The sequence below is a fragment of the Limnothrix sp. HT2024 genome (assembly GCF_059138625.1).
The window spans coordinates 4,038,012-4,499,384 of record NZ_CM181121.1 but is presented as its reverse complement, the minus strand read 5'-3'; the positions used below and the strand labels follow the sequence as shown (position 1 = coordinate 4,499,384).

Here is a 461,373-nt window from a genome sequence, read left to right as displayed (position 1 = left end):
GTGATTGCGGTTTTGAACCAGGGGCGATTGCGCACATCATAGAGCTGGCTGTCCTTTAGGATGCGCCGCCCTTGGCGATCGACCTCAAAGGTGCGCCGCAAGCCCGATCCCAATCGATCGCTCCGTTTAATTAGGGTGCTGCTGGGCAATTCCCGCACTTCCAAGGAGCCGCCGACTGCTGTTCCAAACTCCGTGGTGGTGACCAGGGGAAACAGTTGCAACTTTTCGTGGAAATAGGTTTCCAGCGCCGAAAAATCCGCCAACTTCACCTGATCAGCCGCAAAAGCCTGCACATGGAGCTGATTGAGGCGCAACGGCTCGCTCAGGTATTGATGCACATAGGCTTGAATTTGCCGATCGACCTCGGAGCCAAGGCGATTCATCAGCGCATCCACGGCCCGTTGTCCCTGAACGAGCACCACTTGCCCCGTTAGCCCCACGGCCACCAGCGCTTGCAAGGTTGTGACCAGGACGATCAATTTGCTCAGGGGCCAACGGGGCGATCGGGCAAATTCAGGTGCAGAACCAGATTCAGTCACAGTGAAGATACCGAGTCAGGGGGCAGCGGGCCAACGGCGGGCCCATTCCCATCATCGCCGTCCCCTCCCCCCAACTGCCACCAACCGGCCCGATCGCCAAGCCCCTCATCAGGGCGCTACAGCGGAATCGTGGCCGATCGAAACTGGTAACCCGCTGTTTTGAGTTTTTGATTGGAAACCCGCGCATTGTAAGGACGCTGGGCCGATTTCGCTGGATTCCAAGTCACCCCCGGCCATCCCCGACGGCGAAAGGCCCGATCGAGCAATTCCGCCTGGGTTAAGGGTTCGTCATGCACCAGGTTATATAGCCCCGACAACCGTGTTGCTTGGGCAAAGGCGATCGCCCCCACAATGTCATCCAAATGGATCCAATTACTCCAGTCTTGACCACTACCGGGCCGCACTTGGCCACTGGCCGATCGAAAAATATCCGCCACCTCGCGGCCGGGCCCGCAAATGCCCCCCAACCGAAACACACAAACGGCCAAACCGTCCCGCGCCGCCCCCAACAACACCTGCTCCGTTTCCAGCAAGATTTGGCCATTGTCCGTGGTGGGCTGGGGCAGCGTGGTTTCATCCACCCAAGCCCCGCCCCGATCGCCATAAACCCCGTAGCTGCTGGTGTAGATCACCTGACGCAGTTGGGGCAATTCGGGCAACAGTTGCGCCAGGGTTTGGGCACTGTGCAAATAGGTTTCCCGATAGATGCCCGATCTCCGGGGCCCCAAACAAACCAACAGCGTAGTTTGCCCAGCCAGGGCCGACCGCAACCCCGCTTCATCATCCCCCCGCAAGCAAAGGGCCCGATCGCAACAATCCGCCAGCTCCGCCAGTCGATCGGGTGTGGTGGTTGTGCCGGTGACGGTCAATCCCTGCGATCGCCAATATTGCGCCATCGGCCGGCCCACATAGCCACAGCCCAAGATCATCACCTGCTCTGACCCTGAGCGATTGATTGCAGCGTCCATCATGGAAAACACGGGAGATCAACAAAAAAATCCACAACGGAAAATCCACAATGGGAAATGAATCCCAAGCTCGAAACAGCAATTACCCAAAAAGTAATCACCCAAAAAGTAATTACCCAAAAGGCGGTGAGCCTTTAACCGCGTCGTTCCTGAAGCTTGCGATAAACCGCTTTTAAATCCACCTGATGATGGGCGATCGCCACGAGGGTGTGATAAAGCAAATCCGCCACTTCCGAGGCGATCGACTCCGGATCATCATCCTTACAAGCCATCACCACTTCGGCCGCTTCCTCACCGATTTTTTTGAGGATTTTGTTATCCCCACCGGCCAGCAATTTGCAGGTATAGGACTCAGGATTTGGGTTAGCCTTGCGCGATTCAATTACCTGAAAAACCTGCGACAACGTGTCAGCAGGCGGCGGAACCACTTGACCATCCACTTGGTGGAAACAACTGCGGGCCCCCGTGTGGCAAGCCACATCCCCAATCTGTTCAATGGTCATTAACAGGGCATCGCTATCGCAGTCATAGCGAATGCTTTTAAGCTTTTGAATATGTCCAGAAGTTGCGCCCTTGTGCCACAGTTCTTGGCGCGATCGGCTCCAGTACCAAGCCTCGCCAGTTTCCAGGGTTTTTTGCAAGGATTCTGCATTCATCCAAGCCATCATCAACACTGTGCCATCCAGATAGTCTTGGGCGATCGCCGCGACTAATCCTTGTTCGTTGTAGGCGATGCGATCGACTGGAACGGCACGGCGCAAAGCTTCAAGATCGGTGGCCATAGAATCGCTGCTGTGGGGGGTGAGGATTGGGCAAACCATTGGCCCTGGGGCGCAATGTTTCAGCGCCAACCGGCCGCCAAATGGCAGGACAAATCATAGCAACTTTCCATCGCTTCCCCGCTTCGGGGCCGATCGAGTTCCGCCCGCTCGCCCAACCACTTGTTATAAGGGCAAGGGGCTTAAGCCCCTTGTCTGGGTCGGTTCAAACATCCTGTTAGGGTTGAATCGGCAGCCGATTGTTATAGGGGCGAGGGGCTTAAGCCCCTTGTCTGGGTCGGTTCAAACATCCTGTTAGGGTTGAATCGGCAGCCGATCGCCCGGTTGCGCCGGAGCCGGTGACTGGTTGGGTAACAGATACGGCTGATTCAAGCCATTGCCGCCCAAGCCGGGGTTATTCGGGCTGCTGGGATTGGAGTTACTGGGATTGGAATTATTGAAGCCAGGACTGTTGAAACCCGGATTCCCAAAATCGCCGCCCTGACTCGGATCATTGGGCACGAGGGGCTGATTGCCGAATGGGTCGAAGTTGTCGGCCGATCGCTGGGCTGGGTTTTGGCCGCTGGGCAAGGTGGCCAGAGCCACCCGATCGCCCCCAACCGATCGCAGCAAGTCCAACACCGCCACCACGTCGCTATAGAAAGCCGACTGGGAGGCATAGAGGACGATCGTCCCGTCCGGTTGGGCTTGCTTAAAGGCTTGCAGTTGGGTCAGCAGCGCTTCTTTGGTCACCGGGGCTTGCTGAAAATACAACTGGCCGGCGGGGCTGAGGGCCACCATCGCCAACTTGCGCATCTGGGGCTGGCCCGTGCTGGCTTGGGGCAGGTCTACCCCAATGCCCTGTTGGCGCGTCAGCCCGATCGCCGCCAGGATAAAAAAGGTCAGAATGCAGAAAATCACATCGATCAGCGGCACGATCTCAATGCGAATTTCTTGATCGGACGAGTCGAGGTTGATTTTCATAAATTCATTCAGAAATTGATCCAGAAATTCATTCAATTATGCGAATTAATGGCACGATCGGCGCTGCGACTCTGGGCATCGAAATTGATACGGCCTTGACCTAAGAGGATGTCTGAAAAGCCAAAATTAATACAATGCTTGCTCCAGCGAATGCTTGCTCCAGCGATCGACGGAAACAAGGGGCTTAAGCCCCTTGCTGCCACGACTATTGGTGCTTAGTTCGGGCCGAAAGATACTTTTCAGACATCCTCTTACAGGCTACACCGCAAATGACTGCTCAGACATCCTTTAAAACTGATAGCGATCCTGCTCAATCCAAAGGCTGTGGGCCACGGCCTGCCCATCAGCACCCACGCGAATTTCCACCACAAACGGTAAGGGGCGATTGGTGCGGGGCCGCGCCCAGTTCATGCGGTTCACGCCATTGATTTGGTCATTAATTTGCTCCCGTTTGGATTCGTCCATGTAATAGGTTTCCAGGTTGTAGCGGGGCATGGCGGCTATGACTTCACCCCGCAGGGCCACTTGGTTGACGGGCAGTTGGGCCGGGCGATCGGGACGAATGGCCACCGGTTGCCAGGGCTTGGGCCGATCGGGCGGTTGATTGGGGTCTTCGGTGGCGCTGTTGGTCGGCTGTTGCAGGATCAGGTAAAACTCCCGCCGTTCATAGGGCAATCGCGGTTTTTGTTTTTGATCCCGATCGGTGGCGATGGTTTTCCAGCCCGGCAGCTTTTCCAAAACGCTCACCTGGTTGATGTCGTAGCTGAGGGTTTGGGAATAGCCCCGCATCCAGTCGTAGGGATCCACCGGGCGGGTTTGCAACACCACAGCCCGCCCCCAGTAGTAGGTCATGGCCGCTTGGGCCGGAATTCCGATCGCCAGGCCCAGTTGCAACAACATCGGAATCCAAAATCGCCAACCGGCGGCCCTCGATGGGGAACTCTCTGGGTCGATCGGGGAAATCAAGTCTTGGGTCATGGTTCAGGCTTCCAAAATAAATGACAGGGAATTGCAGGGAATTAACGGGAACGGGGTTGTGATGAGCGCGGATCCGGCGGGTCGATCGGGATGAATCACCAGCGATCGCGCGTCCCGATCGCTCACGATCGCACTGTGGGGGAAGAATTCGACCCATTCAGCGTTTGCACCGATCGCTCAAACCACAGACCCGCCGCAATTACCCCAACACCACAGAGCACAAACACCAGCGCCTTCAGCAGCAAATCCGTGTTGTACTCCAGCATCCGCGTCCAGATATCCAGCACCAACAGCAACAGCCCGCTCCAAAAGGCCAAGCGCCGGCCATCCGATAACCCCTCGCGCACCAGACCTATGCCCAACAGGAACAGGCACACATTGGCCAGCAAGGTTCCCCAACTGGGCAAAGCCGCCACGTTGTAGTGCCAACCCAAGGTCAACCCCAACGACAACACCAGGGCCCAAAGCACCGCATCGGTGAGCCATTGATCGGCCCCCATGGCCCCACCGCGACCCCGCCGCGACCACATCAGCACCGCCGCCACCGCCGCCACGGCCACATCCACCGCCAGCCAAGGAACAAATTGCGCTGGATCATAGAGATTGCCATCGGTGCTGGAACCGCTTTGGCGACCGGAACCGTCCCAGAAAAACCAGAAGCTGGTGAAGTAAAACGTGCCCATCAGCCACAGAATGGTCAAATTTTGGGTGATGTTTTGAAAGTTCAGTGGCCTGGGGTCGATCGCCCCGCCGGGCACCAGCCAGTGGCGCAAAGTCCGAGGCAGCGGCAACCGCAGCCACCAGCGTTGCACGGCCGGCCAAAGCTGATCGCGATATCCCCAACCCAGGGCAAAGGGCAGCGCCAAAGATAACAGGCTGGCAACCCAAGGGTGCATCAGGCTCCACCAGAAGTTGGTTTGCAAGCTTCCCAGCGTGAGCAACCAAGCCAAACCAAACAAAAAGCGCGATCGCGTCACATGGGCCAGGGGCAAAAAAGCCAGGGCACTCACCAAGGGCATATGCTCCGCCAACGCTCGCTGCCAACTGGGTTCCGGCTCCCACCAGTCATAGAGACCTGACCAATAGCCCACGATCGTCAAAATCAGCGCCAACAACCCCAGGGGCATCAGCCGCAGCCCGATCGCCATGGTCAACACACCGCCGCCCCAAATGAAGTAGAGGCTAGACAAGGGGCCGCCCTGGTGAAACATCTGGGCCGTTAGGGCCAAATTCGCCCCCAACAGCAATCCACCCAACAACAACAGGGCCTGGCCCAAGCGGCGTTGCCCAACCAAACGGGGCGTGGGCGATCGCCACAAATAAAAGCCCAAAGCTTGAACACCAACCAGGGCACTCAACAACACCCCCACCCGAAACGCCCGGGGCCATTGCTGCCAGTTGGCGGCCACGAAGGTGATCACCCCCAACCCCAACAACACCCCTCCCAAGCACAGCAGGATGGTTACGAAGCGGTTGCGGGCCCCCTGATCGAGGGTTCGGAACTGATAGCGATCGGCTAGGCGATCAAACTGTTCCGGTTGCAGCAGGCCATCGGTCACCCACTGGCGAGCCTCCTGGCGCAACTGATAACGAAAGCGCTCGGTAATCACGCGGTCAATCCTCCCCTAATTGCGGGCCAACGCGATCGACAGTCTCCCGACCTGTCCGAAGGGCATGATTCAACAACCATGACCGGGGACAGTGGGACAATTCTTAGCAACAAACGGTTCAGGAAACTTAGGGTTTAAGGGCTGGCAATCCCCGATGGGTCAATGTTCCCAGCCCGATCGCCCCGATGGCATCCAATCTGGCATTTCTCGGGCCGATCGATCCATCCCCTGTGCCACCTGCCCCACGGGCCGACTTCAGTTCCAGTCCCAAATCCGTTGAGGGGCGATCGGGAAGCTGCATTGATCAAGTTCGGCAAACACGAAACATTTTTAAAGTCAATTGATTGTAAATATTTTTTACGAAGTGTTATAGTTGTTAACAACAAAGCCACCAAGCCTTAACCGCTTGTTGCTTCGTCCCCCTCCCTCCACCTTAAGGACTGTTTGTTATGAAGACCGATCTAGACTTCTCCAATCCTTACCTGCTTGACTCCGTAGTCTTCCGCCCCGACTTCAACTCAACGGGCGAAGCCATCAACCTCAATCAAGCCTGGTCTCTGTTTTTTACAGCGGGGCGCGAAGATAAGGCCCTGGGTTTCAATGCCGAAACCGGACGCTTTTTCACCAATATTCTCTTCGCCCTGGCGGCCGCAGGGGCCCTGTGGGGTCTACTCTTTAGCAGCACCCTCTAAGAGGATGTCTGAAAAGCCAAAATCGATACTCTGCACGCCTCATCGATCGACGAAGACAAGGGGCTTAAGCCCCTTGCCCCGCGACTATTGGTGCTCTTCAAGTGCCTCAAGATACTTTTCAGACAGCCTCTAAGTGATGGCTGCTGAGCTTTTCCCGCCTCGAATCCCCAGCAGTTAACCTGCAATGAGAATCGTTAAAACCGACAAGAGCCGGGCCACAGTGTGGCCCGGCTCTAAATCTATGGAGAGCATCCTGCTGAGAGCGTGATTTGGCTCAGGAGTTGCCCCCTAGGGTTCCAGGGCGATCGCCGGAGCTGCCAACGGTTTTGCGCCCGGCATCAGCCCGATCGGCCGTGACTCTCGGCTCACCAGAGTCGGAACCGCATCCCGCAGCCGCGCCGTGAGTTGCACCGTCGTTGAGTCATAGATCTGAGTCAACAGCTTGGGATAGAAGCCAATGCCAATGATCGGAATTAGCAGGCAGGCGATGATGAATACCTCACGCGGTTCCGCATCGATCAGCACCTCGTGGGACACCAATTCCTGGTTTTCCGGGCCGTAGAAGATTTCCCGCAGCATCGACAGCAGGTAAACCGGCGTGAGAATTACCCCCACCGCCGCCAGGAAGACCACGATCACCTTAAAGGGCAGCGAATAGGCATCACTGTTGGCAAAACCCAGGAACACCGTTAGTTCTGCCACAAAGCCGCTCATCCCCGGCAAAGCCAGCGAGGCCAGCGAACAAGCCGTGAACATCGAGAAGATCTTGGGCATCTTTTGGCCCACGCCGCCCATTTCGTCCAGCATCAGGGTGTGGGTGCGATCGTACGTGGCCCCCACCAGGAAAAACAGGCTCGCCCCAATCAGCCCGTGGGACACCATCTGCATCATCGCGCCGCTGATGCCCAAGTCCGTAAAGGAACCCAGCCCAATCAGCACAAAGCCCATGTGGGAAATCGAGGAATAGGCGATTTTGCGCTTCAGGTTCCGTTGGGCAAAGGAGGTGAGCGCCGCATAGACAATATTCACCACCCCCAAAATCACCAATACGGGCGCAAAGGTAGCATGGGCTTCCGGCAACATTCCAGCATTCATCCGCACCAGGGCATAGCCACCCATTTTCAGCAGGATGCCCGCCAGCAGCATGTGAACTGGAGCCGTGGCCTCCCCGTGGGCATCGGGCAACCAGGTATGGAGGGGGAAAATCGGCAGTTTGACAGCGTAGGCAATCAAAAATCCGCCGTAGAGCAACAGTTGCAGTGTGTGGCCGTAGGGTTTGAGGGCCAACTCCCGCATATCAAAGGTGACCGTATCGCCGTAGAAGGCCATGGCCAGGGCGGCAACCAAGATAAATAGGGAGCCACCGGCGGTGTAAAGGATGAATTTGGTGGCGGCGTAGAGGCGTTTTTTGCCACCCCAAATCGATAGCAGCAGGTACACCGGAATCAGTTCCAGTTCCCACACCAGGAAGAACAGGAGCAAGTCCTGAACGGCAAAGACGGCGATTTGACCGCCATACATGGCCAGCAGCAGGAAGTAGAACAGTTTGGGCTTGAGGGTGACGGGCCAGGAGGCCAAAACGGCCAGGGTGGTGATGAAACCCGTCAACAGGATCAGGGGCATGGAGAGGCCGTCTGCGCCCACTGACCATTTCAGGCCGAGTTCGGGAACCCAGGTGTAGCTTTCCACCAGTTGCAGTTCGGGGTTGCCGAAGTCGTACTGGGTACAAAAGGCATACACCAACAGGATGAAGTCAATGAGTCCTACTCCCAACGAAAACCAGCGTACGGTTTTGCCGTCTTTGTCGGGCAACAGGGGCACGATCAGGGCGGCGACGATGGGGAGGAGAATGGAGGTCGTCAGCCAGGGAAAGTTCATAGGAAGTCTTGCGTCGCTAGGCGCGATCGCGACTTAGCAAAGCGTTAGTGGGTGCGTTACTCAAAGCGTTGAGTGGTGATGGTTTTAGCCATCTCTGCTGACAGTGTAAGCAATGGGATCGATCCCGTGGCGATCGCTTAATACTTTGGTTACAAAGCACTTTGAACTCTTTAAAGTTCCGTTGCAGTTTGTGGCTATTTCCTAATTTTTTGCTATGCAGCTTTTGGCAGGAATTCCCCTTGCGGGCGCGATCGCCTTTGGAACTCATTAATTCTTAAGAATTGATCAAGATTAACGTTTGTCGATTAAGACCTGTTGTCATTTCCTGGGATCCAGTGGAAACAGTTGATCTTCCATGCCCTAACCACCCTAGACAAGGGGCTTAAGCCCCTTGTCCCCTACGATCCGCTAACGGCAGATCTAGGGTTTTGGGCTAAATGACGACACCCCCTACCCCCTGTCACTTAACCCTTGGTTGCTTCCTTCCCCTAGGCATTGTCGTAATCTGGAATTCTTGATCTTTAGATTGTTGAGATCTGAAGAATCGTGGGAATTGATGGGGATCCTGAAAAACGCCGAACTGGCGAGCATCTGTGACCGATCGCCCCCCATGCCCTAGCGATCGGGGCGGGTGGGGGGCCGGCAGTTGGGATTGGGCAGCAGAGCATCCCAGGTTTCGGCGGTCACTTCGCCGCTGGGATCCAGTTTTTGGGTTTCCTGAAAAAGACGAACAGCGTTGGCCAAGGCGGTGTCGTAGGTTCCGTCCGTGGGGCCTTGATAAAACCCCAGGAGCGCCAAAATGCCCTGAAGTCGGCGCACATCACTGCCACTGTCACCGGGGCCCAAGTTGGGCAAGGGTTCCCGACGCGGCGGGCAGTTGGCCCAAGCGGGCCCCATGCCCAGGCTGAGACTGATACCTAGGCCGATCGCGCCCAGGCTCAAGAGCATTCCCAGCCGGGTTAAGGCAATCACTTTTCGGGCCGATGCAGGATTTGGAGCCATGGCCAGCCTAGGGCAGTTGAAATGTTCGAGAATGGAAAGGAGGCGGTTCCAAGCCATAGGGCTAATTAACGGTTAGGCAATGGTTCAAGAACGAATTCTCAGCCGCACAGCGGAGAATCAAGGGTCAAGCTTGGACGGTTTTTTGCCATCCATCTTGAATTGGAGATCCCTTAGATTAGAGATTCGCTTGTCGCGCGATCGCGCTGGATTTGGCAAATCATGAGTTGTGGCGATTGGCCCGTCAGTTTACACAGTCGATTTGAAGGGGCCCTCGTGGGAGGGTTGGTGGCTCTGCACCAGCTCGATCGAACCTGGGAGCGCGATCGGCGCAATTTGGATGCGGCTTTGCAAGGAACCCTCCAATTGTCAGAGATCGTTGGCGCACAGGCGGGCCCGGATCCGGGGCTGTTGGCTTTGGCCTCGCTGGAGCCGCTGATGGCGGGGCCGGGCGATCAGTTGGGTTTGGCCCTGTTGCCGTTGCTGTTGCGCTGGTTCGATCGCCCCTTGGTGTTGCGCCAACTGTGGACTCAGGCGATGGATCAGCCTTTGCCCGAAGCGGTGATTTTGGGGGCGGAGGTGTTGGCTTGGGTGTTGGTGCATCCCAATGCTGCCACCCTGGAATTCTCCCAGGGTAATCGGGACGCAACCGGGTTCCATCCTGCCGCCCATGCAGTCTCTCTTTCCCATCCCCTCTGGCCGTCGGTGGCCAACATTCTCAGCGATTGGCAGACGTTGGATCGATCGACCCTGGATTGGCCCCAGCGGTTGCGGGCGGCCACGCCGGAAACCTTGCCCATTTTGGTGGCGCTCCATAGCCTGCGATCGAGCGGTGGCCGCTGGGCCAGCAGCTTGGCCCGCAGCCAACAGCAGTCGGCCAGCGCAGTTCTGTGGGCAGGGGTGTTGGTGGGTGCGGTGGGGGGCTGTGCGGCCATTCCGGCCGATGTGGGAGCGATTGTGCCCGATCGGCTGCTGACCCGCGCGATTCAGGGAGCGCAAATGTTGATCGATCGCTGGTCGGGTCGCTTGCCCCAATATCCCCTAACCGATTCGATCGCGGAGGGCGATCGCCTGATTACCCATTTCAGGGTTGGCCGCTGAGCAATTGCGCCCCGCAAAATCCGCCACTGGGGACGATTCAGCCAAAATTATCGATAAAATGCCCTACGCTTCAATCAACTGAGATACTGCCAAGATGCTACCCAGGTCCAGCCATGGGGCGATCGGGTGGTGGCTGGCCCCATTGCAGAATGGGGCCGGTGTTAACCCATTGCGCAATCTTTGCGAGAGCGCTACGACTGTGAAAATTGTCCAGCAACGGGTTGGCCAGAGTGATGAATGAATCCCATGGGATCATGGCCAGTTCAGCCAACCGGTTGAAGTACCGACAGAGTCCCTGCAAGATGAACATGGAGACGAGGCCCTTTTGGGATGACCTCCGATGGTTCTTCAGAATGGCATTGTTCAGCCCATTCTTTGGGTCAAATCAATTGGGTGGAACTGATTATGGTGACTTGGATTGCAATGGCTACTGGCGCAATCGGCGCAGGGTGTTAGGGGCAAAATGAGAGCCTCCCAGATGTTGACCCCCGCCAATCCGATGGGGCGTGATGGGCAACAGGCTGCCCCATCCCACACCGACTCCGAAGCCAGTGCGCAGGAACCGCCACCTCGCCAGGGTTCCCAAGAAAATGCGGAGGATACGGTGGAGCCAGTAGGCGGCCGATCGCCTGAGCCATTTCGCGACCCGTCCCCCGGCCGATCGCCCTTGGGGCCCAATTCTCGCAGCGTTTCCCCGCCTGGTTCAGTACCGCCATTGCCGCCATTGCCCCCCAGCCCATCGGCCCGGCGTGGATTTGGGCAGCTTTGGCCCGAGCGACTTTGCTGGCTGAACCGTCGGCTGAGTCCGCTGGTTCAACGAGTGACGATCAACGGAGGAGTTGGGGTGATTCGCGGCGCTTGCCATAGTCTCTGTTGTCAAACCATGGGCCAACCCTATGTCCGGCGGGCCCGATCGATTCGCCAGCGGGTGCAAACCATCCTGCTAGGCATTTTAGGGGCGGTTATCCTGACGGCCACCATGAGCCAGCCCTGGTTAAATCAACCGCGCTATGGCATTGGATCGATCGCCCCGCAAGATATCGTTGCGCCCTACGATGCCCAAGTGGTGGATCAAGTCACCACGCGCAGTCGTCGAGAGGCGGCCCGCAATGGCATTGTGCCCGCCCTGAAAATAGACTCCGATGCCACCCAACAATTAGCGGCGGAATTGCAACGTCGGCTGGAACGCAGTGATGAATTGCGCCAGGTGGCTGGCCAGTTCCCCTATTGGTCATCAGCGGATCTGGCGAGCGACCTGCAACAGATTGCGCGATCGCTCAATGAAGCGGACTGGCAACAGGTGCTCCAGGCCTTGGGGAAATCATCCCCTCGCCCAACCCCGCTCCCCACGGGGCGATCGGATGGGTTTGACCCCCTCAAACCCTCCCTGGCCTCCAGCAAAGTTCTGCCTATTTCGGCGGAACACCCCCTGGTAGTTGCCCTCAAAACCTACCGAATTCAGGCCAGTGAAGCGGCGCTGCGAAAAGTGATCAGCGCCATTGAAAAGGCCCGCGAACGCTATGCCATGGCCCAGACCGTGATGCAAGACTTTGGGCAGCAGGACTACACAGTGGATCTGTTTATCCTGACTGATACCCAATGGCAGGCCACCCGGGCCAAAACCTTGGTGGCCCTGGAAAACTTGCTGGTGCAGGGTCTCGCGCCCGGTTTGCCGCCGGAACTCGTTGAACGGGCGGTGCAACTCCATGTGGCGTTGGTGGTTCCCCTGGAAGGTCGGGCCCTGGCTCAGCAGCTCCTGCTGGGTACGATCGACCGCCCCACCCTCACGGAAGACCCAGACCGCACCCGCCGTTTGGCCGAACAGGCGGCGGAGGATGTGCCCCTTTCGATCGTGTCGCGGCGGATGGGTGAAACCATTGTGCGTCAGGGTGAGCGCATTGATGCGGGCCAATTTGCCTTGCTCGATCGCTATGGTCTCAGCTCTCGGAATGTGAACTGGGGCGCGATTCTGCGGTTGTTCCTGTTGGTCTCGGGGGCGATCGTCGCCTTTTGGCAAATTGAGCGCCGAGTCTATCACCGACTGCGCCAGCGAGACTGCTTCCTGTTGCTACTGCTCGCCATCAGCACCCCCCTGTTGATCAGCATGGGAGCCGCCTGGCCTTGGGCCAGCCCCACCATCCTGGCTAATCTGTCTGCCATTGGCCTGCTTAGCGGCAGTTTCTACGGTTCCCTGGTGGGGATGTCCCTGGTGGGGCTGTTGGCGCTGCTGTTGCCGCCCGGTTTGGAGGTGAGTTGGGTTGATGCCTTGATCGTGGCGGCGGGGGGATTGGTGGCCGCTGCCTGGGCGGGGCGGGCCCGATCGCGCGAAGACTTGGCTCTGTTGGGCGGTGGCGTGGCGATCGCCCAAGGGGGGCTATACCTGGTCATGAACCTGATCAACAGCGCCGCCGCTGAGTTTGTCTGGCTGACGGTGCTTGGTTCAGCGGCCCTGTGCGGGTTTGCGGGGCTGATTTGGGTGATCATCGCCATTGGCCTCAGTCCCTACCTGGAACATCTGTTTGATTTGGTCACCCCCATTCGCCTGGCGGAGTTGGCGAATCCCAATCGCCCCTTGCTGAAGCAACTGGCGGCGGAAGCGCCGGGCACGTTTCAGCACACCCTGTTTGTGGCGAGTTTGGCGGAAGCGGCTGCCCGATCGCTCGGTTGCAATGTGGAACTGGTGCGGGCCGGCACGCTCTATCACGACATCGGCAAGCTCCATAAGCCTCAGGCCTTCATCGAAAACCAGATGGGCGGCCCCAACCTCCACGATGAGCTGGCCGACCCTTGGTTGAGCGCGGAAATTGTCCGCAAGCATGTGAGCGAAGGCTTGGTGATGGCGCGACGGGCCCGGCTGCCCAAAGCCATCCAAGCTTTTATTCCGGAACACCAAGGCACGATGCTAATCGCCTATTTCTATTACCAAGCCAAGCAGCAACAGGAACAGCGAGAGCAGCGGGCCAAGGTGGCCAATTTCGGGTTAGAGCAAACTCCTGTGGAGCGATTGAATCGATGCGATCGTCTAGATCAAGCAGGTCGAGCCAATCAAGCCCATCAACCCGATCGCGCCACAACCGCCATCGAAACAACCCAACAGGACAAGGCCCCCCAAGGGCGATCGATTTACCAAGCTTGCGCTTTAGATCAGCGTCCGGTGCTGGAAAGCCATTTCCGGTATCCGGGCCCGATTCCCCAATCGCGGGAAACAGGAATTGTCATGCTGGCGGATTCCTGCGAAGCGGCCCTGCGATCGCTGGAAAATGCCACCTATGAGGAGGCCTTGGCGTTGGTCAATCGGATGCTGCGGGCCCGCTGGCAAGACAATCAGCTCGTTTGCTCGGGTCTGAGCCGGGAAGACCTGCGGGTGATTGCGGAAGTGTTCGTTACGGTTTGGCAGCAGTTTAACCACAAACGAATTGCCTATCCCAAGGCAGCGTTGAACGTGCCCGATCGGCCGGCGGCGGAACCGGCGGCCGGCTCCTGTGCCAAATAATGCCACTCCAAATCATGCGACCCAAAGCGCCTCATTGAACCAATGAACCACCCCAAGATCAATCGACGGAAGCAAGCACAAACACCCGGCAACGACCTGAATCCCCCTGGGGGTGAAAGGCGGTGGCAACTGCCAACAGTATGATGATTCAAGGCACGGAGCCGAGGCGGATAGTGCCAATCAGGCTGCTCAATTTCAGGCGTTTCAAGCACTTCCATGGGCCAATTTGGTGTTCCCCAAGGCGATCTCAACATTCGGACTTCGAGCGCGATCGGTTCCTCTGCGGTGGCTGCTGGTGATGCCGGTGGCGATCCAGTTGGTGGGGGCCATTGGGCTAACCAGTTGGCTCGTCTGGCGACATGCCAATCATCTGCTCACCGCCAACAGCACCCGCTTAGGCCAGGAAACCAGCCTCCGAATTGGGCAATTTTTGCAGGGGAGTTTGCAAGCACCGGTCCAGGTGGTGCAACTGATGGCCCAGGATTCGGAAACGGGGCGGGTGGATTTTTCGGATCCGAGCGATCGGGAACAGCGCCTGATTGAATATTTCCAAATCTTCAAGGGCACGGTGGATAACGTGGCCTATGGCGGCCAGGACGGAGAATTTGCCGCTGTGCAGTTCACCGACGATCGCAGCGCTCGCCAATTGCAGGTGGCCGGGCAAGTTACGGGCGGCAAAATGCTGGGGTTTGACTTAGATCAAAATCGCAAGCTAACCTCCGTGGCCCAAGTGTTTGATCCGCGCCGCCGAAGCTGGTACAGCGACACCTTCAAAGCCCAACGTTTGGTTTGGAATGCGGTTTTTCAGCTCCATAGCAACCCGCAAATTTTGGCGCTGCCGGTGAGCCAGCCCGTGCGCGATCGCACTGGTCGAGTCATTGGGGTGGTCACGTCGCGGCTGTATTTGTCAGCGGTCAATCGATTTCTGAAGACCTTGCCGATCGGGCGATCGGGCTTGGCCTTTGTGATGGAAACCGATGGGCAGCTAATCGCCACCTCCACCGACACGCCGTTGGTTTGGCCCAACCAACCCCAACCCAGCCGCATCAAGGCCGATCAATCCCTGCATCCGGTGATTCGAGCCACGGCCCAACACCTGATGGACGATCACATCATCACGGCCCCAGTGAATCCCCCAGCCCCGCCAGTCGGAATTCACCCCCCCGCCGCTGCCAATCCCCAATCCTTCACCCTGACCTTGGATCATCGCGCCTATTTAGGCCAGGCCACTCGGTTCCAAAACGCGATCGGTCTGCAATGGTGGGTGGTGATTGTGGTGCCGGAAAGTGATTTTTACGCCCCGATCGCCGCTCAGTTGCAAACAACCGTGGTGGCTTGTTTGGTGATGTTGCTAGTGGTGGCGGCGGTGGGGGGATGGCTGACCCAATGGCTGACTCGGCCGCTTCAGCACCTGGTCTTGGCGGCGGAGGGTTTGGCTAAGGGTAACTGGCTCGATCGCGCGTCCCGATCGCCCATTGTCGAGATCGATCGCCTGGCCAGCACCTTCAACGCCATGACGGAGCAGCTCGCCCAATCTTTTCAAACCCTGGCCTACCAGGCCGCCCACGATCCACTCACGGACTTACCCAATCGCCACACCCTGCTGCAAACCATTGACCATCGCCTAGAGCAAATGGAGCAGCAAATGGCGCAAAACATGACCCACCCCATGGGCCCGCCGGGGGAACCACCATTGGCCACCAGCCCCAGCCATCAGCCCTGGCCAGAGTTAATTGATGTCGGGCCCGGTCACTATAGCGCCATCCTGCATTTGGACTTGGATGATTTCAAGCTGGTGAACGATTCCTTGGGCCATTGGGTGGGCGATCAGTTGCTGACCCTGTTGGCCCAACGGCTGCAAGCCCACTTACAACCCAATGAGGTGCTGGCTCGGTTTGGGGGCGATGAATTTACGCTGTTTCTGGAAGGATTGGCCAGCTATGACCAAGGGATCGATCGCGCCATTCAACTGCAAACCCTGATTGCCCAACCCTTTGACCTGGGGAGTTTGGAAATTTTTGCGCGCGTCAGCATCGGCATCACCTGGGTGAATCCCCAGTTGGATGCGGAAACCCTGCTGCGTCAGGCAGAAATTGCCCTTTATGCGGCTAAACAGCGGGGCAAGGGCACTTGTGTGGTTTTTCGGCGGGAAATGCATTCCCAGGTGCTCAGTCGGTTCCAGATGGCTTCGGATTTGCAGTGGGCGTTGCCTCGGCAGGAACTGATGCTGCACTATCAACCCGTGGTGGCGCTGGAGACCCAAGCGATCCAGGGATTTGAAGCCCTGATGCGCTGGCATCATCCCCAACGTGGGTCGATCGCCCCCACGGAGTTCATCCCGATCGCGGAAGAAACCGGCATCATTGTGGAGTTGGGGCTGTGGGCCCTACGGGAGGCTTGCCAGCAATTACAGCATTGGCGATCGGTCTATCCCTGGTGTCAGGAGTTGCCCATGTCCGTTAACTGTTCCATTCGTCAACTGACGGGGGCGGACTTTGTGGGGCAAGTGGAGGCGATTTTGCAAGAAACAGGGCTGCCGCCACATCTCCTGGCCTTGGAAATTACGGAAAGCCTGTTGATGCACCTGTCGCCGGAGTTGCGGGCCACGCTCGATCGCCTGGCGATTCTAGGGGTGCGCTGGGTGATTGATGACTTTGGCACGGGCTACTCTTCCCTCAGCTATTTGCACCAATTGCCGCTATCGGGGCTGAAAATTGACCAGTCGTTTATTCATAACCTCGATCGCCAAGAACGACCTCGGGCGATCGTGGCGGCAATTTTGAACCTGGCCGAGCAGTTAGAGTTAACCGTCACCGCCGAAGGAGCCGAAACCATCTCCAGCATCCGCGCCTTACAAGGGTTGGGCTGTCGGCAAGTGCAGGGGTTCTTTTTCTGTCCAGCCAGCACCCCCCGCACCTTGGAAGCTTGGATGACGAATTGGCAAAGTCGGGTGCGATCGCCCCGGCCGCGATTGACCATTGTTCGATCGCCCCAGGAGCGATCGGCTCCGGCCACCAACCGCGCCCTGATTGACACCATCGATCGCACCCTAAACTACGCCGCCGAACGCCTTGATCCCCAGGAATTGGATCCTCAAAACCCCTGAGCAGGGGCCAGAGCGATTCATACCTAGGCGACCGATCCTCCAGCATTCAGACCCACAATTCTGATCTGATCGGGACTGGCACCGCGCACTAGCCCCAGGGCCTGGCCCGTGCTGCTATCCGTAATCAGCGTGGCCGCGATCGCCTCCACCCGAAAATCCGCCGTCCGAATCATCGATCCCGGCGGAAATGGCCCCTCAGGCGCATGGTCGCGCGAATCGCCAATCACCAAGTAGCGCTGGCTGAGGCGCACATTGGCCGGCAACACACCATCCGCCAACTGGATTCGATCGCCCTCAGCCGCGTTGTAATCCAAGATGATATCCACCACCAACTCATCCACATTGAAAATTGGGTCGGTGGTACGAGGTTGATCACTCCCGATCGCGCTATTGGCCGGGGCATCACCCGGCCGCAGAATGAAGGTATCCGCGCCGCGACCTCCCCAGAGCCGATCGCGCCCCAAGTCTCCCGCAAGGGTATCGTTGCCGGCCTCACCGGTCAGGATATCGGCCCCCTGACCACCCAGCAGCAGATCATCCCCTCCGCCGCCATAGAGATAGTCGGCTTGCAAATTGCCAAATAGGGTATCGTTGCCGGCCCCGCCGCTGAGGTAATCCATCCCTCGCCCACCAATCAGGCGATCGGCCCCGCCGTTCCCTTCCAGGTAGTCGCCGCCCCCGTTGCCATAGATGATGTCTGCGGCCTCGCTGCCCTGCACTAAATCATCGCCATTCAGGGCCCGCACGCCCCCTGGATAGGCCGTCAGCAGGGATGGAATCCGCACCCGATCGCCCTGTTCCCCATTGGCACTCAGATCGAAAAAACGCGGCCGGGTTCCATCGTCGGGCGACAGCGGATCGCGAATCAGGCGGGTATCCGGTAGGCCATCGGCAGCAAACAGACTAAAGAAGCTGCCGAATTCGTAATCGTTGTCGGCCATGGTCAATGGGGACAAATTCAATGGGGACAAATTAAAGGCGCAACAAATCCGCACCGCTACCGGGTCGAGGCTGCACCGGAGTGGGACGCGGGGTATTGGTGGGGCCGGGGGTAGCGGTGGGTAGCTCACCCCGATTGCCGTTGGGGTCAAACAAAATCACCAGGGTGTTCACCAACCGATCGCGCTGGGCCCGGTTGAGTCGTCGAACGGCCGCCTGGTCTCCATCTAAGGGATTTTCCGTGAGGCGTTCATTGCCGGGATAGCTGGTTTCGGGAATGTATTGGTGCAGGCCCAAATAGTCCGCGAGGGTCAGTTTCCAATCCAATCGCGAAAAGGGCGATCGCCCCACTTGATAAACGTGGTAGCGAATCATGCGGGCTAATAAACTGCTGCCACGATCGACCTCTCGGGACTCGCGGTTGATGTAGTGATCTTCCCGGGGAATATCCGGCAGCACTTGATAAACCTGCCGCCAAACATCATTGGTGGAAGGAGGCAGTTGGGCGATCGCGGGGCCCCGAAGCATCAGGGCGATCGCCAAACCCAAGGCCACCCAAACGGCCCACCAGCCGGGCCAACGCCCCGATCGCCGCCCATTTCTGCTCAACAGATTCATACACTGCCGTGCTCGCTCTATGATTCCGATCCTGATCGATCCGGGCGGTCGAGATGACCGCGCTCCGGACGGGCGGGCTGAACCCTAAATTAACGCTCACAAATAACGTTCAGAACGGAACCAACGTTCAGAAGCGCCATTAGGAGACTGACGAAACTGAGAAACAAACTGAGAAACAAACTAAGAAACAATGATGTCCGGCTGGGTCAGCTCATCGGACATTTCAATGATGGCGCGAATGACCGGCTTCATGGAAGATTCTTCGCCCGTGTCAAATTCTTCGTAGCGGCGACGCTTCGCCCGGTTAGCCACCTGCACCGTGATTTTGTAGCGATTGGACGATTCGGAAATCAGCGAGGCAGCACGATACATCAAATCCGACGTGTCAAAGGGCTTGTCGAGTTTAGACATGATTGGCTAGTGAATGGGGCAAATTCAACGAGACGAGGTGGCTATGGGCTGCGGAAGGAGCAGGGCCGTTGGCAACGGGCCCAACAGGAGCCGCTCAACCGTGGTTGCAGGCAATCGCTACAAAATCACGGAGCGGCCGATCGCCTGTACCCAGCCTGTTTAGATTATCAGTTCTCGGGAGGGCGATCGGGGATGAGTCCAGGTGGGCCAGTGAGCCGGCCCAACTCCGGCTCCATCCATGGCCCTATGGCTCCACCCGCACGGGCATCCCCTCCGTGACCCGATCGAATAAATCCACAATGTCTTCGTTGCGCATCCGCACACAACCGTGGGAAACCGCTTGACCAATCAGCTCCGGATTAGGCGTGCCGTGGAAGCCGATCGAGTTGTCACCATTAGTCCAAAAGCCAATCCAACGAACCCCCAAGGGATTATCTTTCCCCGCCGGGACGATCGTGCCGTTGAAGGGATGCTGCCAAACGGGATCCACTGTTTTTTGAATGACCTGAAAATGACCCGTGGGCGTTTCCCAACCATCCCGCCCGATCGCCACGGGATAGCTGCGTACCATCACCGTACCGCGATAGAGATAAACTCGCCGCTCCCCGAGCCGTAACACCAGAGAACTGGAAACGACTGGGACATGGGCTTGGTATTGGCCCAAGCCGGGCAACGGCGGTTGGGCCGTTTGCACGATCGGGGGCCAGAGGCCCGGCCGCTTCAAGGGCGACTCATTGGCGGGTGGGTTAACGGCCTGGACGGGGCGAGGTTGCGGATTGGGAGGGGGTTGGGGCCCCTCTGCCCAGGCGGGGCCCCCGGACAGTAAGCCCAGACCCAGGATCGCCAAAAGGGGTAAGGGGCGAGAGGATCCCCAAAGTTGCGGCGGTTGCTGGAACTGCATAGGTTGGGTGTGGGTTCAAGGCAGACGGGCCTATGGCTCAACCACAACGGTGGTTCCCATTTGCACTTTTTCAAATAGTTCTACAACATGCTCGTTGCGCATCCGCACACAGCCATTGGAGGCGGCCCGCCCGATCGAGTTAACCGTGGGCGTGCCATGAAACCCAATGATGCCGTTGGATCGTTCCATGAACCCAATCCAGCGTAACCCCAAGGCACTGTTAGGGCCGGGGTTAGTGACCTGGCCTGTCCAGGGATTGCGCCAAATGGGATTTTTCACCATTTGGAACACGCGATAGGTGCCGGTGGGGGTGGGGGTGGAGGGCTTCCCGATCGCCACTGGATAACTGATCTCTACCCGATCGCCCCGATAGACATAAACCCGCCGTTCCCGCAGTCGCAGCACCAGTTTCACGGGCAGTTCCGCTGGCGCTGCTGTGGGGGTAGGGGATGGATTGGGGGTTTGGGCTGGGGGTTGAGCCGGAGTTGAGCCGGGAGCTGTGTTCGGGTTGGCCGAGTCGGTGGGAATGTTAGCGGGAACCACCGTTGGAGCGGGTGAGGCGGCTTCTGGGGGCAGCCCGATCGAGCTATTTAGCCCATTGCCCTCGGCAGCGGCGGTTCGCGGAACGGGATTGGCCACAACCGGCAGCGCCCCGGCACTTGCCCAGGCGGCGGCTATCGCCAGGCCCAAAGCCAATCCTCGATGGGTGCGCCGTTGCACCAATTGCCAAGCCCAAGGCAGAGTAGATCGAGTGTGCATCATGAATTCCTAACACCAAATTTGACCCAATCCGGACGGGGGTAGGCAGGCGAGCGGTGGTTGAACCGAGGCTTGCAAAATCGCTCGCCATTTTAGCGCGGCCTCGGGAGCGGCCTGATCCCGATCGAATCTTGTTGCTCCTGCGGCCGCGAATTCCGAGGCGATCTGAGGGCATGTCTCAAAAGTCAAAACTGCTACCTTGCCGATCTCATCGACCATCGACCGACACAAACAAGGGGCTGAAGCCCCTTGCCCCCGAGATGACACATCCTCAATCAGGCAATTTGGGGCGATCGCTGAATTCTCCCCCCATGGTCATTAACCAAACAACTTGAGCCACATCGGGATGGCCAGCAAAACCAGTACGGTGGTGAGAGCAATGCTGGTGGCAATCATGGAGCGATCGAGGTCGTATTCTTCCGCCAAAATCAGGCAAGCAAAGGCCGTGGGCATTCCGGACATCAACACCAGCCCCAGGCGTAATTGCGGATCAATCCCAATCATGATTGCCCCCAATCCCAACAGGGCCGGCACGGCGATGGTTTTCAGCAGGGCCGGCACGGCCGCCACGCGCAAACAGTCCCAGCCTTTCAGTTGGCTGAGCCGAATCCCCATCAACACAAACGCCGTGGGAATCACCAGCCCCACTGAGCCATGGGACAGGGTTTCGATCCATGGGGGCAGGGCGATCGGTTGACTGGCCACCCCAAACCCAAATCCCCAGAGGGAGGGCACGGCGGCCATGGTTTTGATTTGACCCCAAAAGCTGCGATCGCCCCCGGTGGTGCCAAAGGTGCTGGCCACCCACACCCCGAGGCCATAGGTTCCCATCACGTTTTGGGACACCGCGTAAAACGCTGGAAATCCCGCCGAGCTGGCATCCAAAAACAAAGGGGCGATCGCCAGCCCCACAAAACCGGTATTACCCAGCATGGCGGACAGGATATAGCTCCCTCGGGCGGCGGGTTCTGTCCACCAAGGAACTGTTTCCGGAGCCTTGGCCACATCGATCGCCAGGTCTGGATCGAGATCTGTCCCCCGATCCGTCACCATCGGGATCAGACTGGGCGAGGTACTGAGGGCGATCACCGTTGCGAATTTTCCGGAGCCGTACAGCCCCCAAAGGCCACCAATTGGGCGATCGGTCGGCATTTCAACTCGCAGATCGCTCCTCATCAGGTAATGCAACGAAGCCAAACTCAGCAAGGCTCCCAACACCACCGCGAGAGCCGCACCGGCCGGAGCCAGGCCCATTTGACCAGAGAAGTTGGTGTGACGAGCGAGGGAAAAGACTTCGAGGGGCACACCGACCCAATAGAGCGATCGCCCGACCAGTCGCGGCCAAGAACGGGGTAACCAGGGCCCCAACAGAAGTCCCAACCCTGTCCAAATCAACAGTGGTGTGTAGGCATGTAGAAGTACTTCGGCCATACGGGACTGTGCAATCGCCGTGAGTCAGTCTGGCCCAGGGGAAGCGGTTTAGGTTTATGGCCCAAGGCCGATCGACCCGCTCAGCAAGCTGGCATTTAACCATGGGTTAACCCAATTATCGAAGCACTTTAACATCACGTAGATACCAGCGACCGTCCTTGCGCTGGGCCTCGTAGCGCACTCGCAGCACTTCATTGTAGGAACCGGCCCGATCGGGCTTGCCATTTTTGAACAGTTTGGCCACTTCCCGCACCTCAGCGGTAATTTGACCGCGATCGGGCTGGTCTGGCGTGGCTTTCACATCCTCCAGCTTCACCTGATGTTCGTATTCCCAGTGCAGTTTTTGGTTGAGGGCATCGCGCGATCGGGCCCGCCAAGCTCGCAACATTGGATCTGCCAAAATTTCCGTGAGGCGTTCTCCCTGGTGCTCGCGACCCATGGCGGCGGCCTTGGCGCTCAGCCAGGTCTGCACCAGTTGCTGGGCGGTTTCCGGGTTGAGGCCAGGGGCCGTGAGGGCGGTTTCCGGGTTGGGAACTGCCGGGGGCGGTGGAATTTCAATCACGGGCCGATCGAGTTGGACGATCGGTTGTTCGCCCTCCAGGTTGGGCCCCCCTTGGAAGGTTTCGCCCAGGGCTTGGAACACGCGCCAAATGAGGAACGAGCCAAGACCAATCACCATAATTCCAACCCCGATCGCGATCGGGAGTCGATCGCCGCCGCCACCCCGGTTGCGGGTGGGGCGATCGGAGCGCTGACGGCCACGACTGGGGCGATCGGCCCCACCAGGGGGTAACGGAGGCGCGGCTCCCACGGTCGATCGCCCGCCGCTGCCCATGTTGCTGGCTCCTGGGTTGGCTCCCGTGGCCCGGCTGAGGGGAATCACGTTGTTGGGCGGCGGCGCGGAACCCGAAGCCGCAAAGTCCGAAAAGGCCCGGGCAACCGTGCCGGAGTCCTGGGCCGTTGGATCATGTTGGGTCGCTTGGGTTCCCAACTGTTCCGGCAAGGGCAGAGGGCGAATAGTGCTGGCAGTGGGTTCGATCGGGTTGGCGGCCGAGGGTACGGGGGTGGGCCGTTGCCAGGGAAACTGGGGCATGTCGATCGACCGGCGATCGCCCAATTCAGCCAGGGCCGCCAAGGTGCGGTTTGATCCCCGGTTCGCCGCCATCGGTGTGGCAGCTTGCACGGAAGCGCGATCGGGAACCACCGTCCATTCATTCTCCGGCGGCTCCCCTTCCGGCAAGGCTTCTAGATAGCTTTGCACCGAAGCATCCGCAAAATATTCCTTGAGGGAAACACCTCCTTGCACCAGATCCCGGAAATGGGGAAACACCTCATGGCGTAACCAATGTTCCGTGTAGGCACAGAGGCCCGGCAACAGATCCGGCGCACCGGCCGACTGTTGACGAATCAGGGCGATCGCCTCCTGTTCCTGGCTCTGGCTCAGATAGCGCGTGGCTTCTTCGGGCCGTCCCAACAGCAAGGCACAGACCGCCTGCTCCAAAAACACATCCTGACGATTGCCCAACCGACGCAACAGCAAGCTCGCTTGCCGCACAAAGGCCGGCTGCCGTTGCCCAAATCCCCGGGCGATCGCCGCGTAGGCCGTCAGGAAGGTGGCCACCGCCGAAGGGCGCTTGGCCTCCGCTTCAAACAGGGCGAGCTGTTCTTCCGTGGTCAAATACACCCGCAGTTGCTGCACAAAACGCAGAAAATCCTCAACGCCCAAGCCCGATCGATCATCCCCTTGGCCGTCAATGCCTTCGCGCTCCTTCAACATGCTGCGCAACAACTGCAAACCCTGGCGATGTTGCACGCTGTTCTCGTCCGGATGGGCCAACAGCTCCAAAATGCGATAGGGCCGCAGTTTGTACAAATCCGCCTGAATTTCGCCCCGCAAACTGGCAAACAACCCATGGTGCAACAGCAACTCTTGGGCAATCTTGAGGGAGGTGGCGGCCGGTTCCGCCTGACCTTGGTGCCACTGTTCGCGGCCCAACTCTAGGTAGGCCAGCACCACGGTCAACAGAATATCTGCCAGGGCCAGTTGCGGTTCCCCAAAGCGGCCCGCCTCGATCGTGCCCGGATTGCTCAGGTGTGGATAGCCCAACTCCAGCACCAGTTCATATTCCCCCAGTTCCTGGAGCAACAGCAGCGCCCCCACAAACTGGCGCTCATCGAGATCCAGCATGGGGGTTTCGGCGCGATCGGCCGACGGCTTCGCCCGGCGACGACCTTGAGCATCCAGCAACGGCGGAGCCGAACCACCGCCACCGGCCAAAAAGGTTTCATCGTAGGCTTGCCGGCTGGCGGACTGACTCAGTTGGCGATAGGCCTCATCGATCAACTGCTGCCGAAGGGTGATGGCGGCCTGGGAATATTCCGGGCGCGGCAGTTGGTCACTCCGCTGGCGATAGGCCTGTTGCAGTTGCGGGGTGGTGGCCTGGATCGGCAAGCCCAAGATTCGGTAATAGTCTAGGGGGATCAGCACAACTGCCACCCTCGCGGTCTAACAACAACAATCAATCGATACCACATTATTTTGCGAACTGACGGCTTTTCGGGGTCTGGATGGAACGGACAAGGGGGGGTTGAGCGGTTCTGGTTTGACGGTTTCAGCACAATCGCCTTCAATGCCGACCCAATCTCGAACGGGCCTCGCAAGATCATCCCGATCGTTCCAATGGATTCAGAACAACTAGGCGTTATTTGGGCTATTCAAGTGGCCGGTCAATCAGCGATCGATCAGACGATTCAGGCAAGCCATCGATCATCAATCAGGCGATCGACCTTGGACCACAAAACCCCGCATTCCGCTTTTCAATAGTCTAGACAGCGTAGCCGTTGATGCCCGTTTCGGGGATATTCTGTTAATTCAAGGCTCTCGGATTCGCTATGGGCAAATGGCACTCGTATGCTAGCCTTTGCGACAAGTATGGGGGATGTAATGGGACCCGTGGACTCGCCACCGTTAAATCTTGCACCGGAGGCCCTCGATAGCTGGGTGATGCGGGTTTTGAACTGGCCAGGCCTGCAAGTGCAAGTGCGCCTAGCGGGAACCCATTTGCACGTGCTTTGCGAAGGGTTGACCTGTCCCGATGCGGCGGTTTTGGAAGCCCGGTTTCGCCAAGGCTTGACCCGATCGCCCCTGCATCAGTTGCCCTGGGAAACCTTGCCCCGGCTGGTGTTGCTCTATGGTCGGCAACTGGGCCAAACCAAGCCGGCCTGGACACGCTACGTGGTGCTGGAGCCTTCCATGATCACGGCTCCGCCTGCGGTCTCAATGCCGAGCGTTGCCGACGTGATGAAGGCTGCGGATGCTTCGGAGGAATTTGCGGCCCTGCCGCTGCCGGTGGCCTCAACACCTGACGCGCCGCCCATTCAAGCCGCTTGGGCTGGTTTGGCCCAGCGGGCTGCTCAGCAGGTGGGTGAAACCCTGAAGCGATCGGGCATTCAAGCCAAGGTGACGGTCAAAATCACCCCTAGCCCCCGGGTGATTCAGGGAGAGCCGAACGGGGCTACCGGCCATCGCCTTTGGGCCATTTGCCAGGTGACGGAACCGGTGGATTGGGTTCCCCAGGGGCCGGCCATGGCTCTGGCCTTGCGGGAGCTGAGCCTAGAGGGCTTCCGGGATGGCTATGTGTTGGGCCAGGCGCTTTCGGAACCGGAACCCAATTGGATTTTGCGGGTGAACCTGACGGCTCCTCGTCAAATGTTGTTTGATTGGGCCCGTTGGGGGGATGTGCAGGCCCTGTCGCACTTGCTCGATCGCACCTTGGGCAGTCGTTTGGCCCAATCCGTGTCGGCGGTGCTGGAAGAATCCACGCTGCATGTGTTCGCGAAGCTTCAGGAATCGGCTCTGGCCACGCCCCTGGAGGTGATTAGCACCGTTTCCACCCTGGTGCGGGCGATCGCCCCGCAGGGCATCCATTCTTTGATGCTTTATGGCTGTCCCGATCGCCCGGAGGCCGCGCCCCAGTGGGTGGAATGGATGGACTTGCCAGCGGCCAGCCGATCGGACTTGGCCGAATCCACCCTCACCCTGGCCCAAAGTGACGATCACGCGGCCCAGGTGTTCTTGCTGGAGCGGCTGATTAATCCGCATTTGGATCAGTGGATGGCTTCCGGAGGGCTGCGGGTGCAGCTCTGTCGGCGGGGCGATTTGCTGCATGTGATGTTGGATGGGCCCCGTTGCCCCGAACAGGCCACCGTAACCACTGCCGTGGCTAAGCTGATCCATGATCTGCAAGTGCCGGGTCTGTCCGGGGTGCGGATCTATGGACGGGCGGCCGGCAGCAAACAGCCCCAATGGCAATTTGCCGAAGATTTCACCGCCCGCTCTGGCCGTCTCAGCTCCCATGATGCGGTGCCGGATTTTGTGGGCGCGGAGGCGGCCGCGGCCCGGGCAGCCGAAGCCACCGCCACTGCCCCCCATTCACCCCATGGTTCCGATGGGGCCCACTCCCCAGCCTTTGATCCAGAGTTGGATCAGCCCATTGAACGAGAATCGTTGCAGCCCCTGTCGTTGCCCAGTGCGGGGCGATCGGGCTGGTCTTGGTCTCAGTTCCGGGAACGGGCTTGGGTGGAAGCGCGATCGACCCTCACGGCCACGGGCATTTGGACCACGGACGCGGAACCGCCCGAGTCAGCCACCACCCATCCCAACACCCGCACCCGGGTTTGGTATTCCGATCGCCCGGAACCGGCCCCATGGCTCCCCCTCCTCAGCGCCGGGGCGATCGGGTGCAGCCTCGTTGTGGGGCTAGATTGGATTGCCGCTCGGCCCGAATGGGCCCTGTCTTCGGCCGCCCAAGCCCGCCGTTCCGCCTCGGCCCTGTTGAACCTCTCCAGCGGCCCAGCCGAAGCAGCGGAGGTGCTCCCGGAACCGCCCCAGTTTCCCAGTTTTAATAGCCCCCAGTTCGATCGCCAGCTTCTGCTCTATCAGCAGTTTGTGCTGCGGGAAGGCGTGCCCGATGTGTTGGTGGTGGGCAGTTCTCGGGCCCTGCGCGGCATTGACCCCGCCCGATTGCGCGATCAGTTGGCTCGCCATGGTCACCCCAAGCTCAAAATCTTTAACTTTGGGATTAATGGGGCCACGGCCAAGGTTGTGCAGGCGATCGTACAGGGCATTTTGCCGCCGGAACAACTGCCCAAGCTCATTCTCTGGGCCGATGGCACTCGCGCCTTTAACAGCGGGCGGGCCGATGCCACCTACCAAGCCATGGCCGCCTCGCCCGCTTACCGGGCCCTGCAACAGGGGAAATTTCCGCGCCCCGTGAGTCCGCTGGTCAGTGTCCCGAGCGGGGCCACACCCCCACCACCACCGGCACCGCCCGATCGCCCCGGAACCCTCACCAGCACCCGCGAAGCTCCGGCCCTGCTGCGTCAATCTTGGTTAGGCTCCACCGTCGAAACCATCCCCACCCCCGAAGATGTGGAAGCCTGGTTGCAGGAGCGCACCACGGGACTATCCCAGGTGCATAGCCGCCGTGATAGTCTCAAGGCCACCCTGCGCGATCGGTGGCAAGGGTGGGATCTATTTGCGTTATTGGGTGCTCGCGAGACCCTCCGTCGGGGTCTCAGCCCTGCCCTGCCCGATTTGGTGCAGGGGGCCCGGGCCCACTTGGGGAAAGTGGCGGCCACGGCTGGTACAGGGCGGGATGGAGTAGTGGATTTACACGGCTTCTTGCCTCTGTCTGTCAAGTTTGATCCTTCTACGTACTATCAAACCTATCCACGGGTTCCGGGGGATTTTGATAGCGATTACCGTAGTTTTTCCTTGGGGGGCGAGCAGTTTGATGCGCTGACGGGAATTCTGCAATATGCCCAACAGCGAGGAGTAAAGGTGGCTTTTGTGAATGTGCCTTTGACGGATGACTATTTAGATCCGCCCCGATCGGCCTATGAGCAAAAGTTTCACCAATTCATGAATTCACAGCCGTTGTTATATCTCAATCTCTCGCGGCTTTGGGTGAATAAGTACGATCGATTCTCGGATCCCAGCCACCTCAATCGCTACGGGGCCCAGTCCCTAACAGATGCGATCGCCCAGCAGAAAACCATCCCTTGGCCAAGCCCCTAGAGGGTGAAACCTCAGGGACTCAGGATAACTCTCCGGGGTACGATCGCAAATGTTTGTATAACCAATCAATCTCTTCCATGGGCAGAGACCGGTTGGGAGGATCACCCCAAGCGCGATCAAAACTTCGTTACGGTTGAGCCAAGGCTTGATTCGCTTCGCTTGATTGGCTGAATTCACTGAATTCGCTAGATTAACTTAGTTGCTTTGACTGGCGGAAAATTGGCGGTGGGACAATTTCAGCCCATCAGTGGCGAATTCTTCTCCCTCGGTCTAACAATAAGGTGGGTCGCAAAGGGGCATTGGGTGGGGAGCTGCCCTTTGCAGTTAGGCTGAATTCTTGATTTGATTGTTTCCGTTTTGTGTTTGCGCCTCTGCTCCTTTGGGTTGCGCCATCGTCATGACTTTTGCTGGCACTGGCAGTTTTTTGGCATCGTTAACGCGACCCGATCGGGTGGGCTTGCTCACCCAACGGGTTAAAGATCTTCCGGTTGCGGAATTTGTTTGCCTCCTGGACTTCATCACAGCGGAGTTTCAGCAGTTTTTGCGTGCCTTTGATTTGGTCAATAATGCGGCGCTCGAAAGCATCCTGGAGCAAATTCTCGATGCCTTGACCCTCAAAATTGGGCTGATTTTGCAGGCGGAACGCACCACCATTTTTTTGCTGGATCCCGATCGCGCGGAGCTGTGGGCCCGGCCCAATGGCGATCAGGTGTCCGCGGCCGATGAAATTCGGATTCCGCTGAATGTGGGCATCACGGGCCGATCGGCTGCCACGGGTGAGGTGGTCAACATGGCCAATGTGCAGCAGGCGGCGGGGTTTGAGCTGGCCTTTGATGGTCTGGGCGATCGCCCCACGGAGGCCCTGCTTTGTATGCCCATTCGCAGCACCGATGGGGCCGTGGTGGCCGTGGTGCAATTGCTGAATAAAACCACTGCCCCGGCCTTTGACCGCGAAGACGAGGCCCGCTTTCGGGAATTTGCGGAATCGATCGGGATCATCCTGGAAAGTTGCCAGTCCTTTTATCAGGCGGCCCGTAACCAACGCGGGGTAGCCGCTCTGCTGAAGGTCACCACCCTGTTTGCCCAAACGGGACTGGAATTGGATCGGGTTTTGCAGGCGGTGATGGCGGAAGCCCGCGACTTTATGCAGGCGGAATATGGCACGTTGTACCGGCTCGATCGGGACACGGGCCGGCTGCGCACCACCTTTGAAGACGGGCGATCGTTGGAGGTGTCGAGCGATCGGGGGTTGGTGGGCCATGTGGTGCGCAAGGGACAGCCCCTAAACCTGAGCTATGCCCCTTCCCACGAGGATTTTGATGCCCTGCTCGATCGCCCCCATGGTCTGAATACTCGGAATGCCCTTTGCTTGCCGATCTTTGACCCCTCGGGGCAACTGATTGGCGTGAGTCAACTGCTCAACCGCAAACAGGGCAATTTCACCGCCTCCGATGAAGCCTTCATGCGGGCCTTCAACACCCAGGCCGGCATCGCCCTGGAAAATGCCCGCCTTTTTGACAGCGTACTCACGGAACAGCAGTACCAAAAAGACATCCTGCGGAGCCTGTCCAATGGCGTAATTTCCACGGATCTGCAAGGGCGGGTGGTGACGATCAACGAGGCCGCTTTGGAATTGCTGGGCTGTCCAGTGCGGCGGGACGGGATGGCGGGTCGCCGCAGCATCCAAACCATCTGGGAACAGCAACTTCTGAAACGGCCCGTGTGGGAAATTATCCCGATCGAGTCCCTGGAAACACGCTTGAAAGACAGCCTCAGTACCGGCGCACGCCATCGGGTTCCTGAGCAGGCCCTGCGGGTCGGGCGTTACTTCAGCCCCCAAGAGGGAACCGTCTGGGTCGTCCCCCAGGGCAACAATCAAGTGCGGCTGTGGAACGATCCGGCCCGCCCGCTGGAGTATCTAAATCCCGATGATATGCAACTGTTCGATCGCAACGTCAACCTAGCCGTGAATCCCCTGACGGATTTGGATGGCAAAGTGCGGGGCGGTTTGGTGGTGTTAGAAGACATCAGCCGCGAACAACGACTCAAGGCCACCATGTCTCGCTACATGACCCCCGAGGTGGCCGAGCGGGCCGTGGAACTGGGGGCAGACATGCTGACCGGTGAGCGCAAGGATGTGACAATCCTGTTTTGCGATATTCGGGGCTACACCAGTTTGGCCGAGGCTCTGGATGCCACGGAGGTGGTGGCCCTGCTGAATCAATATTTTGAAACCATGGTGGAGGCCATTTTCGATCGCAAGGGCACCCTCGACAAATTCATTGGCGATGCACTGATGGCGGTCTTTGGTGCGCCGTTGCCCCTCGAAGAGGATCACGCCTGGTTAGCGGTACTGACGGCTTTGGATATGCGCGATCGCCTGAAGGTGTTTAACCGAGCCTTGGTGGCCACCGATCGACCACCCCTCCGCGTTGGCATTGGTATCAGCTCCGGCGAGGTGATTGTGGGCAACATCGGTTCCCAACGGCGCATGGACTACACCGCGATCGGGGATGCCGTAAACGTCAGCTCCCGGCTGGAAGGGCTAACCAAAGAATATGGCTGTGACATCATCCTCAGCGAAGCCACCTACGAGCGCTGTGCCGATCGGCTCTGGGTGCGCGAACTCGATCGGGTGCGGGTGAAAGGCCGCACCAAACCAATTCGCATCTTTGAACTGATTGGCGATCGCGCCCGTCCCCTCTCCTTTGAAGATGAAACCTTCCTGGAACAGTACGAACTGGGCAAAGAAGCCTTTAACCGCTTCCATTTCCACAAAGCCATGGTGCATTTTGCCGCCGCCCAACAACTGCGGCCCCATGATCACTCCGTGAAACTCCATATAGAACGGGCAACCCAATATCTGGATTGCCCGCCCCCGGAATACTGGGATGGGGTTTTTAATACCCCCAACATGTAGGCGATCGGTTCGCCAATCGGTGAAAAACTCTGCCACCTGAAACCAAGTGGCAGCGCCCGTCCAAAGCATGAAGTTGTAAAGATCAGTCACCCTAAACTAAGGGGCTTAAGCCCCTTGTCCCCCACGGTCTCGCCACGATGGAATCAGGGTTTCAGGCAATTCGACGATAGGCCCTAGGGGGTGTCGTCATTTTTCGAGGTGATGCTGAAGCGGCTGATCTTTCGTACCCTAATCGTCGTAACAAGATGCTCAAGCCCCTTGTCCCCCACGATCCGCTAACGGCAGATCTAGGGTTTCGGGTTCAACGACGACAAGCCCTAAGCCCCTTGTGGCCTCGCGATCGGGTAACGGCAACAGTCATTTAACTTGACCGATCAAAATAAGTTTGCCGTGCTGCTAGACGCGGCGATCCTAACTAAATGCGGTTGTCCAACAGTTTCTTCGTGGCTTCCACAATTTGGCCTGGTTGCACGATCGTCAGATTCTCCAACATCCCGTTATAGGGCGTGGGAATATCCTGCGAAGACAACCGTACCGGCGGTGCATCCAAATCATCAAAGCATTGTTCAATGATCTGGGCCGTCAGTTCTGCCGCAATGCCGCCCGTCTTCATGCACTCTTCCACAATCAGCACCCGATGGGTCTTACGCACTGACGCGGCGATCGTGGCCATATCCAACGGTTTCAGGGAAATCAGGTCAATCACTTCCGGATCGATCCCTTCCTTCTCCAGGGTTTTCACCGCCTGCATCACGTGGTGGCGCATTCGGGAATAGGTCAGGATCGTGATGTCCTCGCCCGATCGCACCACTTCCGCCTTATCCAACGGCAGCAGATATTCTTCGTCCGGCAAATCTTCCTTCAGGTTGTAGAGCAGCACATGCTCAAAAAACAGCACCGGGTTATTGTCGCGAATGGCAGACTTCAACAGCCCCTTGGCGTTATAGGGCGTGGAACAAGCCACAATTTTCAACCCAGGAACCGCCTGGAAATAAGCCTCTAGACGCTGGGAATGTTCTGCTCCCAACTGGCGACCCACCCCGCCGGGGCCTCGGATCACCATCGGAATCGTGAAGTTACCGCCGGAGGTGTAGCGCAGCATCCCGGCGTTGTTGGAAATTTGGTTAAAGGCCAGCAACAAAAAGCCCATATTCATGCCTTCCACGATCGGGCGAAGACCCGTCATCGCCGCACCCACAGCCATCCCCGTAAAGCTGTTTTCGGCGATCGGGGTATCCAGCAACCGCAGATCACCGTATTTCTTATACAAATCCTTGGTGACCTTGTAGGAGCCGCCATAGTGACCCACATCTTCTCCCATCACCAACACCCGAGGGTCACGGGCCATTTCTTCGTCGGTTGCTTCACGAAGGGCGTTGAAGAAAATCGTTTCTGCCATCGGTTTGTTGTGGAATTCGTTGTGGAAGTTGAATCAAGGTTGGCTCAGCGGGGTTTATTGTACCGCCAAGGTTGCGCCCGATCGCGCCGAACTCCGGCCATGGGGCCTCAAATCCCGTCACGGTTTGTTCAAAAATCAACCTTAACGATCGCCCCCAACCCACGGAAACCAAGCCACAATACGAGGCGACGCGCACTGCAAACCGCGCCACCGCAAACCGCACCAAAAACCCCACGCTCGCTAGGGTTTTGATTTTTAGGGTTTTGACTTTAAGGACGGATTCACCATGGGCCTACTTGACAGCGTGTTTCGGAAAGCAACTCCCGACGGGACGATCACCCTGTCCTCGCCCGAGGCGTTTGCGGCGATTTTGGTGATTGCCATGGCCGCCGACGGTTACGCCACCGATGAAGAAGTGCGCACCCTCCGCGACAGCCTCTATCGAATGCAACTGTTCAAGCGCTTTGACGAAGAGCACATGGCCAAAATGATCGACAAACTCTTGGGCATCATGCAATCCCAAGGGCCCGATGCGCTGTTCCAAGGGGCCCAAGTGGCCTTGCCCGAAGAGCTGCGCGAAACCGCCTACGCCGTGGCCGCCGACATGACCCTCACGGACGGAACCTTGGACGCTTCCGAGCAAGAATTTCTGACGGAACTGGCCAGCGCCCTCGCCATTTCCCCCCAAACCGCTGAATTGTTGATCACCGCCATGACCATCAAAAATCGCGGCTAAGCAAAAATCGCGGCTAAGGCTGAGGCCAACAGGTCAGCAGCCCAAGAACCGCGATCGGGGGTAGGCTGCCCCAGAAGCGCAGCAGTTTTTGAGGGCTAATCAGAGGGCTAATCAACGGAGCGATCGACCACCGCCCCAGAAAGATTTCCTCAAACGCTCGTTTGGGGAGCACCGTTTGCTAGGCTGGCTTTGCACCGAAATGCAATCTCCAACGTTCCTCAATGGGCGCGACTTTAGAACAAATTGCCAGCTACCTCGATCGCCGGGGTTGGACCTACGACATTGACCACGAGCGATCGTGGATTGTCACCGCCGTTCAGGCCGACAACCTCGATGACTTTCAATTGGTGGTGCAGCTCGAAGAAGAAGGGCGTTTTTTCAAGCTGTTTGCGCCCCAGGTCATCAGCGGTATTCAAAGCCACCCTCACAAAGCCGCCATTTTGCAAACCATGCTGAGCATTTCCTGGGAAACCAAAATGCTTCAGTGGGAATATGACCCCTCCGATGGGGAAATTCGGGCCATCATTGAATTTCCCCTGGAAGATGCGCCCCTCACGGAAAAGCAATTTAATCGCTGCTTGGTGGGGCTGATTCAGATTGTTGATGATTTCGCCATGCCGCGCCTGATGGCGGTGATGGAAACTGGGCTGGACCCAAACGATGAGGAGGTTGGGGAGCGGCTGTTGTTGGCCCTCCAGGAAGAAGCCCCCGGCCTGTTGGGCCTGTTGGAACGGGCCATGGAAGCTCGCAAGCGGCGCGGCTTGTTCCCTTGAAGAACCAACGGCGCGATCGATCCAGCGATTGGTCTCCACCAGCGCTTAATCTCCAATCATGATCAGAGTGCTGACAACGAGCTGCTGAGGGCAAGGGCATTACGCGAAGTCGAGATAAAGAGGGCTAATTCACCGGTCGTTTTGGGTTGAGTCTTTTACGGTTCCTCTGCGATCGACAGTGGATTGATAGTTGATTGGGTTGCCGAGGCCCGCAAGAAGATGCTGAGGCCGGTGGCCAGGAATCGGCACAGGAGCGAGAGGAGGAGTGATGATCAACACGGCAAGGGGCGATCGGGTGGACATGGCTCCCGTCACGATCGCCATCATTGGTGCGGGCGTTTGGGGATCGGCCTTGGCCCGGCTGGCGCGGCAAAATCCCCAAGCGATCGTGCGGCTGTGGTCGCGGCGGAATATCGAGAGCCTGGGAGAAGCGATCGGGGGAGCCAACTTCGTCCTGTCGGCGGTGTCAATGAAGGGGGTCAGTGACTCGATCGCCCGGTTAGCGGCCACGGAGATGCCCCCCTCCACGGTGTTGATCACCGCCACCAAGGGACTGGATGCCCAGAGCCACCAAACGCCTTCCCAGATGTGGCATTCGGCTTTTCCCCAGAACCCGATCGTCGTGTTGTCGGGGCCCAATCTCTCCCAGGAAATTGAACATGGGTTGCCGGCCGCCACGGTGGTGGCCAGCTATGACCAAGGGGCGGCCGAAGCGGCCCAGCGGCTCTTTGCCTCCAATGTGTTGCGAGTCTATGCCAACCTCGACCCGATCGGGACGGAATTGGGCGGAACCCTCAAGAACGTGATGGCGATCGCGGCGGGCGTTTGCGACGGTCTGCAATTGGGAACCAACGCCAAGGCGGCCCTCCTGACTCGGGCCCTGCCGGAAATGATTCGGATTGGCACGCATTTGGGGGCCCAGGCGGAAACATTTTTCGGGTTGGCGGGCTTGGGCGATTTGCTGGCCACCTGTAACAGCGCCCTCTCGCGCAATTACCAGGTGGGCTATGGGCTGGCCCAAGGAAAACCGCTCGATCGCGTCCTGGCGGAAATTCACAGCACCGTGGAGGGGATCAACACCGTGGAAGTGTTGGTGGCCATTGCCCGCGAGCAACAAATTCCTGTCCCGATCGCCCGTCAAGTCCATCGCCTGTTGCATGGCCAAATCACACCGCAGCAGGCCGTGCGCGCCTTGATCGATCGCGATCTCAAGCAAGAATTTGAAGACGAATTGCTTTGAAGCAGTTGCCCGTTAATTCCCAACGAATCCCCAACGAATCCCCAACGAATTCCAAACCAGTCCCAAACCAACTCCCAAGCCATCGCCAGCCCAACGTGCGATCGCCCCACCTCAAGGCGCGTCCCCCAGACCAGCCGATCGCCCCGCCAAGCACTCGCCAAATTGCCCGTAAAATAAGGATTGGCTCATGGCTTCCAGGGCCGGCGTTTCCCAACTCAACGCCCCTTGTCCAGGCGATCGCCCTTTCCTCGCCGGTTGAAATCACCGTTGAAATTCCCATGCAAGACTTTTTGAATAACGTTTTACGCTATCCCCGATTTCTGATTAGCTTCAGCCTGGGCGTGGTGCTCACGCTGCTCTCGCCCTTTACGGGATTGATGCAAGACCGGCGATCGGCGATTGCCGTGGGCTGCCTGTTTGCCTCTGCCTTGGGATTTGTATTCTTTACGCTACGGGCCATGTTGGGTTTGGCAGAAGTTCAATAGCGTTCAACGCCAGTCCAGTCCAACTTCAGGAGCAACGAACTCAAGGAGTAGCCAACTCAAGTTCAAGGCAAATTCCAATCAAGCTCAGCAAATTCAAATCAAGCTCAATCGAGCTTCATGGCCGATGCTTTAACGGCCTTTCGACTGCATTTTTGGAGAATTAAGCAATGGCTACAAACCGGCGAGTCGCGCGGGTGGCGGAAATGATTCGGCGCGAAGTCAGCCAAATGCTGATGAATGATATTAAGGACGATCGGGTGGGGCTGGGAATGGTCAGCGTCACCGATGTGGATGTGTCCGGCGATTTGCAACATGCCAAGATTTTTGTCAGTGTCTATGGCACAACGGAAGCTCGCGAAGCCGCCATGGCCGGTTTGCGATCGGCTACTGGCTATGTGCGCAGTGAATTGGGGCAGCGGGTGCGGCTGCGACGAACCCCGGAAGTGATTTTTATCGAAGACAGTTCGATCGAGCGGGGGAGCCGCGTTCTCAGTCTTTTGGATCAGCTTGAACAACACCGCAAAGAACATCCCCTAGACTTGGAGACGGATCATCAAAATGGGGCCGATTCAGACTTAGTTGATGATGAACTAGATGACGAGCTAGATGATGAATTCGACGATGAGCTAGACGACGAATTTGAAGACGAGTTCGACGATGAAGATGATGAATTCGACGATGAGCTAGACGACGAAGACGAACTTGATCATGAATTAAATGCAGGATCGGAGGCTGGCTAATTGCCATGAGTTACCTAGAAACCGCTGCTGATTTTTACCGGGCCGCCGCCGTTACCCCAGAGGTGGGGCTATGTTGCGTTCAAGGCAGCACGGTGCAATTTCCAGGGCTGCGAATTCCTGCCCGCATGTCCAACATGAATTATGGCTGCGGCACAACCGTGCAGCCCACGGAACTGACCGGACAACCCACCGTGCTCTATGTGGGTGTGGGTGGTGGACTGGAAGCTTTGCAATTTGCCTATTTTTCGCGGCGGCCGGGCGCGGTGATTGCGGTGGAGCCGGTGGCAGAAATGCGATCGGCGGCGATCGAGAACTTACAGCAAGCCGCCCAGTTAAACGACTGGTTTGATTTGAGCTTTGTGCAAATTGTGGCCGGTGATGCCTTTGATTTGCCGATCGCTCCTGAGTCAGTGGATGTGATGGCCCAAAACTGCTTGTTCAATATTTTTGAGCCGGCAGATCTCGATCGGGCCCTGGCGGAAGCACACCGCGTTCTGAAACCCGGCGGCCGGTTAATGATGAGCGACCCGATCGCGCAGGAACCCATTCCCGAACACCTGCGCCAGGATGACCGGCTGCGGGCCATGTGCCTTTCCGGGGCCCTCCCCTACGAAACCTATGTCGATCGAATCGTGGCCGCCGGATTTGGCCAAGTGGAAATTCGGGCCCGCCGTCCCTATCGCCTCCTCGATCGCGCCACCTACCAAATTGAGAGCGACCTGCTGCTCGAAAGCCTTGATAGTGTTGCCTTTAAAGTCCCCATTCCTGAGGATGGCCCCTGCATTTTCACGGGTAAAACGGCCATTTACACCGGCCCCCAAGATCACTACAACGATGGCCAAGGTCATCAACTCGATCGAGGTGTCCCGGCGGGTGTTTGCGACAAAACCGCTGCCAACTTAGCAGCCCAAGAACCCGCTCAAATAACCATCACCCCTTCCACTTGGCACTATCGCGGTGATGGCTGCTGTTAGAAATTGGGGGGGTATTCAGCATCAGCCGTTTGAGAACCTTGCCTGCTCAAACCGATTCGGCACGCAGGGCGATCGGCAACTCAATGCAGAATTCAGCCCCCGCTCCCTTGGCTGACTCAACGGTTAATTGGCCATGGTGATGATTCACAATAATTTGATAGCTACTGGCCAAATTTAAACCTACTCCTTGCCCGATCGGCTTCGTGGTGAAGAATGGGTCAAATAATTGGCGCTGAACTTCTGGAGAAATCCCCACCCCGTTGTCCCGAATTCGCACTTGAATGGTGGTGGGGCTAATGCGTTCGGTGCAAATCCAAATCGTTGGATCTTCCTGAAGTTGCTGTTTTTGCACCGCAGAACTCAGTGCTTCGATCGCATTATTCAAAATATTCAGAAAAACCTGATTTACCTGGCCCGCATGGCACTTCACAGGCGGCAAATCCCCATAGGCTTTAATCACGCGAATTTTCAAATCGGCTAGGGGTTGATTCAGCAACAGCAAAGTGCTGTCCAATCCATCGTGCAAGTTCACCGACTTAATTTCAGCTTCTCCTAATCGCGAAAAAATACGCAAGGCCAGGATAATTGACTGAATGCGATCGACCCCATTTTGCATCGCATCCACCAGTGATTGAAAGTCACGGGCAATGAACTCCAAGTCGATTTCTTTCAGAATTCTTTGCACCGACTCCGGCGGATTAGGGCAAGCCGCCTGATACTGATTTAGTAACTCGAATAGTGTTGCCAAATACTCCCTTGCAGGCGACAAATTACCCGCAATAAAACTCAGGGGATTATTAATTTCATGGGCCATTCCCGCCGCCAATTGGCCAATGCTGGCCATTTTTTCCTGCTGCAACAGTCGCAAATGGGTTTGGCGCAATTCTTCCAGCACCCTTTGCAGGGTTAGGTTTTGGGTAACAAGGCTCTCTTGGGCCCGCTTCAGAGCAAGCTGATTTTCAATGCGGGCAATGACTTCTTCTAATTGAAAAGGCTTGGTGATGTAGTCAGCACCACCCATTTGAAAGGCTTGCACTTTATCCTGGGCACTATCCAGGGCGCTCAAGAAAATAATCGGAATTTCTTTGAGGTGATCATTTTCCTTGAGGACGCGACAAACGTCATAGCCATTCATGCCCGGCATGTTGATATCCAACAGAATCAGTCTGGGTGGATCGGCATGAATTGATTGCAAAGCCATGGGGCCGTTGAGGGCTTTGCGAACGGAGTAGCCCTGTTCTACTAAGAGGGATGATAGGAACTGAATATTGGCGATCGTATCGTCAACAATCAGAATGTCCTCTTTTGTGTCCGATTGGGTAGACATCGCGGGTGCAACCGTGGCATTCATCGGCAAAACTCAGGAAATAGATATCAACCCTGATGAGACCAGGATTTAATGGGATAGTTGATCAAGAAATCTTCCATTTCGGCAACCATGAGAGGTTTAGCCACCCAATAGCCTTGAATGAAATCACATTGAAATTCTTGTAATTTTTGGAGTTGAGCGATCGTTTCAACGCCTTCCGCCACAATCTGTTTTTGCATGGTTTGGGCAATGTGGATGATGGCGGCTACGAGTTCGCCCCGTTCGTGGGACTCATCCAGGGGCGTGATGAAGGAGCGATCGATCTTGAGAATGTCCACGGGCAGTTTTTGTAAATAACTCAGGGAGGAGTAGCCCGTTCCAAAATCATCGACGCAAATTTGAATTTGTCGATCGCGCAAATTATTTAAAACGGCAATATTCTGCGGGGTGTGACCCATAAACACCCCTTCGGTAATTTCTAGCTTCAGGCAGGAGAGATCCACTGCTAGATTTTGCACAATTTGATTGAACTTTTCTAAAAAGTCCTGTTGGCTAATTTGGCGAACTGAAAGATTCACGCTCACAAATAGAGGCCGATCGCCCGGGCGATCGCGATTCCACCGTTGAATCTGTTTCAGCGCTTCAGCCAACACAAACTCCCCGATCGCCACAATTAGTCCTGTCTCTTCTGCGACGGGAATAAACATGGAAGGGGGCACATAACCATGCACCGGATGGGGCCAGCGCACCAGAGCTTCGCAACCGGCCAATTCTCCCGTGGCCACGCAGACAATGGGTTGATAGGCCACTTGCAGTGCCTGGTTTTGGAGGGCATGGCGCAGCTCGGTTTCCATCTCCAGGGTCTGGAGGGCGTAGCGATGCATGGCTTTGTTGAACTGTTGGTATTGACCCCGGCCCATGGCTTTGGCTTGATACATGGCCGCGTCGGCATCCCGCAGCAGGTGTTCTGGGTGGCTGTAGTTGTCCGAGTCTACGGCAATGCCAATGCTGGCGTTGGTGAAAATTTCATGGCCCTGGAGCTTAAACGATCGCTGCAAGGCTTCCATGACCCGATCGGCATAGGTTTGGGCCAAGGTGAGGGGATCGGGCCCCTGTAACAGCAGGGTAAATTCATCGCCCCCAAACCGCGCCATGAGGTGGGGCGGCTCCAGCAGGGACTGAAGCCGTTGGGCCAGGCTAATTAGCAGTTGATCGCCCACAAAATGCCCCAAGGAATCGTTCACCACTTTGAACCGATCGCAGTCAACAAACAGCACGGCCACCCGATCGGCTTGGGCTTGGCGAGCGGCTTGAAACCGTTCCGCCAACTCCCGCGTAAAAGCAGTCCGGTTGGGCAACCCCGTGAGGTCATCCCGCAGCACCAGATCCATCAGTTGTTCTTGTAGCCGTTGGCGCTCTTGAATTTCCGTATGCAGGGCCGCATTCGCCTGTTCCAGGGCCCAAGTGCGCTCCCGCACACGCCGTTCCAAGTCCAAGTTCAACTCGGCCATTCGCTGTTGAGCCGATCGCGCCTGCAAATGGGTGCGTACCCGAGCGAGCACTTCCTGACCATGAAAGGGCTTGGTGATGTAGTCTGAACCACCCACATCAAAGGCCCGCACCTTGTCAAAGGCATCGCTGAGGCCACTGAGAAAAATGACGGGAATGTCGGCGGTGCTGGGATTCGCCTTCAGGGCCTGGCAAACGCTGTAGCCGTCCATGTCCGGCATCATGATATCGAGCAGGATCAGATCCGGTGCGTCGGCGGCCACGGCCCGCAGGGCCATGGAACCGTTGATCGCCTTGCGGATTTGATATTGCTCACTGGCCAAAAGGGCTGCCAGGAGTTTCAGGTTTTCGGGGGTATCGTCCACAATCAAGATATCGGCCGGCTGGAGATCCACCTGTTGAAAACTAACTGGCTCGATATTGGTGTCAGCCATTGCAGGGGTCGCAGCCCGATCGGGAGCGATCACCGCAGCGGCCGCGGGTCGATCGAGCGGTTGGTCGGCATGGGGCCAGCCGCTCGATCGATCCCGGCCAGGTTCCTGGAATTCACTCACAACCCCGGGCAAATGCCCCGCAAGGGGCGCGTGAGTGGCGGCAGGCGAGTCCGGTGGCTGGTCGGGTTGGGAAGCGGAGTGCGACATGGCAGGCAACAACTCAGGCGGCATGTTGAGACAAACGGACTGATCTAGGGGGCGGATTGCACTTCATCCAGTAACTCCAACACCCGATCGAACCGCAAACCGTCAATCCATTGGCTGAAGACTTGGCGCAAGGCGTTGGCACTGTCCGGCAGCGCCTCCAAAAGCTGCAAGGCTTGGCTATCGCTGCCTCGGGTGACGGCCGCTCGGAATTGCTGCTGCCAAGGATCGGGCAAGCTCGCCAGTTGGGCCAGCAAGGTATGGGGATCCGCATCGATCGGGGCGGTGTTGGGTTCCGGTTCCACAGGCGCTTGGTAGAGATATTGCACCCCTAATTTTTGACCCAACAACTCCAGCAGATCGGTGAAGTTAAAAGGTTTACAGATCAATTCATCACAGCCGGCCGCCAAGATCGCCGCTCGATCTTGATCAAAGGCACTGGCCGTTAAAGCAATGATCAGCGTTTGGTGGCCGCCGGGCTGGGATTTGATCAGGCGACTGGCCGCGTAACCATCCAAACCAGGCATTTTCATATCCATAAAGATGGCCTGGGGGTGGTGCTGTTGCCACAGTTCGACAGCCATTTGACCATTGATGGCGGTGATGGTCTGAAAGCCCACTTGGTTCAGCAAGTCCGTGAGCAGGGCGCGGCTGTCCGCATGGTCATCGGCCACCAAAATCAAATAGGCCGGTTGTCCCGGAGCCAACCGCAGGATGGGCTGCTGGGAAGCGGAGTCGATCGCGCCGCTGGTTGCTGCCCGCTGGGCTTGGATCGTGACCGTGAAGGTAGCTCCCGTTTGCGGTTGACTATAAACCGAGATGTCGCCGCCTAACAAGCGGGCAAATTCACGAGAAATGGACAGGCCCAACCCGGTTCCCTGGCCCGATCGCTGGCCAACGGCTGTTTGCTCAAAGGGACGAAACAGTTGGGCAATTTCTTCGGCCGACAGGCCCGGCCCCGTGTCGCTGATGGTGAACTCCAGACCAATGGCGGCGGGGTCGGTCTCGCGGGTGGCCGGGGTCTCGGCGATCAGTGGCGATCGCTCCCCGATCGGGGTGGTTGACAGTTCCCGCGCCGTCAAAATCACCCGCCCCCGATCGGTAAATTTCAACGCATTGCCCAACAGATTCAACAAAATTTGCCGCAATCGGTTCTGATCCGTAATCACAAATTGCGACAGGGTGGCCGATCGCTCAAAAAGCAATACCAACCCCTTGCTTTCCGCCTTCACGGTCAACAGATCTTGCAAGGTGTCTAGCAACCGGTGCAGATCAAACCGTTCCAGTTGCAGCGTCATTTGGGCCGCTTCGATTTTGGACATATCCAAAATGCTGTTGATCAGGCCCAAGAGATGCTCGCCGCTGCGGTTCACAATATTGGTCTGCTGGCGGTGGGTCAGGGAAAGGGATGGATCGCGCGCCATCAGTTGAGTAAAGCCCAAAATCGCATTCAGGGGGGTGCGGAGTTCGTGGCTCATTTGGGCTAAAAAGTGACTTTTGGCCCGGTTGGCTCGATCGGCCTCTTCCTTGGCGGCCAATAGTTCGATCGTTTGCTGTTGGGTTTTGGCGAGCAATTCGGCCTGTTGCACGGCCACGCCAAATTGCTCAGCAATCCGCACCACGCTGGCCACTTCCACCTCCGTCCAACTGCGCGGCTGGTCATTTTGGTAGCAAGCCAACAGGCCCCACAACTGCTCCCGACAGAAAATCGGCACGATGATATAGGCCCTGGCCTCCAGGGCCTCTAATAACCGGAGATAGCAATCATCGAAGTTGTAGGCGTAGATATCACTGACACAGCGACAACTACGGGTGGTTTGGTAGCTGCCTCCCTGGGTGTCCTGGAGGTAGGAATCTTGAATCAACAGGTTTTGGCTATCGATCGTTTTGATAATGCATTCCGGGCGATCGACCGCAATTCGCTCAATGGTGGTGTTGTTATAAACCGGTGTCCAACCGGGAACCACGGACTCTGAAACCACGCGCCCGCTCCAGTTCGGCTCAAAGCGGTAGACCAAAACGCGATCGCACTCAATAATTTGCTGAAGCTCGCTGGTGGTGGTGTCCAGGATGGTTTGTAACTCCAGGGTGCGCCGCATCCGTTGAATCACGCGGGCGATGGTGGTTTCGCGGCGGGCAGTTTTTTGGAGGGCTAACTCGGCCAGCCGGCGATCGGTAATGTCCGTTAGGGAACAAACCACCCGCTCCACCTGCTGATCTTCATTCAGAATTGGATCCGCATTCACTAACAACCAGCGCCGCTGTTCGCCTTCGTTCAAGCTCAAGATGGTGTTGGCCAAGCGCCATTGGGGATTGGTGATGCGATCGGTGGTCCAAGATTGCCCCGTTGATCGATTGGCGGCCCCACCGCCACCGGTTTCACCCCCATCCCAACCCAAACTGGCACTGAAGCTGGAACTGAAGCCGGTGAAATTGGCTTTCAGCAGGTTACCTACGCCTCGGTTCACCGTCGGGCGATTGGGCACGGTGGCATCCGGCTCCCCCAACGCCAAAATCTGCTGAAGCGGCATCAGGTCTTGGCCAAGGGTGAAATCATTCGGATTAAGAGTGGGCAACCCCGCATGGAAAATTTGCCCCTGAAGAGCCTCGACAGAGGTGCCCAGCAGCTTGGCCGCCATGGGATTGCAAGACAAGATACGCCCACCCGCATCCACCAGCAGCACCCCCGTTGGCAGGCGATCGATCAGCAGTCGAAACCGCATCTCACTTTCGCTGAGGGTTTGCTCCCGCACTCGCTGTCGATCGAGTATTCGCTCAAACGTGGAAATGGCTAGAGCAATCACCAAAATGACGATCGCCCCCAAGGCCACATCCACCGCCAACCCCGCCGAAGTGATGCTGGGTAAGTTGGCAGGCTGATTGAAAGATCCGCTCCCGATCGGGAAATCCGGGGTCTGCTCCGAAAACCCAGAAGCTGGGTGATTCACCATCCAAAACTGCGTGCTGGCCATGGCGGTGTAGTGCATCCCGCCAATTCCGCAACCCATGATGGTGGCGCTGCTGAGGGACTGCCAGGAGAAGGGAACGCCACTGCCAGCCGCTTCCATGCCCGATCGCCCCAACCGCAACGACAGCCAAGCCGCCCCATAGGCAGACACCAGGGCAATCACCACAGAAGCACCAACCCCCAGCCAAGAATAGTGAACCTCCCCGGGCAACTGCATCGCTGCCATGCCGGTATAGTGCATCGCCACGATCGCCAGCCCCATGCACAGCCCCCCCACCAACAGTGAAAAACGCACTGCGCTGCGGCTCATCACATACAGGCCAATCCCCGAGGCGATCAGGGCCCAAAACAGAGACAGCAACGTGGTGTTGAGGTCGTAGTGAACGGCCATGGGCAACTGAAAGGCCAACATGCCCACAAAATGCATAGACCAAACACCCACCCCCATGGCCAGGCTGCCACTGACCAACCACAGCACCTGTTGGCGCGCGGTTTGGGCCAGGCGCAACCGGCCCGCCACATCGAGGGCGGTGTAGGATGCAACGATCGCGATCGCCAGCGAAGCACTCACCAACGACCAGTCATACATCCCAAAAACGGGACTCAGCAGAGGCTCCATGGGCAATTGTTGAACAATTCAGGGCGATGGTGGCGGGCAGCTAATTAGCTCGGGCAATTAGAGCTTGTTTTGTATAGTTTTCCCAGCCTCACGGGGAATTGGGGCCCTGAGGAAACAACTGCGTTGCTGATCAGTGGCGATCGTCCATGATGATGAGTCCCGATGATCTTCTAAATGATGATCAATCTTGACAGGGTTGATACTCACTCAGGCCTTTCAACGTGCCTCTTTCAATGTGCCTCAATGAGCCAATTTGTGCATCTTGCACCGATGGATTTTCCTGTGGATCTTGTGGAGCTGATTGATCAAGTTATTGATCGAAGCTGACCCAGAGTCGGTAATTGGTGAAGCCACCCATCGTGCCCACGGAAATGTCATAGCGAGCATCTTCTAGGGCCCGGAAGCGCGTTTTGCTGACTTGGCGGGCCAGGACGCGGCCATCATCATTGGTTAAGTCGAACCTGGCGCGACCATTGTAAGAATCAAGCCGGATTTCAACCGACCCAGCCGGTAAATCCACCTGCCAGATATCTTGCTCGCCACTGGTCACCTCCCCTTGGGCCGTGCCGTAGCGGCTGAGGGGGTCGATCGACAGGGCGTAGGTGTTGGAGCGATTGGCCAGGGTGGGGCCCGCTTGGAAAGGACGGGTCACCACCTCGCGCTCCCAAGGGTTGCTCTCGTCGCGGTTGGTGGATTGGGGCCGTTGTTCGATCGGGGACAGTTCCACCGACAGCTCATAGGTTTCCGGGCCGCGCAAACTGCTGACCACCACTTGGTATTGGCCTTCGCTGGGAATTTCAATAAATGCTTCGCCCGTATTGGTGGCCAACCGAGACCCATCGGGCCCCAGCACATCAAAGCGTGCATTGCGATTACGGGAGGAAATCAACACCTGCATTCGCCCGGGCCGCCCATTCACCAACCACACATCACTGCGATCGCTCGTGACCGTGCCGGTGACCAAGCCGGCCGTCCCGGCCGCATTCAAAGACAGCACTTGCGGGCCACTGGCCGTTGGGGGCGAGGGCCGAAAATCAGAGCTGGAAAAGTCCACACAGCCCACGTTCGATCGCGCACCGCTGGGCACGATCGCCCCGCACAGGTTGGCCCCATCAAGGCGTGCTCCGGTTAAATCTGTGCCCCACAGGTAAGCGCCCCGCAAATCTGCACCGCTCAGGTCGGCTCCCCGCAGGTTAGCCCGGATGATCAGCGTGTCGCGCAGGTTGGCCCCTCGCAGGTTGGCCCCTCGCAGATCCAACCCATTCAAATCATTGCCCTGAAGATTGCAACTGGGGCATTGGTTGCTTTGCACCAAGTTGCGCCGATTGAAGGTGGTTTGGTTAAAGTCGCTGGCCTGGGCGGGAGTGGCAAATCCCATGGCCAGGGCGGCGATCGAGCCAGCTAACCCCCAGCGGCCGACGGCGGAAACAGCAGCAACGGCCAGGGAACGATTGCGGAAGTGGGATTCGATCGCGGACATGGCAGGGAAATATGGTTGAAATGCTGGCTGGAGTGCTGCTGAAAATTCGTTCTTTGCGAGGTTGTTTGGACGCAAGAGGCTTGAGCATCCATTCGTTTTTAACATTCGTTGGCCAAGACTGCGAGTGATCGAGGTGCGGCAATTGGTTCAAGGGCGCAGAATTCCCCAGGACTCACATTGGCCCCGCGACCAATATCAATCCCTCAATAGCTTCCTGGGTTAATCCCGTGACCGATCGCCCTGCTCAGTTTGGCCGCTGGCAGACTCGGCCGGCAACCAAACCAGCCAACGATCAAGCACCCGCACCACAGCCCCCTGAGGTAGGGAGCGGGTTTGGCTGCCCTGGGGCGCGGTCACCAAGGCCAACACCGCCGCCACTTGGGCATAGGTGGGCGATCGGGCGGTCTGTTGGGTCAACCAGCAACGCAACACCCGCCGCTGAAGGGCGATCGGCTCCCGTTGCAGTTGCGTGCGATCGAGCCGATCGCCCCCATTGCCCAGGTCTGGCCCAGCGAGATTGTGCCCATGGGTCTCCAGCCATTGGGCGGTGAGCTGTTCCAACCATTGGGCCTCATCCGCCAACAGTTCCGCCGTTTGGGCCAAGTGGCGCTCCACCTGGGGGTTAAACGCTGCTCGCAACAGGGGCAACACCTGCGATCGCAACCGGTTCCGAAAATAGCGCTGATCCTGATTGGTGCTGTCTTCCCAGCGGGGTAGCTGCCAAATTCGGCAAAATTCCGCCGTTTCTGCCCTGGTCCAATCCAGCAGCGGGCGCACCAATTGCAGCGACCCGAGCGATCGTTGCCAATCCAAAGACCCCAACCCATCGCCCCCGCTGCCGCGAATTAAATGATGCAACAAGGTTTCTGCCCGATCGCTGGCCGTATGTCCCGTCACGATCGCGCTGCACCGGTGCTGTTGGGCCAAGCTGCTCAGGGCATCGTAGCGCCAGGTGCGGGCGGCCGCCTCGTTGGCTTGGGGTGCGTCCCAGGTAGCCAAAACGGCGGGCAATCCCCAATCGTTGGCTAATTGAATCACAAAGTCCCCATTGGCGGCCGCATCGGAGCGCCAACCGTGGTTACAATGCCCCACCACCAATTCCCAATCCCAAAGGCGGCGTAAATCCACCAACAACCGCAACAGGCCGATCGAATCTTGGCCGCCGGAAACAGCCACCAACACCCTGATTCCGATCGGGAGCAGGCCGCGCGATCGCAGGGTCTGGTGAAAACGGGCATGTTGATCACTCCAGGGTTCCGCCACCCTTACTGTTCCCCCTGCACCTCAAGGAGTGGAATCGCCTAGGACTATCAATGAGCACTCTAGGACTATTGCCTAGAACTTGGGCAACTCAACGGCGGCCAACGAATCGCGCCGTTTGCGAGCCTTGGCCAAGGTGGGAGCGGGCCATTGGGGTAACGGTTCCGAGGTCGCCACTGGAGTCGATCGCGCCGGCCAATCCATCAACTCCGCTTCCAGGGACAGCACCTCCGCCAAAGGCGTTGCTAAATCTTCCCCATCAATGGGTTCAAGATCAATAGGTTCAATGGATTCCATCGAATCCAGTTCCCGAGATCGATCGCTTAGATCCAGTCGATCAGGCTCCGACAGTGGATCAAAGTCCGGCGAATGGGAGTCCAGGGGATACAAATCAATCGAAGGGCGGGCCGGGCGATCGCGCTGGCCCGATTCGGCTTCGATCATCCCTAAATCTGCCAGCGGGGGCGAACTGCTGTGGTGCGGCTCGGTCAAGGGCAGTTGGATCGATCGCCTCGGAGCGGGGGCCGGCGGGGGGGAAACTGGGCTGGGCAAATCCGCTGCCTCGGTCTCCGCCAAGGCCATCAACTTAGCCAACAGATCGCTTTGCTCCGTGGGACTGAGGGGGCGGGGCCAATCGCTCAACCACAGGGCATCGGCTAGATCATCGAGGCCATCGGGATCCAGACCCGCGAGGTCATCGGTTGCCGCCGCGTCCGGCAGGGATTCCCACTCGGAGGCCGCCCCATCGGACTCGATCGGGGGAAAAGCCTTGGGGGTAAGGTCTTGTGCATGATTAGCATGATCGGCCGATGCATGATCGATCGCCGCCAATTCTGCTTGCTGCCGGATTTGATAGGACAAATTTGGTGCGGTTTGCTCTAGATCCCAATTCAGCAAGGCCAAAATTTCTTCAGTCCGAATAGCATCGATCGGGTCGGCCGTCAGTTCCGCAGGCGGCTCCGGTGCTGGGGTCGGGATTGCCGTTGCCTCCAAATCGCCATCAGCCCAATCCCCATCAGTCCAACCCTGATCAACCCATTGATCCTCGTGATCATCAATCAAGTCACCTTGATCATCAGTCAAGTCACCACTGCCCAAGGAGGACGGCTCAGATTGCGTCAGGGCCAACGGATGCGCCAGCGATCGGGGTTCTGTTTCGTTCAAGGGCGGCAAGACCGATCGCCCATATTCCTGCTCCAGGCATTGTTCCAAGGCGGTTCGTAGTTGCAGGGTTTGCCGTTGTTGGCGCTTGAGGCGTTCCTGCAAGTCCTGTTGCCGCCCTTGCAGTTGCATCAACTCATCGGCTTGCTTTAAGCACTGCTCTTGCAGCAATGCACAGGCCCGCTCCAGTTGGGCAATGCGTCCCCGATCACAGGCCTCCTGCTGCACCCACTCCGCCCGTTCCCGATCCTGTTGGGCTAACTGAGCTTGGGCCGCTGCCAAGGCTTCGGCCAGGCGTGCCGCCTCCTGTTTGGTGCTCTCAAAATCCCGCGATCGCGCGTCGTAGAGGGCCTGTTGGGTTTGGGCCCGCATTTGTTGCAAATCCAGGGTGGCCCGGCATTCCGCCACCGCCGTTTCCAAGCGGGTCACCTGTTGCCGCAATTGCTCGTTTTCTTGGTTCAGGGACTCCGCCACCGCCACCAATTGGGCCACATCGGTCGGGCCGGTGGGCAACCCGCCTGAGGAGCGATCGGCCCTGAGTCGGGAGTTACCCAGCCGGGAACCATGCAGCCGGGAATGATTCGGAGAAGACTGATTGAACGAAGCATCATTCAGCCGAGAGCCGCCATTGTTGGGTTCTTCACGCTGAAATGGAAGTTCCGCAGGCGATCGGGCTGGTCGATTCCCTGACCAATAGGGCTGCAAAACGTCCGTGCCCGATCGCGCCGGCCCCGTTGCTGCTGGGTTGGTGCTGTTAGGATTAGGGATTTGGGGATTGATCATCTCGGAACTCGGGTTCGCTCCCGATTCCATCCGATCGCCCCGATCGGCCAGGTGATCCAGGGCCGCATCCGCTCCGTCATCCGCTCCATCCTCAACCAATGCTTCCAAAGACAGTGCTCCCGGAAAATTAACCGTCGTCCAGTCTTGGTCAGAATCAGGGCAAGGGGGCGTTAAATCCATAGTCGCTGCTCGGGCCGTTTCGCAAGCATCCCAACAAAGGGTGGCTTTCTCAGTAACGCATACAATTTTCTGGAGTGCAATTTTTTCTAGAGTGCAATCCACAAAACGCTAATCTGACGTTTTAGTAATGGGATTCAATGATGGGCCACTCCCTGATTGTGCTCCCTGATTTTAAGGTTGCCACCCCCACCAGAGCCGCGCCCCAACGATCAACAACAGCACCCCGATCGCCACCCCATCCCGGGCCCGCAGCCGGGGCACAGACAGGGGCAAAGAATGACGATCGGGACTGGTGAACCCGCGTACTTGCATGGCGGTGGCCATCTGTTCCGCCCGCATCAGCAGATTTTCCAGCAAGCGTTCCGCCACAATCAGCCAAATTTTGACCGTGCCGCGCCAACCCAGCCGCCGCCAGTTGATGGCGCGGGTGCGAATCGATCGAACCAGATTTTGCACCTCTTCCAACACCAGCGGAATAAACCGCAGGGAAAGGGTCAAGGTCAGGGTCACTTCTGCCACGGGCAGGCCCAAGCGTCCCAAAGGAGCCATCAAGCTTTCTAAACCCGCTGCGATTTCCTCGGGAGCCGTGGTCAACAAAAACAGCGTGGTGCTGTAAATCAAAATGAAGACCAAACTGCCAACTCGCACGCCCAAACCCAGCGATCGCCGGGACACCTTCAACCAGCCCTGTTGCACCAACCAATACCGATAGGAGGTGGGCTGGGGCAAGGCTTCAGGCGCGATCGCCTGGCCCGCTGGGGCTGAGCCGCTGGCCGGGTATGGGTTGTTAACCCCGCTCAAATTAGACCAATTCAAGTCCGCAGGCGATCGAGGTTGATATTTCAGGCCATAGCCATCGGGAGACAGGGCCGTGAGCAAGGTGGCAAAAAAGCCCACCAGCAACAACCAAACCAACTGCTGTCGCCAAACTCGCCAGGGAATCCCGGCCCCCACGGTCAACAGCACCAGCAAGGCCACCAACCCTAACCGGGCTACCCCGCTGGCCAAAACGGGCATCAGCAGAAAAGCCAGCAGCCAACCCAGCTTCACCCGAGAATCCAGGCGATGGAGCCAGGTGACCGGTTGCTCAAGGTACAGCCCCAAGGGGAGCGATCGCATTAAGTCCATGAACGGCAGCGCCTAGGGCAGCGCTAGTTGGCGAGCGTATCAAACCGCACGAGAGATTGGCGCTGCTCGATCGGCTGGTACGATGCCCCATGTTCACCCGTGTAGATTTGGGTGGGTCGGAAGATGCGATTGGTGGACAGTTGTTCGCGCCAGTGGGCTAACCAGCCGGCCACGCGGGCGATCGCAAAAACCGGCGTGAACAGATCCGTCGGGATGCCCAGGCGACGATAAACCAAGCCCGAATAGAAGTCCACGTTGGGGTAAATGCCCTTGTGGCCCAGGCGATCGGACACGACGCGCTCCACTTCCAAGGCCAAGTCGTAATATTGGTCGCGGCCCAAGTTGTCAAATAGTTCTTCTGCGAGGCTTTGCAGCACCGTAGCCCTTGGGTCTTTGACCTTGTACACCCGGTGACCAAAGCCCATGATTTTTTGCTTTTCCGCGATGCAGCGATCAATGTAGGGAACCACATTCTCGATCGAGCCGATCGCCTCCAGCATATCGATCACTTCCTCATTCGCCCCACCGTGCAGCGGCCCCGCCAGCGTACCCACCGCCGAAGCCACCACCGCGTAGGGGTCGGTCATGGTGGAAGCGGTCACCATTGCCGAGAAGGTGGATGCATTGATCGTGTGCTCCGCATGGAGGATCAAGCAGGTGTCAAACACCCGGGCCGCCAGGGGAGCCGGCTCGCGCTCATTGAGCATGTACAGGAAGTTGGCCGCATAGCCCAAATCATCCCGAGGCTGAATCGGGTCATTGCCCTTGCGGATTGATTGGAAGGCCGCCACCATTGTTGGAATCTTCGCCAGCAACCGAATGGCCGCTTGGCGGATGTAGGCCGGGTTGGGCAGGGCCCGCCGCGAATAAAACAGCCCCAGGGCCGCGGCCGAAGCTTGCAGCGCATCCATCGGGTGGCCGCTTTCCGGGAAGCATTTCATCATGTCCCGAATCCGGAACTTCACCCGCCGATGATAGCGAATGTCATGCTCAAATTCTTCCAGCTCTTCCCGGGTGGGCAAACAGCCCCAAATCAACAAAAAGGTGGTTTCCAGGAAGGTGCTATGCCGCGCCAACTCCTCGATCGCCATCCCTCGATATTCCAAGATGCCGTTTTTGCCATCCACATAACTGATGGCCGATTGGGTTGCGGGAACACCTTCGAGACCCGGCCGGAATTCACAGGCAGGGGCAGCCGTTTTGGCTGAATCGCCAGTGCTTTCGTTGACGCGATCGGAGGTCGCTGGTGTAGCCATAGGGCAAGGGCAGAAAACTATAGGAATAATCGGGGAGGGGTCAGCCAAAAGAGCTGGCTGCAACCAAGAGGAGAACCCATGGGGGGCAAAATCAAACCAATAATACCTGCTTTTTTCAGCACGATTGTGTCCCGTGCATCATTGATCGGGTTTCCATCACCCCAGATCAGTTGGTTGGCCCACTGGCTGAGGGTGGGTTCGTGGCCCACCAGGGCCAGCCGCAGCCGGGAAGAGGGCTTGGCGGGAAAGGCGGCTTGGGCCAGGTGCTGGGTTCGCCACTGATCGTAGCGCTCTAACCAGGGGTCGATCGCCCGATCGGGGGTCAGTTCGGGCCAAGTCTCCACTTGGGCGGCCAAGCCCGCCCCTTGCAGAATGGCGGCGGTTTCCCGGGCCCGCACGAGGGGGCTGGTGACCAGGGTGTCAAAGAACAGCTTCTGTTCCCGCAGCCGATCGGCCATGGCGTGGGTTTTGGTTTGGCCCGCAGGGGTGAGAGGGCGATCGTCATCGTTAACATAGGTGCCGCGTTCGGCGGCGATGCCATGGCGAATTAAATACAGCTCAATGGCAGAAATCACGGAGGACATGGAGGTTTTAGCCAAACCGGTAGCCAAACCAGGTTAGCCAACTCCGGGTTTCTCATCAAATTTTCAAAAATTTTCAAAAATTTCTAATTTCCGCCGTGGCTAGACCGCCGCTTGCCCGATCGAGGGGTGATTGGCTCGCACACAATAGCGATCGCGCCCGGCCTGCTTGGCACAGTAAAGGGCGGAATCGGCCATGGCAATCAGGGTCGCAGGTTTGCAGTCACTGCTAGGCACGAGGCAAGACACGCCAATGCTGACCGTCACAAAGGGGGCCACAATCGATCGCTCATGGGGCAGTTGACGACCACGGATCCGGGTGCGGACTTGATGGGCAATGGCGATCGCCCCTTCCAAGGGAGTTTCCGGCAAAATAATCGCAAATTCCTCTCCCCCGTAGCGAGCCACCAAATCCGCCGGCCGGCAAATCATGTCTGCCAACACCCGCGCCACTTGAATCAGGCAATCATCACCGGAGGGATGGCCATAGCAATCGTTGTAGGCCTTGAAGCAGTCCACATCCAACAACAACAGGCTCAGGGGACGGCCCGATCGCGCCAAGCGGGCCCACTCCCGCGCCAGGTGCTCATCGAATCCCCGTCGATTGGCCACTTGGGTTAGCCCATCCAGTTGCGCCAAGCGGGTTAGTTCTTGGTTGGCCCGCTGGAGTGCCTGTTCGGCCCGTTGCCGCTCCAAAATTTGAATTTCGAGCTGACGATTCGACTCAATCAGGGCTGCGGTGCGATTGGCCACTTCCGCTTCCAGCGATCGGGAATAGTTGGCCAGAATGGTGGCGGTTTTTTGGCGCTCGGTGATGTCTTGAAAGGTGACCACCGCATAGGTGACCTGCCCCGCTTCATCGGTGATGGGCACAGCCCGCATTTCAAAGGGAATGCGCCTGCTGCCCCGATCGAGTTCAATGGTCTCCGTCACGGCCGCTTGGCCCGTTGCGCCCAACTGCACCGGGATCTGAGCCAGCTCAATCGGCTGATCGGTTCCGGCCCGATACAGGCGATCGGCCAGCGATACCGACAAGGGCGCAGCCGAATTTAAACTCGGGTCTAAGTTCGGATCTAAATTCAGCAGTTGTCGCCCCAAGCTGTTCAGGTAGAGCAGATCGCCCCCCGCTTGATAGACCGCCACCCCCACAGGCAACGCATCCAGAAACAGGGCAATTTTTCGCTCATGCTCGGCGGCCACTCGCTGTTGTTGCAGTTGCAGTTGGCGCACCTGCAAATGGGCCCGGGTGCGGGCAATCAGTTCGCTAGCCGTTACCGGTTTGGTGAGGTGATCATTAGCCCCTGCTGCCAAGCCGGCCACAATTTCTTGAGGACAGGCTCGCTCGCTTAACAGGACGATCGGCAAGGCCTGCGGCGACCAGGTTTGGCGCAACTGAGCAATCACCTCGTAACCCGTGAGATCGGGCATTCGCAAATCTAGCAACAGCAAGTCAGGCACAGGGCCTTGTTGAATTTGGGCCAGGGCCGATCGCCCGCTGAGGGCCACAGATACCCGAAACCCCGGTTCCAACGCCAACCAGTTGGCCAGCCCTTGCAAAATCAACGGATCATCATCCACCACCAGAATGTGAGATGGCAGCAAATTGGGATCGGCGGTGGTTGGGGGCTGGGGCTGGGGCGCTGTCCAATGGTGGCTGGGGGCGATCTGGAGGGTGGGGGATCCCTCTGTCCAGGCGATCGGGATTGTGAAACTGATGCGCTCGCGGGTTGTGGGAGCAGCAGTCGTTGTGCGATCTCCCGAGGAACTCTCCGGATGATTTCCCGAGTGATCCCCCCAGCCATGGCCGCAGACATCCCCCAAAGCCAGAGTTCCCCCATGTAATTCCACCAGGCGCTTGGTGATGGTTAAGCTCAGGCCACCAATGGAATCTAACTGAGCTGGCTCTAGGACTAGGGACGGGGGAGAATCAGCCATCATGGGCAGCACCGCACCCCCCTGAGCAAGGGCCGACTCTTGCCCCCAAGACCCGATCGCCGGTTCCGGGCCCCGATCGAGCGTTGACACCCGCACCATATCTTGCTCAGACAAAAACTCAGCCGTAATCAGAATCTGTTGGCCCGCAGTCTGTTGAATTGCATAGTCCAATAGATTCAGCAAAATTTGCTGGAGCCGATCGGGGTCGGCCATTACTGGCGGCAACTGGTCAGGAATTTGCATCACCATGGTCAGATGCCGTCGATCGGCCAGGGGCTGCAACATCGTGATCGCCACCTGCACCGCCGATCGCAAATCGATCGCCTGCGGATCCAAACGCACATCCCCGTAACGCAACCGCGCCACATCCAGCAAATCATTCACCAAGTTTTGCAGGCGCTGATTACTGGTCAACAACAGTTCCAAATTCGTTTTTTGCAGGGAAGTCAGCGGGCCGCCCGTCCCCCGCAACAAAGACTCCACAATCGCAATCATCCCCACCAAGGGCGATCGCAGGGCATGGGAGGTGCTGGCTAAAAACTCATCCTTGAGCCGATCGATCCGTCGTAGCTCCTGATTTTGGGCCGTCAGTTGAATAAAAGCCCCCTCCACGCAATTGGCCATGAAGTTAAAGGCCCGGGCCAATTCCCCCAGGCGATCGGGGCGATCGTCCCCCGTCACCCGTCGCTGCCACTGGCCACTGGCCAACGCTTGGGCCGCCTCATGCACCTCCATCAACGGCCGCGTCACCCAATGGGCCAAACCCCAGCCCGTCAATCCCGCCAGCACCATTGCACCGCCACACAACCCCCAAATCAGCCACAGGTTGTGCTCCAGGGGACTGCTATAGACCTGATGGGGAGTCACCACCACCAACCACCAGTCCAAACCGCTGGCATCGTTGAACGGCCGCAAAAAAACGGCGTACTGTTCCTCATCGACCGTCATGGTGGCTTGGCGATCCTGAAGCGGTTGCTGACCCTGAATTAACCGCATCGCGGCCCGGGCCGCCTCCGCCGTCACGGGGTTTTCGCTGTTGGTGGCTGCCAGGCGCTGGCGACCCCCTCCAGCCAACGGCAGCACCACCGGTTTTTCCCCCGTGGAAGCAGCAATTAAATGGCCGCTCCGTTCCAAGATCAGGAGTTGCCCCGGCTTTCCCGCCTGCATCGTGGCCAGCCGTTGCCCCAGATGCGAAAGCCGCAACCCCGCCATTAACACGCCTAACGGATTGCCCCGATCGCCCCACAACGGTTGAGTCACACTTAAATAAGTTGTGGTTTTCTGAAAGGGGGGATCAATAATGCTCCAAGTGGGTTCCCCTGTCCCGACCGCCATTCGATACCAAGGTTGCTGTCGAAAATCTGGATTGGGAACGTTGGGCAAACAATCAACCTGGGCCTGGCGATCGCCCTGATGGTTCACGAGATAGCGACAAAGCTCCCCGGTGCCGGTAGTGCTACGGATCAGCAGCTTGCCCCGACTGTGACGCTCAACCCCCGTGAACTCCCCGGTGGCCGTTGCGAATCCCACCCAATCCACATCATCACTGGTAATCACCTGATTCCACAGGTAGCGATCGAGTTGAACCCCTTGGGGCATGGTGTTGGTTTGTTGAATTCGCTGGTCTGCGACCGGGCGCAAATTATTCGCATTCCGTTGGTTTGCGTCTTGCAACCCGCGCAAGACCTCCTGCAACAGGTCATCGGCGCGATCGGCCGTATCTCGCTGCATTTGCGCCAACACGCCCAAAATGGACGATTTGCCGCCGGCATAGGACAAATATCCCACCAAGCTCACGATCACCAAGATTTGCGCCATAAATGGCACAACCAACACGATCGGGAGTGGCAAACGTCGCAACTGCTGAATCATGAAAACGGTTTTCTGATCAAGGTTTTCTGCTCAATTGAGGTTGCGGCATCATCTAGGCTTGCCAAGCAGCGACCAAACTCAACCTCGATCCCATCCCAACCCCAGCAACGGTTCACGACAGTAGCCCCTAGCGATAGCTATCTATTCCCACCTGGCGATTGACCGAATTTTGCTGCACAACGAAACCAACTGCGAGTGATCGATTATCTGAACCCTGTCATTTTAGTGATTTGTGATTACTCTAAACTGACTCAGCAATCAGGGTTTCAGACCCAGATCACTCGATCGCGGGGTTCCCGTGGGCTAATTTCTTTGAGAATAATCCACCCTAATCAAGGTTTTTCATTCATTGTTTGTCTAAATGTTTTCAAAAGTGTGAATTATGTTCGGAAATCGCAATTTTTTTGAAATTATTGTGAATCTTGGTTTGTTTTTGGCAATTTCCGCAAAACAAGCCTTGAGGAAATCAATTTTTCTCAGACAAAAATTTCGTAAGAGTCTTTAGAGTTCCTCAAGATTAAGATAGACCAAATTTGAAAAATCGGGGGCCACCGCCACTCCCTGCGCCGGGGGCAATTGGTTAATAGCTCACTCTACAAAGATGAGTTGATACAGAAAAATTTACAAAAACAGCCAAGATTCCCAAAATCAGTTCACTCAACTCAAGTTTGATCGATTCAAGTTCGATCACCATCCCCTAGAACATTTCCCTGAGAGGATGCCTGAGAAGTATCTTTCGGCCCGAACTAAGCACCAATAGTCGTGGCAGCAAGGGGCTTAAGCCCCTTGTTTCCGTCGATCGCTGGAGCATACAGAGTAGCAATTTTGGCTTTTCAGACATCCTCTGAGGTCATCTGTTGTTCAAGGCTTCTTCCAGGGCAACGGTGCGCTGATCAGATAAACGAATCACACAGCGATCGCCCGTTGATTGCAGACTTTGTTCAAAGGCACAGGCGCGATCGCGAAACCGAATCCAGGCTTCTTCAGCCGCAATCAGGCGCGATCGCTGGCTGCCCGACTGGGCTTGCAACAGGGCTTGGTAGGCCCGATTTAAAGCCGCATCCGCAGCGGGTTGGCTGAGGCGGCCGGCGGGAGGAGTTGTGCCTTGGCGATAGGCCTGCAAATCGTTCAGCCGCTCCTGGGTCACAATCTCCTTGCAACTCCATTCAATCAACGGTTGCATGGAGCCACCTTCAAACTCGCCAGACGCAAAAGCACAGTGGCGATCGCGGAAGGCGATCCAAGCCTGCTGGGCACTCACCAACTGTTGCTGTTGGGGGGCACTGAGCCGGACGATCGCCCGTTGGTAGGTTTGATTCAAGGTGCGATCGACCCGTTCCCAGCTTTCATAGGCACAGCGGTTCATGGTGGTTTGATCTTGCGGATCCCGGCAATCCTGAGCCTGGGCCGCAGCGGGCAAAACCCCCACCCCAACAGCCATTCCCACCCCAGCGATCGACCCAACGAGCCATAACCCCAGCCATCCGGGGGCCGATCGTTGGATTCGCTGCTGGATCCAAGTTGGGAAATGATTGTGCGAATTCATCTGCGAATTTATCTGCGAACTCATTTGCGAACCAGCTTCTACCGATGATTGCGCCAGTGGGTGGTGCAACATGATTCAACCCCCTATTTGCCGACTTGTTCAATGCTGATTAGATTCGCTGCCCAGTTGATGCCTATTCAATCACTTGGGATTTGAAGGGATTGGATTTTGAGGGAATGGGGCATCGAATCTTCAAATCGAATCCTTCAGTTAAATCCATCAATCGAATCTGTGGCTCAGAGCCAGGAGCATGATCTAGCGATCAATACTTAGTAATAAATACTTAGCAATGTCAGGTTACTGATCAACTATTTGGATATTTGGATCGATTTCGATCAGTCACGATCGCCCGTTGCCATCCGCCTCATAGTCCTTTACAGCCCCACAGCGCGATCGCCCTCCGGATCATTGACCCAAAACTCCTGATTGGCCCTGGCGATCGGCCCTCACAGGGATCCCAAATGTCAGGGATTAGCAATAAGCCACACTTAGACCCTTCATCGGAGTTTCCAAGCATTTGCTTATAGATTTTCCCTTTTGAACCCAGTAATCTTAAAAACAACTAAAGCATTCTTAAACTTGCATAACAGGACTGCGTTGCTGCATTGTCTGTTTCAGACTCTGCGGCCCAAAATTCTGCGCCCGAAACCTGCTATTCGTACCCTGATTCCCATGGAAAACGCCTATGGATCGCTGGATTATCGATAACCTTTGGCTGGTGCCGACCTACGCCCTCTTTGGCGGGTTGTTGGCCCTGCTTTGGTCGCCGGCCTTCATTCGGCGCACCGGCCCGCGACCGGCGGGCTATTTCAACATTCTGTCTACGGGCTTAGCGTTTTTACATAGCGCTTTGGCCCTGCCCCTGATTTGGAACCAGCCGGAAGCCACCATTTCCTTTAACTGGCTGGATGCGGCAGGGTTGAATGTGGATCTTGACCTCAAGGCTTCCGTGGTGAACGTGGGCACGATGGCCCTGATTTCCGGGATTACCTTCCTGGCGCAACTGTTCGCCGTGGGCTACATGGAAATGGACTGGGGTTGGGCCCGGTTCTATTCCTTGCTGGGCCTGTTTGAAGGCGGCATGTGCCTGCTGGTGCTGTGCGACTCGGCGTTTTTCAGCTACATCGTGCTGGAAATTCTAACCCTGGGCACTTACCTGCTGGTGGGGCTGTGGTTCAGCCAACCGCTGGTGGTGACGGGGGCGCGTGATGCGTTCTTGACCAAGCGGGTTGGGGACTTGGTGTTGCTGATGGGCGTGGTGGCGCTGCTGCCGATCGCCGGGACTTGGAACTTTACGGACTTGGCCGAGTGGGCCAAGACGGCGGAACTGGATCCGACCGTGGCGACCCTGCTGGGCTTAGCCCTGGTGGCCGGCCCGATCGGGAAGTGCGCCCAAATTCCGCTGCACCTGTGGCTGGATGAGGCCATGGAAGGGCCGCTGCCCGCGTCGATTTTGCGGAATGCGGTGGTTGTCCCGATCGGGGCTTGGGTGTTGGTGAAATTCCAGCCGATCGTTGCCCTGTCGCCCGTGGCGGTGACGGTGGAATGGGTGGTGGGCTTGGTGACGGCTCTGCTGTGCAGCGCGATCGCGATCGCCCAAATCGACATTAAGCGGGTGATGTCCTACGCCACCAGTACCTACATGGGGTTGGTGTTCGTGGCGATCGGCTTTGGCCAATCTGACCTGGCCCTGTTGCTCTGCTTGACCTATTCCGTGGCCATGGTGCTGTTGAGCATGAGCATTGGCTGCGTAATTTCCAACTGCGTCACCCAGGATGTGACCCAGTTGGGCGGTCTGTGGCCCAAGCGCCCAGCAGCGGGCCCCGGATTCCTGGTGGGGATGTTGGGCTTGGTGGCCGTGCCGCCCTTGGGCTGCTTTTGGGCCCTGTCGGCCCTGGGTGGCGCTTTGTTGGAAGCCAATCAACCGTTGATTTTTGCGGCCCTGCTGCTGATCAACGCCATGACGGGCTTTAGCCTAATGCGCACCTTTGGCTTGGTGTTCTTTGGCTCCGAGTCGCCCATGACCCAGCGCGCGCCGGAAGTGCTCTGGCCCATGAGCTTCCCGACGCTGGTGATGGTGGGGGTGGTGTTGCATACGCCACTGCTGTTGATCCAATGGCAGATTTTGCCGAGCCTGGGAACCACGGAGGCGATCGCCCTGGCGGCTTCGTCCTTGGTGGGTTTGGGGTCGGCGGCGGCCCTGTACCTGAATCCGCAGGTGGCCAAGCCGATTCACTCGATTCCGGCTCCGATTCGCGATTTCTTTGCCTATGACCTCTATACGGCGAAGCTCTATCGCAACACGATCGTGCTGGTGGTGGGCGCTGTGTCCGGCGTTCTGTTCTGGATCGATCGGTTCATTGTCGATGGTTTTGTGAATGCGGTGGGGGCGCTGACGGTGGTGGGTGGCCAAGGCTTGCGCTACAACACCACGGGTCAAGTGCAGTTCTATGCCCTGTCGATTCTGTTGGGGGTGGTGCTGTTTGGGGCGCTGGTCGCTTGGCCGATTTTGGCCCCGGCGGTTCCCTAGGGTTCGATCGCAGCCCAACCTGTAGGGGCGCACGGCGGTGCGCCCCTACCCGCAACCCAACCCAGACAAGGGGCTTAAGCCCCTTGCCCCTCGGTGATTCAGATTTAGACCGTCGTTTTGATCGCAGCCGTCAATCGCAGCAATATCACAGTAAAAGCCTATGTTGAGCGCATTGATTTTAATTCCGGCGATCGGGGCGGCCCTGGTGGGCCTGTGGCCCGGTCAGCCCAACTCCGCCCTGTTGAAAAAGGTGAGCCTGGCGATCGCCAGCGTGATTTCCCTGTGGACGTTGTATTTATTTGCCCAGGTCGATGTAAATGCGATCGGGGCGCAAATGACCGAATATTTGCCCTGGGTTCCCCAACTGGGCTTGAGCTACAGCCTGGGTGTGGATGGATTGTCGCTGCCCCTGGTGGGCTTGACCGCCCTGCTGGCCTGGATTGCCATTTGCAGCAGCGATCGGGACTTGGCTCGCCCCCGGCTCTACTACGCCATGATTTTGCTGGCGATCGCCGGGATTAACGGCGCATTCCTGGCTCAGAACCTACTGCTGTTCGTGATGTTCTACGAACTGGAGCTGATTCCCTTCTATTTATTGATTGCGATTTGGGGCAGCGAACAAAAACGCAGCTACGCCGCCACCAAATTCCTGATCTACACCGCCATTTCCGGCATTTTGGTGCTGGCGGGCTTCCTGGCCCTGACCTGGCTCAGTGGCTCCACCAGTTTTGATATCGGTCAAATCGACATTCATAAGCTATCCGACAGCGCCCAACTGATTTGCCTGTTGCTGTTGGTGGTGGGCTTCGGGATCAAGATTCCCCTCGTGCCCCTGCATACTTGGCTGCCCGATGCCTATGTGGAATCGTCGCCCGCCACCACAGTGTTGCTGGGCGGTGTGCTGGCTAAGCTGGGAACCTACGGCTTGCTGCGCTACGGCTTGGGTCTGTTGCCCGATGCTTGGGGGACGATCGCCCCGGGTCTGGCGCTGGTGGGTGTGGTCAGCGTGATGTACGGCGCATTGACCGCGATCGCCCAGAAGGACATCAAACGGATGGTGGCCTACAGCTCGATCGGGCACATGGGCTACATCATCGTCGCCGCCGCCGCCCTCAACCCCCTCTCGTTGCTGGGTTCTGTGGCTCAAATGGTCAGCCACGGCTTGATTTTGGCGATTCTGTTCTACCTAGTGGGTGTGATCGAAAAGAAGGTCGGCACCCGCGACCTGGACAAGCTGAACGGCTTGATGAGTCCGATTCGGGGCTTGCCCCTCACCAGCGGCCTGTTGGTGCTGGCGGGCATGGCCAGCGCGGGCATCCCCGGGATGGTCGGCTTCGTGGCGGAATACATGGTGTTCCAAGGCAGTTTCACCACCTATCCCGTGATTTCGCTGCTTTGCATCCTGGCTTCCGGGCTGACGGCGGTGTACTTCGTGATTTTGCTGAATCGCACCTGCTTTGGCCGCCTGGACAACGCCACCGCCTACTATCCTGCTGTGCGGTTTGATGAGCACCTGCCGGGTCTGATTTTGACCGCGCTGATCGTTTGGCTGGGGATTCAACCCACCTGGCTGGTGAAGTGGATCGAGCCGACCACAGACGCGATGATCGCTGCGATTCCCACGGTGACCCAACCGGTGGCGATCGCCCCAAGCAAGCCGGCCCGGTCGGCCCCCGCGATCGATTAAGGACAGATCCGGGTAGGGGCGTACGGCCGTACGCCCCTACTGAAACCTTGGAATTTTCCCCACAACATCATGGTTCAGACCCCAATCAAACCGGACACCGCCCCCAAAATTCCGCCCTCGCAGCATGAATTCGCGGAAGTAATTCATCGCCTCGAAGCGGGCGGCGCAATGTTGCCCGACACGCCGGAAAACCTGATGCAAATCATCGGGATTTACAAGGCCTATGCCGTGCCGATGGACTTCTATTGGCGGGACTTGCTTTACATCGCCGAAGAAGTTTTCCTCAATCCCTTTCCCTTCTTCAAATATTTCCTACCCCAGAAATATTTAGACCTGCCGAACCACTACGCGGGCGACACCGCCGACCTGCGAATTTGGCGCGGCATTGCCACAGCGCACCCAGAATTGCTCGAATTCATGAGCAAGGGTGAAACGATCAAAATGCCGAAGCTGTTCCATCACCTATGGCACGATCGGGTGAATATGGAATTCGCGGAAGCCTGTATGCAGGCCATGCTCTGGCATCGCAAAATGTATGCGGGCGTGAATCGGTTTGATGATTTCCTGAATACCGAGGAATATCGCCAAAACTGCGATCGCGCCATCAAAGCCTACTTCAAAGGCAATCCAATCATGTTGGGGATGTATAAACTCTTCCCCGAAGCCTTCATTGAGCAATGCCGAATGATGTCCTATTACAGCAATTTGGGGCTGTTTTGGGAAATCATGGCTCCGGTGTTTTTTGAGATGTCAGACATCTACGATGAAGGCGGCTTCAAGGGTGTGCCCGATGCCATGAACTTCCTGATCAATGGCATCTTTGCGATTTCCGGTCGCCCGATCTATCACCGCGTGAATATTCGTGGTGAATGGTTTGATTTGGTGCCCAAAGATAAGGGTTTCATGTGGCTCTATGATGCGGCATTGCCCTACGTGGAAGCGGTGTTTTATCGCACGGCTCCGTTCCGGGGAACCAAGTCCTACAACGCCCAGGCGGGTCAAGTGCCCAGCGAGCAAGCGGACTTCCATTACGGCATTCTGTACGCCGACGTATTCCCCGTGGGAACCGCCGGGATTCCGCCCACGCAGTTGATGCAGGATATGTTGCATTTCCTGCCGCAATATCTGTTGGATTACTATCACCAGCATTGCCGGGGCGAGGACGATATGTTGATTCAGCTGGGGATTACCTTCCAGCGATCGATGTATTGCGTCACCTCCGCCGTGATCCAAGCGCTGCGAGCGGCGTTGCTCTACCCCTTAGATGACGAAAACCCAGAGCACCTGATGGCCAACCGCAAATTCTTTGAGGCGCAAATGGATCGCTTCAAGCGTCCTGAGGCTCGCCTGCGCGATATCCAAAATCGCGATTACCGCTAAGTTTCCTTCCTAAGAGTTGCTAGGTTGAACTGCCACGCAATGGCGTTCGATCGAGTGACCAAGCGATCGGGTTAGTGTGTCCCCACTAGCCCGATTTTTTTGTTGTGGGACTATATCAATCTAGGATTCTATAGTTGAATTTAGTATCACAAATCTGCTTTGTGGAGCTAGAATCGCTACAATGATATTGTCTGTTAGTTGATTGTTGATTTTTCTCAGACCGACTCGTGCCCCAATATACTGATGCGTGGGTAGCTTCTATGCTGTCTGATCCAAAGCCTTTCCCCAAGGATTGGCGCAAGAAATTAGCCTTGAAGGATACTCGGGGAGGCCGGGAAGCATCTATTTGGCTGGATAGTCTTCACGGATATTCATTTAAGGTGACTCTCCGACAGAATAAATTTAACCGTCTCAATTTCGGTGTCTTCTTATTCCTATTCCGTCCCAGCTCTCGCAGCTTGATTCATTTATTACGATATGACGGCAAGTACCATGATCATTTAAATTCAATTGAACAAGAGAGGATTATTAATGAATTCCATATCCACCAATTTACTGAGCGCTATTTTGAAAAATACGGTTTTGAAAAAATGGATGGTTGGGCCTATACTACCAATCGCTATCAAGATCTTAACGGCGCGTTTCGTTGTCTGATTGAAGATGCTAGTTTGGAACTACCATAAGAAAGTATTCCCTTGATTGAGTGGCTGTAGATAATGAGGTGATCAGACTATGTCACTAACTTTGAAAGAAAAGGTTTCTCAAGATCTGTTGAGTGAGTTTCGTTTTTACGATGAAGGGAAAGATCGCTTTCGGGTAGCAACACCATTTCTTTTCAAAGATAGCGACTTCTTGATGCTAGTTCTGAAAAAAGAGGGTGATCATTGGATTGTTTCTGATGAAGGCGACGGCTTTATGCGACTGACCCTCCATATGAGCTGGAAGCATTTTTCAAGCGGAGGCACTCGAGAAAAGCTTTTACAGGGTATCCTATCAGAATTTCAAGTCACTGATCGAGATGGTGAATTAATTGTTCCAGTTGAAGACGATAACTTTGGAACAGCACTTTATCGTGCTTCTCAGGCAATCTTAAAAATACTTAACCTATCTTTTCTTGAGAGAGAGAAAATTCGTTCAACATTTTTTGAAGACTTTCAGAACTTGTTTTATGAGAATTTTTCCGATGGTTTATATAAATTTGATTGGTCGCATCCCGAGAAAGATACTGCAAGGCATTACTTGGTTGACTGTCGAGTGGAAGGTAAAACCACTCCTATATTCATTTACGCACTGAATAATGATAACAAGCTAGGAGATGCAGAAGTCTCAATTTATAAGTTTCATGAGTGGAATCTCAAGTTTAAGCCAGTTGCAATCCTAGAGAAAAGCTCAGCAGTTTCTCAGAAGCGACTGGATCGATTTTCAGAAGTATGCAATATTCATTTCACAGAATTCAGTAGCCAACGTGATCAAATTGTCCGATCAATCTTAGACTTGACTCAATCCTAAATAATCTGAATTCTCAATCTACTTCTGTCAAATCGCTTATGTTTCATGGGCTTAATAGTCTTTAATTCTCTTCACTTACTTCACACCATCAAATTTGGGTAACTTTGTTTGAAATAGTCAATTCCCTGATGTCACCAAAAATCTGTGAAATGCTGTCAACGGTAACTGACCCAATTAAAACTATCCACTTCAAATTCCTGGAAGTATTCGATTGAGTAACAAAGTAGCAATAAGGGTTTCAGGAATGTTTGTCCAATGAATTGTGAACAAAAACTAAATATAAATTGCGTCACGATCAATTCGGCGTTTTAGATAGGAGTTCATGCGTGGGCGATAGCGGATAAGGTCGATCGAGCGCTGGAAAACCTGTTCCAAATCTGCCTTGATATCGACCATTGTAAATAGGTCGGGCACAGTCAATTCCAGCACAATATCGATATCGCTGTCGGGCGTGGCTTCGTTGCGGGCCACGGAACCAAAAATACCGAGGCGAGTTACACCATATTTTTGGTGGAGGTTGGGGGCGAGTTGCCGCAGGGTGGCGAGGATGAGATCGCGATCGGGAGGGCTTTTGGATAAGCTCGGTGTCAGTTCGGTCATCGTTGACAGGTTAACCCTTGGTTACACTCGAATTTCAAGCCCTTGAAATCAAGGATATTGATATTCTACTGATTCAATAATTGCTGTTGGCGATGCCAGGCGACGGAGAGGGCGCGGATTGCGGCCATTTCTTCGGCGGGGATTTTTTCCAGATGCTTCAAAATTAGGCTCATGCGCCCCTGTGATCGCAATTTGCTCTCGTGCCGCGCCAGAAAATCCCAATAGAAAAAGTTAAATGGACAAGCTTTTGGGCCGGTGCGATCGCGCGGGTTATATCGACAACCTTTGCAATAATCACTCATCCGATTGATGTAGTTCGCTGAGGCGGCATAGGGCTTGGAAGCCAACAAGCCCCCATCGGCAAATAGCCCCATACCCATCACATTGGTTTGCATTACCCAATCGTAGGCATCAATAAAAACCGCGTGGAACCAGTTCTCCACTTCCTGGGGATTCAGACCCGCAATTAGGGCAAAGTTCGACAACACCATGAGCCGCTGAATGTGGTGAGCATAACCGGTGCGATCGACCTGTTGCAGCACCTGGCGCAGGCAGTTCATATCAGTGTTGCCGTCCCAAAACCACTGGGGCAGAGCGTGTTGGTGGCCAAACCAGTTGCGATCGGGGTAGGGCGGTTCCTCGTCAGCTTTCAGCACTTGCAGGTAAATGCCGCGCATGTATTCTCGCCAGCCCAGCACTTGCCGAATGAAGCCTTCAACGCTGGCGATCGGCAGACCCCGATCGCGCCAGGCCTTTTCGGCGGCAAAGATCACCTCACGCGGATGCAGCAAGCCGAGGTTGAGGTAGGGCGAGAGCAGGGCGTGCCACAGGGTGTCTTGGCCCGTCACCATCGCATCTTGGTAGGGGCCAAAGGTGCGGAGCCGGTGGGCGATGAAGTGGTCGAGCACGTCGAGGGCACGCGATCGGGTGGTGGCCCAGCGGAAGGAGTCGATCGATCCGTAGGTGGGCAAATCGAGCGATCGCACCTTTTCGATCACCGTCAGCACAATTTCATCGGGCGCAAATTCCAGCGGTGTGGGCGGATGTAGCGGCCCCTTGGGGGGTTGGCGGTTGTCCTTGTCAAAGTTCCACTGGCCGCCGACGGGCTTGGAACCTTCCATCAAAATTTGGAATCGTTTGCGCCCTTCCCGATAGAAATCTTCCATGAGGAAGCGTTTTCGGCTGCCAAACCAGTTGGCTAGCTCTGTCTCGCTCCAGAGAAATTGGTTATTGGGGATTTGTTCCAGTTTGCAGGGCAAATCGAGCTGATTCAGGGTTTGCTGAAAGGGCCGATCGACCGGAGCCATCACCAACAGCCGATCAATTTGGTGCTTGATCACCCAGGCGCGTAGGGGTGTGGCGAAATCTTCTGCCTCGGCCCAGGTGGCGGGCCAGCCCATATCCTGCAACTCCCGCACAAAGTGGCGCATGGCCGACCAAACCAGCACCAATTTTTGGGCATGGTAGGGCCGTTGGCGCACATGGGCCAGGGACTCGATCGCGATTACCGGAACCCGCGCCCGATCGCCCGCACAGGCCACCAACGCCGCTTGCTCGTGCCACAGTTGATCGCCCAAAATCCACACCCCCGTTTTCATGGGGATGCTCAATTGCTGGAGTTCCGCACCCATTAAGCCCTACCGATTTCTGACGGATTCTCGACCGATTTCTATTGCTTGACTGATTTCTACTGCTTGTGCGCCTAAGCAGGTGCTCCTAAGCATCGGTGGGCCGATCGCCCCGGCTCCCCCGCACCCAAAGCTGCACCATCAGCGCCAACAACCCCAGGGCCACAAAGCTAAAGACAAAGGTTCCCAGGGTTCCCACCCCCACCACCAAGGTGCGCACCGCACCGCCAATGCTGAGGGTGAGGCGGTTGGTACTGGTGATGGGGTGGGCGGCGAAGGTTTGGGCAATTTTATAGGTCAGTGCGCCGGCTCCCACCGCGATCGCCGCCGAAATTCCGGAACCCCCCAGACAATCCAGGGGTGAGGGCATTTTCTTGGCGGGAGTTTCGGGGGTGGTTTTGCTGGTTTTGGTGTTGGGTTTGGAGGTCATGGCAAGGCGGCGCTAAACGCTGACTCCCCTTAATTTACAGCCGATCGGGTCGTTCCCACCGCGCAAAGGCAGATCCCGGGGAGATCGGGGCAGTTTCCCCTTCAGCCGCATCAATGCAGAGTGAATTGGGGTGAATTCAAGGCGATCGGGGGCGATTTGGAGCCAGTCGGCAACCCATTCTCTCCCTGATGACTGGGTTGCTTCCCCTGGCTCGTTACAAGCCAGTTGTAGAACTTCATGAAGAAATTCATAAACTTCATAAACTTCTTCATGGGATTAAAAAGAGATCAAACATTTATTTTGGTATTTTCGGGATCATGCTCCCGCATCATCAACCACCTTGAGCATTTGATCCCTATTTTTACTTAGTGATTCCCTAAAGGTGTTCTTAAGAATTGCTGGAATAAAGTCAGTGCAAAATTCTTTTCTCTGATGAAGCAGTTTTGACGATGATTGTTTTTCTTCAAAGCAAGGGAAAAGCTTATCTCCAAAGGCGATGAGCGTTCTTTGGAAAGCCCGTGAAATTGCAACAAATTCCTTTAGGCAAGTTGTTATAAATGTCATCACTCGATCGCGCGATCGATAAGACAAGTTGAAAATTCCGATCGCAACCGGGGGATCGGCCTAGGATGCAAGCAGTTGCGCGGAAGCGAACGCGTATGAAAGTTGCGGTTGTGAAAGAAGTGGCGCTGGATGAACGGCGCGTGGCCCTGGTTCCCGACGTGGTAGCTCGTTGGGTCAAAAAAGGGCTAGCGATTGCCGTTGAAGCCGGCGCGGGAGAACGCGCAGGATTTACGGATTCGGCCTATGAAGCGGCGGGTGCAACAGTGACGAGCGATCGCGCTCAACTGTGGCAAACGTCGGATTTGGTGACGAAGGTTTTGCCCCCCACCGATGAGGAACTGGGTTGGCTGAAGTCGGGATCGATGTTGATGGGCTTTTTGGAGCCGCTCGATCGCCCTCAGTCCATCAAAACCCTGACAGAACGGGGTATCACAGCGATTTCCCTAGAATTCGTGCCTCGCAGCACTCGTGCTCAGGTGGCGGATGCCCTTTCGTCTCAGGCCAACGCAGCCGGCTACAAAGCTGTGCTGTTGGCGGCGGCGGCCCTGCCCAAATATTTCCCCATGTTGACCACAGCGGCGGGAACCATTCCGCCGGCCAAGGTGCTGGTGTTGGGCGTGGGCGTGGCTGGGTTACAGGCGATCGCCACCGCCCGCCGATTGGGGGCCGTGGTGGAAGCCTTTGACATCCGCCCGGAAACCCGCGACGAGGTGCAAAGCCTCGGGGCCCGGTTTGTGGAGATGAAGATCGAGGAAGAAACCAGCGGGCAAAACGGTTATGCCAAAGCGGTTTCCGATAATTTGCAAGCTCGGATCCAAGCCACCGTGGCTGAACGGGCGGTTGGGGCCGACGTGGTGATCACCACCGCCAAAATTCCCGGCCGCCGTGCCCCGATCATGATCACCGCCGACACCGTGGCCCAAATGAAGCCCGGTTCCGTGATTGTGGACTTGGCCGCAGAACAGGGCGGTAACTGTGAATGCAGTCAGCCGGGCCATGACCATGTGGTGAATGGGGTGCAAATTTTGGCCCCGATGCACTTGGCCGGCACGGTCACCACCCACGCCAGTATGCAATACGCCAAAAACTGTTCGGCCCTGTTGGACTGGTTGATCAAAGATGGGCAACCGGTGTTCAACTTTGCTGACGACATTTTGGACGCGGTTTGCATCACCCACGGTGGCGAAATTCGCAACGATCGGGTGCGAAATTTGGTCGCTACTCTCTCAGAAACCCCTTCGGCTGAATCAATGGTGTTGGCCTCATGAGTGAAACCTTGGTAACGGGTTTGGTGGTGTTTGTTTTGGCCTCCTTTGTGGGGTTTGAAATCATCAACAAAGTGCCGCCCACGCTCCACACCCCTTTGATGTCCGGTGCGAATGCTATTTCGGGAATTGCTGTCGTGGGGGCAATTTTGGCCGGCGGCGCAGCACAACTCAGTGGCCCCACCATTCTGGGTCTGGTGGCCATTGTGCTGGCCATGGTGAACGTGGTTGGTGGCTTTTGGGTGACCGATCGAATGCTGCAAATGTTTAAGAAATAGCCTGACAGCCACTGGAAAAGCGCTTGAAAAAGGCTTGAACTTAAAAGGCTCGAAGACAACCTGAGAAGCAACCTCCAAATTTCCCAGCAATGACCCTTTCCTAAACCGATCGACTGACTCGATTGTCCAGCCGTTCCATCGCCCAATGGCTATTTTTCATCTTCAAAATGGGCAAGCGATCGAGAGCAAAGGCCAATCGAAGTCAGCCGGTACAAAGTCAGGATGCAATTGAGGGTTTGATGCAGGGGATCGCCAAAGGTTGAATTCCGGGGTTCAATTCCGGAGTTGAATTCAAGACTTCACTCAACGCTTCATTCAACGCTTGGCTCAATGAAAGGCTGGAATTTTGAAGCATCCTGAGACCAAAGGGCGAGGACATAAGGAATGATCGATGGACTTGTATCGGGTGTTTTGCCCGCTGAATGGTGGACAACGATCGCCCGGCTAAGCAACTTAGCCGCCGCGGCCCTGTTCATTGTGGGGATCAAAATGCTGGGATCGCCCGCCACCGCTCGCCGGGGCAACTGGCTGGCGGCCGTGGGCATGGCCATGGCGATCGGGGTAACCCTGCTCGATCGCTCCGCCGTCAACTACGGCGCATTGTTGGCCACCCTGGTGGCGGGATCGGTGATTGGTCTGATTGCCGCCAAGCGCGTTGCCATGACCGACATGCCCCAGATGGTGGGCCTGTTGAACGGGTTGGGCGGCGCGGCTTCGGCTCTGGTGGCAGCGGCAGAATATTGGCGGATTGTGAACACGGGCGCACCGGTTCCCACCGATACGGCCGTGACCGTGATTGCCGGGCTACTAATTGGGGGCATCACCCTCACGGGTAGTTTCATGGCCTTTGCCAAGCTGCAAGGATTGGTGACCGGCGCACCCATCACTTTTCCCCTGCAACAACCGGTGAATTTCGGCTTGCTGGTGGGCTTTGTGGCCAGCGGTGCTTATTTGCTGATTCACCCAGGCGACTTGACGGTTTTGTGGCTGCTGACGGGCATTTCCCTGGTGCAGGGGGTGTTGGTGGTGTTGCCGATCGGGGGGGCGGATACTCCGGTGGTGATTTCGCTGCTGAACTCCCTGTCCGGTCTGGCGGCCAGTGCGGCGGGTTTTGTGTTGGGCAATGAAATGCTGGTGATTGCCGGGGCGCTGGTGGGCGCTTCGGGGCTGATCTTGACCCAAATCATGTGCAAGGCCATGAACCGATCGCTGACCAATGTGCTCTTTGGGGCCTTTGGCAGTGTCAGCACGGCCACGGGTGACGGCGGCAGCGGCGATGCAGGTTCCCACACGGTGCGCTCGATCGACCCGGAAGAATGCGCCATGATGCTGGGTTATGCCCGATCGGTGGCGATTGTGCCCGGCTATGGCATGGCAGTAGCCCAGGCCCAGCACGCCGTGCGGGAACTGGCCGATCAGCTAGAGCGGTTGGGGGTTGATGTGCGCTATGCCATTCACCCGGTGGCGGGCCGGATGCCGGGCCACATGAACGTGTTGTTGGCGGAAGCCAACGTGCCCTATACCCAACTGTGCGACCTGGACGACATTAACCCGGACTTTGAGCGGGTGGATGTGGCGCTGGTGATTGGGGCCAATGATGTGGTGAACCCGGATGCCCGGGACAATCCCCAAAGTCCAATCTACGGGATGCCGATTCTGGAGGTCGATCGCGCCAAACACACGATCGTGATCAAGCGCAGCATGAACCCCGGATTCGCCGGTTTGGATAATGCGCTGTTCTACGAAGATAAGACGATGATGCTGTTTGGCAGTGCAAAAGAAAAAGTGTCTGAGCTGGTGGCCAGCGTTAAGGAACTGAGCTAGGAATTAATAGGAATTAAACAGACCACCATCCCCGATCATCGGGGTTGAAAAGCAGGTTTGGAGTGCGGGTTGATTGTGCGGGTTGGTTGTGCGGGCTTGCGATGTCAATTGCAACCTGCGCTCGGGCCTTCGCAATCATCCAGGACTTGAATCATTCAAGGCTTGCAACCCAAAAGTGCGGGGATGAGTCTTTTAATTCAATCAGTTAACTCAACCCGTGCATGGGCCAATCAACACATGGGGGCGATCGCCGTTCCCATCATGAGCCGAACTGATTTGGAGAGCTTGAGCGATCAATCACGATCCCGCAACTTTCCCGATCGTTCGGCTTGACCTATGCAAAGGTTGAAATCGACTGAGGGTAGCTTTGCTCAGGCTCGCCAGTGTCGTCTTGCGAGACGGGCTGTCGGTGTGGGCTGTGGGCTGCTGATTTCAAACAACCACGACACTATGAAACGTAACTTTCCGACCCAGGCGCTGCAATCGTTGACCATCGTAGGAAGCTTTGTGGCCCTGGGCCTTGCGTCCGGTTTGAGCGCCCAAGCCGCAGAGCCGATCGAGACCGATCGCCAGTCGATCGGGAGCCTGACCCAGCGCAATGCTTACCCGCCAGAATTTTCGCGCGCCTTTTTGCAAAGCTGTACCCGATCGGCCCAACAGTCGGGCCAGTTTAACCAACAGCAGGCTACGCAATATTGCCAATGCTCCTTGGCGGAATTCCAGTCGCGCTATACCTTGCAGCAAACCATGAACCTCTACCAACGAATGCAGCAATCGAACAGCAATGAGCTGCCGCCGGAAATGATGCAAATTGCGCGTACCTGTGTGCAACGGGTGTTTGGCACTCGCTAATCAAGTTGAGTTAATCAGACTGAGCTAATCAGGTTGAGCTAATCAAGTTGATCCCGTGAGTAACAACTCGCTCTTCAACTTCCTCCCTCGTTGGCCGGGGCCCCAAGCGTGAACCGATCGAACGGTTGAGCGGGTTGCTCCGGCTTTCTGATGTCAAAGGCATAGCTGGTGACCGTTCCGGCGGCCGTGTCCAAAATGCTGAAGGCGGTGATTTCGTTGCTGGCCAAGTAGGGCTGGGGGGTTTGATCCAGGGGATCAATCAAAGGCGCGATCGAGGGCACAATCGGGGGCAATCCATTGGGATCCCCGATTGCCACGTAGTCCGATCGCTCAAATCCGCTGCCCTCCGCTGGAATGCCCGATCGCCCCCGATCGCCCCAGGCTGCCCCATAGCTATTGCCCACGTTAGAAGTTTCCAAGTAATGGGTGCGGCCACGGTGGAATCGATTCCACAGGTGCGAGTGGCCATACAACACCAAGTCCACCCCCGCCGATTCCAGCAGGGGGGACAAGTATTGGGCAATGACATCTTGATCGCGCGGATAGGCATATTTCACCGCCGTCACCTGGCCCAGGTCATCCCGCGAGATCGTCTGGATTGGATCCGTAAACGGTGGCACGCTGTTATCCCCCAAGGTATGGGGCGGGTGGTGAAACATAACCACGCGATACTTGGCTTGGCGAAACGGCTCGCCGGCCAATTCCGCCTGGAGCCATTGAAATTGCGGACTCCCCGGGGCGATCGACTCAAAAATATGCTGACCCCAACCCCAATCGATCGGACTGTGGGGCTGGCCTTCGTGGAAGCGGCCGCCAAACTTTGCTGTCAAAATGGGCGATCGCCAAGCTTGGGTCACGTTCAACACCACCAATCGCAGATCCCCAAAGCTGACGGCGTAATAATTGCCCTCGCTCCGATCGTTGGTTGGCAGCGTCCAAATTTCTTCGTAGGTGCGCGTATTGAAGGATTGATCCACCAAGGCGGCCTGGCTGATTGCTTCCCCCGGTGTTTCCCCCAGCGTTTCCCTTGGAACCTCGCCGGAAGCCGGATCTAAATCGCTCGCCCACCGTTGCGCGACCCAGCGCGGCACGGTGTCATAAAATTCCCGGTTGAGATCTCGGGCCCGCCCCACCCGCCCCATCACCTCATGGTTGCCTAGGGCCGGGAACAGGGGAGCCTCCTGCAAAATGGCCCCGCCTTGGTAGGTGTGACCTTGGAGCGATCGATTGGCTCGTCCTTGCAAACAGGGAAAAAACGCCCCACCGCCCGCATCGTCAAACCATTCCGAAGCGCGATCGGGCACATTCACCAAATCCCCCGCAAACAACACCCCATCCACCCGACCCACCGTGGCCAACACCTGTTGCAAATTGGCCGCCACCATCGGTTTCAATTGGTGATCCGAAGTCAAAAGCAGTTGCAGCGGTTGGCCCGGCTGCGGTTGGGGCGACAGGCGAAACACCCCGCTACTAACGGTGTGATCGCCCCCTTGACTCGTCACCCGATAGGGAACCGACTGACCCGGCAGCAACCCCGAAACGATCGCCTCATGTCGCCAAATGGGCCGCTCCCAAACCTTCACCCCCTCCGGTTGCTGGGCTGCCACTCGCTCCGGTAGTCGCGATTGGCCGTCTTCGCGGGTGCGGGTCAGGCGGCGGGTTTGGGCCAAGGCTTGCCGATCGAGCCGATCGCCCCAATCCACCCAATGGCGATCGCCCGGCCATTCCGTGAACCAAACCACATGCACCGAGTCCGGCCCCGGCAACTGCAAAAACGGATCCGTCAAAAGCTCCATAGCATCCCCCTCGGATAACTGGGCCGACCACTGGGAAAGCGGGTGCAGGGCTGCGGATCCCGCAGCGGGCGGCATTTCCAGCGCCAACATCCCCCCGATCGCCAGCAACACCAACAGCAGCAGCCCCCAAACGCCGCCACCTCGCGCCATTTTCGGGAGTTGCCGGATCCGTTGCCACCGGCCAAGCTCCCGAGCGCGATCGCTCAACCACCGTCCCCTTGGTCGCCCCATCGCCCTAGGCAAACAAATCTAAGGGTAAATGGCCATACATCGCATTGAGTTCCTCATCTACCTGGGACTGACAGGACACCAAAACCCCTCGATTTTCACCCTGGTAGGGTTCCGCATAAAACAACAGGGAGTTGGTGTTGCACTTGATATAAATCGGCTGTTCCGGATTGGCCACCCCCCGCTGTTCCGGCTCCGGCGGCACTTCGCGACCTAAACCGGCCCCATAGGCCCGCACGGCCGCCAACCCTTGGGCGATCGAATCCGCACAAACCCCAAAAATCACGCAGTCCGCCTCATGAACCACCGTCCGCAGGGCCGATCGAATAATCGCCTGCTGGCTCTCCAAGAGGGTAGGCGCTTCTTCCAAACAGTTAAACACCGCCAAAACCTTTTGGGCTTCCAGCAACGACAGGGGAGCCGTTCCCGCCCCATTAGCCCCTAACGCATCCGATCGACGAGTTGAGTTGTCCATAGCAATCCAGAGTTTCCCTTGTCCACAAACTTCACCGCAAACTTCACCGCAAGCAATCAAGACTGCAAGCAATCCGGGATTCGATCCGCTTAAAGTTGCCCAAAAATGACCCAACCTGCAAACGAAGCCGCCCGATCGCTCTCTGATGGTTGCTCCCCCCCATCTGTCGCAATCCATTCCGGGATCCCAAATCGTAGCGTAGGGCCGGAAACCAACTAGAGCCAATCTTGATCAAAATTCTGGCCAATTCTCATCCCCATTTCCATCTTGCCCCACCCAGCTAGCAACAACCCCATGGAGAATTTCACCGAAACCTCCACTGAGAAATAGAGCATTAGCGTGATTTTTCAATTCTGATTCCGGAAATGTGACGGTTAAAAATCCGGCAACAATCAATGGGTTTTCCTGGCACAAGTAACAAGAGATACATATCCCTTGAATATCCCCTGAAGCACCAAAGAATCTCTAAAACACGAAAAATTCAAGTTAAAACAGCATTTTTCCGCATCAGCAATCAAAAGCGTCTGATTACTCAATGAAGCAAATCATACCAAGCACAATCGTGGTCAGTGGCTATCAAGGGTGACGCACAGCGCGATCGGGCAGAGCAGTTTGGCAGGGCAATTCGACAGGGCAAAAAAATTTTTTAGAAAAGCTGGAACTTTTTCCCCTTTCAAGGCAACAATATAGGCAAGAGTAGTGGAGAGATGTGTCACCGCTGCGGAGACCTGGCAGATTCGTCTGCCGGATCTCTGCATTTTTTTTGGGAATTTTTTGAGCCGCTACCCGCTCCCACTGTCGTTACGAAGTGACCCAAAAGAAAAGGGTACAAGCCCCGCCCTTCTAGGGCGGCTTTGGTTGCTAGAATGAGAATGGTTGAAATCCCCACCTCATCTTGCAGCGATATACCAGCCGTTGGGCTGTGAAACCGGGACTGGGACAGCGAGAGGGAAAGAATCTGAGGGCAACGGAGAAGCCGACCCGAAGACACCCAATTTAGTCGCGGGCGGGCAGTCCGAGACTCTAAACGGACGTGGAGGGAGCGTCAGACTGGCTTGCCAGCAGCACCCTATGAAGCGTCAACCCGTGGTCTAGTCGAGCAACTTCGGTTGTTTGCCTAGGGCCGGAATCCCCGCCCCTTTAGGACGGGGAGGATGTCAACGCATGAGGGTTTCAGCCATGGAAAGTCGTCCGCCCCTGCCGCCGTTTACCCACGAAACCGCGATCGCCAAAGTGCAAGCCGCCGAAGATGCTTGGAACACCCGCGACCCGGAGCGCGTATCGCTGGCTTACACGGAAGATTCGGTTTGGCGCAATCGATCGGAGTTCTTTTCAGGGCGGGACAAAATTCGTGAGTTCCTGACCCGCAAGTGGAATCATGAGCTGGACTATCGGCTCAAGAAAGAACTCTGGAGCTTCACCGATCACCGCATCTCCGTGAAGTTTGAGTATGAATACCACACGGACTCGGGGCAGTGGTATCGCGCCTATGGCAACGAGCAATGGGAATTCGCGCCCAATGGCCTAATGCAGCGCCGGGAAGCCAGCATTAATGATGTGCCGATCGCCGAGGCCGATCGCAAGTTCCGCTGGGAACGGTAGCCCGAGCACCGGAACCATGAAACTGCACGCCGACCTCCACCCGCACATTGTGATTGACATCAAACTTACCTGGATGGATTCGCCCATGCCGGGAATGCAATGGCGGAGGCTCGATCACGATGGGGAAGAAGCGGCCCGGGCCACCTCGATCATCCGTTACGGCCCCGACAACCGCCTTGCTAGCCACACCCACGGCGGCTCGGCATGATTGATCGATGGGCGATTCACCTCGATCGAGGGCGCACATTGGTGCGCCCGTACAAGCGATGACCCGGGTTTAGGGATTAGGCCTTGAAGGTTTCGACGATCCGGCGGGTGGCTTCTTCCACGTTGGCCCGGCTGTTGAAAGCCGAAATGCGGAAATAGCCTTCGCCCGCTGCGCCGAAGCCCGAACCCGGCGTGCCCACCACATTGCAGGTGTGCAGCAACTTATCAAAGAAATCCCAGCTCGACAGGCCGTGCGGCGTTTTCACCCACACATAGGGCGCGTTGATGCCGCCGTAGACCGCCAAACCCGCTTCGGTCAGCTTCTCGCGGATGATTTGGGCATTTTCCAGATAGAAGCTCACCAGGGCCTTGGTTTGGGCTTGACCCTCGGGTGAGTAGACCGCCTCAGCCCCGCGCTGGACGATGTAGGACACGCCGTTAAACTTGGTGGATTGGCGACGGTTCCAGAGGCTCCACAGATCCACGCCCGTGCCGTCGGTGGTTTGGCCCTTCAGGGTTTTGGGCACGACGGTCAAGGCGCAACGGGTTCCCGTGAAGCCCGCATTTTTGGAGAAAGAGCGGAACTCGATCGCGCAGTCGCGGGCCCCTTCAATTTCAAAAATCGAGTGGGGGATTGCCGGATCGGTGATGAAGGCTTCGTAGGCGGCATCGAAGAAGATGATCGAGCCGTGGCTGCGGGCGTAATCGACCCAGGCTTGCAGGTGCTCGCGGGTGGCGACGGATCCGGTGGGGTTGTTGGGGAAGCAGAGATAGATCAGATCGACTTTTTCGCTGGGGATTTGGGCGGTGAAGTCGTTTTCAGCGGAAATCGGCAGGTAAACCAAGCCGCCGTATTCGCCCCGATCGTTCGCGTCGCCCGTGTGGCCGGCCATCACGTTAGTGTCCACATAAACTGGGTAGACCGGATCGGTGACGGCGATCGTGTTGTCGTTGCCGAAGATGTCCAGAATGTTGCCGCAGTCGCACTTGGAACCATCTGAGATGAAAATTTCCGAGGCATCAATGTCGCAGCCACGGGCTTGGAAATCGTGCTGGGCGATCGCCTCGCGCAGCCAAGCGTAGCCCTGTTCGGGGCCGTAGCCTTTGAAGCTGCCCCGATCGCCCATGTCGTTGACCGCATTGATCATGGCGGTGCGGCAGGCTTCCGGCAGCGGCTCGGTCACGTCACCGATGCCCAGGCGGATAATCGGCGCGTCGGGATGTTCGGCGGCGAAGGCATTCACCCGGCGGGCGATTTCGGGAAACAGATAACCGGCTTTTAGCTTTAGGTAGTTGTCGTTAATTCTGGCCATGGTTGCCCCTGGGGGTTGCGATCGGGAATGTTCACCACTCACTCACCCGGTTCACTGACCCAACCAAGCCAGACAAGGGGCTTGAGCACCTTGCCCCGCCGCGATCAACCAGCCAGACAAGAAGCTTGAGCACCTTGCCCCACGGCGATCGCGCGTCACAGGTTTGATGGGGTGAACGTTTCCCGAGTTGGAGTGTCTAACCAGCCTACGGCCCTGGCGGGATCTTCTGGCGATTCGGGGGGAAAATTCCGCCGAACTCCCGCCCCATAAGCAAAGCGCTACAATGCCAAGGGTTTTGATCAACAGGCGCGGGCGATCGATGGCGGGACAAGCGGCACAGTGGCGTGAGTTGGATGGCGCTTGGGTTCTGATTCCAGCGAATCCATTGGGAGTTATTCATTTCTTGGGCGGGGCCTTCGTGGGGGCCGCGCCGCAGTTCACCTACCGTTGGCTGCTGGAGCGGCTGGCCAATCGCGGCTATGGGACGATCGCCACGCCCTTTGTAAATTCTGGGTTTGACCATGAGGCGATCGCGGAAGATGCGCTGATTCGGTTCGATCGGGCGATCGATTGGCTCTACCGGCATGGTCAACTGCGGCGGCGATCAATCCCGGTCTATGGCCTCGGACACAGCATGGGTTGCAAGCTGCATCTATTGATCGGCAGCATCTTTGAGGTGGAGCGGGCGGGCAATGCGCTGATGGCCTTCAATAACTATTCGGCGCAACGGGCGATTCCGCTGTTCGATCGCTTCGGCCCCGTGCTGGAGTCGATTAACCGCGCTGTACCTGGGGCTGTTCCGGCCGATGTGTTTGATAAGCGGTTGAATGCGGAATTCACCCCATCACCCACGGAAACAGAGCAACTGATCGCCGCCCAATACGGGATTCGCCGCAATTTGCTCATTCGTTTTGCCACCGACGATCTGGATCAATCGGCGCGTTTGGCTCCGATTTTGCAGCGGCGCTTTCCCGGCTGGCTGGCGATCCAAGATTTGCCGGGAAATCACCTCACGCCGCTGGGCCAGGATATTCAGTGGCAAACTCGCGGGGCTTTTAGTCCGTTGGATGCGATCGGTCAGTGGGCGAAGCAGGAATTTTTGTTCCGCGATCTCAATCGCCTCAGTCAGGAGCTATTGCGCTGGCTCGATCCGCTTGGCCCGACCTAGGCGGGATGCACGGCGCGATAAATCCACCACCCGATCGCCAACCCAACCCAAGCCGCCAAAGTTGCCAAAACAATCGCCAATCCTTTGTGGTCTTTCATTTCATCAGCCGTCGGTCCTACGAATACGCCCAAGGTTAGGGGCCAGCTCCCCCACCATAGACCCGCAAATACAAACCCATAACCACTAACAAACTCCCAAGATCCACGCCAAAGACCCACGCCAGCCCCAATTACAGCCAAAGCCAAAACCCAATACCAACCCCAATCCCAATTCCGAGCCACAGCCCAAGCCCAAGCCCCAGCCACAGCCCCAGCCCCAGCCCCAGCCACAGCCCCAGCCCCAGCCCCAGCCCCAGCCACAGCCACAGCCACAGCCACAGCCCCAGCCCCAGCCCCAGCCACAGCCCAAGCCACAGCCCCAGCCACAGCCCAAGCCACAGCCCCAGCCACAGCCCAAGCCACAGCCACAGCCACAGCCACAGCCCAGTTAATCAGTGGTGATGGTTGGACACTGACACCAATGCCAACGAGCGTGTATGCGATCACACAACCCAACAGCCCTCCCCAAGGGATACCAGCAAGCTTATCGTTGGGGGCGGACGATTCAGCGCTTCTCGCAGGTGGCTGATCTATTGCAGTAAGAACTTGCAAAAACTGGGTCGCAGATTGTGGGCGATCAGCAGCTTCCAGCTCCAATCCTGCCATCAGCATGGTGTTCAAGACCGCAGAGATACTAACCAGTTGCCCAGGGGGTGTGAGAGTTCCTCCCGATAACTTGCGCTTGAGAGATTCAGTCGGTCGGCTACCCGTCACTGCAAAATATAAACTTCCTGCCAAGCCAAAAATATCTGCTGAAGGGTATCTTGCATCTTTGGGATTAACAATTTGCTCATAAGGCGCAAATCCCTGATTCCAAATTGTGCCTTTTGAACTTTGAGAGGATGGCCAGAACTCCTTCGCACCACCCAAATCAATCAGTACCGCTTTCCCATCAGGACGAAGCATAATATTACCGGGATGCACATCCCGATGAACAAGCTGGTGATTATGCATCCATTCCAAGGCACTACCAATTTGTTTAGCAATAGAGATTACCTCTGCTTCCGGCAATCGACCTCTTGCTTTCACTGCTTCAAATAAGTTCTGCCCCTCAATAAATTCCATCATCAGATAATGATGGCTAGCCGGCTCTGAAAACAGGTCAAATACCTTAACCAAGTTGGGGTGCACTTCACGGGCCGCAAGTTTGGCCATGACTTGCCCCTCTTTCATGAACCGCGCCACATACTTTTCATAGTCCGGGTCATGCCGCAAATACTCAATTTGAGACTTCAGCACCACATACCGCTTGAGATTTCGATCCCAAGCTTTGTAGGTAATGCCAAAGCCCCCTTGCCCTAAAACGGACTTGATTTCATATTGCCCCCCACGCAGGGTATCGCCCGGTCTCAAAGACATAAAAACTCGCTTTATTTAGTTGACTTAGCAGGAGACTGAATCGGTGAAGCAGTAGGCGAAGGTAGCGTAGGTGGTTCATTTTTAAACCAGCCCATTGCCCCAAAACCAGCCAGTAAAGTACCAACTGCTGTAATTACTGCTGAAATAGTTATCCAATTCCAGCTTTTGAGGCTCCATGATGATTGCTTCTTCGCTTCCTGGGGAAACTGTTGCAACCATTCCGCAGCCGATCGCGGACGATCGGCCGGTTTCAACGCCATTGCCTTTTCAATTAATCGGCAAATCTTGGCATCATATTGCCCTGAAAACGAAATCGCCACACCCTTAAGTTGTCGCTCCAGTGCATCGGGCGGTGCTTTTCCCTCCAGCAACGTGTAGAGCGTCGCCCCCAAAGAATAAATATCCGTATAGGAATCGCGATCGCCCTTGCTGATATAGGCTTCCGGTGCTGCACAACCATTCGTATGGCTAGCGGTTTGTGTCGCGCTCAACTCATCCGAAAAATTCAGCGCCGACCCAAAATCGATCAACACCGCTTCTGATTGACCAGCCCGCAACCGAATATTCGCCGGCCGCACATCGCGATGGAGCAGTTTTTTGCTGTGGATATAGTCCAAAGCCGAGCCAATTTGCCGAACGTAGCGCATGGCATCATCCACAGGCAATCGCCCCAATTCATGCAAATCTGAACCCGCAATGTGTTCCATCACCAAACAGGGCGCACCATTTGCCTCATCTAACAGATCCTTAACCTTAACCACATGAGGATGATCAAGCTTCCCCAGTTCCATTGCTTCATCGATAAAGGATTGGCGAAGCTTGGCAAAGTTCGGCAGCAGCTTGGCGCTGTCGTTGAGGGTTTTGATCGCGACTGGCTGATTGCTTCTGCGAAGGTCAATCGCTAAGTAAGTAATCGCAAACCGCCCACAGCCCAACACCCGCTCAATTTCGTAGCGATCGCCATCTAACCGATCTCCGGGGTTCAGCGTCATCTCACTTGCCGTTGTCCGCGACTGCATCCCCTCGATTATGCCCCGTCAGCCTCTCCAGGTCAGCCCAGAGGCGTAGGGTGCATGGGAGCAATCTTGGTTATTAACGACCATTGCCCATCACCTCCCATGCACCGCCACCGATCACGAAGAAACGACAATCCCCGATCGGTTGGGCTGCCTCAATCTTCGGTGCATGGGAGCAAGACTCAAGCATTTCGTGACCATTAAGGCGTACTCCCATGCACCCTACGGCTGAATCTGTTTAAATCGGCCTGCATCGGTTTCGGATGGGCGATCGGTTATCCCCGGCCTTGGCATGGGAACGGGCTGAGGATGGGCAGCCAGCGATCGATGATCTCCGGCTCAGGCGGCTAGCCGGTTGAAAGCTGAAATATTGCAAGTTGAAATATTTGAAAGCTGAAACGTTGAAAGCTGCAATGTTGCAAGTTCCAATGAAAAGGATGGCGCTTTGCGTTGGGTGGTTCAGCGGCTTTCGAGGGTGCTTTCGCGCAGTCTGATAGGATATGGGTGAAATCCGCTCCTGAGCTTGTGGCTAGCCCATTGGCTCGGGCCAGCGCAAGGGAAGAGCGAAAGGGACAGGGCCCTTGTTTGGAGCAATTGGCGGCCCATCGGGGCCCAAGTAAAGGACTCAAGCAAAAGTACGAGAAGTTAATGAGCGATCGGGAGCGGTTGCTGAAACGTTGGATGGTGACGGCCAAGGTGCGCAGTTGGCGGGCCTTGGCAGATGCCGCACAGGTTTCTATGTATCAGGTGCGATTGTTGCGGCAAGGCAATCTAGATCGCTTGCGCCTCGATGCGATCGGGCGGATTGCCAAGGCCTTAAACGTCACCCCGATCGATCTGTTGGGCATGGCAAACAATGCCGACAATACCAAGCCCGCCTCCGACCAATCCCCGGCCCAGCGGTTGGCTCCTGATGTTCATGCGGCCGAGTTGGTGCAGCTTCAGCAGGAATATCACCGGCTGAAAACCCGCCTGGAAAGCGAACGAGAGCAACTGTTGGCAGAATTCCAGCGATCGAGCTTGCAAATCCTGGAGCCTTGGCTGCTGAATTGGTATAAGGCCGTTGCCGCCGCCCAGCACAATCCCCACATTCCCGCCACCAATCTTTTGCCCCTGTTGCGGCCACTGGATCAGTTGCTGGAGCATTGGGCCGTTGAACAAATCGCCCCGATCGGGGAAGAGGTGGTCTATGACCCCCAATGGCATCAATTGGCCTGGGGTCATGCGCAACCGGGCGATCGCGTAAAAGTAACTATGCCCGGTTTTCGTCATCAGGGCCGATTGCTGCATCGGGCCCAGGTCAGCATCGTGCAGTGATCCCATCGCCGATCGTTGGTTGATCGCAGACTCATTGCAGGTTGATCCCGGGGCTGTTTTGCTCTGAACTAGTGGGCATTTAGCAATGATCCCAGTACCATTTTTGAGTGACTTCATCGTGACCCCGTGGTGATCCAAAGCACTCCAAATCGTCGCAACTGTCCGCATTACCGACGCTCGATCGCGCTCTTGCGGCCTTCTGGTCACTTATCGGAAGCCCTCGGAGGCTGCTTCCAATCAGCGCGAATCTGCGTTAGAGTTTGACTGTCAGGGTGTCAGTCTTTTGATGTTCGTGCAATGTTTGGGATCTCAGCGGCTGAGCAGGTATGCCGATTGTCATAGGCTGGCTAAGAAATGCTGATGAATAATTCACTTAGTGAGCTTGACAGCCCGCATACCTGCTAGCCTGAGTTTCCAGAATCGGGTGCTGCCGTGGAGCTGTTATCGCTCCCGCTCAATCAGCGTCAGTTCCATCCCTTGGCCTCCAGTTCATGGAACTCTCATTCATTCGCTGTTAACAATGCATACCTTGGGCGATCGCCCCGGGAATTGTCTGTGGTGGTTTACCCGGGCCCAGGGGGCGGTTGTGGGGAAATGAGTGCAGCCGGATGGTCACGACACCAGCAACGACCGGTGACCCATAGGCGACCGGTAGCCTCTAAATTATCCAGAGGACTCATTGGGTGGATTGCGATTAATCTCTAATCCCCATCTGCTCTTGGTACAACGACTGACGTGGCAAATTCTGAGGGCGCTCTCGCGTGGCTGACTCCCTTCAACCTTCCTATGGTTCCGTGTCTCCAGGAAATAACCATCGGTTTGAGTCTTTGCTGGCCAATGCCAGTGACATCATCGTCATCCTTGATCAGCAAGGGACGTTTTGCTACGTTAGCCCTTCGGCCGAGCGGATTTTAGGATATTCCCCCCAAGAGGCCGTTAACCATCACCTCAGCACCTTCGTGCATGAGGATGATGTGCAGGTGGTGTTGCAAACCCTGTTGCGTTCCCTGGCGGAACCGGGGTTGAGTCAGCCCCCCGTTCGCTACCGTGTGCGCCACCGCAATGGGGACTGGAATTTGCTGGAGGCGGTCACGACCAATTTGTTGGATGATCCGTCGGTGCGGGGGGTGGTGGTGAACTGCCACGACATCACGGCCCATGAGCAGGCGGAAAGCTGGCTGCGATATCACGCGCTCTATGACCCATTGACGGCGCTGCCCAATCGGCGGGCTTTGGCGGAGCGGGTGCAGTCATTGATCGATCGAGAGCAGTTGGATTTTGCGCTGTTGTTGTTGGATGTGGATCGCTTCAAGCTGGTGAACAGCAGCCACGGCCACGGCACGGGCGATCGCCTGTTGCAAATGATTGCTCGGCGGCTGGTTTCAGCCTTGCCTCAGCAGGGGATGGTGGCCCGGTTGGGCGGGGATGAGTTTGTGGTGCTGGCGGAGCAGGTACGGCAGTTGGAAACGGCGGAGGCCGTGACCCAGCGGGTTCATGCGGCGCTGAGTGACCCGTTCACGATCGATGAGATGGAAATCTTTGCCAGCGCCAGTGTGGGGGTGGTGTTTAGCCGCACGGGGCCGGGCAAACCGGCCTATCGCCACGCGGAAGAGCTGCTGCGCGATGCGGATATTGCGATGTATCGGGCAAAGACCCTCCGCCAGAGCCACTCGGTGGTGTTTGATCCCAGTATGCGCGATCGGGCGGTGGCACGCTTGCAACTGGAAAATCAACTTTGGCGGGCGATCGAGCGGGGGGAACTGGAACCCTACTATCAACCGATCATTTGCTTGGCAACCGGGGAAGTGAAGGCCTTTGAGGCGCTGATCCGGTGGCATCACCCACAACGGGGCCTGATTTCTCCGGCGGAGTTTGTGCCGATCGCGGAAGAAAGCGGGGTGATCAGCCAAATTGGGGAATGGGTGCTGGAAATGACCTGTCGCCACCTACGCTACTGGAATTCGGGCTTGCGGGCCGGGCGACCAACCACCGTGGCGGTGAACCTGTCGGTGCAACAGTTGGCCCAACCCAACTTGGCTCAGCACATGCGATCGATCTGTGTTCGAGAGGAAATTGATCCCAGTTGGATTGGGTTTGAGATTACCGAAAGCATGATGCTCGATCGCGAAGATACGATCGCCGCCACCTTGGCCGAGTTTCGGGAATTGGGCTTTCGACTCAGCATCGATGACTTTGGCACGGGCTATTCGTCCCTGAGTCGTTTACATCAACTGCCGATCGATACGCTGAAGATTGATCGCGCCTTTGTGGCCCCGATCGAGTCCGATGGGCGCAACGTGGCGATCGCCCGCACCATTTTGGCCCTGGCGGAAAGCCTGAACATGAACGTGGTGGCCGAGGGCATTGAAACATCCGCCCAAGCCCGTGAGCTACGCGCCTTGGGTTGCCAATACGGCCAAGGCTATTGGTTTTCGCCGCCGGTCAGCGGTTCCGGAGTGGCCAGCTTGCTGAATCATCGGTTCAACCTCGTTGAAGGAATCGCCACGCCCCCCATCTCCCGCCTTGGCACGGCCCCAGATTACCCGGACTATGGCGACTACCGGCAAGATTATTCAGAAGACTGCGAAGGCTGTGAAGACTACAGGGACGATTATGCAGAGAATTATTCGGATTATCCGGTGAACTCCCAAGCCCCCTAGGCCAACTCTCTAGGCTAAAACCCCTAGGCCACCAACCCCGGAGTTGTCGTTTCCGGCACATGGTTCACCTGGGCCCAACCGCTAAATACCAATTGTTGGCCGCGGGTTTCGATCGTGTTGATCCGCAGGGTCACCCCATCCAAATTGAAGCGATCGAGATCCACCAACTGATCCAAAACTTTGCCGAGCTGCTCACTGGCCGAAGCCGCCAAGGCGATCATTTCTTCGCCCAGAGCCGCGCGATCGGGCAGGCCATCGGGATCAAATTGGCAATTCAAAAACCGCAACCGACGGCGGCGCTCAATGCCCAAGGTCGCTTGCAGGGCGATCGGCACCGGTTGATCGGCCCCAAAACAAGCCTGGGCGCTAAGGGCAATGCGGTTACTGGCCAGCAAGCGCACCTGAATCGATTGGAACGAAACGCTTTCAGCCTTGGCCAGCTCGCCCCCTGGCAAGTTCTGCCAATCCTGGAGCGGCAAATTTTCCAAATGTTGAACGACCAAGGGAGCCGTGAAAGCCCGGTTGATATCTTCCTCCAGCAACACCACCTTCGCGATCGCCTGGGTGGGTTGGCGCAGCGACAATCGCCCCTGTAACAGGCCCGCAAAGTCGATCGACACCGCATCGGTCTCGAATTCCATGGCCTCTGTGCGGAAGGCATGGCGAATCACCAGCCCCGAGCCGGACATCTGGAAGCGATCGACCTGGCCTTGCAGCAACTTGATCTGAGGTGTACATTCCACCCGCACCTCCACCCGATCGCTCGCGGTGAACAGGTGGCGGATGACCTGAGTAGCCACCACACTCAGCAACTGTTCGCCCCAGTCGGCACTTGGCATACTCGAAAACCTAGTTATCGATCCAAACATCATTTCAGCCAGCGATCAGTCGTTGGGATCTTGCACCGGGGAACTGCCATCAACCACGCATCACCCATGGCATTTTTCAGTTTCCTGCCCGATTCGCAGACCACTTGGGGTTGATTACTTGGATTCAGCGGTCTTTGTTAAGAATCTTTTAAAATTATTATGACAGAACGTGACGAAAAACAACACATTCCTTAAATTGCCCAATCAAAAATACTGGCGCTGACCGTTCTTACGGCTCAAAATTTTGGTCATTATTTCAATATTTGGTAGTCCAGTTAACAATTATTTTCTGAAGTCTTGATGATCTCATTTGCCTTCAATCTGGATTTTATTTCAGAAATTCTTGGATCAGCACTTGCTTCAGGCTTATTTCAGTGCTCATTTTCCAAGAGTCAAAATCCTGAGCAAAGTCTCGAGATCAAGTTTTTTCGATTGTAGTCACGGAATTTCATATTGGATTTAATATCAGAAAAAACAATCAATGACATCAACAAGGACAATATTATAAATTCCATGAAATTCCATAAAAGCAATTTGAATGGTTGATCTTGGCATGGTCAAGGGCGAGCCATCTCTTAATAGCCTGATCCCAATCATTGGGCCGATTTGCCTTTTCAACTTTCAGCTTTCAACGGGCAGCCAACAAGCTGCCACAGCCTCGCTCACAACTGCTCCAAACGGGGCCATAGGATACGGCGCAAATTCAGCCCCATGCAGCACAAGCTCAGCAAATTCCCAACCCGATCGCCCTTGAAGCACAGGAAATTTAGGCAGGAAGCTGCTCAAAGAAAGTGGCAATTTCTTGAAATGCCTGATCGCGATCATAGTCCAGCGTTAGGATATGGTCTGATTTTTCCAGCCAGCAGAGACGCTTGAACGAGGAACCCAGGGATTGGAACAAATGCAGCGCGCCTTGAGGATTCACCACCCGATCGCGCTTCGGTTGCACAATCAGCGTCGGAACCGTAATTTCCCCTAACCGGGGCCGCACTTGTTGAATCAGTGCCAACGCACTCTGCACAGCGCCCAGGTGGAAGGAGCGATAGGGCGCTACTCGATCGGCCGCCGCCCGTCCTTCCGGATCCGCAATGGCCAAGGCCGATCGGGGCACTTCCTTCAGCAGCGGATAAACCCAAGGCAACAACTGTTCCGCCGAGGGCAACCAGGCCGCAGGGCGAACAATTGCCATAAACGGACTCAGCAACACCAACCCCCCGATCGATCGCTGGAGGGCTAGCCGCAACGCCAAGGGACAGCCCGTGGAAAATCCGACCACCACCACCTGAGCATGGGACTGAGCCAGGCGATCGAACGCCGTCTCCGCCGCCTGATACCAATCTTCCCAGCGGGAGTTGGGCATTTTTGGGCCCGGTTGGTCATGGCCCGGATAGGCGATCGCCTCCACCGTCCATCCCAAATTCAACAACAACGGTGCTAACGGTCGCATTTCATAGGGCCCACCCCCCAAGCCATGCAAACAGAGCACTGCCCGCGAGCGATCGGGTGTGGCAACCACTTGAAAGGGCTGATTATCTAACGTTGCGAACGAAAAGGGGAAACCCGACTGATTCGACATGGCTGAAGTTTGATCGTTAGCAGCAGTCTTGCACTATTATTCTCGGGGCTGATGAACTTTTGTCCCCAAACGCTTCCAACAATAGTCTGCCTCAAAATTGGGTTGCTTCTCCGCAGCGGCAACTGCCCCCCCACCCAAGCCTTGTCAATCCCCAAAACCCAATCAAAGCTCAAGAAATTTCTAGATTGAGGCCATATCGGATTAAGTTTTGATCAAATATCAAATAAAAATCAAACAAATACCAAATCAAGACTTAATCAGTATTCAATTCAACTAATATTTGATCGATTCTCAGTTAATTTGCAGTCAATTCTTGATTAATCTTTAATCAATATCTAGTCAGCTTTAAAGTAATTTAAAAGTGACTTTGAAGCAATTGTGATTCGCGAAATCTTATTGCAAAATTAATCGAATCTTGATAGAGTATTGTCATAAATCCTATAAATTTCAAGTAAAGACCTAAGAAAAGCCCCATGAAAGCTCAATAAAAATTAGACAAAAACAAAAAAGTATTATAATCGCGTTAATATAAAAGATTAATCTGAGACATCAAAATCGGGTAGATCACTTCGGGATTTTTGTTGATCTCAGTGTTTTTTCCTGAAGTAGTCAAGATTTTTTGCTGATCTTACTTAGGATCCCTCTAGCCATGCGTCATCTAAAGTCATGATCCCAACCGATCGACCATGACCCTTGAATTGAAATCGTAACGCTCCGCCACAAAGAAGACAATCCTGATTGGAGACTGAATAAACAGAAGATCTATTTCAGCCTATTAACCATGATCATTAAAAGATTCACAGGGTTTTAGACTAGGCTTTGGAGGATAGGACGACACCCTAAGATACTTTCGCGTTGAAAAGTGGCTTAGGTGTGACCTGTCTGGAATGGGCTGACCCGATCAAATGATCAAATGGTCGCTTTCGGTGTGGGGAAGCGACTTGGGATGGGCTGGGGGCGCTTGGCGGGAACATTTAGAGGAGCGTGGCGTAAATCAACGTAAATCAAGGGGTTAACGAAAGGAATGATCGCGCGGCCGCCTTTTCTTGAATTGGGTTTGTCGATTACGATCGCATCAAAATCGTTACTCTCAAACCACCATTACCCTCACCCAGCTCCAGTGCCACCCTAAGACACCGGTTTCGTTAGCCGGGCCCAAACTCTCTACCTCAACCCCGGAGAGGCGACTGGCTCCCAGCTAGCCATCACAAACCCTAGACAGCCTTTGATCCATCATTGCCATGGCTCAAAACCCATTTGCTATTCTGCGCCCGCAGGCACTGAGCTGAGGTTTCAGCAACCCCCTTTCGTTAGGATCACCATCGAATGCTCATCAAGGTTGGGCGGTGGCTGCTGTCATGATTTCGTCAGGCGATCGCCCGCTAATGCTCAAAACAGAACCAATTTGAGCAGTTTAATCAAACGTTTAACTCAATGAAGACTGGGTAGGATGTGATCGATCGAATGGAGGCGGAAGTCGAGCTACAGCGTCAATACTGGCGATCGAAACTGTTCGCAGAAATCGCCCTCAAAATTCACCAGTCATCACGGGTGGATACGATCCTGCAAACCATGGTCACGGAAGTGCAGCGGATGTTGCAGTGCGATCGGGTCTTGGTTTACCAATTCGATGCACAGCGGCAAGGCTCCTTTGTGGTGGAGGCTACCGGCAATGGCCCCTATTCCCTGTTGGGCAAAACCGTTTCCGACCCCTGCTTCACGACCCACTATCACCAGAAATATCTTGAAGGGCGCACCTCGGCTATTGACGATGTGGAAACCGCTCGGATTTCGGTTTGCCATCGCCAACTGCTGCGCCAGTTCGGTGTGCAGGCCAATTTGGTCGTACCGATTTTGCAGCCGGTGATTGAGCCAGACCGCTCTCAAAACCGATTGTGGGGACTGCTGTTGGCTCACCATTGCCAGGGGCCGCGCCAGTGGCAACCCTTCGAGCAGGACTTGTTGCAACAAATTGCGGTGCAGGCGGGGGTGGCCTTGGGGCAATCCCAATTGGTATCGGCTTTGCGGGAAAGTGAGGCGCGGTATGCTTTGGCTGTGCGGGGGGCCAATGACGGGCTGTGGGATTGGGATTTTTTGACCAATCGGGTTTATTTTTCGCCCCGCTGGAAGGCGTTGTTGGGCTACCGCGATTCGGAAGTGGGTGACCAACCCCAGGAATGGCTCGATCGGGTTTATGTGGATGATCAAGCCCAATTGCGAGCGGAGCTAGATGCCCACTTGCAGGGCCGCAGCGACCACTTTGAAAGTGAGCATCGCATTCGCCATGCGGATGGTTCCGTGCGCTGGGTGCTCTGTCGGGGGTTGGCGATTCGGGATGGGCGGGGCCATGTGTTGCGGATGGCGGGATCCTTGGCGGATATCCATGAGCGCAAGTTGGTGGAGTCGCGGTTGCTGCATGACGCGCTCCACGATGCGCTGACGGGGCTGCCCAATCGGGCCCTGTTTATCGATCGGTTGGGTCAAACCATGGCGATCGCCCGTCGCCAACGCAATCACCATTTTGCGGTGCTGTTTTTAGATCTCGATCGCTTCAAGGTGGTGAACGATAGCTTGGGTCACCTCTGTGGCGATCGGCTCTTGGTGGAACTGGCGAACCGGTTGCGCACCTGTGTGCGGCCCCAGGATACGGTGGCGCGGCTGGGGGGCGATGAATTTGCCATTTTGCTGACGGATTTGGATCAGCCGGAAATTGCCACCCGCGCCGCCGAGCGGGTGCAGTTGGCCCTGAAAGCTCCCTTTGATGTGGATGGCCACGAATTCACCATCACCACCAGCATTGGTATTGCGTTCGGCACGCCGGAATATGCCCGGCCGGGGGATGTGCTGCGGGATGCGGATTTGGCCATGTATCGGGCGAAGGAGTTGGGCCGCAATTGCTACGCGGCGTTCGATCGCTCCTTCCGCGAGCGGGTGATTGCGCAACTGCACCTGGAGCGCGATTTGCGCCGGGCCATGGAGCGGCAAGAATTTTTCCTGACTTATCAACCGATCGTGGATTTGGCTACGGGCCGGGTTGCCAGCCTGGAAGCCCTAGTGCGTTGGCATCATCCCGATCGGGGGTTGGTGAGTCCGGCGGAATTTATCCCCATGGCGGAAGAAACCGGCACGATTATTCCCCTGGGCGAATGGATTTTGCGGGAAGCTTGCCAGCAAATGATGGTTTGGTTACAGGCCATTCCTAGCCTGCGATCAGCCCATGGGTGGGCCGGGCTAAGCGTGAGTGTGAACCTGTCGGCGCGGCAGTTTACCCAGCCCAATTTGGCCCAGTCCATTGAAGGCATTGTGGCGGAAACGGGACTGCCTCCGCAGCACCTGAAGTTGGAAATTACCGAAAGCGTGGTGATGGCGGATGCCAAAACGGCGGAGGCCCTGTTGCGGAAACTGCGCGATCGGGGCATTCAACTGAGTATTGATGACTTTGGCACGGGCTATTCATCCCTCAGCTATTTGCAACGCTTCCCGATCGACACGATCAAGATCGATCGCTCCTTTGTCACCCGCAGCCCAGACCAGGAGAGCAATTGGGCCATTGTCCGGGCAATAATTGCCCTGGCGGAATCCCTGGGGATGGATACGGTGGCGGAAGGGATTGAGACGATCGAGCAGTTGCGACAGTTGCAATCGATGGACTGTTCCTATGGTCAGGGCTATTGGTTTTCCCGCCCGATCGATGGAGAAGCGACGGGGCAATTGCTGCTGAAAACTTTTGAGTTACCCCGATTGCCCTTGGCCTTGCGGGGCGACGATCGCTAGACCCCAAAACTAGACCCCAAGACTCAACCGGGCCCTGCTCCTCGATGGGAATCCGAGCTGGGGATCCGATTCGCTGAGCGACGGGTTCAAGATAAGCATCACCCGCCCCATCGGCCCCTTGGCTAACATGCTGGGCGCAATTGCCTAGCTCAAGAGTTCCAAAGTGCCCGCCTCCCCATCCAGCCGGGCCAACGTGCCCACGGGCAAGGCCGCATTCGGGGGTTCATGGCCAAAGGGCAACCCGGCAACGATCGGGAGGCCCAAATCTCCCAGCCGATCGCGCAGCACTTCCGCCATGGAGCAACTGGGCCGGTTGGGCGGCGGGTCGCAGGCGGTGAAATGGCCGATCGCGATGCCCCCGATCGCCCGTAACAGACCGCTCAAACGCCACTGGGTCAACAGCCGATCAATTCGGTAGGGATATTCCGTCACGTCCTCGATCGCCAAAATCGCCCCTTCTAAAGCGGGCTGCAACGGTGTATTGAGCAAATTGGCAATCACCGTCAGGTTCCCCGGAAACAGGCGACCCACCACGGCCCCGCCGCCCCAACCCTGGCCTTGAAGCGGCTCCAAGGGCTGACCGGCCAACAAATTAAACAGGCGATCGACCGTCCAGGCCGGTTCCTGTCCCAAGGTGGCAAGCAAAGGCCCATGCACACCCGCCACCCCTTGCCGGGCCAAACTCCACAACAGGGCCGTAATGTCCGAAAACCCAACCAACCACAGTGGCGATCGCCCTTGGTCTACCATTAACCCCGCCCCCCGACCGGTAAACAGCGGCCAATCCCAATTCTCCAGCAGTCGCGCCGAACCATAGCCCCCGCGCGCACAGACGATCGCTCGACAACCGGGATCCGCCAAGGCCGCCGCCAGTTGCGATCGACGTTGGGCATCAGTGCCCGCCAAAAATCCCGTTTGTGCATCCCAACCGGCGGCAAACTGCACCCGAAAGCCCTGGTCTTGCCAAATTTCCACCCCCCGGGCGATCGCCGCCGAATCCAAAACCGGCCCGCTGGGGGCAATCACCCACACCCGATCGCCCGGCTCCAGCGGCATCGGAAATTGTGTGGCCCTTGGGCCGCCAAATGCCTGCATTCTCTTCATTTCTCCCCAAACGCTTCAACCTGCTGACGGCTAGACCGGCTGGCGGCGACGATCGCACAACCCTTGACCGGCGGGGCGATCGCACTGTTACACCCACCGAGCGATTTCGTCCACACCCATCCTGAGTCGGAAATCCGCATAATCGTTAATAGCAGCCATGGCGACGGACTGGAAGCCATTGCGTTAACATTAGTTAACAACCAGTTAATTTTTGAGCTACGGCAAGTACAGCCCTGGCATAACAAACGCCCTGGCAGAACGCCTTTTAGGAGGATGCACCAGTGAATAAACGGTGGAGAAATGCCGGACTCTATGCCCTGTTGGCGATCGTAATCATCGCCCTGGGTACAGCGTTCTTCGATCGACAGCCCCAAACCCGCGAAACCTGGCGCTACAGCCAATTCGTGCAGGAAGTGCAAGCCAAGAAGGTCGATCGGGTGCGGATTAGCGCCGATCGCTCCCGGGCCTTGGCCACCACCGAAGACGGCAGCACCGTGTTGGTGAACCTGCCCAACGATCCGGAAATCATCAATATCTTGACCAGCAACAACGTTGATATTTCCGTGCAACCGCCCAGCGACGAAGGCTTCTGGTTCCGGGCCCTGAGCAGCCTGTTCCTGCCGATTCTGCTGCTGGTGGGTCTGTTCTTCCTGTTGCGGCGGGCCCAAGGTGGCGCGGGCAACCCGGCCATGAACTTTGGCAAATCGCGGGCCCGGGTGCAGATGGAACCCCAAACCCAAATCACCTTCAACGACGTGGCCGGCATTGAGCAAGCCAAGTTGGAGCTGACGGAAGTGGTGGACTTCCTGAAAAATGCCGATCGCTTCACCGCCGTGGGTGCAAAGATTCCCAAGGGCGTGCTGCTGGTGGGCCCTCCGGGAACCGGTAAAACCCTGCTGGCCCGGGCAGTGGCTGGCGAAGCGGGCGTGCCTTTCTTCAGCATCTCCGGTTCGGAATTTGTGGAAATGTTTGTGGGTGTGGGGGCTTCCCGCGTGCGCGACCTGTTTGAGCAGGCCAAGCAAAACGCCCCTTGCATTGTGTTCATCGATGAAATCGACGCGGTGGGTCGTCAGCGGGGCGCGGGTCTCGGCGGCGGCAACGACGAGCGCGAACAAACCCTGAACCAACTGCTGACCGAAATGGACGGCTTCGAGGGCAACACGGGGATCATCGTGATCGCCGCCACCAACCGCCCCGATGTGTTGGATGCGGCGCTGATGCGTCCCGGCCGGTTCGATCGCCAAGTGGTGGTCGATCGCCCCGACTTCAACGGCCGCCTAGAAATTCTGGGTGTCCACTCGCGCGGCAAGTCCCTCTCGAAGGATATGGATCTGGAGCGGATTGCTCGCCGTACCCCCGGCTTTACCGGTGCGGATTTGTCAAACTTGCTGAACGAAGCGGCAATTTTGGCCGCCCGTCGCAATTTGACGGAAATCTCGATGGACGAAATCAACGACGCGATCGACCGGATTTTGGCCGGCCCCGAAAAGAAAGATCGCGTGATGAGCGAAAAGCGCAAGACCCTGGTGGCCTACCACGAAGCCGGCCACGCCCTGGTGGGTGCGCTGATGCCCGACTACGACCCGGTGCAAAAAATCAGCATCATCCCGCGTGGCCAAGCCGGCGGTTTGACCTGGTTTGCGCCCAGTGAAGATCGGATGGATTCGGGTCTCTATTCCCGCTCCTACCTGGAAAATCAAATGGCGGTGGCCCTAGGCGGCCGCTTGGCGGAAGAAATCATCTTTGGCGAAGAGGAAGTGACCACGGGCGCTTCCAACGACCTACAACAGGTGACCCGCGTGGCTCGCCAGATGGTGACCCGCTTTGGCATGAGCGATCGCCTGGGCCCGGTGGCCCTGGGTCGCCAGCAAGGCAACATGTTCCTGGGGCGCGACATTGCCTCCGAGCGCGACTTCTCAGAAGAGACGGCCGCCGCGATCGATGAGGAAGTCCGCAACCTGGTGGATCAAGCCTACCGCCGCGCCAAGCAAGTGCTGCAAGAAAACCGCGCCGTGCTCGATCGCCTGGCCCAAATGCTGGTGGAAAAAGAAACCGTTGATGCCCAGGAATTGCAAGACCTGCTGAACGAAAGCGATGTGAAAATGGCCGCGATCGCCTAGATTGCCCATTGCCTTTGAGCATCACAATTCAAGGGGGGTGATCACAGGAAATCGACCTTGAAATCACCCCCAACGCTCAGAATCAGTGTTAGACTTCATGGTCTGAATTCAGCAAAGCTTTCATCTTCAAGCAAAATCCCCCACAGTCGATCGATTGCGGGGGATTTTTTCTTGGCTCAAAATGGGCTCGAGCCAATTGCTCGAAAAATTCGGTCAATCCTTCAGTGCCCCCTCAGCAGCCATTGAGCAAAAACTGATGGCAGCCGATCGCAACTTAAGCCTGATTCGACTCAAATTTCAAGGAAGCAGAATTCATGCAGTAGCGCAGGCCAGTGGGCGGCGGGCCATCGTCAAACACATGGCCCAAGTGGGCCCCACAGTTGGCGCAATGCACCTCGGTGCGGGTCATCCAGAGGGTGCGATCGACCTGAGTTTCAATATTCTCCGGGGCGATCGGCTGCCAAAAACTGGGCCAACCGGTTCCCGAATCGTATTTGGTATCTGAAATAAAAAGGGGCGTTCCACAGCAAACGCAGTTGTAGGTTCCGGGAGCCTTGTTATCCCAATGTTCTCCCGTGAACGCGCGTTCCGTGCCATGTTTGCGCGTCACTTGAAACTGTTCTGGAGTCAGTTGCGATTGCCATTCGGCATCGGTTTTTTGAATCTTAAAAGCCATGATCAAGAACGAAATGGGGGAGTAAAAACGGCGGCTGTTTTGCGCCAGAAATCTCTTCTATTGTGACAGATTTCTCGGGGTGAGCTGACCCGATCGAAAAAGCCAACCCTCAAGTCTGAAATTTCAGAGGAATTAGGTTTTTGGGATCAACACCTGGGGCCATTTAACCGTTCCTAAAGGGTGGGCGCGCTGCGGAACATCAGCCAGGACAGAAAGAAATTCACAACCAAAATCGCTAGCAAAGAGGTGACTACGGCGGAGGTGGTGGCTTGGCCCACGCCCTTGGCCCCGCCACTGGTGGTCAGTCCCCAGCCACAGCCGATCGCGGCGATTAGCCCCCCGAAACAAGCGCCTTTGATGGCGGCGCAAAACAGATCCCGCACTTCCAAAAAGGTTTTCACGGAATCAAGAAATTCATAGTGGGTGATGCCAAAGCCCAGTTCCGAAATGGTCAGTCCCGCCAGCATGGCCGCCAACAGTCCCAATTCCGTGAGCAGGGGCAGCATGGTGCAACAGGCCAAAACCCGAGGCACAACTAAATAATCGATCGGGTCGGTGCGCAACACGTAGAGTGCATCGATTTGCTCCGTCACGCGCATGGTGCCAATTTCCGCCGCAAAGGCCGACCCCACCCGCCCGGCCAAAATCACGGCGGCAAAAACCGGCGACAGTTCCCGCGCCATGGCCACGGCCATCACGCCCCCGATCGCGGAGGTGGCTCCATATTTGATAAATTCGCGGGCTACTTGGATCGTAAACACCGCCCCGATCGACACGCCGGCTAGCAGCACAATGCCCAGGGAGTCGGGCCCCACCAGGTGCATTTGTTCGATCGTGTTGCGGCGGTGAATTTTGCCACGGCTGAGGTGAACCAGGGTTTGACCACCAATCAGGGCGGCCGCTTGCAAGCGCTGGGCCCACTGTCCTAATCGAGAATCCGCAAGCTTGGCCATGGGAACGGGCTGGGGAATGGGCGAACTGTTCCTAGTTTAGGGCGACTGTCTGGCTTGGCCATCGATCGCCCGTTCATGCTGCCATCCGAGCGATCGGCTGGGGGATATTTTTTGCGGCCAAGTGGCCAAGGTGGATCGATTTGGGCCTCCCCAGTCCCCAAGAAAGATGCCACACTGGGTTCAGTGAGCAACGTTCAATTCCTCACACAACCTTCAATCATGACGCTTCACCAACTCAAGCGCATTTTGCAGCTCGATGGTTTGTTGCGAGATCCCCAACGACGAAACACCCATGAATCCTTAGCGGCTGCCCTTGATCGTGACAACGCTGTCGATCCGCGCATTATTCGCAAGGACTTAGGCTTTCTTAAAAAAGATTGTGGCGCACCGATTATCTATAACAGTCGTCGGGGACATCACTACAGCGACCCCGATTGGCAACTGAATCAAATCCTGATCACGGAAGGCGATCTGTTGGCGCTGGTGGTGACCGATCGATTGCTGGAAACCTATGCGGATTCGCCCTATATCCGGCAGTTGCGATCGGGCTTGCGGCGGCTGAGTGAGCGGCTGGACAGCAAGGTGGCGATCGAGACGCGTGAACTGCGCAACGATTACTTCCTGTTCCAAAGCAAGGCCGACTTGAACTTGGATTTGGCGGTGGTGAGTCAGCTAGAGCGGGCTTGTCGGGATGGCTACAGCGCTGAAATGACCTACCACACGGCTAATCGGGATGCGGTGAGCGATCGGGTGGTGGATCCCTACGGCATGTTGGTGCAGTACAACGCCCTGCAATTGCTGGCATTTTGCCACCAGCGCCAGAAGGTGATTACGTTCCGGGTCGATCGCATCTTGCAATTACAGGTGCTAGAGCAGCCTTTCCAGGTTCAGCCGGAATTCACCCTACGCAAGTACATGGCGACGGCGTTTCGCTGGGAGGTGGGCGACACGGCGCGGCGGGTGGTGGTGGAGTTCGATCGGGCAACGGCTCCTTTTGTGCGCGGGCGGCAGTGGCACAGCACGCAGGAGCTAACCGATTTGCCGGGTGGGGGACTGTTGCTGTCGATGGAGGTCAGCGGCTTACGGGATGTGACCCAGTGGGTGTTGAGCTATGGCAAGGGGGCGATCGCCCGGGAGCCGCCGGAACTGGTCAGGGCGATCGCGCAGGAGGTGGAGATCATGCAATGCCAATACGAAACGGAGACCTTTGAACGATGAGTAGTATCATGGACTGGCGAAGCACACCTCTGATGCCGCAAGGCGTTGAGCACTACACCGCTCGCTATGCTCTACCGAAGCATCAACAAAACCTCCGATTGCCGTTAGGCGCTCTTCCATATCCGACAATAGTCTCCTGCGCTCGTGTAGACAAAATTTCGATGTATACAGCTCGATATAGCGCTATGCTAAAATCATAGCGCAGTAGATATCGAAGGAGGTATTCGCTATGGTGCGGTCTAAATCACTCTCATCACACCCAGCGTCTCAAAAGGTACAAGGTGAACTCTTCCAGGAGCTCCAAGTGCCGGAAGAAGTAACCAGCGAGGAGCTAGATCAGATGTTGGAGAAAAAGCCCGGGTACTCGAATCGGTGCAAGTCTGCTGGCCGGCTAACAATTCGAGTGCAGACACGTTTTGGTTACTTTGTGACGGCCACATTTAGCCGTAAAGTAGCTGGCCGCAACCTGTGGCGGGTTAAGTACGATACGGGGTGGTCTTCTGCTGCTTAAGGGCCGACTGTTGTTCAGGGTTTAGTCCGGACTGTTCGACCTGACAGTGCTCTTGGTTTGATTTACAGTCCGGACTGTTCAAGACTTGGAAGCAAGCTGAATCTCAGGAATTCTATTTTCTGTAATGAAGCTCTCCTAAAAATTTCAGACTCTTTTAAAAGAGTCGCTTTCCTCTGACACCGTTAGGTGTATTCGCTTCATCAAAGACGAGGAACAGTTTATGAAAAGCCTTGCTACCCAGGTTGCAAAGTTTACTGTGCAGCCAATCAATTGCATCGAGTTGAGTTTTGCGCCGATCGCTGGTCAAGAGCTTCCTGCTGACGCGAAATATCGATTACCGGCTGCAATTTTTAAGCAGATTCCTGAGCTTCACGACTTACCAGGGCTGGCGATCAATACACTTGCTGGTATTCCCGATCGCGCCGGAAAGATTCAATTAGCTGACTGGTCAAGGCTGAAGATTCGCTGCCCCATTGAAGCATTGCCAAGTGTGCTGAAGCTGTCAGGGCAAACATTGCAAGTGGGTGGGTATTCACTGAAGTTGGGCAATCCTGAATTATCACCTTTGCGCCCTTCTCAGCATTTGCGTGCTCATTTGGTGGTGATTAAGCATCCTTCGGGGCAGTGGAATCAAATCACGCCTGATTGGTTTTTGGCAGCGTGCGATCGCCAGCTTCGAGCGATGGGAATTGAAGCGAATTTGGGAATTTCTGAAAATGAAAAAGGAGAACCCGATCGCAAAACCATGAAGATCAAGGGACAGTCCATTTTGGGCTACAGCTTGATTGTGGCTAATCTGAGTCCTGAAGATTCCCTGTTGCTTCAAGCCAACGGTTTAGGTGGCAAGCGTCGGATGGGATGTGGCTATTTCGTTCCCTGTCGTCTGTCCTAGGAGGTGAACGCCATGACGGATGAATTATGGGCCAAAAGCAAGCCACAAATTTCCCTCAAGCAACATTTGCTGGACACTGAAACAGCAGCACAATTTATTTTTCGGGATCGCATTCTGAAAAACTGGCTTCGCTTTTTCAAAGTAGCTACAGATGATCAGAATCGATTTCAACTACTGCTGTCTATTGCTTCATTAGGGCATGATCTTGGTAAGGCAAATCCTGAATTTCAAGCCATTTTAAAGCCTGGATCAGACTTGAAGCAAACTTTTCGTCATGAACACTTAGGTGGACTGCTATTCCATTTTCCTTCTGTCATTCAATGGCTCCGTCCTGCCGAGCTGGGTGAGAAAAAGTTTGATCGACTTTTGGTGACGGCTGCAATTGTTGGGCATCATCTCAAAACCGGGCCCAAGTGGTTTGAGCCGTCACCGAGCAATAAGCAAGAGCTATTGCTTAATTTAAACTCTGAGCAGGTTAATGCAATTTTCAAAAGAATTGCACAGCACCTAGATTTATCAGATCCATTGCCTAGTCTACCAGCAAGCTGGAAGTGTCAAGACCAAGAATGGCAGTCAGCTAGAGAGTCCGCGAAGGAAGCCTCTGGAAAGGGGCGTAATAGTTTTTGGAATTCGATCAGGGTTGGTACTTCTAGCTCACAGCGAGATGAAAGAAGAGCACTACACCTTGCCTTAAAAGCTGGTCTCATCGCAGCAGATACGGCAGCATCAGGACTTATTCGTGAGGGTAAAGATATTTCCGAATGGATTCAGTTAAAGCTACATCGTCCCGCAATTCAACCAGAAGATATTGAAACAGATATTCTTCAACCTCGATATAAAAAGCTTGCTGCTGAAGCGAAGAAAAGGGGCGAAATATTTGCTGTCAAGCCCTTTCAACTTAAAGCAGAAAATCTTGGAGACCGAGTTCTTCTACAAGCGGGTTGTGGCCAAGGAAAAACGCTAGCTGCTTATCTATGGGCTAAGGGTGTAGTACGTCGTCGCGAAATTGGTCGCGTCATTTTTCTATACCCCACTCGCGCCACTGCAACTGAGGGATTTCGAGAGTATATTGCTGCGGCTCCAGAACAAGATGCTGGCATGATTCATGGAACTAGCGAGTATGAGCTAGAGAAGCTAAGAAAGAAGCAGGAGGAGAAATTCAAATTAAATCAGGTACATGAGTTTGACATAGTATCTGATGATCCAAATCTTTATCTGGCTGCTAAAAACTATCAGCCTGATCCTCGATTGTACGGCGTTGGCTTGTGGGAAAAACGATATTTCTCAGCAACCGTTGATCGCTTCTTAGCATTTTTGAGCTTTGATTATGGATCTACAGTCCTCTTGCCGTTACTGGCAGACTCAGCGATCATTCTTGATGAAATTCATGCTTACAGTCGTCATATGTTTGACCAAACTATGGCATTTCTCAAAGAGTTTGATGTGCCTGTGCTCTGCATGACTGCAACACTTTCAAATACTCGCCGACAAGAAATCGAAGATATTGAAGGCTTTGAACTATACCCCAACCAGGGTAGAGATGTCCAAGAAGTGGATAAACTCAGGGAAAGCGAAGAAAAGGAACGCTATCATATTGAATCTAAGGATTATGAAGAAGCTCGAAAGCTTGCGATTAATTCATACCTTGCTGGTGAGCGAGTTTTGTGGGTCGTGAATACTGTTGATCGTTGTCAGGAAGAAGCCCGAAAACTTGATACCGAACAAGGGATATCGGGTTCCGTACTTTGCTATCACAGTCGTTTTAGGCTGATGGATCGCCAAAAGCGACATGAGGAAGTCATCGAGGCTTTTCAGCAAGAAGGTAAAGCAGCAATCGCAGTGACAACCCAAGTATGCGAAATGAGTTTAGACCTAGATGCTGATGTTTTGATCACTGAGCTAGCACCTTGTAGCTCACTAGTCCAGCGATTTGGGCGCAGCAATCGTAAAGGAAAACGTGATTACTCTAAAATTTTGGTTTATAAACCTAGGAGTTATCAGCCTTATACCGAGAGTTTGATGCTTAGTGCAGAACGATTTCTCTCTGAGATTATTGGCTCTCAAAGTCAAAAAGCTCTTTCTGAGAAGCTGGAAATCCATGAGCTTAAGGAGCCTGAAAATAACGGGAAAGCTCCTTTTTTAACTGATGGTTATTATGCAGATTCTCAAGAGAATGACTTTAGAGATATTGAAGAATGGACAAGAGACTCAATTTGTGATGAGAATTTAAGTCAAGTTCTTGAGGCAATTGAAGAGAAAAGACCTTGGGCAGCATATGTAGTCCCAGTTCCCAGGGAGCATACTACAAATGCCCATGAAAAGAATTCAAAGCTACCTAAGTATTTAGGTCTGGCTCCAGCAAGTAAATATCAGGAAAAATGGGGGTTTGTCAAATGACTTCAGAAACAATTTCGCTCGACTACCACTTAGCTCAGTTACCCACAGTCAGTCACCGAGCTGGATTGGCTGGATTGGCATTCCTCATCCTATATCTACACCGGTATGATCGTCATACAAAAACTGAAATCAAGTCCACTTTTTCGGAAAGCTCTTTACACTTTGAGTGTACTCAAAGTGGCTTGCAATCGCTTTTAAACTTGTTTTTTAGCGCTCATTATGAGTTGAGGTGGTCAAAAACAAAAATCAAAGATCCCATCGAGATTAAAATTGAGAAAGACCAGAGTGGAAAAGAACTCACACTGTACGGCTGGCATGGATTAGTCATTGATGGACTAGCTTTGTGTGATGAATCTGGTCTATGGAAAAGCTTATGGTCAGAATGGATGCTCAATACGATTCGAGCTTTTCCTAAGTCTAGGGAGCCATTTAAACTGAGAGCAGAGCGAGATCTGGCTAAACGTCAGAGTCGGCCATTTTCCGAAGAAGCGTTTCTCCAAGAAGCAAAAAAAACTTGGCAAGCATTGAAGAAGCCTAATGCACGTGCTGGCTTAAGTTCGTCGGCGATTATTGGTGCAGAAGCAGCAACAGCAGAAGGTGTCAGTCTAGAGAATACTAATGCTGAACAGTTTCTACTCAATTTCTGGCCCGTCGTAAGTCAGCCTTACATTCCCTGCAAGTTTAAGCCTAATGGTGATCGCGAAGACTGGGGCTATGCCGTTGCAATTCCTGATGTTTTGAACTTAGAGCTTTTTGTAGAGTCATTTGATGACATCTTGGGTCTTCGCTCTAATGCAAAATACGGCTATCGACCAGCAGAAGCAATGGTAGAACTGCCTGAAGAGTCTGCCCTTGAATCTTTACGCCAAATTCAGGAACGAATCGATCATATTCCGACTGCTGGTGACGATATTGAGTCAAACATTTTGGGCTTTGAAGTATGCCACGCCTACCGCCCTGATCCTCAACGAGGCCCAGAATTGAAGTCTATTGCTTACTTGCCTGCCAATTTCCCTGGCATCAGTCAATATGCAAAGTATCGCACGAAATTGTGGTGTCCTTGGGTTCGGCGACATTTGTTGCAAAATCTCCTACGGGGCCTAAACTGGACAGAACGTTGGGATGAATTGTTTAGCTGGGTCAAGGTTGATGAAGCACATTCCAAACAATCAAATTCTGATGACCACTCAAAACCCGAGGATATAGATCAAAATCAAAAAAAGATCAAGTTTGACAATCGCTACTTTGTCGATGATTGCTGGATTATTCTCCAAGGAGAGCTTGTGGAAGTTCCTGAATTAGTCAAAACCCTGAATTCGTTGTGCCATCGATACCTTGAAGCACGCTTAAAAGATCGTGGACTTGCCAAACAAGATCTGCATAAGCTGGCTCGTCAGGAATTTTTAGCTGTACGTTCCTATGCAAGTGCTGAAGCTTTTCAGAAATACTTTTTTGGAAGACTTTGCAGCCGAGTCTCCCCGGGATCGAAGCCTGATCAGTTCACAGAAATTGCCCAAGAAGTCTTTGATTCACCAGAAAAGGTTCGCGGGCTAACAATGCTAGCACTAGCAAGCAACTTCAAGTATAGGGATAGTGGTTCAAAGTCTGAAGAATCTGAAGAAAAGGATTCCGAGTCTACTGCTACTTGAAACTCGCTAATTCTTAAACCTCAGATGCCCGTTAGGGAAGCTTTTAGTTTTTGTCAGCAATCTGAGAAACCATGGCAACTCAACAACCGATCTTGAATTTGTTTGCAACGGTTTTGACCCATGCTGCGCCGAGCAGTAACTATCGCGGTGAATCGGAGCAAAATCGCACAGTCTTACAGAAGATTGAACGATCAGATGGGCAATATGTGATCGTTTCAGCAGACTCGATTCGCAATGCTCTGCGAGAAACTGTGGCGAAGTTTGATTTTCCCTGTAACCGTGAGCGGGTTTATGACGAGGGTCAGCTAGCTGTAGCTTTTGAGGATTTACCAAATCCCGATCGCTACATTGATGATTGGGCTTTTGGTTACTTGGTGGCTGATGAAAAAAAATATGCCAAGGAAATGAGCCACCCTGCCAAGCGCGATAGCGTGATTCGCTTGAATTTGGCAGTGGCATTGGAAAAATATCGCTTTGATGCCAGCTTGCATCAATCACCAAAGAGTGTGAAGAGGCCACGCACGAAAGTGTTTTGGTTTAACTCCAAAGAATCGGCTTTGTTGCATCGGGAAACGAGCTACACGGCGTTTCAATATCCGTTTGCGTTAGCAGGGCGCGATTGTTTAGCCAAGCCGGATTGGACTAGGGCATTGCTGCGGGGAATTGCCGAGCTAAATGAGGTGGCCGGTGGCCATGCTCGCAACTATTTTGAATTTGCGCCGAAGTCGATCGCAGTGCGCCTAACGCCGAAGCTGGTGGCAGGGTTTGAAACCTATGGCTTTGATGCGGCTGGTCATTGGGGGACGATCGCGCGGTTGAATGCGGATGATTTGCCCCCGGCAGAATTTTGGCTGGGTGGCGAATTGGTGCGGAATTTGTCACCCGAACAGGCCCAAGCCCTAGAAGCGGCCGGAGCCAAACTGTTTGCAAATCCCGATCGCCTGTTGTCAGCAGTAGCCGATGCATTCCTGGGAGGCCAAGGCCGTGCTGCTGCTTAGGGTGAAAGCTCCCTTCGCGGCGTTCCGTCCCTTGCAAGCGGGTACTTTTCGATCGACCACGGCCACCATCACCCCCACGGCTGCCTATGGGTTGTTGTTAAATTTGGCAGCGATCGAAACGCGAGATTGGACAAAAATCGCCAAATCTTCCACACCTATGCGATCTGGTTTACCGACGGTTGAGTTGGCGATCGGGCGCTTCAATCCGCTTAGTTCCTATGAGCGAGCAACCCTATTTCAACAGTTGCATAACGTCCCCGTCGGCAAGGTTCCGCCGGAAAATTGGGAGCGATCGAAAGGCACAAAACCCAACATCAAACCCGTGCGTCGGGAAATTCTGCTGAATCTCGATGTGGTGTTAGCCGTTCGGTGTGATGCTGATTTGCAAGCCAGAATTTTGGCAGGTCTGGCGGGTGAATTGAACAACGAACGCTATGGTTTGCCCTTTGTGGGTGACAACAACTTCCTGCTAGATGACATTGCCGAATGGCTTCAGCCAGAACCCGTGCAGTGGTATGCCCGTGTCGGAGAAAATGATGATCCGCGTCAGGGAACCTGCCGATTAACCACTTGGATTGATCGCACGAATTCTAGCCAAACCAAAACGGAGGTTTTTGCACCCACGATTGAGCCGTTACCGCAACCGCCGGATGCAGCCTGGGTTCAATTACCGAAGACCTAAATCCTTTTAAGTCGTAAAAGGAGGGCGGAAGACGTGATCGAAAAGAGCACCTACGACACCGATTTCTATGGCTGGACGATCGCCCAGGCCGCCCTGCTGCGCGATCGCAATGCGGCGGCGATCGACTGGGAACGACTGGCGGACGAAATTGAAAGCATGGGACGACAGGAGCGTAAGGAACTCGTCAGCCGGTTGCGAATTTTGTTGGGGCATCTGTTGAAGTGGCGCTATCAACCCGATCGCCAGAGTCGTTCTTGGAGCACCACCATTCGGGTGCAGCGCTTGGAAATTCGCAAGCTGCTAGCCAAAAATCCCAGCTTAAAACTAGTGATCTCGGAAGCCTTTGCCGAAGCCTACGAGTTGGGGCGACTGTTGGCGATCGATGAAATGGGTTTGGAAGATTATGAGGAAAATCTCGTGCCTTCAGCATCACCCTTTGATTGGGAATTTGTGATCAATTCCGATCAGTTTGATGCGCCGGATTTGAGCTGACCACCAAACAGATAAGGGGTTTAAAGCCCTTGCCCCCAACCTGGCGACCGAATCAGAGAAGTTGCGGTGGGAGCTATCGAAGATCTTGAAGCCGGAGGATGATCTGTTGATTTTGGGGGTTTGCGATGCCTGTGTGAGGCGGGCGCAGCGCTGCAATGACTCGGTGGATTGGGCGTTGAAGCCGGATAGTTTTCGGATGTTGTAGGTTTGGGCAATTGACAAGCACCTCTGGCTGTGGCGGGGTGATCGGGTTCTGCAATGGCTGGAGGTGTTTTGGGGCCTGGGTTTGGAGCGTTTTGGGAGATTTGGAGATGCTTGTAAATGGCTGGAAGGCTTGTGGGGCAAGGGTTGGGCGATCGGGAAAATGTCAATTGTTTGCGGTTCTTGGGGCGCTCGGGGGCGATCGGGTAAGATGCTTGTAAGGTTGCATTTCGGCGCTTGTCCCGTAAGGGTTTCAGGCGGCGGCGTGCCCAAACCTCTGATGCCGTAAGGCGTTGAGCACGCATTGCCGATAACCCGGTGGTCTTGGGTGGCGGCAGCGTGCCCAAACCTCTGATGCCGTAAGGCGTTGAGCACGCGCGGGTAGCCCCACCGTCGCAACTGATCGCGTGTGCCCAAACCTCTGATGCCGTAAGGCGTTGAGCACATTAACGTCAGCCCCGGTGGAAGCAATGGCGATGGGCGTGCCCAAACCTCTGATGCCGTAAGGCGTTGAGCACAGGCTCCTTACTGTCCAACGTTTTTACAGAACGCGTGCCCAAACCTCTGATGCCGTAAGGCGTTGAGCACGCGATAGTCGATTCGTGGGTGGTCGCCCCTTGGTGGGTGTGCCCAAACCTCTGATGCCGTAAGGCGTTGAGCACATTCTTGGATTATCGCAATCTTGACACTCCCAATTGCCGTGCCCAAACCTCTGATGCCGTAAGGCGTTGAGCACTTGCTGGCCCGCTGGGCGATCTGCCCCAGCCGCCGCTCCGTGCCCAAACCTCTGATGCCGTAAGGCGTTGAGCACGCTTGGCCGCCACAGCAAGCCGATCGCACTGGGCGATCGGTGCCCAAACCTCTGATGCCGTAAGGCGTTGAGCACATCATGGGATACGAGGCGATCGTGGGGAGCTGTTGTGCCCAAACCTCTGATGCCGTAAGGCGTTGAGCACGCCAGCGGTGGAGGCTCGATCACAACGTCGCCGGTTTGTGCCCAAACCTCTGATGCCGTAAGGCGTTGAGCACACAACCACCAGTCCTCTATCTCCGTCATAACAAAATGTGCCCAAACCTCTGATGCCGTAAGGCGTTGAGCACCGGCCACTAAAGCGGTTAATGACGGTACTGCTACAGAGTGCCCAAACCTCTGATGCCGTAAGGCGTTGAGCACTCTATTGGGACAAAGACCCTTTACCCTACGACCCAGTGCCCAAACCTCTGATGCCGTAAGGCGTTGAGCACTAGACCAAGGCAATATCCTCGCCATCCCTTTCGAGTGCCCAAACCTCTGATGCCGTAAGGCGTTGAGCACGCCAGCCCTGGATCGAAGTCAGCGACGGCACGGAAACGTGCCCAAACCTCTGATGCCGTAAGGCGTTGAGCACTCACAGAATTAAGGTCGTCAACGAAACTCCAGACCGCAGTGCCCAAACCTCTGATGCCGTAAGGCGTTGAGCACCAACAGCAACAACAACGTCGCCCTCATCCGGAACTGGCGTGCCCAAACCTCTGATGCCGTAAGGCGTTGAGCACGGTAATAAATCCTCTAGCGGGTAGCCCCAGTTGTGGAAGTGCCCAAACCTCTGATGCCGTAAGGCGTTGAGCACGGCTGCGAGGGTTCTGCGATCTCGTTGCGGATGGGCTGTGCCCAAACCTCTGATGCCGTAAGGCGTTGAGCACCAATCCTCGCCCTCCAAGAAGGAGGGCGTTAAGCCGTGCCCAAACCTCTGATGCCGTAAGGCGTTGAGCACCCCAAACTTTGAGATCAATCGGAGGCGGTATGCGCCCTGTGCCCAAACCTCTGATGCCGTAAGGCGTTGAGCACGGCCGCAAAGATCCCGGCAGGGGTAACCGGCCAGGGTTGTGCCCAAACCTCTGATGCCGTAAGGCGTTGAGCACTTTAGGGTGTAGTGGATCATGCTGCACCTTGATCCCTTTGTGCCCAAACCTCTGATGCCGTAAGGCGTTGAGCACCCCATCAACCCGATAGCCGTTGCGGGTTAGCCAAGTGCCCAAACCTCTGATGCCGTAAGGCGTTGAGCACTCAGCTTTCTCAAGTTCAAGCCGATAGCGGTTTTTGGGTGCCCAAACCTCTGATGCCGTAAGGCGTTGAGCACATTGACATTTTCGGAAAAGAGCAATGGATTTTGATTGTGCCCAAACCTCTGATGCCGTAAGGCGTTGAGCACGGCCGGCTATAACGTGGCCCAACTTCGGCAAATCGTGCCCAAACCTCTGATGCCGTAAGGCGTTGAGCACCAACCACCCGTCAACATCGACATCGACCTAAACGGCCGGTGCCCAAACCTCTGATGCCGTAAGGCGTTGAGCACATCAGTGATCATGTCAGGATCACGATCACTTTTTGGGTGCCCAAACCTCTGATGCCGTAAGGCGTTGAGCGTAGCACAGCACAGCACAAAAGAGCGATCGGGAAAAGGCCTCAAACCTCCCCGATCGCCCCACCCACTTTTCAACGCAACGACAACAGCCGCCGCATCAGGCTCATCACCTCACCAGGATTTTGGGTTGGCTGCATCGGTGACCATTCGTACAACTCCGCAAAGCCGCGCAGATACAACACACGGATCGTGTTTTCCACCGCACGCGGCGACCCAATCACCATCACCTTCACCGTTTCGCGCCCGTCCAATCGCGCGGGCAACGGATCGAGCGCGGATTGCCCCTCAGTCAAGGATTCCGGGGCGATCGGCGTTTCCACAAAGTCAGTTACAGTCGTCATGGCCGTTCCTCCTGAAATGAATTGGCCGTTGGCACAAGCAAAGCAAGATCAATGAGGCATCAGTCTCCACCCACCATTGAATGTGATGGGGACTTAGAGCAGCTTTGCAAAATCTCACTTACTTGGACTTTTCTTAAGTTTAATAGTCCAATCTGTATACGTCAACCGATCAATTTACTAGTCCAAATGGTAGCCAATTTACGAAACCTATAGGCTTTTGAGAGGATTGAGCCTATGGGGAAAGCCGGACAAGTTTTAAAGCAAGTTTTGACCTCGCACGATGTCAGTCAGTATGCCCTCGCCGCCAAACTGGGCATCGAGCGAACCACGGTATATCGCTGGTGTAATGACGTGCGCGATCCTAGTGGTGACACGATCGTGGCGATCGTCACAGCCTTAAAAAAGCTAAATCCAGAAGCGGCGCGGGATTTCGTGCGGCTATATTTAGGCGAAATTGTGGAATAGCCGATCGCCCATTTTCTTTGGTTTTTAGTCCCCAGCACCTCCAATTTTGGCAAGTTGACGATCGGGCAATCTAAGAAGATCAATAGACAATATTCAATCTTCAAAAAAGATTTGTCCTTCAATCCACTGCTATGGAAACCAATGTTTTAGTCGTCGGAGCCGGGCCGGCAGGCGTGGCCAGCTCCATCACCCTCAGCCAGCGGGGTATTGACCATGTGCTGATTGATCGCGCCATTTTTCCCCGCGACAAAGTGGACGGCAACGCCTTTGGCCAGGATCTGTTGGCAGCACTCGATCGCCTCAACCGCGCTGACTTGGCAGCAGCCCTCCTCGCCAGCCCCGACCTGTTGCCCTGTCCGGCCGGCGCTTGGATTTTCAGCGATCGGGGCGATCGCTACCAACCCCCCTTGCCCCGCCTGGCCGACCAAGCCCCGATTTACACCATGGATCGCCAGGCCATGGATGCCCTGCTGTTGGAGTTTGTGGATCGATCGACTGCGGATCTGCGGCTGGGTTGTGAATTGGTGGCCCTGGAACCGGCGGGCGATCGGTTGGCGGCGGTGTTGAAAATCGGTGAGCAAACGGAAACCCTGCACCCCAAGCTCGTAATTGGAGCCGATGGGGCCCGATCGCGCGTGGCCAGCCTGTTGCTGAACCCCACCGAAGACCCCACCGATCGGGCCCTGACGCTCCACCGCTACTACCGCAACGTGGCCGGCTTCGAGCAGCCCCACATCGAAGCACACTATATTCAACCCCTCTTGCCGGGATTTTTGTTCATTGCTCCCTTGGCCGATGGTCGGTTCAAAGTTGGCTTGGGCACTAGGGCCGATCAAATTGGCAACGATCCCGCCCGCCTGTCCGGGTTGCTGTCGGAAGTGATTGCCGCCAAGCCCTGGCTGCGAGAACGCTTGGCAACCGCAGAACCCATCACTGAGCCGGAAACCTGGCCCATGACCTTTGGTGGCTCGGCCCAGATCCGCCGATCGGGCGATCGGGTGTTGCTGGCGGGTGATGCGGCCGGCCTGTGCAATCCGCTGACGGGGTTTGGCACGGCCAAGGCGATCGACTCGGGGCGGTTGGCGGCGGCCGTGGCCGCGACGGCCATCCGGGTTGGCCAGTTCGATCGCGCAGCCCTCTCCGCCTACGATCGCGACTTGCAGCGACTATTCGATCAGGAGTTTGTCCTGTCCCGTCGGATCAATCGCTGGAATCAGTCCCCCTGGTTTATGAACTTCTTGACCGGGCGATCGCTCCCTCGGCGCTTGCTGCAATCGGCAAAAACGCTCCACCGTTGGGATGCCCTGGTGCAGGTTTGAGCAGGGCGATCGGTTGCCCTGGGTTCAGCGGCCTTGAACCGGCAGGCACAGATTAAGCAAACAGCAATCTAGTGTTAACGGTTGCTTAAGCCCAGGCCGATACAGTGGCCAAGCTCCAAGGCACGATTCGATCGTTCGGGAGCTTCTGCCCACTGTTGTTTCCTGTGCTGTATGGCCACCACAATTTCGACCTTCGATTGGAATAACCGTCCGCTGTTGGGCACAACAGCCACGACCAACCCCCGCAACCCTTCCCAAACCACGCCCGGTCAACAGATTTTTCTGGGCGGGTTTTCCGGGTTAGCCTTCGAGGGAAGAGATGCCAACGGGCGGTTGCAATTCCTGACCCATACCGATCGCGGCCCCAACGGCGAGCCTACCAACCTGTTGCGCGATGTGCCCGGCAGCGAGCGGCCCTTCGCACTGCCCAATTTTCAGCCGCAGTTAATTCGCTTTTCCTTGGATCCGGCCACTCGTGCCTTCACCCTCACCGAGACGATCGGGCTGAAGGCCGCTGACAATCGCCCGATCACCGGCCTGCCCAACGTGCAAGCGGCCGCCTCCGGCGCAGCCTACACGGACGAAGTGCCCGTGGACTTGTTTGGCAACCGACTCACAAACGACCCCGTAGGCATTGACTCGGAAGGGGTGGTGGTGGCCCCCGATGGCTCGTTCTGGATGGTGGATGAATATCGCCCCGCCATCTATCAGTTCGATCGCACCGGTAAACTCCTGAACCGCTTCATTCCCCAGGGAACCGCCGCCGCCGCTCAACAGCCCGCCGGCACATTCGGCACGGAAATCTTGCCTGCTGTCTATGGGTCGCGACGGGCCAATCGCGGGTTTGAAGCCGTGGCCTTGGATGGCAACAAACTCTATGCCTTCATCCAAAGCGCGATCGACAATCCCGACAGCACCGCCGACACCACCTCCCGAGGATCGCGCAACCTGCGGATCGTGCAGTTGGACATCAGCACCCGCGAAGTAACCGCCGAATATCTCTACATCCTTGATGACATCACCCGCAGTGGCGATGGACGCACCGACAAGATTGGGGATGCCGTGGCGATCGGAGGCGGCCAATTTGCCGTCATTGAACGCGACGACCTGACCGACACCAGCTCCAACAAATTGATCTATCAGATCGACCTAGCGGGCGCGACCAACATCAATTCCCCCGCCAATTTGCGTCAACTGCCCCCCGGTAAAACGATCGAGCAGCTAACCTACGCAGAACTCAAAGCGGCCGGCATTGAACCCGTTGCCAAACGGCTGCTCGTGAACGCCGCAGAAGCGGGCTATGTGAACGTGGACAAGCCCGAAGGCCTGGCGCGGGTTGATGCCAACACCCTCGCGATCGTCAACGACAACGACTTTGGCTTGGCGGCCGACACCCTGCCCGGTAACGGCACCGTGCCCTTTGAAACGGAAGTCACCCCCGTACGATTGGGCTTGATTCGGTTTGATGAGGCCCTGCCCGTAGCGCGGGAATTTCGCGGCACCAACGCCGCCGATCGACTCGATGCGCGGGGTGGCGACAACCAGGTTTTCGGCAACCAAGGCAACGACACCCTCGCGGGCAACCAGGGCAACGACACCCTCTATGGCAACCAAGGCAACGATCTTGTGCGCGGTGGCCAAGATGCGGATGTCCTGTTCGGTGGTCAGGGCGATGACCAACTGTTTGGCGACCTGGGCAGCGATTCCCTATCGGGCGACCAAGGCAACGACACCCTAACGGGCGCAGGCCTCGACAGTCTCCGGGGCGCTGGCGAAATCGACACCCTCGTCGGCGGAGCTGGTAGCGATTTGTTTGTGTTGGGCAACAGCAGCGGCGCGTTTTACAGCAACACCAACAACAGCAACCCCGGCTTGGGTGACTACGCCCTAATCACGGACTTCAGCCCCACGGACGATCGCCTGCAACTGACCAGCGGAGCCACCTACGTCCTGGGCACGACCACCGTGGATGCCACCGCCCTGGGTTTGTTCATCGACAACGACGGCACGGCAGGCCTCAGCGGCGGCGATGAACTGATTGGGGTGTTGCGCGGTCGCTCAACGGCGGAAGCCAGCGCGATCGCCAGTCGATTCCTACTGGTCTAGATCGGCTCTTCCCGTTTAGATCGCTCGTTTTCACAGGGGGCGACGGCCCCTTGTGAAACCCCCAACAACCAACCATTTCATAGTTGCTTCATAGTTACTGCAAGGGGTTATCCTTTACGGATTGCCGCTCACTGGACTGCGTTGGCAATCCGCCAGCAAGATTAACCCACAAGATCCGTATCCTCATAGATCTCCGCGATCGTGATCGAAACATTAACACTCGTTAATTGCATCGGATCGCTCGGATTCGCTAGTTGCCATTCACCCCGATCGCTCTTTTGAAACAGCTCGATCGCCTGGCAATCCGTCGAAACGAGCACATACTCAGTCAGGCTGGGAATCGTGCGGTAATCAGCGAATTTTGCGGTGCGATCGAACCGGGCTGCGCTGGGCGAAAGCACTTCGATAATCAGGCGGGGATAGCTAATATATTGTTCATTATTGGGGCGATCGCGATCGTCGCAAGTCACCACAACATCGGGATAGTAGAAAGCGTTACTTGCCTCGATTCGCAGCTTCATTCCTACCAAGAAAACACGACAACCAGAACCGCGAAGCTGAGTTTTCAGCGCAACGAGTAAGTTACCAATGATTGCGTTGTGGTTACGTGTGCCGCCAGTCATGGCAAAGACTTCGCCATCGCGGTATTCGTGACGGATTGGGCTGACTTCTTCAGCGGCAAGGTAATCAGCGGGGCTGATATAGAGCGGATCGGTGGCGAGCATGGGGAGTCTGGTAGGGCATGGTTCGATCGTAGCAAGTCGCAGCCGATCGGGGAGACAAGGAGTTTCAACCCCTTGCCCCCAGGCGATCGCAGTCTATTGGTGTGGTTTCTGGCGCTGGGCGATCAGCCATTTAACCAGGCACTGCACAACGGGCATCACTAACCGGAGCGATCGCTCGGCACTAGTGGTGATGCCATGGGCTAACACCAGCAGTGCCAGCAAGCTCCCGAGCCAGTTACTGCCGGTCACGAGGGGTTGCAGATCCAGGGCGATCGGAAGTAGCTCAATCTGTTCGGTTTGGGTGGTTTCGGGGGCAGCAGGGGGCAATTGACTTTGGCGATTCATGAGCTGAACTCCTGGTGGGTTGATGAGTTCAGAATCGCTGAGGTGGCTTGTTCAAGTCTTTTCAGCGGCCAGTGAATTTTGGGGTGATGTTTTTTGAAGCATGGTGGCAAATTGGGTCAGATTTGTTCAGACCTGTTCAAAATCTTTCTAAACTGTTCAGAGCGGTTCACTGGAGCGAGGAGCGATGGGGATTCGGGCAAGTGAGGAGGGATTGAAGCGCATTCAGGCGGCAATTAAGGCCCGAGGTTGGCAACCCGGCAGCGATCAGTGGGTAGATTTAGTCGTCGAGGTCAATAGACCGCTGATCGATCACCCCAATATTGATCGCAGATTAGAGAAGTTTCATAAAAGTTCATGGCAGCGATTTGTTAAGAATAAAACAGGGGTATCACTCCAGAAATTTCGGTGGTGTTGTCAGGCGCTGGGGCTAGATCCTGAGGAGATTCGATCGCCTGAGGAGAGCAGCCCTGAGCCTGAGGAGGTTTATATTCAGCGGCCGCCCTTGGAAGACCAGTGCAATCACGCGCTTCAGCAGCCGGGGGCATTGGTGCGGGTGCGTGGGCCGCGGCAGTTGGGCAAAACACGCTTGTTGTGTTGGCTGTTGGCACAGGCTCGGCAGCGGGGCGATCGCACGGTGTTTTTGGATATGCGATCGGCTGACGATCTCGACCAGAAGGATCTCACCACTTGGTTGCAGTGGTTTTGTCGGGAAACGGCGCGATCGCTCGATCTTGATCCTGACATGGTGACTGAGGCTTGGGATCAAGACAGCACACCCAAAAATAACTGTGGCGAATTTTGGCTCACGAATTTTTTGAAACCCAGCGATCGCCCATTAGTTTTGGCTTTAGATAATGTTGATCTGCTATTTGATCAAGCTTGGGCTAAGGACTTTTTCGGATTAATTCGTGGGTGGTTTGACAAAGCCAAAACCCTCAATCAGTGGAAAAAAGTTCGGTTTATTTTGTCCTATTCCACAGAAGTTTATATTGAGCTAGAAATTCATCAGTCGCCGTTTAATGTGGGGCATGAAGCCCGGTTGCCCAACTTCACAACCGAGCAAGCCAGCCAATGGGCAGAGCAATTGGAACTGGGGCTAACTGCATCGCAAGTGGCGGATCTGATGCGGGTGACCAGTGGCTATCCGCGTCTTTTAGAATTGGCTTGGCGGGAACTTCAGGGACAAGCACCCGATGCAGTCGCCCACTTAGTAGCCCAAGCGCCCACTCTCCAAGGGATTTACCGCAGCCACCTGAATGAGCTATATGACCTTGCCCAAAGAGCCACACTAGGAGCAGCGATCGCCCAAATGGTGGCCAGTGACGAAGCTGTGAGTATGGACTTAGAAACCATGCGATCGCTGGAGCGGTTGGGGTTGGGGGAATTTGTCAACCAGGGGATTGCTTGGCGTTGTGCGATGTATCGGGACTTTTTTGCGGAGCATCCAGTTCGCTGACAGGGGGGTGAGCAACGATGGCAGTGGTACAAATTGCGGACGAAACCACCTTGGCAGCGTTGGCGGCGGACTTTGGCTTGCGGCGATCGCCCGATCCCGATTTCTTTGGGGAATGGCAGGGCGAATTGCCGAAGTTGAGCGAGTTGGATCGGGTGGCGATCGCTCGGGTGGTTCGCTATTACGAAGCTTTGGTCGATCGCGGGTCGGTGTCTGAGAATTTGGTGAAAATGGCGGTGGTGTCGCCGCTGTTGGATCTGGCGGGATTTTATGAGCCGGAGTTTGCGATCGAGGATGAGCGATCGGTGGAGTTGGTGGCTCAGGAAGGTGATCGGGTATATCGCGGCCGGCTCGATATTTTGGTGTTGCATCAATCCCTATGGTTGTTGGTGATTGAATCCAAAAGCAGCAATTTTTCGCTGCAAAAAGCCTTGCCGCAAGCCTTGACTTATATGTTGGCGGGTGAGAGTCCGGTGATCTTTGGTTTATTGACCAATGGCAGTGAATTTCGGTTTTTGAAGCTCGATCGCCTGCAATCTTGCTATGGCGTTTCGGGGCTATTTTCTCTGTTGCCGCCGGATGATCACTTGGGGAAAGTCGTGCAGATTTTGCGACGGTTGCAGGGAGCGATCGCCCCATGAGTGATTCCCATGCGTTTGATTATGGCTATCAGGTTGGCGGCACGATCGCGGCGGATTCGCCTGTTTATGTGGAGCGATCGGCGGATGCGGAACTGTTAGCCAAGTTGGAGCAAGGGCAGTTTTGCTATGTGTTTAATTCTCGGCAAATGGGGAAGTCGAGTTTGCGGGTACGGACACAAGCCAAGTTGCTCGATCGCGATTGGTTCTGTGCCTCGATCGACTTGACCAATGTGATTTCGGATGGGATTACAGAAGCGCAGTTTTATAATGGTTTGATGGCGGAAATTGCGGAGGCGTTAGACCTCGACTTTAACCGCAAAACTTGGTTGGCAGAACGAGGCGATTTGTCGCCTGTGCAGCAGTTTGGGGACTTTGTGGCGCAGGTGGTGTTGGTACAAATTGCCCAGCCGATCGCGATTTTTTTAGATGAAATTGACAGTACGTTGCGGTTGACGACGTTTTCGATCGATCCGTTCTTTGCGCGAATTCGGAGTTTTTATAACCAGCGATCGGAGCGGCCTGAATTTCAGCGATTGACGTTTTGTTTGCTGGGGGTGGCGGCTCCATCGCAGTTAATTCGCGATCGCACCCAGACCCCGTTCAACATTGGCCAAGCGATCGAGTTGTCGGGGTTGGCGTTGGCGGCGGCGTTGGGGCCATTGGGCGATCGGTTGCCGGGCACAGCGGCGGAACGGGCGCAAACCCTCACGGAAATTTTGGATTGGACGGGTGGGCAGCCGTTTTTGACGCAGCGGCTCTGTGCCTTGGTGCGGGACAGGGGCGAGCCGGTGGCGACCTTGGTGCAGCGGGAGATTGTGGAGCGGTGGCAGTTTGACGACCCCCAAGACCACTTCAAGGCCCGGCGCGATCGGCTGTTGGAGGCGAACCCGGCCAACCTGGGGCGGCGGTTGGGTTGCTTGCAGCGGGTGTTGGCCAGTGCGGATGGGGTTGAGCTGGACTCCAGCGAGGAGGAGTTGGAGTTGCGCTTGGTGGGGCTGGTGCGATCGCAGGGCGGGCGGCTGCGGGTCTACAACCGAATTTATGGGGCGGTGTTTGACTCGGCTTGGGTGGCGGCGCGGTTGGCGGAGTTGCGGCCCTATGAGGAGCAGCTTCAGGCTTGGCTAAAGTCGGGGCAACAGGATGAGTCGTACTTGTTGCACAACATAGATTTAGATAACCAACTGCAATGGGCTGAGGGCAAGCGCTTACCTCCAGAGGATGAGTTTTTTTTTAGGGCGAGTCAGCAGTTGGCACTGCGAGAAGAGCGGGTGGTGCGGCAGACGTTAGAAGCAGCGAAGGAAAAAGCAGACCAGTTAGTTAAAGCGGGCCAATTGACCTTGGCAGTGGCATCGTTAATTTCTGTAGCGGGTGTGGCTTTGAGTCTTTGGTTCTCTTCGCAACAAGGGTCATTAGCTGTCTTGAATCGCCGTAGTTTGGCGGCAACTGAAAGATTTCAGGCAGGCGAACAACTAGAGTCCCTAGTAGATGCCACAAAAGCCTTGCAAGACCTACAAGCCACAGGCGTTTCTTTAGCTCAAGTTCGTAGCGCCTTGCCGGTAGTTGGCCCGCTCGATGCGGTACAAAACATTTTGGAAAAAATTCGAGAAAAAAATCAACTACAAGGGCATAGCGGTCCGGTTTTTAGCGTGAGTTGGAGTCCCGATGGCAAAACCCTCGCCACCGGCAGCAGGGATGGCACTGTGAAACTGTGGAATGTGACCAGCGGTCAGGCGATTACCACCCTGCAAGAGCATCGCGCCTCGGTTAGGAGCGTGAGTTGGAGTCCCGACGGCAAAACCCTCGCCACCGGCGGCAGCAGGGATAGCACTGTGAAACTGTGGAACGTGGCCAGTGGTCAGGTGATTGCCACCCTGCAAGGGCATAGCGGCTGGGTTTTGAGTGTGAGTTGGAGTCCCGACGGCAAAACCCTCGCCACCGGCAGCAGGGATGGCACTGTGAAACTATGGAATGTGACCAGCGGTCAGGCGATTGCCACCCTGCAAGGGCATAGCGGCTGGGTTTTGAGTGTGAGTTGGAGTCCCGACGGCAAAACCCTCGCCACCGGCAGCTCTGACAGTACGGTGAAACTGTGGAACGTGGCCAGCGGTCAGGCGATTGCCACCCTGCAAGGGCATCGCGGCGGGGTTTTGAGCGTGAGTTGGAGTCCCGACGGCAAAACCCTCGCCACCGGCAGTTCTAACAAGACTGTAAAACTATGGAAGGTTCCTGGAGGTCAGGAGATCGCTACCCTGCAAGGGTATATCGACAGGGTTAATAGCGTGAGCTGGAGTCCTGACAGCAAAATTTTGGCTATCGGAAGCGACGATAAGACCGTGAAGCTGTGGGACTTGGCCAGTGGTCAGGTGACTACCACTTTGCCAGGACACCGCAACTCAATTAGTAGTGTAAGTTGGAGTCCCGACGGCAAAACCCTTGCCACCGGTAGCTCTGACAGTACGGTGAAACTGTGGAACTTTGCTAGCGATCAAACAACAGCTACTCTGTCAGGACACCGTGGCTCGGTTAATAGCGTAAGTTGGAGTCCCGACGGGAGAACCCTTGCCACCGGTAGCTCTGACAGTACGGTGAAACTGTGGAACTTTGCTAGCAACCCAACCGTTAGCACCCTACAGGGGCATCGCGGCCCGGTTAATAGCGTAAGTTGGAGTCCCAATGGCAAAGAGCTTGCCACTGCCAGTGGATCATTTGTTATGGATGGTCGATTGTTGAGTCGTGACAATATGGTGAGGTTGTGGAACGTGGCCAGTGGCCAAACCGTTGCCACCCTCCTGCCAGGGCATGACGATTCAGTTAATAGTGTGAGCTGGAGCCCTAACGGAAAAACTCTCGCCACCGGCAGCAGTGACACTACCGTACAACTGTGGAACGTCGCTAGTGCTCAACTCATCACCACCCTGGAAGGACATCGCGGCCCAGTTAATAGCGTGAGCTGGAGTCCTGACGGGAAAACTCTTGCCACTGCTAGCGGGTCATTTTTCACGGGTGATCCACGGTTGAATCGTGATAACACGGTGAAACTGTGGAACGTCGCTAGCGGTCAGGTGATAGCGACTCTGCAAGGTCATGACGGCTCAGTTTTGAGTGTGAGTTGGAGTCCCGACGGGAAAACCCTCGCGACTGGTAGCAGTGACAAGACCGTTAAATTGTGGAACGTAGACAGCCGTCAACTCATTGCCACTCTACAAGGGCATGAAAACTTGGTTATGAGTATGAGCTGGAGTCCTGACAGCAAAATCTTAGCCACTGGTGGCGCTGACAACACCGTGAGACTGTGGCATGTTGCTAGCGGTCAATCCATTGCAACCCTACGGGGGCATAGGTACTCGGTTAGGAGCGTGAGTTGGAGTCCTGATGGGCGAATTTTGGCCACTGGCAGCGATGACAACACTGTGAAACTGTGGCCGATGACGATCGAGGGGCTGCTCGACAAAGCCTGCACCTACCTCAAGCCCTACCTAACCAACCCCGACCACCCCGATCGCAACAACCCCAAAGTCTGCGACTATCCCCCATCGTCCTGACAAACCAGCCAATGCGCCATCGCTAGCCCGATCCAGAAACTCCCAGTCGTCAATCATGCGATCGAGCCTGATTCCACCCGACCTATTCGATGTTGTCGAAATTCTGCTTGATCTGCCTGACCTAGGACTGCAAGCAGGCGATCGCGGATCAATTATTGAAATATACGACAATCAAATTTCTCCCTCCACCTACGAAATTGAATTTACAAATCCTGACGGCGAAACCATCGCCCTAAAACGCTTATCGCCCCAGCAATTCATCGTCATTTGGCGCAATGCCACCCAAACCTGGGTTTCCCTGAGCGATCGCATTGCCGCCCTCATTCAAGTCTTGCCCGAAGATCGCCAAGAACAGGTTTTGGGGTTTACCCGCTCCCTCCTATCAACCACCCCCATTAGTCGATCGTCTGAACCGTGATGGAAACTGTCTCAAACCTTTCCAAAACTCAACCCGCAGCACTCCCTCAAATCATTCCCACCGAAACCCTCAAGCTCCTCTTAAAAACCTTTAAAGAACAGAAAGGCGAACACTTTCACCTGACAGCCTTAGGATATTTTGGTTCCTATGCTCGCGGGGAAGCTCGCCCCGATAGCGATGTCGATATCGTCTTCCAAACAGACTACCCCAACCTCCTAGTCACCGTGGCCTTACAACTCGAACTCACAGAACTCTTGAACCGCCCCGTTGATATTCTGCGCTACCGACCAAGCCTCAGTCCGCGCCTAAAGGCTCGCATCGACCAAGAAGCGGTTTATGTCTAAATACAAGGATTGATCAATGATCGAACGCAGAATCTTATTAGAACGACTAGAGGAGATTTTGGAGGCACTAGAACGAATTCCTGATCGCTTGCAAGATATTTCAAAACTCGAAGACTTTTTGGCCACCAAGGCTGGACGCAGCAATCTAGATGCTATTTGCATGGTGCTGCTTGCGGTTGGAGAAGCATTCAAAGCCATTGATAAAAAAACAGAAGGAGAATTCCTTGCTCAATATCCAGAAATCCCCTGGACAAAGATTTTTGGACTCAGAAATTTACTAGCTCACACTTATTTTGATGTTGACGAAGCTCAAATTCTCAACACTTGCCACCATGACATTCCAGAATTAGTGACTACGGTGCAAAAAATGATCCAAGACTCACAAGATCAAGACTGAACAAGACTCTATCCGCCGCTGGACTTTGGTACATTAGCATCAGCCCGCCAGAGGCAAATCGCGCTGACATCCAAGACAGCGCCACCTAGGTATGAAACTTGCAAACTGAACAATCGGGCACTCACCATGACTCAATCAATTCTTGTTGACACAGAAGATAGTGGGGCTGCAAGCGAGATGCCCACCCAACCGATCAACCGCAACACTTCCCCAACTACTGACCCCATTCCTGCCACCCTCGCCCAACTGCTCAACCTCCTCAAAAGCCAATTGCAAACCCTCTGGGGCGATCGCCTGGTTCACCTGATTCTTTTCGGTTCCCGTGCCCGAGGCGATGCTCAACCAGACTCCGATATTGATGTGGCGATCGTCCTCAAAAATTTTTGCGACCTAGGAGCAGAACTACAGCTTGTAGGTCAACCAATCTGTGATCTTTGCTTGCAGCATGACGTAGTAATTTCTCCAGTTTTCCTAGACGAATCCTTCTTTCTCCAAAACAACGGAATGCTAATGCGAAATATCCGTAAAGAAGGTGTCGTAGTATGACCGACGATCAAAAAAATCTTCTTGAAAAAGCCAAAGAAAGCCTCGCGGCAGCCGAATTACTATTGAGCCACGGCTACTTTTCAACTGCCGCTTCTCGGGCTTACTATGCCATGTTTTATATTGCCTCTGCATTTGTCGAAGGCGATGGACAATCATTTTCCAGCCACGCCGCGATCATCTCTACATTTGGGCGAGATTTTGCCAACCGCGATCGCGTTCCCAGTCATCTCCATCGTTATCTCCTAGATGCCCAAACCATTCGGCATCAAGCCGACTATGCCCCAATTAGCAACCTCTCTCCTGAGCTAACGCGATCGCTGCTCCAACAGGCCCAAGAATTCATCGAGACTGGCGATCGCCTGCTGTGAACTGGCTGTTGCCCCCTGAACCGCAATCACCAGACCGCGTTAGCCCAGGCTAGATCGCCCCATTCAACCCATTCTTGGGATGGGCGATCGGCTGATCAGCACGAAATTTTGATCCAGTGGGCTAGCCGCTGGGCCTTGTCGATCGCCCCCCAAGAACTGATTACTTGGTTTGGATCTCGTCGAACAGAATGATGAAAGGGCGATCGAGCAGGTTCAGAACGCCATCAAAGCAAGGTGGCAGGGTTCAGCCCAGAACTCAAATTCCGTCCGGATCCCCATCATCACGCCACACTTCCAGATCCAAATCGTTGAAATATAGCAAGGCACTTTGAATTTGGGCGTTGGAACCGCTGAGTTCTAGGTCAAACCAACCATCGCTATCTTGGTCAGATCCCAGCAGGGCCGCCAGCACATTCACGGTCAGTCCAAACCGAGAAATGATGGTGGAAATCACCGGATCGGGTCGATAGTTGCTGGGCACACGGATGCGCACCCGGACTTGCGATCGATGCCCCGGTTCTGAGTCGATCGGGGAATTCGTGACCGGAGAATCGGTGTGGATGGGGTCAGTCATCGGATTGCCTCCCGTCCAAAATCGGGATTGTGGGAATGGGGCGGGGCGATCGCGCTGGGTCCGTTGAGGGCCGTGGGCGATCGCCCCCCAGAACCTATTTCTTGGTTTGGATCTTGTCGAAAATGGCTCCATCGGCAAAGAACTGCTTTTGGATGGCATCCCAACCGCCCAGTTCCTTGACCGTGAAGAGTTTGGTGACCTTGCCAAAGCGATCGCTAAACTGCGCTTCAATGGCCGGGTCGATCGGGCGGAACCCTGCTTCCGCAAAGGCTTTTTGGGCTTCGGGGGTGTAAAGGAACTTCACGAAGGCTTCTGCCACCTCCCGAGTGCCCCGTTTGTCCACCACCTGATCCACCACAGCCACGGGGCTATCGATCGAAATATTCGTCGTCGGAACCACGTAATCGACCTTTTGGCCCTTGGCTTGGGCCAAAAGCAGTTCATTTTCGTAGTTAATCAGCACATCGCCTTGGTTTTGCTTCAGAAACACGTCCGTGGCTTCTCGCGCATCCCGAGGCAAAATCGGCACATTGCCATAAACCGACTTCACGAAGGATTCTGCCTTTTCCGGCGTGCCGCCTGTTTGGGTCACCGCGCCCCACAGCACCAGGAAGTTCCAGCGGGCCCCGCCCGAGGTTTTGGGGTTGGCGGTAATCACCTTCAAACCCGGTTTGGCCAAATCGGGCCAATCCTTCACGCCCTTCGGGTTGCCCGGCCGGGTCACCAGGGCCGCAACGGACTTGTGAACGATCGCCTCGTTCGGCGCTTCCTGCTGCCAACCGGGTTCAATTAATTTGGCCTTTTCAATTTTTTCCACATCCTGCCCCAACGCCAGGGCCACCACATCCGCTTCCAAACCATCGATCACGGCACGAGTTTGGGAGCCGGAACCGCCATAGCTTTGGTTAATTTTGACCGTTTGACCCCGTTCTTTTTGCCACTTTTCGACAAAGAGCGGAATGATTTTTTCATAGGCCGATCGGGTCACGGCATAGGACACCAAGGTAATTTCGATCGGTTCGTTGTTAGCAGCCGATGCATTGGCCGCTGGTGTGCCCGTCGCGGGCGAGCTACCGGCAGCCGGGGAGCCGTTGGCGTTGGGATTGTTGGAGCCAGTGCAGGCGGAAATCATCCCACTCGCGAGCAAACCCATGCCCAAGCAGGCAAGCAGGCGGCGGCGGCTGGGGCGATTTAAGCGAAAAGGCGCAGTCACGATGCAAAACTCCTTGCAATTAACCCTGTTTAAGCGTGGGTCGCAGGGTGGGGTAAAAAAATCGGGGGTGGGGTGATTGTACGCCCCGGATTGAATTTCCAGTAAGTCAGTCGGTTTACCGGAGATTAAATCGCCTCTGAGAATAACCCATGTCGATCCAAAAGTCCAGATACCCGATCGAGTTACCGGTGTTTTGATTGCAAGGGGCTTTATCAGGGCGACCACATCAGCAAAACCCGCCCCTAAAACCAGCGATAGCGCATCAGAATACTGAAACCGATGGCCACGGCGATCGCCCCCAAGAGCACCGATCGCAAGGGATGGGCATCGGGTGAAACCAGGCTGGTGGTGCTGGTGAGCCGCCCCTGCACAAGATTGAGACTTTCCACGTCAATCCAAGGAATGCCGCCCCGCCGCAGCCAGCCGGTGACCATCACGGGGCTGCCGATCGGGAGTTCTTGGCGACCTTGGCGGATCAAGGTTCCCAGCCAACCCCAACGGCTGGCCAGGTGCAAGGGCAAGAGGCCGCTGGGGGTTTGTAACCACAAATCTTGCCAAAGTCCATTGGCCCAGCCCGATCGCCCCAGGAGTCGTCCGGATACTTTCACCATCACCGCATCGATCGGGAGGGCGTTGGGTTCGGCCAAGGCACTGGCCAAGGGCGGCCCATCCGCATTGAAGATTAGGGGTAAACGGCCGCGAATTTCCGGGAAGAAGGCATTCAGCCGCAGGAAAATCCCCAGGCCGCAGCCCATCCAGGCCAGGCCCCACAGCAGGGAGCGATCGGCCCACATCCAGCCGATCGGGTGGTTCAACAGCCGCCCCAATCCCCCAATTACCCACAGCAGCAGGGCCACCCCCACCCCCGCCACCATGCCCACCCAAGGCCCGGACTGGAGCCACAGGGTTTGGGGGGTGGTGGGTCGCAGGGGACGGGCCCGGGGCAAGGGCGGCAGGTAGCGTTGTTGTTGGTCTTGGGCTGCTCGATCACTGGCTTCAAATTCCGGTTCCAATCGCCAGCGCACGGCTAATTCCGCCAGGGTGGCCATTCGCTGGCCCGTGAGCGGATGGGTGTGATTGAGCTGGAGCCAATTGCGATAGGGATTGCGTCGGCCCCAGACCCACAGGGGTTCGGGGGGCGCGATCGGGTGGAAGCTGCCTTCAATGGCGGCGCAGGTGGGGCTGAAGGGCAACAACAGCTCGATCGCCACCAACCAAGGGGATAGGGACCGGTTCGCGATCGCCTGTTCTGCCACTGCCGCACCGCACTTAACCAGGGCCCGCGCCAGGGCATTGGGATCCCCCGTTTCGGCGGCCCCGAGCCGATCGGCTTCGGTCTGGCGCGATCGACTCCAGCCAAACAGGGCCCAACGCTCCACCCGATACAGCCCATAGGCCAGAACCGACAAACCCACCGCCCCCAGCTTGGCGGGCCAAAGCTGCCAGGTTTCCGCCAATTGCGCCGCCCATTGATGCAACCCATAGGGCAGCAGCAACACCACCGTGGCCCAACTGGCGATCGCGCTGTCGCCGCAATCAATCTGGCTATATTGGGCGGCCACCAACGTTGCCAGTTCCCCATCACTCAGACTATCGATCGCCCCTTGACTGATGGCTAGGCGGGCCTGGGCCGGCAACCAGCCATAGACCACCACCACCGGTAAGTCCGTGTTTAGTAACCGAAGAAAAGGAACCGGGCGATTGCGCGATCGCACCAATCGTTGCAACAGACGCGCCGTCTCCGGCCGCTGGGCAGAAAGCTCTGAGAACTTGCGCGTTTGGCTACCCCAGCGGTGCATCACCTCATCCAACAACCAAGGCGACCCCAAAAACAACAGCCCCAAGGCAATCCAAGCCGAAACCGAGGGATCATCGGTGACATAGGGCGTGGCCTCTCCCCAAATGGGCAACCAAGGCAACAAAACCGACAGCCAATCCAGCAGTTTGTTATAGGTGGCGGTTCCCAGCAGGACAAACTGTTGCACCACCCAAGCCAACAGGACGATCGCGATCGCCTGGCTCACCAACCGCGGCCCCCAAGGCCTCGGAGTCAAGACCGTGCGGCGATCGGCTCGGCCCCCGTTGCGCCATTGCACGCTGTAGGGTTCGGGGGTTTGGGCATCCGTCGCCGCTGAAGGTTGCGCTTCCGGGGCAGTCGTTTCCACCGTTGTCACCACCGCCATTACGGCCGGCGGGCGATCGGGGTTGGGGGACAAGGGCGGGGAACCCGCCGCAGAGTTTTGGGGAAGATCTGATGGGGAGGTTGGTGCAGGGGTTGCAGGAGTTGCAGAGGCGATCGGCGGATTCGGCCCTGGGTCAGCGGTTGCCGATCCCGGCGAGGGCGATCCTAAAGCGGGTGATCCTGGATTCGGATTCAATGCCACCCGCACCACCTGGGTTCGCTTCCCGATCGCCTGAGCATCCGTCAGGGGCACAAAACCCACATTTCCCGCTTCCAGGGGCACAAAACCCGGATCCTCTGCCGCTTTAGGTTTCGGAGCGGGTGGTGGCGGCGGCTTCAGTTGCGATCGCGCTTGGGTAGCCCACTGGCGCACCTGGGGGTTGGGATGATTCAGCAACGATTCACAAAGGGCGATCGCCTTAGCCCATTGCCCCACAGCTCGATAAGCCCCCACGAGGGCCGCTTGGGCCCGCGCCTGCTCCGCCCCCGCCAAGGTGGTGCTGGCCATTTCCAATGGGGCGATCGCCGCCGCCGGTTGACCCTGTTTCAGGGCCGCCAAGCCCGCTTGGAGCTGCGATCGTGCCCCCTCTGCCCCCAACTCCGCCATAGTTTCAACCCAAAACTAGCCAATCCAAGACGCAGAATTCAACGGTTGCTCAACCGTTCAAATTCCGAATCCAAATCTAAAGGCTAGTGTGCCCGTCCGGCTCCCCCGGCCGCCACCGATAGACCCGCAAGTTGACCCGATCGGCCGCATCAAACTGCACCCCCTCCCGTTCCAGCAACGCCCGCTGCAAATAATCATTGCCCTGCCGAAATGGCGAATAGGAAATTTCCCCCCGCGCATTCACAACCCGTTGCCAAGGAATGTCTCGATCGTCCCCCGCCACCCGTGCCAGGGCGTAGCCCACCAGCCGCGCCTTACCCGCCAAGTTAGCCAGCTCGGCCACTTGCCCATAGGTTGCCACCTTGCCCGGGGGAATTTGCTGAACCACCGCATAAATTTGGGCATAAACTGTCATTGAATTGCCATTGCTCCTCAACCGCCCGATCGCTATTCAAACCAAGATCTAAAATCAGACCTTCAAGATCTTCGCTAAGAGGATGTCTGAAAAGCCAAAGTTAATACAATGCTTGCTCCAGCGATCAACGGAAACAAGGGGCTTAAGCCCCTTGCTGCCACGACTATTGGTGCTTAGTTCGGGCCGAAAGATACTTTTCAGACATCCTCTAAGATTCCAGCCAGTTTTCACCTAGGGCTGAAAGCGACCACCGCCGCCGCCAGCCATATTTTTAAACTGCGTAAACTGCGAATCAAACAGTAGGCGAACTGTGCCCGTTGGGCCGTTACGGTGCTTGGTCAGCAATACTTCTGCAATTCCCCGATCAGGAGTATCTGGGTTATAATATTCTTCTCTATAAAGCATTAAAATTAAATCCGCGTCTTGTTCGATCGACCCAGATTCGCGTAGATCTGACATCATTGGTCGCTTATTTGTTCGTGATTCTACGCTACGACTGAGCTGAGATAGGGCCAAGATTGGCACATTTAATTCCCGAGCTAAAGCTTTGAGCGATCGGGTAATTTTTGACAGCTCTTGTACTCGGTTATCTCCGCCTCCTTCCATCAATTGCAGGTAATCAATCACAATCAGCCCCAATGCGCCGCCGCGTTCCGCTTGCAGGCGACGGGCTTTTGATCGCATTTCTGTAATTGAAATATCCGCTGTGTCGTCAATATAAAGCTTCAGGTTAGAAAGACCCTGAATGGCCGACCCAATTCGCCCCCATTCATTTTCGCTAATTCGTCCCGATCGCAGGCGATTGCTTTCAATTTGCGCTTCGCTGGAGAGCATCCGATACATCAGTTGCTCCTTCGACATTTCCAGACTAAAAATGGCGATCGGGAGGTTATGAATCGCTGCCACGTTGCGAGCCGCATTCATCACAAAACTGGTTTTGCCCATCGAGGGCCGACCCGCCACAATGATCAAATCCGATCGCTGGAATCCCTGAGTCATCGCATCCAGATCATAGAAGCCGCTGCTCAGTCCCGGCATCTGAGATTCCAGGGCCCGACTTTCCAGCTCAAAGAATGCTTCCGAGAGAATCACCTCCGCAGAAGTTAAATCATTTTTGGCTTTGGATTGGGTGATATTAAACAGGCGCTGTTCTGCGCGATCGAGCAATTTAGCCAATTCTTCCCTATTGTCAAATGCCAACTGCGCAATATCACCGCCAACAGAAATGAGTTGCCGCCGCACATATTTATCAGCAATCAAAAGGGCATAGCGATCAATATTAACTGCACTAACGGTGCGATCGAGCAGTTGCGATATTTTTTGGGAGCCACCCACTTTTTCTAGGAGGTCTCGATCCTTCAGCCAAGTGCTCACCGATAGCAAATCCGTCGGATTGCCCCGAGCATGTAGTTCCCGCATGGCTTCAAAAATGGTGCGGTGGGCACTTAAATAAAATGCCTCCGGTGTCAGAATTTCAGCAACGCGGTTCATCGCTTCCGGATCCAGCAAAATGCCGCCGAGGATCGACTCTTCCGCATCAATATTTTGCGGCGGCAGTCGATCGCTCACGGTCGAAAAATCAAGCGACTCACTCATATTGCAAACAAGTTTGATCGATGGGTTCGCGATCGAAAAAATAAAGAGAATAGGGAATCTAATAGGAAATTTAGTGCCACGCGCATTCTGATCGGCACTATGCCACAGAAATGGGGGCTGGAACTAGCCAGACCCCCATGGGAGTAAACTGCTCTGGATCCTGGTTGGGATCTGAGCAATGGATAGGATATTCAGGACAGGGAGGATGGAGAGCGGGCCACCAGCGATCGACCATGAGCGATCGCCTAGCTGATGTGCCCAAACGTCCCAGCGGCAACCCTACTCGGCAATCACTTCGATCGTGGCCGTTGCCACCACTTCCGGGTGCAACTTCAGCGACACCGTGTACTTGCCCAGTTTGTTGATTTCGGGCAGGGTCATATCGCGGTGATCCAAATCGATCCCGGCGTATTCCTTCACCTTGTCAGCCACTTCGCGGGTGGTCACGGTTCCAAAGATCGCATCGCCTTCGCCCACCGACTTGGCAATCCGCAGCGTGCCCACGGTAGACAGAGCCGTTTTGTTGGCTTCTGCGCGTTGTTTTTCTTCAATCTTGCGTTGGCGCTCGGCCTCGCGCCGGCGCTCCACTTGCTTCAGAATTCCAGGGGTTACGTTAACGGCTGCCCCCTGAGGCAGCAGGTAGTTGCGGGCATAACCGGGAGCCACTTCTACCAAATCGCCGGTCTTACCCAGCTTGCTAACGTCTTTGCTCAGAACTACTTGAACTCGCTTAGCCATGGTTGGGGATATCGTGTGTTGGGCTGTTGATGGGCGGGTCGCTGGGTAAGCACTCGGGCACTGCGCAATTACGGTGTAGGAGCAATATCACGCGCACCGATCGCGCCCCACTCAACAAACTTTTAGACATTGCCAGACAAAAGGCAATTTCCAATATTAACAGCTATGTCGAGCTTGGCAGCAGTCTGAAGACGAAGATTGATCAGCGAAGCCTGGCGGAAATTGTCTAAATCCTTAGCGTGTGCCCGATCCCTGGCTGCGGCTGGGGCCGCCGGAGTCTGGAGGGGTGGGCGCTGGCTGTTGGGCGGCCGATCGCACTAACCAAGTTGGCTCAGGAGAACCGGCCAGGGCAAAGCGCTGGCCCCGACCCAGCCAAGACCAGGGTTCCACCACCGCCAACAAACCCCAAACCAAAATCACCATTCCTTTGATCAGGGGTTGCGATCGATCCAGAATCGCGGCGGATCGACTTTCGCCCATGACCAATCTTGCCGACTCCCCTTCCGATCGGTGCATGAGTCGTTGGGGGCGAACCACTGTCCTTCGATCGCAACAGTCCAACATCACAAACCTCCCTAGTGCTTCAAAAACACAAATTAAAGGGCGAAGCTTAACAAGCAATCAAACCGAAACTGAATGGTTAATGGTGATCTTTGAATAGCGATGATTCATTTCAGTCATTTATTTCAGTTATTCATTATTGCAATCCATTAAATTAATGAATTACAAATCATCAATCGCCAATGATTGATAACAAGCGGTTGATTGCAACGGTTAACAGCATGGTTCACAAGCTGATCACGGTTGGTCACGGTTGGCCAGAACCACCAAAACCCAAAAAAGATGACCTGGCAGGGGATGCTCCCGATCGTGATGTTGGTTTCCAAACAATCAAATTATGAAACAATAAACAAACATCATGATCAGAGTGATCTTGACTGATCTTTGATGGTCTAAGCATGATGAATGCAAACTAAGTTAATGCAACCTAATTGGCACAAACTCAGTCAGCGGTCATCAAACTCAGGCTTCCAAAGGTTGCAATCAAGAGTCGTAACCCAAAATTGCAGCTTCAAGTTACAACTTGTAATCGCGACTCAGAATCTTGACCCCGAATCTCAACTCAAGATTGCAACTCAAGATTGCTGCTTAAAATCGCAACTTTAGGGCTGCTTCTACGGTTTCGTGGGCAAGCTTTGGAGCTTCGGTTTTAGCACTGATTTTACGCATTGACCATAGCCCTCTAGTAGTACCGTAGAACGGATATGGGCGACTCATCAGATCCCTTGGGAATTCTGAAGAAAATCTTAATATCCACCATAATAGCCACTGCTAGTCCGGTGAATTTCTTGTGCCTTAACCGCTGACTCGCTTTAGAACAAAATGCCTGAAGCCTTTACCAAAGCTGGATTTTCAGGATCGGCGGGTGGTTTTTCTTATATCTGATAAATTGCTCAATTAAACCCAAAACCATTTCCGACTACGGCCCCATCGGGCCGAGCCGTAACCGTTGTCCACGCTCCGTGCTCCCGTTCCGTGCTCCCGTTCCGTGCCCCCGTTGCGCTGAAGTTTCCCATTCCCAATCAGGGCTAATCATCGAAGAAAATCCGGTTCATTAGCCCTGAGCGGGATTGGTTAAACTTTTTGAGCAATCCGTGACATGGGATTAAAGAAGATACCAAATCTTGGTGAAAATTCGTAAAAATTCAGAGGCGATCGCCTCTGAAGACCTGCAAGGTGATGAGTGATTGGTGATCGGCGCTTCTTGCTGCGGCTATTGATTCAACCACTCAATGAGTTCGGCGGGGCTGAGTCCCAAGTCTTTGGCCAGGCGATCAGTGTCGCCGCTGCCGCCAGCATCGCGGATTTCGGCCAGTTCTTGCGCCGATCGCCCCACAATTCGGGCAATATTTTTAAGCTGCCCGTCATTAATCGGTCGCCCTTCGTAAATATCCTTCAGCTCAGGGGGCGAAAGACGATAGGAATCGCAAAATTGCACAAACTCCTGGCTCCCCATGCCCAAGGCGGCTTGGCGATCGCGCAGCAGATAGGCAATGGCGCGGGGGCCGCTGGTGGGGCGAATGGTGGTTTCCAAGTACCGCAACATCAGTTGGCCCACCTGTTGGGAGTTGCCGCCCATTTTGGCCACCATATCGGAGCAAAGGCGCTTGAAAGCTAAGCGCAACACAGTGTTGGTCGCCTCTAGTTTCTTTTCGCGATCGAACAGCTCAGACAACTGGTTAGCAAATTCACTGGTGCACCATCCCACCTCTTCGCCGTTGATGGTGAGGCTGGAATACCAACGCTGGGGGCCAAATTGCACCTTGGGGCTGTCTGTCGCCACGATCGTCTCCTTATGCAAACGCAGGTATATGCAGGGCCTGAAAATCCTGAAAACACTGAGCGGGTTGAGTCGATCGGGGTTCGGGGTGTTGGCGATGCAGAATTCTGAATTCGCAGCTTGCCTTGGCCTTGGTCGATGCAACCCTCTCCATCATCCATGATCGACTCTGACCCTTGAGAGATCATCTCAGAGATCATCCCGGGCCCTTCAGGATCGTGGATGATCAAAACCAGGGACGATCAGACGATTAAATAATTTTCTAACGATTTTATGGACGATTGAATGCTGATTGGATGATTTGTTAATGATTATGGGGATTTCAGGCGAAACTGGCCGCGCCCGCCACCGAAAGCCCCAACAACGAGCGGCGGCCGAAACGGCCAAAACCGCTGTTTCGATGTTTTGCAATTAACTCTCGGGCAAATTGGGTCGATCGAGGGGCCGACAAAAGGTTTCGACTCCTTGATGGCTGACCCACAAAACCACGGGCAACAGCAACACGGTCGGACAGGGGGGCTGATCATCCAAATAGCCCAGGGTAGCCGCGATCGCCCCTTGGGCTAGGGATTGGCGAACCGGTTCTTGCACACAGAGCCGGGCCCGACATCGCTTGGCCAGGCCTTCCAACCAGCCATCACTGCGATCGGGCTGTTGGCCGGCCCGAATGGCCAGGGCGATCGCCGCATCTTCAAGATCGCCTTCACAATCTTCAATTTCTGCCAGGGCCTCCAAAGCAGTGGGATATTCTGCTAACTCAACTCGCAGTTGGGCGATCCTATCCGTTGACACTACCAAACGATTTTCGTTGCTCATAAAACCCGCAATTCGTCCGCAATCGATCGGCCTGCCTCAGTCCAGCACCAGCGAGCTAGAGACCGGCAACCCCTTCTAGCAACCAACATCAACAGCAATATCAACCAGAAAAATCAACCAGAAGAAATATCAAACAGATCATCAACAAAAACGTTAGCCAAGCCCATGTACTCAACCATTGACCCAGCCAATTGACTCAGCCGGTTGACTCAGCCAGTTGACCCAGCCGATGGACTAAACCAACTCAGTGATTTGGTTCGTCTAGTCCGCCGGTCAAGGCCAATGGTCAAGCCCATGGGCCGCTGCCCGTTTAGTACAAATACACTTCGCCCTGCTCGGTCACGTTCACGTAATTCACATCGTGATCGATGTTGTCGGTGGCGGTTAACACCAGTTCCAGATCACCTTGGGGGGTCACGGTAGGGCGAGCCAACAGAAACCCGCGATCGGCCCGATACAACACCAGATTGCTCGGGGTGGGCAACATCTCCAAAACGCTGGTGGCGCGATCGGGAGAGTCTAGCTGACCAGTCAACAGGCGATCGCCCGTTACGCCAATCACCTCAAAAGCCACTTTGGCATTGGTGAAATTCACTAACCGCACAGTCACCTTGCCGCCCTTGAGGGCCAAGCGCGAGGCGGGCAATGGAAAACGAGCTGGCAAGGGCAGCCGGTTCGCTTCGGCGCGCGTGTTGGGGCTGTTGGGCACGGCGCGGGCCGGTGCGGGTGTGGGGGCTTGGGGACGGGCTGGCGGGCTGGCGGGCTGTTGACCAGCGGCACAGGGACAAGCGCACTGGCATTGGCCAGCGGCCGGTGGCCGAGGCGGGGCCGTTTCCGCCGTCACGGACTGACTTAAACCCAAAACACCGCCATACAGAAGGGCCACCGCCCCGATCGCTCCCATGCCCGATCGCCCCAGAAAACGCCGTACCATCGCTTTACTCCTCAAAAATCGAATACCCACCACAAGGTTGTCTCAATGCAGCATCAAGCGGCATCTGAATTAAATCAAACTCAAACCAGAAGCAAACTCAAACCTCAACAAGGCCTGTAAAGACCCTTGGGCCCATCCTCTCGCCGAAACGGAATCAGGGATTGGGAGACCCGATGAAAGACCGTTGATTCGCCCTCAAGATCCTGAATCCTAGAGATCCTAGGGTTTTTGGAACTCCCAAGGCTTCCGAAAATCTTCCGCCGGCACGCCTTGCAGCGCCTTCAGCATAAACTCCCGCCAGATGGGAGCCACATAGCTGCCCCCCGTGGCCCCATAGCCGATCGGGCGGTAATTGTCATTCCCCGCCCAAACCGCCACCGACAGTTGTGGCACATAGCCCACAAACCAAATATCCCGCTCTGAATCCGTTGTGCCCGTTTTGCCCGCCGCTGGCCGACCAATATTGGCCGTCTTGGCCGTGCCGTTGGTAATCACCCCCCGCAGCGTATCCGTGAGGGTTGCCGTTGCCCAAGGATCCAGCACCAGTTGCGGCCGGGGCGTGTTGTCCAACAGCACCTTTCCGCTGCTGTCGGTCACCTGCACAATAAACGTGGTGTCCGAATGCCAGCCATTATTGGCAAACGTGGCATAGGCTCCCGCCATTTCCAACGGGGTCACGTCCTCCGACCCCAAGGGCAAGGACAGCACCGGCTCCAGCGGGCTTTGGAAACCCAACAGCCGACAGGTTTCAATCACCTTGTTCAGCCCCACTTCCTGGCCCAGGCGCACCACAGGAATATTCAGCGAAATTTCCAAGGCGCGCCGAATCGAGACTGAACCTGAGAAACCGCCCCCGTAGTTCTTGGGCCGATACATCACACCCCCATCGTTGTAGCTGACGGGCGTGTCATTCACGGCGGAATTGGGCGTGTAGCGGCCAGTGGCAAAGGCCGCGTAATACACAAAAGGTTTGAAGGCAGATCCCGGTTGGCGCATAGCCTGAATGGCCCGGTTGAACTGGCTCTTGCGATAGTCCACGCCGCCCACCATGGCCTTCACGAAGTGGGTACGCGGATCCACCGCCACCAGGGCCACTTGATCCGCTCGCAACCCGCGCGATCGCATCCGAGCGTGGGCCGCGCTGACGGTGGCCTCAGCCATCGTCTGAAAATCAAAGTCCACGGTGGTTTGAATCCGCATTCCCCCCTTGAACAGATCTTCGCGCCGGAAGCGTTTTTTCAGTTCTTGGGTCACCGCCTCGGTCACGTAGGGCAGCTTACTGGACTGGAAGGAAGTACTTTTGCCCAAATTCAAGGGTTGATTGCGGGCGGCCAACTCCTCGGCGGGCGTGATCCAACCCAAGTCCAGCATTCGCCCCAACACGATCGCCTGGCGTTGCTTCGCTCGCTCGAAGTTCAGGAATGGGCTGTAATCTTCGGGAGCTTGGATCAGGCCCGCCAGCATGGCGCTCTCGGCCAGGTTCAAATCGGAGGCCGATTTGCCAAAGTAGCTGCGGGAAGCGGTTTCAATGCCGTAGTTGTTGTGGCCCCAATAGACCTGGTTCAAATACAGCTCTAGGATTTCGTCCTTTTTCAGGATTTGTTCTAAGCGCAGAGACAAAACCGCCTCAGCCACCTTCCGGCTAATTCGGCGCTGGGGTGACAGAAACAGGTTTTTGACCAACTGCATGGTCAGGGTGGAGCCACCTTCGGAGGTGCGCCCGCGCTCCAGATTGGTGACCAGGGCCCGCATGATGCTGCCGGGGTTGATGCCAGGGTGCTGATAGAAGCTGCTGTCTTCGATCGCGATGACGGCTCGCTTGAGATGGGGCGAGATTTGATTGAGGGGGACAACGACCCGGTTGGCTTCGTCGTGCAAGCTGGCCAGCACCCGCCCTTTGATGTCGTAGATATAGCTGGTTTCGCTGGGGGTGTAGGTTTGCAGAATCCGCACATCCGGTAGGTTGCGGAAGCTAACAGCCAAGCCCACCAAGGCTCCGGCCACGGCGGCGCTGCCCAGCATGGTGACGGTCAACAGAGTGCCGCCGGTAATTTGCCCCGCTCCAACGACCAAACGCCACAGACCCGGGCTGGGAGGCTCGATCGGGGAAGGCGTGGCGGAGGTGGATCGGGGCAAGGGGCGAACTCCCGATCGGGGACGACGGGGAGAAGGCTTGTGTGAAACGTTGGAAGACACAGGCGAGAGCAGGCTCCTAACCGATCGCGATCGATGGAATTGCACCGTATCCTAACATTTGAATTTGTGGCTCAAGTTAAGATCTCAGCCCTGCCGGGCCAGGAGCGCGATCGGTGACGATTCAGGAATTGGGTTTGCTGTTGGGGTCAATTGTGGCCAGCGTGGTGGGGCAGTTTTTGCTGAAAGCAGGGGCCCTGCGCTTGGGCAAAGTGACCGGCGACAACTGGATCAGTCACCTACTGTCCATGGTCACCACTTGGGAACTAGTGGCGGGGCTGACGGCCTATGGCCTCGGGGCGATCGCCTATATCCTGCTGTTGACCCGGGTTAAGCTCAGCATTGCCGCCCCTTCCGTTTCCCTGATCTACGTATTCACAGTGCTGATTGGGGTGGTGGCCTTTGGGGAGTCCCTCCCGATCGCCCGACTCATCGGCGTTGGACTGATTATGGCCGGGGTGGTTTTGGTGGCCTCTCAGTCCTAGGGAACGGCTGAAGCCTTTTGGGTCTTGGATCCTGGGGTCTCGACGGCTTCCCGACCCGGCCACCAAAACCGATTGGGCAAGCGATAGGCCCGAGCCTGATTGGTGTCAAAGGCCCAAGCACTCAACTCCGTCGGCTCCGCTGGCAATTCCTCCGGCGTGAAAGCCGCTTGCCAACCCGAAACCCGAAAATCAGCCCCAAACTTGCGGGCCACATCTGGCCGCGATTCCGTCACCCAAGCGAGGGCGATCGGGCGATCGACCTGGGTTTTGGGATCCCGCGCCGCCAGAATCACCACATCAGCCGATCGCCCCGATCGCCGCAAAATCGCCCACCCCTTCGCCACCCAATGGGGTAATTCAGGATGACTCAAGGGGCGCTGTCGATCCTTCAACACCACCTTCGATTCCCAAGTCCAGCCATCCCACTGTCCTTCAGCCACGCCCGCCAAATCCCGGGAGCCAAAAGCTGCCAAATTGGGTGTTTCGATCAAAGGAGGATTAATCACCCCCAAATCATTTAGCGGTCGTAAATATTGCCTCAATAATTGCAGATTCGGGTGAACCTGCTGCAAACCGAATGAATCATAAACAACAGGAGACAAGGTGACACAAGCCTTGCCCAATCTTAATTGGCGATTCAAGATTTGCATCCCTCCCAAACCGGTGCGGTAGCTATTCGATTCCAAAATTAGCCACAATCCCAATAGAAACGCAGCGCCCCAAGAGAACCAGCGCCAAAATTGGTTGACTTTTAGGCTGTTGAAACCAGCTCTGGAACTCGTTTCGGAGGTGATTATTGAATCAGCTTCAGTAACAATCCCTTGCGCAGGCTTCAGAGTATATAAACTGCTTTGACCCAGGCTAGTGACAATCAGCCCAGTAATGGCAACCCACAAATAATTAGAAACCGTAATATAGCGCGGAGAAAATGCTTGCTCAATTCCAAATCCTACTCGTCCTAATGACGTAATGGTTCCACTTAAAAGGCTATAGCTACCCAAAGATAGCCAAGGGATCATGGCCATCAAAGTGCTGTGGAAATTTGAGCGATCGCCTGATTTCTGAAATCGCTGCCAAGCACTCCAAGCGTAAACAGCCACACCCCCCACAAAAGCAATCAGCGCAAACCCTCCCAAGATCTGAGCTAATTGCTGATCAGAAAAGCTCAAGGGCGCACCCAGAAAGCTCAAAAAATATTGCACTAACTTGAGTGGATCTTCTAAGCCCGACAACAAACTTGGCGAATCGGGTGGCTTCACATAGCCATGAAAATAAAAGATTAACGTCCCAGAAAAGCAGGCCAGCCAAGCCAACAGAAAAGCCCATGCCTTGCGATTAGGTTGTTGCCAAATTTTAAAGCCGATCGGAATGAGGGAAATTAACCAAAAGGTCATACCGTTGGCAAAGGTGAAGGTAGCAAACCAAGCCAAACTCACCATCATCAGAAAAATTTGCCATCGGGGTCGATCGCCCCGCATTAGCAATAACATGCCCACCAGGCAAGCAGGTGTCACAAACATAATATATTGCAGACCCCACAGCAAATTTTCATACTGCAATGGACTACAAAGAAAAGTTGCAATTACAGCAGTGGCAACAGCAACTAGCCTCGGTTTATTAGGAATTGACAATTTGAGCAGGCGATGAATACCCAACAGAATGAGTAAGAGAAGTGTAATCGTTAAGCCCACTTCATAAGCAGCATTCCAGTGAGTTAATTCTGCCAACCCAGTGAGTATTAACCGTGGGAAAAACTTGCGACTTTCATTATGTTGAGCAAACAAACTTTCAAGCGTTATACTCCCATGCTTCCAAGCATGAAAATAAACTCCGATCATCCAACTATCAAAAAAAGGAACGTTGACTACATATTTAGCTAGCCAATACAGCAGCAGTGCAACGGGTAGGCCAGCCATTCCATAAATCAAGAGGTTGACTGAAGAAATCCCCATGAAGTGGGCTTGATTGACCCAGTTTTGCAAAATTGAGACAAATTGAAGGCGTTTTTTGAGAGTGATTAACCAAGAATTTAGGGTTGTCAACATTGGTTATTGAGCTGGGTTATTGAGTCTCGGAGTTGTCTAATTCTTAGAGGATGTCTGAAAAGCCAAAATCGATACTCTGCACGCCTCATCGATCGACGAAGACAAGGGGCTTAAGCCCCTTGCCCCCACGACTATTGGTGCATTGCCCGTGCCAAAAGACACTTTTTAGACATCCTCTTAGAGAAGGTTTGAACAGTGTCAGATATGAATTTTTAGACCATAGACACAACAAAGCCAGGGATCTACGTCCCTTGTCTGAGTTGGTTACTTGTGCAATTGCGAGCTTAGGATCAGCCGTTTAGACATTCCCTAAGTCCATGAATTCCCGTCACTGTAGCGCGAGTTTTGTCCCTTGGCCGATCGCAACTCGAAAAAAAACGCCACCGAGTAAAACTCGATGGCGATTTGCTTCCCTGGGTCAAGCCACGGATCCCCAAAAAGCGGGTGAATGTGCCTAAAATTTCACGCCGATTCCCTGGGTCTTAATGGCTTTGAATGCAATCAGAACGCTGACTGAGCCATGATCTAATAGGAACTGAGGCCCCTTGAATGGAGCACCCGATCGCCCTGTTATGCACCCTGACGGTCAAAAGTTAAGGGTCGATCGAGGTCGATCGCGGGGCCAGTTCCCGATATGGCAGACAAAGTGAGATGCGGTAGATGCACGATGCACCCCGATTGAGAGGCAGAATCAAAACTCGCGATCGCCTGAACGATCAATCGCAGTTGATGGAGGAGTTAGGCCTGCATTCACAGTTCGATCGGGCAGGCCAACTCCAGGCAGATACAGCTTGGCAGATGCAGAAGAAGGGAATGAACCCGAACTTTGGCGGAGACTGTGTAGATGCAAAAGTCGCCTGAGCGAACCTGATGAGTGGGAGAGCCTTGGCGACCATCGTGATCAACGACTCATTTGCAGAGGCTGGTTGAGGGCGCAGAACCTGATGAACCCAAGATCTTATAAACCCAAGATTTTGAACTCAAGAACTGGCCGGCTAAACCGCAATTCTGCAAGGGCATTGCTCACGATGACCCCACACTTCAACTCAAAACGCCCACCCCTTTTGGGGAATTGCAACGGCGTTGAGGCAATTGACCCTAAACTCTCATTCAGCAACCTCCCAAGGAACTTGCAAGAAGTTTGAGTTAGTGTTTTGCCTTGGGTTTGAGTATAGCAACTTTTTTCCGAGAATTTACGGAGATTACCCAATTTTTTTGAGAAGCCCCAGCAAAGCCTGCTGCTTTTCTCCGTACAGATTCTGGGGGCGATCGCACAGTCTCAGACACAAAAATCATTACCGGTCAACCTTTTCAGGCTTTGAGCTGCGTGATTCAGCATTCATTACTCATTTCTTGGCGAGCAATGCCTGTATTAAAAAGCACTTCAAAAATCGTTACGAATTTCACGCCCCACGAACGGGATAAACGGGATGATCTGCCCACCCGCTCTGGCATCCTCACCATCCCCAAGTGCCGGGCGATCCCTTGAACGGCCCCACAATATCGGACGTGATCCAGCCGCCATAGAAATCACCGGGCTGGGCCTGCACCTGCTCGCCATCCACATAGCAGGCATCTACATGACTGGGATAGATGCCCACGTAGTTTTGGATTTCGGCAAAGGCGGGAGTCGGCGCGGGATAGAACCAAGCGGCGGCCTCGGCCCGGCGATCGCCCACTTGGATGCTGTAGTAACGGGCGACCCCTTTCCACTCGCAAAAGGTCGATCGGGCAATCAATTCAAAATACTCCTGCCGCAAATCCTCAGGCGGAATGTAATAGGACGGTGGATGGCTGGTTTCCACAACCCGTTTTGCGCGATCGGTTTCGGCAATCACCACACCATTAAATTCCACTCGAATGTGCTTACCCGAGTCTTCCCAGCGAGCTGGCCGGGGATAGTCCCACACGGATTCTTGGCCGGGGCCGGGAACCATGCGATCGGGATGTGCCATAACTCAAACCCCCTGTTGAACCGTTTTGTTGAATTTTGCCGCTGAATCCTTTGAAAGTCACTGGGAATGGCCTGAGTGCAACCACCCCCAGCCCAAACACTGCTACGGCATCGCTTTGCTAGACTGAGAACCGGGGCTTAACGTTTCTTAAAACCCAAGCCCCAGCAAAAGATTGTCAGCGGTTTCCTGGAGTTAGGGGCTGTCGTCGTTTCGCCCGAAGCCTCAGATCTGCCGTTAGCGGATCATGGGGGCAAGGGGCTTAGGCTCCTTGTTAAATCTTGGGAGGCAAGGGGCTTAAGCCCCTTGTCAGATCGCGGGAAGCAAGGGGCTTAAGCCCCTTGTTACAACCATCGGGGCACGAAAAATCAACGATTTCAGCCTCACCTCGAAAAGTGACGACAGACCCTAGCCCCCTTGAGCAACCCCTAATCTGTTTGCTGCCCTTCGCACCGTTTGAGGAATCATTACATGGCTCCAACTTTGCTGCTGTCTCGGGACGTGCCCGAGTTGCGTTACCTGCCCACGGTCGATCGCTTCGATGAGAGCTGGCGATCGCCCCTTTCGACCTTGCTGGGTTGGGGGCGCGCCGCCGGAGCCGATTTTGTGGAATTTTTCCTGGAGCGCAGCAACTACATCAACTGCCTAGCCGAAGAGGATGCGATCACCAGCATTGCCCCCCGACTGGCGACCGGCGCAGGGGTGCGGGTGTTTCGCGGCCAGGCCGATTGCTACGTCAGCACCAATGATCTAACCTTTGCCGGGTTGCGATCGGCTCTGGAAAAAGCCCTGGCGATCCTGGGGTTGAGCCTGCCCGGCCCCAATGCCTACATTCCCGAAGTGAACCTGGAACCGTTGCGGGACTACGTGGCCACCAAGGGCAAGGATGCTTGGTTGGGTCAATGCAGCTCCATGAAAGAAATGGGCGAGGTGCTGCTGGCGGCCAATAGCGCGTTGGCCAAGCAGGGCAGCCATGTGCAATCGCGGCGATCGAGCTATTTTCGCGACTGGCAAGAAGTGTTGGTGGCCGCCAGTGATGGGGTGTTTGCCCACGACATCCGCCTAACCCAATCGGTGGGATCCAGCTTGCTCTGTGCCGATGGGGCCAATCGATCGTCCATTGGTCAGCGGGCCGGCGATGCCAGCAATCCCCAATTCCTGCGGGATTGGGACTACGAAACCTTTACCAGTGGCATTGCCGAATCGGCGGGCAAAATGCTCTATGCCGACTATGTGGAATCGGGCAACTATCCCGTAGTGATGGCCAATGCGTTCGGCGGCGTGATTTTCCACGAAGCCTGCGGCCACCTGCTGGAAACCACCCAAGTGGAGCGCAAAACCACACCCTTTTGGGATAAAAAAGGCGAAAAAATCGCCCATGAAAATTTGACCGCTTGGGACGAAGGCCTGAGCGACAACGCCTTCGGAACCTTGGATATGGACGATGAAGGAATGCCCGTTCAGCGCACCTTGCTGATTGAAAATGGCATTTTGAAAAACTTCATTTCCGATCGCGCGGGCTTTGTGAAAACCGGCCATCCCCGCACCGGCAGCGGCCGCCGTCAGGGCTACACCTTCGCCGCCGCCTCCCGGATGCGGAATACCTACATTGCACCGGGCCAATTCTCGATCGAGGATCTGTTTGGCTCGATCGATCGCGGCATTTATTGCAAGCGAATGGGCGGCGGCAGTGTCGGCCCCACCGGTCAATTTAACTTCGGTGTGGATGAAGCCTACCTGATCGAAAATGGCCAGCTCACCAAACCCTTGAAGGGCGCAACCTTGATCGGGGAAGCCGTGGAAATCATGCAGAAAATCTCCATGTCTTCTAATGATTTGGCCCTGTCGCCGGGGTTCTGTGGTTCGGTCAGTGGCAGTGTTTATGTCACCGTGGGTCAACCCCACATCAAAGTGGATGCAATTACCGTGGGAGGTCGCTAAGTCGTGGCAATTTCGATCGAACAATTGGCAACGGATGCCCGCGATTTGGCAACCAATTTGGGCATCAAACAATTTGATTTATATGGGTCATCGGTCGATGAAACCAGCGTGAAAGTGCGCGACGGCGAACCGGAACAGGTGAAGGCCTCCCAGCGATCGGGCGTGACCGTGCGGGTTTGGAACCAAGACGGGCGCGTGGGCATCACCTCCACCACCGACATCGATCGGGCCGGGCTGGAACTGGCCCTACGCACCGCCAGCGAGGCCAGCGCCTTCGGAGCCACGGACAACGTGCCGGACTTCAGCCCCGAAGCCACCCAGCCGATCGATGGCAACACCAGCGACATGGCCCCGCCCGCCCCGATCAACACCCTAATCACGGCCCTGGCCGGCGCTGAAAAACGGCTGCTGGAGTCCCACCCGGCGATCACCTCCGTGCCCTACAACGGCCTGTCCCAAAGCGACACGGAGCGGTTCTATCTGAATAGCGAAGGCGCTCTGCGGCACGAGGCCCGCTCGATCGCCTCCATGTATCTCTACGCCAAAACCGAACAGGAAGGGCGCAAACCCCGCAGCGGCGGCGCATTCCGCATGGCCCGCAGCTTCGACAGCCTCGACCTGGAAGGCTGCCTGCAAGAGACCACCGACAAAACCCTCAGCCACCTGAACTACGACAAAATTCAGTCGGGAAAATATCCGGTGGTCTTTTCGCCGGAAGCGTTCCTGAGCTTGCTGGGAGCCTTTTCCAACCTGTTCAACGCCCAAAGCATTTTGGATAAGCAAAGCCTCTCCACGCCGGATTCACTGGGGCAAACCCTGGCCGCATCGATCCTGTCGCTGGCGGACGACGAACACCACCCCGGCAACATTGGCGCAAGCTGGTTCGATGGCGAAGGCACGCCCACCCGCCGCATCCCGTTGATCACCGATGGGCAACTCAGCAACTTCCTGCACAGCGCCGGAACCGCCAAACGCCTGGGCGCACAACCCACGGGCCACGCCAACATGGGTGCCAAAGTGACGGTCAGCCCCGGCTACTGGCACGTGTTCTCGAATCAACCGGGCGATCTGCGCTTGGCCGATGCCGAGCAGGTGATCTTGGTTGATGACGTGAGCGCCCTGCACGCGGGGGTGAATTCCCTGGAAGGATCGTTCTCGCTGCCCTTTGATGGCTGGCTGGTGAAACGGGGCGATCGGGTCAGCATCGACTCCGCCACGATCGCGGGCGACATTCGCGACCTACTGAAGTCGATCGTCTGCGTGGAACCCGAAGCTGAGGTGCTTCCCGGCGGCACTTGCCCCCGGATTTGGGTGGCGGAACTGTCGATTACGGGCGACTAAAATCGGGCAACTGGGGCTAGGCGCGAAATCGTATGCCTAGCCCCATATGATCACTAGGAGTCAGCCAGAGCAGATTACTCAGCCAATTGCCAATTTTCAGAAATCCTAAGTTACTCATGGAAAAATTGATCGCTAAAAATTTTGCAGGTCTACAAAACGTTGAAATCATTCCAAAAAAAATCAATCTTTTGATTGGCCCACAAGCTAGCGGAAAGAGCGTTATTGCAAAACTATTTTTCTACTTCAGGAGTTTTGTTAAAGAAATTTTTGTATCTGGTGCAAAGCTAGAATCTAAAACAGCATTGGACAAAAGATTTAAAAACTTATTCGAGCAATACTTTCCATCTGCATCTTGGGGAGAATCAAAATTTTCAATTCAGTATGTTTTAAATAATGAATATATTGAAATCAGTCGAAAATCAACAAAGAAGCAAAGTGTTACCGATCTAGATCTCAGCTACTCTGATCTTTATAAGAAGATTCTATTGCAAACTAGATTAATGATCAAAAAAAGTAAGGAATCCACCTTATTTCCTCTGATTTCTCGTGCTTCAATTATTAATTCTGAAATTTACTTTCAAACTGAAAATGAATTTTTAAAAAGGATTTCTGAACAGCTAAATGCAGAAGCAGCATTTGATCAATTATTTATCCCTGCAGGTCGATCATTATTTGCAATTTATGACGACAATATTTTTGGTTTTTTATCTAGAGACTTTCCTATTGACCCATTACTAATCAAGTTTGGGAGATACTATGAGCAGGCACGAAACTTCGTTAATAGTCATGCTTACCAATTAATCTACAACAGAGGTGCTGACTCTTTATTTTCAGATTTCAGTCACCTAAAGTCTAAGCTCTTGGTTGGTGAATATACACGCTATCAAGGTAAAGACTGTATCCGGTCTTCCGATGGCAGGCAGGTCAGTCTGTCATATTCTTCTTCGGGACAGCAAGAGATTTTGCCCCTAATTCTAATCTTAGAGAACTTAACGTTTTCAACTTTTAACTCTGATAGGATTGGTACTTCAACTTATATCGAAGAGCCAGAAGCACATCTGTTTCCAAGTGCTCAGCGAGACATTGTGAATCTAATCGCTACTATTTACAATGATAAGCTCACTCGATTTATGTTCTTTCTGACAACTCATAGTCCTTACATTTTGACTTCATTTAACAACTTGATTCAGGCGGGAATTTTGAGCAAGAATGGTCATCATGATCAAGTTCTTAAAGTTATACCAGCCTCTCAGATTCTTGATCCTGATGATGTTGCTGCCTATCATGTCGTTGATGGCAAGGCTCGCAACATCATCGATCCAGAAACTCAGTTGATTGATGCTCAAATTATTGACTCAATTTCTGAGGAGCTAGCCATTCAGTTTGATCAACTACTGGATATTGAGTAGAGATCATGGATTTTCCAAAATGCACTCGAGAATATGAAGGGAAAACCATTTCTCTGAGTGACCCCAAATCCAAAAACAGCAAAGCAAAGCTAACCTTAAAGAACCCCAGGCAGCTTCTAATTAAGGTTATTGATATTGATGGGTGTGTCATCAGGGAAGGTATTCGCTGCGATCAACTAGTGACTTTGCCCAATAACAAGCTGATCTATGTTGAATTTAAGGGAAACGATGTTAAACATGCGGTCAAGCAAATTGAATCCACAATAGGATATATTTCGGGAATTTGTAGATCGTCGAGAAATTCAGACCTCATTTGTATGATTGCTTGTAGTCGATGTCCTCTTAGTTCAACAGATATCCAAAAGTACAAGCGTCTATTCAAAGACAAATATAGAGCCAGACTATTCATTCAGACAGGAGAAATTCAATATACTGTTGAATAGTAATTGGTGACAAAATAAAAAAGCAATTTCTTTGTGTTGTAATTCTTGAAATCATTTGACTTGATTAAAGTTTTTCTTGATGCTGTTTAAATATCAGAAAAATGGGTGAGTGAGTTGGTTTAAGCTGGATTACTAATAATTTTTATCTAAATTTAGGAATGAACGGATTGATTGGAATGGGAGAGCCAACCCGATCGATCCTGGTGTTGGGACTGGCAGCAGTGATTGATTGGCTGGTGGGTGACCCTTGGAGTTGGGTGCATCCGGTGCAGATCATCGGGGCATGGATCGATCGCTACCGTCGTTGGGTTTGGTCTTTGGCCGCTCCCGATCGGGTTCAGCGCTGGTTAGGGGTGGGTCTGGCATTGTCCACGATCGGGGGGACAGGGGCCCTGGCTGGGGCGATCGGGTCGTTAGCCGCCAAGCTACATCCCCTTTTGGGTTTAGGAGTCGAGGCGGTGATGGTGGCAGCTTGCTTTGCGGGTCGCAGCTTGCGGGATGCGGCGGCAGATGTGTTGGAACCGTTGGCCCGCGAGGATTTGCCGGAAGCGCGATCGCGGCTCAGTCGCTACGTGGGCCGGGAAACAGAGCATCTTGATCGCCCAGAAATTTTGCGAGCCGTGCTGGAAACGGTGGCGGAAAATGCCGTGGATGGTGTTTTGGGGCCGCTGTTTTGGGCCTTGGTGGGCGCGGGGGCAACGGTAATTTTCGGGTGGGGCCCCGGGGCGATCGCAGCGGTGGCCTTGGGTTACAAGGCCGCCAGCACTCTCGATTCGATGGTGGGCTATAAAGATCTACCCCATCGGAACTTGGGTTGGTTCAGCGCTCGCCTGGAAGATCACCTCACTTGGCTACCCTGTCGATTAACCGTGGGATCGATCGCCCTGCTTTCAGGAAAGCCCTTGCAAGTTTGGGGTCGCTGTCGGCGGGATGGAGCGCTGGATCCCAGTCCCAATTCCGGGTGGAGCGAGTGCGCCTATGCGATGGTCTTGGGGGTGCAACTGGGGGGCGAAAATCGCTATCGCGGTCAAGTGAAACACAAGCCTCTGTTGGGAGATCCCCAGCAACCGATCGAACCGGAGACCGTGCGATCGGCTTTGGGTTTGACCCGGGTGGTCTTTTTGGGGTGGTTATGCGGGGCGATCGGGCTATTGGCGCTAGGATTTTTGCCATGACCACTGTTTCCCACCCGATCCATGGGGGCAACCTGGCTTGGGCCGCCGCGATCGCCCATTGTGCGCCCTCTGAAATTCTGGACTTCTCCGCCAGTATCCATCCTGAGGGCTTGCCACCCAGCATTTTGGCCGCCCTCACTGCCGCCTTGCCTTCCCTCGCCGTTTACCCGGATCCAAACTACGGCGAATTGCGCCAGGCTCTCGCTCAGCACCACAACCTCGACCCAGATTGGATTTTGCCAGGCAACGGGGCGGCGGAACTCTTGACTTGGGCCGCTCGGGATTTGAGTCAGTTGGCCGCAACCGTGCTGCCCGTGCCGGCCTTTGCGGACTATGGCCGAGCCTTAAGGGCGTTTGGGGCCAGAATTGTGCCGATCGCCCCCGTGGAGCCTTGGGTTTGGGATTGGGGCGACTGGCTGAATCGCGATTGCGCCGCCTATGGCTTGGTGCTGAACAATCCTCACAATCCCACCGGTCAACTGTGGAACTACGATCTTTTGCGGCCCCTGTGCGATCGCTTTGGGCTGGTGGTGGTGGATGAGGCGTTCATGGATTTTTTGCGCCCGATCGAGCAACCCACCGTCGTCAAATGGGTTCAGGACTATCCAAACCTGATCGTGATTCGATCGCTCACCAAGTTCTACGCCATTCCGGGACTACGGCTAGGTTATGCGATTGCCCAGCCCGATCGGTTAACACGCTGGCAACAATGGCGAGATCCCTGGTCTGTCAACGGTTTAGCCGTGGTTGCCGCCTTGGCAGCCCTTGCCGATCGCCCCTTTGCCGAAAAAACCTGGACTTGGCTGGCATCGGCCCGATCGGAACTGTTTTTGGGTCTACAAGCCCAACCGGGCCTCACCCCCTATCCCAGCGCCGCCAATTATCTGTTGGTCAAAACCGCCCTACCCAGCAATCAACTCCAGCAGCAAGTGCTACGGCGCGATCGGATCTTGATTCGAGACTGTTCCAGCTTCCCAGAATTGGGCGATCGCTTCTTTCGGGTCGCGATCAGAACCACCGTCGATCATCAGCGGTTGCTGCAATCGCTGCGACAAAGTTTGGTAGTGCCGTAATTCAGTAATGATGAGCCGGTGAAAGTCTTGTGGCGTAAGCGATCAGTTACCAAAAATCATCACCTCACAGGCACTATCCAAAGTCCCCAAAAGTAAAGACTACAAAAAAGGGTCTCAAGCGTTTAATCATGTGCTTGAGACCCTTTGGAATTTTTGAGTTTTTTTGGAACTTTCGAGTCTGTCATTAACCAAGAGACAGACTCTGAGCTTTTATTCGCCGACGGGAGCGAAACGGTTGCGATCGTTCATCTTCACCGGCGCATCGGGGCGGGGACGATTGGGGTTCGGACGGCGATCGCCACCCCCACCAGCACCCCGGCGACGGGAGCCACCGCCGTAGTTACGGCCACCGCGATCGCCTCGGCCACCGCGATCGCCCCGTTCGGGACGCTCAGTTTCAAAGTTATCGTCACCAAAGACCCCTTCAACTTGCCAAGCGGGCCGTTCCATGTCGTAGAACATTTGCAGCGCGGCCGCCGCCACTGCCCGAGGATCGTACTCCTCACCCAGTTGCGACACGATCGGCAGGAACGAAGCCACCCGATCGCTGGTCAGTGCTTCCTTAACCCGGTTCTTGAGGCGATCGATCCGGCGAGCTTCAATCTCGGCACGGGTCGGCAAATCTACCGGCTGCATCGATTGGCGCGTGTGCCGCTCAATCTGCCGAATCCGATAACGCTCCAGGCTGTAGGACAAGGTAATCGCACGACCCGTCCGACCTGCACGACCCGTCCGACCAATCCGGTGGACGTAGTTTTCCAGGTTGTCGGGCAGATCGAAGTTGAATACGTGGGTCACCCGATCCACATCCAAGCCCCGAGCAGCAATGTCAGTCGCCACAATCAGCTTCAACTGTCCCCGACGGAAGCGCGTGATCAGGCGTTCGCGTTGGGCTTGGTTCAGGTTCCCGTGATATTCATCGGCACTGTAACCAGCCGCTTGCAGTTGCACGGTCAGTTCCGCAGCCCCCTGCTTGGTGCGCACAAAGATCATTGCTGATTCAGGATCTTCTAGCTCCAGGATCGGCAACAGGGCCCGAATCTTGTTGCAACCACGAGGAACCGTATACAGCACCTGTTCAATGCGGGTGGGAGTCGCTTGGGGCTGCTCCACCGTCACGAACACCGGATCCTTCAGGAAGTTCGCCACCAGACGACGAATCGTCGGACTCATCGTTGCGGAGAAGAAGGCCGTTTGGCGCGCGGCGGGCAGCGAGCTACAAATCTTTTCAATGTCCTGAATGAAGCCCATATTCAGCATTTCATCGGCTTCATCCAACACAAAGTAACGCACCTGGTCGAGGCGCAAAGCACCACGATCCATCAAGTCCATTACCCGACCGGGCGTGCCGATCGCAATTTGTGCGCCCCGTTGCAGTTGGCTAATTTGCCGATCGATCGATTGGCCACCGTAGACCGTCACGGTTCGCAAACGAGAACCGGGGCCCACAAACTTCTCGATCGCCTGGGAAACCTGTAACGCCAGCTCACGAGTCGGGGCCAGAATCAATGTTTGAACAGTGCGATTGGCATCATCAATCTGCTCCAGCATGGGCAGCCCAAAGGCCGCCGTCTTGCCAGTTCCAGTTTGAGCCAAGCCAACCACATCTTTTCCTTCGAGCAAGGCGGGAATCGCGCGTGCTTGGATGGGGGTGGGTTCAGTAAAGCCAAGGGTTTCCAGATGAGCAGCACGGGTTTCCGAGAGGCCGAGGCTTTGGAAGGAAAGGGTCATGAGTACGCTTCGTAACGGATGAACAACCAAAACCCAATCTCGCAGTTAGCCCCGAAAACCCGCAGCACGATCTAGATTGCACGGCTGGGAATCTTATTTGAATAGCGGTCGTCTGTGTTGCCGCAGAGTCAATACGTCCTTTCTGATGGGATGACGCGTTGACCCTAACCGCACGATCGCCCCCCGAGCAAGCGGGGCAGATTAGGCAAAATTGGGCGCTTTAAACAGTCAGACGAGTGTTAACTCGTTCTTTACTTAAAATAACTTAAAAAATGGCAATACGATCGCAAATGCCCTAGATTTTTCTGGGATCACGCCATGTCAGGAAACCGCGCGATCGCCTCAATTCCTTCATGCGTCGGGGTTTCAAAACGTTTACCCTCTCAGCTAGGCAGCCTTCACAGATACCCAACAGGCAGCCCACTGGCTATTGCAGCAGCTTCGACGGAACCTTGTTCACCGTGCCTCGGTTCAAAACTTCAGTTTTGACGGCCGCCAGCCGGCAAGTCGTCTGTTGAGTTTCCTTACCCAGTTCCGTACTCAAATTCTTTTCCCCGGCCGCCGGATCATCCTGAGAGCAGCTCCGCCGATCCAAGCCATAGCGCCCTTCTGGGTTACCGCGAACTGCCAAAATCACCTTCTGGTTCTGGTTGCCCTCGTTTTTCTGTAGCTGTTGCAAACTCACTGCCCCAGTTTCGTCCAGCACACAGGCATAGACACTGCGAACCCCTTCAAAATCCCCCGTTAATGACTCAAGACTAGGCGTAACTTCATACTGGGCAGGACATTCCCGCTCGGCGCTTAGGCTTCGATCCTGAGTATCGTCCACGAAGTCCACCAGCACCTGTAGTGGATCAAACTTCGGGTTAGACGAACCCGGGGGCGTGTTACCTTCAGCCGTTTTTGGCCAAGTCTGCAAAGTCAAGCCTAAGCTCGCATCTAGGGGATCATTGAAAGTGTTATTAAATTCTGCCGCGTCGTTAAATCGCTTGAGAACACGTCGCGAAATTCGAGCACGACCATCCCATAGCTTTTTCTCATTATCCTTATCTAGAAAGTAGACAACCAAAGTGTACGTTCTACCCGACAGTTGATATGTCCTGCACTCACTCGAGTTACAACCAGGAGGTAGCGGATCGAGCTTCCAAAAGGCAATGAGTGGAAGGCTATCTTTAGGCGGTTCCAAGCCTCCATCACCACCGAATAGACCTGGACAATAGTCAGTTTCTCCGGGAGAAGATTGCCCTTCCCATAGGCACTTACCGGTATAGACATAAATCGCTTCCCGCAGTTCATTGCTCATGAACTCCGCAGCAATTCCCATATCACGCATGGTTTCCGATCGCGCTAATTCTCGACGATTGGTCGAAACCAGTTCCACCACAATCCCTAACAAGCCTGAAATGATCAGCCCTGCAATCAGCGCTGAAATCAACAATTCGATCAGCGTAAACCCAGATGTTTGGGTTGAATCAAGCTGACGGTTGTGGATTGCGCCTTTGCGTTTACTTAAAAATGCAAGGCCATGAGTTAGCTGAAACGCTTGGTAACGACGCTTAACTCGTTTGAGGACTCGTTGAAGGGTAATCATGGGGTTTCTCCACCACTCGTTTTCGTCTTACAGTCTTCAGCCCCCCCGTTGAGGAGATAACACATTTTTTCGTAAGCACCTTTGGTGTCCGAAACGGCCAGTTGTGTGTAGAGCACTGCCAAGGGTTTGATTCCCTGTTCACCCGTGCCACTGGTTAATTGCAAAGAAGCCGCTTTAATGTCCAGGGGCTGAGTTCCACTCCGGATGGGTTGATAAGCCCAAACCCGCACTCCAAGCCGAAAAGCCACAGGAATTAAGCCAGCCGCACCTTCAATCGCGGTTTTATCGGAGGCAGCACTCCGAAAGGTTTGAACGGCAAAATCTGGCAAACAATCACCATCCACATCCACGGGCCGCAACTCCAAAGCGCCCACGAACGGCACGCCTTTATCACAACTATTTCGAGTAGATTCCAGATTTTTTAAATCGGGAGCCCCCGAAGGGGCAGGCGTTTTTTCAAAATCACTGGCTCCGTTACTACTTTCCTGGGGCAGCAGAGACAAATTATTACTAAAATCTCCCCGCTCCATGGTGACGCGCACTTTGTCCACTTCACCCTGGGCCACTTGAATGGCTTGTTCTGCCCGATTGCTCTGGACTCGCGAGGCTGTTGCCAGAAATAGGGGAGGCGTGATCGCCACCGCCACCACAGACATCATCACCAAGGCCACGATGCATTCCAGCAACGTCAGCCCAGATTCTGGGCCTGAGATTTGGGACTGCCTGCGCCAGCGGCGAACCCAGTAATTGAACGCGGCGTTAGACATGATGGGGAAGCCTCGCAAGTTCATCGGGACAGATTATCAGCAACCATCAGGGGTGGTCTCAATGGAACGTCGTAAAGCACAGATGTAAGGATCACCGGCTTCCGGTTCGTTGTAGAACTCACTGCGCGTATTCCCGATCGTAATAAAGCGACTGGAAATGGGGCCCACTGGGGCATATTGCAATCCCACGTCGTAACCCCAGAGTCGTCTTGGGGTCTGGTAGTAGGGAATATCATCCTGACCACCAACTGGACGCTGATTGATTTCCCAAGCATCGTGCTCATAGGGGCCCGTTGAGGACGTGCGGAAGTTTAGCTGCAAGAAGGCTCCCGAAATGGTTTGAGACTGGCTGGAGCTACTACCGCCCCAGTTTTCCAGCATGGGGAGGAAGTTGTGGAAACCGCCATAGCTCTGGTTCTCACGACTGGAACCAATGCCGCTGATAAAGATGGCGTTTGCCTCGGTTGTGCTCGCACCGGGTAGCACACCATTCGCACCACGGCCATAGCGTTGGCCCAAGGGAACTGTTTGGTAGTTACCGGTGTAGGGATTGGGTCTCCCAAACTCTGGACGGGCCGCGTCTTCATTGATCCGCTGTAGGGGCTTGCCAGTGTAATCCACTGCCACAGAGCTGGTGAAGTCAAACCGGTTTTCGTGCCACCAATCCAGCACCAAATCCCGTTCCTGATCAGACATTTCTAGGGGACGGTTTTGGGCATAGAACGAAGTGGTGGGGGAAGAAAGCGAGCCAACCCGCTGGCAGCCATACCAGTCTGCTAGTTTGGGTGAAGCATTGAGGAAGGTATCTCGAACACTGCCATCACAGAAGTTACCAGAGACCAACGTGATCGAGTCTGCTAGCAATTCCACAGGTCGCCATGTATCTACCCCAAGGCGTGCAAATTGAGTATTGAGATCATCCTGAGGACTGCGACTACCACGGGAGTAGAAGTTGCCGTAGTTGTCTCGATTCAAGAGGGTCTTGAATTCTTCAACCATGACACCGCCTACTCGGTGCAGGTTGAAGTCACCTTTCACAAACAAAGGGTTGTCTGTGATGAAGGACATTCCGGCAATGTTAGATTTCTCGTCCCCGCCACCTTCGCGCCTTACTAAAGCACCGTTGATCAATCGGAACCCATGGGGTCGTCGATCGGGATCGGCGTAGTAGTCCACGGGTTTAGGACTAATGCCAGTTACATCGCTGATCGGCGGATCTTGCCCTAAGGGATTGCCACGACCAATGCTCATACGAGCACTTTCGGTGTCTAGGTTATAGCTCGACCAGGTGGTAGAGGGCGATCGCTCGATCGCGTCTTCCCGGGTATTGTCCTCCCGGAATGCATAGACAATACCGCCAACTTCGTTCTTCTTCAGGTTGCCAAAGGTCAACCACAGATCTCCCAAGGCAGATGGGGCGTAGGTTTTTTGCCGAAGCATATCGATATCGATATCTAGCACCCGCTCCACGAGGCGCTCTCGCCCGTCCATCAAGGCTGCATCCTTGAAAGCAACCCGGTGATACTCGATCGCCTTGTCCGCTTTGGCCCCATCGTTGTCCACTGCCACAAACAACATCTGGGAGCAGTTAGGAGCTGAATTGGTACAACTACCCGTTGGCGTGAGGTTGTCATCCACGGGTAACAGCCAATCAGCCACTTTCCGAGGCTTGATGATGATTGACTCCAGATCCTTATCACTCAGCACCTGGAAATTACCCTGAGCAACCGTCAGATAGGGATCGAAATACAGCTTGTCGTAAGGCGCATAGAACGGATCCGTAGCCTTGGGTTGGGCATGATCCACCTCCACAGACAGGGTAGCGGTGCCCACTTCCAAGTCGGGGATCAGCGTCTTGTCTCCATCCGCGTCATGGACGGTGAAGTCTTCAGACAGGGGCCGCGGAAACAGGTAGTACAGTGCAGGATATTCGGGTTCTACGGGGCAGAGGGTCCCTGCCAAGTGCAGAAACCGCTTCTCTTCCGCAACAGTTCCAGGAACTCCGTAGCCAAAGTAGTTATTCCCCGTGGTCTTGCTGAAGTCGCAACCAAATTCATAGGTTTTGGCTTGCTCATACACCCGGCCGCCAAAAGCATAGCCAACGGTTAATGATCCGGAAGGCGGTGTGGGGGTCAGGTCATTTTGGACGGTGTAGCTGTAGTGATGTTTGGCGGTTTCCGCAGGGATGCTGCCAGCGGTGTTTTTGACCCGGCCGAAGTGGGTGGCAAAGCCAAAGGTACGATCGCGCTGAATTTGCTCTCGGAGTGCAATTAACCTGGCCCATTGTTGCAACTCAGTGGGTTTCAGTGGGTCGCTGTCCAAACGGTTGAGGGCCGCCCCGCTGGTGCTCTTATCTGCCAGGGCCGCAACGTAGGCCTCCGGGGGCACCAATGGCGTAACTTCATCCGTAGAAGCGGTGGTTGCTGCAAACGGATTCTCACCAGGCTTCAGGGCTGGATCCGCAGCCGGAATCCGCTTCAGCAGGGGCGGACTAGCCAGGGGTTGACCGCCCTGAGTTTTGAGGCTGGCCAACTGCACTTCCACAAAATCTGCACCCTCTTGATCACGGCTATTGAAATCAGAGGGACTGCGCAGCCCAGAGTTTCCTGGATAAACCCGCACAGAGAAGGGACCCGTGGTGTCTCCGGGGCGAAAAATGTCAACTCGTCCCAACTTGCGGTCATTGGCGCTGTCGGTGCGGGCCCCCGAGAGCCACTCCGCACGGGAGGGGTCTTCCTTTTTATTCCAGGCTGGATCGTTGTCCCCAATTTTGCCGAGGGCTTCCGCCAGCTTATCGAGCACAGTGGTTTGGAAGTCCGGATCGCTGTAGTCGATCGCATCCAAATAGGCAATGTTGTAAGCCAACATGCCAGTGCTCAGGGCCGCAGTCTGCTGGGTGGTCGCATCAGCCGGACTGTTGTTGGTGTCATAGAGGGCCCGACGCAAATTACTAAAGTCGCCCCACTTCACCAACTGCGGTAGCGGGTGAGTTTTGCCCGCTTCCTGCTTGGCGGGAAATGCACCATCTTTGTCCCCTGCGAAGGTTGCCAGGTTTTCCAAAGCTTTCCGCAAGGTCGCGTTCAAGTTGACCGGTGTGCTGGTGGGGCCAGTGCTAACGCTGACCAACTCATTGAGTCGATCCACATCCATTTCCCAACCGTTCGTGCCGCGGCCATGGAAAAAGTCGATCGCAAGTTCCTCCGATTCGTCTCCAAAGCGCTCCCCAAAGGCTGTCCATTCCGATTTGGTTTTGACACCGGCCGTAACAGGGAGTTTCTCAAAGGTTGCCGACTGTTTCAGGGTGTCGGGAGTCCCCGGGTGAACAGTACTCGCCAAGGCAGCCACCGGCTTTACCCCTTGCCCAACACCCTTGTGAAAAAGCAACGTGCCTTGAACGGCGGCCGGGTTATCTTTATAGCTACGACGCTGTAAGGCCTGAAGCGGCGTTGTTGCGTCAAATTCATCCGCTTGAGAGGGATAGCCCAGGGGATTTTCCAGAGGATTTTCCAACTCTAGGCGCTGACCGGTAATAATTCGAGTCCCTTCGTTGATGGCGCGGCGCTCCCAGTAGCCATCCGCTCCCACTTCTGCCGGTTGCTCCGTATTGGTGTTGCGGGTTAAGCGTTCGTCGCTGGTGATATTGTCACCCACCTTCTTCGTGCTGGGCATCCTCAATTCTGAGGTTCGACCGTAGGTTGGCCGAGGGCCATAGCGATTGTCAGCTCGATAGAAGTCGTCTAGGTAAGGTTTAGGAACAGCCTGGCCGCTGAATCTGGTTGAATATTCCGCTCCCTCAACCGTATTCCAGCCGTCAGCGCGTACCTTACCCGATTTGCGCCGAACACTGGCATCTTGGGTGTAGAGCAAGAGTGGGTCTAAGGCAAGATCGATCGCCTTCCCTCCAAAGTTCACGGAATCCGTTTCGGTCGTGAAATTGAGATTGCCTGGGGTCACGCGGCCGCTGGTTTCTCGATAGTCGATCGAGACCCTTGGATTACCGCCAAAGTTGCTGCGGGGCCCCGAAACGGCACTGGAAATTAGATCACCTTTGAAGTTTTTGCAAATTCCCTCACTCGTGTAGCTTTTGCAGGTTTCCGCTGAGGCATTGCCTTCAGGGTTTTCCGGCGAGGCACTGATACTGGATGCTTCGGGATCCTGGTAGAGGCAAGATGAAGGAGCGCTCACCCAGAATAGGCGCGTGGGGTTGTTAGCCCCAGCCAAAAACATCGAGCCTTCCGTGTGCATCGCACCATTCCAGTTGAAGGCAGCACCGGAGAATAGCTCTAGATCATTACGGAACCAAGCTCCCCATTTATTGCCTTTTTCCACAATCCGGTCTTGCTGGAATTCAAGGGTCGCAATGGTGTTGGTTCCAGCCCCTGACCGAGCAGTATCGCGCTTTGGAATTACAACGGCATCCACCTGGAAGTTCTTACGAAGGGTAGATGTTTTCTTTTGGTCTTGATACCAGCCCGCTTCAATGGGAGGCAAAATTTCAGCACTCAGACGGCCCGCGAGGTTACAAGGACTCTCATCAGATTCCTGTTGAATCAAAGGCCCCGTGCGAGTTCGCAGCGCTGCGACCCGCTCTTGCAGGGCCGCCTTGCTCATGTTGAACTCTAGCTTTCCGGAAGCGTTGGGAGACGGCGTATTGAAGATTAGAGAATATGCAACGTCTGCATCTTCTTGCCCGTCCCCATTCGTATCGACTGGAAATTTCCAAGCTGGATCCGGTTGTCCGTCCCCGTTCATGTCAATTTGTTGCTCACCGGGAAAGGTGTAGGACTGGTTACGGGCGGGGTTAAATACTTCATCGAATGAGCTGCTACCGGTTAAGTTTTTGTTCAGCAACATACTGAGCAAATACTTCTCGGAGGGTGCACCGTTGGATGTTAGGCGAGGGTCTTGGGTAAAAAGTTTTTCAAGTTTGGCTTTGGCGCGATCGATTGCGGGGGTGGCGGCGTTGTAGATCACCTTTTGGGCCCGATCGGCGGCGACTTGATCTGTGCGGTTGAGGGTGCGCAACGACAGGGCAGTAATCGTGAGGGCCACCACCACCAGCAACAAGGCGGTGGTTGGCAACACGAAACCCGCTTGCGATCGCAGCCGTCGCCAATAGGGATTAGAAGCCAGAATTTGGGGTCGATCGCCCGATCGCCCTCGACGATGCAACAGTCGCTGGAACTGTGCGATCGTTCGTCCCAATTGGAACGAAATAGCCAAAACTAGCCGCCGCAGGATCATCATATTGGCTCTACCAACTTGGCCTGAGAGTTCTTGAAAAACTGACCCGAAACACACCCATTACAGCAAAGGGCGGGGCGTTGGAGAGTGACCGTCAATCTCAGAACGGTTTCTCGTCGCTACCCCAACATGACTCACTGTCCCTAGACCGGCGGCGCTCCGAATCGGTTCCATCCCAACCACGCCAGGTGGCTGTGCTTGAACCGCCCAAAAATTATCGGCTTGCAGCCTTGAAGTGTCGCGCTTCAGGGGAGCAACCAAACCGGAGCATCGCCTAGGGCTTGAGGGAAGATCTAAGCACTTAGCCCAAACTTACCCATCCGCCATTCTGGATCGATCGGGAAATCAGAAGTTTTTTTTAATTCTTTACATTTTAGGACTTGACATCCTCCCGAACAGGCGGGCTAATTACCTCGCCGCAAACATCAGCCCGCCTGTTCAACCCTCTTGGCTCAACCTCTAGCCATTGCTCCAAGCCAGGTCAGCCACCTGCTTAGGCACAGCGGCCGTCAGCACGTCATGGCCACCCTCAGTAACCAACACATCATCCTCAATCCGAATCCCAATCCCACGCCACTGTTCTGGCACTTCCGGTTGAGCGGGCCAATCGTCTTCCTCGCCGGGCTGCTTCGGTTCGATATCGGGGGCGATGTAGAGACCCGGTTCTACTGTCAGCACCTGACCCGGCTGGAGATAGCAGGGATCATCGCCATAGGTATAGACCCCTACATCATGCACATCCAAGCCTAACCAATGGCTGGTGCGGTGGGGATAGAAGGGGCGATAGAGTTCTTTTTCGATGATTTGCTCGACGCTACCGACCATCAACCCCAAGTCCAAGAGTCCTTCGACTAGGACTTTCAGGGCCACATCATGCACGTTGCTATAGGGATCGCCGGGTTTGACGGCTTCGATCGCCGCCATCTGGGCCGCCAACACTAGCTCGTAGAGGGCCTGTTGCTCGGGGCTGAATCGGCCATTTACCGGGAAGGTGCGGGTGATGTCGCTGTTGTAGTAGCCGTAGGCGCAACCGGCATCAATCAGCAATAGGTCACCAGCTTGCAGTTGGCAGTTGTTTTCCACGTAATGCAGGATGCAGGCGTTTTCCCCGGTGGCGACGATCGCCGGGTAAGCCGGCCCCCAGCCACCGCGCGATCGACAGAGGCGATCGAGTTCCGCTTGCACTTCATATTCCCAGCAGCCAGGCCGCGCCATCTCCATGGCCCGCTGGTGGGCCTCGGCGGCGATGTCGGCCGCTTGGCGCATGGCCGCCAATTCCAACGGGGATTTAATGTTGCGCAGTTGGTGCAGGCGGCCAATCGGGTCTTCGAGGGCTACGGGGCCGCGCCCTTTGCGGAAATAGCTCCGTCGCTGCTGTTTCCACAGATCCAGAATCTGCGCATCGAAGTGGGGATCATGGCCAAGGCTATAGAAGATGCGATCGCCCGTTTGCAGGTATTGCGGCAGCTTGGCCGTTAACTCTTCGATCGGGTAAACCACGTCTGCCCCGATCGCCTCTTTAGCCGCTTCCACCCCCAACCGCCGCCCCGACCAAGTTTCCGCCAGTCGATCCTTAGGGCGCACAAACAAGATGAACTGATGTTCCTCATGGTTAGGAGCCAGCACTGCCACGGCCGCTGGTTCGTCAAACCCAGTCACGTAATAAAAATCGCTGTCCTGGCGGTAGTTGTATTCCACATCGTTGTGCATCACCGCATGGGGCGCACTGCGGAAAATGGCTACCCCGGAGCCAATTTTTTCCAGCAGCCGGGCCCGGCGCGATCGATATTCCTCCGCCCAACCGGGAGCCATGTAACCCGTGGGAGATCCGCTACTAACCCTTGCTGTGGCGACCATCGGCGATTGCATCCTTAGCTATTCCTAACTCAAGCCAAAACTGATAGACAGTGATGGCACGACAAATCTAAAACGTTCAATCAGGTTTGGAGAGCCGTTTTGACAACCCAAAGGCCTTGGAACCGTCGCCAAATCACCCAAAATCCTGATGTTGCCGTTGAGAGATCGTGAGTAGCAAGGGGCTGAAGCCCCTTGTCCACGATGATCGAGGCATGGAAAATCAGCCGCTTCAGCCTACGCCTAGGAAACAACGACAGCCCCTAGGCCGCTTCACCACCCACCACCACATTGCGGATCCGCAAGCTGGGGCCGCCGCAACCAACCGGTAGGCCGCTTTGGCCACCCTTGCCGCAACCGCCGGACTCATCCCAATAGAAGTCGTCCCCGATCGCCTCAATATCCGCCAGGGTCTTGAAGGCATTACCCGACAGCGTGACATCCCGCACCGGCTCAGCCAGTTCACCATTGCGCACCATCCAAGCCTCGCCCGCCGTGAAGGTGAACATCTCGCCGTTGGTCATGCCGCCCAGCCAGTTGCGCGCATAAACCCCCTCTTCGATCCCGGCAATCAAGTCAGCGGCCGGAATTTCGCCACGTTCGATCCAAGTGTTGGTCATTCGGACGATCGGGGCGTAGTGATAGTTCAAGCAACGGGCATTGCCCGTCGGCTGTTCCTCCAGTCGGCCTGCCGTTTCCCGGGAATGCAGCCGCCCAGTCAAAACGCCGTTGGTGATCAGTTGGGTGGTGCTGGCCGGTGTGCCTTCGTCATCGTAGGCATAGCTACCCCGATGGCCCGCAGGTGCTGCACCATCAAAAATTTGCAGATTTTCGGGGCCAAAGCGGCGACCCAGGCTCATGGTTTCTAGCAAATCGGGATTTTCGTAGGCCATATCGGCTTCCGACAAATGCCCAAACGCCTCATGCACAAACAATCCCGTCAAGATCGGGTCAATCACCACTTGATAGGTTCCGGCCTTCACCGAAGGCAGCGACAGGGCATCCACCGCCCGCCGGGCCGCCCCGCGTACCTGGTCATCTAACTGAGTCAGGTCTTCATAGCCGTTGCGGGAGCCGGTGGTTTCCCGGCCCGTTTGTACCGTTTCGCCGTTGCGGGCCGTGGCTGCAAACCGCATTTCCATATCCACCCAGGATTGCTCCAACAGCGTACCTTCGGAGGTGGCCAGCAGGGTGCGTTGGGTGCTATCGCCATAGCGCACCATGGTGGTAGCGATTCGACCATCAACGGCGCGCAAAATTTCTGCATAGTGGTCGCAGAGGGCCTTTTTATCCGATAAGGACACCTGCCGGGGATCCGTGCCAGCCAAGGGCAGGGTGCAGGTGGCTTGAACCGGCGCGACCGGAGCCAGCAGGGTTTCGTCATCCCCCACCAGATGGGCCGCCGCGATCGCCTCTTCCAATCGTTCCAGAAGGGTATCCAGTCGGTTAAAGCTGGCAAAGCCCCAACCGCCCTTGTGGCAAGCCCGCACTTGCCCCCCGATCGCCACGCTTTCGCTGAGGGTTTCCAGGCGGCCCCCGCGCAGCAGAATATCGGTTCCCTGGGATTCTTCGAGGCGGATGGCCAAAAAGTCCACCCGATCGCGGTAGCGGGCGATCGCCTCAGTCAGTCGGTTACGAGCATCAGTCAGCCAGTCAGTCATAACGCGGTTGCGGTTGCGGGTTAAGTTCGCTGGAACGCTTGCGAGCACTCACTTTGGGCAGTGGCTTCTATTATGGCTTGGCTGGGGCCTTCCGGGACGGAACCGGGCCCGATCGCCCAAAGCTTGCCCAAAGGTGGCTTGGTTGCCCGCTGGCGGCCAGTCAATTGCCCGCCAATTGCACGCAAGTTGCACTATTGTCGATCCTAGGCTTGGGTTCTGTTGCTGGCTTTCCGTTCCCATGGCTTCCCAAGGCTGCCAACTCCTAAAATTTCACCCCAGATCATGAATTCCGTTGAACGTTTAATTGTGATGGCCGAAGACGAACTCACTGAGTTCAGCACCGATGCCCGCAAGGTTGAAAAATTGCGCCGCAAAATTGGCCTCACCCTCTCGGCTACCGAACAACGCCAAGCCAAGGAACAATTAAAAGCGGAATTGGCCGAAGGGGGACAACTAGCGGAGTTTGTGGAAAAACAGCGCCAGTCGATCGCCCTGCCCTTTTGGGGGGTGACGGGTCTTGGGTTGCTGATTGGTGTGTCCATGGAACAGCCGGCCGCCTTTGTGTTTGTGATTGCCGGAACCTTGGCCGCCTGGACGGTGCAAAAGTGGGGATGGCGTTTGCAAGCCAAGCGGTTGATTTTGAACACCCTTGAGGATTTGACCAAAGGTGGTGGGAATGGCGGGAATAGTGATTCCGCCGCCGCCAACTAGCCCCATGACGGCAGTAGAAGCAGGGCGATCGCTCACTCCCGTTCAACAGCGAGTGATCGCCATTCTGGATGATCTGGAAACACCCCTGAGCCGTTGGGTCAACGGGGCCATTGCCGTTTCAATTTTGTTGTCGGCCGTGACCTTCGTGATTGAAACCTTCACAATTGATGATCAATTGCGGATGGTTTTAACCGTAGGAAACCGAATGTTGGCCGGGGTGTTTGCGGTGGAATACGCCCTGCGATTGTGGTGTGCAGAACGCAGGTGGCGCTATGTTTTTAGCCCTTACGCGATCATTGATGCGATCGCGATCGCGCCGCTACTGATTGGGTTTTGGGATGTGCGGTTTTTGCGGCTGTTGCGGTGGTTTCGAGTGTTGCGCCTGGTGCGCTTTCTCGATCGCCGCTACATCCCCCAATGGCTGGCGGCAGACGATCGTCTGATTATCACCCGTATTTTGTTTACTCTTTTTTCGATTGTTTTTATCTATTCCGGCCTAATTTATCAAGTTGAACATCCTAAAAATCCCACTGTTATTGAAAATTTCTTAGATGCCTTTTATTTCGCAGTGGTTACCATGACCACCGTGGGCTATGGCGATATTACTCCGGTTTCCAAGGCGGGGAAATTAGTGACTGTTTTGATGATCTTGTCAGGAATTGCCATCATTCCTTGGCAAATTAGCGATTTGATCAAAAGCTTTGTAAACACCAACGATAAAATTCGCAATGCCTGCGATCGCTGTGGCCTGATTTTTCATGACCCAGATGCCAGTTATTGCCGTCGTTGTGGAGCGGCTTTGCCCAGTTCTGCCGATGACATTGCTGATTTGTAAATCACGATCTCTTAGAGGATGTTTGAAAAGTATCTTTTGGCCTATGCCAAACACCAATAGTTGTGGGGGCAAGATGCTCAAGTTCCTTGTCTCCGTCGATCCCTGGGGCGTACAGAGTAGCAATTTTGGCTTTTCAGACATCCTCTTAGGATTAACTCAACTGGTTTTGCCTCAATTAGCATTAAGCCAATCAACCTATGATCTCTAATTCTGAACCTATCCTACCGCCCGATTTATTAGCTTTGGATTTTGATGGGGTGCTCTGTGATGGACTGCTGGAATATTTTGAAATTGCTCGCAAAACCCATCAGGAACTGTGGCAATTAGCTGACCCGATCGCCCCAGAGCTAGCGGAATCATTCTATCGACTTCGGCCCGTGATCGAAACGGGTTGGGAAATGCCCGTTTTAATTCAGGCCTTGGTGGACGGCCATTCAATCACGGACATTCAATCCCATTGGCGATCGATTGCAGAAGCCATCGTGCAGCGCGATCAATTAACAGCAGCCCAACTGTCGCAACAGTTAGACAGCAACCGCGATCGGTGGATCCGGGAAGATTTAGACGGCTGGTTAGCGTTGCATCGCTTTTTTCCTGGCGTGATTGAGCAATTAAAAACTTGGCTCAATTCAGCCAATGCTGATTCCTCTTTAGAGGTTGTGATTATTACCACCAAGGAAGAGCGGTTTGTGCGGCAACTGCTCGATCGGGCAGGGGTTAATCATCAATCTTTGGCAATCTTTGGGAAAGCAACCCGTCAACCGAAAGCCAGCACCTTAAAGCAGTGGATTGGGCAAAAGTCTCGCATTTGGTTTGTGGAAGATATGTTGCCAACCCTGAATAAAGTCATCCAAGAACCGGCGTTGGATCAGGTGGAATTATTCCTGGCCAATTGGGGTTATAACACTGAGGGCGATCGCGCCCAAGCGGCCCAGAGCGATCGGATTCATTGTCTCAGCCTTGAGCAATTTGCCCAACCGTTTTCCCAATGGTTAACCACAACCGATTCAGCTCGTTAATTCTCGAAGAAGTTCTGAAGAACCCAATTTGAGCAATCAAACTTGATACATGGTTAACTCGAAGCGATCCGCTCAGACAAGGGGCTTAAGCCCCTTGCCTCTATGGCTCTTAGCAACACTGAAGTTTTGATTGCAACGAGGTTCTGAAAAACCAAATCTGAGCGATCGAACTTGAGCGATCAAACTTGATACATGGTTAACTCGAAGTTATCCGCCCAGACAAGGGGCTTAAGCCCCTTGCCCCTACGGCCGAATAGGTCAAGAATTGCGGCCAGTGGGTACACCGGGAATTGCGACATCCAAAGCAGTCACCGGCTGTCCCAATTGATTGAGCGGTGGCTGAATTGCTTTCTGATTTCCCACCACCAAGGTCACCAATTGATCAGGTTTTAGATAGGTCTGGGCTGCCCGTTGCACATCCTCGATCGTGGTCGCTTGAACGGCCTTTTGGTAGCGGAAAATGAAATCGGAAGGATAGCCGTAGTAATCGTAGGTCATCAATCGGCTGAGGGTTTGAGACGGGTCAGCAAAGTTGAAAATAAAGGAATTGAGGGCCGATTCCTTGGCGAAATTCAACTCTTGATTACTAATCGGTTGGCTCCGAACCTTGGCAATTTCTGCCTTTAACCCTTGAATGAGGGGCACAGTCCCTTCGGAGCGGGTTTGGCCACCGGCTTGGAAAGTGCCAGGAAAGTCATAGTTCGGACTCCAGTAGCCATAGACCGAGTAAGCAAGGCCCTGGCGCGATCGCAGCTCGTTAAACAGGCGACCCCCAAAGCCATTCAGCACATCATTGAGGACGGCCATGGCGGGGTAGTCGGTGTTGCTGACCAGGCCGCCCAGGTGACCCAGAACAACGGAGCTTTGGGTGAGCTGGGGCCGATCGACCACAAATACACCGCCGGTCTGCACTTGGCTCACGGCGGGTAGCGAATTTTCACGGTTGGGGCCCGGTTGCCAGTCGCCCAGGCGGGCTTCAATCAGGCGGCGCATGGCCGCGCGATCGAAGTCCCCGGAAATGCCCAAGATGATGTTCTGGGGAACGAAATAGCGCCGATAGAACGACTCCACGGCCGGGCGATCGATGCGATCGAGCGTGGCATATTCCACCGTGCGGGCGTAGGGGCTGCTGGCTCCGTAGAGCAATTTGTCAAACTCACGGCTGGCGATGCCGTCGGGATCGTCGTTCCGGCGGGCAATGTTCCCCCGCAGTTGGGTTTTGGCAAGGGCAATTTTTTCCGGGGCAAAGGCGGGTGATCGCAGCACTTCCGTAAACCAGCCGAAGACCGATTCCAGATCCTCGCTGAGGGCGCTGAAGCTGACACTACCGGAAGCAGTACCAATACTGGACTCGATCGAGGCGGCCCGGTCTTCCAGAAGCTGATCCAACGTGGCGGCATCGTGCTGCTGAGTGCCCCCCGATCGCAACACATCCCCCACCACGTCGGCCAAGCCGGTCAGGTCTTCCGGTTCCCACCGGGATCCCGTCCGCACAATGGCCCGGCCCCCAACCAAGGGTAGTTCATGGTCTTCCATCAAATAGACCGTCAGGCCGTTGGTCAATTGGAGGCGATCGTAATCCGGCAGCTTCACCTCCGGCGGCGGCGGTAATTGCAACTCCGTGTAGTGCCTGGGGGTATCAGCCACGGCCGGCTGTCGCACTCCCAACACCAACAACCCCACCAAAAGGGTAATGGCTAGCCAGCGCCAGCGCCGATCGCGCCGAGGCTGGGCTGCGAACTGGCGCGGGGAACGACGCGCCCCGATCAAACGAAAAACCTTCATGGCTACTCTGTACCCTCAATGAACCTTGCGCCTTGCGTTTTGCTCTCGATTCTGGATCTTGAATTCTGGATCTTGAATTCTGGATCCTGGATGTTGGAATGCTGGCTATTGGGCGACAGCATTTGGATCGCTGCTTTTTAGATCGCCACTTTTTGAATCGCCACTTTTGGCTGGAAGCTTCTGAATCGTGACTGAATGGGCCACTTTTGCGCCATTCAGCCTCCTCAACCGATCGCCCCAAAGGTTATTTGGGCAATAGCTTCAGCACCGTGCGATTTTCAGGGGTGAAGGTCTTGCGAGCCACCCGCTGCACATCGGCCGGCGAAATTGAACCAATTCGATCTAGCTCCGCAAACAAATTGCGCCAATTGCCCGTTTTGGCTTGATATTCCGCCAGCAGGGCCGCCATGGTGCTGTTAGAGTCGATCGCCCGCAGTTGGTTGGCTCTGGCTTGGGTTTTCACGCGCTCTAGTTCCGCCTCGCTCACCGGCTCATTTTTCAGGCGATCGAGTTGGCGATGCAGTTCCACCGCAATTTCATCCACAGAATGATCCGGTGCGCTCAGGGCATAAAACAGCATCAGCGTTGGGTAGCGATCGCCCGGAAACCCGTATAAACCCGCGATCGAAAGGGCCAATTGCTTCTCCTGCACCACCGATTGATAAAGGCGAGACGTGCGCCCATCCGACAGCAAACTGGCGATCGCCTCATAGACCACATAATCGGGATCCGTCTTGGCCGGTGCGTGATAGCCCTCCAAATACCAAGGCTGCGATTCAAGCTGCAAATTGACCGATCGGGTTGCCGTTTGGCGCGGTTCCACCGGAATTGGCAAATTGGGCAGGGGCCGCCGTTGGAATCGGCCAAAATAAATTTCCGCCAGCCGCTTCACCTCCGTCGGCATCACATCCCCCACCACCACTGCCGTCAGGTTATTGGGCGGGTAATGGGCCTCATAGAAGCGGCGCACATCCAACCGAGTCAGGTTGCGGATGTCCTCGTCATAGCCAATCACCGGCCGATGGTAAGGATGCACCTTAAAGGCTGCTTCCAAAAACACTTCCACGGCCTTCCCGATCGGGGAGTTGTCCGTGCGCATCCGGCGTTCTTCCAGGATCACATCCTGTTCCTTATAAAACTCCCGAAACACCGGATCCAGGAAGCGTTCTGACTCCAGCGACATCCACAACTCCAGCTTATTGGCTGGAAAACTGTAGAAATAGCGCGTGGCATCCGCAGACGTGGTGGCATTGAGACCCACGCCGCCCGCCTGTTCTACCAAGCGCCCAAATTCGTTTTGTTTCACGAAGGGTTGAGCCTGCTGTTCTAGGGCCAGCAACTGTTGGCGCAGTTGTTGGGCTTCGGCGGTTTTGCCCTGGTCGCGGGCCGTTTCGTATTGGGCCATCAAGGCATCCATTCGATCGAGAATCGCCTTTTCTGACTCAAAATCCGTCGTGCCAATCCGGCTGGATCCCTTGAACGCCAAATGCTCCAGAAAGTGGGCCACGCCTGTTTTGCCGTCCGGCTCTTCCGCACCGCCCACATTGGCATAGGTCATGAAGGACACTACCGGAGCCTGGTGACGCTCCAGCACAATGAACTTCATCCCGTTCTTGAGGGTGAATTCAGTGATTTGCTGTTGCACCCGATCGAGGTAGGGCTTAATCGACGCGGCCTTGGCTGTGGCCGAGTGGCCATTCAGTCCCGCCGCCGTTACGTCTTTGCCGATCACGTTGCTAATCACCGGGCCGCTCATCGGCTCAGTCGTGGGGGGAGTAGAGATGACATCAGAAGCAGCATCGGGGGCAACAGTCGCAAGGGATGGCGCAGAGAACCATGGCGATGTGTCCAAGGCCCAGGCCACCGGGACCGCACCGGAACCCAACCACAGGGATCCCGTGAGGCCCACCCAACCGGCCACCAGTCCGATCGCCCGGACAAGGCCAAACCCCTTAGCCCGTAAGACTTGTCCCAGATGATGCACCAATGCCAAGCGATCGCCCGATCGCCCTAACTGCTGCCATTTGCCGTGATTTATGCCTGACAACATGCCTGCCAATCGTGGGTATGTGTTGAAGTGAGAATTACAGTGCCGAGCGCGTTCAAAGAGCGTTTAAGGGTGGAGAAAAACAGCACCCGCCTCAGGCAAATTTAAAGAAATATTGCCTTGACCGAAACACCAGCCTGGTGACCCAAGCTGGCGAGCAGCTTCCAGCATAGTCGAGCCGCCGGATTTCATGGGCAGTTCAGAGCCGTCAGCCAAAACTTACGGAATCATGAACTTCGGTAGGCAAAGGATCAGTTTTATAACGTTCCCTTAATCCCAGACCCAGTATCCCCTGGCCCCGTTGACAATAGCGATCAATAGAGAAGCGCGATCGCCCGGCCACCACCAGCCCCCTGAGGTGCTGAAGCGGTTGCTCCCACCATTGCGCGATCACCATCTATGGTGCAACTGATGGCGTGATCCTGTAGGCGCGTTTGTGGCGCGATCCTGTGGGCGCGATCGCACTGATCAGCGTCTGTGGGCATGGGTGTTTCGTTACAAGTTTCTTGACCTGGGTTGATGAGGTCAATGTTGATGAGGTCAATGAGTAGGGGCGATCGGTCAGGTCAATCCGCAGCATTGCAGAGCGATCGAGAGATTGGCCCCCACTGCTCAGTTCATCTCAATGCATCCTCAGTTCCTCAAAACGGTTTGCCCCTTGTCGTTTTCTCTTGACTTCCTGTTGTTCACCCGTCTTTTTTCCTAATGGTCGATCACCCCTTTTGGCATTCTTAATCCCACTGGCTTGCGTCCAAGGAGTCCTAGCCATGCTGCGTATCGCTCACCGCCCATCCCCTTCTGAAACTGAAACCCGCACCCGCATTCTGCAAGCGGCTCAGCAGCTATTTGCCCGTCAGGGTTACGATGCCACCACCACCCGCGACCTGGCCCGGGCGGCTGGCGTGGCCGAAGGAACCCTGTTTCGGCATTTTGACCACAAAAAATCAATTTTGGTGGAAATTGCCACCCAAGGTTGGGTCGAAATTCTGACAGATTTGCTCATGGAACTCAGCGAAATGGCCAGCTATCGAGCCATCTCGCAAGTGATGCGCAAGCGGATGAGCAACCTGAAGCAAAATGCCGACATGATGCGGGTTTGTTTCATGGAAGCTCAATTTCACCCAGAATTGCGCGATCGCATCCAAGTGGAGGTGATTGCCAAAATGATGGATGTGACTGAGGCCTTTTTCCAAACTGCGATCGATCGGGGAATTTATCGCCCCATGAATCCCCGCATCATTGCGCGGGTCTTTTTGGGCATGTTCGCGATCGCTGGCTTCAGCGAGTTGACGATTATGGAGCCGAATATTTCCCCCCGAGAGCTTCAGGAAATGGCTGAAGGCATTGCTGATATTTTCCTCAACGGAGTGCTCGACAAAACCAACACCTAGTAGCTCAGCAGGTAGTAGCTCAGCAGGTAGTAGCTCAGCAGGGCAACGGTTAAACGGTAAAAAACTTTTGCCAAATTTACCTGCCAAATTTACCTGCCGCGCCCCTAGACCTGGTGCAATGTGGCAATCACCCAAACATCGCATAGCAATAGCAACAGGGCACAACCCAGTAGGGCGATATACATCCAAGGTTGCGCCAAGGGCCTGACATCGCGCATATCCAGGCCCGTTTGTCCTTGCACTTGCTTCACCAAACGGGAAAAGCCCGCAACCCGCATGGGCAGCAAATAGCCTTCGCCCGATCGACTCAGGAAATAGTAAACCAAGCCGCCTTGGCCGGTCGTTTTGGGTTTCAGCGCTTGGATATCGCTCCAGGACAAAAACCAACCCTTACGAATCAGCCAGCGAAACCAAACGGGATAGGTGACGCGGATCCCTTCTGTGGTTAGCTCCACTTGCTCAGACAAGGCTCCCCACAACAACACCAGCCCGATCGCCAGGCCAACCCACAGCATCGAGGGTGAAATGCTTGGGGAAATGCTTGGATCGTTGGCTGCCCCATTTACCTGGGTCAAAAAGGGTAGCGGAAGGGTTAGGGCCCCATACAGCAAAACCAGGGTGAGCCGAATCAAAATTGAAATTCGGTAGGTTTTGGGAAGGGGGAGTTCTGGGGCGATCGGGGATTGGGGAGCCGCTGCGGACGAGGACGGGGCGATCGAGTTCGGAGGTGGCGAAGACATCCAGCAAACTCCTCAGGCTTCACGATTCTTGATGGTTTTCGCCTCTAGGGTAACGCGCTGGCTCGATCGCCAGGGATCAGCCGCCAAATAGGATAAACCCCCGGTCGCGATCGCCACTGGGGGTTTGCTCAACCGATCCTGAATAGGTTCGCGATCGCGACCCCCCAAGACCAAGAACTCAATGATCGAGAGCTGTCGATTAGCTGCCGATCAACTGCCGATCAACGGACTCGAACTTACTTGTACAGTTCGGTCGAAAGACGGAAAGCCAGAATGCCGGGGATGATGGCAATAACTAGGGCGACGTAAACTTGCGTATCCGAAAGCATCGCTCTAAAGACTCCAGATGTTAAAGGGACTGACTTCACTACTTTCAACCACCCGGCTCAATTCAGGAATAGGTTCGTTACAAGGCGTAATAACAGCGTTAGGCTAGTAGGAGTTGCAAAATTTGCCATCAGACCATTGGCCCGAAATGCTCGATCAGTTCCTCGACTTTTACCCCAGCTTTGGCGTTGACACCGCGCTGTTGTTATTGGTGTTGGTGGCGTTGGAGGCCGTGCTCTCGGCCGACAACGCAATCGCCCTCGCGGCGATCGCCCAAGGATTGCAGGATCCCCAACAACGCACCCGGGCCTTAAATTTTGGGCTAGTGGCAGCTTTCATTCTGCGCATTGCCCTGATTTTGCTCGCCACTTGGGTGATCCGCTATTGGCAAATTGAAATGGTGGGGGCCCTCTATCTCCTGTGGCTCAGCTTCAAGTTTTTCACGGGGGAAAATGACGACGATGGCGAGGGCCACAAGGCATTTCGGTTCCAAAATCTTTGGCAAGCCGTTCCCACCATTGCGCTCACTGACCTGGCCTTTTCCCTGGATAGCGTCACCACCGCGATCGCCATTTCTGACCACACCTGGCTGGTGTTGACGGGGGGAACCCTAGGAATCATTACCCTGCGCTTTATGGCCGGGCTGTTTATCCGCTGGTTGGATGAGTATGAAAACTTAGCGGCCGCCGGCTATGTCACCGTTGGGTTTGTCGGTGCGCGTCTGTTTTTGAAGGCGATCGAGGGAGCCTTGGGGGTCGATCTTTGGGTTCCGCCCGATTGGATGACGATCAGCTTCATCGCCATCACCTTCATTTGGGGATTCTCGGTGCGTAAGGAGTCCGTACAAACGGAAACGGTTGCCGCAGAGTCGATCGCCCCTAACCCCACCTCCGAAGCCCAAGACCAACCAGCCCCAGAGCCGATCGACCAGCGATAGGGCTTTTGGATCAGAAATTCCCAATAGAGCCAAGCAGGTCTAGACAGATCCAAATAGAGATCTAAACAGATCCAAAATCATTCCAAAAATCCGAAGGATTCCGAGCTGCTCCGCCGGATCTTTCGGATTTGCTGTTTGGAGGTGGACTCCAATTGGTGCAAATAGACTCAGGAATAAACTGCAAAATAAACCGCCCAGCACAGTATTCCAGGGCGATCGCTCAAGTATTGAGCAGGCATGGCAGACCCACAGTTGGGTATTGAACGAACCAAAGCCGCGATCGCAGGATGGACTGAACTAGGCGGATAACCAACCTAACGGAGCAAAGAACCTTAGGAATCGAGACGCTGCCGCGAAAGGGCTTGCAACTGTTGCAACAGGGACTCGATATCCGCTTGCAGGTGCAGGAACTCAATTTGTTGCTTGACATCGAAGGGCAACTGCACTGCCTCTGCCGCCGCCGGTTTACTTACCACAGAAGACGCACTAGCCATAGGTTTACTGAAGAAAAATGAAGATCGTGGTGGTTTGAAGCAAGTATTTTGGCGCAATTCTAACGCGAAGTTTACAATTGTCCACCCCTCGTTACGAATTAACCCCGCCTGAGACAGACCCCGATCGAGACTCTATGACCCACAGTGCGGGCCGATCGCCCCATTTCCTGTGCTCCGGGTGTGGGTTTCCGATCCGGAACCTCACCCCCACCAAGTCCCCGGGGGATCGTTAACCTGTTGCCAGGGGCCGCGGTCATTTTGCCCGGGACGACTTCTCATTCTGTGGCTCAACTCCACATCCTCAACCCATTGCTTAATTGGATCAACTAATTGAATAGTCAAGATCAACTAATCACTAGACCAATTGCCTAATTGAATTCACTAAACCAATTGCCTGATTAAGCCGATCGCCCCGTTGAAAGATCGCCACGGAAAATCGCCGAAGCCTTCAGGCGTTCAGCGTTTTCAGGAACGGATTCCCAGGAAAGTACGCTCAGGCAAATTATTTGCAGGAAATCAACCTTCAGAAACTGAATCACGATGGATCAGTCGTCAAAGTGCCTTGTCGTAAACCGCCTTTCTCTTGAAGTGCTGAAGGCTGGGACGACAAAATCAGCATTATTGATTTTTCTTGATTAATTTTGTCTCGATCGACTGCATCTCGATCGGCTCTGGTGGGTTGAACATACCCTTTGATCAGAAAGAGTGCCGACGACTGTCCGTGTTTCGTCTCGGCACTCTTACTGGTTCGCTCCTCACACACCACCAGAATGATAGCCGAGGAATTTGAATCTGTCACCCCATCGCCACCCAAAATCCATCAAAAATTCACGTCCTTGTCATGGAAACCCATCCCCATCAAGGGTTGGGGCATTTAAGAAATTTTTTCGCGCGTCATAATTTTGGGGCTGAATCGGCGCAAATCCTGTGGATCGCCCCCCGATCGCGTTGTATCGATCCAAGGAAGCAACTGACTAAGGCAGTTTTCTCAAAATATTACCCAAAACATCTACTTATCGATATAAACCGATGAAATGAATCGAGATCAAATGGGCCAAGTCAATGTCAAATCAGCAAACCCAACCAGCCGATCGAGCAGTTCATGTCGCCCAGATCAGGGATTGTGGCTTGTTTGACCAAGCCCAGGAAAACTGTGAAAAAATTGGGCAGACACCTACCCGAGTTTTTCCCGAGTTTTGAATATACTGGGCAGCAATAGAACTTTGATACATCCTCCATCCCAGATCGAGACCAGCAGCCCGAAACGAGAACCCATGAGATTTTGGGTGCAATGTAAACGAGCTGTTTCAGGAATGGGGCCTCCGTATTTTCACGGTTATGATTACGGATGATCCCTTGGGCTATCTACTTTCGATCGCTGTCCCTTTTGCACTGGGTTTCCTGTCATGTATTCGCCTCTGACGCAGTCCGAATTTGATCGCCCCTTCCTGACTTGGCAGCGTGTGCTGGATTGGGCCCAGGATCACTACCGCTGCCGCACTTTCGGCAAAGATGAAAAGATTCCCACTCGCCCGGGCCTCTTGTATCTCGTAGAGCGCGGTGCGGTGCGACTGGTTGGCTCGTCGGTCATGACTGCCACGGCTGCCATTCAGGATCAAGATGAAGACGAGGACGGACTCGATCCCGCAATGGATGAGGCTTTTCTGGGGTTTGTGGGGCCTGGGCAGCCCTTTGAAATCATTGCCCAGTCGCCCTTCGCACTCCAAAGCTACGCCCATGTGGATCGCACCAGTGTGCTGTGGATGTATTGGAACGACTTGGAAAATTGGCCCCACTTCCGCCGTGAAGTGCTGGATGCGTTCCGTCAACAGCACCAACGGAAGCTGCTGTGGTTGAGCACCTTGGGCCAACGCCGCACGATCGATCGCCTGTTGGGCTATCTGACTCTTCTGATTGAGGAGTTTGGTCAAACCTGTGACGATGGCTATTACTTGCCCTGGACGTTAACCCATGCCCAAATTGGCAGTGCGATCGGCTCAACGCGAGTGACCGTGACCCGCCTGATGGGGAAACTGCGGAAGCGCGGCCTGATTAGCACCCACGGCGATGGTCTGATTTGCCTGCCAGCGGAAGTGATGGGTAAATCCTTGCGAGATGTCAGCCCCAAAGCAACCCTGATTACCGAGTCTCTGCCCCTGGCTGCGGCCGTGTAGGCGAGATTACGCGATCGGGACTATGGCGGGGCTATGGCGAGGCTATGTGGGCATTTTTCGCTGCTCTCATCACTGTCCTATTCACTGCCTTAATTGTTGGTCGTTTCCAAGGATCCTCGGTTGAAGGAGCAGCAGCCTACGGCAAACCTACACCGCTGACGCAAAATAGAGACGGTTCTGGTTGAAAGTGACGGAAACGGAAATCAATGAGCCGGATTCTGAACCATGGATTCAGAGTCCGGTTCCGATCACTTTCCCGTGAGTTCGCTTTCGGCTTAGAACTTTGGTTCGCATCGTCGCTGGGAGGGGGAAAATGCCAAGCCAGGACGATTGCTGTTGCTCTTTTTTGGTACTGCTGCACCAGGGCCTATGACGGCGCAATCTTCGGTTCTTGATCTTGCTCGCCAGGGGGATCCCATGGCGATCGCCCGGTTGATGAATCAATCCCTTGAGCCTGCCGGGGTACAAGTCCGCACGGATCTCGTTCAGGATTGCCTGACAGTGATGGCGGCGGGCGAGTTGGGGCCGCCGGATCAGGACTTTTTGGTGGATTTTGTGCGGCGGGGAATGCTGGGGCTGGCTGCGCCCGTGGTGCGGCGGGTGGTGGTGCAGGGCTATGCACCCGGGGCGGCGGCTCCCAGTTGGCAAATGGGCATTGATTTGCAAGAGGCCGAGACGATCGCGCCTCGCCCATTGGTGACCCAGCCTTCGAGTCGATCGCGCCGGGCCGGAGGGGCACGTTCTGGGCAGCCCTCGGGGCGATCGGTTGTTCACACTGTGGCCGCCACGGATGCCACCCTATCCACGCCACGGGTCATCGGCTGGGTGAGCATTTTGGCCTTGGCGATCGGGGCCACGGCGGCAGCTCGCTGGGCCATCGCTTGGCTCGGAGAAACCAACATTTACGAAGTGACCTATGTGGGCCATTTCCTCCGCAGCTTGGAAATCTTGGAACTGTTGAATCTGTTGGTGTTTGCCGTGCTGGGCATGGGCGCAGGCATTGCGGCCGGTGTGTTGCCGCCCCCTCGGGGCCAACAACTCACCGCACTCGTGTTGGCGGTGGCTGTGCCCGGCCTGTTTGCCATTGCTCCGGCCGTGCGACAACAGGCCTGGATTAACCGCGCCGCCGACCATCAGCGGATCACGCCCGAGCAAGCCAAAGTCCAAGTTGAGCGCTTTTTGAGCAAGCAGGTGGGACAAAGCGGCCTTTGGGGGTTTTATACCTATTCAGCTCGCTATCCGGAATTGCCCTTGGCCCCGGATGCCATGCGGGAAATTCCCACCATCGATCGACAGGTAAAAGCCACCTTGGCCAACTTGCTGCGCTGGCAAACCAAATCCATTGAGCAACTGTTGGAGGGTTGCACTTGGGGCGTGCGGGGTTTTTATCTCCTGTTGGCCGTGCTCACCACCTTGACCCACTTTCAACAGGGCTTGCGCTACGGGTGGCGTTGGTTTGGCTGGCGCTAGGCTGATCCACGACTCGCAAAGAGATTCAGAAATTCAGTTGGTAGAATCAGGTCAACTTTCTTGGGTAGATAGTTTCACTGTCGCCCGCTCGATCGCACCCTTCTGCAACTATGACCATCCCCCCCGTCCTTGACATTCGCAATCTGCAAGTGGAATTTGGTGCCGGTGAATCGGCCATGCGAGCGGTGGATGGGTTGTCCTTGCAGTTACAGCCGGGCCAAACCTTAGGACTGGTGGGAGAATCCGGCTCAGGGAAATCCGTCACGGCCTTGGCGATCGCGGGGTTGCTGCCCGAATTAGGTCGCGTCAGGGGGGATGGCATTTGGTATCGAGAACCTAATGCCGAAGAGGCGGTGAATTTGCTGAAGCTTTCACCGGAAGCCCTGCGGCGTTACCGAGGGCGACGGATTGGCATGATTTTTCAGGAACCCATGAGCGCCCTGAATCCGGTCTATACCTGTGGGTTTCAGATCATTGAAGCCATTCGATTGCATCGGGGCCTTTCGGAGGCGGCGGCCCGACAACAGGCGATCGCCCTGTTGCAAGAGGTGAAATTGTTGCCACCGGAGTTGGAACTGCGGGCCCAAATTCGCGATCAGTGGCGCAATGGCAATCCCAGCGATCGGGAGTTGCAACAGGCCGTGACCCAACGCCAACAGGCCATGCTCGATCGCTACCCGCACCAAATGTCCGGTGGTCAGCTCCAGCGGGTGACGATCGCGATCGCCCTGGCCGGCGACCCGGCGATTTTGATTGCCGACGAACCCACCACCGCCTTGGATGTGACCGTTCAAGCACGTATTTTGGAGCTGCTGCGGGAGTTGCAACGCCACCGCGCCATGTCCATTCTGTTCATCACCCACGATTTGGGGCTAATTGCAGAACTGGCGGACGATGTGGCGGTCATGTACCAGGGGCAGTTGGTGGAGCAGGGATCCGTGGAGCAGATTTTTACCGCTCCCCAACATCCCTACACCCAAGGGCTACTGGCTTGCCGGCCGCGGCCAGAACTGCGGCTGCGCTATTTGCCCACGGTGGCGGACTTTTTGAGTGCAGCAGCGCGGGATTCAGCCCCGATCGAACCGGGTTCCTCTGCCACGTCCCTTGCGCCCCAAACCCCGATCGCCCTGGCCATTCCACCGGACGAAACGCGCGATCGACTCACCAAGCTCCAAGCACTGCCACCCCTGCTCTCGGTACGGGATTTGCGCGTGGCCTATGCTGTCAAGGGTTGGCTGGGCATGGCCCAGCGGCACGCCTTGGCCGTGAATGGTGTGTCCTTTGATGTGTTTCCCGGGGAGACCTTGGGTCTGGTGGGGGAAAGTGGTTGCGGTAAAAGCACCCTGGCGCGATCGCTCCTGCGGTTGATTGAACCCATGGGCGGCCAAATTCGTTTTGATGACCAGGATATTTTGCAGCTCAAGGGCAAAGCGCTACGGGCCTTGCGGCGCGAAATGCAAATTATCTTCCAAGATCCCTTCAGTTCCCTGAATCCCCGAATGACCATCGGGGCGGCGGTCATGGAACCGATGCTGATCCATGCCCAAGGCAAAACCACCACCCCCCTACCCGCCCGCAAAATGTATCGCGAGCAGGCGGCCTACCTCCTGGAGCGGGTGGGCCTCAAGCCCGACTGGATGAACCGTTATCCCCATGAATTCTCCGGCGGTCAGCGCCAACGGATTTGCATTGCCCGGGCGCTGGCCTTGAATCCTAAGTTTTTGATCTGCGATGAGTCCGTGTCGGCGTTGGATGTGTCGGTGCAAGCGCAGGTGCTGAATTTGCTGAAGGAATTACAGAGCGAATTTAGTCTGACTTACATTTTCATTTCCCATGATTTGGGCGTGGTGAAGTTCATGAGCGATCGAATCGCCGTGATGAACCAAGGCCGGTTTGAGGAATTGGGCCCCGCCGATCAGGTCTATGACCATCCTCGGGAAGATTACACGCGCCAACTGATCGCAGCCATTCCCAAGGGCCGGTTCGATCGACCCTTAGTTCACCCCCAACCCGATCGGCAGGCCTCCTGAGCGCCAACTAAAACAAACCCGTCTGGAGAGACCCGCAGCACGGCGAGCGCCTAAATTGATCGCCAGTTGCCCAGCCGTTCAATTAACCGCTGCACTACTCCCATCAGTTGCGTCAGCTCCTGCGATCGGGGGTTGAAGTCTTGAGACAGGGAAGCCCGCACCTGCATCTCTGCCAGCTTCTTTTGCAGTTGGCGGGTCAGGTCGATCGCGTCTTGGCTCAGTTTCGAGAGCTGTTGGCGCTGATGAAACTTCAAGGCCGCTCCCCGCAAAACCTGCAACGTGGCCTCCTCGCCCAACCGGCCCGGCGCAATTCGCAACCGCAGCAACAGCAACTCACTGCGATAGATGCGCTCGATTTCAACCTGGCGCGGTTTCCCCACGGGAGGTAACAGGGGCAAATTAGCCAGCAACTTTAGCTCATCAATCACCCCTTGAAAGGTGGAGGGAAGCAAGGGATCCAAGGCCGCTTGCATAATCCCATCGCGGCTACAAAGAATTCGGGTGCGATCGAGTTCAGGGCGGTCAAAATATAGCCGGCCAATTCCCCCTTCAATCGCCCGTTGCAACAACTCCTGCATCAGGGCCCGAGGCGGCAAATCTCCCAATTCCGACAGCGGGCGATCGGCATAGCGGGTGTGCAACACCAAGGGGCTGGGGTTTAAGTCTGCCCACTCGATCGGGACGGACACCGTGGGATGAATCCAAGCAGCCTCCACCTCCGAAGCACTCGGAACAGCGGTTTGGGCCGGCGGAGTCGAGCGCTCCAACGCCTGCACCAAAGCTTGCTCCAACTCCGCCAACTCCGCCGGTAAATCTACGGGGCCATTGGTCGGTCGCTCAGTAGATAAATCGACGGGCACCAGGGAAGGGGCCGCGCCCTGTCCTGTGCCTAGTTCACTGGCAGTCACCACTGCATGGTTCGTAAGGGTATCCATAGGTAGATCCGGAATATCATCCGATGTCAGCGAAGGGGAGCCGCAGGCTTCCGCTAACTCCCCCTTCCGGTGCAATTGTTGCCAATCAGGATCTGGGGTACTTTGGGCCGCTGTCACCAGAGTTTCGGTCACATCCACCGCTCCCAAATCCATCACTCCCAAATCCGCTGCTCCCAAATCCACTGATCTTGGATCCACGAGTGAGGGATGCGCCGCCAGGTGATGCAACTGATGCTCTTCAGAACTGCCAGCGCTTAACCAATTCTGAGGACTGGCCCAAGGGTCAAATGGTTCGGAGTTGTCATCGCTCTGAAACCAATCGACCGGCTGAGTTTCCATGTCATCGTCTGGATTTGGCTCGTCTGGGGACGACAGAGCACCAAGCTGATTCCAGTGCGCAAAGTCTGCGGGAGCGCTGATGGTTTCTCCCAACTCATCCAGTTCGTCGTCTTCCCAATCGTCCATCAAGTCGCCCACAACGGAGCCATACTCAATCGTTGGCAAGGCCGGTTGCAAATCCGAAAGACAATCGCTAACTTCCACCAGGGGACGCAGTTCCGGATCCAGCGGCCCGGAATCCGTTCCCGCGCCCAAAGTGCCATGGCCCAACGAGGCCGCTGGCGAATCTGAAGCGGCGTTCGGCTGGGGGTTGGCCAAGGAGGGTTGCCAAGATTCAGAATGGCTGGGTTCTACGTAACCCTCAGACTTTCGCTGGCAGTCGTAGCTCAAAAACGCGGAAAGCAGCTCCTGTTGAGTTTCCAGGGCGATCGGGCGGTAGACCAACTGATCATTCAGGTGAGCGAGCATCCGCTGGACATAGCTCAAGTCCGCGTCGCGATTCACCACGCCCAAAATGATTTGATTGTCTTGCAGGTCTAGGGGCAAGACTTGGTGATAGAGGCAAACTTCAAACGGCAAGATGCGATCGATCAGCGCAAAGACTCGCTCAGGATCGGGCTGAACGAGAGGATCGATCGGGGACGGTAACGACTCTTGGGCAGACACCGGCGGTGCTAACCTCAGGCAATACAAAACATCGATATTTCACGACAACTACTGGCACAGATCAACGGCCTGCAACCGGATGGGTCAGGATGCCGATCGCTTTGGATGAACCCCATGGGGCCGAAAAACCCCATGGCCATTGTACGGCGGCAACTACGGCAGCAACTTCAGAACACATGGCGCGATCGCTCTGCCAGGGGGTTAGGGATACCGTACTTCTGAACGTCTGAATCGTAACTTCTGAATCACAGCGTCTGAATTCCACTTCTCGGTTCATGGCCGTGATCTTCAGGCGCGAGGGTCTTCAGGCGCGATCGACTCCCATCCACGAAAGCCCACCGTAAAATCCACTATTCCTCAAGGCAGTGAACAATCCGGGAAATATCCGGTTCAAACGGCGAATTAAGAACACTTTAAGCGGTTTTGGGCCCCATCATATCGCAGCGAACTATCCAACCGAGTAGCCAGTAGCAAAGGATACATCTTCATAGGGTGGGGTTGGCGCTAAAGGCGGATTTCCCTCAAAAGGCGGAGGGGCGATCGGCTCCGAAATTGGCCAGAGGGTTGGCGGAACCGCAAGGGATGTCCCGCGATCGGCCCCAGAGTCCCCAGAGTTCACGAAGTCCACGGAGCTATCGGATCCCGTAGGGTTGCCAACGCTCGCAGTTCCCTGGGTGTTATCCAATCGATCGATGCGATCGCCCTTGGTACATCCATCAACGAATCCATCAACTCCTGTTGTTCCGGCATTGACCCAAGGCGACAGGGTGCGTAATGCCTCAACCGGCGCGGGCGATCGATTTGCGATCGTCCACCGGTCTATCAGTTGAGTCATCGCTTGATGCGTAGCCGTTTGCTGACTCACCAGAGCTTGCAACACATCGCAAAGGGCAAACACCTGATATTCCTGCTGTTTAATTTGCTGTCCTTGCTGTTGCAAATGTTGATTCTGTTGTGCCAATAGCTGCCCCTGCTGTTCCCAATATTGCCCCTGTTGTTCAAGAGTGCGTTGGCAGAATTGCTCTAGAACCTGTTGCAATTGTTGCCCCTGTTCCTGAATTTGCTGCATTTGCTGATTTTGCAGCATAATTTGCTGCTGAATTTGTCGATCAATTTGCTGACTAATCTGTTGTCCAATCTGTTGTTCAATTTTCTGTTCGATTTGTTGTTCAATTTTCTGATTAACTTGCTGATTCACCTGTTGATGAATCTCTTTCGATTGTTGCTGGATTTGCCAGCTTTGCAATTCAAGTTGTTGCTCGATTTGGCGCTCGATCTTTTCTTCGATTTGTTGTCCCTGTTGCTGCAAGGTTTTCTGCAAAAACTCACCCTGCTGTTCCAAGCATTGACTCAGCCGATCGAGCTGACTGGAGAGGCATTGAACCGCTTCTGCCGTTCGTAGCGAGATTTGCCCTAGCTCCAAAACCACCGACTGCATCTGATCGCGCCAAGAATCAGTCATACCCATTACCAACTCAGGGAGTAATAATCGTAATGAGCACCCCCCTAGCCCTGAATTTTGATTTGGAAATCCTTGACCTCAAATCCAAGCAATGAATAACCAAAAGCAGCGGCTTTGATTCAATTGGCTAAGAATGAGTTGGATGGCCTGAGTTGTCCGGCCAAGAAATTCCAATCAAGGTTTTAAGGCGTAGATAGAGCATAGATCACAGGCAAAATTATTGAATCCTAATCAACACCAAGCATTCATAGGACATTGATCAAAACCGAAATTGAAAATGATCAAATTCCTAACAATCAAAAACATTGATCAAGATTTAATAATTTTTGAATCGCAACTCAACAAAACTCCTTTGAAACCTGCTTGAAATTTAATGGAACTTGCGGGCAAGACCTCCAAATTTCGTCAATCACGCCCTGCCAGGTGGCCCGATCGAACGCTTGCCGATCGGGCTGTTTTCGGCAAATTGCGGCCACTTTCTCGGCAATTTGGATGGATGACGATCGGGCTGAGGAGTTGCTCGACTAAAGTCTTCTTTACGTTTTGCAGCAGACCGGAACAGCAATCGCTAAGGTTGTGGCAATTGATGGCAACAAGCACAAGGCCGCGCTGCTGTGGTTGGCGAGGGCGGTGATTGCGCATTAGGCTCCGTCACGCCCGCAATTCACTATGCTTGCTGCCGTTGCTTCGTGCCACTGCTCGCCTGGAGGACAAGCCATGCTGGACATGTTGGATCTCAGCCTGAAGCTGGACAAGGCAACCTATGTCGCAGAGCGCGATCGCTTGGCTCTTCAGTTGCGATCGCTCCAAGCGGACTGTCGGGAGGCCCAATTACCGGTGATTATTGCCCTGGAGGGCTGGGCGGCGGCGGGCAAAGGAGCAATCGTCAAGGAATTACGCGACTCCTTGGATCCACGCGGCTTTCAGGTTCATCCAATTTTCCCACCCGAACCCCATGAGCTGGGATTTCCCTGGTTGCGGCGTTTTTGGTTGCGGTTGCCGGAAGCGGGCACGATCGGGCTGTTCTATCACAGTTGGTATAGCCACCTGCTGGAAGATCGCCTGTTTGGCCGGCTGCCGGATCCACAGTTTCCCGAAGCCACCCGAGAGGTGAATGCCTTTGAGCGACAGTTGGCGGATGAAGGCGCGGCGATCGCCAAATTTTTTATTCATCTCGGCCGTGATGAGCTGAAAAAGCGCCTGAAGAAATACCAGGCGGATCCTTTTCAGGCTTGGCGGGTGCGACCGGAAGATTGGCAACAGGCCAAGCACTATCGCCAATATCGAGACTTGGCGGAAGCGATGCTGGCGGAAACCAGCACAGGAGCAGCTCCTTGGACCTTGGTGGAAGGCAACAGTCGCCGCTGGGCGGTGATCAAAGTGTTGAGCGAAACCATTGCCACCATTGCCGGAGCGCTCGATCGCCAACGCAGCCAAGCCTCTCCTCCGCCCGTTCTGCCGGCCCAAGCGGAGTTGCATCCCGGTGAACCGGACTTGCTGGCGCGGGTGAACCTCAGTCAAGCCCTGTCTCGCAGTAAATATGAACGGAAGCTGGCAGAACAGCAGGCCCGGCTGCGATCGCTGCAAATGCAAATCCATCGCCAGCGGTTACCCGTGTTGGTGTTGTTTGAAGGTTGGGACGCGGCGGGCAAGGGGGGAGCCATCTCGCGGTTAACGGGCATGTTGGATCCGCGTAGCTATGCGGTTCATGCCTTTGCGGCCCCCACGGCGGAGGAGCGCGCGCACCACTACCTATGGCGATTTTGGCGCTGGTTACCGGCGGCGGGCACGATCGGGATTTTTGATCGATCGTGGTACGGGCGGGTTTTGGTGGAACGGATTGAAGGATTTGCCACCGAAACAGAGTGGCGACGGGCCTATCAGGAAATTAATGAATTTGAAAGCCAATTAATGTCCAGCGGCATGGTGTTGGTGAAAGTTTGGCTGCACATCAGCCCAGAGGAGCAACTGCGCCGGTTTCAGGAACGCAAAGACAATCCCTTCAAGCAATACAAACTCACCGACGAAGATTGGCGAAATCGGGAGCGATGGCCCCTATATTCGGTGGCGGTGAACCAAATGGTGCAACGAACCCACACGCCCTTGGCTCCTTGGACTTTGATTGCCGCAGAGGATAAGTATTTTGCACGGGTTGCGGTGGCCACGGCGGTGGCCGACGCGATCGAACGTCGCCTCACTCGCTAGCGAGTGAGGCAAAATTTAGAAACACCAGCGATCAAAACATCAATTCCAGACAATCATCCATGGCCCCTCGTCGATCGAACCGAGGACAGATACAATGCTGAGAACAAGTGTTGCGAAACATTGCATTTTGTAAGCAATTGTACCTAGTCTGTAAAGACCGCCTTTACAGGTGAATGAGCAGCCGGCCCAATTGCTGTCTTGGCGATCGCCCCTGAACCTTGCCCCAGAGCCGCTTCCTGCGTGGAGTGTCAGGGCGCTGTCTCACTTGCGATCGCCTCAGCAATCCCGCAACGGTTCTCGCAACGGCCAAAACCCCACCACTCACCTGACGACCAAACCATGCCGATCGGCCCCCTGAAGAACCTCTTCGGTTCCCAAAAAGACGCTTTCTTCTTGGAAATTGGTGATGCACAAGGTACGGGGGACAGCACCCCGGCCGCCCCGGCTCCCCAAGCACCCGCTGTGGTTGCGGAACCGGCAGCCCCCGTGGCCGCCGCTCCGGAAGCGCCGGCCCCAGCCCCCAAGAGCACCAAAACCAGCATTAAAGCAGCCAAGGCCGCAGCCCCCGCAGCCCCGGCCAAGCCGCCCGAGCCACCCAAGCCCGCTCCGGCTCCGGTGACCCTGCCGCCGGAAACGGCTTTTGCATCAAAGTTTGTGCCCAGCAACACGCCGCGTCGTCGTCCGGGCCCCAGCCTGAATGGCTTCAAGGATATGGCCCGGGATATGGGTCGCCGCTAAGGCTGAGTCGATCGACCAAACAGGTGCAAATCATCGATTCAGCAAGATTTCAGCAAGATTCAGGATTTAGTACCCATTCAGCAGGGGGCTTCGGCCCCTGCTTTTTTTGACATCCTCCCTAAAGGCATGGGGATTCCGGCCCTAACCGAACAACCGAAGTTCTCTGGTAGTAGCGCGACTGCCTTAATTCACCGGGTCAAATTATATGACTGTTACCGTCACCTGATCGTTAAGCAGCAAGGGGCTTAAGCCCCTTGTCACCACGACTGACTGCGCAACTTCAACCCAATACATTAAGCCTGTCACGCTAGTTAGGTTGGGTTTCGCAAAGCTCAACTCAACTCGATCACTGCAAGGCTTGTTGCTGTTGGGTTTCGTGCCTCAACCCAACCTACAAGATGATCGTTGATCAACCGATCTGAAGGAAAGGGGTTTTCGTGAAAGAGGTCTACTGATTCCAAATTAGGGGCCCAAATTAGCCGCGCAGGTTGCGAATTTCCCGCTGCACTCGCCGCAACTCGTTTTTTTCCAAGTGCCGAATCACGGCGCGGGGCATCTGCTCCCGCTGGGCCAACACCTGCAAAAACAGGGCTTCCGATTGTTTCAGCAACTCCAGGTTTTGACTGCTGCGTCCTTGTTCGTAGAGAATTTGCCCTTTCAGATGCCAAAGATCGGGATTTTGGGGACTCTTGGCCAAGGCGCGATCGACTGAGGCGATCGCCTGGGAAAAGTTTTTGCGACGGCGGTAAATGGCCGCCAACAGGCGATCGACCACATAGTCGGGGCTGCCCCGCTGGAGGGAGTTCACAGCCCCATCCACATTGCCAAAGGGCAAGTTATCCGCCAACAACACATCCAGCGATCCCCGAATCAAGTTCAGTTCCGGATCGTTAGGGCTGATGGCCGCCGCTGCATCCAAAGCTTCGTTCACCTGGGACAGTTTGGCCAAGGCTTCGGGTGCGCCCTGAAGGGGGCCGCGACCCCCTTCGGACACAATAAACGCCCCTTCCAAAAAATGTCCCACGCCGATATAGAGGTTACCGCGCAGGGCATCCGTGGCTTTGAGGGTGTTGGCGGCGGCGAGGGTCTGGTTGGCGGCGGTTTGCACCTGATCCCACTGGCCATCGAGATAGGCCAATGCACCGGCTAAGGCATAGCCCAAAGGCTCTTGGGGTTCTTGGGCGATCGCCTCTTGGGCTAAACGGCGGGCGGCGGGGTAATTGCCGTTTTTGAACAGCATGACGAAGGCCGCCTCCGCCCGATCGCCCACGGGGCGAGGATTTTGAGACCGGAACGGATCCGCCCCGGCCGGCAGAGCACCCCAGCCCCAGCACAACCCGATCGCCCCGGCAGCCCAAGCAATTACCATTGATCGAGACAGGCGAGGCCGAGTCGATCGCTTTCGAGCGCGATCGGCCACCACAGGAGATCGCCCTTGAGCAACAAAGCGGCCGAGATCCATAACCATCACTCCTGAACGTATCGAAATATCGGATCGAACAATCGAACATGCGTTGAATCATTCATTCGAGCCGTTGATTAGCCCCCTACAATAGGGCCCGATCCACCTCCGCGCCCCCTTTCTTCCATGCTGCGTTTGGACTCCGTTAGCTATCACCCCGCCGCCGCCGCCAAGGCCATTTTGCACCAAGTGAATCTGGAATTGGTTCCCCAACAACTGACCCTGGTGATTGGCCCCAGCGGTTCCGGCAAAAGCACCCTGTTGGAAATTTTGGCCGGCTTGGCCAGCCAAACCAGCGGACAAGTGCTGTGGCGCGATCGTCCCCTCTTTCCCGAGTCCCTGCAACAGTTAGCGGGGTTAGTGTTTCAATTTCCTGAGCGGCATTTTTGCGGCTCCACCGTGCTCGAAGAGTTGCGGCTGGGCCACCCGGAAATTAGCTCAGAGCAAATTCACGAGGCTTTGGCGGCTGTGGGGTTGGAACAGTTAGCCCTGAATCTTTCGCCCTACACCCTCAGCGGTGGCCAGCAACGGCGCTTGGCTCTGGCGGTGCAACTGATTCGTCAACCCAGCATTTTGCTGTTGGATGAACCCACCGCCGGTTTGGATTGGTCCATGCGACAACAGTTGGCCGGTTTGCTGTCGCGATTGAAGGCCCACTGGACTTTATTGGTGGTCACCCATGATCCCAGTGACCTATTAGATGTGGCCGATCGCTGTTGGCAGCTTCAGCAAGGGCAACTCATGCCCACCCCTACGGCATAGCCTTTGTCGATCGCCCCAAAGCTCAGACCCATTCAGGCATCCTCTTCGGTTCTCGATCGAGCCTTTCGCCAGGCGTTCAACAGGGCAAAGTGAGCGTAAATGTGCTGCCTTCGCCCACTTGGGATTGCAAATCGATCGCCCCGTCATGGGTTTCCACCACAATTTGATGGGCAATGGCCAACCCTAGGCCGGTTCCCCTGCCCACTTCTTTGGTGGTGAACATATAGTCAAAAATTCGCCGCTGCACCTCAGGGGGCATCCCCGGCCCATCATCCGCAATCATAATTTGAATTCTCGACTCGATCGCCCTTGTGCTGATCGTAATTTGGTGCGGCGATTGGGCTAATTCTTGAAAACTTTTGCCTTCGCTCAATTCATCGATCGCATCGATCGCGTTGGCCAAAATATTCATGAAAACCTGGTTGAGTTGCCCCGGAAAACAGTTAATTTCCGGCAATTGGCCATAGTGGGTCACCACTTCAATTTTCGGTCGTTGCTCATTGGCCTTGAGCCGATGTCGCAAGATCAAGACCGTACTATCAAGCCCATCATGCACATTAAAAAGTTGCTTTTCTATTCCATCGGTTCGCGAAAACGTTCTTAAACTTTGGCTAATGGCAGCAATTCGATCGCCTGAATCCTTAATGGCTTGCATCACATCCGGCACATCTTGCCGCAAATAGTCCAGGTCGATCGCATCTAGTTGCTGCTCAATGGTGATGCCCGGCTCAGGAAAATTGGCTTGATAGAGATCCAAGGTTTCGATTAAATCGGTCACGTAGTTCCGCATGACACTGACATTGCCCACAATGCACCCGATCGGGTTATTGATTTCGTGGGCTACCCCGGCCACCAAATTGCCCAAAACCGACATTTTTTCAATTTGCACCAATTGCAATTGTGTCTTTTGCAGTTGCCAGAGTGCCTGTTCTAACTCTTCAGATTTTTGGCGAATGGCCGCTTCCACAGCTTTTCGATCGCTAATATCCCGGACGATCGCCTGCAAAATTGCCTGATCATCTATTTCCATTCGGCAAAGCTGCACTTCGGCAATAAATTCCGAGCCATCCCAGCGGGAATGTTGCCACTCAAAACGGTCATAGCCCCGGGTGAGTGCCGTCATAATATGATCAGTGGCTGCTTCGCTCGATAAGCGCCCGTTGGGTTGATATTCCGGAGAAATTTGTGAAGGATGCTTACCACAAAATTCTGATTTTGCTGGGCACTTAAAGATAGCCAACGTCGCCGAATTACAATCCACAAAGCACTTTTCGCTCAAGAGCATAATCGCATCATTATTAGACTCATACACCGCCCGCAACCGAGATTCATTGCGCTGCACGGTTTGGTAAAGTCTTGCATGATCTAGGGCGATCGCGGCCTGGTTCGCCAAGCAATCCAAAACCATGAGTCGATCGTCCGTAAAGAGTCCCTGAGCCGATCGATGTTCCAGATATAAAATGCCCAATAGAGTCTCTTGGTTCAGCAATGGCAAGCAGAGCAAACTCTGAGGGCGATGAATCTTTAAATAATTGCCAATGACAGGCAAATCAGTGCAAAGATTTTCAATAGCAATTGGTTTTAGGTGCGTTTCTGCATATTGAATGAGCTTACTGGGCACGTCTTGGCTATGTGCAAGCGGTAACGTTGTTAGCTGCACCCCTCGAGAGTCTGCCAGGGCCCGCAGTTCCCACTCACCATCTTGCAATAGAAGCAGGGCACATTTTTCTGCGCCTGAATATTCCAGAACATGGCTGGACAACACTTGCAGCAGCTCGTTGATTTCGATGGTGCGAGCGATCGCCTGGGAAACTCGAAACAGCGTTGACAGATGAATCATGGTTAGGGGCTTGATTCTGTCGGTAAGGGCTTAAATAATCAACGTCCGTAGCCAATTCACTTCAACAAGCAACAAAAATTTGTCAGTCAATATTCAAGACAAGAAGAGATGCCGATCACAAACTGCATATGGAAATATACTCAATATACAAGAATACACAGATAATGTATAAAGATCGATCTTCTTGCACAAAAAGCGAAACAATAAAAATATACAAGAAAGTTTTAAAAATATTTATCTCGAATTAAACCTAGGCTAATCATTTTGGCATTCATTAGAGAATATTTGAAAAGTATCTTTTGACCCGTACCAAACACCAATAGTTGTGGGGGCAAGATGCTCAAGCCCCTTATCTATGTCGATCACTGGAGCGTACAGAGTAGCAATTTTGGCTTTTCAGACATCCTCTTAAGATTGCTGTTGATGATGATTTGAATTCTGGGTTCAAATGATTTTTTGTGACAATGATCACTTGGGCGGTAATTCAGCAGTCAGCCAGAGCTGTGATCGCAAGCTGCCTTGGGTTTCTTGGTTGTTCATCAGCAAGGATGAGAATTCAGGATGATCCGTGGCGATCGATCCGTGAATTGCTGATCCGTGAATAGTTGATCAGTCAATCTTGGACTGATCTGGTCAAGAGGATAAGCGCGATCGAGCAGTTGACAAGGCTGATGAGTGAACGATCAGGCAATTGTCAGTGCTGATATTTTGAGTGCCGATTAAAGCATCAACTTCGAGTTTTAATGAGGTCTGAGAAGTATAAAGAATTGCGGCCGCTTGGGATATTGATCGAGATCACTAGGAATTGTGACCCTATCGATTGGGATTTAACCCCTTGCTGAGGAGCAAACCAACTGAATCCGAAATGTGGATTGGACAATCGCCCGATCGGGATGAGGCCAGCGGGTGATGGGGCTGGGGCGGCCCGATCGCACCAAATCTGCGACAAAATAGGGAAATCCTGACCGTTGTGGCCCTGCCTTTGGATCGGTGGATCCAGTGGATTAACGTGGATTAACCTTGATGACCCTCGCTTTTGACGAACAGACGAATCAGCGTCTGGCTGAAACCATTGACCTGGCCCAATACATTGACCATGCGCTGTTGCACCCGGCGGCGGGGCCGCAGCATGTGGAACAGTGGTGCGCGGAGGCCGATCGCTTTGGTTTTGCGGGTGTTTGTGTGATGCCCACCCATGTACGCCAGGCGGTGTCCTTGTTGCACAATCGGCAACCGGTGGTGATTTGCCCGATCGGGTTTCCCTCGGGAGCCACCACCACCCGAACCAAGTGCGTGGAAGCAGAAGAAGCCCTGGAGCAGGGGGCGCGGGAGTTGGAGGTGATGCTGAATCTGGGTTGGCTGAAGGCCGGTGCGGCCGACGCGGTGCATCGGGAAATTGCGGAAATTGTGGAGATGGCCAGCGCCAGCGCGTTGGTGAAGGTGATTGTGGAGTGGTCGCTGCTGGAGGCGGCAGAGCGACAGTTGGCGGTGGAAATTGCCATGGATGCGGGGGCGGCATTCCTGAAAACCCACACGGGCTGGAATGGGGGCGTGTCGATCGAGGATGTGCGGTTGCTGAAGGATTGGACCCGGGGCCGGATTGGGATTAAGGCGGCCGGCGGCATCCACACCACGGATCAGGCGATCGCCCTGATTGAGGCCGGGGCCACCCGTTTGGGCACATCGCGCGGGGTGGACTTCTTGCGGCGCGATCGAGCGGCCGGTTGGGCTGCCGAAACGGAGGAGCCGCCCACCGCATGAACCATTCCCGCACCTACCCGGCGACGGGCATCAACCTCAAGGGCGTGCCGTTGGGGGAGTCGGATCTGTTGCTGACGATTTTGACCTTGGAATTTGGGTTAATTCGGGCAGTGGCCCCCGGCGCACGCAAGCCGAAATCAAAAATTGGGGGCCGCAGCAATCTGTTTGTGGTGAATGAGCTGCTCGTGAACCGTGGGCGCAGTCTCGATCGCATTGCTCAAGCCCAATCGATCACGGCCTATGCGGGTCTCACAAGGGATTTGGGGAAGCTGATCACGGCTCAATATTGGGCCGAGTTGGCCTTGGCCCAGGCCTTGGATGGCCATCCCCAACCGGATTTGTTCACAACCCTGAATGAGGATCTCCATGATTTGGAGGCGCTGCCTTTACCGAGCGATCGAGTGGCGGCCTTGGGTCAGTTGTTGCCAATCCTCTGCGCCGGGATTGGTCGCCTGTTGGCGGTGGCGGGAGTGGCTCCGCAGTTGGGCCAGTGCAATTTAACGGAACGCCCGATCGCCCCCGATTGGACAGATCCCCATTGGCGGGTGGGGTTCAGTGCCGCTGCGGGCGGGGCGATCGACCTGGCGGCCCTGGACAATCCGGAGGCCATGGCCTGGCTGGCGGCACGGCAACCCACAAGGGTGCTGCCCAGCTCGGGAGTCTCCGTCAAGTTTTCGCCCTTGCGCTTAACGGCCACCGAGTGGCAAAGCCTGAATGATTTATTTGCAGTGTCACCACCGAGCGATCGGGCAACCTTGGCCGATCCCCTGCGCCATTGGCAGCGGCTGGAGCGTCTGTTACGGCACTATGCCCAATATCATTTTGGACAGGGGATTCGATCGGCCAAATCCCTGGAAACCTACCTGAACACGGCCCTGGCCCCGCCTGCTTTGGTGTAATTCTCCACAAACCACCGGTTTAGGGCCCGTTGCCGACTCGATTCCATCGCTTGCCATCTTTTCCCCGATCGCCCATGTCCCCCACTTCGTCCCAACCCGACACGCCCCCAGCGGAACTGCACAAGAGCCAACCAGCCCCCCAACCGTTGCCCCTGAAAAAGCGGCTCACGGAAGAGGTGGACGAGTTGGCCGAACTGGTGCTGCATGGGGCGGGCCATGATCAGGCGGCGATCGAGGCAGCTCGCCTGGCCAAGGAGAAAGGACTCGAACCCGCCTCCGCCGATCCCGAAGAAACGGGATTTTTGCCGGTGCTGAAAAATCGCAACTTCCTGGCCCTGTGGAGTGGGCAAGTGTTTTCGCAACTGGCAGATAAGGTTTATCTGATCATGGCGATCTCAATCGTGGCCGCCCGGTTCCAAGAACCCGGCCAAACCATCAGCGGCTGGGTTTCCGCCATCACGATCGCCTTCACGATTCCGGCCGTGTTGTTCGGTTCCCTGGCGGGAATTTATGTCGATCGATGGCAAAAACAAACGGTGCTGGTGGTCACCAATGTGGTGCGCGGGCTGTTGGTGTTGGCCTTGCCGGTGGTGTTGGCCCTGACGGCCGACGGCCCGGAGGTGATGGGCATCCCGATCGGCTTTGGGGCCCTGTTGGCCATGACCTTTTGCGTTTCCACCCTCACCCAATATTTTGCCCCCGCCGAGCAAGCCACCATTCCCCTGATCGTGCCACCGCAACACCTGCTGTCGGCCAACTCTCTCTACACCACCACCATGATGGCCTCCACGATCGTCGGGTTTGCCGTGGGGGAACCGCTGCTGGCCCTGGCCAATCATCTGGTTGCTCGTTGGGGGCTAGGGGAAAACTTGGGCCAAGAACTGCTAATTGGCGGCAGCTACGCGATCGCGGGTGGCCTGTTGCTGTGGATGAAAACCGGCGAAGCTCCCGAAGACCACACGATCGAACGCCCCCACGTCCTGGACGATTTGCGCGACGGGTTTCGCTATCTGCTCGATCGCCCCATGATCCGCAACGCCCTGATTCAACTCACGATCCTGTTTTCGATCTTCGCGGCCCTGGCGGTTTTGGCCGTGCGGATGGCGGAAGTGATCCCCGACATCAAAGCCTCCCAATTTGGGTTGCTGTTGGCGGCCGGGAGCGCAGGCTTGGGGGTAGGAGCCTTGCTGCTCGGTCAATTTGGCAGCCGCTGGCCCTACACCCGATCAGCCCTCTTCGGTTCCTTTGGCATGGGAGCGGCCCTCGTGGCCCTCGCCAGCACCGCCACCCACCTCTGGGGCGCAGTGACCGCGATCGTCTGTCTGGGAGCCGCCGCCGCCTTCGTGGGCATCCCCATGCAAACCACCATCCAGCACGAAACCCCCGAGGAAATGCGCGGCAAAGTCTTTGGCTTACAAAACAACGCCGTAAACGTGGCCCTCAGTTTGCCCCTGGCCCTCTCCAGCGTGGCCGAAGCCTATTGGGGGTTGCCTGCGGTGCTGCTGTTGTTGGCCGTTTTGGCAATCGCAGGCGGCGTAGCAACCTGGTATATTTCCGTTACGAGTTTGCAGCGATCGACCTCAGAGGATGTTTGAAAAGTATTCTTTGGCACGGGCAAGCACCAATAGCCGCAGGGACAAGGGGCTTAAGCCCCTTGTCTAAGTCGATCACTGGGGCGTACAGAGTAGCAATTTTGGCTTTTCAGACATCCTCTAAGCGCTCCCCCGGTATGCATTTTGTTGCTGAATTTGTGTTATTGAATTTGTGTTGTTGAATTTCTGCTGCTGAGTTTGTGTTGTTGAGTTTGTGTTGCTAAATTCTTGTTGTTGAGTTTGTGTTTTTGAGTTTGTGTTACTAAATTCTTGTTGTTGAATTTGTGTTGCTGAATTCTTGCTGTTGAACTCTTGTTTTTAAATCTCTGTTGTTAAATTTCCGTTGTTGAGTTCCTCTTGATTGGGTGAATTCACCAATTCATTAGCCCAATCATTTTCGCTAATTCAGGTTTCCGGATTCCATGCACGTCGCTTGGTTGGGTAAACGATCTCCATTTTGCGGCAACGTCACCTACAGCCGAGAGATCACGAACGCATTACGCGATCGGGGGCACGAGGTGAGCTTTTTACACTTTGCCCAAGAAGAAGAAACCGAAGACGAAGCACAGCGGGATGTGAAAGAAGTCCCGCTTCCCTATCTCTATAAATCCCAAATTTATACGTTGCCCACCTTTGGGGCCAGCAAGGTTTTGACGCAATCTCTCACCCGGTTGCGTCCCCATTTGCTCCATGCATCCTTGACCCTTTCGCCGTTGGATTTTGTTTTGCCAGAAATTTGCGACGAATTACAATTGCCGCTAATTTCCACCTTTCACCCTGCTTTCGATCAAAAATTACGCAATTTCACCTCCGGCACTCAACAGCTAACCTATCAACTCTATGCACCCTTTTTAGCTAGCTATGACTGCACGATCGTCTTCTCCCAAATTCAGCGCGATATGCTGATCAAGCTGGGGGTTGAGGGCGATCGAGTGGCGGTGATTCCCAATGGAGTTGATGTGCTCAAATATGCCCCCGGCCCCTCGCCAGTGAAACGGGAATTGGGGTGCGATCGCCTCTTTGTCTATGTGGGCCGTCTGGCACAAGAGAAAAACGTTGAACCCCTGCTGAAGGCTTGGAAAAAAGCGAAAATGCCCAGCCATTGCAAACTGGCGATCGTTGGCAGCGGCCCCCTGAAAGCCTCCCTCCAAGCGTTCTATGGCCCCGAGCATGGGGTGGAATGGATGGGCTATGTGGCTAACGAAAGTCGCCGGATCGACATCTTGCGGGCCGCCGATGTGTTTGTGCTGCCCTCATTAGTGGAAGGGTTGTCTCTCTCGTTGCTGGAGGCGATGGCCTGCGGGGTTGCTTGTTTGGCAACCGAGGTGGGGGCCGATGGCGAGGCGATCGAACAGGGAGCCGGAATTCGCCTCAATCCGCAAAAAGTCTATGGACAATTGCGAACCTTGCTGCCCATGCTGGCAGAACATGAGGAAATCACCGCCTTGCTGGGCCAGCGGGCCCGGGAGCGTGTTTTGGAGCGCTACACCCTCGATCGCAACCTCAACCAACTCGAAGCCCTTTACGGGGAAATTTTGAAACGGAAGCGATCGCCTCTGGTGCGTTAGTGAACACGCAAAGAACACAAGGCAAAAAGTAAAAAGCAAAGGGTAAAAGGTAAAAGGTAAAAGCGAAAAGTCAGAAGTTCAATTCAGTTCAATTCAACAGTCCACATACTGGGAACCTTGCCCATGTTCCAGTTACCCCGAAAATCCCTGAGCGATCGCCAATGGGCCCTGCTCACGCCCTATCTATTCCTGCTGCCGGCCCTGGTCGTCCTGACCATCACCACCTTTTATCCAGCCCTGCAAGCCTTTTACCTCAGCTTCACGCGCTATGACTACGACCTGACCGAAGCACCGCGCTGGGTGGGCGGGGCCAACTTCCTGCGTCTGTGGGGCGATCGGCTATTTTGGAAAACCCTGGGCCAAACGATCGTCTACCTACTAACCGTCGTCCCCATCCTGACGATCGCCCCTTTGGGTTTGGCCATTTTGGTGAACCAAAAATTGGCGGGGATCCGTTGGTTTCGTGCCGCCTATTATGTGCCCGTGATTGTGTCGAGCGTGGTGGCCGGCATTGCCTGGAATTGGATGTATGCGGAAAATGGCCTGCTGAACCAACTGTTCACCGGACTTGGCCTTGTTTCTCGTCCCATTCCCTGGCTGACCAGTCCCCAATGGGCCCTTTGGAGCGTGATGGCCGTTACGGTCTGGAAAGGCCTCGGCTATTACATGGTGGTTTATTTAGCCGGACTGCAAGCCATTCCCGCCGACCTTTACGAAGCTGCCGCCCTCGATGGCTCCGATGGTTGGCGCAAACATTGGGATATTACGGTTCCGTTGATGCGCCCCTACTGGCTGTTGGTGGCCACCATTTCCGCCATTTCCGCCACCAAGGTCTTTGAAGAAGTGTTCATCATGACCCAAGGCGGCCCCCGCAGCAGCTCCAAAACCGTGGTCTATTACCTCTATGAACAGGCCTTTGAAAACCTAGAAATGAGCTATGCCTGCGCGATCGGGCTAGTGTTGTTCCTGCTGGTTTTGGGCTTTTCAACCCTGCGGCTGTTGATTCCCAACCAAGCACCCACCAATCCCTAAGAGGATGTCTGAAAAGCCAAAATTGCTACTCTGTACGCCCCAGAGATCGATGTAGACAAGGGGCTTAAGCCCCTTGTTCCTACGACAACTAATCTTTAGCCCCTGTTGAAAGATACTTCTCAGACATCCTCTAAGCCCCTTGTCCGTGAAATCCAGATTTCAGACTATCCGACGATCGGTTCTAGTCCGGTAACTGGTATTGCTCCACAATTTTTTGGGCATAGGCCGGCACATGCTCCGCTAGCTTTTCAGGATAGTGGCGCTTTACGTAGAGATAGTTGCGCGTGAAGTGGGAGTCGATCGAGAAGCGAGCATATTCCAGCCCCTTGGGCCCCACCCGCTCAATCACCAAACCCATCAACTTAGCCGCCCACATGGGAATCGTGACCCCCTTGTCATAGGCGGGAATGCTATTTTGGACGGCGGCCCGGCGCTCCCCTTGAGACATCACCGGCTGGGTTTCGATTTGGTCGCGCACCATCTCTAACAATTCGCGGCCCGTTTCATTGCGCACCACCAACCATTGCCAGCCAAAGGGCGCACCCATATAGCCCACCACCAAGTCCGCAAGGGAGTTGACGTAATCAAAACAGGTCATGCAGGAGGGGGCAAACACGTCCTTTAATTGGTCGGTTTTTAGGCCAAAGAACGGAACCATCTCCGTGGAACCGTCTTCGTGCTTGAAATGCACTCGGAAATCCTGCATGAACTCGTAATAGACCACGGTGTCGGGCGATCGGCTGGTGGTGTCCAGGAATTTTTGCAGGCCGGCCCGGGTCACGTTGTCCACGCAGGGCGTACCGAGTACATAGAGCTTTTCGAGGCCCAGTTTGTCTTGAACCGCTCGCAGGGCTTGGATTTGGCAGCCCACCCCAATCACCAACAACCGCTTCATGCCCGATTGTTCAATCTGTTCCAAAACGGAGAGGTTGGGCGAAAGGGTGGGTTTGTTTACCCGGGCGGCCAAGATTTCTTCGGGGGTGGTGGCAATCACCGGTTGGGGCTGGAAGCGATCTTCCGGAGTGTTTTGCACACAGACGACCCCTTCCACTTTGCCGCTGGTGAGCATGGCGATCGCGATCGAGCTAACGATGCCAGTCCATTGGGCCCCCTCGATCGGCTCGGTTTTGCGCGCAGCCATCATTTCCTGATGCACGCCGAAGTAGATGTCATCTTCGACTTCCAGATCGCGGCTGCGGCCGTGGGCCTGGGTTTCCAGCTCGGCAATCTGTTGATTAATGAAGGCGCAGGCCTCTTTGACGTAATGCACATAGTAGGTGTCGCACAGACCGCATTCACTGCACAAATCCTTGGCGGGGCGACGGCTACCGGGCTTGAGGGCGCGGGCTTTTTTGTGGCCGAGGGGTGCTTGACCGGATTCGGAGGGTGATGAGGCGAGGGTCATGGCAACAGGCGGGCGTTGAGCATTGACGTGCGGTTTTTATTGTTTCATGGGCGATCGCTCCTGGTAACGGGAAATCAACAACCCGCAATGTTCAGCAACGAAGCAGCAAGGGAGTCGTGATCCCATCGCCAATCCATTACTAGTCCAAACACAATCCAGGCCAGGGCAATCACGGCGAGATCACGGCAGCATCGGGCATCAGGGCCACGGCTTCCGCTCGGTGTTTTTTCAGGGTGGCTGCGGGCAAGGGCCCATGGAGATGTTCCCAGGGCAGCACTTCCCCTAAATCCCAGTTGCGAAACACATAATGATCCAGCGGGGGCACGCGATCGCGCAGTTCCTTGAAGGCGCGCCGGTAACTGCCCAGGGAGACCCGATCGGGGTTGTCCGTGTCGCCCGCCCCATAGGCCCGCACCAGTTCCAACAGGGGGGTTAACCGACGATCACCCCGGGAAATCAGCGTCTGAATGATTGACCAGTTATAGCTTTCGGGCCGGAAGTCAATGCCATTGGAACGCAGGCGCTTTTGCAGCAATTTCAACCGCTTTTCCGCGTCCCGGTTCACCCCAAACCATTGAAAAGGGGTGTGGGCTTTAGGCACGAAGGTGCTGCAACCGAGGGTTAATTTCAGACCCGGGGCAGCTTTTTTGAGCTGTAACATCATGGCCGCTGTGGCTTCGATGTCGTCGGGGGTTTCGCCGGGAATCCCGGCCATGCCGTAAAGCTTGAGGGCGCTGAGGCCGCCGGCTTTGGCGTTCACGGCGGCCTGTTCGATCGCTTCGGTGGCCAACTTTTTGTTGATGATTTGCCGCACCGTTTCCGAACCGCTTTCCACGGCCACGGTGATCGATTTGCAATCGCGGCTGGCCAAAACGCGGGCCAGCTTTTCCGTCACCGTGTTGGTGCGCACCGAAGCCACACTGAGCCGCACCTGTTCATAGGCGGTTCCGGCCAGGCGATCGAGCAGACTGTCAAATTCAGGATGTTGGGTCACAGAAGCGCCGAGCAGGCCGATCCGGTTGGTGGCTTGCAGTCCCCGATCGATGGCCGGCAGCAAGGAGCCTTCCAAGTCCGCCGTCCGAAAGGGCAAGGTGAGATAGCTGGCCAGGCAAAACCGGCATAGTTCTGGGCAACTACGCACCGTTTCCACCATGAAGATGTTTTCCCAGGCGGCGCGCGGAGTCACCACCGTGGACACCGAAAGGGCGTTGCCACGATAGGTTTGTTTGCTGACGGTGGCAGGGATTCGATCGCTCAAGGGGCGAATGGCGGCGATCGGGCCCGTGGGGTCGTGATACTCCACGGCGTACAGTTGCGGCACATACAGACCCGGCACTTGGGCCAGGGCTTCCAATCGATCGGCCCGGGGGCGATCGCGCTGTTCTAGCAGCTTATTCACCAGGGCATCAATCAAAATTTCCCCATCACCCAACAGCACCACGTCAAAATAGGCGGCGAAGGGTTCCGGATTCGCCGTCAGCACCGGCCCGCCCCCAAACACGATCGGGTGCTCATCGGTGCGATCGACCGCATGGAGCGGCAAATCCAAATCCTCCAGCAACGCCATCACGTTGATGTAATCCAGTTCCCAGGACATGGAAAACCCCACCAAGGCGGGCGATCGGGGCAATGGCTCTTGCGCATCCGTAAACAACCGTGCCACGGCCAACTCCGGCCGTGCCGCCAACATGGCCCACACCACCTGATAGCCCAGGCTGGTGATGCCCACGGAATAGGTGTTCGGAAAGGCAAACACCGTGGGCAGGGCCTGGGGCAACGGTTCAGCGGGGTCAAACAGCAGGGTTTCGTCAGCAAAAGGAGCCATGCAACAACTGGAAAAAACCAGAGAAAAACCAGAAAACAACCGGAAAATAACCAGAAACTAGCGGCGTTAAGGAACGGCTATCAGCATGACAGGCTTAATAGATTGGGTCAAAGTTGCGGAGCCAGTCATGGTAACAAGGGGCTTGAGCATCTTGCTGCTTAAGGATTAGGTAGACAGTAACAGCCATGTAATTTAATCCAGCAAATTAAGGCAGCCACGTTACTAGGAGCAGCTTAGAGGATGTCTGAAAAGTGTCTTTTGGCACGGGCAATGCACCAATAGTCGTGGGGACAAGGGGCTTGAGCATCTTGTCTTCGTCGATCGATGAGGCGTGCAGAGTATCGATTTTGGCTTTTCAGACATCCTCTTAGGATCGCACCGAAGTTTCCGCCGGGGCGAAGCGTTCCTTAAACAACTTGATGTAAAGGTGCTTGAAGGTGGAACGAATCACCCGAGGCAACCCAAAATCGATCGGCATCAGGAAACTGGATAAGCGCCAATCCTCGATCGCCAGATCCGCCGGCCGCTGCAAGGGATAGGTCACCTGTTCCGGGGCCGGACAAACGCCCAAGGCTTCCGCCGCCGCCAAGGTGGGCACAGTTGCCGAATCCACCTGCAAAATGTCCGCCAAAGCCCGATCGAGGGCAAATACATTAGCCGATGCGCCCAACACCCCCAACAGGCGCGGTTCGCCGTTGCTGGGGCCGTCGCCCTCGTGGCCAATGATTCCATCCACGATCGTCAAGTCGGGGTCGATCGTCCGCGCCGTTTCCACCAACATACGCCCAAACCGAGCCACGTCCTTCCCCGCGTCCAAATGCCACCAGGCCTTCAGCTTGCCCGGCACACAGCCAAACAAATTCTTCACCCCCAGCGTAATCGTCAATTGGCAGTGGGATTTCACCTTGGGCAAATTAATCACCACATCTGCCTCCATCGCTTCCTTGCTCAGGCGCAGGTGACCAAATTCGCCGCTGAGGCCGTCGTAGCGCTGGCCCCGAAATTCCACGATCGGGATATTCAAACCTTGGGCGATCGGGGCCAGGCCGTTAGCCTTGGCCACGCCGGCCGCGCTGCCAAAGGCGGGACTGTCGCCCAAAAAGGGTTTTCCACCGGCCGCCAACACCAACTCCGCCACCACCTGCACCAGCTCGGGGCGAGTCGTGCATTCTTTGGCGGGTCGCGATCCGGTCAGGAGGTTGGGTTTCAACAGCACCCGATCGCCCGGCTGCACAAAGGCCGCCATCCCGCCCAAGGGTTCCAACAGGGCCACGACTTTTTCGCGCAACAGATCCAAATCATAGCTAGTGGCACTGAGCAAGCTAACGGGAACCATCGGCGTGTCTCCTGGTGTTTTGGGGGGCAATGGTTGAAATGATGGATCGAAATCAGGGATCGAAAAAGATGGATCGAAACTAGGGATCGAAATGCGATTAGAAAACAATCGAGGGCGGAGCAATCGACTGATTTAAATCATAGGTTGATTGATTTGAATCCTGGGTTGGTTGGCTGAAATGATGGGCCTTGGGTAAAGATTGCCCCGGAAAACGTTCTAGGATGGCTGACCAAGCCGCCACCACGTCATTAGTTTGATTAGCCAAAGAATAGGTGTTGCGAATATAGGCCGATGCTTGTTTGACTTTGGCGATCGTGGACTCAGGGCGGTTTACCCAATCGTCGATCGCCTGTTCAACCGCCTGGACAAATCCTAAAATATCGCCCCGCTCGATCGGGTAAGAAAACTCCGGTTTGAAAAATTCCCGCCCACCGCGGCCGTGGTAACCCACCGTCAGGCAGCCCGCCGCCATCGCTTCCGCCGCCGGTAAGCCAAATCCCTCTGGATCACCAAAACTCATAAAAATTGCCGAATTGCGCATCATTTCGGCTAATTTCGCCTGGGGCAAGTCCAACACTCGCACCAAGTGAAACCCCTGAAGCCGATCGCGGTGGCGCAAGATTTGGCAAACCTGCTGAACATCCATGAAATTTTTACGCGCCAGGAAGCAAATTTGATTGCTCTTTCGCTCAGGAAAATAAAACAACTCTGGATCAACGCTACACCGAACCCGGTGAACCTTAACTTGCGGGAAAGCCGTATGAATATAGTTTTTGCTGTCCTCAGAAACAACAATCACCCCTAATAAATTTGGATCAGCATAGGGCAAATATTCTTCTTCAAAATTCACTGAGAATTTATCAAATGTGTAATAGACATTCTGATTAAAAATCACAAAGGGAATATCTTTGGGCAGCTTGGCATATTCCGCCTGTTCATAGACCTCGGGCACAACCACAATGCTGCGATCGGGGTTAATGGTCAGAATTCCACCGAGGATGCGTGTTTCATTGGGAAACCACTGACAACGAAATTCCGCTTCCCTATGCAAAACCGCTGCGGAAAATCCCGACTGATTCAACAGATCCACCTGGCGATAGATCATCTGTACGCCGCCGGTCGGTTTTGTGAATTGTCGGCAGGGAAAGTAAATCTCGATCGCCTTTGGATCCACAGTTAATCTACCTAATTTTAGAAACTAGCAGTATGACTCAAGACCTAATACTGATCACCGAAGTTGATCACCCGAGTTTGTCAATCAAGATCGAGGAAAATCAGCCTTGATAATCATCCAAACGGCTCGATCGCACCATCAGCAACTTCGTGCAGAACTGGGCTGCAAACTGCGCCACCCAAAGCTCATTTTGGGCGATCGAGCCGCTTAAAACCTAAGTCGTTGGATTCGGCATTTGGCTCATGGTTTCCAAATTCAAAACTTCCGCCAACTTAGCCTCATCCATTAACCCTTTTTCCAAGACCAATTGGCGCAGGGATTTACCCGTTTCTAGGGATTCTTTGGCGATCGCAGCGGCATTCAAATAGCCAATGTGCGTATTCAGCGCCGTCACCAGGGCCAAGCTCCCTTCGGCATAATGCAAACAGCGATCGGGATTGGCTTCAATGCCCGCCAAACAGCGATCACTTAAAGCAGCGATCGTGTTGCCCAAAATCTCAATGCTTTGAATCAAATTGTAGGCAATCAACGGCATCATCACATTCAATTCCAGTTGCCCCGCTTGGGCTGCCAGGGCGATCGCCTGGTCATAGCCCATCACTTGGAAACAAACCATAGAAGTCATCTCCGCCATCACCGGATTATATTTACCCGGCATGATTGAAGATCCTGGCTGCACGGGCGGCAATTGAATTTCCTTAAATCCAGTTTTGGGCCCCGAATCCATCAAGCGCAAATCATGGGAAATCTTGGCCAAATCCTGAGCCAAATTCCGAATCGAACCGGACACATTCACAAAAGGAGCCATACTCTGCATAGCCGCCATCAAATGGGGAGCCGATCGCAACGGTTGCCCAATCAATTCTGAGAGTAATTCAGCCACCCGGAAGCGATATTGCGGATGGGTATTCATCCCCGTGCCCGCAGCGCTGCCGCCCAATCCCAAGACGCGCAAATCTTCCGCCGCCGTGGCAATTCGCCGCTCGTGATCTTGCAAAATATAAGCCCAGGCTCGAAAGCTTTCGCCCAACCGCACGGGTACTGCGTCCTGCAAATGGGTGCGGCCAGATTTGACAATTTCTTGGAAAGCGATCGCCTTGGCTTCCATGGCGGCGATCGCCTTTTTGAGGGCTGGAAACAGAGTGCGATCGAGCGCCAACAACCCTCCAATCCGAATGGCCGTCGGAATTACATCATTGGTGGATTGACCATAATTCACGTGATCATTAGGACTCACGCGGCCATAGTTTCCCTTGCGATCGCCCAACAGCTCCAAAGCCCGATTGGCCAACACTTCATTCACATTCATGTGATGGGAAGTGCCGGCCCCCGCTTGGTAAACATCCACTACAAATTGATCGCGCAATTGACCTTGCAAAATTTCATCGGCCGCCTGCACGATCGCTTGGCCTAATTCTTCCGAAATACAGCCTAATTCTGCATTGGCGATCGCGGTGGCTTTTTTGATCAGCAAGCAGGCATCGACATAGGTAGGCAGCGGTTTAAGGCCACTAATCGGGAAATTCTCGATCGCCCGGCAAGTCTGAATCCCGTAATAGACCGTATCGGGGATTTGTCGTTCCCCCATCGAATCCTTCTCAATTCGGAAGTTGTCAGCGGTGCTCATGGTTTTGGGTTTTGGGTTCTGGGTTGTCGATTGTCAATTTTACTGAGATTGCTTGCTTGAGTTGATGACTTTTCTGAATCATTTTTTGGGCGATCGCCCTTGATGATTCTCTGTGGCCGCTCCCTTGGATCACCGAGAGGATACCTGATCAATCAAAATTGCTATCTTTTAGGTCTTCTTGATCGACGAAGCCAAGGGGCTTAAGCCCCTTGTCCCCCCTCGCGCTGATTGATTGGCAAGCACTCCAAGCTACTTTTTAGGCATTTTTCAGGCATTTTTTAGATCATTTGGGTTTTTTATTTTGCTCATCATTCATTGCCTTCATGCCACTGGCCAACATCCAAAGGCCACCCAAAACAATTCCACCGGCCAAAGCACCCAACAGCCAATCTAAATTCATGCCACTTTCCATAAAAGTCTGCTCAACAAAATCAGTGTTTTTGTTTGTCTGCTCGATGGATCAGTTTCTTAACTGGAAGGGCGCTCAATTCGGTCATAGAGCCACAGGGAAATCACCATGCCCATAAAGTTGGCAGAAATTCCCGCCAAATTGGCTACCACCACAAACACATCCAACGGCCGCACAATTTTGGTGGGATCGGTAATCGCAACCCCGGCCGGTTGAGAGACCGCTTTCGAGACCAAAACATAGACCGCAACACCGGAGCCAATCAGGGTTAAAACCACCCCAATCATGCCCGCATAAACCCCCATTCTCAACAATTGAATGGTTTCCGTTTTGCGGGGTTGAGGTTCGCTGGTTTTATGAATTAATCCCTTAGCAATTCGGGTATATCGAAAGGATAAAACCGTGTTGAAGGCCGCCACAACTACGCCACAGGTGGCCCAAAAAATGCCAATGCTGACCCCTTGGGCAGCCCCTTGGCCGGCCAGACCCGGCACGGCAATCAGCAACAACAAAATGGCGGCTAAACCGAGGGCTAATTGCACCCAGAACCCAATCCAACCACCCAGTTGCAAGGTGGCGGCAATTCGCTGGATGGACGGCCGCGGCCCCCTTGACGGCGGCGGTGGGGGCGTGGGGTTGGAATCGGGACGGCTCAACATGGCAGCAAGGGCAGAATTGTGAAGATGCGGCGTTTGGAACAGCGAGCGTTAACAAGGCGGGCAATGACCCAAAACCGCAAGGCTCAGCATTGAGGTCACGGGTTGGGCTTGCCCCTCAAGCGTGGCATATTGCCGAGCCTCTCGCGCCGTTGAAGATTCATCGCAGCGGTCTGAATTCGGCGATCGATTCCCCCTTTTTTGACAGATATCGGGTGTGAGAACAGGAACGATCGCCCCTGGCGCACACCATCCTAATATTGGGAGGAATTGGCTCAACGCCACAGCAGCCCCTACAGTAACCCACCCGCAGCCATTCAAAATAACAGCCATCCACCGCAACGGGCCATTCCAAAATCAATGAGTTTCAAAGAAATGAGTTTCAAAGAAATGGGTTTAGAAACCGTGAAAGCAATTACTCTTCTGGGTTCCACCGGCTCGATTGGCACCCAAACCCTGGATATTGTGTCGCAATATCCCGATCGATTCCGGGTGGTGGGTCTGGCGGCGGGCAGCAATGTGACCCTGTTGGCGGAACAGGTGCGACAGTTTCGGCCCGAAATTGTGGCGTTGCGGGATGGGAGCAAGCTGGCGGAACTGCAAGGGGCGATCGCAGACTTGGATCCCCAACCCCAACTGGTGACCGGGGAAGCGGGCATCGTGGAGGTGGCAGGCTACGGGGATTCGGAGGTGGTGGTCACGGGGATTGTGGGCTGTGCCGGGTTGTTGCCCACGATCGCGGCGATCGAAGCGGGGAAAGATATCGCCTTGGCGAATAAGGAAACCCTGATTGCGGGTGGCCCGGTGGTATTGCCCCTGGTGCAAAAGCACGGGGTGAAATTGTTGCCGGCCGATTCCGAGCATTCCGCCATTTTCCAATGCCTGCAAGGCGTGCCTCAGGGGGGCCTTCGTCGCATTTTGCTGACGGCTTCGGGGGGGGCCTTCCGGGATTGGCCGGTGGAACGGCTGGCTCAAGTGACGGTGGCCGACGCGCTGAAGCATCCCAACTGGTCGATGGGCCGCAAGATCACGGTGGATTCAGCCACCTTGATGAACAAGGGTTTGGAGGTGATTGAGGCTCACTTCCTGTTTGGGATGGACTATGACGGCATTGATATCGTGATTCATCCCCAAAGCATTATTCACTCACTGATTGAGCTGCAAGATACATCGGTGCTGGCTCAGTTGGGTTGGCCGGATATGCGGCTGCCGTTGCTCTATGCCTTGTCCTACCCGGAACGGATTTATACGAATTGGGAAACGCTGGATTTGGTGAAGGCGGGCGATTTAACGTTCCGTGCGCCCGATCGCGCGAAATATCCCTGCATGGATTTGGCCTATGCGGCGGGTCGGGCCGGGGGATCGATGCCAGCGGTGTTGAATGCGGCCAATGAGCAGGCGGTGGCCCTGTTCCTGGAGGAAAAGGTGCATTTCCTGGATATTCCGAAGCTGATTGAAAAGGCCTGCGATCGCCACCGGGCGGACAATCGAACCCAGCCGACCTTGGAAGACATCCTGGAGGCCGATCGCTGGGCACGCCAAATGGTGTTGGATTTGCAAACGGCGGCGATCGCCTAATCAGCGTCTAATCATCATCACCGAGCAGCCGGATCGCCGCTCGAAAGACCTTGGCCCTAGGGGCGATAGAGCCAGAGGGGAACACCGCTCGTGGCCAACTCAAAGTCCAGGGCGCTGAGGGCCTGATCGACCTGTGGCCCCGTCCAGGGGCCGATCGACCCCCGGGCCCGGCCATCGGAATTCAGCAACCGGGCTAAGGGGGGTTTGCGCTCCTCGATCGTCTGCACCACCACCTTCTCCGGATCCAGCTTGGTCAAGTCCGCCAACCAGCGGCGGGCATCCTCTTCAGTGCCCAGGCGATCGATTAAGCCCAATTCCTTCGCCTGCTCTCCGGTAAAAATCCGCCCATCGGCAAAGCTGCGCACCGTTTCCGGCGGCAAATTTCGCGCTTGGGCCACGGTCTGCACAAACTGGTAATAGCTGCTGTCAATCAGGGATTGCAGGATTTGGCGTTCTTCGTCGCTCATGGGGCGATCGAACGCCAGGATGTCCTTATAGGGCCCGGACTTAATCACCTTGAAGGAAACGCCCACCTTATCCAGCAAGGATTCAATGTTGTTGCCTCGGATAATTACGCCGATGCTGCCGGTGATTGTGCCGGGGTTCGCCACAATTTGGTGCGCCCCCATGCCGATATAGACCCCACCGGATGCGGAAATATTGCCAAAACTGGCCACAATTTTGGTGGTTTCGCCCAGTTCCTTCAGGGCGCTGTAGATTTCCTGGGAATCTCCCACCGTACCGCCAGGGCTATCGATCCGCAGCAGCAAACCGGGATATTTGCGCTCTTTCACCACTTTCAGGGCTTTCAGCACCCGTTGACGAGTGCCCCCGGCGATCGCCCCGGAGATTTCAATGCGCGCGAGTTGTTTACGAGTATTGGGCTTGAAAGGCCACATGGGAATTGCCGTCTCGACACCAAAGGAGTGGATACAATTCTAGGGTTTAGTTAATATTTCTTAAAGTTATTGATCAAGTAATTGATCCCAGCCATGACCGCCCAACCCGTCAATCCCCAATCATCGCTGCAATCCTGGTGGGGGTGGCTGCTGCTGATTTCACCCTTTTTCTTTTGGGGCACAGCCATGGTGGCCATGAAAGGCACCCTTGACCACACCACGCCCTTTTTCTTGGCGGGGTTGCGGCTGGTGCCAGCGGGGCTGTTGATTTTGGGGGTGGCGGCCCTGACCGATCGCCTCAAACCTATCAGTGGGGTCGGGTGGGTCTGGGTGGCGGCCTTTGCCCTGGTGGATGGGGCCCTGTTCCAAGGCTTTTTGGCCCAGGGCTTGGCCCGCACGGGAGCCGGACTAGGATCGGTGACCATTGATTCGCAGCCCCTGGCGGTGGCCCTGATGGCCCGCTGGCTCTATCGGGAGCAGATCGGGCCCCTCGGTTGGTTGGGGCTGTTGCTGGGGGTGGTGGGCATTGCCAGTGTGGGGCTGCCCGATGAATGGATTTTGCAGTTGTTGAACGGCGCGACCTGGCAAGCGCTCTGGCAAAACGGGGCGATCGACTGGGATCCCGAGGCGATCGGGCAGTGGCTAGCGGCCTTGCTGAATAACCTCTGGGGCAGTGGCTTTTGGTGGATGCTGTTAGCGGCCCTGTCCATGGCGATCGGGACGGTGATGGTGCGGCGAGTGAGCCAGTATGTGGATCCGGTGGTGGCCACGGGTTGGCATATGGTCTTTGGCGGAATGCCCCTGTTTGGGCTGTCGGCGGCCTTTGAGGTGAACCAATGGCAAGGTTTGACCCTGGCCGATTGGGGATCGATCGGTTATTCCACCCTCTTTGGCAGCGCGGTGTCCTATGGAGTCTTTTTCTTTTTCGCCTCCAAGGGCAATCTCACCAGCCTCAGCGCCTTGACCTTTCTCACGCCGGTGTTTGCCCTGCTGTTTGGCAATTGGTTTTTGGGGGAAGTGCTCAGCACGGTACAAACGGCGGGCGTATTGCTGACCTTGGTTAGCATCTACCTGGTGAATCAGCGGGCGGTGATTGCCCAGAAGTTGCGATCGATCCATTCCAAGTTGGCTCCCATCCCGATCGAGGTGTCGTCCAAGGAATCGCCTTGATCGGCTCGATCGTCTTCAATAGGTCGCTAAGGGATCGATCGGCAACCGGAATAGACAACCGAAATAGACAACCGGAATAGACACAGGACTCAACGAGAATCAACGCCACGAATGGGCGAGAAATACCGAACCACCGGAACCGCCGATCGCTCCTTCAAGTCGGTTGCTATGGTGGAAACGGGTTTCAGGGTCGCGCCTATCCCCACCGTTGAGACCGAAATCTCACGCCAAAACTGCAAATCAAAATTTCGCACCAGGAAAAACATCATGGCTCGATCGCGCTGGCAAGGACGTGCGCTGGGATTGTTGATGGCGATCGCGCCGATCACCGCTCCCGCCGCCTGGGCAAACACCCCCGCCGCCCCGAACAGCACCGGCTCCGCTCGCTCGGAAATGACGCTGCAAACACAAATTGCCCCACCGCAAATCACCCTCCTAGAAACGGGCCAGGGCGATCGGCAGTCCTTGCGATTGCGCCTTCAGCAGGGCGATCAGCAGCGATCGTTATTGGTGATGAAAAGCCAAATGCAACTCACCCTGGCGGGCCAACAACCCATGGCCATGCCCGTGCCGGAAATGCGGCTGCTGACGGAAATCACCATCAACCAGGTGGCCAGCGATGGCCAAGTGAGCTACACCCTGCGCTATCCCAAGATCGAAATGATTGCGCCGCCGGAAATGTCCTTCGTGCAAGCGGCCATGGACAGCACCGCTCGGGAATTGGAGCGAATTCAGATTCAGGTGGAGGGGGACGATCGGGGGAAACTCTCGAAGGTGAATGTGCTGGCGGACGGCGAGCTTTCGGCCCCTTTGCAGGCCAGCCTCGGCCAAATGACCGAATCGATTCGCAACAGCAACATCGAATTTCCCGCCGAGCCGATCGGGGTTGGAGGGCGCTGGCAAAGTGTCACGGAAATTGAATCCGGGGGGCTGCGAATTCAGCAGCGGGCGGTTTATCAGGTGGTGGAAATCACGCCCGATCGGGTGGTGTTGAACGTGACCGCAGAACAGACGGCCCCGCCCCAAAAACTCACCATTCCCGGCATAGCCCCGGAGCAAGCCCCTTCCCTGCGGTCTTATCAGGCCAATGGTTCGGGTCAAATTCAGATGAACTTCAACCGCGTGGTTCCCACCCAATCGAATTTGTCCCTGAAGGTGCGATCGGAAATGGAAGGGTTACCCGGCGTGGGCACGGCCCTGATGACCGGTGATTTAGAAATGACCCTGGAGCCGCAACCCTAGCGCACTTGCCTATAATTGGGGGCCCTCTCTGGTCGCGATCGGGCGATGTGCGGTAATGGAGTTGAAAGTTGCCCTGTCGGCGCGGCGGGTGCTGGGTTGGTTGCTGTTCACGGTGGCCCTGCTGACCCTGGCGGGAACGGCGGTGCAGGTGGCGAAATATGCCTTTGGCTATCGCGAAGGCTGGACAAGGCTGTTTAACCTCGATCGGGAATATAACCTGCCCTCCCTGTTTTCCACGGGCTTGCTGGGGGGCTGTGCCCTGTTGCTCCGGGCCATCGGCCAGCGAGCGGCCGCCTTGGGCGATCGCTGGGCCCCCTCCTGGCGGCTGTTGGGTGGCATTTTCACCTTCTTAGCCCTGGATGAGTGGTTCAGCATCCATGAAATTTTGATCTTGCCCGATTTGGCGAAATGGGCAGGGTTGCCGGGCTTTTTAAAGCAAATTTGGGTGATTCCGGCGGCGATCGCCGTGGGTTGGGGCGCTTGGCGATTTTGGCCCTTTTGGCGACAGCTCCCCCCCAAGTTACGCGGTCGATCGCTGCTGGCGGGCTGTTTGTATGTTTCTGGGGCGTTGCTGATGGAGATGGTGGGTGGGGCCTATTCCGCCGATCAGGGCCAACAAAACCTGACCTATGCCCTACTGACGGTGGTGGAAGAGGTGGCGGAAATGCTAGGAACCACCCTGTTTTTGTGGGCGTTGTTGGTGCATTTGGGATCCTGGTCGGGGAAATTTTCCTTGGTGCTTAATTTGGGCGATCGAACTTTGGGCGATCAGAATTTAGGCGATCGACCAGATCCCAAGGATTCCCAGCGGCCATGATTGAGAAATTGCTTGGCCCACAAGGCTCCTCAGCGGAGCCAGGGGCGATCGGACAGGTTGCTTTTTGGCGATCGGGCTGGGCCGTCCTGGGGTGGACATTGCTGGGGGCCCTGGCGCGGTTTTGGAATTTGGGGGGCAAACCGCCATCCAGCATTGAAGTGGCCTCGATCGGGTTTGGACTGGGCAATGGGTTTGATCATTTGCCGCTCGATCGGCTAGTCCGCTTGGCAGAACTCTTGGAGCCGTTGCGGGTGCAACCCAGCGTGGGGCTGGATGAAACGATCGCCCGTTTAGCAGCCCAAAGCACCCATCCGCCCCTCTTTTTTGGGTTAATGCATGGCTGGCTGAGGGCGCTCACGCCAGCGGGTGGGTTGGTGGATTTGGCCACGGCGCGATCGCTCAGTGCCCTGCTGGGTTGTTTGGCAATTCCCGCCGGATTCTGGCTTGCCCAATGGCTGGCGGGTCACCTGGTTCCACTCCGAGACGGTGCAGCGGCTCCGCAGCCCACCGATCGCCCTGTGGCGGCCCTTTGGATGGCCCACGGGGTGGCGGCCCTGTTGGCCCTGTCGCCCTATGGGGTGGCCATGGCCCAGGAGGCCCGACACTACACCCTGGCGATTCTGTGGGCGATCGGCACTTGGGCCGCCACCTTGGGAGCCGTTCACCGCTTGGATCAGGGGAGATCGCCCGGTTGGGGCTTGGGAATTGCTTGGGTGCTGGGGAATGGCCTTAGCTTGGCCACCCACTATTTTTGTCTGTTGGGGATTGCGGCCCAGGGGCTGGCGATCGGCTGGTTAGCTTGGAGCCAAGGGCGATCGCAGGGGTGGTCAATCCTTCGGGGGCGGCCCTGGCGCGTGATGGGGGTGATTGCCCTGGCCCAAATTGCCACGGCGGCCGCTTGGTTGCCGGCCATGGCGGGAGCCTCCGAAAGTGAACTCACCGCTTGGATTCGGGAGGATCTGAGTCCGGCGGAATGGCTCTTGCCGCCCCTGCGGTTGCTGGCTTGGTTGGCCACCATGGTGGTGTTGCTGCCGGTGGAACAGCAGCCCCTACCGGTGATCCTGGGCAGCGCGATCGCCCTGTTGGCCATTCTGGGATTGCTGCTGCGGATGATTGGGCCCCTTTGGCGATCGGGCTTGGCCCGTCCTGCGCCGCTGTGGTGGGCGCTCAGCATTGGGATTTTGGGGCCGTTGGTGCTAATGCTGCTGTCGATTTACACCGATCGAGGTGACCTCAGCGTCGCTCCCCGATACCAGTTTGTGCATTTCCCGCTGGTGGTTTTGGGGGTGGGGTTGGCCCTGGGGCAACGGGCGGCCGATCGCGCTCCCCTTTCGATCGGTCGGTGGCATGGGTCGGGGCGATCGGCCATGGTCGCGATCCTGGTCGTCAGTCTGTTGGGGAGCTGGGCGGTGGCCAACAATTGGGGCTTTTTAAAATCGCGACAAATCGATCGCCTGTGGGAGCAAATCGAAGGGCGATCGACCCATGCCCCGCTGCTCGTCAGTCACATTGAAACCTATGCCGAAATTCGCGGCACGGTGGCGATCGCCTACGAATGGCAACGACGACAAGCGGCACAAACCCAGCAGCGCCCAGCCCAGCCCCCGAATTCACCCCAACTTGCACCGCAATTTTTGATGTTGCAAGAGGCGAGCGATCGGGCCGATGCCCAAGCCCCCTTAGCCCAAGTGATTCAGCAGCAGACTCGGCCCTTTGACCTGTGGACAGTTGACCTGTCGCCCGCCTTGGACTTGGAAGCCTATGGGTGCAAGCGAGCGAAGGAACGCCGCCGACCCACGGGCTATCGTTTGCGCCACTACCAATGCACCGAAGCGGCTTCTTGACCTTACCCGTTCGCCCCAATCATGCCGAGCGAGTGAACGGGGCGATCGACCCGGCCAGCAGTTGGCCATTAGGCTGGATGGGGTTTTTCAGGCGGCAACCTAGGCGCGATCGGGCTTGGCAAAGGCACGGAAATAGAGCGATTTTGAGAACTCTTTGATCGGAAAGAGTAGATAGGTCAAGGGATTGATTGTCACGATGATGTTGCGCACATCCCGTTCCGCCAAGGCCACGATCGCCCGCGCAACCCACCCCGCCGACATAATCCCGATCGGGTTGAGATCGCTCTTGAACGGGCCAAGAATCAGCTTCCGCACCACACAGGGCGCATCCAGTCGCCGCAGGGTGATCAAATCCCCGATCGCCCGTTTCGATAGCTCATAGAGGGGGCTAAACGCCGGGTTCACTTCCGCTTCGGAGGTGTTGACCCAAACTTCCTTCAGGGCCCGGTGTTCCGACTTGGTGACCGTTTCAAAAAATAGCTCCATCAACCGCCAAGCCGACAGGGTGTTCACCTCCAGCGCTTGGGCCACGGCCGCCGCCGAGCGATCGCCCTGATTCACCCCATGGTTAATGATCAAAATATCCACATTGGCCAGGGTTTCGCGCAGGGCCGCCTCTTCGCCCGATCGCCAAGTGACCACCCGTACATTGCCCTCAAAGGTGGTTCCTTCGCGCGTTGTCAGGGCAATCAGCCTCGCTCCTCGACTTTGCAACACGGCAATCAGGGCCCGGCCCATGCTGCCCGACGCGCCGGTAATCGCGATTGTTTTGCCCTTCAAGGACAGGGCTGTGCCCAGCAGCTTATCCACAAATGTCAAAGACCCACAGTAATAGGCATTGCCCGAATCAAAATGGTGTCGCCAATGGTAGGTGCGATTCACCGTCCAGATGGAGGGGTTACTATCCAGATCACCCGCCTTATGGGTTAGGTCGGTTTCCATCAGGTAGCCGCGCGATCGGGCGATCGCCGTGGCCAAAAAGCCCAGGGAATAGAGGCAACCGAGCCACATTCCCCACTGACCCGACAAGGCCGCCGTCAGCCCCACCACCGAAGCCATGGTGGCCGCTTCGGGCGCATCGTTGGCCAATTGTGCTTTGTAATAGGCATCAAGGCTGCTGATGGTTAGGTCACGGCGATAGACCTTGTGGTGCATGTTGTGGGCCCGTTGTAGCGGTTCCCAATAGTGGCCGGCCACATGATAAAAATCGCGCACGATTTCGGCCAGGACGATCGAGCCGATCGCCCAACTCAGTTGTACGAATCCCTCTGCGTTCATGATTTGGTTCTACTTAGCCCAGCTACGGATGCTCAAAACGGTTCAACGTTGAATTGCCATGGGATCAGGTTCAACCAGGCGATCGATTGCCCAGAATGGGGAAAGACCCGATCGCCCAGTTCGCGGGGCTAGGATGCAGTTTGTTGAATTGAGCTGAATTGAATGGAACTGAATTGCACTGATCGTCAATCAGCCCAAGCATCAATCAGCAAAAGACAATGGCTATAGAATAGCGACTTCCCGGAGCGGCTGATGCAGCAAGCAACGGAGATGACATTCAAACAGGTCGGGCGTTTGAACTCCAACGCTGGCGATCGCGGGGGCCGCCGGGAAAGGCAACAGCCGATCAAAATAGACGGGATTTGGATCTTTGTCTGGGCGATCGAACCCAAATTGCATCAAATACAAACCAGGCGGAAGCCGAAGCCAATTCATTAGCTCAAAACCCAACCGATAGGCCGCCTGTCGATCACGATCGGATAGGTGATGGGGCTGAAGGAACTGACCCGTTGAGCCAGGTTCCGCACCAAGGGCGATCGCTTCACCATACAGAGGACCCTTGGCGGTCACGATCAGGGGTAGCCACAACTGACCCTCGCCGTTGGGCCAATCTAATTCCGCCGTCACCCGCGATCGCAAGCTTTCGGCCGCCGCGCAGGTCACCCAGGTGGGACGGTGAACCCAGTCTGCCGGAAAGCGATCGTCCTCCAAGATCCGTAATGTTAGGGGACAGTCGATCGCCCCTGGGCCGCCGGGCAAAGGAGTTTCATCACCCACCACCACGATCTGCAGGTCAAGCCGGTCAACTGCCACGGACTTCAATCGATCGAGCGCCACCGACAACCAATCCCCAGCGGCTAGCGAATCCGCCCGATCGATCCAAACTCTTAAACAGGTCATGGAGTTTCGCCAGCGAATTCGGGGAGGTCAAGACTTCCGGGGCGACGACTGCTGACCGCCAGCCGATAGCTAACGCTTTGTAATTCCGCCTGTAGGTTGCGATTTTCCTGTTGCAGTTGGCTCACGCGCTCTTTGATGGCGCTCAGGCGGTCTTCAAACTTGGAGCGATAGACGTTGGGCAATTCCTGAATCGTTTGCTCCAGCATCCGGCTGCGATCGCCCAATTCTTGCACTGACTGGCGTAATTGATAGATTTCCGCGTCCCGATCGGCTAATTGATCCTGATAAAACCCCACCTGTTCTTCCACTTCCCGCACCCGATCGCGCAGGGCTTGCAATTCCGCTTGATGGCGCTCTGGCTGGTCGGAGGTGGGCACCAGGCCCGCATTGCCCTTCACCAAGCGGAACAGTTCCTGCGAAAGCTGCTGTACCAAGCGATCGCGCATTTGCAGCTCATCACGCAAGCGGGCAATTTCCGCTGGGGCTGCTTGACCGTTCAATCCGTCGGCTTGCATCACGGCAATGGGATGGGGTTAATAATCGTATGAACAACGCTACCGTATTTTTTAACCCAAGATTGGCTTGAACAGCTAGGGCTAGGCCAGAAGCTGTTTTTGATTCATCGTTTTCGATTCGCTGTTTTTAATTCAATCGCTGATTCCAAGAAGACTGTGCTACCTCGCGAAACCCTGCTGAAGCGTGCAACCCACCGAGACACGATCGCCCGGGCGATCGACCTGGCAGACCAGAGCCTAAAAACCTGGGAACCGGCCGTGAGCGATTTTTTGTCACCGCCGGAAATTGCCGACATCCAAACCGTCTTCAGTGGCTTGGCGGAAGTGGTGTTCATGCCTTGGGGGGGCTATCCCCAAGCGGAACGGCAGCGGGTGGCCTTTGCCCGATCGGAACTGCCGTTGGTGACGGACGCGATCGAGGTGGCAGCCTTGGAAATTGCCGGGAATTTTTTGTTTGACCCGGCCACCCATCGGGACTTTTTGGGGGCCCTGTTGGGGACGGGGTTGGTGCGCGACAAGGTGGGCGATTTGTTGGTGCAGGGGGAACGCGGGGCCCAAGCCCTGGTTGCGCCGGAGGTGGTGGAATTTTTGGAGCTGAGCTTAACCCAGGTGCGATCGGTGCCGGTGAAAACCCGCGCCATTCCCCTCAGTGAACTGAAGGTTCGTGAACCCAAGAAAAAGGAAATGACCACGGTGGAGGCTTCCTTGCGCCTAGACGCGATTGCCTCCGCCGGGTTTGGCCTCTCCCGCAGCAAAATGGCGGAGGCCATTTCCGGGGGCGATGTGCGGGTGAACTGGAAAGACATCACCAGCCCCAGCCATTTGCTGAAATCGGGGGATCTGGTAGTGTTGGCGGGCAAAGGTCGCCTCTCGATCGGGGAGATTGCCACCACCAAGAAGGATCGCTATCGGGTACAACTCACGCGATTTGTGTAGGACACCCGTTAGCGGGCGGGAGCGCGTTTTTTCCACTGGGCGATCGCCTGTTGGGCGCTGGCATAGGCCGCTGTGTTGGGCGGCACTAGGCTGGCCGTTTGGATGGCGGCGGCCAGTTGGTTGGCATTGGCGCGACCTTGGGCAATCTTGAGAATTTCTTGGCTCCAAAGATTGATTTGGTCGCGGGCGGCGGGATAGCCCGGTTGGTTCACGGGCACGCTGCGGGCCAGGTCGATCGCCCGGTTATAGCTAGAGGCTTGGTTCAGTTGAATTTGGCTGGCGGCCTTTTGCAGGGTGGCACGGTTGTTGGCCTGTTGCTGCTGGAGGGTTTGCCATTGGGCGATCGAGCTGCGTGCTTCTTGGTACACCTCACCCCGATCGGGCGCAACAATTTTGGCCGCCGCGATCGCCCCGCCAAAGTCGCCATTGAGGGCCCGCCCTTTGGCCAAATCCAAAATGACCCGGCTCCAGCGGTCGATCGCCTGTTGGGCTTGACCGTAGCCCGGATCTCCCGGCTTGATTTGTCGGGCTTGCAAAATTGCCTTGCCAAATTCCGAAGCCTGATTCGTCCCGATCGGGATCCGTGCCAGGCTCAATTGGCTCACCCCGGCAGGGCTGGCGGCCGGCGGCGTGGAGCTGGGGTTAGGACTAACTTGGGGGCTGGGTTTTGGGCTAGGTAACCCCGACTGAGCCACAGGAGCGGGCTGAGGACTCGCCAAAGGGCTAGGTTCCGGCGGCGGCAACGTCCGGGAGCCAGTGGGCGGCGATGCCCCATTGGCCGGCGCAGGCAGGGGTGTAGCGGGGGCCGGACTCGCGATCGGGCTAGGAGTTGAGGCTATGATGTTAGCCCCAAACAGAGCGGCATAGTTGCGGGCCACCACGGCCGCCAACAGCACAATTCCAAAAACTCCCAACCAGGTCACCAACTGGCGAGCAAAGGCCAAATCACTGGCACTGAGACCAGCCGTGAGCGGGCCAATCAGGGCCAAGTCTCGCTGGGACTCGGGAATCGGTTCCGGTGGTGGAGCGCTGGGTGGTGGGGAACCGTTGGGATTCACAGGCGCGATCGGGGAACCGGGCGCGATCGCGCTTGGGGGCCGCAAGTTGACCGACTCCGCCGGGCGATCGCCGTTGGGCACAGCCGGTGTGAAGGGATTCGATGCGGCTGACCCCGATTGGGCCTCTTCCGTGGGAACCCAATCATTGGCAAATAGCGCCTCAAAGGCACTGGGTTCCGTGGCCCAAGCATCGGGCAAATTGGCGGCGGACGCGAATCGATCGAGCGCCTCATCATCCAAAGCCGGACTTTGCACCTGATCTGAACCAAACACGCCCAGTTCTGGCGATGGGTCGGGTTGTGGATTAGGTTGCGAATTGGGCTGTGAATTGGGTCGATTCACTGGGTAATCGGCCTGGGACTCAAGCGGTAGATCACTGGGCGACCCATTTCCCAAGGGGGCGATCGGGGGTTCCACAGCCAAGGCCGGCGCACTGGCCGGAAACACCACAAAGGATTCGATCGGGCGTGGTGGTTCTGGCATCATCCGCCCCACCACCGTTTCATAGAGCCGCTCGTGGGGATGGGCAAACACCTGCACCTGGGGCGCAACTCGGCCCTGCTCCTGGGCTAAGGCACGGGTCGTTTCTCGCAAAAACCGCGAGAGGGCATAGAGATTCATGCCTTGGGATTGGCCCAGGGCCGCCGCCAGGGCCGGAGCCAACAGTCCGCTGCTTTGGCGACCGGCCCCCGGCTCTGCCAACAAAATCGACAACCCCATTTCTTGGGCCAAGAGGGGAATTTCACCGCCCACCGGAGCCAGATTGTCTGCGGGCGGCCGGCTCAAGTCCAAAACCAACAACACCTGACCGCCGGGGCCGACCCGATCGCTCGCCAATTTCAGGTATTCACAAACTCGCCGCAGGGGAATCCCCGCCGTTGCCGCCCGATCGAGACTGGCTTCAATGGGTAGCAAATAATCCCGATCACGATGGCTCACCCCATAGCCACTGAAAAAGCACCAAAGGGTATCACCGGGGTTCACCAATTCCGTGGCGGCAAAATCCAGCCAATATTCCAGATTTTCGCGATTGGGATAGGTAGGGCGATCGAGCAGGGGCAAGGAGCGATCGCTCAAAATCACGGTTCGATATTGGGTTCCCGCCGAGCCGCTCGTTTGGCTCTGCCAAGCCTGGGCCACGGTGACCACATTGGTCTCCGCCTCGGCCAGCGGCGGCAACAAAGGATATTGACCAATCCCGATCGCGATCGCCCAATGGGTTTTGCCCTGGGTTGCACTGGAACTCGTCACCATCAAAACCCCTTCGTGCAATGCGTTTGTCTACTGTGCCTGGGTTGGGCTGGTTGGGCTAGTGGTTATGGCCCTGCTCGATCGTCTTGAATTGTTTTCAATTTTGCCGCCCCGAATTCCGTCGCCCCGGATGTTGAGCACATCTTGAGAGCATCTTGCTCGCGGGCAGAACCCAAGCCAAGCGATCGAACCCATCGAAAAAGTTGCCCAAACCATATCACGGCCGTCCGGCGCTCTGGAAAACGATCGAAATAGCTACGGGATGGCTATGGATTCAAGGGTTGGGATGATCAATGGATCGTCATGAAATGAGAGCAACTTTAATTAACGCAAATGCAACTTCAGTTAATGCAACTAATGCAACTTTAACGATGCTTGATTTTTGAAGATTGCGAGATGATGGATTCATTAACGGATTTCAAGGGTAACGTTTGGGGTGGTCTGTGGCGAAATCTTGGGTGAGCCGATCGATTGAGGCCCTGTCGGATTTGGTTTGGCAGCGATCCTGTGAGCTATGCGATCGCCCGGCCAAGCATCAAGGCCTCTGCCTCGCCTGCGATCACCGCTTGCTCGCCAGTCAACTGCCCCTTGAGCAACGGTGGGGCCGCTTGCCGGCCAACTTGGTTCCGTCGGCTCCCCTGTTCCTGGCTTGGGGACTCTATGACGGATCCCTGAAACGGGCGATCGCCGCCTTGAAGTATGAGGGCCATCCCAAACTGGCAGCGGCCTTGGGCCAGGGTTTGGGTCGTCTGTGGCTGACACCGGGAACCGATCGGGCCATTGCAACCCCTTGGCAACAGCTCGATCGAGCGGCTCCTTGGGTGATCCCGATTCCGCTCCATGAAGCTCGACTGCAAAAACGCGGCTTTAATCAGGCAGAATTATTGGCTAAGCACTTTTGTGATGTAACAGGCCATCATCTAATCCCCAATGCCCTGCAACGGATTCGGGATACCCAAGCGCAATTTGGCTTAGGCCAGGGCGATCGAGCCGCCAATATGCAGGGGGCCTTTGCCTTGGGGCCGGGCCTGCGGCAACAACGTCCCCGAGCGGTGATTTTGCTGGATGATATCTATACTTCCGGGGCCACGGTTCAAGCGGCTAGCCACAGCCTGCGGGCGGGCGGCTGGACAGTGGCGGCGGTGGTGGTGGTAGCCCGATCGGCCCAGCGCCCGGCTCCCGGAACCCACCCACCGACCCGATCGGCCCCAGCCCGCCCGAAACGTAGAGATTCTTAATTGATCGCAACGACCGGAAAACTCGTCCGCTAAAATTCGGTTGCACGGCCGCCGCGCGATCGCCAGGGCCGCCGTCCTTCCCCCTTGCCTATTTCCTCAAAGGAGCCAGATTCATGGCGCTGCCCCTCTCCAAATCCCTGACTGATAAACCCCTTTGGCTGCTGGGTGCGGGGGTTGCTGGGGCGTGGCTGGCGCTGGAAGTGCTGAACCAAGCGCTCCATGGGCTGGGCAGTTGGCTGCCGGCCGGAGCCGTGGCCGTGGGCGCGGGCTTGTGGTTAACGCGACGACGATCGCTCCCGGTGGCCCCGGTGACGGAACCGAGCGTGCTCGATCGAGCCGCTGCGGAACGGGCGATCGCCCGGGCCCAAGGTCTGCTGAATTTGATGGCCGCAGAATTACCCGCATTTTCGGCTCAAGATTGGCAAGCCCAACTCGATCGCCTGACCCAAGATTTAGACCGATCACGCCTGTCCCTGGCGATTCTGGGGGGCCCCGCCGTTGGTAAATCGGCGTTGGTCAAAGGTTTGGGCGCGGCGGCCCTGGCGATCGACTATCAAGAACTGCCCAGCCTGTTTGTGGGGGGCGAAACTCAAGATCCAACCACCCTGGACTTGGCCCTTAAAGCCGATCGGGCCCTGTTTGTGACAGCGGGCGACCTTACCGAAACGGAATACGAAATCTTGGAATGGTTGCTGGCCCACGAACAGGCCCCGATCGTGATCTTCAACAAGGCCGATCGTTATCTGCCCGCCGATCGCGACACCGTGTTAACCACCATTCAACATCGGCTCCATGGGCAACTAGCCCCCACCGCCATCATCCCCACCGCCGCCGCGCCGGCCGCGATCAAAGTTCGCAAACATGCGGCCGATGGCACGGTGCAAGAATTCTTGGAACAGCCGGAGCCGGACTTGGGAGCCTTGGTCACCGACTTGCAAAACACGCTCATGGCCGAGGGCGATCGCTGGCGGTGGCGCACCGCCCTGCGGCGCACTCGGCAAGTCACGGAGCAGTTGCAAACCACCCTCAAAACCGATCGCCGCGATCGGGCCGTCGGGGCGATCGAGCAAAGCCAATGGATCGCCGCCGCCACGGCCTTTGCCAATCCGCTGCCTGGCTTGGACTTGCTGGCCACGGCGGCGATTAATGGCCAATTGGTGATGGACTTAGGCCAGATCTATCAGCAACGGTTTTCCCTCGATCGGGCCCAGGCGATCGCCCAAACCCTCGGGGAAGTGATGCTGAAGCTGGGACTGGTGGAACTGGGCAGCCAGGCGATCGCCACCGCCCTCAAAACCAGCGCCCTCACCTACCTGGCCGGCGGCGCAATTCAGGGTCTGAGTGCGGCCTACCTGACCCGTGTGGCGGGTCTGAGCCTGGTGGAACTGTTCCAAGCCCATGTGGAAGCGGAATGGGCCGGCCAACCGGAGGGCGAAAACTGGCTCAGTCCCGATCGCCTGAGCACCATTCTGCGGCGTGTTTTCGAGCAAACCCGCCAGAGCACCCTCATCCAAACCCTAATCGACCAAGGGCGCGATCGACTGTTTCCCAATGCCGCGACCAGCCCCGCCCCCAACTAGCGCCTAGACCGATGGACGCATCCTGTTGCTCAACTTCGGTTTAGCCTTCTCTGTTGCACAACCTGAAAGCTGAGCAGTTCAGAAACCAGCACCCAGAAGCCAACATTCAGAAGCACCGGTTGAAACCCGCCCGGCCCGCTAGGCCCAAATTCGCTACCCAATTGAGAGGCCCAAAAAATGGGAACGACTGCCAACCAGTCGTTCCCATTTCATTATTTAGCTTGATACTCAGCTTGATTGGGCTGGATTCAATGACCGGAATTGAACTCCATTGCTAGGGCCAGCTGTGGACAGGAAAAACGGGGAATCTTCCCAAAAATATTCTTCCCGCCTTCCTACTTGTCCGCGTCCTTCTTATCCGAGTGATTGCGAATTTGCTCCGCTTCCGGGCATTCTTCCGCTACGGGCAGATCTAAGACACTGCGCCGAGACACCGAAGCAAGCTTGCGCGTCACCGAACCGATACTTTCGAGGCGCACCATTTCTTCCCAAGCACAGGTTTCGTCGTCCTCTTCGGTTTCGTAGCGCAGGGTCACGAGGTCGCCTTCAATGTCAAGGATTTGTGCGCGCTCGATCCAGCGCTGCTGATCGCGCAGGAATATGCACACTTCCTGTCCGTCACAGCAGAGCTGATAAATCTTGCGGTGTAGCATAGCTTGCCTCTTCTAAGGTGGTGAACTGGCCCCTGCAATTGAGTGGAGTTGCAGTTTCAAAGTGTGATTGGGGGGCAGTGGCTTCACTGGCGCTGCCAAGCAACCATTCAGCGCTAATGACAACCACAGGATCGGGGGAATTTGGCCCAGTCGATCCCCAATACAACTTCCATGCTGGCCATAATGGCAATTTGCTTGAGTTGTCGGCTGACGATCGAGCAAGCGGGTCAAGATTGCTCGATTGCTCTCCCCATTCTAGGCTACGGGGTTAGCTTTCAACGCTCCGGGTGGCCAAGCATCCCTACGCCATATCCTAGCGCTTGGCTGTTCGTTAGGACGAGAGACAGGCCAGGATCGTTTCATAGACCGATCGCGCCAGACTATTGAGATCGTAGCCACCCTCCAAACCCAACACCATTCGGCGGCTAATGCCCAGAAGCGATCGCGCCAGCCATCCATAATCCTCCGGTTGGAGATGGATTTGTGCCAACGGATCGTTGCGATTGGCATCGTACCCCGCGCTAATGATCAACAAATCGGGATCAAAGTTCCGCAAGAACGGCAACAATTGCGCCTCAACCAGGGATTGATAGGCGCTGCCGTCGGCTCCGGGGGGCACGGGCAAATTCAACAGTTGATAATCCCGATCGGCAATTCCGGGGCGACCCGTACCCGGATAGGCCGGTGATTGGTGAATGGAACAGTAGGCAATTTGGGGATGATCCCGCACGATCGCCTCAGTGCCGTTGCCGTGATGCACATCCCAATCCACGATTGCCACCCGCTGTGCCTGGCCCGCCTCCAGGGCCGTTAAGGCCGCGATCGCCGCATTCGCAAACAAACAAAACCCCATCCCCCGATGGCGCAGGGCATGGTGGCCCGGGGGTCGCGCCGCCACAAACACGGGTTGTCCCGTTGCGATCACCTCGTTCATGCCATCCAACCAAGCCTGCACAGCCAAACGGGCCACCTCGTAGCTACGGGCAGAAATGGGCGTATCAACCTCCAGTTGCCCACCACCCCGATTGGCCAGCAATCGCACGTGGTGGATATAGTCCGGTTCGTGGGCCCGCCGCAGGGCTTGGGTGAGCGGATCGATCGGGGCATCGCTGGTGGGTACTGACTGGGGGCTATGCCAGCGAAGCCGATCGGCAAAGGGAGCCGTTTGCAAGGCCGCCACGATCGCCCTCAGGCGATCGGGTCGTTCCGGATGGCCCCAGCCCGTGTCATGCAGCAAAAACTCATCGCTGTAAACGATCGTGACCGTTCCATGGTCGATCGGCCCTGCTGTCACCGGTTGTGCCTCCGCGCCTGCTTCTGTGCGCCCCTCGGCCCGAACCTCAGTATTTGGGGTTTGCTCACTCAGCATTCACCATCTCCCCATCACCCAGTAATTTCACGGCAACCTTTTGGTTTTTCATGCCTATTTTTCTCACAGCCTAGCCAACGCGATTGGTCATGGAGCAAACACCGTTCACTCGTTACGTTAACCTGATTTAAAAATACCCAAAACAAGATCAAATCGATCAGATTCTCAATACCCTTTCTCAATACCCTATTTCACCATTAACTAACTTCGCAGATCTATTTCTCATATCAAAAATTTCAACATCTCAACCGCACAGCTTACTTCAGCCGGTTGAGACTCAATATTCATGTCCTAATGATCTCCACCCGGCAATCATTTTGATGTTACCCAGTCAAGGCGACTGAGTTTCTAAGATGATTGATTTGTGGAAATTTCCAAAAATCCATCAAAAATCCGATAAATTCAGAGATTTTCAAGAATATTCAACCCAAATTACGGATTAGTGATCAATTTTTGATTGATTACGAAGTTTTAAGCCAATTAACTCTCCTATTAGATCAAGTTGAAACCCCCGTTTAACTATTTCTCTGATTAATTCCTGCTTTGATAGGGAGTCTCAAGACATCAATAAATTCAAGCATTAATCAAAATGAATCTTGATTAATCTTAAGATCATATTCAGTTCATCAACCATTTTGCAGAAAGCAAATTTTAATCATATTTATATCTAAAATAATTTAGATTTTACAGATTGTGATTAGCTCCAAAACATCAACGCAGAGAATTTATGATTTTGATATTCATCTTCATTTGTCTCATATTGACATCTAGCCGCCTTACGTCTGTCTATCACTACCCCTAAACCATTAATCAGCCTTTTAACCAATGCTTCATTTCCAATCCAGTTTCCTGATTTGGGTGTGTTTTACCACCAAATAGGTCTCAAAAAATACGGAGATTCAAGGCAAGTTCCTGAAGACTGAGGATTTCAATCAACTTAAGATCCGATTTTTAAGATTTGTTTGAACTTTGATTGTCAGTAAATCATCTATTAGCGTTAAACTAAGGAGTAGTTAAATTATTTTATAAGCTGTTGAATAAACCCTTTTGGTTACCATAGTCACAATTTTTTAGTCACTTTTAATTTTTAATTTCTATTAAAAGAGTGCTGCACGATTCACATTAGTTCATCATTCATTCCTGACTCAGACCATTAAAAATCGCCTTTTATTCACTTTTGTCAGTTTTTGCCATTGCAGAAACTTTCAGTGTCTACGGAATTTTTGTGATCCATGTCTCAGTCCTCCCGGTTTGCGTTTAAATTGCCCCGCACTTTGGGTTCCATTGAAACTTGGGGTTTTGGTTTCAGTGGTTTGTTGCTCTGGCTGGGAACTGCGCCCGCGATGAATGCGGCCTTGGGTCTTGGCTCCCTGTGGGTCTGGATTCCGGGAGCCGTGATTGGTGTTTTGCTGAATTTGCAGGTCAGGCAGCTCGGAACCCATGACCAGGATCGATCGGGCGGAACCCCTAACTATGCTACCCAGCTACTTCACAAGTTCCCATTTTTAGCCCGCTACAGTGCGATCGGCTATTGGCTGGGTTGGGTGTCGGTTCCGCCCATGAATGCCATTATTTTGACTGACTTAATTCAGGTCAATTTAGAACCGCTGGGGGTGGATTGTCCAGTCACGGCCTTTCGCATTTTATTCACCCTCTTGCCTTATGTTGTCACCTTCAGCAACTCCCGAACCGTCGGAATTCTCCATGCCTTCTTTGTCATTCCTGCTATTAGCTGCTTATTAGTTTTTTGCCTTCAAGGCTTTAGTTGGTTGAGCTTTTCGCCTCAAAGTCCAGGGCTGTTTGCACCGGTTCCTTTCAACCTTGATTTCACCGATTGGGCCAAGTGGTTCTTTGTGGCCATTTATGCGGTTTATGGCTGCGAAACGGCTTCCTCTTTTGTGGCCGACAGTCGCAAGCCCCGCCGCACTTTGGATTGCTTGGTGGCCGCTGCGATCGCGCTACCGGTTGTCTATGTTTTGGGATCGTGGTTGTTGGCGCGGTTAGCCATTTCTCCCCGGCTAGGCGACAGTGCCTATTTGCACCTGATCGCGGCAGCGGGGCCGTTTTGGGGCAGCCTCACCCCCGGCTTGGTGACGTTTTTGATTGCTTCCGGTTGCCTGCTCAGTTCCGCCACGGCCGTTTCCAACTGTCCCCGGGTGCTTTACCAGTTAGCCCAAGATCGCCATCTTCCGGCCCTGTTTTCGGTGGTTTCGCCGCGCGGAGTTTTGGAGCCGGGCCTGTTGTTCACCTTAGGGGTGAGTTTGCTCTGTTTGGCTTGGGGCAACGTGTCGCGGGTGGTGATGGTTACCGGAACCGGTTACCTCAGCGCCATGATGGGCATCCATTTGGGGCTGTGGTTGCAACGGAAGCGCCCGGAAGTGCGCTGGCCCCGATGGTCGCTGCTGTTTTTGGTCATGGAGGCGATCGTGTTTGTGGTGGGTGGCCTGGCTTGGGGCTGGCAAGATTGGCTGATTGGCTTGCTGTTGCCGATCGCGGTCACCGCAGCGGCCCAGGGGCTAGGAAACTGCCCGATCGCCCTCTGCAAGCCGGCCTGGTGGAGTCACCGCTACCGCCCAAGGCCCATCAACATCCAACGTGACTGGGTGGTGTTTCAGGTCACGGTGCTGATTCTGCTGCTCTGTGGCGCGGTCAGCATTGGTTGGTTTGCGCGAGCTGGGTTGGATCGATTTTCTTTCGGCAGCCACGGAGCCGTGTTCAGCATTGTGTTAATTACGGTGGCGTTTTTGGGGGTGGCGATCGCCTGTTGGACGAGCCTGTCCCAAGTGGCCGCCATGACCGAAGCCCGCGATCGACTGGAGCGCACCCTGAGTGAATTACAAAGAACCCAATTGCAACTGGTGCAGTCCGAAAAAATGTCCAGTTTGGGTCAATTAGTGGCAGGGGTTGCCCATGAGATTAATAACCCAGTGAACTTTATCTACGGCAACCTGGAGCATGTGCGCACCTACGCTCAGGATCTGTTGAAATTGTTGCAGCTATACACGAAGTACTATCCCGAACCAGTTGCAGAAATTCAGGAGGAACAAGAGGCGATCGAGCTAGATTTTTTAGAAGAAGATTTGACCAAAATTTTGACTTCCATGAAGGTGGGGAGCGATCGTATTCGGGAGATTGTGTTGTCGCTGCGTAATTTTTCGCGGTTGGATGAAGCGGAATTAAAGGCCGTGGATTTGCACGAAGGCATTGACAGTACAATCACGATCCTCAAGCACCGTCTCAAAGCAAAGGCCAATCGCCCCACGATCGACATTATTCGTGAGTATGGCAATTTGCCCCCGATCGAGTGTTATCCCGGCCAGTTCAATCAGGTGATCATGAACATTCTGAGCAATGCCATTGATGCCCTTGAAGAAGCCACCGCCAACCGCGATTATCAAGACTTGCAAGTTCATCGTCAGTGGATTCGGATTCGGACCCGGATTCAAGAAATAGAACTGCCCTCCACCAATCCCACCGGATCCTCACTGAGTGATAGCAAGCCCAGCACTCGATCTAAGTGGCTGGTGGTAGGCATTGCTGATAATGGACCCGGCATTCCCCCAGACATCCAACGGCGCATTTTTGACCCCTTTTTCACCACCAAGCCGATCGGGAAAGGAACCGGGATGGGCATGTCCATCAGTTACCAAATTGTCGTAGAAAAACACCAGGGCAAACTGGAATGCTTTTCGCAGGTGGGTGAAGGAACTGAGTTTTTGATTCAAATTCCCCTGAACCTGGGAGCCAAATACAAAGACTAGGCACGAATCCAAACCCAAGGCAAGATTGTTTCAGGGCCACTAAGTCCAGCAGGGGATTAGGGGGTGTCGTCATTTTTTGAGGTGATGCTGAAACGGTTGATTTTCCGTGCCCTAGTGGTCGTAACAAGGGGCTTAAGCCCCTTGTCCCCCGCGATTTGCTAGCGGTGGAATCAGGGTTTCAGATGATTTGATGATAGTCCCTCATCCAGCCCCAAATTCATCCAAGAGTCAGACGGAAACGATTGATTTTACTTACATATCCCGGTCGTCGTAACAAGGGGCTTAAGCCCCTTGTCCCCCACGATCCGCCAACGGCAGATCTGATGAATTGGGAGATTAATAATTACGAGCCTGGGGTTCAAACAGGCCCAACGTCACCGGCATATATTGCAAGTCAATGCCCGAGGGTGACCAGTAAGCCAACGTGTGTTTGAGATAGTCCTGATCATTGCGATCGGGGTAGTCTTCACGGCAGTGGGCCCCGCGACTTTCTTGGCGACGTTCAGCGGCGGTCAAAATGGTTTGCCCCACCGTAAAGAGCGATCGCAGCTCCAACGCCTCAATCAGTTCCGTATTCCAACAGGTTCCCCGATCGTCCAGCCTCGTGTTTTCAACTCGCTGGGCAATTTCCCGCAGCTTTTCCAGCCCCGTTTGCATCAAGTCCGCTGTCCGAAACACCCCGCAATATTGGGTCATCGTGTCTTGGAACTCTTGGCGCACTTGGGCGATCCGCTCTGGCCCTGAGTGCTCCAACAAAGCCTGGATTTGGGCCCGGGCCTCCGCCAGATAGCGTGATCCGTCCAAGGATGGCAACTTGCGCCCACTGTCTAAATATTGGGCGATCGCCCGGCCCGTGCGCCGGCCAAACACAATGCATTCCAACAGGGAATTACTGCCCAGGCGATTGGCCCCATGCACCGACACACAGGCCGCCTCACCCGCCGCAAAACAAGCTTCCACAAACCCGGCGCTGCTGCTGCGAACCCGTCCATTCACATCGGTGGGAATGCCGCCCATGGAGTAATGAATCGTTGGGCGCACCGGAATCGGTTCCTCCACCGCATTCACCCCCAGCAGGCGATGGGCCTCTTCCCAACAAAAGGGAACCCGGCTCATGATCGTTGCTTCGCCCAAATGTCGCAAGTCCAGATGCACAAAGGGGCCGCCCGCGCTGCCATCGAGATGAATGCCTCGCCCGGCTAGCAGTTCCTTCACGATCGCCCGGGAGGTGATATCCCGAGGGGCCAACTCCATGCGGCTGGGGGCATAGTCCGCCATGAATCGATCGCCCGCCGCATTGCGCAGGTAAGCCCCCTCACCCCGCACCGCCTCCGACACCAACACCCCCACCGGATAAAGCCCCGTGGGATGAAATTGCACAAACTCCATATCCTCCAGGGGAATGCCAGCCCGCGCCGCCATGGCCAGCCCATCCCCCGTGGAGGCGTAATCATTGGAGGTGGTGTTGAAGGCGCGGCCATAACCCCCCGTGGCCAACATCACAGCCCGGGCCCGGGCCAACACTGGCTGGGAATCCCGCAGATTAAACATCACCAGGCCCTTGGCCTCGCCCTCTTCCACGATCAGGCGCATCACATACCACTCTTCGTAGAGCGTGACCCCCATTCGCTTCAGATTCATCACCAGCTCATGCAAGATGGCATGGCCCGTTTTGTCGGCCGCGTAGCAAGTGCGCCGATGGGAATGGCCCCCAAAGGCCCGCTGGGCCACGCGACCATCTTCCAAGCGCGAGAACAACACCCCCAAACGTTCCAAGTCCACCACCACTTCCGGGGCTTCTTGGGTGAGGATGGCCACCGCATCTTGATCCGCGAGGTAGTCGGATCCTTTGACCGTATCGAAGGCGTGGGCTTGCCAGGTGTCTTCGGGATCCACGTTGTTCAACACGGCGGCCATTCCCCCTTGGGCGGCCACAGAGTGCGATCGAATCGGATGGGTTTTGGCCACCAATCCAATGCTGAGTTTGGGATTTTGGCGGGCAATTTCCAGGGCTGCCCGACAGCCGGCCAGCCCGCCCCCCACGATCAAAACATCGTGAATTAACTCGTTTAGCGGCTCATTCATGGGCAAGCCCCAACTGTTTCTAAAGAGCCTGGGCCGGTTGGGTGGGTTCGTAGCCGCCGTCGGTGGCCAAGTCCGCCGCCGCTTCCACCGCCACAAATTCGATGTGGTTCAGCAGGGTGGTAACGAAGGCGAACAACAGGAAAGGTAAGGATAGCACCAAAATCAACCCAACCATGGACAGGGCATACAGGGGCTTGCTGGCTCCCAACAGGGCGATCGCGCTGGCCAAGCTCAGGAAAATCACGATCAACCAAGCCATGATCTGGCCGTAGATGTCTCCAAAGGTCAGGGTGCAGCGGAACTGATAGCGTTGTCGGTTCATGGTTCGATTCGATGGCCTGCGGATTGCCAGATTGAACACTATCTCCCCAGCCTAAGGGGGGCTAAATCGGAGCGTCCATGGTTGTCGATGTTTCTCAACAATTGTTCTCAGATTCGTTTCAAATCCTTGCGTTTCTCAAGTTATCTTGACAAGATTCTGGCAAATCTGGAGTACAAATGCCTCAATCAGACAACTCTATTGCACTTTCAGAGCCATCATTTTGTTATCGACTTGATAATCAGCCGCCCCAGGTCGTAATTCATACCGAACTGCCAGCACTACGCCACCACCAATCGGATAAGCTCGATTCAGAACTTTCACCTCACCGGTTGGGCCCGGTTCAGTTGATCGTGTATCGCCACCGCCTTTAACTCCGATTAAATATTCAGCTTGATCCAGGCTGAGACCAGGGGTAACAGATTGCCAAGCTTTGATTTCAGCCGAAACAGGTGACGGACTGACAGCAGCCGGAGTGACGGAACGCGGTTGAGCTTGACCGATTCCAGCAAGTCCGGCTCCAGCGACAAAGGCAAGTGTAGGAATGATCCAAGATGACTTCATATCGCAACTTCTTCTGAGGGGGAATGCCAAGCTTTTCGTGATATTCCACCCAAACCCGAACGGTCATAGAAAATTCAGTGTATCTACCGATTGGTGATCTCCCATGTCCCATCTGGCTAGGTATTTCAGAGACTCAGAATGTAGCGAAGTGAAGATTCTCAATCTGCAACCAGATGTTATGGGAATAGACTATGCAGGCTTGCAACTCAAAGTTAGAGAGCACTGACTCTCACATCGAACCGAGATGCCTCAAAACAGCAATCTGGTGTGCATCACAGGGATGGAGATAGGTGGACAGTGGCCGGCGATCGCTACGCGCTTTTCGAGGATCGTGTTGAAATAATGATGGCCATTCTGTCGTTTTGATCCCGATCGCCCTATGGGCCCAAATCCTACGCCGCCTCCGCCTCAACCCGCCAAAACCATCCTGGGCCGCCTGCGCCAAACGGTGACCCAGCTTTCGCGGGTGCAATTGGCCCGGCTGAAGTTGGCGGCTCATGCCAACCCGCCCCGCATTGTGATCTATGAAGCGGGTAGCGAACCCCGAGACTATCCCCTGTTGGGGGACTACTACCTTTTGGGGCGATCGAGCAAGGCCAACGACATCCCCCTCAACAGCCCCGTGGTCAGCACCACCCACGCAGGCTTGCGGCGGGTTCCCAGTTTTTTGGGCAGCACCTTCGCCATTGAAGACCGCAACTCCACCAACGGCACATTCAGCGGCAAAAAACGGATCAATGGGCAAATTTTGCGCCACCGGGAAATGGTTGTGCTGGGGCCGCCGGAGCTGGCGGACTCGGTGCGACTGCAATATGTGGATCCGCCAACGCCCCTGGTGCAAGTCCTGCGCTATGGCCTTTCGGGCTTAGCCGGGGCGATCGGGCTGGTGAGTTTGGCGGTGATTTGGCAATGGCAGGGCATTCAGATTTTGCCCCTGCCCCAGGCCCAGCGCGGCCCGGTGATTGTGGTGGCGGGGGATGGGCAACCGCTCCAGGCGATCGAGCGGCGGGCCCACCAGGAAGCCAAGAACCTGGGAGAATTTTCGCCCTACCTCAAAAAAGCATTGCTGGCTTCGGAGGATGCACGCTACTACTGGCACTTTGGTGTTGACCCGATCGGGATTTTGCGCGCCCTGGTGGTCAACGCACGGGAAGGGGAATTGCAACAGGGAGCCAGCACCCTTTCCCAGCAACTGGCCCGCACCCTTTACCGGGATTATGTGGGGTCAGACAATTCCGCCGGTCGCAAAATCAAAGAGGCGATCGTGGCCCTGAAGCTGGAAAGTTTCTATGGCAAAGATCGGCTGCTGCTGGCCTACATGAACCAAGTGTTCTTGGGCGGCAACTTGGCCGGCTTTGAGGATGCCGCTCGGTTTTATTTTGAAAAATCCGCGCGGGATTTAGACCTGGGCGAAGCGGCGATGCTGGTGGGCATTTTGCCGGCCCCCAATCGCTGGAACCCGGCCCGCAATTACAAAACAGCGGTGCAACGGCGAGATTTGGTCTTGCAGCGGATGTTGGATCAAGGGGCTGTCACCCTGGAGGAGTTCAAGCGGGCCCGCCGATCGCGCGTGGAGGTGAGTCCCCGGGCGCGGGAAATTTTGCGATCGACCCGTGCGCCCTACTTTTTTAACTACGTTTTTGAGGAATTGGAGCAGCTTTTTGGTTCCGGAGTGGCCCGCGAAGGCAATTTCTTAATTGAAACGCGCTTGAACTTGGCGGCCCAGGCCGAGGCCGATCGGGCCCTGCAACAGTTCATTGACAGCCAGGGCGGCCGGGCCGGAGTCAGCCAAGGGGCGATCGTGGCGATCGACCCAACCGACGGGGCCATTCTGGCCATGAGTGGCGGCCGCAGCTTTGAAGACAGCCAGTTTAACCGCGCCGCCAATGGCCTGCGCCAGCCCGGCTCCACCTTCAAACTGTTTGCCTATGCGGCCGCCCTGGAAAAAGGCATCAGCCCCAACACCGCCTACAGTTGCGCTCCCGTAAATTGGATGGGGCAACGGTTTCGGGGCTGTCGATCGGGCGGTGGTTCCCTGAACATGGTCAGCGGCGTGGCCCTGTCCGAAAACCCGATCGCCCTGCGGGTGGCCGAAGCGGTGGGGCTAGATGAGGTGATGGGTTTGGCCCAACGACTGGGAATCACCAGCCCTTTGCGCAAAACACCCGGCCTCGTGTTGGGGGAAAGCGAAGCCACTTTGCTGCAAATGACCGGGGCCTTTGCGGCTGTGGCAAACAATGGCCGCTTTAACCATGCCAAGGCCATCACCCGTGTCCTGGACACGAGCGATTGCACCGATCCGCAAAACCTGCAAACCTGCCGCGTCATGTACGATGCCCAGGCAGATCAGCCCGGTGCTAACCAACCGGTGCTCTCGCCCCAAGTCGCCCAGACCATGACGGATCTGCTGCGGGGGGTTGTGGTGCAAGGAACGGGGCGATCGGCCGCCAATGTGCCCGGAGCCGTGGGCAAAACCGGCACAACGGATGACAGCGCCGACCTGTGGTTTATTGGCTATGTGCCTGGCCGCAACCTGACGGCCGGGGTTTGGTTGGGCAACGACACCCGCAAACCCACCAATGGCAACAGTGGCCAAGCGGCCGCGGTCTGGGGTAATTTCGTCAGCCGCCTGCTGCCATAACTGAACGAACCGCAAGGCTTGAGAGGGGATTTGTCGGTTTTTGTGGCAAACGGCAGCAATCGGACTGGGGAAATTGGACTTACCCGAGTCCTAGGGAGTTGTGCCATTTCCCAAACTGTCCCTGAGCATCTTTCCTCGTTAGGCTAGCCGCTCGCCACTCCATGGCCCATGAATCAAGGAATTCTAGGTGATTCGCTCGATCGAACCGGGGATAGCGGTTGGGTGCGATCGGGGCGCTTCAGAAAGCGGTTGATGGGGGTTTGAGCCAGGGAGCAGGGACAGGATAGGTTGAACCCAGAGTCAGTGAATTGGCTGAAGGTGGCTTGCCCGCCGTTCGTGCAATGGCTGACCTTTGTTTTTCAACCGCTGTCGATCGCCCGTGACTGCCATGGCCACCCCCCTGTCTGCCCGTCCTTACCTCTCCGGTTTCGAGGCCCTGTCGGCCCAAGAGCGTGCTCAATTGCACCCGGATGCGGTTCCTTTTCAGCTAGCGGCTACTTTAACCTCGGCTAAGCAGACGACCAAGGGCCGATCGCGCGGGGTGGTGATTTGCCTCCATGGGTTCACTGCCATGCCCTATGGGGTGGGGCCTGTGGCCCGGGCGATCGCTCAGCAAGGGTTGGATGTGGTTGCGCCCTTGCTGCCGGGCCATGGCTGGCGCGATCGCCCCGTTCAGGAACGGGAAATTGCAAACATCACGCCCGATCGATTGTTGGCGGCGGCCCGAGACGAAGTGCGCCGGGCCCGGGAACAATATGATTTTGTGGCCATGTATGGCGATTCCATGGGCGGGGCGATCGCTCTGACTTTGGCGGCGGAAGGTTTGCTCGATGCCTGTGCGGTGACGGCTCCGGCGCTGCAACTGCCCTTTCGAGGGGCCGTCTTGGCGCGCTATTTGGGTTGGCTGAATTTTTCAATTCCCAAGCGCCTGAATCGCCGGTTTTATGCCCCCTGCTATGAATTTGAAAATGCGCGGGCGGGGCGGGTGCTCTGGCGCTTGTCGCAACGGGCCAAGGCGGGACTGGAGCGGATCACCTGTCCGGTGTTTGTGGCCCATTCCCACGCCGATCGAACCATTGCTTACCAGGCGGCGGAATGGGTGCGCGATCGGGTAGCGGGCCCGGTGGAATTGCAATGGTTTGATCGATCGGGCCATGTGTTGCCCCTGGATGTGGAGGGGCCAGCGGTGGCAACGGCCATTTCAAAATTCTTTCATCAGCAATTTTTTCGCCCCCTCGAAAACCCAACCCCCCAATCCCTAGCAACCGCCCAACCCAAACAGATTGAGTCGAAATCCCCATTGAGCGATCGGCCTTGGTCTGGCGGGACGGAGACCACCGCCATTGATTTTGCTTTTAGCTAGCTGCAATGAATTCGTGCTTTGGGCAATGGTTGGCCAACCTATTGCATAGATTGCAAATTAATCCTTGGATCCACAAATTTCAGCAACAAATCTGCTAACAAATTCCCCAAAATCAACATCACCGCCCCCATCATCAAACTCGCCATCGTTAAGTACAGATCTTGGACTTGAACCGCTTGCAAAATCAGCCGACCCAAGCCAGGCCAGTTGAAGAAATATTCCGTGATGAACGCACCGCCCAACAGGCTAGAAAATTCAAAGCCCAAGAGCGTAATCAACGGATTCACCGCATTACGCAGCGCATGGACATAAATCACGCGGTCTTCGGGTAATCCCTTGGCTCGGGCAGTGCGGATATAGTCTTGGCGCAACACATCCAGCAGTTGGCCGCGCATCAACCGCTGCAAACCAGCAAAACCCGTGATGCTGAGGGCAATGGTGGGCAAGATGGAATGCCAACCAATATCTAAGAGTTGCCCGATCGGGGACAGTTCACTGAAATTCAGGCTGGTCATGCCCCCCACGGGCAACAGGGGCGAGAGATTTTGGGCCACAAACAGCAACAGCAGAGCCGTGATGAAGCTGGGGAACCCTTGCCCCAAGTAGCTGATCACCTGCAAGGCGCGATCGACCCAGCGGTTGTGGCGAATGGCGGCCACAATCCCAAGGGGCAGGGCGATCGCCCAGGTGGCCAGCAGCGACAGCACCGCCATGTAGAGAGTGGCGGGAATTCGTTCCGCCAGCAGGGATGTGACCGATCGCTGATACACAAAACTCGTGCCGAAGTTCCCCTGGGACACCACCTGACCCAACCAGCGCAAATATTGCTCCAGGGCGGGGCGATCGAGGCCAAATTGCTTGGTATAGAGAGCGAGGGTCTCGCGGCTGATTTGCGGATTTTGGGCGATCGTGTCCAAATAGCTCCCGGGAGCCAGATCCACAATCAAAAAGCACAGGGCCGAAGCCAACAGCAAAGTTAAGAGGGCTTGCAACGTACGCTTGAGAATGTAGGTGCTGGTGTCTCCTGTGGCGATCGCCCAAAGTCGCTGAAGCAACTGTGCGAGGTAATCGTCTGGTTGTGAAACCCGCTTTGAAACCGGCATGGCATTTTGGGTTGGATTGGCCCCGTGGCATAGTCCCAATCAAGACTCGACGGGGGCAGGCCCTGGGGCCCGCCCCGATCGCTGTCAATCGATGGTCTGGACAACAGGATACCCAAGAATCAACGAATCCGTCCTCTGCTTGGGGCTGCTTGGGGCTGGGAGTCCATGGGCATCTTCCAAAGACCCAACTCCGGCGGAATCAGCGCTTCTGGCAGACCAGCGCAAAACAATTTGCAAATTGCGGCATTGCTGCTAATATTAACTTCGCTTACCTGGAGAGGTGGCAGAGCGGTTGAATGCGCTTGACTCGAAATCAAGTTTGGCGGCAACGTCAACGGGGGTTCGAATCCCCCCCTCTCCGTCGGAGACAGGAAACGATCGCAAATCAAGACCGAGCGATCGTTTTTTTGTCGATTCACAATTTTGCAACCTGGTTCTGTGCGGCAACCAGGGGCCGTATCGAAAGCTAGTGGGCCATCACTTGGTTGTGTTGATGGCGCTGGAGGGCGGCGAGCACCTTGGCCGGAGTGACCGGCTTGCTGACAAAACTGCTTGCGCCCGAAAGCTTGGCCCTTGCCCGATCGAACAGTCCATCCGCACTCGTTAGCATCACAATCGATGTGTGGCTGAGCTGTTGCACGCGCCGCAACTGAGCACAAAGCTCATGCCCATTAATCACCGGCATCACCACATCCAAAAACACCACATCAGGCTTGGCTTCAATTACCTTGGGCAGGGCCGCCAAGGGTTCAAAACAACCTAAAAACTGGTGACCATTCCCAATCACTATTTTCTCGATCCTTTCGCAAATTCTGGGATCGTCATCCACACAAGCCACCTTTAGGGAAAAACTAGCCTGCGGCGCTTGGTGGCTCATTTCCAAGTCCGGTAACTCAATCACGGCTAACTGTTTGCGTTGCCAAAGGAGCTGAAATACCTTGAGCACGCCCCCCAAGTTGGCATAGTTAGGATCCAGCTTGGCCACAATGTCCCAGAAGGTGCGCTTGCCATCCAACAGGGGAGCCAGGGTCATGGTGGTGGAGGTATCGGCGGCGGTTTCATTGCCCGGGAGATAAATCCAGCCCCGATCGGCCCAAAGCGGATTGAAGGGCAATCGTTGCCAATGGCGCTGTAGGTTATAAGAGCGGGTGAGGGCTTCGCCCATCAAGGAAGAGGAAAGGGACAAGTTAGGGTGAATGGGATCGATCGGTTGGGCAATCCACTGAAAACGCGCTGAGGGTTGGTCAACCACAAAAAACACCTCGATCGCCACCTGCATGACGATCGCTTGGGCCCGTTCGATCGTCAACAGTTCCTCTGCCAACGCCTGCTCTAGGCAACGCACTTCCCAAAGGGGATCACTCAAATTCTGCTTCGTGGCTGCCACCAGCCCATTCCATCCCTCACGCGCCTGCGACTCCGTGCGCAGCTTGATCGCCCGCTGCAACCGTCGCAGCCGATGGCGATTGCCCGTACACCAAGCCAGCCGCCCGCGATAGAGCCAAATTTGCCAACGATGGTGATCCACCTCCACATTTAGGTAACCCGTTGCCTGTTGTCGATAGGCCAGCAGTAGAAATGAACGCAATTGCGAGTCATGGAAGTTTTCTGGCATGGCCTTGAGGAAGTTTTCTGGCATGGCCCTGAGGGATCAATCTCCAACTTAGTGAATACGGAAACCCCGCTGGCAAGCTTTTTAGTGAGTACTTTTATCAAGACACTGAAATAATCAAACGAAAATGGTCAAATAATGATCATTTCACAACATTCGAGAATTTTCTAGCCTGCCCTAGGAATTAGTCTGAACAGCTTTGAATTAGCTCTGTGAATTAGCCCCATTTTGGCTGATCCTCTTCTTTCAATTGGTACAATCTGGCTCACGGCCCTGGGCAATCTTACACAACCCATCCATGAATTTCGTTATGACTCAGATCTTGGTTTTGGTCATACTCATAATGAGTTGTCGATCGTGATTGACAACATCTCCAGAGATCGCCGCTACAATGGTCAGTAAATGGCAAAGCAGAAGACTAAGTTAGTCATGAAAGCCATCAACAACACTGCCCCAATCCCAGGTTTCAGTCCTAAACCTCAGCCAGATCATTTCAGCCAGTTCTGGATCATGCTGGTTTGTTTAGGCTAAATGATTGCGTTACTCATGGTGTTTATCAACCCAACAACAATGCTCAATTGGGCAACTGGCTTGTGGGTAACCAATGACTAATCAACCTTTGCACTCCCTGATTTTTTGCGCCGAATCCGTTACCAGTTCCCTATCAACCTTGGAGGTTGTCTCTCAAAAATTCCAGCCCTTGAGGTTAATTGTCTAGCGGCTAGTTGGCTTCAGGGGAAAAAGCACAGCCCAGGAAAATTCTTCGCGGTCACTGAGTATTTTGGAGAATAAATCTCATGAGCGATCGGTGCGCTGGTACGACTCATCCCATCCTAGAGCAAAATGCTAAGCGGCTGTCATGCCAACCATTGTTTTGAAAAGAGCGGGTTTTCAACGAATTCAGCCCTAAAATTGCCAAATTCGCTCAATCATGCCCCTAAATTAACGTTGCGTCAAATGAATTTTTCGTTTGAACCTTGCGTTGATGCTATGGAGTGTAATGGAACGGTGGCGGTATGACCTGCGTGATTTTACTGAGGAATTTTTCACCAAGAAATTTTGGGTAACAGAACAATGCAACTAAAACGCTTAGGACATGTGGCAATTTGTGTGCAGGATATTGCCAAGGCCGTGGAATTCTACAAGGACTTGGGAATGGAGTTGGCCTGGCAAGATCAAGATTGGGCCTATCTGAAGGCGGGTGAAGACGGGTTGGCACTCTTGAGTCCGGAATATGACCAAGCGGGGCCACACTTTGGTTTCATTTTTGACCAACGGGCTGAGATGGAAGCAGCTTACGAGGAGTTGCAAGGAAAGGGGGTTTATGTGACCAAGGTGCATGAGCACCGAGACGGCACGGCTTCGTTTTATGGTCGTGACTTGGATGGCAACTGGTTTGAGTATCTCTATGAGCCAGCGCCAGTGCCAGCGGCAGTTTAGTTTGCGGGTTGAACGATCGTGATGGCTGCGGGGGAGATGGGCGTTGTGTTGAACCTGTCCATCTCCCCCGTGTCTCTAGTTGCGCGATCGGGGCGGGGTTCCCGTAACTTGAAAGCTCAAAAATTTGGACAGCGGCAAATTTAAGCTACTTTAAGGTACTGCCTGAAAAACGCTTTAAGCCTGACGATGACTGACATTTGAAAGCCGGTGAGGGGATTTGAACCCCTGACCGCTCGATTACGAATCGAGTGCTCTACCACTGAGCTACACCGGCTTGCCCCAAAAGGCGCTTAAAGAGTATAGCAGCATTGGCCCAAATGGCTACAAATCGCAAGAAGAATTTTTCTGGTTTCCCAGGGCGCTGGTTGCAACTGTCGTGGTGAACCGGGCGATCGCCCGATGAATGACTCCCGATCGCCCGAAATGCGGCATTGGCCCCAATTTATCCGACAATTAAGCACTGCCTTTTCCGTGAACTTTTTGAACTCCCTGTTGCAACTCAGCGGGGAGGGTTAGGCAGTGGGCTGATGGCGATTTTGTTCTGTTAAGTCGGGGGTGATGAGGCGCTCATGGCGGTTTTACATGGTAGCTGGCAACTGGGAGAGCAGGCTTTGTTTCTGTGGGCAGAGGCCTGGAAACCGGCGGTTGGGAAACCGCCGACCCAGTGGCAGGTGCCGGATCACCCCCGATCGCTCTCGGCAAAGGAATTGAAAGCTTGGTTGCCCACGCTGGTGGAAAGCGGTTGTTTGAAACCGGGGGCGATCGAGCGGTTGAAGGATTGGTCTGCCAAGTGGCGGGCGATCGGGCTGCCCACGTTGCGCGGCAATGGAACTCCTCTGCTGGCGGGAACGACGGTGGAACCAGAACAGCTCGATCGGCTGGAAATTAATCTTTGGTGGGTGGAAGGGCTGTGGGTTCCGGCTGCCCTGGTACCTGATTTGTTGCAGGGGTTGCCCTTGGCGGCCGATGAAACGCCGATCGCGGGCGATTTGCGTTTTTGGAGCCATGTGGCCCGCTGGGGGCTGGATTTGGTAGCCCGGGCCAAGGCAGTGCCCACCCTTGCACCGACGGCGGAGGGGGTTGCCCGATCGCGCTGGCAACCGTTGTTGGAAGGGGCGGTGGATCGATCGCGCCTGGAGCACTTTACGCAACAGATGCCCAGTAGCTGCCGATTTTGCCAAACCCTGGAGCGACCGGTGGAGCAGCGAGCGACGGCCAGCAATGCCCGATCGCTCCGAGGTTCTAGCGGCCCCGTGCGGATCACCACTTTTCAGCCGATTTCGATGCAACTACCGGCCGTGCCAGCGGCTCTGCTGTCGGACTTTTTGGGCGAAATGGTCGATGCTCGACTGCGGGCCACGGCGGCCACGTTGCCCTTGCCCGGTGAACGGCGCGTGGGCGGACGGGGAGCGGCCCGAGGTGGCCTGACCACCGCGATCGGTTTGCCGCCTGTGGCCCGCGATTGGTTGAGCGCGTTGGGCCAAGCTAATGGCACTTGCCAGAGCGCCTTGGCGGAGTTGGTGCCATTGGCGCGGAGTTTGCAAACCTGGTTAACGCCCCTGGCGATCGAGCCGGCCGCCACGGCCGGGTTCTGTGCAGCGTTTCGGTTGCACCCGCCCCAACCCTCAGCCGATCGCTGGTATTTGGAATATGGCCTCCAGTCGATCGACCAAGCAGGGGTTTGGATTCCAGCTCAACAGGTGTGGCGATTTCCGGTGGAGCGGCTGCGATCGGGCGATCGGGTGATGAATCGGCCCCAGGAAACCCTGTTGCGGGGCTTGGGGTTGGCGGCGCGCCTTTTTCCGGCCCTGGAAGCCACCTTGGATTTACCCATGCCCAGCGGCTGCGAGCTATCGGCCGTGGAAGCCTATCAATTTGTGCGGCTCTATGCCCAACGATTCCAAGACAACGGCTTAGGGGCCCTGTTGCCCGAAAGCCTGCGGAATCAAACCAGTTACCGCCTGGGGGTGCGGTTGCTGGCCGGCGACCCCCTCGCCACCGATCGCCCCAACTTGGGTCTGCGCAATTTGCTGAACTTCCGCTGGGAGCTGTCCTTGGGCGATCGGGCCCTCAGCGCCCAGGATTTTGAAACCCTGCTGGCCAAGACAGACCTCGACACCATGCCCCTGGTGGAAATTGGGGGCGAGTGGGTGGAACTGCGGCCGCACGAAGTCCGCGCCGCGCGGGACTTTTTAGCCAAGCGCCAGGGAAACCTAAACCTCACACTAGATGAGGCGCTGCGGATCACGACCGGCGAGAACGCCACGATCGACAAGTTACCCGTGGTGCAATTTGAATCCTCGGGCGCAGTGGCGGAGTTAATGAACGCCCTGGGCGATCGCGCGGCCATCGAACCTGTGATCACGCCCCCGAAATTCCAAGGGCAACTGCGCCCTTACCAAGAGCGCGGCGTAGCTTGGTTGTCCTTTTTGGAGCGTTGGGGCCTGGGAGCCTGCTTAGCAGACGACATGGGCTTAGGCAAAACCCCCAGCACGATCGCCTTTCTGTTGCATTTGCGCGATCGCGCGGCCCTGGTTGGGCCCGTCCTGCTGGTTTGTCCCACCTCCGTTTTGGGGAACTGGCAACGGGAATTGGCAAAATTTGCCCCCGATTTGCGTGTGTTGCTGCACCATGGCGATCGCCGCTTGAAGGGCAAGGCCCTGGCGCGGGCCGCCGAAGACCTCGATGTGGTGCTGATCAGCTATTCCCTGGTGTTTCGGGATGAAATGACCCTCCAGGCCGTGCCTTGGTGTGGCATTGTGCTGGACGAAGCCCAAAACATTAAGAATGCGGAATCCAAGCAATCCCAAGCCGTGAAGCGCTTGGCGGCCGTTGCCGACGACGACACCAGCGAGGAACCGCGTCCCTTGCCCTTCCGCATTGCCCTGACCGGGACTCCCGTGGAAAACCGCCTGGCGGAATTGTGGTCAATCATGGACTTCCTGAATCCGGGCTATTTGGGCACCCAAACCTTCTTTCAGCGCCGGTTCGCCACCCCGATCGAGCGGTTTGGGGATGGGGCTTCCCTGCAAACCCTGCGATCGCTCGTTCAGCCCTTTATTCTGCGTCGCCTCAAAACCGACAAAACCATCATTCAAGACCTACCCGAAAAGCAGGAATTCAACCTGTTCTGCGGCCTCTCCGCCAGCCAAGCGGAACGCTATCAAGCCTTGGTGGACGAAGCCCTAGCCGCGATCGAGTCCAGCGACGGGATCCAGCGACGGGGGCAGATTTTGGCCCTGTTAGTGAAGCTAAAGCAGGTCTGCAACTATCCCGCTTTGGTTGGGGGCGAAGGGGAACCGGAACCGAGCGATCGGGCCCCGAAACTGGTTCCCACCGAATCGCCCAAATTGCAGCGGTTAGGCGAAATGCTCGAAGAGGTGGTGGCCGAGGGCGATCGGGCCTTGATTTTCACCCAATTCGCCCGTTGGGGCCATTGGATGCAAGCCTATCTGCAACAGCAGTTGGGACGGGAGGTGTTGTTCCTGCATGGTGGCACTCCCCAAAAGCAGCGCGACACCATGGTTGAACGGTTCCAAAACGATCCCCAATCACCGCCCATCTTTATCCTGTCCCTCAAGGCCGGCGGCACGGGCTTAAACCTAACCCGGGCCAACCACGTGTTTCACTTCGATCGCTGGTGGAATCCCGCCGTGGAAAACCAAGCAACCGATCGCGCCTTCCGGATTGGGCAAACCCGCAACGTTCAGGTTCACAAATTCATCTGCACTGGCACGCTGGAAGAGAAAATTCACGACCTGCTCGAAAGCAAAAAAGTCCTCGCGGAGCAGATTGTGGGAACCGGCGAAACCTGGCTCGGGGATTTGGACACCGATGCCCTGCGGGATTTGCTGCTGCTCGATCGAGCGGCCATCATCGAAGATCGCTAAATCTCAAAGTCCCAGTCAAAACAAGAGCGCCACCCATACGGGCAGCGCTCCTGTTCAAATCTAGGGCGGGATTATATGAATAATTCCCTGCTTGCCCGAGAGCGAAGTCTATTGGTGAAGGGTCTTTAAACAGTACGAGCTAGACCCCATTGAGCTAGTACCTAACGGGGCAAAATCCCCACGGGTTGAATGAACAAGGGCCTTTATTTGGGTGACCCCTTTTTATCTGGAAACCAGTTTTCCATGAAGTGGGGTCGCTGGGGAAGTTCCTCAACTTTTCTTTAAAATTCCCTGAACCACCCTCGGGGCAACCCCTTCAGCCCGGCGGGTTTCCCGAAATTCAGACCACTGGTATCAATTTTGTCTTCATCTAAATCGCAAAAAGCCTGCCCTGAGGGAAGAGCAGGCTCGGTTCATCCAGTTTTGCGGGGCAGGGGTTGAGATGAGTTGGAAAGCTAGCTGAGGGGAACCAATAGACCTCCTGCACGAATCAGCTAACAGCCCTCATCCCCCAACCCCTTCTCCCAAGGGGGGGCGAAGGGGAGCCAGAAATAGGGAGTTACGGCGATTTAGTTGTTGATTTTCAAGTCCCTCTCCCGACTTGGGAGAGGGATTTAGGGTGAGGGTCTTGATTGATGCAAGAGGTCTAATCCCTAGGGTCTGTCGCCATTTCCTAGGATCAGGCGGAAATGATCGATTTTCCATGTCCCAGCCGTTGTAACAAGGGGCTTAAGCCCCTTGTCCCCCACGATCTGCCAACGGTGGAATCAGGGTTTCAGGCGATTCGACGACAAGCTCTAGGCTTCCTCTTCCTCCTCGTCGTCCTCAAAGTCCTCTTCATCGCTGAAGAGGGCCTCGACAATTTCATTGGCGCGATCGTCAGAAACGCCCAGCGCCGTTTGCAGCTCGTTCAAGTAGTCTTCTTCCGATTCGGGGACTTCGCCATCGGCGGCCACGATCAGAATGGCGGTGATTAGGGCAATTTCTGCCAAATCTTCATTTTGGGTGACCACTGCCAAGGCACTGCCCAGGAGGGTCTGCACATCGGAGGCTTCCGAGGCTGCAACCACTTTATCGACTATCTCGACGAGTTCGTCATCGGAATAGTCTTCAAACAGTTCAAATTCCGCTGCAACATCGGCCAGCAATTCGGCCTCGATGTCTTCAACGGACTCATCAACGATCATGGTGATTAACCCGATCGCAATGATTGCCTCTTCAGGTGTTAAATCAATCAGATCGGAATCCGCTTTCGCAGGCAGATGACGAGGCATAAAAACGTCCTAGTCTCTCAAAAGTTTGGAAATACTGAGGCGCAATCGAGCGGCTTTGGCCGGCAACCACAGCCCCAAGCTAATTTTTCTGCTTGGGGATGTCAAGCAAATTGCGAACCATCCCCGAAGGTAAGCACCGTTGGGGTTTGGTCAGTTGCAATGGGGGGCGATCGCCCTAGGCCGATCGGGCAAGGCCTAAAGATCTGAGAACCCCTTCTTTTTCTTGCCGGGCTTTTTCTTCTTCTTGGCCGCGTTGGGATTGTTATAGCCTCGGAAGCCCGGTGCAGGCATTTGCCCCATCGGATTACCCAGTCCCATGGGGTTACCGCCACCCATGCCGCCCATGCCACCGCCCATGCCGCCAAAGGGATTCATGCCGCCAAAGGGGTTCATGCCGCCCATGCCCGGGAAGCCCATTTGCCCCGATCCCAACTGCTGCATGAGGGTGCGCATTTTTTGGAAGTCGGACACCAGGCTGCTCACGTCCTCTTCCTTGAGGCCGGAACCGCGAGCAATCCGGCGGCGGCGGCTGGGGGTGCTGGCCAATAGATCCGGGTTGCGGCGCTCTTCCAAGGTCATGGATTTAATGGCCGATTCGGCTACCTTGAGGCGGGCTTCTCCTTCCTCCAGGTGTTCGGCCTTGATTTTGCCGCCCAAGCCGGGGATCAACTTCACCATGCCCGCGAGCGATCCCATGCTCTTCATTAAGCGGGTTTGCTTCAGGAAGTCATCAAAATCGAATTGGGCCGTGAGGATTTTTTCCTGCATCTTGACCGCATCGGACAAGTCCACAGCTTCCTGGGCTTTTTCCACCAGGGTCAGCACGTCGCCCATGCCCAAAATGCGGGAGGCCATCCGATCGGGATAGAAGGGTTGCAGGGCTTCGACCTTCTCGCCGGTGCCGATGAATTTGATCGGTTGGCCAGAAATTTGCCGAATCGAGAGGGCCGCCCCGCCCCGCGCGTCGCCGTCCATTTTGGTCAGGATTGCGCCTGTGATCCCCACCGCGTCGTTAAAGGCCTTGGTCAGGTTGGCGGCTTCCTGACCGATCATGGCATCCACCACCAACAGGATTTCGTGGGGTTGCACGGTGTCTTTGATTTGCACCAGCTCGCCCATCATCGCCTCGTCAATTTGCAGGCGACCGGCGGTGTCAATCAGCACGGTGTCAAAGCCTTCGGCCTTGGCTTTTTCAACCCCTTGGCGGGCAATTTCCACGGGGCTGATCTCGGCTCCCAGATCGAAAACGGGGATGTCGATTTGTTTGCCGAGGGTTTTGAGCTGCTCAATCGCGGCGGGCCGGTACACGTCGGCGGCCACCATCAGGGTTGATCGCTTTTCCTTGCGCAGGTGCAGGGCCAGTTTGGCGGTGGCGGTGGTTTTCCCGGCCCCTTGCAAGCCGGCCATCAGCACGATTGTGGGGGCCGTTTCCGCTTGGGTGAGGGGTTCGTTGCTTTCGCCCATCAAGGCGGCCAGCTCGTCGTAAACCACCTTGATGAACTGCTGGCCGGGGTTCACGCCGGAAACCACTTCGGCCCCTTGGGCCCGGGTTTCCACGTCGGCAATGAACCGCTTGACCACTTGCAAGTTCACATCGGCTTCTAGCAGTGCCCGCCGCACGTCCTTGAGCGCGTCTTGGATGTTGGCACTGGAAATTTTGTCCTGGCCACGAAGTTTTTTCCAGGCGGATTCAAAGCGTTCGGCAAGAGCGTCAAACATGGGCAGGGCGCGTTCGGGTGAGTCGGGTCGATCGCGCCGGGTCGGGAGATGGGCAAGATCTGCCCCGATCGGCGCGGAGTTTTTCAGCGAGGGATTTAATGCGTATTGATGATAACGCGGCGGGCGATCGCTCGCGGCCAGCACCACTGATCAAGCGCAACCGAGAGCTACTGTTTAGGAGTGGGGCGGGGGCGGACTTTGGGGCCCTTCGGGGCGATCGGGACGAGCGTCGGGATCCAAATCGGGAATCACCGGATCCGCAACCATCGGGTCTACCACCATGGCGGCTGACGCAGGACGATTGGTAATGGGTAGCCGATCCGTTTCGTAATCTAAGGATTCGTCAGGATCGTGATCGCTGGAATGATAAGGATTAATGGATGGCGGTTGCTGATTGGCCTGTCGAATCAGCCAATAGCTGGCCGAAAGGGCCACAATGGCCAAACCCAGCCCAATTAGCTCTAGTCCGTCAATTTTGGATAGATCCAGAATGATGATTTTTCGGGCGACGGCGGTGAGCGAAGTGGCCACCACCAGCTCCACTTGCACCACATGCTTACGTAAATAGGCGGTGATGTTTTCTAGAATTTCTAGGGCAATGAGGATACTGAGCAGTGAGCCAAAGATTTCTTGTAGGGATGAGTTGAAAAAGCCCAAGGGCGATCGGAATAATTGCCCAGAAAGCAACAGGATTAAATCCACAGTTGCCACGATAATCACCATGATCGTGGCGAGGGACAGGGCCCGAGAGATGATCCCTTCAATGCCATCGGCCAGTTTCAAAAATTCCCGATCGTGATAGCTGGCCCGAATAATCCAACGTACCAATCGATTGAGAGAAAAAGATTTAGCAGAACGGCGCATGGGAAATCTCAAAAAGTCAGGTTGAACGTTAAGTTGAGCTTCCAGCTCAGTAATAGTCTGGCAATGGCTCAGAAGTTGAGTTAAATGCCATGTCCAGCAATGACCTGGCAATCACCCAACAATAGATTTGCAAACTGTTTGATCAACCGTTTGCAGTAGAATGCCAAGCGCGATCGCGCTGTGGAGTTGAACCCTTGGGCTGCCCATCAGAATCATCATCCCCCGTTCCGAGTCCGGTGAGTGAACCTTGGACGGACGAAAAGGATAATCCCCTGGATTCAGTGCGAAATCCAGCGCGAGACCCATCGCTCGATCCGTCGGCAGATCCTGGGATGGATCTCTTGGAGGTGGAAGCGGAGGACGGAGGCGACTTGGCAACCTATGCTTGCACAGCGGCTCGCTCGGAGCGGCTCGATCGCTTCCTGGCGGCTCAATGGCCCAATTTGTCTCGATCGCGCTTTCAAAAACTGATTGAAGCGGGCCAGGTGCAGGTGAATGATGCGCCCTGCGCTAACAAGCATGGGGAGGTGAAGCCGGGCGATCGAATTGTGGTCACGATTCCGCCCGATCGACCCCTGAGCTTGGAACCCCAGGCGATCCCGCTGGATATTTTGTATGAAGACTCGCAGGTGATTGTGATTAACAAACCGGCGGGCATGGTGGTGCATCCGGCTCCGGGGCATCCGGACGGCACGATGGTGAATGCACTGCTGGCCCACTGCAAAACCCTGCCGGGGATGGAAATGCCGTCGATTAATGGCGTGCAGCGGCCGGGAGTGGTGCATCGACTCGATCGGGACACCACCGGCGCAATTATGTTTGCCAAAACCGACTTGGCGAACCAACACCTGCAAGCCCAGTTGCGCTACAAGGTGGCCCAACGCACCTATTTGGGGATTGTCTATGGTGCGCCTCGGGACGATCGAGGCGTGGTGGATCTGCCGATCGGGCGGCATCCGGTCGATCGCAAAAAACAGGCGATCGTCCCCGTTGAAAAAGGCGGCCGCAAGGCAATCACCCACTGGTTCATCGAAGAGCGCTTGGGTAACTACACCCTAATTCGCTTTGAGCTGCAAACGGGCCGTACTCACCAAATTCGTGTCCACAGTGCCGAACTGGGCCACCCGATCGTGGGAGATCCGGTCTATGGCTCGGGCCGCAGCATTGGGGTTAATTTACCGGGGCAGGCGCTCCATGCTTGGAAACTCCGGTTTCAGCATCCCTTGAACTACGAATGGATCGATACGGAAGCACCCTTACCGGAACATTTCCAAACCCTGCTGGAGGTGCTGCGTCGCCGATCGGGGCCGGCGCTCTAGATTCCTATCAGGATCATTCCCCACAAAACAGCAGGGACACGACTCGATCGCGCCCCTGCTGTTTTATCAATTTCCAAGTATCTGAAAACCCTTGAAAATACTTGCAAATACTTGAAAAGAATGGTCAATTCAACTAGATTTACCACTTCAAAAGGTTGAATTGTTCCATGTCGATCGTGTCGCGGTTGCGGTAAATCGACAGGACGATCGCCAAACCCACAGCCGCTTCGGCCGCCGCGATCGTAATCACAAACACCGCAAATACCTGACCCTTGATTCCTTGCGGATCCAGATAGTTAGAAAAAGCCATCAGGTTCAAATTCACGGCGTTGAGCATCAGCTCGATCGACATCAACACCCGAATTGCATTCCGGCTGGTGACCAAACCAAAAATACCGGTGCAAAATAGCGCCGCCGCTAATAGCAAAAAATATTCCAGTTGCATTGCTGGCTCCTGTTGAAAACTGCCTTGAAGTGCTGGGGCAAGGGGCTTAAGCCCCTTGTCTGGTTTGGGTGGGCAACTAACGCGATCGCTAATCGATCAGTTGGCAGCCCCTTGCCTAGTTTGAGTGGGCAACTAGCGATCGGTGGCGGCCAATTCCTTCGGCCGCTCCGGCAACGCCAATTCCGTTTCCGTCGGTTGGCCCGTGGTTGGGTCATCCACCAGCAAATCGCGACGCGCCAGGACGATCGCCCCAATCATCGCCATCAACAGCAACACCGAAGCCACCTCAAAGGGCAACAGATAATCGCTAAAGAAATGCTGGGCCAAGGTAACGATCGAGGATTCCACCGTTTGGAAATCCGTGGCCAACTGCCAAGGACTGGTCAGCACCACCGCCGCCAACAGGGCAAACAACCCCGCACAAACCAGCGCCGTCACCACCTGCCGCAGCAGGGCCCCAGCCGCTGGTACGTAGTCTTCGCGCTTGTTCACGAGCATCACCCCAAACAGGATCAACACGTTCACCGCGCCCACATAGACCAAAATTTGCGCCGCCGCCACGAAATCCGCGTTCAGCAGCAAATACAGACCGGCCATGCTGATAAAGGTCAATCCCAGCAAAAAGGCCGAGTAGACGATGTTGCCGGCCAGCACCACACCCAGGGCCGAACCCAGCATCATCAGGGCCAAAACTGCGAATGACCCCAGTTGTACGCTTTCGCCTAAATTCACCGTTACTTTCGCTCCGTAATTTTCCTACTTCTCAATCGCGATCGCTGGACTTATCCCTAGGAGTCAGGGAACAAGGGGCTTAAGCCCCTTGCTCCCTGCCCTGGCAACGTTCTAAGCGTCGGGCTTGTCCTTTTCCAAGGTGGCCAGGATTTCTTCCGGGCGACTGCCGGCCCGCTGGGATCCGGCGGGCAAATCGTGGGGATCAATCACCCCAGAAGGCAAGTAGGCAAACTCCCGCAGCGGCGTAACCATCGGATCGTTCGTCACCTTGTAAGGCAAGCGACCCAGGGCCACGCTGTCGAAGTTTAAGTCGTGGCGATCGAAACTCGCCAGTTCGTATTCTTCCGTCATCGACAGGCAGTTGGTGGGGCAATATTCCACGCAGTTACCGCAGAAAATGCAAACGCCGAAATCAATGCTGTAGCTCTTCAGTTCCTTCTTCTTGGTGGCTTTATTGAATTCGTAGTCCACCACGGGCAGGTTAATCGGGCAAACCCGCACGCAAACTTCGCAGGCAATGCACTTGTCAAATTCGTAGTGAATTCGGCCCCGGTAACGCTCCGAAGGGACGAGCTTTTCGTAGGGATATTGCACCGTCACGGGGCGGCGCTGCATGTGGTCGAACGTCACCGACAGGCCTTGGCCGATATATTTGGCCGCTTGGACTGCCTCGCCAGCATAGTCGCTGACTTTCTTGAGGAAGTTCAGCATGGTGTTTGCCTCTCTATTAACAAGATTGCGGGTAACAAACGTTGGTTCGCGTTCAGTCAGTCCAACCTTGGGGCGGGCGGCGGGCCCGCCGGATCATTTCGCTGTTGCGCGTTTTGCTGTTGTGCGGTGCTTCCCGATCGCCCCCCATCCGAACCCTTCGGAGATTCCTGAACGGTTCGGGTGCAAGGGGCGAAGCGAATACGATACGACGGGTCTGGAGCTTTAGACCCGGTTAGCCGCCGAAGAAGGCCGGGAAGCTGAGTTTTAGGGCCGCCGTCAGCAACAAGTTGGCCAGTGCGACCGGTAGCAGGAACTTCCAACCCAGGTTCAGCAGTTGGTCAATCCGCACCCGGGGAACCGTCCAGCGCAGCAACACCGCCAAGAACACCAGCAAATAGGTCTTGAACAGCACCATCACAATGCCAAGGGCGGCGGCGATGATTTGCACCCAAGCGGCGCTCAGATCCAAGCCCAAGGCTCCGGCTAACCAGTCGATCGAAACGGGCGATTCCCAGCCCCCCAGATACAACACTGCCACCAGCAGCGCCGACAGGGTGAGGTTCACGTAAGACCCTAGGTAAAACAGGGCAAACCGCATCCCGGCATATTCGGTTTGGTAGCCTGCCACCAGTTCTTCTTCCGCTTCCGGCAAGTCGAAGGGCAAGCGTTCGCATTCCGCCAGGGCCGCAATCCAAAAGATGAGGAAGCCCAGGGGTTGCCGCCACACGTTCCAACCCAAGATGCCGTAGCCCGATTGCTGATCCACGATGTCCACGGTGCTCAGGGAGTTGGACATCATGACGATCGCCAACACGGCCAAGGCCAGGGGAATTTCGTAGCTAATCGATTGAGCAGCGGCCCGCAAGCCCCCCAGCAGGGAGTACTTGTTGTTGGATGAATAGCCCGACATCAGCAGCCCGATCGGGGCAATGCTGGAGAGGGCAATCCACAGGAACACCCCCAACCCCAGGTTGGTGATGTTCACGTTTTGGCCAAAGGGCACAACGATGTAAGACAAAAAGACGGGAACCACCACCAGCGCCGGCCCGATCGTGAACAACCAAGGATCCGCCTTGGCCGGCACGATGTCTTCTTTAAATAGCAATTTCAGGCCATCGGCAGCCGGTTGCAACACGCCGAGGGGCCCCGCATATTCGGGACCAATCCGCTGTTGGGCAGCGGCGGAAATTTTCCGTTCAAGCCACACGACGACGAGCACGCCGACGGTGGCGGTAATCAGCATCAGGAGCAGCGGCAGCGGAATCCACACGGCGCGGGCGAAATCGCCAGGCAGTCCGAAGTCGGCGAGCGCTTGCACGAAGCTGCTTTGGAGGTCGATTCCTTGGTTCATAGCTTCAGCGCGATGAGCGGGTCTGGAGGAAAGCTGGGCCGCGCGATCGCGGCAAGCCAGTGGGGGAAATTGAGCCAAAATCTCAAAGAAAAATTGCTCAAAATCACCCGAAATACGCTAGTGATAAAGGCTAGGCATAGATGTTCAGCGGGCTTTCCGTGCCTAGTATATCGTTGTACGAGAGCGGGCCCCGTCTTCGATCGGCTGGGGCTGATTGGTTCTGCTGATACGCCCGATTGGCCTAGCATGGGCCTCAGAGTGATCGCCCTGTCCGTCGCCGCCCGGCGCTCTCCACCGGGCCAATGGGGCCAAGTGTGTCTTGTAGGTTTCCAGATGACTGATTCGTTTAAGCGCAACCCCGCCCAGCCCTTTCAAGTGGCCAAGCCGGCCCTGGCCCCAGAGGAGGTCGATCGGCTCCTGTTGCAATTGCGGCGCAAGGAGGGTTCCTGGGTGGATTGGGGGCAAGCCTGCCAACAGCTTCAACAAAGCGGCTTGGGGCCTCAAAAAATCTTTGAAGAAACCGGCTTTGAGCCAATTCAACAAAATCAAGTGATTGTGGGGTCTCAGGTTTACCAAACCCTGCTGAAACTGGACGCGCCTGAGCCGGTGCAAGAGCACTTTGGGCGCAAGGGCAGCGATATTTTGTACGAAATGCGGGTTTTGTCCGAGGACGATCGCCTTTCAACGGCGGCCCTGGTGGTGGAACGGGGGTTGGATTTTGATGAGGCCCGCGAGGTGGTGAAAGCCTTCAAGGAATTGACCTACCTGAAACAGCAGCCGGAAGGATTTGCGGAATTACCGGGGGATGCGCTGGCCTGGCAATGTTGGCGATCGGCCCGGCAGCAAACGGATCTGCAAAGTCGATCGCGCCTGATTGCTAAGGGGTTGCGGTTTGCCCAAACGCCGGAAGCTCGGGCCCAACTGGAAAAGCTGCTGCTGGACTTTACGGTGGTGGCTCCCAAGAGCGCTCCTCGAATGCCGGTTTATCGGATCGATTCCGACGAGGAAGAGCCGCGTCTGCTGGCGGTGGCGGGTCAGTTGCCGATGCCCGTGGCGGCCTTGCGAGCTGTGCCCCTGATTGAGTCGGAAGGGCCCTTTGGCATGGTGCGGTTTTCGGGCGAGGGGGCTTGGGTGGCGCTGCCCAATTGGCAAGTATTGCGCAATGCCGAAGACCCGATCGCCCTGTTGGCCTTGCCGGAACAGTTGCCGGCCGCCCTGCCGGACGATCGCCCGGAATCGGTGATGCTGGTGATCGATCGAGCCGATCGTGCTTGGCGAGATGATGCCTTTTTTGCGGTGGCCGATGGTGACGAAAACTTGGCCTTTGAATGGTTTGACTCAGAACCCGAGCGATCGCTCCTGGGTAAGCTGATTCTCGTTTTGCGGCCCAAGAAAGGTCTCGATCAAGACTACGCCAAAGAACTCTGGCAAGTGGATGAGTAGTGGTTTTTAGCAACCACCCATGTTGTTCAGTTACTTCACAAAAACGCATCATCAAAATTCATACAAAAAGTCCGTAGCCAGCCTCAACAGCCATGCTACGGACTCAGTTCGGTTGTAAGGAAGAAACGAAGGCGAATGCTAAGTGCAGCACTCCTGAGCACAGAACGCTGATATTCAGTGCATTATCAGTGCATTAACGGTCTTGCCGCGATCGCCTAGAGGCCAAAGACCCGACTACGGCCCATTTGGTTGCCGATCGTGCTGAAGGCGTTCCCCGTGGCGTTGTTCACCGCAAAGCGACCATTCCCCATAATGCGGTTGTTGCCCGGAGCAGTGCTGGTTCCCAGATCGGGGCGAGCGCGCAAAATTGCCACAATGCCGTCCCGTCCATTGTTCTCGATCGAGTTATTGCGCAACACCGGCCGCGCTTGGTCAGAAATCACCACGCCATCCTGGTTATTGACGATCGTGTTATTCACCACCAACGGATTGGCCGTGCCCCCGATCGCCAGGCCAAAGCCCGTGGCCTGGAACCAGCTATCCCGAATTTCGCCACCGGCCGCCCGCGTCAGCGCAATGCCATTCCCCTTGTTTTCATGGAACAGGCAGTTTTGAATCATGGGCGCAGCGTTCCCGGTCACGAAAATGCCATCGCGGTGATTGCCCTTGAACACACTGCGGCGAATCACTGGGTTTGCAGACTCCACCCAAACGCCCGTACCGCGCGTGTTGCCATTGGTGACGGTGATGCCACTCAGCACGGTGTTGCGTTGCACCCGCACCGCCGCATTCTGACGAGCAAAGCTGGGGCTAATGAAGCTACCGCCCCCTTGAATGACCGTATTTTTGCCCTCGGCGGCTTCGTCACCCCGCAGGGTCACCCCTTCCGGAACCATCAGCGGGAACGTTTCCCCCGTGGTGGCGCTATAGATTCCCGGGGCCAACTGCACCACATCACCCGGCTGAGCTTGGCTGAGGGCGTAGGCAATGGTGCGGAAGGGGGCCCGCTGGCTACCGCTGGGGGCCGTGTCCGCGCCCATGGCAGGGTTCACATGCAAAATGCGGGCATTGCTGGGCAGGGTGCTGGCGATCGGCTCGGGGCCGGCGGCTCGCACCGCTTCAGCGGCCATCAGCGGCGTTGCAACACCTTGCACCATCGGCAGAGCCAACAGCAGAGCCAGAAGGGTTTGAGCCGAACGGGATTGGTAGATACCTTGGGGGCGCAGCATAGCCATAGGTCGTCTCTGATGGGGGTGTGAAAGGAGCGATTGGATTTGAATCTCGTCTCTTGGGTTCAGATTCCCTGAGCAATTGCCAAATTCCGGAAGCCCTTGGCCAGTGGTGCGATCGCCACAGTTCCCCTATTCCACTCACCCAATTGGCGCGGCGATCGATCCCCGTGCCAGCGTGGTTGGGCAATCCCGTCCCCGCCCGATCGCTTGGCCCCTTCAAAAAATGCCCCAAGCAGTTCCGGATTTCCCCTGGCAATCCAGAAGGATGAGGGTTAATCAACCGATCGCCAAATCCAGAGCGCCAGAGAGATTGATTGATCAATGACCAAGGGGCAACAGCCTTGGATCGTTCTTGGATTCCTCAGGCGATGCTGTTGCGTTTGCGGACTTCCTTGTAGGAAGTGCCAATGTTGCTAAGGCCGGCTTTCACCATTTCCCGCTCCAGCAGCGAGAAAAACCGGCTGCGATCGCTCCCACGCACCACCGCTTGGTTGTGGGCCTCGGCCAGGGCGATCGGGTAACCATAGCCCTTTTGCACCTGACTGAGAATCAAACTCAAGGCCTGGTTCAACAAGGCCCGATCGGTCGCCACCCACTCCGGCATTTCGACCCGCGCCACCTCGGTTCCCACATGCAGATAACAGAAATAGATGCGGTGGCGGCCATAGTCCTCCAGGACACGAGCGTTCGATCGCCACAGGGGCCCCCGCTCGCCCGACTCCAGCAACACCGACCAAAGGGCCGCATCCCGCAGCGGTTTCAGCCGGTTACAAGGGGCCTCATCAGCCCGCCCAGGACAGTGGGTTTTGCAATCGGGCGTGATTTGATTGCAAGTTTTGAGCCGGAAAAAGTTAGCCGCCTCGCCGCTGCGGGGAGCGCTTAGATAGCTGACGAGGGGAATGCCCGCCAATCGCAACCGTTCCCAGGCGGCCAGGATCGGCGGCAAAATTCGATCGACCGCTGTGCTCGGCATTCGATCGAGAAACCAATAGATCAGCGAGCCATCCACCATGGCCAGCGTGGGCGGTGCGTCTTTGCTGTTGCCAGTGGTGATGCTGTGGGCTAAATCCGTGCCCAAATCCGCCAGGGCTTCCGCCTCGGCCACGGTGCGCCGATGGCCCATCCAATCTTCGGTGCTGATTCCCCACTGGCGGGAAATGTAGAGGTCTTCGGGTTTGTAAAAAATTTCCGGCAAACTATCTAGCATGGGATAGCGCTTTTGGCCGTAGTGCAGGGCCACGCGCCCGGTGTTGATCAAATAGCAATAGGCGATTTCGTGGTGGCTGGGGGCAATTTGGGAACCATCGGTGGCGATCAAGCTGTGGGCGATCGGGGCGGGGCCAATGGGTTCGCGCTTGTCCAAGGGTTCGATCGGCTCGGCCGCCACAAATTCCAGGCGATCGCGCCATTGGTGAAGCTGCCCCACCCAATAGTCCTGTTCCGGCTGCACCTGGGCTAGCAACTCTTGGGCGATCGTCAGCCGTTGGCGTGCCGCCCGCGATTCCTGGGTGAGCTGTTGGCCCATGCCCTGCATTTGTTTGGAAAGCTTTACCAGATCCAGCACAGCCCGCTCTCAATTCCGTTTGAATGCTATTGATTTGAATGCTATTTAAACAATGGTTGAATCCCGCAAGAATTGCAAATTACAAATCAAGCGACGCACTACAAATTAAGTCATTAAAGATTGAGTCGTTAAATTAGGTCATTGTGATGGAAAACCTGTCAGCACTATGGTCAACGATCGCCCGAGCCATTCGAGAACAGGGCGGCGGTTCAGCGGAGTCGCCCGCAGCCCGATCGGTCGGTGGCGGTTGCATTAACCAAACCTATCGCCTGAGTTTTGGCGATGTTGCCAACGCTCCCGTTTACTTTGTCAAGCTGAATCAGGTCAGCGGTCTGGAAATGTTCGCCGCCGAAGCCGCAGCCCTCCGAGACCTAGCTGCCGCCCAAGCCATTAAAGTGCCCCAGCCCCTCTGCTATGGCCAAGCGGGCGATCGCGCCTATTTGGTTTTGGAGTGGCTGGAGCTGGGCCGTGGCAACCACGAAGCTTGGGCCCAATTGGGGCGAAATTTAGCTCAGTTGCACCGTTGGCAGCCGGTCTCCGGTCAACGGGCCTTCGGGTGGTGGCGAGGCAACACGATCGGCTCCACCCCCCAACCGAACGATTGGGCCGATGATTGGGTCACCTTTTGGACAGAACGGCGCATTGGGTTTCAGTTGCAGTTGGCCCAACGGCGTGGCGGTCATTTCCCCGAGGCCGATCGCCTGCTGGCCGCCATTCCCCGCTTGCTGAAGGGGCATCGGCCCCAACCTGCCTTGCTCCATGGGGATTTGTGGTCGGGTAATGCGGCGGTGATGGTGGATGGCACACCCGTGATCTTTGACCCGGCAACCTATTGGGGCGATCGGGAGGCCGATTTGGCCATGACTGAATTATTTGGCGGCTTTCCCAACAGCTTCTATCAAGGTTATGGTGAAGTGAATCCCCTGGAATCAGGTTATGAAATCCGCAAAGATCTTTACAATCTTTACCATATCTTGAATCACTTTAATCTATTTGGCGGTGGCTATGGTAGCCAAGCCAATGGCATGATTCATCGGCTTTTAAAAGATTGTTAATTCCTGAGGGGTTTGAAAAATCTGGGCCATGATAGGGATGCGATCCATGATTCTGGATCAGTAGCAGTCCTGAAGCAGGATTTTGAAAGATCCAAACCCAAATCACTTCACGCTAGGCAACCTCAATCAAGACTCGATAAAATTCACTGACCATCCTCCAATCATTTCATTCTCTTGGCAGAGGAGCAACTTTGCTCGGAAATCAATAGCGAAGATGAATAAATTTGGCTAGGGAAGACTGAATTTGAAAATGGCTTATGGATGATTTTTGCATCGCTTTGGCAAGCTAATTGGGCGAACTTAGAAGATGGATATTTCAGGACTCCAAAGTTAGCGCTTAATGACTCCATGGAGGCTTCATATCCCCTCGGTAGGGATTGTTTTCTGGGGCTGACCTTGTTTTTTTGGAATGGCAATCTGTTGTGTGATTAACGCTGGCTGGTTTCATGCATATTCCTGACGGTTTTGTTTCAGTGCCCGTGGCAACGGTCACATCGGCGGCCGCGATCGGGGCGATCGCCCTGTCCTTGGTGCGAACCCGATCGACCTACGGCCTCAAACAGGGGCCAATTTTGGGGCTAACCACGGCTTTCGTCTTTGCAGCTCAGATGGTGAACTTCCCTGTCACTGGCGGCACAAGCGGCCACCTGCTGGGGGGAACGCTGGCGGCCGTGTTGATGGGTAACCCCTGGGCGGGAACCCTCTCAATCACCACAGTCCTGCTGATTCAGGCGGTGTTGTTTGCCGATGGCGGCATCACAGCCCTGGGAGCCAACATTCTGAATATGGCCGTCTTGGGGGTCTGGACGGGCTGGATTTTGACCCAGGTGATTCAGCGCCTGCTCGGGGGATCCCAGCGACGGTTACCGCTCGCGGCCGGCATTGCAGCGGGGCTGAGTGTGGTGGTGGCGGCGATCGCCTGTGCGATCGAGCTGGTGCTATCCGGGACGGCGGCCTTTCAGCTCGCCGTGCCGGCCATGGCCGGAGTGCATATCCTGATTGGCTTGGGCGAAGGGATCATCACCGCTGGTGTCATTGGCTATTTGACCAAGGCCCGCCCCGATCTGCTGCCGGGAGCCAAGCCGCGCTTGGAACAGTGGCAAGGGCCGGTGATCGGCGTGCTGCTGGTGGCGGGGGTGCTGTCTTTGTTGGCATCTTCCTGGCCCGACGGCTTGGAAAAGGTGGCGGAAGATTTGGGCTTTATTCGGCTCGCGGAAGAGGTGCGAATTACCGTGCCTACGCCCTTTGCGGACTATGGCATTGAAGGATTGGGGCCTTTGGGCACAACGATTACGGGGTTGTTGGGCAGTGTGGTTTCCTTTGGTGCAGCCTTCGGGATCGCTAAGTTGGTGCAACCCAAACGAGCTGAAGAGTCGTGATTGAAATCAGCCTGAATGCCAATCGCCAATCGACATGGGGTTCGGAGCGATCGACTCCGGGCCCGGCCCTGGTGGTGTTGCGGTTGCGGTTGGCTCTGATTTGGGTGTTGGGGGCTGCTTGCTTGCGGGTGGGAGCTTGGGCCCCGTTGGCGGTCTATGGCGGCTTGGCGATCGCCTGGGTCTGCTGGTTGCGGGTTCCGGCGCGATCGCTCCTGGGTTTATTGGGGGCAGAACTGTTGTTTCTGAGCCTGGCGGCCTTGCCCCACGGTTGGGAACGGGCCAGCTTTCTGATGGTGCGATCGCTGGTTTGCCTGCTGTTGATGAATGGGGTGTTGTTGACCCTGCCGCCCCATAGTTTGGCGATCGCCCTGAAAAGTTTGCCGCTGCCGGCTGCGTTGCGAGAAACGGCTCTGTTGGCGGGGCAATACCTGGAAATTGTGATCGACGAGGTGCAACGGATGCAGCGGGCGGCCGCCTGTCGGGGGCTGTCGGGGCCGGGCGGCTGGTTGCGCTATGTCAGCGCTGCCACCATCGGATCTTTATATTTGCGTAGTCTCGATCGGGCTGAACGGGTCTATGCGGCCATGGTGGTTCGGGGCTATGGGGGAACCTTACCCCTGTTGCACCCCAGCCCGCCACACCATCGCTGGTGGCTGTGGGGCGCGGCGGTGGGGGCCGCTGGTCTGGCGATCGGCTCCTACGGTTGAGTAAGGTTCTGGCGCAAGGTTGGGGCGATTCCAGCGGGTGCTGGTTTGGCGCTTCTGCTCCCATCCCCTTAAGGTTGAGCAAGCAGGAATCAAGTTCGATCGCATGGCCGCCGCAACAGTTTCATGACCCTTTTTTCTAAATGCGAGCTTGATCGCGCTGAATTGTCGGCCGCCGTTTTGGTGCAAGATTTGCAATTTGCCTATCCCCAACAGCCGCCGGTTTTGCAGGGGATTTCCTTTGCGTTGGAGCCGGGCGATCGGGTGGCTCTGTTGGGGCCCACCGGTTGCGGCAAAAGCACCCTCTTGGAGCAACTGATTGGCCTGAAGCAACCGAGCCGGGGCGCTGTGTGGATTGGGGGAACTCGGGTGGAACCGCGCACCCTGCCCACCATTCGCCGCCGATTGGGCTTTTGTTTCCAGGATGCCAACGACCAATTGTTTATGCCGACCATCTTGGAAGATGTGATGTTTGGGCCGCTGAATTATGGCATCCCGATCGCCCAGGCCAAGAACCAAGCCAGGGAACTCTTAGCCCGTTTTGATCTGTTGGCTTTTGAGGGGCGATCGGCCCATGAACTTTCGGGGGGTCAGCGGCGGTTGGCGGCCTTGGCGGCCGTGCTGGCCCTGGAGCCGGCCATTTTGGTGTTGGATGAGCCAACCACGGGCCTCGATCCCCGGTGGCGACGCTCGCTCGCTCAGGTTTTGGAAACCTTGCCCATTCAATCGCTGATTGTGGCTTCCCATGACTTGCAATGGATTGGCAAAACCACCCATCGAGCCTTGATTTTGTCCCATGGACGGATCCGAGAAGATCGACCCACGGCGGAATTATTGGGCGATCGGGCGCTGTTGGAATCCTACGATTTGCCGCTGGATTATTAGCAAAATCATGGGCGAAATTGCGAACAACCAATATCTCGAATTATTCGGATGACTCTGCTGGATTCCCAAAAAGGTCTGACAGGGCGATCGATTCGTCGGGAAAGGCCAAGCAAGCGGCGCGATCGGCAGCGGTGAGAGTAAATTTGGTTTGATAGCCCTCGGGGCTGGGATCGCGATAGACCTCGAGTTTTCTGTGCTCCAAATCCACTAGCCAAAACTCGCCAATCCCCGATCGCGCATAGAGCGGCCCTTTGACCTCGCGATCAGATTTCAGCGTACTATCCGCTACTTCGATCAGTAGCAGGACTTCAGCAACCTCGGGCGATCGATCCTCATAGAAGTTCTCCGTTTCTTGCAAAATCATCAGATCCGGCTGAGGCTGCGAATCACCGAGGACAACGGAATTCTGCACACTGATGATTGCCCGATTTTGGATCAAGGCACAGAACTTACGATTCAGTCGATTGATGCAAGCCTGATGACGAAATCCAAGGGGCGACATTTTGACAATCATTCCTTCAATGAGTTCTGTTCGCACGTCCGGCGCGATCGCACCGGCCTCATAAATTCGCTGGTATTCCGCCACTGTGAACCGATAGGGCTGAATAGGAATAACCGGTTGTGGTGGTGCTGAGTCTGCTAATTGGATCGCTGGTTCGCTGGGCAGACAAACTTGGCTCATAGGACTCACTTCCCACTGATCCTCTAGATTCCACGATCGAACACCTTTCCAAACTATCGCAATCGATCGAGCCAGGGCAGTCAGCCGATCGCCCCGCACCAGGGCCGCGAACCGTTACAATCGAGACCGCTCTAACAAGACCCTTTAGCCCCCAAAATCATCGTGTCCGTTCGCGTTCGCCTCGCCCCTAGCCCCACCGGAAACCTCCACATCGGCACGGCCCGCACCGCCGTTTTTAACTGGCTTTATGCTCGTCGCACGGGCGGCACCTTCGTGCTGCGGATTGAAGACACCGACACCGAGCGATCGCGCCCCGAATTTGAAGCCAACATCCTCGAAGGCCTGCAATGGCTGGGCATGAACTGGGATGAAGGCCCCTTCTACCAGTCCAAGCGCAATGAGTTGTATAAGCAAGCGATCCAAACCCTGCTCGACAAGGGCTTGGCCTACCGCTGCTACACCACGCCCGAAGAATTGGACAAACTGCGCGAAGGTCAAAAAGCCCGCAACGAAGCGCCCCGCTACGACAACCGCCACCGCAACTTAACCCCCGAGCAGGAAGCTGCCTTCATTGCCGAAGGTCGCCAGCCGGTGATCCGCTTCAAAATTGACGATAAGCGGACGATCGCTTGGAACGATCGGGTGCGGGGCACGGTCACTTGGAAAGGCTTTGATCTAGGCGGCGATATGGTGGTGGCCCGCGCGGCCGGCATTGACGATGTGGGCCAACCGCTCTACAACCTGGCCGTGGTGGTCGATGACATTGATATGCAAATCACCCACGTAATCCGGGGTGAAGACCACATCGCCAACACCGCCAAGCAAATTTTGCTCTATGAAGCCCTGGGCGCAACGGTTCCCGAGTTTGCCCACACGCCGTTGATTTTGAACCGTGAAGGGCGCAAGCTCTCGAAGCGGGACGGGGCCACCTCGGTTTCGGAATTCCGCAACATGGGTTATCTGTCCGAGGCGATCGCCAACTACATGACCCTGTTGGGTTGGGCCCCGCCGGAAGGGATGGAAGAAGTCTTTTCCCTGGAGCAAGCGGCCGCTCAGTTTGAGATCGATCGCGTCAACAAGGCGGGCGCGAAGTTCGATTGGGACAAGCTGAACTGGCTGAATGCCCAATACCTGCACAAGATGCCGCCGGCCGAGCTGCTCGATCGCCTGATTCCCTACTGGCAAGGCGCGGGCTACAGCTTTGACCCCGTGGCCGATCGCCCCTGGCTGGAGGCCTTGGCCGGGTTGCTGGCCACGGCGATCGTCCGGCTCGATCAAGCGCCCGAGGCGGCCAAGCTGTTCTTTAGCGAAACCGTGGACTACACCGACGAAGCCAAGGCCCAACTGGCCCAGTCCGGCGGCGCGGAGATTTTGGCGGCCCTGGCGGAGGGACTCAGCGATCAGCCCTTGGAGCACGACGCGGCCATGGCGCTGATTAATCAGGTGGTGAAGTCCACGGGCGCGAAGAAAGGCCAGGTGATGCGCACCCTGCGGGCCACCCTGATGGGGGCGATGCAGGGGCCGGAGATGGTGCCCACTTGGTTGATCTTGAGCCAGCGCGGGTTCGATCGCGCCCGGATTGCAGCGGGCCAGGCGATCGCCCAAGGGTAGATCCCAGCAGGGTGGCAAGGGGCTGAAGCCCCTTGTCTTTGGTTCCCTGTCCACAAATGGGATGGCCCCGCAAGCCCTAAGATCTTCGGCAATAGTCTTCAGCAACAGATCTCTGGCAAGAAATCTTTGGCAAGAGATCTCCTGCAACGCTTCCATTCGCTCGATCGCGCAAGGATCGAAACCGCAACTATGGCCATTCAATCCTGGTTTCAACCCCGCCACCGTCGGCTGATTGGGCGATCGCTGGGGTTACTGGTTTGGTTCGGGGCGATCGGGCTGGCTCCCGAGTTGGCCCAAGCCAGTCCCCTCACCCTGGCCCAAGTCAGCAACAGCAGCAACAATCCCCAACTTCAGGATCTGATTGAACGGGGCGAACAGTTTGTGCAGCGGCGCGATTGGGAATCGGCCCTGGTGATCTATGAACGGGCGGCCCAGCTCGATCGGGACAATGCCCGCATCTATTCCGGGATTGGCTATGTGCAAGCCATGCGCGGCAACTTCGCGGAAGCGGCCCGGGCCTATCAACAGGCAACGGTGCTGGATCCGCGCAATGCTGAATTTTTCTATGCCCTTGGGTTCAGCTTCGCCAACACTAACGACCTGGAACCGGCCTTGGCCGCCTACTACCGCGCGGTGCAGTTGGATGAGCGCCACCTGAATGCCCATTTGGGGCTGGGAGCCGTGCTCTATCGCCAGGCCAACTACAGCGGCGCACTGCAAGCCTATCGTCAAGCTCTAACCCTGGATCCCCGGAATGCGACGGCCCAGGAGTTTGTGGGACTAACCCTCCTGAAGACCGGCGAAGTGCAACAGGCGATCGCAGCGTTGCAAGCAGCCCAAAAGCTGAATCCCCGCCGCGACAGCACCTATGTTTCGCTCGGGGTGGCCTGGTTGGCGGCCGGCAACAGCACGGAGGCCACGGCGGCTTTTGCCCAGGCGGCTCGACTGAATCCGCGAAATCCGACCGTCCATCTGCAAATTGGCAAAATTCTGCGGGAACAGGGCGATATTTCTGGAGCGCTCGCCGCCTATCAACGGGCGGTGTCGGCCGATGGCGATTCCTACGAGGCCCAAGAAGCTTTAGCGGATCTGAGTTTGGAATCGGGCGATGTGTTGGTGGCGATTATTGGCTACCGGCGGTTGGTGGAATTGCAGCCCAACACGGGCATGGCCCATTTCAAATTGGGTCGCGCGTTGGCCAAGCAAGGGCGGAATTTTGAAGCCCGGGAAGCATTCGATCGCGCGGCCGCTTTGGGGGTTCCCGATGCGATCGCCGCCCGCGATGCCCTGCCCAAGTGATGGGTGCTTAGGTCGGGTCGCCAACCGTCGCGGTCTGGGGTGGGTTCAAATTCGGGGGTTCCAACTGATCCAAAAAAGTCAAGGGATTAGCCATATTGGCGGCGAAACCCAAAATTCCCCGATCGCGGTGTTCGTAGAGCAAATTCCCGGCGCGATCGAACAAAAACGTTCCCCCCCGTTGGGTCATGTATTGGGCATCGGGAACGTAGCGATTCCAGTGGCTCAACACTTCCACCATATTTCGCAGTCGCAAGGTCGCCAGCTCAAAGGGACGCTGAAACCCACGCCCACCGGCCAGGGCAAAAAAGTCACCCTTCATCGGGGGCAGGAATTTTGTGTCGATCGTTTCGTCGTCAGCGATCAACTGCGGTGCGGCGCGATCGCCCCGGTAACCCCGAAACACCTCCGCCAGCGTGCCCGGACTGCCCAGCCCCGCACACATCAACATCAAATTCAGCCAAGCGCTTTGACCCGATCGCAAGCCCGGCCACGATCGAGTCAAGCCCCCGTATAGCCCCAATTTTCTATGGAGATCCGCCGTCGGATCGATCAACAGCGCTTCGGCGGGAAACCCCGTGTAATCACAAAATTTTTCCCCCGAGGAGCGATCGCCAATTCCCACAGCCCGCAGCACAATTTCGTGATCACGCAGGCGATCGGCCTCCCGACGCAACCACCAGGCATATTCCAAACTGTCAAAATCCCCCAATTGGGGCAGCGCGATAAACAGAATTTTGGCTGCCCGATCGCACCCGTTCAAAACAGGGACGATCGCCCCATCACTCACGCGTTCTCGCTGGTAGGTTTGCAGAATTTGGTAGCAAGAATCCATGACATTCAAGATCTTTCCAAGACTGTTGGCAAGGCTAGAATTTTTCGGACATTCTCTAGGGACAAGGGCCCGGTGCAAAGGGTGGTTCTTTCCAATTTCCTTCAATGCTAAAACGAACCCGATTGCCCGCAACTTGCACCCGTCCCATGTCAATATGGCGGACTGGCTCACCCCCTCCGACGGGAACCACCTCCACACAACTCAAAAGCCGACGCGGATAGTTGCCAGTCATGAGCCGGGCTTCGTTGGGATAAATGCCAATCGAATCTGCTAATAAATCGGTTCCGGGACGATTTCGCCGTTCTCGGATCACAAACCGCCGAATAAAAGCATCTTTAGTGCGGTTTTCTAGAATCAGAGACATGGTTGGCGGTCGATCGGGCGCATTATTCGGATCATTACTATTGCTGGGGAGCTGGGCCCGCAAAGGATTAGCCATCAGAATTAGCCCGATCGCGATCGCCCCAGAGCCTAACCAAGTTCCACGATCAATGAGCCTATTCTTCAAGATTTTGGGCTGGATTTTGGACTGCTCGCTTGGCTTTTGAGCAGTGTTTTGCTGAAGTTTCTGAATCATACCCGTTAGTTTAGTTTTCAATTGAATCTCAGAGCTTCCAAGGATATCGGAAAAGGATCTTTGAGGACTAAGAAGATGTCTGAGAAGTATCTTTCAGTACGGGCCAAGCATCAATTATCGTAGGGGTAAGGGGCTTAAGCCCCTTGTTTGCGTTGATCGCTGGAGCATACAGAGTAGCAAGTTTGGCTTTTCAGACATCCTCTAACAAAGTAAAGACAATTGCGGCGCAAGGTGATTAAGCATTTTGTCTTCATCAACTGTTCAGATCCGCAGCCTCTCGATTTTGACGTTCCAAATATCCTGTTAGTCTTCAGGCTGATCAATCGCCAGCTCATCAGTCGATGAATCCATTTCCGAAAAATCAATATTGCTATAAAGATCGGTTAATTGCAAAGTTAATTCAACAGTTTTGAGCTGAAGAGTAGATTCAGGCTTGCGGTATTCCAAAAATCGCCATTCACAATCCTCTAGTTTGATGAATTGCTCAACACGCATTTCATATTGATCAATTAGGAGATATTCCTGAAAGCTGGGAATGGTGCGGTAGGCGGCAAATTTTTCGCCCCCATCATAGTTTCGAGTGGATTTGGACAACACTTCTGCAATCAGCAAGGGATTCGTTACCGTATCTTTGCGACCCGCTTGCAGTTCGATCGGCTTGGGCAACACCATCACATCGGGATAGGTATACATCTGCCGCTCAGGAATCCACAGCCGCTGATCCGTATGAAAGATCTCATAGGGACGATTGAGCAGTGCAAATAGTAGGCGTGCGTAGAACAATCCACTAATGCGATTGTGTTGGGGGGTTCCGCCAGTCATGGGGATGATGACTCCATCTCGGTATTCGTGACGCTGATCGCTCTTGACTTCCCGATCGAGATAAGCTTCCGGGCTATAGGCTCCGAGGCTGTGGGGTTGCTTGTCCAGTTGGGCGATCATGGGCAAAATCTCTTTACTGGGGAACTGGGGCAAGCTGGCTTGGGTCGATCGCCCCGTCACTTTCCATCCTACCGTTTCGGTCTCGGCCGCGCCGCCGCCCGCCCCGATCGAACGCTAGGATAAAGAGCGCTATTTTCAATTTGCTGGCGTTTGTTGCGGTGGTTGCCCAATGGCTAGTTCTGCTAATTCTCGTCCCCATCCCGATCGCCAGCCACAGCCTCCCGAAGTCCGCGAGCGGATCCATGTGCGCGGCGCAAGGCAACATAACCTGAAAAATCTTGATTTGGAGCTGCCCCGCAATCAATTAATTGTGTTTACGGGGGTGTCGGGATCGGGAAAGTCTTCGTTGGCCTTTGACACGATTTTTGCGGAGGGCCAGCGGCGCTATGTGGAGTCCCTGAGCGCCTATGCAAGGCAGTTTTTGGGACAGGTGGATAAGCCTGATGTGGATGCGATCGAGGGGCTAAGTCCGGCCATTTCGATCGACCAAAAATCCACCAGCCACAACCCCCGATCGACCGTGGGGACGGTGACGGAAATTTATGACTATTTGCGGTTGCTCTATGGGCGGGCCGGTGAGCCACACTGTCCGATTTGCGATCGGGGGATTGCGCCCCAAGCGATCGATCAAATGTGCGATCGGGTGATGGAACTGCCCGATCGAACCCGGTTCCAAATCCTTGCGCCCGTGGTGCGTGGCAAAAAAGGAACCCACAAAAAATTGCTATCGAGTTTGGTTTCCGAAGGGTTTGCACGGGTGCGCATTGATGGGGAAGTGCGCGAACTGAGTGATGCGATCGAACTGGATAAAAACAAGTTTCACGACATTGAAATTGTGGTCGATCGGCTGATTAAAAAAGAAGGCATCCAAGAGCGCCTAGTAGACTCCTTACAAACTTGCCTCAAACATGCGGGCGGGGTGGCCGTGGTGGATATTTTGCCCGCTGCCCATGCGCCGGATTCGGGAACCCATAGCGCAACAGTCGCGAATTCAACCAATGGGGAAGCTAAGTCAGAAACGGGGACGGAATTGCCCCAATCTTTGGTCTTTTCCGAAAATTTTGCTTGCCCTGAACATGGCGCAGTGATGGAGGAGTTGTCACCGCGACTCTTTTCGTTTAATTCGCCCTATGGAGCTTGTCCCGCCTGTCACGGATTGGGATTTCTACGCACCTTTTCTCCAGAATTGGTGATTCCGGACCCCAAGTTACCGGTTTATGCGGCGGTGGCTCCTTGGTCTGATAAGGACAGTACCTATTACTTATCCTTGCTGCACAGTGTGGGGCAGGCCTTTGGGTTTGAAATTCAAACGCCTTGGAACCAACTCAGCGAAGAACAGCAGCAAATCCTACTTCACGGCACGGATAAACCGATTTGGATTGAAACGGATTCCCGATTCCGAGAACGCCAGGGCTACCACCGAAAGTATGAAGGGATCTTGCCGATTTTGGATCGACAATATCGCGAATCCACCTCTGATCAATACAAACAAAAGCTAGAGCAATATTTAGTGGATCAGGCCTGCGAAGTTTGCCAGGGTCAACGGTTGAAACCGGAGGCGCTGGCCGTGCGCTTGGGCCCCTACCGAATTATTGATTTAACCAATGTGTCGGTACGGGAAGCCTTGGCGCGGGTGCAACAACTCACGGGCAGCGTTGATGGCCGATCGCTCCTTTCGGAACGGCAACAGGCGATCGGGGCCCTGGCGCTGAAGGAGGTGGAATCGCGATTGAAGTTTCTGATCGATGTGGGGTTGGATTATTTGACCTTGGATCGATCGGCGGCGACCCTTTCCGGCGGCGAAGCCCAGCGGATCCGCCTCGCCACCCAAATTGGCGCAGGTTTGACGGGGGTGCTCTATGTGTTGGATGAACCGAGCATTGGTCTGCACCAACGGGATAACGATCGGCTGTTGGCCACCCTCACCCGGTTGCGGGACTTGGGCAACACGTTGATTGTGGTGGAGCACGATGAAGACACGATTCGGGCGGCGGATCATTTGGTGGATATTGGCCCCGGCGCGGGCATCCATGGGGGCGAAATTGTGGCCCAAGGCTCCCTGGCGGATTTGCTGAAGGCGGAAACCTCCTTAACGGGGGCCTATCTGTCCGGTCGGCGGCAAATTTGCACCCCGGCCGAGCGTCGATCGGGCAATGGCCTGAGTCTGAAAATTCTGGATGCCCACCGCAATAATTTGCAGCATGTGAGTGTGGAAGTGCCTCTGGGCAAATTTGTTTGCGTGACGGGGGTGTCGGGTTCCGGGAAGTCCACCTTGGTGAATGAGCTGCTGTTGCCCGCCATCTATCACCACTTGGGTCACAAGATTCCGTTTCCAGCGGATTTGGGGGAGATTCGCGGCCTACAACATATCGACAAGGCGATCGCGATCGACCAATCCCCGATCGGGCGCACGCCCCGCTCCAACCCCGCCACCTATACGGGCGCGTTCGACATCATTCGCGAGGTTTTTACCCAAACGATCGAAGCAAAAGCCCGGGGCTACAAGGCCGGCCAATTCTCCTTCAACGTCAAGGGCGGCCGCTGCGAGGCCTGTGGCGGACAGGGCGTGAACACGATCGAAATGAATTTCTTGCCCGATGTTTATGTGCAGTGCGAAGTCTGCAAAGGCAAGCGCTACAACCGGGAAACGCTCCAGGTGAAATACAAGGGCTACTCGATTGCCGACGTGCTGGAAATGACGATCGATGAGGCCCTGGACGTGTTCCAAAACGTGCCGAAAGCTGTCAGTCGTCTGCAAACCCTCTCCGATGTGGGCTTGGGTTACATCAAGCTCGGCCAGCCCGCCCCCACCCTTTCCGGCGGCGAAGCCCAGCGGGTGAAACTGGCCACGGAACTGGCTCGCCGCGCCACGGGCAAAACCCTGTATCTGATCGATGAGCCGACCACAGGCCTCTCGTTCTATGACGTGCATAAGCTGCTGGACGTGGTGCAACGGCTGGTGGACAAGGGCAATACGGTGCTGGCGATCGAACACAATTTGGACTTTATCCGTTGCGCCGATTGGGTGATTGATCTGGGGCCCGAAGGGGGCGATCGGGGTGGGCAAATCATCGCCACCGGCACACCGGAACAGGTGGCCGTCAATCCCGTTTCCCACACGGGACGCTATCTCAAGCTGGCCCTGGAACAACATCCTCCCAGTGGCGATGGAGGTTGAACTCTGGGGGCGATCGAACCTCCGACAGGCAGCCGCTTAGGGGCGATCGCCCAGTCGCCGCTCCCTCAAGGCAACGGCTAAACTGATTAGCAGCCTGAGAGACCCGAGGAGACTGGATTCAATGAAATATGGCATTGACATGGGCCACAACGCGGCCCCCGACACTGGCGCAGTGGGCATCAAAAAAGAAGATGACCTCACGATCGCCGTCGGCACAAGGGTGATCAGCCAACTGCAAGCCTTGGGTCATCAGGTGGTGAACTGTACCCCCAAAAGCGCCTCCAGCGTCATGGACTCGCTTTCCAAGCGTTGTGCCACCGCCAATGCCAACAATGTGGATTTATTTGTCTCCATCCACTTCAACAGCTACAACGGTCGCACCAGCGGTTCTGAAGTTTGGTACGCCAGCAATTCCGGGAAGAAATTTGCCCAACCCGTACTCACGGAAATTCTGAAGCTGGGCTATGTCAACCGTGGCATCAAAGAGGGCAATTTTTACGTGCTAGCCCATACGGATATGCCCAGCATTTTGGTGGAATGCTGCTTTGTGGACTCCGCCGATGATATGAAGCGGTTTGACCCGGACAAAATGGCGCGGGCGATCGTGGCGGGCGTGACCGGCGGCCAAACGGCCACTACGCCGCCCCCGGCCTCTAGCGACCCAGAAATTTTGAAATTGCAGCAGGCCCTCAACCGGTTGCAGGTTTACGCCACACCCACGGGCCAGCCCTTGGCCGCCGATGGCAAGCTGGGGCCCCAAACCAACCAAGCCAGACAACGCCTCAAAACCATCTTTGCCATTTCGCCTGCGGAAACGGAAGCGAGCAATCGCGCCATGTGGGAGGCGATCACGTCGATCACGGTCGATCGCGTTGTGTTGCGACCCAATCACGGCTATGGCCCGGCGGTGCGCTATTTACAATTCCGATTGAATGTTCCACCCACGGGGCTATATAGCGACGCGACGGTTAGCGCAGTGCTGGCCTACCAAAAAGCCCAAGGGTTGGCGGCTGATGGGGTGGTGGGCCCAGCCACCTGGGGCAAATTGGTTCCCTAGGCCAGGACGTTGGGCGATCGAGCAGGCTATAGTCTCCAAGGTGTTGATATTGCATGGCTATGCGTTCTACCCCTGACTGGTCACCGGAATCCGATCCCAACGAGGGGCGATCGGACGATGCGGCCCTTGAGGCGCAAGACCCGTCAACCAATAATCACAAGGCTCCAGAGAGTGCTCAAGGGATTGCTCAGGACGGTGTTCAGACTGGTGCTCAAAGCGCCCAATTGGACTCCGATGCTTCCGATGCTGAGGATGACAGCGATGGGCCCATGCGGTTCTATAACCGCTTTGAGGACTACATGGAAATCGCCGCCGCCCCGGAAATCTTCGCCAACTATTTAGATGGGCATCAGGAGTGGTTTCACCGCTGCGCTCATCCGATGCAGGTCAACCCGATCGACCAGAACAGCTATGCCATCACGATCGGGCACTTTGGCGCATTTGACTATTACGTGGAACCGAAAGTGGGACTCGAACTCCTGCCGCCGGATCAGGGCGTTTATGGCATCCGCACCGTCCCCGTGCCCGACTATGACCCACCGGGCTACGCCGTAGACTTCCAGGCCGCCATGAAACTGGTGGCGGTGGACAATCCCGACGAAGCGGCCGAGCAACCCATAAATACCCATGTCACTTGGACGCTGGATTTGCACGTGGATGTGTGGTTTCCGCGCTTTATTCGGGTTTTGCCCCAAGGATTGATTCAAAGAACGGGCGATCGACTGTTGGGGCAAATTGTCCGCCAGGTGTCTCGCCGGTTAACGGCTAAGGTACAAACGGATTTTCATGAGTCCCAAAATTTGCCGTTTCCCCAGCAATTGCAACGCAACCGCAGCTTTTTGTGATGCGTTCTTAAACTGAATTTTCACCTCTTCATACTCGTTGTTTTTGGTTGACTGGTCCCGCTGGTTGGCTAGCCTTACCAACGATCAGTGCCGCTGGCTGTTGGCTGGCTGTTTTGTGCTGGCTCGTCACTGGCAGTGCTGACTTGTCACGGAAAACTCTCGATCCTCACAGGTCAATTGCCCCTTACCCACAGGCTCAATGGCTCAATGTCTTTGGGAAGGTGTTGGCTACGCCTAGCTCGATCGCCACGACACTGACGGTAGTTACTCCGGAATTGATGCGAGTCAGAATATCAGCGAAAAGATTGTTTTTGTAGCTTGAAATACTAGACAAAAATAAGCAATCAATCTAAAGCGAGTGATGCATTGGCTACTGTGTCGATCAAAACTTGAAAGCGCCTAGACCACTTCAGGAAAATACAAAGCACGAGAGATTTTTGGTTCAAACACATTTGCGAAAGCCTTACGGAGCAAAACAAGCAGCGATTTGGCATAGGGAATGAAATTCTGATTTTTCAGATCTTCACTCTATGCTTGTTCGATCGGCTGAGAGGAATATTCAAAACTGAACTTGCATAATTCTTGAGATCTGTGTAATATTTTTTCGAGAAAATACGGTATTCCGATCTAAATATCGTATTTTGTAAAACATGGCTTCAATTCATATGCATAGACCAAGCATATGGGCCAGCCATATCGGTCAGCCCCATTCAACTGGAGCCGCCAATTAAACCAGCCACGAAATGCGCGCTTTTAAAGTTCAAAAGCGTTTGCATTCTGGCCTCATCCCCACCTTTTGATTGAACGTGAGTAGCCAACTGTGAATGTCCTTTGGTTTATTCCAACCTATGGTGATGGACGCTACTTGGGGACGAATATTGGCGGTCGTCCTTCAGACTTCGCCTATCTCAAACAGCTTGCTCAGGCGATCGATGCCCTACCGTTTTCGGGAGCACTATTACCCACAGGGCGGGCCTGCGAAGACGCATGGGTTGTTGCCTCGGCGCTCATTGCCGTAACGCAGAGAATGAAATTTTTGGTCGCCGTGCGACCTGGACTCACAATGCCGGGTGTGGCAGCACGCATGGCCGCCACGTTCGATCGCCTCTCTGGGGGCCGACTGCTGATCAATGTTGTTACCGGTGGCGACCCTGTGGAATTAGCAGGCGATGGCCTGCACTTAGCCCACGACGATCGCTACGCCCTAACTGACGAGTTTCTGACGGTTTGGCGCAAGCTACTGCTTCAGGAAACCGTAAACTTCACGGGCAACCACATTGATGTGCGCGATGGGCAGCAAGTTTTCCCACCCCTTCAGACACCTTATCCGCCCCTATGGTTTGGCGGCTCATCAACTGCTGCGCATCGGGTCGCAGCCAAACACGCAGATACCTATCTGACTTGGGGCGAACCGCCAGCCGCCGTCGCTCAAAAAATTGCTGATGTTCGACAACAGGCCGAATCCCAAGGGCGATCAATCCGGTTTGGAATTCGGCTGCATGTGGTGGTGCGAGAAACAACATCCGAAGCCTGGGCAGCCGCAGAAGACCTACTGCGTTACGTGGACGAGTCAGCAGTTGCTCGTGCACAGGCAGATTTTGCTCGCATGGATTCTGAGGGCCAACGTCGCATGACCCATCTCAATCACGGCAGTCGAGAGTCCCTGGAAATTTCTCCCAACCTCTGGGCGGGCGTTGGCCTGGTGCGTGGGGGAGCTGGAACAGCGTTGGTCGGCGATCCCGAAACCGTTGCTGAGCGCTTACAAGAATATGCGGACTTGGGCATTGATTCCTTCATTCTCTCGGGTTACCCCCACTTGGAAGAAGCCTATCGCACAGCGGAGTTGTTACTACCTCGACTCCCTCTGGCTCCCGTTGAACAACAATCAACCCAACATCTAGTCAACCCCCTGATGTTTGGCCCCTTTGGCGATGCCTCATCCCAGAGCTTGCGCGATCGTTTGCCCGCTCCCCAATCAGTATCGGTTTAGTTCATCCGTTGGCCAGCGCTAGGAACTCCAGCAAGAAATCATCATCGCCGCTTAACCAACATTGTCACTCCATCAAGTCCTCAATATGGCCAGGAGCTGAGTATGAACAGTCAAAGTAGAATTGTTCGTTTCATTGCCAAAACCTTCAAGCTTCCTAAATGGTTGCTAAGTCTTGCCCTGGTTTTCATCGTTTCCGTGGGATGCAGCAATGCAACCAAAACGGACTTGCCCAAATCCATTCGATTAGATTACGCCTATTACAATCCTGTGAGCCTTGTTCTGAAAGAAAAGGGCTGGGTTGAGTCGGAATTTGCGAAAGATAAAATCCAAGTTGAATGGGTTTTAAGTCAAGGCAGTAACAAAGCTTTGGAGTTCTTGAATGCTCGTAGCTTAGACTTTGGTTCAACGGCTGGAGCTTCTGCCCTAATTGGGAAAGCGAATGGTAATCCCATCAAGTCAATCTATACCTATTCCAAGCCCGAGTGGGTGGCATTGGTCACCAAGGGCAAGTCATCAATTCAAAGTGTTTCGGATCTCAAAGGTAAGAAGGTTGCTGCAACCCGAGGCACTGATGCCTTCATTTTCCTGCTGCGCTCCCTGGATCAAGTGGGACTGAGTGATAAAGACGTGACAATCATCCCGCTGCAACACGCAGATGGTCGTGCCGCGCTTGAAAAGGGTGACGTTGATGCTTGGGCCGGCCTAGACCCACATATGGCAAAAGCCGAATTGGAAAGTGGCGCTCGTTTGTTTTCCCGCAATCCTGAATTCAATAGCTATGGCGTGCTGAATGTTCGGGAGGAATTTGCACAACGCTATCCGCAATTGGTTGAACGTGTGCTTCAAGTCTACGAAAAAGGGCGGCAATGGGCACAGGAAAATCCGGAAGAATTGAAAGCAGTTCTTGTCAAGGAATCCAAGCTGAGTCCTGCCGTGGCTGCCAAGCAACTGGAGCGAACTGACCTTTCAAATTCAGCCATTGGTGGGCAACAGAAAAATGCCATTGTAGCAGCGGGGAGCGTCCTCAAGAAAAGTGGCATTATTCCAGAGTCAGTCAATGTCAATCAGGTTGTAGATAGCCTCATTGATCCCCAGTACATTGATCAGATTGTCAAAAAATAATTGACTGATTCCGAGAGTTGGCTTGACTGAGCTGCTGAGTAATCAATTAACAGCGGCAAGCAAGTCAACTCTGAAACCAGACTGGTCAGGCAAATCCGGAAATATGAACCTAGTTGAGGCTTGTCAGAACAGTGACCACCACCATCAAACGGCAATCTGAAATTAGACGACTGCGGCCCAATCAGAAAATTCGTTGGCGGGATTCATCCATCTTCCAAGGAGGAATTTTGCCAGTAGCTCTACTACTGACTTGGGAAATCCTTTCGCGACTCAGCATCTTCCCAGAGAACTTGATGCCTGCACCATCGGTCGTTTTGCTAACACTTTGGCAACTGACCGTTGATGGTCAACTGTTTGGGCATATTGGCATCACGCTTTACAGGGTGCTTTTGGGTTTTTTGATTGGTGGTGGTTTCGCAACCGTTATCGGCGCTCTGACAGGGTACTTCCGATTTTTTCACCAATTGTGCGATCCCCTCTTGCAGGCACTGCGGAGTATTCCATCCCTGGCTTGGGTTCCTTTGTTTATCCTTTGGCTAGGTATTCAGGAGCCTTCAAAAATAGCCCTAATTGCAGTGGGAGTCTTTTTTCCGGTTTATCTCAATCTAATGACGGGAGTTCGAGAGGTCGATCGCAAGCTGGTTGAGGTTGGCAAGGTATATCGATTAAGCGATTGGGAATCCATTGTGCGAGTTTTTATCCCAGCCACGCTACCGGCTTATTTAGTTGGGTTACGAAGTGGACTGGGATTGGGATGGATGTTTGTGGTTGCTGCCGAGATTATGGGTGCCAGCCAAGGATTAGGGTTTTTGTTGGTTGATGGACAGGCCACCGGGAGGCCCTCAATTATTTTGGGCAGCATCTTGCTATTCGCAATCATTGGGAAGGCCACAGATTTGATTCTTCTGATTTTTGGTAAGCGTCTTTTGCATTGGCAGGATGTTTATGGATCGAGTGAGCAATCTATTTAGACCATTTTCCAAGAACGCCAGAATAAAGCATTGTCAAACTGTAATGCGGAATTTTTGAAATCTGGAGAATTCCAAATTTGGGCGCATTTGAGCCTCGGTTAGATTGATGAACCTGAACATGATTTGCTTTGAATGAGGGCTATTGAACATGCTAAAAATTGATGGAGTTGGAAGACAATTCAAAAATGGCTACATTGCCATTGACAGAATTGATTTGACCCTAGAGCCGGGCGAAATTGTTGGATTAGTCGGTGCTAGTGGCTGTGGCAAAAGTACTCTGCTGCGAATTATTGCCGGTCTGGATCACCCGAGCCTAGGGCAGGTTCTGATTGATGATGAGGTGATCCGAAAACCGCATCCCAAGGTGAGCACAATCTTTCAGGAACCGCGCTTAATGCCTTGGCTGACAGTTCGTCAAAATATTGCCTTTGGCCTGTCCAAATTACCGCCTCCCGTTCGTGATGAGCTGACCACTGATGCCATTGCACGGGTTGGTTTATGCCAGTTTGCGGATGCACTCCCTCGACAGTTATCAGGTGGGATGGCGCAGCGTGTGGCGATCGCCCGTGCTTTAGTCACTCGTCCATCGATTCTTTTGCTGGATGAACCATTTAGCGCCTTGGATGCGTTTACTCGACTCAAGCAACAAGATCATTTGCTGGATCTTTGGCAAGAGGATCGCCCAACTTTATTACTTGTAACTCACGACGTTGAAGAGGCGGTGCTACTCAGCGATCGAGTGATTGTTTTGCAATGTCCTGGACGGGTTTATCGAGAGTTCACCATCGATTTACCACGTCCTCGATCGCGCACGAGCCTGGAGTTTCAGCGTTGGAAGATCGAAATTCTAGATGCACTCAACTTTTCTAGGGAGCTTCAGTTGGCACAGCGTTAAACCCAAATCTCAGACCTATTGGAATTGACTTGCTGAGCGAACTGTAGTTGATGACCGATTTCCCGATCGCCAAGGACGTTATGACGAATTTAAGACCTGAAAGATCTAGTGTTTTGGTTAGTGATTGGACTGAGCAAAACCGGCTTGACCCGTTGGCGGTTGTTCAATCTCTAGTAGAAGATTTTTCGACAACGGTGATTGAGCGAGACGCGGCCGGTGTGACTCCCTTGCTTGAGCGCAATTGCCTACGTCACAGCGGACTCTTGAAGCTGATAATTCCCAGCTCTGCCGGTGGCTGGGGAGAAAATTGGATTCTGGCAATGCGAATTAGTCGCGAATTTGCCAAGGTAGACAGCTCGATCGCCCATGTTTACTCCTACCACAACTTGGGAGTGATTATTCCCTACCTATTTGGGACTGTTCAGCAGCGAGATTATTACTATCAAGAGACTATTCAGCAGAATTGGTTTTGGTGTAATGCGCTCAATCCACTAGACCAAAATCTCAAGTTAAGTAGAGAGGGTGGGAGCTATCGCCTGAATGGATTTAAAACATTTTGTTCAGGAGCCAAAGACTCGGATATTTTGCCGACCATGGCCACTGAAGAAGCATCCGGCAAGCAGGTCATCGCCATTTTGCCTACGAGACGTGCTGGAATTGAGCTGCAAAATAATTGGGACAATATTGGGCAACGTCAGACCGATAGCGGCAGCGTTGTTTTTAACAATGTTTTGGTGAAGCCGGAAGAAATTTTGGAGGATCAAACTCAAATCAATCAGCCATTCCGAACCATTCGGGCCTGTTTGACACAACTCAACTTAGCCAATATTTACTTAGGAATTGCACTGGGGGCGTTAGATAGCGCCAGGCTTTACACTCGCCACTGCACTCGTCCTTGGCCCACCGCCGGAGTGCCCACCGCTGGCGACGATCCCTATATCCTTCAACGATATGGTCAATGGTGGGCTGGGTTGGAGGCGGCTACGGCGCTTTGTGACCGTGCGGCTGAGCGCTTGCAAACCGCTTGGGATCGCAGTTGGGCCCTTTCATCGGAGGAGCGAGCTGAGTGCGCCCTGGCAATTGCCTCGGCCAAGGTGGTTACCCACCAGGTTGGATTGGATGTGACGAGTGGAATTTTTGAGGCGATGGGTGCGCGATCGAGCAGTCGATGCTATGGGTTTGATCAGTTCTGGCGTAATCTCCGAACCTTCACACTTCATGATCCGATTGATTACAAGATCAAAGCCCTTGGTGATTGGGTCTTGAATGAGCGCTTACCCAAGCCTGATTTTTACCTTTAGGGTTTTGGGCTTCTGAAGACTGACCGCAAGAATGCACCAAGCATTTTTGTGCCAGTTTTACCACATGGGACAAGGGGTTTAAACCCCTTGTCTTTGATTTTGGTAACGTCCCAACGCCAGGATTAGAACCTTGGAAATTGGATGATAATCCTTGGCGCTGGAGGTTAGTGCTGCGGGTTAGCGCTTGAGGTTATTGATCCATTCGCGGAGTTGCTCGCTGGCCACATCACGGCCGCCCAAACCGAAGGCGATCGCGCTGGCCACGGCCACTGCACCCAAGATCAACCCAAAGGCCAGGTTTACAATATCCGGGGCAATTCCCATCTGTTGCAACGCCATGGCCCCCACCAACACAATGATCGCCAACCGGGCCACTTGAGCCAGCAGGGTGGCTTGGCGAGAGCCGGGCATGGCAATCACCCGGTAAGCCAAGTTAGCCAGATACAGGCCTACGGCAAAAATCAAGGCCCCGACGAGCACTTGACCGAGGATGGTGGTTAGCCCCGCCACGAGGGCTGTCAGTTCCGGCACTTTCAGGCTGTCGATCGCGGCGATCGCGGCAAACAGCATGATGCCCACCAGGGTGATGATCCCGGCAATATCCGAAGGAGACTTGGCTCCCACGGTCATGGGCAACCCTAAGGCGAGGGGCATGTTGTTGAAGCCCACGCCGCTCAGGAAATTGCTGACCAAATTGGCCACGAATCGCCCGATCGCGTAGGCGAGCGCCAAAATAATTACCGCCCGCAGAATATACGGAATGGACAGCAGAATTTCATTCAGCATGGCCACGGCGGGTTCCGAAATGGCCTGGATTTGCAGCTCTTGCAAAACCGAAATGGCCGTGACGATCAAAATCACCGTGTAGGCAATGGTTCCCGAGATCCAAGACAGGCTTTGGGTTCCTGCCAATCCGCTCAGGCCAATGCGGTAACCGAGGCGATCGACCCCTGCTGATCCTAGGAAGTTGGTCAACACCACCCGCACCAAGCGGGCAATGAACCAGCCGATCGCCCCCACCAGCACCGCCTTAAAGATGCGTGGCAGCGCTTCTAGCACCTGAGCCACGGCCCCTTGAATTGGCTCCAGCGGCCCTTGCAAGGCCAAGGCATCCAGCACAAAGGGCAGGAACAGCAGCAGAATCAGCCAGTAGAGGATGTTGCCGAGGGTTTCGTTCAGCAGAATCGGACTGCTGCCCCCCATTTGACTCGCCAAGCGATCGTCTAGGGAAAAGCGCTGTAGCCCCCGGGTGAGCAGCAGTTTCACCACCGTGGCCACAAGCCAAGCCAATGCCGTAAGAACCAGGGCGCTGAAGATGCGAGGGGCATAGCCCAAAATTTCCCCTAAAAAGCGCTGAAGGGGAGTTGAAGCCGCCTGCAGGCCGACCGCATCCAGGAAAACCAAAATGGCAAAGAGCATGATCGTCCAAAAGGCGATCGCCCCGGCCCAGTTTTCGATCGGGACAAGGGTGGCATCGCTAGCCGACTGACCCGACAGCCAACCCGACAGCCGCCGCCCCATATCCAGCCGGCCGAGGAGGTGGCGCACGACGCTGGCCACCAAAATAGCCAACAGCCAGCCCACCAACAGGGCCACCAGCCCCCGCACCAGGCCATTCAAGAAGGGGGCCACATCCGGACTCGTGCCCGGGATTTGGGGAACTTGGGCCGAATAAAGGGCAGCAGCCCCGGGCAAGGCAAGGGCTGGGGGCATAGAAACGATTTGCCAAATTGCGATTGTCATGGATTGTGATGCTCCAGTGGAATGCACCTGAAGGGATGGAAGGGCCACCGCGATCGGGCTGTTACCCTTGGCCCCGCCCCAAGTTTGGGGATTGGGGGACGGTTGGTCGATCGCGGCGATCGCTGGGCCCCCATGGGCGAAACCCACTGGGGCCCCAAATGGGCCACCAGCACCATTCCATCAGGCTTCAAGGCACAGCTAGTAACGGGTTGAGCCGTCTTGGCCGCTGCGATACCGTAAGGCTAACAGATGGATTACAGAAGGTCTCTGGGGACAAGGCGATTCAAAGGGCCCGATCGCGCCATTGGATGACGGTGGCCAACAGGCTCAAAACTTGCAAACTGGCGGCTGTTGGCATCCCAGGCGAGGGATCAAGTTTCTTGAGATCCGTCCGGGGGCATTCACCCCCCAATAGAAAATGTTAAAGTTTGGGGCGTTTCTCGCAGGATCTCGACCAAAATTTCGATCACCCACTTGATCGACGGCTTGACCAACAGAAAATATCGGCAGCCCGCAATTCTCCAACGGTCTCTGCCGCCTGCTGTGGTTCACCGAGGTTTCCGTCCATTCCGCCCCGGGTTTCTCGATCGCTGATCCCCTCAAGCAGCCCCTATCCAGGCATACTGGTCAACGGCTTAAAAATAGCCCTTTGTCCGTTAGCCCTATGTCGATGAGCCGGTGTACGGGATTGAACCAATCAGTGCTTTCCCTTGCTTCCCTTGGCCGAAACAGCGGCTAATGGCTGTCTGTGCCCCAGGCCAAGCCCGAACCCCTCCACGCTTAAACCACTCCACTCCTAGTTTTTGCCTTCGAGTCCATGCTCTCTCTGCTCCTTGGCTTGTTTCCGCTCCAGGTGGGGCCCATTGCTCAACTGCCCCCGATCGAACAGGCCGAACCCGATTCCCCAGGGAGCCGGGAGGCCGCAGAAGATGAAATTTTGGCTCCGCAGCCCGTGCGGCGGCGAGAGATTACCCAGCGCCATGAGGTGCGATCGCTCCCCGGGCGGCTGGACAATGTGCCGGTTTTTAACAGCAACAGCCCTGAAGTGGTTCTGACGGAAGGGATTTTGCTGTCCACTTTTCCGGCCAACGGCATGGCCGTGCCTTCGGCGCACCTAAACTATGCCTTTCAGGGGCGGTTCGACATTTTCTCGCACCATATTTCCCGAGCGGCGGCCTATCAGGAAGGGCGCACGCTGTTTCAGGGGGTGATGGTCTATAACCCAGGGCCGCGAACCGTTGATGTGAACATTCGCGAGGCCGCTAGCTATATCAGCCGCTTTGAAGCGCCCTTTAAACCCTTGCCGGCCTACCTGGAAGACCCGATCGGGGCGATCTATTCCGGTTCCGGTAGCCGAGTGGTGGGGGATGTGTTGCGCGGTCGGCGGCGGGGCCTGCTGCGATCGGATCTGCGGTTAGGGCCTCGGGAAGCAGAAATGGTGGTGAATTCCCCAATTCCGGTGGGCAAAATCACCCCTTCTTCCAACACCCGATCGACCCTAATTCGGGCCGAGTCCAATGGGCCGGTCTATCTGGCCAGTTTGGCCATGTTTTCGCCCAAAACCCCCGACGGCCGCGAACAAATTCCCAGCCTGCGGGAGTGGCAATACCTGCTGGTGCGCAGCGGTCTTTCGGGCCCGCGTGACGTGGCTCCCACCTCCCTGAGTTTGGCGGAAACCAGTGCTCGATTCTTCTATGGCCGAGTGGCCGGCGTGGCTAAGGGGTCGCGCTGGGAGGCCACCCTCACGGATCCGGGGGTGAATGAACTGCGAGTGCCTACCGATGGCGGGGCCATCTCTTACCCGATCGCCACCTTGCCCCGAGGAACATTGGGCACGCGCCAGGTGCAAAGTGCGCCCATGGTGGCTCGTTATCCCGACACAGCCTACCTGGCCCACGGTAATTACGGGGTGCAATACAGCTTGACCTTGCCCTTGACCAACCGCACCGGCAGCCCGCAGCAAGTGGCGATTTTGTTTCAAACCCCTTTGAAGGAAGACGGGCCTAACGATCAACTACGATTTTTAGAGCCGCCCGAAGAGCGGGTCTTTTTCCGGGGGCCCATTCGGTTGCAGTACCAAGATGATTTGGGCAATGCAATCGATCGCTTCATCCATGTGGTGCAACATCGCGGTGAACAGGGACAACCCCTGGCTACCCTCACCCTACGACCCGGTTCTAAGCGGGTGGTGCAGGTGAATTTTCTCTATCCGCCCGATGCCACACCGCCCCAAGTGCTGACGGTGCAATCCATCCGTTAGGGGCGATCGATCCTGAATCGTCCATTGGGGTTTCTGGGTAACGACCGGCCCTATCATTCGGGGAAGCAACGGGGGGCGTTCCATGACGTTTCTGTCACAAGTCTATGGTTGGCTGCTGATTTCAACGGTGGGCCTGTTTTGGCTGCTGCCCTGGCGATCGGGGCGGTGGGCCCTGCTGTTGGTTGCCAGTCTAATTTTTTATGGCCTGCGGCAGCCCCTCTACGTCCCTCTGCTGTTGGTGGGCACGGCCCTGAACTACAGCTTGGGCTGGATGTTGCGTACCGATCGGCGATCGATTCGACATTACGTGGGCGGGCCAAACCCGGAAGCCCGCCAGCGACAGCGCAAACGCCTGCTGTGGGTGGGAATTAGCCTCAACTTGCTGTTGTTGTTTGGGTTTAAATATGTGCCCTTTGCCCTCAATTCCCTGGGCTGGGCGTTCCAGAGTCCGCCCCTGCTGGATGCGGCCAATTGGGTCGATCGGATCGAAGCACCCTTGGGCATCAGCTTCTTTTGCTTTGAATGTATTGCTTATCTTGTGGATGTCTATCGCGGTGCGCCTCCGGCCCGCGATTGGCTGAAATTTTGTACCTATAAGCTCTTTTTCCCAAAGCTGATTTCCGGGCCGATCGTCCGCTATCACGGCTTGGCCGGCCAACTAGAAGAGTTGGATCACCCGCGCAATCCCCGGGCTGAACAAATCACCGAAGGTCTGTGGCTGATTGCCTGCGGTGCCATCAAAAAGGGACTGATTGCCGATTCCTTGGGCCTGTGGGTACGCACGATCTTCAGCCCCGGAACCCTGGAGCGGGCGGGCAGCGGGGACTTGTGGTTGGCGATCGGGGCCTATGGTTTCCAGCTCTATCTGGACTTCAGCGGCTATGTGGACATCGCCCGAGGCAGCGCGATGTTGCTTGGGATTCAACTGCCCCAAAACTTTGATTTTCCTTATCTCAGCACCAGCATTGCGGACTTTTGGCGACGCTGGCACATCACCCTTGGCGACTGGCTCCGAAACTATCTCTACATTCCTCTGGGGGGTTCCCGCCAAGGTCTGGTTCGCACCTGCATCAACCTAATGATCGTGATGTTATTGGGTGGCCTGTGGCATGGGGACAACTGGGGCTATGTGCTTTGGGGTGGGGCCCATGGGCTGGCTTTAGCGGTGCATCGGTTGGTGGATGCGGCTTCCCACCGTTTCAGTCCCCTGGCGGCCCTATGGGCCCATCCGGCGGGGGTGGCGCTGGCTTGGGGCCTGACGCAACTGATGGTGTTTTTGAGCTGGGTGCTGATTCGGTTGCCGGACTGGAGCCAGTCGAGCCTGGTGTTTCAGCACCTTTGGGGGCGATCGAGCGATGTATCTTTCCTGGAAAAGGTTTACGACGAAGCATTGGGGTTGGATCCTTGGCGGTTGGGAGCGGCCTTGGGGGCGATCGCGCTGCTGATGGTGGTGGCTTGGTTTGGTCAACGGGGCCTACGGTTGCAGCTCACACAGCCGGTAAAAATCGCCCTCGTCCCCATCTGCCTTTATCTGGTCTGGATTCTGGGGCCCGAGGGCGTACCGTTTATTTACTTTGACTTCTAGGCCTGACTTCTAGTCCTAACTTCTAGGTCTCGTTGGGTCTCGCTAGATTTTGCTAGATCCTTGGGGGCTTCGAGTCACTAGGCCGCGATCGCCAGCCAGAGGGATTGCACTTGATCAAACAGGGCTACTTGCAGGCTGTGGGTAACCGGCAACCCAGCCAGGACGGCTCCGGCACAGAGCAGCATCAGGTAGCCGATCGAGTATTTGAACAGATCCCGGGCTACGGCCCGATCGCTCGGTAGGGCCAGCAGTTGCCAGGACTTTTGCACCAAAATGCCCCCCAAAATCAGGGCAATCACCCCGTAGAGCCAGCCGGTTTCGCCCAGGGGCCAAGCCAGCGTCAAGGTCAAAGGAACCAGGGCGATCGAGTAGCCCAGAATTTGCTTCGCTGTGGCCTCGTCGCCACTCACCACCGGCAGCATGGGCACACCCACACTGGCGTAGTCATCGCGAATCATCAAAGCCAGCGCCCAGAAGTGCGGCGGAGTCCAGAGGAAAATAATCCAAAACAAGGCCCAGGCGGGCCAATCCAGTGTGCCCGTCACGGCGGCCCAACCCACCAGGGGCGGAATGGCCCCCGCCGCGCCGCCAATCACGATGTTGTGGGGGCTGTGGCGCTTCAGCCAGTGGGTATAGACCACCACATAGCAGCCAATTCCCGCCATCGCCAACAGAGCCGCCAGCAGATTGGCCATCCAGGTCAGTAGTCCAAAGGACGCAACGCCCAGGACGATCGCGAACAGCAAGGCATCACGGGGGCGAATTTGCCCGGAGGGAATTGGGCGCTTTTGGGTGCGCACCATGATCGAATCAATGTCGCGATCGTAAAAACAGTTGATCGCATTAGCGGAACCGGCGGCCAAGGCTCCACCGGCCAAGGTTGCCAAAAACAGCACCGGATCCACATCACCCCCCCCAGCCAGGGCCATGGCCGCTGCGGTGGAAATCAGCAGCAACACAATGATCCGGGGCTTGGTGAGCTGAACATAGCTCCGAATGATCAACCCAGCTCGCTGCCAGGGTGACACAGCCGCTTCCTCGGTCATGCTCGACAGGTTTTGCACAATTTCTTGCATAGCAGCTATTCCGGCAACATCAACAACCAGCGAATTCTGAGGGAGTCCTGAGCGAGTCCTGAGCCGTTTAGGCTGTCAGACCATCGGGCGACTCCCGCAACCGATCGCGTCCGGCCCAAACCGTGAAGGCCACCAGCGAAGCCAACAGGGCCGCCGCGATCGCCTCATGCAGCACCGTTAGCCCTGCCACCCGCAATTGAAAGTGATAGGTGCTGTAACCAATGGCCAATTGCGCCACCAGCAACAGGGCAATCAGGCTCCGTAGGGAACGGAGACGCGGATTCAAAGCCGGGGTGCGCCAAGCCATGATCAGCAAAATGCCAGTGGTCAAGACGGCGGGCACAATGCCCCAAAAGTGGGTGTGGAGAACGCCACAGAGCTGATCGCCCTCCAAGCATTGGTGTACTGCCCAGCGCGATCCGACAATGCCACCGATCAGACTTTGGACATCGATCGCGATCGCCGCCAGCAGGGCCCAACCCGCCAAGCCGGCCGCCGTGCCCGAAGCTTGTTGGGGAGTCAAGCCCGCCGCGATCGCCACCAACAGGGCCAAGAATGCCAACGCCGTCCCTAAGTGCGCCGTTACCACATCAAACCGCAGCAACTCCGTTACCGTCAGGGCCCCCAGCCCCGCTTGCAATACCACCAGGGCTAAGGCCGCCACCGTTGCCGGAACCACCCAACCGGGCAGCTCCCGCCGAAACCGAACTGCCGTGCCTGCCAAGCCCAGGGCCCCAAAGGCCACCACCGCTGCATCCAGCCGGTGGAACCATTCCAAAAACACCTGCCAATTCATCTGGGCCCAGGGAACCGCCTGGCCATAGCAGAGGGGCCAATCGGGACAGGCAAGCCCCGCATTCGCCACGCGGGTGGCCGAGCCGATCGCCATCAACAACCAGGCCGCCACCGCCAGCCGCTTGGCCAACCACCGCACTCGATCGCTTCCCAAAGATGAATTGACCTCGATGATCGCGATCGAGGTCTTCACCGATTCGGAAGAATGCCCCGCCTGATGAAACACGGTTTCCGCCATAGGAATTCTTAAGAAAATCTTGAGTCTAAAAAGCCGCAATGAGGTGCATCGCCACCATAACTCAGTTCCGAAAATTGCGGAAATGTCATGCCAAAGATTGCAACACGTTGCAATGTACAACAATTAGTCGATTCGACCTAAAATTCGCTGCCAACTAACGGTAAGCTCATCAAGAACTACCCATTTGATCAAAGTTTGCTCCCAAGAAAGCGTTACATATCAAACGATTTTTGATTTAGTTTGTATTGTAAATAACAGCTTTCCCAGGACTTCTGCCCTTCGTCCTCCTAGGGCAATTTTCAGCCCAGTTCTCAAATCATCCCCAGATATTGATGTATCAATGGGCGATCGCCCCAAGATTTCAAGATTTTTGGCAGCCGATGAGTTCGTACAATCTAGGGCATGTTAATTGTTGATGACAAATCACGGCCAGAATGGCTGAAAATCGCCATCGACAGACTCCAGGAAACCCAAAGATTTCCTAAAGGTTGTTAACGGCAAAGAGAATCCTAAAGATATTTAAAAATATTGACAAACCAAATCAGCTCCCTAAAAAAACCGTCTACCTTTGAAGGCAGTAACGCAGTGGCAAGCGCAATGGGCCGCTGCCCCCACTCCTTTCCCCTTCGTTGGCCGCCGCCCTCGATTGGCCGTTGCCCCCCAACGGAGGGGGCAGACCTGTCCCGATCGCCTGTTGCCCTTTGCCTTTACAGTCTTGCGTGACGCACCACCATGAATGTTCCTAGTACGATCCTGACCCTGCTGATGGGCATTGGCTTAACGCTAATCAGCCTTTGGGTTGGGCAAAACTATCATTTCCTGCTGCCGGTGTCGGCTACGGACGTGTCGCCCGAGGTCGATCGCCTGTTTGGGGCCATGTTGACCATTGCCACGGGCCTTTTTCTGCTGGTGCAAGGATGTTTGGTCTACGCGATCCTGCGCTTTCGGCGCAAGCCCGGCGATGACACCGACGGCCCGCCCATCCGGGGCAACATTCCCCTAGAGATCCTTTGGACTGCGATCCCCGCCGTGATTTGTTTGGGCATCTCGGTCTTTAGCTTTGATGTGTATAACTCCATGGGGGGCTTGGATCCGATGGCCAGCGGAGCCGGGATGGGCATGGCCCACCACCACGGCCGCCACACCGCGATCGCCGCCACTTTGGACCAGACCCCGGCGGCGACCGGGACGGAAGTGGCCCTAGGGTTAGGGGCGGCTCCCGGCTCCCAAGGCCAAGCCCCCGACTTGCAGGTCAATGTGCAGGGGCTGCAATACGCCTGGATTTTTAACTACCCTGACTTGAACGTGATAGCTGGGGAACTGCATGTGCCCGTGGGGCAAGATGTGCAGCTCAACATTTCCGCCATGGATGTGTTGCACGCCTTTTGGATTCCGCAGTTTCGGATTAAGCAGGATGCGATCCCCGGTCGCCCCACGCAATTACGGTTCCGGGCGATTCAGCCGGGCCGCTACCCGATCGTTTGTGCCGAGCTTTGCGGTTCCTTCCACGGGGCAATGCGCACCGAAGTACTGGTGCAAACACCGGAAGAGTATGAAGCCTGGGTGGCGAGTGTGATGCCCGAGGCGGAAACCACGGAAACGGGCCAAGGATCAACGGTGACCCTGGCGCAAAATCCTCAAAATTTGACGGATTCGGAATATTTACAGGTTTACAGCGATCGGCTGGGGATCGAGACCCGGGCGATCGCTCAATTGGCTCCCGTTGCGCTGTAACCAGCGGTCACCCTTGGCCGCAGCATCCGGGCTGGGCTGAATTGACATCCAACTGTTCGATTTTTGTTGTTTCTTGTTGTCTCTTGTCGTTGCTATGGCTCCAGCAGAACTCAGAACGCCCGGTGCGATCGAACCCGATCCCGAACCCTGGCAACGGTTTTTTAGCTTCAGCGTCGATCACAAAGTGATCGGCATTCAATACCTCGTCACCAGCTTTTTCTTCTTCTTGATTGGCGGAGCCTTGGCCACCGCCGTGCGCGTGGAGCTGGCCACTCCGGAAGTAGATTTCGTGAGCCGCGAACTCTACAACCAACTCTTCACCATCCACGCAACGGTGATGATTTTTTTGTGGATTGTGCCGGCCGGAGCAGGCTTTGGCAACTATCTCATTCCCCTAATGATTGGGGCCAAGGATATGGCCTTTCCTCGGCTCAACGCGATCGCCTTTTGGATGATTCCGCCGGCCGGGCTGCTGCTGATTGCCAGCTTTTTTGTGCCCACCGGAGCCGCCGCCGCCGGTTGGACTTCCTATCCTCCCCTCAGCCTGGTGAGTGGCCAGTGGGGGGAATTGATTTGGATTCTCAGCATTTTGCTGTTAGGAACCTCCTCCATTTTGGGCGGGATTAACTTTGCAGCCACCATCCTCAAAATGCGCATCCCCGGCATGACTTTAAATGACATGCCGCTGTTTTGTTGGGCCATGTTGGCCGCTTCCATTTTGATTTTGATGTCCACCCCGGTGCTGGCTGGCGCATTGGTGCTGTTGTCCTTCGATTTGATGGCGGGAACGGCCTTTTTTAACCCCACTGGGGGCGGCGACCCGATCGTCTATCAGCACATGTTTTGGTTCTATTCCCACCCAGCGGTTTACATCATGATCCTGCCGCTGTTTGGAGCCATTTCCGAAATTTTGCCTGTCCATGCCCGCAAACCGATTTTTGGTTACAAGGCGATCGCCTATTCCAGCATTGCCATTAGTTTGTTGGGCTTGATTGTTTGGGCACACCACATGTTCACCAGTGGCACACCGGCATGGTTGCGGATGTTTTTCATGATTGCCACCATGATCATCGCCGTGCCCACCGGAATCAAAGTGTTTGGTTGGGTGGCCACCATTTGGGGTGGCAAATTGCGGCTTAATTCCGCCATGTTGTTTGCTATTGGGTTTGTGTCGATGTTTGTGGTGGGCGGTCTCAGCGGTGTGATGATTGCCTCCGTGCCCTTTGACATTCACGTTCACGACACCTATTTCATCGTTGCCCACCTGCACTACGTGTTGTTTGGCGGCAGTGTGTTTGGTCTCTATGCGGCGCTTTACCACTGGTTCCCCAAAATGACCGGGCGAATGTTAAATGAACCCTGGGGAAAAGTGCATTTTGTTCTGACCCTGGTGGGTTTCAATCTTTGCTTTTTGCCCATGCATTACTTGGGCTTGATGGGAATGCCCCGACGGGTGGCGGAATATGATCCCCAATTTTCAACGGTGAATGCAATTTGCAGCATCGGTTCCTATATTTTGGCTGTGTCTACCATTCCGTTCCTGGTGAATGCGATTTATTCCTGGGTGGCTGGCGAAAAGGCATCGGCTAATCCTTGGAATGCTTTGACATTGGAGTGGACGGTTTCTTCGCCGCCGCCTGAGCATAATTTTGTGGGTCAGCCGGTTTTGAAAACGGGTCCCTATGATTACGGGGTGACGAAACGGGGTGCAAGCCGCAAGCCAATTTCGCAACTGAAGGCTTCCGATATTTTGAGTGGTTCAACACGCTAGGAATTTGGATTCTCATAGCGCGGCAGCCGTAATTCATGGGGTCAACGTTGCGGAGTTGGTCGTGATGACAAGGGGCTTAAGCCCTTGTTGCTTAATGATCGAGTCACAGCAACAGGCCATTGAATTAACCGATGAATTAACCGATCGAAATCAGCTTGCCGTGCTAATAGGGTGATGAGGCAGTTGTCGTGATCATGCAATGCATGCAGACCCTGTTCAGTTAGGGATCCTTGGCCAAACATGATCACGCCCCGGTACTACCGATTGTTGGAAGTCTCAACCCTAAAAATCTGCGCAGACTGGATTTCAAAATAGCTGTTCCATTGTCCTTCTTTTCTTTTGGGTTTCTATGCAAGGTTCCGCAGTTGATTCTCAACAGCCGATCGCCCTCGAAAGCACTAGTCATGGCAGTGAGGAACATCATCCCGATTTGCGGCTGTTCGGCATTGCTCTGTTTTTAGTGGCGGAGGCGATGATCTTTTTGGGCCTGTTTGCGGCCTATCTAACCTTTCGATCGGTTGCGCCCAGTTGGCCCCCGGAAGGCACACCAAAACTGGAGCTATTGCTGCCAGGAATTAACACCCTCATCCTGATTTCCAGTAGCTTTGTGATCCATAAGGGCGATGATGCCATTCGGGCCAATGATGTGAAGGGAATGCGCCTATGGTTTGGGATCACAGCCGCCATGGGGGTCATCTTTTTGGTGGGTCAGCTTTATGAATATTTCCACTTGGAATTTAGCCTGACCACCAATCTGTTTGCGAGCACCTTTTATGTGCTAACGGGCTTCCATGGACTGCACGTTTGCTTTGGGCTGTTTTTGATTTTGGCGGTGTTGTGGCGATCGCGCCGTGAGGGGCACTACAGCAACCAAAGTAAGTTTGGGATCGAGGCGGCCGAACTCTACTGGCATTTTGTGGATGTGGTGTGGATTGTGTTGTTTGCGCTGTTGTATTTGCTGTAGCTGCACCGGCCGCAAGAACATGAGGGCGATCGGGTGAACGTTGGTTAAAGCGTTGGTTAACCTTTGCCCCCAAGTCCGTTCCAAATTGGCGACCCAGAGGAGGGCGATCGGGAGGAGATCCCCGATCGCCCTCTGTGCTGAATGGGTGATGCCTGAAGCACTTCACCGTTTCGTTAAGGAATCTTACATTTTTCGTAAATTCCGTTAATGTAAGAGCAGTACCTTACGCAATCAGCCCGGGATCGCGCTCAGGATGGCTATTGAACACGGCATTGTTCTTGACTTTGCAACCGTCCTTGGAACCTCCGCTATTGGCGGATATATCGCCAATAAGCTCCGACAACCGGTTATTTTGGGCTATTTGGTGACGGGTCTCATTATTGGTCCCTTCGGCTTGCAATTACTCAGCGATGCAGCCCAAACGGAAGCCCTTGCGGAAATTGGGGTGGCGTTTCTGCTGTTTGCGTTGGGGATGGAATTTTCTCTCTCAGAATTGGGGCGCGTTCGCAAAATTGCGATCGAGGGTAGCCTGCTGCAACTGGGCTTAACCACCGCGATCGTGGCGGCGGCCACCACCCTCACCGGCTGGGCGAAGGATTTGCCCGAGGGGGTGTTTTTGGGGGTGGTGTTGGCCCTGTCGTCCACGGCGGTGGTGCTGAAAACCTTGAGCGATCGGGGCGAAACCAACACCCCCCACGGTCAAGTGATGCTGGCGATTCTGATTGCTCAGGACATCGCTTTGGGGTTGATGTTGGCGGTGCTGCCTGCCTTGACCCAACCGGAAGACTTAGGGCAGGCGTTGGCGATCGCCCTGCTGAAGGCCTCGGCTTTTTTGGGGGCGGCCATCCTGGCAGGTAAATGGGTTGTGCCACGCTTAATGAGCGCAGTGGCAGCCACGGAAAGTAATGAAATTTTTCTGCTGACCACGATCGCCTGGTGCTTGGGTGTGGCCTTCGTGACGGCGGAACTGGGGCTGTCGATCGAAATGGGAGCCTTTGTGGCGGGTGTGACGATTGCCGAACTCGACCAAGCCGATCAAGCCCTCTCGAAAATTTTGCCGTTGCGGGACACCTTCGCCAGCCTCTTTTTTGCTTCGATCGGGATGTTAATTGATCCCCACCTATTGATCGAAGAAATTTTTCCCATTTTGGGATTGGTGGTGCTGGTGATGATCGGCAAAGCGGCGATCGTCACTCCAGTGGTTTTGCGGTTTGGCTATTCCTTTAAAACAGCAGTTTTTGCCGGATTTGGCATTAACCAAATTGGAGAATTTTCCTTCATTTTGGCTGCCCAAGGCTTGGCCATGGGCTTAATTGATAAAAAGCTGTATTTGCTGTTATTAGGAACCACTGCGATCGCCCTGATGCTGACCCCGCTATCTTTGGCCACTGCGCCTTGGATTGTGGAAGTGGCAGGGCGTTGGTCTTGGGTTAATAAGTATTTTTCGGGTCTTGGGGAGCCAAAATTAACCTCCATGCCCGATGAATTGGCTGGGCAAGTGGTGGTAGCGGGCTATGGGCGGATTGGTCAAACCATTGTCAAAATTTTGCGCGATCAAGGCTATCCCGTTTTGGTGATTGACAACAGCGAAGCCGTTATTAACAAACTGCGGGAAGCCAAAATTCCTTACCTATTTGGGGATGCGGATTCGGAGTTGGTGTTAGAAAAAGCCAGGATCGATCGCGCCAAGGCCCTGGCGATTGCGTTACCCGATCCCGCCAGTACCCGCTTGGTGTTGCAACATGCCTTGAAGATTGCCCCGGATTTGGATGCGATCGCCCGGGCCCGCGATGGTGCGGAAATTGAGCGGCTGACCAACTTGGGAGCCAAGGAAGTGGTGCAACCGGAGTTTGAAGCGGCTTTGGAACTGACTTCTCATCTGTTGCTCACCTTGGGTGAAGACGGCGACGATGTGCGCCAACTGACGGGGACGATTCGCCAAGACTGCTACGGCATCCATCCCCCCGCCCTAGCCTTAGCCATTGAGCCGCAGGCCGAACCGGAACCCCAGGAAATGGCCGCTTAGCAGGCTATTGGGGCTTGGAGCACTGTTGAGAGCCACGGCCCGGCATTGCCCGGGATCAGTCGGCTCGATCGCCCCGTAAGCTGTTAATGACCCTCCACAGGCGACGCAGGCCGTTGGTCTAGTACAATCAACGGCTATGCGAATTTTGATCTTGGGCGGAACAACCTTTCTGGGGCGGCATCTGGTGGATGCGGCCGTGGCTCGCGGCCATGAGGTCACCATCCTGACGCGGGGGCGGCGCAACCCGGAACCCTTCCCAGCGGTGGAGCGGCTGGTGGGCGATCGACTCACGGATGACCTGGCCGCCCTGAGCGATCGCACCTGGGACAGCGCGATCGATACCAGCGCGATCGTGCCCCGAGCCGCTCGCTACACGGCCGCCCGGCTCCAGAATGCTGTAGGTCACTACGTTTACCTATCCAGCATTTCCGTTTACGAAGATTTTGGGTTACCGGGGATCACGGAAAACGATCCCCTGCGATCGCCCCTCTTGGATGACCAAGCCTCGATCGAAACCGGCGATGACTACGGGGCCCTGAAAGCGGGTTGCGAGCAACTGTTGGGCGAATCCTTTGGCGATCGGTTGCTGATTGCTCGCCCCAGCTTGATCGTGGGGCCCCATGACCCCACCGATCGCTTCACTTACTGGGTGCGTCGCCTGGCCCAGGGTGGTGACCTGTTAGCCCCATCACCGCCGGAACAGTGGGTGCAACTGATCGATGCCCGTGATTTGGCTGCTTGGCTGATCAAAACCTGCGAAACCCAGCGATCGGGGGTTTACAACGTTGGCACTGCCGAAAAATCCCTCACCCTCGACAAGGTGTTGGATGAATGTGCTCGGGTCACCCGCAGCGATGCGCTGATCGATTGGGTGCATGAGGACTTTTTGCTAGAGGCGGGGGTTGCGCCCTGGACAGAGCTGCCCCTTTGGATTCCCAGCAGAGAGGCTCCCATGCGCGGCTTCACCAGCATGGACACTCGCCGGGCGGCGGCGGCCGGCCTGAAATGTCGTCCTCTGGCGGGCACGGTGCGGGATCTGTGGTCTTGGGATCGATCGCGCCAAGCGGATTTGAAAGCAGGCCTTTCGCCGGAACGGGAACAGCAGCTTTTGGCACAGTGGCGCGCGAACCAAGCTCGCTGGTTGTAAGAGCTTGGGCGGGCGGCTGGGCCCAATCGACGGTCAGGAATTGATCAGACTGTGCCGTTGATTAACCTTCAGTGCTGAAATCTCTGTGTCCCAAAAATCCGAAATCGAGCAACAAAGTGATGCTCGCCCAAGTTTTGATCGAGTTAGTTTCCGATGTTGGGTGATGGCCTTGTCGGTTGGCCTTGCCTCTAGACTGGTCGGTTGATGGGCCCCTGTTAGCGATCATGATGTTGGCCCTTGACCAGATTCACCAGTGATCTGGATCGCCTTGGGGATCTGGATCAGTCACGCGGGGGCTAGAAAGCAGTCACCCAAAGACCTTGAGCCGATCGCCCCTGCAAAACCAAGGAATCACGGCCAGAGGGGAGGGCGATCGCTGAATTGATCAGTAATTTTGGCAATCATAACGAAGAGAATTCACCCACCCGTCTGATCTCCGTCGATCGGGGGTGTGAGTTCAATTCCCCGCACTGCCCACGGGGCAGCGGGGCCTAACGCCATGCCTTGGATCGCTTGGCGTTAGGCGTTTCAAGCAATTAAAAAATTGCCCACTCAGCCGCTGCTGCCGGGGAAGCATCGCCGTCTAGACCCAACTCTGAGCCAATGATTGCGAAAATCCCCACAACCATCAATCCCATGGAGTCTCCTCCTCGCCCTCCCGATATTTCTGCCCGGGTCAAGCGGCGATCGCTGGCTTGGGTGTTAACGTTTCCGTTTGTGAGCCTTTCCTGTGCGGCGGTGGTGGTGGCCGGGGCCCTATCCCTGTGGGCTGGCGAGCGATCGGTGCAAGAGCTGTCCGATCGCCTGCACCTACAACTGCGGGAACGAATTCGCGGTGGCCTAGCCCAATACTTTGAGCAACCCAAGCGGGCCACCCGCCTGTTTCTGATGGCCCTCAATTCTGGGTTGGTGTCCCCCCAGAATTTGCAACAGGTGGGGCAATATAGCTGGCAATTACGCCAGGCCTTCGATGCCAGCTACATCAACTTTGGTTTAGCCACGGGGGAGTTTGCAGGTTCCGGTGTGGGGCGGGATGGGCTGATTGTGGGGGAGCGATCGGCCGCCTTGGGCTGGCGCTATGAGGAATATCGGGCTGATCGGCTGGGTCGTCGCCAGCAACGGCTGGGGGTGTATTCCTATGACCACCGCAAAGAACCCTGGTATCAGGCGGCCATTCGGCGCAACCGTCCCAGTTGGAGTGCCATTTACGCCTGGGATAGCACCCCAGAGTTTGTGTCGATTAACTATGCCGTTCCCTTTCGCGATCGCAATGGCCAACCGATCGGGGCGATCGGGGTTGACCTGTTGCTGGCCCGCATCAGCGCCATGCTCAAGGAGTTGAACGTTCACCCAGAATTAACCATCACCATTCTGGAGCGGAACGGCAACTTGGTTGCCAGCAGCAACGAGCAACCCCTGTTTGTGCTCAAAACCTCCGAACAGGGATCAACCCTAGAGCGCATCACGGCCCGCACCAGTAATGATCTGCGATTGGTCGCCGCCTTCGATCATTTGAATCAAAAAGGCGGTTTGGGGGCCGTGGTTAGTCCCCTATCAGAAACCTTCCAGGTCGATCACCAAACCTATCTCCTCTGGACTTCCCCTTGGCGAGATCCCGATGGCCTCGATTGGGTGATTGTGGCCACCGTGCCTCGATCGGCCTTCATGGGACAAATTGAGGCAAATCGCCGCGTCACAACCCTGCTCTGCGGTTTGGTGATCGTCCTGGCTGTGTTTCTGGGCCTGGTGATGGCGCGGCGTTTGGGGCGGCCCGTGCAGTCCCTAGCCGGAGCAGCCGGCCAGTTGGCGGCCGGTCAGCTTAACCATCGAGCGGAAACCTTTGATATTCGCGAATTGGATGAGCTGGCCCAGGCCTTTAACCGCATGGCCGACCACCTCCGCCATTCCCTGATTGCTTTGGAATCCGCCAATCAAACCCTAGAAAGTCGGGTGACCACAAGGACAGCCGATTTAGCCCAGGCCCTTGAGAATCTCAAAAGTGCCCAGGCTCAATTGATTCAGACTGAAAAAATGTCCAGCTTGGGGCAAATGGTGGCGGGCATTGCCCACGAAATCAATAATCCCGTTGCATTTATCCATGGCAACTTAGGGGTGTTGCGGCAATACATTGAAGAACTCACGGATTGTTTCACCCTGTTGGGACTCACGCAATCTGGGAACGGGTCAGGGGCGATCGACCCGGCAGCCGGTGCCACCATCGACACAGAGGAATTAACCTTTGTGCTGGATGACTTGCCGAATCTGATCCAATCCATGGAGGAAGGCACGCGGCGGATTCAGGAAATTGTGCAGGGCCTGCGTAACTTTTCACGTTTAGATCAAGTAGATCTCAAACCCGTGAGCTTGCATGATGGCCTCGACAGCACATTGCTGATGTTGTCCCATCGCCTAAAGCGGTATAGCGATCGCCCAGAAATTCGGGTTGTTAAGCAATACGGCGACCTGCAACCCGTTTGGTGCTATCCCGGTCAGCTCAACCAGGTATTCATCAATCTCCTCAGCAACGCGATCGAGGCCCTCGATCAGGCCTGGCAGCAGCAGATAGCTCAACAAAGCTCAGGAGAAACTGCCCAATGGACACCCACCATCACCCTGCAAACGGTGGCCCTGAAAACCGACCAGGGCCCCCAAGCGGAATTGGTCATTCAAGACAATGGCATCGGCATTTCCGAAACCATTCGCCATCGGTTATTTGATCCCTTCTTCACCACCAAGCCGGTGGGCAAGGGAACCGGCCTAGGGCTAGCGATCGCCTATCAAATCGTGGTCGATCGCCACGGGGGCCAAATCAACTGTGAATCGACATTGGGGAAAGGAACCACATTTCGGCTGCGGTTACCGGTGGGGCGGCCAGCCACTGACCCGATCGCGTAGGGCCCCTTTTCAATTCGGAGAAGTCAAGAAAGCCTGACATTTTCTGAAGTGGGTTTTGTTCATCCGGATCAATATGTCATGAAATCTTGATATTCGACTTGATCGCCCTCGACGGGTGGGGATCGAGTTCAGTAGGATAACGGCCATCAAGAGCTGAGATTGGGATCGCCCATCCCAAACCGTGCCCAAGGCACCATTGCTGCTATTGACGTGCGATCGCCCTTTGATGGCCTGCCCTATTCGCTGAGGAGCTTTCGAGTTGATGAGCGCGCCCAAAGAACGTCCACCCCTAGAGGAAATGACACTGCGCCAACTGCGCCGTGTTGCCAGCGAGTTAGGTATCTCGCGCTATAGCCGAATGCGGAAAGATCAGCTTTTGGCCTCCATTCAGACCAAATCGGCTGGTCTGCCGGCATCCAGCCCTACGCCACCCACCGCCCCGCCAGCCATCGCCCAAGTTATTCCCGTTCGTACCATTGAGGCCCAAGAAGCTGTGGAAGCTGCAAAATTCGACCTCGGACAACCGAACAACCTCGCCGACCTCTCCGAAGAGCTGATTTTGGATCCGGAAACGCTCTCCGGTGTTGATGAAGGATTGCCCGACCTGCCCGGTGGCTATGGCGAAAGTCGGATTCTTCTGTTGCCTCGCGATCCCCAATGGGCCTACACCTACTGGGACATTCCCAACGAGCACAAAGCGGAGTTGCGGGCCCAGGGTGGTCTTCAGCTTGCGTTACGGGTTTATGACGTGACCGATTTGGACTTGAGTGTCCAACGGGCCCACACGGTTCAAGAGTTCCCCTGCGATGAATTGGCTCGGGAATGGTACTTGCCCATTCCAATCAGCGATCGGGACTACGCGATCGAAATTGGTTACCGTTGCGGCGATGGCCGGTGGCTGGTGCTGGCGCGATCGGCCCCGGTTCGGATTCCGCCCGTGTATCCCTCCGACTGGATCGAAGACGTATTTGTAACCGTTGATTGGGAACAGGATCTGCGCGGCACCACCGTCGCCACCCTGATTCCGCCCGCCCAAAAAGCTGCCCAAGCTGCCGAAAACGCCATTTACCAACAGGTGTTTGGGATGGCCGCTGGAGTCGAAGCCATGCGCGTGGCCGGTTCCCTCTTTGGTTCCATGCAGCATGTGCCCGGTTCCGTTCCCGCTGGCTCGATCCAACACCTGGGCGAGCAAGCCATCAGTTCCTACGTCTTCCCTTCTGGCGTGGGCATGTGGGCTGGTGCGGTGGGTGCGCCGGGTCTGCCGGGGGCCCTGTCAGCCTCGGGCATGGGCATGTCCGGTGTAGGCATGATGATGTCTGGGATTGGGTTTGGGGCCTCGATGCCACCGATCCGCCCGCGTCAATTCTGGCTGGTGGCCGATGCGGAACTGATTGTTTACGGAGCCACGGAACCCGATGCCACGGTGACGATCGGCGGACAACCGATCAAACTGAATCCCGATGGGACGTTCCGCTTCCAGATGTCCTTCCAGGACGGCATGATCGACTACCCGATCATGGCGGTGGCGGCCGATGGCGAACAGACCCGATCGGTTCACATGAAGTTCGAGCGCCAAACGCCCGCCCGCAACACCAACAGCAAGGAAGAAGCCAAGTTGGAGTGGCTGTCTTAAGGGCAAGCTAATCTTGCGCCAATCTCATGTCCGTTTTGAGCTGGTTTGCATTCCTTGATTCAACCAGTTTCTAAACAGTTGTTACTTGGTGCTGGAGTTCTTGCTCGCGTTCATTAACTTGTTCTAGTTCCTCGGATCGCCCATGACCTCGTTGCAGGTCTGGGCGATTTCTGATGTTTATCAAATTAGTTATTCACAAAAATTCAAAAATCCATAAAGAATCTACAAAAACTCACCGAATGATTCATACAAAGTCATTCATTAATCGTCATTGATCAATGGTCGCGACTCAAAAATCGTGACTCAAAACACGATTAGAAACAAATCAAGGCAAACAGAAACAAGGCAATTGTCAACTATGATGCAGAAGCAGGAAAAGCGTAATAATTTTTTATCGTATTTTCACATCATTATTTGATAATTTGTCATTCTTTTGAGTCTAATTAGGTCTGATATTGAAGATTTTTGACAAAACCAGTGTTTGAACGGAAAGCCCTAAAATCAATTCGTATTCTGGAAGTATATTGATGGGCAGAGCAACGGGGCAGAGCTAGCGAGGCAATCACCCTCATCATTACACTGCCCGATCGGGTGCATTTTTAGACCGGACTGAAAATTCTGCCCCAACCCCAGGAGAACACTGGCCCGCGCTCCGATGGCTCAACCTCAACTGGATCAACATCAACAAACGCGATCGGCCCCACGGCCATGACTCAATCGTCAGGAAATAAACAGCCAAATAACTCCGATTTCAATCGCTGAATGGAGTTGGTATTGGATTGGACAGTTTGCCAAGACCAGTGATGCGGCTTCAGGGTGAATGCTGAGACTATGGAGCGATCGCCTCAGGGAAAGTTTTAGCTGGGAGGATTGGGGCGATGCAAGGATGGGTGGACATGTATCAACAAATTGCACAGGTTTTGGGGGCGATCGGGGGGCGATCGGGGCGCTGTCCCGGATTGGTCATTGATAGCCAAATGGTGCGCGATCGCCTGAGTTCCGTAAACACAATGCTGATCGATCTATTACAGTCCTTAATTTTGGCCGCCAGCTTGGGTTTTCTGATTCCCGTGGCGGGTTTGGGAATTTTGCTGCTGGCGATCGGGGTTTGGGTTTACGTGCCGGTTTTGAATATGATTGCGGCCACAACATTGCAACACATCATTTTATTTTTAACTGTTTTTGGTAATGGCTCCCCCATTCAAGGCACGTTGATCATTGGGTTGGCCTGTAGCTTTGTTTGCGTTTTATTTGATGCGTTTGTGTTTTATCAATATCGCAACCTGCGCCGAGAAGGTTAGGGGTGTCGTCGTTTCGCCGAAAACCCTGATTCCGCCGTGAGCCGATCGTTGGGCAGCAAGGGGCTTAAGCCCCTTGTTACGACAGTTGGGGCAAGGAAAATCAGCCGTTTCAGTTTGTTTTAGCTGGCACTCAGGAAATGACGACGGGCCCTAGGGTTTGGGGCAAATTTCTCTTAGTTATTTCCCCTAGTTATTTCCCCTAGTTATTTGCCCTAGCAATGTCTTCTGGCAATTTGCCCTAGCTTAATCCTGTGGTTGCCGGATTCTAGGGATCGGAAACCGCTGCTTGATGCTTTCGGGGTGAGAGCTTCAGCCTGCTAGCGCAATTCTAAAGTAATGTTGGAAGACACAAAAAAAGCGCACGAGCGTACGCCTTTTTGGTCAGATTTTTGATTAGGAGATAATGAAAATCTGAGTTGATCTAATTCAGGAAAGCTGTGTTGAACTGAACTGAATCAGTGGGCGATCGCTCCCGATCGCGCGCTCAACTGTCCAGCCGTTGAGCCAAAACCCAGACGAGCAACCTCAGGTCATTAAGCTCAAAGAAGCTTAGAGAAACTCAGCAAGACTGGGACAGAATTGGACGCTTTTGGACAATTTTGGATGAGGACGGGGTTCAGCAGGCTGGCTTTCAGCCTAGGTCTAGCCGAAAGGTGTCGTGCTTTAGCGGAAACCAACAGCAGCTTGCCACACAAAGGCCAGCGCCAGGAACAGCAAAGGGATAATCGGCAGAACGTCAACCAACGGCGAGAAGGCGGAGTAAGCTTCGGGCAACTTGGCCAACAGCAAGGCGGCTTCCATTGTGGGTATCCTCTCCAACACGAATTTTATTAAAAGCTGCCGAAAATTCTATCAGAAAACAGGGGTTCCAGCCCCGCCCTTTTGGGGCTGCAACGATCGCCGCCTGCCCACCCCAATTCACCGCTGGCCGATCGGGATTCGATCCTGAGCCAGGAGAAACAGGAAAAAACACGAAAAAAGCGCCGGCTCTGTCGAACGGCGCTTTAGCTGTGCTGAGTGTGCTTTAAGGGCTTTAGGCATCTCAGGGGTTGCCTAGAAACCGCACTGAGATGCAAAAGCGGTGTGGATTTGACTGGCGCGATCGCGAGGGAATTGCGATGCTTCGGCCCGATCGTTGGAGCTTTGCCCTTGGGTGGATGGCGGCCAAAGGAATTGACCGCCGACCCAAAACGATTGCTGTGACTGAGTTTGAGGATATCAAGGCAGCCTTCAGGACTGAATCCTGGGATCCGCTGACCCCGCTACACCAGTGTGGACAAATCGTTCACTATCTCCACCCGCCCACGACGAATCGATCGCAAAAGACGGTCAATAGAGGCTCGTTCCTCTTCCGTGATCGAGTCGTCCATGAGCGCTGCGAGCAAGCCGTAGCGATCGGCGAGGGTGAGGCGACCGGTCGCCGTCACTTGGGCAAATAACTCGGACAATGCAAAGGGCAATAGTCGAACGGGCGGTTGCATAATTCACCCCTGCATCGACATTCGCAGTCGAATCTACGTTTCTAATATGACGCTTTGGGGGCGCTGGCCAGGTGATTCACCCCAGTAAGGAAGCGTGATCATTGCGGAAGATCAAGGCGATCGCAACAGACCGTATTCTGTGATACAAATCTTTACTCCCTGCGATCGAGATCGTCATCAGACGTGCATTGTGTCACTAAGCTTCCTCAAGTCCGTCAGTAACGGGGCTTGCGCTAAGTTGCTAGCGAAATGGCGACACTCCAGGTGTTTTTTAGAGAAAAAGCCATTCTGAATCGGTAATTTGGCAGATTTTTTCAAGATTTTCCTTAAATCACCCTGAAAAAACATCGGGCGCTAGGAACTGCAACAGTTCGATCGCGCCCAATGGGGAGAGGTTATTTGAAGCACAAACCTAGTCGGCACTGGGCAAGCGCCAACCGGGTTTCACGACTTGGCGCGATCGGGCAATCACCAAGGCATCGTCGCTCACGTCTTCGGTGACGGTGGAACCGGCGGCGATCGTCACGTCTTGGCCAATGGTGACGGGAGCCACGAGCACTGTGTTTGCACCGGTTTTGCTGCGATCGCCGATCGCGGTGCGGTGTTTGTTCACGCCGTCATAGTTCGCCGTAACGGTTCCTGCGCCGATGTTGACCCGATCGCCCAAGGTGGCATCACCCAAATAGGACAGATGGGAGGCTTTGGTGTTGCTGCCCAATTGCGCATTTTTCAGTTCCACAAAGTTCCCCAGGCGACAATCGGGGCCGGTGCTGGCATGGCCGCGCACATGGGCAAAGGGCCCCACTTGGTTGTTGGGGCCAATTTCGCTGTCGGTGACAACGGAATAGAGCACCTGGGCGTTGTCACCGATCGTGGCGTTTTCAATCAGTGAGCCGGGGCCGATTCTGGCTCCGGCCCCGATCGAGCTGTGGCCGCGCAGATGGGTTTGGGGTTCAATGATCGCATCGGGGCCGATGGTGACCGTATCGTCGATCGTGATGCTGCTGGGATCAATCAGGGTCACGCCCGATCGCATCCATTGCTCCTTGGTGCGTCGTTGCAACACCTGGGCCGCCGCCGCCAGTTGCACCCGATCGTTAAATCCCCAAATCTCCTCCGGATCGGCCACATCCAAAGCCATCACCGGATTCAAGGCCCCGATCGCATCGGTTAAATAATATTCCCCTTGGCTATTGTCATTTTTGAGATGGGGTAAAAAAGCCGCCAATGCCGACCAGCGAAAACAATAAATTCCGGCATTAATTCGGCAGTTTTGGCGTTGCTCGGGGCTGCAATCTCGGTCTTCAATAATTTCTTGAACAATCAGATGTTGATCGCAAAAAACACGACCGTAGCCCTGAGGATTTGCCAGTTGCGCTGTCAGAATAGTGGCAGCATTTTGGTGAGTTTGATGAATTTTCAGAAGGTTGGCTAGGGTTTCTGGGCGCAAGAGAGGCACATCCCCATTGAGCACCAATAAATCACCTTCATAGTCCGCTAAAGGGGCGAGTAATTGTTGAACGGCGTGGCCGGTTCCCCGTTGCTCCTGTTGTTCCACAAATTCCATTTGCGGCCAGGCGGCCAGGTGCGATCGCACTAAGTCTGCTCGATGGCCAACAATGGTCAGGCATCGATCGACCGATAATTGAGACAGGCTCTCCAAGACTCGGGCGATCGCGCTTTTGCCCCCCAACTCATGTAACACCTTGGGTAAATCAGATTTCATGCGCGTGCCTTTACCGGCCGCAAGAATCGCAACGGCAACCACAGGAATTCCCTCAGAAAATAATAGGAAATAACAACCGAAAAAGCAGCAGCAAAAGCAATCGTGTAGACCAATCGCCCAAGCAAACAGCCCAAACCAACAGGGCAAGCCAACGGGGCAGACAATCGCTCATCCAACAGCCAAGGATCTTGATGATTAAGCGTTTTGGTAATCCCTGGCGATCTTTGACGAGAAATTGATGGTGATCAACAACGCTCTACAACCATCCATGATGATCCATGCAACCGTTGCCGCCGGCCCAATCTCGACAACACCATAGCCGTTGATTGGCCCTGAATTCACCCGAAATTTGCGGTTCGGGACGGCGCGATCGGGGAACTCCCGCGCTAGGCTGGATGCGAATCCTTGGCGGATTTGCCCCGGCGCTGGGCCCTTGGGCTTTAGCCCCGGCCGCCGCTCGATTTTGCCCATCTGTTTCGATCGACCCGTTTCCCCAGGAGCAAGCAACATGCCTGACTTCGGTAACTTGGTGCAAAAAGCCCTGTATCTGGGCGTTGGCCTTGCCAGCTATGCCGGTGAAAAGGCCAGCGAAACCTTCACCGACTTGCCCAGCAAACTGCAACAACTGGCCGATGAGATGGTAGCAAGAGGTGAAATGTCTACGGAAGAGGCTCGCCGCGCCGTGGAAGCCCTGATTCAACAATCCCAAGACAACACCCCCAGCCGCGAGCCATCCGCCGGCCAAGAGCCGCGCCGCATTGAAATTTTGGACGCAGAAGTGAGCGCAGATGCGGCCAATGGTGGGGCCAATCTGGATGCCATGCGCCAAGAGGTGGAACGGCTCCAGGCGGAACTGCGACGGCTGCGGGATCAGGCGGGATCCTAGGAGCGCGGCTGCCTGAACGTGATAGGCCAAGTCAACTGACTGTTGTCGCCACCAAGCCGTTAGGCAGCAAGGGGCTTAAGCTCCTTGTTAGCACGACTGCCTTTGCCGCTTTGACCCAATGAATTAAGCCTGTCGCCCTCCTAGTTACCGTTTTCCTCGCGATCGGGCATGGGCGATCGCCCCAATTCCCGCAAGGTGGAAACGGACGCAAAGGTGGCCACCAGATAGGGAACCATGTAAGTTAGCCCAATTTTGGCGAGGCGATCGGGCGGACAGTCGCGCCGCAGCAGGGCATCGCCGTGATTAATCCCCACCAAGATCGTGCCCACCAGCAGCGAAGTCCGCAGGGCCCGCTGCACCACGGAGCGCTGGCGGGCCAAAAGCCACCAATCGGGCCCGCTGGCGGGCTGTTGACCGGCGGTGGGGGAATTGGACGGACTCAAGCGGGGCGATCGGGAATGGGCGGATGGTTCAGGTTGTGGGGGAGATACCAAAGGAGCCATAGCGTCAGAGAAGAAGAACCCAAATTGAAAGATCCGGGAATCAAGATCCGGGAATCAAGACCCAAAAATCAATGAACCAGAGGAATCGCCCAAAGGGAAGCGGCGATTGTCCCTGAATCGAGACCGCAACGAATCGAGATTGCAACGAATTCGGTTTGTCACCGGTCAAGTTTGTAACCGGCCCTGAAATCGTCCTTGTGCTCAAGGGGCGATCGGGCAGCGGCCTTTCCCCTCGTTATCATGGCCTAACCTTGGCTTTTCGCTGGCTTCGCATGAACCGTTTGCCGCGCAAGCGTCATCACCGCGTCATGTCTGTACCATAACCCCGTCAAACAAGCTGACTAGATTGGGGTCAAACAGGCCAGAATGGAAAGGACACAGCCCGATGACATTTCGACTGCCGAAAGCTGCCATGACATCTCCCAACGATCGCCCCGATCGGGTGCAATTTCAAAATCCCCCCAATCGTTCCGGCGGCGGATCGAAAGCCTTGCTTTACGTTTCCCTGATCCTCTTTGGGGCGGGGGCTGCTTTGGCAGGGGTGCGGATGGTGTCGCCCAATGCCTGGGGAATTTTAGCGAGTGGGGGTGAACCGGCTTCCCTGCCTAACACCAGTTCCGTACCGGTGTCGCTGCCGTTGGGATCCGCCACCAGCGCCAATAATCCTGGCAACTTCGTCACCACCGTGGTCAATCGCGTGGGGCCAGCCGTGGTGCGCATTGACTCCGCCCGCACCGTTCGGAACGAAATTCCCGGTGAATTTAGCAATCCCTTTTTCCGTCGCTTCTTTGGGGAAGAGGGGCCCGCACCCCAGGAGCGGGAAACCCGTGGCTCCGGTTCGGGCTTCCTGGTCACCAATGACGGCAAAATTTTCACCAATGCCCACGTGGTGGAGGGAGCCACTTCGGTGACCGTGACCCTGAAAGATGGGCGCAAGTTTGATGGCAAGGTGGTTGGGGCAGATTCCCTGACGGATGTGGCGGTGGTGCAAATCAACGCCAAGGATTTACCGACGGTCAACCTGGGCAACTCTGACCAGTTGCAACCGGGACAATGGGCGATCGCGATCGGGAACCCCCTGGGGCTAGATAACACGGTCACCACCGGCATTATTAGTGCCACCGGGCGATCGAGCAATCAGGTTGGCGTACCGGACAAGCGGGTCAACTTCATCCAAACCGATGCAGCCATTAACCCCGGTAACTCCGGCGGCCCGCTGATCGATGAGCGCGGAGCCGTGATTGGCATGAACACGGCTATTATCCGAGGGGCCCAGGGGATTGGCTTTGCGATTCCGATCAATCGGGCCCGCCAAATTGCTGAGCAACTGGTAACCAAGGGACGGGCTGATCACGCCTTTGTGGGGGTGCGGATGGTGAAGCTCACGCCCGAACTGAAGCAGCAGATCAACGAAGATCCGAACAGCAACGCCAAAATCGAGCTGGATGCGGGGGTGCTGATTGTGCAAGTGATGCCCCGATCGCCCGCTGCGGAAGCGGGTTTGCGCCCCGGAGACACGGTGTTTCAGATTGATGGCAAGGTGGTGGAAGATCCCAGCGAAGTGCAGCAAATGGTGGAAGCCACGGGCACAACCCGTCCTCTCACCTTTGCCATCAATCGCAACGGACAAAACCTGTCATTGCAGGTGAAGCCCCAAGTCATGAGTCCCGATCGCGCCAATGAGTGATGAGCAAACGGTGGAATGACGGGCGATCGAGCAATCTTGAATCAAGAACTCGATCGCTCCATCTCTGCCCTGCTCACCAATTCCCGGCCGGATGGGTATTTAGAAGCGATCGACATCCTCGGGGAATCGCTGTGCTGGAATCTGAGCATTGGCCGCTTCACCACAGGTTTTGGGTGTAGGAAACACCTTATCAGGATTGGCTAAACGCAAAGGATCAAAGGCCGATCGCAGCCACTGCATTGTCTCTAGATCTGTCGCTGAAAACATATCGGGCATATAGCAGCGTTTTTCCGCGCCGATGCCATGCTCACCGGAGATTGTGCCGCCCGCTTGCACACAGCGCTTGAGGATTTCGCCGCCCATTTCCTCTACCGCTTCTAGTTGCCCTGGCACGGACTTATCGTACAAAACCAAGGGATGCAAATTGCCATCCCCCGCATGGAACACATTGGCCACTTTGTAGCCATATTCCTCGCTCAGTTTGGCAATTTCTTGCAAAATCCAAACCAATTTGCCGCGCGGCACCACGCCATCTTGTACATAGTAATCAGGGCTGACATGGCCAGCAGCGGCAAAGGCAGACTTACGACCTTTCCAGAGTTTAAGCCGCTCTTGAGGATCCGTGGCGATCGTAATATTGCGCGCCCCATTCTCGCGGCAAATTTCAGCGACGCGATCGCTATTGGCCGCCACTTCCACCGCCAAACCATCCAGCTCAACTAATAGAATCGCCTCCGCATCTCGGGGATAACAATTGGTTTTGGCCACGTCCTCCACCGCATTAATGCTGAGGTTATCCATAATTTCCATCCCACCAGGAATAATCTTGGCGGCAATGATTTCAGCTACGCTATTCGCCGCCGCATCCATGCTGGTGAAATCCGCCAGCAAAACCGCAATTTCATCGGCAGTTTTGAGGATTCTGAGTGTCACTTCCGTAGCAATTCCCAACGTGCCTTCAGAACCTACAAAAATTCCCGTTAAATCGTAACCAGGCATCTCGGGAACTGTGCTGCCTACCTCGACAATTTCCCCATCGGGCAACACCAGTTTTAGACCCAAAACATGGTTCGTGGTTACGCCATATTTGAGGCAATGAACCCCGCCGGAATTTTCCGCCACATTCCCCCCGATCGAACAAATAATTTGACTCGATGGATCGGGTGCGTAATAGAACCCCGCGCCGCTCACGGCCTGCGTTACCCAATTGTTAATCACCCCCGGTTGCACGATCACTCGTTGATTGTCCAAATCCACCTTCAGAATTTGTTTCATCAGGGCCGTGACAATCAGCACCGAATCCTCGATCGGGAGTGCGCCGCCCGAAAGTCCCGTGCCCGCTCCCCGCGCCACAAAGGGCACACGAAACCGATTGCAGAGCTTGACCGCCGCCGCCACCTGCTCTGTGGTACGCGGCAACACCACCAGCGCCGGCCGATGGCGATAGCTGGTTAATCCGTCGCATTCATAGGTCAGCAGCTCATCCTTGCGACGAATCACGGCCCGATCACCCAGAACGTTCACAAATTCCCGGGCGATCGCTTCCCAATCGGGGCGAGTGGCCGATAGCGACGGTGCAAAAACCATGGTGGGTGACACAGAAAATAGCGAGGGAAAACGGCGACAAACCTTCAATCACTACTATAGAAGATCTCGATAGAGCTATTAGCCGAATCGTCGGGGGCAAGGGGCTTAAGCCCCTTGTCTAGGGTCGTCATGAACAAGGGGCTTAAGCCCCTTGTCTAGGGTGGTCAGCATCAAGCCCTGAACCCTAGGATTCGGCTAGCTCCGATAATTCAAGCCAACGTTCAGTGCCCTGATCAATTTGGTGACTGAGATCCGCCAGCTTTTGCGATAACTTCTCGACCTCGCTATAGCCACTAGGGGGATTTTCATAGAGGCGTTTTTCGAGCGCCGCTTTCTCCTCTTCCCACTGGGGTAAATGGGTTTCTAGATGTTCCAGTTCGCGCTTTTCTTTGTAGGACAATTTGCGCGATCGCCCCTTAGATGAGTTGCCTTGATCCGGCTCCGTTTTGGTTGCAGCCTCCGCCTTCTTCTCAGCCGATCGCCCATTTTTCTCGGGGGTATCGCTGGGCAAGTTAGGCGATCGCAAATCCAAATAAACCGAATAGTTACCGGGATATTGGCGAATCTGACCCGCTTGCTCAAAAGCGAAGATTTTCTCCACCGTGCGATCGAGAAAATAGCGATCGTGCGACACCACAATCACACAGCCGTTGAATTCTTCTAAATATTCCTCCAACACTGCCAAAGTCTGCACATCCACATCGTTAGTCGGCTCGTCCAAAATCAACACATTTGGCGCTTCCAGCAACACCTTCAGTAGGAATAATCGTCGCCGTTCGCCCCCCGAAAGTTTGTTGAGCGGCGCATATTGTTGATCAGGTGGAAACAGGAACCGTTCCAACATTTGGGCCGCCGTGATGATTTGCCCATCGGCGGTTTTCACCAGTTCCGCCGTTTCCTTCAGATAATTCAACACCCGCATTTCGCCCTTATCAGATAAACCATCCGAGTGTTGATCGAAGTAACCAATTTGAATCGTGCTGCCCCGATCGACCTGGCCCGCTGTCGGTTCTAATTTACCCATGATCAGGTTCATCAGGGTCGATTTACCTACCCCATTACCACCGATGATCCCCACGCGATCGTCCGGTAGAAATTGGTAGGTGAAATCGCGAATCAGCACCCGATCGCCCACTTGATAAGTCAAATTCTCTAGCTCGATTACCTTCTTGCCAATCCGCCGGCCCGCCGTGGCAATTTCAACCTTACCTTGGTTGGCTTTGAATTCCGTTTCGCGCATGTCCTGGATCCGATCGATCCGCGCCTTTTGCTTGGTGCTGCGTGCCTTTGGCCCCTTCTTCAACCATTCCAATTCCCGCCGCAACACCCCTTGAAACTTGCGCTGGCGGCTATTTTCAGCGGTTTCCGCCTCAGCTTTTTTCTCCAGGTAATAGCCATAGTTGCCCGCATAGCTAAACAGATCGCCGCGATCGAGTTCCAAGATCCGATTGGTCACCCGATCAAGAAAATAGCGATCGTGCGTCACCAACAACAACGCCCCGCGAAATTGTTGGCGTAAATAATCCTGCAACCAGTTCACCGAATCCGCATCCAAGTGGTTGGTTGGCTCATCCATTAACAACAAATCCGGCTGGGCCAACAGCGCCGCCGCCAATGCAATTCGCTTGCGATAGCCCCCGGAAAGTGTCCCCACCTTCGCTTCAAAATCCTCAATTCCTAACTGGGAAAGCACAATTTTGGCCTGGGTTTCCAGTTCCCAAGCGCCCGCCGCCGCCATTTTGTCGCCCAGGCTAGCCAACTGGGCCATCAACCGATCGAACTCGGGCCCCGTGGTGTGGCCCAGCCGGTGGGATAGATCCTCGTATTCCCGCACCAGCGCCATTTGCTCGCCACTGTCGGCAAACACCTGCTCCAGCACCGTGCGATCGGGGTCGAGCGACGGATCTTGGGGCAAATAGACCAATCGATAGTTAGGGTTCACCAGCCGATCGCCCCGGTCGATCGGCTCCAGCCCCGCCAGCATCTTCAGCAGCGTGGACTTGCCCGAACCATTGGTGCCAATCAAGCCAATTTTGTCCGTTGGCTCGATGCTAAAGGTTCCATCCCGCAGAATTTCTTTGATTCCAAAATCCTTGTGGGCATTCTTCAGAGACAGCAGACTCATGCGATCGGGCAGGGGCTAAACACTACTGTCTATGATTCCACGGCCCGCCCCGATCTCCCCCGTTACCTTTGCTACGATCGACCCATTGCCACGACATCCCACCCGATTCATGCAAGCGATCACACCTTCAGTTACCCCCGCAACGCTGCTGTTGCGATCGCGCCTGATTCATTACCGGGAGCAAATCCAGGCGATCGCCGCTGACTACGGCATTAGTCACATTCGCATTTTTGGTTCCGTGGCCCGAGGCAACGCAACCGCCGAAAGTGATATCGATTTTTTGGTGGAGATGGAACCCGATCGCAGTTTGCTCGATCGAATTGGCTGCATTCAGGATCTATCGGACTTGTTGAATTGCCCGATTGATGTTGTCACTCTCAAAAATATCCGTGAGGAATGGCGCGATCGCATTCAACACGAGGCAATTTCACTGTGTGAAGTCCAACACGATCAAATTTGATTTTGCTGGAGTTAATCGATCGCGTAGCCCGTATATTGTCGAACGGTGGGAGCATGGAAAGCTAAAACAATATAATCTTTCGGAACTCCCAACTCTGTTAACTCATTGGCAATTCCACCTTCAATGCCATCATAGTGAATCCAGATTTTTTGGTTCCGAATTTCGGCATGAACTAGGCAACCATGCACTCTCTGATTCTCTTCCCAACCTTCTTGCATGAGCAGGAAATGATTGCAATCTTGGCTCACCACTAAGTAGGTCACTACATTTCCATAGCGATAGGGCAACTTGGCATAGTCACCGAGAATTTTCTCTAGGAGCGATCGCCATTGATCTAGGTTGGGTGTCGTCTTAACCTCTAATGCTTCCATTCTGCGATTGACTCCGTTTCTACGTCAAAAACAACCAAATTAAACCCTGGCTCTTCTAGCAAAAGTTGACCGATCGGCTCTTGAAAAATTGTATTAGAAGTTTCTTGGGTTATGGCCAAGTACAGAGTCCGATCGGGTTCGCGTTTCTCTAGGACGCGAGCATACATAAAGAACTGTCCCCAAGCATTTTCGAGATCACTGACAAGAGAAGCACTGAGAAAGCTTTTAATCTCAATCGCAATCTTCTCAGAACCTCGTTCGGCAGCAATCAGACGTTCTGCACCCAAATCAACAAAGACCGATCGCGCGCCAATTTTGAGAATCAAGGGATCATCCGTAATCGTCCAACCATCATGGATGAGGGCGTTGCAAACGGTTTGGTGATAGAGATCTTTAGCGGGCATGAAACTATTTTAATCCTGTCGGTTAAGTTGAATTGATACTCTATGCCCCAATCGTTGTAGACAAGGGGCTTAAGTCCCTTGCCCCTCACGATCGGCTAGTGCCTTGGTGAGGTTGTTAGGATGGGGCGAGTGCTAGCCCGATCGCCCCTCAGTGAAGCAACGAGGCTAAGATTGTCACAAGTTTTGTGGGAATCGCGATCGTGTCCCCATCCTCCTCTGCTGCGCCTGCATCCAATCCGTTTAAATATTCTGAAGTTCTGAGCGATCGCGCCGAGCTAGTTGGCCGTGACGAGGCGATCGCCGATATTGAAGCTCATCTGTTTTGTGAGTCGCCGCGCAGTGTGAACTTGCATGGGGCGATGCGGTTGGGCAAGTCGTCGCTGCTGAAATATTTTGAGACCCAGGTGGTCAATATTGCCCAAGCCAACCATCTGGGGACTTGGGTGGTGACAGGGGTTTCGCTGAAGGATGCCGGATGTCGCACGGTGGGCGGGTTTCATCGGCGGCTGTTGCAAAAGCTGGCGGAGCAGTCGGTGGTGCGGGCTAACTCGGCGATCGCGGATGGGGTGAGCAAGGCGATCGCGGCGATCGACCAAGACAAAGCCCAGGATGGCCAAGGTCTGGAGCAGGTTTTGGCGCTGTTGCGGGATGCGGGGTGGCGCTGGCTGATTTGTTTGGATGATTTTGAAGATGCGATGGATCATCCCGAGGCGTTTGGGATGGATTTTTATGATGGGTGGCGATCGCGCACTCAAAACAATCCAGTTTTGTTGTTGGTGGCTTCGCGGCGGGATGTGGAGATTTACAGTCGCGAAAAGAAGATTACCTCGGACTTTTTTTCGATTTTGCAGAAGGTGAGTTTGTCGCCGCTGAACCGGGCGGCGGCGGAAACCCTGTTGAGTTGTCCTTGGGCGGGGGCGGGGTTGAACAATCAGGAAAAGGCGGCGGCGCTGAAATGGGTGAAGCAGCCCGCCGGGTACGAGCCGGAGCGATTGCAAAAGGCGGGGCATTATTTGTGGCGGGCGCGGCAAGAGGGCAAAACCATCGATTGGGCCCATCAAAAGTTTCTGGAACAAACGCGGCCGGTGAAGTTGCCGTCGGAGCTGCAATCGAGGCGCGGGAAACGAATTTTGGTGGGGATGTTGTGGCCGTTCAAAGCAGCGGGGCGATCTGCAACATGGTTGGGGCTAAAGCTGGACGAAGTGGAAGCAGTTGCCAAAGGGATACTCATTTTCATTGCAATTGGAGGAATTGCAGTTGGAGCCTGGACATTTCCACAGGTGAAAGAGGCGGTCAACAGCGTGATTGAGTTTCCGAATCGGGTGTTGGAGCCAAGCAATGAGAAATAAACCGAGAAAGGCTCAGTCTTTGGCACAGTTTGGGCGATCGGTTCGCTCTGCTTTGCGATTGCTCTATTTCACCTATTTCAAGCCTTTTTCACTACAGGCTGAACTGAAAGCAATTCATCCTGAATTGAAACTGGATACCAATCCGTTTGAGCTACTGAAGAAAGATCCCAATAATCGACGATTGCAGGCTTACGCTAATCAGGTGTGGTGGCTGACATTGATTGTGCCGATCATGATCGCCATGATCATTGGTGGGCTAGGGCAGTTCAGCAACTTTGACTTCCTGACAGATACATATTCTGTCAGTACTGGATCAATTTTAGTGGGCTGGTTAATTGGATTGATTTTAGCCCGTCGAGGCTGGTCAAAACGTAATGGCTATTTGATGGCGGCTGTCATATTCACCCTAGGATTAGGATTGAGTCTATTAATAGGACTATTAATACCTGGTGAGCTTAGCCGAATGGCATTCGGCGTGGCGTTCGGCGTGGCATACGGCGTGGCATACGGCGTGGCGTTCGGCGTGGCGAGAGGCGTGGCGAGAGGCGTGGCAGTAGGCGCGACAGTAGGCGTGGCGTTCGGCGTGGCGTTCGGCGTGGCGGGAGGCGTGGCGTTCGGCGTGGCGTTAGGCGTGGCGGGAGGCGTGGCGGGAGGCGTGGCGGGAGGCGTGGCGTTCGGCGTGGCGGGAGGCGTGGCATACGGCGTGGCGTTAGGCGTGGCGTTAGGCGTGGCGTTCGGCGTGGCGTTCGGCGTGGCGGGAGGCGTGGCATACGGCGTGGCGTTAGGCGTGGCGTTAGGCGTGGCGTTCGGCGTGGCGTTCGGCGTGGCGGGAGGCGTGGCGTTCGGCGTGGCGTTCGGCGTGGCTTTTACGATTGGTTGGCTTTTAGGAATTTTCCGGATTTATTGGGGTATTTTCATGCCGGTTTGGTCGCTAATTCTGGATCGGTTCATGATTGAAAATTCAGTGGCAGCAGCCATTCCCTATTTTCCCTATCGCCTGGATGAAATTATTTATTTGCCTTTGCCATTTTTAAATAGAAATCTAATTCGGCTTTATCAAGAATCACCCCACCTAGGGAAACAAGAACTAGAGTATTTAGTGGAATTTACGAATCAAAAAAAACGTGCTCGTCAGGTCATGATGAGTATCGCTGCCCTTCGGCTTGCAGATTGCCGAAATGTACAAGATATCAAGGCTGTTGCCCAGGAAATTGCTTGGATTCCCAATCAGAGCTTCGATGATGAAACCAATGAGCCAGATTGGGTGTCTGATTCATTTGATCGAATGGTATGGCAATTTTCCCAATTCTTCTCTCGATTAGTAAGAAAAAAAGATCGCATTAATCCAATTTTGCAGCGTTTTCTGGAGCTGGCTAGAGATATTCATGCTAGCGGTGCGGCTACCAGTCCTTATCGCCAACGGGAAAACCTGGAATTACCCAAACAAGCCCTAGAAAATCTCAAGGGAGATATTACCGCCCTACCCGATCGCGCCTTGATTCCCGATTTGCTGCGGGCCGTGCGCCAATGGCAACAGGCGATCCAAGATTTGCAAGACCGCCTCAGCGAAGCCGCCCAACGTACTGGCGAAATTCCCAACCCCTACAGCCCCAACGCCAGCCTGATTGACACCGCCGCCGTCCAACAGTTTCGGGGACGACGCGACGTGTTCCAAGAACTCGAAAACCTCGCCCAAGCCAGCTCGCCGCCCATGCTGCTGCTGTGGGGCAACCGACGGATGGGCAAAAGCTGGGCCCTCAACTACTTGCCCCGTTGCCTCAACAGCCGCATCGTGCCCCTGCGAGTCGATTTGCAGGGTTCCGCCGGTTCCGCCACCAGCCTGGCCGGCTTTGCTCGCAACCTCGCCCAAGACATCACCAAAGCCGCCGACCAAGCCCGCAACCTCCAGCTCCCCCTACCCAACGCCCAAGCCCTGAAGGATGATCCCTTTTCTGAACTTCAGCACTGGTTCAGCGACATTGAACGGCGCTATCCCGATCGCCGCTTCTGGCTTTGCTTGGATGAATACGAACGCCTAGAAGCCCTCGTCAAAGCCACCGACAGCCACGCCCCCCTCAACTTTTTTCGCTACATTTTCCAAAACCGCCGCGCCTGGACGCTGTTGTTTTGTGGCTCCCACGACCCCAGCGAACTCGCCCCCTACTGGAGCGACTACCTGATCAACACCCGCACCGTCAAAGTCTCCTACCTCAGCGAACCGGACAGCCGCGGCCTGATCATCAAACCCGAACCCGATCGCGACTTCCCCGACATCTACGACCCCGCCGCAGTCGATCGCATCTGGCACTGGACAGCCGGCCACCCCTACTGGACTCAAGGCCTTTGCTTTGAAGTGGTGCAACTGCTGAACCGCGAACAACGCCGCCGCGCCACCGTCGATGATGTCGATCGCGCCCTCGATCGGGCTTTGGCATCCGGGGGCGCAATCCTGCGGGAATTTTGGCAAAACTCGCTCACGGAGTCCCAACGGGCTGTGCTGGAACGGTTGCTAACTGCACAACCCCTCCGCCCCGAGGACGATCGCCCCCTGCAAAAACTACTCGAAAAGGAAATCCTCCGCCCCGACCCCACCGACCCAACCGGCTATCGGTTTTGGGTGCCGCTCTATCACCACCACCTCACCACCGCCCAACCCTGGTGCGATCGCCCCTAAGAAACCATCCCAGCCGTAGGGTGCATGGGAGAACGCTTGGCCATTAACAATCCTTTCCCCACACCTCCCATGCACCGCCACCCGTCAGGCCTGCTTAACGGTCAGCTTGTTCAAAATCACCCCAGTCAACGTTGCTCGAAACCCGTCACCCCCGTAGAGGCGTACGGCCGTACGCCCCTACCCGGATGTTCTCGGTCTTAAGTTGAAGCCAATGATCGCCATGCGCTCTCCGATACGCGAGATCTCGCAAGCCCACCCATAACAACCGATCGACCCTGGCGGAGGGCGTACAGTGGTACGCCCCTACCTGTTCGTTGTTTTTGTGAAAGAAACAGCCTGATGATCGCGAAGGGTGATCAACGCATGAAAAAGATGACCCGCAAAAAACGTGATAGGAACATCCAAAAACTTTTTCCGCCAACTGCCGATAGCAAACCGATGATGCTGCCAGACACAATCATGACAGTGAGCAAGCTGCTGCCGGTTGTTGCACCGCCGACGATGCCCAAGGTAATGGCTAAAAGTGGCCCAAACAATGCCCCTGCTAAAAAGCGCACCAAAAACATGACCCATGGAGCGGTTGGTTTCTGTTCTGGCGGAGGAGCGGCAATGCCAGCGGGAGAGGCTGTTGCTTTCGGGGGCGATCGCGTCGGGGATAGGTGTTTGGGCTTGGTCTGCGCTGCCATGCTGTCAGCAAGGGATGGCAATTCACGATGAGTTAACAAGGGATTAGAGGAGTCATTCGGCGATGACTCTGAAGAAGATGGCGGGGGAGGTTCGGCCATAGGGCGATCGATCTCATCCAATCCAAGTGGCGTGAAGATTACGTCCGATTACAACACCAGATCCGGCGCTCCTCTGTTCTAGCGCAATTAGTATTAATAGGAATTGGGTGCAGTCTGCGTAGCTGCGATAGTCAAGAATTGGCAGTCTGGCTCTTGAACTCCATGCTGACTGCGGGTTGAGTGGGAGAGCAGACGCGATACCATGGCTCCCAACGACAAGCAAGATCCAACCCATCGATCGAACCATGACCACCGAACCCAACACCGAGGCGATCGAAACGCCCACCCCCGCCGAAGACAGCGGCTCCAAAGCCCGGCAAATGCTGGGGATGAAGGGAGCCGCCAGCGGCGAAACCAATATTTGGAAAATTCGCCTGCAATTGATGAAGCCGATCACCTGGATTCCCCTGATTTGGGGCGTGGTCTGCGGGGCGGCTTCCTCGGGGCACTATGAATGGACCCTGGAGAATTTCCTGAAATCGGCGCTTTGTATGTTGATGTCGGGGCCGTTGCTGACGGGCTACACCCAAACCATCAACGACTACTACGATCGGGAAATTGACGCGATCAACGAACCCTATCGCCCGATTCCCTCCGGTGCCATTTCGATTCCGCAGGTGGTGACACAAATTTTGGTGTTGCTGTTCGGGGGCATCGGCGTGGCCTACATTCTCGATCGCTGGTCGGGCCACGAATTCCCGATCATCACAATCTTGGCGGTCGGCGGTTCGATCGTTTCCTATATCTATTCCGCACCGCCCCTGAAGCTGAAACAAAACGGCTGGCTCGGGAACTACGCCTTGGGTGCGAGCTATATCGCCTTGCCTTGGTGGGCGGGCCAAGCGCTGTTTGGCACGTTGACTCCGACGGTGGCGGTGGTGACGCTGATCTATAGTTTGGCGGGCTTGGGCATCGCGATCGTCAATGACTTCAAGAGTGTGGAGGGCGATCGCACCTTGGGTCTCAAATCCTTGCCCGTGATGTTCGGCATCGGCACGGCCGCTTGGATTTGTGTAGCGATGATCGACACCTTCCAAATCGGAATTGCGGGCTATTTGGTTAGCCTCCATGAGAATTTGTACGCCTCGATTTTGGGTCTGTTGATCATTCCGCAAATCGTGTTCCAGGATATGTATTTCCTGCGCGATCCGCTCAAGAATGATGTGAAATATCAAGCGAGTGCTCAGCCCTTTTTGGTGTTAGGAATGTTGGTAGCTGGCCTAGCCATGGGTCACGCCGGAATTTAGGTTCGATTACCGATCCAAGCCAGCACCAGACAAGGGGCTTAAGCCCCTTGTTCCAAGAATTTTGGGATGATTGGTAGGGGCGCACCGCCGTGCGCCCTTCGTATTTTGGGACGTTAAAACCTGTTTTTTGCGAGTAGGAGAAGCGATCGATGGCCGATGCAATGCTATATCAAGACAATGAATATTTTGTGGTGCTGGAAACGAATCAGCCCGAGGTGATTTTGTCCGTGGAAGAGTTGCGTGAAAAGTTGACCGGCGTGGTGGAATCCTTGGGCGATTGCCTGCCGCGTGACTTGCAACGGTTGGCCACCACAGAAGCGCGGGTGCGATCGCTCATTGAAGAAGCCTGCGAGCTGGACTTGGGCCCCGATCGGTTTTTGCAGTGGTATGCCGTTCGCCTGGCAAAGTAAATTGGAGATTCAGGGATGGCCCGGGAGCAGTGTGCTCATCACTGAAAACCATGGCCCGCAGGTGGATAAGCACTCATGATTCAGGCAGCAATCTTGGCAGGTGGGCAAAGTCGCCGGATGGGGCGCGACAAGGTGTTGCTGCCTTGGAATGGACAGCCTATGCTTCATCGGGTCTGTGAGGTAGCCATTTCGGTGACGGAACGCCGACCGATTATTTTTTCGCCCTGGCCGGAACGTTACCAAACCCATCCCGCCACGGCTGCCTTGCCGGTGGATTGGTGGCAGGAGTCGGTAGCCGATCGGGGGCCGCTGTTGGCTTTTTCAGAGTTGCTCGATCGCGCGGCCCGAGACCTGACCGACATTAACTGGGTGTGGCTGCTGGCTTGCGATTTGCCCTGTTTGGATGGGCCCGTTTGTCGCTCCTGGCTCGATCGCCGCCATGCCCTCAGTTCCAAGCAAGTGGCGTTGGTTCCACGCACCGATCGTGGTTGGGAACCCCTGTGCGGGTTATATCGACCCGCGATCGCCCCCCAGTTGCGGACTTTTATCGATCAAGGCGGGCGATCGTTTCAGGCCTGGTTAGACCAACTGGCAACGGAACAACGAGCCATTTATCTACCGCTGACGACGCTGGAGGCGGCTACCTTGCGCAACTGCAACAGCCCTCAGGATCTGCAAGATTTCTTGCGCCACCGGGCCCCAGCCTCAGAGAACCCAGACAACTAGGATCAGGAATTGCGCAGCACCTTCGCGATTCACGCAATTGCAATGAACGCCATTCAAGCATCCAACTCAAACCCATCAAGCGAGTCCACCCCAATCCAAGATTGTCCCTGAGCCACCTGGAATTGGCCAATCTGATTGATCTGGGTTAACGGAATTGGTGAATCGCGCTGGCCACAATCCCCAAAATCTTAAACACCATTCCTTCGGTGATTTGCAAAGGGGCATAGATCGGATTTTCGGAATGCAGAAAAATGCGACCATCCAGCACTTGCAATCGCTTCACCGTCACCTTGTCATCCACCAGCGCCAGCACAATTTGTCCCGTTTGGGCGTTGTCCGCCTCGGAAGCATCAATCACCAGTAGGTCATCGGGATAGATGCCAATACCGATCATGGAATCCCCCGTGACCCGCACCAAAAAAGACTCGTTGGGATGCCGACTGAGATAGGTGTTCAGGTCGATCGCGTCGGGTTCCGTATCCTCTTGGGGCGCAAAGGCGTGTAATCCAGCGGCCGCCGGCATTTCATAGAGTCGCAGGGGTGGCGTGGGATGGTCTTCAATTCGTTGGAGCCGGCCATCGGCGATGGCTTCCGTTTCCAGTTGATCGAGCTGCCATTGGGCCAGGAGTTCCGGCAGGCGATCGACAAAACTGATCGGCAGTCGAACCGCTTTGGTGGGTTCGCCATATTTACCTGTGCCTTTGGGACGACCCGCGCCCGGACGGCGACCGCCTCGACCGGTCATAGTGACTCCTTGGATTGAATATGCTGAATTTTGAAGATGATCGGTAAGCTAAGAAAGCAGCGGTGGGCCATGGGTTTGTTGGCGGTTTTGCTGCCCCAATCGGGTTCAGCACCAGGGCCAAAACTTGCCCAAACATTTGCCAGTTTGCCGATTGGACGCTGCTGATTTTAGGTTGCTGAAATCTTTGCTTGGGTTTTCTTGCTTGGATTTCTGTACCTGGATTTCTTTGCTTGGTTTGCGGAATTGCTATCAACGCATTGATTGCAGTACACGAATTTAGACTAGCACGATCGCCCGAAAGAGTTACTCCACAGAATTGAGAAGAATTATGAGAATTTTGGAAAGCATTATGAATCGCCAAAAGAGTCAAAATATCCAAACAGACCGGGGAAGCGTTCGATCGCCCCAATTGCCCGGGTGGTGGATGGGGCGGACTACGTTGACCAAGGCCTTGGGGTTGTTGTTGGCGGTTGTGCTTTGGGGTTGGGGGCTAATGCCGGAACCCGCGATGGCGAGCCTGCATCCCTACCCTCTTCCGGGCGATCGGGTTCTGTGCCGATCGTTGCAATCCCTGCGAGATCAGCGCGATCGCAGTTGGCAATTGGTGTTGTTTGGTGAAGCGGCCAACGGACAACCACCCACAACAGGATTTCGGTTGCGGGTGGTTGGTTTTCCCAGTTTGCGGGTCAATCGCGATCGATCTTTAATCATCACCAATTCCACAGGGGCCGTTGCCCAGCTTGCGGATCAGTTCCCGATCGATTCATTAGCCCTCAACACCGGAGAATATGAATTTGATTCCGTGGCAGGTCGGTTAAATCAATTAGGTATTTTGCGATTAACCATCCCCGTCGGTGATGCCGATCAGGCAGAAATTCCCGTACCGCCTTTTGTTTTACAAGAGTGGAAAATGCTTCAAAAATCAGGATGTCCCAAGGCTTGAAGCAGTCAAAATTGTGGTGGCATAGGATACTCAACAGACCCTAATCGCAAGTCTGAATTGTTCAAGGATCGTTCAACAAATTGCTGCTGAATCAATCACTCTTTCATGAGTAATTCTCAGTTTGCCAATTCAGCCTCAGCGGGTGTTTAAAAAGCTAGATTTGGTAGGCAGCTTGCTCGGTCTACAACAACAAGGGGCTTAAGCCCCTTGTCCCTAAGGGCTGTGGTATTTAGCAAGCGCTTCAAGATGCTTTTCAAGCAACCTCTAAGCAGCGGAAGAGTTCTCGGCAAAGCGTTGGGCCTTGCGGGGTTGAATCACGCCGTAACCGCCATGGTTCCGTTCATAAATCACGTTGATTTCACCCGTTTCTGAGTTGCAGAACATGAAGAAATCGTGATCAACCAGCTCCAGTTGCTCCAAGGCCTCCGCGATCGTCATCGGGGCCATTTCAAAGTATTTCGTCCGCACCACATCCGCCGGCAACTCGGGTTCTCGGGGCGGAATAATGGTTCCGACTGGCATTTCGCCCAGCACTTCTGCGGTCTTCACCGGCTCGCGGCGACGTTCTTGATGTTTTTCCTTATACTTGCGAAGTTGACGGGCAATCTTGTCAGCAACCATGTCAATGCTGGCATACAGGTTCTCGCTGCTTTCTTCAGCTCGAACAACTGTGCGGTTCGCGTAAATGGTCACCTCAGCCGTTTGGTTAGAATCAATCCGGGGGTTGCGAGCTACCGACAGGTGCACATCCACTTCAAGCGTTAAGTGTTGAAAATGGCTGACGGCCTTTTCAATTTTTTGCTGAACATAGTCACGCAGTGCATCGGTAATCTCGATGTTTTTACCCTGGATGACAAGCTTCATAGAGCTTCCTCCCCTTCGAGATGGGTGATACTTTCAACGTAGCACTTTGGGATCGGTGGGAGAATTTCCTTTAAAATCTTTTGCATCTGTTGATGATTCTTGACCTTTTCTTCAGTGATTCCCCACAAACCATCACCAAATTCCCCTTGGCAATTCTCAATCTTTATGGTTAGGGCTTTATGGTTAGGGCATTTGGCTAGAGTTTATGGTTTGTGATGCTGCTACTGGAACCAATGGGGAATATGCCGGGCCGATCGCCCCCTGTTGGCATCTGAATTTGCAAACCACAGCTTACGAAGTGGCTTGGGGTTGGCAGCGCCAGTGGCAGGCCGATCGAATCGCAGATCCGACGCTGCCCGATGGGTTAATGCTGTTGGAACATCCGCCGGTTTACACCCTGGGGCGTGGGGCCGATCGCGCCTTTGTGCGGTTTGACCCCGCAACCCATCCCGTGCCGTTGGTGCCCATTGAGCGGGGTGGCGAGGTCACTCACCATTGCCCCGGACAGTTGGTCGGCTATCCGATTTTGAATTTGCGCCGTCACCAACCGGATCTCCATTGGTATCTGCGCCAGTTGGAGGAGGTGTTGATTCGGGCGATCGGGACTTGGGGTTTGGCGGCGGAACGGCTGCCGGGCCTGACGGGTGTGTGGCTAGAGGGGCGCAAGGTGGCGGCGATCGGGATTCAGGTCAGCCGTTGGGTGACCATGCACGGCTTTGCTCTAAATGTGGATTGTGAGCTGGCGGGCTTTCGGGAAATCGTGCCCTGTGGAATTGCCGATCGCCCCGTGGGCCGATTGGTGGATGTTGTGCCCGGTTTGACGGTGGCCCAGGCGCGATCGGTGGTGGCAGAGCAGTTTGCGGCGGTGTTTGGCCTGCGCTTGGAACCCTGTCCGCCAGCCCATCGACCGGCGGGCGCATTGGTCTTGCCCTAGGGGGCCAAACCGGCGGCCGAAGCATGGCCGGCGCGATCGCGCTGAGCCAAGAGCCAGTCGTACCAGTCGGCCAAGCCTTCGCCCGTCAGGGACGAAAGGGGCAAAATGCGCGCCTTGGGGTTCACCTGTTTCACGGCGGCGATCGCCCGATCCAGATCAAAGGGCAAATAGGGCAGCAAATCGATTTTGCTCAGGAGCACCAAATCGCAGGCCCGAAATAAATGTGGGTACTTCAGGGGTTTATCTTCGCCTTCGGTGACCGAAAAAATGCCGACCCGGGATGCTTCTCCCAAGTCAAACAGCGCAGGACAAACCAGGTTGCCCACGTTCTCGATCGCCAAAATGCTGCCCGGTGGCGGTTGCAGTTGCTGACAGCCTCCTTGCACCATGGCCGCGTCTAAGTGGCAACCCGTGCCCGTGTTGACCTGCACCACGGGGCAACCGGTGGCCCGCACCCGTTCCGCATCGTTCAAGGTGGCCTGATCCCCTTCAATGACGGCAAAAGAGACCCGATCGGCCAAATCCGTCAGGGTTTTTACCAGCAGTGTTGTTTTGCCGGCCCCGGGCCCACTCATCAGGTTCAGGGCCCAAATGTCCTGGTTTTGGAACCATTGGCGGTTGGCGGCGGCCAGTTGGTTGTTTTTGTCTAGCAGTCGCGCCTCTAGGTGCAGGGTTTGGGTGACCGGATCCGTTGCCGTCAGAGAGGGGCGATCGGCTGGGTGAGGATCCCGATCGGTAGGGGGATGCTCGTGATGATGACCGGGAGGATGGGCATGGTGGTGATGATGATGGCTGGGGCTATGAGTGGTGGGCCCGTGGCGATGCACCACCACTGAACCATCGGCATGTTGATGACTGTGCCAGTCGGAGTCGATCGGGGAGGGGGCCAATGCTGGGTCGATCGCCGCTGATTGGGATAGCTTATTTTGGGATCGCTCACTGTGGGATAAGTTGGTGATCGTGACCGATGCCCCATCATCACAACCGCAGGTTACGCACATGGGATGACCTCCAAGGTTTTTAAAATCAAGTCTTGACCCGCCTCGATCGTCCAGTCCAAGCTGTTGCAATGGGGACAAATCCCCACCACGTCATCCAGAGGGAAATCCCGGCCGCAATGGTGGCAGCGGGCCAAGCCAGGCACGATCGTGATGTCCAACTCCGCCCCCTCCAGGGCCGTGCCCATGGCACAGGGGCCAAAACAAAAGGCGATCGCCTCCGTGGAAATGCCCGACAGGGCCCCCACGGCCAAACCCAGTCGGCGGATGGGGTCCCCTTGGGCCTGAGCCAGCGCCAACCGCACCAGTTCCTGAGTAATGCCTAGTTCGTGCATCCCATTCCTCCTGTGCTCGATTAGCTCAAACCAATTAGCTCAAACCAATTAGCCCAAACCAATTAGCCCAAACCGATTAGCCCGAATCCATCAGCCCTAACAAAATCGGCCCTAACAAATCCGTGGCAAGGGATCGCCCATCGGCCACTCAATAATCCGTTCAGAGCCAAAGCGCGTTCGCAAAATCACCACGGGCGAATCCGCCTTGGTCACATGGCCCACCAAACAGGCCTCCCGTCCCTCCGGCAAAATTTGCATGGCTGTCAGGGCCCGCGCCGCAAATTCTCCTGGAACCACTGCCACTAACAACCCTTCGTTGGCCATGTGCAGGGGATCGAGACCCAACACTTCGCAGGCGGCGGCCACGGGCGGCCGCACGGGTAATGCTGCCTCTTCGAGCACCATGCTGACGCGGCTGGTTTGGGCAAATTCATTCAGCACGGCCGCCACGCCGCCCCGAGTCGCATCGCGCATGGCCCGCACGGTGGGACAAGCTTCACAGAGGGCCGCCGCCAGATCATGCAAGGGCTGGCAATCGCTGGCGATGTCCGCTTCGAGGGCCAAATCTCCTCGGGCTAACAAAATAGCCGTGCCATGGTCGCCCATGGGGCCACTGAGCAGGATGGCATCGCCCGGTTGCAAATAGCGCGGCCCGGGCACTTGGGTCGATCGCGCCACGCCCACCCCGGCGGTGTTGATATAGATTTGGTCACCTTTGCCCCGAGGTACAACCTTTGTGTCGCCGGCCACGACCTTGACGCGGGCCGTGTCGGCGGCCAGTTTCATGCTCTGGGCAATGCGACGCAATAGGGCGATCGGGGTGCCCTCTTCAATGATGAACCCACAGGAGAGATAGAGCGGCTGGGCCCCGGTCACGGCCAAATCATTCACCGTGCCGTTGATGGCCAGGCTGCCGATGTCGCCGCCGGGAAAAAACAGCGGATCCACCACGAAGGAATCGGTGGTGAAGGCCAACCGATCGCCCCGGGCCATGAACAGGGCTAAGTCCAGCCGCGCACTGTCATCCAGCGCATTGAGGGCATCGCTGCGAAAGGTTTCTAGGAAAATATCCGTGATCAGGTTATGGGTGGCTCGGCCGCCGCTGCCGTGGGCCAGGGTGATGTAGCCTTCGTCGCTCGATCGGGTGCGGTGCTGGGGCTGCTGAAACTCGAGCACGTTGGATGGGGGAGTGGCGAGGGAATCGGACGGATGATTAGAAGAAGCCATAGCATCAGGAGGTTAGGGCGGAAATCACGGCGATTGGGCCAACGCGGCTATCGGGCCAATTCTGATTGCACCGGGGGGCGGGCGGGCGCTTCGGCAAATCTGCGGGGCGCGGCCATGGGCGATCGGGGGCCTCCGTGACCGTACTTGTAATAGGCAGCGCAGGCCCCTTCGGAGGAAACCATGCAAGCGCCTAGGGGATGGTCAGGGGTGCAACCGCGACCAAAGGCACTGCATTCCCAGGGTTTGAGCTTGCCCTGCAAAATGAGGCCGCATTGGCAAACGGGTGAATCCTCACTGGCTTGGCTGGGTAGGCAATAGCGCTGTTCCGCGTCAAAAGCCGCAAAGGCCGGAGCGATCGCCAAACCCGATCGGGGCAAGGATCCCAACCCGCGCCACTCAAATTGCTCCCGCACCGTGAACACCTGGGCCAGGGCGGCCAGGGCTGGACTGTTGCCCTCGGGCTTCACCAGCCGGTGATATTGGTTTTCCACGGCACAGCGCCCTTCAACCAACTGCAACAGCAACATCCAGATCGATTGGAGCAGGTCGATCGGCTCAAAGCCCCCCACCACCACGGGTTTCTGGTAGCGATCGACCACCGCTTGATAGGGATCAGTGCCAATGACGGCGCTCACGTGGCCGGGCCCAATGAACCCATCCAAGCGCAAGCCGCTGGCCTGGAGCAAAAATTCCAGAGCCGGGACAACGAGCACATGGTTGCAAAACACGCTGAAGTTGGTTTGTTGGGCACGGGCCGCCGCCAGGATGGTCATGGCGACGGCGGGAGCAGTGGTTTCAAAGCCCAAGCCAAAAAAGACCACGGGCCGATCGGGATGGGTTTGGGCCAAGGTCAGGGCATCGAGGGGCGAATAGACCACACGCACATCGGCTCCTCGCGCCTTGGCCTGCATCAGACTGCCCCGCGCTCCGGGCACTCGTAGGGCATCACCAAAGGTGGCAAAAATCATGCCCGGTTGTTCTGCCAGGGAGATCGCATCGTCAATTCGGCCCCGAGGCATGATGCAAACGGGGCAACCGGGCCCATGGATCAGCTCCACGGTTTCTGGCAGCAGGGCTTCGAGGCCATGTTTAAAAATGGTGTGGGTCTGGCCGCCGCAGACTTCCATCAGGGCCACGGGGCGATCGAGTCGTTGCGCTAAATGGGCAATTTCCCGCACCCACCCCGCCACCGATGCGGGATCACGAAATTCCGTCACAAACTTCATCGCAAACTCCTGAAACGGCTTTTCAAGCGGCTCTTGAGATGACTTCTTAAAAAATGACTTCTTAAAACACAGTTTCTTGGACAGGGTTTGAGACAGTCCGGCTGGATCACGCGGAGGGGGCCAAGCGATCGATCCAAGTCAGGGTTTCCTTGGCCGCGGCCACATCCAACTCCTCCAGGGCAAAACCCGCATGAACCACCACCCAGCGCCCCAACCACTGCTCGATCGGGCGATCGGGCGTGACCAAACAGGCCAAGCTGACCGATCGCCGAACACCGCTCAAATCAACCGTGGCGAGCTGTTGATCCCCATCGACAATGGCCACCACTTGGCCCGGAACCGCTAAACACATCCTGAAACCTCTCAATGACTCCTAAGGGCTGGCTTTAAATGGCTTGTGATTTTGATGGCTTGTGATTGATGGCTCGTGATTGATGGCTCGTGATTCCCGGTGATTTCCAGTGGCGACCAGCACGGGATCACCGAGACCCTAAACATGGCCCAACTGGAGCCAGGCGGCCGCGATCGCCGTTTGCCCCAACGCCAAGCCCCCGTCGTTTACGGGAACCTGTTGCGGCAACAGCAGCGGATCGTGCAAATTGCTAGCCATCAGGGCCGCTTCCAAACATCGCAACAGCAGCCGATTTTGGAAGACTCCCCCCCCACAGGCGATCGCCCCAAAGTGCAATCCCTGCTGCTTCAAGGTTTGGGCCGCTTGCACCAGGGCTTGGGCCAAGCCGCGATGGAACCGCAGGGCCATCACCGCCTCGGGCAGCCCCATGGCCCGATCCAAAATCAGGGCTTCCCAAAGGGGTTGGGGATGCAACCACAGCAGCGATTCCGATCGCAGCTCGATCGGGTAAGCCTGTTGATCCTGATCCCAAGCTTGGCGGGCTAGGTTCTCTAGGGCGATTGCCGCTTGGCCTTCATAGCTCAAGCAGTCGGGCGCACAGCCCAAAAAGGCCGCCACCGCATCAAACAACCGTCCACAGGATGAAGTCCAAGGACTGTTGAACCCCGTTTTGGCCATGCCCGTCAGCAGATTCAGCGGCTTTTGGGCAAACCAATCCTCGGAATTCACCCGATCGAGCATTCCCGTGGCGTGGAACTGGGCGTATAAATTCCGCCAAGGCTCCTGAGCGGCGCGGTTGCCCCCCAGTAACCGCGCTGGCCAAAGGGCCCCGACTCGGTGATATTGCTCGTAGGTGGTCCACAGCAGCTCGCCGCCCCAAACCGTGCCATCGCTGCCCCACCCAAATCCATCTAGGGCAATGCCCAAAACGGGCGGGCGATCGAATCCCCATTGGTTATCGGCCAAGCAGGCGGCAATGTGGGCATGGTGGTGCTGAATGCGCAGCAATGGCACTTCCAAAGCCTTGGCCAAGGACTCACCCACCTTCACGGCCTGGCCATCCGGGTGCAGATCCACGGCGATCGCGCTGGGGCGGTGGTCAAACAAGTTGCGCAAGTCCGCGATCGCGGTGCTGTAGGCCTGGAGGCAGGCGGGCGAGTCCAAATCTCCAAGGTGAGGCGAGAGGATCGCTTGCCCGTCCCGCGAGAGGCAAATGGTGTTTTTCAAATCGCTGCCCAGGGCCAAGATCGGCGGGCTGCTGGTGAGGCCCGGCGGCAGGTTAATGGAACTGGGAGCGTAGCCGCGCGATCGGCGAATTACCTGCACCGAAGTGGGCAACACCCGCACCACCGAATCATCCACCCGATTCAGGATCGATCGGTTGTGAAGCAAAAAGGCATCGGCGATCGACTGCAACTGAAGATGGGCTTCGTGGTTGTCAATGCATTGGGGATTGCCGGCCCGGTTGCCACTGGTCAGCACAATGGGCCGATCCACCGCAATCATCAGCAGATGATGCAGGGGGGAGTAGGGCAACATCACCCCCGCTTCCGTCATGTCAGGGGCCACCGATGGAGCCAAGTAATGGGGATCGTGGATGTTGAGCAGCACGATCGGGGCAGCACCCCCCAAGAGGAGCGATCGCTCGTGATCACTGACTGTGCAAAACCGCCGCACAGACTCCAAATTGCGGGCCATCACCGCCAAGGGCTTGTGGGGGCGATGTTTACGGGCCCGCAGCCGTTGCACCACGGCCTCCTGGGTGGCATCGCAGGCTAAATGGATGCCGCCCAAGCCTTTAATGGCCACGATCGCTCCTTGGCGAATCGCTTCCGCCGCCTGGGCGATCGCCTGCTCATCTTTCACGATCGGCCGTTGCTGGCTGGGACGCTCAAACCAAATGCGCGGCCCGCATTCCGGGCAGGCCGTGGGCTGGGCATGGAAGCGGCGATCGCCCGGATTGTCGTAATCGCGCTGGCAGTCGGGACAGAGTTGAAATCCCACCATGCTGGTGCGCACCCGATCGTAGGGTAGGGAGCGAATCACCGTCAGCCGCGGCCCGCAATGGGTGCAGTTCACGAAGGGATAGTGATAATACCGGCTGTGGGGATCGTGCAAATCCCGCAGGCAGGCGGCACAGGTGGCCGTGTCCGGCGCAATTTGGGTGCGCACCGGGCCCGACTGGCTCTCCAAAATTCGGAAAGACAAGGGCGATCGCCCTAGCAGTTCCGCCGAAGACAAATCCAAGGCGCGGCTGCGATGGGAAACCGGCGAAGGAGCCGATCGAGGCACGATCGGGGGCGGGGGTTGCAGCGGCGTATATAAAGCCGGCCCCGGCTCCGCATCATCTAACACCACCGGCACGATCGGCCCCATGGGAGCCTTGGGCGATTCCACCGGTTCCAAGGGCCGCAGCCGATTGATGGCCGGCTCCAAGAGTTCCGCCAGTTCCTCCGCCAAGGAGTTGGATAACTCCGGATCCAGGGGCTGATCCAAGTCTTGATTCAAGTCTTGATCCAAGCCCTGGTTTAGCCCGCGATCAAAGGAATCCAACCGCGCATCGATTTCGGATCTCTCGCCAGCTTCGGTGGTGCTGGGGGCAGGCCGCCCATCCTCGGGGCCCCTGCCAAACCAGTGCGATCGGCTGTGATTTGCGGCTCCCCCTTGCCCAATCGCTGCTTCCTCCAGGGGATCGATCGCCAGCGTCTTTCCGTAAGGTTCCCCAGCCTGCTGCTCGATCGCGCTGTTTTTCGTAACCGCCACGCCCCGCAACGGGACTGGCGGCGCGGTTTCCTCCGTTACCACCGATTCCGCCATTGGGGCTTGGTCATAGGTGGAGCGATGTTGCGGGTGCAAATGCAGGGGGCAGCGCGGGCCTTCAAACTTGCCCGCTGCTAAATGCCCTTGATGACCGTGAGCCTGAGCTGCCTGGCGATTTCGCTGAATTTGCATCGCCGTCTCTTGCCCCAGGGCGATCGACTGTTCATCCCAAGTGAGATCGCCGGATTCAGACTCAAAGGTCGCTGTGAACCTGGATGGCCCTGTGGGCAAGTTCGTTAGCCGCTCTGTCGCGGATTCGGCTGCTGATTCTGCGGGTAATTGCTCAGGTAATTGCTCAGGTAATTGCTCAGGGGCCGCCAGCCTGTCCAATGCACCAGATTCCGGCGAAGAAACAACGGACAGGTTGCCACTCGGCAACGGCAGTCCTGGCTCCATCAATTCCGATAGGGCGATCGGGGTTCGGATCAGCGTATCAATGCGGGAAAGGGGCGGTTTTTCCTGATAAAGCCGTTGCAAAAAAACATCAATTTGATCCGGATATCCCGCAATCCGAATCACCACGCCAACTCCATCATTCGCCACCGATCCCATCAGTCCACATTCGATCGCCAATCGATAAACCGTGGGACGAAAGCCGACTCCTTGGACAACGCCAACGACCCGAATTTCTTCGGCTCTCATCGTCAACGATTGCTCGTCTTGAGTGCTGGCCATGGCATATTCTCCCAAAGGAGCGGCATCAAACATACAGGTTTACTTAGGTTGATTTCCTTAGCAGGGACTAGGAACCTGGTTCAAAGGCTCAAAATTCCCTATGTCAGATGTAGCGCGTTTGCCATGAAAATAGAGGAATCTTTTTGTTTTTTTAGCTTTTACTATCAGCAATCTTTAGAAACCTCTGTGTTTTTTAAAGATCATCAATAATGATTCTTGAATCCGGATTCGATCAAGGGTTCAAATCCATACTCGAATTTCTCGGATCTTTAAGAAAGATTTAATATTTCGATTATCTTTTAGAGGAGTCTTAGGTCTGATCTGGGTAGATTTTGGATATGTTTTCAGTATATTTCAGATCCTCTGTCTGTGTATTGTAAAAATTACGTAATATTGTTGTAAAAATGGTCGCAAAAATAACAGAAAATGTTTTGCAAATGGTTCAAAAGAAACTTAAAGATGCTTTAGAGATAATTTTAAGAATATTTAGAAATGATCTAAAAAATCCACTTTTTGAGCCAACTTGAAGCGTAATGTTTTGAAGAATAAAGTGAAGGAAATCAGAAAACAGTCTGGTCTGCTGCCTGCCAGGTTTTATGAGGAACTCAAAAAAGATTTGTACCTCGATTTGAACTTCGACTTAGAAACAAAATTCAAAAAAATTTGTACTGTTCTCTAGATTTGGATTGCGGCAATTACGTTCAGCTCTCAGGGGATGTCTGAAAGGCCTAAACGGCTACCTTGCGAATCTCACCAACTGACGAAGACAGGGGGCTTAGGGCCTGTCTTCATTTCCTAGAATCAGGCGGAAATGATTGATTTTCCATGTCCTAGTCGTCGTAACAAGGGGCTTAAGCCCCTTGTCCCCCACGATCCGCTAACGGCAGATCTAGGGCTTCGGGCTAAACGACGACACGCCCTAAGCCCCTTGCCCCGACGATGATGATTGCTTGAGCTGTGCTGAAAACTATTCTTCAGATATCCCTTCAAACATCCTTTCAAATACTTTTTCAAAGATTGCCTGAAACCCTTCACGATACTGATGTCCTGTTGCCTAATCCCAAAGGCGACGACCCCAACGGCCGCTGAGTCGATCGTGGGTGTCTTGTAACAGGTCGGGAATGTTTAATTGTTCGGGGCAACGGGGCAAGCAATCACCACATTCCGTGCAACGATCGCCCCGTTGGCCTGGAAACCAATGTCCAGCATTTTCAAACATGCCATAGCGATAGCGGCCAAAGTCCACCATTTTGAAAGCCACCGCCAGATTACGCAGCCGCAACACCTCCGGAATTTGGATTTCCTCGGGACAGGGCAAGCAGGCATAGCATTGGGCACAACGATCGGTTTCGAGGGCGGCGATTTGGTGTCGATCGAGCCGATTAAAAATCGCCTGCTCTTCCGCGCTGAGGGGTTCGGTGCGCTCAATCCAGGGTTCGATCGCCGCTAGCTCTTCCACCTTGGCGGGGCCAACGCTCAGGGTGGTGATCCCCGGTTGGGCCAGCAGCCAACGGTAACCGGCCCCCAACGGCGACAGGGGCGCACAGAGTTGGCTCAAGGTGGGCGGCGGGGTGTAGAGCCGTCCCCCTTTGTCGGCGGGGGAAATGATGAAAATGCCCAAATCCCGATCGAGGGCCGCTTGAATAGCGGGGGCATTGCGTTGAAAAAAGTAGTTGAAATGTAAATTGACAAACTCAAATTGACCGGTGGCAATGGTCTGCAAAATCAAAGCCAAGGGCCCATGGGTGGAAAATCCTAAATGGCGAATTCGACCATCAGCCAAGGCCCGATGCAATGCGGCCATGCCCGATTGTTGGTCTTGAATCCAATCTAAATGCTCTGGCAGATTTACCCCATGAATGGCTAAGCAATCTAAATAGGGCGTTTGCAGGCGTTCCAGGGATTCGGTCAGTTGCCGATCGATCTCTTCTGGGCTGCCGGTGGGTAATAGCTTGCTGGTGAGAATGACCCGATCGCGCGGCACAATTCCTTGGGCGATCGCCTGGCCCACAAAAACTTCGCTGGCTCCATAACCCCGTGCCGTTTCCAGATGGTTAATCCCTAGCTCGATCGCCCGAGCAAACACTTCGGCCGCCTGCTCGGCAGAATCCAAGCAGCGCATTGTCCCCAAGGAAAAGACGGATAGTTGAAGATTAGTTTTGCCAAATCGTCGGTATTGCATGAGCCAGCTTGCGTGAGCCATAAAAATGGGCGGAATTGAATCCGCCCACCCCGTGTAATGTTTGGATGGGTCAGAGTGCCTAACCCGATCGCCCGTTTAGCTGTTCAAGATCTTGGGCACTTTGAAGAAGTCTTCGTCGCGATCGGGCGCACATCCCAACAGACCTTCCCGATCGGTGTAGCGATCGAGTTGATCAGGACGCATCACATTATTCACATCGATCGCCCGGGTGGTGGGTTCCACATCGGTCACGTCCAACTCGCTCAACTGTTCCACATAGGTCAGGATGTTGTTGAGTTGGGCGGCGAATTTTTCCTCCTCTTCAGCGGTCAGTTGAATTCGCGCCAAATGGGCAACTTTGCGAACTTCGTCCAAACTGAGGCTCATAGCAGCTCTAATTGCGATGGTTTGCTTGTTGAAAGGTCAATTTCCAGGATCCCAACAGATCGAGAAATTGAATCCTAAGTGGCAATACTAGGCGATCGCCCTAGGGCCTGTCGTCATTTACTGAGATCGAGCTGAAATGGCTGATTTTCCTATGTCCGATCGTCGCTCAATCGTCCTAACAAGGGGCTTAAGCCCCTTGTCCCCTACGATCCGCTAACGGCAGCTCTAGGGTTTCGTGCTAAGTGACGACCGGCCCTAAACCCCTTGTCCACTACCCAATCGGTTAGCGATGGAGTCAGGGCTTTGGGCGATTTGACGACAAGCCTAAGCCCCAGGTCTGCCATGATCTGTGAACGATCGACTTCAGCATTCATTCCTCGGGTATTCATCCAAGGATTAATCCAGAATCAACTCAAGGATGGACTCAAGAATCAATCTAGATCTCAACTCGAAAACGAGTATCCAGCCGATTGAAAAATGATGAAAAAATCAACCTAGAAGAAGATATCCATGTTCGATCGACCGGTGGTTTTTAACCAGTTTTGGGCCTCGATGTAGTTGTTGGGCGCTAAGCGAATGGCCCGCTTCCAATATTCCGCCGCCTTGTCGAACCAGCGCTCGGCTGCTTCGTCTTCGCCGCTGGCTTGGGCCTGCTCGCCGTTGTAGTGATAAATCACGGCAATGTTATTCAAGGCCTGGGGCATTCGCGGATTCTGATCAAGGGCTTGATGATAGTAATCAACGGCTTTTTCCCGTTCGCCATTGCTGGCAAAAATCAAGGCCATGTTATACAGAATGAAGCTGCGATCGTAGGGATCTTCTTCTAGGTTCAGGGCTTCTTCGTAGTTTTGCAAGGCTTCTGCATATTCACCTTCGCCTTGGGCAGACATGCCATCTCGGTAATAAACAAAAGCTTCTTTCGCTTTTTTGTTGGTGGGCAGCACTTTCAGAATCAAGTCCGCCATCACCGTAAAGGTTTTGTCAATAAAATTGTCGTTTTTTTGAGTTCGAGGCATGGGTCAAGCTGCTTTTGAAGCCAAAATAGGGAACGATTGCTGATGGAGTCTGCTCCATAGCTTAACGCCATGGGTTGCCGCATTGCGCGGTAGGGGGATGATTCGTTGCCATGGAGTTGTCGGAGTTTCAATTGGCGCTCGATCGGGGACGGCGCGACTTTCCTTGGGTGAGCCTGGAAGGCCAATGTTTGCGAAAGCTGTCGTTGGTGGGGCTGTCCCTGCGCCAAGCCAAGCTCGATCGGGCTGATTTGAGCGAAACGGATTGCAGCGGGGCCACGTTGCTAAAGGTGTCGGCGGCGGAAAGTCAGTGGCGTGCGGCCCGGCTCGATCGAGTCAATGCCCAGAAAGCGAATTTTAGCCGAGCCAGCTTTGTCAATGCCCAACTGTCGGAAGCCCAACTGCAAGGGGCGGATTTGTCGGCGGCTGACTTTCGGCAGGCAAATTTGCGGGGGGCGAACTTAACCGGCGCAATGTTGACCGGGGCTTGTTTTGCGGCCGCGGACTTGACCGACGCGATCTTCGATTGGGATTCGGAACCGATCGCCCAAGGGGATTTCACCGCCGCCACCATGCCCGATGGACAACCCTTCAGCGCCGATTGGCAACCGGGCCCCGTCGCTCCCTTGCCCAAGACGGAACCGGCCACTGATCGGGCGATCGATTCAGTCCAGTCGAATCCTGTCGATCGGGCGGTGAGCGGGGCGATCGAATCCACCGATGCACCAACGGACGCACCAACGGACGCACCCCCGCCCGATCGGCCCCATCGCTATCTGATGAGCAATCCCAACTTCGCCGTTCCCAACGCGGGCCCGCCGCCGCCACCCCCCAGACCCGGGAACCTTTGGGAAGCCGGCCAGCGCCTGCCATGGCCACTGCTAACCCTCTGGCTTTTGGGTTATGCACTCTGGGGCAGCAGTCTAGCGGTTTTGGATCCGCCGCCCCAAAGTTGGCTGCTGCTGGCCTTCAGTTCCTTGGCGGGGATGGCCGGGTTGCAATGGGGTTTTTTGGCCCTAACCGGCGGGGCCATGGCGATCGTCCTGGCGGTTCCGCTGCCCCAGCAGGTGTTGAGCATTCTATTGGGTGGGGCCACCGGGCTAACCGTTGGCCTGCTCACCAAATTTCTGATGCATATTTCCTGGGTCGGGGCCCTGCGCAACGCCCTGTTGGCCTTGGCTTCCGCTGTCACGGTCATTAATCTGACATTGGGGTTTGTGTGGCTGGGGATGCTGGGAGCCTTGGCCTTCACCTTTTCCGCCATGCCCCTTTGGACAATTATGGTTGAACAAAATTTGTCCCCAACCCAACGCCTGCTGGTGATGGCGGGGGTGTCCACCTTAGGCGTGGCGATCGGGCGCTGGGTTGCTTAAGGGCCGATCCTCTAGCCGCGATCGCCTAGTGCAGTTGTTCCCAGGTGCGGGCCACCACATCACTCAGCCAGCGCCGGGACTCACCATCCAGCAAGTTATCATCCGCCAGCACTTCCGCCGTCAGATCTTCCAAGGACTGGCCCTTAGCCCGGGCCGCCGCGATCGCCACGGTGATGGCATCGGCGATCGAATCAATCAACCCTTCGCCTGAGGGGGCTAACTCCGCCCTGCGGGGGCGCGGCTGGCCATAGGGCGACTGGCCATAGGTTGGATTAAACGCATTCACAACCGAAACTCCGAATCGAAAAGGTGTGTTGAGCGGGGAGCGATCGGGAAATTCATTTCCCAAGGACAGCAAGCGAAACTTCAACGGGCAACGAGCATTGAGGCCCACAGGGTTGTCCGGTTTTGGGTTAGCAAGGGCCGGCGCGATCGCCCAGAGATCACCAAATTTTGTCCAGCCATCTCATCTAGCAATCTTGCTGAACCCCCATCCAACCCCAGTCAAAACCCAACTCAATTGGGCATCCTGGGGACAGGCGAGGTCGGCCATTCGGTGGCGCAGTGGGGCAACCCATCAACCATCCGGCTTGATCAAGCTCGCCTGTCCCCAGACCGCTTGCAGATCCAGGGAACCCACAAGGTGTTTACAGACAGGTCAATACAGAACAGGTCAATACGGGCAGGTCAATTCCGATCTCCAGGGAGCGATCCCGATGCGATCGGCCCTGTTAAGTCAGCCCTGTTAAGTCAGCTTAGGCAATTACTCTCGATATTTGTAAACTTCTGTAAAGTTTATTAATTATTTTGAGTAAACGGAAGGATAGCGCATTTCTTTCGTCTGTCAAGGATATTTCCAGGATTGCTTAAGATCACAGGTGAAACCAGCTCGCCTCCGGGGTTCGTGGCCGCTGAGCGGGGATCCGCCGCTTGGCTAGGGCCTCGGAAACACGCGATGATGGAAACGATCGCCAAAGCCTGAGATGCTTTTCAGGCGAGCTTTGCAGCGTCCACAGCACCCCAAGGGCTGAAAAACTTCACCCTAAAAAAGGAAACACTCCCGCTTTGGTTGCAAGTTTGTTGCAAAACGCTTCTTTTTACGCCCGTTTACGATTTGAGTAATCAGAACCCAATCCATGAAAGAACTGCTTTATCTGGAAGTGCCGACTCCGGAAGCCGCAACGGTGCTGAACTGGTTGCAGCAAGAGTTTATGGTTCCCAGCGGGGTGAAGGTAGCGGCTCCCACGGGGTTTCGCTGGCAACCGGCGGGCGATCGGGATGGGGAAACCGTGGCGGGTTGCGTTTGGTCTTTGCAGCGCACCACCTATCTCAAGTTGTTTCGGTGGAGCGATCGCCCGATCGCGGGGGAAGAGGCTTTGGTGCGGGCCCTGCGGCAACAGGTGGCCGAAAAATTCCCCACCACCTACCCGGAACTTCCTGAGATTGACTTAACAAAGAGCAATATTTTTGAAGCCCTTGCGCCCAAGTATCCGCAAACCGCTAAGTATTTCCAACGGATGCCCAATGGTGAACGGGATCTGTTGCGGGCCTATTGGTGGGAAAAGCGCTGGCGGGAAGCGGTGCGGAATCCTCAGCAACATAAGCAGGTTATTTTTCAGGGCCAGACTTCTCAGGGCCGGATTTCTCAGGGACAGACTGCTCAGGGACAAAACCCCGACCCATTGCCGGCCATTGCCTATGACTTGATCTATGTGGGCGGGGCCTTGGGGGTCATTCATGCGGCGATGATGGCGCGGTTGGGCTATCGGGTGTTGTTGCTGGAGCGGTTGCCCTTTGGCCGCATGAATCGGGAGTGGAATATTTCCCGGGAAGAGTTGCAAGTGCCGATCGACCTGGGCCTATTCACGCCCGCTGAGGTGGAAGGATTGATCGCCACGGAATATCGCGATGGATTTCACAAGTTTTTTGATGCCAACAATCCACCGCAAGCGCGGGCCAATGTGCTGCACACGCCGACGGTGCTGAATGTGGCGATCGCAGCCGATCGAATCATTCAGCTCTGTGGTCAAAAGCTGCAGGAAGCGGGCGGCGACATTTGGGACGAAACGGAATTTGAGCGGGCGGACGTGATGGGCGATCGAATCACCATGACTGCCAACCACTTGCCCACGGGGGAAACTCGCCAAGTGGCCGGTCGGTTGCTGATTGATGCCATGGGCACGGCTTCCCCGATCGCCTGGCAACTGAATGGAACCCGCGCTTTCGATAGCGTTTGTCCCACCGTGGGGGCCGTGATTGCCAATGGGATTGATTGGCCGGTCTGGGATTTGGACTATGGCGACGTACTGTTCAGCCATGGGGACATTTCCCGCGGCCGGCAACTGATTTGGGAGCTGTTCCCCATTGGGGGCAAGGCCGTGACCGTTTATCTGTTCCACTACCACCAAGTTCACCCCGAAAATCCCGGCTCCCTACTGGAAATGTATGAGGACTTTTTCAGCATCCTGCCGGAATATCGCCGCTGCGACCTGGACAAGCTGACCTGGGGCAAGGCCACCTTTGGTTATATTCCCGGTCACTTCAGCCAAAGCGAGGGTGAGCGGCGCGTTTCGTTCGATCGCCTCCTGGCCCTGGGAGATGCCGCTTCATTGCAATCTCCCCTGGTGTTCACCGGTTTTGGGTCCATGATTCGCAACTTGGGCCGGCTCACAGATCTGCTGGATACGGCCTTGAAGCATGACCTGTTAACGGAACAGGACTTGGGGGCAATTCGGGCTTACCAAAGCAACGTGGCGGTCACTTGGATGTTCTCGAAGGGGATGATGGTGCCCACGGGCCGCACGTTGCCGCCCGAACGGGTGAACTCCATGCTGAACACCTTCTTTGGCCTGTTGGCCGATGCCGAAGAGGATGTGGCCGATCGCTTCATTAAGGATCGGTTTGATTGGTGGTTGTTCAATCGCCTGGCCCTGAAGGCGGCGGTGCAAAACCCGATGCTGCTGTGGTGGATCTGGGATTCGGCGGGCCCTTGGGATCTGTGGCGCTGGATGGGCAGCTATGTCACCTTTACCCTGTCGAGCTTGGTGGCTTGGCTGCTGGGGTGGTTACCGGCGATCGCCCGCCGAATTCAACCTTGGTTGGAGCAGCGCGCGCCGGGTCTGTGGTTGCGGGTGCTGGCCCGGTGCTATGCGATCGACCTCACTTGGGGACAGCGGGCCCGCGTGGCTCGCACGGTTCCCCGATCGCCCACGGAAGCGGTTTCCAGCAGCACGGTCTAGGCCAGGAGTCGCAGGGCGAAATTAGGGCGATCGCCCCATCTCGATCGCCCAATCCCATTGCAGTTATTAACACAGGCTTGCCCCACCGTTGGGATCGCGTACGATCGCCCATGAGCAGCGTTTGCATAAGAGATGCAATCCTATGGGTGAGATAAAACGAATCGGAGTGCTGACCAGCGGTGGAGATTGCGCAGGGCTAAATGCTGCCATTCGGGGTGTGGTGATGCGGGCCGCCAGCTATGGCTGGGAGGTGATGGGCATTCGCCACGGGACGGAGGGGCTAACTCGGCAGCCCCCCGAAGCCCTGCTGCTGACACCGGACAAGGTTGAGCGGTGGTTAACCTTGGGGGGAACCCTGCTAGGAACCATTAATCGAGGTCAACCCTTCCAGGTGACCTTGCCCGATGGCACGATGCACGATCGCACCTTGGACTTTGCCGAAGGTTGTCGGGAGTTGGAATTGTCGGCCATTGTTGGCATTGGCGGGGATGGGAGCCTAAAAATTCTTCATGATCTGATGACGAAAGTGGGCATTCCTTTTGTGGGGATTCCCAAAACGATCGATAACGATGTGGCCGCCACAGAACAATCGATCGGGTTTGACACCGCCGTGAACATTGCCACGGAGGCGCTCGATCGGCTCCACTTCACCGCCGCCAGCCACGATCGGGTCATGATCTTGGAAGTGATGGGGCGCGATGCGGGCCACATCGCCCTCCACGCCGGCATTGCAGGCGGGGCCCATGTGATTTTGATTCCCGAAATTCCTTACAAGCTGGAAGCGGTGTCTCAGGCTATTCGCGATCGCCAGGCCGCTGGTAAGGCCTTTTCCGTGGTGATTGTGTCCGAAGCGGTCTGCACCAGCGGCGGTGATGTGGTGACGCAAACTCAGGCCTTTGGGGAATGTCGCCTGGGGGGCATTGGGCAATATTTGGCCCAAGAGCTGGCCCAAAGCACCGGCGCTGAAACCCGCGTCACAGTGCTGGGCCATGTGCAGCGCGGTGGCGTACCCTCGCCGCTCGATCGCCTGATTGCCTCGGCCTTTGGTGTGGAGGCGGTGGATTTGATTGCCCGAGGCGAGTTCGATCGGGTGGTGACTTGGCAACAGCGCCAGGTGGTGAGCGTGCCCGTACTGGAGGCCATTTCCCACTGCCGCATCGTTGATCCCAGTGATACTCTGCTGAAAACCGCACGGGGCCTGGGGATTTGCCTCGGGGATTAGTAGACAAACCAGGACAATAAGCGGTACAGCAGAGGATCAACAAAAAGACCAACAAAAAGACCAACAAAAAGGCAAAAAGTTACAACGGAAAGACAAGGGGCTTTAGGGGGTCCCGTCATTTTTCGAGGTGATGCTGAAACGCTTGATCTTCCTTGCCCTAATGGTCGTAACAAGGGGCTTAAGCCCCTTGTCCCCTACGATCCGCTAACGATCGATCTAGGGTTTTGTGCTCAACAACGACATGCCCTAAGCCCCTTGCCCCCTACGATCCGCTAACGACCGATCTAGGGTTTTGTGCTCAACAACGACATGCCCTAAGCCCCTTGTCCCCTACGATCCGCTAACGACCGATCTAGGGTTTTGTGCTCAACAACGACATGCCCTAAGCCCCTTGCCCCCTACGATCCGCTAACGACCGATCTAGGGTTTCGTGCTCAACAACGACATGCCCTAAGCCCCTTGTCCCCTACGATCCGCTAACGACTGATCTAGGGTTTCGTGCTCAACAACGACATGCCCTAAGCCCCTTGTCCCCTACGATCCGCTAACGACCGATCTAGGGTTTCGTGCTCAACAACGACATGCCCTAAGCCCCTTGCCTCCATCATCAATGGCACTGAATTTAGATTGAAAAACTGAATCAAGAGGTCTTCAGAACTAGTCTAAAAACCAGTCTTGAATCGTCCTCAGAACCACAGACAATCTGACCAAGAAGAGGTGAATTCTACTGTCCCAGCCGTGACTCCATTGCTAGGCTGATCCAAGCGCGTAATTCGCTGCAAAATTTCTAAGTTGGTGGGATCTCGAAAGGTAGCAATTCCAATGAAAATTAGCCCCATCACCCAAAGCTGGCTGTTGTCCTTTGGCGGCGGTGCGGCATCCTTTAAGGTGCAGACTTTGACCTTCCCTTTTTTGGCCTTGGCGATCGCGGCGGCCTCGTCTTTGTCGGTAAAGTGGATTGCTTTGCAAGCATCGGGCACTGAACCGTTGGGGACATAGTAGGAGCCATCGGGCAACTCGACAACGTAACACATGCTCAATTCCCTGATCGATGATCCTGAAAGAATGGAAATTTCAGACAGCACAAATCCGCACAACTTTTGATCAAGAAAGCTGCTTTTGGCTGACCCCAAAGGTCAAGTCAATTCAGTGCAAAATAGAGGACGCAGATTGACGAAGACGGCGCATCATCATCCGTCTCGTTTTACGTCTTGTTTTGCATTCAAAAATTTGTACTAGTCATCTATCGAGAATGCTTAAAAAAATTATGCAAACCTGACCCGATCGGGATCAGCCATCGAGATCAAAGCTCGCGAGCAAAATGGGATATCGAGATTCGCAGCCAAGATTCAACGGCAATCAATGCCTATTAGCCGAGGGCATAGAGCCAGCCATCGCGCCCACTCAGATAAACCGTCCCATCCCAGACGATCGGGGTGGCCTCGAAGGAAGATCCCGGGGCAAAGTGCGCCAACAGAGTGACCTCCAGGCGAAACCACTGACCTCGACCATTGGGCAAAGCGGCCGGGTCTTGGGACTGGGTGGGCAAAAAGCGCAACTGAAACAGCCGCACCCCGTCGTAGCTGGCGGCCACGAGTCGATCGCCCTCGGTGAAAATCGGGGTAGAAATGGTGGGGCCAATCCGGGTTTGAAAGGCCACGTAGGGCGAATTGTGCGGCCCATCCCGCTGGGGCCCCCAGTGGGCTAGGCCGGTGGTGCGCAATTGGGAGCCAATGTAGAGAATTCCATCGATCGCCCCCGTGGCAAACAGGGGCGGTTGTCCCCGATCGCGGTAGTCATCATTTAGGGCCGCTGAGCCGATAATCCCACCCTGCCAATCCTGGTAGCGCAAGGAGCCGGTGGGCAAAAACCATTCCACGGCCTCGGCGGGCGGCCTGGCCGGATTCAACTTAAAAAGACCGCCGGGCCCAGATGCATATTGCCGCTCGATCGCACAAAAGAGCTTGCCATCGCGGGAAACCACCGCCGTTCCGTCAATATCCGTACCGGTGAAGAAATCCCAGTCGATTTTCCGACTGTTGAGGTCAACGCCGTAAATGTGACCAGAGCCAGCCGCCACAAACAGCCGATCGCCCAGTCGCGACGGGGAAGATTCCGCCACCAGGTTGCCGCCATGGCGGGCCGCGTCGCCCGGCGCATAGAACAGCAATTCCCCCGCGATCGCTGGTTGGGTGATGCCGTCCCGTTGGGTGACCGTGTTCAGCGCGGCCCCCAAAAAGGAGCCAACCCCGTTTTCGCCCACATTAAACAGCAGCCCATTGCGCAAATCGAGGGGGCTACTGTCGTTGTCGCGGCTGTAGCTGTCGGTTTGGCGCACGTTCCACCGCCACAACTCTTGGCCCGTGCGAAAGGAAATGGCCCGCAAACTGGGAACCACCCGCGCCGTAAAGGGCACATGTACTCCCTGGCGACTGCCCTGAAGCACAATCACTTGATCAAGCGGTGGTGCGGTGCGATCGATATAAACCGTGGCTGTTCCCTTCAGCACGTCGTCAAATCGATAGCGCCAAACCTCCTGCCAAGTTTGCAGGTCAATTTTGCGCAGGTGGTGGTCAAACGCGCCAATCAGCAAATAGTCCCGCCCCCGATCGCGCACGAGGGTGCATTGCCCTGTCCAGCCAGCACCGCTCCAAACTTCCAGTCGCCGCCCAATCCTTGTTGAGCCGGATCCCAAAAAGAACTTGCGCCGTACCCCCAATCCCTGGGGAATGCCTCGGCCATAGAACCGGCGGGCTTGGTTACCCAAAAAGCTGGGAATCAGCAGTTCCACTTCGGCGCGGGGATCTTGGGCGGCGGCCAACTGCTCTTGGGCCAAGCGATCGGCCATCCGCAGGCGATCGGCCCAGGCGGCGGGTTGTCCGGGAATCAACGGTGCGGCCTCGGCCTGTTGCCGCAGCTCGCTGGCCCGCTGGCCCATGGCGGCTCCCATGGATCCCAACAATCCCCCTTGGGCAATCCAGCGGGTGACGGTACGACGCGAGGGCACGATCGACTCCTGAAGCAAGGCCTAAAAATCAGCCCCATCATCGCAAGATTTTCAGGGTTTTTAGCCTGCTGTGGGGAAATGGCCGATGGGGGAGGGCGATCGAACCGGGCTACACGTCGCCGTGGATCGGGGCCCCGGTTGGGCCGCGTTTTGAGGCTTGCTGGATCCGCGAATCGGCAGCTCAATGTAAAACTCCGTGCCCCAATCGGGACTGGACTGGCAAGTTAGCGCCCCTCCGTGCTGTTCCACAATCACTTGATAGCTAATGGACAGGCCCAATCCCGTGCCTTTGCCCGTGGGTTTGGTGGTGAAAAACGGCTCAAAAATTTGATCGCGTACCTCCGGCGGCATTCCTGGGCCATTGTCTCGAAACCGAACAATCACCAATTGCTGATTCAACGTGGCCGTGGTGATTTCAATGCGGCTGGGATTTTGGCGCATTTCCGCAAGGGTTCGGCCCGCATCCCGCAGGTCGATCGCATCGATCGCATTCACCAACAAATTCATAAACACCTGATTCAGATGTCCCCCGTAGCATTCCACCAATGGCAATGGGCCATATTGCTTAATCACCTCAATGGCTAGGCGATCGGAGCGGCCCTTCAGCCGGTTTTGCAAAATAATTAATGTGCTATCAATGCCCTCATGTAAGTCAAATGTTTGCAACTCTGCTCGATCGATCCGAGAAAAAGTCCGCAACGATTGCACAATATCCTGCACGCGCCGCGCACCTAACTGCATCGATTGAAAAGTTTTTGGCAAATCTTCAACCAAGAAATCCAGCTCCAACTCCTCTAAGGCTTCGCGCAAGGTTGGCTCTGGTTTTGGATAGAAAGTTTCAAACAAACTCATCGCCTTCAGCAGGCTTTGAACATATTCTTCCGCGTGGGTTAAGTTGCCCGCAATGAAGTTAATGGGATTGTTGATTTCGTGGGCTACCCCTGCCACCAGTCCTCCCAGGCTTGACATTTTTTCCGTTTGAACGAGTTGGGTTTGGGTTTGCTTCAGTTGGCTGAGGGTTGCTTCCAAGTCCTCCGTGCGCTCTGCCACCCGCTGCTCCAATTGCTCATTTGCCTGGTGAATTTCCAGAAATCTTTCCCGCAAACTTTCGGCCATTAACTGCCCATTGGCTGACAGTTGATCAAACTCCTGAACTGGGCTTTGTGGCCAGTCCACCTCTTGGTGATCATTCACGCGATCGGGCAAATCTGTGGTAATTCTTGCCAAAATTTGCAGGGGCTTCACCAAGGACTTGCTCACCCAATAGGCCGCCAGCATACTGCCATAGACCACCAGCATCACAATCCCAAATCGCTGGTTATAGGCCACCTGCAAATCATCCATGTGGGGTTGGGCGGGGAATGAAATCCACAAATGCCGACCCAAATTGCCCGGCAGGATACTCGCAAGCCAATAGGTGGCTTGGCGAGCACGTACCATCGGCGGCCGAACGGGATCATTGGTCAAGACCTGATAAAACTCGGTGCTGCCGGTTCCCAGTTGCCGCACCCAAACCTTCGGCTGACTCAGATTAAAAACATCCTGCGGTTCATAGGCGGGGTTCACACTGCCCACCACTTGCTGGTTTTCATTCACCAACACCGCGCCCACCGCCCGATCGTAAATTTTCACTGGACTCGTGAGCGCATCCATGAATCGATCGAACCGCAGATGGGCAATTAAAAATCCCGTGGACTCCAGCCCCTGGGTTAAGGGCCGCACCAACCAAAGCTGATGCTCATCGCCAGTTTTGGCCTTCGGAATTGCCACAATTCGCCAGGCTTGGAGCTGATTGGGTTGATGTTCACGTAGCTCCAACTGCGATAGGGACTGAAGGCTGAGGGACACATCAGGATTATTGGTTGCCTGGGTCAGAAAACGTAGTTTGGAATCCAGCACCCACAGGCCATCAATCAGCACATTCTGTTCCAGGGCCGTGATTAATTGAGCTTCGGTCAAGGACTCCGCTTTGAGCTGGGAAAAATCCGTGGCCGTTTCCCAAATTTGTCGCTGCCAATTGCGAATTTGCTCAATGATTGGCGCACTTGCCAGTTGCAAATCTGTCCTGACCGATCGCTCCAAGTCCACCAACATTCGGTTGGCATCCAGGGTGAAGAGCAACATAATGGGTAGCAACACAAAAGCCACCAAAATATCGTTCAAAACATCCCGCAGCGGCCAGCGAACCGATTGAAATTTTTGCGGAAATCGCTGTCCTAAAAAAGAAAAAATTCCAAGGATACCGCTGGCAATTAGAGCATTACAGACCCCATTCAAGGCTTGTTTCAGCAAAATGAGCTGCACTTGTAAAACGCCCACCTGCAAAACAGCCCCATAAAACAGAGCCACCAACAACGATCCCACCACCAGCCAATAAAGACCATCCAGCAACAGCAAGCTTTGGCGATGGCGATGGCGAACCCACCCCACCAGGGCCGCCTCTGCCGTGAAGATAATCATGGCGTAGGGATGGCTCCAAAGCACCCAGGTATAGCTCCCGATCGCTGCCCCCGCAATGCCACCCCAAAGAGGCCCATAAAATCGGGCCGCTAGCAGAGCGGCCGCACTCCCAAAGATAAAATCAACGCCTAAAAATAAGTTTGCTCGGTAGTAGTTACCGAGTAAGCCCAAAATAATTAGCCCAATAAAGCAACCAATTTTGATTCCTTGGGGATGAAACCCCCTTTTTGAAACTGTCATTTTGTCCATTGCTTGAGGAAAAATCTTATTTATCTACCTACAGATATAGACTCAACCGGCACAAATTCCACAGATACAGACCCAATATGAATTTAATTTCATAGGACTGAGTTTGGGTCTCTTGGTGCGACGAACAAGACCGATCGCCCGCTGGGTGGCCGATCGGGTCGGGGAAGCCCGCTATGATGGAGAGGCTTAGAATTATGAAGTTTTTTTGCTAGAAACTTATCAATGGCCATTGCACCGAACCAAAACATCAGTTCCGGCTCCGACGCGATCGCGCCCCAGGATGCGCCAACGGGGCGATCGCCTGGTCTGCGCTCGGTGATCGTAGAAAAGCTTTTCTTTGGCAACGAGCCAACCCCGGAACTGATTGCCATTTTGCTGGTGTATCTGGTGCAGGGCATTTTGGGGCTGGCTCGTTTGGCCGTCAGTTTTTTCCTGAAAGATGAGTTGCACCTGAGTCCGGCGGAAGTGGCGGCCCTGATGGGGGTTGTGGCCATTCCCTGGATGGTGAAACCGCTGTTTGGGTTCATGTCTGACGGGTTGCCTATTTTGGGCTACCGGCGGCGACCCTACCTCATTTTGTCGGGCATTGGCGGGGCCTTGGCTTGGGTGGCGATGGCCACGGTGGTGCATACGGGCTGGGCGGCCATGCTGGCGATCGCCCTATCTTCCCTGTCCGTGGCCGTCAGCGATGTGATTGCCGATTCTTTGGTGGTGGAACGGGCCCGCAACGAGTCCACGGGCACGGCCGGATCGCTGCAATCCCTTTGTTGGGGGGTTTCGGCGCTGGGGGGCTTGCTAACGGCCTATCTCAGCGGCGTGTTGTTGGAGCAGTTCAGCGCCCAAACGGTGTTTTGGATGACCTCCATGTTTCCGCTGCTGATTTGCTTTGGGGCCTTTGCGATCCACGAAACGCCCTTAACCACTCGTCCAGACCTGAGTGTTGTTCAACAACAGGCGCGGGATCTGTGGCAGGCGGTTTCCCAAAAGGCGATTTGGATGCCCACGTTGTTTCTGTTCCTTTGGCAAGCCACACCCTCATCGGACACGGCATTTTTCTACTTCACCACCAATGAGTTGCAGTTTCCGCCGGAGTTTTTGGGGCGGGTGCGACTGGTGACCAGTGTGGCGGCCTTGGTTGGCGTTTGGGCATTCCAGCGATTTTTCAAAACCGTACCTTTCCGCAAGATTTTCCTCTGGAGCACCCTGGTTTCCACGGCGCTGGGGATGACAACGCTGCTGTTGGTGACCCATGCCAACCGGGCGTTGGGCATTGATGATCGCTGGTTTAGCTTGGGCGACAGCCTGATTTTGACCGTGGCGGGGCAAATTACCTTCATGCCGGTGTTGGTGCTGTCGGCGCGGCTTTGTCCGCCGGGGGTGGAGGCGACGCTGTTTGCGTTGTTGATGTCGGTTTATAACCTGGCAGGGGCGGTATCCAGCGAGTTTGGGGCCCTGCTGACCCATTGGTTGGGGGTGGATGAAACCCACTTCGATCGCCTGTGGTTGTTGGTGACGATCGCCAATTTATCAACCCTGTTGCCACTGCCGTTGGTGGGCTGGTTGCCGCAGGATGATGCAACCGATGGCGATGCCCAGCTCTCGGAGTTGCCGCCGGAGGTGACCGCTGTGAAACATCGGGAGCCAAACCTGGTGCCAACCTTTATGCCGGAGATGTCCCCCCAACCCGATCGGCGCGATCGCTCCAAAACTTAGGGGGAACTTAGGGGGCAAGTGGGCGATCAGGGAGTCGATCGCCCATTTGAGATGGAATCATCAAAGCAGTTCAAAACCGTTGGGCAATTGGGACTATCGGGGCGATCGCAAAATCCATCGCACCGCTTCTAGCAAATTAGCCGCCACAAAATCCGGCTGGGTGGCATGTTGATAGTTGCCCGCTAACACCTGCTCCCCAAATCCGGTCGTCACCAAAATGCCCACGCAACCGGCATTTTTCGCCAGGTCAATATCCGTCGCCTTGTCACCCACCATCACACTGCGCGACAAATCGAGATCCCAATCCCAGGCGGCGGCCACCAGCATCCCGGTGTTGGGTTTGCGCCAGGTGCTGTAGCGGGTGAATTCAGGATCCTTGCCGCCTTCGGGGCCGCTCAGATAGGGGCAGTAATAGAGCGCATCCAGCTTGGCCCCGGCTTCTTCATCCAGCAAGCGACAGAGCCGATCGTGCAGTGCATCCACATGGGATTGGGGATAGTAGCCCCGGGCCGGGCCGGCTTGGTTGGAAGCCAAACAGCAAAACCAGCCCGCCTCGTTCAGTTGGCGCACCGCTTGGGCTGTACCGGGGATCAGGTGCAGATCTTCGAGGCGGTGAATGTAGCCCGCCTCTTGGTTCAGCACACCATCGCGATCGAGAAATACCGCCGGTCTAGACACCCAACTTCTCCAGAATGGCACTGGGGGGAATGTCGCTCATCCGATCGGTCGGGGACTTGATGGCCACGAAACGATCGTCCCCGGGCGGCAGCAGCTTGGCGGGATCGGTGGGGCCAAACAGGGCGATCGTGTAAGTCCCCAGGGCCACGGAAATATGCATCGGGCCGCTGTCGCCACAGAGCATCACATTCGCCCCCGCCGTGATTGCCGCGAGTTGGCCAATGTTGTTGGGAGTCACCAGCTTCAGATTCGGGCAAGCGGCCTGCAACGTGGCCACAAAGTCCGTGTCATCGGGCCCCTTCACCAGCACGATCGGGAGTTCCGGCTTGGCCTGTTGCACCTTGGTCAACACCGCCTTCCAGGAATCTACCGGATAGACCTTATCAAAGCCCTTCAGTTTGGCCATGGCACTGGAACCGCCATGCACCAGCAAATAGCCCTGACCCTTGATCCCCAAGCGGGCTTGCTCTGCTTCGGCCCAGGCCAGTTCCTTTTGGGGCACTTGCAGCGACAGGGCCGGCCGGGGAGCCGTAATCCCGAAGCCGCGCACCAGGTCGTGATAGAGATCGCCCGCGTATTGCTCCAGGTTCAGGAGCACGGGATCGGTCAAAAACATCTTGCCGCCGGCCGCGTAGCCCACACGCTTGGGAATCCCCGTCAGCCACAGCAGCAGCCCCACGGCCCACCGCCGCCCCAGCGACAGCACCGCGTCATATTCCCGATCGCGGATGGTGCCCAGCAGGTTGCCCCAGTCGGCGGGACTGTTGCGGTCTTTGAAGTCAAAGGCGATCGTGTCACGCACGGAGGCACAGACCTGGTAGGCCGCAACCGATCGCGGTTCCACCACCACGTCAATCTGTGCCTTGGGGTAGGCCTGCTTCAGTTGGGTCAGGGCGGGAAAAAATAAGATCTGGTCGCCAATGCCACCAGGTACGAGGGCGAGGATCTGCATCATAAAACTCGCGGGGTTGCCAAGTAGCGGCGGTAAAACAATATCGAAATCGATCGAAATCTGTGAAATGAAGCCTAGCGGGTGTCGCCGTTTCCTGAATTGGGGCTAAAACGGTTGGTTTTCCGTACCCCAATCGTTGCAACAAGGAGCTTAAGCCCCTTGCCCCCTATGATCTATCAACGGTAGACCAGGGTTTCAGGCGCAGTGGCGACGATCCCTACATTACCGGTTGCGGGCAATGGCATTTCAACCCGCGAGGACTTCGCAGGCGAATCCAAATCGCTACGACAAGGAATCGCTCTCAATTTTAGAAGGATCTGCTCTGGGGTCAACTCGATCGCCCAAATCAACTCCAGGGTTTAGGGAGTATCGTCAAATCGCCTGAAACCCTGATTCCACCGTTAGCAACTCGTGGGCAGCAAGGGGCTTAAGCCCCTTGTTACGACGATTGGGGCATGGAAAATCAACCATTTCAGCTTGCGCCCAACCAATGATGACAGCCCCTAGGGCCGCCCATCCACAGCCTTGCGAATTCCAGAGAAAGTCGATTGAATCTTGATCGGGCGATTTGCTCAATCACGATTTTGGGCAATCACAGTTCAGTCACAACATTTTTAGGAAACCGATTTTGTATCTCCTGATTCCGGCGGCCGGCTCCGGCAAGCGCATGGGCGCGGATCGCAACAAACTCCTGATCGACCTGGCAGGCGAAACGATCTTCGCTTGGACGCTGAAGGCTGCTGAGGCTAGCCGGTCGATCGCCTGGATTGGCATCATGTGTCAGCCGATCGACCGGCCTGAGTTTGAAGCGATCGCCCAAGGTCTCAATCTGACCAAACCCGTGGTGTTTATCCAAGGCGGCGACACCCGCCAAGCCTCGGTCTACAACGGCCTGCAAGCCTTGCCCCCGGAAGCCGATCGCGTCTTGATTCATGATGGGGCCCGCTGCTTGGCCACGCCGAAACTGTTCGATCGCTGCACCGCCGAGCTGGCCACCTGTCCCGGGTTGGTCGCCGCGATCCCTGTCAAGGACACGATTAAGCAAGTGGATGCCAATCAAATTGTCAGCAACACGCCCGATCGCGCCACCCTCTGGGCCGCCCAAACCCCCCAAGGTTTTGAAGTGGCCACCCTCAAGGCCTGCCACGATCGAGGCTTGGCCGAAAACTGGGAAGTCACCGACGATGCCGCCCTGTTTGAACGCTGCGGCCTGCCGGTAAAAATCGTGATGGGCGAAGAAACCAACCTGAAAGTCACCACACCCCAGGACTTGGCGATCGCGGAATTTATCCTCCGCCAACGCCAACCCTAGCCTTTCCCCCACGGCCCAACGCCGCAATCGCTAAAGCGAGCGCTACCATAGCGATCGCAGCCCCTACGATAGTCGTCAAAACCCTTATTGGAGGGGCTTTCAGTTGATTTGGAGTGGTGAATATCTTGTCTAGCAATAACCCACCGGCTAAATCCGAACGCTCCGGCGTGCCGGCCAGCGACCAAGTGGTCAGCGATATTTTGCGACTGGGCGATCGGGGCAACCTTGTGCAGGTCGTCCAGCATGAACTAAACATGCGTGGTTTCGACGCGGGGCAACCGGACGGCATGTTTGGCCCCCAAACCGAAATTGCCGTCAAACAGGCCCAATCGGCCTACGGTCTCACGCCCGATGGCATCGTTGGGGCCGACACCTGGGAGCGTTTGGGCTTCACGTTCCACTAGACCACCGCCAGCACATTCAACCCAAACACCGACCCAATCCCGATCCAAAACACCGATTCCAAACGACCCATCAACCAAAAACCGACGCGGGGCCCAGCAGCCCCCCATCGGTCAACACAAAACGGCCCTTCAGACCGTCGTTGGTAATCAGACGCAGAATCTAAATCATCACCAGCAATTCATCACCAGTGAGGAGCGAAGGGGCCCCTCCCTGGTGCGGCGGCATTGCCCTACACCGCTTCTAGGTTCTTCTCGCCAGTCCGAATCCGGATGATTTGTTCCACGGGCGAGATGAAGATCTTACCGTCGCCAATTTCGCCGGTGCGGGCCGCGGTGATGATGCACTCAACGACCATATCGACATCTTTGTCGTCCACCACCACTTCGATCTTCAGTTTCTGCAGGAACTCAACGGTGTACTCCGATCCCCGGTAGCGCTCCGTTTGTCCCTTTTGGCGGCCAAAACCGCGCACTTCGGAAACGGTCATCCCGACAATGCCGGCGTTGACGAGGGCAATTTTTACATCGTCCAATTTAAAAGGACGCACGATCGCTTCAATCTTTTTCAAGGCTAGTCTCTCCCTTTGAGCATTCGTTATAGGTCTTGGTAATCACTGGGCCATTGTGGCCTTCCCCCTTGGCACACCTCAAAATCCTAAGGTTAGGAGCGGGTTTGCGTCGGAGTGGTTGCACACAGGATCTCAGCGATCGCCTGGTTCTAGCCTGGGTGTTGCAGCCCCATCACCAACCCAGGGATCTGGCTCCTTGGGAGTTGGCAACCCAGTTTGGGCAACCCAGTTGGGATCAACCAACACCCAAGCATAGAAGGGTTGGCCGTGGCCTGCACAACAAGCCGACATCTCTGGCGAAATCGGCATTTTATCAACCCGGTGATGAACCTGGTTATCAACCCCGCTAGCGGGGCAAAAGCCAGGCGGCTGAGCTAGATCAGAGATGAACAACACCGTGGGGCGTTATCCACAGGCTGACCCTTGCAGGCTGGACAATGCTGAGCTTGACCCCTGAGTTTGGCCACCGGACGAGGTTGCACGTTGGCGCAAGTGCCTGTACAGGCCACGCTAAAGCCTGGAACTGCCCACCTGCAAGAGCCAGAGAACAGTGGTTGGCATTTTTAAGGCTAGCCTATCAAAAGCCGGGGTCGCTCAGGCTAGTGGGCTGTATATCCCTGGTTGCGTTGGGTTAACAGTTAGCACTGGATCTCATCAGGGTTTTGTAATGTTCGTTACCGGTCGTTGAGCAAGACCTATCCCGAGGGGGGGTGGTTGGGTGCGGATCAGACAAGCAATAGCCCTTCGTCGTCGGTAGCCCTGCTGGCTTGCACTTGCTATGGGATTGGTATCTATTCGTAGGGGCGGCTTTGCCTCGCCATCGATCGCGCCCGATCGTGCCCAAACTTTCCGTGCCCTGGTTTTGATGACTTTGGTAACGGCGTTGATTGGATCCTTGGCATTTCGCCTCAGTCGTTTGCAACTGGTAGAGGGGGCTGTGCAGCGCCAGGCCGCAGAGCGGAACCGACTGCGGGGGTTGCCCTTGGTTCCCGATCGGGGGGCCCTGTTCGATCGCAAAGGCCAGGTGCTTGCTCGGAGTCGTTTGATTCGCAGCGTGTATCTGTCGCCCCAGCGCCACAGCCCGGCCGAGTGGCAACGGATCCTGAAGCCGATGGAAAGCATTTTCGATCGCCCCGTTGCGGCCATTGCCCAACAAATTGCCACTCAGCGCCAGCAGGGCCGGGGCGATATGCCCATTCGGGTGGCCCGAGATCTGACCCCTGAAGGATTTGTCCGGCTGGCAGAATTGGATCCGGGGGCAGGCATCCTCGCCGTGCGCGTGGAAGCCGAGCGGGACTATCCCCACGGTTCCACCGCCGCCCATGTGATTGGCTATTTGGGGGAAGCGAACCCCGAGGATATTAAAAACAACCCCGATTTACCCATGGGAGCCACCGTGGGCAAGGCGGGCATTGAACGATTGGCAGAAGCGACCCTGCGGGGCACTTGGGGCTACGACTGGATTGAAGCGGATGCCAAGGGCCGGCTGTTGCGACCGGCGGGCCAACGGCCCCCAAAACCGGGTCAGCCCCTTCGGTTAACGCTAGATTTGGCCGTGCAACAGGCGGCGGAACGGGGACTCCAGGGCCGGCGCGGTGCAGTGGTGGCCATGGATCCCCGCACGGGGGCCATTTTGGCCATGGCCAGCAGCCCCACGTTTGATTCCAATTGGTTTACCCAGCGAATTACCAAAAACCAGTGGGCCCAACTTCAAGACCCCAGCCGCCCCCTGTTGAATCGGGCCCTCCAGGGCTATCCCCCGGCCAGCACGTTCAAGATTGTGACTTCGGTGGCGGCGATCGAGTCGGGAGCCTATAGCCCGAACGCCATGGTGGGCACTGCCGGGGCCCTGTCCCTGGGGGGGACGGTGTTTCGGGAGCATGGGGGCGGCGGCTACGGCACGATCGGCTTTGCGAGGGCCCTCGAAGTCAGCAGCAATACCTTCTATTACCAGGTGGGAATGAAGACGGGCCCCGAGGCGATCGCCCAATGGGGCCAGGCCCTAGGTATTGGTCAGCCGCTGAAGTTGGGGCTGTTGGGCAGTCGTGGCATGTTGCCCACGCCGGCCACCAAACAGACTCTGTACCGTCAACCCTGGTATTTGGGCGATACGGTCAGTATGTCGATCGGGCAAGGATTGGTTTTAACCACGCCTTTGGAACTGGCCACGGTCGTTTCCGCGATCGCCAATGGAGGGAAGCGCGTGGTTCCCCACCTGTTGGCTAACCAAACCAGCCAATCGGACTTTCAACCCCAGTCGATCGGCCTGAAGCCCGAAACCCTCAACGTGGTGCGCCAAGGACTCAATGCGGTGGTGAGTCAGGGAACCGCCAAAGTGCTCAACGATCCCAGTCTGCCCCCTAGCGCTGGCAAAACGGGAACCGCCGAAGTGCCCAGCGGCCCTAATAACGCGATGTATGTGGGCTATGCCCCGGTGGATCAACCGCAAATTGCCCTGGCGGTGGCCGTGGAAAATGCTGGCTATGGGGGAGCTGTGGCGGCCCCGATCGCGAAGGAAGTGTTCAAGGCTTACTTCGGCCCGAAACCGCCCGCCTCTAACCCGCCCGCGAATCCGTAGCAGATTCGCCAAGGAGCAGATTCGCAAAAATCCACGAAAAACCTGCCAAAGGCCTGCCCAAGGCCCATCAAGACCAATCCAGCAAGCGGATCTTTCAAGGCCAACCTTCTGTAGTCCCTGGATCTCAGAACAGTTAAGAGCAGGTCAATCTCAGCAACTCAGCAACCATTTAGGGGCGATCGACTCGTGCGATCGCCCCTAAATTCATTTATTCGCATCCATTCATGAGGCTAATGAGGCGCAATTCAGGCAGTTGCTCGAGATTTCGAGCCTAATGTCATCAAACCATCAGAATCCCGGATTCAAGATTTCGAGCCTAATGTCATCAAACCATCAGAATCCCTAATCAGCCCTGCGCCCCAAGCCACAAAACAGCTTGCCATCAGGTCTTTGCGGAACCCGATCGCTCCAAATGCCCAAAACTGGTTTGGTCACCCTCAGAATTTCCGGTAAAGTATTGGGCGACGGCCGATTGGGCATGGGTGAAAAACAGAAACCCTCATCAATGGGTCACTTAAGCGCCCACCGCCCATCAACCAACTCCCGATCGAGTCCCCAAAAGCCTAATTTTTGGGATTCCAAGGGTTGACGTATTCCTGATCTTGTTTTTCCCGTCCCGTTGCTCTTTCCCTGTGCGATCGCCCCGAGCCATTGACCCCGAGCCTATGCGTTGATGCTCAGAGCTAGACCAGTTTGCCCATGACCTGCACCCGTTGGTTCGATCGCTAACTGCTCTTGCGCTTGCTGATTGTTGTCCGCTTGGGATTTTTCCCCTTGCTCCCTCTTTCCATCGGCCGATCATCCTATGACGCTGCTACAACCGCTGTACGATCGCCTCAACACCGATGGCCGCACCATCGGGCGATCAAACCAAGGTTGGATTTTGATGGGTGTGGTTTCCCTATTGATCTTTGGGGGACTGGCTCAGCGCTTGGTGCATCTCCAGCTCATGGAAGGTGAGGCCCTGCGGGCCCGGGCCGAGCGCAACCGCATTCAAACCATCCCCAAAATTCCCAGCCGGGGCAACCTGCTCGATCGCAACGGCAACCTGCTCGCGGGTAACCAGCTCACCCACTCCGTCTCCGTTTGGCGCACAGCGGTGAATCGGCCCAACTGGCCGCGGCTGCGGAATATCCTGGCCACCACTCTGAATATTTCAGAAGATGATCTACAGGCTCGGGCCGATCACCTGGATTTTGAATCTCGCTTTCTGATTCCCGTTCAGCACAACGTGAAACCCGAAGAGGTCGTGCGGTTGCGGGAATATGGCGTGGATCTGCAAGGGGTGCAAATTGAACGGGAAACCAGCCGCTCCTATCCCTACGGTGAAACGGCCGCCCACGTTTTGGGCTACATCGGCGAAATCAGCAAGGAAGAACTGGAAGGCAACCGATTTCGGGCCCAAAAATCCGCCAAAGGCTATCGCTACGGCGACATTGTGGGCAAAATGGGCCTTGAAAAATCCCTGGAATTTACCCTGCGGGGCCAACCCGGTAGCGGCCGAGTAGAAATTGACGGCAAGGGCAACCTGATCAACATTCTGGACGATCGCCCTGCTCGCCCCGGCGAAGATATCCACCTCAATTTGGATGTGGACTTGCAGCGGGCTTCGGAATCGGCCTTGGGGGGACGCAACGGGGCTGTAGTGGTCATGAACCCCAAAACTGGCGAAGTGTTGGCCCTGGCCAGTGAACCCCGGTTTGACCCCAATATCTTCACCCGCAAGATTGACCAACGCACTTGGCAAGCCCTGCAAAAGCGTCGCCATCCCTTCGTGAACCGGGCTTTGCAGGCCTATCCCCCCGCCAGCACCTTCAAGGTGGTGACCACTGTGGCGGCGGTGGAGTCGGGCAAGCTTCCGCCCGATGCCGTTCTGCCCACCTATGCCTATTTGCCCGTGGATGGAACTCGGGTTTGGGATTGGAACAAGTCCGGCTTTGGCCCCATGAGCTTCATCAGTGCCATGGCCATGAGCAGCAACACCTTCTTTGGACAAGCGGGCCTGCGGGCGGGCGAAAAAAACCTGATTACTTGGGCCCGAAAGCTGGGTTTTAGCTCACCGACGGGGATTGAGTTGCGGTTTGAAGAAGCCAAGGGGCTGATTCCCAGTGATGAGTGGAAGCGCAAAAATGACTTGGGGCCTTGGCATCGGGTGGATACGGTCAATGCCTCGATCGGGCAGGGCTACGTGCAAGCTTCCCCCCTGCAAGTGGCGGTGATGTTTTCAGTCGTAGCCAATGGGGGATATCGGGTGCAGCCCCGGTTGGTGCAGTCCACGCCGATTCAGCGGGAGTCTTTGGGTTTGAAACCCAGCACCTTGGAACTGTTGCGGAAATCCCTGCGGAGCGTGGTGACGGCGGGTACGGGCAAAGCCCTGAATGGCACGGTGTCGGTGGCAGGCAAGAGCGGCACGGCAGAAGATCCCCCCCGGGAAACCCATGCTTGGTTTGGGGCCTATGCGCCCTATGAAAAACCGGAAATTGTGGTGGTGGCGTTTTTGGAAAATGGTGGCGGCGGTGGCAAGATGGCCGGCCCCGTTACCCGATCGGTCATTGATGCCTATTTTGCCAAGGCTCGCCAACCCCAAAAGGGCAAATCCAACACCGCCCAAGTGTCAACGGCCAACCAGCCCACCGGCAACAATCGCCAGTCTCAGGATTAGCTGTTGGGAATCCAAGGCCGATCGACTCAGAAACCGGCTGAGGCAGTCCCGCCCATGAGGTTGTGCCGTTCCCTTGGGCGCGAAATCGATGTGAATTTGTGAATTAGCCCTAATTGATTAGCCCTAATTGATTAGCCCTAATTGATTAGTGTTAATTAATCAATAATGAATAAGTGCCCCAAAACTGGGTGAAACCCAACCGGACTACTCGTGAACCCAAACTCCAACCCGATCGCCCAAAAACCTGAATGGCTCCGCGTCAAGGCTCCCCAGTGGGAGCGCGTGGGCAATGTCAAAGATATTTTGCGGGACTTGGCCCTGAACACGGTCTGCGAAGAAGCCTCCTGCCCCAACATTGGCGAGTGCTTCAATGCCGGAACGGCCACATTTTTAATCATGGGGCCCGCCTGCACCCGCGCTTGTCCTTATTGCGATATTGACTTCGAGAAAAAGCCCAAAGCCCTTGACCCCACGGAACCAACGCGGCTGGCGGAAGCGGTGCGCCGGATGCGGCTGAACCATGTGGTGATTACGTCGGTGAATCGGGATGATTTGCCCGATGGCGGGGCGGATCAGTTTCGCCAATGCATTGCGGCCGTGCGATCGGCCTCGCCGGGAACCACGATCGAGGTGTTGATTCCGGATCTTTGCGGTAACTGGGCGGCGCTGGACATCATCCTGTCGGCGGGGCCGGAGGTGTTGAACCACAACACGGAAACGATCGCCCGCCTTTATCGCCGGGTGCGCCCCCAGGGGGACTATCAACGCACCCTGGAACTGTTGCAACGCGCCAAAACCCTTGCCCCTTGGCTCTATACCAAATCTGGAATCATGGTTGGGCTGGGGGAAACGGCGGCGGAAGTGGAGCAAGCCATGGCCGACCTGCGATCGGTAGACTGTGACATTCTGACCCTTGGGCAATATCTCCAGCCTTCGCCCAAACATTTGCCGGTGCAGTCTTTTGTGACTCCGGAGCAGTTTGAAGCTTGGCGAGTGGCCGGGGAAGCCATGGGCTTTTTGCAGGTGGTTTCTTCGCCGCTGACGCGCAGTTCCTACCATGCGGAACAGGTGCGATCGCTGATGGAACGTTATCCCCGATCGCGCCCGCAGTCTGCTGAGGCGCTTTCCGTAGGCTAAGCAACGGTTAACGGATTCCTCGACTTGAATCCTCGACTCGAATCCTTTTGCTCCAGAACTATGGTGCAGCTCATTGCCCATCGGGGCAGTTCCGCGATCGCTCCCGAAAATACCTTGGTGGCGATCGAACAGGCGATCGCTGACCGGGTTGATGCGATCGAGCTGGATGTGCAGGAGCTGGCGGACGGCACGTTGGTGCTGCTCCATGACACAAATTTGCGGCGGTTGGCCGGGGTTGATCGCCCCAGCCACCAACTGACCGCTGCGGACTTAGCCCAATTGGAGGTGGGATCTTGGTTTAGTCCCCGGTTTGCGGGAACCCGGATTCCAACCCTGGCGGCGGCGTTGGCCCAAGTGGGCGATCGGGTGGCCCTGAATTTGGAGCTGAAATGTCATGGACAGGAACGCCAATTACCGGAAGCCTTGGTGGCACTGCTGAGGGCATTTCCCCAAGTACAGGTCACGCTCACGTCTTTTAATTGGGCAATGCTGCAACGGGTGCGGGCGATCGCACCTGAATTCCCCTTGGGGCCGATTGCGGCTGACCCGCTGGATTGGGCCGCACTCGATCGGGAATTGGGGACGGTGGCCGTGGTGTCGTTGCACCATGGCCAGCTCACCCCCGAAATGGTTGCCCTGGCCCGATCGCGGGAGGCCGCCCTGTGGGTTTGGACGGTGGACGACCCCGTTGAAATGGAGCGGGCCCTGAGCTTGGGGGTGGATGGTGTGATTACCAACGCTCCCGATCGGGCCCGGTTCGATCGGCTGCGGCTGGCGGCTCCTAGCCCGAGCCGATCGGGCGGTCAATAACTCATCAGCGCCAAACGGAAACCCCAAAATTTCAGGGCTAATTCAGGGCCGACCGACGAGCATGGTTGCCCTAATTTGCGAGTCCAGTTGTTGTAACAAGGGGCTGAAGCCCCTTGCTGCCTAGTGATCGGGTAACGGCAACAGTCATCTGATTTGACCGATCAAAATCAGCTTGCCACGCCACTACAGGCCAAATTCGCGCTTAATCTGGGCTACCCAAGTGGCGATCCGCTCATCGGTCAAGTCCGGTTGGTTATCTTCGTCCAGCGCCAACCCCACAAAGTGATCGCCCCGTTGGGCCTTGGACTCGCTGAAGTCATAGCCCGCGATCGGCCACATGCCCACGGTTTGGCCGCCCAGGCTGGCGATTTTTTCTTCCAGTAATCCCATCGCGTCCTGGAAGTTGTCCGCGTAGCCCACCTGGTCGCCGGGGCCAAAATAGGCCACCTTTTTGCCCGCAAAGCTGATGTCGTCTAGCTCTCCGTAGAGGCCGTCCCAATCGCTTTGAAGTTCGCCAATGTTCCAAGTGGGGCAGCCCACAATCAGGTAGTTGTAGGGCGCAAAGTCCTCGACACTGGCATCGGCCACATCGTGCAAATCCACCACAGCATCGCCGCCGAGGGCCGCTTGAATTTTTTCCGCCAAGGATTCCGTATTGCCCGTTTGCGTGCCGTAGAACAGTCCGATCGTTGCCATAGGTTCAATTCGTTGAAGGGTTGATAGGGTTTGAGGTGATTGGACGGATGCCAACCCGAGATCTTGGGGGGCAAGAGGTTGAAACCCCTTGTCTGATTCCTGTTTGATCTCTGCCTGAGTCGTGATCAGGTTGCTGGATCAGTCCTGGAGAAATTGAGGTTGTTGAGGTCGGCCGGCCAAGTACCGATCCGGCTTCAGGGGCGATCGCCTGCACTGCTGGTTACTGGCGATTGACCCTAGGGGGCTTCTTTAATGAAATTGACTCTCAATAAATTAGCAATAGCAGCATAGCAAGATTTATTTAATTGAGAAAGAGTTTTAATAAACTCAAAATGCTTGTAAAACCAGAAAAAAGGGGATCGATCGCCACCCCCAGCGACGGAGCGGCCCCGAATCCCCCCAGTCCTCGCGATCGGCCCTCCACGACCGATTTCGATTTCTGTAAATGACTGACTTATGGATCAAAAACTCAAAAAACAGCTTGAACGATGCTGGCAGCGGGTTGATCGCCTAGAGCGCCAATAGGCCTGCCCCCTGGGTCAACAACAGGAAGGCAAAGATCGCACCGCCCATGCCGCCGACCAAGAACATGGCGCTGAACTGGCTCCAGCCGTCCGCTGTTCGCAGGTTGTCGGGCAACACGGCTGCGTTGGCTCCCACGGCTTTGGCCATGCCCCGGAACTGATCCAAGGAGCGATCGCCCCGGTTCGGGAAGGTCACGGCCCCGTAGAGCGACAGGCACAGGGACAAAATCAACAGCAGCCCCATGGTGGCAATCAGCCCCACCAGTTCCGCCGACTGGCTCGATCGCATCGGCCCCAGCTTGATGAACGGCCCCACCAGGAAGTAGCCGTGGGCCATGCCAATTTCCAGTCCCCGCGCCAGGGGCGACAGGTTCGGGCGATAGATCGGCAGGTATTGCACCAGGGTCAGGGTCACATCGGACGCGCTGACGGGTGTGTCCAGGGTGCCCGCTTCCGGCGAGCCGCCACCGGGCCGGATAAAACTATCGCTGCCGAACTTGAAGCCCACGGCCTCCGCCCGCACCCGCAGGGCGTGCCACAAGTGCCCTGCCAACAACAGGATCGCAAACACAAAGTGGAAGGTGGCCAACCAGCCCCGGGCGGTTACCGTGCCGTCCTGGGTGACGATGCCCAGGGGGCCGTAGAACACTTCGGGATAGGCGAAGTCATTCACCGACACAAAGTAGGCCGCGAAGAAGCCCATGTAGGCCAAGGCTCCCAGGCTATAGGACAGGTAGGCTTCCCCCGTCCAATAGAACACCCGTTCCACCCAAGCCCAAGGACGGCTGAGGATGTGCCAGAGGCCGCCTGCAATGCAGAGGCCGCCGACCCACACATGGCCACCCACCAGGTCTTCCAGGTTATCGATCGCTGCCATCCCTTGGCTGCCATGCGCTCCCACCAGATAGCCCCAAATCGTGCCGAACTCAAGGGTGGGGTGCTCAACCAAGCGCACCGAACTGATCGCCGGGTCATAGAGACCGCCCCAAGCCATGGCCTTGGCCACCAGCAGGAAAGCCCCAGATCCCAACAGCAGCAGGTGAATACCAATGATCGTGGTCATTTTGTCCTTGTCGCGCCAGTCGTAGCCAAAGAAGCCACTGAAGTTGGCGCGATCGGTGGGCAACACCTCGGGGCCCAGCACGGCGTGATAGATGCCGCCGGCCCCCAACACCGCCGCACTGACCAGGTGCAACATGCCCACCACCAAATAGGGATAGGTGTCGGCGATCGCCCCATTGGGTCCCAAGCCAAACCCAAGGGTGGCCAAGTGGGGCAACAGGATCAGCCCCTGAGTCCCCATCGGTTGGCTCGCATCGTAGCGAGACAGCTCAAACAGGGTCATGGCCCCTGCCCAGAGCACAATCAGCCCCGCATGGGCCACATGGGCCCCCAGCAGCTTGCCCGACAGATTCACAAACCGCCCATTTCCGGCCCACCAGCCCAATTGCGGCATGGCGGGGGGCGCAGTCCGAGAGATTACGGCGCTCATGCAGCAGCCTCCTGGGTGGATAGTTGGGTGGACGAATCAGCGGTGTTAGCGGTGGTCGGGGTGGTTTGCCCAAAGCCAAACCGCACGCCGGCCGCTTGCAGAGCGTGGAAAATGTGCCCTTGCAGGAAAAAGAAACCGAGCCAGAAATGGGCATTGGCCAACCAAACGCGGGAGGTCAAGGCTCCATCGGGGCTGAAGAAATAGGGCACGCGATCGAACCCGATTTGCAACGTGGGGCCAAAGAACACCTCGGGGAAGGCAACGGCATTCACGGACACAAACAGGGTGGCCACAAAGGCCATCAGAGCCAGCGCCCCTAGGCTGTAGGACAAATAGGCCTCGCCCGACCAAATAAACAGGCGCTTCACGGCCGCGGATGGTTCCGAAACGATGTGCCAGAGGCCGCCCCCGATTAGGATTGCGCCCAACCAAGCGTGGGCCCCGACGATCGTGGGTAGGTCATGGACGCTGGCCAGCCAGTAACGACCACCGGCCCCGAAGAAGTAGCCGAAGATTTGCCCCCAATCCCAGTTCAGATCGCTGACCAACTGGACACGGCCCACCGCCGGATCGTAAAGACCGCCAAAGGTGGTGGCCTTCAGCACCAGCAGCCAAGCGCCCAACCCGAGCAACACCAGGTGAATGCCCAAGATTTGGGTCATTTTGTTGGCATCATCCCAGCGGTAATTGAAAAAGCCGGTGCGATCGAGCCGTTCGGGCCCCTTGAGCGCATGGAACAAACCGCCCACACCCAAAAAGGCTGAGCTGATCAAATGAATTGCCCCGATCGCAAACCAATCATCGGTTTGGGCGATCGCCCCGTTGTTGCCCAGGCCCCAACCCAACCGGGCCAGGTTCGGCAACAAAATCAACCCTTGCTCGTACAGCGGCCGACTCAGATCGCAGCGGGAGACCTCAAACAGGGTCATTGCTCCCGCCCAAAGCACGATCAGTCCCGCATGGGCCACATGGGCCCCCAACAATCGTCCCGACAGTTCCGTCAGGCGGGCATTCCCCGCCCACCAAGGAATCGCGGTCGCCGTCTGTGGCGGCGTGGTGGTGACAGTCATAGGAAGTTCCCAACAACAGCTTGCAGCGTTTGCAGTTTTTGCAGGTATGCGCCATTCGGTGCAGATTCGAGAAATCTCGAATCTTTATTGAAACTTTATAGCAATAAAGCCTGAATCAAGATTTGGAAAATGTCAAGAATAATTTTCAATAAGATTTGAACAAGCAGATCCAACGGCGGGCGATCGCCCCGTTTCGTCGCGCCAATTTCAGCCGATGCCCTGGGCGGCCTGAAGTAGGGGCGTACGGCCGTACGCCCGATCAAGGGTCAACGATGCGAACCGTTAAGCGAAAACCGTTGAGCGAAAACCGTTGAGTTAAAGCGGATGGTTGCCGGCCTGCAATTGCTCAGGAATTGGGCGATCGCGGGAAATGATGCGGCCTTGGGCCTGGCGACCGAGCAGGCTACCGGCCAACTCGCTGCCGGGAGGCAACCACAACAACCAGCGGTTGCGATCGGGCAGTTGACTGACCCGATCGACCGCTGAGGTGAGCCACAGCACGGCCCGAGAGGGCGGTTCATGCTGGGCTAGCTCCCCGGCCAGGGTTCCGGCCAGGGTTTCCAACACCACCTGTCGCCCGCGCACCAGCCCCGTGGCCGCCGTCCACAGGAAGGGATCGAGATAACAGCGGCTGGCATAGACATACATGGAGGCGGCCGCTTCCACGGCTTGCTCAAAGTCTTCGGGATCCCAGGCGATCGCACTATCGAGGGCCACAATCAGATCGGGCCCCGTGGCGGCGGTTTCCAATTCACGCACCTGAAGCTCCCCAAACCGGGCACTACTGCGCCAATGGATGAACCGGGTGGAGTCGCCCCAACGATAGGGCCGCAGGGAACGGGTCAGGCCTTCGGTTCCCAAACGCAAGGCCCGATCGCCCGCTGCGTTTTGGGCATCCCCTTCGCCCATCCAATCCACGATCGGGCATTGGGCCAGGGGCCAAACCCGAGGGTAAACCACCAGCTTGGCCGGTGCGGCGATCGGCTGTTGTCGCCAAAACAGGCCAAAGGGCGCACCCGATCGCAAGGTGAAACTCGGCCAACGGTAGATGCCGCGCCGCTGGGCCCGGAATTGAGCTTGGATGGTGATGCTCCCTTGGGCAGGAATCAGGGCGATCGAGCCGCTGGCAACGGGCAGGGGGGCCGGTGGGCGATCGACCCATTGCAGCAGGGAGCGGGCCGATCGGGTGTGGTTGGTGATCCGGCATTCCGCCACGGCCAAATCGTCAACGCTGATGGGCTGAATGGGCGATCGGCTGGCGCTCAGGCCCCCGAGCGATCGCGCCGTCAGCACCGCCGCCACCAACATCAGCGCCAACAGCACCCCACTCATCACATAGAGCCAACCGGCCATGGCGTTGGTGGCGGCCCCAAACAAAAACAGGGCGATCGCGCCCAGCAAAGCCCCCTGAAACGAAGGACTCACCAAGCGGGTTTCCCAGCCCATCAGCCACATAACCCAGCGGTGGCGCACCGTTGCCAGCAGTTTGAACATGATTGAAAGGGGGATGAGGGCTTATGGTCACATCGTCTGAAACCCTGATTCCACGGTGGCGCGATCGTGGGAGGCAAGGGGCTTAAGCCCCTTGTTACGGCGATTAGGGTATGAAAGACCAACCATTGCACCCATCATAGGGCGATCGCCCCGAATCGCCAGAGCCGACTATTGGCCGAGGGTTAGCTCTTCCTTCTTGCCCAAAATGCCCTGGGGCCGCCACATCATCAGCACCACCAAAATCAACCCAATCACCATCAACCGGAAGGCTCCCAATCGGGCATCATCCAAGGGCAGCAGGGCCGGCAACACAAACCGGGTGAGGGTGGTGTATCCCCAAAACAGGACAGAACCCAACAGCGTGCCCGCATTGTTGCCCGCACCGCCCAAAACCACGATCGTCCAAGCTTGGAAGGTCATCAGCGGAATAAAGCCATCGGGGTTAATAAAAGTGAGATTCCAGGCATAGAAGGAACCGGCGACCCCCGCGATCGCCCCGCCCAGCATCAAGGATTGCAGTTTGTACCAAAACACGTTTTTGCCCAAGGCCCGGGCGATTTCCTCGTCCTCGCGGATGGCTTTTAGCACCCGGCCCCAGGGCGATCGGCCCAGCCGCTCCAGTTGCCAATAAACCAGGCCCAAAACGGCCACCACCAGCAACATCAAGCCGCCTTTGTAGTTGAAATCCCAAAGGGCGATCGCCCCACAGCCATAGAGCAGCAGCCCCATTAGGGCCGAGATGCCACCCAACGCCAGGCGACCCTTGGAGGGGGGCTGTTGGGTTGTGCCGGTGACTTGCCCTTGGGCGGCCTGTTGGCGCGATCGCAAGGCCTGCCGGAACCAGCGCCACAGGGACCAACCGGCCGCCCCAAAGATGCCCGTCCAAAGGGCGATCGCCACCGGAGCCACCCAAGGCGCGTCCGGCACTTGGGCCAAGGGCAGCGGGTAGCCATAAACACCCCTTGCGCCTCGGGTCAGCCACTCTTCATTCAAAGCCACCAGTCGCACCACCTCCGACACCCCGATCGTGACGATCGCCAGGTAATCTTCCCGCAGGCGCAGGGTGGAAATGCCCACCAACAAACCCAGCAGAGCCGCCAGCCCCGCCCCGATCGCCACCGCCAGCACAATCGGCCAACCCTGAAGCGACAGCAAAATGGTGGTGTAGGCCCCAATGGTCATGAAGGCCACATGGCCAAAATTAATTAAGCCCGTGAGACCCCATTGCAGATTCAGACCCAGGCCAAAGAGGGCAAAGATGCCTGAAAAAATAATCAGTGAGGTGAGGTAAGCAATCATGGGGGCGCGATCGAGCCTCAGCGTAGGAATAGCCCAAATTTCACGCCCCATTGTAGGGCAGGGAGCTGATGGATCGATGGTTTAGGCATTGGTTTAGACGCTGATTTAGGCGCTGGTTTAGCCTAGCGGGCAAGGGTTGGCTTAGGCGCTGCCCAAGGCCGCATTCACCACCTGAGGAAACAGACCTGAGCACCACCAAACCCCCACGGCAGAACAGTAGGGCAAATGGCCCGCCGGGGCGCTGAGGCTGAAGTTGCGGCTCTTTTGGCTGGTCCAACCCAGGCGATCGCCAAACCGACACCAAGCCTCCACGGGGCTGGCGGTTTGGCTGGTGACCTCTAGCCAGATGTCGTATTGAATGCGGAAGCCAAAGTGATTGTTGCTGTGGACTGTCCAGAGGCGATCGATCTCGGTTAAATCGCCCTTGGGGAATTGCTCAATGTCTTCTACCCGTAACCAACTGGCCCCCTCGCGGCCCACCACCTTCAGCATGATTCGCGTGGTTTCCCGATCAGCCTCCAGCCACTTTTGCGCTTCCAGCAACTGGGATAGCCGCCCGTAGCGATCGACCGGGGCCGGAGTTGGCCCCGGCGAGGGCATCACAAACTGCAAAATGGTCACCTCCTCCTCCGTGGGCAGCCCGTGGGCCGGCGGCATGAGGGCAGAAGGGCGATGCTCCGGCAGGTGGAAAGGATTTTCGTTGCGATCGGGATTTGCCAAGGGCGGGTCAGGATTGACCGCCGAACTTGCATGGCCCGTGTCTTGCAGGGCGGCCGTGTCCAAGGGGCCCAAGTCAAATGGCAGGGGATCAGACCCCGACCCGATCGGATGGGATTGTGCCTGGGATCCCGCCTGTGGCGATCCCGCCTGTGGTGATCCTGTCTGTGGTGATCTTTGGGGCCCCGCGCCCTGTTTCAGGGCTTGGATTTGTTGCTGGAGCTGACCCGGAAGCTGTTGCAACGTTTCCAGCCATTCCGGCGAAAGGGTTTGGAGCAGCAGTTTTTGCGATTCTTGGAGTTGTGTTAGTTCCAAATACAGGTGCGATCGCTCCTGGCGGGCCCGTTTCAGTTGGCCTTCAATATGGTTTAACTTGGCATCCAAATTTAATCGCTGCCAAAACTCTCGGGCCCAAGTGGTGCGTACCTGGTCGCGGGCCCGCAACAGGGCAATGGTCGCCCGATCGCTCCCCGTGCCCACCAGCGCCTCCGGTAACGGGGAATTATCCCAACCACAGGTTGGGCACAGCACTTCGGTGTCTGACAACTCGGTGGAACAGATAGGACAACGCACAGCAGCCATGGGTCAAAGGGGGGTGAGGGCAGGGGGATGCTACTGCCGTCCCTATTCTACTCAGCCGTTTGGCACTGTCGGGAACTGCGCTCTTGGCCCAGGCGCAGGGGGGCCGATGTCTGATGCAATCGTTACCGTGATTGGGGGTGGGAGCTGGGCTACACTCAAGGCGCGATCGGGACGATAAAAAGACGATAAGAAGGAGTGTTTATGACCGGCACTGCGTCATTGTGGCAGCGTTACCAAGACTGGCTCTACTATCACGAGGGCTTGGGGCTGTATCTGGACGTGAGCCGGATGCGGTTTGATGATGCATTTGTGGCTCAGATGCAACCCAAGTTGGCGAAAGCATTTGGGGACATGACCGCTCTGGAATCGGGGGCGATCGCCAATCCCGACGAACAACGGATGGTGGGTCACTATTGGCTGCGGCAACCGGACTTGGCCCCAACGCCGGAATTGCGCGACGACATCATCAACACCCTGGACCGCCTGGAAGCGTTCACAACGGCCATCCACACCGGCCGGCTCACGGCCAACGGTCAGCCCTTTACCGATGTGTTGTCGATCGGGATTGGCGGTTCGGCCCTGGGGCCGCAGTTTGTGGCGGAGGCCTTGGCTCCCAATCAGCCGCCCTTGGCCATTCACTTTGTGGACAACACCGACCCCGACGGCATCGATCGAATCCTGTCCAAGAGCACGGGCGGCTCCCCCCTGCGCGATCGCCTGGCCACAACCCTGGTGCTGATCATCTCCAAGTCCGGCGGCACACCCGAAACCCGCAACGGCATGGTGGAAATTCAAGCGGAATTTAGCCAAGCCGGATTGCCCTATCACCGCAACTTTGTGGCCATTACCTGCGAGGGCAGCACCTTGGATCAACGGGCGATCACCGAAGGCTGGCTCGATCGATTCCCCATGTTTGATTGGGTCGGTGGCCGCACCTCGGAACTGTCGGCGGTGGGGCTGTTGCCTGCGGCGCTCCAAGGGATCCAAATTCGGGAAATGCTCTTGGGTGCGCAAATGATGGATCAGGCCACCCGCGATCGCAACCTGAAAACCAACCCCGCCGCCCTGTTGGCCCTCTGCTGGTATTCCGTGGGCCGCGGCAAGGGCGAAAAGGACATGGTGGTTTTGCCTTACAAAGACCGGCTACTGCTGTTTTCGCGCTACCTCCAGCAGTTGGTGATGGAATCCTTAGGCAAGGAGCGCGATTTGGACGGCAACTTGGTTTATCAGGGGATTGCCGTGTATGGCAACAAGGGCAGCACCGATCAACATGCCTATGTACAGCAGTTGCGCGAAGGGGTTCCCAACTTTTTTGCCACTCTGATTGAGGTGCTGGAAGATGGCGGCTCGGGCGTGGTGGTGGAAGACGGGGCGATCGAGTCGGGCGATTACCTCAGCGGGCTATTGCAAGGCACTCGCCAAGCGCTCTACGACAATGATCGCGAGTCAATTACCATCACGGTTCCCCGCGTCAACGAGCGAATTGTAGGGGCCCTGATTGCGCTCTATGAACGGGCTGTTAGCTTCTACGCCTCCCTGGTCAACATCAATGCCTATCACCAGCCGGGCGTTGAGGCCGGCAAAAAAGCCGCCGCTAACATCTTGGCCCTGCAAAAGCGGCTGGTGTCGGCCTTGCAAGATGCGGGGGAACCCCTGTTGATTTCGGAGTTGGCAACGCAGGTGGGGGCGATCGAGCAGGTGGAAACGGTCTATTGGATCCTGCGGCACTTGGCGGCCAATGGGCGCGGCCCGGTGCTGGTGGGTAACCCTGGACAACCGGCCAGCCTGAAGGTGTCTTGGAAATAGGTGTTTGGGAAATCTTGATTCATTGCTGAATCCATTGCTGAGTTTGCGGTTGCCGGAATTCAATCGCAATTCAACCATTTCCCTGTTCAAACTAATGCCCAACTAATGCCCAAAAGCGAGTCGGGGTAGATGCAAACCTGCCCCGATTTTTTGGGCGATCGCTCCCCAATACAGCTCGACGCAACCACTCGCCCCCACTGCCCTATTCCGGTTCCCGCAGGCGATCGGGCCCCACCCACTCATCCCAATTTTCGTCGTAGTCGTCATAGCTGATGTGGTGCAGGCCATACCAAGCCTTTTTGACCGTTGCGGGATACCAATCGCCCGCCTCATCCTGCACCTCCACCGCTGTGCCCACGTCATACATCACCGGTTCGTAGGGACGGATGCGATCGGGCGTGACCCACTCTTCCGACTGATCCACCACGTATTGCACTCGATACTGTTCGTCACCGTCTTGATCGCTGACTTCCAAAATTTTTGCCCGATACCAATCCTCCTCATATTCCACCTCCACCCGGCGGCCCAATTGGGGATTAAATCGATCTTTTACTCGCGACAGTTGCATTTGCGGATCAAAATCATGGGTTGTGAAAAACATTGATTTTTGATCTTCAATGAATGCCACTTCCAATTCCGTGTAGCGGGCAAAATCGTAAAGCGTAATCACCCGATCTTCATCCAAGTCAACGGCGGGATCGCCTTGTAATCCCTTCAGCAAAGAAGCCGTAAATGTCCAAGCGCCCGTTGAAGTGTTGTGGGCATAGGCAGAGGTCACACAGGCATAGGAAATTTCGCTATCTCGTCGCTTGGCTTCGTCAATCAGTCCCCCAGAGAAACAGCAGTCCGCCATCAGCAGGGCATGGGAACCATTGAAATTTTCTTCAATGTCGTCAAAAATGCTGGACACTTTCCAATAGGTTTCCGTGTCTTCCGCATCGGCATCATAGTTATAAAAATAATGTTCCCCTGACTCGTAATCCCAACCACCGTGGCCGGCAAAATAAAGCATTAAGAGAGCATTTTCATCGGTGGTAGCCAAAAATTCTGGCAATTTAGATTGAATGGCAGAGAGGGTTGCTTGGCGATCCTGAAGATAAATAATTTGAGATTTGGGCACGCCTTGGTTGCGGAAAAATTCCACTAACTGCGCGTCCGATCGATTGGGGACAGCATCAGGAAAGGGGGCGAAGGCTTCTGAGTCTTGCCACTCCAGCAAACCCACCGCAAAGATCCAAGTTGTTTCGGGATTCCATTCCATGGTCAAGGGCATTCTAGGAGGATGCTGTGGGGAGGATGAGACTACGGCTGGGTTCGATCGAACGGCTCTTGGCCGCCCTTGAACTCAGGACAATCGCGATCGGGAAAAGGTCACAATTGGGGAGCGATCGAGCTATCCTCCGCACATCGGGCCCATCTTAATCCTGGCGTTTGGGATCTGACCACGGGCCCTGTTCGGTTTTGGGTTGCCAGAGGATGATCCCAGCCACCGGGCGATCGCCCTGGTTTTCAGAATTTGGCTCGATTCCCACGTAATCTCTACTTGATCCCTGCCTAGTTCTTGCTTGAACCCTGGACTAGCGAGCAAACCGTAACAAAGACTACAATTTAATCAAGAAGGTTGCTCCGATTACCTTCAGAGGACGACCCGAAGCATGGAAAGCCAATCGCTGTTTGTGGGTGCGCGCCAAAATCTCGATTTGGCCCTGAAGCATATCGCCATTTCGGAAGATGCGATCGAACATTTAAAACATCCCAAAGCCAGTCTGCAAGTTTCAATTCCCGTGCGGATGGATGATGGATCACTGCAAGTTTTTCAGGGCTATCGCGTTCGCTATGACGATACACGCGGCCCTGCCAAAGGTGGCGTTCGCTATCATCCTCAAGTGTCGTTGGATGAGGTCACATCCTTAGCCTTTTGGATGACCTTTAAATGTGCGGTTTTGGATTTACCCTTTGGCGGTGGCAAGGGTGGCATTACAGTTAATCCCAAGCAGCTTTCGCGATTGGAATTGGAGCGTTTAACGCGCGGCTATATTGATGCGATCGCGGATTTTATTGGGCCCGATGTGGATATTTTGGCCCCCGATGTTTACACCAACGCCACGATTATGGGTTGGATGATGGATCGCTACAACATCATTCAGCGCAAGTCCTGTCCGGCGGTGGTGACGGGCAAGCCGATCGCCCTGGGCGGCAGTGCGGGCCGCGAAACAGCCACGGCCATGGGGGCGTTTTTTGTGATGCAAACCATTTTGCCCAAGTTCGATCGCCCACCGGCCGAAACCACCGTTGCCATTCAAGGATTTGGTAATGCGGGCAGTTTTTTGGCGGAACAAATCCATCGGGCGGGCTATCGAGTGGTGGCGGTCAGCGATTCCAAGGGCGGGATTTACGCTCCAGCGGGGTTAGATATTCCTGCCATTCGCCAAAACAAAGAAGCGGGGCGGGGCATGGAGGCCCTTTACTGCCATGGTACGGTTTGCAGCATGACAGATCATCAATCCATTACCAATGAAGCACTCTTGGAACTGCCCGTTGATGTGTTAATTCCGGCGGCGCTGGAGAATCAAATTACAACGGAAAACGCCGATCGAATCCAGGCCAAGCTGATCTTTGAAGTGGCGAACGGGCCGATTACCTTTGAGGCCGATCGCATCCTGAGTCAAAAGGGAATTTATGTCTTGCCGGACATTTTGACCAATGCAGGCGGTGTGACCGTTAGCTACTTTGAATGGGTGCAAAATCGGAGCGGTTTGTATTGGTCGGCGGCAGAGGTGGAACAGCGGTTGGCGGAACGGATGACCCGCGAAACGGAGCGGATTTGGCAGCTTGCCCAATCGCTGGATTTGTCCCTGCGGACGGCGGCCTATGTCCATGCGCTCGATCGCCTGCGGGAAGCGATCGAGGTGAAGGGCACGCGCGACTATTACGCACAAGCGAAAGCCTAAACCCCCAATTCCCGTGAATTGGAGGGGCCGATTATTCTCGGTAAGTGGCCACAACTCGATCGCGCCATTGGTTGCGGGTTTCCGTGAGTTCGATCGCCCAATGGATTGCCTCAATCATGCTGGCGGGGTTGGCAATGCCTTGGCCGGCAATATCAAAGGCCGTGCCGTGGTCAGGGGAAGTGCGCACAAAGGGCAGGCCGATTGTGGTGTTGACGGCGCGATCGAAGGCCATCAGCTTCACGGGAATCAACCCTTGGTCGTGATAAAGCGCTAAGTAGGCATCGGGTAACCCGGCTGGCATGGTGGGCCCAAACCAAGCTTGGCCCGCTGTTACCCACATGGTGTCTGGGGGAATGGGGCCGCGGAGGGTGGCGTTGGGGTAGCGATCGCGTGCTTGGGCTAACCAGGGAATCAGCCAATCGCGCTCCTCGGTGCCCAGTTGTCCCCCTTCGCCGCTGTGGGGATTCAAGCCGGCGATCGCGATGGTGGGATGGGTGATCCCCAAGTCCCGATCGAGCATGGTGATCAGCAAATCTAGCTTGCGATCGAGCAGTTCCGGCGTGAGCACCACAGGAACCTGATGCAAGGGAATGTGGGCGGTGGCCAATAGGGCGCAAAGTTTCCAACCGGTTTGGGGCGATCGACCCACAAAGGCCATCCCAAACCGATCGACCCCGGCCCGCTCGGCACAAACCTCCGTTTGTCCAGGGAAGGCGTGGCCCGCTGAATGCCAGGCGGCTTTGCTGATCGGCGCGGTGACAATTGCCGCAAACCGGCCCGCCGCCGTGGCCGCCAGGGCCGCATCGAGCCAAGTGAAGCTGGCGGCTCCGGCGGCTGCATTTTCGACTCCCAAGTAAATCGATCGCTCCAACAGCGGGTCGATCGGAATATCCAGGATCCTCAATTTGGCCGGGTCGGCGATCGGCTGGGAACTGCGCGGCTGAAGTTGTGCGTAGGTGTGGGCCAGGATTGATCGGCTCCCCACCAGCACCGGCCGCAAAGCCGCCACCGCCGGATCCGCCAGTGCCTTCAGCACGACTTCAGGCCCAATGCCCGCCGGGTCGCCAATGGGAATAGCTAATCTAATCATCTTGGGATCTGGAGCGTTGTTGTCGAGAAATGGGCTGAACGATGGGGCGCGGCATCGTCAACGGCCTCGGGTCGATCGCTTGGTTGAGTTCGGCCATGGCCACTCGGGCAAAAGACCAAAATGTCCAACCCGCCGCCCGAAACACCGGACGATGATCTAACCACACGGCTCCCAGAGTCAGGGCCAAAAACCAGCGATGGGCCACATGGGTTAACCTCCGCTTCAGGGGCGATCGGCCTTGGCGCAATTGGGCCAATAACTGACCCTGCATTTGCAAATGTTGACTTTCATCCCACTCAATTTGCCATGCAACCGCTTGGGCGATCGGGTGGGCCGTCGCCCCCTGCAAGGCTCGGGCATACAACAACCCCATCACCTCCGCCGTTAACAACATTGCCAGCGCCAATTCCCAATTCATGCCCCCCCGCAGCCACCGAAAGGCCGCGTCGGCCCAGTGGTGTCGCAGGCGGGGAAGCTGTTGGCGATCGAGCAGTCGCCCCAAGTCCGCCGCGTGGCGCTGTTCTTCCCGCACAAACCACTTGAACACATCCACCCAAACGGGATCCGCCCCTTGAGCAACCCAGGCCCGCACCGTTCGCATCAGCCGATGGCCTTCGGAGCTTTCCCCCAACTGAAAAATGGCGATCGATTGGCGAAACCGTTTTTGTTCTTGGGGGGTGAAGCCCCCGGCCTGTTGCCAATTAATCGCCAGTAATTGGCTGTGATTTTGTTGGAAGTAAGCGAGCCAATCGGCGGCCGTGATGCGATCGGTTGTTTTCAATCGCGCCAACGAAATTGGGTGCAACATAGGATGTTTTTGCCCATGCTAGCGTACCCATTTTTCGATGGAGTTATTGACCGCCATTGGGGCGATCGCCCTTTGGCTAACCGAAAAGCACTCTGATCCTTTGGCTGGAGTTCTTTAGGTTATCCAAAAATCCTTGAGGGATTGTTGTTAAATCGCCTAAAACCTTGATGCTGGTGTTCCGAGATCATGAGGAACAAGAAACCTAAGGGACAAGGAGCTTAGGGGGTGTCGTCGTTTCGCCGAAAACCCTGATTCCGCCGTGAGTGGATCGTTGGGCAGCAAGGGGCTTAAGCCCCTTGTTACGACGATCGGGGAATGGAGCATTACCGTTTTCGTTTGCATCTTAGGACATGGCAAGAGGCCCCGATTTTTGTCTGGTTGGAAAGTTTAGTCACCCATGGAGTCATCCAAATTAGCAATTTCGATCGGGTCGATCGCCTCCGCCGGTTCAAAGCCAAAAACCTTGGCATAGAAATAAAATTCTCCATCCAAGGCGCGACGGATATTTTCTGCCTTGCGGAATCCGTGCTGCTCCCCTTCAAAGGCCACATAGGCCACCGGAATTCCTTTTTCCCGGAGAGCATTCACCATCATTTCCGCTTGATTAGGCGGCACAATTTTATCTTCAAGTCCCTGAAAAAATGCCACTGGACAATTGAGCCGATCGATGTGATGAATGGGCGATCGATCAATGTAGATATCCTGGCGCTCCGGGTAAGGGCCAATCAGTCGATCGAGGTAGCGGGCCTCGAACTTATGGGTATCCCGAGCCAAAGCTTCCAAATCGCTCACGCCGTAGTAACTGGCTCCGGCCTTGAACTGGTCGCGGAAAGCCAACGCGGCCAGGGTGGTGTAGCCCCCGGCGCTGCCCCCGGCAATGGTCAAGCGATCGCCATCCACCAGCCCCCGATCGACCAAATATTGCGCACCATTCACACAATCATCCACATCCACCAGCCCCCATTGGCCATCCAACCGACAATGGTAGGCGCGGCCATAGCCCGTGCTGCCGCCATAGTTCACATCCAACACCGCAAAGCCGCGACTCGTCCAATATTGAATCGACAAATTCAAACTACTGGAAGTTTGAGCCGTGGGGCCGCCGTGAATTTTGACCTTCAAGGGTGGTTTTTCGCCCGCTGGAGCTTGGAAATCACAATTTTTCGGCAGATACAAGAGGGCATAGGCTTCCCGATCGCCCGTCGTTGGAAATGCGATCGATTGCGGTTCTGATAAATAGCCCGGATCCAATTCTAAAGTGCTGCTGGTTTTCAAAACCTCGATCGCTTCGGTTGCCAAATCGAGCCGCACGATCGCCCCTGACTTAACGGCCGAACCACCCCCAAAAATGACAAAATCTTTCGCCACAAAGGGATCAGAAATGGATGTGTAGGGCTGGTTAATAACCGTTAGGTTTCCATCAGCAATGGTTAATTTTGCCAATTGCCATAGCCCATTTTGGGTATAGGCACAAACCAGGGTTTCCGCATCCATAAACCCATAGGTGCTCATCCCAAAAACCCACTGGGGCAAGCCAAATTCCGCCTCCCTGGGGCAAAGGTTCCGCGCCTTGCCGTCCGATTCCTGGCGATATAAATTCCACCAACCGGAGCGATCGCTCACAAAATGCAATCGGCCATCGGGCGACCAACTGGGCTGAAACACGGATTCTTCGGCCCCGCCGGCCACGATGTGGGAATTTTGCAGGGAACCATCATCGGCAATGGCCGCCACCCACAGAGTGGTGCTGTCCCAAGGCAAATTGGGATGATTCCAAGTTAACCAAGCCAACTGCGACCCATCGGGACTGAGGGCCGGCGAGGCGTAAAAGTCCCAACCCGTTGCCAATAGGCTCACCTGTTGCGATCCGTCCAGGGCGATCGCCACCAACTCGTTCACTGGCTCCCGATCGGGCTGGCTGTGATCTTCGCGGATGCCAATCACCCGATCGCGCTGGGCATCCACCACAAAATCCGCATAGCGCCAGGGTTGTTCAGGCGTGAGGGCGATCGGCTCCTGGCCCGGCCGAGTGCGATACAGTCGCTGATCGGCAAAGTTCACAAAATAAATCCAGCCCCGATCGACCGTCCAAGCACCGCCGCCATACTCATGCACCCGACTGCGAGCGTTCCAAGGAGCCGCAATCACATCTTGGGTTTGGCCCTCGGGCGATCGGGCCACGATCGCCACACGTCCGCCCTCGGCCGGCCGCGATTCACTCCAATACAACGTTTCGCCTTCCGCACAACCACCGCCCAGCCCGATCGTTCCCGCCACGATCGCTTCGGAAGTAATCGGCGATTTCCAAGTCCCGTAGGGCGCAATTTGAGGCATAGAACCCACTACAACCAACAGTTTCTAAACAATTTCTCATCATCATCCAGCCTTGATCCTGTCGCAAGCAAGGGGAACCGTGACACCTGTGGTGGTGAGTCTTCATCAGTGAAAGTGAATAATTATGAAGAATAATCTTAATTAGTTTCAGAGGTTTACCTAACCCTAAACCTGGGCTAGGTTGGAATTTATCCCTTTCTAGTTTTTGCTCTGGATAGCCGATGGATAGTGGCCTGATTCTTTCCAATATTCTCAATCCTCCCATCTTGTTCTTTTTCTTGGGAATGTTGGCCGTTTTCTGTAAATCAGATTTGGAAATTCCTGCACCACTGCCCAAGCTATTTTCGCTCTATCTATTGGTGGCGATCGGGTTTAAAGGGGGCTATGAGCTACTAGAAAGCGGCATTACTCAGCAGGTGGCGGGTACGCTGCTGGCTTCGATCGTGATGGCCTCTTTGGTTCCGATTTACACATTTTTTATCTTAAGAATTCGCCTGGATCCCCCTAATGCGGCTGCCATTGCGGCCACCTATGGTTCCATCAGTGCCGTGACTTTTATTACGGCCAGCTCTTTCCTGGATCAACTGCACATTAGCTATGGCGGCTATATGGTGGCAGCTTTGGCGTTAATGGAATCACCCGCCATTATCATTGGCCTAATTTTGGTGCGAATTTTTGATGCCAAGGATGATAAAGACGATCCCGATCATCCCTTTGCTTGGGGTGAGGTATTGCGGGAAGCCTTTTTGAATAGTTCTGTGCTGCTGTTGGTGGGCAGCGTGATTATTGGAATGCTGAGCGGCCCCAGCGGTTGGCACAAGCTGGAACCCTTTACGCAGGGCATTTTCTATGGTGTGCTGACGTTTTTCCTGATGGATATGGGCATCATTGCCGCCAAACGAATTCGAGATTTGAAAAAAACAGGACTATTTTTAATTGGTTTTTCGGTGATTGTGCCGCTGGTGAATGCGGTGGTGGGGATTGTGATTGCCAAGTTGCTGGGAATTGGCGAAGGCAATGGGTTATTGTTTGCGGTGCTTTGCGCCAGTGCTTCTTATATTGCGGTTCCGGCAGCAATGCGGATGACGGTTCCGGAAGCGAATCCGAGTTTATATGTTTCGATGGCGCTGGCTTTGACGTTTCCGTTCAACATTATTGTGGGAATTCCGCTGTATTTAGAACTGGAGAAAATCCTGGGTCTGTAGGGTGTTTTTGGAATTCATGGATTGACTCGTTTGCTAGTAGGTTGATATGCAATTAACAAAACGTGTGGAAATTATTGTTAGCTCTTTGGAACTAGAGGAAATCTTGGAAATGCTGGATGGGCTGAAGTTTCCAGGTTATACGGTAATTCGCGATGCTTCAGGAAAGGGCGATCGGGGAGAGTTCACCAATGATCTAGGCCGGGAGTTTGGCAATTGCTATATCCTGACCACTTGCCAGGATGTGAACCAGTTAGATCAGTTGGTGAAGCTACTTCGCCCGATTTTGAAGCGGGTGGGAGGGCTTTGTTTGGTCAGCGATGCGGCTTTGGTCATTCACTAAATTCCGATGCAGCTAGATCCGCTGGATGGGGCCCGCTTCCCTGTTCGTCCGACTGGATCGAGTTGAAGTTGTTATTGGGTCTGGCTAATTTGACCCATCTATTTTGATCTATCCATATAGATAGATAGGCGACTTGTATAAATAGACCGATCAGGGGCGCACTAGCAAAGTACCGGTGCATTGGAGTCCTTCGGGTTCGATCGAGAGGTCGCTGATGGCCACGTCTTCGCCCAAAGGCAGGAGCACGGAGGATCCTTGGGCGATCGGCTCACCTGTCTGGTTCAGCCACTGGGGATTGCAGAGTTGCAAGGTTTGGGGGTCAACCAATTCCAACCCCAGGCAAAGTTGCACCGGTTGCTGCTCGATCGCCCCTGACAAAATTAACCGCCCTCCGGCCAGGGTGGCTTGAGGTCGATCGAAAGTGACGGGTCGCCCCCAAAGGGCCAGCAGGGGAGCCAGAAAGTCCGCCAACGCCGGGGCCAGCAGGGGAGCCGCCAAAGAGGCTGCCAAGTCGGGGGCAAAAAGTTTTAATTCCGCGCTGACGGGAATGGGCTGCATTAGCCTTAGGGGCTTGCCGCGCAGCACTTGCCCCAAATTGACGGCAATATCGGTGGCTTGCAGGTTGAGATGGCTGAGGTGCAAGCCCTGATAAACCACGGATTCGGCGTTAATTTGGGCTTGGGGTAGGCGACCCGCAAGAATTTCCCGATCGCGTCCATCCAGCCGCACGGTGATTTCAGTGGCGGCTTCCACCTGGGATCGAAGCCAGAGTTTGACCGCTGGCGCAACTAGGGAGGTAATGAGTCGGCTGCCCGTGCTGGCGTTGCTCGGGGCGATCGACTCTTGATTTCCACTACCCATCAACCGAAAACCTCTTGATACACTGGACAGCAATTCTTGCAATTTGTAAACGGTGTGTCCGGCCCTATGTTCTTAGAAGAACTCAAACCCCTTGTTGAAGAAGGCCTCAAACAGCCCGTGAGCTTCTTGGGTGGACTGGCTTCCGGCCTGTTGCGCCTGGATCTGAATCAGGATCCGATCAAGAGCTGGTTGGAGCAACAGTTGGGGAGCGATCGCCCCAATGGCTCCACGGAGTCTGCGCCCAGCAGCCCCAGCGGCGGCCCTCAGTCGATTTCGATCGAGTAAATGGATTCAGGTCAGCGAACTTGAGTCAGCGAATTCCTGAACCCATCGTCAACGGTTGAACCTGAGCGGCCAAGGCTCAAAGCTAAATGGGCGGAAGCTTGCTGACGGTTCCTGAGCTATTGGGGATCCTTATCCATCGGGGATTTTTATATAGATAGATAGAGATCTCCGATGAATCGAGGCTGAGAGCCGGGCGGGAAGCAACGGGGCGATCGCCCACGGCCACCGAGGATCCGGACGATTGGGGGTGAAGGGTCGTCAACGATTGGTAACGATCGCGAAGGGGCAATTTGCCCCCAAATCCAAGCTATTTACCCGCTGCCAACCCCTGACTTACCCCGGATTGGAAAATAAACTCCCAAGTTTACGCCAGTAGTGCCCCTCTAGGGCGCTATCATGGTGATGTTCTTTCAGATCCTTTTGTTTTGAGCGCGATCGCGATCGGGCACAATCTCAATAGACTTGGGGCCTAGCACCGCGTGGGAATTTAGTTTGTGGAACTGTGTCCCAGTCCGCTAACCCAAGTTCTCATGAGACAAATTGAACTGAAGACTTCACGCGCTTGTTTTACCGTTCCGGACTCAAATGACGATTTACGTTGGCAATCTTTCTTACGACGCTACCGAGCAGGATCTCCAAGAAGTTTTCTCGGAGTATGGCGTTGTTAAGCGTATCACCCTGCCGATCGACCGCGAAGTGAACCGAATTCGCGGTTTCGCCTTCATCGATCTTGAAAGCGACCAGGCCGAAGAGCACGCCATCAAAGAACTCGATGGAGCAGAATGGATGGGCCGCCAAATCCGTGCCAATAAGGCTCGTCCTAAGGAGCCTCGCTCCGGTGGTGGCGGTGGGCGCTCGTTTTTCCATAACGCGTTCTAAGTCTTCAGAGATGGAACGCGGCGGAAAACAGTCTGCCTAATTCAGAATTGCCCGATCGGGGAACCAAAGTTTTGGTTCCGCTGAAATAGCAATACTCTTCTGGAAAAGGGGTCAGTCTACGAGACTTGGCCCCTTTCGTTTTTGGATCTTTCTGGGTCTTGAGCGATTGGTTAGATGCTGAAAAGTTTGTTGAATGCTTACCAGGACACCAACAAACGGGCGCAGCGGATCATCCATCGGTCAATTGCGACGGACTGCAAAGGACTGCGACGAACTACGACGAACTAATGAAGTTTCTCTAAAAACGCCCCAGCTTTTCGGAAATCGGTTCCTACACTGAAGGCATGACCCCGGGGGCAATGTTCTGTCGCCGTTCCGTCGTCAGTCACGAGAGGTTCTGAGATGGCTGATGCTGCCAGTGTTGATTCCGCCAGTTACGTTGTGACTCAGGAGCGATCGCTCGATCGAGATTGCACCACGCTGGGTCGCCATGTGCTGCAACAACTGCAAAGTTTTGGCTCCGATGCCCAAGATCTCAGCGCCCTAATGAACCGAATTGCCTTGGCGGGCAAACTCATCGCTCGCCACCTGAGTCGATCGGGTTTGATGGAAGATGCGCTGGGCTTCACGGGCAGCACCAACATCCAAGGCGAGGCCGTCAAAAAGATGGATCTCTACGCCAACGATGTTTTTATCTCGGTGTTTAAGCAAAGTGGCTTGGTTTGTCGCTTGGCTTCCGAGGAAATGGAGCGTCCTTATTACATTCCTGAAAATTGCCCGATCGGTCGCTATACCCTGCTCTATGACCCGATCGACGGTTCCTCCAACATTGATATTGACCTCAATGTGGGATCGATCTTCGCCATTCGCCAACAGGAAGGCAACGACGAAACGGGCGAAGCTGCCGACCTGCTGCAATCGGGCCACAAGCAACTGGCCGCCGGTTACATTCTCTACGGCCCCAGCACCATGCTGGTTTATTCGATCGGGCGCGGAGTCCATGCCTTCACCCTCGATCCCAGCCTTGGAGAATTTATCCTCAGCCACGAAAACCTGAAAATTCCCCCCAGTGGCAAGCTCTACAGCGTCAATGAAGGCAACTTTGGCCAATGGGAGCCAGCCACCCAAGCCTGTATTCAATACTTTCGGGAAGTGGGTGGCTACTCTTCCCGCTACAGCGGAGCCTTAGTGGCCGATCTGCATCGCATCCTGTTTCAAGGGGGCGTGTTTTTGTATCCAGGAACCCGCCAAAAACCCCAAGGCAAACTGCGGTTGCTGTATGAAGCAGCTCCTCTTGCTTTTTTGATTGAGCAAGCGGGTGGCCAGGCCAGCGACGGACAACAACCAATCATGGATCTGATTCCCGATCGACTCCATGCCCGATCGCCCCTGATTATTGGCAGCTCCGAAGAAGTCAACCGAGTGGAATCTTTGCTACAGCGGGGATCGGGCTAACCCCCCACGATCGAGATCAGCAGCCCTTCAAGACCCCAACTGGGCGATCGACCCTCGGCCTTCCCTCCGCTGCCCGTGATCATCGATTTCCCTGCCCAACCCCCTTCCTGATTCAGCCTCGATCTTTAGCCTCGATCTTCAGCCTCGATCGCCCCTTTCAGATCCCATTTCCCCAATGCTGACCTTCCAAGAAAATCCCCTGCGCGTTGGTCTTCAGCAAGAACGCATCCCCGAACCCCAAATCCTGATTATCTTTGGGGCCTCCGGTGACCTCACCCAGCGTAAACTGGTGCCCGCCCTCTACCAAATGAAACTAGAGCGGCGACTGCCCCCCGAACTCACCATCGTCGGTGTGGCCCGTCGGGAATGGAGTCACGACTTCTTCCGCGAACACCTGCGCGAAGGCATCGAAGAATTTGGCGGCGGAACCCAAAGCGACGACCTTTGGGAAGACTTTGCTAAAGGCCTGTTCTATTGGCCCGCCAACATTGACGTACCCGAAGACTATCAAAAACTCAAAACCTTCCTGGCAGAGCTGGACGAACTCCGAGGCACTCGGGGCAACCGGGTTTTTTACCTGTCCGTGGCTCCCAAATTTTTTGGGGAAGCGATCCAGCAACTGGGATCGGCCGGGATGCTCGCCGATCCCGACAAACAACGCCTTGTGATTGAAAAACCCTTTGGCCGCGACTTGGCCACCGCCCAACAGCTCAACCGCGTCGTGCAGGCCGTCTGTTCCGAAAAACAGGTTTATCGGATTGACCACTACCTCGGCAAAGAAACCGTTCAAAACCTGTTGGTGTTTCGGTTTGCCAACGCCATTTTTGAACCCCTCTGGAACCGGCAGTTTGTGGACTGTGTGCAAATCACCGTGGCGGAAACCGTCGGGCTAGAAGGGCGCGCCGGTTACTACGAAACCTCCGGGGCCCTGCGGGACATGGTGCAAAACCACCTGATGCAACTGTTTTGCCTCACGGCCATGGAGCCGCCCAACTCCCTCGATGCCGACAGCATTCGCAACGAAAAGGTGAAAGTGCTGCAAGCAACCCGGCTCGCAGACTTGCAAAATCTGGATCTCTGCGCTGTTCGGGGCCAATATAGTCGCGGTTGGATGCGAGGCAAACCGGTTCCGGGCTACCGCGAAGAGGACGGGGCCAGCCCCACTTCCACCACGCCCACCTATGCGGCCCTGAAACTGTGTATTGATAACTGGCGCTGGAAAGGGGTGCCCTTCTATCTGCGCACGGGCAAGCGGATGCCGAAAAAGGTGACCGAAGTGGCGATTCAATTCAAGGAAGTGCCGCTGTTGATGTTTCCGTCGGCGGCGCGCCAAACGAACCCCAATGTTTTGGCCATGCGGATTCAGCCGAATGAAGGGATCTCGATGCGCTTTGAGGTGAAAATGCCGGGCGCATCCTTGAAGACTCGATCGGTCGATATGGATTTCCGCTATGAAAGTGCCTTTGGCCAATCTCAGGGCGAGGCCTACGGTCGTCTGCTGATGGACTGTATGTTGGGTGATCAGTCCCTGTTTACGCGCGATGACGAGGTGGAGGCTTCTTGGCGGGCCCTCACGCCGGTTTTGGGGTTGTGGGATGCGCCTGCGCCGCCGGAGGCGATTCCGCTCTATGAAGCGGGGACTTGGGAACCGGTAGAGGCGGAGTTGTTGCTAGAGCGTGATGGTCGGCACTGGCGACGACTCTAGGCCGAACACAAGGTGATGAGCAATCAGGTGTTGCAACTCGGCAATTCGGAAATCAGGCGCTGAACCGTAGGTCGTTCAGCGCTCTCAAGCAGATTCCTCAACCAGATCTTTCAATCAGATCCCTCAGCAGGCAAACCATGACCACAACGATTACACTCCAAACCCCCAAGGATATTTCGCTCGGGGAAATTGAGGCAGAGTTAAACAAGATTTGGCTGAGTCAGGGATCCGGCGATGCGGCGATCGCCACGAGAGCTGCCACATTCTGCATGGTGGCCTATGAGCCGGAGGAGTTTCAGCAATTGTTGGGTTCCCTGGGGTTTTATAAGGGGGCGATCGATGGGTTGCATGGCCCCGACACCCGCAACGCCATCAAGCTGGCCCAGTCAGCCTACGGATTTCGGACGACCGGGCGCGTGGACATGGATACCCTGCGGGCCCTGCGCGAAGACCACGTGAGCTTTGGGCAAACGCGCTCCCCCAATTTAGATTTGCGCGGGGCCACCGTCAGCGATGCGATCGCGGCGCAAAATCCTTCTCGGATCATTGCCCTTTGTCCCACCCTGGGGCCCGATGAAGGGGTAACTGCCCAAGTGTCCGCCTATTGCCCTGTGCAAAAGAGCAAGAGCCGGAATCTGGTTTGCTGCGAATACATCACGCTGCGCGGAACCAAGGAGGCCCTGGAGCGGGTTGCCGATTTGGTGGTGTCGTTGTTGATTCCTGATTTACCGAAGTTTGCCTGGTGGAAGGCCACGCCCAATCCTGAACAGGGCCTGTTCCAAATGCTGTCGGAAACGGCCAATTGCCTGATTTTGGATTCGTCTTACTTCAGCGATCCCGAGGCGGAATTTTTGAAAATTCAGTCGCTGATTGACCAGGAAACCTACATTGCTGATTTGAATTGGCACCGGTTGTCCCTGTGGCAGGAGCTGACGGCGGCTTCGTTTGATCCGCCGGAGCGGCGAATGTGGCTGGGAGAGGTCGATCGAATCTCGATCGATTACGAAAAAGGCAGCGCGGCCCAAGCGTTGATGTTCCTTGGGTGGTTTGCGAGCCGCCTGGGGTGGGAGCCGATCGCCTATCGGGCCACGGGCGGCGACTATGACTTGGTATATGTGGATTTTGAACGCGGTGACGGGCGATCGATCCAGGCGGAATTGGCCGCCATTCCCACGGCCGATGTGGGTGAAATTCCGGGGGATTTGATTGGGCTGCGTTTGGCTTCCACCAATCCCAATGCGGACTGCGCCACGATTCTTTGCTCAGAAATGACGGGCTGTATGCGGATGGAGGCGGGGGGCAGTGCCCAATCGGCCCGCACTGAACAGGTGACGGCTTTGCCCGACCAAAAGGCAGAATTGCTGATGGCACAACAGCTTCAGCGTTGGGGCCGGGAGGTGCTGTATGAAGAGAGCATGGCCGTCACCATCAAAATTCTGCAATTGCGGTAGCCCACAAAAGACAGACCAATCATCGACCAATGCTCGGCCAATCATCGATTCACAGTCGCCTAGCAGTGGCCTAACAGTCGCCGGTTTGTTCGCAAGCGCCGATGCTGATCCAGTTGCTGGAACCATCGGCCCAAAATTCTTTTTTCCAAATGGGGGCGTTGTGCTTCAGTTGGTCGATCGCGTAGCGGCAGGCCTCGAAGGCTTCCGATCGATGGGGAGACCCGATCGCCACCAGCACGCTGATTTCGCCAATTTTTAGCTTGCCGATCCGATGGTGAATCACCACCCGATTCACCACGGGCCAGCGCTGGCGAATCTGGGCGGCAATTTGCTGAAAGATGACGATCGCCATGGGTTCGTAGGCTTGATAATCCAGAGCCACCACGGGTTTGCCGTCTGTTTCCTGGCGCACGGTGCCATTCATCACCACGATCGCGCCGTTGGCCGGGTCATCGGCCAAGCGATATACCGCGTCCAGCGAAAGGGGCGCAAAGGTAATGGCGAAGGAGTCGCGTGAGTCGGCCAGGGGCGCGGCTTTGGCAAGGGGAGACGGCACGGACAACATGGCTCTGATCAAGCTCGATCGGGAACGGCGACTCCTGCTATCCTAACGCCTGGCCTTGGACGATCGACACCAATGGCGAGATGGAATCCTGGAACACATCCATCAGCCGTTCTTAGCTGGCGGTTAGCCTGAGCTTGAAGTCAGCCTTAAGCTGGCTTAACCGGCGCTTTAGCTGGCTGCGTCCTCGAAGCGATCGATGATCCCGCCGCCGAGCAACACTTCACCCCGATACCAAACGGCCGCTTGACCCGGTGTGACGCTGAATTGTGGCTCATCAAAGACCAGCTTTACCCGATCTCCCCCCTCTAAGGGCACGATCGTGACCGGCACGGCGGGCGATCGGTAGCGAATTTGCACCTCCGCGTGAATGGGGGTGCTGGGCGGGGCGATCGACACCCAATTCACCCGGCTGACTGTGCAACTGGGGCGGGTGGCCCGATCGCGCGTGGCCACCACCACTCGATTGCGCACCGCATCCAGCGCCACCACGTAAAGCGGTTCCGGCGCTGAAACGCCAATGCCCTTGCGCTGCCCGATCGTGTAGTGATGAATGCCTTCGTGTTGGCCCAACACCTTGCCATCGAGATCCACAATCTCGCCCGCCTTGGGGGTGATGTATTTGTCAAGGAAAGCCTGCATGGAACCATGGGCCTCAATCAGGCACAGGTCTTGGCTTTCGGGCTTGTCGGCCACATGCAGCCCAAACTTGCGGGCAAATTCTCGGGTTTGGGCCTTGTCATATTCCCCCAGGGGAAAAAGTACCGCGCCCAACACATCCTGATCCAGGTCGTAGAGGAAATAGGATTGATCCTTGTTGCGATCGAGCGCCCGCAGCAATTGATAACGCCCTTGATCCGGGTCGTAGGCCGTGCGGGCATAGTGACCGGTGGCAATGCGATCGGCTCCCAACTCCTCACGGGCGTAGCGCAACATGGGGCCAAACTTCACCGCCTTGTTGCATTGGGAACAGGGTAGCGGTGTAGTGCCGCTTTGGTAGCCATCCACCAAATAATCGATGATGTAGCTTTCAAAGGTGTCGCGAATATCCACCACATGGTGGGTAATGCCCAATTTTTCGCAGAGTTGGGCCGCGTCCACCATGCCTTCCGAGCAGCATTGGCCCTTGCCGCGCATCAACCAAAGGGTGACACCCAGGACTTCAAACCCCTGCTCTTTCAGCAACACGGCCGTGGTTGAACTATCGACTCCACCGGACAAACCGACGGCGACTTTGGAATGGAGGGTGGCGTTGCTCATGGCGCGACGAAAGCTGACCCAAGGGGTGGTTTCAACGGGGCGTTTCCTATGATATGGGCGATCGCGGATCTTGCGGATCCAGACCGACTCCAAAAAAATGGCGAATTCCAGACGAATTTCCCTGGTCGCTGCGGTTTTGCCGCTTGGCAATTTCTGGCGTTAGGGGGCAACTTCCACGCCCGATCGGGCCCGATAAACCGCCTGCACGTTGTACCAGTTCAGGAAAACCCGAGCCACCTCCAGAGCCAGTTGCGGCCGACCCCGATCGATCAACCACTGCAACAGGGGGCGAAGCGTGCGCTCGTTTAAGTGGCCGCCCAAGGACAGCAACCCCCACAGGGCCACATGCAGCCAGGTCATTTGAATCATCAAGCGCACATTCCAGGTGGGGTGCTTGCGATAGAACTCAATGCCCATTCGGCCCCGTTCCATTTCCCGCCGAATCAGCCCCGGGATCTCATCGAGGCTGAAGGGAGGATGCCAGTGATAGCCCACGGCTTCCGGACAGGGAATGAGGCGCAGGCCCAAGGCCTTCAGCCGCACCCCCAATTCCAAATCTTCCCAGCCATAGAGGGTAAAGCGCTCATCAAAGGCCCCCGCGCGATCGAGCCAATGTTTCGCGATCGCCACATTTCCCGTCGCAAAAAACGCACGGGAAAGATCCGTGATCTTGAAGGGTTCAGCGGTGGGATCGTCAAAGTTGCAAGTGTTCACCACCCGCCCGTAGGTGAAATAGGCATCACTACCCGATCGGGTCTGAGCCGCCGTCAGCGCTTGGGCATGGCACTGCAAAAAATCCTCCAGCACCACCAAATCGCTGTCAATGAAGACGATCGTATCTCCCTTGGCCGCCCGCAAGCCGCGATTCCGGGCCGCAGCGGGGCCGCCATGATCCTGCTCGATTAAGCGCACATGGGGCAGGCGATCGCGCGACTCCGACAGCCAAGCCACCGTGCCATCCGTCGAGCCATCATCCACCACCACGATTTCATAGCCCTCGATCAGGTTGGGGCCATGCCACCGCTGATCCTCCATGGCCAGCAGGCACTTTTGGAGGATGGGCAAGCGGTTATAAGTTGGAATGATGACGCTAATAAACACAGGCAGGGGCAAGACCGGGATCTATGGTTGATTGCTTTCTAGGATTGATTGTAGAAGGGGTGCTTGGAGAGGGGGTGCTTAAAGAGGGGGAAATTCTGAGGGAAAAGGTTGGGGTTTTAACGATTGCCCAAGGATTCCATCATCCGCCACCAGCGCCCCAGGGGCCAGGACACCACCGGAGACCACAGACTGCTAAGAATGGCCGAACAAAGGGTGACCTTTTGATGAAGCGCCCACACATCGCCCGCATCGCGACCGTAGAGATAGGCAAATTGGGCCGCCATCGTGGTTTCTGAAACCGCCACCAAAACAAAGGTGGTTAGGGGAATCATCACCCAGGCTGTGGTGTTGGCGCGTTGGTGGATGCGGGCCGTTAGCAGCGCCACCAGAGCCAGCCCCCAAACATGGCTGGGCCAAAACTCCGTCATCCCATCCTGAAGCAGGCCCGCCACCACACCGCCGAAGATGGCCACCCACCAGGGACGACCCACACTCCAGCTCACGACCCAAATTAGGGGCCAGTCAACGCCCACCCCCAGCAGTTCCAGACCCGGTAACCGCAGCGGCGTGAGGGTGGCGCAAAGCAACAATGAGCCGGCTGAAACGGCAACGTTAATCGCCACCTGCACCAGCACAGGATAGCGATCGAGAATATCGCGTAGTTGGGGTTTTTGCTTGATTCCGTTCAAGGCCTAGACGGCAACCATGCCGATCGAATCAATGGTGGGCTAATCAATGGTGGGCTAATCAAGGGTGGGTTAGTTCGTGGCTGCGCGGGGTGTTGCGGGGGGCTTGGGTGCTGGGTTGGTTCCAGAATTGGGGTTAGCCTTGGGGTTTCCCGATCCGCTAGGCGTTGCGGGGGCGGGTTCCTGGAACTGCTGAAAGAGTTCTGGGCTATGGGGCAAGACTGTCACCCATTCCAACGTGCTCAGGGGAGCGGATAGCTCCACCACCGCTTCCGGGGCGAGGGATTTTTTGGTGTCGATCGCGACGATGCGCCCGATCGGCAAGCCCGCTGGGAAGAATTGACTGTAGGCAGAGGTGACGATCGCGTCGCCTGGTTTCACATCGGGCAACTTGTCAAAAAATTCCACCGTGGCCGTGCGATCGCTCTTGCCCCGGAGATAACCCATATAGCGCGATCTGGTCACCGAGATGCCAATGCGGCTGCCGGGATCGCTAACCAAAAGCACCCGGCTGGTGTGGGGAGTCACCGCCGTGACCCGGCCCACCACGCCCCCAGGAGCCATCACGATCGCCCCCTGTTGAATGCCATCGGCTGTGCCGCGGCCCAAGGTGATTTGTTGCCACCAGCGATCGGCACTGCGGCCAATGACGGGCGATGCAATGCCCTCCACGGGCAGGGTTTTACGGTAATTCAGCAGGGTTTGCAACTGAGCATTGCGGCTCTCCACCTCCTCAAGCCGCTGCTGAAGTTCACGGACTCGGGCATCCGCGAGGTCACTTTGAGAAGGTGCTCCCAGGTGTAGGGGCAACGTCAAGGCCCGGTAGGCTTCCACCAAAAAACCGGCCCGGCTCTGTCGCACACCAAGGGCTAAGCCCAGTGCAGCGACGGCTAGGACTGCCTTTAGCCAATTGCGCCCCCACCATCGTCGAACGTCATACACGACCAGCGCTCCGTTCTAGAAATTGAGTGGCTTGCTTGCCCACGAAAGTTGCTGATTAATCCTGAAACTAGGGGGTTTGTTGGCGGGTTGGCTCCAGGACTTGCGGTGATGCATTCTGGGCTACTCCCGTCTAACCAAGATGGGCGACCCGTGATTGGCCATGACGAACGGTGGTTGGTAAGGGCCAATCGATACCGGTTAAGGAAACGGTGAATCGGGGTCAGCCAAGATCGGTGCAGTGCAGGCTGAGCAGTGCAGACTGAACCATGAAAGCGGAACAGTGCAGGCTCAGGCTGAATGCAAACCGAACTCAAACAACGATGCAACGCAGAGGCAAGCTATGCAACGCAGGCTTGAACTGCGCCTCCACCTTAGCGGAGGTCAGGTGCTTCAGTCGGTCTTAGAGATTACGCGAGCTGCCACTAAAGACCCGCTCTAATTGTTTGAAGTTTTCGAGAACACGACCGGTACCCAGCACCACGCAGCTCAGGGGATCGGGAGCCACGTGAACCACAATGCCCGTCTCATGGCTGATCAGGGTGTCTAGGCCCTTGAGCAACGCGCCGCCGCCCGCTAGCATAATCCCCCGATCGATGATGTCTGAGGCCAATTCGGGCGGGGTTCGTTCCAAAGTCCGCTTCACGGCTTCCACAATCACCGACAGCGGCTCCGACATGCTTTCGCGTACTTCGCCCTGTTTGACGGCAACGGTGCAAGGCAAACCGGACAGGAGGTGCAGTCCGCGCACTTCCAACACCACGTCATCTTCGTTGCTGGGGTAGGCAGAGCCAATTTGGATTTTGACTTCTTCCGCCGTCCGTTCCCCAATGACGAGGTTGTGGACTTTTTTCATGTATTGGGTGATGGATTCGCTGAGTTCATCGCCCGCCACGCGTACGGATTCGCTCAATACCGTTCCTTGCAAGCTGAGAACGGCAACTTCAGTTGTGCCGCCGCCGATGTCTACGATCATGTTGCCGGTGGGTTCCGCCACGGGCAGACCGGCCCCGATCGCCGCTGCGACCGGTTCATCAATCAAGTAAACGTCTCTGGCTCCGGCTTGATGTGCCGCTTCCATGACGGCTCGCCGCTCCACGCCGGTCACGCCGCTCGGAATTCCGATCACGATCCGGGGCGGCACCAGGGCTTTGCCTTCGTTGACGCGCCGAATGAAGTGCTTCAGCATCAACTCCGCTGTGTCGAAGTCGGCGATTACCCCGTCACGCAGGGGCCGCAGGGCCATGACGTTGCCGGGCGTTCGACCCAACATCTTTTTGGCATCTTCGCCAACCGCTAGGGGGACTCGCTTGTCTTGATCGATCGCCACGACGGACGGCTCTTGGAGCACGATGCCCTTGCCGGACACATACACCAAGGTATTGGCCGTCCCGAGGTCGATGCCCATATCCCGAGACAAGGAGAAGCCATTAAAAAGACCCACGTTTTAAGCCCCCACAAGGTCAGGAACTGAAGTTGCTTCGCCAAAAATGACTGTACCGGTGACAGTCGAGCTGGATTCTATTACGTTTTGTACCAGCCGTCTATCCCTGAGTTGGGCGATCGCCCGGGCCGTTGAAACCCTCCTCTCAGTTGCAGGCAGGCTATTTAAAAGAAGCGATGGCATGGTGTGTGGCGATCAGTGGCGATCCGGTAAGTTATGCGCTGGATTCTCTGGATCTTTCCAAGGAGTACGGGGGCGAATCCTGATGGATTTGCAACCCACTTTCCTGAAGATTTGGGCCTGAGATTTTGATGTGCCTAGGGATTTGGAAGGAGATTTTGGCCGGGAATCCCTAGGTTTACAAGGAATGGGAAAACAAACGAATTGACAGGGCGTTGGAGAAAAACCGGCTCAGGCAGAGATTGGAATGGAATGAGGAGATGGCTGCCGAATCTGGACTGGTCTTGCCACCAGTCTACCGCTGATTATTCCTTTCTCTCGAAACGGGGGGCGATGCAAGCATCCGGCAGCAGCAACATTGCATCTCCAAAGGAATAGAACCGGTAGCGATCGGGGTAGGGATCCGCTGGCGCATCCAAGGCGGCCTGGTATAGCTCCAAGAGACGGGCCCGCCCCACGAAAGCCCCCACCAGCATCATCAAGCTCGATCGGGGTAAGTGGAAATTGGTGATCAGACCATCCACCACCCGCCATTGATAGCCGGGATAAATAAACAGATCTGTTTTGCCGCAAAACGCTTCCACTTGGCCATGGCGGGCGGCGGACTCCAGGGTTCGCACCGCCGTTGTGCCCACCGCAAACACCCGACCGCCATTGGCCCGAGTTGTCCGAATTTTTTCGGCCACCTCCTCCGACAGCAGGGCCCATTCCTCATGCATTTTGTGGGCGGTGATGTCTGGGCTGGCCACGGGCCGAAACGTTCCCACGCCCACATGCAGCGTCACGAAAGCCCGCCCTACACCAGCGGCACTCAGGCGATCGAGTAATTCCGGGGTGAAGTGCAGGCCGGCCGTGGGAGCCGCCGCCGAGCCGGGATCGCGAGCATAAACCGTTTGGTAGCGATCGGGTGGGGCCGCCGAATCGGTAATGTAGGGCGGCAGCGGCATTTCGCCCCAAGCATCCAGAATTTCTAGCAGGGAGTTGACCCCTGGCGGCAACTGAAATCGCAGCAGGCGGCCCCCCGTGTTCCGGTCAACGGCCACCACTTCAGCAGATAGCCTGGGGGCTGCCGGGTTTGTCTGCGCCGCGCCAGGCGGTGGGTCAAATTCAATTTGAGTTCCCACCAGCAGTCGCTTGCCGGGCCGCACCAGGGCCAGCCAGCGATCGGGCGATCTCGCTTCCAGCAACAGCACTTCCACCGCCGCTCCGCTGGCCTTGTGGCCATGGAGCCGAGCTGGAATCACGGAAGAATCATTCATCACCAACAGATCGCCGGGTCTTAAGAATTCCGGCAAATCGCAAAACTGTTGGTGCACAATCTCGTGGGGCGAGGTGGCCACCAGCAATCGCGATCGATCGCGGGGTTCTCGCGGATTTTGGGCAATTCGATCATTGGGTAGCTCGTAGTGATAGCCATCCAGCGATCGATCTAGGTCGTTGATGTATCCCATAAAAAGGGAATAGTCACGTTTTGTAAGAATCGCTTAAGATTTTAAGTCAAGAAACGTAAATCTTGAGAGAATATTAAATGTATCGATCGCTTGGAAATCCAAGCTCGGGCCATGGAATACCTCTACCGCTTCGCCAACGCCAGTCTAACGCTCCGAGCGATCGAGCATGTCAGCACCTCCTGGCGCTCCTCCCTGCAATTTGTCACCGTTCTCCATCAGATTGACGGATGGATTTTGCGTCTCAAGTTGTTTTCGCCGCTCATTTCCAAAGCTCATCTCGATTTACAAGCCTTTTTGCAAGAATTAGGCTCGCCTTACTTGCCCTCGCCGCAGCTCAAAGTTGTGCTCTGGAGTCTTGAATTGGGTCAATCTCCTATTTCCGTCATGGAACGTCATCAGGTAGCCGTCATTTCCCACGGTCGCCCGGACAAGGAAGAAATAGAGGAATTCTGCAAGCAATTTATTGCTGGTTTGGGTTACTGCCCTGCAACCCTTGCTTGATGAAGAGGCTATTGTCTTTTCTATCAGGGCCAAAGCGGCTGATGTTTCTTGAAGCTCAAACCTGAAGGACAGCCACTTTGCTCCCTGATTTTTAGGTTCAGGAATTGTGGTCTCTGCTCTCCAAATGATTGCTAAGAATCAGGAAAGTTGGGACAAATCCCGGAAACCCCAAAAAGACCCCAAAAAGATTGATCAATCAATAAATACTGGGGATGAATAATTGTCATGGGCGATCGCAACGATCCCCAAGGATGATAACTAACTCACCCCCTGCCCATAGCTATCTAAAAGATCAGCACCAAATGCTGAACGGTATCGACTAAGATTCATGATCGAAGTCATTTGCTAAATCAAAAAACAACTTAATCATTGCCTTGATTGTTTTTGAAAATTGACTAATTTAATCTAGTTTACAGCCTTTACCTCAAACGATTGGTACGTCAGATCGCAGATGATACGAAGCTGTTAGTCGGTGGGCATTGCTCACCCTACAGTCTGCTGTACTTATTAAGCGAGGTAAGGGCTGTATGATTAAAATCTGATTATCAAAACTCATAAAAGCTCATGAAAATAAATTGATAAAAATCAAATCAAAATCAAATCAAAATGGTTGAATTTGAATAATTAGATCAAGACAAAGACCAAGCAAAGGAAACAAAAAAACACCTAAAAATCTTTAATAAACATCTGGAATGCCTACAAGATCAATTTTGACCTGCAACAAAATTTATTTGATCGCGATTTGCACCAATAGGGGTTAATTGCCCGAGAATTGCCGGTTCTGCGCGGTTCCAGACAAGACAGACCATTAGACTAGAGAAGCAAGCCTGACGGATTGGGCATTGGAACGATCGCCCTGGGTGATTGTGCATTGTAATTGTGCATTGCGGTCACCCATGGGCCGCGATCGCTCCGAAATTGGTCGCCCGATCGGGTCTTTTGCAACCGCCACCCAACTCGATTTGATCGCGATCCATGCAAAGCCTTGAAACGAAAACCTCATCAAAACCAGTGTCCTATAGTCTCGCGGACTGGCAGCGGGGCTATGAATCTCAACCCCAAGAATTTGAGACCTGGATTGATGACATTGAAGGGGAAATTCCCCACAACCTCACCGGCACGCTGTTTCGCAATGGCCCCGGCCTGCTGGATGTGGCTGGCGAGCCGATCGGACATCCCTTTGATGGGGATGGGATGATTTGCCAAATTACCTTCCAAAACGGCCGCGCCCATTTTCGCAATCGGTTTGTGCGCACCGAAGGCTATTTGGCCGAACAGGCCGCCGGCAAAATTCTCTATCGCGGCGTGTTTGGCACGCAAAAGGCCGGCGGTTGGCTGGCGAATTTGTTGGATCTGAAGATTAAAAATATTGCCAACACCCATGTGATGTATTGGGCCGATCGACTCTGGGCCCTGTGGGAAGCGGCTGAACCCCACCGTTTGGATCCAGAAACCCTGGAGACGATCGGGCTGGATTCGATCGATGGCCTGCTGAAGCCCGGCGATGCCTTCGCCGCCCATGCCCGCATTGATCCTGGCACGGTTCCCGGCGCGGCCGAAACAGACACCGGAGCCAACCGCTGGGCCATGAGTCCCAACTCGGCGGGCGATCGGCGCTTCGTGAACTTTGCCGTGAAGCCCGGCCTTTCCACCAACATCACAATCTATGAATTAGACGAAGCGGGAAAACTCGCCAGCCGCCAAACCCGCAGCGTGCCGGGATTCGCCTTTTTGCATGATTTCGCCATCACTCCCCATTGGTGCATCTTTTTCCAAAATCCCGTCAAATTCAATCCGCTGCCTTTCATGCTGGGGTTCAAAGGGGCGGGGCAATGCCTGGAATTTGACCCCAAACAACCCACTCGGGCCCTGCTGATTCCTCGGGATCCAAGCCAGGCGGTGCGCGTGCTGGATGTGCCGCCTTGCTTTGTGTTTCACCACGGCAACGCCTTTGAAAGCTCCGATGGTCAACAAATCACGATCGATTCCGTTTGCTATGACTCGTTCCCAACCCTGGAGCCGGGTGCAGACTTTCGATCGGTTGATTTTGGCAGCCTGCCAGAGGGACAACTTTGGCGGTTTGAAATGGACTTGACCACCGATGTAGTGCAATCGCGCTGCATCGAAAGTCGTTGCTGTGAATTTCCCAGCCTGCACCCCCACGCCGTGGGCCATGAACATCGCTATCTATACATCGGGGCAGCCCGATCGCCCCAAGGCAATGCACCCCTGCAAGCGGTGTTGAAATTGGATTTGCAAACGGGCGATCGGGCCCTGTTTGACCTGGGCGCGCGGGTTTTTGGCGGTGAACCGCTGTTTGTCCCTAATCCCCAAGCCACCCAAGAGGATGATGGTTGGGTGTTGCTGCTGGCCTACAATGCCGAGCGCCACGCCTCCGATCTGATCATCCTGGCGGCTCAGGATCTGTCCCTGGTGGCTCGGTTGAAACTCAAGCACCATGTTCCTTATGGTCTGCATGGCAGCTTTGTGCCCCAGGTGTTTGGAATTCCCGCCTAGAGAAGAAATCGCAAATTCGAGATCCCAGACCAGATCTCGAAAACCCCGATCGACTGGGCTGAACCATTTGCGCTGGGTCATTTGCGCTGGGTCATTTGCGCTGGGTCATTTGCGCTGGGTCATTTGCGCTGGGTCATTACCTAGCCAAGACCCAGCCCGGTGAACGGTTTCAACCCATCGGCCAAGACCAACCAGCAAACTTGTCCCTGCACGGGATGCACAGATTTTGCGATACCCTAGAGGGCGGCTGTTTTGCTCGCCAGAAGTTGTTTTAATCGGCTGGCCGGTGGCGTGCGATCGCCCCAGTCTGCCGCCAACAACCGTGCAATCGCCAAGAACCGAGAGAAGCACCAAGAGAAAGCACTGCAATCATGGCTTACCAACTTCCTGCCCTGCCCTACGATTACACGGCGCTGGAACCCTACATCAGCAAGAACACCCTGGAGTTCCACCACGACAAGCACCACGCCGCCTACGTTACCAACTACAACAAGGCCGTTGAAGGGACTGAGCTGGACGCACAGCCGATCGAAGACGTAATCAAAGCCATTGCTGGTGATGCATCCAAAGCCGGCATCTTCAACAACGCTGCCCAAGCCTGGAACCACAGCTTCTACTGGAACTGCATTAAGCCCAACGGCGGCGGCCAACCGACCGGCGCGCTGCTGGACAAAATTGTGGCTGACTTTGGCAGCTTTGATGAATTCGTGACCCAATTCAAAGCCACTGGGGCGACCCAATTCGGTAGCGGCTGGGCTTGGTTGGTGCTCGATAACGGCACGCTCAAGGTGACCAAAACCGGCAATGCCGAAAACCCCATGACCGCCGGCCAAACTCCCCTCCTGACCATGGATGTTTGGGAACATGCCTACTATTTGGATTACCAAAATCGCCGTCCTGACTACATCAGCGATTTCGTCACCAAGCTGATCAACTGGGACTTTGTGGCTGAAAACTTCGCCAAAGCGGCCTAGTTGTTACCTCCGAACCTTTGGGTTCTTGAATCTTTCCGATGATTCAGCCCCCAATGGGTTAAACGCTTTTTCCTTTGCCTGTTTGGTTACAGGTTTGGCAAAAGGTTGATCTGCTGAATCATCTGAATCATCCCTGGCCGACCCAAGATAGTTTGGGTCGGCATTATTTTGGTTTTTCCCGAAGGCCGAATTCCAATCACCCTGAACAATCAATCCTGGTGAAAAATGACCTGAAAAAAAACGTCCCGCACCGCTCAGGCTTGGGACGCGTCGCTGAATTGTCGCATTTAACATAGCAGACGACGATCGCCCAAAGACGGATGCCAGTTGTTTGCAATCCTTAATTGGAAATCTTGGTCTTGCTATTTCGGCTGCCCTATGCCCGCAAAATAACCCTTTCAGCCGATCGAATCTGGTTAGACATTAGGGGTTAAATTCCGGGCAAAATTTCAAAGCGGGCAGCTCCCGCGCCCGATCGACCCGCGATCGACTCAGGTATCTGTGAGCCAATGATCCCGATCGATCGCGCTTAGGGAACCGGCGAGGCAATCAGGGCCGCCCCGATCGCATCAGCCCCCACGCCGGGCACAAAGGCTAAGAAAGCATTGCTGCTGCCCGCAATACTCATCATGGTTCCAGCCTGACCGTTGAGCGTAAAGGGCGCATAGGCCACCGCCGAGGGTGAGAATCCATCCGTCAGACCGATGCGATCGACCCCTGGGGTGAAGTCCGTCAGAATATCCGTCACTTCCGGCGTGGGTGCAGGGGTGCTCGTCCGCAACACGAAGATATCGGCTCCATCGCCACCGGTCAGTTGATCCCGTCCCCGATCGCCCGAAAGGATGTCGTCACCAGGGCCGCCAATCAACACATCAAACCCAAAACCACCCCGCAGCAGGTCATTGCCCGCCCCGCCATCAAGGGTATCGGGGCCAATCCGCCCGGAAATTTGGTCATTGCCCGCGCCCCCTTGCAAGACATTCGGCAAGGCATTGCCCAAAATTTCATCAGTCCCAGCGGTGCCAACCACGTTTTCCAGATTGGCCCCAATCCCAACTACCCAGCCGTAGCCCATGTCTTGGTAGTCGGGGCCGTCCGGTTCGTTTTTGCCCTTGTAGATGCGTGCGCCCAAGGCAGCCCGCTCCGTCAAGCGGCCATTATCGATCAGATCAAATAGATAATCACCCGCCGGGAGAGCCGATGCGTCCACCGTGTCATTGCCCCCACCATCCCAAATCGCTTGCACCGTGCGTAGATTACTGGAATCCAGGCGATAGGTGGTGTTTTCTGCCCGTGAACCGCGATTGGTGCCATACATGAACTGCAAAGCGGCAATATCCAACGCCATCAGGGTTGAAGGATCCGCAAATCCCTTGTCCTGCTGTGCGTCGCCGTTGTAGCTCATGATCGTGTTCACGATGTTATCGCGAGCCGAATCGAGAAACGGTTCTTCACCCGCGTTTTCTGCGGGTTGGCCAGGATCCTGGTTGGCGGTGGCGTTGTAGTTACCGGGGTGCTTCAGGCCCAAAGCGTGACCAATTTCATGGATTAGGGTTGAATAGCCATAGCTACCGGGGCCGGCGGTAAAGGCCGTGCTCGGGTCGCTGTTGTTTGCGGGCTGAAGGTGAACCACGCCGCCCCGATCGGGATTGCTGGGATAGTAGGCGTAAGCATTGCCTTCCGGCCCGGGCCCCTGGGAGTAGACGATCCGTACCTTGCTGTCTGCGGAGTCCGCGACTTCCACAAAATTCAGCGGCACAATTTCGCTGTAGTGGCGAAAGATGGCCCGCACGTTGTTCTTAACGGACTCTTCGACCTCTTGAATGTTGGTTTCATCCTGACTCGCGTTATAGGTGTTAACGGTGGCAGGGGAAATGAAGCTGTAGGTGATGGTGCCACCGGGGCCCACGGGCCACTTGTCGGGAGCGCCTGAGTCAGTGCTGGCAATGATGGTGTCTACTACGGGCGAACCGCTGCCGGCCGCTAGGGGGCGGATGGGAGCGGTGCTGCCGTTGGTGCTGCCGCCACCACGGGCCGATCGACAGGCCCGACAACTGCAACGGGAGGATTCATTAGCAGCGGGGAGAGAAGCGGGGGCGAGAACAGAGTCACTGAGAGAGAATGTGGGCATAAAAATAATGAACGGTTTAACATTCCTTCAACCATTCATTCATTTATAAGAACCCGCTCTGTGAATGCCAAGGTAAAAAGGAAAGTATTGCTAAAAGTGTTGCTATACATCAAAAAATGATTCCTAACTGATGCTCTATTCAGAGTTTTCATTAGACCTCTTGCATCAGTCACGATTCCTAGGTCGAGTCAATAGATCTCTTGCCTCAATCAAGCACCTCATCCCAAATCCCGCTCCCAGATCCCTGATTGACTGAAAAAACACTCAAACACTGGGTTATTCCGTAGGTTGGGTTGAGCTTTGCGAAACCCAACTCAATCACTGCAAGCCTTGCTGTTGTTGGGTTTCGTACCTCAACCCAACCTACGAGATGATCGTTAATCAGCCCATCTTGATCAGAGGGGGTTAATTCGTGCAAGAGGTCTAGTGGATCCAAAAAACTGGAGATCCCAAAAATTGGAGATTTTGTGGAGGAAATATCAGGCTAGGTTGTTGGCCACAGGGTGTCTAGGGTGATGCTGAGGCTCCAATCGGCATCGGTTAGTGAGGCTCCGCGTAGGTCGGCGCGACAGAGGTTCGCCCCGTGCAAGTTGGCCCCGCGCAGGTCGGCCCCTTGCAGGTTGGCATCGCTGAGATTAGCCCAGGCAAAGTCTGCACCAACGAGGCTGGCTCCGGATAGGTCGGCTTCGGCCAGTTGGGCGGCGGCCCAGTGGGAGCGATCGCCCCGTAATTCTCGGGCCTGGAGGCCATGGGCTTGCAGTTGCCCAAATTCTGCCCCCAAGACTAGGGATTGATCGAGCAGGGCCCCTTGTAAAATCGCCCCTTGGGCACGGGTGAAGGCCCAGGTCGATCGCGCCAGTTGTCCGCGACTGAGGTTGGCTCCCCGCAGATCGGCTTCGGTCAGGTTCACTCCGGCCCAACTCACATCGCGCAAGTCGGCTTGGCGAAGGTCGGCTTGGCAGAAGTTGGCCGCAATGGCTTGGCTGTGGCGCAACCGAATCCCTAAGCCCCGCATCCCGATCGCCCGTAAACCGAGGCCTTGCAGATGGGAACCGTTGGCCCCTTGTAAGTCGGCGCGATCGAGAATGGCTTGCTGAAGTTGGGCCCCGGCCAAGTCCCACTGGGGCAAACTCCAACCGCTCAGATCTGCACCGCGCAAGTCGGCGGGTCGATCGCCCTGTTGCGCTCGCCAATCGGCCCACTGTCGGGGCGATCGGGCCAAATACATGAGATCCGCTGCGTCTGCCACGATCGATTGCTACTCCTTTCGGGTCAGGAGCATCGGGGTGCGGCCATCGTTGCCATCATCCCGATCGCGTCCAGAAACATGGGCGATCGCATCCTCGACCGCTGCCACCGCCGCCAAAATATCTCGCTCTTCGCCACCGAGGTACATCCGCCCAAAGCTGCCCACCGCCGTGATGTGCAGAATATTGATCAACGCGGCCTTTTCCGCCTCGTTGGCGGCCAGGGCCGCATAGGCCGCCGGTTCCACCTCAAAAACATAGAGGGTTTGACCCGCCAGCAGCATGTTGCCTCGGCTGGTGCGGTTAATTAATTGCGCCTGGTGAGGATCAATATTGCGGATAATTTGGCTGGAGATGACACGGGGCTTCAGGCGATCGCTTTCCCGCACCCCTAGGGCCTGCAAAATGGCCCGGCCCGCTGTCAGGGTTTCCCCTTGGCGGCTGGAGTGAATTTCTAACAGGCCATATAACCGCTCCACAAACTGCACGCCGGGCCGCACGGAGGTAGCCTTGAGGGCCACATCGGTGATGCGGTTGATTTCAATCCCGGGCGATACTTCAATCCAAAGGGAACTGTCCCCCGGGAGCGGCAAGAAGCCGATCGCCACTGTGCCAATGTAGGCCGCATGTTGGGGTTGCAGGCGATCGAGATAAACGTAGCTTCGGAGTTCGATACCCAAGGAGGAGGCTGGCTTCCGCAGCGGGGGCAATGGCCGGAATCTGTGGGCAATCCACGGGCTTCATTGTGCCAAGGGGCCGGCCCCAACACAAGGCCGATCGCCCAAGGCAGGGAAACAGCGGGCGATCGGGCCCAAAAATTAGACTAGCTCGCCAAATCCCTCGCCAAAGGGAAGATTTGTGGGGGAAAACTTCCGGGTAGAATGTCGATCTATGCCTGCGCAATCCCTGTCTCTTGCGCCGTTAGTCAATGCCCGTGTTATCGCGTTTTCGTACTGCTGCCAGCGCTGGCACTTTTCTGGTGACCGCCGAGGTGATGCCACCGAAGGGCAGCGATGCCAGCCACATGGTGGCCATGGCCGAGCAGTTGCAACCTTGGGTTCATGCGGTGAACATCACCGACGGCAGCCGGGCTGTGTTGCGGATGTCTTCGTTGGCGGCCGCGAGCTTGCTGTTGCAACGGGGCATTGAACCCGTGTGGCAAGTGGCCTGTCGCGATCGCAACCGAATTGCCCTCCAAGCGGACTTGATGGGGGCCCATGCCCTGGGGATTCAGAACGTGCTGGCCCTCACGGGTGACCCGGTGAAGGCCGGTGATTTTCCCGAAGCCCGCAGCGTCTTTGACTGGGAAGCGGTGCGCCTGTTGGAAGCGGTGAAGCGACTGAACCAAGGGCAAGATGCGGCCGATCGCCCCTTGGAAAATAGCGGAACGGATCTGTTCGTCGGAGCGGCGGTGGATCCCCAATGCAAGAGCTGGTCGGGAGTGCAGCGGCGTTTTCAGCGCAAATTAGCTGCCGGGGCCCAATTTTTCCAAAGCCAATTGATCTCCGACTTCGATCGCTTGGATCAGTTCATGACCCAGGTGGCTGCCGGTTGCGGAAAGCCAATTTTGGCGGGGATCTTTCTGCTGAAATCAGCGAAAAATGCGGAATTTATCAACCGCAATGTGCCCGGCGTAGAAATTCCGCAGCATTTGATCGATCGCCTGGCTCGGGCCCAAGACCCCTTGCGCGAGGGCATGGCGATCGCCGCTGAACAGGTGGCCATGGCCCGCCAAATTTGTCAGGGAGTCCATATGATGGCGGTGCGCCGCGAGGACTTAATTCCCGAAATTTTGCAGATGGCTGGTTTGGAACCCGTGACCCCGCCCGCCCAACCGATCGACAGCAATGGCCAAACTAACGGCCATGCCCATAGTCGTCCCAACAACCATTCAGACAGCCCCTTAGGCAGCCAGCCAACCGATCAGGCCACCGATCAGGCCACCGATCAGATCACCGATCAAACCACCGGCCAAGCCACCGGCAATAGTTCATCCCCTTCCTTTACCCCTACCTCCCCTTTGCATCCATGAGCACCCCTGATGATTGGCTTGAAGTGGGCAAAATTGTTGCCCCCCAAGGTCTGCGGGGGGAACTGCGGATCTATCCCGACTCCGATTTTCCAGAACGATTTATGGAGCCGGGCCAGCGCTGGTTGTTGCCGCCGGGGGCCAAGCTGGGGCGGGACGAACCCCAACCGGTGCGCCTGTTGAGCGGCCGATATCTGAATAAGCAAAATCTGTATGTGGTGCGGTTTGCGGAAGTGGTCGATCGCACCAGTGCCGAAAACCTCCGGGGAGCCAAGTTGCTAGTTTCGGCCCACAGCCGCCCTCCCTTGGAAGCGGGGGAATATCACCTGATGGACTTGATGGGAATGGAGGTGTTTGATCAGGTGCAACAGGTTTCGATCGGGCAAGTGGTGGGCCTGGCAACCGCTGCTCAGGATCTGTTGCAAGTGCAACTCACGGACTCGGAGCAGGTGATTTTGATTCCCTTTGTGGATGAAATTGTCCCGATCGTTGATCTGACAACCAAGCGCTTGGAAATTGTGCCTCCCCCGGGTCTTTTGGATTTGTAATTCCAAAGGATCGATTTAACCCGAAATCTGCCCGAAATTTGCGGGCGATCGGTGGTTATTTCGGCTGCGATTAGGGCCTGTCGTCATTTCACCCAAAACCCTGGATCTGCCGTTAGCAGATCGTGGGGGGCAAGGGGCTTAAGCCCCTTGTCTGGGTTGATTAGGGTATGGAAGATCAACCGTTTTCACGGGATTCCAGGAAATGACAACAGATCCTAAAGCGCTTCCGCCAGTTCCGGCGCGGGCAATTGAGAAGTGATTGTCAAGCCCGCGCGTCGGGGCAGCCGAATTTCAAAACCCGTTCCTTGACCCGGTGCAGACTGGCAACTGAGCCGACCATGGTGTTGCTCCACCACAATTTGATAGGCGATCGAGAGGCCTAAACCAGTGCCCTGACCGATCGGCTTTGTGGTGAAAAAGGGGTCAAAAATGCGCGATCGCACCTCTGGATTAATGCCCGTGCCGTTATCGGTAATTTTAACCACCACCTCATGATCTTCCACAACCGTTTGAATGGTGATTTTGGGAACGAGTTTCACAGAATCCTCGCGATCGGAAACCCCATAGGCCAACGGCTGAAACTGACTTTCAAGGGCATCAATTGCGTTGCTGAGTAAGTTCATAAAAACCTGGTTCACTTGCCCGGGATAGCACTCCACCAGCGGCAAATCACCATATTGGCGATCGATTTGAATCTCTAAGCCCTTTAAAGAGGGTAAGAGTCGATGCTGCAAAATCAACAGCGTACTTTCCAAGCCTTCATGTAAATCCACTGCCTTCATCTCCGCTTCGTCAACCCTTGAAAAATTACGCAGAGACAGGGCTAGCGATCGAATGCGATCGGTGCCGGTCTTCATCGAGGTAATCAGCTTGGGTAAGTCAGTCTGAATAAAATCTAGATCGAGTTGATCAAGGATTTCTTCTTGCAAATGAGGCGATTCTTGGTGTTTTTTTAGAAGTTGAATAATCTTCACCAGCTCCGAAGCATACTCTTCGAGATAGCGCATATTGCCATAGATAAAACTGACAGGATTATTCAATTCATGGGCAATTCCCGCCACTAACTGACCGAGGCTCGACATTTTTTCTGCCTGAATGAGTTGGAGTTGGGTTGATTGCAACTCTTGCAAGGTGGCTTGCAGGGTTTGTGCCTTTTCTTGTAAATGGACTTTGGACGTTCGGAGCTGGTCTTCCACCTGTTTACGATTGGTAATATCGGTGTGGGAACCGGCCATGCGGTAGGGTCGCCCTTGATAGTTCCGTTGCAAGGTTCCTCGGCACAACACCCAGCGATAGGAACCATCACGATGTCGCAGGCGATATTCCAACTCCCATTGGGTTCGATCGCTAGCAAAAAATTGGCTTAAGGCCTGAGTGAATCGATCATGATCGTCGGGATGCAATCGAGCGAACCATTGATCCACATGGGGCGGAATGTCTGCGGGTTGATAGCCCAACAAAGCTGCCCAGCGATCGGAAAACAGCGTTCGGCCCGTTTCCACCATCCAATCCCACAGACCATCATGGGATCCCTTCACCGCCAGGGCAAAGCTCGCCGTGGTGCGCCCAAAGTCTCGATAGGGTGGCACTTGCAGCACCTGGAAACATTCATGCACTGACTGATAATTCAGGGGAATTGTCCAACCGGCAGCCCCAGCCGCTTGGGCCGCGGGCGCGTCAGCGGGCATCTGCAACAGCGCAATGGTCACCGCCTCCGCGATCGCCCGAGGAACCCTGGGCAAAACGGCAAAGGGCCACTCCGGATAAAGCCGAGTGCTGAGGGCAAAGGGCAACTCCGACGGCACAATCGCCGGAGGCGGCAGAATTTGAATGGTGCTTAAGTCCAGTGCCCCCGTGGCCGCGAGCTGTTCCAAAACATGGGTGCTGACGATTCCCACTTCTGCTTGGCCCGATTGCACGGCGGCCACCACCCGATCGTGGCTCCCCAAAAACTCCAGCGCCGCAAAATCTCGATAGGGATCGATCGCCGCTTCGACCAATTCCCGCCACGCCATCCGCCAGCCCCCCAGGGAGGTTTCCGCCACCGCCGCCACCGATCGCCCCTTCAAATCCGACAACTGAGTCATGGGCAGGTGATCGCGCCGACTAAAAATTGCGCCGCCAAATTCCGTTGCCGGTTTTCCCAATTGCAGCGTTTTCAAAGTGGCAATTCGGTTCAGGCCAAATTGCGTTTCAAATTCCACATACAGCCCCGGATTAACAATGGCAAACTGTACGGCTTGGCTGGCAATGGCTTGATGAATATCATCAAAGCTGAGGGGAACCATTGTAAATTCGCGACCAGAAACAACGGCCGATAAATAATCAGCCGTTGGTTGCCACATGAACTCAGCAATCTTTAATCCTCGGTTGGCTAACACCCCAATTTTGAGTGAAGTGCCAAATTCAGATTCTTCACCATCCCATTCAGGATTTTGGTGACTTGCCTCTCCAAAATTAAATGACTTTGCAGAACTAAATTGAATCGCTTTCATTCTTCACGACGGTTGGATAACCCGCTGCTTTCCAAGCTAAAATTCCTCCTCTCAGATGCACCAACGGTAGATTGCGATCGCGCAAGAGTCGTTGACCTCCTTCAGCCGATCGTCTGCCGCTGCGGCAATATAACACCACCGTTCCCAATTCAGCGCTCCAATCTAACCCGTTCAGTTGACTCAAGGGTTGCAAAACAGCGCCAGCAATATGCTCTGTCTCAAATTCCTGAAATTCTCGCACATCGATCAAGGTGATTTTTTGAGTCTTCAACCATTGGTCGAGTGTCTCGGGTGTGATTTCTGAAATTGCTTGTCCTGAAATGATTTCTTGAATACTCATGATATTTAGAATTGAGGATTGAGGTTTGTTGCAATCATTCAAAATCTTTCTGAAATTAGCTATTCAGAATGTCCAAAAAAGAATCAGCCTAAACATCGCAGTTTCTTTGTGGTTTCACTGACTATGGCTTGACTGAATTCTATCAACAGGGACTAGGAATAATGGGTGAGGCGATTGAGCGATCGCAACCCGGCATCCAGCCCATAGCCGATCGCGCCAATGGTCAAAATGGCCGCCATCAACTCGCTGTAGGCCAAGCGATCGCGTGTATCCAAAATGAAGTAGCCCAAGCCTGAGCTAACCCCTAACATTTCGGCGGGCACTAACACGATCCAAATCACGCCGACCGCGAGGCGTAGCCCCACCAGGAGATGTGGCCCGATCGCGGGCAAAATGACCCGGCCAATCACCTCCCAACGGGTTGCACAAAGGCTGCGGGCTAGCAACAACCAGCGCCGATCGACGCTATGCACTCCCGCCGCCGCATTCAGCAACACGGGCCAAACCGCCGCCACGGTGAGCAGAAAGTACACGGGCGCATCCCCAATCCCAAAGGCCATCACCGCCAGCGGCATCCAAGACAGGGGCGACACCATCCGCACAAACTGGAACAGAATAGACGTGCCCTGCTCCAGGGGCCGCCACAGCCCCAGGGCAATGCCAACGGGAATCCCAATCAGGGCGGCGGTGGCTAAGCCAATTACGACACGCCGCAAACTTGCGCCAATGTGGGGTTCCAAAGTGCCGTCACCCAGCAGTTTCAGGATGGTGGTGAGCGATTTTTCTGGTGAAAAGTCCCCCACGATCGCACCGGGATGCAACAGCGGGGACGTGAGCACCCACCACAACAGCAGCCCCAGCAGCAGGCCAAGCAAGGGGCTACTCACGATCCCCAACACGCCGCGAAGTTGTCGAGCAACGCCCGATCGCCCTGCTTTTTGCCACATTCCAACCGCCATGGCCGCTCAATCCCTCCAATGCCTAATGCTTGTCTTGACGATGCTGAATGAGTGGGGTCAATGGGTGGAATCGTTGGCCACCCTTCCCCTAAATCGGCGTGAATCGAGATCGGCATGACTCGGCATGACTGTGATCGGTCGATCGGGAACTGACCCGGCGAAATTGACACTGAAGCGAGCTGGATGGGGTGATCCCCAAAGCTTCAGAGCGCAATCGTTTCCTTGCGGGTCAGGTTTTCCGGCAGCCGGAAGGCAGCGGGGCCGCCCACCGCTGCCAGGGCCGCCTTCACCAAGGAGTCATCCACCAAATCTTGGGCCACCCATTCGGGGTCAAGATCCTGTAGAAACTGGGTTTCTCCTTCCACTTGGGTTTCCTTGAGCAGGCGCACCAGCTCAGCGGTGTAGGACGGAAAAGGATAGGGTTGAAAATCAATTCGATCGATTTGCCAATCGGGATGGGTGATCGCCCCTTGGGCTTGATAAACGGCTGGGTCATAGGCCGTTAGGGCCCGCATCAGGGCCGCTTTGGGATGAGGCGTATATTTGCCACCCTCCTTCGATAAAATTTCAGCCACGTCTGCGCGGTTTTCGCCGCTCCAATGCTGGGCCTTGACGATCGCCTGCACCACCCGCTGCGCCCAATCGGGATGCTGGGTGAGGTCGTCTTCATGCATCAGCACCACACAGCAGGCGTGATCCTTCCACACATCCCCGGTAAAGCGCAGAATTTTGCCTGTTTTGAGGTTTTCCGCCGCCGCGTTGAAAGGTTCCGCCACGATGTAGCCCGCGATCGCTTTGTTGGCGAGGGCCGAAACCATATCCGGTGGCGGCAGCACAATTAAATTCACCTCATTGGCGGCTACCTGGGCCTCTTTGGGCCGCCGCACCACCTTCAGTCCCGCTTTCTTCAGCAGTTGCTGTAGCACCACGTTGTGGATTGAATACCAAAAGGGCACAGCCACCTTGCGACCGCCCAGGTCTTCCAGGCGATCAATTTCCGGCAAGACGGTCAGGGCTGAACCATTGGTGTGATTCCAAGCCACAATCTTGGCCGGAAACTTGCGGCCATAGCGCAACCACAAGGTGGCGGGCATCAGGATATGGATGACATTGACCTGTCTGGCCAAAAACGCTTCGACCACCTGCGGCCAAGAGCGAAAGAGGGTTGGTTTTTCGGCCGTTAGTCCCTCCGCTTGGTATAGCTCGCGGGCATGGGCCACCAACAGGGGAGCCGCATCGGTGATGGGCAGGTAGCCAATTTTGACCGGGGGTTGGGCCGTTGGTGTCGCAGGGGCTGAAGCAGCGGGGCTAGATTGAGCGGGGCCTTGGGTTGGCTGGCAACCCCCGACGGCCAGGGTTGCCCCCAGGGAGGCTGAGAATAGTCCTGTGAGTTGCAGGAAATCTCGTCGGCTGAGGCCGCAGCAGTCGCAACCCAGGCCGGCTGTGGGGCCGCTGGCAAAGGGGGGCGCAATCCAATGGGGGGTGGCGCGGCTCGATCGAGCGCGGGCTTGGCGATCGCGCGTCATGGCTGCACACCTCCCGGGATCGAGGGCGGAACAACAGGGTCAATCACGGTTAACAACTCCTCTAAAATTTCGCGACGCAGGGCCCCTTGGGCGGCGGGATCTCGCAGGGAGCGATCGTTGGGGTCTGTGGGGGGCGATCGCAAAATCCACTGGCGACGAATCCGCCCGGGATTGCGATCCATCAACACCACCCGATCGCCCAGGGCCAAGGCCTCATCAATGTCGTGGGTGACCATTAACACGGCTGCTGGGTAGCGGGCGATCGCCTGAAGCAGCAACGCTTGCATCGATCGGCGCGTAATCGCATCCAAGGCGCTGAACGGCTCATCCAACAGCAGCAGTTCCGGTTGCCGCACCAAGGCCCGCGCCAGAGCCACCCGCTGCGCCATCCCTCCCGAGAGTTGGTGAGGGTAGGCCCGTTCAACGCCCCCTAAGCCAACGCTGGCTAAGGCTTCGGCCGCCCGCGATCGGGCAACTGCTTTGGCAATGGCCGGCATTCGCCGTAACTTCAAGCCCCAGGTAATGTTTTGGGTTACCGTTAACCAGGGCAGCAAGGCCGACCCCTGAAACACCATGCCCACCGATGGTTGTGGCTCTTGGATGGGTTGACCCTTCAGCCGCACTTCCCCTGCCGTGGCCCGTTGCAAACCGGCAATGGCCAACAGCAGCGAAGACTTGCCGCAACCGCTGGGGCCCAGCAGGCAAACCAACTCCCGAGGGCGAAGGTCGAGGTTAATTTGCGCGAAGGCCAGGACTCGATCGCGTCCTACTGGGTAGTGATGGGTTAACCCCCGCACGGTCAGCAATGGGCGATCCGTCTCCCGATCAGCGGCAGCGTTGGCGACACCGGGTTGAGGCGCGGTGGGTTGAGGCGCGGTCGATGGGGGCGATTGAAAAATTGAGGCATTGACGCGATCGGGTAATTCACCGGACTCCCACAGATCCGGCGATCGGCCCACGGTCACCGGCAGCAACTCACTCATCGCCTGACCTCCGATCGGGAGGGTGATCGACTCGCGGCGGCTTTGGCGATCGACGGTGGAATGGCCCCCGTAGCCAGAACGGGGGCAGCGGTCAGGGCTGTGCGGGAGGGGTTGTGGATCGTGGGGCTGATGGCTGGTTCGATCGCCGGGTCGATCGCGGTGGTGGGAGTGACGCGGGTCAGCTCCGTTTCCAGTTGCACCAAGCTGGGGGTGAGCACCGGCAAGAACGCCACTTCCCGCCAGCGCCGGGCCGTTGCATGGTCGTTGAGATAGGCCCCGCCCCCCTGAGCTTCCAACTCCAACGTGATGGCATCCACGGCCAGGCGGGTTAAGGCAATGCGGACTTCAAATAGATGTCGGGTTTCAGCGAAGGAAAACTCGGAGAGCGCCGCCAATTGCCGCAGTTGCGTGGCCAACTCGTCATAGCGGTGATCAAGCTGCTGCAAGGCTCCCCGCAAGACCTGCGATCGGGTTTGGAGCGTGTTGCGAATCGCCCGCCGAGCCGATCGAGCCTTGCCCAAACTCAAACCGCACTGCAACAGCAAGAATGCCGGTCGAATAGTCGGCAGAAACTGCCTTGCCCGATCGCTCAAAACCCAAGTGCGATCAACCTCCACCCCTTCTAGGGTTAAGGCCGCCGTGTTGGAACCACGCAGCCCCAACAAATCCAAATCCGCACTACGCGACAGGCCCGGGGTATTCGCCGGAATCACCGCCACGATCGCTTCCCCCTCAGGGGTTTCCGCCGCTACCGCCACCAAAAACTCACCCGGCACCAAATTAGAAGCCCAGGGCAAATGGCCATCCAGGCGTAACCGTTGCCCCTGCCAACGGGCTTGTACCCGCAAGGCCTCAATGCCGGCCAAGTGCTTCATGGCGTTCGATAAACCCGTCGCACCGAAGCGATCGGCCCGTACCACCTGGGGCAAAAGGGTTTGGCGCAACTTGTCGTTATCACTGGCCACCAAATATTCCGCAAAGGCTCGCTGGCACCAAAACACAAAGGCGCTGGTTAAGCAGTCCTCTGCCGTTTGGGCGATCGCCTCAATGGCATCCAAACGCGTGCCCCCCGTCCCGCCTTGGCGCTCGGGAATGCCCAGCCCGAGCCAGCCAACCGATGCCAACAACCGCAATGAGTTCCGACTGTCTTGGTAACCCTCGCCATCATTTACTGCTTGGGCTTGCTCCGCCAGCAAAGCCCGGATTGCCTGTGGATCGACAACACCAGTATTCACATCTATTGCCTACAGAATGATTGCCTACAAAATTACCGACCTAAATCGACCCTAAATTGGTCATTTTCCCGGGCATTAACCTGAGTCTTAGTCCAGCGTTTCCAGACTGGTGAGCCGATCGATGGGCGCACCCACCACTTCTCGCGCTTGCTTCACCGTTGCCTCATCGGGACTGTCATAAAAACAGAGGCATTTACTCAAGTCCTCGCAAACATAGGTTCGCTCAAAGGAAACCGTTGGAACTTGAGCATAAAGAGGAGATTTTTCAGCCTTGCGTTGCAAATACTTGTCCATCGTTAGCCCCGCTGGCAAATCCCATTCCACAAGGTAATTAGCCTTGTCCTTTTGGGTTCTAACGACAGTCAGGTCTTGCCCCACCAAGCGCACGGGTTTAACTAGTTCGATCGTCAGATTACTATTCAAAAAAGCCGCGCGTACTGATACTTCATCTTGGGCATTGAGGATGGCGAAGAGTCGAAAAAGATCCTTACCAATTTGTGCCTCAATCAATTCTGAATGGGTTGCCTGTGCAGCCTTCGATACTTGATCTAGGGCGGTGCGAATTTCATCCACATGCCGATTCAAAATCGATGCTTCAACCAAAAATAGCGCCATTTTTATCTCTCCTTGTTCTTCGGTTGGGGGCAATAATTGGCAGAAAATTCAGGCTGGCCGATTCATACAGCCTTGACCTAGAACGATTGGTGCGTCACATCACAGGTGGTATGAAGCAGTGAGTAAGCAGGCATTGCCTGCTCTACAGGCTTGAGCTAGGTAAAGGCTGTAATTTTGAATCAAGGGGCTTGGTCAATCAGTCCCTGATCAATGCTGATCAACGGGTTTAAGATTGACCAATTTTGACAATCGACCCAAAGAATCCAAATCCTGGACTGAATGTTCAGTCAACTTTGGATTAATTCCTAAGTGCGATCGGGGCCAGTTTCCACCGGTAAATCAGTGGTGCTGTACTCAGTCCAAGACCCTTCGTAAATACGCACATTGGGATAGCCCAAAAGATGCTTCAGCACTACATATTGCAAGGTAGCTTCCCGCCCAGTGCTGCAAGAAACAATGATTTGCTTGTCGGGAGTGATGTTACGGCTGGCCAGAATTTGCCGAATTTCATCCAAGGATTTCAGCTTGTGGGGATTCTTGAGCGCTTCCTGGGAATTGTTGGCTTCGGTAAAGGTGGGCCAAGGAATGTTTCTGGCACCGGGAATGTGACCGTTTCGCACCCAAAGGGGTTTTTCACCGCTGAATAATTCCGGAGGGCGCGGGTCAATGAAAACTACGTTGGGTTGACCAATTAATTTCCGCACATCGGCCAGGGCGACGCGAACGGAGGGATCGTCTTTGAGTTGGAATGTTTGCCGATCGTACCGGGGATATTCCTTCGTGACGGTTTGGCCCGAGGCCTGATAACCGGCAAAACCGCCATCCACGATCGCAATGTCTTTGACTCCCGATCGCTCCAGCAAGTAGGCCACCATGGTTGCGCCTAACACGTCATTGCCGTTGGAATAAACGGCGACCTTTTGGCGATTGTTAACCCCGGCTTTGCCAAAGAGCGATGCGATTTTTTCGTTGTCCCAATATTGCACCGGCAAAAAGCCATCGGGGCCGCGAAAGGCTAAATCCGCAATATGCACAGCGCCGGGAACATGGCCCCCGATGTAGTCCAGGGGCGAGTTGCGCACATCCAAAACGCGCAAGTTGGCATCACTCAAATGTTGGCTGAGCCACTGGGGTGACACAAATTCAATTTTCGCCTTGGGAGCATTGGCGACGGCGGGCAAGGCCCAAGTGGGCAACAACACCACAAGGGCGATCGCCAACATGCCCCACAGCCAGGTTGTGAAGTGCCAACGTCGAGACGCTCGTTTTGTCCAACGATCGCTGCCATTGATCCTGCCCATTTGTCGAAACCCTCATTTGCCCTTGAACTGCTTGGATCTATAAAGACCGGTTTTCCGATCGGATTACCGTTTAATGCAGTGCATAGTATCACCCCTGTTCTAAAAAGTCCACTTTCCCGATCGGGTTACCGATGATTGTCGAGAAACGATCGGGTCAAACGCTCCCGGCGGGAATTGTCCGGTTGGCTGAATCGTTGGCGGGCAAAGAGGGGAAAGTTAGGCTAGGCGATAATGGCCCCAGCCGATCGCCCCGTGGATTGGCCCCCGACCTGGGCCCGCTGCTTGGCCGGGTCGATCGCTCGTCGCTCATTGGTTTTTCATCGTGACCTCAGAACAACACCCCCGCCCCCAAACTCCCACCACGATCGCGGTTTTTTATCCGTTTTTTGCGGGTGGGGGAGCGGAAGCCGTGACCCTGTGGATGTTGAATGCGTTGCAGGCAGACTATGACTTGACATTATTTACACTGACCCCGATCGACCTCAATCGGTTAAATCAGCTCTATGGAACTCAACTGTCCGATCGGGTGCAAGTGCGCCATTGCATTCCAGCGCCCTTCAAGAATTTGGTGGAATTTCTAATCGCCAATAGTCAGTTTTTTCGTAAGTTTTTTTGCCACTTTTGCATCCGGTTCTTCAAGAAATTTAGTCGGCAATATAACTTGGCAGTTTCTGGCTACAACGCGATTGATTTGGGTTGCGATGGGGTGCAATATGTCCATTGGGTGGGTGTCTTAGAAAATCGGAATTTCTATTGGGTTTCGCAGTTTTCAGAAGCCAGAATGCGGCGCAATTGGTCGATCGCCAATTCACGGATGGTGGCCACGGTGACTCAGGAGCGGTATGGCGGCCAACCGGTGGTGGTTTATCCGCCCGTGGCTGTGGATGCGCCGACGGTGGCTTGGCCCGATCGCGAAGAAGCCTTTATCTGTAGTGGGCGCTTGACCAAAGCCAAGGAACCGCATCGGGTGCTGGAAATTTTGAAGCGGGTGCGCGATCAGGGTTTTCCGATCAAGCTCTATTTCACAGGCGGTGGTGGCGGGGTTTATGGTCAAAAATATCGGCAATTTTTACAACAAAAAATTGATGAAAATGCCGATTGGGTGACCCTTTACGAAAACTTGAGCTATGCCGATTATGTGAATGTGCTGTCCCGTTGCCGCTATGGACTCCACTGGAAAAAGGAACCCTTTGGCATTTCGATCGCGGAAATGGTGAAGGTGGGAACGATTCCCTTTGTGCGCGATCGGGGCGGTGGCCAGGTGGAAATTGTCGGAGAACAGAACAAAGAATTGATGTTCGCCAATGATGAGGAAGCGGTGGCTAGAATTGTGGCTCTGCTGTCCTCTTCGGAGCTGCAAAACCGAATGCGATCGGCCCTTGAAAAACAGGCTCAACTGTTTTCAACGGAGCAATTTTCCCAAGATATTCGGCAAGCCATTGAAACCTATTTGAAACAGCGTCCTTGATCGATATTTGATCAATACCTGAAAGGATGTCTGAGAGGATGTCTGAAAAGCCAAAATTGCTACTCTGTACGCCCCAGAGATCGATGTAGACAAGATGCTCAAGCCCCTTCTACGACAATTAATCTTCAGCCCATATTGAAAGATACTTCTCAGACATCCTCTGAAAAGTCGCGATCGCTCAGGCCAGGGTTGGGAGACCCAACCCCTACGGCGATCTGGTTTTCGTTGGTTGCGGGTCACGATCGGTTCTGTTTCGGTTTTCTCGTCCATTTCGCTGGGCCGACTGGATCAACATAGGCCGCCGAAAGCCTTTCCCGGTTGCCAAGCCTTTCGACCTGGTAGGCGACACGCCTTAAGCTAGGAGAGCGCTAGGCGAGTGGGGTTAATCAACGGTCCATGCTGCTGTCATTGCGGATTGAAAACTTTGCGCTGGTGGATGCGCTGGAAGTGACCCTTGGGCCCGGGCTGAATGTGCTGACGGGAGAAACGGGCGCGGGCAAGTCGATTATTCTCGATGCGATCGAGGCGGTGTTGGGCGGGCGGATCACGGCCCGATCGATCCGCACGGGCTGCGATCGGGCAGAAATCGAGGCGACCTTTGCCATTGATCGATCGCTGCGGGACTGGCTGAAGGTGCAGCAATGGGACATGACAGGCGATCGGCTGGTTTGCAGCGTGGAAATTGTCAGCAGTCCCGGCAATAGCGACGGGGGCAAAGGCGGCCGCAGCACGGTGCGCAGCCGGTTTCGTTGCAATGGGCAACCCATCCCCAAGGCCCGCATGGCCATCCTGCGCGATCGATTGGTGACCATTGCCGCCCAGGGGCAAACGGTGCAATTGCTGCAGGCAGAATCCCAGCGGGATTGGCTGGATGAATTTGGCGGCGCACCGATTTTGAAGCAGCGATCGGCCGTGGCCAAAGCCTATGACCGGGCCCAAGAATTGTGGCTGCAACTGAGCAACCGCCGCCAACAGGAAGCCCAGCGACAACAGCAACTCGATCTTTATCAATTCCAGTTGCAGGAGTTAATGGCGGCGGCCCTCACGGAAGCGCAGGAACTGGCTGACCTGGAGCAAGAGCGCGATCGCCTGACCCATGTGGTGGATTTGCAACAGCAGAGCTACCAGGCCTACGAGTTGCTCTATGCCGGAGCTGACGATGCGGCTTCCTGTGCGGAACTGTTGGGCAAGGCGGAAGCCCTACTGGAGCGATCGGCCCGGTTTGATCGACAGGTGGAAGCCATTTTGGAGATGGTGACCAGCGCCCTCACCCAGGTCACGGAGGCGGGGCTGCAAATCAACGCCTACGGAGCCAGCCTGGAAAGCGATCCCGATCGGCTGGAGTGGGTGGAGGAGCGGATCATGCAACTCAAGGCCCTTTGCCGGAAATATAACCTCGATCTGGGTGCTCTGATTGCGCGGCGCGATGAGCTAGACCAGTGGGTGGCGGAGTTGACGGACGGGGGGCAGTCCCTGGAGTCTTTGGAGCACCAATACCAAGTGGCCTATCAAGCCCTTGAAACCGAGTGCGATCGCCTGCATCAACTGCGTCGCCGGGCCGCGCGGGATCTGGAAACACAACTGGTGGCGGAATTGGTTCCCCTGGCCATGGAGCGGGTGCAGTTCGCTGTGGAGTTTGGGCGGGTTCCCCCTTCGTCGGCCGGGTTCGATCGAATCACCTACACCTTCAGTCCTAACCCCGGAGAACCCTTGCAACCCCTGAGCGAAACGGCTTCCGGTGGGGAAATGAGCCGCTTTTTGCTGGCGTTTGAAGCTTGTTTTTCCCAGGTGAGCCAGGTACAAACGGCAATTTTTGATGAAATTGATGCGGGGGTTTCCGGGCGGGTGGCCCAGGCGATCGCCCAAAAACTCCATCACCTCAGCCAAGATCACCAGGTGCTTTGCGTGACGCACCAGCCGATCGTGGCGGCCATGGCCGATCATCACTTCCGCGTGGCCAAGGTGACGATTAGCACCCCGCTGGCCGAGTCGGTGGCCGATCAAGGGGATGGGGAAGGCATCCGCACCGTGGTGCGCCTCAGTTCCTTGGGAGCCGAACATCGTCGGCTGGAGTTGGCCCAACTGGCCGGGGGCCTCGACGGCCCGGCGGGTTCCACAGAAACCCTAGCGGCGGCCAATGCCTTTGCCGATTCCCTACTCGATCGAGCCGCCCGGTTGCGACAGGGCGATCGCTCCCCAAGGGCCTCGCGCCGCCTCCCTCGAAAAACGTCGTAAAATCAACGACAGTCTCGACTTCCGAATCCCTCTATGGTCAGAGTAGCGATCAACCCCTAACCCCCCACCGTGGCTGTTCAGCGCTGGATCACCCCTTCTCGATCGCCTTGATCACCGGATTTGCCTTGCCGGATTGCCCACCCGATCGCCTGTTGGATTCCAATCACCATGGCTTCATTCATGGCCCCGGGCCTAAGCCACCGAAGTTGCCCCCTGAGGAAAATAGAATAAACAGACTACACTAGGGCGTAAAAACAATGCTTCGGATTTCATCCTTGAAGCGATCGCCCGTGATCAGCGGACTCAAAAACGCCACGATCCATGCCGATTCTTAGGTTCGGGCAATGGTCTTAAAAACCACTTGCTAACCGGTTAATCACTGGTGACTCATCCAGTAGGGCGATCGATCGCCATTTCCCGTCAATGGTTCAGGTTGTTCAAGTTTCGTGGTCTGTCGAAGTTCATTCGTCTCGATATCCCGACCAACCGCCTACAGATCCCATTCAAGTGACTTCCCTGCTGATTCTGCTTTGATCGCACCTTTTTTGATCGCACCTTGACCCGCAGCGATAATCTCCCGAGCATCTATGGCCCCCTCGTCGCCTAAGCAACCGATCGCCCAAGCCACCATTCTCGAAGCCACCGTCGTGGATGTCGTCGCCACGGACTCCCGCGCTACCGAGGTTGTGACGGATAACACCGCTGCCACCCACGAGGCCAGCCGGCCCCCAGCCAATCCGCGCCCCTCCAGCAGCGGCGGCGGTGGGTTAGTGGTCTCGCGCCAAGGCGGGTTCAAGGCGTTCCTCGCACCCCTGAAGCGTGACACCTTTAAACAGGTGGTCACCGACGTGGAGGACAAGCTCCGGGTCGTGAACCAAACCCTCTCCATGTTGGACGTGCTCAACGACAACCAAGGGGGGTTTGAAACGGTTCTGGAGGAAATGCTCGAATCGATCAGCCTGAAAACCGGGGAACTGCTCAACGCCGATCGCACCACCATCTATTTGTTAGACGAGGAGCGGGGTGAACTGTGGTCCAAGGTGGCCAAAGGTGCGCCCGAAATTCGGATTCCCTCCACCGTCGGGATTGCCGGAGAAGTGGCCACCTCCCGCAAAGTCATCAACATTCCCTACGACTTCTACAACGATCCCCGATCGGCCGCCGCCAAAAAGTTTGATCAGCAAAATCATTACCGCACCTACACCATGCTGGTGATGCCCCTGCTCAACGAGTTTGAAGAACTCGTGGCCGTGGTGCAACTGATCAACAAACTCAAACCCGGCGCAGATCCCAGTACGGGGCTGGCGGAAAAAATTGATCTCGAAGGCTTCACCAGCCACGATGAACAGGTGTTTCGGGAGTTTGCTCCTTCCATCCGTTTGATTTTGGAGTCGTCGCGGGCGTTCTACGCGGCCATCAAACGTCAGCGGGCGGCCAATGCGCTGATGAAGGCCACGGAAGGCCTGAGCAAGAGCAGCTTGGACTTGGAAGAAACCCTGGCCAATGTGATGGATCAGGCCAAGGAATTGATGCAGGCCGATCGCAGCACCCTTTGGCTCTACGACGAAAATAAAAATCAGCTTTGGACCAAAATCCCGATCAACGGTCGGCCCACGGAAATTCGGATTGATGCGGCCAGCACGGCCTTCGCCGCCCAAGTGGCCCAGTCTGGCCAGCCCCTGCGGATTGACTTTGACCTGTACGATCGCCCCGATTCCGAAACCTCCAAGCAAACCGACCAGCGCAGCGGCTACCGCACTTGCAGCATGTTGTGTATGCCGGTGTTCAATGCCGATCGACACCTGATCGGCGTGACCCAGCTCATCAACAAAAAGCGCCAAGGCGAATTTCCCGCCTACGATCCCGTCGATTGGCCCGCTGCCCCCGAATGCTGGAAAGCCAGCTTTGACAGCAGCGACCAAGAATTCATGGAAGCCTTCAACATCCAAGCGGGGGTGGCGCTGCAAAATGCCAAATTGTTTGCGGAAATCAAACAGCAAGAGCAAATGCAGAAGGATATTCTGCGATCGCTCTCCGATGGGGTGATTTCCACCGACAAAAATGGCAAAATCCTGGCCGCCAACGATAGCGCCAAAAAGCTGCTGGGGCTGGAATCCGATGACGAACTGGAAGGGCTGTCGGTCACGGATGTGGTGCGCCTGAAGGCCAAGGCCGATCGGGAAGGGGGCGACAAGTTTAACCAGTGGGTGCAAGCGGCCCTCTCGGCCAGTGAGGAAAAGGCCCGCCGGCAATATTATCCTGACCAAACCTTGATGCCTTCGACCCTGATCGAAGCGCCACCGCCGGCCCCGGCCCCGACTCCCGTTCCCAAACCCCCCGGCCTCGATGACGACCTGTGGGGCGAACCAACGATGATCGTTCCAGAGCCGGAACCGGAAGCCAAGCAGGAGGAACATAGCGTTAACCTGTCCCTGAACACGATCGCCGATGCGGCCGATCCCACCCAGGTGCGCGGGGCCTTGATCGTGATGGAAGACATCAGCGATGAAAAACGCCTAAAGAGCACCATGTATCGCTACATGACCCAGGAATTGGCGGAACAGCTCCTGGCCAGCGGCGAAACCAAGATGGGGGGCGATCGCAAGGATGTATCGGTGCTGTTCTCCGACATCCGCAGCTACACCACCATCACCGAAAGCATGACCGCCGAAGAGGTGGTGGCCATGCTCAACGAATACTTTGAGTCCATGGTGGATGCGGTGTTCCAACATAAGGGAACCCTCGACAAATACATCGGGGACGCAATCATGGCCGTGTTTGGCTCACCGTTGCCCCTCGATGACCATGCTTGGATGGCGGTGCAAACGGCGGTGGATATGCGCCATCGGTTGGTGGAGTTCAACCTGAAGCGGCGCGAACAGGGCAAGAAGGAAATCAGCATCGGGATTGGCTTGCATTCCGATGAAGTGATCAGCGGCAACATCGGTTCCAGTCGGCGGATGGAGTTCACCGCGATCGGGGACGGTGTGAACCTGGGATCTCGCCTGGAAGGAGCCACCAAGCAATATGGCTGCGACATCTTGATTAGCGAAAACACCTATCGCAAGTGCAACCCCGATCGACTCTGGGCCCGCGAACTGGACTACATCAAAGTGAAGGGCAAAAACAAGCCCGTCTCGGTGTACGAAATCATCGCCATCAAGGAAGGGCCCCTGGCTCGCGAAGTGCCCCAAGCCAAGCTGGATATTCTGGATCACTACGGCCGCGGCCGGCGGCTCTATCTCGATCGGCAGTTTGCCCGAGCCATGGCCGAATTCGGCATGGTGCTGGAAATTAACAAGGACGAAAAGGCCGCCCAACTGCAACTCCAACGCTGTCAGCATTACCTGACCAATCCCCCCGAGGCCGAGTGGGATGGCGCATTCACCATGACCAGCAAGTAAATCCGAAAACGCTCGCGCAATCTAGCGAAACCGGTTCCTAAACCCCACTGACCTCCCCGATCGGCTGGTTAATGGGGTTTATGAGCGTTAACGGGCGATCGCCCCAGCCTCGGAAAACCACTGATCCCCCTGTGATTCTTCCCGATCAGTAGGCTACCTTAATGGACGCAATGGATAGGATGGCGGCCACGATCGCGGGGCCCAGCAATCCCTGAAATTGCAATCCACTTCTTCTTCAGACGTTCTATGGCGAAAAATCGCTTTTTTTGGCACTCCTCCCTGGCAGGGTTAGCTGTGGCCCTCGTGGGTTCGGCCCTGGGCGCGCAGCCCGCTGCTGCTGAATATCAGTCGGTGACCTTCACTCTGATTAATTCCACCAGTCGGGTGCTCGAAGAATTCTATGCATCTCCCCCCAGTACCAATGACTGGGAAGCGGACATTTTGGGAACTGATGTACTCAACCCGGGCGAGTCCATTGAGATCACGATCGATGATGGCCGCGAGGATTGTCTTTACGATTTCAAAGGTGTGCTCGGCCCCGGTAATGGTGTGGGTCGGGGAGCTTTGATCCAATCCAGCGTTTCTGTCTGTGATGGCGGCACTTACGAATATTCCGAATAGTCACGGCTCGATCGAGCGATTCTAGCGGCTGCTTGCTGTTTGCCTTGGGATGATGGTTACCGCCATGGTTGTCCCAAGGCTCAATATTTTTAGGGCGATCGGTTGGCGGTTGCGCTTTGCTGGGTGTTGGCTAGATTAGTGAGTGGGATTGCTGAAGTAACCGGATGACTCCGCCACTGCCCATTGATTTTCAGCCCTATTTAAAGTCGCTGACAACCAACAACAAGTATTGGCGGCGGTGGCGTTTGTATACACCGACCGATGCGATCGGGGCATTTCAGCCAGTTCACGAGGAGCCTGGGCTAGATCTTGAGCTGATGGTGGCGTTGTTTCAGCCACAACAGCAAACCGATGATTGCTCCCAAAAATCTAAAGTAAACCCAGAAGAACCAAAAAATTTACCGGTTTTACAAGGGATTCATCAATACCTATCGGAAGCTAATCATGTGCTGCTGGTGGGACGGCCCGGACTGGGAAAGTCCACGGCACTGTTGCGATTGTTGGTGGAACAGGCTCAGGAAGCCTTGCGCGATCCGGCCGCCAAAATTCCGGTGCTGTTGGAGTTGAGATATTTAGATGCCCATCAGCCCATTGTTTTAGATCGAATTAGCGCATTTCTGCGAAATCACAGCCTTAATGTGGAAGCCGCGACACTCAAGGTGGCTTTAGCAGAAGGACGATTCTTATTGCTGATTGATGGTGTGAATGAGTTGCCCTCTGAGGCAGCTCGGCGCGCTGTTGACTGCTTTCGGCAGGATTATTCCCAGTCGCAGATGGTTTTCACAACCCGAGACGTGGCGTTGGGGGGTGACTTGGGCATTGCCAACAAACTGGAGATGCAATTGCTGAGTGATTCTCAAATTCAGCAATTTATCCAAGCCTATTTGCCTGCCCAAGAGCAATCAATGTTGCAGCAATTGCGAGGACGAGCGCGAGAACTTGGCAAAACCCCCTTATTTCTGGAGATGTTTTGTCAGGTTTTTGAGCAACTCAAGCAAATTCCTGGCAGTTTGGGATTGTTATTTCAGTGTTTTGTGGGGGGATATGAAAAGCTGAAGCAAAGTGTGCCGACTTCCGAAGGGTTCCGCTACTGGAAGGCAGACTTGCTGAGACATCTAGCCTTCACAATGTTGAAAGCGGGGAAACCTACTGATCTACAAGTTTCTATTCCCAGATTAGATGCTGAAGTGATCTTGGCAGAATTTCTGCAAGGGAAGGTGGACTATCCAGCTCAACGAGCGAAGGAATGGCTTGAGGATTTGTTGGAGCACCACTTGATTCAGCTCATCGATTCATATCAACTGGAATTCCACCACCAACTGATTCAGGAATATTACGCGGCGGAATCTTTGTTGCGTTGCTTGCCGCAATTGAGCGATGAGGAGCTGAAGCGGGATTATTTGAACTATCTAAAATGGACTGAGCCAGTGGCGTTGATGTTGTCACTGCTGGATGACGAAGCGCAGGCTTTGCGGGCAGTGCGGCTGGCCATGGATGAGGTGGATTTGATGTTGGGGGCACGGTTGGCGGGAGAGGTCAAACCGGCATTTCAAGTCACGACGGTGGTTTGGATTGATCAGAAAGAATTGCCGATTAAATTGAAGATTCAGTGCTGGGAAGCAAGTCGATCAGAGAAGGCGATCGCAGGGCTAAGCCAAGCCCTCCGCGACTCAGACCGAGATGTCCGTCGTAGCGCAGTAGCGGCATTGGTCAAGATTGGCAGTGCAGAAGCCGTACCTGCCCTGAGCCAAGCCCTCCATGACTCAGACCCAGATGTCCGTCGGAGAGCAGTAGCGGCATTGGGCGAAATTGGCAGTGCAGAAGCCGTACTTGCCCTGAGCCAAGCCCTCCATGACCCAGACCCAGGTGTTCGTTTGAGAGCAGCAGAGGCATTGGGTGAAATTGGCAGTGCAGAAACCGTACTTGCCCTGAGCCAAGCCCTCCATGACCCAGACCCAGATGTTCGTTTGAGAGCAGTAGCGGCATTGGGCGAAATTGGCAGTGCAGAAACCGTACTTGCCCTGAGCCAAGCCCTCCATGACCCAGACCCAGATGTTCGTTTGAGAGCAGTAGCGGCATTGGGCAAAATTGGCAGTGCAGAAGCTGTACCTGCCCTGAGCCAAGCTCTCCATGACCCAGACCCAGATGTCCGTCGGAGAGCAGCAGAGGCACTGGGCGAAATTGGCAGTGCAGAAGCCGTACCTGCCCTGAGTCAAGCCCTCCATGACTCAGACCCAGATGTCCGTCAGAGCGCAGCAGAGGCATTGGGCAAGATTGGTAATGCCGAAGCCATACCAGCGCTGCTCCAAGCGCTCGATGACTCAGACAAAAATGTGCGTTGGAGAGTGGTAGATGCATTAAGTAAGGTTAACGATACCAAAGCTGTACCAGTGCTGCTCCAAGCGCTCAATGACTCAGACAAGGATGTGCGTCGGAAAGCAGTATGGCGATTGAGCAAGATCGGTAGTACCGGAGCCATACCAGTACTGCTCCAAGCGCTCAATGACTCAGATAAGGATGTACGCAAGACAGCGGTAGGGAGATTGGGCAAGATTGGTAGTGCCGAAGCCATACCAGTGCTGCTCCAAGCACTCAATGACTCAGACGAGGATGTGCGTTGGAGAGCAGTAGAGGTATTGGGTGAGATTGGTAGTGCTGAAGTCATACCAGCGCTGTTACACGCGCTCGATGACTCAGATAAGGATGTACGTCGGAGAGCAGCAGGGAGATTGGGCAAGATTGGTAGTGCCGAAGCCATACCAGTGCTGCTCCAAGCGCTCAATGACTCAGATAAGAATGTGTGTCAGAGAGCAGTAGAGGTATTGGGCAAGATTGATAGTGCCGAAGCTAGACCAGTGCTGCTCCAAGCACTCAAGGGTTTAGATAAAGATGTGCGCCGGAATGTATCAAGGGTGTTGCTAAAAGTTGGCGATGAGGAAGCTATATTAGCTTTGATTCACGCGCTTAATAATTCAGATAAGGATGTGCGTCGTAGTGCATCAGCGATATTGAGAGAGATTGGTAAAACGGAGTCTCGACCAGCTTTGCTTCAAGCACTCAAGGACTCAGATTGGTGTGTGCGCTGGAATTCGGCGACGGCACTAGGAAATCTTGGTCATGCTCAACCATTAGCTGAAATCTGGCAGGAATATAAAAAAACCTTAAGATCTGAATTATGGAATGCGTTCGCTAAAATTCAAGATAGCTGCCAATTCTATAACTACGAACTTTGGCAAGCAGCAGAATCTATTTCAACCCAACCCCAGCCAACCAACATGACTGAAAAACCTGAGTACAACGCCAAATACGTCATTCATGGCAACCCTACTATTGTTGAAAAAGATATGACCGTTCACGGCGATCATGTAGGCACTAAAAATATCTATAACTACTTTGGTACTGACCCAGCCCTCAACCAAGAAATTGCCGATCTCCAACAATTCGTTGCTGGCCTCGAAAATGCCAATCCCAACCTAAAAACCGAACAAGAAGCCGATCAAGTGGTTACCGCTGCTCTCGGTCAGGTACAAGCCCAAGAACCCACCCGCTGGCAAAAAATCCGCCACCAAATGGGCATCCTCAAGAAGCAAGTCCTCAACCCAGAACGCCACCTGCAAGCCGCCAAAGCCACCGGAATTGAAGTTGCAAAACACTATGCGGAAAACAGCCTGATCGTGAAAGCCATCATCACCTATATCGACAAACTCAGCGAAACCCCCGACCAAGGAGCCTAGAGACCATTTCTCCTCAACTAATAACGGCTGATCAAATCAATGCCATCAAAATAGGAGAAAAACTATGGCCCAAGTAAGAGTTTTTTATGAACCCGAAACGGAACTGCTCACCATCTTTTGGCAAGCTCCCCGCCTGAATCAAATCGCCACCAACCTCGGCGACGATATCATCTTGTTCAAAGATAGTGACACCCAAGAACCCATCGGCATCGAAATTCTGTCCTATCGCCCCGGCGACGATCGCCTCAGCGGCATTTCCCTAGAACTCGGCCAATACACCCTCGTTAATTCCTAGATTTTGTGAAAAGTGATCAAAAAAAGTTGCTAGATATCCTGGAAGCAATCGATCACCTTGAACAATACGCCATTCTAGGAAAGATAGAATCCGAGAAAATTTCCAGCCGGTTAGCGAAGCGGTAAAAAATAAACTCTTCCTTCTAATTCCTCTTCTAGCGCACATTCTTCTAAGAGTAAAATATCGTCGATCGCCACTGAAACGGCTACCCGGCGACTAACTTCAACTAGTCCAGGCATCTTCAGACCGGCTTTGACTCGATCATAGGCAAATCCTGCCATCGTAGACACATCATGGGTTAGCGTCACTCGATCGACTTCAGCCGCCCAAGCTAAAACGGCAGGATCATCCACGCCCGACAGGCCCACATCTTGAATGCGCTCAATATCCACCGTTGAATTGCGCCGTAAAATACCGCGTACAATCTGATTATTGAAATTTTCGTCCGCAAGAAACTTCATACTTTAGAAGTGGATTAGTGACTCATGCGTCGTGCTAGCAGCCGATCGCGTAAACCCACGGGGTTATCAGTCGCTTCAATTTTTTGCTGTACTGTTACCGCCAAATTAGATCGCGATCGCAAATAGCTATCAACCTCCGATCGATGTCGCAAGTAATAGCCCAACACAGAATAGATGTCGGCCAACTGGAGCGAAGGATATTGCTCTTGAATCTCCTCAGCTAAATTACCTTCTAGAAATGCCAAGATCACCGTATCCAACGTCACGCGGGTTCCTCCCACGCGAATGACATCTGTAGCATCAATGGCTAAAGGAACCGTTTCCGTCACTGGCATAATTAACATCTTGGAGCCTCCTAATCCATTGGTTCATTTACTCAGTGCCATTTTTGGACAAGGGCGAGTTTGGCAGCCTTGGAAGTCGAAATTTGATTTAGAGCGATCCATTTGGTCATCGCATTAAACGGCTTCTTGGATTGCTTCGCTGGCAAGGGGCAACTCCTCCACAGAAGGCAGCCGCTCGATCGTGAATTCGGGCTTGCGAGATCCGGCCAAACTTTGCAGAATTTTTGGCTTGGGATCATGGAGTAAATAGATGAGCCGATCGCCCGCTAACCATGGGTCGTGGGCAGAAACCACCATCAGCCGATCGTCTCGGGCAATCAGCAAGGGAATTAATTCCCCGGTGCGAATCAGGGCCGTGAGGTGGGCATGTTGCAGGTCTAAATCGGTCGATCGCATGATCGTTTCTCCGAGTTTGACCGCCCGATCGCTCACCAATTGATTCCATTCCTTGAGGCTGCGTTGGGTGGCAAAGGCGGGTTGCACCTTGCTGCTGCGTTTGGCTTGGCCGTTGCCGTTGCTGTTCTCTTCGGTGGGAACGGCAGCCAAGACCCGAGGCGGGGCGAATTCTTCGGCGGCGCGTTGGGCCAAAACCGCATTCACTTCACCATTGCTGGTGGCGGCGAGGAACGTTCCCACGGACTCCAAACCGGCCGCTTCCAAAACGGCCGTGTCGAGGGCGCTGCTGGAAAACACGCGAAATCCGGCGCTTTCGGCTTGCTTGCAGGCTTCCGGGTCCGTTTCCACGATCGCCACCGCTTCCCCGCGATCGGCAAACAACCGCGCCACCAGCAATCCCACGGGCGTGGCCCCGGCGATCGCGATGCCGCGCCGTTCCGTGGAAGTTAACCGCAACCAATCGGCAACCCAGCCCGCCGTCAGGCCTTGGGCGGTGACCGTGGTGGCGATCGTCAAAAACACCAAGGCTTTAATGGACTCGCCGCCGGTAATGCCCCCTTGGGTCAACAAAATCGAGAACAGGGAGGCCACGGAAGCGGAAACAATTCCCTTGGGAGCCACCCAACCGGCAAAGAGTTTTTGTCGCCAATTAAAGTCGCTACCGGCGGTGCAAAGCCACACGTTCAGGGGGCGCACCACCAACATCAACACCACAACGGCGGCCAAGCCGCCCCAACCAAGGGTGAAGACGCTGGCGAGGGAGAGGTCTGCCGCCAACAGCACGAACAGGACGGAGATGGCCAGCAGGGTCAGTTGCCCTTTGAAGCGGCGCAGGGTGCGGGCTTCGGGCAGCTCGGCGGCCCGGAGAACAATGCCTGCAATGACCACTGCCATCAGGCCGGATTCGCTGGCGGTTTGTTGCGACAGGCTATAGAGGCCCCAGGCTCCGGCCAAAACGGTTAAATTCCGCAGGTCATCGGACAGGAAGGGGGCCCGCCGCAGGAAGGCGGCGATCGCCCAGCCACCCAACCCGCCAATCAAACTTCCGGATCCCAAGCGCCATAACATGCTGGCTAGGATGGTGCTAGGGTCGCCGCCGCCGTCGATGATGATGTTGAGAACAACGACGGCCAGGATCGCCCCGATCGGGTCAATTAATACGCCTTCGCTTTCGAGGAGGGCTGAAACCTGCCGATCGACTTGAATATTTTTCAGCAGGGGGCCAATGACCGTGGGCCCGGTCACCACCACCAGGGAGGAGTAGAGCAGGGCGATCGGCCAAGGAAACTCCGCCAACCAATGGGCCGCCATGCCGCCGCCCGCAAAGGAAACCAACGTCCCGATCGTCACCAGGTTGCGCAGGCTGCCGGAGACTTTGCCCACATCGCGCAACTCCAGGCCCAACCCCCCCTCAAACAAAATGAGGGCCACTGCCAAGGAAACGATCGCCTCCAGGGCTGGGCCTAACTGTTGCGGGTCGATCGCCCCGAGGCCGCTGCGCCCCAGGCTAATTCCAAACACCAGCAGGCAAACGATGCCGGGCAGCCGCAACCAGGCCGCCACAATTTGGGCCCCGATGCCCACCAAGACGGCCAGGATGAGGGTTTGGGCAATCTCAGCCACAATTGCCTCCCGCGCGATCGCGCCGGGGATGGGGATCGCGGCTGTCTTGGGTCACAATTCCCTGACGTTTGCCGAGGATGCCATGTCCCGCAAGATGCCCTGCGAGATGCCCCGCGAACCGGTAATGCTGTGAATTGAAGGGCAACAGCAACAGCGCCATCGGGCGCAAGAACTCAGTAAAAAACCTCGCCTGCTCTCCCCCTCATGCTTGTGTTGAGGGCGTTTTGGACAAAACCGGGAGTGGGATTGGGAGCAATTGAGCGCCTCCCAAGGCGGGGACGGCCAAAACCGCTTGTGGGCCAGTATATCTCAGGGGCCCCACGGGCCCCTGAAGGTGATCCTTATCGACCAATGCCCACGTAGTGGAAGCCTGCGGCCTCCAAAGTCGCCCGATCGAGGAAGTTTCGACCATCAACCACTGTGGGATTGTGCATGGCTTTGGCCATCTTGGCGTAGTCCAGGGTGCGGAATTGTTCCCATTCCGTGACAATTACCAGCGCATCGCAGCCATCCGCCAGCAGTTCGGGATCGGTCTCCACATAGACATTTGAAAGGCCGTGGCGCATCCCCGTTTGGGAAACGATCGGGTCGTAGGCCTTCACCTTCGCGCCTAAGCGAGTGAGTTGTTCAATCAAAATCAGGGACGGGGCATCGCGCATGTCGTCCGTGTCGGGCTTGAAGGTGAGACCCAGCAGGCCGATCGTTTTGCCCTTCAGGATCTTGAGGGTCTGTTGCAACTTCTCGATCGCGATCGCCCGTTGCCGCTGGTTCACATTCACGGCCGCCTTCAGCAGTTCCGCATCGTAACCATAGTCACTGGCCGTATGCACCAGGGCAGACACATCCTTCGGGAAACAGGAACCGCCCCAGCCAATGCCCGCATTCAGGAACTTGGGCCCAATCCGCGAATCCAAGCCAATGCCCTTAGCCACTTGGGTCACATCGGCCCCCACCCGATCGCAGATATTGGCCACTTCGTTAATGAAGCTAATCTTGGTGGCTAAGAACGCGTTGGCCGCGTATTTCACCATTTCCGCCGAGGCCAAATCCGTCGTGACGATCGGCACCGGGGGCAGGGCTTGGTTTTCTGCGAAGTCACGCCGGACGATCGGGTCATACAACTCGCTCATCATCCCCAGCGCCTTGGGATCATTGCTGCCCAGCACGATTCGATCGGGGTTGAAGGTGTCGTAAATGGCCGAGCCTTCCCGCAAAAATTCTGGATTGCTGACCACCGCAAAGGCCGGCTCCGGTTGGCCCGGCGAATGTTCCTTAAAGGAATCGAGCACGATGGTGCGCACCCAGTCCCCCGAGCCGATCGGCACCGTGGACTTATTCACAATTACCTTATAGTTGCTGCCACTCTTCAGGCTGGTGCCAATGCCTCGGGCCACCGCTTCCACATAGCGCGTGTCACTTTCCCCCGTGGGTAGCGGCGGCGTGCCCACGGCAATGAAGAGGATGTCGCTTTGATCAACCCCGGAAGCCAGGTCGCTAGTGAACTCGATCGTCCCCTCCGTCATGGCCGCCTGCATCAGTTCCGACAGGCCCGGCTCATAAATTGGGGATTGCCCCGACTTCATCAGCTTGACCTTTTCCTCGTTGTTGTCCACGCAGGTGACGTGGTGGCCCGTGCGCGCCAAGCAAACTCCGGTTACCAAGCCCACGTAGCCTGTTCCAATTACGCAAACCCGCATAAATTCACCTTCTGTACAAGTGGAGTCCTTACAAGTTGGGTCATTCGGCAACCATTCAGCCCCATTGGGGCCAAATGGTGCAGACAAACTGAGATCCGTATTCCCTAGAGCCTGGCATCAGTCCGGCTGATTGCGACCGAAATCTTGGATGGTTTCTGGATGCTGACTGTTCCAACTTCCCCATTAGGGCCCGTCGTCATTTCCTGGGATCCAGTGAAAACGGTTGATCTTCCATACTCTAACCACCCCAGACAAGGGGCTTAAGCCCCTTGCCCCCACGATCCGCCAACAGTGGAATCGGGGTTTCAGGTGATTTGACGACATGCCTTAGGCTTCAGCAACAATCCGTTGGCGGAAGTCCTCGATCGTCTTTTGCAGTCCTTCTTCTAGGGGTACGGTTGGCTCCCAACCCAGCCACAGCTTGGCGCGGGTAATGTCGGGACGGCGGCGGCGCGGGTCGTCCTGGGGCAGGGGTTTATAGTCAATTTCCACGCCGGAACCCACCTGGGCTTGGACGGCTTTGGCTAGCTCCAAAATCGTGTATTCCCCAGGGTTGCCGAGGTTAACGGGGCCAGTGTGGTCGGGGTTGTTCATCATCCGAATTAGCCCATCCACCAAGTCCGACACGTAACAGAAGCTGCGGGTTTGGGAGCCGTCTCCATAGATGGTCAGGGGCTGGCCGCGCAGGGCTTGCACGACGAAGTTGCTGACCACGCGCCCATCGTTTTCCAGCATCCGAGTGCCGTAGGTGTTGAAAATACGCACCACGCGGATGTCTACGCCGTTTTGGCGGTGATAGTCAAAGGTGAGAGTTTCGGCAATTCGTTTGCCTTCGTCGTAGCAACTCCGGATCCCGATCGGGTTGACGTTGCCCCGATAGTCTTCGCTTTGGGGATGAACTTCTGGGTCGCCGTAGACTTCGGAGGTGGAGGCCAGCAGGAACCGAGCTTTGACCCGTTTGGCCAAGCCCAGCATGTTCATGGTTCCGATCGCGTTGGTTTTAACGGTTTTGACGGGATTGTATTGGTAGTGCACCGGAGAGGCAGGACAGGCCAGGTGATAAACCTGATCCACTTCCAGCCGAATAGCTTCGGTAATATCGTGGCGGACGAGTTCAAAGTTCGGGTGGCCCAGCCAGTGAACGATGTTGCGCTTGTGGCCGGTGTAGAAATTGTCGAGGCAAATGACCTCATGACCGGCGTTCATTAGCCGATCGATCAAGTGCGAACCGATGAAGCCCGCGCCTCCGGTGACGAGGATTCTCATGGCAACGTTGCGCTAGGGGGTTTGAAATCCCCAATAACCTAGCACCTGGGATGAGGCGTTGGGTGTGTGGTGATGGATTTTCAAGGAATCGGGCGCGATCGAGGTGCGATCGGTTTGGTGGGCGCTGATCCCTGAGGCAAATCTTTAGCTGGCTGACGACCTCGAGTCCTTCCTAGTCTTCAAACCAAGCACTACGCCAGGCGGATTCGGCGGAGGCGATCGCCTGGCGATGCTGCACCTTTTCGTAGCGGGTGCGGAGTTGGTCAAGCTGCTCCAGCACCTGTTGGATCGCGGCCCGCTGGGGTTTCAGGTCGGGGTTGCTAAAGTGAATTTCCGAGAGACGCAAGTGCACGGCCACCAGGCGGGTGGCTCCGTCGTTGTCGTTGTCGGAATCGTCATCGCCTTCGCCTTGCATGATCAGCTCAATCAGATTAGGCGAGTTGCCGGTGAAGTCGTCGAAGTCTCCTTTGGCCGCAATGTCCAGCATGGCGGACGGGAGTTTGCGGGGCAAAATGCCGACTGAGCGCAATAGCTCGTTGGCCTGATGGGATTGGGCCCGAAGCGTTTTGTTGGTGAGCTTTTCGCGCGATCGATGCCATTGCAGCACGCGGCTGGGATGGTTTGCCAGCGTTGCCAGCACTTCGGGCATCCCAGCATCCAGGTCGATCGCTGGGGGCCGGGGTTCGGAATCTGACTCCGGTTCTGAGTCGGCTTCTTCTTCTGCGTCGGCTGCTAGATCGTCGTCATCGCGCTCTGAGGATGGGTTCGCGTTTCGGAGGCGATCGCTCGTTTCGTCGTCAGAATCTTCAGAATCTTCAGCGTCGTCCGCATCATCCCCCTCTAGCTCGATCGACTCAATATTGACCAACGAGTTAAAAGCCGCCGCCAGGGCCGCCGCCATTTCAGCGGTGCTGGGGCCCTCGTTGTCTTCGTTGTCTGCCCCGTTGGCCGAACGGCGACCGCTGGATTTTGGCCGCTCGATCGCCTCCACCTTCACAATCCGCTGTTTTCGCTCGGGCTTGGGAATGGGTAAGGCCAGGTTTTGTTGCAACTGTTCAGACAGGTTGCGGGCCAACTGTCGCAGGGCCTGCTGTAGGTTTTGGCGCTCCATGAAGGGCAGGGCCAAAAACTGCTCAGGATACTTATGGGTACAGATCCGGTAGCTGGCCAAAATCAACTGCTGACCGGCAGCGGCCCCCAAGGTGCGCAGATAGCTCAAATCTGCCTCGTATAAGGACTCCGCCAGCGATCGAGACCGATCGCTCAGCTCCGCCAATTCTTGCTCCAGTCGATGAATCGGGTCAGTCACGGGTGATTTTGCCTCTTCTCTCTGCACCAGTTCAAATCCGTGCAAATTCCAATGCGCCAATCCAGGCTACATAAACTCAATTTGCTGCAATTTGCTGCAATTTGCACAAGCTCAAACGAATCCAATATTCCAAACCAGGCTGAACAGTAAACCAGGCTGAGCCAGACCAGAATAGGAACGATCGCCCCAACAGCACCAAAGGCACAGCCACAGATCGTTCGGACGGTTGCGCGATCGATCGGGCCATGCCTTCGGGTTTAATTCAGCCGTTGGGGCGACAAGCCGGACAAAACCGCTTTCCCCACAAATCGGATGGGCCATCCAGCCCCAGCCGTCCTATTTGTTGCCGGTTTGGGCAGCCACTTCCTCAGCGAAGTTGATTGCTTGCTTCTCGATGCCTTCACCCAACACAAAGCGTTGGAAGCGACGCACTTGAATGTTTTCGCCAATTTTAGCGATCGATTCCTTGATCAGTTCTTCCACGGTCTTGCTTTGGTCGCGGATGAAGGGCTGAGGCAGCAAGCACAGCTCTTCCAGGCGCTTCTTAATCCGACCATCAACAATCTTTTCTTTCAGTTGCTCGGGCTTGCCGGCCAGGTCTTCGCGACCCATTTCGATCGCCTTTTCGCGGACTACCACATCAGGCGAAATTTCATCGGTGGAGATAAATTCCACGTTGGGGCAAGCGGCAATTTGCATGGCAATGTTGCGCACCAGCTCCCGGAATTCATCGCGCTTGGCCACGAAGTCCGTTTCGCAGTTCACTTCCACCAACACGCCAATCCGACCGCCGGTGTGGATGTATGCATCAACCAGCCCTTCAGCGGCAACGCGGCCCGCTTTCTTGCCAGCGGAGGCGATGCCCTTTTGGCGCAGCCATTCGGTGGCCTTTTCGATGTCGCCGTTGTTTTCTGCCAGGGCTTTTTTGCAGTCCATCATGCCCGCGCCGGTACGTTCGCGCAGGTCTTTAACCAGCTTTGCCGAAATCTCTGCCATGGGGCCCTCGTTACCTAAGCGTTTGCAAGCGTTGTCGTGAACTGTGCAGCAGTTATTTGCCGTTGATTGTAAAACCTGGCGAGTCAGGGCGGGGTTAAGCTTGCCCTAACCCGGCTCGCCCGATCGACATGAAATCAATGAACGGAGACGAACCGAGACGAATTGACCGAGGAAGCGACGAAGTTTAGGAGATCAATTGAGCCAAGGTTTGGGACTGTTGGATTCTGCTCGATCGACCGGGGGTGATCATTTCGACCCAGCCGATCGAGCCAAACAGTGGCTGAACAAGGGGCTTCAACGCCGAACTTCCCAGAGTCTTGCAATGGAAGAATCAGAAGTTTTGCGAATCCGAGGACAGATCCTGAGGACAGACTTTAGGGCCTGTCGTCATTTTCTGGGATCCAGTGAAAACGGTTGATCTTCCATACTTTAACCACCCTAGACAAGGGGCTTAAGCCCCTTGCCCCCGCGATCCGTCTACCCTAGACAAGGGATTTAAGCCCCTTGCCCCCGCGATCCGTCTACCCTAGACAAGAAATTTAAGCCCCTTGACCCCGCGATCCGCCCACCCTAGACAAGGGATTTAAGCCCCTTGCCCCCACGATCCGCCAACGGTGGAATCAGGGTTTCAGGCGATTTGGCGACAGACCTTAGGCTTCGGTGCTTTCTTCTTCTTCGTACTCTTCTGCGTCGTAGTCGTATTCTTCGTCGAAGGCTTCGTCTTCGCTATCCAACTGACCATGGCGACCTTCATAGATCGCATCGGCCAGCTTGCCGATGATCAGCTTGATCGATCGAATTGCGTCGTCGTTGGCGGGAATGGGCACATCCACCGTATCGGGATCGCAGTTGGTGTCCAGCAGCGCCACGATCGGGATTCCCAGCTTCACGCATTCTTGCACCGCGTTGTATTCCCGACGTTGGTCCACCATGACCACGATGTCAGGCAATTTGCGCATGTGCTTGATGCCGTTTAGGTACTTTTGCAGCTTGGCCATTTCGCGGCGCAGCACCGAAGCTTCCTTCTTGGGCAACAGGTCAAGACCGCCGGTTTCTTCGCGGCGCTCCAGTTCCTTCAGCCGATCGGCCCGGCTCTTGATCGTGGTCCAGTTGGTGAGCATCCCGCCCAACCAACGCTGGTTCACATAGAAGCTGCCGCAGCGGGCCGCTTCTTGGGCCACGATGCCAGCGGCTTGGCGCTTGGTGCCCACAAACAGCACGCGCTTGCCTTGCTCGGAGGCTTCGCGCAGAAATTGATAGGCATATTCCATGCACTGGGCAGTTTGCACCAGGTCAATAATATGCACGCCGTTGCGAGCCGCAAAGATGTAGGGCGACATCTTGGGGTTCCAGCGGCTAGCCTGGTGTCCAAAGTGAACACCGGCATCGAGCATTTGGGTAAGGGATACGACTGCCATGGTTGGCCATTTCTCCTGATATTCGGGTTTATCCTCCATCCAGCGAGCGATTTTGCAGAAGTCGAAAGGCTGACTAGCTCAGGGTTTGCGACCTTGGCTTCGGCTCTTTGGCAACTGGCAAAACACCCGAAACGCTGGATGTGCGTTTTAGAGAGCTTGACTAGGGTATCACGGGGGGTGCGATCGCGATATTCTTTTGCAAGCGTCCGCCGAGGCGCAAGGCCGATTCCCTAAGGATGCCCCCATGATCTCTTCTCCGGCTCGATCGATTCCTGGGTCTGAGTTGCCCTTGGATGATCGCCCCGATATCTCGATCGTTGTGCCCATCCACAATGAAATTGAAAGCCTGCCTCATCTGCTGGATGCCATTACGGCGGCGATGGAGCCGACGGGCGATCGCTACGAGATTGTTTGCGTGGATGATGGGTCGCGGGATGGCTCCGGCGATTGGCTGAAGCAGGCGGCGATCGAGCGCTCCAACCTGCGATCGGTGATTTTGCGGCGCAATTATGGTCAAACCGCCGCCATGGCCGCCGGGTTCGATCGCTCCCGGGGCCACACGATCGTGACCCTGGATGCGGACTTGCAAAACGACCCCCAAGACATCCCGGCCCTCCTGGAAAAGCTCAACGAGGGCTACGACCTGGTGACCGGCTGGCGGGTGAAGCGCCAAGATGCGGCCATGACCCGACTGCTGCCCTCGCGGATTGCCAACGCCATCATTCGTCGTGTCACGGGTGTGCGCGTGCGGGACTATGGTTGCTCCCTCAAGGTTTACCGCGCCGAATTGCTGGCTGATATGAACCTTTACGGCGAATTACACCGATTTTTGCCCGCTTTGGCCTTCATGGAAGGGGCCAGAATCACGGAAATTCCCGTGCGTCACCATGCTCGCCAGTTTGGCCAAAGTAAGTACGGCCTGGGCCGCACGATCCGGGTGGTGATGGATTTGCTGACCATTTGGTTCATGAAAAAATTTCTGACCCGGCCGATGCATGTGTTTGGCCCCCTGGGGTTGGGGCTAATTGCGATCGGGGGAGTCCTGTTCATTTATTTGATTGCGATCAAAGTCTTTTTGGCCCAGGCCATTGGCGATCGCCCCCTGTTGACCATTGCCACTGTGTTGTTGCTGGCGGGCTTTCAATTCTTCTGCTTTGGTCTGTTGTCGGAGTTGACCATGCGCACCTATCACGAATCCCAGGGCCGACCGATTTATCGAATTCGGGAGGAAGTGGGCTAGTTGGTGGGCTAGTCAACGGTTAATCAACTTGATCAGGTTGATCAAGTTGATCAGCAGCAGCTAATCCGCAGCTAATCCGCAGTAATGACTTGAGTAATGGCTTGGCGGTGGTTGAGCGACACCGGATCCACAGGCCGATCAGTTTGCAGGGAAGCTGTGAAAAGAAGTTGACGTGAAAAGACGTTGCCATGGGGCGATCGCGGCTTGGGGCCGAGCGGCGCTTCATTACATTTTTGTCACATTCGCTACAATGATCAACTCTATCGCCAGCGTGTAAGCACCTGAAGCTGCCGTGTTGTCGCTGTTTCGATCGCTGCCGGCCCACAGTCGGCGGAATTTGTTGTTTTTAGCGGGGGCGGCCTTCCTGTTTTGGTGCAGCATGGCTTCGCAACTGCCGGTGCTGTCCTTATATGTGCGCCAAACGGGCGGCAACGATAGCCAAGTGGGGCTTGTGATGGGAGCCTTCGCGATCGGGCTGTTGTTGTCGCGCCCGCAGTTGGGCCAGTTGGCGGATCTCCAAGGTCGGCGGCGGGTGTTGCTATTGGGAACCGTGGTGGCGGCGATCGCCCCGATCGGCTATGGCCTGGTCACCTCCGTGCCCCTACTGATGTTGGTGCGCATTTTCCATGGCCTGAGCATTGCCGCCTTCACCACCGGTTACAGCGCCTTGGTGGTGGATTTGTCTCCTCCGGAACGCAAGGGGGAGCTAATTGGCTACATGACCCTGACCCAGCCGGTGGGCGTGGCGATCGGTCCGGCCCTGGGCAGCTACCTGCAAACGGCCTATGGTTTTTGGCCCACCTTCATTGTGGCCGCCAGCTTTGGAACGGCCGCCACGATCGGGATGAGCTTTATTCAAGAAACAGCTCCCCCGACGGAGGATCCTGCCGCCAGCGCATCGGGCAATCCGGAGCGTTTTTGGGCCAAGTTAGCCACCCCCGCCCTGCGGACTCCAGCCCTGGTGATGCTGACGATCGGGCTGGTGTTTGGCACGCTCAGCACCTTTGTGCCGCTCTTGATTGTGGAGAGCCGCGTGGCCCTGATTCCCGGCCTGTTCTATACCGCCGCCGCCGTGGCCAGCTTCGGTGCCCGATTTTTAGCGGGCAAACAGTCCGATCGCCTGGGCCGCGGTGCGTTCATCACCCTCAGCTTGGTCTGTTATGTGGTGGCCATGGGCCTGTTGGCCCAAGCGGAATCCGTGGCGGGATTCATCGTGGCCGCCTTGCTCGAAGGGCTGGGGGCTGGGTTGCTGATTCCCTCGATTGTGGCCCTGGTGTCCGATCGGGTTCCTGCCCACGAGCGCGGCCGCAGTTTTTCCCTGGTCTTGCTGGGGTTTGATTTGGGAATTGCGATCGCTGGGCCCGGTTTGGGGGCCTTGTCCGATGCCTTGGGCTATCGGGTGTTGTTTGCGATCGCCTCCGGTCTGGCTTTGGTGGCGTTGATGATGTTTATCACCCTGTCGAGCAAGTCCGTGGGTCGATCGATCCGGTTCGCCTTGGGGCGATCGCCGGATGTCTATGCCCTTAGCCCTTCAGAATCCCACTAGATTCTGATTGCCGTTATCTAACCCCTGGATGTCTGGCCTAACCCGGCCTCTGGATCAACCCTCACCCCATCAGCACCCAGCCCAGAACTCAATCCGGCGAGGACTCCGGGCGGGTGCTGAGCACCGAAGGCGAAGCAACAATCGGCGGGGTTGAGGAAGTGGCGGAGCCGTTTTGGGGCGATCGATGGGCGATCGAAGCGGAGCGCCGTTCCGTGCCCCGGCTGGGGTAGCTCGATTGGCGGGTGGGAATCTCGATCGTGAAAGTGCTGCCCAATCCCTCCTGGGACTCGCACAGCAGGCGGCCATGATGTCGCTCCGTCACCACCTGATAGCTAATGGATAATCCCAGCCCTGTTCCCCGGCCGACTGCTTTTGTGGTGAAAAACGGGTCAAACAACTGCGCTCGGATGGATTCTGGAATCCCTGCTCCATTGTCCGAAATGGAAATTTGCACCCAATGGTTATCCAAAATGGGGCGAGTGGAAATCACAATTTGCGGCTGAAAATTTTTCCCCTCAACCTGATAGCGATCTTCCAGCGCATCCAACGAATTGGCCAGAATATTAATAAACACCTGATTGAGTTGGCCCGGATGGCATTCCACCAAACTCAGATGCCCATAATTGCGAATCACCTGAGTGGAGGGGTGTTGATCACTGCCCCGCAATCGATGATTCAAAATAGTAAGGGTGCTTTCTAAGTCATCATGCAAATTCACTTCCTTCAGTTCTGATTCATCCATTCGCGAGAAGGTGCGCAAGGATTTAATAATGGCTTTAATGCGATCGGCTCCCATTTTCATGGAAGTAAATAACTTAGGTAGATCCTGACTGAGATATTCAAAATCAATGTCTTCTAGATGCTCCGCGATCGCTGGAATCGCCTCAAAATCAAAATATTCTCGACAAAGCAAAATCAAATTGAGCAAATCAATGGCATATCGTTTGGCATGATCCAAATTGCCATAGATAAAGTTCACGGGGTTATTGATCTCATGGGCCACCCCCGCCACCAACTGACCCAAACTCGACATCTTCTCCTGTTGAATCAGTTGAGCCTGGGTGTGACGCAATTCGCTAATGGTTTCTTCGAGGTCTTTGGCCTGTTGCCGCAACCGCATTTCCGATTCCCGCAAGGCCACTTCCACCGCTTCTCGATCGCTCGCATCCCGGGCAATCACCCCCAAGCAAAGGGGATCATTCGTTTGGGGATGGCGGATCACAAAAATGGTGTAATCAACGGGGATATAACTTTGGGCTTGCAAATTCCACAGCCGAAAAGCCCCGCTCCAAGTGCCATCCCTGAGGGCGATCGGGTGGATGAGTCCTGCCGCGATCGGGCGATCTTCCACCGCGAAAAAGTCCATGAGCTGGTGATGTTGGGCCGCCAATAAATTAGGCAACCCCACCAGGGCCAAGCCCGCCCCGTTCAGATATAAAACTTCGCCATCCAGGCTGGTGATGCCGATTAGATTCGGACTATTTTCCACCAAAGCAGCCAGTTGACGGCGCTCCTGATCTGCCTGCCGCTTCAGGGTCACATCCGAAAACAAACTGACGCAACCCATATAGGAACCATCTGCGTCATGGATGGGGCTGACTCGCAGAAAAATCGTCAGCATTTTTCCACGGGTGCTTTTCATAGTCACCTCACCCACCCAAGAGCGATCCGATCGCACCAAGTCATAGATCGCTTGCCAAGTTTGGGGCTGGGTGTAAAGACTCGCTATGCCCCCCGCCGCCACCAGTACCGACAACTCATCAACCTGGAACAACCGGGCAAACGCTCCGTTGTGATAAATCGGCTGTCCCTCTGCATCAACCAAGGCCACCGCTTCGCTGGTGCTATCCAGGGCGTAGCGATAGCGCATTCGATCTTTGTGGACGGTTTTCCGCGATCGCTTGAGCCGAGATTCCGCCTGCTTGAAGGAATTCACCTCCATCAAAGTGCCATGCCACAAAATCGAACCATCTTCCAATAATTCCGGTTCTGAGGTGGCATAAACCCAACATTCTTGATGTTGGTGTCCATCAAATCGCCCTTGCCAAAACCAGGACGATCGATTGCGGGCGGCTGCTTGGAGCGATCGATGAAAAGCCCGGCGATCGCGGCCATGAATGCGCGACAACAGGCAGTGACTATCGGCCATGATTGCCTCTGCCGAAAGACCAAACAAGCGATAGCAGCTTTCGCTGATGAACAGAAATGACAATCGGCCATCACGATCCATCAAAAGCTGATAAGCAACCCCTGGCATCTTGCTGAGGAGTGTGTGGATAGCAGGGTTTTGCGCGATATCATGCATGATTTAGAGCTGGGAAAAATGAAAGCATTGCGCAGATTGTTGTTAAAACAATCAAGATTCACTGGTCAATGCCAATGATAGGAGTCTAAAAAGATTAAGTAGGAAATTGAGTCGCAATCGGATCAAGTCGAAATCAAGAACAATTAACCCAACGGTTAACCCAACGGTATCTTTTAAGCAATTTCCCACAGATTAAAGACGCATTGAGAAATGATGCTAATCTCCATCCATCACGATCGCTGTGAGTCTTTGGGTTAAAGGATGAGCGGATTGGGAATGGGAAGAATTACCGAGTTAACCAAGGTGGGTGGTTCTCGACTCATCATTTCTCAGTGCTGCTTTGAACGTAACGGCTTTGAAAGTAAAATTATCCTCCTACAAATCGATTGAGAAAGCTAGGTTGAAGCTTGATTAATGGTTCGTTGTGAGATTTTCCGAGAATTTAAAGCAACGAACACTGATTGTATTGTGGCGAAGATTGTCACAACCTGTATGGAAATTTAAAAAAATGTAAAACCCCTTGAGAAAACTCTGATCCCCTGAAACTTCATGAACTTTCTTTAAAAAAATGCAAAAAGAGACTCATTCATCGGCTTTATGAAGAAAATCTCAAGAAATGTATTAAATCGGTCTAAGATGGGCTGCAAATTGAGCTTTTCTCCTACTGGCTTGATCTAAGTTGAGTGAACTTTGAGAGGGTTTTCAGGAAAAATGATTCAATTTTAATAAATGACGGTCTTTTTTTGACTGGAGAACCACGATCAAAAGGAAGCTTATGTTGGCACATTTACCCAAGGCATAGCAAGAAAACAAGTCTTGGTTCAAGGCCCCTTAAAGAGCAACCCGCGAGGGTAATTCAACGAGGTATCTAGGGGGTAGCTATGATGAATCGCTTACTTTTACCAATTGATCCCCGTCGATCCGGCAACCTGGCCAGAATCCGTTGGGGGGCTGGTTCGATCGCTCGGGTTCCTGTGGTGTTGCCCTTCAGCCCATGCTCCTGTAATGCTTGTGGGCTGCTTTCTGGTCGTTGACGAACCAGGCGATCGCCCAAACGACTGAACCCAGATGCTGGGAGCAACTGGGCACGGAGTAAACATGGGTTTAGGGAGCCGAGTTTTGGAGGATTGGCTCAAATGGGGGCTGAAAGGTTGGGGGTTGTCGTCAAATTACCTGAAACCCTGGTTCCACCGTTAGCAGATCGTGGAGGACAAGGGGCTTTAGGGCTTGTCGTCGTTTAACCCAAAATCCTAGATCTACCGTTAGCGGATCGTGAGGGACAAGGGGCTTAGGGCTTGTCGTCGTTTAACCCAAAACCCTGGTTCCACTGTTAGCGGATCGTGGGGGACAGGGGGCTTAGGGCTTGTCGTCGTTTAACCCAAAATCCTGGTTCCACCGTTAGCGGATCGTGGGAGACAAGGGGCTTAAGCCCCTTGTTACGACGGTTGGGGTATGGGAAATCAATCGTTTCTGCCTGATCTCAGGAAATGACGACAGGCTCTGGTTCAGCAACCATCAATTTCAGCCAGTCCAGGGCAGCTAGTCCAGTTAAAGCGGGTTAAATCTCTGTGTAATGCCGTCTAGATAACGTCAAAAAGAACGGTGGTCATGTAGCGATCGGCCCAATCGGCTCCAAAGGCTTTTTCCAACACGCGGCGAGTTTTATCGTTTTGCAGTTGCTGTTGGCAATAGCGCCGCTGACCCATTTCAATGGCGGCAATTTCAGCGGCATCTTCTGTGGGAGAAAGGGCGATCGCCTGTTGACAATGCAGCCGCAAAAAATCACCAATGCGGGTCACAATTTGTGCTTCTTCCTGGGCATTTTCGGGCCGCACAAACAGGCAGTGAGCGGAAAAAATGGTGCCCCAACTGGGGAACGTTCGCTCTTGGCTGAAAACCAATTCCGGCAAGGCGCTGAGGGCTTGGTCATAGGGGCTGGGCAGGGCGCGATCGTCCATTACGGGTGACAAGTCCGCGATCGCCATGCTCAGTTGTCCGCGCCCAGCCACCAAATCAGACCCAAACATGGGCAGAGCAAAGGTCGATCGCGGAAACATGACACAATGCAAAATATCCAAGGCGCTGCCCACTTGCGCCAATTCCAGGTGAATTTTGCGAAATTCGCGAGTTTGGTAGCAGCGATTTTCAATAATTAATTTTTCGCCTTCCAGGGTTCCTTCCACATACCCCAAATCCTCAGGCATTTGGTAGGGTTCCAGGCTCAATTCCGATTGCCAAATTTGCTCGATCGCGTTGGCAACGGCGGTAATGGTGGGATGCAGTCGATCGCGTAAGGAACCTGACTTGACAGGCGATTCCAAAGACATTTCAGAAGTCATGATGATTGTTGAGTTTTTGAATGATTTGAATGAACTGAACTTTGAATGAACTAAATCTTGAATGAATAAAGCGTCCTAGAAACCCATGGGCAACCATTCCAGAATGGGCGCTGGAACCATTTCCCGGCTGTCTAGGATTTGCACCACAATCAGATAAATCGCCCCCAACAGCAACGAAATTGCGCCAGTGGCAATGGCTACCCACTTCGATCGGGTCATGGGGGTTCCTCGCAAGGTTCAGGATGTTTTCGCGGTATGTTCGGAATTGACCGAGTTGGCTGGGTTAATCCATGTCCCAGCGTCTCAGTCACGGGCCCAACAGGGGCCTTGTGCATTCTTCAGTCTAAGGTGCGCCGGGCCAAGGGAGATCGTCCGGTGGCCCGCTGCGGAACCCACATCTACAGGCTTAATCAACGGCACAATGGGGATTGCGACTCAATGGGTGCATTAGTTGGGATCCAGATGCATTCCGCATTGATCGATCCACAGTGATCGATCCGCATTGATTGATCGATCTGTGCTGCATGGGTCTGTGCGGGATTGATCTTGCTGCGCCGAATGCATCCCGCCCCGATCGGCCTTTGCTGTCTTGACCCGTACTGTTTTGATCTTGCTGCATTAACCTTGCTGCGTTGCTATGGAACTGGAATCCTGGATTGTTGAAGCCCACAACATTCGCAAAACCTACCGCACTGGTTTTTGGCTCAATCAATTGGTCACCACCCTGCGAGGTGTGTCCTTGGCGGTGCGATCGGGTGAGACCTTTGGCCTGTTGGGGCCCAACGGGGCGGGCAAAACCACCCTGCTCAAGATTTTGCTGGGAATTGCCAACCCCACGGCCGGCAGTGGCACGGTGCTGGGGCGGCCCTTGGGCGATCGAGCCGTGAAGCAGCGGGTGGGCTATTTGCCGGAAAATGCCTATTTCTATGACCACCTCACCGGTTGGGAATATTTGGAGCAAGCGGCGGCCCTGTTTCAAATTCCGCGTGCCGTTGCCCAAAAGCGCATCGTTGAACTGCTTGATTGGGTGCAGCTTTCTGAAACGGCGGCCCGCAAGAAGTTGATGAAGCAATATTCCAAAGGCATGTTGCAGCGGGTGGGCATGGCCCAAGCGCTGATCAATGATCCGGAGGTGATTTTTCTAGATGAGCCGATGTCGGGCCTTGACCCGATCGGGCGGCATCAGTTTCGGGAAATTGTGCTGACTCTGAAGGAGCGCGGCAAAACGATTTTTTTCAACAGCCACATCCTCTCCGATGTGGAGCAAGTGTGCGATCGGGTGGCGATCTTGGCCCAGGGAGAGTTGCTCTGTGTGGGATCTCTGGATGAACTACTGGGCCCCAGCAGTACCTATCGCGTTGTGGGCCGAGGGGGGTCACCGGAGGCGATCGCGTCGTGGCTAACGGAGGCCGATTTTCAGGGCGATCACTGGCGCGGCTTGCTGAAGGGCGATCCGGCTGAGTTTCTGCGGGCGATCGACCAGGCCCAAGCCCAAGTGCTGAGCCTGAATCTTCAGCGCCCTTCCCTGGAGGACTTTTTCATGAACCTGATTCGCGATCGACAGGTTCGCCCCAGTTAGCCCCAGTTAGCCGTTGTGGTTGCTGGACTTCGGAGCAAGGGGCTTAAGCCCCTTGTCTGCTTTGATTGACGAGGCCTACAAACCAGTGGACTTGGATTTTCAGACGAACGCTTAAGAGCCTTTGGAAATCCAGCTTTTGTTATTCAATCTCTCAATATTCGAGATTTTAGAAACTCCCCAGACAGGATTCGAACCTGTGACCAATCGATTAACAGTCGACCGCTCTACCGCTGAGCTACTGAGGAATGTGCGTCCAACGCGGAAACTAAGATAATCGCCACGGCTAGGGTTTGTCAAGCAAATTGCTCAAGAAATTTTGAATGCTGCTGTTTGGGGTCTGCGAGGCGGTCGGAAAATTTCGGAGAATTTTTGACGATTCAGGCATCCTCTGAGCGCACAACACTTTGAACCACGGCGATCGGGCGGCTCTTGGCTTGAATGCCCCTGGATTCGGCGGCGCAGATCCGGATCCTCGCCCCCTTGCCCGAAACATTGGCAGGGAGGATTGTGCAACCCGGCAAATCCGCAACCCCATCCTCAAAAATGCGCTGTTTCGATCCGGTTGGTCAACTGGCTGAGGAAAGCGACGGTTTCAGGGGCGGTTGCCAAGCTGGATAGCCTCGGAAGCAGGCCGCCACAAGCTTTATCCCATCTGCCCTTGGGCGTTTTAGGTGTCTGCGATGGTCGATCGCCCCGAAACAGGGGGCCGATTGCGATCGAGCCAGTGACACAGACGCGCGATCGGCACTGGGGCTGGCTCCGTAGAGTGAAGCTGTCAAGAGAAACGCACCTCCCAAGCGCTTCCCCGACAACCTTCGTCGTCACCGTTGTGTTGTGCATCCTGAGGTAAGAATCGTGAACGCTCAACTGGCCACCGCCCCCCAAGTCCGCCGCCCTTCCAGCCCCGTTCCCGCCGCGACCGTTGCCCTCAGCCTTGTGCCAGCCCCCGCCGATGCCAGCGCCCAAGTACAGATGTTGTTGGATGAGGTGGTGAGTTCGGTGGGGCAAATGCCCACCCGAGCGATCGCCACAGTTGAGCGCATCCTGAACGAAGTCAGCCGCGTTTGCCAAAAGAGCGATCGGATCCAAGCCTCCGGTCAAGTGGACGATTGGGCCCTGTCCCTGGCTCGTCACCGGCTCCAAAAATGCCTGGCTTACTATAAGCGTGGCTCCGAGCGTGGCCGAGTGGAACTGCACAGCACCCTCAGCGCCATGGTCTATCGCTACATTGCTCCGGCCCAAGCGGAACTGAGCTTCCAGGCTCGCTACACCCTGATTGAAGATTTCATGCAGGCGTTTTACATCGAATCCCTGCGGGCTTTTCGGCGGGAAAACGACTTGCTTGAGACCTACCAGCCCCGCACCCGGCTGGAGTTGGCTGAATATCTCTCCTTCGCGGAGCAATATGCCAAGCGCCGCATTTCTCTGCCCGGTTGCCGCAACCAACAGTTGATCGTGCTGCGGGCGAAAAGCTTTGCCCGTCGCCAACCGCCGGAAGTGGCGATCGACATGGAATTGGCCGTGGAAGGGGGCAAAGGCGAAGAGGCTGAACAATATGCCCGCAGCAGCGCCGTGCAGCAAGTGCGAGAGCAAATGGTTTCGGAGGCGATCGACCCGGCGGAAGCGGTTCTGCGCGATCGAATCTTGAACGAACTGGTGGACTATCTGCGCAACCAAGGTCACCACGACTGTGTGGATTACCTGGCCCTGAAAATGCAAGACCTGTCTGCTCCGGAAATTGACGAAGTATTGGGCCTCAGCCCCCGTCAGCGCGACTATCTGCAACAACGGTTTAAGTATCATGTGGAGCGCTTTTCCCGGATGCACAACTGGGAATTGGTTCACCAGTGGCTCGGGGCCGATGTGGACGATCGCCTAGGGATGTCCGGTGCGCTGTGGACTTTGTTTTGGGAGGAACTGACCCCCGAGCAACAGCAACTGGTGCAACTGAAGCAAGCTCAAAAAGACGAAAAAACCATTGGCAAGGCGATCGGCTGCACCCCCAAACAGGTGCAAAAGCGCTGGTTCAAGCTGCTGACCTTTGCTTGGCAAGTGCGCAACGGTGAAGTGACCCTTCTGCAAGAGGCCTAGGCGATCGCCTCATTTCCCCTTCTGGGGGCTGATCGCCCAGGAATTCAGCTCCTTCGGTAACGACGAAATTCAACGGCAGGCCCCGCGCCTGCCGTTTTTGTTAGCTGGTCAACTTCAGGCAATCTGTTAGAGTAATTGGAAGCTCCGCACCACCGACCCTGCGGGCTGCCGCCAAAGCGGTATGCTCGTTTCCAACCGACGAGAAAGACCCACAGCACCTATGAAATCGAAAGCATTTTGGGGCTTGGTTTCCCTGGTGGCGGCTAGCGTGCCTACGGTGGCCCAAGCTGCACCTGCGTTGAACCCCCACATCAAAGTTGACTACCACGAGCAAAGCCTTGCTCAAGAGGTGGTCTATGGAACCTACTACGATGGCCCTCGCCTGCGCGTGGTGACCGATCCGACCGGTGCAGCTCTGCGCAAGAGCTTTGAGTTCCCGATCGACCTCTCGATGAAGAAAGAGAGCAGCATCACCACCAGCACCCCGATCACCGATCGCTACAAGATTCACCAATTTGGTGATTGCAACAGCGACAACAAAATTACCTTCGAAGATCTCGATATTCACCGGGGTATCTGCAACTCGCGTTTCCAAGCTTGGTCGCGCGAAGTGCAAGAGTGCATGAAGGCTGGCCCGGTGTTGATCCGTGACCTGACTGGTAACGAAGTGTTCATCTACAACAAGGATGGCCAAGAGCTGTCGCGCGATATTGTGCTGAATGCTTCCGGCAAGGCCGTGTGCCGTCAGTTCATCGGCCGTGCCACCCCCGTGAGCATGGATCGTCAGTGCCGTGACGTGGTGGTTGAGCAACGTCCGTTTGTGGCTCCTTCCGCGCCGATGGTTCCCTCGGGCCCGATTCAAGGTCTGTGGTAAATTAGCCCCTCCTGCTCTGGTTGCTGCATTCGGTTTCAAGGCCGAATCGTGATCAATGCTGGTGGAGTCTAAATCGGCGGAGTGAAGCAGCGGAGTTTAGATCCAGTCTCAAGACTCTCTAGATTTGCTGCTGCAAAGTGCTCTGGCGAACAACTCTGAAAAGGGTTTTTGGAAAAGGGATTGGTTTCGGCCAGTCCCTTTTGCATTGTTTGTTGAGAGGATGCCTGAACGGCCAAAGCTGCTACCTTGTGGGTTACCTTGCTCGACGAAGACAAGGGGCTTAGGGCCTGTCGTCATTTCCTAGGATCAGGCGGAAACGATTGATTTTCCATGTCCCAGTCGTCGTAACAAGGGGCTTAAGCCCCTTGTCCCCCACGATCTGCTAACGGTGGCATCAGGGCTTCAGGTGATTTGACGACAGGCCCTAAGCCCCTTGCCCCACGACTACTAGCGCTTTACAAGTATCCCAAGCCACTTCTCAGACATCCTTCGAGGTTGTTGATTGCGGTTGTTGATTGCGGTTGTTGGTTGCGGTTGAGCTAGGGAGCCGATCGCTTGCATTCGGGAAAGTCCGCCTCCAAAGCCAAAAATGCAGGGCAGGGCGTTTTGGTGGTGAGGTTTTCGGGCTTGTTCCAGGTGAAGGGGGCTTGTTGTTCGGCCGCCATCCACAGCAGTCGCTTCGCCCGGGTCATGGCCACGTAAAGCAGGCGATATTCTTCGGCCACTTTTAACCAACGGGCTTGGTGGGTGGCGATCGCGATCGGGGGAAGTTTGGCGGCTCCATGCACCCGATCGCGAATTTGGGCCCGTAAACAATCACCCAAGTTAAATGCCCCTAAAAACTCCATTTGCAAAGGCACACGCGCTTCGGTGCTGAAATAGTCGCTGTGGAGGAAGGGCAAAAAGACCCCATCCCAGTCGAGACCTTTGGCTTTGTGGGCGGTGATGATGGTGAGCTGACCGGAACGGGTGTAGGGGGACTCGGGCAACTCCTCAGCTTCGACGGGAGCGAAGGTTTCGTTGCTGACAATTTCAGCGAGGTTGTTCAAGGTGGTTTCTAGCCGTTGGTCACCCCGATCGCGCTGCACGAGGGTTTCGATTAATTTGTCGGTGGTGGCCAGCTCGGCGCGATCGTAGCCCAAGGTCATGGCCAAGAAAGACAGGAGGGCATAGTGGGGCAAATGCAGCCGGGCGGCCAAAATGCCAGCACAAATCCGCCGGGCCTGGCGGGCTGAGTCTACTAAGGGTGGATCCAACGGCCCCGGATAAAGAAACTGTTCGGGTTGGGCGGCCAGGCTGTCCAAGTCTTGGGTGGGGATTCGTTGTCGATCGACCAAAACCCGCAGCAGGGCCTTCAGGTATTGGGGCGAGTGGGGCCGATCGAGAAATTGCAGCAGGGTCAACATTTCCCCAGGTACGTGGGATTGGCGATCGCTGGCTCCCACTTCGTAAAGATTGAGCCGATCGCCAAATCGATCGCCCAAGGATTTGGCCACCCAGCGCCCCTGATCATTGGTGCGCACCAAAATCGCCAAGCTGAGATCGGGGGCCTTGGCCCACAGGTCGATCGCCCGTTGACCAATTTGAGCGATCGACTGGTGAATATCGGCGGGACGCACCAACTCCAGCCCCAATCCGATCGGCGTTGGGTTGGCGTTCGGCTGGGGATCGTTGGGTTCTGCCGCTTGAATGCATTGCAACTCAAAGGGCGGCAGGGCCGATCGCGCGCCCATCTGTTGGGTGAGGCGGGGAAATTCCCGATCGTTCGTCCACTGCACCAGGACGTTGGCCGCTTCCAGAATGATCAGGCTGCTGCGTCCCGATCGATCCATTTGGGCAAACCGCCCCTGCGATCGACAGGCTTCGCAAAACCGCCGGAAGAACACCGGGTCGGCCGGCGTGAAGGAGGAGTTAATCGCCTGATTGGGATCGCCCACCCGCACCAGGTTCACCGCATTCGTAGCTGGGTCGATCGCCAACTGTTCCAACAGTCGCGCTTGCAGGGGTGAGGAGTCCTGCGCTTCGTCCTCAAACACCGCAAAAATGCGCGATCGCCATAGGTTCGCCGCCTCCGGATCCGCCAAAACCCGCAAGGCCGCCAAAATCATGTCGTCATAGTCGATCGCATTGCGCCGTTGCAGTTGGGCTTCATAGGCTTCGTAGAGACCCGCCGCGATCGCCAAACCTGGATAGCGATCGGTGGCCAGCTCCGGCGCTTGGCCCATTTGCTGCAAATCTGCGGGCTTCAGTCCCGAGCTTTTGGCCTCGCGTACCACCGTTAGCATCAACTCCGGCAACAAATCCGTTCGCAACACGGACAGTCGCCGCAACCGTTCCGCCTCTTCCCCGTCAAATTCCAACCCCTCCAGCAACAGCCCGTAGAGGGCCGGGTTTTGGGTAATCCAATCATCAACGGCATTGGCAATTAGTCGGTGCTGGCGATCGGGAGACACCAGGGTGCGATCGCGCTCCATGCCCGACAGTTCCGGATTGCGTCCGGCAATTTGCAAGGCCAAGCCATGGAGGGTTTGCACCGTGAAGCCCTGGCGCGGGAGACCCAATGTTTGCAGGGATTCGCGAATTTTGGCCTTCAGGTGGGCCGCTGCCGATCGAGTAAAGGTCACCACGGCCAGTTGGCGGCGCGCGTCCAACTGAAACCGGGCGATCGTCAGGGCTGCCGCTCGGGCCATGCCCGTGGACTTGCCCGCGCCCGGTACCGCCGAAACCGCCAAGGGCCCGCCCGTCCAATCGGCAATTTCCCGCTGGCCCGGCCGCAAACCATCCCGTAACCGTTGCCAAGCGATCTCATCTCGACTGCTGGTGATGACCATGCTGGCTATCTTGCTCTTGATTTCCGCAATGATTCGGCCCAAAACTATTCAGCCCAAAACTATTCAGCCCAAAATTATTCGGCCCAAAACTAATGGAGTATTTGGGGAGGGTTAAGGAGCTGAAAAAATCGCTCAATTGCTTGCCAAATCGGCTCGATCGCGTCGCCCATGGCGTGATCCGTCTCCAGTTCGATGAATTCCACCCAAGGATGGCTCGCTACCCATTGCCGACTCAGCTCGATCGACACCGTGCGATCGGCCCGTCCATGCAAAATCACCGTTGGCAACACCCGCTGAAGCTTGGACTGATCATAGCGCTGGGCATCTTCCCAAAAGCCCAACCCCAAGGGCAACTCTTTCCCGGCTGTGTAGTGGTAAACCATCAACTGACCACTCCTTTGCCATTGGGCTAATTGATCCGGCGACAGGCGATCGTACCAACTTTGGGGAAATCCCAAGGCCGGAGCCAACAGCCCCAACCGTTGCACCTGGGGGCATTGTTCCGCCACCCACAGGGCCGTCAAGCCACCAAAGCTCGAACCAATCAGCCCGATCGGTTCCTCCGGCATTTGGTTAATCAGGGCTTGCACTTGCTGAATTTGGCGGCTGAGGGTCAGTCCGGTGAATCCCCCCTCATTAAAGTCGGGAATTTCAAGGGCGATTTGATGTTGTTGAAATCGATCGGTCAAGGCCCTGGCCTTAAATGAACCGGGGCCCGAAGCAAAACCGTGCAGGTAGAGATAGCGCATAGAGCTGGATCCAAGCCAAGGAAAAACAGCAAACGAGCAGCATGATCGCCGTGATCACCACAGTTACGATCCCAACATCGCGATCGCCCTGATTGGTCAAATGTTCACCAAATTTTCACTAGATTCGTGGCAGAAGATTCTCAGCAGAAAACCGCGCAGGACAGGCGATCCTACACGGCTATCAGGTTGCAGCGCTGGCTAACGCTGGGAAGTTGGCTGGCGCTGGGAAAATGGTCGAAAAACCATTGGGAAACTCTCTGAAGCAATCCCTAGCAATTTCCCTAGAAAAATCGCTTTGGGAAGTCAATTGGAAAGCACCAACCTATTGCGGCTCTATTGCGACCGTTGGTTGTTAGGCTGCCCTTGGTTATTGGGTTGTCCTTGCCGATTCCAGCCCTGGCCGCCTTGGCTATTAGGTTGCCCTTGCCGATCTCGACCGCCGGGCCCACCCTGGCCGTCGGGGCCGCCATGTCGCCGGCCCGGCCCGCGCTCCTGCATTCGTTGAGCCAATTGTTGCCGCTGGGCCGGGGTCAAAATTTCCCGCATCGCCAACATGCTTTCAAAGCGCAAATCACCCATTTTTTGCATTTCCGCCTGCAAGCGGTTGTGCTGCTGCCGCAGTTGGTCGGCGCTGGCGCTGCCGGCCATCAGGCGGCCCATTTCTTGGCGAACGGTGTCGATCGCGGTTCTTTGTTGATCCATGCGGCTGCGGAATTGCTCGCGCACTTGGTCGAGTTTTTGGGTTTGTTCGGTGGTCAAGTTCAGGTCGCGCAACATGCCACCGGGGCCACCCCGACCGCCCCGTTGACCACCGGGAGGGCCACCATCCGGGCCGCCGGGGCCACCCGGGCCGGGGCGATCGTCCATTTGCGACATCCAATCATCATCGGGCCCCGCTTGGGCGTTGGCCAACGGCACTAGGGCAGCAGTCCCCACGGCAGCGACGGCGGCCATGGACATGAGGGTGATCTGAAGGCGATTCAAGTTCCAAAATTTCATAATGGCGAACTCCTGAGAGATGCTGATTAATCAGGGGCTAGAGGTAAGGTGTCCATTGATCGGGAAGCGCCATGGCCGAGAGCGATCGATTCACCAGCTTGGTTGGCTCCGTTTCCCAGGTGTGGGGGTCGAAACTCCAGGGCAGCGAGTCATCGGTGCTGGCCGTTTGGGTGGTGACGTTGCTGGGCGCGAGGGTCACGCCCCAGGTTTCGTTGATGAAGCTTTCGAGATCGGCTTCCGCAACGCTGGGGGCTGGGGCCTGAGTTCCCGGGCCCTGTTGGAAGAGGGCCCAACAGCCGATCGCGATCGCCCCCAAACTGCCTAGCCACAATTGCCGATGGCGGCGGGCGGCCCGTAGTTGGCTGGCCTCAATTTCCAACAGCAGCGATCGCTCCAGGCCCGGGGCGGCGGGCGGCGGGCTGGGACGATGTTGGCGCAAGAAGTTCACCACTTTGACATCCTCCTGACCGGAAGGGCCAGCAGCCGGATGGGCGGGCCGGCGGGGGTTGCCACCGGGGCGGGGTTGAGCGTTAGCCTCATCGGATGGATGAGATGGGCGATCGGTCATAGTTCCACCCCCTGCTGCTGCAAAAACTGCCGAATTTGGGCCCGGGCGTAAAAGAGCCGCGATTTGACGGTTCCCACCGGAATTCCCAAAATTTCCGCCGCTTCCTTTTGCGAAACGTCTTCGAGATCACACAACACCAAAACGGCCCGGGCCTCGAACCCCAAAATGGCCAGCGATCGCTGCACCAAATCTTGGTAGTGCAGTTGGCTGAGGGGGGATTTGTCTTGGGTTTGGGGATCGATCGCCTGTTCGATCGCCCGTTCCGCCAAGTCAGGATCCGCCGTGGATTCCAAGCGGCGGGCGCGGTTTTTGGCCAACTCCCGCCGCCGATCGCTGGCCACATTCCAAGTGATTCGATAAAGCCAAGTGGAAAAGCTGGCCGACCCTCGAAAACGCGGCAACCCTCGCCAAACCCGCAGGAACACCTCCTGCACCAAATCATCTAAACCATCCGCATCGCAGAGGGAATAGAGCGTGGCGCGTACCCGAGCTTGGTGTTGACGATAAAGATGCTGGAAGGCTCGCGCGTCCCCGCCAGCGGCCCGTTGCACGATCGAGCGATCGTCCGTGGCCACCGCCAAAACCGCCGTCCTTTGCCAGCGACCCAATTGAGCATAGAGAGCCTTTCCCAGCATTCAGCCCTTAAACCTAGAAATCCTAGAAACACTGCTGCTGGCGGCTTGTTAGCCCCTCCATGCTCGCAATGCGGTTGAATTGCTCCTTTGGACAGAGGGCTAGCGAAAAAGGTTCAGCGCTCGGGCAAAGTTTTTTGGGGGCCTTTGGGTAACGTTTTGGGTGACGGTCTGTTGGATGACTGGGCGAAAGGGCTGAAATGCTTCTAGGTTAAGAACTCTGGGATGTTTTGGAGGATGTTTGGGGGGATAGTTTTCCTAGGGTGTTTATCGATCGACCGGTAGGGCGATCGCCTGACGCAGCAACATCACTTGCCGACCGTCCACCACCATGGCCGTGAATCCCCGATCGCTCAAACGACGCATCAACTCGCCCGCCGCCTTGCTGTCTGTGCTGCTCGATGCCAATAGATAAGGGCGATCGGCATAGCTGGCTAGCCCCACATCCCGACTCAGAAAATCCCGTAACTCACGAGCCACCGTCGGATCGTCAAAATAATTCACCAACACCGCATAGCCATTTCCCAGCGCCGTGGGTTGAAAGGCCGCCGCCGCCCGCGCGCTGGGCGATTCGATCGCAAAAGCCTGCAACCCCGTGCGATCGCGCACATAATCGGCCCAAGCCTTGGCAATGTTCAACGAGGGAAACCCTTCCAAACGCATCACCGCTTCCCCCACGTAGCGACAGGGTTCCGCCGATACATTCTGGGGCAACGCCTTGTAAAGCCGATCTTCCACATCCCGGCTGGCCCGGCGCACCAACAGCAAAAATTCACCGGACTGGGGCGGTTCGCACTCGGGCAAGTCTTCCCGAGTTTGAGCTTGGGCCGCAGGAATCAGGCCACCGGCCGCGATCGCCGCCAGGCCGGTTCCGATCGCCAAGGATTGCCACAGGGGCCGCCATAACCGCTGTTTCAACATGGTTTTGAGGGATGGGTTTTGAGGGATGGGTTTTGAGGGATGGATTCTGAAGGATAGATCTAGGGTGCAGCCTCCCAAGCCTAACCCGAGCGATCGGGAAAAACCGGACTTTCTACCTAAAAACCAAGTCCTCCACACTGCACCGATCAAAGCCAGTAATCATCGATCAACACCAAAAGGGAGGATCCGCAGTCGAATCCTCCCCCTTGTCCAACGCTTGACCCTGGCCAAGACGAATAGGGGTCTTAGGGCCTGTCGTCATTATTTCGAGGTGATGCTGAAACAGTTGATCTTCCATGCCCTAGTCGTCGCAACAAGATGCTCAAGCCCCTTGTCCCCCACGATCCGCTAACGGCAGATCTAGGGTTTCGTGCTCAACGACGACAGGCCTTAAACCCTGTATTGTTTGCCGTGATCGCTGGCGCAAAACCTAGCTGGCCGAAACGGGAGCCAACGACTTTAACGGTTCCGGAATCGACTCAGAAGGCGCTTCAAACTGGCCCGTTGCCACATATTCCAACCGCAATCGCAACCAGGTAATGAAGGTGGGGTTGGTGGAAATGATCGCCGCCGACGGTTGGGGGCATTGTTGCTTCATTTCCTTGAACTCAGGAGCTTCCAGGAATGCCGGTTGCTCCACCAGCCAAAAATCAATTTCCTGTTCCCGCTCATGATAGTTGCGCGTCCGTTCCTTGAGCACTTCTTCAAGGGGTTCTTCTTCCAGGAGAAAATGACGGCTAGCCAAACAGAAGTGATAGGTGGTCATCGGTTTTGGGGAGAGGTAGCAGGTTTACCAGAGGAATTTTAAGGATTTTGAAAACAGGCGCAATCAGCGGAAGTGCTAGCGACTTTGCATTTTAGCGGCCTGGCGATCGAATCGTTGGGCGATCGCACCCCTAGCGACGAAACTTTATATCCAACGCTGCCCGCTGCAAAATTTCCTTCATCTCGCGCACCGCCCGCTCCATGCCCACCAGCGCCGCCCGACTGACGATCGTGTGGCCAATGTTCAGTTCTTCCATGCCCTCAATGCAGGCCACTTCGTAGGTGTTCCAATAGGTCAAGCCATGGCCGGCATTCACCCGCAAGCCCGCATCCCGGGCCCGCCAAGCACCTTGGGCCAAAATTCCCAGCTCCTTGCGCCGTTCTTCGGGGCTGTGGGCTTCCGCATAGCGACCCGTGTGCAGCTCAATGAATTTCGCGCCGGTTTTAGCAGAGGCTTCAATTTGCTTGCTGTCAGCATCAATGAACAGACTGACGGGAATGTGGGCATCTTGCAGGGTTTCCACCACATCTCCGAGCCGATCGACCGCCCCCACCACGTCTAGGCCGCCTTCAGTGGTCACCTCTTCTCGCCGCTCGGGCACGAGGGTCACGTAATCCGGCTTGATATCCAGGGCGATCGCCACCATCTCATCGGTTGCTGCCATTTCCAAGTTCAAATGGGTGCGCACCGTTTGCCGCAACAGACGCACATCGCGCTCTTGAATGTGGCGGCGATCTTCGCGCAGGTGTACCGTGATCCCATCCGCGCCCCCCAATTCTGCCAAAACAGCCGCGGCCACCGGATCCGGCTCCACGGTGCGGCGGGCTTGGCGGATGGTGGCAATGTGGTCAATATTGACTCCGAGGGTCAGCAAGGGGACTGTCTCCGGTATGTGAGTGAATAAAATGATGAATAACTAGCGGGATGACCAACAAACTGGGTCAGACTAGTGGACGCATCTGGATTGATGATTGTAGCGAATGTTGCCGATCGATTGGGCCGTTACGACGGATTGCCGGATTGCCGGTTGCTCGGGTTCAATGGTCAAGTCCGTTGCGTTTTAACCTGCCGAGTCTGGGGCTTTCAAGCTCAGGGTTAAGCAACGGCTTCCGAGTCTAGGGCTGCTGAGCTTGAGCCTGTCGAGTTTCAATCAACCCAACGAACCCATAAAAAAATCCCCATTCCCATTGGGAGCTGAGGATTTGGCATTGGGGTGCATCTATTTTCAAAAACTGATTTCTCGATCGCCCAAGGGTCATCCGGATGATTTAGCCACTTTTCTGGCCAATTTGCGGGGCGATCGGGTCAAGCCAGATCGCTCACGGAAGCCCTTGGAGACTGTTTCATCACCCCAGGGCGATGGGAGGCAGGGCCAACTCTGGGTTGCCTTTCAACGGCTTCATTGCCTTGATATGCTTAGTCCAATGGGCAGAACCATTCCATTTCTTCGTCGATCTATTCAATTTCGTCGATCAACCCCCTCTCGTTCCCTGTCGCACCTTGCTGCATCGTCCTCAGAGCCGGAGTCAACAGGATGGCAAACCCCGAGCACCTCGTGCTGATCGAGCAAGGTGCAGATGTTTGGAACCGCTGGCGACGCGCCAACCCCAACATCTATCCCAACCTCCGCGAAGCCGATCTCAGCAAAGTTAACCTGCAGCAATTTGACCTCAGCCATGCGGATTTGTGTATGGCGAATTTGGAAGGGGCCAATTTGCAGCGGGCCAGCCTTCGCAAAACCAACCTCTACACGGCCAACCTATCGGGGGTGAACCTGCGGGAATCGGTGATGCGTCATGTGGACTTTCGCGAGGCAACCTTGCGACGGGCGGATCTGTGCATGAGTGTGGTGCGAGAGTCGGACTTCAGCCGCGCTGATTTGCGGGAAGCCAGTCTTTACACGGCCAACCTGAAGGGAATTAAGCTGCGGGAGGCGGATCTCAGCCGCTGCGACTTGCGAGAAGCGAACTTGGGCATGGCGGATCTGCGGGAGGCGAACCTGCGGGAGGCAAATTTGAGCCTGGCGATCGTCTGCTTGGCTAACTTGGTGGGGGCCAACCTGTACTGCGCCAATATCCGCATGGCGAATCTCAGCTTGGCTAACCTCTGCATGGCCAGCTTGATGAGTGCCAATTTGGATGAGGCGACCCTGATTGGGGCGAATCTGATTGGGGCCAATTTGTATATGGCAACGCTGCGAGATGCCATTTTGCGGGAAGCGGATTTGCGGGAGGTGACCCTCAGCCAAGTGGATGTGTCTGGGGCGAATTTGATGTTGGCCAACCTGAGCATGGCAAATTTGCGAGAAGCGAAATTCCATGGAGCAAACTTGGAAGGAGCCAATCTACACCGGGCGAATCTTTACTCAGCTTCCTTTGAGGGCGCTCTGATGGCGGCGGCGATCATGCCCGATGGTCATAAACACGAATAGTGCGCTGAGGAGGCTGGTCAGGAATGGCCGAGAATTCCTGAATTGATCATGAATTACGCCTTCCAAATCGCGCTATGATTGCTAGTTTGGTTTTGAACAAAGAGCGGTAGGTGAGGCGTATGTCTCTTCCGGTGGTGGCGATCGTGGGACGGCCCAACGTGGGCAAATCGACCCTGGTGAATCGGTTCGCGGGGGATCAATCAGCGATCGTGTTCGACCAACCGGGGATCACGCGCGATCGCACCTATCGGCCGGCTTTCTGGGGCGATCGGGATTTCCTGGTGGTGGATACGGGCGGGCTGGTGTTTGATGATGACACGGAGTTTTTGCCCCTGATTCGCGAACAGGCGATGGCGGCCCTGTCGGAGGCGGCGGTGGCGATTTTTGTGGTGGATGGGAAGCAAGGCCCCACCGATGCCGATCGGGAAATTGCCGATTGGTTGCGTCGCCAGCCGAAGCCGGTGTTGCTGGCGGTGAACAAGTGTGAATCACCGGATCAAGGTTTGGCTCAGGCGAGCCTGTTTTGGGAATTGGGACTGGGCGAACCCTTTGCGGTGTCGGGCATTCACGGCAACGGCACGGGAGATTTGTTGGATGCGGCGATTCGTTACCTGCCGCCCGTGGATCAGTTGCCGGAGGAACCGGAATTAAACATTGCGATCGTGGGGCGGCCGAATGTGGGCAAGTCCAGTTTGTTGAATGCCTTTGTGGGCGAAAACCGGGCGATCGTCAGCCCCATTTCGGGAACCACTCGGGACTCGATCGATATGGTGGTGGAGCGCAATGGCAAGCGCTACCGGCTGATTGACACCGCCGGGATTCGCCGCAAAAAGATGATCGACTACGGCCCAGAATTTTTCAGCATCAATCGGGCCTTTAAGGCTATCCGTCGATCGGATGTGGTGTTGTTGGTGATTGATGTGTTGGATGGCATCACGGAGCAGGATCAGCGCCTGGCGGGCCGGATTACGGACGATGGGCGAGCCTGCGTGTTGGTGGTGAATAAGTGGGATGCGGTGGATAAGGATTCCACCTCAATCTATGAATATGAGCGGGAATTGCGCAGCCGTCTCTATTTCCTAGATTGGGCGGAAATGATTTTCACCAGTGCCGTGACCGGTCAGCGAGTCCCGAAGGTTTTGGAATTGGTCGATCGCGCCGCTGAGCAACATCGTCGCCGGGTTTCCACAGCCACGATCAATGAGGTGTTGGAAGATGCGCTGCGTTGGCACTCGCCGCCAACCACTCGCCAAGGCAAGCAGGGCAAGATTTATTACGGAACCCAAGTCAGCAGCCAGCCACCCGCGATCGCCCTGTTTGTGAACGATCCCCACCGGTTCAACGACAACTATCGCCGCTACATCGAAGGCCATTTCCGCAAAGAATTGGGCTTTGAAGGCACTCCGGTGAAATTCTTCTGGCGTGGCAAAAAGACTCGCGAGATGGAACGCACCACCAACCGTGCAACCAGGGTCTAGACGGATCCGGAGGGCGATCGACGATCGCGGAACTAAAACAGAAGCACTACAACAGTAGTACCGTCATTCAGAACCTTGACTCGGGACAGCGCCCCCAACATGCCCCAAGGCATGAACAGGAGGGCCAGTCGTTCCGGGTCGAGTTTGGTTGGGCCCGTTGACCGGCGGGCCCGAATGTTGGATGGCGACGGATTGCTAATGGGGCCCGGTGTGAGGCTATGGGGATCGAAATGAGTAAGCAAATGACGGCGATCGGGTGGATGGTGGTGCTGGCGGCGGGCGGGGTGATCGTCCAATCATCAACACCCGTGATGGCGCGATCGATACCCACAACCGATGCCATAACTCGCCCCACGGTTGCTCCCGCTGCTCATTTAACACAACGGATGCCTCCGGAGGGCCGCCCGATGGTTTCGCCCCAGCCCGATCGCCCGGTGGGCGGTCTCTATGCCCCGAATCCCGATGGCTCGCTTGATCGGTTTGTGTTGGATAAAACCGAGGTGACTGCCCAGGTGACCGGCAACCTGTCGCGGGTGACGGTGCAACAGACCTTTACCAATCCGTTCGATCGCCCTTTGGAGGCGGTTTATGTCTTTCCACTGCCGGAAAATGCCGCCGTGGATGATATGGAAATTCGGATTGGCGATCGGGTGATTAAGGGCGATTTAAAAACCCGCGAAGAAGCCCGCCAAATTTATGAGCAAGCCCGCCAAGAGGGGCGCACGGCCGGGCTGCTGGAGCAAGAGCGCGATAATATTTTCACCCAATCTTTGGCCAACATTCGTCCCGGGGAAGCGATCCAAGTCACCATTCAATACACCGAATCCCTGAGGTTTGAAGGGGGGGATTATGAATTTGTGTTCCCGATGGTGGTGGGGCCGCGATATAACCCCGGCAACCCGATCGGCCCCAATGGCAACCCCAATGGCAACACCGATCAAGTGCCCGATGGTTCGCGGATTAATCCGCCAGTGTTGCCCCCCGGCAGTCGATCGGGCCATGACATCAGCCTCCGACTGTCGATCGATGCGGGCGTGCCGATCGAGGCGGTGCGATCGCCCTCCCACAAAATCGATTTCACCGGCAAAGGGCGCTTCACCGCCGTGCAACTGTCCCCAGCGGACTCGATTCCCAACAAAGATTTCATCCTGCGCTATCGGGTGGCGGGGGCCAATACCCAAGCCAGCGTGCTCACCCAAGGGGACGATCGGGGCGGTTTCTTTGGGCTATATCTGATCCCGGCAATTGGTTATCCCCAACGGGCGATCGTACCCAAGGACGTGGTGTTCTTGATGGACACCTCCGGCTCCCAGCAGGGGCAACCCTTGGCCAAATCCAAAGAACTGATGCGCCGTTTCATCAATGGACTGAATCCCAACGACACCTTCACGATCATTGACTTTGCCAATGCGGCCACGCGCTTGTCCGATCGCCCCTTGGCCAACACCGCTGCCAACCGACAGCGGGCCTTGGGCTACGTTGAAGCCCTGCAAGCCAACGGCGGGACTAATCTGCAAGCGGGCATTGATGAAGTGTTGCGGTTTCCAGCGGCCGAAGCGGGGCGGTTGCGGAGTGTGGTGCTGCTGACCGATGGCTACATTGGCAACGATCGGGAGGTGATCGCCAGCGTTCAGCGCAATCTGAAGCCCGGGAATCGGCTGTTTAGCTTTGGGGTGGGCAGCTCCGTCAACCGCTTTTTGCTCGATCGCCTGGCGGAAGTGGGACGCGGAACCCTGCAAGTGGTGCGCCAAGACGAAACCACCGAAGCCCCCGTGGAAAAATTCTTTCGCCAAATTGCCAACCCGGTGCTCACGGAGGTGCGGGTGCGTTGGGAAGGGCCGGGCCCCGGGCCCGAAATTTATCCGGCCGCCGCACCGGATCTGTTTGCGGCGCAACCCCTGGTGATCTTTGGGCGCAAGGGCGATCGTGCTCCCGGAACCCTGATTGTGACGGGCAAAACCGCCGGTAATCAACCCTTTGAGCAACGGTTCAAGGTGGAGTTTAACCAGAGCGATCGGCCGGCCATTGCTCAACTGTGGGCCCGCTCCCGGATCAAAGACCTCATGAATCAGCTCTATGGCAATGAGGTGAAATCCCTGGTCGATCGGGTGGTTGAAACCTCCTTGGCCTATCGGGTTTTGTCTCAATACACCGCCTTTGTGGCCGTGAGTGAGGAAGTGCGCGTCAATCCGGATGGTTCAACCCAGCGGGTGACCGTGCCTGTGGAATTGCCAGAAGGAACCAGCTATGAAGGGTTCTTTGGGGCAGCCGATCGCTCCGAGGCGGCCCGATCGGTGGGTGCTCCCCCGCGCCGCACGGGTGGCCAAGGGGGCCGCAGCGGCTGGCAACCCGCGCCTCTCCCGATCGCCCCGCCGCCGCCCGCTGGAGAGGTGAATGGCGATCTTACGTCTCCTTTGCCAACGGGCCCCACGGTGCAGATTGCCAGCGCCCCGGGCTTGGATCAACAGGCGATCGAGCAGCTCACGCAATACCTAAAACACAACTTGCCAGCTAGCCTGCGGGGGACGTTCGTGGTTACCCTCACCCTGGAACGTGGTTCCGTGGTGGGCGTGGTTTGGGATGACACGGTTTCCAGTGCCCTGACCCCTGAGCAAGCAGCCCAATTCCGGCAGGTGTTGCTGCGCTGGGCCAATGCTCCGGCCAACTTGCGATCGCTGCAATTGCAAGTGGAATTGCGCTAAGGATCCGGTTGGGATCCCAAAAATCTCAACCACCATCACTAAGCCAAATCTGGATTAGGGGCTGGTTGGTGCGGGCGCGATCCACCGCTGCCAAGCACTAATTTGGGTTTGGGCGGCCTCGTAGGTGGTGGCTGCCCTTGGAATGCGGCGAGCCAAGGCCACCGCACCGGGTAAGTCGCCGTTGGCTGCCTGCTGTTGGGCCAAGGCCAAAAGCTGCTGGCTCCAGCGGGCAATGTTACCGTCAGCCTGACTGCGCCAAGGGCTGTTGCGTTTGACCCGATCGGCCAGCAGGATGGCGCTCACGAGGCCGTCCGGGCTGTTGTTGGTGGCGAGCTGTTGGGCCTCCGTGAGCTGTTGTTGATCTTGGCGCTGGGTTTGCCAACGGGCGATCGCCTGTTGGGCCTGGCGATAGAGCGATCGGCCGCTGGCAATTTGGTTCGCCATATCGATCGCCCCGGCGAGGTCGCCCCCCCGAGCCAACTCCTCCGCCTGTTGCAAAATCGGCTCGTCCTGTCGCTGTTCCAACTCCGCTCGCCAAGCGGCCACCCGGCGGCGGGCATCGGCGGCCAAAGGGCTTTCCGGTTCAATGCGCTGGGCCTGGGCGATCGCCTCGGCCCAACGCCCCTGACCGGCCAGGGTTTCCGCTTGATCCAACAGGGGGCGATCGCGCAGTTCTTGAATTTGACGGCTCCAATTGGTAATTTCCCGCCGTGCCAGGGCCGCCAAACCGCTGGTTTCCGGAATTTCCTGAGCCTGGGAAATGGCGTTGGTCAAGTCCGCCAATGTGCCCGATTGGGCTAATTCTCTTGCTTGCTCTAACCGAGCTGCATCTTCGCTGTCCCGTCGCCATTGGGCAATTTTGGCCTGGGCCCGTTCATAGAGGGGTCGCCCTTCCGGAATCTTGCTGGCTTCCTCGATCGCCACTTCCAGATCCTTAGGCGTGCCCCCTTTGGCCGCCGTTTCCGCCGCTGCTAGATTTCGTAAATCCTCCGCTTGGGCCTGCAACGATTCCCGATCGGGCAGCAAATCCGCCCACCGCAACGCCGCCTCTCCATTACCGCGATCGATACTTTCCTGAGCCAGGGTCAACACCTGCTCCGTTAAATCCGCGATCGTCTGTTGGGCAAGGGGATAAAGTCGCCGTCGCGCTTCAATGCCCCGCAGCAGTTCAAAGGCCTGCTCAAAGCGATCGGGGTTGCCGCCTTTTGCCAGCGCCAGGGCCCGGCGAATCCGTCCATCATCCTGGCGTGTTTCCGCAATCAGCACCCGCAGCTCATCGTGTTTGACCGTTGCCCAGTAGCGCAAGGGGCCACGCACCAGCCGGTTAGCATTCCCGATCGCCACATCCCACTTTCGTTGGTCGATCGCCCCAATCACCGCCTTATAAATCCCTTCTGCCTCCCGCCAATCCCGCTCCCAGGCGGCCATCTGTGCTTTCACTTGGCCATGATTAGGAACCGTTGTTGGAATCTGGCGGGCAATTTTCAGCGCCTCTTCCAAGTTGCCCGCCTGCACGGCCCCATCCGCCAACCGCAAAATTTCCTCCACCCAAGCGACTAAGTAGCGATTCGCTTGGGGGCGCAACTCGTGATCCGCCGGGAGCACCTCCACCAGGGCGATCGCCTCCAGCAAATCTCGTACCGTCCGCTTGTTGGCCGCCACTTCCGCGCAGTAAAGGCGCATGGAAGCCGAAGCCAGCGGCCAAAAGATGGCGGGGCAGTTGGGCAAGGCCGGAACCCGCAACAACAGGGCGATCGCCAGGGCCGCCACAACCAGCAACGTGCCACCAATGGCAGCCGACAGCACCAACCAAGAACGATGAGCAGGTTTGGGCGAAATCACAGTGACGCACTCGGGAAAAGACGCACTCGGCAAGGTTTAGATCGAACGAGTCGATCGCGTCCCGAATCTTAACCTTAGTGGAGAGACGGCGGGGATCGCAATTTATGGAATCAACCCCGGTCATCACCGTTGGAAGCCAGGAATTGAGAGTTTGGATCAGGCTAGCTCGATTAGTCAGCGATATGCTTGAGACCCTAAACTTAAAAAATCGAAACTCAGGATCTAAGTATGGTGGTTCATTTTAAATGATTCAAATGGGTTATGTGCAATTGTGGCTTTCATTCGGACTACAACAACGTTCCAGTGCTTGAGCAAGAATTGGTGGTGAGAGAGTGAGATTATGGTAAAAGCTGATTTGACTAAGAGAAGGATGAGAATGATTTAGAACAGTATTGCCTGGCAAATAGTAATATTGAAAACCTAATTGGTGACTCATACGCCAGTAGCATTGATTGACATAGCTTGGAGCAAAAAACTCCAGTATTCTTACCTGTTTTTGACACCAAATCATGTTGGTGAAAGCAGCCCCATGAGGGCCAGCAATGATTTCTGCTTGCGAAAAAAGATCGACTTGTTCAGTAAATGATAATCCTTCAGGAACATACTCAAAGTTAAAATGCTCTAAAACTGAATGTAGCTCATTTTCATTTAAAACTCGTCGAGCACGAGAACGAGATAGGTATAGGCGCTTCGATGGATATGGGTTTAATTTTTTTCTCGGCAACAACCAATTACGCAGGTTTTGAAGACTTCGACTATGACATTCGATAATACCCAAAAAATTAAATGCTAAAATTTGGTCGGCCTCTAAATGGCTAATATCTTGACTGGAAATGCAACTTTCCTGATTAATTCCTAGAGCTTCTAGACTTTGAATCTGAAAAGACAAAGCTTCTCCGTGAAAGTACCAATAGTCAATTGTTCGATTTGTGGAGTGGGCAAATTCTAGAAGGTCAATCACTTGAGGTAAAAATTCAGTAACCCAATGAAAATAATTGTTAGAATTTTGCTTAGAAATAACAGCTACCGTTCCTGAGACGTATTGGGGTGGCGGGAGTTGCTTAGAAGTTGTAATCAAGCGCTCCACTCCAATTGAAAGACCATCAATTACTGCGCCATCTCGATTCCAAAATACTCGATTGCAAGAATCCACCCAAACACGCCCATGATCAATGGCCCAACAGTGGCGAGGAAAATGACCGAGCGGGCCGAGTGGAGCGAAGGTGGTAACGGTATGTTCGTCAAGGATTGGCTGTGGCTCTGGTAGCTCAGAGGAATCAGAGATTGGCCATTCTGCTAACTTCTCAATTCCGTTTTCCGTACTGGCGATTAATGGTAATCGTTCGATCGAGCACAGTAGATCAGGAATAAATTCATCTAATAACGTATCTGGGATACTTCGATAGAGACAACTGCGAGCCTCTTCATGTCGATCAAGGGCTGTAAATGCCTCAAAGAGAAGATTATGAGGTGCATGAGAGTCTGGGGCAATACGCAACACCCGCAAACACCAGCGGGCTGCGAGGTTTGCATTGCCCTGGTGGATTAATTGGCGAACTTCGGGAATCAGCCGTTTCAGGGCAGCTTGCTCGAAGGCGGCGGCTGCGGTGGGTCGATCGCGCCGTCGGAGCCAACGGCTGAGGTCATCGAGGGTTTGTAGGGAAATCAGGGTGGGGTTCAGCGCGATCGCGTTGAGGAACTGCTCGATCGCCCCATTGTGTTCTCCCAGTTCCCATTGAAGTTTGCCGAGTTCCCAATGGGCAATCGCCATTTGGGAGGGTTGTGCCAATCCTTGGGCGATCGCCCGTTTCCAGGCTTGGACGGCCGCTGATGGGCGATCGGCTCCCCGCAGCGATTGGCCTAAGGAACCGTAGGCCAGGGCAGAATCAGGGGCTAACTGGATCGCCTGTCGATCGAGGGCGATCGCCGCTGGCCAGTGGCCCTGCTCACGACAAGCGGCCGCTCGATCGAGCAGCCGCTGAAGGTCTGGGGTGAGGTTGGATGCCGCCACAGGAACCAGCCCTTAGAAAAACCAGCCGTAGGAATGCAGGCCCTTGCCCAGCAGGTTCACGCCCAAATAGCAAACCCAAACCACCACAAAGCCCAAAGCGGCCAAGATCGCCGGTTTGCGGCCTTGCCAGCCTTTGGTTAAGCGGGCGTGGAGATAGGCAGCGAACACCAACCAGGTGATGAAAGCCCAGGTTTCTTTGGGATCCCAGCTCCAGTAGGATCCCCAAGCTTCATTGGCCCACACGCCACCGGCAATGATGCCAATGGTGAGCAGGGGAAAGCCCAGCCCGATCGTTCGGTAGCTGATGTTATCCAGAGTGTCCGCCAGGGTCAACCGTTGGGGCGACAGGTTCAGGGCGGTGGTGCTGTCAGTGGCGGGGCGATCGAGCAGGGCAACCCCGCTGGCTTCACCCCCGATCGCAAGGGCGGCCGGCGCTTCAACGGCCGCCGTGCTGACCGCCAGCCGCGCCACCTTGTCCCGAAAACTGCCCGTGCCCACGGAGCTACCGCGCAGGGTCACATTCTGCCCTTTCGTCACAATCAAAAAGGCGATCGCCAGCAACGACCCCACCATCAGGGCCGAATAGCTGAGCATCATCACGCTCACATGCATCATCAACCAGTTGGACTTCAGGGCCGGAACCAACGGCTCAGCGGCCTGCATGTTGTCCGGAAGGGAGAGGGCAGCAAAGGCCGTGATCCCCATGGCCACGGGAGCCGTGACAATTCCAACCCAGCGGCTGCGGCTGTTGCGCTCGGTCAACAAATGCACAGCCGTGATCCCCCAAGCGAGGAAAAACAGCGATTCATATAGGTTGCTGAGGGGGAAATAGCCCGCCTCAATCCACCTTGCGCCCAACAATGCCGCCATGCAGAGGTTGGCGATCGCCATGCCAGCCGTGCCCAAGGATCCCAACAGAATCCATTGGGGAAACGCCGCCCCCACCCAATACAGCAGCATCGTCACCAGCAGGATGCCAAACGATGCGTTATCTAACCAGGTTTGCAGTACAACCAAATCCATAGCTTACGGCGGGTTTAAAAGTCCCTAGTAATCCCAACCATCCACCCTATCAACTCCCGATCAATTCCGTGCAGGTTTCGGCAGCGGCGGCGGTTGACCGTGGGGGGATGTTGGGTTGGGGAAACGATTCGATCGCGGTGTTTTCTTCCCTATCGATTTTAGAGAACTAGGGAGCCAGAAAGTCTGGTCTTGGGGGGCAATCACCGTTTGTGCCGCCGAACTGGGCCTTTGGGCCAGGCTGATCGGAGCCGGTAAACTATCAAAACAAGCCCCTGATTGTTGTTCCCGATCGTCCAACCAGTCAGGCCATTCCGACCCATGAACCCCCTTTTTCCCGATCGTCCCGAGCCGTCCAACATGCCCGAACCGGAACCACCCCAGCCCCCCCAAGTGCAACAGATCGCCCAAAAGCGGGCGATCGCGTTTTTAACCCTGGATATTCAGCGGGTGAAAGCAGCAGCAGCGGAATTGTTAGAAAAACTGGAAGCGGTGCGAACGGGGGAATTGGACGGTTGGGAACGGTTGGGTAATGCCTACTGTTTGAACCTATCGGGCGATCGCGCCACGATTGAAGACACGGTGGATGACGAATCGCCAAGTTGCACCCTGTCGATCGAGGAATTTGCCCAACTCGTTCAGGATTGGATTATTGATCTTGAGGCGGACGAAACTGATGAATAGTCCTGATCGCTGCCAGGGGCTAATTCAGTAGAACTTCGTAACTAGAATGTCTTTCCTGCCTTCTCTACCCTGGCTCTCCCTTCGGCAATTTTGGTTCTGCTTCTTGGGCTATTTACTCTTGAGTACCCTGCTGTTCATGGGTAGCTCATTTACCATGCTGGCTTGGATTGTTTATCTGTTTTTTCTATTGCCATTCTATGGATTTTTGATTTTGTTATTAGCTGCCTTGACCAGTCGATATCGTGGGTATCAATTGCAAGTCAAACCATTATTTTTAGTCTTAGTTCTAGTTAGCCAAATCTTGGCAATTATCGTGAGTCCGGGGAATTGCTATGGCTTTAAGCAGGGCAATCAATGCTATAGCCTAGCTCAGGTTTGGTGGGGAAACTTAGGCGAAATCAGTTTTCAAAATCAACCGCCCCATTGGAGTGCGATCGAGCAGTCCTTTTTGCCCCTTCTGGTAATTTACGGTTTTCTGTTAGTGCTATCAATTAGTACGCTCAAGCGGTCTAATCGATAAACAAGGGGTTTTAGGGCTTGTCGTCATTTTCTAGGATCAGGCAGAAACAATTGGTTTTCCATGTCTCAGTCGCTGTAGCAAGATGCTCAAGCCCCTTGTTGCCCACGATCCGCTAACGGCAGATCTAGGGCTTCGGGCTAAACGACAACAAATCCTAGAGAATCTCTGAAAAGCCAAAATGACTACTTTGTGGGTTGCACTGATCACTTTGTGGGTTGCACTGATCAACGAAGACAAGGGGCTTAAGCCCCTTGCCCCTCACGATTTGCTCACGGTGGAATCAAGGTTTCAGGCGATTTGGCGACAAGCCCTAAGATCTTGGTTTTAAACCTCTTGTTCCGAAAATTAGGTAAAAATTTTCGTGTGATGCTAACGTGCGGTTTTGAAGTCGAAGTTGAGTAGCTAAAACCTACAGTAAACCGGCGTTAGCCAAACCCAAAATCATCCCTGCTCCCAACAGGTGGCCAAAGCTAGCGGTTGCCAACAATTCCGGAATGCCAAACCCGGTGAAAATGGCGGGCAAGGGCAAGGGCAAGGTGGGGCCAACGCCGCGCTTTTGAATGGCGTAGTAACCAATCACGATCGCGAACACATTGCAGGTGACCATGATGATCCCCACATTGGGCGACCATTCAACGGTGGTGGCGGTGGCCAAAAGATTTTGAATCGTGAATAGATTAAACAAGGGTCATTCCTCCAAGGATTCAGAATGTTAAAGCCATCAGTTGCTAAAGCTATCAACTGCTGAAGATTCTTAACAAGAATTGCCCAAGAGCAAAGCGCTAAAAATCCAATGGAAATTGATATTGTCAACAGGTTGTGAAGAAATCGGGCTGCTGGGGACTGCTGGTTGGATCAAAAATGGTGTCAATGATGATGCAGATTCATGGCTCAAATGAATGGCCCATTGATAGTTCATGAACGGCTCATGAATAGCTTATAAATGACCATGACTGAACCATGACAGCCTGCTGACTCCCGGCAGCGGAAACCGGCCAAATTATAGAAACCCGGTCTCAGGAGTAGACAGCCCTGTTATTAAGACTTAACAGAAATTTCGGTAGACTTTAACAGTGCTCAATATTTCAGACTTCGGGGTTTCTGGGCGACAAAGCCCCATTACAACGCTCAGGCTTGGAATTTTTCGGAATTTTTGCTGATGCTCGTCAAAATTTGCGGACTGAAGGATCCTGACCAGGCGGTGGCGATCGCTCGTTTAGGCGCTTGGGCGATCGGGTTGATTGCTGTGCCCGCTTCGCCGCGCTATGTCAGTCCGGCACAAATGCGCTTGGTGAGCGATCGGCTCGGGGCGGCGGGCTGTGCAGTGGAGCGGGTGGGCATCTTCGCGAATACGGATCTAGACACGATCGCCGAAACCGTGACCACAGGCAACCTGACGATCGTGCAATTGCATGGGGATGAGTCCCCTGAGTTTTGCGAAGCGGTGCGATCGCGCTTGCCCCATCAAACCCTTTGGAAAGCGCTGCGGGTGCGATCGGCGGAGACTCTTGATTTAGCAGAATCCTACGCAACGGCGGTGGATGCCCTGTTGTTGGATGCTTACCGGCCCGAAGCCTTGGGCGGCACGGGCCACACCCTCGATTGGCAGCGGTTGCAAGCTTGGCGATCGCCCCTGCCTTGGTTTTTGGCGGGTGGCATTACCCCCGATAACCTGCTCCAAGCGATCGACACCCTGGCTATGGCTGCCCCGATCGGGATTGATCTATCGAGTGGGGTGGAGCGGGGGCCCGCTGATAAAGATCTGGATCAGGTGGCTCGGTTGTTTCAGGTGTTGCGCCAGCGGTTTCCCTCCGCCACGCCGGTCACCGATCGCCCCTTGGAATCTCCGCCGCCCTAGCTAATTGCTTGCGTGATCTCTGGCTTGGCCAGGGGGATGATAGCCGGTGAATTCGGCCACGATCGCCCGCAAGGCTTGATGATCCAGCGGTTTGCTGAGATAGCCCTGCATTCCGGCGGCCAAACAGCGCTGGCGATCGTGCTCCATAGCCAGGGCCGTGGCCGCCACCACGGGTAAATCCTGCCAACGTTCATCACTGCGGATTTGCTGCAAGACCGCCAGCCCGTCCATGTCCGGCAGTTGGATATCCAGCAACACCAAATCCACCGGGTGACTGTCTAGCCAGTCGATCGCTCGCCAACCGTCCGGGGCGAGCGCCACGCCACAGCCCCAACTGCTCAACAGGTCTTGCAGCAACTTGGCATTGGTCGAATCGTCTTCAACAACCAAAATTTGTGGTGGCCGGGCCTGTTCCGCCGCCATCACCCGCGCCGCCGATGCGCCGGGTTGAATGGCCGGCGCGGGCGATCGACCGGGCGGCACAAAGGTTAAGGGCAACCGAATCGTGAAGGTGCTGCCTTGGCCCAGCTTGGATTCAAAGTCCACAGAGCCGCCGTGTAGTTCCGCTAACTGCCGGGTGAGGGACAGGCCCAACCCCGTGCCCTGGTGCCGCCGAGAAAGGGAGTTATCCAGTTGATGAAAGGGCTGGAACATGACGGAGCGGGCTTCTTCGGGGATCCCGATGCCATGATCCCACACGCAAAAATGCACGTAGCCGCCTCGCTCGATCGCCTCAAGGCCAATTTCGCCCCCCTCATGGGAAAACTTGACCGCATTACTGAGCAGGTTCAACAGCATTTGGCGCACGCGCACCTCATCGGCCATCAAGGGTTGCAACCGTTTGGGAATCCGTTTGCGAATCCGAATATCCCGATCGGCTGCCTGCTGGCTGACCAGGGCCAACGCCGAATCGCAGAGGGTGGGCACATCGATCGCCTCGATCGCTAGTTCAATTTGGCCCGCCTCAATTTTGGATAAATCCAACACGTCATTAATCAAACTGAGCAGATGATCACCACTCTTGCGAATTTGTTCGATATAGACCATCTGTTTTTCGTTCAGCGGCCCATAAAGCTGCTGTTTTAGCAGAGAAGAAAAGCCCAAAATAGCCGTCAGCGGTGTGCGCAACTCATGGGACATATTGGCCAAAAAGGCGGATTTCAATTGGCTGGCCCGTTCCAATTCCAGGTTTTTGGCCGCCAATTCCGCTTGGGTTTGTTTTTGATCACTAATGTCGCGGGTGACGATCGAAAAGGCCACGGGCCGGCCCTGCTCGTCGGGCACGGGCCCCACCGAAACTAACGCAGGGAACCGATCGCCCCCTTGGCGCTGGCAAATGACTTCCCCGCTCCAACCACCGTCGATCGCCTGTTGCACCAGCCAATGCACCTGCTTTGTGCCTGCCTCTGGATAAAAAGCCGCTGCATTTTGGGGGCGATTGGGCCCGGTGGTCCAACCAAAAACCCGATCAGTCGCCGGGTTTGCATAAATGAAGCCCCCCTGCAAGTCCGCGATCGCGGTGCTGTCGTGGGTTGACTCCAGGGCCCGCACAAACATCTGTACCTGCTGTTCTGCCTGCTTGCGATCGGTGATATCCCGCGCAATACCCAAACCACCAATCAGCTCCTCATCCGCGTAGAGCAAGCGCCCGTTCACCTGCATGTGAATTTCTCGACCGGCGCGATCGAGCAGCGCGAACTCAAAATCCATTAGCTCGCCCGTGTGCAACAGGTTGGCAAAGGCCTGGCCCGTGGGTTCCTGAAAGGCCGGAGCCACAAAGTCCATGTAGGGGCGGCCGCGCCATTCACCCGGTTCAATCCCCAACAGCCGCTCTCCGTAGGGATTAATAAACACGAGCCGGCCCAGCAAATCCACCGCATACACCATGTCATTGGCGGTTTCCACATAGGCCCGAAACAGCCCTTCGGAGTTAAAGGGATCCACTTCCGTGGGTTCCCGTTTCCGATCCAAGTTGATGCCATAGGGCTTGGGTGGCGGCCCGGCGGGTGGGCGATCGCGCCATTGGGCCAGTTGCTGTTCCAGCTCATGCACGCGCTGCTGGAGGCGGGCGTTTTCGGCTTCGAGGGTCATGGAGAGACGGGCAAGAAACAAACAACGGGGCAATCATCGATCAGAGTCGCTACGATCTAAGCTAATACAGGCTTCGATCGACCCCTAATCGACTACTGAATCGCTTCACGATCGCCCGCCGTTGATCCGCCTAATTCCCAAATCCCATGCCCGATCGCCCGCTTGGCTGGTGGCGATGGTGTCTTGGGGTTTGTTCGGCCCTTTGTCTTGAGACTTGACCATGGCTCCCGCCCCAATCGCCCTGAACACCGCTGCCCAAACCGATTCGCAGATTTTGCAGTCCCGTCCCGATCGTCAGCCCCTGCCGCCGCTGTTGGGTGGCTCCCTCACGGAACTCACCCAATGGGTGAAAGACCAGGGACAGCCCGCCTACCGTGCCAAGCAGCTCCACCAATGGATCTACGAACGGGGGGCGCGATCGCTGATGGATATCACCGTTTTCCCCAAAAACTGGCGGGAAGCGGCCGCCGACATTCCGATCGGCCGCTCGGAGCTGCACCACCGCTCCGAAAGCCATGACGGAACCGTAAAATTTCTGCTGAAAATGACCGATGGGCAGATCGTGGAAACCGTCGGCATTCCCACCCGCGATCGGCTGACGGTTTGCGTGTCCTCCCAAGTGGGCTGTGCCATGGCCTGCGACTTTTGCGCCACGGGCAAAGGCGGCTTTGTGCGCAACCTATCGCGATCGGAAATTTTGGATCAGGTGCTGACTGTCCAAGAGGACTTCGATCGCCGGGTCAGCAATGTGGTGTTTATGGGCATGGGCGAACCGCTACATAACCCCGCCGCCGTCCTGAGTGCAACGCGATCGCTCAACCAAGACATCGGCATCGGCAAGCGCTACATCACCATTTCCACCGTCGGCATTCCCGGCCGGATTCGGCAGCTCGCCAACGAACGGTTGCAAGCCACCCTGGCTGTCAGCCTCCACGCGCCCAACCAGGAAATCCGTGAGTCGATCGTTCCCAGCGCCGCCCAATACCCGATCGAGGAGCTAATCGAGGACTGCCGCGACTATGCCGCCGAAACCGGCCGCCGCGTCACCTTTGAATACATCCTGTTGGCGGGGGTCAACGACAGCCGCGACTGTGCCGCCGAGCTAGCGGAGTTGCTGCGCGGGTTCCAAGCTCACGTCAACCTGATTCCCTACAACCCGATCGCGGAGGTAGACTACCAGCGCCCTGACCCGATGCGC

The 461,373-nt window shown here is 55.7% G+C and carries 360 protein-coding genes, 3 tRNA genes, 4 pseudogenes and 1 CRISPR repeat array (2 of these 368 running past the window's edge); of the genes and pseudogenes, 167 read left to right on the top strand and 200 right to left on the bottom strand.

Going from position 1 to position 461,373, the window contains the following annotated elements; all coding sequences use genetic code 11:
- The 8 genes from AC2IAX_RS18430 to AC2IAX_RS18395 form a co-directional block, all read right to left on the bottom strand.
- Positions 1-539: the 5' portion of an ATP-binding protein gene (locus AC2IAX_RS18430; RefSeq protein WP_494388750.1), read on the bottom strand. 2,626 nt of this gene lie to the left of the window's left edge; 539 of the gene's 3,165 nt are visible here — the first part of the coding sequence; it begins with the start codon at positions 537-539; its stop codon lies off the left edge, out of view.
- 116 nt (positions 540-655) lie between these two features.
- Entirely contained in the window at positions 656-1,510 is an 855-nt protein-coding gene (locus AC2IAX_RS18425) for an SDR family oxidoreductase (RefSeq protein ID WP_494388749.1), read from the bottom strand.
- A gap of 131 nt (positions 1,511-1,641) precedes the next feature.
- Complete coding sequence (gene hisIE / locus AC2IAX_RS18420) at positions 1,642-2,289, bottom strand: bifunctional phosphoribosyl-AMP cyclohydrolase/phosphoribosyl-ATP diphosphatase HisIE (RefSeq protein ID WP_494388748.1); 648 nt, start codon at positions 2,287-2,289, stop codon at positions 1,642-1,644.
- 291 nt (positions 2,290-2,580) lie between these two features.
- The gene (locus AC2IAX_RS18415; protein ID WP_494388747.1) at positions 2,581-3,249 is read right to left on the bottom strand and encodes an ExbD/TolR family protein; all 669 of its coding nucleotides are present in this window, start codon (positions 3,247-3,249) and stop codon (positions 2,581-2,583) included.
- 288 nt (positions 3,250-3,537) lie between these two features.
- Positions 3,538-4,227, bottom strand: coding sequence for a GDYXXLXY domain-containing protein (locus AC2IAX_RS18410; protein ID WP_494388746.1), 690 nt, complete (start codon positions 4,225-4,227; stop codon positions 3,538-3,540).
- A gap of 3 nt (positions 4,228-4,230) precedes the next feature.
- Entirely contained in the window at positions 4,231-4,353 is a 123-nt protein-coding gene (locus AC2IAX_RS18405; RefSeq protein ID WP_494388745.1) for a hypothetical protein, read from the bottom strand.
- Complete coding sequence (locus AC2IAX_RS18400) at positions 4,350-5,837, bottom strand: DUF2157 domain-containing protein (RefSeq protein WP_494388744.1); 1,488 nt, start codon at positions 5,835-5,837, stop codon at positions 4,350-4,352. The genes AC2IAX_RS18405 and AC2IAX_RS18400 overlap by 4 nt, the downstream gene beginning before the upstream one ends.
- A gap of 127 nt (positions 5,838-5,964) precedes the next feature.
- Entirely contained in the window at positions 5,965-6,138 is a 174-nt protein-coding gene (locus AC2IAX_RS18395) for a hypothetical protein (protein ID WP_494388743.1), read from the bottom strand.
- Between the two features lie 148 nt (positions 6,139-6,286).
- On the opposite strand from AC2IAX_RS18395, the gene AC2IAX_RS18390 reads away from it, so the two are divergent.
- Positions 6,287-6,529, top strand: a complete 243-nt coding sequence (locus AC2IAX_RS18390) for a hypothetical protein (RefSeq protein WP_494388742.1) — start codon at positions 6,287-6,289, stop codon at positions 6,527-6,529.
- Between the two features lie 288 nt (positions 6,530-6,817).
- Here the strand turns inward: AC2IAX_RS18390 and AC2IAX_RS18385 are convergent, their stop codons facing one another.
- On the bottom strand, positions 6,818-8,407 hold the full coding sequence (locus AC2IAX_RS18385; protein ID WP_494388741.1) for an NAD(P)H-quinone oxidoreductase subunit 4: 1,590 nt from the start codon (positions 8,405-8,407) through the stop codon (positions 6,818-6,820).
- Between the two features lie 615 nt (positions 8,408-9,022).
- Positions 9,023-9,409: a peptidoglycan-binding domain-containing protein gene (locus tag AC2IAX_RS18380; RefSeq protein WP_494388740.1), complete on the bottom strand. Its 387-nt coding sequence runs from the start codon at positions 9,407-9,409 to the stop codon at positions 9,023-9,025.
- A 219-nt stretch (positions 9,410-9,628) separates the two neighbouring features.
- Here AC2IAX_RS18380 and AC2IAX_RS18375 point away from each other — a divergent pair, with 219 nt between their 5' ends.
- From AC2IAX_RS18375 to AC2IAX_RS18365, 3 genes are all read left to right on the top strand, one after another.
- Positions 9,629-10,507 (top strand): hypothetical protein, encoded by an 879-nt coding sequence (locus tag AC2IAX_RS18375; protein WP_494388739.1) that lies wholly within the window; start codon positions 9,629-9,631, stop codon positions 10,505-10,507.
- Between the two features lie 478 nt (positions 10,508-10,985).
- On the top strand, positions 10,986-14,000 hold the full coding sequence (locus AC2IAX_RS18370; protein ID WP_494388738.1) for an HD family phosphohydrolase: 3,015 nt from the start codon (positions 10,986-10,988) through the stop codon (positions 13,998-14,000).
- Between the two features lie 112 nt (positions 14,001-14,112).
- Positions 14,113-17,106 (top strand): bifunctional diguanylate cyclase/phosphodiesterase, encoded by a 2,994-nt coding sequence (locus tag AC2IAX_RS18365; protein WP_494388737.1) that lies wholly within the window; start codon positions 14,113-14,115, stop codon positions 17,104-17,106.
- A 23-nt stretch (positions 17,107-17,129) separates the two neighbouring features.
- Here AC2IAX_RS18365 and AC2IAX_RS18360 read toward each other — a convergent pair whose 3' ends face one another.
- The 7 genes from AC2IAX_RS18360 to AC2IAX_RS18330 form a co-directional block, all read right to left on the bottom strand.
- Complete coding sequence (locus AC2IAX_RS18360; RefSeq protein WP_494388736.1) at positions 17,130-18,047, bottom strand: calcium-binding protein; 918 nt, start codon at positions 18,045-18,047, stop codon at positions 17,130-17,132.
- Between the two features lie 31 nt (positions 18,048-18,078).
- Positions 18,079-18,663 carry a hypothetical protein gene (locus AC2IAX_RS18355; protein WP_494388735.1) on the bottom strand — a complete coding sequence of 195 codons (585 nt, stop codon included), beginning with the start codon at positions 18,661-18,663 and terminating at the stop codon, positions 18,079-18,081.
- A gap of 180 nt (positions 18,664-18,843) precedes the next feature.
- The gene (locus tag AC2IAX_RS18350; protein ID WP_494388734.1) at positions 18,844-19,074 is read right to left on the bottom strand and encodes a DNA-directed RNA polymerase subunit omega; all 231 of its coding nucleotides are present in this window, start codon (positions 19,072-19,074) and stop codon (positions 18,844-18,846) included.
- A gap of 244 nt (positions 19,075-19,318) precedes the next feature.
- Positions 19,319-19,975 (bottom strand): L,D-transpeptidase, encoded by a 657-nt coding sequence (locus AC2IAX_RS18345; RefSeq protein WP_494388733.1) that lies wholly within the window; start codon positions 19,973-19,975, stop codon positions 19,319-19,321.
- Positions 19,976-20,005: 30 nt separating this feature from the next.
- On the bottom strand, positions 20,006-20,737 hold the full coding sequence (locus AC2IAX_RS18340; protein WP_494388732.1) for a L,D-transpeptidase: 732 nt from the start codon (positions 20,735-20,737) through the stop codon (positions 20,006-20,008).
- A 315-nt stretch (positions 20,738-21,052) separates the two neighbouring features.
- Positions 21,053-22,165, bottom strand: coding sequence for an AEC family transporter (locus AC2IAX_RS18335; RefSeq protein WP_494388731.1), 1,113 nt, complete (start codon positions 22,163-22,165; stop codon positions 21,053-21,055).
- A 115-nt stretch (positions 22,166-22,280) separates the two neighbouring features.
- Entirely contained in the window at positions 22,281-24,653 is a 2,373-nt protein-coding gene (locus AC2IAX_RS18330; RefSeq protein ID WP_494388730.1) for an IMS domain-containing protein, read from the bottom strand.
- 456 nt (positions 24,654-25,109) lie between these two features.
- On the opposite strand from AC2IAX_RS18330, the gene AC2IAX_RS18325 reads away from it, so the two are divergent.
- Together AC2IAX_RS18325 and AC2IAX_RS18320 are read left to right on the top strand one after the other, a co-directional pair.
- Positions 25,110-28,244: a hypothetical protein gene (locus tag AC2IAX_RS18325; protein ID WP_494388729.1), complete on the top strand. Its 3,135-nt coding sequence runs from the start codon at positions 25,110-25,112 to the stop codon at positions 28,242-28,244.
- A 397-nt stretch (positions 28,245-28,641) separates the two neighbouring features.
- Positions 28,642-31,164 (top strand): GAF domain-containing protein, encoded by a 2,523-nt coding sequence (locus AC2IAX_RS18320; RefSeq protein ID WP_494388728.1) that lies wholly within the window; start codon positions 28,642-28,644, stop codon positions 31,162-31,164.
- A 415-nt stretch (positions 31,165-31,579) separates the two neighbouring features.
- On the opposite strand, the gene AC2IAX_RS18315 is transcribed toward AC2IAX_RS18320, so the two are convergent.
- Complete coding sequence (locus tag AC2IAX_RS18315; protein ID WP_494388727.1) at positions 31,580-32,563, bottom strand: alpha-ketoacid dehydrogenase subunit beta; 984 nt, start codon at positions 32,561-32,563, stop codon at positions 31,580-31,582.
- Between the two features lie 286 nt (positions 32,564-32,849).
- Here AC2IAX_RS18315 and AC2IAX_RS18310 point away from each other — a divergent pair, with 286 nt between their 5' ends.
- The 6 genes and pseudogenes from AC2IAX_RS18310 (at position 32,850) to arsM (ending at position 37,511) form a co-directional block, all read left to right on the top strand.
- Positions 32,850-33,299 (top strand): tellurite resistance TerB family protein, encoded by a 450-nt coding sequence (locus AC2IAX_RS18310; protein WP_494388726.1) that lies wholly within the window; start codon positions 32,850-32,852, stop codon positions 33,297-33,299.
- Between the two features lie 221 nt (positions 33,300-33,520).
- On the top strand, positions 33,521-34,072 hold the full coding sequence (locus tag AC2IAX_RS18305) for a hypothetical protein (protein WP_494388725.1): 552 nt from the start codon (positions 33,521-33,523) through the stop codon (positions 34,070-34,072).
- Between the two features lie 268 nt (positions 34,073-34,340).
- Entirely contained in the window at positions 34,341-35,312 is a 972-nt protein-coding gene (locus tag AC2IAX_RS18300; protein WP_494388724.1) for an NAD(P)H-dependent glycerol-3-phosphate dehydrogenase, read from the top strand.
- A 5-nt stretch (positions 35,313-35,317) separates the two neighbouring features.
- Positions 35,318-35,797, top strand: coding sequence for a DUF751 family protein (locus AC2IAX_RS18295; protein WP_494388723.1), 480 nt, complete (start codon positions 35,318-35,320; stop codon positions 35,795-35,797).
- A gap of 167 nt (positions 35,798-35,964) precedes the next feature.
- A pseudogene (gene rbfA / locus AC2IAX_RS18290) lies at positions 35,965-36,354 on the top strand (30S ribosome-binding factor RbfA); the annotation flags it as partial.
- Between the two features lie 188 nt (positions 36,355-36,542).
- The gene (gene arsM, locus AC2IAX_RS18285; protein WP_494388722.1) at positions 36,543-37,511 is read left to right on the top strand and encodes an arsenosugar biosynthesis arsenite methyltransferase ArsM; all 969 of its coding nucleotides are present in this window, start codon (positions 36,543-36,545) and stop codon (positions 37,509-37,511) included.
- A 46-nt stretch (positions 37,512-37,557) separates the two neighbouring features.
- On the opposite strand, the gene AC2IAX_RS18280 is transcribed toward arsM, so the two are convergent.
- The 11 genes from AC2IAX_RS18280 to AC2IAX_RS18230 form a co-directional block, all read right to left on the bottom strand.
- The gene (locus tag AC2IAX_RS18280; RefSeq protein ID WP_494388721.1) at positions 37,558-38,862 is read right to left on the bottom strand and encodes a hybrid sensor histidine kinase/response regulator; all 1,305 of its coding nucleotides are present in this window, start codon (positions 38,860-38,862) and stop codon (positions 37,558-37,560) included.
- 23 nt (positions 38,863-38,885) lie between these two features.
- Positions 38,886-40,970, bottom strand: a complete 2,085-nt coding sequence (locus AC2IAX_RS18275; RefSeq protein WP_494388720.1) for a putative bifunctional diguanylate cyclase/phosphodiesterase — start codon at positions 40,968-40,970, stop codon at positions 38,886-38,888.
- Positions 40,971-41,014: 44 nt separating this feature from the next.
- Positions 41,015-44,554 (bottom strand): MHYT domain-containing protein, encoded by a 3,540-nt coding sequence (locus AC2IAX_RS18270; RefSeq protein ID WP_494388719.1) that lies wholly within the window; start codon positions 44,552-44,554, stop codon positions 41,015-41,017.
- 310 nt (positions 44,555-44,864) lie between these two features.
- On the bottom strand, positions 44,865-46,034 hold the full coding sequence (locus AC2IAX_RS18265; protein ID WP_494388718.1) for a pentapeptide repeat-containing protein: 1,170 nt from the start codon (positions 46,032-46,034) through the stop codon (positions 44,865-44,867).
- Positions 46,035-46,253: 219 nt separating this feature from the next.
- Positions 46,254-47,297, bottom strand: coding sequence for a tRNA lysidine(34) synthetase TilS (tilS, locus tag AC2IAX_RS18260; RefSeq protein WP_494388717.1), 1,044 nt, complete (start codon positions 47,295-47,297; stop codon positions 46,254-46,256).
- 72 nt (positions 47,298-47,369) lie between these two features.
- Positions 47,370-49,418 (bottom strand): hypothetical protein, encoded by a 2,049-nt coding sequence (locus AC2IAX_RS18255; protein ID WP_494388716.1) that lies wholly within the window; start codon positions 49,416-49,418, stop codon positions 47,370-47,372.
- 171 nt (positions 49,419-49,589) lie between these two features.
- Positions 49,590-50,546: an energy-coupling factor transporter transmembrane component T family protein gene (locus AC2IAX_RS18250; RefSeq protein ID WP_494388715.1), complete on the bottom strand. Its 957-nt coding sequence runs from the start codon at positions 50,544-50,546 to the stop codon at positions 49,590-49,592.
- Between the two features lie 23 nt (positions 50,547-50,569).
- Positions 50,570-51,802 (bottom strand): citrate synthase, encoded by a 1,233-nt coding sequence (locus AC2IAX_RS18245; protein ID WP_099535070.1) that lies wholly within the window; start codon positions 51,800-51,802, stop codon positions 50,570-50,572.
- A 17-nt stretch (positions 51,803-51,819) separates the two neighbouring features.
- Positions 51,820-52,413: a phosphohistidine phosphatase SixA gene (gene sixA, locus AC2IAX_RS18240; protein WP_494388714.1), complete on the bottom strand. Its 594-nt coding sequence runs from the start codon at positions 52,411-52,413 to the stop codon at positions 51,820-51,822.
- Between the two features lie 72 nt (positions 52,414-52,485).
- Complete coding sequence (locus AC2IAX_RS18235) at positions 52,486-56,190, bottom strand: diguanylate cyclase domain-containing protein (protein WP_494388713.1); 3,705 nt, start codon at positions 56,188-56,190, stop codon at positions 52,486-52,488.
- Between the two features lie 850 nt (positions 56,191-57,040).
- Positions 57,041-57,631, bottom strand: a complete 591-nt coding sequence (locus tag AC2IAX_RS18230) for a lysozyme inhibitor LprI family protein (protein ID WP_494388712.1) — start codon at positions 57,629-57,631, stop codon at positions 57,041-57,043.
- 790 nt (positions 57,632-58,421) lie between these two features.
- Between AC2IAX_RS18230 and AC2IAX_RS18225 the strand changes: the two genes are divergently transcribed.
- The 5 genes from AC2IAX_RS18225 to AC2IAX_RS18205 all read left to right on the top strand — a co-directional run bounded on the left by AC2IAX_RS18225 (position 58,422) and on the right by AC2IAX_RS18205 (position 64,842).
- Positions 58,422-60,266 (top strand): NAD(P)H-quinone oxidoreductase subunit F, encoded by a 1,845-nt coding sequence (locus tag AC2IAX_RS18225; protein ID WP_494388711.1) that lies wholly within the window; start codon positions 58,422-58,424, stop codon positions 60,264-60,266.
- A 160-nt stretch (positions 60,267-60,426) separates the two neighbouring features.
- Positions 60,427-61,953, top strand: coding sequence for an NADH-quinone oxidoreductase subunit M (locus AC2IAX_RS18220; protein WP_494388710.1), 1,527 nt, complete (start codon positions 60,427-60,429; stop codon positions 61,951-61,953).
- A 69-nt stretch (positions 61,954-62,022) separates the two neighbouring features.
- Positions 62,023-63,333 carry a CO2 hydration protein gene (locus AC2IAX_RS18215; protein WP_190354873.1) on the top strand — a complete coding sequence of 437 codons (1,311 nt, stop codon included), beginning with the start codon at positions 62,023-62,025 and terminating at the stop codon, positions 63,331-63,333.
- 260 nt (positions 63,334-63,593) lie between these two features.
- Positions 63,594-64,016 carry a hypothetical protein gene (locus AC2IAX_RS18210; protein ID WP_494388709.1) on the top strand — a complete coding sequence of 141 codons (423 nt, stop codon included), beginning with the start codon at positions 63,594-63,596 and terminating at the stop codon, positions 64,014-64,016.
- A 49-nt stretch (positions 64,017-64,065) separates the two neighbouring features.
- Positions 64,066-64,842, top strand: a complete 777-nt coding sequence (locus tag AC2IAX_RS18205) for a DUF1828 domain-containing protein (RefSeq protein WP_494388708.1) — start codon at positions 64,066-64,068, stop codon at positions 64,840-64,842.
- A 273-nt stretch (positions 64,843-65,115) separates the two neighbouring features.
- On the opposite strand, the gene AC2IAX_RS18200 is transcribed toward AC2IAX_RS18205, so the two are convergent.
- From AC2IAX_RS18200 to AC2IAX_RS18185, 4 genes are all read right to left on the bottom strand, one after another.
- Positions 65,116-65,442, bottom strand: a complete 327-nt coding sequence (locus tag AC2IAX_RS18200; protein WP_494388707.1) for a nucleotidyltransferase family protein — start codon at positions 65,440-65,442, stop codon at positions 65,116-65,118.
- A gap of 65 nt (positions 65,443-65,507) precedes the next feature.
- Positions 65,508-67,040, bottom strand: coding sequence for a cryptochrome/photolyase family protein (locus AC2IAX_RS18195; protein ID WP_494388706.1), 1,533 nt, complete (start codon positions 67,038-67,040; stop codon positions 65,508-65,510).
- Positions 67,041-67,158: 118 nt separating this feature from the next.
- Positions 67,159-67,500 (bottom strand): DUF3082 domain-containing protein, encoded by a 342-nt coding sequence (locus AC2IAX_RS18190; RefSeq protein ID WP_494388705.1) that lies wholly within the window; start codon positions 67,498-67,500, stop codon positions 67,159-67,161.
- A gap of 315 nt (positions 67,501-67,815) precedes the next feature.
- On the bottom strand, positions 67,816-68,064 hold the full coding sequence (locus AC2IAX_RS18185; protein WP_494388704.1) for a hypothetical protein: 249 nt from the start codon (positions 68,062-68,064) through the stop codon (positions 67,816-67,818).
- Between the two features lie 95 nt (positions 68,065-68,159).
- Between AC2IAX_RS18185 and AC2IAX_RS18180 the strand changes: the two genes are divergently transcribed.
- The 4 genes from AC2IAX_RS18180 (at position 68,160) to AC2IAX_RS18165 (ending at position 72,283) form a co-directional block, all read left to right on the top strand.
- Positions 68,160-69,332 (top strand): Re/Si-specific NAD(P)(+) transhydrogenase subunit alpha, encoded by a 1,173-nt coding sequence (locus AC2IAX_RS18180; protein ID WP_494388703.1) that lies wholly within the window; start codon positions 68,160-68,162, stop codon positions 69,330-69,332.
- On the top strand, positions 69,329-69,607 hold the full coding sequence (locus tag AC2IAX_RS18175) for an NAD(P) transhydrogenase subunit alpha part 2 (protein ID WP_099535096.1): 279 nt from the start codon (positions 69,329-69,331) through the stop codon (positions 69,605-69,607). Before AC2IAX_RS18180 ends, AC2IAX_RS18175 begins: the two co-directional genes overlap by 4 nt.
- Before the next feature lie 384 nt (positions 69,608-69,991).
- A complete protein-coding gene (locus AC2IAX_RS18170; protein ID WP_494388702.1) occupies positions 69,992-71,431 on the top strand; it encodes an NAD(P)(+) transhydrogenase (Re/Si-specific) subunit beta in 1,440 nt (479 codons plus the stop codon).
- 450 nt (positions 71,432-71,881) lie between these two features.
- Complete coding sequence (locus AC2IAX_RS18165) at positions 71,882-72,283, top strand: hypothetical protein (protein WP_099535100.1); 402 nt, start codon at positions 71,882-71,884, stop codon at positions 72,281-72,283.
- Positions 72,284-72,357: 74 nt separating this feature from the next.
- On the opposite strand, the gene AC2IAX_RS18160 is transcribed toward AC2IAX_RS18165, so the two are convergent.
- Positions 72,358-74,310 carry a metallophosphoesterase family protein gene (locus AC2IAX_RS18160; protein WP_494388701.1) on the bottom strand — a complete coding sequence of 651 codons (1,953 nt, stop codon included), beginning with the start codon at positions 74,308-74,310 and terminating at the stop codon, positions 72,358-72,360.
- 4 nt (positions 74,311-74,314) lie between these two features.
- Positions 74,315-74,782, bottom strand: a complete 468-nt coding sequence (locus AC2IAX_RS18155; protein ID WP_494388700.1) for a DUF1824 family protein — start codon at positions 74,780-74,782, stop codon at positions 74,315-74,317.
- Positions 74,783-75,961: 1,179 nt separating this feature from the next.
- Between AC2IAX_RS18155 and AC2IAX_RS18150 the strand changes: the two genes are divergently transcribed.
- Both AC2IAX_RS18150 and AC2IAX_RS18145 read left to right on the top strand, forming a co-directional pair.
- Positions 75,962-76,384, top strand: coding sequence for a nuclear transport factor 2 family protein (locus AC2IAX_RS18150; protein ID WP_494388699.1), 423 nt, complete (start codon positions 75,962-75,964; stop codon positions 76,382-76,384).
- A 73-nt stretch (positions 76,385-76,457) separates the two neighbouring features.
- Complete coding sequence (locus tag AC2IAX_RS18145) at positions 76,458-76,592, top strand: cupin domain-containing protein (protein WP_494388698.1); 135 nt, start codon at positions 76,458-76,460, stop codon at positions 76,590-76,592.
- Between the two features lie 76 nt (positions 76,593-76,668).
- Here the strand turns inward: AC2IAX_RS18145 and AC2IAX_RS18140 are convergent, their stop codons facing one another.
- On the bottom strand, positions 76,669-77,904 hold the full coding sequence (locus AC2IAX_RS18140) for an LL-diaminopimelate aminotransferase (protein ID WP_494388697.1): 1,236 nt from the start codon (positions 77,902-77,904) through the stop codon (positions 76,669-76,671).
- Positions 77,905-78,223: 319 nt separating this feature from the next.
- On the opposite strand from AC2IAX_RS18140, the gene AC2IAX_RS18135 reads away from it, so the two are divergent.
- Positions 78,224-79,072 (top strand): DUF1350 family protein, encoded by an 849-nt coding sequence (locus AC2IAX_RS18135; protein WP_494388696.1) that lies wholly within the window; start codon positions 78,224-78,226, stop codon positions 79,070-79,072.
- Here AC2IAX_RS18135 and AC2IAX_RS18130 read toward each other — a convergent pair.
- Together AC2IAX_RS18130 and AC2IAX_RS18125 are read right to left on the bottom strand one after the other, a co-directional pair.
- On the bottom strand, positions 79,069-80,529 hold the full coding sequence (locus AC2IAX_RS18130; RefSeq protein WP_494388695.1) for a serine/threonine protein kinase: 1,461 nt from the start codon (positions 80,527-80,529) through the stop codon (positions 79,069-79,071). The two genes, AC2IAX_RS18135 and AC2IAX_RS18130, sit on opposite strands and share 4 nt — an antisense overlap.
- Before the next feature lie 11 nt (positions 80,530-80,540).
- Entirely contained in the window at positions 80,541-81,521 is a 981-nt protein-coding gene (locus AC2IAX_RS18125) for a serine/threonine protein kinase (protein WP_494388694.1), read from the bottom strand.
- A 549-nt stretch (positions 81,522-82,070) separates the two neighbouring features.
- On the opposite strand from AC2IAX_RS18125, the gene grpE reads away from it, so the two are divergent.
- Both grpE and AC2IAX_RS18115 read left to right on the top strand, forming a co-directional pair.
- Positions 82,071-82,862, top strand: coding sequence for a nucleotide exchange factor GrpE (gene grpE / locus AC2IAX_RS18120; RefSeq protein ID WP_494388693.1), 792 nt, complete (start codon positions 82,071-82,073; stop codon positions 82,860-82,862).
- Positions 82,863-83,623: 761 nt separating this feature from the next.
- A complete protein-coding gene (locus tag AC2IAX_RS18115) occupies positions 83,624-85,522 on the top strand; it encodes a putative bifunctional diguanylate cyclase/phosphodiesterase (protein ID WP_494388692.1) in 1,899 nt (632 codons plus the stop codon).
- Positions 85,523-85,545: 23 nt separating this feature from the next.
- Here the strand turns inward: AC2IAX_RS18115 and AC2IAX_RS18110 are convergent, their stop codons facing one another.
- Both AC2IAX_RS18110 and AC2IAX_RS18105 read right to left on the bottom strand, forming a co-directional pair.
- Entirely contained in the window at positions 85,546-86,361 is an 816-nt protein-coding gene (locus AC2IAX_RS18110) for an LmeA family phospholipid-binding protein (RefSeq protein ID WP_494388691.1), read from the bottom strand.
- Positions 86,362-87,157: 796 nt separating this feature from the next.
- The gene (locus AC2IAX_RS18105) at positions 87,158-87,907 is read right to left on the bottom strand and encodes an alpha/beta hydrolase (protein WP_494388690.1); all 750 of its coding nucleotides are present in this window, start codon (positions 87,905-87,907) and stop codon (positions 87,158-87,160) included.
- Between the two features lie 1,512 nt (positions 87,908-89,419).
- Here AC2IAX_RS18105 and AC2IAX_RS18100 point away from each other — a divergent pair.
- Positions 89,420-91,741, top strand: coding sequence for a putative bifunctional diguanylate cyclase/phosphodiesterase (locus AC2IAX_RS18100; protein WP_494388689.1), 2,322 nt, complete (start codon positions 89,420-89,422; stop codon positions 91,739-91,741).
- 144 nt (positions 91,742-91,885) lie between these two features.
- Here AC2IAX_RS18100 and AC2IAX_RS18095 read toward each other — a convergent pair whose 3' ends face one another.
- Positions 91,886-92,845 carry a S66 peptidase family protein gene (locus AC2IAX_RS18095; RefSeq protein WP_494388688.1) on the bottom strand — a complete coding sequence of 320 codons (960 nt, stop codon included), beginning with the start codon at positions 92,843-92,845 and terminating at the stop codon, positions 91,886-91,888.
- A gap of 281 nt (positions 92,846-93,126) precedes the next feature.
- On the opposite strand from AC2IAX_RS18095, the gene ftsH3 reads away from it, so the two are divergent.
- Positions 93,127-94,965 (top strand): ATP-dependent zinc metalloprotease FtsH3, encoded by a 1,839-nt coding sequence (gene ftsH3 / locus AC2IAX_RS18090; protein ID WP_494388687.1) that lies wholly within the window; start codon positions 93,127-93,129, stop codon positions 94,963-94,965.
- Between the two features lie 274 nt (positions 94,966-95,239).
- Here the strand turns inward: ftsH3 and msrB are convergent, their stop codons facing one another.
- A complete protein-coding gene (gene msrB, locus AC2IAX_RS18085; RefSeq protein ID WP_494388686.1) occupies positions 95,240-95,641 on the bottom strand; it encodes a peptide-methionine (R)-S-oxide reductase MsrB in 402 nt (133 codons plus the stop codon).
- Positions 95,642-95,814: 173 nt separating this feature from the next.
- Positions 95,815-96,594: an MlaE family lipid ABC transporter permease subunit gene (locus tag AC2IAX_RS18080; RefSeq protein WP_494388685.1), complete on the bottom strand. Its 780-nt coding sequence runs from the start codon at positions 96,592-96,594 to the stop codon at positions 95,815-95,817.
- A 219-nt stretch (positions 96,595-96,813) separates the two neighbouring features.
- Between AC2IAX_RS18080 and AC2IAX_RS18075 the strand changes: the two genes are divergently transcribed.
- The 7 genes from AC2IAX_RS18075 (at position 96,814) to AC2IAX_RS18045 (ending at position 105,433) form a co-directional block, all read left to right on the top strand.
- Positions 96,814-97,812 carry a helix-turn-helix transcriptional regulator gene (locus AC2IAX_RS18075; RefSeq protein WP_494388684.1) on the top strand — a complete coding sequence of 333 codons (999 nt, stop codon included), beginning with the start codon at positions 96,814-96,816 and terminating at the stop codon, positions 97,810-97,812.
- 731 nt (positions 97,813-98,543) lie between these two features.
- Positions 98,544-99,215, top strand: coding sequence for a type I-MYXAN CRISPR-associated protein Cas6/Cmx6 (gene cas6 / locus AC2IAX_RS18070; RefSeq protein ID WP_494388683.1), 672 nt, complete (start codon positions 98,544-98,546; stop codon positions 99,213-99,215).
- 12 nt (positions 99,216-99,227) lie between these two features.
- Complete coding sequence (gene cas3 / locus AC2IAX_RS18065) at positions 99,228-101,612, top strand: CRISPR-associated helicase Cas3' (RefSeq protein ID WP_494388682.1); 2,385 nt, start codon at positions 99,228-99,230, stop codon at positions 101,610-101,612.
- Complete coding sequence (gene cmx8 / locus AC2IAX_RS18060; RefSeq protein WP_494388681.1) at positions 101,609-103,261, top strand: type I-MYXAN CRISPR-associated protein Cmx8; 1,653 nt, start codon at positions 101,609-101,611, stop codon at positions 103,259-103,261. Before cas3 ends, cmx8 begins: the two co-directional genes overlap by 4 nt.
- A gap of 71 nt (positions 103,262-103,332) precedes the next feature.
- Positions 103,333-104,259, top strand: a complete 927-nt coding sequence (gene cas7i, locus AC2IAX_RS18055; RefSeq protein ID WP_494388680.1) for a type I-B CRISPR-associated protein Cas7/Cst2/DevR — start codon at positions 103,333-103,335, stop codon at positions 104,257-104,259.
- Entirely contained in the window at positions 104,246-104,941 is a 696-nt protein-coding gene (cas5, locus tag AC2IAX_RS18050; protein WP_494388679.1) for a CRISPR-associated protein Cas5, read from the top strand. The genes cas7i and cas5 overlap by 14 nt, the downstream gene beginning before the upstream one ends.
- Before the next feature lie 33 nt (positions 104,942-104,974).
- Positions 104,975-105,433 carry a DUF29 domain-containing protein gene (locus AC2IAX_RS18045; protein WP_494388678.1) on the top strand — a complete coding sequence of 153 codons (459 nt, stop codon included), beginning with the start codon at positions 104,975-104,977 and terminating at the stop codon, positions 105,431-105,433.
- 466 nt (positions 105,434-105,899) lie between these two features.
- Positions 105,900-108,042: direct repeats of the CRISPR family, unit length 36 nt; unit sequence GTGCCCAAACCTCTGATGCCGTAAGGCGTTGAGCAC.
- Positions 108,043-108,110: 68 nt separating this feature from the next.
- On the opposite strand, the gene AC2IAX_RS18040 is transcribed toward AC2IAX_RS18045, so the two are convergent.
- Complete coding sequence (locus AC2IAX_RS18040) at positions 108,111-108,380, bottom strand: peptide ABC transporter substrate-binding protein (RefSeq protein WP_494388677.1); 270 nt, start codon at positions 108,378-108,380, stop codon at positions 108,111-108,113.
- A gap of 234 nt (positions 108,381-108,614) precedes the next feature.
- Between AC2IAX_RS18040 and AC2IAX_RS18035 the strand changes: the two genes are divergently transcribed.
- The 3 genes from AC2IAX_RS18035 to AC2IAX_RS18025 all read left to right on the top strand — a co-directional run bounded on the left by AC2IAX_RS18035 (position 108,615) and on the right by AC2IAX_RS18025 (position 112,270).
- Positions 108,615-108,845: a helix-turn-helix domain-containing protein gene (locus AC2IAX_RS18035; RefSeq protein ID WP_494388676.1), complete on the top strand. Its 231-nt coding sequence runs from the start codon at positions 108,615-108,617 to the stop codon at positions 108,843-108,845.
- Positions 108,846-108,976: 131 nt separating this feature from the next.
- On the top strand, positions 108,977-110,164 hold the full coding sequence (locus AC2IAX_RS18030) for an NAD(P)/FAD-dependent oxidoreductase (protein ID WP_494388675.1): 1,188 nt from the start codon (positions 108,977-108,979) through the stop codon (positions 110,162-110,164).
- Positions 110,165-110,335: 171 nt separating this feature from the next.
- Entirely contained in the window at positions 110,336-112,270 is a 1,935-nt protein-coding gene (locus AC2IAX_RS18025) for an esterase-like activity of phytase family protein (RefSeq protein ID WP_494388674.1), read from the top strand.
- A gap of 161 nt (positions 112,271-112,431) precedes the next feature.
- Here AC2IAX_RS18025 and AC2IAX_RS18020 read toward each other — a convergent pair whose 3' ends face one another.
- Positions 112,432-112,995, bottom strand: a complete 564-nt coding sequence (locus AC2IAX_RS18020; protein WP_494388673.1) for a Uma2 family endonuclease — start codon at positions 112,993-112,995, stop codon at positions 112,432-112,434.
- A 93-nt stretch (positions 112,996-113,088) separates the two neighbouring features.
- Positions 113,089-113,340 (bottom strand): hypothetical protein, encoded by a 252-nt coding sequence (locus AC2IAX_RS18015; RefSeq protein WP_494388672.1) that lies wholly within the window; start codon positions 113,338-113,340, stop codon positions 113,089-113,091.
- Positions 113,341-113,524: 184 nt separating this feature from the next.
- On the opposite strand from AC2IAX_RS18015, the gene AC2IAX_RS18010 reads away from it, so the two are divergent.
- From AC2IAX_RS18010 to AC2IAX_RS17975, 8 genes are all read left to right on the top strand, one after another.
- The gene (locus AC2IAX_RS18010) at positions 113,525-114,796 is read left to right on the top strand and encodes an AAA-like domain-containing protein (RefSeq protein ID WP_494388671.1); all 1,272 of its coding nucleotides are present in this window, start codon (positions 113,525-113,527) and stop codon (positions 114,794-114,796) included.
- 17 nt (positions 114,797-114,813) lie between these two features.
- Positions 114,814-115,434, top strand: coding sequence for a type I restriction enzyme HsdR N-terminal domain-containing protein (locus AC2IAX_RS18005; protein WP_494388670.1), 621 nt, complete (start codon positions 114,814-114,816; stop codon positions 115,432-115,434).
- Complete coding sequence (locus AC2IAX_RS18000; protein ID WP_494388669.1) at positions 115,431-118,976, top strand: WD40 domain-containing protein; 3,546 nt, start codon at positions 115,431-115,433, stop codon at positions 118,974-118,976. Before AC2IAX_RS18005 ends, AC2IAX_RS18000 begins: the two co-directional genes overlap by 4 nt.
- A 67-nt stretch (positions 118,977-119,043) precedes the next feature.
- Positions 119,044-119,394 (top strand): DUF4926 domain-containing protein, encoded by a 351-nt coding sequence (locus AC2IAX_RS17995; RefSeq protein WP_494390438.1) that lies wholly within the window; start codon positions 119,044-119,046, stop codon positions 119,392-119,394.
- Positions 119,394-119,738, top strand: a complete 345-nt coding sequence (locus AC2IAX_RS17990; RefSeq protein ID WP_494388668.1) for a nucleotidyltransferase family protein — start codon at positions 119,394-119,396, stop codon at positions 119,736-119,738. The genes AC2IAX_RS17995 and AC2IAX_RS17990 overlap by 1 nt, the downstream gene beginning before the upstream one ends.
- Positions 119,739-119,754: 16 nt before the next feature.
- Positions 119,755-120,135: a HepT-like ribonuclease domain-containing protein gene (locus AC2IAX_RS17985; RefSeq protein WP_494388667.1), complete on the top strand. Its 381-nt coding sequence runs from the start codon at positions 119,755-119,757 to the stop codon at positions 120,133-120,135.
- A 177-nt stretch (positions 120,136-120,312) separates the two neighbouring features.
- A complete protein-coding gene (locus AC2IAX_RS17980; RefSeq protein WP_494388666.1) occupies positions 120,313-120,681 on the top strand; it encodes a nucleotidyltransferase domain-containing protein in 369 nt (122 codons plus the stop codon).
- Positions 120,678-121,049 (top strand): HEPN domain-containing protein, encoded by a 372-nt coding sequence (locus AC2IAX_RS17975; RefSeq protein ID WP_494388665.1) that lies wholly within the window; start codon positions 120,678-120,680, stop codon positions 121,047-121,049. Before AC2IAX_RS17980 ends, AC2IAX_RS17975 begins: the two co-directional genes overlap by 4 nt.
- A gap of 256 nt (positions 121,050-121,305) precedes the next feature.
- Here AC2IAX_RS17975 and AC2IAX_RS17970 read toward each other — a convergent pair whose 3' ends face one another.
- From AC2IAX_RS17970 to AC2IAX_RS17940, 7 genes are all read right to left on the bottom strand, one after another.
- Positions 121,306-121,623: an NIL domain-containing protein gene (locus tag AC2IAX_RS17970; protein WP_494388664.1), complete on the bottom strand. Its 318-nt coding sequence runs from the start codon at positions 121,621-121,623 to the stop codon at positions 121,306-121,308.
- 94 nt (positions 121,624-121,717) lie between these two features.
- Positions 121,718-122,776: a sulfate ABC transporter substrate-binding protein gene (locus tag AC2IAX_RS17965; RefSeq protein WP_494390437.1), complete on the bottom strand. Its 1,059-nt coding sequence runs from the start codon at positions 122,774-122,776 to the stop codon at positions 121,718-121,720.
- 302 nt (positions 122,777-123,078) lie between these two features.
- On the bottom strand, positions 123,079-125,625 hold the full coding sequence (locus AC2IAX_RS17960) for a M48 family metalloprotease (RefSeq protein WP_494388663.1): 2,547 nt from the start codon (positions 125,623-125,625) through the stop codon (positions 123,079-123,081).
- Between the two features lie 76 nt (positions 125,626-125,701).
- Positions 125,702-126,040 (bottom strand): MGMT family protein, encoded by a 339-nt coding sequence (locus AC2IAX_RS17955; RefSeq protein WP_190531805.1) that lies wholly within the window; start codon positions 126,038-126,040, stop codon positions 125,702-125,704.
- Between the two features lie 231 nt (positions 126,041-126,271).
- Positions 126,272-127,636: a replicative DNA helicase gene (gene dnaB, locus AC2IAX_RS17950; protein WP_494388662.1), complete on the bottom strand. Its 1,365-nt coding sequence runs from the start codon at positions 127,634-127,636 to the stop codon at positions 126,272-126,274.
- A gap of 279 nt (positions 127,637-127,915) precedes the next feature.
- Positions 127,916-128,374, bottom strand: a complete 459-nt coding sequence (gene rplI / locus AC2IAX_RS17945; RefSeq protein ID WP_099533812.1) for a 50S ribosomal protein L9 — start codon at positions 128,372-128,374, stop codon at positions 127,916-127,918.
- A 234-nt stretch (positions 128,375-128,608) separates the two neighbouring features.
- Positions 128,609-128,938 carry a hypothetical protein gene (locus AC2IAX_RS17940; RefSeq protein WP_494388661.1) on the bottom strand — a complete coding sequence of 110 codons (330 nt, stop codon included), beginning with the start codon at positions 128,936-128,938 and terminating at the stop codon, positions 128,609-128,611.
- Between the two features lie 179 nt (positions 128,939-129,117).
- Here AC2IAX_RS17940 and AC2IAX_RS17935 point away from each other — a divergent pair, with 179 nt between their 5' ends.
- Positions 129,118-129,276, top strand: coding sequence for a hypothetical protein (locus tag AC2IAX_RS17935; RefSeq protein WP_494388660.1), 159 nt, complete (start codon positions 129,118-129,120; stop codon positions 129,274-129,276).
- Positions 129,277-130,148: 872 nt separating this feature from the next.
- Here AC2IAX_RS17935 and AC2IAX_RS17930 read toward each other — a convergent pair.
- The 4 genes from AC2IAX_RS17930 to AC2IAX_RS17915 all read right to left on the bottom strand — a co-directional run bounded on the left by AC2IAX_RS17930 (position 130,149) and on the right by AC2IAX_RS17915 (position 134,568).
- Positions 130,149-130,718, bottom strand: a complete 570-nt coding sequence (locus AC2IAX_RS17930) for a hypothetical protein (RefSeq protein ID WP_494388659.1) — start codon at positions 130,716-130,718, stop codon at positions 130,149-130,151.
- A gap of 408 nt (positions 130,719-131,126) precedes the next feature.
- Entirely contained in the window at positions 131,127-131,507 is a 381-nt protein-coding gene (locus AC2IAX_RS17925; protein WP_494388658.1) for a hypothetical protein, read from the bottom strand.
- Between the two features lie 334 nt (positions 131,508-131,841).
- Positions 131,842-132,465: a hypothetical protein gene (locus tag AC2IAX_RS17920; protein ID WP_494388657.1), complete on the bottom strand. Its 624-nt coding sequence runs from the start codon at positions 132,463-132,465 to the stop codon at positions 131,842-131,844.
- 219 nt (positions 132,466-132,684) lie between these two features.
- Complete coding sequence (locus AC2IAX_RS17915) at positions 132,685-134,568, bottom strand: transglycosylase domain-containing protein (protein ID WP_494390436.1); 1,884 nt, start codon at positions 134,566-134,568, stop codon at positions 132,685-132,687.
- Between the two features lie 206 nt (positions 134,569-134,774).
- Between AC2IAX_RS17915 and AC2IAX_RS17910 the strand changes: the two genes are divergently transcribed.
- Positions 134,775-135,143, top strand: coding sequence for an EamA family transporter (locus tag AC2IAX_RS17910; RefSeq protein WP_494388656.1), 369 nt, complete (start codon positions 134,775-134,777; stop codon positions 135,141-135,143).
- Here AC2IAX_RS17910 and AC2IAX_RS17905 read toward each other — a convergent pair.
- Together AC2IAX_RS17905 and AC2IAX_RS17900 are read right to left on the bottom strand one after the other, a co-directional pair.
- Positions 135,140-137,188 carry a hypothetical protein gene (locus AC2IAX_RS17905; RefSeq protein WP_494388655.1) on the bottom strand — a complete coding sequence of 683 codons (2,049 nt, stop codon included), beginning with the start codon at positions 137,186-137,188 and terminating at the stop codon, positions 135,140-135,142. The two genes, AC2IAX_RS17910 and AC2IAX_RS17905, sit on opposite strands and share 4 nt — an antisense overlap.
- A gap of 1,457 nt (positions 137,189-138,645) precedes the next feature.
- The gene (locus AC2IAX_RS17900) at positions 138,646-139,143 is read right to left on the bottom strand and encodes a DUF427 domain-containing protein (protein WP_494388654.1); all 498 of its coding nucleotides are present in this window, start codon (positions 139,141-139,143) and stop codon (positions 138,646-138,648) included.
- A 468-nt stretch (positions 139,144-139,611) separates the two neighbouring features.
- On the opposite strand from AC2IAX_RS17900, the gene AC2IAX_RS17895 reads away from it, so the two are divergent.
- From AC2IAX_RS17895 to cobD, 6 genes are all read left to right on the top strand, one after another.
- A complete protein-coding gene (locus AC2IAX_RS17895) occupies positions 139,612-141,081 on the top strand; it encodes a TldD/PmbA family protein (RefSeq protein WP_494388653.1) in 1,470 nt (489 codons plus the stop codon).
- Between the two features lie 3 nt (positions 141,082-141,084).
- Positions 141,085-142,422: a TldD/PmbA family protein gene (locus AC2IAX_RS17890; RefSeq protein ID WP_494388652.1), complete on the top strand. Its 1,338-nt coding sequence runs from the start codon at positions 141,085-141,087 to the stop codon at positions 142,420-142,422.
- Positions 142,423-142,538: 116 nt separating this feature from the next.
- On the top strand, positions 142,539-143,831 hold the full coding sequence (locus AC2IAX_RS17885) for an AAA family ATPase (RefSeq protein ID WP_494388651.1): 1,293 nt from the start codon (positions 142,539-142,541) through the stop codon (positions 143,829-143,831).
- Positions 143,832-143,836: 5 nt separating this feature from the next.
- Positions 143,837-144,274, top strand: coding sequence for a hypothetical protein (locus AC2IAX_RS17880; RefSeq protein ID WP_494388650.1), 438 nt, complete (start codon positions 143,837-143,839; stop codon positions 144,272-144,274).
- A 158-nt stretch (positions 144,275-144,432) separates the two neighbouring features.
- A complete protein-coding gene (gene cbiB, locus AC2IAX_RS17875) occupies positions 144,433-145,449 on the top strand; it encodes an adenosylcobinamide-phosphate synthase CbiB (RefSeq protein WP_494388649.1) in 1,017 nt (338 codons plus the stop codon).
- Positions 145,446-146,522 carry a threonine-phosphate decarboxylase CobD gene (cobD, locus tag AC2IAX_RS17870; RefSeq protein WP_494388648.1) on the top strand — a complete coding sequence of 359 codons (1,077 nt, stop codon included), beginning with the start codon at positions 145,446-145,448 and terminating at the stop codon, positions 146,520-146,522. Before cbiB ends, cobD begins: the two co-directional genes overlap by 4 nt.
- A gap of 210 nt (positions 146,523-146,732) precedes the next feature.
- Here cobD and AC2IAX_RS17865 read toward each other — a convergent pair whose 3' ends face one another.
- From AC2IAX_RS17865 to AC2IAX_RS17840, 6 genes are all read right to left on the bottom strand, one after another.
- Positions 146,733-148,253: a DEAD/DEAH box helicase gene (locus tag AC2IAX_RS17865; protein WP_494388647.1), complete on the bottom strand. Its 1,521-nt coding sequence runs from the start codon at positions 148,251-148,253 to the stop codon at positions 146,733-146,735.
- A 427-nt stretch (positions 148,254-148,680) separates the two neighbouring features.
- Complete coding sequence (locus tag AC2IAX_RS17860) at positions 148,681-149,844, bottom strand: PilW family protein (RefSeq protein WP_494388646.1); 1,164 nt, start codon at positions 149,842-149,844, stop codon at positions 148,681-148,683.
- A complete protein-coding gene (locus tag AC2IAX_RS17855; RefSeq protein WP_494388645.1) occupies positions 149,841-150,611 on the bottom strand; it encodes a type IV pilus modification PilV family protein in 771 nt (256 codons plus the stop codon). The genes AC2IAX_RS17860 and AC2IAX_RS17855 overlap by 4 nt, the downstream gene beginning before the upstream one ends.
- Positions 150,612-150,647: 36 nt before the next feature.
- Positions 150,648-155,834: a hormogonium polysaccharide biosynthesis protein HpsA gene (gene hpsA / locus AC2IAX_RS17850; protein ID WP_494388644.1), complete on the bottom strand. Its 5,187-nt coding sequence runs from the start codon at positions 155,832-155,834 to the stop codon at positions 150,648-150,650.
- 480 nt (positions 155,835-156,314) lie between these two features.
- Positions 156,315-157,667 (bottom strand): aminopeptidase P N-terminal domain-containing protein, encoded by a 1,353-nt coding sequence (locus AC2IAX_RS17845; RefSeq protein WP_494390435.1) that lies wholly within the window; start codon positions 157,665-157,667, stop codon positions 156,315-156,317.
- A 305-nt stretch (positions 157,668-157,972) separates the two neighbouring features.
- Positions 157,973-159,370, bottom strand: coding sequence for a TldD/PmbA family protein (locus tag AC2IAX_RS17840; RefSeq protein ID WP_494388643.1), 1,398 nt, complete (start codon positions 159,368-159,370; stop codon positions 157,973-157,975).
- Between the two features lie 282 nt (positions 159,371-159,652).
- Here AC2IAX_RS17840 and AC2IAX_RS17835 point away from each other — a divergent pair, with 282 nt between their 5' ends.
- The 3 genes from AC2IAX_RS17835 (at position 159,653) to AC2IAX_RS17825 (ending at position 161,935) form a co-directional block, all read left to right on the top strand.
- Positions 159,653-160,081, top strand: coding sequence for a hypothetical protein (locus tag AC2IAX_RS17835; RefSeq protein WP_494388642.1), 429 nt, complete (start codon positions 159,653-159,655; stop codon positions 160,079-160,081).
- Between the two features lie 4 nt (positions 160,082-160,085).
- Positions 160,086-160,916: an ion transporter gene (locus AC2IAX_RS17830; RefSeq protein ID WP_494388641.1), complete on the top strand. Its 831-nt coding sequence runs from the start codon at positions 160,086-160,088 to the stop codon at positions 160,914-160,916.
- Between the two features lie 197 nt (positions 160,917-161,113).
- Complete coding sequence (locus tag AC2IAX_RS17825) at positions 161,114-161,935, top strand: HAD family hydrolase (RefSeq protein WP_494388640.1); 822 nt, start codon at positions 161,114-161,116, stop codon at positions 161,933-161,935.
- A 258-nt stretch (positions 161,936-162,193) separates the two neighbouring features.
- Here AC2IAX_RS17825 and AC2IAX_RS17820 read toward each other — a convergent pair whose 3' ends face one another.
- The 3 genes from AC2IAX_RS17820 to AC2IAX_RS17810 all read right to left on the bottom strand — a co-directional run bounded on the left by AC2IAX_RS17820 (position 162,194) and on the right by AC2IAX_RS17810 (position 166,252).
- Positions 162,194-163,720, bottom strand: coding sequence for a M16 family metallopeptidase (locus AC2IAX_RS17820; RefSeq protein WP_494388639.1), 1,527 nt, complete (start codon positions 163,718-163,720; stop codon positions 162,194-162,196).
- Positions 163,721-163,964: 244 nt separating this feature from the next.
- Positions 163,965-165,770 carry a M16 family metallopeptidase gene (locus tag AC2IAX_RS17815; RefSeq protein WP_494388638.1) on the bottom strand — a complete coding sequence of 602 codons (1,806 nt, stop codon included), beginning with the start codon at positions 165,768-165,770 and terminating at the stop codon, positions 163,965-163,967.
- A 311-nt stretch (positions 165,771-166,081) separates the two neighbouring features.
- Complete coding sequence (locus AC2IAX_RS17810) at positions 166,082-166,252, bottom strand: hypothetical protein (RefSeq protein WP_494388637.1); 171 nt, start codon at positions 166,250-166,252, stop codon at positions 166,082-166,084.
- A 282-nt stretch (positions 166,253-166,534) separates the two neighbouring features.
- Here AC2IAX_RS17810 and AC2IAX_RS17805 point away from each other — a divergent pair, with 282 nt between their 5' ends.
- On the top strand, positions 166,535-167,158 hold the full coding sequence (locus AC2IAX_RS17805; RefSeq protein WP_199291392.1) for a TetR/AcrR family transcriptional regulator: 624 nt from the start codon (positions 166,535-166,537) through the stop codon (positions 167,156-167,158).
- 104 nt (positions 167,159-167,262) lie between these two features.
- Here the strand turns inward: AC2IAX_RS17805 and AC2IAX_RS17800 are convergent, their stop codons facing one another.
- Both AC2IAX_RS17800 and psaM read right to left on the bottom strand, forming a co-directional pair.
- A complete protein-coding gene (locus tag AC2IAX_RS17800) occupies positions 167,263-167,898 on the bottom strand; it encodes a hypothetical protein (protein WP_494388636.1) in 636 nt (211 codons plus the stop codon).
- A 236-nt stretch (positions 167,899-168,134) separates the two neighbouring features.
- Positions 168,135-168,227 carry a photosystem I reaction center subunit XII gene (gene psaM / locus AC2IAX_RS17795; protein WP_099535010.1) on the bottom strand — a complete coding sequence of 31 codons (93 nt, stop codon included), beginning with the start codon at positions 168,225-168,227 and terminating at the stop codon, positions 168,135-168,137.
- A 146-nt stretch (positions 168,228-168,373) separates the two neighbouring features.
- Between psaM and AC2IAX_RS17790 the strand changes: the two genes are divergently transcribed.
- Positions 168,374-169,162, top strand: a complete 789-nt coding sequence (locus AC2IAX_RS17790) for a TerC family protein (RefSeq protein WP_494388635.1) — start codon at positions 168,374-168,376, stop codon at positions 169,160-169,162.
- Between the two features lie 332 nt (positions 169,163-169,494).
- Here AC2IAX_RS17790 and AC2IAX_RS17785 read toward each other — a convergent pair whose 3' ends face one another.
- Entirely contained in the window at positions 169,495-169,656 is a 162-nt protein-coding gene (locus AC2IAX_RS17785) for a hypothetical protein (protein ID WP_190353726.1), read from the bottom strand.
- 1,406 nt (positions 169,657-171,062) lie between these two features.
- On the opposite strand from AC2IAX_RS17785, the gene AC2IAX_RS17780 reads away from it, so the two are divergent.
- From AC2IAX_RS17780 to AC2IAX_RS17770, 3 genes are all read left to right on the top strand, one after another.
- Positions 171,063-171,830, top strand: a complete 768-nt coding sequence (locus tag AC2IAX_RS17780; protein ID WP_190353727.1) for a Crp/Fnr family transcriptional regulator — start codon at positions 171,063-171,065, stop codon at positions 171,828-171,830.
- A gap of 369 nt (positions 171,831-172,199) precedes the next feature.
- A complete protein-coding gene (locus AC2IAX_RS17775) occupies positions 172,200-173,300 on the top strand; it encodes a hypothetical protein (protein WP_494388634.1) in 1,101 nt (366 codons plus the stop codon).
- Between the two features lie 110 nt (positions 173,301-173,410).
- Positions 173,411-175,330: an ABC transporter ATP-binding protein gene (locus AC2IAX_RS17770; RefSeq protein WP_494388633.1), complete on the top strand. Its 1,920-nt coding sequence runs from the start codon at positions 173,411-173,413 to the stop codon at positions 175,328-175,330.
- Positions 175,331-175,380: 50 nt separating this feature from the next.
- On the opposite strand, the gene AC2IAX_RS17765 is transcribed toward AC2IAX_RS17770, so the two are convergent.
- The gene (locus tag AC2IAX_RS17765) at positions 175,381-177,270 is read right to left on the bottom strand and encodes a hypothetical protein (protein ID WP_494388632.1); all 1,890 of its coding nucleotides are present in this window, start codon (positions 177,268-177,270) and stop codon (positions 175,381-175,383) included.
- A 448-nt stretch (positions 177,271-177,718) separates the two neighbouring features.
- Positions 177,719-178,732: a hypothetical protein gene (locus tag AC2IAX_RS17760; protein WP_494388631.1), complete on the bottom strand. Its 1,014-nt coding sequence runs from the start codon at positions 178,730-178,732 to the stop codon at positions 177,719-177,721.
- 363 nt (positions 178,733-179,095) lie between these two features.
- Here AC2IAX_RS17760 and AC2IAX_RS17755 point away from each other — a divergent pair, with 363 nt between their 5' ends.
- The 3 genes from AC2IAX_RS17755 to AC2IAX_RS17745 all read left to right on the top strand — a co-directional run bounded on the left by AC2IAX_RS17755 (position 179,096) and on the right by AC2IAX_RS17745 (position 181,675).
- Positions 179,096-179,260: a hypothetical protein gene (locus AC2IAX_RS17755; RefSeq protein ID WP_494388630.1), complete on the top strand. Its 165-nt coding sequence runs from the start codon at positions 179,096-179,098 to the stop codon at positions 179,258-179,260.
- A gap of 189 nt (positions 179,261-179,449) precedes the next feature.
- Positions 179,450-180,937: a polyphosphate:AMP phosphotransferase gene (pap, locus tag AC2IAX_RS17750; RefSeq protein ID WP_494388629.1), complete on the top strand. Its 1,488-nt coding sequence runs from the start codon at positions 179,450-179,452 to the stop codon at positions 180,935-180,937.
- 339 nt (positions 180,938-181,276) lie between these two features.
- Positions 181,277-181,675 (top strand): hypothetical protein, encoded by a 399-nt coding sequence (locus tag AC2IAX_RS17745; RefSeq protein ID WP_099535019.1) that lies wholly within the window; start codon positions 181,277-181,279, stop codon positions 181,673-181,675.
- Positions 181,676-182,150: 475 nt separating this feature from the next.
- On the opposite strand, the gene AC2IAX_RS17740 is transcribed toward AC2IAX_RS17745, so the two are convergent.
- A complete protein-coding gene (locus AC2IAX_RS17740) occupies positions 182,151-183,137 on the bottom strand; it encodes a Sll0314/Alr1548 family TPR repeat-containing protein (RefSeq protein ID WP_494388628.1) in 987 nt (328 codons plus the stop codon).
- Between the two features lie 126 nt (positions 183,138-183,263).
- Here AC2IAX_RS17740 and AC2IAX_RS17735 point away from each other — a divergent pair, with 126 nt between their 5' ends.
- A complete protein-coding gene (locus AC2IAX_RS17735; protein WP_494388627.1) occupies positions 183,264-183,899 on the top strand; it encodes an ABC transporter ATP-binding protein in 636 nt (211 codons plus the stop codon).
- A gap of 76 nt (positions 183,900-183,975) precedes the next feature.
- Here the strand turns inward: AC2IAX_RS17735 and AC2IAX_RS17730 are convergent, their stop codons facing one another.
- A complete protein-coding gene (locus AC2IAX_RS17730; protein WP_494388626.1) occupies positions 183,976-185,739 on the bottom strand; it encodes an ATP-binding protein in 1,764 nt (587 codons plus the stop codon).
- 1,023 nt (positions 185,740-186,762) lie between these two features.
- Here AC2IAX_RS17730 and deoC point away from each other — a divergent pair.
- The 5 genes from deoC (at position 186,763) to AC2IAX_RS17705 (ending at position 192,591) form a co-directional block, all read left to right on the top strand.
- A complete protein-coding gene (gene deoC / locus AC2IAX_RS17725; protein WP_494388625.1) occupies positions 186,763-187,500 on the top strand; it encodes a deoxyribose-phosphate aldolase in 738 nt (245 codons plus the stop codon).
- Positions 187,497-188,399, top strand: coding sequence for a DNA repair protein RecO (gene recO / locus AC2IAX_RS17720; protein ID WP_494388624.1), 903 nt, complete (start codon positions 187,497-187,499; stop codon positions 188,397-188,399). Before deoC ends, recO begins: the two co-directional genes overlap by 4 nt.
- A gap of 74 nt (positions 188,400-188,473) precedes the next feature.
- The gene (locus AC2IAX_RS17715; RefSeq protein ID WP_494388623.1) at positions 188,474-189,994 is read left to right on the top strand and encodes an MFS transporter; all 1,521 of its coding nucleotides are present in this window, start codon (positions 188,474-188,476) and stop codon (positions 189,992-189,994) included.
- A 419-nt stretch (positions 189,995-190,413) separates the two neighbouring features.
- Positions 190,414-191,559 carry a glycosyltransferase family 4 protein gene (locus AC2IAX_RS17710; RefSeq protein WP_494388622.1) on the top strand — a complete coding sequence of 382 codons (1,146 nt, stop codon included), beginning with the start codon at positions 190,414-190,416 and terminating at the stop codon, positions 191,557-191,559.
- 123 nt (positions 191,560-191,682) lie between these two features.
- Positions 191,683-192,591 (top strand): carbohydrate ABC transporter permease, encoded by a 909-nt coding sequence (locus AC2IAX_RS17705; RefSeq protein WP_494388621.1) that lies wholly within the window; start codon positions 191,683-191,685, stop codon positions 192,589-192,591.
- A 181-nt stretch (positions 192,592-192,772) separates the two neighbouring features.
- Here AC2IAX_RS17705 and AC2IAX_RS17700 read toward each other — a convergent pair whose 3' ends face one another.
- From AC2IAX_RS17700 to AC2IAX_RS17670, 7 genes are all read right to left on the bottom strand, one after another.
- The gene (locus tag AC2IAX_RS17700) at positions 192,773-193,996 is read right to left on the bottom strand and encodes a Coenzyme F420 hydrogenase/dehydrogenase, beta subunit C-terminal domain (protein WP_494388620.1); all 1,224 of its coding nucleotides are present in this window, start codon (positions 193,994-193,996) and stop codon (positions 192,773-192,775) included.
- A 169-nt stretch (positions 193,997-194,165) separates the two neighbouring features.
- Positions 194,166-195,821, bottom strand: coding sequence for a B12-binding domain-containing radical SAM protein (locus AC2IAX_RS17695; RefSeq protein WP_494388619.1), 1,656 nt, complete (start codon positions 195,819-195,821; stop codon positions 194,166-194,168).
- Between the two features lie 367 nt (positions 195,822-196,188).
- Positions 196,189-197,157, bottom strand: coding sequence for an Npun_F2552 family protein (locus AC2IAX_RS17690; RefSeq protein ID WP_494388618.1), 969 nt, complete (start codon positions 197,155-197,157; stop codon positions 196,189-196,191).
- A gap of 97 nt (positions 197,158-197,254) precedes the next feature.
- On the bottom strand, positions 197,255-198,331 hold the full coding sequence (locus AC2IAX_RS17685) for a glycosyltransferase (RefSeq protein ID WP_494388617.1): 1,077 nt from the start codon (positions 198,329-198,331) through the stop codon (positions 197,255-197,257).
- A 214-nt stretch (positions 198,332-198,545) separates the two neighbouring features.
- Positions 198,546-199,958, bottom strand: a complete 1,413-nt coding sequence (locus AC2IAX_RS17680) for an aspartate ammonia-lyase (protein ID WP_494388616.1) — start codon at positions 199,956-199,958, stop codon at positions 198,546-198,548.
- A gap of 283 nt (positions 199,959-200,241) precedes the next feature.
- Positions 200,242-200,370 (bottom strand): hypothetical protein, encoded by a 129-nt coding sequence (locus AC2IAX_RS17675; protein ID WP_494388615.1) that lies wholly within the window; start codon positions 200,368-200,370, stop codon positions 200,242-200,244.
- A gap of 56 nt (positions 200,371-200,426) precedes the next feature.
- A complete protein-coding gene (locus AC2IAX_RS17670) occupies positions 200,427-201,026 on the bottom strand; it encodes a DUF3611 family protein (RefSeq protein ID WP_494388614.1) in 600 nt (199 codons plus the stop codon).
- Between the two features lie 402 nt (positions 201,027-201,428).
- Between AC2IAX_RS17670 and dxr the strand changes: the two genes are divergently transcribed.
- On the top strand, positions 201,429-202,601 hold the full coding sequence (gene dxr, locus AC2IAX_RS17665; protein WP_494390434.1) for a 1-deoxy-D-xylulose-5-phosphate reductoisomerase: 1,173 nt from the start codon (positions 201,429-201,431) through the stop codon (positions 202,599-202,601).
- 56 nt (positions 202,602-202,657) lie between these two features.
- On the opposite strand, the gene sppA is transcribed toward dxr, so the two are convergent.
- Complete coding sequence (sppA, locus tag AC2IAX_RS17660) at positions 202,658-203,500, bottom strand: signal peptide peptidase SppA (protein WP_494388613.1); 843 nt, start codon at positions 203,498-203,500, stop codon at positions 202,658-202,660.
- Between the two features lie 93 nt (positions 203,501-203,593).
- On the opposite strand from sppA, the gene AC2IAX_RS17655 reads away from it, so the two are divergent.
- Entirely contained in the window at positions 203,594-204,670 is a 1,077-nt protein-coding gene (locus tag AC2IAX_RS17655) for a DMT family transporter (RefSeq protein ID WP_494388612.1), read from the top strand.
- A gap of 89 nt (positions 204,671-204,759) precedes the next feature.
- Here the strand turns inward: AC2IAX_RS17655 and AC2IAX_RS17650 are convergent, their stop codons facing one another.
- A complete protein-coding gene (locus AC2IAX_RS17650; protein WP_494388611.1) occupies positions 204,760-204,939 on the bottom strand; it encodes a hypothetical protein in 180 nt (59 codons plus the stop codon).
- Here AC2IAX_RS17650 and AC2IAX_RS17645 point away from each other — a divergent pair.
- Genes AC2IAX_RS17645 through AC2IAX_RS17635 form a run of 3 tightly spaced genes read left to right on the top strand, consistent with a single transcriptional unit; the run spans position 204,938 to position 208,573 of the window.
- Positions 204,938-205,912 (top strand): hypothetical protein, encoded by a 975-nt coding sequence (locus AC2IAX_RS17645; protein ID WP_494388610.1) that lies wholly within the window; start codon positions 204,938-204,940, stop codon positions 205,910-205,912. The two genes, AC2IAX_RS17650 and AC2IAX_RS17645, sit on opposite strands and share 2 nt — an antisense overlap.
- A gap of 55 nt (positions 205,913-205,967) precedes the next feature.
- Positions 205,968-206,729: a DUF8692 domain-containing protein gene (locus AC2IAX_RS17640; RefSeq protein ID WP_494388609.1), complete on the top strand. Its 762-nt coding sequence runs from the start codon at positions 205,968-205,970 to the stop codon at positions 206,727-206,729.
- Positions 206,726-208,573, top strand: a complete 1,848-nt coding sequence (locus AC2IAX_RS17635; RefSeq protein WP_494388608.1) for a glycosyltransferase family 39 protein — start codon at positions 206,726-206,728, stop codon at positions 208,571-208,573. Before AC2IAX_RS17640 ends, AC2IAX_RS17635 begins: the two co-directional genes overlap by 4 nt.
- A 99-nt stretch (positions 208,574-208,672) precedes the next feature.
- On the opposite strand, the gene AC2IAX_RS17630 is transcribed toward AC2IAX_RS17635, so the two are convergent.
- The 3 genes from AC2IAX_RS17630 to AC2IAX_RS17620 all read right to left on the bottom strand — a co-directional run bounded on the left by AC2IAX_RS17630 (position 208,673) and on the right by AC2IAX_RS17620 (position 211,266).
- On the bottom strand, positions 208,673-209,851 hold the full coding sequence (locus AC2IAX_RS17630; RefSeq protein WP_494388607.1) for a bifunctional sterol desaturase/short chain dehydrogenase: 1,179 nt from the start codon (positions 209,849-209,851) through the stop codon (positions 208,673-208,675).
- Between the two features lie 222 nt (positions 209,852-210,073).
- Positions 210,074-210,751, bottom strand: coding sequence for a hypothetical protein (locus AC2IAX_RS17625; protein WP_494388606.1), 678 nt, complete (start codon positions 210,749-210,751; stop codon positions 210,074-210,076).
- Positions 210,748-211,266 (bottom strand): Npun_F5560 family protein, encoded by a 519-nt coding sequence (locus tag AC2IAX_RS17620; protein WP_099532763.1) that lies wholly within the window; start codon positions 211,264-211,266, stop codon positions 210,748-210,750. Before AC2IAX_RS17620 ends, AC2IAX_RS17625 begins: the two co-directional genes overlap by 4 nt.
- A gap of 156 nt (positions 211,267-211,422) precedes the next feature.
- On the opposite strand from AC2IAX_RS17620, the gene AC2IAX_RS17615 reads away from it, so the two are divergent.
- Positions 211,423-212,202 carry a photosystem II electron transport protein, Sll1252 family gene (locus tag AC2IAX_RS17615; protein ID WP_494388605.1) on the top strand — a complete coding sequence of 260 codons (780 nt, stop codon included), beginning with the start codon at positions 211,423-211,425 and terminating at the stop codon, positions 212,200-212,202.
- A gap of 8 nt (positions 212,203-212,210) precedes the next feature.
- Here the strand turns inward: AC2IAX_RS17615 and AC2IAX_RS17610 are convergent, their stop codons facing one another.
- Entirely contained in the window at positions 212,211-214,514 is a 2,304-nt protein-coding gene (locus AC2IAX_RS17610) for a caspase family protein (protein WP_494388604.1), read from the bottom strand.
- 440 nt (positions 214,515-214,954) lie between these two features.
- Here AC2IAX_RS17610 and AC2IAX_RS17605 point away from each other — a divergent pair, with 440 nt between their 5' ends.
- Both AC2IAX_RS17605 and AC2IAX_RS17600 read left to right on the top strand, forming a co-directional pair.
- Positions 214,955-215,749: a ComF family protein gene (locus AC2IAX_RS17605; protein WP_494388603.1), complete on the top strand. Its 795-nt coding sequence runs from the start codon at positions 214,955-214,957 to the stop codon at positions 215,747-215,749.
- A gap of 113 nt (positions 215,750-215,862) precedes the next feature.
- Positions 215,863-217,329: a slr1306 family protein gene (locus AC2IAX_RS17600; RefSeq protein WP_494388602.1), complete on the top strand. Its 1,467-nt coding sequence runs from the start codon at positions 215,863-215,865 to the stop codon at positions 217,327-217,329.
- A gap of 335 nt (positions 217,330-217,664) precedes the next feature.
- On the opposite strand, the gene AC2IAX_RS17595 is transcribed toward AC2IAX_RS17600, so the two are convergent.
- Both AC2IAX_RS17595 and AC2IAX_RS17590 read right to left on the bottom strand, forming a co-directional pair.
- On the bottom strand, positions 217,665-217,982 hold the full coding sequence (locus tag AC2IAX_RS17595) for a DUF6679 family protein (RefSeq protein WP_099532785.1): 318 nt from the start codon (positions 217,980-217,982) through the stop codon (positions 217,665-217,667).
- Between the two features lie 331 nt (positions 217,983-218,313).
- Complete coding sequence (locus AC2IAX_RS17590) at positions 218,314-219,351, bottom strand: histone deacetylase family protein (RefSeq protein WP_494388601.1); 1,038 nt, start codon at positions 219,349-219,351, stop codon at positions 218,314-218,316.
- A gap of 1,232 nt (positions 219,352-220,583) precedes the next feature.
- On the opposite strand from AC2IAX_RS17590, the gene AC2IAX_RS17585 reads away from it, so the two are divergent.
- Positions 220,584-223,112: an amino acid permease gene (locus AC2IAX_RS17585; RefSeq protein ID WP_494388600.1), complete on the top strand. Its 2,529-nt coding sequence runs from the start codon at positions 220,584-220,586 to the stop codon at positions 223,110-223,112.
- A 336-nt stretch (positions 223,113-223,448) separates the two neighbouring features.
- Here AC2IAX_RS17585 and AC2IAX_RS17580 read toward each other — a convergent pair whose 3' ends face one another.
- The 3 genes from AC2IAX_RS17580 to AC2IAX_RS17570 form a co-directional block, all read right to left on the bottom strand.
- Entirely contained in the window at positions 223,449-225,197 is a 1,749-nt protein-coding gene (locus AC2IAX_RS17580; RefSeq protein ID WP_494388599.1) for a succinate dehydrogenase/fumarate reductase flavoprotein subunit, read from the bottom strand.
- Between the two features lie 19 nt (positions 225,198-225,216).
- A complete protein-coding gene (locus AC2IAX_RS17575; protein ID WP_494388598.1) occupies positions 225,217-225,519 on the bottom strand; it encodes a hypothetical protein in 303 nt (100 codons plus the stop codon).
- 195 nt (positions 225,520-225,714) lie between these two features.
- Positions 225,715-226,080 carry a hypothetical protein gene (locus AC2IAX_RS17570; RefSeq protein WP_494388597.1) on the bottom strand — a complete coding sequence of 122 codons (366 nt, stop codon included), beginning with the start codon at positions 226,078-226,080 and terminating at the stop codon, positions 225,715-225,717.
- 379 nt (positions 226,081-226,459) lie between these two features.
- On the opposite strand from AC2IAX_RS17570, the gene AC2IAX_RS17565 reads away from it, so the two are divergent.
- Positions 226,460-228,721 carry a transglycosylase domain-containing protein gene (locus AC2IAX_RS17565; protein WP_494388596.1) on the top strand — a complete coding sequence of 754 codons (2,262 nt, stop codon included), beginning with the start codon at positions 226,460-226,462 and terminating at the stop codon, positions 228,719-228,721.
- A 352-nt stretch (positions 228,722-229,073) separates the two neighbouring features.
- Entirely contained in the window at positions 229,074-230,084 is a 1,011-nt protein-coding gene (locus AC2IAX_RS17560; RefSeq protein WP_494388595.1) for an alpha/beta hydrolase, read from the top strand.
- Positions 230,085-230,122: 38 nt separating this feature from the next.
- Here the strand turns inward: AC2IAX_RS17560 and AC2IAX_RS17555 are convergent, their stop codons facing one another.
- The gene (locus tag AC2IAX_RS17555) at positions 230,123-231,187 is read right to left on the bottom strand and encodes an ABC transporter permease (protein ID WP_494388594.1); all 1,065 of its coding nucleotides are present in this window, start codon (positions 231,185-231,187) and stop codon (positions 230,123-230,125) included.
- 274 nt (positions 231,188-231,461) lie between these two features.
- Here AC2IAX_RS17555 and AC2IAX_RS17550 point away from each other — a divergent pair.
- A tRNA-Ser gene (locus AC2IAX_RS17550) sits at positions 231,462-231,548 on the top strand.
- A gap of 105 nt (positions 231,549-231,653) precedes the next feature.
- On the opposite strand, the gene AC2IAX_RS17545 is transcribed toward AC2IAX_RS17550, so the two are convergent.
- Positions 231,654-232,826, bottom strand: coding sequence for a response regulator (locus AC2IAX_RS17545; protein ID WP_494388593.1), 1,173 nt, complete (start codon positions 232,824-232,826; stop codon positions 231,654-231,656).
- A gap of 1,047 nt (positions 232,827-233,873) precedes the next feature.
- On the opposite strand from AC2IAX_RS17545, the gene AC2IAX_RS17540 reads away from it, so the two are divergent.
- A complete protein-coding gene (locus AC2IAX_RS17540; RefSeq protein ID WP_494388592.1) occupies positions 233,874-234,239 on the top strand; it encodes a VOC family protein in 366 nt (121 codons plus the stop codon).
- Positions 234,240-234,441: 202 nt separating this feature from the next.
- On the opposite strand, the gene AC2IAX_RS17535 is transcribed toward AC2IAX_RS17540, so the two are convergent.
- Positions 234,442-234,513: transfer RNA gene (locus AC2IAX_RS17535), tRNA-Thr, on the bottom strand.
- A gap of 295 nt (positions 234,514-234,808) precedes the next feature.
- Here AC2IAX_RS17535 and AC2IAX_RS17530 point away from each other — a divergent pair.
- Entirely contained in the window at positions 234,809-238,129 is a 3,321-nt protein-coding gene (locus AC2IAX_RS17530) for a sll1366 family intein-prone helicase (protein WP_494388591.1), read from the top strand.
- 797 nt (positions 238,130-238,926) lie between these two features.
- Here the strand turns inward: AC2IAX_RS17530 and AC2IAX_RS17525 are convergent.
- The 3 genes from AC2IAX_RS17525 to AC2IAX_RS17515 all read right to left on the bottom strand — a co-directional run bounded on the left by AC2IAX_RS17525 (position 238,927) and on the right by AC2IAX_RS17515 (position 241,986).
- Positions 238,927-239,403 carry a tellurite resistance TerB family protein gene (locus tag AC2IAX_RS17525; protein WP_494388590.1) on the bottom strand — a complete coding sequence of 159 codons (477 nt, stop codon included), beginning with the start codon at positions 239,401-239,403 and terminating at the stop codon, positions 238,927-238,929.
- Between the two features lie 195 nt (positions 239,404-239,598).
- Positions 239,599-241,122: a signal recognition particle protein gene (ffh, locus tag AC2IAX_RS17520; RefSeq protein ID WP_494390433.1), complete on the bottom strand. Its 1,524-nt coding sequence runs from the start codon at positions 241,120-241,122 to the stop codon at positions 239,599-239,601.
- A gap of 174 nt (positions 241,123-241,296) precedes the next feature.
- Complete coding sequence (locus AC2IAX_RS17515) at positions 241,297-241,986, bottom strand: phosphate-starvation-inducible PsiE family protein (RefSeq protein ID WP_494388589.1); 690 nt, start codon at positions 241,984-241,986, stop codon at positions 241,297-241,299.
- Positions 241,987-242,222: 236 nt separating this feature from the next.
- On the opposite strand from AC2IAX_RS17515, the gene AC2IAX_RS17510 reads away from it, so the two are divergent.
- Complete coding sequence (locus tag AC2IAX_RS17510; RefSeq protein WP_494388588.1) at positions 242,223-243,305, top strand: RluA family pseudouridine synthase; 1,083 nt, start codon at positions 242,223-242,225, stop codon at positions 243,303-243,305.
- A gap of 139 nt (positions 243,306-243,444) precedes the next feature.
- Here AC2IAX_RS17510 and nuoK read toward each other — a convergent pair whose 3' ends face one another.
- From nuoK to nuoH, 4 genes are all read right to left on the bottom strand, one after another.
- On the bottom strand, positions 243,445-243,750 hold the full coding sequence (nuoK, locus tag AC2IAX_RS17505) for an NADH-quinone oxidoreductase subunit NuoK (protein ID WP_099532802.1): 306 nt from the start codon (positions 243,748-243,750) through the stop codon (positions 243,445-243,447).
- Between the two features lie 132 nt (positions 243,751-243,882).
- Entirely contained in the window at positions 243,883-244,482 is a 600-nt protein-coding gene (locus AC2IAX_RS17500; protein WP_494388587.1) for an NADH-quinone oxidoreductase subunit J, read from the bottom strand.
- A gap of 111 nt (positions 244,483-244,593) precedes the next feature.
- Positions 244,594-245,193, bottom strand: coding sequence for an NAD(P)H-quinone oxidoreductase subunit I (gene ndhI / locus AC2IAX_RS17495; protein ID WP_393012209.1), 600 nt, complete (start codon positions 245,191-245,193; stop codon positions 244,594-244,596).
- Between the two features lie 232 nt (positions 245,194-245,425).
- A complete protein-coding gene (gene nuoH / locus AC2IAX_RS17490) occupies positions 245,426-246,544 on the bottom strand; it encodes an NADH-quinone oxidoreductase subunit NuoH (protein ID WP_494388586.1) in 1,119 nt (372 codons plus the stop codon).
- 333 nt (positions 246,545-246,877) lie between these two features.
- Between nuoH and AC2IAX_RS17485 the strand changes: the two genes are divergently transcribed.
- Positions 246,878-247,987 carry a RuBisCO accumulation factor 1 gene (locus AC2IAX_RS17485; RefSeq protein ID WP_494388585.1) on the top strand — a complete coding sequence of 370 codons (1,110 nt, stop codon included), beginning with the start codon at positions 246,878-246,880 and terminating at the stop codon, positions 247,985-247,987.
- A gap of 215 nt (positions 247,988-248,202) precedes the next feature.
- Here the strand turns inward: AC2IAX_RS17485 and AC2IAX_RS17480 are convergent, their stop codons facing one another.
- Entirely contained in the window at positions 248,203-249,222 is a 1,020-nt protein-coding gene (locus tag AC2IAX_RS17480; protein WP_494388584.1) for a DUF1565 domain-containing protein, read from the bottom strand.
- Positions 249,223-249,275: 53 nt separating this feature from the next.
- Between AC2IAX_RS17480 and AC2IAX_RS17475 the strand changes: the two genes are divergently transcribed.
- On the top strand, positions 249,276-249,488 hold the full coding sequence (locus tag AC2IAX_RS17475; protein WP_494388583.1) for a hypothetical protein: 213 nt from the start codon (positions 249,276-249,278) through the stop codon (positions 249,486-249,488).
- Positions 249,489-249,580: 92 nt separating this feature from the next.
- Here AC2IAX_RS17475 and AC2IAX_RS17470 read toward each other — a convergent pair whose 3' ends face one another.
- Positions 249,581-250,783, bottom strand: coding sequence for a DNA double-strand break repair nuclease NurA (locus AC2IAX_RS17470; protein WP_494388582.1), 1,203 nt, complete (start codon positions 250,781-250,783; stop codon positions 249,581-249,583).
- A gap of 146 nt (positions 250,784-250,929) precedes the next feature.
- Here AC2IAX_RS17470 and AC2IAX_RS17465 point away from each other — a divergent pair, with 146 nt between their 5' ends.
- The 4 genes from AC2IAX_RS17465 (at position 250,930) to AC2IAX_RS17450 (ending at position 254,806) form a co-directional block, all read left to right on the top strand.
- A complete protein-coding gene (locus tag AC2IAX_RS17465) occupies positions 250,930-251,838 on the top strand; it encodes a fructosamine kinase family protein (RefSeq protein WP_494388581.1) in 909 nt (302 codons plus the stop codon).
- Positions 251,839-252,284: 446 nt separating this feature from the next.
- Entirely contained in the window at positions 252,285-253,217 is a 933-nt protein-coding gene (locus tag AC2IAX_RS17460) for an energy-coupling factor ABC transporter permease (protein ID WP_494388580.1), read from the top strand.
- A gap of 68 nt (positions 253,218-253,285) precedes the next feature.
- Positions 253,286-253,924, top strand: coding sequence for an energy-coupling factor transporter transmembrane component T family protein (locus tag AC2IAX_RS17455; protein ID WP_494390432.1), 639 nt, complete (start codon positions 253,286-253,288; stop codon positions 253,922-253,924).
- A 123-nt stretch (positions 253,925-254,047) separates the two neighbouring features.
- Positions 254,048-254,806, top strand: a complete 759-nt coding sequence (locus tag AC2IAX_RS17450) for an energy-coupling factor ABC transporter ATP-binding protein (RefSeq protein ID WP_494388579.1) — start codon at positions 254,048-254,050, stop codon at positions 254,804-254,806.
- A 40-nt stretch (positions 254,807-254,846) separates the two neighbouring features.
- Here the strand turns inward: AC2IAX_RS17450 and AC2IAX_RS17445 are convergent, their stop codons facing one another.
- Positions 254,847-255,488 carry a Uma2 family endonuclease gene (locus AC2IAX_RS17445; RefSeq protein WP_494388578.1) on the bottom strand — a complete coding sequence of 214 codons (642 nt, stop codon included), beginning with the start codon at positions 255,486-255,488 and terminating at the stop codon, positions 254,847-254,849.
- A 162-nt stretch (positions 255,489-255,650) separates the two neighbouring features.
- Here AC2IAX_RS17445 and gltX point away from each other — a divergent pair, with 162 nt between their 5' ends.
- Together gltX and AC2IAX_RS17435 are read left to right on the top strand one after the other, a co-directional pair.
- Complete coding sequence (gene gltX / locus AC2IAX_RS17440; RefSeq protein ID WP_494388577.1) at positions 255,651-257,099, top strand: glutamate--tRNA ligase; 1,449 nt, start codon at positions 255,651-255,653, stop codon at positions 257,097-257,099.
- Between the two features lie 189 nt (positions 257,100-257,288).
- A complete protein-coding gene (locus AC2IAX_RS17435) occupies positions 257,289-258,398 on the top strand; it encodes a tetratricopeptide repeat protein (protein ID WP_494388576.1) in 1,110 nt (369 codons plus the stop codon).
- Between the two features lie 7 nt (positions 258,399-258,405).
- Here AC2IAX_RS17435 and AC2IAX_RS17430 read toward each other — a convergent pair whose 3' ends face one another.
- From AC2IAX_RS17430 to AC2IAX_RS17420, 3 genes are all read right to left on the bottom strand, one after another.
- Complete coding sequence (locus tag AC2IAX_RS17430; protein WP_494388575.1) at positions 258,406-259,230, bottom strand: peroxiredoxin-like family protein; 825 nt, start codon at positions 259,228-259,230, stop codon at positions 258,406-258,408.
- A 55-nt stretch (positions 259,231-259,285) separates the two neighbouring features.
- Entirely contained in the window at positions 259,286-259,738 is a 453-nt protein-coding gene (locus AC2IAX_RS17425) for a hypothetical protein (RefSeq protein WP_494388574.1), read from the bottom strand.
- A gap of 372 nt (positions 259,739-260,110) precedes the next feature.
- Complete coding sequence (locus tag AC2IAX_RS17420) at positions 260,111-260,749, bottom strand: Uma2 family endonuclease (RefSeq protein ID WP_494388573.1); 639 nt, start codon at positions 260,747-260,749, stop codon at positions 260,111-260,113.
- Between the two features lie 169 nt (positions 260,750-260,918).
- Between AC2IAX_RS17420 and uvrA the strand changes: the two genes are divergently transcribed.
- From uvrA to AC2IAX_RS17380, 8 genes are all read left to right on the top strand, one after another.
- Positions 260,919-263,927 carry an excinuclease ABC subunit UvrA gene (gene uvrA / locus AC2IAX_RS17415; protein ID WP_494388572.1) on the top strand — a complete coding sequence of 1,003 codons (3,009 nt, stop codon included), beginning with the start codon at positions 260,919-260,921 and terminating at the stop codon, positions 263,925-263,927.
- A 121-nt stretch (positions 263,928-264,048) separates the two neighbouring features.
- A complete protein-coding gene (locus AC2IAX_RS17410) occupies positions 264,049-264,984 on the top strand; it encodes an N-acetylmuramoyl-L-alanine amidase (protein WP_494388571.1) in 936 nt (311 codons plus the stop codon).
- Positions 264,985-265,037: 53 nt separating this feature from the next.
- Complete coding sequence (locus AC2IAX_RS17405; protein WP_494388570.1) at positions 265,038-265,829, top strand: DUF1997 domain-containing protein; 792 nt, start codon at positions 265,038-265,040, stop codon at positions 265,827-265,829.
- 820 nt (positions 265,830-266,649) lie between these two features.
- Positions 266,650-267,819 carry an FMNH2-dependent alkanesulfonate monooxygenase gene (gene ssuD / locus AC2IAX_RS17400; protein WP_494388569.1) on the top strand — a complete coding sequence of 390 codons (1,170 nt, stop codon included), beginning with the start codon at positions 266,650-266,652 and terminating at the stop codon, positions 267,817-267,819.
- A 102-nt stretch (positions 267,820-267,921) separates the two neighbouring features.
- Positions 267,922-268,941 (top strand): aliphatic sulfonate ABC transporter substrate-binding protein, encoded by a 1,020-nt coding sequence (locus tag AC2IAX_RS17395; protein WP_494388568.1) that lies wholly within the window; start codon positions 267,922-267,924, stop codon positions 268,939-268,941.
- Between the two features lie 131 nt (positions 268,942-269,072).
- Positions 269,073-269,912: an ABC transporter permease gene (locus AC2IAX_RS17390; protein ID WP_494388567.1), complete on the top strand. Its 840-nt coding sequence runs from the start codon at positions 269,073-269,075 to the stop codon at positions 269,910-269,912.
- A gap of 148 nt (positions 269,913-270,060) precedes the next feature.
- The gene (locus AC2IAX_RS17385; protein ID WP_494388566.1) at positions 270,061-270,807 is read left to right on the top strand and encodes an ABC transporter ATP-binding protein; all 747 of its coding nucleotides are present in this window, start codon (positions 270,061-270,063) and stop codon (positions 270,805-270,807) included.
- An 80-nt stretch (positions 270,808-270,887) separates the two neighbouring features.
- Complete coding sequence (locus AC2IAX_RS17380) at positions 270,888-272,108, top strand: acyl-CoA dehydrogenase family protein (RefSeq protein WP_494388565.1); 1,221 nt, start codon at positions 270,888-270,890, stop codon at positions 272,106-272,108.
- A gap of 177 nt (positions 272,109-272,285) precedes the next feature.
- Here the strand turns inward: AC2IAX_RS17380 and AC2IAX_RS17375 are convergent, their stop codons facing one another.
- Positions 272,286-273,851, bottom strand: a complete 1,566-nt coding sequence (locus AC2IAX_RS17375) for a mechanosensitive ion channel (RefSeq protein ID WP_494388564.1) — start codon at positions 273,849-273,851, stop codon at positions 272,286-272,288.
- Positions 273,852-273,872: 21 nt separating this feature from the next.
- On the opposite strand from AC2IAX_RS17375, the gene AC2IAX_RS17370 reads away from it, so the two are divergent.
- From AC2IAX_RS17370 to AC2IAX_RS17360, 3 genes are all read left to right on the top strand, one after another.
- Positions 273,873-274,064: a hypothetical protein gene (locus tag AC2IAX_RS17370; RefSeq protein WP_494388563.1), complete on the top strand. Its 192-nt coding sequence runs from the start codon at positions 273,873-273,875 to the stop codon at positions 274,062-274,064.
- Positions 274,065-274,668: 604 nt separating this feature from the next.
- Entirely contained in the window at positions 274,669-276,111 is a 1,443-nt protein-coding gene (locus AC2IAX_RS17365) for a DUF3370 domain-containing protein (protein ID WP_494388562.1), read from the top strand.
- 82 nt (positions 276,112-276,193) lie between these two features.
- Positions 276,194-277,696: an MBOAT family O-acyltransferase gene (locus tag AC2IAX_RS17360; RefSeq protein ID WP_494388561.1), complete on the top strand. Its 1,503-nt coding sequence runs from the start codon at positions 276,194-276,196 to the stop codon at positions 277,694-277,696.
- A 77-nt stretch (positions 277,697-277,773) separates the two neighbouring features.
- Here AC2IAX_RS17360 and AC2IAX_RS17355 read toward each other — a convergent pair whose 3' ends face one another.
- Both AC2IAX_RS17355 and AC2IAX_RS17350 read right to left on the bottom strand, forming a co-directional pair.
- Positions 277,774-278,772 (bottom strand): heme o synthase, encoded by a 999-nt coding sequence (locus AC2IAX_RS17355; protein ID WP_494388560.1) that lies wholly within the window; start codon positions 278,770-278,772, stop codon positions 277,774-277,776.
- A 67-nt stretch (positions 278,773-278,839) separates the two neighbouring features.
- Positions 278,840-279,805 carry a COX15/CtaA family protein gene (locus AC2IAX_RS17350; protein WP_494388559.1) on the bottom strand — a complete coding sequence of 322 codons (966 nt, stop codon included), beginning with the start codon at positions 279,803-279,805 and terminating at the stop codon, positions 278,840-278,842.
- A gap of 732 nt (positions 279,806-280,537) precedes the next feature.
- Here AC2IAX_RS17350 and AC2IAX_RS17345 point away from each other — a divergent pair.
- The 9 genes and pseudogenes from AC2IAX_RS17345 to AC2IAX_RS17305 all read left to right on the top strand — a co-directional run bounded on the left by AC2IAX_RS17345 (position 280,538) and on the right by AC2IAX_RS17305 (position 293,276).
- Positions 280,538-281,539, top strand: a complete 1,002-nt coding sequence (locus AC2IAX_RS17345; protein ID WP_494388558.1) for a cytochrome c oxidase subunit II — start codon at positions 280,538-280,540, stop codon at positions 281,537-281,539.
- A 94-nt stretch (positions 281,540-281,633) separates the two neighbouring features.
- Positions 281,634-283,310 (top strand): cytochrome c oxidase subunit I, encoded by a 1,677-nt coding sequence (gene ctaD, locus AC2IAX_RS17340; protein WP_494388557.1) that lies wholly within the window; start codon positions 281,634-281,636, stop codon positions 283,308-283,310.
- Between the two features lie 349 nt (positions 283,311-283,659).
- Positions 283,660-284,274 (top strand): cytochrome c oxidase subunit 3, encoded by a 615-nt coding sequence (locus tag AC2IAX_RS17335; RefSeq protein WP_494388556.1) that lies wholly within the window; start codon positions 283,660-283,662, stop codon positions 284,272-284,274.
- A 253-nt stretch (positions 284,275-284,527) separates the two neighbouring features.
- On the top strand, positions 284,528-286,300 hold the full coding sequence (locus AC2IAX_RS17330) for a cation:proton antiporter (RefSeq protein ID WP_494388555.1): 1,773 nt from the start codon (positions 284,528-284,530) through the stop codon (positions 286,298-286,300).
- A gap of 136 nt (positions 286,301-286,436) precedes the next feature.
- Positions 286,437-287,447, top strand: coding sequence for an NAD-dependent epimerase/dehydratase family protein (locus AC2IAX_RS17325; RefSeq protein ID WP_494388554.1), 1,011 nt, complete (start codon positions 286,437-286,439; stop codon positions 287,445-287,447).
- Between the two features lie 603 nt (positions 287,448-288,050).
- A pseudogene (locus tag AC2IAX_RS17320) lies at positions 288,051-289,337 on the top strand (PDC sensor domain-containing protein); the annotation flags it as partial.
- Entirely contained in the window at positions 289,332-290,342 is a 1,011-nt protein-coding gene (locus tag AC2IAX_RS17315) for a sensor histidine kinase (protein WP_494390431.1), read from the top strand. The pseudogene AC2IAX_RS17320 and the gene AC2IAX_RS17315, both read left to right, overlap by 6 nt.
- Before the next feature lie 262 nt (positions 290,343-290,604).
- Positions 290,605-291,975 carry a DUF4912 domain-containing protein gene (locus AC2IAX_RS17310; protein WP_494388553.1) on the top strand — a complete coding sequence of 457 codons (1,371 nt, stop codon included), beginning with the start codon at positions 290,605-290,607 and terminating at the stop codon, positions 291,973-291,975.
- 878 nt (positions 291,976-292,853) lie between these two features.
- Entirely contained in the window at positions 292,854-293,276 is a 423-nt protein-coding gene (locus AC2IAX_RS17305; protein ID WP_494388552.1) for a hypothetical protein, read from the top strand.
- A gap of 663 nt (positions 293,277-293,939) precedes the next feature.
- On the opposite strand, the gene AC2IAX_RS17300 is transcribed toward AC2IAX_RS17305, so the two are convergent.
- From AC2IAX_RS17300 to AC2IAX_RS17285, 4 genes are all read right to left on the bottom strand, one after another.
- Complete coding sequence (locus tag AC2IAX_RS17300) at positions 293,940-294,077, bottom strand: photosystem II reaction center protein K (protein ID WP_099532854.1); 138 nt, start codon at positions 294,075-294,077, stop codon at positions 293,940-293,942.
- A gap of 461 nt (positions 294,078-294,538) precedes the next feature.
- Positions 294,539-294,757, bottom strand: coding sequence for a hypothetical protein (locus tag AC2IAX_RS17295; protein ID WP_494388551.1), 219 nt, complete (start codon positions 294,755-294,757; stop codon positions 294,539-294,541).
- A 412-nt stretch (positions 294,758-295,169) separates the two neighbouring features.
- Positions 295,170-296,525 (bottom strand): bifunctional UDP-N-acetylglucosamine diphosphorylase/glucosamine-1-phosphate N-acetyltransferase GlmU, encoded by a 1,356-nt coding sequence (gene glmU, locus AC2IAX_RS17290; protein ID WP_494388550.1) that lies wholly within the window; start codon positions 296,523-296,525, stop codon positions 295,170-295,172.
- Between the two features lie 153 nt (positions 296,526-296,678).
- On the bottom strand, positions 296,679-296,993 hold the full coding sequence (locus AC2IAX_RS17285) for a hypothetical protein (protein ID WP_494388549.1): 315 nt from the start codon (positions 296,991-296,993) through the stop codon (positions 296,679-296,681).
- Here AC2IAX_RS17285 and AC2IAX_RS17280 point away from each other — a divergent pair.
- Positions 296,992-297,369, top strand: a complete 378-nt coding sequence (locus AC2IAX_RS17280) for a phasin family protein (protein ID WP_494388548.1) — start codon at positions 296,992-296,994, stop codon at positions 297,367-297,369. The two genes, AC2IAX_RS17285 and AC2IAX_RS17280, sit on opposite strands and share 2 nt — an antisense overlap.
- A 140-nt stretch (positions 297,370-297,509) precedes the next feature.
- Here AC2IAX_RS17280 and nrtS read toward each other — a convergent pair whose 3' ends face one another.
- The gene (nrtS, locus tag AC2IAX_RS17275; RefSeq protein ID WP_494388547.1) at positions 297,510-297,872 is read right to left on the bottom strand and encodes a nitrate/nitrite transporter NrtS; all 363 of its coding nucleotides are present in this window, start codon (positions 297,870-297,872) and stop codon (positions 297,510-297,512) included.
- 412 nt (positions 297,873-298,284) lie between these two features.
- On the opposite strand from nrtS, the gene AC2IAX_RS17270 reads away from it, so the two are divergent.
- The gene (locus AC2IAX_RS17270) at positions 298,285-299,559 is read left to right on the top strand and encodes an HhoA/HhoB/HtrA family serine endopeptidase (protein WP_494388546.1); all 1,275 of its coding nucleotides are present in this window, start codon (positions 298,285-298,287) and stop codon (positions 299,557-299,559) included.
- A gap of 99 nt (positions 299,560-299,658) precedes the next feature.
- Here the strand turns inward: AC2IAX_RS17270 and glcD are convergent, their stop codons facing one another.
- The gene (gene glcD / locus AC2IAX_RS17265) at positions 299,659-301,146 is read right to left on the bottom strand and encodes a glycolate oxidase subunit GlcD (RefSeq protein WP_494388545.1); all 1,488 of its coding nucleotides are present in this window, start codon (positions 301,144-301,146) and stop codon (positions 299,659-299,661) included.
- A gap of 184 nt (positions 301,147-301,330) precedes the next feature.
- Positions 301,331-303,271 (bottom strand): ABC-F family ATP-binding cassette domain-containing protein, encoded by a 1,941-nt coding sequence (locus AC2IAX_RS17260; RefSeq protein WP_494388544.1) that lies wholly within the window; start codon positions 303,269-303,271, stop codon positions 301,331-301,333.
- Between the two features lie 109 nt (positions 303,272-303,380).
- On the opposite strand from AC2IAX_RS17260, the gene AC2IAX_RS17255 reads away from it, so the two are divergent.
- On the top strand, positions 303,381-303,731 hold the full coding sequence (locus tag AC2IAX_RS17255) for a nucleotidyltransferase family protein (RefSeq protein ID WP_494388543.1): 351 nt from the start codon (positions 303,381-303,383) through the stop codon (positions 303,729-303,731).
- A gap of 11 nt (positions 303,732-303,742) precedes the next feature.
- On the opposite strand, the gene AC2IAX_RS17250 is transcribed toward AC2IAX_RS17255, so the two are convergent.
- Both AC2IAX_RS17250 and AC2IAX_RS17245 read right to left on the bottom strand, forming a co-directional pair.
- A complete protein-coding gene (locus AC2IAX_RS17250; protein WP_494388542.1) occupies positions 303,743-304,102 on the bottom strand; it encodes a XisI protein in 360 nt (119 codons plus the stop codon).
- Positions 304,090-304,506 carry an element excision factor XisH family protein gene (locus tag AC2IAX_RS17245; protein ID WP_494388541.1) on the bottom strand — a complete coding sequence of 139 codons (417 nt, stop codon included), beginning with the start codon at positions 304,504-304,506 and terminating at the stop codon, positions 304,090-304,092. The genes AC2IAX_RS17250 and AC2IAX_RS17245 overlap by 13 nt, the downstream gene beginning before the upstream one ends.
- A gap of 200 nt (positions 304,507-304,706) precedes the next feature.
- On the opposite strand from AC2IAX_RS17245, the gene AC2IAX_RS17240 reads away from it, so the two are divergent.
- Both AC2IAX_RS17240 and AC2IAX_RS17235 read left to right on the top strand, forming a co-directional pair.
- Positions 304,707-305,855 carry an ATP-binding protein gene (locus AC2IAX_RS17240; RefSeq protein WP_494388540.1) on the top strand — a complete coding sequence of 383 codons (1,149 nt, stop codon included), beginning with the start codon at positions 304,707-304,709 and terminating at the stop codon, positions 305,853-305,855.
- A gap of 463 nt (positions 305,856-306,318) precedes the next feature.
- Positions 306,319-308,529 carry an ATP-binding protein gene (locus tag AC2IAX_RS17235; protein WP_494388539.1) on the top strand — a complete coding sequence of 737 codons (2,211 nt, stop codon included), beginning with the start codon at positions 306,319-306,321 and terminating at the stop codon, positions 308,527-308,529.
- 356 nt (positions 308,530-308,885) lie between these two features.
- Here AC2IAX_RS17235 and AC2IAX_RS17230 read toward each other — a convergent pair whose 3' ends face one another.
- Positions 308,886-309,095, bottom strand: coding sequence for a hypothetical protein (locus tag AC2IAX_RS17230; protein WP_494388538.1), 210 nt, complete (start codon positions 309,093-309,095; stop codon positions 308,886-308,888).
- Positions 309,096-309,559: 464 nt separating this feature from the next.
- Here AC2IAX_RS17230 and chlG point away from each other — a divergent pair, with 464 nt between their 5' ends.
- The 3 genes from chlG (at position 309,560) to AC2IAX_RS17215 (ending at position 311,697) form a co-directional block, all read left to right on the top strand.
- Entirely contained in the window at positions 309,560-310,561 is a 1,002-nt protein-coding gene (chlG, locus tag AC2IAX_RS17225) for a chlorophyll synthase ChlG (protein WP_494388537.1), read from the top strand.
- A gap of 149 nt (positions 310,562-310,710) precedes the next feature.
- Positions 310,711-310,971 (top strand): CRR7 family NDH-1 assembly protein, encoded by a 261-nt coding sequence (locus AC2IAX_RS17220; RefSeq protein WP_494388536.1) that lies wholly within the window; start codon positions 310,711-310,713, stop codon positions 310,969-310,971.
- Positions 310,972-311,046: 75 nt separating this feature from the next.
- Entirely contained in the window at positions 311,047-311,697 is a 651-nt protein-coding gene (locus AC2IAX_RS17215) for a molybdenum cofactor guanylyltransferase (RefSeq protein WP_494388535.1), read from the top strand.
- Between the two features lie 145 nt (positions 311,698-311,842).
- Here AC2IAX_RS17215 and AC2IAX_RS17210 read toward each other — a convergent pair whose 3' ends face one another.
- Complete coding sequence (locus AC2IAX_RS17210) at positions 311,843-312,442, bottom strand: LexA family protein (protein WP_494388534.1); 600 nt, start codon at positions 312,440-312,442, stop codon at positions 311,843-311,845.
- Positions 312,443-312,866: 424 nt separating this feature from the next.
- On the opposite strand from AC2IAX_RS17210, the gene AC2IAX_RS17205 reads away from it, so the two are divergent.
- Positions 312,867-313,385, top strand: coding sequence for a DUF3122 domain-containing protein (locus AC2IAX_RS17205; RefSeq protein ID WP_494388533.1), 519 nt, complete (start codon positions 312,867-312,869; stop codon positions 313,383-313,385).
- A 264-nt stretch (positions 313,386-313,649) separates the two neighbouring features.
- Here the strand turns inward: AC2IAX_RS17205 and hpf are convergent, their stop codons facing one another.
- On the bottom strand, positions 313,650-314,249 hold the full coding sequence (hpf, locus tag AC2IAX_RS17200; RefSeq protein WP_099533382.1) for a ribosome hibernation-promoting factor, HPF/YfiA family: 600 nt from the start codon (positions 314,247-314,249) through the stop codon (positions 313,650-313,652).
- A 205-nt stretch (positions 314,250-314,454) separates the two neighbouring features.
- Here hpf and lipB point away from each other — a divergent pair, with 205 nt between their 5' ends.
- Complete coding sequence (lipB, locus tag AC2IAX_RS17195) at positions 314,455-315,183, top strand: lipoyl(octanoyl) transferase LipB (RefSeq protein ID WP_494388532.1); 729 nt, start codon at positions 314,455-314,457, stop codon at positions 315,181-315,183.
- Here lipB and hypB read toward each other — a convergent pair.
- From hypB to AC2IAX_RS17145, 10 genes and pseudogenes are all read right to left on the bottom strand, one after another.
- Complete coding sequence (gene hypB, locus AC2IAX_RS17190; protein ID WP_494388531.1) at positions 315,180-316,184, bottom strand: hydrogenase nickel incorporation protein HypB; 1,005 nt, start codon at positions 316,182-316,184, stop codon at positions 315,180-315,182. The genes lipB and hypB overlap by 4 nt on opposite strands.
- Positions 316,175-316,516 carry a hydrogenase maturation nickel metallochaperone HypA/HybF gene (locus AC2IAX_RS17185; RefSeq protein ID WP_494388530.1) on the bottom strand — a complete coding sequence of 114 codons (342 nt, stop codon included), beginning with the start codon at positions 316,514-316,516 and terminating at the stop codon, positions 316,175-316,177. Before AC2IAX_RS17185 ends, hypB begins: the two co-directional genes overlap by 10 nt.
- A gap of 111 nt (positions 316,517-316,627) precedes the next feature.
- Positions 316,628-317,743, bottom strand: a complete 1,116-nt coding sequence (hypE, locus tag AC2IAX_RS17180; protein WP_494388529.1) for a hydrogenase expression/formation protein HypE — start codon at positions 317,741-317,743, stop codon at positions 316,628-316,630.
- Positions 317,744-317,790: 47 nt separating this feature from the next.
- Complete coding sequence (gene hypD, locus AC2IAX_RS17175) at positions 317,791-318,969, bottom strand: hydrogenase formation protein HypD (protein ID WP_494388528.1); 1,179 nt, start codon at positions 318,967-318,969, stop codon at positions 317,791-317,793.
- A gap of 106 nt (positions 318,970-319,075) precedes the next feature.
- Positions 319,076-319,321: a HypC/HybG/HupF family hydrogenase formation chaperone gene (locus AC2IAX_RS17170; RefSeq protein ID WP_494388527.1), complete on the bottom strand. Its 246-nt coding sequence runs from the start codon at positions 319,319-319,321 to the stop codon at positions 319,076-319,078.
- Positions 319,322-319,459: 138 nt separating this feature from the next.
- Positions 319,460-321,697, bottom strand: coding sequence for a carbamoyltransferase HypF (gene hypF / locus AC2IAX_RS17165; RefSeq protein WP_494390430.1), 2,238 nt, complete (start codon positions 321,695-321,697; stop codon positions 319,460-319,462).
- Between the two features lie 858 nt (positions 321,698-322,555).
- A pseudogene (locus AC2IAX_RS17160) lies at positions 322,556-322,783 on the bottom strand (acylphosphatase); the annotation flags it as partial.
- Positions 322,784-323,870: 1,087 nt separating this feature from the next.
- Positions 323,871-324,998, bottom strand: a complete 1,128-nt coding sequence (locus tag AC2IAX_RS17155; RefSeq protein ID WP_494390429.1) for an aldo/keto reductase — start codon at positions 324,996-324,998, stop codon at positions 323,871-323,873.
- A 96-nt stretch (positions 324,999-325,094) separates the two neighbouring features.
- Positions 325,095-325,385 (bottom strand): Asp-tRNA(Asn)/Glu-tRNA(Gln) amidotransferase subunit GatC, encoded by a 291-nt coding sequence (gene gatC, locus AC2IAX_RS17150; protein ID WP_099533373.1) that lies wholly within the window; start codon positions 325,383-325,385, stop codon positions 325,095-325,097.
- Between the two features lie 494 nt (positions 325,386-325,879).
- The gene (locus AC2IAX_RS17145) at positions 325,880-326,401 is read right to left on the bottom strand and encodes a photosystem I assembly protein Ycf3 (protein WP_494388526.1); all 522 of its coding nucleotides are present in this window, start codon (positions 326,399-326,401) and stop codon (positions 325,880-325,882) included.
- 110 nt (positions 326,402-326,511) lie between these two features.
- Between AC2IAX_RS17145 and AC2IAX_RS17140 the strand changes: the two genes are divergently transcribed.
- Positions 326,512-327,771, top strand: coding sequence for a pentapeptide repeat-containing protein (locus tag AC2IAX_RS17140; protein WP_494388525.1), 1,260 nt, complete (start codon positions 326,512-326,514; stop codon positions 327,769-327,771).
- A gap of 25 nt (positions 327,772-327,796) precedes the next feature.
- Here AC2IAX_RS17140 and AC2IAX_RS17135 read toward each other — a convergent pair whose 3' ends face one another.
- Positions 327,797-328,165 (bottom strand): hypothetical protein, encoded by a 369-nt coding sequence (locus AC2IAX_RS17135; RefSeq protein WP_494388524.1) that lies wholly within the window; start codon positions 328,163-328,165, stop codon positions 327,797-327,799.
- Between the two features lie 742 nt (positions 328,166-328,907).
- Here AC2IAX_RS17135 and AC2IAX_RS17130 point away from each other — a divergent pair.
- Positions 328,908-331,010: a flavin-dependent dehydrogenase gene (locus AC2IAX_RS17130; protein WP_494388523.1), complete on the top strand. Its 2,103-nt coding sequence runs from the start codon at positions 328,908-328,910 to the stop codon at positions 331,008-331,010.
- Between the two features lie 142 nt (positions 331,011-331,152).
- Complete coding sequence (locus tag AC2IAX_RS17125) at positions 331,153-332,232, top strand: ATP-dependent 6-phosphofructokinase (protein ID WP_494388522.1); 1,080 nt, start codon at positions 331,153-331,155, stop codon at positions 332,230-332,232.
- Between the two features lie 686 nt (positions 332,233-332,918).
- Here AC2IAX_RS17125 and AC2IAX_RS17120 read toward each other — a convergent pair.
- From AC2IAX_RS17120 to AC2IAX_RS17110, 3 genes are all read right to left on the bottom strand, one after another.
- Positions 332,919-333,266: a hypothetical protein gene (locus AC2IAX_RS17120; protein ID WP_494388521.1), complete on the bottom strand. Its 348-nt coding sequence runs from the start codon at positions 333,264-333,266 to the stop codon at positions 332,919-332,921.
- 335 nt (positions 333,267-333,601) lie between these two features.
- Complete coding sequence (locus AC2IAX_RS17115; RefSeq protein WP_494388520.1) at positions 333,602-335,239, bottom strand: hypothetical protein; 1,638 nt, start codon at positions 335,237-335,239, stop codon at positions 333,602-333,604.
- Positions 335,240-335,299: 60 nt separating this feature from the next.
- Positions 335,300-337,939, bottom strand: a complete 2,640-nt coding sequence (locus tag AC2IAX_RS17110) for an ATP-binding protein (RefSeq protein WP_494388519.1) — start codon at positions 337,937-337,939, stop codon at positions 335,300-335,302.
- A 231-nt stretch (positions 337,940-338,170) separates the two neighbouring features.
- On the opposite strand from AC2IAX_RS17110, the gene AC2IAX_RS17105 reads away from it, so the two are divergent.
- Positions 338,171-339,661 carry a folate/biopterin family MFS transporter gene (locus AC2IAX_RS17105; RefSeq protein ID WP_494388518.1) on the top strand — a complete coding sequence of 497 codons (1,491 nt, stop codon included), beginning with the start codon at positions 338,171-338,173 and terminating at the stop codon, positions 339,659-339,661.
- Between the two features lie 93 nt (positions 339,662-339,754).
- Here AC2IAX_RS17105 and AC2IAX_RS17100 read toward each other — a convergent pair whose 3' ends face one another.
- Together AC2IAX_RS17100 and AC2IAX_RS17095 are read right to left on the bottom strand one after the other, a co-directional pair.
- Positions 339,755-340,339, bottom strand: a complete 585-nt coding sequence (locus tag AC2IAX_RS17100) for a D-glycero-alpha-D-manno-heptose-1,7-bisphosphate 7-phosphatase (protein WP_494388517.1) — start codon at positions 340,337-340,339, stop codon at positions 339,755-339,757.
- Positions 340,332-341,291 (bottom strand): glycosyltransferase family 9 protein, encoded by a 960-nt coding sequence (locus AC2IAX_RS17095; RefSeq protein ID WP_494390428.1) that lies wholly within the window; start codon positions 341,289-341,291, stop codon positions 340,332-340,334. The genes AC2IAX_RS17100 and AC2IAX_RS17095 overlap by 8 nt, the downstream gene beginning before the upstream one ends.
- Positions 341,292-341,919: 628 nt before the next feature.
- Between AC2IAX_RS17095 and ispD the strand changes: the two genes are divergently transcribed.
- Complete coding sequence (ispD, locus tag AC2IAX_RS17090; protein WP_494388516.1) at positions 341,920-342,603, top strand: 2-C-methyl-D-erythritol 4-phosphate cytidylyltransferase; 684 nt, start codon at positions 341,920-341,922, stop codon at positions 342,601-342,603.
- A gap of 116 nt (positions 342,604-342,719) precedes the next feature.
- Positions 342,720-343,007: a peptidoglycan-binding domain-containing protein gene (locus tag AC2IAX_RS17085; RefSeq protein WP_494388515.1), complete on the top strand. Its 288-nt coding sequence runs from the start codon at positions 342,720-342,722 to the stop codon at positions 343,005-343,007.
- Between the two features lie 230 nt (positions 343,008-343,237).
- Here AC2IAX_RS17085 and AC2IAX_RS17080 read toward each other — a convergent pair whose 3' ends face one another.
- Positions 343,238-343,576 (bottom strand): P-II family nitrogen regulator, encoded by a 339-nt coding sequence (locus AC2IAX_RS17080; protein WP_099533361.1) that lies wholly within the window; start codon positions 343,574-343,576, stop codon positions 343,238-343,240.
- A gap of 778 nt (positions 343,577-344,354) precedes the next feature.
- Here AC2IAX_RS17080 and mrdA (AC2IAX_RS17075) point away from each other — a divergent pair.
- Positions 344,355-346,154: a penicillin-binding protein 2 gene (gene mrdA / locus AC2IAX_RS17075; protein ID WP_494388514.1), complete on the top strand. Its 1,800-nt coding sequence runs from the start codon at positions 344,355-344,357 to the stop codon at positions 346,152-346,154.
- 342 nt (positions 346,155-346,496) lie between these two features.
- Here the strand turns inward: mrdA (AC2IAX_RS17075) and AC2IAX_RS17070 are convergent, their stop codons facing one another.
- Positions 346,497-346,634, bottom strand: a complete 138-nt coding sequence (locus AC2IAX_RS17070) for a hypothetical protein (protein WP_494388513.1) — start codon at positions 346,632-346,634, stop codon at positions 346,497-346,499.
- Positions 346,635-346,959: 325 nt separating this feature from the next.
- On the opposite strand from AC2IAX_RS17070, the gene mrdA (AC2IAX_RS17065) reads away from it, so the two are divergent.
- The 3 genes from mrdA (AC2IAX_RS17065) to AC2IAX_RS17055 all read left to right on the top strand — a co-directional run bounded on the left by mrdA (AC2IAX_RS17065) (position 346,960) and on the right by AC2IAX_RS17055 (position 350,763).
- Positions 346,960-348,816, top strand: a complete 1,857-nt coding sequence (mrdA, locus tag AC2IAX_RS17065) for a penicillin-binding protein 2 (protein ID WP_494388512.1) — start codon at positions 346,960-346,962, stop codon at positions 348,814-348,816.
- Between the two features lie 210 nt (positions 348,817-349,026).
- On the top strand, positions 349,027-349,953 hold the full coding sequence (lipA, locus tag AC2IAX_RS17060) for a lipoyl synthase (RefSeq protein WP_190353921.1): 927 nt from the start codon (positions 349,027-349,029) through the stop codon (positions 349,951-349,953).
- Positions 349,954-350,013: 60 nt separating this feature from the next.
- Positions 350,014-350,763: a glycerophosphodiester phosphodiesterase gene (locus AC2IAX_RS17055; RefSeq protein WP_494388511.1), complete on the top strand. Its 750-nt coding sequence runs from the start codon at positions 350,014-350,016 to the stop codon at positions 350,761-350,763.
- Positions 350,764-350,946: 183 nt separating this feature from the next.
- Here the strand turns inward: AC2IAX_RS17055 and fldA are convergent, their stop codons facing one another.
- The 6 genes from fldA to AC2IAX_RS17025 form a co-directional block, all read right to left on the bottom strand.
- A complete protein-coding gene (gene fldA, locus AC2IAX_RS17050) occupies positions 350,947-351,459 on the bottom strand; it encodes a flavodoxin FldA (protein ID WP_393011594.1) in 513 nt (170 codons plus the stop codon).
- A gap of 510 nt (positions 351,460-351,969) precedes the next feature.
- Positions 351,970-353,475, bottom strand: a complete 1,506-nt coding sequence (locus tag AC2IAX_RS17045) for a chlorophyll a/b binding light-harvesting protein (RefSeq protein ID WP_494388510.1) — start codon at positions 353,473-353,475, stop codon at positions 351,970-351,972.
- Positions 353,472-354,545 (bottom strand): chlorophyll a/b binding light-harvesting protein, encoded by a 1,074-nt coding sequence (locus AC2IAX_RS17040; RefSeq protein WP_494388509.1) that lies wholly within the window; start codon positions 354,543-354,545, stop codon positions 353,472-353,474. The genes AC2IAX_RS17045 and AC2IAX_RS17040 overlap by 4 nt, the downstream gene beginning before the upstream one ends.
- 315 nt (positions 354,546-354,860) lie before the next feature.
- The gene (locus AC2IAX_RS17035) at positions 354,861-356,039 is read right to left on the bottom strand and encodes a DUF58 domain-containing protein (protein WP_494388508.1); all 1,179 of its coding nucleotides are present in this window, start codon (positions 356,037-356,039) and stop codon (positions 354,861-354,863) included.
- A gap of 168 nt (positions 356,040-356,207) precedes the next feature.
- Positions 356,208-357,338, bottom strand: coding sequence for a branched-chain amino acid ABC transporter permease (locus tag AC2IAX_RS17030; RefSeq protein WP_494390427.1), 1,131 nt, complete (start codon positions 357,336-357,338; stop codon positions 356,208-356,210).
- Between the two features lie 141 nt (positions 357,339-357,479).
- On the bottom strand, positions 357,480-358,637 hold the full coding sequence (locus tag AC2IAX_RS17025; protein ID WP_494388507.1) for a GUN4 domain-containing protein: 1,158 nt from the start codon (positions 358,635-358,637) through the stop codon (positions 357,480-357,482).
- Between the two features lie 201 nt (positions 358,638-358,838).
- Between AC2IAX_RS17025 and AC2IAX_RS17020 the strand changes: the two genes are divergently transcribed.
- Positions 358,839-360,443 (top strand): glucose-6-phosphate isomerase, encoded by a 1,605-nt coding sequence (locus tag AC2IAX_RS17020; RefSeq protein WP_494388506.1) that lies wholly within the window; start codon positions 358,839-358,841, stop codon positions 360,441-360,443.
- Positions 360,444-360,645: 202 nt separating this feature from the next.
- On the opposite strand, the gene AC2IAX_RS17015 is transcribed toward AC2IAX_RS17020, so the two are convergent.
- Complete coding sequence (locus AC2IAX_RS17015) at positions 360,646-361,704, bottom strand: agenet domain-containing protein (protein ID WP_494390426.1); 1,059 nt, start codon at positions 361,702-361,704, stop codon at positions 360,646-360,648.
- A gap of 394 nt (positions 361,705-362,098) precedes the next feature.
- On the opposite strand from AC2IAX_RS17015, the gene AC2IAX_RS17010 reads away from it, so the two are divergent.
- Entirely contained in the window at positions 362,099-363,394 is a 1,296-nt protein-coding gene (locus AC2IAX_RS17010; RefSeq protein WP_494388505.1) for a Glu/Leu/Phe/Val family dehydrogenase, read from the top strand.
- A 31-nt stretch (positions 363,395-363,425) separates the two neighbouring features.
- Here the strand turns inward: AC2IAX_RS17010 and pdxA are convergent, their stop codons facing one another.
- The 3 genes from pdxA to AC2IAX_RS16995 all read right to left on the bottom strand — a co-directional run bounded on the left by pdxA (position 363,426) and on the right by AC2IAX_RS16995 (position 367,626).
- Positions 363,426-364,484, bottom strand: a complete 1,059-nt coding sequence (gene pdxA, locus AC2IAX_RS17005) for a 4-hydroxythreonine-4-phosphate dehydrogenase PdxA (protein WP_494388504.1) — start codon at positions 364,482-364,484, stop codon at positions 363,426-363,428.
- On the bottom strand, positions 364,477-365,292 hold the full coding sequence (locus AC2IAX_RS17000) for a hypothetical protein (protein WP_494388503.1): 816 nt from the start codon (positions 365,290-365,292) through the stop codon (positions 364,477-364,479). The genes pdxA and AC2IAX_RS17000 overlap by 8 nt, the downstream gene beginning before the upstream one ends.
- Before the next feature lie 387 nt (positions 365,293-365,679).
- Positions 365,680-367,626: a S9 family peptidase gene (locus AC2IAX_RS16995; RefSeq protein WP_494388502.1), complete on the bottom strand. Its 1,947-nt coding sequence runs from the start codon at positions 367,624-367,626 to the stop codon at positions 365,680-365,682.
- A 221-nt stretch (positions 367,627-367,847) separates the two neighbouring features.
- Between AC2IAX_RS16995 and AC2IAX_RS16990 the strand changes: the two genes are divergently transcribed.
- Both AC2IAX_RS16990 and AC2IAX_RS16985 read left to right on the top strand, forming a co-directional pair.
- Entirely contained in the window at positions 367,848-368,831 is a 984-nt protein-coding gene (locus tag AC2IAX_RS16990; RefSeq protein WP_494388501.1) for a sodium-dependent bicarbonate transport family permease, read from the top strand.
- Between the two features lie 46 nt (positions 368,832-368,877).
- Complete coding sequence (locus AC2IAX_RS16985) at positions 368,878-369,171, top strand: P-II family nitrogen regulator (protein WP_494388500.1); 294 nt, start codon at positions 368,878-368,880, stop codon at positions 369,169-369,171.
- Between the two features lie 150 nt (positions 369,172-369,321).
- Here the strand turns inward: AC2IAX_RS16985 and AC2IAX_RS16980 are convergent, their stop codons facing one another.
- The gene (locus AC2IAX_RS16980) at positions 369,322-370,032 is read right to left on the bottom strand and encodes an LmeA family phospholipid-binding protein (RefSeq protein ID WP_494388499.1); all 711 of its coding nucleotides are present in this window, start codon (positions 370,030-370,032) and stop codon (positions 369,322-369,324) included.
- A 66-nt stretch (positions 370,033-370,098) separates the two neighbouring features.
- Between AC2IAX_RS16980 and AC2IAX_RS16975 the strand changes: the two genes are divergently transcribed.
- The 5 genes from AC2IAX_RS16975 to opcA all read left to right on the top strand — a co-directional run bounded on the left by AC2IAX_RS16975 (position 370,099) and on the right by opcA (position 375,807).
- Complete coding sequence (locus tag AC2IAX_RS16975) at positions 370,099-370,317, top strand: ssl0294 family protein (protein ID WP_099533342.1); 219 nt, start codon at positions 370,099-370,101, stop codon at positions 370,315-370,317.
- A 585-nt stretch (positions 370,318-370,902) separates the two neighbouring features.
- A complete protein-coding gene (rbp, locus tag AC2IAX_RS16970) occupies positions 370,903-371,196 on the top strand; it encodes an RNA-binding regulator (protein WP_099533340.1) in 294 nt (97 codons plus the stop codon).
- Between the two features lie 402 nt (positions 371,197-371,598).
- Positions 371,599-372,651 (top strand): class 1 fructose-bisphosphatase, encoded by a 1,053-nt coding sequence (gene fbp / locus AC2IAX_RS16965; RefSeq protein WP_494388498.1) that lies wholly within the window; start codon positions 371,599-371,601, stop codon positions 372,649-372,651.
- A 175-nt stretch (positions 372,652-372,826) separates the two neighbouring features.
- On the top strand, positions 372,827-374,356 hold the full coding sequence (gene zwf / locus AC2IAX_RS16960; RefSeq protein ID WP_494388497.1) for a glucose-6-phosphate dehydrogenase: 1,530 nt from the start codon (positions 372,827-372,829) through the stop codon (positions 374,354-374,356).
- A 137-nt stretch (positions 374,357-374,493) separates the two neighbouring features.
- The gene (gene opcA / locus AC2IAX_RS16955) at positions 374,494-375,807 is read left to right on the top strand and encodes a glucose-6-phosphate dehydrogenase assembly protein OpcA (RefSeq protein WP_494388496.1); all 1,314 of its coding nucleotides are present in this window, start codon (positions 374,494-374,496) and stop codon (positions 375,805-375,807) included.
- A gap of 70 nt (positions 375,808-375,877) precedes the next feature.
- Here opcA and AC2IAX_RS16950 read toward each other — a convergent pair whose 3' ends face one another.
- From AC2IAX_RS16950 to queA, 7 genes are all read right to left on the bottom strand, one after another.
- Complete coding sequence (locus AC2IAX_RS16950; protein ID WP_494388495.1) at positions 375,878-376,372, bottom strand: molybdenum cofactor biosynthesis protein MoaE; 495 nt, start codon at positions 376,370-376,372, stop codon at positions 375,878-375,880.
- Between the two features lie 168 nt (positions 376,373-376,540).
- Positions 376,541-377,629, bottom strand: a complete 1,089-nt coding sequence (mnmA, locus tag AC2IAX_RS16945) for a tRNA 2-thiouridine(34) synthase MnmA (RefSeq protein WP_494388494.1) — start codon at positions 377,627-377,629, stop codon at positions 376,541-376,543.
- 159 nt (positions 377,630-377,788) lie between these two features.
- On the bottom strand, positions 377,789-378,736 hold the full coding sequence (locus AC2IAX_RS16940; protein WP_494390425.1) for a glycosyltransferase family 2 protein: 948 nt from the start codon (positions 378,734-378,736) through the stop codon (positions 377,789-377,791).
- A 110-nt stretch (positions 378,737-378,846) separates the two neighbouring features.
- A complete protein-coding gene (mreD, locus tag AC2IAX_RS16935) occupies positions 378,847-379,419 on the bottom strand; it encodes a rod shape-determining protein MreD (protein WP_494388493.1) in 573 nt (190 codons plus the stop codon).
- Positions 379,420-379,488: 69 nt separating this feature from the next.
- Positions 379,489-380,358 carry a rod shape-determining protein MreC gene (mreC, locus tag AC2IAX_RS16930; RefSeq protein ID WP_494388492.1) on the bottom strand — a complete coding sequence of 290 codons (870 nt, stop codon included), beginning with the start codon at positions 380,356-380,358 and terminating at the stop codon, positions 379,489-379,491.
- Between the two features lie 400 nt (positions 380,359-380,758).
- Positions 380,759-381,763 carry a rod shape-determining protein gene (locus tag AC2IAX_RS16925; protein ID WP_099533332.1) on the bottom strand — a complete coding sequence of 335 codons (1,005 nt, stop codon included), beginning with the start codon at positions 381,761-381,763 and terminating at the stop codon, positions 380,759-380,761.
- A 521-nt stretch (positions 381,764-382,284) separates the two neighbouring features.
- On the bottom strand, positions 382,285-383,430 hold the full coding sequence (gene queA / locus AC2IAX_RS16920; RefSeq protein WP_494388491.1) for a tRNA preQ1(34) S-adenosylmethionine ribosyltransferase-isomerase QueA: 1,146 nt from the start codon (positions 383,428-383,430) through the stop codon (positions 382,285-382,287).
- A 111-nt stretch (positions 383,431-383,541) separates the two neighbouring features.
- Between queA and AC2IAX_RS16915 the strand changes: the two genes are divergently transcribed.
- From AC2IAX_RS16915 to AC2IAX_RS16905, 3 genes are all read left to right on the top strand, one after another.
- A complete protein-coding gene (locus tag AC2IAX_RS16915) occupies positions 383,542-383,931 on the top strand; it encodes a hypothetical protein (RefSeq protein WP_099533415.1) in 390 nt (129 codons plus the stop codon).
- Positions 383,932-384,906: 975 nt separating this feature from the next.
- Positions 384,907-386,448, top strand: coding sequence for a carotenoid oxygenase family protein (locus tag AC2IAX_RS16910; RefSeq protein WP_494388490.1), 1,542 nt, complete (start codon positions 384,907-384,909; stop codon positions 386,446-386,448).
- Positions 386,449-386,819: 371 nt separating this feature from the next.
- Positions 386,820-387,422 (top strand): superoxide dismutase, encoded by a 603-nt coding sequence (locus AC2IAX_RS16905; protein WP_494388489.1) that lies wholly within the window; start codon positions 386,820-386,822, stop codon positions 387,420-387,422.
- Between the two features lie 3 nt (positions 387,423-387,425).
- Here the strand turns inward: AC2IAX_RS16905 and AC2IAX_RS16900 are convergent, their stop codons facing one another.
- The 4 genes from AC2IAX_RS16900 to ccmP all read right to left on the bottom strand — a co-directional run bounded on the left by AC2IAX_RS16900 (position 387,426) and on the right by ccmP (position 391,480).
- A complete protein-coding gene (locus tag AC2IAX_RS16900; RefSeq protein ID WP_494388488.1) occupies positions 387,426-387,716 on the bottom strand; it encodes a hypothetical protein in 291 nt (96 codons plus the stop codon).
- A 235-nt stretch (positions 387,717-387,951) separates the two neighbouring features.
- Complete coding sequence (locus AC2IAX_RS16895) at positions 387,952-389,553, bottom strand: M10 family metallopeptidase C-terminal domain-containing protein (RefSeq protein ID WP_494388487.1); 1,602 nt, start codon at positions 389,551-389,553, stop codon at positions 387,952-387,954.
- A 484-nt stretch (positions 389,554-390,037) separates the two neighbouring features.
- The gene (locus tag AC2IAX_RS16890) at positions 390,038-390,802 is read right to left on the bottom strand and encodes a pentapeptide repeat-containing protein (protein ID WP_494388486.1); all 765 of its coding nucleotides are present in this window, start codon (positions 390,800-390,802) and stop codon (positions 390,038-390,040) included.
- A 9-nt stretch (positions 390,803-390,811) separates the two neighbouring features.
- Positions 390,812-391,480, bottom strand: a complete 669-nt coding sequence (ccmP, locus tag AC2IAX_RS16885) for a beta-carboxysome protein CcmP (protein ID WP_494388485.1) — start codon at positions 391,478-391,480, stop codon at positions 390,812-390,814.
- 248 nt (positions 391,481-391,728) lie between these two features.
- Between ccmP and AC2IAX_RS16880 the strand changes: the two are divergent.
- Together AC2IAX_RS16880 and rimM are read left to right on the top strand one after the other, a co-directional pair.
- A pseudogene (locus tag AC2IAX_RS16880) lies at positions 391,729-392,619 on the top strand (methylenetetrahydrofolate reductase); the annotation flags it as partial.
- 209 nt (positions 392,620-392,828) lie between these two features.
- Positions 392,829-393,377, top strand: a complete 549-nt coding sequence (gene rimM / locus AC2IAX_RS16875; RefSeq protein ID WP_494388484.1) for a ribosome maturation factor RimM — start codon at positions 392,829-392,831, stop codon at positions 393,375-393,377.
- A gap of 215 nt (positions 393,378-393,592) precedes the next feature.
- Here the strand turns inward: rimM and AC2IAX_RS16870 are convergent, their stop codons facing one another.
- The 8 genes from AC2IAX_RS16870 to AC2IAX_RS16835 form a co-directional block, all read right to left on the bottom strand.
- Positions 393,593-395,722: a PhnD/SsuA/transferrin family substrate-binding protein gene (locus AC2IAX_RS16870; protein ID WP_494388483.1), complete on the bottom strand. Its 2,130-nt coding sequence runs from the start codon at positions 395,720-395,722 to the stop codon at positions 393,593-393,595.
- A gap of 130 nt (positions 395,723-395,852) precedes the next feature.
- Positions 395,853-396,254, bottom strand: a complete 402-nt coding sequence (locus tag AC2IAX_RS16865; RefSeq protein ID WP_494388482.1) for a rhodanese-like domain-containing protein — start codon at positions 396,252-396,254, stop codon at positions 395,853-395,855.
- A gap of 110 nt (positions 396,255-396,364) precedes the next feature.
- Positions 396,365-397,171 carry an ABC transporter permease gene (locus AC2IAX_RS16860; RefSeq protein WP_494388481.1) on the bottom strand — a complete coding sequence of 269 codons (807 nt, stop codon included), beginning with the start codon at positions 397,169-397,171 and terminating at the stop codon, positions 396,365-396,367.
- A 203-nt stretch (positions 397,172-397,374) separates the two neighbouring features.
- Positions 397,375-398,697, bottom strand: coding sequence for an ABC transporter substrate-binding protein (locus AC2IAX_RS16855; RefSeq protein WP_494388480.1), 1,323 nt, complete (start codon positions 398,695-398,697; stop codon positions 397,375-397,377).
- Positions 398,694-399,680, bottom strand: coding sequence for an ABC transporter ATP-binding protein (locus tag AC2IAX_RS16850; RefSeq protein ID WP_494388479.1), 987 nt, complete (start codon positions 399,678-399,680; stop codon positions 398,694-398,696). The genes AC2IAX_RS16855 and AC2IAX_RS16850 overlap by 4 nt, the downstream gene beginning before the upstream one ends.
- Positions 399,677-400,915, bottom strand: coding sequence for an acyl-CoA dehydrogenase family protein (locus AC2IAX_RS16845; protein ID WP_494388478.1), 1,239 nt, complete (start codon positions 400,913-400,915; stop codon positions 399,677-399,679). The genes AC2IAX_RS16850 and AC2IAX_RS16845 overlap by 4 nt, the downstream gene beginning before the upstream one ends.
- Before the next feature lie 87 nt (positions 400,916-401,002).
- Positions 401,003-401,530 carry a DUF4242 domain-containing protein gene (locus tag AC2IAX_RS16840; RefSeq protein WP_494388477.1) on the bottom strand — a complete coding sequence of 176 codons (528 nt, stop codon included), beginning with the start codon at positions 401,528-401,530 and terminating at the stop codon, positions 401,003-401,005.
- Positions 401,531-401,835: 305 nt separating this feature from the next.
- Positions 401,836-402,753, bottom strand: coding sequence for a sulfurtransferase (locus AC2IAX_RS16835; protein WP_494390424.1), 918 nt, complete (start codon positions 402,751-402,753; stop codon positions 401,836-401,838).
- A gap of 209 nt (positions 402,754-402,962) precedes the next feature.
- On the opposite strand from AC2IAX_RS16835, the gene AC2IAX_RS16830 reads away from it, so the two are divergent.
- The 7 genes from AC2IAX_RS16830 (at position 402,963) to AC2IAX_RS16800 (ending at position 414,588) form a co-directional block, all read left to right on the top strand.
- Positions 402,963-403,157 carry a hypothetical protein gene (locus tag AC2IAX_RS16830; protein ID WP_494388476.1) on the top strand — a complete coding sequence of 65 codons (195 nt, stop codon included), beginning with the start codon at positions 402,963-402,965 and terminating at the stop codon, positions 403,155-403,157.
- Complete coding sequence (locus AC2IAX_RS16825) at positions 403,154-404,299, top strand: glycosyltransferase (RefSeq protein WP_494388475.1); 1,146 nt, start codon at positions 403,154-403,156, stop codon at positions 404,297-404,299. Before AC2IAX_RS16830 ends, AC2IAX_RS16825 begins: the two co-directional genes overlap by 4 nt.
- A gap of 396 nt (positions 404,300-404,695) precedes the next feature.
- Positions 404,696-406,534: a DNA repair protein RecN gene (gene recN, locus AC2IAX_RS16820; RefSeq protein WP_494388474.1), complete on the top strand. Its 1,839-nt coding sequence runs from the start codon at positions 404,696-404,698 to the stop codon at positions 406,532-406,534.
- 587 nt (positions 406,535-407,121) lie between these two features.
- Entirely contained in the window at positions 407,122-409,938 is a 2,817-nt protein-coding gene (locus AC2IAX_RS16815; protein WP_494388473.1) for a GAF domain-containing protein, read from the top strand.
- 246 nt (positions 409,939-410,184) lie between these two features.
- Positions 410,185-410,559 carry a hypothetical protein gene (locus AC2IAX_RS16810; RefSeq protein ID WP_494388472.1) on the top strand — a complete coding sequence of 125 codons (375 nt, stop codon included), beginning with the start codon at positions 410,185-410,187 and terminating at the stop codon, positions 410,557-410,559.
- Positions 410,560-410,723: 164 nt separating this feature from the next.
- Positions 410,724-414,293: a HEAT repeat domain-containing protein gene (locus AC2IAX_RS16805; protein ID WP_494388471.1), complete on the top strand. Its 3,570-nt coding sequence runs from the start codon at positions 410,724-410,726 to the stop codon at positions 414,291-414,293.
- A gap of 64 nt (positions 414,294-414,357) precedes the next feature.
- Positions 414,358-414,588 carry a hypothetical protein gene (locus AC2IAX_RS16800; protein WP_494388470.1) on the top strand — a complete coding sequence of 77 codons (231 nt, stop codon included), beginning with the start codon at positions 414,358-414,360 and terminating at the stop codon, positions 414,586-414,588.
- A gap of 110 nt (positions 414,589-414,698) precedes the next feature.
- Here the strand turns inward: AC2IAX_RS16800 and AC2IAX_RS16795 are convergent, their stop codons facing one another.
- The 9 genes from AC2IAX_RS16795 to rpsB form a co-directional block, all read right to left on the bottom strand.
- Positions 414,699-415,049, bottom strand: coding sequence for a DUF5615 family PIN-like protein (locus AC2IAX_RS16795; RefSeq protein ID WP_494388469.1), 351 nt, complete (start codon positions 415,047-415,049; stop codon positions 414,699-414,701).
- Between the two features lie 14 nt (positions 415,050-415,063).
- Positions 415,064-415,393 (bottom strand): DUF433 domain-containing protein, encoded by a 330-nt coding sequence (locus AC2IAX_RS16790; RefSeq protein ID WP_494388468.1) that lies wholly within the window; start codon positions 415,391-415,393, stop codon positions 415,064-415,066.
- 114 nt (positions 415,394-415,507) lie between these two features.
- On the bottom strand, positions 415,508-417,412 hold the full coding sequence (locus AC2IAX_RS16785) for a cation:proton antiporter (RefSeq protein WP_494388467.1): 1,905 nt from the start codon (positions 417,410-417,412) through the stop codon (positions 415,508-415,510).
- Positions 417,405-417,572, bottom strand: a complete 168-nt coding sequence (locus AC2IAX_RS16780) for a hypothetical protein (protein ID WP_494388466.1) — start codon at positions 417,570-417,572, stop codon at positions 417,405-417,407. Before AC2IAX_RS16780 ends, AC2IAX_RS16785 begins: the two co-directional genes overlap by 8 nt.
- Before the next feature lie 181 nt (positions 417,573-417,753).
- A complete protein-coding gene (locus tag AC2IAX_RS16775; protein WP_494388465.1) occupies positions 417,754-419,109 on the bottom strand; it encodes a UDP-glucose dehydrogenase family protein in 1,356 nt (451 codons plus the stop codon).
- A gap of 327 nt (positions 419,110-419,436) precedes the next feature.
- Positions 419,437-420,375, bottom strand: coding sequence for a UDP-glucuronic acid decarboxylase family protein (locus AC2IAX_RS16770; protein ID WP_494388464.1), 939 nt, complete (start codon positions 420,373-420,375; stop codon positions 419,437-419,439).
- A 172-nt stretch (positions 420,376-420,547) separates the two neighbouring features.
- A complete protein-coding gene (locus tag AC2IAX_RS16765) occupies positions 420,548-421,684 on the bottom strand; it encodes a hypothetical protein (RefSeq protein ID WP_494388463.1) in 1,137 nt (378 codons plus the stop codon).
- A gap of 336 nt (positions 421,685-422,020) precedes the next feature.
- The gene (gene tsf / locus AC2IAX_RS16760) at positions 422,021-422,680 is read right to left on the bottom strand and encodes a translation elongation factor Ts (RefSeq protein ID WP_494388462.1); all 660 of its coding nucleotides are present in this window, start codon (positions 422,678-422,680) and stop codon (positions 422,021-422,023) included.
- A gap of 650 nt (positions 422,681-423,330) precedes the next feature.
- A complete protein-coding gene (gene rpsB / locus AC2IAX_RS16755; RefSeq protein ID WP_494388461.1) occupies positions 423,331-424,098 on the bottom strand; it encodes a 30S ribosomal protein S2 in 768 nt (255 codons plus the stop codon).
- Between the two features lie 244 nt (positions 424,099-424,342).
- Here rpsB and AC2IAX_RS16750 point away from each other — a divergent pair, with 244 nt between their 5' ends.
- Positions 424,343-425,338: a glycosyltransferase gene (locus tag AC2IAX_RS16750; RefSeq protein WP_494388460.1), complete on the top strand. Its 996-nt coding sequence runs from the start codon at positions 424,343-424,345 to the stop codon at positions 425,336-425,338.
- A gap of 19 nt (positions 425,339-425,357) precedes the next feature.
- On the opposite strand, the gene AC2IAX_RS16745 is transcribed toward AC2IAX_RS16750, so the two are convergent.
- Positions 425,358-425,528 (bottom strand): hypothetical protein, encoded by a 171-nt coding sequence (locus tag AC2IAX_RS16745; protein WP_494388459.1) that lies wholly within the window; start codon positions 425,526-425,528, stop codon positions 425,358-425,360.
- A 102-nt stretch (positions 425,529-425,630) separates the two neighbouring features.
- Here AC2IAX_RS16745 and AC2IAX_RS16740 point away from each other — a divergent pair, with 102 nt between their 5' ends.
- Positions 425,631-426,884 (top strand): MFS transporter, encoded by a 1,254-nt coding sequence (locus AC2IAX_RS16740; RefSeq protein ID WP_494388458.1) that lies wholly within the window; start codon positions 425,631-425,633, stop codon positions 426,882-426,884.
- An 88-nt stretch (positions 426,885-426,972) separates the two neighbouring features.
- On the opposite strand, the gene AC2IAX_RS16735 is transcribed toward AC2IAX_RS16740, so the two are convergent.
- From AC2IAX_RS16735 to AC2IAX_RS16725, 3 genes are all read right to left on the bottom strand, one after another.
- On the bottom strand, positions 426,973-429,114 hold the full coding sequence (locus AC2IAX_RS16735; RefSeq protein ID WP_494388457.1) for an ATP-binding protein: 2,142 nt from the start codon (positions 429,112-429,114) through the stop codon (positions 426,973-426,975).
- Between the two features lie 1,655 nt (positions 429,115-430,769).
- Positions 430,770-431,528, bottom strand: a complete 759-nt coding sequence (locus AC2IAX_RS16730; protein ID WP_494388456.1) for a phycocyanobilin:ferredoxin oxidoreductase — start codon at positions 431,526-431,528, stop codon at positions 430,770-430,772.
- Positions 431,529-431,603: 75 nt separating this feature from the next.
- A complete protein-coding gene (locus AC2IAX_RS16725; protein WP_099533016.1) occupies positions 431,604-431,747 on the bottom strand; it encodes a hypothetical protein in 144 nt (47 codons plus the stop codon).
- A gap of 418 nt (positions 431,748-432,165) precedes the next feature.
- Between AC2IAX_RS16725 and AC2IAX_RS16720 the strand changes: the two genes are divergently transcribed.
- The gene (locus AC2IAX_RS16720; RefSeq protein ID WP_494388455.1) at positions 432,166-433,107 is read left to right on the top strand and encodes an ABC transporter ATP-binding protein; all 942 of its coding nucleotides are present in this window, start codon (positions 432,166-432,168) and stop codon (positions 433,105-433,107) included.
- A gap of 173 nt (positions 433,108-433,280) precedes the next feature.
- On the opposite strand, the gene AC2IAX_RS16715 is transcribed toward AC2IAX_RS16720, so the two are convergent.
- Positions 433,281-433,352, bottom strand: a tRNA-Asn gene (locus AC2IAX_RS16715).
- Between the two features lie 321 nt (positions 433,353-433,673).
- On the bottom strand, positions 433,674-433,886 hold the full coding sequence (locus AC2IAX_RS16710; RefSeq protein ID WP_494388454.1) for a hypothetical protein: 213 nt from the start codon (positions 433,884-433,886) through the stop codon (positions 433,674-433,676).
- 76 nt (positions 433,887-433,962) lie between these two features.
- Here AC2IAX_RS16710 and AC2IAX_RS16705 point away from each other — a divergent pair, with 76 nt between their 5' ends.
- Positions 433,963-435,198, top strand: a complete 1,236-nt coding sequence (locus tag AC2IAX_RS16705) for a HetZ-related protein (protein ID WP_494388453.1) — start codon at positions 433,963-433,965, stop codon at positions 435,196-435,198.
- 220 nt (positions 435,199-435,418) lie between these two features.
- The gene (locus AC2IAX_RS16700) at positions 435,419-436,072 is read left to right on the top strand and encodes a hypothetical protein (RefSeq protein ID WP_190526040.1); all 654 of its coding nucleotides are present in this window, start codon (positions 435,419-435,421) and stop codon (positions 436,070-436,072) included.
- A 539-nt stretch (positions 436,073-436,611) separates the two neighbouring features.
- Here AC2IAX_RS16700 and AC2IAX_RS16695 read toward each other — a convergent pair.
- The 8 genes from AC2IAX_RS16695 to AC2IAX_RS16660 all read right to left on the bottom strand — a co-directional run bounded on the left by AC2IAX_RS16695 (position 436,612) and on the right by AC2IAX_RS16660 (position 444,412).
- Positions 436,612-438,903, bottom strand: a complete 2,292-nt coding sequence (locus AC2IAX_RS16695) for an ATP-dependent helicase (protein WP_494388452.1) — start codon at positions 438,901-438,903, stop codon at positions 436,612-436,614.
- A gap of 89 nt (positions 438,904-438,992) precedes the next feature.
- Positions 438,993-439,652: a YqiA/YcfP family alpha/beta fold hydrolase gene (locus AC2IAX_RS16690; RefSeq protein WP_494388451.1), complete on the bottom strand. Its 660-nt coding sequence runs from the start codon at positions 439,650-439,652 to the stop codon at positions 438,993-438,995.
- A gap of 333 nt (positions 439,653-439,985) precedes the next feature.
- Positions 439,986-440,651, bottom strand: a complete 666-nt coding sequence (locus AC2IAX_RS16685) for a Spy/CpxP family protein refolding chaperone (RefSeq protein WP_494388450.1) — start codon at positions 440,649-440,651, stop codon at positions 439,986-439,988.
- A gap of 37 nt (positions 440,652-440,688) precedes the next feature.
- Positions 440,689-441,219: a hypothetical protein gene (locus tag AC2IAX_RS16680; protein WP_494388449.1), complete on the bottom strand. Its 531-nt coding sequence runs from the start codon at positions 441,217-441,219 to the stop codon at positions 440,689-440,691.
- Positions 441,216-441,854 (bottom strand): sigma-70 family RNA polymerase sigma factor, encoded by a 639-nt coding sequence (locus tag AC2IAX_RS16675; protein WP_494388448.1) that lies wholly within the window; start codon positions 441,852-441,854, stop codon positions 441,216-441,218. The genes AC2IAX_RS16680 and AC2IAX_RS16675 overlap by 4 nt, the downstream gene beginning before the upstream one ends.
- A 264-nt stretch (positions 441,855-442,118) precedes the next feature.
- Entirely contained in the window at positions 442,119-442,772 is a 654-nt protein-coding gene (locus tag AC2IAX_RS16670; protein ID WP_494388447.1) for a hypothetical protein, read from the bottom strand.
- A gap of 430 nt (positions 442,773-443,202) precedes the next feature.
- On the bottom strand, positions 443,203-443,538 hold the full coding sequence (locus AC2IAX_RS16665) for an MgPME-cyclase complex family protein (protein WP_099533006.1): 336 nt from the start codon (positions 443,536-443,538) through the stop codon (positions 443,203-443,205).
- Between the two features lie 130 nt (positions 443,539-443,668).
- Positions 443,669-444,412 (bottom strand): pyridoxine 5'-phosphate synthase, encoded by a 744-nt coding sequence (locus AC2IAX_RS16660; RefSeq protein ID WP_494388446.1) that lies wholly within the window; start codon positions 444,410-444,412, stop codon positions 443,669-443,671.
- 660 nt (positions 444,413-445,072) lie between these two features.
- Here AC2IAX_RS16660 and AC2IAX_RS16655 point away from each other — a divergent pair.
- The 3 genes from AC2IAX_RS16655 to AC2IAX_RS16645 all read left to right on the top strand — a co-directional run bounded on the left by AC2IAX_RS16655 (position 445,073) and on the right by AC2IAX_RS16645 (position 450,149).
- Complete coding sequence (locus tag AC2IAX_RS16655; protein WP_494388445.1) at positions 445,073-445,969, top strand: pentapeptide repeat-containing protein; 897 nt, start codon at positions 445,073-445,075, stop codon at positions 445,967-445,969.
- A 119-nt stretch (positions 445,970-446,088) separates the two neighbouring features.
- Positions 446,089-447,447: a ribosome biogenesis GTPase Der gene (der, locus tag AC2IAX_RS16650; RefSeq protein WP_494388444.1), complete on the top strand. Its 1,359-nt coding sequence runs from the start codon at positions 446,089-446,091 to the stop codon at positions 447,445-447,447.
- Positions 447,448-447,677: 230 nt separating this feature from the next.
- Positions 447,678-450,149: a VIT domain-containing protein gene (locus tag AC2IAX_RS16645; protein ID WP_494388443.1), complete on the top strand. Its 2,472-nt coding sequence runs from the start codon at positions 447,678-447,680 to the stop codon at positions 450,147-450,149.
- 54 nt (positions 450,150-450,203) lie between these two features.
- Here the strand turns inward: AC2IAX_RS16645 and AC2IAX_RS16640 are convergent, their stop codons facing one another.
- From AC2IAX_RS16640 to ccsB, 3 genes are all read right to left on the bottom strand, one after another.
- Positions 450,204-451,991, bottom strand: a complete 1,788-nt coding sequence (locus tag AC2IAX_RS16640) for a chromosome segregation ATPase (protein ID WP_494388442.1) — start codon at positions 451,989-451,991, stop codon at positions 450,204-450,206.
- A gap of 259 nt (positions 451,992-452,250) precedes the next feature.
- The gene (locus AC2IAX_RS16635) at positions 452,251-454,002 is read right to left on the bottom strand and encodes a glycosyltransferase 61 family protein (protein ID WP_494388441.1); all 1,752 of its coding nucleotides are present in this window, start codon (positions 454,000-454,002) and stop codon (positions 452,251-452,253) included.
- Between the two features lie 12 nt (positions 454,003-454,014).
- Positions 454,015-455,025: a c-type cytochrome biogenesis protein CcsB gene (ccsB, locus tag AC2IAX_RS16630; RefSeq protein ID WP_494388440.1), complete on the bottom strand. Its 1,011-nt coding sequence runs from the start codon at positions 455,023-455,025 to the stop codon at positions 454,015-454,017.
- 318 nt (positions 455,026-455,343) lie between these two features.
- On the opposite strand from ccsB, the gene AC2IAX_RS16625 reads away from it, so the two are divergent.
- Both AC2IAX_RS16625 and AC2IAX_RS16620 read left to right on the top strand, forming a co-directional pair.
- A complete protein-coding gene (locus tag AC2IAX_RS16625; RefSeq protein WP_494388439.1) occupies positions 455,344-455,706 on the top strand; it encodes a hypothetical protein in 363 nt (120 codons plus the stop codon).
- 136 nt (positions 455,707-455,842) lie between these two features.
- Positions 455,843-456,226, top strand: coding sequence for a hypothetical protein (locus AC2IAX_RS16620; protein WP_494388438.1), 384 nt, complete (start codon positions 455,843-455,845; stop codon positions 456,224-456,226).
- 409 nt (positions 456,227-456,635) lie between these two features.
- On the opposite strand, the gene psaK is transcribed toward AC2IAX_RS16620, so the two are convergent.
- Positions 456,636-456,911 (bottom strand): photosystem I reaction center subunit PsaK, encoded by a 276-nt coding sequence (gene psaK / locus AC2IAX_RS16615; RefSeq protein ID WP_494388437.1) that lies wholly within the window; start codon positions 456,909-456,911, stop codon positions 456,636-456,638.
- 474 nt (positions 456,912-457,385) lie between these two features.
- Here psaK and AC2IAX_RS16610 point away from each other — a divergent pair, with 474 nt between their 5' ends.
- On the top strand, positions 457,386-458,084 hold the full coding sequence (locus AC2IAX_RS16610; RefSeq protein WP_494388436.1) for a phosphoribosylanthranilate isomerase: 699 nt from the start codon (positions 457,386-457,388) through the stop codon (positions 458,082-458,084).
- On the opposite strand, the gene AC2IAX_RS16605 is transcribed toward AC2IAX_RS16610, so the two are convergent.
- Complete coding sequence (locus AC2IAX_RS16605; protein WP_494388435.1) at positions 458,085-460,175, bottom strand: hybrid sensor histidine kinase/response regulator; 2,091 nt, start codon at positions 460,173-460,175, stop codon at positions 458,085-458,087.
- A gap of 220 nt (positions 460,176-460,395) precedes the next feature.
- On the opposite strand from AC2IAX_RS16605, the gene rlmN reads away from it, so the two are divergent.
- Positions 460,396-461,373: the 5' portion of a dual-specificity RNA methyltransferase RlmN gene (rlmN, locus tag AC2IAX_RS16600; protein ID WP_494388434.1), read on the top strand. It continues 159 nt past the right edge of the window; only the first 978 of its 1,137 coding nucleotides appear in the window; the start codon lies at positions 460,396-460,398; its stop codon lies beyond the right edge, outside the window.

Coding starts and splice junctions, on each gene's coding strand:
- AC2IAX_RS18425 (WP_494388749.1), bottom strand. CDS start 1,510: ATGATGGACGCTGCAATCAATCGCTCAGGGTCAGAGCAGGTGATGATC.
- hisIE (WP_494388748.1), bottom strand. CDS start 2,289: ATGGCCACCGATCTTGAAGCTTTGCGCCGTGCCGTTCCAGTCGATCGC.
- AC2IAX_RS18415 (WP_494388747.1), bottom strand. CDS start 3,249: ATGAAAATCAACCTCGACTCGTCCGATCAAGAAATTCGCATTGAGATC.
- AC2IAX_RS18410 (WP_494388746.1), bottom strand. CDS start 4,227: ATGACCCAAGACTTGATTTCCCCGATCGACCCAGAGAGTTCCCCATCG.
- AC2IAX_RS18395 (WP_494388743.1), bottom strand. CDS start 6,138: ATGCAGCTTCCCGATCGCCCCTCAACGGATTTGGGACTGGAACTGAAG.
- AC2IAX_RS18390 (WP_494388742.1), top strand. CDS start 6,287: ATGAAGACCGATCTAGACTTCTCCAATCCTTACCTGCTTGACTCCGTA.
- AC2IAX_RS18385 (WP_494388741.1), bottom strand. CDS start 8,407: ATGAACTTTCCCTGGCTGACGACCTCCATTCTCCTCCCCATCGTCGCC.
- AC2IAX_RS18380 (WP_494388740.1), bottom strand. CDS start 9,409: ATGGCTCCAAATCCTGCATCGGCCCGAAAAGTGATTGCCTTAACCCGG.
- AC2IAX_RS18375 (WP_494388739.1), top strand. CDS start 9,629: ATGAGTTGTGGCGATTGGCCCGTCAGTTTACACAGTCGATTTGAAGGG.
- AC2IAX_RS18370 (WP_494388738.1), top strand. CDS start 10,986: ATGTTGACCCCCGCCAATCCGATGGGGCGTGATGGGCAACAGGCTGCC.
- AC2IAX_RS18360 (WP_494388736.1), bottom strand. CDS start 18,047: ATGGCCGACAACGATTACGAATTCGGCAGCTTCTTTAGTCTGTTTGCT.
- AC2IAX_RS18355 (WP_494388735.1), bottom strand. CDS start 18,663: ATGAATCTGTTGAGCAGAAATGGGCGGCGATCGGGGCGTTGGCCCGGC.
- AC2IAX_RS18350 (WP_494388734.1), bottom strand. CDS start 19,074: ATGTCTAAACTCGACAAGCCCTTTGACACGTCGGATTTGATGTATCGT.
- AC2IAX_RS18345 (WP_494388733.1), bottom strand. CDS start 19,975: ATGCAGTTCCAGCAACCGCCGCAACTTTGGGGATCCTCTCGCCCCTTA.
- AC2IAX_RS18340 (WP_494388732.1), bottom strand. CDS start 20,737: ATGATGCACACTCGATCTACTCTGCCTTGGGCTTGGCAATTGGTGCAA.
- AC2IAX_RS18335 (WP_494388731.1), bottom strand. CDS start 22,165: ATGGCCGAAGTACTTCTACATGCCTACACACCACTGTTGATTTGGACA.
- AC2IAX_RS18325 (WP_494388729.1), top strand. CDS start 25,110: ATGGGACCCGTGGACTCGCCACCGTTAAATCTTGCACCGGAGGCCCTC.
- AC2IAX_RS18320 (WP_494388728.1), top strand. CDS start 28,642: ATGACTTTTGCTGGCACTGGCAGTTTTTTGGCATCGTTAACGCGACCC.
- AC2IAX_RS18315 (WP_494388727.1), bottom strand. CDS start 32,563: ATGGCAGAAACGATTTTCTTCAACGCCCTTCGTGAAGCAACCGACGAA.
- AC2IAX_RS18310 (WP_494388726.1), top strand. CDS start 32,850: ATGGGCCTACTTGACAGCGTGTTTCGGAAAGCAACTCCCGACGGGACG.
- AC2IAX_RS18305 (WP_494388725.1), top strand. CDS start 33,521: ATGGGCGCGACTTTAGAACAAATTGCCAGCTACCTCGATCGCCGGGGT.
- AC2IAX_RS18300 (WP_494388724.1), top strand. CDS start 34,341: ATGATCAACACGGCAAGGGGCGATCGGGTGGACATGGCTCCCGTCACG.
- arsM (WP_494388722.1), top strand. CDS start 36,543: ATGAGTTACCTAGAAACCGCTGCTGATTTTTACCGGGCCGCCGCCGTT.
- AC2IAX_RS18280 (WP_494388721.1), bottom strand. CDS start 38,862: ATGAATGCCACGGTTGCACCCGCGATGTCTACCCAATCGGACACAAAA.
- AC2IAX_RS18275 (WP_494388720.1), bottom strand. CDS start 40,970: ATGTCGCACTCCGCTTCCCAACCCGACCAGCCACCGGACTCGCCTGCC.
- AC2IAX_RS18270 (WP_494388719.1), bottom strand. CDS start 44,554: ATGGAGCCTCTGCTGAGTCCCGTTTTTGGGATGTATGACTGGTCGTTG.
- AC2IAX_RS18265 (WP_494388718.1), bottom strand. CDS start 46,034: ATGTCCGCGATCGAATCCCACTTCCGCAATCGTTCCCTGGCCGTTGCT.
- AC2IAX_RS18255 (WP_494388716.1), bottom strand. CDS start 49,418: ATGGATTTAACGCCCCCTTGCCCTGATTCTGACCAAGACTGGACGACG.
- AC2IAX_RS18250 (WP_494388715.1), bottom strand. CDS start 50,546: ATGGACTTAATGCGATCGCTCCCCTTGGGGCTGTACCTTGAGCAACCG.
- AC2IAX_RS18245 (WP_099535070.1), bottom strand. CDS start 51,802: ATGGCTACACCAGCGACCTCCGATCGCGTCAACGAAAGCACTGGCGAT.
- AC2IAX_RS18235 (WP_494388713.1), bottom strand. CDS start 56,190: ATGATTCAGCAGTTGCGACGTTTGCCACTCCCGATCGTGTTGGTTGTG.
- AC2IAX_RS18230 (WP_494388712.1), bottom strand. CDS start 57,631: ATGGCTGTTGGGGTGGGGGTTTTGCCCGCTGCGGCCCAGGCTCAGGAT.
- AC2IAX_RS18225 (WP_494388711.1), top strand. CDS start 58,422: ATGGATCGCTGGATTATCGATAACCTTTGGCTGGTGCCGACCTACGCC.
- AC2IAX_RS18220 (WP_494388710.1), top strand. CDS start 60,427: ATGTTGAGCGCATTGATTTTAATTCCGGCGATCGGGGCGGCCCTGGTG.
- AC2IAX_RS18215 (WP_190354873.1), top strand. CDS start 62,023: ATGGTTCAGACCCCAATCAAACCGGACACCGCCCCCAAAATTCCGCCC.
- AC2IAX_RS18210 (WP_494388709.1), top strand. CDS start 63,594: ATGCTGTCTGATCCAAAGCCTTTCCCCAAGGATTGGCGCAAGAAATTA.
- AC2IAX_RS18205 (WP_494388708.1), top strand. CDS start 64,066: ATGTCACTAACTTTGAAAGAAAAGGTTTCTCAAGATCTGTTGAGTGAG.
- AC2IAX_RS18200 (WP_494388707.1), bottom strand. CDS start 65,442: ATGACCGAACTGACACCGAGCTTATCCAAAAGCCCTCCCGATCGCGAT.
- AC2IAX_RS18195 (WP_494388706.1), bottom strand. CDS start 67,040: ATGAAAACGGGGGTGTGGATTTTGGGCGATCAACTGTGGCACGAGCAA.
- AC2IAX_RS18190 (WP_494388705.1), bottom strand. CDS start 67,500: ATGACCTCCAAACCCAACACCAAAACCAGCAAAACCACCCCCGAAACT.
- AC2IAX_RS18185 (WP_494388704.1), bottom strand. CDS start 68,064: ATGACATTTATAACAACTTGCCTAAAGGAATTTGTTGCAATTTCACGG.
- AC2IAX_RS18180 (WP_494388703.1), top strand. CDS start 68,160: ATGAAAGTTGCGGTTGTGAAAGAAGTGGCGCTGGATGAACGGCGCGTG.
- AC2IAX_RS18175 (WP_099535096.1), top strand. CDS start 69,329: ATGAGTGAAACCTTGGTAACGGGTTTGGTGGTGTTTGTTTTGGCCTCC.
- AC2IAX_RS18170 (WP_494388702.1), top strand. CDS start 69,992: ATGATCGATGGACTTGTATCGGGTGTTTTGCCCGCTGAATGGTGGACA.
- AC2IAX_RS18165 (WP_099535100.1), top strand. CDS start 71,882: ATGAAACGTAACTTTCCGACCCAGGCGCTGCAATCGTTGACCATCGTA.
- AC2IAX_RS18160 (WP_494388701.1), bottom strand. CDS start 74,310: ATGGGGCGACCAAGGGGACGGTGGTTGAGCGATCGCGCTCGGGAGCTT.
- AC2IAX_RS18155 (WP_494388700.1), bottom strand. CDS start 74,782: ATGGACAACTCAACTCGTCGATCGGATGCGTTAGGGGCTAATGGGGCG.
- AC2IAX_RS18150 (WP_494388699.1), top strand. CDS start 75,962: ATGGAAAGTCGTCCGCCCCTGCCGCCGTTTACCCACGAAACCGCGATC.
- AC2IAX_RS18145 (WP_494388698.1), top strand. CDS start 76,458: ATGGATTCGCCCATGCCGGGAATGCAATGGCGGAGGCTCGATCACGAT.
- AC2IAX_RS18140 (WP_494388697.1), bottom strand. CDS start 77,904: ATGGCCAGAATTAACGACAACTACCTAAAGCTAAAAGCCGGTTATCTG.
- AC2IAX_RS18135 (WP_494388696.1), top strand. CDS start 78,224: ATGGCGGGACAAGCGGCACAGTGGCGTGAGTTGGATGGCGCTTGGGTT.
- AC2IAX_RS18130 (WP_494388695.1), bottom strand. CDS start 80,529: ATGTCTTTGAGACCGGGCGATACCCTGCGTGGGGGGCAATATGAAATC.
- AC2IAX_RS18125 (WP_494388694.1), bottom strand. CDS start 81,521: ATGACGCTGAACCCCGGAGATCGGTTAGATGGCGATCGCTACGAAATT.
- AC2IAX_RS18110 (WP_494388691.1), bottom strand. CDS start 86,361: ATGCCAAGTGCCGACTGGGGCGAACAGTTGCTGAGTGTGGTGGCTACT.
- AC2IAX_RS18095 (WP_494388688.1), bottom strand. CDS start 92,845: ATGAAGAGAATGCAGGCATTTGGCGGCCCAAGGGCCACACAATTTCCG.
- msrB (WP_494388686.1), bottom strand. CDS start 95,641: ATGGCTTTTAAGATTCAAAAAACCGATGCCGAATGGCAATCGCAACTG.
- AC2IAX_RS18080 (WP_494388685.1), bottom strand. CDS start 96,594: ATGGCCAAGCTTGCGGATTCTCGATTAGGACAGTGGGCCCAGCGCTTG.
- AC2IAX_RS18075 (WP_494388684.1), top strand. CDS start 96,814: ATGACGCTTCACCAACTCAAGCGCATTTTGCAGCTCGATGGTTTGTTG.
- cas6 (WP_494388683.1), top strand. CDS start 98,544: ATGAAAAGCCTTGCTACCCAGGTTGCAAAGTTTACTGTGCAGCCAATC.
- cas3 (WP_494388682.1), top strand. CDS start 99,228: ATGACGGATGAATTATGGGCCAAAAGCAAGCCACAAATTTCCCTCAAG.
- cmx8 (WP_494388681.1), top strand. CDS start 101,609: ATGACTTCAGAAACAATTTCGCTCGACTACCACTTAGCTCAGTTACCC.
- cas7i (WP_494388680.1), top strand. CDS start 103,333: ATGGCAACTCAACAACCGATCTTGAATTTGTTTGCAACGGTTTTGACC.
- AC2IAX_RS18040 (WP_494388677.1), bottom strand. CDS start 108,380: ATGACGACTGTAACTGACTTTGTGGAAACGCCGATCGCCCCGGAATCC.
- AC2IAX_RS18035 (WP_494388676.1), top strand. CDS start 108,615: ATGGGGAAAGCCGGACAAGTTTTAAAGCAAGTTTTGACCTCGCACGAT.
- AC2IAX_RS18030 (WP_494388675.1), top strand. CDS start 108,977: ATGGAAACCAATGTTTTAGTCGTCGGAGCCGGGCCGGCAGGCGTGGCC.
- AC2IAX_RS18025 (WP_494388674.1), top strand. CDS start 110,336: ATGGCCACCACAATTTCGACCTTCGATTGGAATAACCGTCCGCTGTTG.
- AC2IAX_RS18020 (WP_494388673.1), bottom strand. CDS start 112,995: ATGCTCGCCACCGATCCGCTCTATATCAGCCCCGCTGATTACCTTGCC.
- AC2IAX_RS18015 (WP_494388672.1), bottom strand. CDS start 113,340: ATGAATCGCCAAAGTCAATTGCCCCCTGCTGCCCCCGAAACCACCCAA.
- AC2IAX_RS18010 (WP_494388671.1), top strand. CDS start 113,525: ATGGGGATTCGGGCAAGTGAGGAGGGATTGAAGCGCATTCAGGCGGCA.
- AC2IAX_RS18005 (WP_494388670.1), top strand. CDS start 114,814: ATGGCAGTGGTACAAATTGCGGACGAAACCACCTTGGCAGCGTTGGCG.
- AC2IAX_RS18000 (WP_494388669.1), top strand. CDS start 115,431: ATGAGTGATTCCCATGCGTTTGATTATGGCTATCAGGTTGGCGGCACG.
- AC2IAX_RS17990 (WP_494388668.1), top strand. CDS start 119,394: ATGGAAACTGTCTCAAACCTTTCCAAAACTCAACCCGCAGCACTCCCT.
- AC2IAX_RS17985 (WP_494388667.1), top strand. CDS start 119,755: ATGATCGAACGCAGAATCTTATTAGAACGACTAGAGGAGATTTTGGAG.
- AC2IAX_RS17980 (WP_494388666.1), top strand. CDS start 120,313: ATGCCCACCCAACCGATCAACCGCAACACTTCCCCAACTACTGACCCC.
- AC2IAX_RS17975 (WP_494388665.1), top strand. CDS start 120,678: ATGACCGACGATCAAAAAAATCTTCTTGAAAAAGCCAAAGAAAGCCTC.
- AC2IAX_RS17970 (WP_494388664.1), bottom strand. CDS start 121,623: ATGACTGACCCCATCCACACCGATTCTCCGGTCACGAATTCCCCGATC.
- AC2IAX_RS17965 (WP_494390437.1), bottom strand. CDS start 122,776: ATGGGTTTGCTCGCGAGTGGGATGATTTCCGCCTGCACTGGCTCCAAC.
- AC2IAX_RS17960 (WP_494388663.1), bottom strand. CDS start 125,625: ATGGCGGAGTTGGGGGCAGAGGGGGCACGATCGCAGCTCCAAGCGGGC.
- AC2IAX_RS17955 (WP_190531805.1), bottom strand. CDS start 126,040: ATGACAGTTTATGCCCAAATTTATGCGGTGGTTCAGCAAATTCCCCCG.
- dnaB (WP_494388662.1), bottom strand. CDS start 127,636: ATGAGTGAGTCGCTTGATTTTTCGACCGTGAGCGATCGACTGCCGCCG.
- rplI (WP_099533812.1), bottom strand. CDS start 128,374: ATGGCTAAGCGAGTTCAAGTAGTTCTGAGCAAAGACGTTAGCAAGCTG.
- AC2IAX_RS17940 (WP_494388661.1), bottom strand. CDS start 128,938: ATGTTGGACTGTTGCGATCGAAGGACAGTGGTTCGCCCCCAACGACTC.
- AC2IAX_RS17935 (WP_494388660.1), top strand. CDS start 129,118: ATGATTGATAACAAGCGGTTGATTGCAACGGTTAACAGCATGGTTCAC.
- AC2IAX_RS17920 (WP_494388657.1), bottom strand. CDS start 132,465: ATGGTACGGCGTTTTCTGGGGCGATCGGGCATGGGAGCGATCGGGGCG.
- AC2IAX_RS17905 (WP_494388655.1), bottom strand. CDS start 137,188: ATGTTGACAACCCTAAATTCTTGGTTAATCACTCTCAAAAAACGCCTT.
- AC2IAX_RS17900 (WP_494388654.1), bottom strand. CDS start 139,143: ATGGCACATCCCGATCGCATGGTTCCCGGCCCCGGCCAAGAATCCGTG.
- AC2IAX_RS17895 (WP_494388653.1), top strand. CDS start 139,612: ATGGCTCCAACTTTGCTGCTGTCTCGGGACGTGCCCGAGTTGCGTTAC.
- AC2IAX_RS17885 (WP_494388651.1), top strand. CDS start 142,539: ATGGAAAAATTGATCGCTAAAAATTTTGCAGGTCTACAAAACGTTGAA.
- AC2IAX_RS17880 (WP_494388650.1), top strand. CDS start 143,837: ATGGATTTTCCAAAATGCACTCGAGAATATGAAGGGAAAACCATTTCT.
- cbiB (WP_494388649.1), top strand. CDS start 144,433: ATGAACGGATTGATTGGAATGGGAGAGCCAACCCGATCGATCCTGGTG.
- cobD (WP_494388648.1), top strand. CDS start 145,446: ATGACCACTGTTTCCCACCCGATCCATGGGGGCAACCTGGCTTGGGCC.
- AC2IAX_RS17865 (WP_494388647.1), bottom strand. CDS start 148,253: ATGACCCTTTCCTTCCAAAGCCTCGGCCTCTCGGAAACCCGTGCTGCT.
- AC2IAX_RS17860 (WP_494388646.1), bottom strand. CDS start 149,844: ATGATTACCCTTCAACGAGTCCTCAAACGAGTTAAGCGTCGTTACCAA.
- AC2IAX_RS17855 (WP_494388645.1), bottom strand. CDS start 150,611: ATGTCTAACGCCGCGTTCAATTACTGGGTTCGCCGCTGGCGCAGGCAG.
- AC2IAX_RS17845 (WP_494390435.1), bottom strand. CDS start 157,667: ATGGCTCCCGGTTGGGCGGAGGAATATCGATCGCGCCGGGCCCGGCTG.
- AC2IAX_RS17840 (WP_494388643.1), bottom strand. CDS start 159,370: ATGACTGACTGGCTGACTGATGCTCGTAACCGACTGACTGAGGCGATC.
- AC2IAX_RS17835 (WP_494388642.1), top strand. CDS start 159,653: ATGAATTCCGTTGAACGTTTAATTGTGATGGCCGAAGACGAACTCACT.
- AC2IAX_RS17830 (WP_494388641.1), top strand. CDS start 160,086: ATGACGGCAGTAGAAGCAGGGCGATCGCTCACTCCCGTTCAACAGCGA.
- AC2IAX_RS17825 (WP_494388640.1), top strand. CDS start 161,114: ATGATCTCTAATTCTGAACCTATCCTACCGCCCGATTTATTAGCTTTG.
- AC2IAX_RS17820 (WP_494388639.1), bottom strand. CDS start 163,720: ATGAAGGTTTTTCGTTTGATCGGGGCGCGTCGTTCCCCGCGCCAGTTC.
- AC2IAX_RS17815 (WP_494388638.1), bottom strand. CDS start 165,770: ATGTTGTCAGGCATAAATCACGGCAAATGGCAGCAGTTAGGGCGATCG.
- AC2IAX_RS17810 (WP_494388637.1), bottom strand. CDS start 166,252: ATGCCCACAGACGCTGATCAGTGCGATCGCGCCCACAGGATCGCGCCA.
- AC2IAX_RS17805 (WP_199291392.1), top strand. CDS start 166,535: ATGCTGCGTATCGCTCACCGCCCATCCCCTTCTGAAACTGAAACCCGC.
- AC2IAX_RS17800 (WP_494388636.1), bottom strand. CDS start 167,898: ATGTCTTCGCCACCTCCGAACTCGATCGCCCCGTCCTCGTCCGCAGCG.
- psaM (WP_099535010.1), bottom strand. CDS start 168,227: ATGCTTTCGGATACGCAAGTTTACGTCGCCCTAGTTATTGCCATCATC.
- AC2IAX_RS17790 (WP_494388635.1), top strand. CDS start 168,374: ATGCTCGATCAGTTCCTCGACTTTTACCCCAGCTTTGGCGTTGACACC.
- AC2IAX_RS17785 (WP_190353726.1), bottom strand. CDS start 169,656: ATGGCTAGTGCGTCTTCTGTGGTAAGTAAACCGGCGGCGGCAGAGGCA.
- AC2IAX_RS17780 (WP_190353727.1), top strand. CDS start 171,063: ATGTATTCGCCTCTGACGCAGTCCGAATTTGATCGCCCCTTCCTGACT.
- AC2IAX_RS17775 (WP_494388634.1), top strand. CDS start 172,200: ATGACGGCGCAATCTTCGGTTCTTGATCTTGCTCGCCAGGGGGATCCC.
- AC2IAX_RS17770 (WP_494388633.1), top strand. CDS start 173,411: ATGACCATCCCCCCCGTCCTTGACATTCGCAATCTGCAAGTGGAATTT.
- AC2IAX_RS17760 (WP_494388631.1), bottom strand. CDS start 178,732: ATGACTGATTCTTGGCGCGATCAGATGCAGTCGGTGGTTTTGGAGCTA.
- pap (WP_494388629.1), top strand. CDS start 179,450: ATGCTGGACATGTTGGATCTCAGCCTGAAGCTGGACAAGGCAACCTAT.
- AC2IAX_RS17745 (WP_099535019.1), top strand. CDS start 181,277: ATGCCGATCGGCCCCCTGAAGAACCTCTTCGGTTCCCAAAAAGACGCT.
- AC2IAX_RS17740 (WP_494388628.1), bottom strand. CDS start 183,137: ATGGATCTCGGCCGCTTTGTTGCTCAAGGGCGATCTCCTGTGGTGGCC.
- AC2IAX_RS17735 (WP_494388627.1), top strand. CDS start 183,264: ATGCTGCGTTTGGACTCCGTTAGCTATCACCCCGCCGCCGCCGCCAAG.
- AC2IAX_RS17730 (WP_494388626.1), bottom strand. CDS start 185,739: ATGATTCATCTGTCAACGCTGTTTCGAGTTTCCCAGGCGATCGCTCGC.
- deoC (WP_494388625.1), top strand. CDS start 186,763: ATGACCCTCGCTTTTGACGAACAGACGAATCAGCGTCTGGCTGAAACC.
- recO (WP_494388624.1), top strand. CDS start 187,497: ATGAACCATTCCCGCACCTACCCGGCGACGGGCATCAACCTCAAGGGC.
- AC2IAX_RS17715 (WP_494388623.1), top strand. CDS start 188,474: ATGTCCCCCACTTCGTCCCAACCCGACACGCCCCCAGCGGAACTGCAC.
- AC2IAX_RS17710 (WP_494388622.1), top strand. CDS start 190,414: ATGCACGTCGCTTGGTTGGGTAAACGATCTCCATTTTGCGGCAACGTC.
- AC2IAX_RS17705 (WP_494388621.1), top strand. CDS start 191,683: ATGTTCCAGTTACCCCGAAAATCCCTGAGCGATCGCCAATGGGCCCTG.
- AC2IAX_RS17700 (WP_494388620.1), bottom strand. CDS start 193,996: ATGACCCTCGCCTCATCACCCTCCGAATCCGGTCAAGCACCCCTCGGC.
- AC2IAX_RS17695 (WP_494388619.1), bottom strand. CDS start 195,821: ATGGCTCCTTTTGCTGACGAAACCCTGCTGTTTGACCCCGCTGAACCG.
- AC2IAX_RS17690 (WP_494388618.1), bottom strand. CDS start 197,157: ATGGTTCCCGTTAGCTTGCTCAGTGCCACTAGCTATGATTTGGATCTG.
- AC2IAX_RS17680 (WP_494388616.1), bottom strand. CDS start 199,958: ATGAGCACCGCTGACAACTTCCGAATTGAGAAGGATTCGATGGGGGAA.
- AC2IAX_RS17675 (WP_494388615.1), bottom strand. CDS start 200,370: ATGGAAAGTGGCATGAATTTAGATTGGCTGTTGGGTGCTTTGGCCGGT.
- AC2IAX_RS17670 (WP_494388614.1), bottom strand. CDS start 201,026: ATGTTGAGCCGTCCCGATTCCAACCCCACGCCCCCACCGCCGCCGTCA.
- sppA (WP_494388613.1), bottom strand. CDS start 203,500: ATGTGGCCTTTCAAGCCCAATACTCGTAAACAACTCGCGCGCATTGAA.
- AC2IAX_RS17655 (WP_494388612.1), top strand. CDS start 203,594: ATGACCGCCCAACCCGTCAATCCCCAATCATCGCTGCAATCCTGGTGG.
- AC2IAX_RS17645 (WP_494388610.1), top strand. CDS start 204,938: ATGGCTCGATCGCGCTGGCAAGGACGTGCGCTGGGATTGTTGATGGCG.
- AC2IAX_RS17650 (WP_494388611.1), bottom strand. CDS start 204,939: ATGATGTTTTTCCTGGTGCGAAATTTTGATTTGCAGTTTTGGCGTGAG.
- AC2IAX_RS17640 (WP_494388609.1), top strand. CDS start 205,968: ATGGAGTTGAAAGTTGCCCTGTCGGCGCGGCGGGTGCTGGGTTGGTTG.
- AC2IAX_RS17635 (WP_494388608.1), top strand. CDS start 206,726: ATGATTGAGAAATTGCTTGGCCCACAAGGCTCCTCAGCGGAGCCAGGG.
- AC2IAX_RS17630 (WP_494388607.1), bottom strand. CDS start 209,851: ATGAACGCAGAGGGATTCGTACAACTGAGTTGGGCGATCGGCTCGATC.
- AC2IAX_RS17625 (WP_494388606.1), bottom strand. CDS start 210,751: ATGACCTGTTTAAGAGTTTGGATCGATCGGGCGGATTCGCTAGCCGCT.
- AC2IAX_RS17620 (WP_099532763.1), bottom strand. CDS start 211,266: ATGCAAGCCGACGGATTGAACGGTCAAGCAGCCCCAGCGGAAATTGCC.
- AC2IAX_RS17610 (WP_494388604.1), bottom strand. CDS start 214,514: ATGGTGACGAGTTCCAGTGCAACCCAGGGCAAAACCCATTGGGCGATC.
- AC2IAX_RS17600 (WP_494388602.1), top strand. CDS start 215,863: ATGGCGCTGCCCCTCTCCAAATCCCTGACTGATAAACCCCTTTGGCTG.
- AC2IAX_RS17595 (WP_099532785.1), bottom strand. CDS start 217,982: ATGCTACACCGCAAGATTTATCAGCTCTGCTGTGACGGACAGGAAGTG.
- AC2IAX_RS17590 (WP_494388601.1), bottom strand. CDS start 219,351: ATGCTGAGTGAGCAAACCCCAAATACTGAGGTTCGGGCCGAGGGGCGC.
- AC2IAX_RS17585 (WP_494388600.1), top strand. CDS start 220,584: ATGTCTCAGTCCTCCCGGTTTGCGTTTAAATTGCCCCGCACTTTGGGT.
- AC2IAX_RS17580 (WP_494388599.1), bottom strand. CDS start 225,197: ATGAATGAGCCGCTAAACGAGTTAATTCACGATGTTTTGATCGTGGGG.
- AC2IAX_RS17575 (WP_494388598.1), bottom strand. CDS start 225,519: ATGAACCGACAACGCTATCAGTTCCGCTGCACCCTGACCTTTGGAGAC.
- AC2IAX_RS17570 (WP_494388597.1), bottom strand. CDS start 226,080: ATGAAGTCATCTTGGATCATTCCTACACTTGCCTTTGTCGCTGGAGCC.
- AC2IAX_RS17565 (WP_494388596.1), top strand. CDS start 226,460: ATGGGCCCAAATCCTACGCCGCCTCCGCCTCAACCCGCCAAAACCATC.
- AC2IAX_RS17555 (WP_494388594.1), bottom strand. CDS start 231,187: ATGCCGGTTTCAAAGCGGGTTTCACAACCAGACGATTACCTCGCACAG.
- AC2IAX_RS17545 (WP_494388593.1), bottom strand. CDS start 232,826: ATGCCAGAAAACTTCCTCAAGGCCATGCCAGAAAACTTCCATGACTCG.
- AC2IAX_RS17540 (WP_494388592.1), top strand. CDS start 233,874: ATGCAACTAAAACGCTTAGGACATGTGGCAATTTGTGTGCAGGATATT.
- AC2IAX_RS17530 (WP_494388591.1), top strand. CDS start 234,809: ATGGCGGTTTTACATGGTAGCTGGCAACTGGGAGAGCAGGCTTTGTTT.
- AC2IAX_RS17525 (WP_494388590.1), bottom strand. CDS start 239,403: ATGCCTCGTCATCTGCCTGCGAAAGCGGATTCCGATCTGATTGATTTA.
- ffh (WP_494390433.1), bottom strand. CDS start 241,122: ATGTTTGACGCTCTTGCCGAACGCTTTGAATCCGCCTGGAAAAAACTT.
- AC2IAX_RS17515 (WP_494388589.1), bottom strand. CDS start 241,986: ATGCGCCGTTCTGCTAAATCTTTTTCTCTCAATCGATTGGTACGTTGG.
- nuoK (WP_099532802.1), bottom strand. CDS start 243,750: ATGCAACTGGAATATTTTTTGCTATTAGCGGCGGCGCTATTTTGCACC.
- ndhI (WP_393012209.1), bottom strand. CDS start 245,193: ATGCTGAACTTCCTCAAGAAAGTCAGCGACTATGCTGGCGAGGCAGTC.
- nuoH (WP_494388586.1), bottom strand. CDS start 246,544: ATGAACCAAGGAATCGACCTCCAAAGCAGCTTCGTGCAAGCGCTCGCC.
- AC2IAX_RS17485 (WP_494388585.1), top strand. CDS start 246,878: ATGACTGATTCGTTTAAGCGCAACCCCGCCCAGCCCTTTCAAGTGGCC.
- AC2IAX_RS17480 (WP_494388584.1), bottom strand. CDS start 249,222: ATGGCTATGCTGCGCCCCCAAGGTATCTACCAATCCCGTTCGGCTCAA.
- AC2IAX_RS17465 (WP_494388581.1), top strand. CDS start 250,930: ATGGAAAACCTGTCAGCACTATGGTCAACGATCGCCCGAGCCATTCGA.
- AC2IAX_RS17460 (WP_494388580.1), top strand. CDS start 252,285: ATGCATATTCCTGACGGTTTTGTTTCAGTGCCCGTGGCAACGGTCACA.
- AC2IAX_RS17450 (WP_494388579.1), top strand. CDS start 254,048: ATGACCCTTTTTTCTAAATGCGAGCTTGATCGCGCTGAATTGTCGGCC.
- AC2IAX_RS17445 (WP_494388578.1), bottom strand. CDS start 255,488: ATGAGCCAAGTTTGTCTGCCCAGCGAACCAGCGATCCAATTAGCAGAC.
- AC2IAX_RS17435 (WP_494388576.1), top strand. CDS start 257,289: ATGGCCATTCAATCCTGGTTTCAACCCCGCCACCGTCGGCTGATTGGG.
- AC2IAX_RS17430 (WP_494388575.1), bottom strand. CDS start 259,230: ATGGATTCTTGCTACCAAATTCTGCAAACCTACCAGCGAGAACGCGTG.
- AC2IAX_RS17420 (WP_494388573.1), bottom strand. CDS start 260,749: ATGATCGCCCAACTGGACAAGCAACCCCACAGCCTCGGAGCCTATAGC.
- uvrA (WP_494388572.1), top strand. CDS start 260,919: ATGGCTAGTTCTGCTAATTCTCGTCCCCATCCCGATCGCCAGCCACAG.
- AC2IAX_RS17410 (WP_494388571.1), top strand. CDS start 264,049: ATGAAATATGGCATTGACATGGGCCACAACGCGGCCCCCGACACTGGC.
- AC2IAX_RS17405 (WP_494388570.1), top strand. CDS start 265,038: ATGGCTATGCGTTCTACCCCTGACTGGTCACCGGAATCCGATCCCAAC.
- AC2IAX_RS17395 (WP_494388568.1), top strand. CDS start 267,922: ATGAACAGTCAAAGTAGAATTGTTCGTTTCATTGCCAAAACCTTCAAG.
- AC2IAX_RS17385 (WP_494388566.1), top strand. CDS start 270,061: ATGCTAAAAATTGATGGAGTTGGAAGACAATTCAAAAATGGCTACATT.
- AC2IAX_RS17380 (WP_494388565.1), top strand. CDS start 270,888: ATGACGAATTTAAGACCTGAAAGATCTAGTGTTTTGGTTAGTGATTGG.
- AC2IAX_RS17375 (WP_494388564.1), bottom strand. CDS start 273,851: ATGACAATCGCAATTTGGCAAATCGTTTCTATGCCCCCAGCCCTTGCC.
- AC2IAX_RS17370 (WP_494388563.1), top strand. CDS start 273,873: ATGCACCTGAAGGGATGGAAGGGCCACCGCGATCGGGCTGTTACCCTT.
- AC2IAX_RS17365 (WP_494388562.1), top strand. CDS start 274,669: ATGCTCTCTCTGCTCCTTGGCTTGTTTCCGCTCCAGGTGGGGCCCATT.
- AC2IAX_RS17360 (WP_494388561.1), top strand. CDS start 276,194: ATGACGTTTCTGTCACAAGTCTATGGTTGGCTGCTGATTTCAACGGTG.
- AC2IAX_RS17355 (WP_494388560.1), bottom strand. CDS start 278,772: ATGCAAGAAATTGTGCAAAACCTGTCGAGCATGACCGAGGAAGCGGCT.
- AC2IAX_RS17350 (WP_494388559.1), bottom strand. CDS start 279,805: ATGGCGGAAACCGTGTTTCATCAGGCGGGGCATTCTTCCGAATCGGTG.
- AC2IAX_RS17345 (WP_494388558.1), top strand. CDS start 280,538: ATGAATGTTCCTAGTACGATCCTGACCCTGCTGATGGGCATTGGCTTA.
- ctaD (WP_494388557.1), top strand. CDS start 281,634: ATGGCTCCAGCAGAACTCAGAACGCCCGGTGCGATCGAACCCGATCCC.
- AC2IAX_RS17335 (WP_494388556.1), top strand. CDS start 283,660: ATGCAAGGTTCCGCAGTTGATTCTCAACAGCCGATCGCCCTCGAAAGC.
- AC2IAX_RS17330 (WP_494388555.1), top strand. CDS start 284,528: ATGGCTATTGAACACGGCATTGTTCTTGACTTTGCAACCGTCCTTGGA.
- AC2IAX_RS17325 (WP_494388554.1), top strand. CDS start 286,437: ATGCGAATTTTGATCTTGGGCGGAACAACCTTTCTGGGGCGGCATCTG.
- AC2IAX_RS17315 (WP_494390431.1), top strand. CDS start 289,332: ATGGCCGACCACCTCCGCCATTCCCTGATTGCTTTGGAATCCGCCAAT.
- AC2IAX_RS17310 (WP_494388553.1), top strand. CDS start 290,605: ATGAGCGCGCCCAAAGAACGTCCACCCCTAGAGGAAATGACACTGCGC.
- AC2IAX_RS17305 (WP_494388552.1), top strand. CDS start 292,854: ATGCAAGGATGGGTGGACATGTATCAACAAATTGCACAGGTTTTGGGG.
- AC2IAX_RS17300 (WP_099532854.1), bottom strand. CDS start 294,077: ATGGAAGCCGCCTTGCTGTTGGCCAAGTTGCCCGAAGCTTACTCCGCC.
- AC2IAX_RS17295 (WP_494388551.1), bottom strand. CDS start 294,757: ATGCAACCGCCCGTTCGACTATTGCCCTTTGCATTGTCCGAGTTATTT.
- AC2IAX_RS17280 (WP_494388548.1), top strand. CDS start 296,992: ATGCCTGACTTCGGTAACTTGGTGCAAAAAGCCCTGTATCTGGGCGTT.
- AC2IAX_RS17285 (WP_494388549.1), bottom strand. CDS start 296,993: ATGTTGCTTGCTCCTGGGGAAACGGGTCGATCGAAACAGATGGGCAAA.
- nrtS (WP_494388547.1), bottom strand. CDS start 297,872: ATGGCTCCTTTGGTATCTCCCCCACAACCTGAACCATCCGCCCATTCC.
- AC2IAX_RS17270 (WP_494388546.1), top strand. CDS start 298,285: ATGACATCTCCCAACGATCGCCCCGATCGGGTGCAATTTCAAAATCCC.
- glcD (WP_494388545.1), bottom strand. CDS start 301,146: ATGGTTTTTGCACCGTCGCTATCGGCCACTCGCCCCGATTGGGAAGCG.
- AC2IAX_RS17260 (WP_494388544.1), bottom strand. CDS start 303,271: ATGAGTCTGCTGTCTCTGAAGAATGCCCACAAGGATTTTGGAATCAAA.
- AC2IAX_RS17255 (WP_494388543.1), top strand. CDS start 303,381: ATGCAAGCGATCACACCTTCAGTTACCCCCGCAACGCTGCTGTTGCGA.
- AC2IAX_RS17250 (WP_494388542.1), bottom strand. CDS start 304,102: ATGGAAGCATTAGAGGTTAAGACGACACCCAACCTAGATCAATGGCGA.
- AC2IAX_RS17245 (WP_494388541.1), bottom strand. CDS start 304,506: ATGCCCGCTAAAGATCTCTATCACCAAACCGTTTGCAACGCCCTCATC.
- AC2IAX_RS17235 (WP_494388539.1), top strand. CDS start 306,319: ATGGCATTCGGCGTGGCGTTCGGCGTGGCATACGGCGTGGCATACGGC.
- AC2IAX_RS17230 (WP_494388538.1), bottom strand. CDS start 309,095: ATGTTTTTGGTGCGCTTTTTAGCAGGGGCATTGTTTGGGCCACTTTTA.
- chlG (WP_494388537.1), top strand. CDS start 309,560: ATGACCACCGAACCCAACACCGAGGCGATCGAAACGCCCACCCCCGCC.
- AC2IAX_RS17220 (WP_494388536.1), top strand. CDS start 310,711: ATGGCCGATGCAATGCTATATCAAGACAATGAATATTTTGTGGTGCTG.
- AC2IAX_RS17215 (WP_494388535.1), top strand. CDS start 311,047: ATGATTCAGGCAGCAATCTTGGCAGGTGGGCAAAGTCGCCGGATGGGG.
- AC2IAX_RS17210 (WP_494388534.1), bottom strand. CDS start 312,442: ATGACCGGTCGAGGCGGTCGCCGTCCGGGCGCGGGTCGTCCCAAAGGC.
- AC2IAX_RS17205 (WP_494388533.1), top strand. CDS start 312,867: ATGGGGCGGACTACGTTGACCAAGGCCTTGGGGTTGTTGTTGGCGGTT.
- hpf (WP_099533382.1), bottom strand. CDS start 314,249: ATGAAGCTTGTCATCCAGGGTAAAAACATCGAGATTACCGATGCACTG.
- lipB (WP_494388532.1), top strand. CDS start 314,455: ATGGTTTGTGATGCTGCTACTGGAACCAATGGGGAATATGCCGGGCCG.
- hypB (WP_494388531.1), bottom strand. CDS start 316,184: ATGTGCGTAACCTGCGGTTGTGATGATGGGGCATCGGTCACGATCACC.
- AC2IAX_RS17185 (WP_494388530.1), bottom strand. CDS start 316,516: ATGCACGAACTAGGCATTACTCAGGAACTGGTGCGGTTGGCGCTGGCT.
- hypE (WP_494388529.1), bottom strand. CDS start 317,743: ATGGCTTCTTCTAATCATCCGTCCGATTCCCTCGCCACTCCCCCATCC.
- hypD (WP_494388528.1), bottom strand. CDS start 318,969: ATGAAGTTTGTGACGGAATTTCGTGATCCCGCATCGGTGGCGGGGTGG.
- AC2IAX_RS17170 (WP_494388527.1), bottom strand. CDS start 319,321: ATGTGTTTAGCGGTTCCGGGCCAAGTGGTGGCCATTGTCGATGGGGAT.
- hypF (WP_494390430.1), bottom strand. CDS start 321,697: ATGGGGCCGATCGTGCCGGTGGTGTTAGATGATGCGGAGCCGGGGCCG.
- AC2IAX_RS17155 (WP_494390429.1), bottom strand. CDS start 324,998: ATGCAATACCGACGATTTGGCAAAACTAATCTTCAACTATCCGTCTTT.
- gatC (WP_099533373.1), bottom strand. CDS start 325,385: ATGAGCCTCAGTTTGGACGAAGTTCGCAAAGTTGCCCATTTGGCGCGA.
- AC2IAX_RS17145 (WP_494388526.1), bottom strand. CDS start 326,401: ATGCCTCGAACTCAAAAAAACGACAATTTTATTGACAAAACCTTTACG.
- AC2IAX_RS17140 (WP_494388525.1), top strand. CDS start 326,512: ATGGAGTTGTCGGAGTTTCAATTGGCGCTCGATCGGGGACGGCGCGAC.
- AC2IAX_RS17130 (WP_494388523.1), top strand. CDS start 328,908: ATGAAAGAACTGCTTTATCTGGAAGTGCCGACTCCGGAAGCCGCAACG.
- AC2IAX_RS17125 (WP_494388522.1), top strand. CDS start 331,153: ATGGGTGAGATAAAACGAATCGGAGTGCTGACCAGCGGTGGAGATTGC.
- AC2IAX_RS17120 (WP_494388521.1), bottom strand. CDS start 333,266: ATGTGTTACGTTGTCGAGTTGCCCGATGGCTCCTACTATGTCCCCAAC.
- AC2IAX_RS17110 (WP_494388519.1), bottom strand. CDS start 337,939: ATGACAGTTTCAAAAAGGGGGTTTCATCCCCAAGGAATCAAAATTGGT.
- AC2IAX_RS17105 (WP_494388518.1), top strand. CDS start 338,171: ATGGCCATTGCACCGAACCAAAACATCAGTTCCGGCTCCGACGCGATC.
- AC2IAX_RS17095 (WP_494390428.1), bottom strand. CDS start 341,291: ATGCAGATCCTCGCCCTCGTACCTGGTGGCATTGGCGACCAGATCTTA.
- mrdA (WP_494388514.1), top strand. CDS start 344,355: ATGGGATTGGTATCTATTCGTAGGGGCGGCTTTGCCTCGCCATCGATC.
- AC2IAX_RS17070 (WP_494388513.1), bottom strand. CDS start 346,634: ATGCCCAATCGGCCGTCGCCCAATACTTTACCGGAAATTCTGAGGGTG.
- mrdA (WP_494388512.1), top strand. CDS start 346,960: ATGACGCTGCTACAACCGCTGTACGATCGCCTCAACACCGATGGCCGC.
- AC2IAX_RS17055 (WP_494388511.1), top strand. CDS start 350,014: ATGGTGCAGCTCATTGCCCATCGGGGCAGTTCCGCGATCGCTCCCGAA.
- fldA (WP_393011594.1), bottom strand. CDS start 351,459: ATGGCAACGATCGGACTGTTCTACGGCACGCAAACGGGCAATACGGAA.
- AC2IAX_RS17045 (WP_494388510.1), bottom strand. CDS start 353,475: ATGAGCGCCGTAATCTCTCGGACTGCGCCCCCCGCCATGCCGCAATTG.
- AC2IAX_RS17040 (WP_494388509.1), bottom strand. CDS start 354,545: ATGACTGTCACCACCACGCCGCCACAGACGGCGACCGCGATTCCTTGG.
- AC2IAX_RS17035 (WP_494388508.1), bottom strand. CDS start 356,039: ATGTTCAAACTGCTGGCAACGGTGCGCCACCGCTGGGTTATGTGGCTG.
- AC2IAX_RS17030 (WP_494390427.1), bottom strand. CDS start 357,338: ATGATTGCTTACCTCACCTCACTGATTATTTTTTCAGGCATCTTTGCC.
- AC2IAX_RS17025 (WP_494388507.1), bottom strand. CDS start 358,637: ATGGCTGCTGTGCGTTGTCCTATCTGTTCCACCGAGTTGTCAGACACC.
- AC2IAX_RS17020 (WP_494388506.1), top strand. CDS start 358,839: ATGACCGGCACTGCGTCATTGTGGCAGCGTTACCAAGACTGGCTCTAC.
- AC2IAX_RS17015 (WP_494390426.1), bottom strand. CDS start 361,704: ATGGAATGGAATCCCGAAACAACTTGGATCTTTGCGGTGGGTTTGCTG.
- AC2IAX_RS17010 (WP_494388505.1), top strand. CDS start 362,099: ATGGAAAGCCAATCGCTGTTTGTGGGTGCGCGCCAAAATCTCGATTTG.
- pdxA (WP_494388504.1), bottom strand. CDS start 364,484: ATGATTAGATTAGCTATTCCCATTGGCGACCCGGCGGGCATTGGGCCT.
- AC2IAX_RS17000 (WP_494388503.1), bottom strand. CDS start 365,292: ATGTTGCACCCAATTTCGTTGGCGCGATTGAAAACAACCGATCGCATC.
- AC2IAX_RS16995 (WP_494388502.1), bottom strand. CDS start 367,626: ATGCCTCAAATTGCGCCCTACGGGACTTGGAAATCGCCGATTACTTCC.
- AC2IAX_RS16990 (WP_494388501.1), top strand. CDS start 367,848: ATGGATAGTGGCCTGATTCTTTCCAATATTCTCAATCCTCCCATCTTG.
- AC2IAX_RS16985 (WP_494388500.1), top strand. CDS start 368,878: ATGCAATTAACAAAACGTGTGGAAATTATTGTTAGCTCTTTGGAACTA.
- AC2IAX_RS16980 (WP_494388499.1), bottom strand. CDS start 370,032: ATGGGTAGTGGAAATCAAGAGTCGATCGCCCCGAGCAACGCCAGCACG.
- AC2IAX_RS16975 (WP_099533342.1), top strand. CDS start 370,099: ATGTTCTTAGAAGAACTCAAACCCCTTGTTGAAGAAGGCCTCAAACAG.
- rbp (WP_099533340.1), top strand. CDS start 370,903: ATGACGATTTACGTTGGCAATCTTTCTTACGACGCTACCGAGCAGGAT.
- fbp (WP_494388498.1), top strand. CDS start 371,599: ATGGCTGATGCTGCCAGTGTTGATTCCGCCAGTTACGTTGTGACTCAG.
- zwf (WP_494388497.1), top strand. CDS start 372,827: ATGCTGACCTTCCAAGAAAATCCCCTGCGCGTTGGTCTTCAGCAAGAA.
- opcA (WP_494388496.1), top strand. CDS start 374,494: ATGACCACAACGATTACACTCCAAACCCCCAAGGATATTTCGCTCGGG.
- AC2IAX_RS16950 (WP_494388495.1), bottom strand. CDS start 376,372: ATGTTGTCCGTGCCGTCTCCCCTTGCCAAAGCCGCGCCCCTGGCCGAC.
- mnmA (WP_494388494.1), bottom strand. CDS start 377,629: ATGAGCAACGCCACCCTCCATTCCAAAGTCGCCGTCGGTTTGTCCGGT.
- AC2IAX_RS16925 (WP_099533332.1), bottom strand. CDS start 381,763: ATGGGCATCGACCTCGGGACGGCCAATACCTTGGTGTATGTGTCCGGC.
- queA (WP_494388491.1), bottom strand. CDS start 383,430: ATGGGATACATCAACGACCTAGATCGATCGCTGGATGGCTATCACTAC.
- AC2IAX_RS16915 (WP_099533415.1), top strand. CDS start 383,542: ATGGAATACCTCTACCGCTTCGCCAACGCCAGTCTAACGCTCCGAGCG.
- AC2IAX_RS16910 (WP_494388490.1), top strand. CDS start 384,907: ATGCAAAGCCTTGAAACGAAAACCTCATCAAAACCAGTGTCCTATAGT.
- AC2IAX_RS16905 (WP_494388489.1), top strand. CDS start 386,820: ATGGCTTACCAACTTCCTGCCCTGCCCTACGATTACACGGCGCTGGAA.
- AC2IAX_RS16900 (WP_494388488.1), bottom strand. CDS start 387,716: ATGTTAAATGCGACAATTCAGCGACGCGTCCCAAGCCTGAGCGGTGCG.
- AC2IAX_RS16895 (WP_494388487.1), bottom strand. CDS start 389,553: ATGCCCACATTCTCTCTCAGTGACTCTGTTCTCGCCCCCGCTTCTCTC.
- rimM (WP_494388484.1), top strand. CDS start 392,829: ATGAGCACCCCTGATGATTGGCTTGAAGTGGGCAAAATTGTTGCCCCC.
- AC2IAX_RS16870 (WP_494388483.1), bottom strand. CDS start 395,722: ATGTGGCAACCAACGGCTGATTATTTATCGGCCGTTGTTTCTGGTCGC.
- AC2IAX_RS16860 (WP_494388481.1), bottom strand. CDS start 397,171: ATGGCGGTTGGAATGTGGCAAAAAGCAGGGCGATCGGGCGTTGCTCGA.
- AC2IAX_RS16855 (WP_494388480.1), bottom strand. CDS start 398,697: ATGACGCGCGATCGCCAAGCCCGCGCTCGATCGAGCCGCGCCACCCCC.
- AC2IAX_RS16850 (WP_494388479.1), bottom strand. CDS start 399,680: ATGAGTGAGTTGCTGCCGGTGACCGTGGGCCGATCGCCGGATCTGTGG.
- AC2IAX_RS16840 (WP_494388477.1), bottom strand. CDS start 401,530: ATGGCGCTATTTTTGGTTGAAGCATCGATTTTGAATCGGCATGTGGAT.
- AC2IAX_RS16835 (WP_494390424.1), bottom strand. CDS start 402,753: ATGTTGGCGATCGCCCTTGTGGTGTTGTTGCCCACTTGGGCCTTGCCC.
- AC2IAX_RS16830 (WP_494388476.1), top strand. CDS start 402,963: ATGATTGTCGAGAAACGATCGGGTCAAACGCTCCCGGCGGGAATTGTC.
- recN (WP_494388474.1), top strand. CDS start 404,696: ATGCTGCTGTCATTGCGGATTGAAAACTTTGCGCTGGTGGATGCGCTG.
- AC2IAX_RS16815 (WP_494388473.1), top strand. CDS start 407,122: ATGGCCCCCTCGTCGCCTAAGCAACCGATCGCCCAAGCCACCATTCTC.
- AC2IAX_RS16810 (WP_494388472.1), top strand. CDS start 410,185: ATGGCGAAAAATCGCTTTTTTTGGCACTCCTCCCTGGCAGGGTTAGCT.
- AC2IAX_RS16805 (WP_494388471.1), top strand. CDS start 410,724: ATGACTCCGCCACTGCCCATTGATTTTCAGCCCTATTTAAAGTCGCTG.
- AC2IAX_RS16800 (WP_494388470.1), top strand. CDS start 414,358: ATGGCCCAAGTAAGAGTTTTTTATGAACCCGAAACGGAACTGCTCACC.
- AC2IAX_RS16795 (WP_494388469.1), bottom strand. CDS start 415,049: ATGAAGTTTCTTGCGGACGAAAATTTCAATAATCAGATTGTACGCGGT.
- AC2IAX_RS16790 (WP_494388468.1), bottom strand. CDS start 415,393: ATGTTAATTATGCCAGTGACGGAAACGGTTCCTTTAGCCATTGATGCT.
- AC2IAX_RS16780 (WP_494388466.1), bottom strand. CDS start 417,572: ATGGCGCTGTTGCTGTTGCCCTTCAATTCACAGCATTACCGGTTCGCG.
- AC2IAX_RS16775 (WP_494388465.1), bottom strand. CDS start 419,109: ATGCGGGTTTGCGTAATTGGAACAGGCTACGTGGGCTTGGTAACCGGA.
- AC2IAX_RS16770 (WP_494388464.1), bottom strand. CDS start 420,375: ATGAGAATCCTCGTCACCGGAGGCGCGGGCTTCATCGGTTCGCACTTG.
- tsf (WP_494388462.1), bottom strand. CDS start 422,680: ATGGCAGAGATTTCGGCAAAGCTGGTTAAAGACCTGCGCGAACGTACC.
- rpsB (WP_494388461.1), bottom strand. CDS start 424,098: ATGGCAGTCGTATCCCTTACCCAAATGCTCGATGCCGGTGTTCACTTT.
- AC2IAX_RS16750 (WP_494388460.1), top strand. CDS start 424,343: ATGATCTCTTCTCCGGCTCGATCGATTCCTGGGTCTGAGTTGCCCTTG.
- AC2IAX_RS16745 (WP_494388459.1), bottom strand. CDS start 425,528: ATGGCAACGTCTTTTCACGTCAACTTCTTTTCACAGCTTCCCTGCAAA.
- AC2IAX_RS16735 (WP_494388457.1), bottom strand. CDS start 429,114: ATGGATCGTGATGGCCGATTGTCATTTCTGTTCATCAGCGAAAGCTGC.
- AC2IAX_RS16730 (WP_494388456.1), bottom strand. CDS start 431,528: ATGACTTCTGAAATGTCTTTGGAATCGCCTGTCAAGTCAGGTTCCTTA.
- AC2IAX_RS16725 (WP_099533016.1), bottom strand. CDS start 431,747: ATGACCCGATCGAAGTGGGTAGCCATTGCCACTGGCGCAATTTCGTTG.
- AC2IAX_RS16720 (WP_494388455.1), top strand. CDS start 432,166: ATGGAACTGGAATCCTGGATTGTTGAAGCCCACAACATTCGCAAAACC.
- AC2IAX_RS16700 (WP_190526040.1), top strand. CDS start 435,419: ATGAAATCGAAAGCATTTTGGGGCTTGGTTTCCCTGGTGGCGGCTAGC.
- AC2IAX_RS16695 (WP_494388452.1), bottom strand. CDS start 438,903: ATGGTCATCACCAGCAGTCGAGATGAGATCGCTTGGCAACGGTTACGG.
- AC2IAX_RS16690 (WP_494388451.1), bottom strand. CDS start 439,652: ATGCGCTATCTCTACCTGCACGGTTTTGCTTCGGGCCCCGGTTCATTT.
- AC2IAX_RS16685 (WP_494388450.1), bottom strand. CDS start 440,651: ATGAAATTTTGGAACTTGAATCGCCTTCAGATCACCCTCATGTCCATG.
- AC2IAX_RS16680 (WP_494388449.1), bottom strand. CDS start 441,219: ATGACCGATCGCCCATCTCATCCATCCGATGAGGCTAACGCTCAACCC.
- AC2IAX_RS16675 (WP_494388448.1), bottom strand. CDS start 441,854: ATGCTGGGAAAGGCTCTCTATGCTCAATTGGGTCGCTGGCAAAGGACG.
- AC2IAX_RS16670 (WP_494388447.1), bottom strand. CDS start 442,772: ATGTTGAAACAGCGGTTATGGCGGCCCCTGTGGCAATCCTTGGCGATC.
- AC2IAX_RS16665 (WP_099533006.1), bottom strand. CDS start 443,538: ATGACCACCTATCACTTCTGTTTGGCTAGCCGTCATTTTCTCCTGGAA.
- AC2IAX_RS16655 (WP_494388445.1), top strand. CDS start 445,073: ATGGCAAACCCCGAGCACCTCGTGCTGATCGAGCAAGGTGCAGATGTT.
- der (WP_494388444.1), top strand. CDS start 446,089: ATGTCTCTTCCGGTGGTGGCGATCGTGGGACGGCCCAACGTGGGCAAA.
- AC2IAX_RS16645 (WP_494388443.1), top strand. CDS start 447,678: ATGAGTAAGCAAATGACGGCGATCGGGTGGATGGTGGTGCTGGCGGCG.
- ccsB (WP_494388440.1), bottom strand. CDS start 455,025: ATGGATTTGGTTGTACTGCAAACCTGGTTAGATAACGCATCGTTTGGC.
- AC2IAX_RS16625 (WP_494388439.1), top strand. CDS start 455,344: ATGAACCCCCTTTTTCCCGATCGTCCCGAGCCGTCCAACATGCCCGAA.
- AC2IAX_RS16620 (WP_494388438.1), top strand. CDS start 455,843: ATGGGTAGCTCATTTACCATGCTGGCTTGGATTGTTTATCTGTTTTTT.
- AC2IAX_RS16610 (WP_494388436.1), top strand. CDS start 457,386: ATGCTCGTCAAAATTTGCGGACTGAAGGATCCTGACCAGGCGGTGGCG.
- AC2IAX_RS16605 (WP_494388435.1), bottom strand. CDS start 460,175: ATGACCCTCGAAGCCGAAAACGCCCGCCTCCAGCAGCGCGTGCATGAG.